Genomic DNA, 451073 nt, shown 5'->3' with positions numbered 1-451073 from the left:
CTCAACGCCTCATCCTCCGTTGAGTAGTAACTGCCGTACTTGGCCACCACGTCGCGTAGGCCGTTTATCTTGGAGTAATCGACGCTGGCCCCCGTCGCTATCACCAAGTAATCGTAGCCCAGCCTCCGTCCGTCCGAGAGCTCCACCCACCTGTCGTTTAGGTTGATGGCCGTCGCGCTGGACTTGATCAGCTTCACGCCCGGCTTTATTAAGCGTTGTAGATCCATCTTTATATTCCTCCTCGAGCCCTTGAACGCCGTGTAGAGGAGCCATGGAAGGTAGTAGTTATACCCCTCCTTATCGATCAAGGTGACGGAGAACTCATCGCTGGGCAGCCTGTTGGCCAGCATAGCGCCGCCGGCCCCGCCGCCCACTATCACTATATTCTTCATACCTCTTCATCTCTTGGTTATCCTTATCAATGCCCTTATCTCGCCGCCGTCCTCCTTCAACTCCAACAACTCATTGCCGGTCTTCCTTATCCACGCCTGCACGTCCTGCTTGAAACCCTCATCGGTGGCCAGCACCTCTATCACGTCGCCGACCCTGGAGTTCCTGTACGCCTTGACCAGCTCGGTTATGGGACCGGGGCACGAGAGGCCCCTTGCATCGACGATCCTGCTTGGCTGGGTCACGCGCGTCACCTCATATGAAGAGCACTTGGCCTCCCTCCGCCATCTCCAGGAACGCGGCTACGCCCACCACGTCGTCCACCAGGGATGAGTCGAAGTCCTCCTTCCTGAGACCCGCTGCTTGGGACATCATGGAGCACACATACACCTTGGCGCCCATCTCCTTGGCTTGCCTCAACATGTCCACCCAACTGGGCGCCTTTATCCTCTTCATCCCATCCACCAGCGAGGGAACCATCTGTTCAAACTCCTTGGGCCACCTGGGCTCTATGGGTTTCTTGAGGAGCCTGAACATGGCCCACCCCGTGAAGAATATGAGGACGTCGTAACCCATCGCCGCCGCCCCCTGGGAGATCACTCCCACGGGTATCATTTTATCCTCCGTCCCGGAAAACACGACCATGCCGATCTTCTTGTTCTCGCCCATACCTATCGCACGTATACTTACACTGTATTACTTCTATTTTGCCAATATAAGCGGGCCTGTGCCATTTATCATTAACAAAATTTATAAATAGCCTTTAAAAAGAACACATTAAATTCCCCAACGGAAATACCCTTAGCCCGAGAAACCAAGACAATGATTAAGAGAGCGGGAAGGGGCGCACCACCATGATAGAGAGGATAAGCCTTGCCTTTTAAGGTGGGGTTATGTTTTTGTTAAGTGTGTAATTGTTTCGGCGGTTGATTCTTGGGAGCGGGGGTGTACCCCCACAATGCCGACCGCCGCGATGAAGCAACGAGTAGCCCTAAAGGAGAGTAAACCCCAAGACCCCGGGAACCCCAGCCCCTCAAGGCGGTGAGGAGGTTGGTGGGAGTCACAGCTTGAAGTTGAACTTACCTATGCCGATCCTCAACTTGCCCGTCGCCTCGTAGACCATGGATGCCAACCGCGCCTCCCTCTCATCTCCGTCCGCCGATCTTCGAATTATCTCTCCCAGCTTGTCGGCATTCACTTGGCTCATCACGGGTTCCCCATAGTTCTTGAAGAAGACGAAGGGGGGCACATCGATGCTCACCAATCCATATACGTGCGAGCCGGGTCCCACCGCCTTGCCCGTCATTATGCTGGAGTTGATGCCGGAGCGAACCCAGTCCCCGATTATGGGGCCCAACTTACTCATGCCGGTATCCCTGCCCATGAACCTAACATGGCCTAGCGTGTTCTTCAGGTTGGACACGGAGGTGCCGGCTCCCAGGTTTATCCACTTGCCCAGGTAGGAGTCGCCCAAGTAGCCGTGATGCGGTTTCCTGCTTCCCTTATCCAATACGCTGTTCTTGACTTCGCCTCCAACCACGTTGCCCCAGTACAAGACCGAGCCCGGCCTCAGTAACGTGAACGATTGAAGCTCGCAATCAGGTCCCACCAGCGCAGGCCCCTTGATGCTGACCGGGTTCACTATATTAGCCCCTATCACGGCTATCGGCCCGCTTGATGTGTCCAAGTGAGCATCGCGTATCTTGGAGTCCACGGAAACCACGTCGCCCCTGCCCAGCAACGGTATCGTCTCCAGCAGCAATTCGTGGTTGAATTTAATCAAGTCCCAGGCGCCCCTGAGAACAGGCAGCGAGCAGTCCTCCACGGCCTCGCCGTCCCCGTGAATCAACTCCTCGCCGCCGCAAACAACCCTGGCGCCGCGCTCCACGTATTCCATGACCTTAGCCACGGTCTCATTGGTTGGGAGAACGCAGGCGGAGATTGATGTAGATGAATTAGGGGAGAGGCGGGGCTCGTACCCCCACCACTTGCTAAGCAGCAGCTCGTTGCGGCTCAAATGAAGCTCGGCCTCGTCCAGCTGCATGGCCAAGTCAAGCCCCACCCCCTTGCCGAGCCTTATCATCCAGTGCTCCACCAACCTGAGACCGCCCGTTATCAGGAAGGGAGTTGGCGTGGTGTATGATATGGGCACAAACCTGTCCCTACAATCATCCAGCAGAGCTATATCCATCTCGTGAGGGCTATCGCACGCGTTATTTAATTTTCCACCCACCATTTAGGCAGTTAATTACAGGTTGGAATTGCGATTGCCCTATCATGGGTTAAGCTTAAAAGCGACTAGGCGACCAGTTGGCTATATGTCGTCCCTGGAGCGGTTGTACGGCGTAATGAAGGACTTGGATGAGGCCGTGGACGCCATCGATAGCAGGAAGAAGGAGGCTGAGAAGGAGATGGAGGAGTTGCTCTCCTCCATTAAGTCCAGGATGAGCGATGATTTGAGCAGGAAAATATCGCAATTGATAAGCGAGTACAGGGAGAGCATAGACTCCCGCGCGGCCGAGGAGGTGAGGAAGTACGTCGAGGAGAACTCCAAGAAAATAGAGAGGCTGAGGAGTCGAAGGGAAGCCATAACCAAGAAGGCAGTCGATCAAGTCATGTCCCTGCTGGGATTCTCATGAGCGTTGTATCCAAGTACCCCTACCTGGGCCCACGGGTTAGGTTCCTGAAATCCAAGCTCCTCGGCATGGCTACCATAAAGAACCTCCTCTTCACGTCATCGCTGGACGAGTTCCTCTCCTACCTTGCAAATACCTCCTACTCCCCCGTGGTGGCCAAGCTAGGTAAGGACGTCTCCACTCAGGAATTCGCGTTGAGGGTGAGGGAGAATGCGGCTAGGGAAGTATACGGAGTCGCCAGGACGGCTCCATTCCTTGTCCGCATGGCGCTCGGCGATTACTTGATGAAGTTCGAGGTGGAGAACATAAAATCAATAGCTAAGGGCATGATGGCGGGAATGGACAGGAGGAGCCTGGAGGCCGGCCTCAACATGTCCATAGAGGAGGCGCTTGGGAGGAGGCACGTGATCGCGGATTTAATGAGCGCATCCAATCTTAACGACTTGGCCGATAGATTGAGGGCCATGAATCACATGGCGTACAAGGCATTCGCTAAGGCGCTGGAGCTCATTCATAACCACCAAGAAATTCAGTTAGCTATACTGGACACATTGCTCGAGTCTTCATACATAGAGGCGCTGACGCGCTATGTGAGGGATGATGAATCCCTCAAGGAGGTGATTACGGACATGGTTGACTTCTACAACTTAAACATACTGTTGAGGGGTACCCTGTGGAAGCTGCAGCCGCAAGTGGTGGAGGACATGAAGGTAAAGTATGGCTACGCGTACAAGATACCGCCGGAGGACCCCGGTAGACTAATAGAGGCGGTGTCTCAACATCCCATAATCGCCAACATACTCGCAGTAGTGAGGCAAGCCGACTTAACGGATATAGTGAGGCTGCTTCACGCCTCGTATTACTCCTACATGTCCCGGAGGGCCAGGGAGGTCTTCGGAAAGTACACGGAATTCTCGCCGGGGGCTGCATTGATAATTTCCCACGCGAGGGATTTGGAGGGAGACATGGTGGCATCCATGTTCAACATGGTGAAGCTCAACATATCGAGGGACATCCGGCAGGAACTCTTCATTCTACTATGATTCACGGCCTCCTTGATTCGGGAATCATTCCGAACTGAAACAATGCCGGGATTCATCCTTTCAGGGAAGGATTTAACGGGCTCGCGGCCCATAATGTTTCATTGGCGGGCCTTCTCCATTATCTTCTGCTTATACTTATCCAGTTCCTCAAGAATTGCGGCCTTCTTTGCCCCCAATGCCTGGGATAACTCTTTCTTGGCCTCCTCAATGGCCTTGCCCGCCTCCTCGCTTATGGATTTCTCCAGACTCATTGGGAACCACCTAATAGTCTGCTTATAATTATTCTCCTCACGAAGTCCTCCCTCTCCTCCTCATCCAGCGCAAGCCTTATGAACGCTATGGAATCGTTTATCCTGGGCAGCAGGACATTGCCTATAGCATTTATCATCCTTTGATATTCCTTTATCCTGGCCAGCAGCATCTCAAACAGTCCCTGCAGGTTTATGTACTCAAGCACTATGTTGAAGCCGTCCATTAGCTTATACATGGCCGTATCGAGCACGGAGTCCGTTCCGAACATGCTATAATTAGGCGACGCCAGACCCCTCAACTCCAGCGTGGTGAACTTTATCCCGCCGAAGTCCTTCGTTACCAGAGACGCTTGGGCGGTCGGCTTCACGAAAGAGGCCAGCAGGGATAATTGGTGGGGGCCCATTTTGGATTCGGCCAAGCCATAAAGCTGGGAGACGGCCATGACGTAATCGTAGGCGCGCTTCCTGGTTTCCTCCAACCTCTGTATTATGGTCCTCACCCGCTGAATTGTGGCGTTCCTGGCGTCCTCCACCGTTCGCTTAACATTCCTATACAGCACTCCCTGCTCCCTCAGCTTGAGAAGCGTCAGCCTGGAGGGAAGCGGCTTGCCTAGCACCGACATTGCTCAACTTCATAACTTGGAAAATATAAATTTAACCCGCGTCTCGCCCATGATCGGGCCATCATGTGACCATTCATTGATGCGATTGCCCAAGCCGCTTGCTCACCTAACCTTCTCCACGAGCCTTATCTTCCCATCATACTTGGGACGAGGACGCTGGGCCTGCCTCATGTTGACTGTAGCCACCATTCCCTTGGATCTATCGAGCAATTTATTCAACATGTCGCTCGCCAATTCCTTGGGAGACAGCCCCCTCAGATCATCTATGTCGAACTCGCGGGCCACGTCCTTTATTATGGATGTACATGCCTGAAGCAAGCCGCATCCCGTGCATGACTTGCACCTGGACTTGAATATCATGAGTCTCCCCGCGCTGGAGCGGTGGATCACCAGCAATTCCCTCAACCTTATGGAGAGACCGTCGACGTCGTACGTGGCCACCACTATTGGATCTCCCGCCAGGGCCCGTCCCCTCAATAATCCCATCTTGGAGAAGTGGCGGGCACGGCGCACGGCTGGGGGGGACTTGTCCCCGGACAGGATTGCATCCAAGTACCTGATCTCCTCCGCTATGTAATTAAACGTGCACTCATTGACTAAGATTAGCTTCACGTCCATGAATATATGCGTTGCCTAAGATGGATAAAAGCCGTCCGTGCATTGCACATTTTGCATACATAAAAATGAAAGTAGATATATATCCAGGCTAGCCGTCGATAAAATAATATAATTATAAATTATTCTAAAATCCATCAAATCGCTCCCACTCTATCTTTACAATATTTATCTAAACTCCATACCAATCTCATCACATTCATTTAAATTAATATTAAACATGAATATTTATACTAGGGTCTTGGATAACGTTAAACACTTGAAAAAGACACCACAACGATATTCCATATATTATATAAAAATTTTAATACATAATTAACCAAAAATCTTTTCATACTTACTAATCACTCACGTCATTTCTAATCAATTCTATTTTGGCTTCCTTGGATAGTTTAGGCAGGTACACCTTATTGATGAGCAGCGTAAGTCCGTCCCCATCGGATCCAAGCACGGTGGCAACCTTAAACGCCCACTCAGGCACGTCGCCCCTCAGCTTGACCGTGACGTAATCTTCTAACATTTCGCCCACTATAGACTTGAGCTCATCAATGCCTATTCCCATCTTCGCTGATATATCCACGAACCTCAAGCCGAACCTGGATGCCAAGCCATTAATGCGGGACAGATCAGCGGGCGATAATAGGTCTATCTTGTTCATCACGGCCAACACCCTCTGCCTATTGACGGCTAGGGAATCGAACACATTAAGGGACACGGATAGCTTGCGCTTAATCTCTGCATCCTCCTCGCTCGCATCCACGACCAGCAGAACCACATCAGCATAGGTCACCTCGCTTATCGTGGCATAGAATGACTTTATAAGGAGCGGCGGCAGATCATCTATGAAGCCGATGGTATCCGTCAAGATGGCTCTCTTACCGTGAAAGCTCACTAGCCTGGAGTATGTGGATAAGGTGGCGAAGGGCCTCCCATCTATTCCCTTGGACTCCCTAGCCAGCAAATTGAAGAGGCTCGTCTTGCCGGCCATCGTGTAACCCGTTATGGCTACTTGAGGCATGCCCACTTCCTTCCTGCGACGAATCCTATCGGCCTGGGCAATCATCAACTCATCCAGTCTCCTCCTTATCACGGCTATTTGCTTCAACACGTGCTTATAGTATGCATCTATGGCGTACTCGCCCAATCCCATGAATCCTATCTGCTCCCCCCTCTTGGCGTGCCTCACGTACTCCCTCAGCAAGGGGAGCTGGTTGTAGAGCTCGGCCAGCCTCACCTGCAGCTTAGACTCCATGTCGCCCGCCCTCTCGTTGAATATCTCCAGTATTAGCTGGACCCTATCCATCACGTTGACCTTCAACTCCCTGCGCAGGTTATTGAACTGGCTGGGCTTGAGCTTGTCATAGGTTATTACATGCGTCACGCCGCGGTCAGCCATCAATTGCTTTACTTGCATTAACTTCCCCGATCCCACGTAGAACCTGGAATCGATGGTCCTGCGTTGGCGGATCACGTCAACTACGTTATAGCCCGCCGCCCTGGCTAGCTCAGCGAATTCGCCTTCCTTACCATCCTTGCCGGGACCTGCCATCAATAAGATGGCGTTCCTACTTGCTGCCTTCCTTTTTCCTGAGCTCAACAACGTCCCCCAGGGTTATCTCCCTGTCGAATCCCCCGGAATCCACGCCACCGCCCTCAGTCTCGCTGATCAGCAATTGTATTCCCAACACCTTCTCCATCTTCTTGGCCAGCGCTATATCCGGAACCAATTTGCCCTCCTCTATGTTTCGAAGCACGCTGTCCTTTATGCCGAGGACCCGGGCCAGGGCCGTCCTATCCATTCCCAGGTTCTCCCGCGCGCCTCTTATCAGATCGGCGTAATCCTCTGCGACGGCATACCTATCTGCCTGCTTCACGCTTATCCCACTCTTCTTGGGCGGCGATTGCCGAGGCGTAGGCTTCGAGGAGACTATCCTAGGCGCTGCGCTGGGATTAACCGGCCCCACAACCCCGGAAATTATCTTGGCGTTCTTTGCGCTCGCGTACTTGGACGCGCATCTCTCGCATAGGTTCAGGTACGCTCCATCTATCTCCATTATGACGGGGTTGCTGGTCTCTCTGCCGCAAATATCACAAGTTACCATCATGTATAGAACCACCGCCAATTTAAAAACATTTCAGAGCAGCCAAGTTAGCATTGATGATGGGGACCCCCCAACGCTGAACTGGGAAGTAATTCCATTGAATATACGGGTAAACAATTTTAATCAATGCAGAAATGATGGATCATGAAACTGAAGAACTACGAGTGGACCCGGCATGGATTGACGGAGCCGCTCATAACGGCCATACTTTACAAGAAAGTTGAGGATGGAAAGAACGTCGCGGCGTATAGGTTCATGTATTATTCAAACAAGATAATAGTTGTGTTCGAGGACAACGGCTATAGGGGCGGGGAGGTGATTAAGGAGGGAGCGCCATCGGAGGAGTCGCTGGCTAAGCTAATAGCGGAGTTCTCTGAGGATAACGATGACTTGGTGATAATGGGAGAAGAAAGAATAGGATTGAAAATATTGGAGCTGCTCTTCAGTTGAAGCAGAGCAGTTCACACTACTCGTTTATTCTTCAATATGTTTTCTATGGATGTCACGAATTTTCCATTCTTATCTATTTCCTGCTTGGCAGGTGGATTCTTCAAGTATGTTGGAACCCTCTCCTCCACCCTGTCCTCATACGTTGGCACTGCCTCGTTCTGGTAGAATATGCCGATGGGTATCTTATCCCCCCACTCCCTAGCCTTGAGGTAGGCCTTGGTTATCTTATCCTCTATCTCGGATTCACTCCTGACAACGGGATCCCAATTCTCCAACTTATATATCCTCTTATCATACCATTCCTTAGTGTTTATATTATTGTAGGTGGGGCACGGCTGGAGCACGTCCACCAACGCCAATCCCTTATGCGTTATGGCGGCCTTTATGGTCTCCTTGGCATGCTTCACGTCGTAGGCATATGTCCTGGCCACGAACGTGTAGCCAGAGGCCAAGGCCAGCAACAACGGGTTTATTGCATCATTTATGTTGGGCTCCGGGAGCGCCTTAGTCTTAACGCCCCGCGGCAGCGTTGGAGCAGCTTGACCCTTGGTCAAGCCATACACTCCATTATCGTGAACTATCACCGTTATATCCACGTTTCTCCTGCCCACACTGACAAAGTGACCGACCCCAATGCCTAATTGATCCCCATCGCCCGCATTGACTATTACCTCCAGCTCGGGGTTGGCCAGCTTTATCCCTGTGGCGAACGCCACGGCCCTGCCGTGCAGAGTGTGGACTCCATTCACGTTAACGAAGTGAGCTATCTTGCCGGAGCAACCTATGCCAGACACTATCACGGTCCTCTTGGGATCCAGCCCCAGCTCCGCCAGCGCCATCTGCTCCGCATTGAGTATTCCGAAGTTGCCGCAGCCGGGGCACCAATCAACCCACTCCTGCGTCTTGTATAGCTTGATATCTATCTTACTGGCCGCCATTCAAGACCACCCTCTTCTCATCCTTCTCCATAATGGTTTTGATCGCGTTCTTGATCTCCGTCCTAGTCATGGGCCTACCGTTCCACTTCAATATATAATTGGTGGGCTGTATCCCCGTGCTGGATGCAACCACTGAGGCTGCCTGCGCCGTGTAATTATTCTCCACATCTATTATCTTGCTCTTACCCTTCAAAAGCTTTGTCACCAGGTTCCTCGGGAATGGATTGAACATCCTCAGCTGTATCAATTGTATCGATATGCCATCCTGCTTCAACTCCTCCATGGCGTCCATAACGGCGCCCTTGGGGGAGCCCCACGTTATGACGGCCACGTCCCCCTCTCCGAACACATTCAACCTGGACTCCTCCGGTATCTCCTTGTCCGCCACCTCAAGCTTCTTCATCCTCTTCTCGTACATCTTGATCCTATTGGCGGAGTTCTCCGATATGTGGCCCTCCTCATTGTGCTCGTCGCCCGTGTAATGCATCACCGCGTTTCCTATGAATGCGCGCGGCGATATGTAGTCATCCGTGAATTGGAACCTCTTGTAGTCGCTGCCTGGAATAACTATCTTACCCCTATCAGCCTTCATTGATGAGTAGTCCAGCTCGGACTCGTCTATTATAGAGTAGGCATTGGCTAGGGATTTATCCACCAGGTGAATCACGGGCGTCTGGTACCGCTCCGCTAAATTGAACGCCCATATTGCATCCTTGAACGCCTCCACGTGGTCTCCCGACGCTATCACTATCTTGGGGAACTCACCGTGGCCTGCATGCATTGAAAACAGCAAGTCAGCCTGCCCGCTCCTCGTTGGAAGGCCTGTGGACGGCGCTCCCCTCATGTAATAGGTAACCACGACTGGAACCTCATTCATGCCGGCCCAGCCCAGTCCCTCCACCATCAGGGAGAAGCCGGGGCCCGAGGTGGATGTGGACGCCCTGGCGCCCGTCAACGCTGCTCCTATGCTCGCATTTACTGCCGCCAATTCATCCTCAGTCTGCAGCACCACTATTCCGACCTTCTTGGATTCCTTGGTATCCGGATCAACCGCATCAACCACTTGATTGGCCTCTATGAAGACGCTTTCATCGCTCGCCGGCGTTATTGGATAATAGCTCTGGAACCTGACTCCGCCCGCTATCTTACCCATTGCCACGGCAGTATTGCCGTCCAGTTGAACCCTGTGACCGCTCACGGGGATTCCCTTCAAGCCGTAGGCGGGCTCCGTCAATCCATACGCCTTATCCGCGGCCAGTAGATTGGCCTTCACGAATAGATCGTTCTTGAAGAGCCCCCTTATTGCCTCGGCCAAGTACTCCTTATCCAAGCCGAGCAGCCTCAACGAGATCGCCGCTGCTATTATGTTCCTGGACCTGGATATTGTGGCGACGGATAGCTTCATCTCCTCCGCCACCGACATCAATATCTTATCGTACTCCACGGGTATCAGCTTCACGCCCTTGCCCTTCAAGTAACCCAGCACGCCCTCCACGGTTGGAGGCACCTTGACGGACTCCAGGAATGCCTCTATCTCCTCGGCAGTCTCGCGCTCTATGCTGTTAATGGTGCTTAGTTTAGTGGATTCCAAGGCCTTATTATAAACCAAATAATCGCGGACCTCCCTGAAGTGCTGGAATATCGTCTCTGCCTCGAACGTGACCAATATATTAACGTCATCGGATATGCTATGCATTGGTTTATCACTTATGGTTAGATTGAAATAGCTATGGCGACCCTCTATGTTGGAATGGTACTCCCTGTTTCCATATATGTAGTAACCAGCCCTCGCCAACGCATTGCCGAAGACCGTGGCAGAAGTATCAACTCCACTGCCTTGCGGTCCACCTATCATCCACGTGATCTTTACCATTCATCTCGCCTATCCCACAGAATAACCGCCGCATTAATAATGTTTACCCGCAGAGTATTTTATTTTACAAAAGCTCAATGACAAGGAAACCAAGGTAGAAGCGCAACCCCTCAAGAGAGCCCATCACCACACCACCAACTTCCACCTCAACGAAGCCCTGCTCCTTAACTGCTCGACGCGCTACTACGCCCTTCCTCTAAATCCACCATCCATTAAACTCCTCCTCATCAATCCCTTACATAAAGTCCAGAATCGCCTGAGAAATTCATCCCCTGAACGAACTATGCGTGCCCAAGGTCAAAACGGCTCTACGTAGCTTTAGATGCTCTCCATTTTAGGCTTAATAGATGTTGTATCCTTGGAGGTCCCAAGAACAACGAATGCAGTGGCCTTAGAAAGCGGCCTCGTCTCGCCTATAGTGACCTCCTCGCCCACCTTGACCGACACGCAACGGGGAAGGTAAGCATGTATCTTCTTCCTGCGCCTCTCATATCGCTTGTACTTGGGAACGTAGTGGAGCCACTCATGCACTACAACTGCATGATTGCCGTAAACGCTGTCCACGACTCCCCTCAACACCTCCCCCCTAATGCTGGTGTGGCCATGCCAGGGGCATTTTGGGTCGTTGCACACGACCCTGGGCGGCAGCAACCAAGGCAACCCAACCGACCTCACCCTCACCTCCTCCCCGTTGGGGAGGGAGATAACATCCCCTATCTTCGGGCGTTCCTGTAATTGCTTCGTAACTATCTCCATCAGCCTCACCTCACTTAGCCGCTATGTGCAGGGAGGACCTAGTGGCCTTGAGGCCTGGCTCTCCGTGCTGCACTATCTTAGCTGTTGGAACGAATTCTCCTATGTACCTACCGATGTGCCACGGCGATATCTGTATGGGTATATAAGTGATGCCATTATATACCTGAAGGGTTAACCCAACCATCTCTGGGAGAACTATCATGTCCTTCACGTGGGTCCTCACTGGTTTCTTGCTGCCCGAGGCCACCGCCTTCCTAATCCTTTCCAAGAGCTTCTTATGCTCCGGCTTGAGCCCCCTCATCAAGCTCCTCCTCTGCCTAGCGGGCAGCAACTTAATGAAGTCCTCCATAGATATCCGTTGGAGCTCCTCCAAGGTGTAGCCCCTATACTTATAGTTCTTCCACTCCTCCTGGGAAATAACGGCTGGGGCTATCCATCCCTTGCGACCAGCCTCCGCCCCCTCCTCTTGAGGCGCCTCGGGAGCTGGAGCTGGAGCCTCGGCCTTCTGCTCAGGCTTCTTTTGCTCAGGTTTCTTCTGCTCCGGCTTCTTCTGCTCAGGTTTCTTTGACATTCACAGGACAATTAAGCGCCCGGTATTTAAGCATTTTACCCCAACGCATAGAGCCTTCGCCATTAAGGGCGGGAGTGCTTGGAACGACGTGCTCATATAGGCGATAAATATGGCGGGAGATATGCCATTGTGCTGGCCGTGGCCAGCAACGTCAGTTCATACGCGAAGCCAAGCACATCTCCATTGACGAAGCCAAGCCTAGCCATGGCAATGGACTTGGACAAGTACGCAACGGCCAACGCTTCCGCCGTCACGATTGCAAACACGAGAGGCGACCTGGACACCGCTAATTCCAGGGCTGAGTATATTGCCAGGGACGCGATGGCCTTGGAATCGTCCTTGGATGCCAGTATGAATGCCCTGCCCAATCCGGACTCGGCGGGCTCGCTTATATTGGCTAACACATACATGGAGAATGCGGCGGAGGATGATGACTCGATCAATTGAATTACCGGGTCTGAGGCGGAGCTAACAGCGGATGTCAGCACTATGAAAAGCAATGCCCCAGCTGCCACCGCGAAGGATCCCCTGTGCTTATCCCTTAATACAGCGACGGGATCCGTTGACCTGCTCATGATGGCCTCAGAGAAGTCCAGGAACCCATCCACGTGATTAAACCCAGTAATCAATGCCAAGATCGCCACGGCCAGCGAGGCTGAGAGGAGGGGTTTGCCGAGCAGCAGGGGAGGCGAGGCGATGGCTCCCTCTATGAACCCCACGAGAGGCGCTAAGTAGAAGCCGGATGCAGCCTCCTCCAAGTCGCCGCGGCCCGTCGGTATCACGGTCAGGAATGCAATGAGGGAGAGCAGCTCATTCAAGTATCTTCTCAATTGCATCCAGCAACACCTCATTGCTCCACGCATCCTTGACGGCCACCCTGAAGTGATTGGGGCCCAGCCCAGCGAATGTGTGGGCCGGCCTTATCAGGACTCCTTGCCGCAGCAATTTATCCGCTAATTCCTGGGATGAAATTGGGCCCCTCGCCAATATGAAGTTCGCCGTGGATTCGTATACGTGCATGCCTAGCCTCCTCAATCCCCTGCTTAACACGCTCAATCCTGCCTCCACATACTTGCGGGAGACGGCCAGGAAGTTGGAGTACTGCGCGCCGTAGTTGGAGAGCAGCTCGGTTATTAGGGAGTCGGCGCATGAATTCACATTCCAAGAGGGGAGGAGCGCCCTCGTCCTCTTGATCACCTCCTCGTTGGCCGAGTAAATGAACCCTGCCCTAAGCCCCGGCATGGATAATGCCTTGGTGAAGGACCTCACCACCACCACGTTCTCGAGATCCGTGCCCAGCATTGACTCCGCCGAGCTGAGCTCCATGTACGCCTCGTCGACCACCAGGAACCCATCCAAGCCCTCCGCCAATCCCCTCAGGGTCGATGCATTTATGGAGGAACCTGTCGGATTATTGGGATTGGATAGGTAGACTAGGACTCCACCGCCGAGGTTGGGCAATTCATCTATTCTGAACGAGGAGCCGTGGTCCTTCATGAAGACGTACTCATGCTTGAGCCCCATTGCCCCGGCTCTCTCCTCGTAATCCCCATACGATGGGGCAATAGTGACTATTTTGTTGGGCCTAATGGCAAGCGGAAGCACTGCCAACGCCTCGGATGCCCCGTTGACGGGCACCACATCCTCCACGCCGTAATGATTCGATATAGCCCTCCTCAATTTCTTATATTCATGGTCTGGATACTCCAAGAAATCGCACGTGCCCAGGAAATTGGGCGGGCCGACGGGATTTGCGTTGACGCTGAAGTCCATGACGTTGTCGAGGCCCAAGTATCGACGCCCGCCGTGGTAAGGCATGCACAATGCCTCGCCTCGGGCCTTTTAAAGTTGGGATTCAAGCACTGAAGCCCAATATTTAATTACGGCTTGGCCCGTGGGTGGTTCCACATGGATAATGCCATCACTGTCTCGTTGATATCGCCTAACGTGGTGAGAACTCACGTGGGTAGGGAGAGGCGGTCATCGTTTGCCGTGGTGAAGGAGGGAGAGAGCGGCGGGGAGGGCCCCATAGTGGCCGTGGCGGAGAACACGGTGTCGGCCAGATTCAGCGATACCGAGGAGAGGGTATCGTATGAAGCGAGCGGGGAGCGCATAGTAATAAGAGGGGAGTTGGGGCCATTCGATAAAGTCTATGGGCTTGGGGAGAAGGCCCTTCCCTTGAATAGGAAGAGGCATAGAGTGATCATGTGGAACACCGACGCGTATGGCTACGCGACGGGGACGGATCCCCTCTACGTGTCGATACCGTTCTTCATAGTGCTGCGCAACGGCAGGGCGGTGGGTCACTTCGTGGACTCGCCCGCCTACATGTCAATAGACCTGGGGCAGACCGACTTCGGCGAATTCACGGTCGTGGTCGACGACGAGTCCGTGGATCACTACATAATATACGGGCCATCCATCAAGGACGTGCTGCGATCGTACTTCGAGTTGACCGGGAGACCCTTCCTGCCGCCTAAGTGGGCGCTGGGGAATCAGCAGAGCAGGTACAGTTACTATCCGGAGACCAATTTGCTGGCCATTGTGGATCGATACAGGAGGGATGGATTGCCGCTCTCCGCCGTTTACCTGGATATACACTACATGGATGGGTATAAGATATTCACGTGGGACAGGAAGAGGTTCCCTGATCCCAAGTCCCTCATCGATAAGCTACATGAGGCGGGGATTAGGGTGGTCACCATCATAGACCCGGGGGTTAAGACAAGCCCCACTTACCCAGTATTCAGGTCCGGCATAGATGGTAATTACTTCTGCTTGAGAAGAAACGGGGATCTCTTCACATCCCGCGTGTGGCCGGGCCTCTGCGCCTTTCCCGACTTCGCTAGGGACGACGTCAGGAATTGGTGGAGCTCGTTGGTGGCGGACTTCGTCAAGGATGGAATAGATGGAGTGTGGCTGGACATGAATGAACCTGCCGGCTTCGATTATAAGGATCACACGGTCTCGGATGATGACTTGATGCACGTAGTGGACGGAAGGCAAGTGCCTCACGCCAGGATACATAATGCATACGCATTGCTGGAGGCGGAGGCAACGTATGAGGGAATGCTCAAGGCCAGGCCGGGCAAGAGACCATTCATACTTAGTAGGGCGGGCTACGCCGGCATCCATAGGTACGCGGCCATATGGACGGGCGACAACACGAGCAGTTGGGAGCACTTGAGGCTTCAAATTCCCATCCTGCTGGGGCTCAGCTTGTCGGGGGTCCCATTTGTTGGCGCTGATGTGGGGGGATTCGCCAAGAACACCAAGCAGGGCCGCTTCTACTTGGATCCGGAGCTCTTGATTAGGTGGTACGAGGTGGCCATATTTACTCCCCTGCTGAGGAACCATACATCAATCGACTCGCCGGACCAAGAGCCGTGGGCTTGGGGGAGCGCCTATGAGGGGATCATAAGGGGTCTCCTCAAGCTGAGGGAAGAGTTAATGCCCTACATCTACTCGCTGGCGTGGGGATCACATGAATTGGGGGAGCCCATAATCCGCCCCCTCGTCTATGAATTCCAAGATGACGATAACGTCCACGAGATAGACGATGAATTCATGCTGGGACCCTACGTTCTATTAACGCCTGCGCTGGAACGCGGGTCAACAGTTAGAAGGGCTTACCTGCCCAAGTGCAAGTGGCTGGATGTCAGGATGGGAAGCGAGGTGGAGGGGGGAGCCGTGACTACAATAGACGTGCCCCTCGGCAATCCCCCCGTGCTGGTTAGGGAGGGGGGAGTTGTGCCCATGATGCGGGAGTCATTAATCGCATTGATATACCCGGGCAACGGCGAGTTTACAATATATGAGGATGACGGCGAGTCCATGGGGGAACCAAGCAAGTTAACCATAAGGCAGGAGCTCAAGGGATCCGTATCTCGCATAGAGGTGGGGAAGCGGGGGCCCGATTCATTTAATACATGGGTGACCCTCTCCATATACACCAAGAACAAGCCCAAGCGGTTCCTCATAGATGGATCACCGGCTCAATACTCGGCGAGGGGCTCTTTCATAGAGGCGACCGTCAAGCCGGGCTCCGCCGTGGAGCTGGAGCTAGGCGATTAACTTTCTAGCTGCGCAGTGATTGAATGTATTCTATCATTGAGTTTATCCTCCCCTGTACCTGCGCGGGGGATGGTAACGGCGATGCTGGATTGAATATAGCCAGCTCTGCCATGAATGCATGACTCCACTCCGTTATGTTCTCTATTATTGGGGAGTTTATCAACCCCAACGCCTCGGAGTTCACCTCATAGAATTGGGACAGCATTGTATATAACACGAAATACTTCGACGTGCAGGCCCCGCTGCACGATGAATTGAACTCCTCCTCCACTCGCCTCAAGTACTCCTCATCATACTCCAAGAGCCGAGCCACGGCGGCGGTCTCGCTGGGTTGCTGGACTAGCTTGATCTTGATGCGGGGAGCGGGCCGTATTCTTCTCAAGTAATTCAACTCAATATCCAAGAGCCTAGTCAAGTACGTGCAGGTTAGATTGGATGGATCGAAGGTTAGATTATCATAATAAACGCGATCGAATAGGAACAGCTTGTAAGCGCTGTTGTTGTAGATGTAGAGGGGGCAAGCCATCAGCATTGCAGCCAGTAGCACCAGCATCGGCGCTCGCCTACCGACGCCAATTTAATGTTTTGCCAGCGGCCGCCGGCATTCGGTTGGGCAGCGCACATCGTTAATGCTTAAAAGGCAAAGCTACAATATATACCATGGAGGACGATTTGCGAAGATTGATAGACTCAACCGCGCCTTACTCCGACGCGCGGTATCATCGCCAGCAGGGCTCCAGCATATCCTTGGTGAACGGAGAGGTGGCGGGCAAGTCGACGTGGGTCAGCGAGGGGTACCTTGTCAGGTCCTTCAAGAACGGGATACTAACGGCATTCTCCTCCAATGAGCCCAGGACCGATAAGTTGGAGGTGCGGGCAAAGAGTTGGGAGGAGGGGTTCAAGCCCGTCGTCCCAGTGGAGAGGCGAGTGGTGGTTCCCCAAGCCAAGCCCGTCGAGGATGTATCGCTGGAGGATAAAATCAAGATATTGAAGGAGCTGGACTCATTGGTGAGGGGGGAGAAGATAAAGTCCAAACTGATCAGATTCAATATATCCCTAACTGAATTCAGGGAGGAGAGGGCGTTATACAACACCGAGGGCACTTACTCCTACATAGAGAGGCCGGGCATTTGGGTGATGTACTCCATGGTGCTGGAGAACGCGGGGGAGACCATGGCCATGTGGTCGGACGAGCTGGGCGCGCTGGGCGGCTTGGAGCTGCTGGACAAGTGGAGAATACATGATGAATTGGTGGGGAGGATTAGATCCCTCGACTACGTGTTGGTACACGGCAAGTCGCCGCCCACGGGCAGGATGGATGTGGTGGTCAGCAGCTTGATATCCGGCATAATAGCTCATGAATCGACGGGGCACCCCTTCGAGGCGGACAGAGTCTTGGGAAGGGAGGCAGCCCAGGCGGGCAAGAGCTACCTCGGGAGCCTGGCCTCCGGCAAATTCGCCTCGAACGCCGTCAATGTGTCCGATGACCCAACCATACCCAACAGCTTGGGCTTTTACTTGGTGGATGACGAGGGCGTGGAGGCAAGGAAGCGCAGGTTGATAGTGGAGGGGAGAGTCAACGAGCTTCTCCACAGCCGCTTCACCGCGTTTAAGATGAACTCCGAACCCAATGGAGCCATGAGAAGCATGGATTACCAGTCGGAGCCGATAATAAGGATGTCCAATACCTTCTTTGAGCCGGGCAGCATGAAGTTCGACGAGTTGGTTAGGGACGTGCGAGGCGGTATATTCTTGAAGAGCTATATGGAGTGGAACATCGACGATATAAGGTGGGGGCAACGCTATGTGGGGCTCGAGGCCTACGAGATAAGGAACGGCGAGGTTGGGGAGCCGCTTAAGTATCCAGTGCTGGAGGCAACCACGGGGGAGATATACTCCTCCATAGATGCCGTAGATAATGAATTGAGGTTCTACGCCGGCATGTGCGGGAAGGGAGAGCCGAGCCAGGCAGTGCCCGTGTGGATGGGGGGACCCAATATGAGGATCAGAAATATAAGGGTGAAGAAGCTTGGAGAGTAGGCTAATCACATCCCTGCTGGACTCAATAGAGGAGAAGGAGAAGGCGGCGGTGCTGGAGTTCAGGGATAGCCTTATGATAAAGATAGTGGACAGCGCCGTGGCCCTGGTTCAGCGGTGGCGCACCGTCGAGGGCAGGATCTACGCGGGGGAGGGCGGAAGGATGGCGATAGTAGGCTTCTCGGGCAATCCCCCCAAGGACTTGCAGAAGGAGGTGAGGAGCAGCATGATTGAGTCTCCCTTCTTCTTCGAAGTACCCAAGAACGAGAGGGAGGTGAGGCGGGACGCAAGCGATGGGGAGATAAAGCGAAGCATAGCCAACCCTGAGGGATTAATAGGGGATCTGCTCAACATGATCGTGGAGAGAACCAGCGGCGTTGTGACTCTTGAGGCGATCAATAGGCAGGTCGCGACCAGCGGTGGTTTTCTAGGGATGGAGGAGTTAACGACATTTACATCGCATTTCCGGGTATTCAAGGGCGAGCACACGGGCCACTGGTCCACGACGGGTTCACGGCTCAACATCAATGACGTGAAGGCTGCCATGCAGCGGGCCGAGGAGTACGCAGCCATCAGCGACGAAGTTGAGATAGACGAGGGAAGGCACAGGGTGATGCTGTCCCCAATGGTGTTCTCCAACCTACTCCAACTGGTGGGAAGAATGGCGTCCGCCATGTCTGTGGAGATGGGGTCATCCATATTCACCAAGGCGAGGCCAGGGGACAAGATGTTCTCGCCGCTGCTGACCATATACGACAAGCCGCTGAGCGATATGAGGCCCATATTCTTCGACGATGAGGGGGTGATCACTTACGATAAGGCTATAGTGGAGAACGGGGAGTTCAAGACCCTCCTATTCAACACCGCATTGGCCAAGCGACGCGGCACGAGCAGCACAGGAAACGCGGGCTGGATGCATCCCTCGCCGTGGAACTTAGAGGTTGCAGGGGGAGAAGCAAGCGAGGAGGACGTGTTGGATGGAGATGGGGTTCTCTTCACGAATAACTGGTACACGAGGCTTCAGAACAGCATGGAGGGCGTGTTCTCCACGGTGGGAAGGGATGCCATCCTATTGATAAGAAATGGCAAGGTGGTTGGGCGATCCAAGGGAAGGTTGAGGTTAGCGGGGCGGTTAGGCGACTTGCTTAGGAACGTGGAGGCGGTTTCCAAGACCCAGTACCCAATACGGTGGTGGGAGGTGGAGACCCCGACCAAGGCTCCCTTCGTGGCAATCTCCAGCTTCCCAGTCACGAAAAGCCAGTAATGGATTGGAATCCACCGTGTTCACTCGATGAAAATCGACGGGCGGCCCGGGAGGGCGGCCTTGGCCTTGCCGCCCAAATCGCTTCCCGGATTCAATGCATCATGTATTACCACGTCCACCCCAAGCCTCCTCTCCATCACCGGCTTGAAGTAATTGAATGCCGATACCTCAACCTCCCTATCCACTACGTCCCTGGGCAGCTGCCCGTTGATCATTCTCCTCGCCAAGTCCGGGATCCTCTGCTTGACGCTGCTGAACCTAGGATCCCCGGTTAATTCCCTTATTATCGCGCCCACGTCTTTCCTCTCCGCCATCTTGGACGATATGGACCTCATCAAGTCATACAACTCATCGCTGGGGCCTACATATACATGAATGGCTCTGGCCTTCCCCTTTATTCTGAGGAGTTCCCTGGCATCATCTATTGTCTTGAACACTACGCCCACCGCCCTCTCAGCAGCGTCGCTGGGCTCCCTAGCCGGCACTATCCACCGCTCCAGGGAGAGCATGGATGAATTTCCCAACCTGTGCCATAACTCCTCCGTCAAGTGCGGCATTAAGGGGCTCAACAACACCAACCACCTCCTCAAGAACTCCCTCAAGACTGCCTTGGACTCCGGCAACCCATCCTTCAGCTCCATATACACTTCCACGGCATTCAGCATGTTGAAGAATGAATCCAACACGTACTCCCTTATCCTCATGCCATCTATGAGGGATGGAGCGGACAACAAGGCCTTATCCACCTTGTTGAGCAGCCACTCGCTGGGCAGGGATGGCTTATGCTCACTCATGGACTCGGCCGGCATTGATATTATCTCGTTAGCCACGCGCCAGAAGGTCATTAACCTGGAGAGCACCACGTCGACCTCCTTATCCTTCCAATCCAACAAGTTCTCAAGGTCAGCCTCATATGCAACGTAGAGCCTAACCATATCGGGCGGATAACTGCCCACGGCCTCCCTGAGGGGAAGCACGTTGCCTAAGGACCTGGACATCTTCTGGCCATTGCGTATCACGAAGTTGTTGAGCGTGATGGATCTCGGCCACATCTCTCTGGGAAATATGGCGGCGTGGTGGGCTATGAAGAAGCTGAGGTGATTCCCGATCAAATCAATCCCGCTGTGCCGTTGATCCACGGGGTACCAGTAGGAGAACTCCTCGCGCGCCCTGCGAGCAACCTCCGGCAGGATGAGGGGTTGACCCTCGCCGAGGAACACGTAGTCATAGAATGAGAGCAGCTTCCTGAGGGAATCCTCATCAGAGCCATTGCTATCTATCACCTTGCTGGCCAACTCGCTGAGGACCTTGGAGGCCTCCCCCTCCTTTACATGCCTAGCCACAGTGTAGAAGGCCATGTATATTGTGGAGTCGCTCAATGATTCTATTATCCACTCATTATCCCAGGGAAGGCGAGTGCCCAAGCCCCTCTTCCTGGCGCAGGGCCTCATGCCCAACCAATTCACGGTGGACTCGAAGTTAACCCTATACGAGCTTGGGATTATCTTCATGGACTCCAGCGCCTCGCGTATCCTGGGCTTCCACTCGGGGTGACCGTAGTTCAGGAACCATTGATCCCTTATCACCGCCACGATAACCCTGTTCCCACCCCTCGTGTAGATCAACCGCGGCTCCGTCTCATACATGACGTCCCACGCGCCCTTCTCCCTTAATAATTGAATTACCCTCTCCTTGGCCTCCGACACCTTAACTCCTGGAAACGGCGTGTTATCCCTCATCACGCCCGAGTAATACTCATCCCTGTATATCGCCTTGGTGGCCTCCTCCAACTTACCTCTCTCCTCTTGACTGTGTATCCCCATCCTGCCCACTATGTCGGCGGCTGGCCATTCCCCATAGCCCTCCACCCTTATTATGCCCACGGGAGAGATGGCTCGCGCGATTCTCCCGAACTCATCATCGATCCTAGCCAGATCCATTAATGCCACATAATCGAAGGGAGCGTGGGCTGGAACGCTGTATACAATCCCCGTCCCAGTGTCGTCGTCGACGAAGCTGGCGGGCAGCACGTAGAGGAGCGCGCCCGTGACTGGGTTTATGGCTTGAACCCCGAGGAGCTCCCTCCCCCTCAACTCCCTAATCACCTTGACTTCCTTGTCCTGGTAGGACAGCTTCCAAGCCGCTTGCTTCGACACTATCCAAGTCTCCCCATTGACGCGTGCCTCCACGTAGGCCGCGGCTGGGTTTACCCAGATGTTCGTGGCGCCGAATATGGTTTCCGGCCTGAACGTGGCCGCCACCAGGTACTTATCCCCCCAGCGGAACTTTACCAGGTTGAACTCAAGCATCTCTATGTTGATCTCATCGCCTCCCCTTATGTCGTGCTCCCCCACGGCCTGCCCCTCAGCCGGCGCGAAGAGCACGGAATGCTTTCCCCGAGCTATGAAACCGAGCTCCCTCAACTTGTAGTACTGCCAAATAATGAAGGAGCTATACTCGGGATCCCCCGTGGTGAACTGGCGGGTGAAGTCCATGGATGGGCCCAGCATCTTCAAGTCCTCCTCGTAATGGCCGGCGAAGAACTTGGCTATGTTCCAGGGATCCTTGAATGATTCTATGACCCTGCTCACCTCCTCCTTATCCTTGATGTAAATGCCGACGTACCACTCGTAGAGGGACTTTATCTCCGAGTCCCCCTTGCTTATGCGATCCGCCACGGATTGAATTGGAGTGCCGGTTATGTGCCACGCAATGGGAAACAACACGTTATAGCCCTGCATCCTCTTAAGCCTAGCCACTATGTCGCTTATCGTGAAGGTCCTTCCATGCCCTATATGAGGCGGGCCCTGAACGTAGGGGTACGGAACCGTTATGAAGAACTTGGGCTTGCCATCATCGATCTTCCCCTCAAAGATCCCCTGGGAGTACCATTCCTTCTGCCATTTCCTGGATATCTCCAGCATTTCCCTTACCGTATCGTTATAGAAAGCTCATCGTTTTTGCGCCCATGCCAAGGTTTTTAACATTTCCGTGAATGGATGAGCGACGGCCCAATCCCGATCCCACCAGCGTTAATGTTAAAAAGCAGCCTCGATTCGAGGAATGGGGATTCCTATTGCCGAGCTCGGTAAGGCACGCATAGTAAGGGGGAGGCGCGAGAGAAAGCGCGAGAAGGTCAAGGATTTCATAAATTGGTTCAATAAGGTAATAATGGACGCTGAGTTATATGAATATAGGTACCCGGTGAAGGGGGCCTACATATGGAGGCCCTACGGCCTGCGGGTGCGGCGAATGGTTGAGGAGGAGATACGGCGCCTCCACGATGAGAGCGGGCATGGGGAGGTCTTGTTCCCCGTCTTCATACCGCTGGAGTACTTCAGCAAGGAAAGCGAGCACATAAGGGGCTTCGAGGAGGAGGTCTTCTGGGTATCAAAGGGAGGTAAGGACCCGGAGAGACTAATCCTGAGACCCACCAGCGAGACCGCCATGATGCCCATGTTCAAGCTGTGGATAAAGGATCACACTGACTTGCCTCTCAAGGTTTACCAGATAGCCAGCGTTTTCAGGGCGGAGACTAAATCCACTCACCCAATGATAAGGCTGAGGGAGATCTCTATGTTCAAGGAGGCCCACACGGCGCACGCCGATAGGGAGGACGCGGAGAGGACCGTGAGGGAAGCCATAGAGATATATAAGAAAATATATGATTACCTCAGCATACCGTACTTGATATCGAGGAGGCCGGAGTGGGATAAATTCGCCGGCGCCGTCTACACAATCGCGTTTGATACATTAATGCCGGATGGAAAGACCATTCAAATAGGCACCGTGCATTACTTGGGAACAAACTTCTCGAAGGTATTCGACGTCACGTATCTGGACAAGGATGGATCAGCCAAGTACGTTCATACCACCAGCTACGGCATTTCGGAGAGAGTGATAGCCAGCATGCTGGCCATACACGGCGATGACTCCGGACTACTGCTACCGCCTAACATAGCTCCAATACAAGTGGTGGTGATCCCAATACCCCAGGAGGGACGCGACGTGAAGGGGGCAGCTGAGAAGGCCGCGGAGGAGTTGAAGGCGGCGGGAATACGGGCCATTGCCGACTTAAGGGATGATAAGACGCCCGGCTGGAAGTTCAATGACTGGGAGATGCGGGGAGTGCCCATAAGGGCGGAGATAGGGCCCAAGGACTTGGACAAAGGCGTCATCACGTTTGCCCGCAGGGACACGGGTGAGAAGTACGAGGTGTCCAGGGAGGAGGCGGTGGACTTCGTCAAGGAGCTTATAGTGGATGTTGGCGATAACATGAGAGGCGAGGCGTGGAGCAACATGAGGAGGTCAATATACGTGGTGGACGATATTAAGGAGGCCCTGAATAAATTGAATTCAGGCGTCGTAGTGGTTCCATGGAGCGGCGATGAGCAGTGTGGATTGAAGATGCAGGAGTCACTGGACGCCAACGTCCTGGGCGTGCCTGTTGACTCCGATCCAAGCGAGCAGATAGGAGGGCATAGAGACTTGGCGTGTCCGGACAAGGAGGCTAATTACTGGGTTAGGGTCTCCAGAAGATATTGAGTTCACTTCATTAAATTTATTAGATCCATGGCCTCCATGGGATTTCCCTTAGTTATCATTAATTGACCCTTGAAGAACGCGCTTATGGGGTCCAGCTCCCCCTTTATCAACTTGATCAAGTTATCCCTACTTATGCTGATGCTCAGGTTGGGGGATGAGTGGACTCCCTTGACCACGGAGGCTGTTCCTCCCTTTATCTGCACGTAGAATGCCTCTAGATTGCTGCCTTGAAATTGAAAAACTTTGTCCACGTTCTTCATCTTCTCGGCTATCTTCTGCTTATTCGCGTCTATTAAGTTGGAGAGCAGTTGTATTGGATCTTCGCTTGACATACTACAACGGATTATAACGCCTTTATAAAAGTTGCTGGCCAAAATGAGGAATTAGGGAACCGCTCCCCTCCCCACTCACATTTCGCCGGAGGACCCCCCGCCCAATACCCCCTTATTGCGGAGGATCCTCACCAATTGCCTATAGGCAACCAAGCGCTGTATGTTGTTGGCGCCCTCGTATATCTGGGTTATCTTGGCGTCCCTGGCCAACTTCTCCAAACCGACCTCCGTCGTTATGCCGACCCCGCCGTGCAGATTTATTGCCTCCGAGATTATCTTCTCGGCAGCCTCAGTGGCGTAGAACTTGGCCAGCGAGGCCGCGAACGTGAACTCCGGCCTATTCTGATCCGCCAAGTAGGCGGCTAGGTAGGTGAGGTACCTAGCGCTCATCAACTCGCTAAGCATGTTGACTAGGGAGAACTCCACGGCCTCGAACGAGGCCAGCGAGGCCTCGAATGCCTTTCTCTGGTGCACGTACGTGAAGGCGGTCTCGAACGCTGCCTGGGCCATGCCGAGACCCTGGGCGGCCACGCCTATCCTGGTCCTATCAAAGGTCTCCATGGCTATCAGGAATCCCATGCCCTCCATCCCGACCCTATTCTCGTCGGGCACCTCCACGTTATCCAGCACTACCTCCCAAGTGTGGCTGCCTCTAAGCCCCATCTTGTGGACCTTCATTCCCAAGCTAAGGCCTGGGGTTCCCTTCTCGACTATGAAGGCAGTCAATCCCATCCACCTCCTCCTCCTGTCAGGGGGAGGGCTCGTCCTGGCGAACACTATCAAGTAGTCCGCTAGGTCCGCGTTGCTTATGAACATCTTTCTACCATTTATGACCCACCTATCTCCCTTCTTCTCAGCCTTAGTCTGGAATCCAGCCACATCACTTCCGCAGCATGGTTCCGTGGCGGCAAATGCCCCGAACTTCTCCCCCTTGGCTAGGGGCGGCAAGTATTTCTTCTTCTGCTCCTCATTACCATATATCAATAATGGTATCGAGAACAGGTCGTTAGTGCCCATCACCACCGTAACGGCGGGCGACACCCTTGCTATCTCCTCGCTTAATATCACGGTCATCATCGTGTCGCCGCCCTGCCCCCCGTACTCCTCCGATAAATGCAGCCCGAAGAAGCCCTGCTGCGCCATCTTCTCCAGCAGGGGCCTTGGCACTTCATCTGTCTCATCTATTTGTTGCGCCAGGGGCCTTATTTCCTTCTCCACGAACTCGCGGACGGCTTTCCTGAACATCTCGTGTTCTGCCTTGAACATTAATTGATAGTCTCCCAGACCATCGAAGGGAAATACCATACTTATCAAATACTTGGGGTTAATTTGAGTTAAAAAATATTACCTATATGTAGTGTAGAGCAGTAACATTTATTAATGTGCTTTTTCTACTAGGTACATGAGCTACTATGACTATCAACTAACAATAGACAAAATATTAAATTACATAATGTCATCATATCCCAATAGGGAGATAGTTTATTGGCCATATAATGGAAGGCGCACCATGTTGACAAATACCCAATTCAATCACAGGGTTCGACAAGTAGCTTCATTGCTATTAGAGCTGGGAGCGAAGCGGGGCGAGGCGGGGCGGCCGGGCACCAGGGTGGCCGTCCTGGACTGGAACTCGCTTAGGTATGGGGAATTGTACTATGCGGTACCATCAATTGGGGCCACGCTTTTTACAGTTAACGTACGTCTAGCCCCACAGGAGATAATATACACAATGAACGTCGCCAAGCCTGAACTGTTGTTCATCAACATCGACGATTTCTCACCCCTCCTAAAACCCATAATGGGCAACGTGAACTCCATAAAATACGTGATATACATGAGCGATGAAAACAAAGTACCTGATGATCACGTCGACGTCAAGATGCTTAATTACTATGACGAAACCGCCAAACAGGGAGAGGCATCGTTCCCGGAGCTCGACGAGAGAACCCCCGCCACCATGCTGTTCACGTCCGGAACCACCGGGCTGCCCAAGGGAGGAATCCACACGCACAGGGGCCTTGTGCTCCACTCGCTGGCAACGATAGGGGCGGTGGTTCAACCGCCAATAGAGCTCAAGAACCTAGATACGGCGATGCCGCTCGTCCCCATGTACCACGTCCACGCCTGGGGAATGCCCTACTCCCTACCCCTGGCAGGGGTGAAAATAGTGTATCCCGGCAAATTCGAGTGGGGCCACATGCTTAGATTGATCGCGGAGGAGAAGGTCACCTTCACGGCCGGAGTCCCAACGATACTATACGCGCTCCTCTCCCACCCCGACTCCCCCAAGTACGACCTGCGCGGCGTCAAGATGATAATAGGAGGCGCGGCCCTGCCCAAGGGACTATTGGACGCAGCCGTCGCCAGGGGAATGACGGTGATCAGCGGGTACGGGCTGACGGAGACCGCGCCCATACTCACAATATCGCACCTAAGGCCGGAGCACGCCTCCCTGGACGGGGAGAGCAGGAAGGAGGTTGAGATACGGACCGGGCTCCCTGTGCCGCTGGTGGATCTGCGGGTGGTGGATCAGTACGATAACGATGTTCCCCCGGATGGCAAGACCATAGGCGAGATAGCGGTTAGATCGCCCTGGATATTCAAGGAGTACATGGGAGATGAAGAGAAGACGAGAAACGCTTGGCGGAATGGGTGGTTCCACACTGGGGATGCCGCGGTGAGGCTCCCCGATGGCTACGTCAAGATAGTGGATAGAATGAAGGACGTGGTAAAGTCAGGGGGAGAGTGGATAAGCAGTCTGAGGCTTGAGGACCTAATATCCACTCACCCAAGCGTTGCCGCCGTGGCAGTGATAGGCGTGCCTCACGACAAGTGGGGCGAGAGACCAGTGGCCTTGGTGACTCCCAAGAAGGGGCAGCAGCTAAGGGAGGAAGACATAATACGCCACCTGGAGAGGTACGTGAGCGAGGGCGCAATACCCAAGTGGTGGCTCCCGGACAAGGTGATAATAGTTGATGAGCTTCCCCTCACCAGCACCGGTAAGGTAGACAAGAAATCGCTGCGGGATAGGTACGGCAACGTATTGAAGCAGAAGTGAGGCTATTCCCCTCTTCATTCTGGAAAGAAAGCCAATTATCTTTTCCCCAACAATGGAAGCGCAAGCTCAGTTATCTTATCCCTCCAGTTTCTGGCCTTCACTATCGCGCTGGCAACGAGAACGCCCTGCGTCCCCAGGGATAGGGCGGCGGACACGTCGCTCCCGCTCTCTATGCCGGCCCCCGTTATCACGTGGACGCCCTTGCTTATTCTCGAAACAAGCTCCACCGTCCTCGATATCACCTCCGGTCTCTCCTTGCTGACCGCCTTGCCTGTCCCTATCAGCTCGGGGGGCTCCACCGCTATAGCCGTGGGAGACAGCGCAGCCGCGGCAGCGCTTGTCTCGGGATCCGGGGCGCACACCAATTGATCAAGCCCCAAATCCCTGGCGCGGCCTATCATCCAGGACAAGTCGTTCAACAACAGCCTATGCTCGCTGTGGTTTAGGATGACCCCGCGGGCCCCCGCTTCCTTTATCATCTCGAGCGGCGTGAAGCCCGTAGCGGCTCCAGGGCGCACTGGGTCGGCGGATTGGGCGAATACCTCTATCTCCACCGCCTCGACCACGGGCTTGAGGAGGGGAAGCGGGGGGGCAACGGCTATAGAGGCCCCGGTCTCCCTGGACACCTCGTCTGCCGCCTTGGCCAGTTGAATAGCTCCCTCCCCCACCACCTCCTGGTACGCCTTCATGTTTATGACCAGGATAGGCAACTTCATGAGGCGGCGAGTGCGTCCAGGAATATAAACGTAGAGGGTCTAAGGGGGAGGCTGTGTATTTACGGCATTAACCCGTGGACCCAGTCCTCGCCATCAATGCCTTGAGCGCGCCTTCCCTGTCCTTCTCATAATCGTCGAGCGGCATGGAGCTGACCTCCTTCAGCACTTGGGATAGCGTTGTGTACTCCATCTCGTCTGGCGGCAACCTATGCGGCATTATTGGACCCATCCTGCGAATGTAATCCGTTATGGCGGCGGCCGTCTGCCTAGAGTAATCGAACGCGGGATCGTCGAATAGGTCGACGGGTCCCTCCAGGTAACCGTCGTGCAGTTGGAAGCCGAGGGCGCCTACCTTTGGAGGACCGTCGAACCTGGTCATCTTAGGCCCCAGCGCGATTTTCTTGTCGGGAATGAATTGCACGAATTTGGACGGCGTCAACGGACCGACGTGGCTCCCCCTCATCCAACCCTCCACCAAGTGGGGGTAGGAGAAGGCCTCCAGGACCTCCCCCACGGCCGGCAATCCGTGCTGTGCCCTTATTATGGCGACCGGGTCGTCCTTGCCGACGTACTTACCCGCTATCAGGTTAAGCCTTTCCACGCTGGCCACTGCTCCCTGCATTAAATCCCGCTTCCTGTAAACCCTCCTCACTATGTACCTGCCTGGGGTTCCGATCAGCCCCAGCAGCCTGTAAATGTCCTCCGGCGCCTTGAGCAGGTAAACCCTGGCATCCACCACGTCTATCACCTCGAACAAGAAGCCCTCCGCCATTGCTGGATCTATCACGAGGCCTGCTGTGTTGAAGGGATCCGCGAACATCTTGTAGAACGGTAGGTTGAAGGCCCCGGGCTCGGTCTTATCCGCAGCTACCACTATCACGGGCTCGCTTCCCCGCTCCTCGAACTCCATCTCGGCGATCTGCGGCCCCATGCCCCTTATGTTGCCGGAGAACGAGTCCTTGAGCAAGTCCTGGCCGGCGCCGTATAGCTTCACCTTCTTGGCTATCGACTCCGTCGCGTCCCTGAAGATATTCCACGCGGCCTCATGTATGGCAGGAGAATTTAATCCCTTATCATGAGTCATCAATAGGCTCATATCATCCCCCACATTAAACACGAAGTAATCTATTATGGATCCCCTTCTAACCTCCCCAGCCAATCTATCCGAGGCATACTCCAGTATCTTGGGATGAACCCAGGCATGGCCGGGAAGACCGCCTATATCCGCCTTTATTATCGAAATGGATATCTTCATGGGGTGTAATAAACCCACGGTTTAATAAATATTAATCTCAAGTATAATCAGTGTAACCAGCGGCCGAGGGGCGGCGAGGGCCCGTAATAAGGTAAAAAATAAAAAGTCCACAACGAGGGAGCGGCGAGGGCCCGTAGCTCAGCAAGGTTCAGAGCGGCAGGCTCCAGACCTGTTGGTCGGGGGTTCAAGTCCCTCCGGGCCCATCAACAATGAATTTCCACATTATAGACTCATATGGATGAACGGCAATTATGGGTTGATTATCCACTCATCGCTGGGCCGCTGAAAAACTATTTAACTCCGTGGCTCGCACAAACCGAGTAATGCCTCTCAACATAACGAGCAGCCTAGATGGATTGATGGACAAGGTTGGCTCCAACATGACCATGGTTCTCTACCAATTCAATCACTACATAGACGTGGAAAAGAACACGTTGCAGAACATAAGCACATACATCAACAATAGCTCCCCCGTTGGGGTTGCGGTTGGCCATCCAGCAGGCTACGCGATTCCCATGCTCATTATAATCTATGCCATATACTCCGTGTTATTGGCGCTATCCGCCATTCAGGTCCTAATAATACTGCACTCCGGCGTCTATCTATTCAGGAGCGATCGAGGCGAGGGGAGGGGAAGGCCAAGGACGAGGCCGTTTGTATCCATCATAATTCCAGTGAAGAACGAGGCAATGGACGTGGTGGAAAAGGCCATAAGGAACGTGACGGGGTTGAGCTACCCAAAGGATAGGTATGAAGTACTGGTGGTCAGCGACGATGGGCCTGAGACGTTCTCCAAAATAAAATCGCTGGTCGATAAGTATGCCGAATTGTACGGGATCAAGATGGCCGCGGTGAACAGGACGAGGCCGGTGGGGTATAAGGGAGGCGCGATAAATTACGGAGTGAAGCTGGCCCGCGGGGAGCTGATAATGGTTCTGGACGCCGACACCGAGGTACCCTCGGACTACTTGGAGCACGCAGTGAGCTACATAGAGGCGGGGTACGACATGGTTGGGGCCGTGTATAGGGGGAGGCCGGCCATACCCTCCGCCACCAGCAAGGCCATAAAGGTCGTATATGATGTGTTCAACGAGATAATAATACTGGGGAGGTTCCTCAGCAGGCGTAATTGGGGGTTCTCCATGGTCATGGGGACAAACTTCGTGGTGAGGAGGGAGGCCTTAATGAGGGTGGGCGGGCTTTGCCACTGCACCGCCGATGACATGGATCTATCCCTCAAGATAAAGATGAGCGGCGGCAAGGTGGCTATAATGCGGGAGGTAACCGCCGTAAGCGAGGTGACCAGCACCTACATGGCGTTGAAGGCGCAGAATATACGCTGGTCATCGAATGACTCAATAATACTGAGGAGGTATGCAGGGCGGATATTGAGGAGCAAAATGTCTATTGTGGACAAGATGGATCTCATGCTGTGGCTCACCAAGTACCCGCTCCTCTCCCTGGGCGGGTTGTCGATCTTCATCTCTATAATACTATCCGTGTTCGGCATAATACTGCCCCCCCTCTACGTCCTAGTGCTGGAGGGGATAAACATGGCGCTGCTGGTGGGCTTCCTGGGGCTCATGATCGCCACAGCCAGGAAGATGGGGTACCCGATCCACACCACCATAATTAGCTTGGCCACCATGAGCGTGATGGGCTTCTCCATATCGTTTGCCATACTGTACCACTACATAGAGGCCATGTTCAAGGACTTGGAGTGGATATACACGCCCAAGGGAAGCAAGGCAATGCTCCAAGTCAATGGGCTGCTGATGGAGAAGATCCTCACAGCCATATTCATAGTTCTATCCATCGCCCTCTTCATCATGGGCTACTACATGGCGTTCATATACTCCAGCGTGGGCGCCATAATAATGATCCTGACGATGAGGAGGGCAAGATGAGGGAATACGACTTAATAGTGGTGGGAAGCGGGCCAGCGGGCTCCTCCGCGGCCCTGGTGGCGGCCAAGCTAGGCCTCAAGGTCTTGATTATGGATAAGGCACGGCACCCGAGGGTCAAGCCCTGCGGCGGTGGCCTGACCCCCAAAACCATGCAATTGCTGGACTGGCTTGGGGTTAGCGTTGATGACTTGATACTGGGCGAGTGCAGCACGGTGTATGTATCCAACTACGCAGGCACATTCGCGTTGAGGTCCAAGGAGCCCTTGATAAGTGTGACGAGGAGAGAGGAGCTAGATAAGCGATTGTTCGACGAGGCTACCGCCAGGGGGGCCGAGTATGAGAACAGGGAGGTGGTTAAGGTGATTAATGGACGGGGCGGGGCGGAGGTGATGACCCGCGACGGCCATGCCTACTCATCCAAAATCGTGATCGGGGCGGACGGAGCGCCGTCCAGGGTAGCGGCATCCCTCGGCTTGATAAACGAAGGCAGCGCCGCGGCGGTGATGAGCATCGCGAGGGGGCCGGCCGACCTTCCCTGCCTACTCGACTTCACCGCCGTGAGGTTCGGGTACGCGTGGATATTCCCTCAATCCGATGGGTACTACGACGTGGGGCTGGGCTCCATAGTGAAGCAGAGATACGGCTCGCGACTGGGGGAGTACGCGGCGGGGTGGGGGCTTGAGGCTGGGAAGATGCTGGGCCACTTGATACCCTACAAGAGCCTCAGGCCGGTGGTGGGGCGCGTGATGCTGGCGGGCGATGCGTTGGGGGTGGCCGACCCCACGACGGGCGAGGGCATATTCCAGTCAATGTACACGGGAATAGCGGCGGCGTACGCGGCCTACCTGGCTGTCAGGAACGGCGGCGTGATATACGAGAGACTGATAGGCAATCTACTGCGAAACAATGAGCTGGCCAGCCGCGTATCCCTCTTCGTTTACGGCCTGGACACCCAGTTCTTCAGCAGGTTCCTTGGAGCCACGGGGTATGCCAGCGGCGACGTGAAGGACCTCCTGGTCAGGCTGATAAGCGGCAGGGCCTGGTACGGCGACGTGACGAAGTTCATGGCGGCCAAGATGCCCAAGTACGCCGTTAAGGGATTGATGAAGCTGGGCTAGACGAGGACTGGCCCTCCTTACCCCTCCGCGGGCGGATGACGTCCTTAGGCGCGGCCTGGAATGGCTCCAAGTACTTCCTGAGCACCCTAGGTATCACCACGCTGCCATCCGGCTGTTGATTGTTCTCCAGTATCGCCGTTATGGCCCTGGTGCTAGCTATCGCCGTGCTGTTAAGGGTGTGCACGTACTCCCTATTCATGCCTTTCCTCAACACCCTTATTCCCAGCTTCGCGGATTGCCAATCCAACACATTGCTGCACGACACCATCTCCCTATACGTTCCCTGGGCCGGCATCCACGCCTCCAAGTCGTACTGCTTGGCCGCCGCCCTACCCATGTCGCCGGGGCACACGAGAACCACCCTGAACGGTATCTCCAACCCCTCCCATATCTCCCTCGCATTGCCGAGGAGGGCCTCATGCCACTTCCAGCTCTCCTCCGGCAGCGAGAAGACGAATTGCTCCACCTTATGGAATTGATGTACCCTGAAAATCCCCTTTAAGTCCCTATTAACGGCCCCCGCTTCGCGCCTGAACGCGGGGGAGAAGCCGGCCATGAGGATCGGCAAGTCGCTCTCCAGCAACTCCCTGTTACGGAGGTAAGCCGCTATTGGGTGCTCCGCCGTGCCTATTAAGTATAAATCCTCATCCTCTATCTTATATATGGAGTCCTTAAACGCCTCAAGGTCTATCACGGAGCTTATCACCTCGTGCTTCAACATGTAGGGGGGCACCACCAATTGGAACCCCTTCCTCGACAAGAAGTCGAGCGCGTACAGTATTAACGCGAAGTCGAGCCACACCACGTCGTCGAATACGTAGTAGAACCTGCTTCCAGCCACCTCCCCAGCCTTCTGAGTGTCCCCCAACCCCAACACGTTCTCCAGGAGATCCGCGTGGCCCACCGGCTTCCAATCTATTACCTCGTGATCCACGCCCCCGTACTTTTCCTTGAATTGATCGACGTATTCCCTCCACACCCTGGGCCTACCATGGTAGTGGATGGGGGTCGACTCCGCGCCCGCCCTGCACGCCTCGTACACGGAGTCGTGGATCAGGTTGGGAAGCCTGCCTAGCAGGAGGGTTCTTTTATTCTCCAGCTCCTTCAGCTTCTCCTCCCCCCTCCCTATCTCCTCCAGCAGTCTCTTGGCTTCCCCTATAAGCTCGGCCCGCTTCTCAGGGGGGGCCTTGCTCACCTCCCTAGTCAAGACATTATGCCTATGCCTCAATTCATCCACCTCCGCCTTAACCCTCTTCCATTCCTGGTCCAGAGAGGCGAATTCATCCACCAACGCTACATCGTATCCCCTGGCTTGAAGCATCCTCCTAATGGAGTCCGGCCTGTGCCTGAGCTCCTCCAGCAACGACCAACTCATAAAACCACGTGGTTCCCGTAGAACGCGTTTTTAACATTTAGGGAGGAGCTAGAGACGGGCTGCCCCATCCTTTCAAGCGACTCAGGGCCTCCAGCGGCGCATCACCTAGCGAGCAGCATATACCCACCCTCCACCTCCTCGTTAAGAGCGTGAACCATGTCAATGAACGCATTTGAAGCTCTTAAATCATCTCACGAACATCGACCCCACAATATAAGTGAGGGGCAAACCATCTATGAAAAACAGTAACTATGTAGTATGTTTCAGAGCCATTCCCGATCCTCACCCGCCGCCATATTTATCCTCTTAGTTCCCATTCTTCGCCGCTTCCTAAATGATTAACTCATTATTGGATTGGTTGCACTATTAATTCCTTATCTTGATCACGAAGTACTCCGGGAACTCCACCACGTTGGAGCCGTGCTCCCTGGCCAGCTCCAGCAATTTATTCCTTATGACCACCAAGCTGCTGTTGAAGAGGGGGGTGGATACCCAACCCCTATCGCTTTGTATGCCGATTATAATCAATTCATTACACGCCTTGAGCGCCTCCCCCACCTCAGCCGTCACAGTGGCTGGATTATTGAATGCCGCGTGCGCGATAAATTCGTCGAAGGCCCGCTGCCTGAAAGGCAACCGGGAGCCGGCGGCTATCACCACCTCACTGCCCACGACCTCGAATTCCCTCAAGTATTTAGTGACCGCTAAGTCGTAATCGCCCGTTATGTACACCGCCGGCGCGATCAGCGGAAGCCACGCCTCCCCCATGACAGCCACCCTGCCCTTTAATTCCCTTATCAAGTCATCGAGCATGGAATGAAGCGGGCAGATCCGCGTTAAATAGCTTTACCTCGGGGGGTCCGCGTCGATCATATTGACCTTCACGTTTTATAAATGCCTATATCTTGGCAACATAATAATTATTGTATTATATTACGGTGAATGTAATATTTAAATAATTAGAGCCGGGATTATTGACATGAATAATAATAAAGTATTCGGGCTACTGCTGCTGGTGGGCTCCCTTGGATTCATCTTCGCGATGAACGTGGCTGAGTTCCTCTTCCCCGGCTACAGCGTCTCCAATAACTACATAAGCGATCTCGGCGCCATGTGCAGGGCCGGCTCATGCAGGATAATCCAACCATCCTCCACGATATTCAACACATCAATAATTCTGCTCGGGATCGCGATAATAGCGGCATCCATCATAATGGCAATGCCCAGGGAGGGGCCCAAGCTGTTCCCATCACTATTCGCCATATCGGGCGTGGGCGCGATCATGGTGGGGTTATTCCCGGAATACACGGGGAGCCTCCACTCAATCTCCGCCCTAATAGTGTTCCTATTCGGGGGACTCGCCGCCATAGCATCATACAAGCTACAGGGCAGCCCCATGAACATAATCTCCATAATACTGGGCTTGCTCACGCTATCCTCGCTTGCCCTCTACGTGACCGGCCATTACCTAGGCCTGGGGCCCGGGGGAATGGAGCGAATGATAGTATACCCCGCGCTGCTGTGGGGAGCGGCGTTTGGGGCATATATGGTGGGGAGAGCCGATTCCTAGCATTGAAGTGCGTGTCCAATAATTGGTAACGCAGTAAGGATAAAATTAAAAACCACCAATTAACGACAACCCAAGCCGGGGTGGCCGAGCGGCCCAAGGCGCGGGACTCGAGACCCTTGGGCAAGTCATCCCGTCCCCGAAAGGGGGCCCGGGTTCAAATCCCGGCCCCGGCGCCAATCATTAATCCCCCTAATTCGAGTCAAAGCAGTAGGGCGCGGAGACAAGGTAGAACCGATAAACACGCTTCGCCGCCAGTAAACTGCCCCGTCCTTGCGGGCGTGGCTTTGAGTGTTTCCGGCGGCCTTCGCGGCGCGCCTTCACTCCCCCTTCAGGGCGTTTACGAGCCCCCGACCCGCGCCTCCCCTTAAGGCACGGGCTATCCTCGTGGGCAACATGCCCAGGGAGGAAACATCCCCCTACCCACTTCACACCCACTCTAATTTATACCTACCGCCCTCACGGACGGGGTCTCAGGCGAGAGCGAGAACGATGAGTGGGGGATTCCGCTTAATTATGGGTGTTCTCATTTTATTATTCTTAGTGAGTCATTAAGTTTGAAATGCGTGGAATCCCTTAAATTCAACCTCAATCCCCATGCCCTTCTTCAACGCCTTCTCGTACACCAGCTTTCCCACGACTAAATCCTCCACGGCGATCCCCATGGACTTGAAGATGGTTACGGCGTCATCGCTTGGCCTCCCCTTAACCCTGCCCAGAACCACTTCGGATAGCCCCACCACCCTGGACCAATCTATGCCAGCCATTATTAAGTCCCCGGCCTCAAGCTTCGCCTGCTCTACATCATCCACCGCTATGACTGCGGCCCTCTCGACTGCGCTGGGCATCAATTCAGCCCTATTCGGCCAATTACTCCCAACCGCATTCACGTGGATCCCACTGGCCAGCCGCTTCCCATCTATGAATGGATCCTTGGAGTTCGTGGCCGTCACCAACACGTCCGCGTCGCATGCCTCTCCGTAATCATCGACTATCTTTGCATCGAAGCCCCTCGAGCCCACGAATCTGGCGAAGTCCTCCGCGTGCTTCCTGGACCTGCTCATTACCTTAACTAACCTCAATTTCATTACCCTAGACAAGGCCTCGAACTGCGTCCTGGCCTGCCCGCCCGTGCCGACGAGGCCCAGGACCTCCGCGTTTGTTCTAGCCATGTGCCTGGCGGCCACCGCCGACGCAGCGCCAGTCCTCACCCTGCCCAGCCAATCCGCCTCTATAACTGCTAGGGGCTCCCCCTCTTCTAAACCAAACAATAAAACAACGAACCTAGTCCCTCGCTTGGTGCTGAGGTACGCCTTGAGCCCGGCCACGCCGTAATTGCCGAGCACGGAGCCCTGGAGCACGTGAAGCACGGCATTGGGCATAATGGTTCGCCTCCTCGGGGTGTTCACCGCCTGCCCGAGACCCATTAGTTTGAAGCCGTCCTCCACCGCCTCTATCGCCTCATCAAAGCCCAATAGGGAGAATACCTCATCCTCCCGAATGAGGAGCATGTCCAAGCGGGGGAGGCGCCCATTAATATCGATATCCCTCAGGCGGATTTCAACGCTGGTTACCCGTCATTAATGGCGGGGATCCTGACTCCATCGCGGGTTCCTCTCACTTCAAGCGCCCCCACAGGGTCGGCATCACGCTTCAGAGTCCACCGTCATCTATAGGCCGAAAAACCGAGATAAGAAGAGCATAGGAGTGTTTAAGAGAAATGGCGAGCTAGATCAATCGCTTAGCTTCACCATACCCAGCTCCTCCAGCGTGGTTATATACCTATTTATCATTTCCTGGCTGACTCCGGGGTACTCGTTAGCCACCATGTTGGTTATGGAGCCCACATCATCGGCATACTCCATGGTTATGGGTATTAGGGATAGGAATAGCGATCTATTCGCGCCCTCATTTAGCACATCCATTATCCAAGTATTTGCCAATACCTGCTGGTCCATTATGGGGCCCCGGAAGAGCTTCTTCACGCGACCGCCCCCCGTGCTGGCAATCGATCGCGGGACCCCGTCTATTCGCCGCCTGGCGTTCTTCAGCTCTATGTAATTACCCACCAATTCGCTGTCGCGTTCCCCGTACTCCCTCACGCTCTTAGCGACGGCGGAGGCTATTCCAGTGAGCATCTCCAAGCTAACCTTATCCAACGTGTCTTGATTCGTGTGGTAAAACCTATCCGGCCATTGATTCAACATCACGGTTGGCACCCTGAACGCCAACAGCACGTCGTGATCGCTGCCAGCCTCGTAGTTGGCCATGTCCATTCTTATCCCCCACACCTTGCTGGAGCCGCCGAACGTGTCGACCGTGAACACGGACCTAAGCGATCGATATATGAAGGCCTCGAGCGGCGTCATAGTGAAGTGAGGCGGATTTACCTGTATCAAGGTGGAGCCCGTCACGCTCTGGTTCTCCCCCACCATGTCTAGATTGACGAAGGATTCCTGAGCCAACTTGCCTCCCCTATCCAGCATGTATGCAAAGGAGCCCCAGTACTCCGGCACGAATAGGTGAAACGCGCGGGCCTGCTTAGCAACCAATATGTTGGCCACCGTGCCGCTTAGATTATCATTATACATCTCATAGGGATGGCAATAATGGCTTATCACGCCCACCTTAGCCTCGTCATCGCCGGCAATTATCACGGGCATCTTCGCATTCGGCCTGAAGTGGCTTTGAACCACCATTGAGACCACGTTGCCGGCCAACTCATCGACCAACTCCCTTGGAATCGACATGACGGGAATGCCCCTCTCTTCCTCCTTTAGGAATAGGCCCATGTAGGGAAACGCATCGCCCGGCGCGTTCTCCCTATAAAGTAGGAGACCCGCCGCGCCGGATCCAACTGCATTTCTATAAACAACGTATGGATTCCCCCTCGCCATCACTATCTTCCCCTCCACATCCATCATGGACCCCTCGCCATCACCAACATGCACGGCAACGCCACGGGCCTCACCGGACGGACTGTGAGCCACCACCAGGAGGGGAGTATCGTCAGTGGTTATCTTGCGGCCGCCCCACTCCAGCTCCCCATACTCTAAGTCCCAACCAATGGGGGCCTTAAACTTATCATACTCCCTGTTATAATAATAATGGATTATCTCGCTTGGAATTCCCAACTCATCCAATCTATCCTTTATCAGCTCGGCGGCATCCTCCAAGCCACTGCTTCCCTGTATCCTATGATACTTGGCCAGCTCCACCAACAACCTGAGCGCCAAGTCCCTCCCGTTCACGCGTAAAGGGGTAACGGCATCAGCATATAAATCAGACCACCCATCAAGCCGCACAAAACCTTCAAATATTTAACGCAAAGAAGCCCCGTAACTGACCTCCTCCCCGCCCTAAAGGGCGAGGGCTCCCCGAGGTCTCAGGGGTTACGCCCCTTTAATGGGCGCTACTCGTCTCCCTCCCTCGGTATTGCTGGGGTGAGTCGGCCCCAGCCCCCCATTCTCTAGAGTTAACCAAGGGAGGGACGAATAAGGGCGTGGATGCCAGCCTAAAAACCTAGCCCCGCCTTAAAAGGCGAAGTTCGCCCTCGCCTTTATCACTAAACAATTTAAAGACTAGGTGATTTCCTCATGAAGTAACCAATGATCATAATTATCAACTCTCAATTCTTTTGTAGATTCTGCTTTTGTATTCAGGGGAGCTACGAACTGGTATGAACATACTCTCAATTCTTTTGTAGATTCTGCGCTTGATCGAATAACGACGTGATATCGTCATCAGTCAACCTCTCAATTCTTTTGTAGATTCTGCCTTGCCCAGTCCGGGAGCCAGCCTCGTCGCCACTATCGACTCTCAATTCTTTTGTAGATTCTGCAAACCACGAACCAAATAAACAACGCCTACACCTACTTAGACTCTCAATTCTTTTGTAGATTCTGCGTATGGGAGCCTATCAACCAACTCGCCGCGATCATTAACCTCTCAATTCTTTTGTAGATTCTGCGTTTGACAAGACTCGTCCAAGCACGGACGTGGTACTACTCTCTCAATTCTTTTGTAGATTCTGCATATCCATGTCATAAACCGTGTTGAAGTGGCCGAGGTAGTCTCTCAATTCTTTTGTAGATTCTGCGTTGGTTTTACAGTCCAACCCCAGCATCGCTATGAAGGACTCTCTCAATTCTTTTGTAGATTCTGCTTCAACAAATAAGTGTGAGACGTTATGGGAAATAATACTCTCAATTCTTTTGTAGATTCTGCCTGGGTATGCCGATCCAGCGACTTGGGGACTTGAGTGGGTCTCTCAATTCTTTTGTAGATTCTGCCCAGGGCTTATTCATCGCGTTCTTCTACCCTCTGTACTACGCTCTCAATTCTTTTGTAGATTCTGCCTGAAAGACAAAAGAATATGGGAAAAATATTGAATACAACTCTCAATTCTTTTGTAGATTCTGCGACAATTATAGTGTCGTCGAAATCACGTTCTGGGTTTCTTACTCTCAATTCTTTTGTAGATTCTGCAGTCGCTCAAGTCAACGCTGAAATCGACGGGCAAGCCCTCTCTCAATTCTTTTGTAGATTCTGCAATACCAAGGTATTAATTTTAAGACAATCAGTTATGCAGCTCTCAATTCTTTTGTAGATTCTGCGGCGCCGAGGAAACGAAGGCGCTGGTTGTCGCTATTGCAAACTCTCAATTCTTTTATAGATTCTGCCGCCAATAAAGCCCGGTCTACCAATGATCATGGTCAGTAGCTCTCAATTCTTTTGTAGATTCTGCTTGCGAAACGCTTTTTGGACTGACTTAAGGGCGGAGTGCCGCTCTCAATTCTTTTGTAGATTCTGCATGTTCATGGCTGGAAAATAGGCAATTACTTGTGCTCTCATAACTCTCAATTCTTTTGTAGATTCTGCGGTGGCGTATATCCCCACCTGCTCGTCTAGTGAGTCACCCACTCTCAATTCTTTTGTAGATTCTGCGCTAGTAGTGGCTCCGTGTCGATGAAAAACATTCATGGGTCTCTCAATTCTTTTGTAGATTCTGCTTGAGTCCTGATGTTCTTGATTACGTGATGACTAAAATGCTCTCAATTCTTTTGTAGATTCTGCGGACGGGGTTAAAGACGGCTTACACGATTCAGCCGCTCTAATCCTCTCTCAATTCTTTTGTAGATTCTGCGCGCCGCAAGGCCTGCAACTGGGGCACCGAGGGGAAAAACTCTCAATTCTTTTGTAGATTCTGCACAATGAAGGGCTTCCGTCGCACGAACGAGATCGTGAGACTCTCAATTCTTTTGTAGATTCTGCGGTGAGAATTTTTCATGCCTGGTGGGGAAATTCACCACTCTCAATTCTTTTGTAGATTCTGCAGAAGAATGGCGAAGGAGATCAGGCTGCTGGGGTACACTCTCAATTCTTTTGTAGATTCTGCCGACTTCCACGCCTTGAAACTCTACGGCGTGGATTTCTCTCAATTCTTTTGTAGATTCTGCAGCGGCGACACCCACAATCCATTTAAGGTCATCATAGAGCCTCTCAATTCTTTTGTAGATTCTGCGTTAAGAACTCAGAAACAGAAAGTGGAGGTGGTGCAATAACTCTCAATTCTTTTGTAGATTCTGCCATTGACGTGCGAGAGAATGGTGGACATCCACTTAAACTCTCAATTCTTTTGTAGATTCTGCGCCAGGTACGTCACCGCCGCGTCGCTCATGTCGAGCGGCGCTCTCAATTCTTTTGTAGATTCTGCGGGGGCGGCGTGGATGAGGCGCCCGACTACGTCCACTTACTCTCTCAATTCTTTTGTAGATTCTGCTCTGCTCTTTTGAATACGTCTACACCAAGTTCTTACACCTCTCAATTCTTTTGTAGATTCTGCTTGAACTGGGGGATAATTTATTTCTTGCCAAGATCTACTACTCTCAATTCTTTTGTAGATTCTGCATGGTAAGGTGTGGTGTTTTGCCTATAAGCCACGAGTTTGGTCTCTCAATTCTTTTGTAGATTCTGCCGCGGGGACCCAACGAGGCTGCTCAACTTGATTAATGAGGCTCTCAATTCTTTTGTAGATTCTGCGGAGTTTAGGTACGCGCCGGTTGATGAGCCTGTGTGGAGCTCTCAATTCTTTTGTAGATTCTGCTTGTCATGCCGAACGCGTTGATGAAGTTGGTCTCGATCTCTCAATTCTTTTGTAGATTCTGCATATTTAATCCAGTGAGGAATGACTAGCCCTGTACTCTCTCTCAATTCTTTTGTAGATTCTGCCTGAAAGGAAAAACGTGTGGGGAAAAAATATCATTAAAGACTCTCAATTCTTTTGTAGATTCTGCTGACGGCTAGGAGGTATAATACTCGACTCGACGCCGCCACTCTCAATTCTTTTGTAGATTCTGCGTTAGGAAGCTCAGTGAACGCAACGGTGAGGTCGTGGTTGACTCTCAATTCTTTTGTAGATTCTGCGGTCTAAAGTGTTTGTTTCCTCCTTCGCCAACTGCCTGATCTCTCAATTCTTTTGTAGATTCTGCAAGATTTTTTGGCAGGGAAATGCCCGTGCGGATTCCCCTCTCAATTCTTTTGTAGATTCTGCTTGAGAAGAGTAGGGAAACGCGTCCTAATCGCCACATCTAACTCTCAATTCTTTTGTAGATTCTGCAGGGAGGCAAGGGAGTTGCTAGCTATAATGCGGGTAAATCCCTCTCAATTCTTTTGTAGATTCTGCTGGAGGCGGCTAGGCTTGTGGAGGATGGGGTTAGGGCTAGCTCTCAATTCTTTTGTAGATTCTGCGGGCCGCGCGATAAGCATACGACCCGGCCACGCCATTCACTCTCAATTCTTTTGTAGATTCTGCTATGTTCCGCGGCAAAGCCGTCCATGAATGGATCCAAAGACTCTCAATTCTTTTGTAGATTCTGCCAACCATCCCACCGCTGGGGAAAATAAAGGCGAAGTGCAACTCTCAATTCTTTTGTAGATTCTGCTGCGGTGGGAGAGAGCGGCTAGCCCTAAGGGCATTACCTCTCAATTCTTTTGTAGATTCTGCAGTTATCAATTCGCGATATGGAGGAGAATAAAGAGGTTAACTCTCAATTCTTTTGTAGATTCTGCTAACGCAACGGCTGGGACATGGAGTACCCAGCCGCTTGTTCTCTCAATTCTTTTGTAGATTCTGCTTATCCTTATAGAGCGTTTCCACCGTCAAGGGCGAGGATACTCTCAATTCTTTTGTAGATTCTGCTTGACCAACAGAATGAGAATTATAGAAACAAATGAACCCTCTCAATTCTTTTGTAGATTCTGCTGGAAATAATGGTGGAGTTTATGAAGGAAAAAGAAGTAATCTCTCAATTCTTTTGTAGATTCTGCTTCCGTTCGAAAATAGAATTATTAGCATGGCAGACTACTCTCAATTCTTTTGTAGATTCTGCTTCTTATTGACGGGCTGCGTCGCCACCAATCCATCCGTCTCTCAATTCTTTTGTAGATTCTGCTCTTGGGAATGAGCGGGAGCGGGAAGACCACGCTGACTCTCAATTCTTTTGTAGATTCTGCCTGCCCCCACTGCATCCATCTATGAATGCAGTGAAGACTTCTCTCAATTCTTTTGTAGATTCTGCCTGATGACGACCCGACTAACCTCGGGTCGTTTAAGCTCCTCTCAATTCTTTTGTAGATTCTGCTGTAAGTTTTTATTTGGGTGGTCTTTTTTAAGTTTTTTGTTTGTTTCTGTTTCTTGTGGTTTTTGTTTTTCTGCCTTGGAAAACCGCTCTGGGGGCGTGGAGCAACGTGCTTTTTTCAAGGAGCGGCTCAAGGCGCCGGGCCCAGCCTCATTAAAAACTGAAAATAAGGGAGAGCCGATTTTCAAGGAAAAAAGCAAGACACTCAGTAAGACAGCCTGAATCTAGTTGTGAGATTGCTGAATGTAAGCGGCTTCGCAGCATTGTCTAGGACTTGGTTCTTACTGAGGGGGATCGGCCTCATGGGCTTGCTTAGGACCCATGGCGGTAAAATTTTTTTACTCAAGTAATCCGCGTTACGGCATGAGGTTGCTGGAATATAAAGGTAAGGATTTATTGTATAAGTATGGCGTTGAGAAGCCGAGAGGCATGGTAATAAGTTCTCCGGATCAGATTGGACAAGGGCTCAAATATCCGGTCTTCGTTAAGGCGCAGGTCCCCTTCGCTGGCAGGGCTAAGATGGGGCTCGTCAAGAAGGCCAATAACGCTGATGAGGCGAGGGCCATAGCTAAGGAGTACTTGGGCAAGGTGATCCAGGACTTCCCCATAAAAAAGGTTTTGTTGGAGGAGGGGTCCCCCATAAAGAAGGAGTACTACATATCTATGACCGTGGATAGGACGAATGAGAGGTACCTAATACTGGCGTCGCCGGAGGGTGGGATAGACATAGAGGAGGTGGCCAAGGAGCACCCGGAGAAGATATTCAGGGGCGGGTTCCATCCATTCGCCGGCCTGCGGGATTACTTGGTTAACGAGTTGATCAAGTTCATGGGGATCCAGGGAGCCCAGGCGAAGGAGTTCGCCAAGGTAGTGTATGCTATGTATCAAGTAATGATGGATTACGATGCCGAGCTCGTGGAGATAAACCCGCTTGCCTTGACTGAGGATGGAAAGTTCATCGCGATAGACGTGAAAATAATGGTCGATGATAATGCCTTGTTCAGGCACGGCGATATAAACGTGGAGGAGGAGGGAGACTTGACCAGGGAAGAGCTTGAGGCGAGGGCGGCCGGCTTCCATTATGTGGAGCTGCCTGGCGACATAGGTATCATAGGCAATGGAGCTGGCTTGACCATGGCAACAATGGATTTGGTGAAGGAGTACGGCGGGGAGCCCGCGGATTTCCTGGACATAGGCGGAGGCGCCAGCAGGGATATAGTGAAGTCGGCCTTGACGCTGCTCCTGAAGGACGCCAGGATAAAGGCGGTGTTGATCAACATATTCGGCGGCATAACCAGGGGAGATGAGGTGGCGTATGGGGTGACGGAGGCCATAAGGGAGGTGGGCGTCTCCAAGCCCATATTCATAAGGCTTAAGGGAACCAACGAGGAGGAGGGTAGGAAGATACTGGCCCCGCTAAACATTAAAATATACGACACGGCCGAGGAGGCGGTGCAGGACTTGATGAAGGCTATAAGGGGTGACGGCAAATGATACTCGTCAACTCCAACACCAAGGTAATAGTGCAGGGAATAACCGGCAGCGAGGGCTCCAGGCACGCGCAGTACATGCTTCAATACGGAACTAAGGTGGTTGGGGGAGTCACGCCGGGCAAGGGAGGACAATCCGTCGCTGGGGTGCCCGTCTTCGACTCCGTGGAGGAGGCGGTGGCCAAGACAGGGGCCAATACCTCCATAGTGTTCGTCCCGGCCAAGTTCGCCGCCGACGCGGTGTTCGAGGCCATAGACGCAGGCGTGGGCTTGGTCGTGGTAATAACCGAGCACATCCCCATACACGATGCGTTGAAATTCGTCAATTACGCCAAGTACAGGGGAACAACCATAGTTGGCCCCAACTGCCCAGGCGTCATAAGCCCCACCATTAGTAAGGTCGGGATACTGCCCAACAGCATATACAATAGGAAGGGACCCATAGGCATAATATCCAGGAGCGGCACCTTGACGTACGAGCTATCCTTCCTGTTATCGCAGGCCGGCTTCGGGCAGAGCACGGTGGTGGGAGTGGGGGGAGACCCCGTGACGGGCATAGACACTGTGGAGACGGCCATGATGTTCGAGAAGGACGACGAGACAAAGCTCATAGTTGCCGTGGGGGAGATCGGGGGCGACGCAGAGGAGAGACTGGCCAAGGCTATACTGGAGGGCAAGATAACTAAGCCCGTGGTGGGCTTCATAGCTGGACGAACGGCTCCCCCCGGAAAGAGGATGGGGCACGCCGGGGCAATAGTATCCATGGGGATGGGCACATACGCCGGCAAGGTCGAGGCTCTCAGGGGAGCCGGGGTGCCCGTCGCCAAGACGCCGCTCGAAGTCGTCAAGCTGGTTAGGGAGCGGTTCTAATCACTAGCGAAACTAACCGCTTTACCATCTCGACCGCCTCGCGGCTGTCTCTCTTCCCTTATGTCTAGAAAACCATCGCTGAGAAGCTTGGCTAGCTTATCCTTCATCCAATTGCTGAGCAGCTCCACGTACGCCTCGGCCGGCGTCCTTGACGTTATAGTTACGTTGAATTTATCCTCAAGGGACCTCAATGCATTAGTGCATTGAGTTATGAAGGGACACCTGACGCAGTTTATGGTGGGCTCCTTCCCCGTCACCACTATGAAGCCCGTCTTGTAATCCACGAACGCGCCCATGTTGTTTATCATCCTGATGGAGAGGCTCCCATCCTCACCACTCACTCTATAAGCCAGGTAAACGCTGGCCGCCAATCCATACTCGCCGTTCCTATCCATTACCCAGCCCGACCCCAGCAGCTCGGATAGGTGGTGAAACAGCGTGGAGCGGGGTACCTTGAGCTTTTGAATCATGTCCACAGGCCTCGTCACGCCGAAGTTTATCAATCTCAATATGTTTATCCTAACCGGGTGGAGCGCCTTGAGAAACGCCGCCTCGCTCATCATCCTAACCCCATCATTCCCCACCCACTTCACCACGGGTATCCTTATCACCTCCGCATTGCTGACGACATCCATGAAATCCCCAATTAATCAGGTAGGGCCAGTACTTAAAGAATAAACCGCCGCCTCCACGCAATGACCTTAGCCGGGCCACAACGCGTTACTCGCTGCATTGAGCCGCGTACCTGGGCCCCTCCCACACGGTGAGGGAGAGCCTGCCATCGCTCCGCCCAATCCCGCCCCTGACCTCCTCCAGCAACTGCCTGCAAATAACCTCGGCAGTGGCGTACCTACCCCTCACCGGCTTAATCTCCACCTTGAACGGAGCCCTTATCTCTATTCGGCCAACGTCTCCCTCCGGCACCAGCAACTTATAATTCCACCGCCTCGCCACGCCTTGAACCACTGAGTTAATCGCCTCGAAATCCATCAAGTAATCCCCGCCGCCCAGCTCCGCCTCGTACTCCACGTCTATCTTATACGTATGCCCATGCAGATAATTATACTCATCGCTGAAGCCTGTATAATGAGCGGCCTCGAAGTACACATCCATAACCCTAACCTTCACCGCGAAACCACCCCAGCGGCCCAACGCGGTCCCTCACCGCGGGCAGCGACCCCATTCCACGCCAATCCCAGCGACCCCCCGCCTCCTAAATCCTGCCTTAACGCTAACGTGAGAACCGCCATTTACCCTTAAAAACCGGCGCCTCTTAAAAACATGCGCCCACGTGAACCGAGATGCGCAATCAATGATGACCTTGGGAGAGCCATGTTGATTGTCAACTATATCATTCATAGAATCTGGCAGAAGTTGCCCACGGTGATGACTCATAAAATAGCTTAAAAACTCGGATTGGCTTTGGGCTCGCATGGATGTCGGCATTTTCCTGGCTGCGCTGGGCATAAGCTTATTGGAGCTGTCGGAGGCGGGGGCCGTGACGGCCATATACCAGGCAACGTATAAGGGCTTGAGGCCCATAGCTTACTCCATAATAGGCGTCGCCCTGGTGTTAATACCTACCTTCACAGTGGGGAAGTACATAGTGCTGCTTCCACTAAGGTACGTGCTGGCGGTGTCCGCCGCAATACTTTTCTATTTCGGTTATAGACTGCTTAGGAGCAGTCGGAGGTACTTCAAAGGGATCCGAAGGCATGGGGAGGAGGAGAAGGAGGGGGTCGGAGTGGTGCTGGCGGTGTCCGCCACGGAGGCACTGGAGGCGGCGCTCGTCATAATAGCGCTCATACCCAAGAGCTACTCATCGGCATTGCTGGGAACCTTGATAGCGGCGGGGGCCGTGGTTCTATTAACCATAGCCTTGAAGGACCAAATAGCCAGGATAAGGCTTCCCCACTTGAAATTCGTCCTATCATCGCTGCTGTTCAGCCTGGGAACCATGTGGGGGGTGGAGATATTCACGGACGTCGACGAGCTGTTCCTGCTTGCTTTCTTCGCGGCGTGGCTTGGCATAAACTACGCGATTGTGAAGATGTGAATCCACTACTTCTCTACCGCATGGCAGGGCCCCGAGCCATTGAGTATCTAGCTCAATAAACCATCTTCTTCAAGCGAGGCGCGAGAATCATTCCTGGAGGACCTAAATTATTATGGATACTTGCCTATCCTTGTTCTGCCGCTCTATCATCCATCCCGGGTATTGGGGCCTCGGCTTTGTCAACTCGTTCAACTCATCCAATTGCTTCGACGTTAGGTTGACGTTAATGGCCCCCAAGTTCTCCTCCAGCTGCTCCATTGTCCTAGCCCCCACTATCACTATCAATTTCTTGGAGAGCAGCCAAGCAATAGCCACTTGGGCAGGCGTTGCTCCCTGCTCCTTCGCTATCTCCCTCAGCTTATCCACCACTCGCTTAGCCAGCCCTGGATCGAATGGAGGAAAGAAAAAGCCCCTGTTACCCATCCTAGTGCCCGGCTGCGGCTTCTCGTAGTCCGTGTACTTGCCGGTGAGTATGCCGCCGTGAAGCGGGCTCCAGACCAGCAACGTCATGCCGCTGTGCTCCATATACGGCAGTACCTCGTGCTCTATATCCCTGTTCAATAGGGAGTAATTCATCTGAGCCGTCTCATACCTGGCGTACCCCCTCTCCTGGCTGATGGTTTGTAGCACGGCCATTTGCCAAGCCGCGAAGTTGGACACGCCGGGGTAATTGACTAACCCCTCATCCACCAACCTCTGCATTGCCTGAGCCGCCTCCTCTATGGGAGTTAAGGAGTCCCATCCATGGAATTGATAAAAGTCGATCCAAGTAGTTCCAAGCCGCTCCAGGCTCTTCTTGACGGCCACGTTAATGTGGTGTCTCGACAGGCCGGTCTCGTTGACTCCGGGCCCCGTTCTTCCCCTGACCTTCGTGGCTATCAACACCTGCTCCCTATACTCACCCAAAGCCCGGCCCAGCAGGACCTCGGACCTCCCCTCGTCATAGACATCCGCCGTATCGAAGAAGTTTATGCCGGCATCTATGGATCGCTTCACCATCTTGTTGGCCAGTTCTTGATCGACGCCGCCCAGCTTCCAGACGTTTTTCTCGCCGAACGTCATTGCCCCAAGGGCCAGGACGGAGCCGAGAACCCCCGTCATCCCTATCCTTAAATATCTCATTCCATCCATGAAACTTAATAAATTAACTATTTAAAAACGTGGCGACGAAAATCGGATATAGGGATACCCACGATAAACTCGAATCCATGCATTGACCGACGACTCGTTCTGAAAAAATATCGATTTCGAAATGTTTTTATTCAGGCACGCATCGGCGGCTTTCCATGGATGGGAAGGAGGCCATCAGGACCTTGCTCATACTCGCGTTGATGCTGGTCCTCATAAATTACGTGGAGACGATGGTGGTGCCGGCCCTGCCCAAGATACAGGATGACTTCTCGACCACCGCCACCACGGTGGGCTGGGTCACTTCCGCCTACTTAATAGTTGGCGCGGTGGCCTCCCCACTCTTCGGAAAATTGGCCGACGTTTACGGGAAGAAGAGGATGTACGTGATGGCCGTCGCGTTCTACATAGTGGCCGTGGGCTTGGCAGGCTTCTCCCCATCCATCGGGTTCCTAATAGGGGCAAGGGCCATCCAGGGACTGGGATACGCGGTGTTCCCCATAGCGATCGCTATAATAACTGATATATTCCCGCGGGAACGAATAGCGTTCGCCCAGGGAATACTCAGCGGTACCCTAGCCATAGGGCCCGCGCTGGGGCTCCTGATAGGCTCCTACATAGTTCAGGACCTCGGGTGGCAATACGCCTTCCACACGGCCTTCATATTATCCTTGATAGTGTTCTTCATATCGCTCAAGTACTTGAAGGAGACCGACATTAAGAGTCGGGAGAGCGTTGATTACGTGGGCGCCGCGTTGCTGGGCGGGGGAGTGGCCTCGGTGCTCGTCTATATGACGCAGGGACCCAACTCCGGCTGGGCCAGCGCTCCGCAGCTCGCGCTTCTCTTGCTCGGATTATCGCTTGTCACCGCATTCGTGTTTGTGGAGAGGAGGAAGGCGGAGCCCCTCATAAAACTAGATCTATTCAGGATAAGGAATGTAATGGTGTCCAACCTGGCCGGGCTCATCTCCGGGATAGGCATGTTCCTCATATTCATAGCGATAACGTATTACGCGCAGCTGCCCGCCCCGTACGGACTTGGACTCTCAATAATACAGACGGGCTTATTGATGAGCCCCGTCGCGTTGACCATGGCATTGGTGGGCCCATTCGTCGGCAGGATAGTGGCCAAGAGCGGGCCGAAGCCCGTCTTGATGGCTGGTTCCTTGATTGGGGCATTGGGATTCTACTTAATGATGGTTAACAGGGGATCCTCGCTGGCATTGGTGGAGGATACCGTCGTGGCATCGCTGGGGCTGATATTCATCATTGTTCCCTTGGTCAACATGGTTGCTGTATCAGTGCCTGAGGACGCGCACGGCATTGGGATCGGCATGAACACGTTGATAAGGACCCTCGGCAGCTCCACCGGGCCAGTCATATCCACTGTGATAATGGATTCGTACGAGACCGTCTACTTCACGCTATTCAATGGCAACATCATCCCCATAGCGGTGCTGCCCTCCTCCACGGCGTTCAACTACATATTCATGACGGGCATGATAATGATGGGACTGACGTTCTTGGTGGCCTTGTGGACCAAGAACTACAAGGTATCTGCCCTAGCCGGAGCCGGAGAGGCTGAGACCGTTACGGCCAGCAGCGCTGCCTAGGCCCGGCATCAGCGCTTTGTACCGTCATCACTCATCAGCAGTGGTCTTAGTCATCAACTTCCTTGTTTCCCCTCCAGGAAGTCCTTTAGGGATTCCTCTATGGAGGGGGTCTCCCCGCCATGCGCCGTGAACCGCCTCCTCACGCCTATTAATAACGGTATTTTGACCGATAGCCCCGTCACCAACGCCTCATCCGAGTTCAATACGCGGAGCTGGCCGACCTCCTCCCTGGACACGTACTCGCTTATCAACTCTACGTACTTCAAGTCGAGAGGGTTTATTATCCTCTTGAATATTTGAGTCATGCATTGACTCAATGCGTCCGGATCCACCCTGGAGGGCCTCTGGGAGACCAGGCACATGCCTATCCCGAACTTGCGCCCCTCCCTAGCTATCCTCAATATGGGTTGCTTGCTCATGGCTGAGCCCTTGCTGGGCACGAAGTTGTGGGCCTCCTCTATCAAGAGGAAGGTGGGCGGTATTGACCTCCTCTTGGCCAGAGAGAACACCTCATCCAGGACGACGGCGGTGAGGGCTTGCTGATCCATCACGTCGAGCGAGCTCAGGTCGAGCACCTTTATCCCGGGGGTGGACAGCATGCCTCGCACGTCCAGCAGCCTTATGGGCTCGCTCCCATAGTAATCCCCGTACCTGGTTATGAAGAAGGGCCTGTTCTCGAACAGCATCCTTAACTTGGTCATTAGCGAAGACGTCGCTATCTCCCCGCCGTACCCCTTCGTCGCAGCGCTCTTCCCCGTCTCCACTATCTCCTTGATGAGGTCATCTATGGGGGTGAGGGGTGGTTCCTCATAGACCGAGTTGTACACCCACCCCTCCTCCAGTATTCGCCTCTGGGCATCGGTTAATCCGTAGTAGTAATTAAGTAACCTGACCAAAATGCCCAGCGGCATCGATCGTGGGTTCATGCCCACCCTAACGTACCGCCTGGGGCGGCCGAACCTCTTCGCGTAATGCCTATCCATGGAGGATACATCTACCTTACCTGGAATGTATATGGACACGAGGGACGACACCCTCTCCCCGGCCTCCGCCTCCTCCTTGGATGCGCGGTCCTGCTCCGCCTGGTACTGCATGGCTGAGTACTCCCCGTGAGGATCTATCACTAATATCGGGAGACCCACCTTCAACGTCAATTCCTCCAGTATCACCCCTGCTAGCCACGACTTGCCGGCGCCCGTGGATGCCAGTATTGCGCAGTGATGGGTGACCAACTTATCCGGATCTAGCCTAGCATGGACCCGGGACCCCTTTATCACCCCCACGTCAAGCGATGAATCGCCGCCCGCGCCCAGCAATGCCTCTATCAATTTATCGTCAGCGTCGTACACGAGGCTGTAGGGCTTTATGGGCCTATCTATGTGCAGCAAGCCATTGCCCCCGAACTTGCCTATTATGGATAGGGAGGCCGTGGTGGACGTCGATATGTACTCCAAGTCGAAGCCGTACTTCCTCAACTCATCCATTCTCTCCTTGCTGTCCAGCTGGGCTATCATGCGCTCATCGGATAGGTAATTCCTCCTATCTATTGAAATGACGCGAGACAGCACGGGGTAAGCATCGTCTATCACGACGAATTTGCCCATCCAGATGCCGTCCTCCGCATCGCTGAATACCCTCATCTTGGCCCCCCTAACTCCATCCACCTCGTAGATAACGCCTAGGTAATTCACCGATGATGTCGAGGGATCTCCCGTATTAACGATAACGGATAAATCCAGCCGCTGATTCAACGGCTTGAGAGGAGACGTAAGGCTTATAGGTATGGTGAATTGATTCAACGAATGAGCTACACGGAGAAGGCTCGGGATTTATTCCTAAACACGGGCACGCGCTTTCCTTCACGGATAATCTGGAGCATGGGCGTCATAAAGTACTCCTGCGCCAAGGTCAACATGGAGTTGAACTTACTGGATAAGGACGTGGCGAGCGCTATAATGGATGCATCTATGGAGGTCATCAACGGCAAGCACGACGGCGAAGTGGTGCTGGACGTGTTCCAGACAGGGTCTGGGACTGGGCTTAACATGAACATAAACGAAGTGATAGCTAAGAGGGCAAGCGAGTTAAGCGGTAGGCGCGTTCATCCTAATGATCACGTGAACATGGGCCAGTCATCCAACGACGTAGTTCCAACAGCAATAAGGATAGCCGCCGTCGCCGAATACATGAATAGATTGGAGCCCGCCTTGAGGCGACTCATATCATCGATCCACGAGGCATCCGAGAAGTACTCGGGAGTGGTTAAGGCCGGCAGAACCCACCTCCGCGACGCGCTGCCAGTCACGCTGGGGCAGGAGTTGTCTGCGTACGAGGACGCATTCCAGCACAGCCTGGCGTCAATACATGGCGCGTTGAACTACGTGAGGGAGCTACCGATAGGGGGGACAGCGGTGGGGACAGGCGTGAACTCGCATCCGGACTTCGCTGGATTGGTCATCAAGGAGATATCCAGCCTCGCGGGGATTGACTTCAAGGCAGCGAATAGGTTCAGGGCAATGCGGTTACTGACGGATCTAGTGGAGCTTAGCAACGCCGTGAAGGTGATCAGCATTCAGCTATACAGGCTGGGGCAGGACGTAAGGCTGATGTTTTCTGGACCCTTCACCGCAATCAACGAGATAGACATACCCACCCAGGCGGAGGTGGCGGGCAGCAGCATAATGCCGGGCAAGACTAACCCGGTGACCGTGGAGGCGTCCCTGCTGGCCGCGGCCCAGTCCATTGGCTTGGCGGAGGCCGTGTCGATTGCATCCATGCTGGGGGAGTTCGAGCTGGCAATGGGAGTCCCATTGATGGGATACGACGTGTTACTGCAAATCGACTTAATGGCTGAGGCGTTGGATAAATTCGCGCGGCTGGTGATAGAGGGAATGCGGCCGAACATTGACGTGATGAGGAGGTATGCCGAGACCAGCCCTGCATTAGTCACATTGATATCGCCGATGGTAGGGTACGACAAGGCATCCGAAATAGGCAAAATGATCGTCAAGGGAAAAACCATCAGGGAGGCGCTCAGGGAGGTTGGGTTGAGCGAGGCCGAGATAGATGAGGTTTTAAACGTCGAGAAGTTGACGAGGCCCGGAATCATTAAGAAGCGAGACCCCAACTAAATTGAAACTGAACTGGATGGCGTGCTGCATAAAATAACTCCAACTCCTCGCTATCGCTCGTGCTCCGCTGCATTGCTTGCCATAGGTGAAAATAATATTTAGTGGTTAAGTAATGCGGCTTGCATGTCTGTAACCGAAGAGGAATTGATAAATTACGTGCTGGGCGTGGCGTCCCAGATGAAGCCGGATGAATTGAAGACGACGGTGCAGGAAGCAACTTCATGCATACTCTGCGCGCTGTACGGCGTGTCATCCAATGTAACCCACGAAACGAAGCCCGTTAACGGGGTGGCGGACCTCATACGCGCCCTCAATGATCCCTACGTCAGGAAGGGGCTTGGACTAGTGATAAACCTGCTGCGAAGTCTCGGCAAATGCCTAGATACGGCGGAGAAGATTAGAAATGCATCTAACGGCGCATGCCCTGTGGATACTCCATGCTTCGTATTGGCGTACCTCGATAAAGACCATGGAAACGACGGTGGAAAAACTTAAAATAAACATATTTTGTAAAAATATCCATGGCCAAGAAAATTCTGGTCCTAGGCGGCGGCGTCGGGGGCGTGGTCGCCGCCAAGAAGCTGGCCGAGAGGTTGAGGGGCAGGGCTGACTTCGAAATAACCATAATAAACGACACCGATTACTACCTGCTTCCGCCGCTCCTGGTCAACATAGCGTTGGGCGATTTAGACCCAGCCCAAGCTCAGTTGCCATTATCCATGCTGGCGAAGAGGGGGGTGAGGTACGTCAAGGCAAACATAACCAAGGTTGACCCGGAGAACAGGACTGTGGAGACGGACAAGGGGAAGTTCACGTATGATTACCTGATAGCTAGCCTGGGCATTGAGAATGACTTCAAGACATACAATCTAGGAGTGGGGTACCACAACTTCTCCCTGGACGGCGCGCTCAAGTTAAGGGAGGCGCTTAGAAGCTTCAGCGGCGGCAACGTCGTGGTCTTCACGCCCGAACCCATATATAGATGCGGCGTCTACCCCTTCGAGATAGTGGGCCAACTCGATACTGTTTTCAGGAAGAGAGGCATCCGCGATAAGGTCAACATAACCTTGATCCACCCATTCGAGAAGCCAATACAGCCCCTTGGGCCGGAGGCCGCCAAGATAACCATGGAGGTGTTCAAACAGAAGGGCATAAACTACGTGGGTAATGCTAGGCCTGTGGAGGTGGATGACAAGAACAAAACGGTCGTCATCACCAGCGATAAGGTGAAGTATGACTTATTGATAGTGGTTCCCCCCGCCAGGCTGCCGAAGCCATTCGAGGGGACGTCGTTGGTGGTCGATACCCCGATGGGCAAGTGGACGGCCGCTAACGTATACACGGGCAGGAGTCCCAAGTTCGATGACGTCTACCTGCCGGGAGAACACTCAATGCCTACAATAGGATTGCCGACCGCCGGCGTCCCAGTTCATTTCACGGCGCTGGCCAGCGCGGGAGCCATAGCGGGCGAAATACTGGGGCAACCAATAGACCCAGCCCAGATAAACGCGATGACGTGCGCAATGGATTATGGAGAGCTGGGTTTGATGTTCAACTGTGATATAAAGCTGGACATGAACAATAACAAGGCGAATTGGATGGGCAGTTGCTACAGCATATTGACCTCCCCGCTGGGTAAGCTTATAAAGGATGTATTCTACAAAACTTGGCTAAAGACCACGATGTAGGTGATGATGATGGCAGAGACAACCCAAACCCAGAACATGGATGAGAAACTGCTAGAGATGATAACCATGCTGTCGGAGAACATGGATGAGGTCAAGGGACTGCTGGATCAAGTGATAGAGCTGAAGCGCAGCGGGGCCCTTGACTCCTTAATGCTTATAATAAACAAGTTCGAGGAGATAATACAGTACCTATTCCAAGAACCAGCGCTATTCAGGTTATTGGCTTTATTACTGGATGGATCCATCCAGACAATGAATAAGCTGGATGCCCAGGACGTGATAAAGCTGAAGGAGACGATGCAATCCCTGGGCGGGTGCATGGGCAAGAACCTAAACATGGAGACCATATCCAACGCAAAGCCGGTGAACGGCGTCTTCGGTTTGATGAGCGCCTTGAACGACCCAGACATAAAGAAGGGGCTGGGAGTAGCGATGCAGCTCCTCAAGATAATGGGCAGCTGCACATCAAAGAAACAGTGACCCCCTATACGGGGGATCCCATTTTTTCCCTATAAACATTGTCGAATCTCGTGCTGAATATAAAGAGCGGGTTCCTGTCCATGTTGCTCTTCAACTCCCTCATCGCTATCGAGTAGAGGATCCTCAATATTATGGAGTCCGCCGACTCCATTCTATCCGGGACGACGTTCACCTTGAACTGCTTCGCTGTCCTCATGGCCCAATCAGAGCAGTACTGATGCTCAGGGCACTCACTCTCGCAAAGCGGCATCCTGGCCGTCGGGGTCCTCAATATGAACTTGCCCTTCCTGGAATCAATGAATGCCCCATAATTGCTCAGCATCTTTATAACGGTGTTATCGTTATCGTACTCTATGGAGTACCCCAAGTAAACCAAGGCTGTGGGTATGTAGTATATCCTGTTCGCCTCCCTGGTCAGGTTGAGTCTCTTTGCCTCCGCCGCGCTTAATTGCCTTATCCATCCCAACTCCTCCAGCGATTTTATGTGCCTGTGCACCGCGCCCTTCAAGAGACGAAGCTTAGCCGACGCCTCGGTGACCGTGGCCGGCCCATTCGCCAATATACCCATCAATTCATACTTCAGGGGGGCCTCTATTAATTCATCGAAAGCCGACTTCGGCAGCAGCGCTATTGTCTGGACAGGTAGGTGATTGCCTCCCACAACTCCCTCCAATACCCTTATTGTCATTCCCGGTCTCTACTATCTCCTGCACATGGCTACTACAAATATAAATCCTACTCCTGTATTCATCTGGGACACAAGTCCAAATGAATGAGACAATCAACGTGAGGAGAACCTTAGTTCGAGTGGGGACTGAGTACCCAATGGTGGGTACCCTGGCCTTCGGCGTAGTGGATAGGGGAACAAACGTGGTGGAGGTCAGGCCCACGTCCATCTGCGCCCTATCATGTATTTTCTGCTCCGTTAACGCGGGCCCCAAATCTCGGGCCAGGGCTGCGGAGTACATAGTGGATCCAGACGCGTTAGTGAATGCAGTGGAGGAGGTGGCCTCATATAAGGGAACACGCGTTGAGGCCCATATAGATGGAATGGGGGATCCCGGCAATTATCCCTACCTAGTGGATCTGGTCCAGGAAATAAGGGAGGTGGTGGACGTGATATCAATGCAGACCAGGCTATACATGCTCAGCGAGTCCAAGATAAAGGAACTGGAGGAGGCTGGATTAACCAGGATAAACCTGAGCATGGACGCTCTGCTCCCACCCCTGGCGCAAGCTGTCTGGAACCAACTTCTACGACGTGAACTCAGTGCTCAGGAAGCTGGGTTTCATACTCAACAACACGAAGCTTCAAGTCATAATCTCCCCCGTGCTTCTGCCAGGCTTGAATGAGGGTGAGATGGAGAAAATGGGGCGATTAGTTATGGCGTTGAAGATGGGAGACAGGATAAAGTATCCCCTCCTAATACAGAAATACTTGAGGCACAAGCGGGGACGGAATCCCATAGATGAGGAGGATTGGGATTCTTTCTGGAACCACTTAAGGAAACTCTCGCTTGAAGTGGGGCTGGACCTAATACCGACAGGGGAGTCCATGTCCATAGCTCCGGCGAAGGAATTGCCGAAACCCTACGACGTGGGCGACGTGGTGGAGGTCAGAATGCTCTCGCCCGGCATATTCAACGGGGAGTGCCTGGCCGTTCCGCTGCGGAGGACGGGGTCCAACATATACGATAGGGTGATAACAATAGTGGGCCGCCCTTGCATTCCAAACAAGAGAACCAGGACTAGAATAATAAGGAACAAGGACAACATATTCATAGGCGTGTAGGCCTATTACCCAAGCAATGCCGCGCGCCGATTCCCGCGGGCCCAGTCATAGAGGCCTAGGGACGATTCACCGCTCCTCCCTGCCCGAGTCCACGAAGTAGTAGAATTCATTGAGCTCTCTCTGCGTCCTATCCAGAACCGAGCCCTTCTTATTGAACCTAGGCCTTCCCGTGCTGGAGTCCCGCCTAAACGTCATGTCCTGCATCTTTAGGAATTGATTCATAGCGGTTCTGAGATCTGACGGCGGCTCCGCGGTTCCGCTGGTGCCTGGCTCCCCATGGAACACCAGGGCCGCGGTGCTGATCCTATCCAGCATCGTTATGTCGTGCTCCACAACGAACGCCAAGGCCTCCTTCTCCGTTATGGTCTTCACCAACACATGCGCGACCCGCATCCTCTGCTCCACGTCCAAGTACGCCATCGGCTCGTCGAACACATAAACATCAGCACCACGAAGCAAAGCAGCAGCAATAGCAACCCTCTGCAACTCACCACCACTCAACTCAGAAAGCAACCTATCCATCAATGGGATCAACGTGAACCCGTTTGCTAGGTCAGGCCAGTGTATATTGGATTGATACTCCGGCCCGGCAACGCTGGCAATGTAATTGCCGACCGTCATGTCGCCCAACTTCATTGCTATGTCACTAACGTACTGCGGCTTATAACTCATCACAACGCTTCCGTAGGGCACTATTATACCCTCATCCGGCTCCAATGCGCCGGCCAGCATCTTCGCGAAAGTGCTCTTCCCAATTCCATTAGGGCCTATAATCCCTATCACCTCTCCTCTAAATGCCTTGCCCGGCATGATCGTCAACTCGAACGATCCCACCCTCTTCCTCAACTGAGTCCACTCCAGCAAAAGCTTGTCCTCCCGGGCATTGCGGGAGGGGGGATTCATATTAAACCTGACAGGCTCCTTCCTGATCAGCATGTTCTCATCCACTAAGTACCCCTTCAGATACTCGTTTATGCCCTCCTTAACGCCCTTAACATGGGATGATATGCCGTATGCCCCTGGCTTTCCATATAGTATCACCACCAAGTCGGACAGGTAATCCATTATGGCCAAATCATGATCTATCACCAAGATGTACTTGCCCTCCTCCGCCAGCTCCCTTATGGCGTTGGCCACCCTGAACCGCTCTATTATGTCCAAGTGAGTCGTCGGCTCGTCGAACACATAAACATCAGCACCACGAAGCAAAGCAGCAGCAATAGCAACCCTCTGCAACTCACCACCACTCAACTCAGAAAGCAACCTATCACCCAAGTGAGATAGATTCAGCTTCTCCATGACCTCACCCACGGCCTTCTCGTCCCCCTTCACCTTGTAGAGAACATCCTTGACCCTACCCTTAACATACATGGGAATGGCCTCTATATACTGAGTCTTGTGAACCACCCTCAAATCCTTCGAGTATAGCCTCTCCATGTATGTCTGCATCTCGGTGCCCTTGAAGTATTGAATCACTGCTGATTCGCTGGAGTTGTTGGAGCACAGGTTCGGCTTTACCTCGCCGCTCAATATCTTGGCTATCGTGGTCTTGCCCAACGCGTTTTGACCTATTATTCCAATCACCTTGCCGGGCTTCAATATGGGAAGCCTGAAGAGCTTGAAGCCGCTGGGACCGTATTGATGAATGCACTCCCCCTCCAGCTCGGCTGGAGTGTTGATTATGGTTATGGCATCGAAGGGGCATTTCTTAATGCATATACCGCATGCAGTGCATAGATCGGTTATCACCGGCTTCTTGATCTCCTCGTCAAAATAAATGGCCCTTTTCCCCGTCCTCACCAACGGACAAAAGCGTATGCACTCTTGGGTACACTTCTTGGGCTGGCACCTATCATTATCCACTACTGCTATCCTGCTCATTTTGAATCGCCGAGGCGGCTCTCCTTAAATATTATTACGCATACTCCACCAACTGCCTCTAAGAAAATGGGCATTAATCCTCGGACTCTCCGCCGCGCTCATCCTCGTATAGATTCTCCAACAATTGTTTTTGATAGTCCTCTATCATTTCCTTCTCCTCCTCCGACAAGTTATCCTTCTCCTCCTCCACCACAGCTATCTTCCTGTGTTTGTCCTCGCCTATCTCCTTTGTCTGAACGTAGGATGACTTGGCCTTCGCGTCCACCTCCTCTTCATAGCCGCACTTGGGGCACCTAAGCACTTGCCTTCCATTTTTACCCTTGGCAGGCACCATCAAGGTACCACATTTAGGACAAAATCTCATTGCATTAGGTTCCTCATTCCCCTTTAAAACCTTTCCTCATACAAGGTCTCAGCCAGGTATAAAACGCAGAAACGCTAGCCTCGGGATTAGGAAATCGATTACAATAACCGTCGCCGCCGAAAACGCGTTGACTAGATTCCCCGTTGTTATTTTCAAGGCTGGCGGTTCGTCCATAAATGGATCACCTATTGATGACTGCACGCGATGCATCGCTGATGGGAAACCAGCGAGAGCTATGATTTGCCTTTAAAATGAGAAGGATTAAAATTCCTCCTCCCACTCGGACTCGAATTCCTCCTCCCACTCCTCCTCTTCATCCCACTCTTCCTCCATTGATAGATGGGGCATGCTGTCCACCATACCCTTCCACTCCAGCGGCATTTTAAAAGCATTGCTACCACATCGCCTAATTAACTTAGCACGCGCGGCAAGCCAGCTTCAAGCCCGCGGAGGAACCGCTAGCTTGGAATTATTTTGCCTATCTTGCTGAGCGCATCGCGCAAGCCAGCGGTATCTATTTTCCTGTCTTTATTGAATGAAATGGGGCTGACCACCACTGAGCCCCGGCGATACAGCCAGTAGGCATCGCTATCGGGATCCAATTCATCAAATTCATGCCCCCATCTCCAGAATATCGGGGACCCGCGGGGATCAACCGTCTTGACCAGCTCCTCCTTAAATAATCGCCTGCTCATTGCATCGGTCACCACGACCTCGCCGTTCCATTTAATGGGGTCAGGAGCATTTATGCTCAACACGTCTATTCCAGAAAACCAGCCCTTGGCCTCTATCATTCCCATTATGGTCGACGCTATGGAAATGGCAAGCTTGAAATACTCCACGGGAATGCCGGAGTTGGTGAACTTCTTATCCTGTGGAACTACCATGGATACGGCGATTCCGGGTAATCCCATTAGCGATGCTTGGATCGCCGCGCCTATGGTTCCACTTATGAAAAGGGATTCCAAGCCGACGTTCTCGCCCAAGTTCACGCCGCTCACCACGGCGTCGGGCTGGAACATCTTAACCCCTATGAACACTGCATCGGCCGGCGTTCCATCTATCGCATAAACGCCGTCTATGGGATACCCCAATTCCCTGTGAATCAAACGGAGCGGCTTGTCGTAGGTGCGCGCAGATCCAATGCTGCTCCTCTGAACCTCTGGGGCGATTACGTGTATTTCGTGCCCATCCTCGTGGAGCTCCATTGCCAACGCACGCAGGCCGGGGGAGTCTATTCCATCATCATTTGTCAAGAGCAATCTCATACCGCGAAGGATTTATCGATGTTCATTCATCTATTTAAGCGTTTTGGATATTAATTGGACGCGTCGTTACCCGCCCATCGCATTATGATCGCGTAAATTGTAGACTGCGTAAATGCTGTGCACGTATACGTCAATCACTGCCACGTGGTTTTACCATTCCTATCCTAAACGATTATTATATATTTAGATCAAGAGGGGTATGAATTCATGAGGTGGTCAATTCCCAAACTCGCGCTGATGCTTGTGATAGCGCTGGGCATCACGGCATCGGCGCTTCACGCCTCCACAACTACCATTAACAGCACCCTGGCGGCCCAGAATCAACCAGTCACGGTTCAATTGCCATACTATGCCGAGCTCACCTACACCGATATAATAAACCAGACCAGCTCCATATCGCTTCAGCCCAGCCAATCCAGCACAGTGCAGGCGCCCCTATCCCCCGGGCCAGGTTACTCACTGAAGTACTTGGAGATATACTTCCCAACCCCCACCCCGGCATTGACCGTGAGCGGGGCTGGCGTCTTGGTGTCCCAGAACCAATATGGCATGATAACGTCGGCGTACACCACGAATTCCAGCTTGGTGATAGTAAACAATGGCCAGTCCACCGTGAATGCCACCATAGTGATAAGCGCGACGTTCGTTAAGGAGGAATACATACCGCTCACTCCCCAAACATCCACCATCAACATAACGGCGCCGGACTACACGTTCCAATACGTCACTGATCAAGTGGTTCAACTAACCATAGACAACAATGCCCCCTTCGAGCTGGTCAATGCATATCTGCCCAATGGAACCTCGCTCTCCCAGCTAGTGGATAATTGGTATCAAAACGTGACTTACTTCAAAATAGAGGAGAAGGCACTTCAATTGGACATGGCCAAGCTGCCGCCGGGCACGTACTCCGTGGGCATAGCGTATGGATCTCAATACCAGATGCCGTCTGCCATGCTTGTGAAGGGAACTCAGTTCTTCAACTCCACGGTTTCCCCGCACAGCAGCTTAGTTGTGTCCTCATCTAGCTTCGGCGTGCCGGCTGGATGGAATTTGCTCGGCTATGTGGCGGTCGTATACACAGTGGAGCCCTTAGTGGTTGGCGAGAACCCGGTGAAGTTCCAAGTAATAGCGAATAGAGTGATGCCGGTTTACACGCTGTATAACCTGATAAGCGTGGCTGGAATAACCTATATACTTCCACCGTTCATAAAGTTCGCACCGATAATCGGCATATATGTCATCTACGACAACGTGTTTAAGGTACAGAACCCAACGTCCTCGCCGTTGACCGTGACGTATATGCCCATACTCTATAAGCAAGTGGGACAGTGGCAAAACGGAAACCTGGTGGCGACCGTGCTTCCAAGCGATATAAGCAATGGACTGTGGACCTCGCTGGTGGTGCAGTTGCCCGAGGTCGCATCCATAGAGAAAATAGTGACTCCCAGCGGCGTCTCCTATGGAGGGTACACCGACTCGGAGCTGCCGTGGGGATCCGTGGATAGATTGGTGTCCATATCCCCCACCCGCCACGAGGCCTACATAGCGGTTAGCACCCTCGGAGTAAGCGAGCCGGGCCAGTATGAGGTGTATGTGAATTGGTCTCCCCTCCAGGTGCAGCTGCTCAACACTAACGGCAACCCCGTGGGCGGCGCCACAGTCACTGCCACGCAGGATGGGGTGAATTACGGACCAATAACCGTGAACTCCAATGGAATCGCCTACATACCCATAAAGTCGCCCGACCCAGTTCAATTCACGGTGTCGTATAGGGGTGCACCCGTTTACATAGGATACGTAAACACATTAACCAACCAACCCATAACTCTACAACTGGGCGTGTATAACGTCACAGTGGTGGTGGAGGGACAGTTCCACCAAGCCCTGAGCAACGTGAACGTCACCCTATACAGGATAGGGTATGGACCGACATACAGCTCCATAACCAACGGCGCGGGGACAAGCAACGTGAATGGAGTGCTCGCTGGCACCTATCAAGTAACCGCCCAGCTTCGCTATGCCAAGTACACCAAGGTGTTGCCCATAACGAATCAAGGCAAGCCGATAATAATAAACACGGATATATTGACCGTGCTGGATGGAATGCCGATAACCACGGGCGAGGCGTTGCTAACCGCGTTGGGATTCGGGGGAGCCGGCATGTTGCTGTATGCCTTCACCAAGGGAAGAAAGAGTAAGGGCGGCGAGGGTGCAGAAATAGAAAATATATAATCGATTATAAAATCGCTTGCCGTTATTTTCTTAAAATAATCCTCAATTCTTTCATGGCATCTATTAATTTCTCTGTTTCCGGGGTCATTATCTTCAATTTATTATGTATATTCATGAGAGATTCATACTTCTTATCTAGAAACCTGACCTCCGTTTCAAGCCTCTTCTCGCTCATCCTATCAAATCTATTCTTGATAGCATCTATGTGCCTATAGGTCTCCCTATCCAATTTAATCAACCTGTCCCTAATCATTGTCCTCAGCCTCGCGAGCTGCTCCTCGGATAAATCGATCAAAGCAAAGGATAGCTCCACATTGCCTTCCCCGCTTACCTTTGATATGACCTTCTCCTTCAACGACAGCAATGCCCTCTCCACGCTCTCCCTGCTCCTCCAGGTAATGATGACTCCATCGGTTATCTGCAAAGCATTGCCCTCTCCCAATTTACCGATCAAATAATAGGCGGCTTCTTCGTAATTAGTATCGATCAACAACATCAACATGACGATCATTACGACTCCCCGCTATTTAAATGATGCCCCCAAAGCGATCCGGGCCTTCAGTACAACTGACCTCCCCCTGCCCTAAAGGAGCTGGGCTTGCCTTGGGGCGATCATTGATTCGCCTTATACGGATTGCCCACAAGCTTCTCCAAGACGACCTCTGCCATTCTTATCAATGAGTTGAACATGACTGGTAAAGGCAGTGATGGAGATGCCACGCCTCGTTTTGATATGTATTCCGAGTGGTAGGGGAAATGCATGAACCCCGCCACCTTTGGCGTGCCCTCCACGGTGGCTACGTGTAGGCCAATGTACATGACGTAATTGCACAGATACGTGCCTGCATGATACGACTCGCGGGCTGGGATGCCGGCGCCCCTTAATGCATCAATTAAGGGCTTCACGGGAAGCGTGGAGAAGTACGCGGCTGGGCCATCCTTGATGATTGGTTCATCATCCATATCATTGCCATCATTATCCCTCCCACGCGCTATGTTGAGGGCTACCTTCTCCACGGCTACGCCCGTGCTTCCCGGTGCCAGTCCCAGTCCCACATAGACGTCGGGCTTGATGCTGTGCAGCAAGTCCATCAGCAATGACTTGGCCTTAGCATACGACACGGGAAGGACGCGACCCACTATCTCTGCTCCATTTATGACCCGACCATCTATGCCATTGGCCATTATGCTTGTCGGATTCTCATCATCTCCCCCAAACGGCTCGAAGCCCGTTACCAATATCTTGACCAATGCCGGACCACTTACTTGGCCTTTTATCGGTGGATATTAAGGATTATCCTTACTCATCCCATTACTCCAGCTGTTGCTCTTGCCATAAAGGAAAGAAATGAATTAAGGAATTTTCTACCATTCATTGAAGGAGAAATCATTGAACTTCTATTTCAAATCCATTCTTACCATTCTTCTTAGTTAATTCTATTGTTAAGACACCATTCCTATACGTGGCCTTAGCCTTGCTTGCATCCACATTGGCAGGAAGCTTGACCTCCTTATAGTACCTCCTATCGCTTCCCTCCGCCGACACTATTAATTTATCACCATCGACCCTTATCTTTATCTTTTCCTTATCTATGCCCGGCATATCCATAACTACCTTTATTTTATCCCCATCATCGAACACGTCAGTTAATGGTTCTATGTCCTCGCTCACGACAGGAGAGCCCCGCTCACTCCAAGGCTTAACGTTGCCGAATTCTCTGACTATGGGCTTGCCGTCAGGCCCCATTGTTATCTCGAATCCATAATAGTACATGTTAGGCCTCTTGGAGCCCCGTTGCTGCCTCTCGGCTTGCCTGAATAATTCATCCATTTCCTTCTCTATCTCAGTTTCAAAGCTATCCATGAATTTCTTCAGCCTATTCCACCATCTATCGAAATCGTCGAACTCGGACATAATTTCTAGACAGCAATGGATCCTTTTAACTCTTACGGGTTATCGGTGCTCCGCCTCATCGAGAACATAGATTCTATCCCCTAAAAGGCTTTGGATCCAGTTGCAAATAAGTTTTTAAATTCCCGTTAAAGCATGGCAGGCATGAAGGCATTGATGCTCCTTATAATCGCATTAACAATAGCCGGAGTCGCGCTGGGGGCCCAGGGATGGACCGCCAGGCAGGTATACATCAAATCGGTCACCATCCATGCGCTGGCGGTGACCAGCAATAACAGCGGGGCGGTCATAAACATAACCGTGACGGCGATAACCCCCGGAACAGGCAATATATACGTCGCAACGTCTCCCCTGCCCATAGGGGAGGGGGGTTCATTCATTGCGTCGAGCCAGATGGCTGCCATAATGGCGGCCTCGATGGCTGATATACCCTTCACCAAGTACGACTTCCTGGTCAATTCATCCTCGAATACATTGGAGATAGGAGGGCCATCGGCTAGCGGTTACATGACCGTCGGCATATTCTCCCTCCTCGACAATAGGACTCTTAATTCCTCGGTCACCATGACTGGAATGATAATGCCTGATGGAACTATAGGTCCCGTCGGCGGCATCCCGGACAAGATAAGGGCGGCGGCAAGCATGGGGTATAAGGTAGTGCTCGTGCCGTATGGCCAGCAAATATATACGTCGCCTACGTCAGCGCCGGTTAACTTAATATCGCTGGGAAAGGAACTGGGAGTAACGGTCATTCCCGTAAGCACGGTCTACCAAGCCGCCCATTACCTGACCGGCATAAGCCTGCCTCCTAACCAAACGTTGACGCTGCCTCCCTACTACATCAGCATGACTAAGTATCTATACGAGACGCTGCTATTCAATAAGAGCATAATACCTACGGGAACCCTGGAGACGGCTGAGTACTACGCAAACCAGGATAATTACTACACCGCCGCTAGCCTGATCTATAGCAGCTTGATAAACTATTATCAATCCAGCTTCTCGTCCCTTACATCCTCCCAGATAAGAAGCGAGGCCAAATCCATAAACTCAACAATCAACAACTACCTGGCCCTGCTAAACAAAACCTCGGTGACCAGCGTCAACATAGACGTCATGGTCGGGATGTACGATAGGATATACCAAGCCCAGCAGCTGCTCAATCAAACCATGTCCGACCTAAACGCAGGCAGCGTTGGAGAGGCGGCGGCCAATCTATCGGCGGCGTACGTGAGGGTGGCAACCCTTAAGTATTGGTACGAATTATTAAAGGGGATCAGCGGGGGGTATCCAATACCTAATCAATTGCTGTACAAGATATCCCAGGACTACCTATCGTATGCGCAGTCCACGGTAACATACCTATACTCCTTGACGCAAGCCGAGGGGATATCGGCATTATTCGCCGGCGAGATAAATCAATTGCTGAATGAGGTGAGCAATGCCCAGACCTACTTCGGCGAGGGCAATTACTTGATGGCATTGAGCAACAGCTTGGACGTCATATCGGAAACCAGCACCATGCTTCACCTCATATTCATGTCGTCCCAGTCCGCATCGTATGAAACGGGCCTGCTCTCAACCGTGAGGCAGCTCGCCCTTTACTCCGCCAGTAAGCTGGAGCAATGCAATGCAACTCCTCTGCTGCCTCTTTCCTATATACAATACGGCGATTATTGGTATGGCCAGTACAACTCCACCGCCACGAATTCCACGGGAGGCGCCTCGAGTTACTTCAGCACCGCTCTGAACCTATACGAGATGTCGTCGGCATACTCCAACGTAGTTCTTCAGCTCATAAAAACAGTGGCTGCTTGCAACGTGACTTACACCATATCTGTACCCGCTATAAACGAGACCTTGAGCACGTCTGCGCCCAGCATACCGCCAACCTCAACTCAATCTACAATATACACCACAATAAATCCACTTACATTCACTGTGGGGATGCTAATGGTGCTCGCCGCGTTGGCCATAATAATCAAGTTCAGCAAATAGGCCATTCATCATAATCATTTTTCACTGCCTTCAAACGCATTAGATATTATACTCTCAAGTAAAATCCAGAGACTCTACTCCTTTATGAGGTAAGTTTATAAGCTATGCCGCAAGCAATGCTTGCAATGGATGTAGGGGTGGGGCTTGGCGATCGAGTGAGGGTCGTGCTCATCGTGATTCCAATCACTGGGTTGCTCATGGTATCGTCTCTATTCGTTGAAGGGCTTTCTCGATTGCTATTATTGTCATTGGGCGTGGCCGTCATCTATCCATTGATCATGATCTCCAAATCCGTGGGGCGGAGGAGGTGGGGGGAAATTGTTGGATCGTTTGGAAACTGCGTGCTATATGATAATGGTATATACATAAACATCGCTAAGGGATTGGATCTCTTCATTGAATGGAGAGATATATCCAGGTGGGAGGCGATGAAGGATGGGGGCTCCCTCATAGTCACTACCGACGGAACCGAAATCGAGACCCCCCTACCGTATGGGGAGCTAGAGAAGAGGCTGCCCAAGAACGCATGAATGTCGTAGATTACCCATTATGCCGCGGGTTAAACGCTTATAAGTCAATGAATTATCCAGGTGATTTGTGATGAAAGCTGGTATTTCGGAGATCGTGAAGAGTGATACCAAGGCTGAATATTCGCCTTACAATATCTTGCGGGAAGGCTTATAAACTCGCATGCAATCTAGCAATGAGCCCTCCATGGGTAGATAATCGCAATGCGCGGGGCCGTCACGGCGACGGGCGGCCTCAGGAAACTCCCCCTACTCGCATGGGTCCCTCGGGGCGACCCGACGGGTAAAGCCGGAAGGGGACGTTGGTCCAAATAGGGGCCTGTGAGGAACCATGCGACGAGGCCCGGGTAGGACCTTAGACCAATGCCACAGAAGGGGGGTTATGATTATCTACTCATGGAGGGCGGCCAAAATCCTTTAAATAATGCCGGAATGATTAATACATGGGCAGGAAAACGCTTGCCGCCGTCCTGCACGAGTACAACAAACCATTATCGCTGGAATACATAGATCTCGAGCCTGGGCCAGGCGAGGCAATAATTAATGTCAAGGCCAGCGGAGTGTGCGGTCGCGACATAGTGATATGGAGGGGAGGATTCAAGCTTAATCCACCCCTAGTCTTGGGGCATGAGGTGTTTGGCGAATTGAACGACAAGCCCGTTGGGGTCTACGGCGCAGTGACTTGCGGGAAGTGCGATTATTGCAGGACGGGCAGGGAGAATCTATGCAATGAATTGACATTCCTGGGCGAGGGAAGGCTTGGGGGATACGCGGAGGCAGTGGCAGTGCCTACGCGCAACATCTTCGAGCTGCCCGATGAGCAATTCGAAAAATACGCGGCTGCAACGTGCCCCCTAGCCACTTCAATACACGCTGCTCGATTGGCGGATCCCCGGGGCCGGAAGGTAATGGTGACCGGGGCTGGCGGAAGCGTTGGGATGCACATGATCCAGTACCTGAAGACCTTAGGAGCCAAGGTGATTGCCGTCACGTCTAGCGGGAAGAAGCCCAAGGTAGAGAAATACGCGGATGAGGTGGTGTTGGAGGGACAGCGGTATCCAGGTAAGGTAGATATAGTATACGACAACGTGGGCGCACCTACCATAAATGAGGGACTCCGCAGCCTGGATAAGGAGGGGACTTTGGTTTTAATAGGCAACGTGGAGGGCCAGGAAATAGTCCTAAAGCGGCCCGCGTTGACCATAATGAGGGAGCAACGCATAGTAGGATCCGCAGCCTACACCTCCGCTGAAGTTAGGGAGGCAGTCAAGCTGATCCACGATGGGGCCATCAACACCGAGTTTATCCCGTATAAGTTGAAGGACGTGAACAAGGCCATCGATGACGTTATTAATAGAAGGGTGCTCGGCAAAGCCGTTCTAATTCCTTAGGCCTCGGCCTTAGCCTCGGCCTTTACCTGCTCCTCTATCTTCTTCTTTGTCTCCTCGAAATTCTCAACTACGTCGCCGGGATTCAATCCATTCCTAAAGTAATCCGAGAACCTGCTTTTCAGCTTCTCCTCGTCGCTTGCCATGCTGGATGCGTAATCCGCTATGTGCTTCCCGCTTATCCTATCCTCGCTTGGAAATGAATCCTCGCTTTGGGGAATCTCCATGCCGGCATCTATCGCGCCCTTAGCGGCGGCGAATACCCTGGCCCCAGCCATCGGCACGTGGAGACCTATGTCCAGCACCGCATTCTCCAATCCCCTCGACAACGCTCGCTTCCCCAATAGAAATCCCGTTAAATAGGCGGCGGGTAGGTTCTTCAATCCACCTTTCCATCCAAACTTCCTTAAATCCTTGCTGGTGGCGGACACCAACGTAACGTCCCCCTCTGGCCTTGCTTGGATTATCTGAGTTATTATATATCTGTTGGTCCTCCTCACGACCAGCCTATTCTTGCCGCTTATAACCATCACTGCCCTCTTCTTGTAATTGGTCTTGCCCTCCCTTCTCCTCCTGAACTTAACCTTATACATACCTCCATTAGCCACTCCGGATCACCTGCCTCCCTCTATTATATGGTTCTGAATCATATATGCACGAAGGCTGGACAGCGACTCGAAGTAGCCTCCCTTAACCATAAGATAAAGCCTACGCCAGGTCTTGGAATCTATGGTGCCTTTATGCTTCAAGTAATTCAGAAATCTTCTCATGTTCCTAACCCTATTAATCCACTGTCTCCTTTCATTCATCCTGGCCGACTTAGGGCCCCTCCGCTTGCCTTGCCCCCTCCTTCTTCCATTCCTCTTCTTTTCATGCAGAAGCCTCCAGCGTCCCCTGCTATTTCCTCTCTTGGGCTCCACCGTTACCACTCCCTCCTTCAATAAGGACCTAGCATCGGATCTAGTGGCAACCTCGGCCAGCCTATCAGCGGCCTCGGGCGATACCTTTATGCGCGACGATGCCTCTCCCAATGCCCTGCTTATCAATTTCTTGGCTTGCGAAACCATTGCGGGCGCATCTTATATTTGCTCATTTTAAATTTTGTGCTCATCTTTCTTCTCCACCACCTCCAACAAGACGCCGCCCAATCCCTTTGGGTTTATGAAGGCCACCCTGGATCCTTCTGCTCCCTTGCTGGAGACGGGTAAGAACTCCAACCCAATGCTGGAAGCCACCTTCCTGAACTCATCCAGATCATCCACCAAGATAGCCAGATGATGAACGCCCTCGCGTCTCTCCAGGAACCTGGCCACGGTACTGTCCTCGCCTAACGGAATCAACACCTCCACCCTGGAGTTAGATAGCCCCAGCATCACTACCTTGACTCCCTGCTCCTCAACCACCTCCTCCCCTATCTTCCTCATTCCCAACGCCGTCAGCTTCCCTATCAATGACTCGGCGTCCCTAGCGGCCACTGCCACGTGGTCCAGCCGCGGACCCCTTAGCCCCATCACCCTAGCCGCGGCCTCCCTGGGCCTTAATGAGCCTTTCCTCACCTCGCGCAGTTCGATGCTCTTCTCTATCAATTCATCGAGCAATGCTTGGGCGTGTAATCGCATCATCAATTCAAGCCTGTTGCTCAATATGTTTACCAATAATCCATTGCTCTCCAAGTAATTGTGATGTTCTTCTATGGCCTTCATTAACTCGGGCACTCCTTGGCCGTACAGGGGAGATACCTTAAGGGACTTGGGGCCCCATGCCCTTGGAGCAACCATCCGCAACATTGCCTCTATATCCAGAAGCACCTTATCCGACTCCGGAGAGTCGCCCTTGCTGGCCACGTAGATGTCCCCGATCTCCATCAATCCCATCTTCAATGCTTGTATCTCGTCCCCGGCCAAGGGAGGCAATAGAACCACCACGGTGTCAACTATCTTCCTAACATCCGTATCTACCTGCCCCGCGCCCACCGTTTCTAGGAATATGTAGTCGGCACCCACGTACTCCAATAAATTCACGGTGGAGATGGCTTCGTACGAAAGGCCGCCCCTGCTTCCATGAGTGGCCAGGCTCCTTATGAATATGTTAGGACGATCGGAGAGGTCCTGCATTCTTATCCTATTGCCCATAAATGACCCGCCGCTGAAGGGGCTCGTGGGATCTATTGTTAGGGCGGCCAACTTTAAATCGCGGGGCAGCATCTTCATCATGGCATATATCAACGTGCTTTTGCCGGCGCCAGGAGGACCCGTTATCCCCACCACCCTGCTCCTCCTGACAGGCTCGTAATCCAATTCCTTACCGTCCTCTATTAGGGATATTAACTTGGATATGGCTTGCTTATCCCACTTCATTGCGGCCTCCATCAAACCCTCCTCACCGCCGCAAGCGACCTTACCTTATCCACTATAATCGATAATGGAGTGCCGGGGCCGAATACCTCGGCCACCCCCATTTGCTTAAGCGATTCCTCATCCTCTGGAGGTATTATGCCTCCCACCATGACGGGGATATCGATGCCTCTCCTCCTCATCTCATCCATCAACTCCTTCACAAGCTCTAAATGGGAGCCTGAGAGAATGCTGATGCCCACCACGTCTGCATCTTCCTGCACTGCAGTTTCAACCACTTGGCGAGGCGTCTGCCTCATGCCTGTGTAAACCACATCCATGCCTGCCTCCGCCAACGCCCTGGCTATTACCTTGGCTCCCCTATCATGGCCATCCAATCCCAGCTTAGCTACTATCACCTTTATCCTACGCATATGCGTGAAAAAATATTATTCAGATTTTTAAATTCTTATTGCGATGCTCCAATAATGGGCCGTGCCTTGGCATTGATGGGAGAGGGGGGAGACAAGATAAAGGCCAGGCTGGAGTTCAGAAATATAGTGGGGAAGGACTTGCCAATTAAGGAATTAATGGCGGTGACGAAGAGGGAGGGGACGGGCATTAAGATAATTGAAAATAAGGGCTACGAGGCGTGGATAGAAGCCAAAGGCAGCGACTTGACCAAGGTATTGCCGCGGCTCATACTGACCAGGAGGGCATTCGATGAAAAAGGAAGGGAGATATACAGGAGGCGGCGATTCTTGTTCAATGACCCCAAGGCTCCCCACCTAGACGTTGAGATCGCTATGTTGATGGTGAATCTGGCCGGGTTGGGCCGCGGCGATCGCGCGCTGGATCCATTCTCCGGCTTCAACACGATAGGCATGGTAGGCAAGGTCCTTGGAATAGATGTGATCTCCATGGATATATCCAACGAGACTCAAGCCGAGATCAGGGGGGATGCCACAATAATGCCGTTTCGAGGAAGGGCATTCGATGCGGTGGTGACGGATCCACCGTTTAATAGAATTCACACAGTTAACTCCAGGCTAGATAATATTTATTATTCATTGATAAGAGAGGCGGAGGAGGCGATTAAGCCCGGCGGGCGGGTCGTACTGATATATCCCTCCTACCTAAGCGAGTACGTGGAGGACGCCATAATGGAAAGCAATATGAACATTCATGCATTTGGGGCTCAATACATGAACGATGCATTCAGCAGATTCATCGTAACGCTGGTCCTAGCATGATGGGGGGCCTCATTACCTCCCACGGAAAGGCTTGGGCTATGCCGGCTTGTACGACTATTGAGATTTATATTGATTGCTCCCGAAAATGCTGAAGGTAAGTTTAAATAATTCCTAGATATGGCTTACGCATGAACATGAGCGAGAATTCTGTTACATTAAGGATTGCCGAGGCAAGGAGCAGGGATGTTGGTCGGGGCATTGTGAGAATGGCCAATAAATATATGAGAGCCCTCGAGCTGGAGCCTGGAGATTATATAGAGATAACCGCTAACAAGCGTACCGTCTATGCCCAAGTATGGCCGGCATACAGCGATGACGATGATAAAGACATTATAAGAATGGATGGATTGCTGAGACAGAACCTGGGCCTCAGCATCGGTGATGCCGTGAAGGTCAAGAAGGCGAACCTAAAGCCGGCCCAGAAGATAATGATGGCACCCGTGGGCGAGGCAATAAGGATAGACTCTGATTACCTGAAGAGGGCATACCTACTGGGTAGGGCGGTATGGAAGGGAGCCGCATTCGAGGTTCCATACTACACGGGCGCGCTTAGATTCATGGTAACACAGGTAACGCCGGGGCCAGCTGCCTACGTGGGAGTGGATACCGAGGTGACGGTCAGGGAGGAACCCGTGAAGGAGGCAGAGATATCCGTCTCGAGAGTGACTTGGGAGGATATTGGGGATTTGGAGGAGGCGAAGCAGAAGATAAGGGAGCTGGTTGAGCTTCCCCTCAGGCACCCGGAGCTCTTCAAGTACCTCGGAATAGACCCACCCAAGGGAATACTCCTAGTCGGCCCACCAGGCACCGGAAAAACCCTCCTAGCCAAAGCAGTGGCCACGGAGTCCAATGCATACTTCGCCTCAATTAATGGACCTGAAATAATGAATAAGTACTACGGGGAGTCCGAGGCGAGGCTGAGGGATATCTTCGATGAGGCTAAGAAGAATTCCCCAGCCATCATATTCATTGATGAGATAGACAGCATAGCGCCTAAGAGGGAGGAGGTGACGGGGGAGGTGGAGCGCCGCGTCGTGGCTCAGCTTCTCACGTTGATGGATGGGTTGCAGGAGAGGGGGCAGGTGGTGGTAATCGGCGCCACGAATAGGCCCGACGCGGTCGACCCAGCGCTTAGGAGGCCCGGGAGATTCGATAGGGAGATAACCATTGGAATGCCGGATAAGAGCGCCCGCAAGGAGATATTGCAGGTCCACACCCGCAACGTGCCGCTCTGCGGCGAGGATGATGTAAAGAACAATGTGTGCGATAAGTCCGATCTGGTCAGCTTGGATGAATTGGCGGAGATGACGCATGGGTACACTGGAGCCGACATAGCCGCGCTGGTGAAGGAGGCAGCAATGGCTAGGTTGAGGAAGGCCATTGACCAGAAGATAATAGACTTGGAGCAGCCGGAGATACCTCAAGGCATATTGGAGAAGATAAGGATAAGCAAGCAAGATTTCTTGGATGGAATGAAATACGTACAACCAACTGTTCTACGCGAGATAATAGTGGAGATGCCGGAGGTGAAGTGGGATGATATAGGGGGATATGATAAGGTGAAGCAGGAATTGAAGGAGACCGTGGAGTGGCCTATAAAGTATAGGTCCTACTTCGACGAGTTGGGAATAGACCCACCCCGCGGCATTCTTCTCTTTGGCCCGCCGGGGACTGGGAAGACTTTGCTGGCGAAGGCGGTGGCGACGGAGTCGGGGAGCAACTTCATATCCGTGAGGGGGCCGGAGGTGCTGAGCAAGTGGTTCGGGGAGAGCGAGAAGGCCATAAGGGAGATATTCAAGAAGGCCAGAATGGCGGCGCCGGCCGTGGTGTTCTTCGACGAGATAGACAGCATAGCCCCGGCCAGGGGATTGAGGGTGGATTCCGGGGCCACTGATAGGATAGTGAATCAAATACTGGCTGAGATGGATGGAATTGTGCCGCTCAAGAACGTGGTGGTCATCGGCGCCACGAATAGGCCGGACATGATGGATCCAGCCCTCCTGAGGCCGGGCAGGTTCGATAGGATAGTCTACATACCCCCGCCCGACAAGGAGGCCAGGCTGGCCATACTGAAGGTGCACACGAGGAAGCTAAAGATGGGAAGCGACGTGGATCTAGCCAAAATAGCGGAGAAGACGGAGTACTACACTGGGGCTGACATAGCCGCGCTGGTGAAGGAGGCGGCGATGCTGGCGTTAAGGGAGGCCATAAACAACAAGGAGCCGCATGCGAGGGAGGTAACCATGAAGCATTTCGAGGAGGCCCTTACCAGGGTGCAGCCATCCCTGACCAGCGAGATAGTGAAGCATTATGAGGATATGGCCAAGACCCTGCGCCGGGCGCTGCGCGGCAGTTAATCCCGCATATTCCATCCATTTAACCGTAGAATTATGCGTAATTTCACTTTTTCATTAACGTAAAGATTAAAAATTGCCAAGGATGCCGCTTCGCTGAGGGGGCCGTAGTCTAGCTTGGAAAAAGGATACCGGCCTGGGGCACAAGCCCCGTGGAGCGTTGGCTCCAAGCGATCCAGAGCGTCGGTGATCCCGGGTTCAAATCCCGGCGGCCCCACTATTAATTGATTCTTTCCTGATCGCTCAAGGCCTACTTCATTTTCTATATACTAAGGTCTCGCCAGCCCCTTCCCTATCCTACGAAGCGGAGATCCCCCCTAAGGCTCTCATGATCCCTTAATGGACTATATTTCACGATGTACAACACGAGGAATGATAAGGGCTTCTTAATAGTTGAAACAATAATGCCAACCCCTTCTTGAGCGGTGCCCTTCCTAAGTATTGAGAGGAACAGCTGGCCCCCGCTCCCAGAGATTGACCGAGGTAGGACGTAGAAATGTTGCGTTCCACATTTTAAACTCTCCCTATCTTGAAAGGCAAGGCCTATTGCCTGTCCTATTAATCAGACCGAACCCTTCTTCTAAGCCCTAGGCATTGTAATCAATCGTTGAGCAAAGCCTTGATGTATTAGCATTGGGATCTTCTCTTCCTAATTTGCGTGTCCAATTTTTGGTAACGATTATGTCGAATACACAATGGGTTTAGGCCACGTATAAACCCTCTTGCGAGCATGGGGTTCTATGATTTTATAGAGCATTAGTTTATTAGAGAGATGCAATAATGTAAGTTAACTTAAGTTCTGGCGGTGTACTTAAGGTGATTGGGGGGATGGGCGTAGTTAGAGGGAATTTAAAACTAGGCCTGGCTGGACCTGATTTTTGCTACATGTTTCCAGTTCAAAACATTTATAAACGTGGGAGGCGATGTCCTTTCCATCTAGAGCAAAAATGAGCGGGAGAACATCTATTCTTCCTCGCAAGAGGGAAAAGCAAACGCTTAGCTTAAATGAAGTATTGTTGATGAGGCAGCCGAGCCCGGCGATGGGTGATTCCTTTGACGTTTAGATCTGACATTCAAGAGAAGATATTGAAGATACTGCCGGAGGAGAGCAATGTAACCAAGGTGGAGTTCGAGGGGCCAAGCGTAGTAATATACGTGGCTAATCCTAAGTACATAATGGAGAACAGCGACTTCATAAAATCGCTGGCAAAGGAATTGAAGAAACACATCATAATAAGGGGGGATCCCCGCATCAGATCCCCTAAGCAGAACGTGGAGAAGATGATAAGGACGGCCGTGGCCGAGGCGGGTAATGAGGTTGATAGCATATACTTTGATGAGCAGGCCGGCGAGGTTTACATATACCTAAAGAGGCCCACCAGGGATAGGAGGCTCGAGAAATCCATATTGGCCGAGACGGGGTGGAAACCATGGATAATAGCCACGGCCTTCGAGATGAGCAAGGGATTGCCCCACGATGAAATAGATGTGGTGAACCAGCTGCAAGTGAGGATGGCAAAGGAACGGCAGGATTTCCTGAAGAACCTGGGATATAGGATACATAGGATGCCCATATATAGCTATGACAATGAATACGTGAGGATAACGTGCTTGGGTGCATGCCAGGAGGTTGGGAGGAGCGCAATATACATGGAGACTAAGGAAAGCAATATAATAATGGATATGGGAGCCAAGCCCACCACATCCACCTTGGACGAGGCTCCAGCGCTGGAGCTCGTGGACATAGATAAGCTGGACGCCGTCATAATATCCCACGCGCATCTGGACCACGTTGGCTTCCTGCCGTACCTGTTCAAATATGGATATAAGGGGCCCGTATACATGACCGAGCCAACCAAGTACTTAATGGAGGTGCTGCTCACAGATTACGTGGAAACAGCGGCAGAGAGAGGCAGCGCGCCGTACTCAATGCAGGATATAGTGACTGCCTTATACCACACGATTTCCATAGACTATGATGAGGTCACCGACGTTGCGCCCGATATAAAGTTGACCCTATACGATGCTGGGCACGAGATAGGCAGCGCTATATCTCACTTGCATATAGGAAATGGATTATATAACGTAATATACACCGGCGATTTCAAGTATGGACCGTCCAGGCTATTGAACCCGGCCCACAACAAGTTCAAGAGAGCTGAGCTGTTAATAATGGAGAGCACCTATGGCGGGAAAAACGACGTGCAGCTGCCGAGGCAGGAGAGCGAGGCTCAATTAATAGATATATTGAATAACACGTTGCAAAGAGGCGGAAAGGCATTGATACCGGTGTTCAGCACTGGGCGGGCCCAGGAGATACTGCTAGTGCTAAATGAGGCGATAAACAGCGGCAGATTGCCGAAGGTGCCCATATATGTCGATGGAATGGTGCTGGAGACATTGAATATCCATATGATGTTCCCGGATTACTTAAATAGAAATATAAGGGACTTGATATATGACGGCGTGAACCCCTTCCTCTCGGAGTACGTGAAGCCGGTGGAGCGCGCCCGCATGCCCGAGAAGAGACAGGAGCAAGTAATGGATATAGTTCAGGGATTACCGTCAATAATACTGGCTCCCCACGGCATGCTGAACGGAGGACCCGCGCTGGATTACTTCGTTCACATGGCTGACGACCCGAAGAACTCGCTGATATTCGTCTCATACCAGGGAGAGGGAACCCTGGGGAGGCGATTGAAAATGGGGGATAGAAAAGTACAAGTCAAGTATTACAACGATGAATTGACGCTGGACGTCAAGATGCAAGTGTTCGATACGCCCGGGTTCTCCGGCCACAGCGATAGGAAGCAATTGATGCGATACGTGGGAACCATGGATCCAAAGCCTCAGAAGGCGATAATACTCCATGGAGAGCCCAGCAAAATGATGAATCTCATGCTGAGCCTGGAGCTGACGTATAGATTGGACTCCATAGTCCTAGGCCAGCTGGAGAGCGTCAGAGTAGTCTGAGTTGAGGAAATGCCATCTAAACGGGATTTTCCCCGCGATGTTAAATTTAAAAGCGGAGAATCATAACAAGAAGCGTGAAGCTTCATCTATTCCAAGCCAAGAGCAAGCTCGGGGATGTGGATCACAACCTATCCAGGCTAGTAAGCTACATAAAGGCCAATTGCGGAAGTGGGGACATAGTTATCACGCCCGAGCTTTATTTGCCTGGATACATGTCTCGCGATCTACACTTCAATATAGCGGAGCCCATCAATGGGAAAACCATTAAGGAGATAGAGAAGGCGACGGCCGAGACCGGGTGCACTGTGGTGACGGGAATCGGCGAGAGAGATAATGCGACCGATGCCCTCTATAATACTGCTGTGGCGATAGGGCCCACGGGATTGATTGCCAAGTACAGGAAAAGGCACTTGCCTAGTTATGGCGTATTCGATGAGGCAAGGTACTTTGGAGCGGGGGAGGACGAACCTCCAGTGTTCGAGGTCGGCGGGGCTAAGATGGGGCTGGCGATTTGCTATGATGCATTCTACCCCGAGATATCGAGAAGCTTAACTCTTAGGGGCGCGAAGGTACATATATACATAAGCGCTGCCCCCGATATGAGCAGGAAGTACTTCGAAACATTCACGATGGCCAGAGCAATGGAAAATGTCGTCTACGTCGTCTACGTCAATACGGTGGGGCAATACGATGGGTTGGGCTTCTTCGGGGGAAGCCACGTGGTGGATCCATTGGGTGAGGTATTGGTAAGGGCTAAGTATTACGAAGAGGATGTAAAAACCATAGAGATAGATCCCTCGTTGGTGACTCGATATAGAGCCATAAGGCCAATACTCAAGGATTACAGACGCAGTGACTTGAATTATCTCGAGGGCGAGCATTAATGAAGGACAATAGAGACATGCTAATCCACGAAATGGATGCGGCAACCAAGGAAGTAGATAGGTATGAACTTTTAATAAATGAATGTAAACGGGACCTCGAGGTAATCAATGATATAATGATAAAGCTAACAGGAGAGATCTATGAATGCAGAAAACAATGACGAGACCTCATTGAGGTTGGAGTTGCTGCGACTAATGTCCAAAAAAGCCTCGCTTCACGAGGAATACGTGGAGTTATTCGAGGAGACGCGACGCTCATTGCTAAGGCTCGTTGCCCTTAAGAGCGAGTACGAGATGGCATGCAAGATAGCGGGCAAGGAACCGAGTCATGACTACGATGAGGTAGTGGAATCATTAGTTCACAAATACTTGATAAGAAAGGAGAAGTAACTGCGAATCCCAACTTCCTAATTGAAATATTAAATACGATTGTCGAGCCCGTTTCCAGTCCTTTCATTAACTAGCAGGGAGTCGAGTTGAACCGCTCAGTAAGGAGGCTTCTAGAATGGAAAGGAGGCGCGAATCATGAGGGGACCGCCGAGGGAAAAGTTTAATAGGCCTTAGGAAAAAGGGAGTACTCGGAGTTAGCTGCCCACCCGATCCCGTGAGGTCCCGGTCGGGCCGAGTTGCCCGGGGAAGGTTCAAATCCCGGCGGCCCCACCATCCTAATTTTATTAAGAACTTCACTTCCCAAATCGAAAGCTAGTGAAGCAATTAGAAAAAGCTCGCTCCTAGGCTTGGAGCCGTTAGTTGGACTGAGTGGATCAGCATTTATAAATCCCGCTGCGAGGGATTGCCCATGGTGCTTTATGCCAAGGATATAATGAAAAGATATACTCGACAGGTGGATGGCAACATTACTGCGCTGGAGGGAGCTAAAATAATGGCGGCGGATCACGTGGGTTTCTTGATAATTCAACAGGAGGGAAAGCCGATTGGAATGGTAACTGAGTGGGACTACGTTAGCAAGATAATTGCAAAGGGATTGGATCCCGGCAAGGTATTGCTTAAGGATATAATGAGCAGCCCCATAACGTACATAGACCCAAATACGCCCACGGATCAAGTGGCCACTTTAATGGCCCAGAAGGGGATAAGGAGACTGCCCGTAATAGATAAGGGAGAGCTGGTCGGGGTAGTGACTTCTCGAGACATACTTAGAATATTTAGGGAATACGTGGATAAAATAACCACGTTGATAGCTAGCTTTTCATCGACGGTGTAAGGAGGGTTGAATAGATAGCCTTGGGCCTGGAGTTAATGCCATAAGCTTTAAAAATGTCAATTAACAAATGAAATATAGACCATGAGGTGCTGCAAAGATAAAAGGGGAGGTTCCATCACAATGAGGTGGATCTAATTGCGCGGCGGCAGCACTCTGCTTGTGACTAGCCTGGGTTCGTTTCTATCGGTAATCAACTCCACATCATTGTTGATAGCTCTTCCATCGATGATGGTGGATCTACACATGAACTTCTTCACAGTGATATGGGTACTCACCGCTTACTCGGTTGCGCTGGCAGTACTCTCTCCCATACTGGGCAAGTATTCCGACATGGCTGGACGAAGGGCGGTGTACAGGATCGGCTACTTGATTTTCCTGGTGGGCTCCATCATGGCTGGACTAAGTCCGAGCGCCTCCATAATATTGGTGGCTAGGATACTTCAGGGGGTGGGTGCTGCTTGTCTCTTCTCCAACAGCTTGGCAATAATAACCGATGCGTTCAGGGGAACCGAGTTGCAAAGGGCGATGGGAGTTAATGCCGCCGTGGTGGGATTTGGAACCGCTATAGGACCCATAGTGGGCGGGGCATTGACCCAAATAACTTGGAGACTCATATTCTTGGCGAACGCCCCAATAGCTGCCTTGGGATACGCATTATCCGGAAGTGGGGTGGCCGAGGAACCGAGGGCCAAGGTCAGCATCGAGATGGATTGGGCTGGATCGGCGGCGTTTTCAGCATTGGTGACCATTTTGATAGTGTATCTCACGTTGTCGCCCATAATTGGATGGACAGGAACGACTCTTGCCATGCCCATAGCCGCGCTCGTGCTTCTGGCGGCATTCATTTACGTGGAGAGGAGGGCCGAGAACCCCATAATAAATCCATCCATTTTTAGGAACAGGAAGTTCTCGTTCACAATAACGTCTACTCTCCTCAACTCAATAACTAGGTATTCGTTGATACTGCTCCTCGCGCTATACCTACAGGGGCCCGCTGGGTATTCACCGCTGGAGGCCGGCGTGTTGATGACGCCATACGCGGTGGCTATGGGGCTCTCCAGCTTCTTTGCACCGAATCTGGTTAGGCGCGTGAACAGCGAGGCGTTGGAGGTGATTGGGCTATTCCTGATAGTTGCATCGGCGTTTGCGTTGGCCATGTCTCCCATTCCTTATGTTTACGCTGCAATAGCCATGTCAATAGGAGGGGCCGGAATGGGGCTTTTCTATACTCCCAACAATACGGCCATAATGTTATCGGTGGAGCCGATGCAGAGGGGAGTAGCGGCTGGGTTCAGGACCTTGATGCTTAACTTGGGATCGGCAGTGGGAACTGCCTTGACGTTTGCCGTGCTTGCCACTGAGGAACCAATGCAATTAATAGGAAATGTGTTCCTGGGATTGTCCACCTCGTTGGGATACAGGGATAAAATTCTTTTCACTAGGGGAATAGATATCGTATACGTGATAATCGGGGCCATGTCCTTGCTCACTGCCCTTCTCATAATAATGGAGAGCAAGAGACATAAATGAGCCGCCCCGCGTTAAAGTGGAGTTCGAAGCCGATCCATCATACATCTCAGTCCATGTGAGTATCCTCATCAATCGGTTTGTTGATCCTTCATCACGCAACATTTATTAGACTTACATGCTTAAAAGCAATGCGTGTGCGGCATAATAGGCATTTGCTCCCTCAACGGATTGGGAGAGCCGCTGGGTAGGGCATTGAAGAGAAGCTTAACTAAGCTGGAATATAGAGGCTATGACTCGGTCGGAGTCGCCGTTATAGGCAAGGGGGAGTTAATCGTTAGAAAGGGAAAAGGAAAGATAGGAGAGGTGGACGCACGGGTTAAGTTCAGCGAAATCGATGGATTGATAGGAATAGGCCACACCCGCTGGGCCACCCATGGCAAGCCCAGCGATGATAATGCACATCCCCACATTGACTGCGGTGGACGCGTGGCAGTCGTGCACAACGGCATAATATCCAACTACAGAGAGCTACGGGCAATGTTGGAGGGAAGAGGACATGTATTTAGGAGCGAGACGGATACGGAGGTAATAGCCCACTTGATAGAGGAGCACTTGAAGGAGGGAGCAAATGCATTCGATGCTTTCAGGAAAACCATTTCTGAGCTAAAAGGCGCATATGCATTGGTGGCGGTGGTGAGGGATGAGCCAGATAAAATGTTCTTCGTGAGGAACATATCGCCGCTGGTCATAGGGATAGGATCCGGGACTAACTTCATAGCCAGCGATATACCGGCTTTCCTGGAATACACCAATACAGTGGTTGTATTGAATGATGGCGAGTACGGCTACGTATCTCCCTCATCCATTTACATAGAGAGGAACGGCAAGCCTGTCAACGTGGAGGAGAGGATACGGCACGTGACTTGGAGCCCCGAAATGGCCAGCAAGGAAGGCTATTCCCACTTCATGCTAAAGGAGATCCACGAGCAACCCATGGCCCTCAGGAATACCTTGGCCGGCATAGAGAGGGATGAAGTTACGAAAATAGGAGCGGAATTGGCGGACGCCAGGCACATATTCATAACCGCCAGCGGCACATCATTACATGCTGGATTGATAGGCGATTACTTATTAACCACGGTTGCCGGCGCCGATGTCCATACATTCACATCATCGGAGTATCGTAAATACATGAAGACGGCGGGGGAGGGGGATGTTGCCATAGTGGTTTCTCAATCGGGCGAGACAATAGACGCATTACTAGCCCTCCGCGCATTGAAAAGCGCTGGAGTCAAGGTGATAGCCATATCCAACGTGATGGACAGCGCAATACCGAGGGAGAGCCATTTAGCCATATACACCAGGACCGGGCCCGAGATAGGGGTGGCGGCCACAAAGACCTTCACAGCTCAATTGATGGTATTAACTATATTGGCCATGAGCGCTGCGGCGGCGAGGGGTTACGTAAATGACGATGAGGCGGCGTATTTCATGAATGAAATGGAGCAAGTGCCGGATGTAGTACAAGCAACCCTCGCCAACAACGAGGCCAAGATAAAGAGGGTGGCGGCCTCGATATCCAGGGCGAGCAGCATGTATTACCTGGGGCGAGGATTGGGATTGCCCATTTCAATGGAAGGCGCGTTGAAAATGAAGGAGGTTGCATACATACATGCAGAGGCCTACCCTGCCGGGGAGAGCAAGCACGGACCAATAGCCCTCGTGGAGAAGTCGTTTCCGGTGCTCTTCACAATATTCAACGATGAATACGGCGAGGCCATGGAGGGGAACATAATGGAAATGAAGGCACGCGATGCATATGCCATTGGAGTTATCCCCAAATCCCTGGAGGAAAGGCTGGACAAGGTGCTGGACATAGCCATCCCGATAGGGGTAGAGGAGCCAGCCATAGCTACTATAGCGTATTCAGTGCCAATGCAATTGCTGGCTTACTACACGGCCGTTGCGAGGGGATTGGATCCCGATAAGCCGAGGAATTTGGCGAAAACAGTCACGGTTGAGTGAACATGAGGCGGAGCATTTGGGCATTGATATTGGCGGGGGGACGGGGCGTTGACATGTATCCCCTGGTCGATGATGGCGAGCCCAAGTATTTATTGAACATATTGGGCAAGCCCCTCATCAAATACCCAGTGGATGCCATGCGGGATTTAGGGATTAGGAGAGTCATGATTGCATCTAATCGCGTTTTGATGAGGGACGATGAAGTGGAAACAACCAGATACGGAGAAAACGAGACCGACGCTATAAGAGAGATAGCTCAGCATAGTTTGAGGGGCACCACAGTGATAATAGCATATGGAGACGTGGTGATGCCTGTCGAGGCATATAAGTTATTGCTGGATTCTCATTTGGGAAGCGGCAGGAGCTTGACCGCCATGGTGGTTCCCATGGAGGACACCGCTGGCTATGTACGGATAAATGTGACGGAAACCCAGGAGATAGGAGGAGCCTCGAGGAGCAGTGACCATCAGCCGGGGTACGTCTTGGCCGGCGCATTGGCGGTCGAGGGGGATTACCTAGTCGATATAATGAGGGGGGAATTCATAGAGCTGCTGGGCAACTCCAAGGGCAATGCCGCCATGTGGAGCGGGTGGTGGATAGATGTTAAGTATCCATGGGATGTGTTGTCCGTTATAAGGAATGTGATGAACTCTTGGACTGAGGGGAGGATAAGCGCAAAGGCGTCAGTATCCAGCAAGGCGTCGATAGAGGGAGTCGTCTTCATAGATGATGGGGCCACCGTGGATCATAATGCAACCATAAGGGGACCAGCATATATAGGCAGGAAGGCATACGTGGGAACCAATGCATTGATACGAAACTATGCGGCCATAGAGGAGGGATGCGTGGTGGGAGCCGGGGCGGAGATAACGGAGTCCTCCATACAGCCGTTCTCCACGGTGGGACGGGGCTCATTTATAGGATCATCTATAATGGGAAGTCAAGGAGTGATGGAGCCCGGAGTGGTCACGTTGACTGCCCACCAAGATGGGGCTAAGATCGGCGATAGAAAATTAGGCGCGTTGATCGGGCGTAGAGCGCGCATAGGGGCTAATTCCGTGATGTCCCCCGGAACTGTGGTGGAGCCCGGAAAAGTAGTGCCGCCTCTCTCCAGGTTATGATGAGGGACGGAAGTGGGGATGCATTTAAGGCCTCTTTCCTATTATTATGAAGCCCGTATGCCCCAGCATCCACATCTGGGGCCTGATCTCCCCCGGCACGGTTTTCCAAGGCCTCAATATGGACTCGAATAACTGAACTCGAATCAAGCCCAGCTCCGCCATCTTTGAGATGGTCTTATCCACTTGACCTATGGTTGGAACGTAAGCCGCCACATTAGCCCCATGCCGCACTGCGCCCACAGCGGTTGGAAGCAATGCCCACGGCTCCGCCACGTCCAGCACAGCCGCGTCGAACTCTCTGTCCAGCCTGGCTTCGGCTAGATCTTGCTCCTTGATTTCCACAAATGGAGCGACTCCCATCTCCTTCAGCGTCCTTTCGGCTATCCTCACTCGACTTGAGTCCCGTTCATACGACACGACTTTTCCCGTAGGCATTACATGCATGGCCAACATGCTGGTCAGGTATGCGCTTCCCATGCCGGCCTCCAATACTACTGCCCCCGGCACTACGTTGCAATAAGTTATTATTATAGCGGCGTCCTTGGGGTATATGGGCTGCGTCGCCCGCCTCTGCTTCATCAATACATCCACTATATCGGGTCTACTCAATTTGAACGCGTAGCCTAAGCTACTGATCACTTCATCCCCGTACTTCGCTCCCACCACTTGATCCCCCCTTATGGTTCCCTTAATTGTATTGAACGTGGCGCTCCGCCTTGCCTTGATCACGTAATTTATTGTCTCGTTGAAGTATAACAATACATAGCTTCCCTCATCTATTGCATCGCTCCTCGACACATGCAATCAATACCAGCGCGATGCCCCCATTTTATAATTTGCCCATAAAATGACGCAGCACAATGCCGGAGAGCCGCAATGCAATCATTGAATAAGCAGGCACTCCTCCATGCACGTCAATGCCTCACATATAACTTCGAGGATATAACGGCCACGAGGGAGTCCACGGGGACCCGGACTTGGGATGTCGTATCCCTATCCCTTAACGTGACCGTATTATCCATGGGCGTTTTATCATCTATGGTGACGGCAAATGGAACGCCTTCCTCATCATACTTGACGTAGCGGGAACCTATGGTATCTCCATCATCGTACACGGCCTCTATCCCATTCATGACCAGCATCGACCAAATCCTCCTGCCTATGGCTGGGTATGGATCCTTCCTTATCAAGGGAAGCACGGCCACCTTTATTGGAGCTATGTCGGGCGGGAGCCTCAGCACGTACTTGCCGTTCCTCTCAACGAATGAGTTCTCCAAAGTAACATAAAGCAGTCTATCCACCCCAAAAGACGGCTCTATAACGTGGGGGATGAATCTCTCCCTGTACGTTTTCCTCTCCTGCTCACTAATGTATATCATCTCCCTGCTTATCTCGAATGCCTCGAACACCGATTTGCCGGTTGACTCGATATCCCGCAATACCTTGTCTGGATTATCATATATGTACTTGATTATCTTGCCCGCATCGCCGCCGTACTTCTCCTTTATCTTAACCGGATTAGGGGAGACACGAATCTCCTTCTCTATCCGCGGGACTTGGAGATCCCTATAAGCACTCAAATCCTGGCCGCTGTACTTGACATGCCTGGACAAGTCATAATCCGTCCTATAGGCGTGACCGCTCACCTCAAGCCATCCAAACCTCTCCGTTAAAACCACTTGGTCGAAGACCGCCTTTGCGTAGTGGGCCCGCTCCTCCGGCAGCTTGGCCAGGAATAATTGCTTATCCAGAGGGACTCCTAGCTCGTTCAGGAAAACGGTGGCCAGTCCCATGTAGAATCCCATCCATTCATTAACTATATACCCCTTCTCGACGGCCTCCCTCACACTCACCTCACGCGGAGCATTAACTCCCTTCGCCACATCATCCTCCGGCAGTATCCTTATCTTGACGTCCTTGATATCATCCAAGTAGGGACACCTTGGATTCAGGGGATCGAAGAACAGCTCTATCTCCATTTGGGAGAACTCCCTTAATCTAACCAATCCCTGCCTCGGCGATATCTCGTTTCTTCCCACCTTACCCACTTGGGCCACTGCCAGAGGCAATCTCCTATTGGATAATTCATATAATTTCGCGAAGTCTATGAACATGCCTTGAGCCGTCTCGGGCCTTATGAATCCCAGGTTACTGCTATATGGCCCTATAGTGGTCTGGAATAACAGGTTGAAGCGTTGAACATTGCCAAGCTCCCCCCGCAATTGGGGCATTTTACGCCGTACTGGGATATCAGCTCATCCAATCGTCGTTCGTCCAATCCCTCAGTCTTTATCTTCACTCCACGTTTTCTCAACTCGTCCTCCACCAAATGATCGGCCCTATACTTACGGCCGCATTTACTGCAAGTCACCAAGAAATCCGTGAAGTTCTCCAAATGACCGCTTGCCTCAAAAACTATCCTGGGCATTATGATGGGGGTCTCCACCTCTATTGTGAAGTCCATGTAGGGTACCACGAACGTCCTGAGCCACTTATTGATTATATTCCTCTTAAGCCCGACGCCCAGCGGGCCATAATCGTAAAAGCCGCCCGCCTCAACCATGCCTTTATAAGCGTCGAAGCTCTGCCAAAAGAATCCCCTCCGATTCAACAAATCATTGAATTTATCCGACATTCAAGCACGGCTGTATAGAGGGTTAATAATTTTTCCGATGAGGCCATTAATTCTATTTTTACTGAAAAACCAAGTGGTCCAAACATTGCATCACGAATTCAAGTACCTCCAAGACAGCACTATGCCCAGCGTAGAGAATATGGCGGCGAACGCTAACAAGAACGCAAAGTCGAACCATACGCTATTCATGCCCGTGGCCCCCAATAGCAATTGCCTGGATATATCATTTGCATAGCTTATTGGATTTATCTCCACCACCGGCTTTAGCCAAGATGGCATGAGCTTCACAGGGTAAAACGCATTGCTCGCGAAGAGCAGTGGCAGGTTCAGTAGATTCATTATTGCCATTTGTGACTCCCAGCTAGTCGATCTCAATGCCAGCATTATGAAGAGCGAGGAGAGGCCGAGCGACATTAGGAATAGAGCTACATAAGTCCCGGCTATATCCAGCGCGGATATATCGGGCCTGAACTGCATGCCTAGCAGTAATGCGATGACTAAGACTATTGTGGCTTGAACCAATGACCTTATGACGGCGGAAAGTACCTTGCCCATTATTATGGATCCCCGAGAAACGGGGGTAGTCAATAGCTTATTCAGAAAGCCGAGCCTCCTGTCCCACACTATCATCATGCCGCTGTTCATGGAGGTGAAAAGCACTATGAAGGACAACATGCCTGCTGCCAAGAAGGAGAAGTAATCCGTAGTTCCGAAGGTGCTCTTTATCAGTTCCGTTCCTATTTGATCTATCACTTGCTTCGGTATGTTAAGGCCCGGTATGTTAAGGCCTGAGGTAAACATGTTGCCCAAATTCATTGCCTTGCCGAAGAGCCCCAGCCAGAGCACGGGCTGCACTAGGGACAGCAGCAATATGAATGGTGCCTTATACCACTTCTTCAACTCCCTATTGGTCAGCGACCACAATCCATGAAGCGGGCCAAGGTTTTGGCGCTCCATCAGGACCTCGCCTTTCTTATGGTTCTCATAGTGGACATCGCCTCCTCCCAATTGGACTGCTCCTCCCGCAAGCTCTTGCCGGTGTACTTCATGTAGACCTCGTCCATAGTCGGCTCCGTTATAGATATCTTGGCAACCCTTACGCCGTTCTTATTCAACGCCTCGAGTATTCGGGGAGCCATTGACCCCCCATCCTTAGCTGTGATCCAGATGGAATTATCCATAACGCGCACATCGCCCATTCCATCCATGCTCATTATTATCTGCTTGGCAAGATCAATGTTGCCTGCTATCTGTAGCATTATTATATCGCCTCCGAGACTTTCCTTCAATTCCTTGGGAGTGCCTATTTTGGCTATCTTACCTTTATCTATTATCGCTATCCTGTCGCAGTAAGCATCAGCTTCCTCCAAGTAATGGGTGGTGACCAATATGGTCATGTTGTACTCCTTCTTTAACTTGGTTATATAGGTCCAGATGGCGGATCTAGTCTGCACGTCCAAGCCCAAGGTAGGTTCATCCAAGAAGAGAATCCTGGGCCTGTTTATTAGGCCCATTGCTATCTCCAACCTCCTCCTCATGCCGCCCGAGTAATTCTCGACCTTCTTATTAGCGGCATTGGTGAGCTCCACCATTTGCAGCAATTCCTTTGCTCGTTCCTTGGCAACATCCTTGGGGATGCCGTAGAGGGAGGCGGCCAACATCAAGTTCTCCCACCCAGTCAAATCCTCATCAGCGGTATATTCTTGCAGCACTACTCCTATCGATGCACGGACCTTCGATGGTTGCTTAATAACATCAAATCCATTGACTAACGCCGTTCCTTCGGTGGGCTTCACCAAGGTGGTTAGCATGCCTATGGTAGTGCTTTTCCCAGCGCCATTGGGTCCCAGAAGCCCGAATATCTCTCCCACAGCTACCTCGAAGTTTATGTGATCCACTGCGAGCAACGAGCCATACTTCTTGGTTAGGTTAATGGCCTTTATAGCTGGCGAGCTCATTGTATCAACCTCTCCAACCTGGATCTAATAGATTCTATGCGGTCCTTGTATTGAATTATTTTATCCTTGCCCATGTCCTCCATGTAGGAGATATAGCTCTCCATCTCGTTTAATATATCATCCATTGTTCTGGGCTTTATCGGCCACGCAAACAGCTCGCTATACTCAGCCGCCTCGCTTCTCCCCTTCTCAGTTAGTTGATACCTCCCATCGTTTAATTTAACCGCCAATCCCTCCTCCACTAGGGTGGATAACAATGGATATATGGAGCCAGGCGATGGCCGCCACCAACCCCACGTCATCCTTTCTATTTCATCCATTATTTCCGCCCCGTTCTTGGGCGATCCTTGAAGCATCTGCAGCACCAAAATCCTCAGGCCACCCCTCTTCCGTATGCTTCCTCTAAATATGGTGGGAAACATATCGATATCGATATCAGTATCCTTTTTAAACCTTTCCACACAGACTAAACTAGGTTAATTTTAATTCATAATCCCCAGAAATAACTTAATTAAGGAACACCACAAAATCTAACTCTCAATTCCCCATAATGCAAAACTTCATGGCCCGCAAGGGTTTGATTACTCGCCTTGCCGCACAATATCGCTCGGCAACCCCTTTTCCCTCAGGTAACTGTATATCTCATAACCGCTGAATACGCCGTCCTCCGTTATCAATAATGGAGAGGGCGCATCATCTGTCGACTCAACCCGAACCAATTTGGCGTTGGGTATTAACTTCCTTATAATTTCCAGCACATCCGCATCGCCATCGTTGTATAGTAGTATCGCCATAATCGTTCCTGCCGAGAAATCGTATTTAACTCAAATGCTTAAGTAACAGCTATTACCATGACCGAAAACTTTTGGCTTGCACGCCCCGCATAAACTCATCGTTGGATGCTCAAGTCAATATGCCGAGTTAAGCTTTAAGTAATACAGAGAGCAAGCTAAATAGGAGATCCCATGGACGCAGGCCGAGCAGATGAGGGGGAGAGAAGCAACAAGTCGAGGCGTAATGTGATCGAAACGATGAGAAAATGGTTTGTGGCGACCAGCCCCTCCACCCTGACCAGCGCCTTCTCATCCGTTACATTGGGAGCCATCCTATCTTTTTACCTACTCGGGAAAATAAATATTCCATTTTATATATTAACTGCAATGGGGATAATGATGGCGCAGGCCGGGGTCAACTTGATCCATGATTACTCGGAATTCAAAACAGGCCTCGATATCGTACATATATCCCAAGGATTGCCACACAGGATACACCCCATAATAAACCTTGGCTTGAACCCCGCCTCAGTGAAAAGGAGCGGATACTTGCTCCTAATCGCCGCGGGACTCATTGGGATTTACTTAGCGGTGGAAACCACTTGGATAATTCTATTAATAGCCATAATAGGCTTCTCGCTAGGCGTCCTATACAGCGAGGGATTGCGATTGCACTATAAGGGGGCAGGCGAGGCGGTGGCGTTGATTTCCATGGGGCCCCTGGTAGCCCTTGGCTCCTTCATGGTTCAAACCAATTCATTCAGCTGGGCGCCCGTCTTGGTGGGATTGGTCAACGGTCTGTTCACCCTAATAATACTGCTCGGCTCCGGCGCGATCGAGATAGAGGCCAGCAGGAAGTTCGGGAAGAAAACAATCGCGTTAATGCTTGGGCTGAGGAGGACGGGGTATTTAGCGGTCGCAGCAGTGGCATTCATCTATATAATAATCGCCATATCAGTTTACCTGGGCTTCCTTCCCTACCTATCTCTGGCATCCTTACTTGTGCTGCCCTTCTCCGCTAGACTGGTCATCCCGCTCATCAAGGGAGGAAGCCAGGACAAATGGAGGGAATTAAAGGCTTTATGGGCCGGGCCATTTAACCATAGAGTGGTAATCCTCACAATAATAGTGGCATCCATAATAATAGCAAGGCTAATTCCCTAATCGCGCTAGCTGTCCTCCCCATTATTGACCCAGTACCCGCATCTGTTAAACAACGAGCCAATGCCGACATGTTTCAGCCAGTCTTGAAAGTTAATTCCTTGAAGAGGGGAAGGGCCAACGCGATGGCCACGGTGGTCACAACGAGCCAGCCGTATAGGTAGCCATACGACGAGACGGCCGTGAAGAGGGGTTGCAGCCATATTCCTATTATCATGTTCATGAAGTTCACGAACGCCAAGGATAATGCACCTCCCTTATTAGCCGTTATGGCGTATGCCACGGAGAACGCCATGTCGTTGAAGAAGCCCGAAAAGGCGCCCAACGCGAATTCCAAAAGCGGGTTTCCCACCCACATGAAGTAGAGGGGGGCAGAGGATGCTATTGACACCAATAATAACAGCAATGCCTTGTTCTTGGCCATTTTGAAGAACTCGTTCGTCATGAATCCGCCCAGTATTGAGGCCACCACCAGTCCCTCTGCTATCAAGCCGGCATGGAATGATCCATAACCGAAGAGATGGGCGACTTGGTATGGAAGCAACTCGCTTACCACGTAATATGAACCCCATACTCCGCTTATCCCGACGGCTATACCCAGTGAGTCCCTTATATGGCCCAACGCATACGTGGGCCTCCGCTCAAAACCCCTCAATTCATATATATCTACCAATCCCATTATAATGGATAGTAATCCCGCCAACGCAGTGGCAGCTCTCCACTGGAACAAATTATCCACGTAGCCCCACAGCAATCCTATTAAGCTTCCGACCCCATAGAACGCATTATATAAGCCCATCATGATGCCCTCCTTGCCCTTATTCAACTCTACCAGCAAATACGCCGCCGATGAAAAGAAGAGCGCTGCGCCTGTCCCGGAGATGGCCCTAAATAAAAGCAGCTCCCATAGGTTAGCCGATAATCCACTTAATGCAGTGAAGGCACCCAACACTATCATGCCCATTATAGATGTCCTCTTCGCGCCGAGCTTGGATGATACGTACGCGGAGGGCACTTGAAGTAATGCAGCGCCCACGAAGAAGGATAGGGGGATCCAGCCCACCAAGTAACCCGGAACGCCGAACTCCGCCTGTACTTCGGCTATGGGTGGGGCCAACACGAACCATTGAATGGCATATATAATCCTTGATACCATTATAGCGGATGTTTTACCATCCACTTAAGAACCGAGAAATAGACCTGTTATAAAGATTGAGGGGCCCAAGGCAGGCATAAAAACTTCCCTGAAGGGCAGGCGAGGGGCTGGATGCGTACCTAAAGTGAAATGAGTATAATTACTTCCAACGCAGATTTAATGTCACTAATGACGCGAGCCGCGGCATAATGGGATTTAAGCCTCACAAAAGAAGGGTCGGCGGGATGGGTTTCACCATGATCTCAATCGACTAGCAATCCCAATACATCCGTCCTAGTTATTATGCCCACAGGATTATTCTTATCATCTATGACTACGAGCCTTCCTATGTTTTTGCTTATCATCAAGTTTATCGCATCGTAAACATCATCATCATCCCGTATAAATGGTACCTCGGATCTCATGTACTCCTCAACCGTGGCGTCTAGATTGCCCTCCACGTATGCCCTAGCAACGTCGGTGCTGGTTATCAAGCCAACCAGCCTGCCACCATCATCAACAACGGGCAATGCCCTTATCTTTCGCTCTGAGAACAACCGAGCAGCCGCCCGAAGCGGCTCTCCCTTCGATATGACCAGCACTTGCTTGCTGGATATCTCCTTGACCTTGACTTTAGGTATGGAAATGAACCGCCTAATGGATATTACGATCTCCCTCATTTGATCGTTCTTCTCCATCACTTGCCCCTCAATGACTATGCGGGCATTGGTTGTGGGGCCTATCTTGACCAGGGAACCCAGCGGCAACTGCCTTAGGTTTCCCATAACCTTAATTATGGCTTTAGTTATGAAGGGATTCAACATGTCAAGCAACTCTATGTTGGTGGCATACATCACCGTTCCCTGCTTCTCAACGGCTATCGGAGCTATGTCGCTTATCCCGGCCATCATGGATGGGGATCGAAGCAGTTCCATTGCTTTCTGGGATGGAGTGAAGCCACCATATGGACCCGTCTTACTATCTATGAAGCCCATAGCTCGGAGCGATATCATTATGTTCCTCACGGTTCCCTCATTCATTCCCAGCCTCGTTGCTATTTCCTTGCTTTTTATGGGTCTCTTGTAATTATTATGAAGCTCGACCAGAGACTCCAATATCTTAATAAATGTCTGGGGCAGCGATTCCATGGGTTTATTTTTAAATTATCAATAATTAATAACATTTACTCGCAATTTCCCCGCGCTCCCCAGGGGGAGTCCAACATGCAAGTAACCCCATCGCCATCATCCACGCATCTCCCCAGCAAGGCATCACGCCCCATCACAGCCGCCTCCGTGGGGTATTTAACGGCGCTCCCCGCCAGCTCCAGGGATAGGCGGACGCTTCGTCCACAGCTCTCTATCTCCACCTCCGCAGCCGGGCGTAGCCTTATCCTAATAACCGCAGGAGCCCTAACGTCCAAACCAGGATCGAAAAACCAAATCACTTTATCCTTTATCTCGACGATAAATACTTTCATTGCTTCTTGCGCTCCCTCAAGAGCTCCAGCAATGCCTCGGTCACTTGCTTGTAATCGCCCACCACTCCATAATCCACGTAGTTGAATATTGGGGCGTTTGGATCGCTGTTCACCGCCACTATTATCTTCGATTCATTCATTCCAAAGACATGCTGTATTGCTCCGCTGACTCCCATTCCTATATACAAGGCAGGCCGTACAGTGCGTCCAGTCTGCCCTATCTGCCTGCTGGTGGGCAGCCAGCCCGCGTCAGTCACCTTCTTAGTTCCTCCTATCGTTCCACCAAGCAGCTTGGCTAGGTCCGTGAGCAGCTTCACTCCCTCCACCCCATTCACTCCCTTCCCAGCCACCACCACTATATCCGATTTCTCGACCGGCGGCAAACCGCTCTCGTCCTCCTCAGTTATGGACTTGGACCCCAAGTAGCGACCCCGGGGTTCCGGTAACTTGCTCAGCTTCTCCTTCACTAACTCGCCCTTTCTTGACTCATCGCGAGGCGGCGTGGGGAACACGTTGGGCCTAACGCTGGCCAGCTGGGGTCTCCTGGTGGGGGTTCTTATGTGGGCCAGTATGTTTCCTCCATAGGTTGGTCTCACTTGATCCAAGTCGCGAGTCTTAGGGTCCACGTCCAACGCCGTGCAGTCCGCCGTGATGCCGCTTCTTAATGTATTGGCGACGTAGGGAGCCAACTCCCTTCCTCTTTTGGTGGCGGCGAATAATATTATCTCTGGCTTATATTTATTGGCCAGCTCCACCACGGACGCGGCGTATAGGTGGGGCAGGTACACGGAGAGCCTATCATCATCCACGTAAATCACCTTATCCGCCCCATAGTAGATGGGCTCCATCAATAGCTTGTCCAAATCCTTGCCCACCATGATTGCTGTAACGTCTACTCCCAACTTAGCCGCCAGTTCCTTTGCCTTGCCTATTAATTGAAGGCTTCCCTCGCTTATCTTTCCATTAAAATGCTCCACGTAAACCCAGATACCTCTATAATCGTCCTTATTAACTTGGTTCCATTCTGGACAAACCATTATCTGATCACCTCCTCCTTGACTAAGTTCTCTAATAACCACTTAGCGCCCTCCTTTGGGTCTCCCTGGAATATCTGTTTCTTGCGCGGCAGCGGCTTGGCATCCTCTATCTTGGCCACTATGGTGGGCGAGCCCTTCAACCCAACGCAATCGGGATTCAGTCCTAGCTCCTTATTGGTTAATACCTTAACCAATCCATTGACCTTTGCCATTATCTTCCTGTTTAAGCTGATGTCGCGGGGAGGATTGCTATTTCTATAGACGCTCATTATTATGGGCATGTTATAGATGAACTCCTCCACCAAACCCTCATCTTCCAAGTATCTGGATACCCTGACCGTTCCATCCTTTATATTGGGTTCCGCATCTATTGCGTAGTAAACAAAGGGTACCTCCAGCCACGATGCGACTTGAGCGGGCATGTGGGCGGTCGTGGAATCAGTGGTTTCCTCGCCCATTATTATCAAGTTGAAGTTAGGGTATAGCTTAGCGATAGACTTAGCGATGGCGTGCGAGGTGGCCAACGTGTCCGCTCCGGCGAATACCCTATCAGTTATCAATATTCCCTCATCAACCCCCATTCCTATAGTTGACTCCAGGAAGTCCTTGCCGTTGGGGGGCGCCATTGATATTGTAACCACCTTGCCGCCGAACCTATCCTTTATCCTCAAGGCCAGTTCCACGGCATTTCTATCGTAGGGGTTTATCATCAATGGAACTCCCTCCCTGACCAAATTATGCGTGTTCGGGTCAAGCCTCACCGCCGTTATGTTGGGAACGGCGGCCTTCACGGGAACCACTATGGTTAATTCATCCATGTTACTATCGCCTCCAGATTCATTTTTAAGCATGACCCATCACCCAAACCTGAATTGAACTCCATAACCGCTCCTCGGGTAATTCCACTCTATCGCATCGTTAGGACAAACAACCCTGCAAGTGCCGCACTCAACGCATCCCTCATGGGAGAATAGGACCGCTCCATTGCCTCCAGGCGTATAGCATCTAGCTGGGCACAGGTATAGGCAGGGCTTGGAATCGCACTTGCGGCATTGATCCGGATCCTTTATTCTTATGTGGGGCCGCTCGTCCACGTCCCAAGCATTGGAGTTGAGCCTTTCCTCTATCGGTATTTTCCGCTCCATGCTCATAGATTGGTCACCACCTTCACCATATCCCTCATCATATCAAGTATGGTTAAGTTACCTTTAGTTTCCTTAAAGGTACTAAATATCTTTCTCGGCGTGCCATCCACATCAAAATACCGCTTCAAAAAGGCATTTATGAACTTGGCATAGTCATTATATAGCCTGGGCTCATCCAATGCCTTATAGGCATTACGGAAAGCCCTCAATTCCTTCATGACGAAGCTCTCCTCAAGCATCTTGCCATACAAGGAAAGGGAGGATTCATCGTATTTGCCGCCCTCCTCGTGTATCTTGATTATGGCATCGGCGGCCACTCTTCCGCTCTCCATAGCGAAATCGACTCCTCTTATTATTATGCCACCATGAAGGAGGAAGCCCGCGGCGTCCCCCACCACTAAATAACCATTACCATATAATGACGGGGGAGATGCGTTTAGACCCATTATTGGAGTTAAGTGGCCGGAGTACTCCAGTAATTGCCCATCCTTTATCAATCTCTTTATAAATGGATGTAGCCGGAACTCCTCCACCATATCGTAAACCGGAACATCCACCTTACTGCCATGGCCTAAATATATGACCAAGCCCAACGTGATTGCATCCTTATTGGTATATATGAATGCTCCCCCCGGCACGTAATGGGTGGAGAAGCCCGCTATAGCCCATGCTACACCTTCATCATCATCAACGTTGAATCTATCATTTATTACCTTTCTCCCCAACTTTATCACCTCCTTAACTCCTACTCCAACCATCTGGGGCTCCAGTTTAGGAGCCAGGCCGCTTCTTTCCAGTACCAATCTATTTATTCCCTCGGCAGATATTACCACATCCCCATAGACCTCATCATTGCCGGAACGAATTCCCACAACCTTTCCCTCCTTTATCACCAGGGAATCCACGGGAGATTCCGATATTATAATGGCGCCAGCGGCCTCGGCCTTCTTGCCTAGCCACTCCGTGAAATCGGATAGAGACGCGGTGAACGATTTGTGCTCCACATTGTTGGTCTCGAACTCAACGGTTGTACCGCTATCCTCGGTGAGGAAGGATATCCTTTCCTTCCGCACCCACCGCTCCACGGGAGCTTCTTTTACATACTCCGGGTATAATTTATCCAATACGTGAGCATATATCCTACCGCCATAGACGTTCTTACTACCAGGCTTGCGGCCGCGCTCCACTACTAAGACCTTGAGGCCCTTAGATGCCAATCGTTGGGCCGCGGTGAGGCCGGCGGGGCCAGCCCCAACTATTATTGCGTCGAATTTTATAGACACGTGTCCTATGCCAACTAGTGCACTTATTAAATATTATCCTTATCCAAGCCGGAGACTTACGACTTGTGAAAAGAAGACTCGGCCTCGCGGGACATTAGCTTGGCCAATTTGGAGTAAGCGTGCCGCGGATCTTTGGCGGTAATAGTGTAAATCTTAATGGACCCGCCTTCATCAAAGCATTTCGTGAGGGTTACCACCATGAACTTCCGTTTACCGAGCTTGGAGTAACCTATGGAATAAGTCTTACAATCCCCATCATCCATCAACATCACGCGATCAAACTCATCGATCGAAATGCTTAGAGGTGTTTCTATCATTTTTAAGATCACCTAGGATATCTTGGCGCAGGCCGTTTATTAACTTTTTTCGCATTAATTTATAAAATGCTTAATACTTGGTTATCTCTCCTCTCCCCTGAGAAGAGGCTATTGATCCTTTCATGCATTTCCTTCGCTGGCTCCACCCCGTTCAATTCGGGGCAGTACGTTATATTTCAAGATTTTCACGCCGACCTCGGCGCCCAGGTCAGGCCTACTGCGGGCAAGCGATACCAATTTATTTCCATTTATTGTCACTTCCACATAGAAACCGGATAGTGAATCTATCACGTTGGTTACCGTTCCCCGCAGCGAATCGAAGTTACCTATCTCTATCCACTCCGGCCTAATGAATAGAATCCCATCCAAGCCCATGATTCTCCCATCAACTACATTATTCCTGTACCCAATGAAGCGAGCCACGTCTATATCCGGCGGCGAATTGAATAGGAATTCCTTATCCCCCACATACCTCATTTGCCCACCCATTATCACGCCCACCTTATCAGCCAATGCATATGCTTCTTCAAAATCGTGGGTCACATGAATCACGGTTAAATTATACTCCCTGTGAATGCTCTTCAATAGCTCCACGAATTCCATCCTGCTGTTGGAGTCAAGCATGGAAAGAGGCTCATCCAATAACAATATACGTGGATTGGGGGCTAATGCCCGCGCCAATGCAACCTTTTGCCTCTCGCCTCCAGATAAGGTATTGGGCTCCCTATCCAGTAAATTCCTTATGCCCAATTTATCCGCTATGTAGGAAACCCTTCTTTCTCGTTCCTCCCTTGGAATCCCGCGAGCCTTTAGGCCGAACTCTATGTTGCTCCTCACGCTCATTATGGAGAATAATGCATAGTCTTGCGGAACGAAGGACAAATTACGCCTCTCGGGAGGCGCGTGGGTTACATCAACGCCATCGATTATTATGGTGCCGCCCCTAGGAAAGAATGCCCCTGCTATTAATCTGAGAAGCGTGGACTTCCCGCTGCCCGTTGGTCCTATTAAAACGAAGTAATCCCCATCTATGGCTAAGTTAATGGGTCCCAATCTAAATGATTGCAATGAATGAGTCAAATCATTTATGCGAATGGACATCGCTTATCCCGATTACCGCTTTATATATAATGAATATCGCGAAAATCACCAGTATCAGCGCGGCTGAGTACATGGCGGCATTGGTCAATCCTATTCCTATATATGACTCATATATATAAATCGAGGCCGGAACTATCGTGGATCTCCCCAAGAAAACGTAGTAGGCGACTATAAATAAGGCACCCGCCTCCGAAACGGACCTGGACCAAGAAAGCATGGCACCATTTGCTATGGATCGCCTTATATACGGTATTATTAAGTGCATCAATACATATGATCTTGTGGCGCCCAACGTACGCGCTGTCAACTCCATGTCGGGATTTATCATCCTAATCGCGGTTTCTATGGTTCTCACGGTGTACGTGGAGCTCAAGTACGTGACAGCCGCCACTGCTCCCCATAGCGTATCAATGAAGCTTACGCCGAGCCTAGATAAAAGAGGGCCCATGCCATAGCTTGATGCGAATGCCAACACTATCATTATCCCCACCACTATGTGAGGAATCATTATGGGCACGTCCAATAAAGCATCCAATACATACTTGCCCCTGAAGTCGTATCTAGCCATGAAGTATCCCAATGGTATTCCGAATGCCACGGATATAATTGATGCCGCCGTGGCCATTATAATAGTTACCTCTATCGCTTGTAGGAACGATGGTTCCCTCAATGCATGGAACACGCTAAGCGATGCCACCTTAACAAGGACAAAAATGGGGAAGAGATAGAATGCCACTAAGGCTAGACCCAAAATAATTAATGTTTTGAATGAGACATCTCTCATATGCAGCTCTTCACTGAGGGAATATGGATGAGAGGGCCGGCACGTCGCTTAGCGGTACCGTGAAGGGCTTTAATTGTGGTGGAACGGAGCCGTAATTGCCATAAACTACCCCAGGCAATATGGGAGTTATTCCGTTGCTTCTCAATATGCTCTGGCCCTCTGGGCTGAAGAGAAGCAGCATGAAGTTTATGGCTGCTTGCGAGTTGGGGGCGGCGTATGGAATGGAAGCCGTGTAGACCACGGGATTGCATTGGAACGTCTTGGTGACCCCATTCTCAGTCCACGTTACATTGACGGAGTGGTAATAGTTAACCATGGATAGATTGCCTAGGTTTATCTGGTCCGGCAGGGTTATTATTCCTATCGTGGGCACGGCGGCGTGGGTGGGCAGGGCATTGCTCATATAGGCACTAAGGATGAAGTCTATTTTTCCGCTCTCCATTAACGTGACCAAATCCACCTCAGTGTTCTCCATGTATATCTTGTTTGGATTGAGAGGCTGCCCACCATAATAATAGAGCGTGTCATATACGAGCGATGAATTATCGAAGTAAGTCAATCCGGCCAGCTTTGTGACGCATATTGCTTGGTAGCCAGAAGGATCCGTGAAGGGATTCGATACCCCCACCACTACGCCGGGCTCCATTAAGAGCTCGAATATCTGTTTCCAATATGGACTGCTGCTGGAATTGTCGGTTTGCAGCCACAGATTATAGGCCTCCTTGCCCACCGTGGTGTTTAGGTTAACCAATATTACCATCTGAGTGCTGCCGAAAGCTATCTCGTAATTGGTCAAATTAACGGGGAAAAGAACCTTCGGTATTGTGGTGGTATCAGCCGATGCCACAAGGCTGTACACCTTAGTGGCATTCTCGTCGCTCATTACCTCACCGCTGCCCTTGAATAATGGCACGCCTGTGGTGACAGATGGATATAGTTGCTTATATATATTCAATAAATCGCCGAACGCGAACTTAAGCGTCCCAGCGGCTCCTATATTGAACGCGCCGGGCGAGGATGTAGTTGTTTGAACGGGCTTGGCTGATCTCGGCGATATTAAATAACCCACCGCTAATCCCACAACCAATCCCACCACCAACAGAACCACGCCGAGGACTATGGATTTGGATGCCATGGGAATCTTTATATGGCGTTATTTTTTAACGATAACGCATATGATGCATCCGACGAATCGCATGTCACCCCGTATCACAATGAAACCTTGGAACAATAGTTATATAACAAGAAGGGCTTGAAGAAACCACGGGGAGGTTTTTATAGAATTATAAAGGAGTGGCAAGTTAAGCATCATCGATGAACTACCCCTATTCCTGCTGAGCCGGAATTCACGAGACTTCCTGTACCTGCCGGGGAGTTTATAGTATGAGAGGTTAAAAGATGGGCTCCGGCTTGTATTCCCCCCATTCCTCTCTAAGCACTCTGCTGATCTCTCCGACGGTGGCCCTAGATCTAATTGCATTTAGTATTGCCGGGAATATGTTTAAGTCATCCTTTTCCGCCGTCCTTCTTAACTCATCCAAGCTCTTGCTCCATTTTCCTACGTCCCTATTCTCCTTGACCCGCTTGACTCTCTCAATGCTTCTTCTCCGTGATTCTGGATCCACTTTATGAAGCTCTATCCTAGTGGTTTCATTCTTTCGAAACATATTAACCCCTATTAAGGGCAGTTCGCCGCTATCTACCTTTCTCTGGTACTCATACGCGGAGGCAGCTATCTCTCGCTGGGGGTAACCCATCTCCACGGCTCTTACGGCTCCCCCCAACTTGTCCACGTGATCTATTATCTTCCACGCGTTCTCCTCAATATCATCCGTCAACCACTCTATGTAGTAGGAACCGCCGAGAGGATCCACGGAATCCACTACGCCGCTCTCATATGCTATTACTTGTTGAACTCTGAGCGACAGCTCGACCGATTTCTCAGTGGGGAGAGCCAGGGCCTCGTCAAACGAATTAACGTGCAGAGATTGACAACCTCCGAGCACCGCCGCTAATGCCTGTATCGTGGTTCGTATTATGTTTACCTCGGGCTGCTGCGCAGTCAAAGCGGCTCCGGATGTCTGTACGTGGAACTTCATGCGCATAGATTCCGGGTTAGATGCGCCGAAGCGATCCCGCATTATCTTGCTCCACATCCTCCTAACTGCCCTAAACTTAGCCACCTCCTCGAATAAATTGGTTGTAGCTGCGAAGAAGAACGAGAGCTTCGATGCGAAGTCATCAACCGGTATCCCGTTTCTCTCCTTCGTCCAACTGACGTATTCTATGGCATCGGAGAGCGTGAATGCTATCTCCTGAACCGAGGTGGCGCCGGCCTCCCTGAAGTGATACCCGCTTATGCTTATCGGGTGCCACTTCGGCAAATTCTTAGCAGTATAAGCTATTATGTCGGTTGCATATCTCATGGAATGAAGCGGCGGATAGATGTATAGGTTGCGAGCTATGAATTCCTTCAATATATCGTTTTGAACCGTGCCCTCCAATCCAACCACGTTAATGCCACGCGACTCCGCCACAACAATATACATAGAGAGAAGCTCCGCTGCGGTCGCGTTTATGGTCATTGACGTGCTTATTCTGCCTTGATCAATGCCATCGAACAACACAGACATGGATTCCACCTCAGGAATCGATACTCCAACCTTACCTACCTCCGGGTACGCTAATTGATCATCTGGATCCAACCCCAATTGAGTGGGGAGGTCGAATGCCACGCTTAATCCAGTCTGGCCTTGGTTGAGTAGGAACTTGTATCTGGCATTGGTGTCCTCCGGACTTCCAAACCCGGAGTATTGCCTGAAGGTCCAGAGCCTATGCCTATACATATTGGGGTAAATGCCTCGAGTATATGGATGCTGCCCCGGAAATCCTAGGTAGTCCAGATAATCCCGGTTCCAATCAAGCGGCGTATATAAATTCCGAATCTTCGTGCCATATAACGTCTCAAATTTCCTCTGCTCAGGCATCTTGTTGAGGAGGGGAATTAGGAATTCCCTTCTCCATTCCTCGTACTTAACCCTGAGCTTTTCTATATCCATTATCGATTACAAACATTAAAGGTTTAATATTTTTCTTCACTCAATAAGGAAATTAGTTTGTTAATTACTATTCCATTCTTCCTAATTACGCGTTTTTTGAGGGGAGGAGGATGAATTTGTCGCTTGAGAAATATTCTCAGTAGCGTGATTTCCTTAATTGTATGGAGCGAAATTTAGTATGGGAGAGCTAGGATTGCCCATCTGGACATTAAAGATGCGCCTTGTTTGATGATGCGGAACATGGATAATATGGCTGCCCACTCCTCCGAATTAACGGATATTGTGTCCAGGGCCGGCCTCGAAATGCTTACATAGGCCACCCCTTCACGCTTTAATACACGCTTGATCTCTTTGGCCGCATCTAGATGCCTCCTAACGCAGCATAGCGTTTTATTCGAGAAAACCACGTCTATTGAATTGTCGTCTATGAAATCCATTTTATCGACTGATGCCAGTATGGGGATCACATTATTGATGGATTGACTTTCAATCTTTCTTTTTAATAGGTTAATGGAGTTTTCATCCGCATCAACGGCATAAACGAGTCCCCTGTGTCCTACTCTTCTTGAAATTTCAACCGTGAAAAAGCCGGGGCCGCTTCCCATGTCTAGCACCGTCATGCCATCCTTTACATATTCCCTTATGAACCTCATGGCAGAACCTTCCATCCACTTCCTGGGAGGAAGCAATAAGGCCCGCGCAGGTACCTTTCTATCTGGTTGCATATATGAATATATGGGCCGTTGCTAATTAACGTTTCGTGGATTCCCATTCCGGCGGAATTGAGAACCAGAATTACTGAAAGTGGCCGGCCACCTTAGGAATTATCCCCACTAAATAAACCACCCCGCTCTCACTAATGGAGGTCTCTAGCTAGCATGGACAAATAGACTCTAATGGATGGGAAGGAGGAGAATGTTGACTCCCCTCCCCGTCGTGAGCGGCGGGGACTCCCCGAGGCCTCAAGGATTAAACTCCGTTAATGGGCGCTACTCCGTTATCAATAACAAAGCGTTTTTAACCAGCGAATGGGAATTAAAGCGTGGCCGGCTCTCTGGTGATGGGCATCGACATAAGTGGGGGCGAGTTTGCATACGTCGTTGCCAGTGATAACGGAGTTGTGGAGAGCGGCGCCACGGATGAGTGGGGGCTCTACAGATTAATACGTAAATACAAGATAAGAAAGCTGGCCATAGATAATATACGGGAGTTGCTGGAGGCCGCGCCTCACCTAATAAAAAAGATGGCTGGCCTTCCATTTGATATCTCTATCATTCAAGTAACAAGGTTAAGCGATGGATCCGAGAAAAGCATGGAGCACCTTGCTAAGGAATACTTAGGCATCAACGTCGTTAAGCTATCGCCCCTCCAAACCGCGGAGGCAACGGCACGCCTATCCATAATGGGAGTCGGCACGCCCATAAAGCTCTACGAAGATGAGACTCGCATAATAATAAAGGCGAAGATATCGACTACCCCCGGCGGACAGAGCAGGAATAGATATGAGAGGAATGTATCCCTCAGGATTAAGAGCTTGGCCGAGATGGTCAAGGAGTCCTTGAATAAGGGCGGGATGGATTACGATTTATTCTATAGGGAGAGCGAGGGAATTAGATCGGCCGTGTTCGTGGTGTACGCTGAGAAGTCCGCCGTGAGGCGGTTGGTTAAACCATATAAGGGATTGGATGTGGAAATAAGGATAGAGTCGGCTCTACTGGATTCCTTCAGGTTCGAGGGAGCCAGCGTTCCAAGCCATGACCGAAAATTGATAGTTGGAGTGGATCCCGGGATAGTGGCCGGAGTGGCCATAATGGACTTGAGAGGCAATATACTGAGGCTGTACAGTGGAAGAAGCCTAAGTAGGAGCGCGCTTCTAAGGATGGTGTATAGATACGGCTCTCCCGTAATAATAGCAACCGACGTCAGCAAGCCATCCGACTACGTGAGGAAGCTAGCTGCAATGGTCAACTCAATGCTCTTCGCCCCCGAGAATGATCTTTCCATCGATGAGAAGACTACCATAGCAATGAATTTATCCAGGCAACAGGGAGTAAAGGTGGCGACCACGCATCAGCGAGATGCATTGGCGGCCGCGTATAAGGCCTTCATGAACGTGAAGCCGAAGCTGGATAAAGTGGAGGAAGAGGTTAGGGAACGCGCGGTGGGTTTATCCGTGGATCACGTGAAGGAATTGGTCATAAAGGGAATGCCCATAAGTCAAGCAATAAATGAGGCGATAAAGAAGGAGCAGGCCAGCAATAATGTAAAAGTCATAGTGATAAAGGACAAGCAAAACGATGAGGAGGAGGATAACTCCACATACATAATCGCCCTCGAGAGGGAAGTGGAGAGGTTGAGGCGGGAGAACAATGAGTTGAAAAACGAACTGGAGAGAACCATAATCAGGAGCCCCAGCGGAGATTCAACTCTGAGGACTAGGATATCGTATTTGGAGCAGGACTTAATGAAGGAAATCAACAAGAACATGGAGTTAAGGAATAAGCTGAAGCAGTTGGAGGAGTACTTGGCTGGAATAGTAAGCGGTGACGTGGGGATAGCTGTGAAGGCTGAGGATGAGGAGGCCCTGATAAATCTCTCTAAGAGGGGATACTACCCCATAACCACTTTTCACTCGCTATCCATGATGAACATACACAAGCTACTAGACCTTGGAGCGAACACGGTAATAATAGATGAGGAAACTACCCCCGGCGGGTTAAGGGCATTCTTCAAGCTGGGAATAAATCCCATACCCTTGAAGGATGTAATTGTATGGGACGCAGGCGATGTAAAGCTTATATCAAAGAATTCAGTCATGAATTCCCTCAATAACCTACGCGATCTGGAAACAGAGGTGGATCCAGCCTACGTGGAGGACATAATAAGAGAGTATAGAAGAAACAGATTATGATCACGCATTCACGGGCAATTAACGGCGAAGCGGGGCCCATCAACATATGAGACTTGAGCCCTTAATGATGCCGCACGCCCATATTATTTCGAATCACGCTTTCAAGCTATTAACAATCGCTTGCCGCTGGGGGCCAATAATTGTTTATCGCTATCTACGAATGGCTTTAAGCAATATTTCAATTTTAATTAATTTATTGCTGAGGCTGGTAGGTTTAATAAAGGGTGGCTTCCTCATTTAGTATTAACTCTGCCATCCTGGTTATCCTGCTCAATTCCTCATCCATTATGGATTGGGCCTCCTGCTTCATATTGCCGGTCAATTCTTTCTCTGGGATTATCTCCACGTTCGCTATCAGTGGCTGATCAATGGGCTTGCCTATCTGGCTGAGGAGATAAACATACACCTCCCTCATGCCGGGGATCTCCTTATATAATCTGCTTGCCACCAATGGCGCAAATACATTATATATCTTGCCTATATGATTCACTGGATTCTTGCCGGCCGCCGCCTCCATGGTCATAGGTCTCATGGGGGTGATCAAGCCATTGGCCCTATTGCCTCTCCCCGTCATTCCATCATCTCCATGCTCTGCAGAGGTGCCGGTCACCGTTATGTAGAATATGCCGTTCTCAGGCTTATCGGCTGTGTTGATGAAGACCGATACATCATAACCAGGAGCTATTTTAGCGGCTAAATCCTCTACCTTCCTCTTAACTTCCTCCTTAACGCTTAAGTAGTGGTCCTTGTCCTTCACCAGCGATGAAATGAAGGCGGCAGCTATGGTTACCTTGATCGACTTGCCTTGCCGCAATGCCATTACTTTTACATCCTCCCCCACCTCTGGGTACTTCAGCTTGAACTCCCTGGAGTTCAGAAGCCGCTCGGACTCCATTGCTAATCGCTCCGTGACCGACAATGGGGCGAAGCCAACTCCTATCGATGTATCGTTCGCTAAGGGAATGGCGGAGTGCGCGCCTAACTCGTAGACCCCCACCAAATCAGCCGAGCCGGGCCCTATGGAGTAATTTATAACCACGTGGTCATCGGGATTTAAGAACCTGAAATTATTTTTAATGAATTTCTTTGAAGCGGAAAGAATTATGGGACCAATGGGTATTTTGAAGACTCCATCATTTGTTTTGACCTCTGTTGTAGCTCTGCCAGCGACGTGTATATATATTGGGTGTATTACATTTCCTCCCCCGAACCTAGGAGATGCTTGACCGCCAACCAAGAGCACTTTATCCAAGTTGTGATGAAGTATTGTGCCGAACTCCTTTAGGTAGTACTTGGATAGCTCCCTGCTGGCGGCCTCAGATATGGCGTCGGATATGTAATCTGGATGACCAAGGCCCTTCCGCTCGACCAACTCCACGGGTTGCTCTTCCACCGGTTTTCTATCTATATTGGATACCACTATGTTCCTCATTTCACCCCACCAATAGATCCCTCGCCGCTATATATAGCACTTGATTTCCCCTTATCAATACTTTACCATACTTAACCATAACTTGATCATTATGATAATCCAGTTCCTCTGCATCGTTGACAACTATATTCATACAATAATCAAATGAATTTAATGACCCTCGAAGCATCTTACCCGTCTTGAGCTTCACAACTACCTGCTTATTTAACATCTTATTCAAGAACCGCAGGGGCTGTTGCTCCTCGTTTGCTTTCTGCATTAAGTTCGATTCTATATAGTATTTTTAAATATTGGCCCCCTATCCACGAAATCCCATTCACCCACATTCCTGAAATTCCGGCATCTAAATATTGATTTTGACCTCCACCGACCCTAAAGAGGGGCTTTGGCTTATATTTTATCAGCTTATAACCAAGTCAAGTACATCTAACCAACCCCCCGTCTATTAATATCATTGATCCATTTATGTAGGATGCCTTATCGCTGGCCAAGAAAGCCGCTAAGTATCCTACCTCCTCGGGAGTGCCGTATCTGCCGGCCGGTATTTCCTTGGCCATCTCCCTCAACACATCCTCCACGGATTTCCCCTGCCGAGCTGCAGAGTCAGAGGCTAATTGGCGAGTTCTCTCCGTGAATATGTGGCCCTGCATTATTCCATTGGAGGTGATCCCATGCGGTGCCAGCTCTATCGCCAAGGACTTGACAAGCCCCATTATGGATAGTCTGATCACGTTGGAGAGGACTAAGTTCTGAATGGGCTGTTTCAACGTGAGCGATGTAATATAGATTAGCCTGCCCCATCCTTTTTTGATCATGCTGTTCACGACTCGCCTGGTCAGCCAGACAGCGGAGTGAAGCAGCAATCTAGCCCCGTATTCCCAATCATCATCGTTTAACTCCAAAAATGTGCCTGGCTTGGGCGGCGCCGTATTATATACCATTACGTCGACTCCCCCCAGCTCCTCATTGACGCGCTTAACTAGATCCTCTATATCATCCCTCTTACTTATATCGCCCACGTGATACAATATCTTACCTGCTGCCACCCGTTGAATATCCCTCTTAGCAGTCTCAAGCTCATCTTGATTTCTCGCGAAGAGAACCACATTGGCCCCCTCCATTGCCATTACCCTGGCCACGCCCAACCCAATGCCATGGCTAGATGCTGTCACCAATACGTTCCTATTTTTTAGCCCGAGATCCATGATTGTCCGCTTCCTCGCATAATTTATCCTTTATGGTCAACAGCCAATCATAATCCATACCAAATAGGCAACATAGCTTAATTCCTCACCGTGATCTCAGAATTAATGTACCCTTTATATTTAGGAACCGCAAATTAAGGCGTTTGGGAGAGGCCATGCCTTGATTGGCCAGCCCTTAATAAATACTTGATGACTATATAGATCATGTATAATAGAAATATAATGGATAGCTGTATGGCGATGGAGAACTCCATGGAGTTTATGTAGTCCTTGAAAAGCTCGTATATTGCAATATATAATAATAGAATTAAAGTGGATTCTAAATAATATCGATCCTTTTCAATAATTAAATACACGGATGTTATTCCAATCATGAATGCTGCCAACAAAGATGACTCGCCTCCGCCTTTAATTAGCAAGATCAAAAGCAAGGCAATAATTACTACGGCTACAATTCTCCTCCTATCTATTATAATGAGACCATAATTCACTTCACAATATGGGAAAGGATAATTTAAATAAGTTAAGTCGAATTTACCGCTTAATGAAGATGGCCGTGTATGTTAATGCATTGAGTGATGCATCAGCCCTTGTCATGGATGCCGTTAAATTAAACGAAATAGAGGCATTCGCATTAAGGAGACGCGAGGAGGAGATGGGTCTTCCCCAGTTAATTGGAGCCCCAGATATGGCCCTCGTCGTGGGGGGTGATGGAACCTTATTGCAGTTCATACACGATTACCCTGACTTGGATGTACCTATAATACATGTAGGTGCGGGAAGGGTTAACTTCCTAAGCGATGTGTATCTTAAAGACATTAAAAATGAATTGATCAACATAATCAGCGGCAACTATTTCATAGAAGAACGAAGAGCCTTGAGCGCAGATGTAGGTGGCGGAAGAAGCTGCTTCGCCTTGAACGAGGTGGTAATGAGAAACGTAAACATGGGAAGGCTGGTCACCGTGACCGTGATGGAAGACGGAGATGAGCTACTGAGAGGTAGAATGGATGGTATAATAGTGGCGACCCCCACTGGCTCCACTGCTTATTCCTTCGCTGCAGGCGGCCCCGTGCTAGATCAGAGGGTTAATGCCAAGTTAATAATTCCATTGGTGCCTTTCTCTGTAGGATCATACAAGATAGTCCATCCCTTCGACCAACCCATAATGGTGGCCAGCACGGAAAAGGCATTTATACTGTGCGATGGAGAGAATTTCGGCGAGGTAGCAGAGGCGGTGATAAAGCCGTGGCAAAGAACGATAAAAATGGTGAGGACTCGACGGTTCAACCTATACGAAAGGATGCAGCAGAGACTTTCGATGTTCTGATAATAGACGCCAGCGGTTTCCTCCACGTTAGGAACCCATTGGTGCTCAAGGAATTGGCCAATGAATTGGTCACCACAGACTTGGTTGTTGAGGAATTACGGGATTCATCCATCGCGATGCTGGAGGAATTGCAATTGAATATATTGAGCGTTAATGAGGATGAGCTGGAGCGAGCGGCTCGTATGGCAAGGAATCAACGGCTCAGCAAGGCCGATCTATCGTTGTTGGTGGCCATAGAGCTACGCAAGAGGGGGCGGACGGGGTTATTAAGCGATGACGTGGAGCTCATAAAGACGGCGAAGAGGCTCTTCAACATTCAGGAGGTCGTCGTATTTCTCAAGCCTACTCGGCAACGGAAGCGGTGAATAGGAAGTATTTATCCTCCTCCCGAAGCTCCCGTAGTATCCGCTCAGATATTAGCTTGACGGGATCAATGCCAACCCTGTTCCTTATGTCGTCATAGCTGGTGAATTTCTTTCTATTTCTTTCCTCCAACAACCGCCAGAGGGTCTTCTTCCCAATGCCCTTTAACAACTCCAACGAGTGGAGCTTCAACGTCAAGGGGCCGGCCGTGTTGAAGAAATCCACGAATTTGGACTCCTTCCCCGTAACTATCTTCTCTATTATTTCCTGTAAATTAGCCTTTGCCTCATGGGTCAATTCATCATACTTTAACCTCTTTACTATTTTATTCACCTTATCCCTCGTGCCCGATCCCACGTATATTCGCTCCCCCACCTCAGCCATCATCTGAGGCTTCAGAGTTACCTCCATCAATGTAAAGTACTCATCTCCAATTACTTGGAGGTAAACCTCATTACGGGGAAACCCTCGCCTAGCTATGGATGGCTCCTTAGCCAGCACTTGCTCCGGGGGGACTATATCCAATACATAAGCATATTCTTCTTTCTTATCCATGGACTAGTCAACCCTGAACCTTGGAGTACTTGGATAGGATGTTCAAGATTTCCTCTAGTTCCTCGTTCTTGAACTCCCCCTTCTCGCTGCTTATTATGGACTTTATCTCGTCTATGCTCTGTGGCATTATATTAACTAATTGTATTGCAGTTACCTTAGTTAAACCGAATCTCTCCTCGAGCTCCTTTACCAACTTCTTGGCATTGTCGCTGGATGTCTTGGAGAACTTGCTTAGATACTCCATAGATGTCTCCAATTTAGGAGAGGGACCGTAAGTGGCCAATATATTCCTCAGCACCTCCAATGCCTCCGCGTTAGTTATATCCTCGTAATCGCTGATTCTCTTTGACATTATGATTATAGCGAAGTAATTCACTATTTTAAAGGTATCGCACCATTGATTCATATTAAATAATTCGGGCTCGGGCTTGATTATGATCTCCTTACAGCAGTTTCCATGAAATTCCTCAACACACCCACCACGGACTCCACATCATCTAAGGTCACGTCGCCCATCACGCCTATACGTATCGATTTATCCCTTATCTTCCACATCCCTCCCGATATGGTATATCCATGCTCGCGTAACTTAGATATAACAGCTTGGGGATCCACAGGCGAATAGAACGCGCCCACGGTATTGCTTCTAAGATTAGGCCGTGGAACGCCGGCGAATCCTATTTCCTCCAATTCGCTGTACAAGTAATTCATGCGTTCCAGGTGAGCATTTACGTAATTACCCAATCCCTGGCTTAAAATAATGTCGAGTGAGACGTCCAAGGCAAACATGACGGAAATGGGAGGAGTGTAGGGAGTCTCCAATTTGCTGGAGCTCTTCATGAACTTACTCAAATCCAATGCCGGCGGCCTAGGCGCACTTGAGGTGGGAGCATCATTGAAGAACACAATGGCTGCCCCGGGAGGGGCCATGAAGGCTTTATGGCTGGCCGTGGCCACCACATCGAACTTGGCCGCATCTATAGGCTCCGCCGGCATGCCCGACACGCTGTCAACCAGAACCAACATGCCGTTATCGTGGGCTAGCTTGGCTGCCTCATCTAAGGCCTTGTTGGCAACCCCAGTGCTGGTCTCATTATGGACGGCCAACAATGCCTTGGGTTTTCTCTCATCTATTACCCTCCTCACATCCTCAAGCTTCGGGACATCGCCTAAAACACCCTCGAGCCTAAATACCTTGGCTCCCCTGCTCTCCGCCGATTCCGCTAACCTCTCCGAGAACTCACCCGTTATCAACGCCAGCACTTCATCATTGGGGTCCAGGAAATTATATACTGCGGCATCCACAGCCGTGGTGCCGGTGCCCGGAATTATAGCTACGTTCCTCGCATTGCCTACCTCCAATAATCTATCCGTGACTGACTTGAAGAGCTTCCTGAACTCCTCCGTTCTGTGAAACATGGGTTGAGAGGAGACCGCTCTCAGCACTGCGTCAGGCAGTTGGACCGGGCCGGGAGTCAAGTATTTCATTTCGTGACCACCCGTTTCACCGTCTCCAATAGATTACCGAGCAATTCATCGACTATGCGATCCTGCGCTTCCCTTGTCTCCGCGCCTATATGGGGGGTCATCAATACCTTGGGGTGGGTGGTTATCTTTTGTTCCCACTCATCGCGTGGAGGTTCGTGCTCTAAAACGTCCAACCCCACTCCCCATAACCTATCCAAATGATCCAGCAATGCCTTTGAATCTATCACCTCGCCCCTGCTGGTGTTGACTATGATGGAGTTATCCTTTATTAGTCTCAACGTATTTCCATTTATCATATGATAGGTATCCTTCGTGAGGGATACGTGTATTGTTATGACGTCGCTACTGGCCAATAAATCGCGTATATCCATGAACTGGGCCCCCATTGCGCTGGCCTCCTCTTCCACGTCAATCACATCGGTCACGTTGATTTTCATGCCCATTGCCTTTCCCACCTCTGCAACTGCCTTACCTATCCTGCCGAATCCCACTATTCCCATGGTTTTTCCCCTCAATTCCATGCCCTCATATGCGCCCTTACTCCATTTTCCGTTCCTAATATCGGCATTATATAGATTTATGCGGCGGGCCACGCCTATCATTAAGCCTATCGTTAACTCCGCGGCGGAATACGTGGCGGACCTCGGAGAATTCACTATTGCTATTCCACGGTTCATGGCATGATTAACATCTATGTTATCCAGACCAACACCTGCCCTGGCAATTATCTTCAATTTCTTTCCGGCATCTATTACCTCGGCGGTAACCTTAGTTCTGCTCCTAACTATCATTATATCGTATTTCCCTATTATGCCAAGCAATTCATCCTTGCTTATGCCAGGCTTATACTCCACTTCGAATCCGTATTCCTTTAAGGATTTTATTACCCGATCGTTCACATTATCGGTTATCAAGACGTTCATTTTGATTCCGGAAAGGTCCCCCATTCCAATTGGGTCATGCATTCCCGACCATAATTGCATTTATAAATTTTCCCGCTAAATAAACTTGTAAAAACAATGCAATGAGGCCGAGCGACGACGAACAACATGGAGATAAAGCCATAAACTGACCGCTCCACGGGAAATCAATGACTATCTGTCCATGAACCGCAGCGACATCAATTCCAGGCCAATTATTGCCCGATAACGCTGGATCCCATTGACATGCATGCATAACCTTCAAAATGAGAATGCTATGTTCAATGATAGAAAATATTTAAATCTCTATAATTTACTAAAATATATGTTAAAGAAAATATTAGTCGCAATAGATGGATCCCCTCAATCCAGCAAGGCCCTGGATATAGCTATAGATATGGCAAAACGATTCGAATCCAAGCTATATATTGTTCATGTAATTGAAGAACAGAAATATATGCTGGCCATTAACTATCCCCCAGCCTACCCCGAGATGGTGGATTCATTATTGAAAAATGCCAAGGAATTGCTGGATGAAGCGGCAAAAAAAGCAATGGAGCAGGGCGTAAACGCCGAACAATTGCTGGAGAGAGGGGATGCTGCCAGTAAGATAATAGATGCGGCCGATAATCTGTGTGTCGATATGATAGTGATGGGATCCAGGGGCCTGAGAGGCGTCACCAAATTCCTCCTAGGCTCCGTATCAGAGAGGGTGGTTAAGTACTCCAAGAGACCGGTGATGGTCATTAAGTGATGGCCCAGCATCGCTTTACCATTATTCTGGAATTATATCAAATGATGGGGATTGCTGTAGGCAATACAATGAAGAAAGAATTAATATGGTAATCAACCATGTTTCCCAAAAATCCGAGAGACATTTTTAATTCCTCGTCAACGAGTCGTGCTCAGCATTTTGGGCTGGAGACACATTTTATATTCTCCTATTTATTTAATGGATAGATGGTTACCATAACGTTCCTGGGCTCCGGGGCTGCCATACCAAACAGGTGGAGAGCGCTGCCCAGCATATTGGTATCGCACGAGGGCTATGAGGTATTAATGGATGCGGGGGAGGGAACGCAATCTAGATTGCAGGAGATGGGCATCAGCCCGCTGCGATTGACCCACATACTTCTCTCGCATCTGCACGCAGATCACTTCAATGGCTTGTTGGGATTAATAGCTACAATGCAATTACTGAATAGAACCACCCCCCTAACAATAGTGGGGCCCGCGCCCATTAGGGACTGGCTTCCGGAGCTATCCTTCTTGAGGGTGATCGAGCTAAGGGAATCGAACACCGAGCAAGTAGTCTTGAGCAGTAAAATAGAGATTAGATACATAACGGCATACCATAACGTGCAGGACAACTCCTACTCATTGCTTATTAAGAGGCCCGCGGGCAAATTCAATCCATCCAAGGCCAACGAATTAGGCGTGCCCGTCAAGCTTTGGCGCAAGCTGCATATGGGAGAGAGCGTGAGGGTTGGGAATAGATTGATAACCCCCCAAGATGTTCTCGACAGCGTAGGAAATCCCTTCCTAAAGATAGTATACACGGGCGACACAGCCCCGGGGGAAAACATAGTTAAGATAGCGCAATCAGCCGACGTATTAATACATGACTCCACGTACTTAGATGGCGATGTTGATGGAGAGGAGGCGCACAAGCTTGGCCACTCCACGTGCCTGGATGCCGTCCGAGATGCCGTTGAGGCAGGCGCTAAATCATTGATATTGACCCATATAAGCTATCGCTATGGCCCCGATTATTGGAGTGCCTTCATGAAGTGCGCGATAAAGGCCTTTCCGAAATCAATGGTGGCCATGAATGGCTTGAAGCTCACCCTCTAGATCCTCTCAATTACTGCTCTAAATAACTGGAAGCAGTGCTCGCCCATCTTGATTATGATTGAGTCAAGGGCGTGTTCATCTAAGAGGATAGAGGATGCGGTCCCCTAAGGCATTGATTATCACGGCTATCTCGCTAGGCGACAGCTCGTATACTCTTTTATTTATTTTATCTATATCTATGTACTGGACCGCCTCCTTACCATAAAAATGGCTTACCACCTTCCTTAAGACCTTATTCGGCTGGGTAAATACCTTCCCCGTGAATTTCTCCAATAAACCCAAATCAATACACTCCTTTTTCCTATTCATTTTAATTATGGCGGAGTACACCTTAGGCCTTGGAATAAATGCAGTGGGCGGCACTACATCTATTAACTCAACATCGGCCGCGCATTGAACCATGACGCTCAATCGACCGTAGTTCTCAGTGCCGGGCAAGGCCATTAATCTCTCCGCGACCTCCTTTTGAAGAGTTAAAACGGCGTTCTTGAACGAGGTCTTGGTTAATAGAGCTATTATTATGCTGGAGGTCTCGGCGTAGGGTATGTTTGAGACCACAGAATCCACCGCTCTCAGGGGAGGCATTCTTCCATCACAAGAAATGAAGTCCACATTGACCCAGCCAGCTGCCATATCCGAATACACCCGCCTAACCTTGGGATCCAAGTCACATGTTATCAACCAATTCACGTTATTTCTAATCGATGAAGTCAAATCGCCAAGGCCCATCCCTATCTCCAATACGGTTTCGGCCCCATTAACTGTCTTGGCTATCTTGCTTATATAATGTTCGTCCACCATGAAGTTCTGCCCAAGCCTCTTACTGGGCCTTATTCCATACTTGAGCATCAATTGCCTAACCCTCCCGGCACGTCCATGCATTGGTTCATGGAATTCATTCGTCCTTATAAAGATTTTACGAGGCAAGATTAATGGCAAGCGATGAGGCGATGACCACCGCGAGGACCTCTAAGGAACCTGGTTAATTGTCTATGATTTATCTAGGCAGTGGGGGAGGCCAATTCCACGCTCTTGCTGCCGAGAACGGCCCAGTACAGAGCTGCCGCCAGCAACGCAGGAATCGAAAGTATTTGCCACAAAATTACTGGGTTGTATAGATATATCTGCATCGTCTCGCTGGCCAACACGGAGCCCGCGCTCCTGCCTATGCTGGTCGCCAAGTTAAAGAGACCCATGTACTGGCCCCTCCTATCGGCCTCCGCCATGTTCATGGCAAGCGCTTGAGCCAATGGGGAGACTATCATCTCTCCCATGGTTATCGCCACTACATCAGCCATGGCTAGATAGAAGTTACCGATAAATGCAACCAAGCTGTACGATGCATAGTATATTATGGATCCATAGGTGAGCCACTTAATGGCGTTTCTCTTGGATATAAACCTCCCCACCCTCTCCTGCAACAGGACCACCAGTAAACCATTCAAGCCAAACACCATCCCCACCTCCGAGGTGGGAATCCCCCTGACCTCGTTGTAATACATTGCCAAGGCGAATCCCATCATGCCCATCACCATAAATAGAAACAAAGATGGAACCAAGAATTTGGAGAAGTCTCTACTTATATTTGTCAACTTTATCCTGCTCCTCACCTTCAAATCCTTGATCGTGGATACCAAAGGGAGGGCGGCGAAAGAGATGGTGGCGGTTAATAGGAAAAGCGATCTATAACCTATGTACTGGATCGCCACCCCTCCTATGAATGGGCCCAAGGCCCATCCAGCGTTCGCCCCCACCCTAACTTTGCTATAGGCATTAACTAAGTTCTCCATACCCTTCCTGACATCCCCCACCAAGGTGGAGCTGGCCACGGCGTACATGGAACTGAAAATAGATTGAGCCAATAATAGCGACATCAATAGTATGGGATCCCTTGCCAAGTAGGCCCCCGCCAAAGTAACCACTCCTCCAATAATTCCTATGCTCATGGTCCTCACGCGGCCCAAGTAATCCGTCAATACTCCTCCCACCATCTGGGCCGCGGCGCCTGTTATAGCCTGGGCAGCATAATAAATGCCTATCATCCATAGTGGCGTATTGAAGCGGTAAAGTATCAGGCCTATGTATGGCCATATTATGGAGAAGCCGAGGGACCTGATCCCGCTCAGCAGCATCACCTTATCTACATAATCCATTACAGCGGCAATATGCTTTCGGTTTAAAAACAATGATGCTGCAACCACGAATATAGTGTAAGGATAAGCAGTGGCCTACCGCTTTGATCCATCATCGCCGGCCATGAAATACACTATCCGTCTTTTTCCCCTCACATCCATCTCCGAGCGAAGAAGTCCCTTACTGACCAAGCTATTCAATGCCTTATAGACTCCTTGAAGCGTTACCTCGCCAGTAACCCTCTGCCACACTTGATAGGCAGTGGCCTTTCCCATAGACTTAACCACTTGCAACAGCTCCCGCTGTAAGCTGGTCGTGTCCCCCTTCCTGGAGTAATGCTTGAAGCCGGAGGAGCCGCTTATTATGGCCACGTAATCATTCCCCATTTGTTCCGCCACTACGTAGGCGGCGGCCGATATTGGCCTAGCATACACGTTTATCCTGGTCAGCCTGATCACCGCATCCAAAGAGTCTTGCGGATCCACGTCCATGAACTCCACTCCCCTGGTCTTCAAGAAGTCTATTATGGGATTGCCCAAACCATCGCTGGAACTGCCCAACAGCCGTGCGCCTATTATGTGGGGAGGAGAACTCAGGACCCCTGCCTCAAGTAATTCGTTTATCCCATGCCAAATGGAATAGACCAAAATGCCGCTCTCCACGGGAACCACTATGCCATTAATGCTGCGCAGCTGCTCATATAACTCGATGGAAATCGTCTTATAACCCTCTATCATCAAGGGATCCCCATACTTAACCGACGGCTCCATCACGCAATCTATGCATAGGTTGCACCCCAACTTCGCATAAAACTCCACATCACGCGCATCATCGGTCTTTCCTATGGAGACCAAGACCCTTCCGCCTATCCTGGAAACGTATAGTGAAACTGACTTAGAGAAGTCCCCATCCATCCTCAGCGATATCTCCCTAGGCATGCGGTGGCTTATCCAGACGGCTGTACCCCTATCCATGTAGGATCCGCTGGGGTTTCTTCCCTCCAATTTAAGCAGGAACTTACCCATGTGCCTGACCGGCGTGTAGCCCTCGCCCAACGATACCTCCTCCCGTGCCTTGGGAAGCATGGAGCTATACCTCCATATTCCACTCTTATTGCCGCTGATCCTATAGTTGATAGAGCCCTTGGAAACCAACAAGGGCAACCCGCACTTCGGACACTTAAGTATACCGTAGTCATCAACGGAGAACCCGCACTTCGGACACTTCAGCACGGGAGGAAAACCGTTCCATATTTAAAACCTTCCCCAACAACTACGCTTCATCACTCCATGGTCGCTGAAACGAGGGCCACCGCGTGGATTCTTAATGGATGGAGGTTTTACCCTTAGTCTTGTTTTTCTTTCTACGCATTAATAGCCATGATTAGGTATAGAAATGACAAGGCTTGGGAAAAACTCCTCCTTTTTTTCCGAGGCAAATAGTCAACTCTCCTCTTTATACATCGATCGATCCGATACATGAACATCGTATCGGGAAGCCCTTAACTTCTTCACAATGAACTCAAATGCAGCCATGGGCTTGGTGTGCTCACCGCACGTGTATACATCAACGGTCGCATAACCATGCTCCGGCCACGTGTGTATGGAAATATGGCTCTCCGCCACTATTGCCACCGCGGAGACGCCGCCGCTTGATCCGAATTTATGGTAAAACGCCGATATGACGGTGGCATTGGCAACGTCAGCCGCGTCCCTAACCAGTTGAAGTAGGAAAACCTCATTGCTGAGCAACTCCTCGTCGCATCCATAAAGATTACCGTAAATGTGTACGCCATACACTGCAACGCCGCCCTTTTCTCCCGTCGACCCTTGTATGTATGTTGTGGCTGTCATTTCTCCCCAATTATCAGGGATTTTTGAGAAACGAGGTAACGGAGCATTTAAAAGCTTTATCCTAAAATATAGCCCCCTCCTACCTTGAAGGGTAATTTTAGGGATTAATTCGAGCTCATCGCGACTGGGGAATTTTCGATTAATCGCGGGGAAATTTAATATACTGATGCAGAATCACCCCTAGATGAGCCTTAGATCATTCATGGACTATTTGGATAGGAGGGGATTGATTAAGAACGTGGAAGAGCTTAGCCCCGAATACGAGGCGCCATATGTGATAAGCCAGGAGACCGGGAGGGGCCCGGCCATAAGGTTCAAACTTCGCAATTTTCCCGGCTTCATGGGCGTCGGCAATATCCTCGATACTCGGGACAAACTGCATATAGCGATGGGAACCTCAAACGACGTAGAGCTTTACCGAAAATTGATCGATGCCGAGAACAATCCAAGCAAGCCGACCATAACGAACAATGCAGCGTTCAAGCCGTTGAAGGAGGTGAATTTAAGACGCCTTCCCATACCCAAGTTCTTCGAGAGGGAGCCCACCAATTGCTTGACCAGCGGCGTCGTCCTCGGAATGGGAGATTACGTGAATGCATCAATACATAGATTGTCCGTGATAGACGCGGATAAATTCGTTATAAGGCTTGTCCCAAGACACTTATACTCAATTTACTTGGATAATAAATCCAAGGGCAAGGATACCCCCGTGGCGATCGCGTGGGGAGTGCATCCAGCGTTTCTCCTGGCCTCCGCGTCCTCGCCCCCATTTGGGGTCAGCGAGCTGGATGTAGCTGCCAAGCTGCTGGACTACAAGGTAGTTCAACTGGATAACGGCGTGATCGCCCCAAGCGAGGCGGAGGTATTGATGGAGGGATATATTTCAAAGGATGGAGAGGCGGAGGAGGGGCCGTGCGTTGACATAATGGGAACATATGATGTGGTTAGGAGACAACCCGTTGTCAAGATAACTAAGATATATATCAGGGAGGAACCGATATACTCCCACATATTGGTGGCCGGTAGCCCGGAGAACAGCGTCCTGATGGGATTCGAGAAGGAGGCAAAGATATGGAACGCCGTTAGGGCAGTCGCCGACGTGAAGTCAGTTAGATTAACGCCGGGGGGAGGGGGTTGGCTTCATGCCGTCATATCGATAAAGAAGAAGGTTGAGGGGGAGGGAAAGAACGCGGCGCTGGCAGCCTTCGCCGCACACCCCAGCTTGAAGCACGTGGTGGTGGTGGACGAGGACATAGACATAGATAACCCCACTCAAGTGGAGTGGGCCATAGCCACCAGGTTCAGGGGAGACGAGGACTTGATAATAATAAGTAGGGCAAGGGGGTCCTCGCTGGATCCGGCCGCAATTGATCAAGCCATTGGGCTCACCACTAAGGTAGGCATTGACGCGACGAAGCCCCAATCAGTGGATCCAGCCAGGTTCGAGAGGGCCAGGATACCTCATTGAACTACATACAAGAACCAAGGCCTAGTACTGCGATTAATGCCTGGCTTCCATTAATGTACACAGCCGGTTCCAAGGCCTAGTAATAATAGCGAGGGGCGGATACCCTATTCGACCCGCATGACAATGAAATGGGTGTACCTGGCCATCATGGTGGTGGCCATAATAGGAGCAAGTTCCGCATACGCAATACACCTAATCCAATCCAATCAAACCCAAGGCCCGTCCTTGATTAGTCCAAGCAACGGCACTACGATATATAGATCGTGGATCGCCAATCCCGGGGGCCCCATGGCGACGGCCCGCGGTCCTCCCGGTCCTCCATTTACGGCTTCAAGCGATTTGGCGATTCTCAATGCCACTGAGGGATCGATGGCTCCAAGCAACGGCACTATTATAACCGTATCCGGAGAGGGATCCATAGATCTTCAACCCGAGGGGATAACCATCTACATAACCATCAGCAACCAACAGCCCCTGCCCACTCCATCTCAAGCCTACGATTACATGGAGTCCAACGTGAATGAATTCATATCGACATTGAACTCCCTTGGGGTGAATTACACTACGACGGAGGTCTCCCTGAACCCCGTGTATGAATACTACAACGGAGCGCAGCAGTTGGAGGGTTACTCCGCGTCCTATGGCATGAAGATAACATTGATGAACCCCATAAGCCAAACCCTGGTCGGCGAGCTCTTGAGCAATGCTTCCTCGGATGGCGCCTCCAGCATATCGATAAGCACATATATCAGTCCCTACTCATATCAACAGGGAGAGATCGAGGCGATGAAAGCCGCCGTCCAAATCGCGATGAGCAAGATATACGGAATAGCATCGGCCCTAGGCCTTTCATCGATCAAGATAATTTCTGTGCAAGAAAGCGCGGTTCCCACATACTACCCCGCTCCATACCCCATCTATGCCACTGCACTTAATACAGGTCCATCATTGCCAATAAACCCAGGAAGCGCATCTATAACGGCCACGGTAACCATAACTGCCATTGCCAATTAAATAAAAAATTGCAAATCACTGGGGCCTACTCTAGCCCCTAATCCCAATAAAAATTCTTATTCTTAACCCAAGGCTCTCCTGCCGCATTGCGATGTTGAGACAAGACAAAGAATTCATGCTTGCTCGCTTCCATCGCGGCGAGCCGCATCACAACCAGGAGTAAAAATCCGGCATTGGTCTTGCTGAGTGTTGGGAGGTGCCCTTCTCCATCAGGGTGGTTAGATCCTTGTTTACTTTTAAGTACTCCAAGCCATTCGATTTAAGCATGAAGTGGGCGGATGGTGATATGTCGGGCGATACCAACACGCCACGAGGCTTCTCTCCCCTCCTTTGAAGTAAATGATCGACGTACCGCAGCAATTGATTAACGGCGTCAGGGCCGGCCTGCGACCTCTTCACCTCGACCACAACTAATCTGCCGTTGGCGTCCCTTCCAAGTATATCTATCCTCCCCACCGCCGTATCGTACTCCCGCTCCAACACCATGAAGCCCTTCTCTATGTAGTCAGGGTGATCCACCAGCCAAGCCACCAGGTCGGATTCCGTGCCCATTACTTTATTATCCGAGTGCTCCACGTCGAAGGCACCGATGAAATCCACCCTATCCAGGTCAGCTATCACTCTCTCTGCCGGGGATGCCCTGATGCTCAACAATACCACCAAGCCATCCCGAGCCTCTATGTACGTCCTAGAGCCGGGCGGGTTCCAGATCAGCGGCTTCTCCCGCCTAGATCCATGCACCATGAAGGTCCCGTCGGGCTTTATAATTATCAGGTATGGATTGGCATTAAGATTGGCCTTTGCACGGCCATTATATGAGACGCGTGCCACGGCGTAAATCACCAATACATGAGTGGCCAGGTGAGACCTAACAAATTTTATTGCATCCTCATTACTCGGCATTATCAGATGATCCACTAAATGAAATTGCATTGGGGTTTTAATCCCTATCGAGCGTTGGTTCGCATATTCCACCACCCCTCATCCAGAGCTGGTTCTGCCCTATTTGATGCAAGGCAGGATTAATCCCCATGATAGAAATTGATTGTCCAATCAATTCAATTACAGGAAAACATCCCGACTTCTAAATGCTTTTCAACATCTCGCCCGTCTTGAAGCGGCTAAGCTGCTTGATCCGGTTCCATGTGGACCACGACTCCCCTGACGGAGGGGAAGCGCCTCTTCACGCTTGACTCGACGGTGCTGGCGGCATCATGGGCCTCGCCTATGGTATACTTAGAGGGGACTTTGATTATCATGTCTACCACGTATCCATTGCCTACGTTCTTTAACCTGACGTCGCTGACGGATATCCCCATTCCATTTACGTAATCGATTATCCTCTGGGAGAGGGATGGATCCACCCTATCCAGGAGAGTGTTCATTGACTCCTTGATGTAATTCCCGGCCAGGTAAAGCAGATAGGACGATATAGCCAACGCCGCTATTGGCTCTATGAAGGGCACGTACATCGATGCCACCACTGTGGTTATCACCAATGCCGAGTCAACGATATCCGCCGCGGCGTGCTTGGCCTCAAGAAGCAATACGGGTTCCTTGAGGCGACCATAGCTCATGAATAGGTAGATCGCGCGGGACGCAACTAATGCCATTACCGCGGCCACGACGTAGATAGCGACTTGAGGCGGTCTCTCAAAGCTCTTATTTATTATGTCGGAGGACGCCTCATAAATCAACGCCATGGTTGCTCCTATTATGATCAATGCAACGGTATACATGGCTAAATATTTATACTTGTAATGGCCAAATGGATGATCCACATCGGCTGGCCTAAATGCCATGTCGAACCCCACGTACAGAGATAACAGGATTACGGCATCTATCGATGTATGGAGACCATCTGCCTCCAGCACTATTATGCCTAGGCCCAATCCCGTTGCCATTTCGATTATTGATACGGATAAAGCCAGGTACGCCGCATTCATGATTATCTTGGATGGATCGCCAACGCGGCTGGCCCTATCCTTATTACTTCCCATTGCTCTCTTAATCGGATATCCGATATCGGATATTTAAACTTTAGCATTACCAACACAAAAGATGCCGCTTGCATCGCTTTGCATATACGTATACTATACGTATACTTCAGATGAAAGATATAAATGCAGCTACCATGAAATCCACCTCCTCGGCATTCCAAAAATCTTGCTTAGCCCCTCCAATCCCACGCGTTCAGGGAGCTTCGCTAGATGACGTCGCTCGCCCATTTTTGGAACCGCCTCCCTGAAGCCGTATTGCCCCTCAACGATTCTGGGCAGGTATGATTTAAAGCCGCACCTATTGCATCGCAATTCCCCCTTGCCCGCCGATTTCATAGTTGCGCCGCACTTGGGGCATCTTGGGTTCCTTATGTTCACCGCCTCATTAATCGAGAAAAGGGTCTCGACGTATATGGGATTACCGGTCAAGCCCGGCCTCCTGCCTCCGGTCAATATCGCGTACTGACCCACGAGCCCGGCCATTCCGGTATGCCTATATATAACGGCCTCGTCGTTGCCCACGCGCATGAATACGTGACCCTCCTCGCTTCTTTTGAGCGACGTCACGCGTCCACTGGCGATGCTTGGCTGATACATCCGTTTCCCGGCAACTGCAAAGTTAACCCCCGTTCCTTGATTAGTTTCGTAGAGCAACCACCGCGGCTTGGCTCCTAGCAGGAACAGCAAGGTATTTCCAACGTACATTACGTGATATGCGGAATCCCCCCTTATGCCGAAGAGGACGGGATCATCCGTGCTGGGCTCTATTAATGGTCTTTTGCCATCCATGTTGGCGAACGTGAATGGCTCCGTCAACTCGCTCAGTCTAGCTAGGATATCGGCGTCTATCGCAGGTCTCTCCTCGCCATTCCTATAGGATAATAGCTCGAACGTGGAATCCCCTAATTCCGCCATTATGGCGGCCAAGCCACCTATTACGCCGCGGCCGCCCCACCTAATCGCGCCGATTTTAGCGATTAATCGCTCAGCCAACTCCCTGGGGACCACATCGCTTAGGGCTGAGTAGTAGAACCATCGCTCGCTCGACGTCATGGAAACAACAATGCCCGGGCTCGTCTTTGCGCCTCTCGCGCTGAACTCATCAACAACATTAACCCCAAGCTCAAGCAACTCTCTTGGGTCCTCGACCTTAACCTTTAATGCGACTGCGGCATTTCCCCTCGTCTTGAATGGAATATATGGATTTAACCTAACGAGGCGGGGCAAGCCCAGTATCCTGTCCTCGCTTCGTGTCTTCAAGAACTCCTTGATGAAATTATACATCACGAAAGTGGTGCATCCCTTTTCATAATCATCCGTATCATCAAATGCTATCCACGCGCTCGCCTCAGGGTCAGGGAAGTCGCCCAACTCCATACCGCTATCTCGGCATACCGCTCTTTAAAGGCTGAGTCTCCTACTCTAGGCATTATGGGACTCCAAGCGATTGAGATATTTAAACCAACGTACTGACCTCCTCCCCGCCCTTTAGGGTGGGGGTTCCCCGAGGTCTGGAGGGTTACGCCCCTTTAACGGGCGCTACTCCGCCATGAAGTACTAGGAATGAAAGCGGTTTCTTAACCGTCGACACAACGATGCCCACAGCCTTTCTCATTATGTTCAATGCACCGTTTAAGTCGCTGTGCAACTTATGCCCCCTAGGACAACTTACTACCCCTCTAGGATGTCTCCTTACCTCAACGTCATGATATGCACACAGCCTAGAGGTGTTATACTCAACAACCTCAAACACCTTCATGCCATACTCTTGAGCCTTCAACTCAATCGCTTCCATTAGTTCACGGTAAGACCACAAGTTCACAGTGAACTTATTACCCTTCCCCTGCGCAATGTTGAAGGGATAGCCTAGATAAACGATGGATACACCTAGTTCATATAATTTCCTTACCATGTGGGATGCTAAGTTTCTGTATAAGTGTAACAGTCTGCTATACAGTTTCTTGAACGCTCCCCTTTTCTCTCTTGCTAACTCTTCATACGCTTCATATTCACCCACGTTCTTCGCTCTGCCAGCCATCGACTGCACCCCGGCGATCCTCCTTTGGAAGTAGAAATAATCCTCCTTAGCCCTAACACCCCTATATAACAACCAAGTCCCGTCGTCGACTACTACGCTGGCCAAGACGTTAATACCTAAGTCTATGGAGGCTATCTTGTTTCCCTTCGGTGCTTCGGCCTGGATTGACTTCCTCTCACCGCGAACAACGTATTCACTCTTCTTCCCAGTCTTCGTCTCCTCAACCCCCACATCAACTGGCACGTGGGCGTACCACTTGTTGGTAGTCTCATCATGGATGATTTCTAACCTTCCTTGTTTCCCACGCCGCCTCAACCCACCTACAAACTCAACCTCCAAGTGGAAGTCCTTGAGGATGATAACGTGCTTGTTCTCATCGACTTCATAGCGATCTTGCCTAACAACTAGGATTAGCTTCCTCCTCTTAGTTTCTTTTTCCTTCCAATAACGCGGTGGCGAAACTTTAACCATGTGAGGTAGTTTTCCTTGTTTCTTCAGCCTCAGTAGGGAGAAGAACGAACTCCACGCCTCGTTGTTCTTCTGCATGACAGCTTGAGCGTTAACTCCAAGTACACCCTTGTACTTCTCATAGTACTTGCCCCACGTGCCTTTTAGGTCTACTTTTTCCCCGTGGAAGAATTGTTGCCTCCTCTCGTAGTTTAACTCGTTGAAGAGCTTGGCACACTCGTTGGCTAACCTCTTTAGCTTCCTTTCTTGGAATCCGTTTGGTAGGAGACGTACAATATTTGTTCTCTTATTTGAATATTTGACTTCGTGGACGCCCTTCCCCGGTATTGCTGGGGTGATCGGCCCCCGCTCCTCATCCTCAGGGAATTGACCAGGGGAGGGCGTCATGAAGAAAGATGTGTTGAAGGAACTTAAAAAAACTTTCTTCCCGCCTCAAAGAGGCGAGGTTTGTCCTCTTTTTTATCAGCCATTGTCCTCCAAGAGCCAGCATAGCCTAATTCCTCGGCGTTAGACATGGGATTTGGCCCCAATAAGGAAAGGAGAATTGCTAGTGCCCGCTCGAGCAAATCTTTAAAAATGCACCTAAGTCGATGTCTGAGGGGCCGTAGTCTAGCTTGGTCAGGGGGTTCAATCCCTTTCCGGGATGGCCTGACAAACGCACGGCTTGGGCCCTGTGATAGGCAGGAAATGGGCAGCTAACTCCTCCGTTGAAGTATCTTGGCGCGGCGCGCTGCGTGAGCTCTGAGTTGCATCATGTTCTCCCGGTTCTCCTCGTGACTCGTTTATGGATCGTGCATGCCTCACTTGCAGTAATTCTTTATTAATCTATATATATCCGTGATCCTGGGCCTATCCTTGAACGCCACCACGAAGTGAGGCAGCTTGCGCCAAGCCGCTGTCGCCAACTTCTCGTCGACCAAGACTATTATCGGTATCTTTAATCTTAATAATTTATCGTATTTCCTCTCCAAGTACTGGGGAGACCAATAGCCAACGAGCTCTATGTAGGCATCGCCAACCTTGAAGTCCGGTATGAATATCCTGCCATCCACCACCAACGGCTCCGGCTCCCTCTTTACTTCCTTGCATATGGATAACAATCGCCTATAGAAATCCGCCTCCATGTAGCTATCGAATACGGGCTCGTCGCTTGAGACGGGTCTCGGAAAACGAGTTTCCTCGCTGGAGTCCTCATAATAATACACGCGGTCGCCCAGTTTTATCCTGGCCCTCAAGCTCCATTTAGCACCGACCAGTAAGGGAAGGAGCTTTGCCAACCTGGTACCGTATCTATCTGTTTGCTTGATCGCGGAAACGGGTCCGTCTATGGCTAGTTTAATCCCGTTACGGGAGCTCTCGGCGACGTACATCAACCCCATCAACTTGGCTTGCCTCAGCAAGACCTTAGACTGCGCGCCGCTCATTTCCGTCTCCACCTCCACATCCAGCGCCTTAAACAGGAGAGCCTGGGCAAGCGAGAGGTTGTATTCCCTAATCAATTCCTCCGCCTCCGGTTCCTTGAAGTCAACTATTACCCGCTCATCATCATATATCTTGAGAAGGTCGGCGTCGACGCGCTCCGGGCTGGAGCCAAATTTCTCAGCCACCTTACTGAGAACTAGTCCCCTATTCCCCCGAGTCACCGGGTATAGCTTGGCGGCCTCCCTGAACACGTCCAGCCTCATCCTAATCAACGCTGCCTCATCTACGTCCTCCAGTCTCGTCCTAGATTTGAGGAGGTGGATTAGCCCTCCAACCAGTCTAGGATCGCTGCCCTCATATTCAATGGACCTAATCACATCACCCAGCCTCATCCCCACCCCTCGCTTGAATGCGTATATGACGTCGTACACTACCTCTGCCTCGGCCTCATCTATGTACCTGGGCTTTACCTGCCCCCTTCCCGTGAACTTGATCCTGATCAAGTTAAGCGGAAGCATGTCTCCTCGACGCCTCCCTGGTGCCCGTTGTTACTACCTCGTATATCTTGGCCTTGCCTGGCTTAAGTCTCAATGCCCTTCCTATGCGCTGCACGTATTGCCGCTCGCTGGATGTTCCCCCGAGTATTATTACGATATTGACATCGGGCACGTCTACCCCCTCCTCCAATACCTTGCCTGTAACTATGGCCTTCACGTCTCCCCTCCTGAACATGGCCATGACGGCCTCCCTCTCCTCCTTGGGCGTTTCATAAGTTACCTCAGGCAGTAGAAATCGCTTGCTAACCTCGTGCGAGAGATCGCTGAGCTCCGTGAATATTATCGCCTTATCGTTGGGATGCCTCCTCAATATTTCCTCGACGGCATCCAACTTGCTGGGAGCAGTCATAGCCAGCCGCCTAGCCTCCCGCCAGGCCCTTAATGCCTCCCTCGCTGCTCGGCTTCTCCCGCTCATCTTAACCAGCACCCTGAAATCGCTCGGCTTCCTGAAGCTTATGCCGCTTCTCCTAATGAATTCCCTGTACTTCTTCATCAATTCCTTATACTTGGCCCGCTCATTTTCATCCAGCTCTACCTTCACCGTCTCCACATCGAAGTCAGCTATATAGCGTCCCCGCGCCTCCTCCACGCTTATCCTATACACCACAGGCCCAATTAGGTTAGGCAGGTCTTGGTGAAGATCATCGCTGCGCTCCGGCGTGGCGGTTAGCCCTAACCTGTACGGCGCGGGGGATAGCTCGGCTATTTGCCTGTACCCCTCGCTCGGCAAGTGATGAGCCTCATCGAATACTATGAATGGATACTTGTTCCCCAGCCTCTCTATTGATATATAGGCCGAGTCATACGTGGTAACCGTGATGCATCCCTCGCTCTTCTCATCCCCATAATACTTCCCAACCCTCGTATCCAAGTAATAGCTCACCCTATCCGCCCACTGCTCCACTAACTCTATGGTGGGCACGACCACCAACGTCCTAACCCTTAGGGCAGTGATTGCGCCCACCCCCACGTGGGTCTTCCCCATGCCGGTCGGCATGACCACCACGCCCCGCTTTCCCACCAACCAACGCTGCAAGGCAGTCCTTTGATACTCCCTTAACCTCAAATCCCGCTTGGGCCTTATCATGCATGGCTCCACCTCCATCACGTGATCCTCAAATTGAACCCCCATGCTCTTCAACCTCCTCGTCAAGTCCGGGTAATTGATTGCCAATATCCTATATGCCTTGGCCCGATCATCATACTTAGCATACGGCAAATCCACCTTGCCGCCCCTAATCACTACCGTGCCTCCATCCCACTCCAGAGATAACACTAGGGTAGGGCTGCATTGGGTGATTTATCCCTATTCCCCAAATCCCTATAGTTCCGTTAATACGTGTTGCCTCCATCTTCGTTTATCCAGAGACATCGGGAACATATACTGGAGTGAGTGTAAATCTCACCTTGCAGGTTAATAGCACTGAATCGAGCTTCTACTTTCAACCAATTTGAAGAGATTTAATGATAGTCTCTTCATTGCATATTTAATCCCCTCGCATAGTCTTTCAATGCACACCTTAAAAACCAAGTTTAACCGCCTTTTCATGATGACGATGCGGTAGGGCAATATTTATATATGCGTTACCAATAATTGGACACGCAATTATATCATAAGCCAAATAACCACCTCGTCAAGCAAGATATGTGGAACATGGTTTTGTTTTTAAAGGAAAAGAAAAGATCTTAATCGCGGCGGGCTTGGCGAGGGCTATTATACGGATCCAATCCCGGCTCGGTCGAGCAACTGCCGCTCAGGGGATCGTTTAAACAATGATCTGTGGTTTGCTTGTAGTTAGTTACTGACCTCCTCCCCGCCCTTTAGGGGGTTTCCCGGGGTCTTGGGGGTTACGCCCCTTTACTGGGCGATACTCGGCTCCCCTCCCCTACTGGTATTGCTGGGGTAGTCGGCCCCAGCCCCCCATCCTCAGAGAGTCGACCAGCAAGAAACAAAAAACCCAAACAAAACATGACCTAAAAACACACCCCAGCCCCTAGAAGGAGCGAGGCCCGCCCCATCTTTTATCAGGTGGTGGTTGTCGATCAGTGTTCTTGGTCTTGGCATGGTTGGGCTAACTTTAAATAATCTTTAATGATTTTTAATAATTATATGGATGCCATAGTGTTGGCTGGCGGCTATGCGACTAGGCTGAGGCCGCTCACGTATACGAGACCCAAACCGCTCCTTCCCATACTTAATAAGGAGGTAATTGATTGGATATTGGAGGCAGTGGTCAAATCAAACCCGTCTCGAATATTCGTATCCATAAGATATATGGGAGATAAAATAGAAAGACATTTGAATAATAAATGGAATAATACGTCGATAGTTGTGGAGGATAGGCCTTTAGGCGATGCGGGTCCCATTTCATTGATAAATAAACTACACGGAATAAATGGTGACTTCATAATAGTGAATGGAGACATATTCACGTCTATCGATATAAACGATATGTTGAGGTACCATAAAACAAAGGGAGGACTAGCCACGATAGCGTTGACCCCCGTGTCTGATCCGCATCATTATGGCATAGCCGAGATGGATGATAATGGAAAAATAATTAATTTCATAGAGAAGCCGGCCACGGCCCAGCGCTCCAATCTTGCCAATGCCGGTATATACATATTCGCGGAGGATGCATTGCAGTACTTCCCCCAGCCAGGGAGGCAGGGCAAACTGGCTGTGGATGTGTTGCCCAGAATATTGGAGAAACATGATGTGTATGGCTATGTCCTGAGGGATTTCTGGTTCGACATAGGCACTATAGAGACCTATATGGAGGCCAATTTCAAGGCCCTTGAATTGCTGAACCCGAAGGGGCTTAGCTTCATCGATGAGAACGTGGAGATAGGGGAGGGAAGCGAAATAGGTCCTTACGCTATAGTGTTGAAGAACACCAAGGTAGGCCGGGACGCCAGCATATCCAACTCGATCATAATGGACGGCGTTAGGATAGATGTGGGCGCTCACATAGATGGAGCGGTGGTGGGGCAGGACGTCTCCATAGGAAAGTGGGTCAGGATAGAGAGGGGAGTCACCATAGGGGACGGCACTTACATAAAGGATCACGTGTTCATCAATAAGAACGTCAAGATAGGTCCCTTCAGGGAGGTCAGTCAAAGCATATATAATGAGGGAGATATACTACTATAGAGGAGACCAACGTTCCCGGGGCATTGTGGTTTAGCAAAGCTTATAACTTTGTGTTTGGTCGGCTTTAACCATGTACCTTGTGCAAATTCCGCTTGTAGAACCGATAATAAAGTTCCTACTCGGCGTCCCTATAATAGGCCCAATAGTGGAATTCTTGATGTGGGAGCCCGTCTTTGCAGTTTGGTTCTTGCCAGGCCTGGTTGGGTTATTCGTCGTATTGATATATACGATTTGGTGGGAGAGAAAAGCGGCTGGCAGGGTACAATGGAGGTATGGTCCTCTCCAAATATCGAGAAGGACGGGAGGCATAATACAGCCGGTCAGCGACTTAATAAGATACATGCTGCAGGAGATAATTTTGCCGGACGACGCCAATATGCCGTATTTCCTCCACGTCCCAGTGCTAGCATTCTTCGTCGCTTTGACCCCCCTCCTATTCCTGCCCGCGGGGCCTCACTTGATAGCCATCTACACTCCCTACAACATCTTAATAGTTGTGGTGTTGCTTTCCATCTTCAATTTAGCAATGGTTACCATGGGATGGGCATCCAACGATAAGTGGGCATTCATAGGCACGGTTAGGGAGGCTTTGGTTTATGTGGCATACGAGGTATCCTTCATGGCATCCATAATTTCCATGTTAATACTGTACGCCACCGCCGATCCCTTCAAGGCCGTTAGCAGTCAATCATTCTTGCCCGGCGCCATAATGAATCCCCTGGCATTTCTGTTGGCGATAATAACGACGGCAATGGCGACCGACAGGTACCCATTCGAAATAGTGACCAACGAGAGCGACGTGGTGGCGGGCCCATTCACTGAATACGGTGGCTTGATGTTCGGCCTCACTATGACCGTCACCTATGAGAAGGGGTACATAATGTCGCTGCTGATCTCCCTCCTATTCCTAGGCGGTTGGAGCGGGCCATATATATGGATATTAGGCGACCTATCCCCAGCCTTCTGGCTCGGCTTCAGGGTGTTTCTTCTCATGATGTTCTTTTCATTCCTAAGGGCAGTGTACCCCAATTACAGACTGGACCAAGTGCTTAAGATCGGGTGGAAGACCTTGCTGGTGCTCTCCGTAGTAAGCCTTATAATCAGCATTGCGTGGCGGGTGGTGTAATATGATAAAGGTAAGCGCTCCAAAGGCAGATGGGTTGAGGATAACCGCCTATCACTTGGATGCCTTGTTGACCGGTCTCAAGGAGTTGATAAAGCCCTCCAGGTTAACCATTCATTACCCGCTGGAGAAACGGTGGGTTAACGAGAGGTTCAGGGGGTTCATAGTTAATGATATGGAGAAGTGCATTTCGTGCTTTCAGTGCGCATGGGCTTGCCCAGTCAATGCCATATGGATGTACAGGGCTCCCAATGGCAAGTTCTACCCAGGAATACGGTATGAGCAATGCATATTGTGCCACTTCTGCGTGGATGCTTGCCCCGTCGGCTCCCTTCAGGGAACCACCATTCATGACGTGGCATTCCCGGATCTGGGCTCCACCGTCTTCGAGCCGGAGGACATGGCTAATGTACCCAATGTAGTTGACGAGTCCAAGTACATAGTTAAATATGAGGTTGAGAACGGCAACTTAATAATGAGGCGAATACCGAGGGGAAGCAAATGATTAAATGTCCTTCCTGCGGCAAGACCTATTCCTCAGTATCATCTCTGGTGAAGCACATAAGGCTCAAGGGCAAATACGATGCCGTCCACGAAATGATCTGGAATGAATTCAAGGCATTCGAGACATCGCTCGATGATGATTCCTTCACGGAGACCGATGCATTCAGGGAATTCCTGATGCGCAAGGGCCTCTATAAAATGAGGAAATGGGAATTCGCGAGCTCCACGTAGAATTTGAAGCCCATTGGAAAAACGCATCAGCGCTATTAACCCCAATCATCAAATCAAACAGCCTGGCATCATCACTCAACATTTTTAATTCCCTCAGGCTACCGATTTAAAGTTATGCTATTGATATACGATGAATCATCCAGGGATTTGGCGGGAACAATGGGAATCGAGCTGATATACAAGGTATTCCCAGACGGTGAGCAGTACATTAGATTACCCGTCGATGTATCGGGACAACGCGTGATTTACGCGACTAGGGCATATCCAGGCCAGGATAAATCAATATTGAGGTCAATGCTGGTGATAAGCGCCTTGAGGGATTTAGGGGCGTCTAGGGTTGGCTTATTCATGCCATACATGCCATACGTGCGCCAGGACAGGAGATTCCTGGATGGAGAGGCCATCAGCATAGATTATATAATAAAGGCATTTCGGCATGCCGGCCTAGACGATTTATACGTGGTGGACATACACAAGCCGGAGGTGCTGGAGCGAAATGGCGTTGGGATTAATCTGGAGCCATTCCAGCTGTACTCCACGGCATTGACTGGGTTGAAGAATCCCCTAGTGCTGAGCCCGGACGTCGGCAGTTTGTGGAGGGCAAGGAAGTTGGCTCAATTGCTGGAAGCGGACTTCGATTACCTGGAGAAGAGCAGGGATAGGTACACGGGGGAGGTGTCCATGAAGCCGAAGGATATAAGCGCATCGAATAGGGATGTAGTGATAATAGATGATATAATAGCCACGGGGGGAACCATAATCAATGGAATAAAGGCATTGCGGGGGGAGGCGAGATCGATACGCGTGGTTGCGGCTCACTGCCTGCTGTTGAACGAAGCGGATGAGAAGATTCATGGTGCCGGGGCTGCTGAGATAATATGCAGCAACTCCATAATCACCCCCCACTCCAAGATAGATGTTGGAGCATTGATGCGTCAAGTCATGAATTAATATTGTCCGGCTCCACGGGCACCGCGGATTATTAATTCGATTTCAACCAAAGAAGAAAAGAGAATTGAGGTATACTATCAATGCGAAGGCAGCTATCAATGCTGCTGGTATTATGGCCTTATATATCACGGCTGCCCTAATGCCCCTCCTGATCAGGGATAGTCCAATGCCGCTGGCTATATGAAGTATGAAGAAAAGAGCTAGGGGATCTATCAAGATTAAATGCAGCTCCAATCCCAATCCACGCGTCATCAAGCCGAACGTGGCCTTGGATATTATGTTTGATGTAACGGGGCCTGCTGCGAATCCCGTGAATCCCTCAAGGGCCGCCAATGCCAACAGCATCCACGCAGTCTCCCTCTGGAATTTGGGCGAGTATATGCTTTTCTCCAACTCCGAGCCCATGAAAACGGCCATTAGCGGGATCACGACAAAGCTGGCGAGCGGGTTAACCTCTATTGCAGATGATGCCAGCGCGACGGCATAAATGCCCATCCGTCTATTCACGCGTGTTCACCATCACTTCTTGGCTATGTCTGGATAACCCCTTGACTCCCAGTACCCCAAGTAATCCGTGTTGGTCAAACTTATTCTGACAAGCCATTTAACGTATTTATAGCCCCACCAGCCCGGCACTGCCATCCGCACAGGATATCCATGCTGTTGAAGCAGCAGCTCTTGATCCGCCTCATACACTACTAGGGTGGTCGGCTCCATCGCTTTATAGAGGGGTAGGTCGCTTGTATAACCATCGGCTCCATATAATATCACCTTCGTGGCATTGCTAAGGGGCTTCGCCAGCTTCAGTATGCTTTGAAGAGGTACCCCCCTCCACTCGACGTTTGCCTTCAGGAAGAAAGAATCGGAAACACATTGAATAGTATCCCGCAATGAAGTTGATTCCATCTGCATTATATCCTTCAAGCTGAGACTTAGGGGATTGTTGACCAACCCATCCACCATTAATCTATAATTATCCACGTTCACGTTGGGGGTATTCCCTATCTGGACCACATACCATTGATCCAACGGCGTCAACGCGCTTCGTGCCCCCTCATTAGATGCCAGTAGCTCACTCAACTTGCTTCCCCCAACGGAGCCGATAAGCGCTATTGCCCCTATGCCCAGCATAATCTTGAGAAATCGCCTCCTCTCGCTTAGGTTGACCATATGACTCCTCGGTATCTTAAATTAAAAGATTTTTTCAAAATTAATTGCTAATCGATGACCCCGCTTCATAATGGAAGGGATTTTACTGGGTGAGAAATATTTATATATGCGTTACCAATAATTGGACACGCAATAGACAAGACCTTATAATCACCATTATTAACAAGAATTCAACTAACTTAGAGTAATAGGGCCTCTTTTACCTTATTGCTTAACATGTATATTGTTTATTAATGACCCACTTCACCTAGATTCCATGAAGCTATGAACAATTATAGGTAATTTGCCAAAGTATTTAAAAATAATCGGGGTATATTCGGAATGTGGTGATTGAGCAATTCGAGGAGGGGAGTGAAGAGGGAATAGATGATAGGGACAAGCGGATAATTGAGATAATGATGCAGGACTCCAAAACCCCATTCACTAAGATAGGTAAGGAGTTGGGGATAAGTGAGGCGGCAGTGCGTAGGAGGATAAGGAAGCTGGAGATGATGGGAGTTATAAGGAAGTTCACTGTGGTGGTCGATCCATCCAAAATAGGGTATAAACACGTAGCAATAATAGGTATAGATAGCGAGCCGGACAAGTTGATTCAAATAGCCCATGATCTAGCCAGTAAGGACTTTAGCAAGAAGGTCTATATAACCACAGGAGATCACATGATAATGATGGAGGCTTGGGCCCGGGATAGTATGGAGATGACCAAAATATTGCAGGAAATAGGATCAATAAATGGGGTTAGGAAGGTTTGCCCAGCCATAATATTGGATTACGTGAAGCAGTGAACAATCACCTCCCCCCTTCCGTGACGTAGGCGACGTAATCGTGTAGTTCATCTAGCTCTAGCTCCCTGTGGGCGTAGTTCTTCCTCCTCCACACTAAACGGTACCGGCATAACATCGGTGCCATGATGGTAAATTAATTAAAAAGTACAGCAGGTCCCACCATTTAGGATCTATCGGGGATCCGAGCAGGATTAACTGCTTAAGGGAACCAAGAGGGCCGAGGTAAAGATTCAAGTATCTCATGGATTACAAGGGCTGAGATTTGAGGTTTTCATCAGTGAAGGACTCAACGGGTCCAAACCTCTCTAGGAATAATGCGAGCCATATAGGAATGCTTCGCAGTTAAATGTGGTGAAGGTTTATGTATACAGAACCCTTGTATTACGAATATTCTGTATGCACAACTATGTCAGATGTAATAAGCGTAAGAATATATGGAATTAAAGAAGAATGCTGAGGATCTCGGAATTAATGTTAGGGAGGTAGTGGAAAAAGCTTTAGATGAAGCGATAAAGGAAAAGGAGAAGGAAGAGATTAAGGAGACTGTTAATGAGAATTAAGGAATTAATGAAAGATGTAAGCGAAGACGACTGGGTGAGGGATATTAGGGAGAGTAGAAATAAAAGATAAGGAATTTGTATTCGTGTGTAGTAGATGGAATTGTTTAGAGCCGCGATGGGTGGGCATCTATTGATCGCTATATACATTACTGATTGAACATACAAAAGGCTTTTATCGATTAAGGGCTCTATCAGTCGTGGATCACATAGTCTTAGGTATTATTTTGGGAATTGTTCAGGGGGTAAGCGAGTGGATACCTGTCAGTAGTAAAACGCAAGTCTTATTGGTATCGACATACCTATTGGGATTGCAATTCTCTGAGGCATATGCTTTTGGTTTGTTTATGGAGATAGGAACGATATTTGCAGCGATGGCTTATTTCAGATCAGAAATATATATGGCAATACTGGCCTTATTTGGAAGGGGAGGGGAGCAGGGGTTGATGTTGTTGAAATACATAATAGTCTCCACAATAGTCACGGGATTGCTGGGCGTTCCCCTCTACATATTCATAGTAAACTCGATTAAAGGTCCTGTGGTAGGAGTCCCCATGTTAATGCTCGGGTTAGCGTTAATAATTGATGGATTAGTAATACGCCTTTCCAGGAAGTCTAGGTCCTCCGGCAAATCGTTGAAGGACCTCACAATAAGGGATTTCATAATGGTGGGGCTTGCTCAGGGATTGGCCGCCTTGCCTGGCGTGAGTAGATCAGGCATGACTACATCCGCGCTTCTATTTCTCGGGGTGAAACCCGATGAGGCTTTTAGGTTATCATTCATAGAACTAATTCCCGCGGCGCTGGGGGCCATTGGAGCCACCTTAATTCTATCTAGGCACATGGTTGAAGGCGATTTGCATTTCGTAGGCGTGAATGCATTGGGGTTTTCCATAATGGCTGCTACCATAGTCAGCTTGTTTCTAATAGATGCATTGCTTAGGTTTGCGAGAAGCAATAGAGTAATAATCGTGCTATTCACGTTGGGCGCCCTAGCTGTGATCAGTGGGTTGGCCAGCATCATAATCGGAGCAACATGATGTTCTTATGCATAATGGAGATTCCTTTGGAGAACTACTTACTCAGCTGAACCATTGGGAGGAGTCGCGATTTATAATCCTCGAGTTTCCTACCTATTTCGATTGCCCTCTCTATAAACTCATCTCTATTATGGGGGCCATAGATAATTCTTCCGTTGACTATAGTTGCCACGACGTCCCTACCAGTGGCGGAGTACACTAGATTCGAGACCAAGTTATCCGGCCCCATGGGAAGCAAACCTATCGAGTCGGCGCTCAATAATACCAAGTCAGCCTTATTTCCGGGCGCTATGTCTCCCCCCCTCACCCCAATCAATTCATAACCGTTCTTTGTGGCCATGGATATGGCATGGCTGGCCTTCATGGCGGTGCTCCAATAATTGTTACGCTGAAGCAGTACCGCCATCTTCATCTCCCTGAATACGTCCAGCGAATTGTTGGACGCCGGTCCATCAGTTCCAATTCCAACATTCACCCCCATCTTCATTAATTCTACTATGGGGAAGAAGCCCCCAGTGGCCAGCTTCATGTTGGACGTGGGGCAATGAACGACGTTAGCGCCCTCCCTGGTTATTATCTCCAACTCCCAACTGGACACCCACCCAAGGTGCACGAATATGCTATTCCTCCTAACCAATCCCACATCCATCAATACCTCTATGGGTTGCTTTCCGTACTTCCTCCTAATCTCCATCACCTCATCCCTGGTCTCATCAACGTGCATGTTAAGGGGCAGGCCAGTCTCATCCATTAATGCGGCGGCCCTCTCCAAAGTGTCCTTGCCAACGGAGTAAATTCCGTGAATGTTTATCACGGGCTTTATCAATTCATTTCTCGACGATAACATGTTCCTCAAATCATTCTCGACCAGCTTGGGATCGTTTAGCCCGTCTATGAACACGGGGCCCAAGAGACCCCTTATTCCATATTTCTTGGCAACCTCCATCGTCACTGATGGGTGGAAATACATATCTATGAATGCCGTGGTTCCGCTCATTATCGATTCAATGATAGATAACTCGCTGGATAGTCCTATAACCTCCTCGCTCAGCCTTCTCTCCACGGACCACATGCTATTTAGCCAATCCATCAATTCCTCATCATCTCTATAGCCGCGCAGCAGCGACATGCCCAAATGGGTGTGGGCATTCACCATGCCAGGCATTGCTATCATGCGGCTACAATTCATCACTTCCCCATCTGCCTTCAATTCGCGCCCCACTTCCGTTATCTCCTCTCCTTCAATCCTTATATCCACGTCCTCCATCACCGATATATCAGCGCCGTTTCGCCTCAATGCGAAGCGACAGTCGCGTAACAACATTAAAACTAGTCGAGGTGAGGGGTTCAAAAACCTCACTATTATTAGGTGGGATTAGAGGAGTGGAAAACCTCGCCTTTCATGGCATATATTAATAGTTTCATTGTGCAATGGAAAAATAAGAATATTGACATGCCTCAATATTAATTGAAGCCGTGCGTAGAACAATTAAGGCTAGTGGAAATAAAGCATATTGTTAACGGCGATAGGAAGGTCACCTAAATAGAGTCTCCTCAAGTAAAACGAAGTAGCTTCAACGAAACAAAACTTGGGCATCTTTGCAGGCGTCGTAGCGATGTATGATTCACGGTTCTTTCTAATAAGGGCTAGGAATAAGTGGAATTACCTCCAGGAGGGATAGAGGAAAGGGTTGGGACTAAGTAGAGGGGGTCGAAAATAATCCAGTAGAGGCACTCGCCCCCCTCATGATAAGAGATGGGGCAGGCCCTCGCTCCTTCTAGGGGCTGGGGTGTGTTTTCAGGTCATGTTTTGTTTGGGTTTTTTGTTTCTTGCTGGTCGACTCTCTGAGGATGGGGGGCTGGGGCCGACTACCCCAGCAATACCAGTAGGGGAGGGGAGCCGAGTATCGCCCAGTAAAGGGGCGTAACCCCCAAGACCCCGGGGGAACCCCCTCAAGGCGGGGAAGGAGGTCAGTCCGTAAAACGCGTCTTTTACTGCATCAAAGATCATAATATTTAAACACATAATTCTTCACTAGATCCATTAATATCATCCATGAAAAGGTAAAGGCGAGCGTTATCAATACATCCATGAGAGGAATAGGCGTGACGAGAATTCCCGCAACGGAGATCGAAGAGATTACTATTATATCTATCACTATTGAGAGCGCCAGCCATTTGCTCGGCATTGAGTGCCAGAACCTCTTTCTCTCCCTAACCATTAATACCGTGAAAAGACCGGAAAAAACCAAGGTATCGAATACTAAAGTATGGATTCCAGAAGGCCTTAATCCCAGCTTCAACCCTAACCATAGCACTATGAATCCCTCTAAAACAAGCAATGCAGAGAGAATGCCGGAGCTCATTGTTAAGGCCTTTACATTCCACCTCTCCGGCTTCATGGAATACCTAACATTATCTGTTGCTATTGACATGGTCACGAAATCATTAGCAAATAGAAGTAAAATTACATCAAATGGCGTAGTTACGAAGAATCTCACGACGAGGAACGAGGTGGTAAGGAAAATCACCACTTGCATGGTCTTCATTATCTTGTTCAGGGTATACGTCAACATGCGTTGATATATTCTCCTTCCACTCTTTACTGCCTCCACTATATCGGATATTCCCTCATGGGTAAGCACTATGCTAGCCGATGCCTTGGCTACATCGGTGGCATTGCTAACTGCTATCCCTACCTCCGCTTGTTTCAAGGCTGGAGCATCATTGACTCCATCCCCGGTCATTCCGGTCACGTGTCCTCCATCTTGGAGTCCCTTCACGATTAGGAACTTATCCTCCGGAAATACCTCGGCGAATATGGAACAATCATCAATTGAGTCCTTGCCCTCCTTAATGTCTTGAACGGTACAGACATGGCCCTCCATGCCGACCTCCGCTCCCACCTCTTTGGCAATGGCATAGTTATCGCCCGTGACCATTTTTGCATGAACGCCAAAGCTATTGAGCTCGGTGATGAGCTCCTTGGAGTCAGGTCTGGGCTTATCATAGAGCGGAATTATGCCCAAAAGCTCAAGCTCCTTCCCTCCCACCGCCACTGCTATTACCCTGAACCCACGCGATGCATATGATTCTACATCTTGTTCTATTTCCTCGTACTTCCTCTTGCAGAGCTTTGCTACTACTTGGGGTGCTCCTTTTATGATTGTCAGTTTCTTCCCATTCATGTCAATCACGGCCTCCGTTCTCTTCGTGGAAGGATCGAAGGGCTTGAACTCGGTTCTGTTGGCATAATTCACACTTATATGCTGCTCCTTAGCATAGGAGATTATTGCTAGATCTATTGGGTCTTGGCTGGCCTCGTCTGAGGCAAGGCAGGCATACATTATGAGTTCCTCATCACTTCCTTTATAGGCCCTAGGTTTAACAACGCGTAGCCTATTTTCAGTTATAGTGCCGGTCTTATCCATGCATATCACATCCATTGATGCTGCATCCTCTATTGCGTTGAGTCTGGTGACCAGAACTCCTTTCTTAGACATTTCCAGCGCCCCTATTGCCATAGCTATTGTGAACGTGGCTGGCAACGCCACTGGAACTGAGGCTATTAACACCACCAATGAAAAGGGAAGTACTTGGTTGATGCTCACATGCTCAAGAAGCGAGAAAGCAATGATGCCAAGAACCAGCACTATGTCCAGGATAATTAGGTTTCTCACTATTCCGAATATAAGCGACTCTATGTGGGACTTCGATCCTGCATTCTTCACCAACTCCGTGGTCTTGCCGAAGTATGTGTGGGATCCTGTCAACATGACGATACACGTGGCTTCTCCCCTTCTCACCACGGAGCCTGAGAAGAGAACATCTCCCTCTCCCTTCTCTACCGCCATGGATTCCCCGGTGAGGGCCGATTGATCCACTTCGACGGTTCCCTCAAGTATCTTAGCATCTGCGGGAACTAAGTCACCCAACCTCACCCTTATTATGTCGCCTGGCACCAACTCCCTGGCTTGTATCTTAGTCCACTTCCCATCCCTAAGCACGCGGGCTTGAACTGAAAGGCGTTTTCTGAGCAACTCTACTGCATTCTGAGCCCGCGTCTCTTGCACGTAGCCCACTATAGCATTGAATACAAGGAGGAAAAGTATTATTAAGGCATCCGAGTATTTCCTTAAAGCGATGGTAACCGCTATGGTTACCTCTAACATCCAAGGAACCGGACCCCAGAACTTACCTAGGAACTTCAGAAATGGGTTCTCTCTTTTTTCCACCACCTCATTATATCCGAATTTTTCCAGCCTTCTCTTGGCTTCCTCACTTGATAATCCATCCTTAGTTGTCCCCAGCCTCTTCATTAGCTCATCAATGCCGAGATTTTTTAGATCATCTTCCATTAGCCGTCAGCGAGGCCAAGATCAAAAACTTAGCGGTAGCTATTTATTGATTAGTCACGTGGTATTTTGATTTATGATAACGTCAATTGTATCTCGCTAAAGTTTTTATTCGCTGTATAATCTGCTATGCATGTTGGAGAAGCTTTTCAAGCCATCCAGCATAGCAGTTGTGGGGGCTTCTAGGAATAGGGATAAGGTAGGTAATATAGTATTGAGGAATATTCTCTCTACCTTCCGAGGAAAGGTATTCGCCATAAATGATAAGGCAGACTCTGTGGAGGGAATAAGGACAAACAAATCGCTCAAGGATGTGGGATCCGTGGATTTAGTGGTGGTGGCAATTCCAAGGACGGCGGTTCCTCAAGTAATGGAAGAGGCTGTTCAGGTGGGAGCGGGTGCTGCTGTTGTGATAACTTCAGGTTTCAGGGAGACCGATGAGGAGGGGGCCAAGCTAGAGGAGGAGCTGGTGTCAATTGCAAGAAAGGGAGGCGTGAGGGTTTTGGGGCCCAATACTTTGGGCCTGATTACTCCTGACATGAATGCGACGTTTGCCTTTGCAGACGTTCTGAAGGGTAATGTGGCCGTAGTGGCCCAGAGTGGGGGTATTGGGGTCTATATGTTGAATTGGGCCCAGAGAACACGGATAGGGCTGAGCTACTTCGTCAGTCTCGGTAACCAGGCAGACATCGATGAAACGGATATTTTTCAATTCTTGGCAGAGGACCTCGACACGAGAGTCATTTTCTCCTACCTGGAGGGAGTGGCTAATGGAAGCAAGTTCCTTGATGTGGTTCCTAGCATAGCTAATAGGAAGCCCTTAGTTTTCTTGAAGGGAGGAATGGGAAGGGAAGGAGCTGAGGCGGCGAAGACTCACACCGGAAGCCTGACGGGGTCAGGGGATCTCTTCAGGGCAGCGGTTAGGACGGTTGGTGGAATACAAGTAGATGGATTGGAGGACATGCTTAACTTGGCCAAGATTCTCACGGCAGACGAGCCCATAAGGCCGGATATATTGGTTATCACCAACTCGGGAGGGCATGGCGTATTAACAGCGGATGCAATAGAATCCGCGGGGTTGAAAATGGCCGCTCTGACCCCAAGGGCAATAGATAAGTTGAAGGAAGTTCTTCCGCCTCAGAGTCCTCCTAAGAATCCACTAGACCTTTCCGGGGACGCGGATAGCGGAAGATATAGAAGGGCATTGCAAATGGTTCAAGACCTTGACTGCACCAAGCTGGTCATAGTGCAGTCCCTGCCCATGGTTAGCTGCAGCGAGGTGGCCAGAGTAGTGCTTGGATTTAAGGGTAGGGAGGTAGTGACGGTGGTGATGGGACTTGATGAGGATGCAGCATCCAGGACACTGGAACTAGCTAAAATGCCCGTGTTCAGGTTCCCAGAAGACGCGGTGAGGGCAATTAGTTACGTTTTGAAAAGAAAGCCTCCCCAGAGAAAGATCAGAGTGCCCCAGCCTATAGAGGAGGCCAGATCCTTAGTGGAGGGAAGAAAATACGTGCCGGATTATGTTGCGATGAAGCTTATGGAACTTTATGGCATAAGAACGCCTAGATGGGCAGTGGTGGAGAGCTCCTCCCAGCTTGAAGCCGCGGCAGATAAGGTGGGTTTTCCCCTAGTGATTAAGGCATCCACGGATTACCCAATTCATAAGACAGAGATGGGAGGAGTAGTCATGAATGTAGAGCGGGACTCCTTGGGGCATGCCTATAATCAAGTATCTTCCAAGTTCAAACGCGTCCTGTTGCAGCGGCAGCTGCATGGAGTGGAAGTGTTCGTGGGTGGACTTAGGGATCCAACCTTTGGGCATGCGGTGGTTGTGGGAATAGGTGGAGTACACGTGGAGGTAATGAAGAGCCTCAGCTATGCCTTATCCCCAGTCTCGGAAGACGAAGCGCTAGAGATAATGTCCGAAAGCAAGGTCACTCAACTATTGACGGCCAGGAATAGGAACTATGATCTGGGCTCCGTTGTCAGGGCGATCTCGACTATTTCTAGGATGATAGTGGACCTCAATGTGAAGGAAATGGATGTTAATCCATTGATGGTAAATGAGACCGGCGCCTATGCTGTCGATGTTAGGATTGAATTATGAGTAATTCATTGATGTTTTAAGGCCAAGGATAAAAACCGCCCTATCTTTCCTAAATTTCATGATATTTTTAGTCAGACACGGCGAATCCACGTTCAATGTGATGGGGATTCTACATAGTTCTACAATAGATGAAGGCCCCCTCAGCGATAAGGGCAGGGAGGAGGCCGCTGCCGCGGCCAGGTTCTTGAAGCGGCTCGGATTCAATGGGCGGGTCTATTCATCGCCTTTGAGGAGGGCTAGGGAGACGGCGTCTTTCTTCACGGATGATTTCGTCATAGATGATAGGTTGAGGGAGGTAGGCATGGGTGCGTGGGAGAAGAAGAGAATAACCGACATACCTGAGTTCCATCTATATTCGCAGGATCCCGTTAGGAATCCACCGCCGGGCGGCGAGTCTATAGTCTCCGTGCTGGATAGGGTGACCAGTATATTGAACGAGGTAGAGGATGGCTCCGTGTTGGTGTCCCATTGGCTGCCCATAGCGGTGGCCATTGCGGCGGCATTGGGCATGCCCTTGAATAATATATATAGGATGAGGATAGGCAATGCATCGATCTCCGCCCTATCCAAGAAGGACGGAGGGTGGGTTGTGGAATTCATTAATATAAGGCCAAGGGACATGGAGCTGATCGTTGGAGGTAGCATTCAATAACTTATTGGAAAATTTTATATCAGTGCCCCCTCAATGGGTAGTATGTTCAGGGACAAGCTTCCATTGTCCAATGCGTCTCTAACGTTCAGGGATGTCGTGCTAGTGCCTGGGCGGGCCGTTGATGAACCGGCAAAGGTGGATCTATCCACGTTTGTTGCAAGGGGGATTCCCATCAGAGTGCCCTTAGTTTCATCCCCAATGGACACAGTCACCGAACGGGATTTGGCGGTGGCAATGGCGCGGGAAGGCGGGGTCGGGGTGATTCATAGAAACATGACGGCGGAGTCCGAGGTCGCCATGGTTAGGTCGGTTAAGGAGTCGCCTAGGTATTCATTGCAGTACATCAAAGTAGCTCCCGAGGCTCCGGTAGGCGAGGCTTTGGCCATGATGACGGCAGCCAATCTGGATTCAATCCCCATAGTGGCTGACGATGGGTCCATCTTTGGCATTATAAATAGATCCAGCGCTATATCGGCGTCGGGCAGGGTCATCGACGTCGCCTCCAAACCCGTCGTGGCCCCGCCATCATTGGGCGAGGAGGCAATCATTAAATTAATGAGGGAGAAGGGGCTGGATGTCATTCCCATGGTAGACTCAGAGGGCCATTACATCGGCTCCGTCACGTATTACGATTTAACCAGGGGCCATCCATCGCTGGGAAAGGATGGGAACCTATTAGTGGGCGCCGCCGTATCTCCCTTCGACCTGGAGAGGGCCAAGAAGCTATCCAAGCATGCGGATTTCCTAGTAATAGACGTGGCCCACGCCGATAATGAGAACGTGATCTCAGCGGTTGCAAGGATGGTTAAGGAAGTGGATGTGGGCGTAGTATTCGGAAATGTTGGCACCTATAAGGGAGCCGTGGATGCCATAACTAGGATAGATTACTTAGCGGGGCTCAGGGTTGGCATAGCCAGCGGCTCCATATGCAGCACCGGCGTCGTGACTGGCGCCGCGGCGCCCACGCTCTGGGCCACGGCCCAAGTAGCGGATGCAGTGCTGGACAGCGGCGCAAGCATTCCAATAATAGCTGATGGGGGAATACGGGAGCCTGGAGACGCGGTTAAGGCATTTGCTGCTGGAGCTTGGTCCGTCATGATGGGTAGGGCATTTGCTCAAGCGCTTGAGTCTCCGAGCCCCGTGATCAGGGTCGGGAGCCATAAGTACAAGTATTATAGGGGGATGGGAAGCGAGGGAGCACGGGAGGCTAGGTTCAGCTTGGATAGGTATGGGCTCAAGGCCAAGAACGTGGCGGAGGGGGTGGAGGGCTTGGTTCCCTACAGGGGAACGGTCAGGGATATAGTGAACTACTTCGTGGGCGGCATGCAGGCCGCAATGGGGTACATAGGGGCCATGAACATACGCGAGGCGTGGGAGAAGGGCGCATTCTCCTTAGTAACGAGCCTCGGCTGGTCGGAGGTAGCTCCCCACGATTTGTTCACCGACGTCGAGGGGGATTAGTGTTGGATAAGGCCATAGTGGTAAACTTCGGCAGTCAATACGCTCACTTAATATCCAGGCGGCTCAGGGAGTTGGGTCTCTACGCGGAGCTGGTGGATCCCATGGCGGTGAGTAATGTCTTGAATGGCGATGTTAAGTTAATAGTGTTGTCGGGCGGTCCATCCAGCGTCTATGAGGAGAATGCTCCATCCATAGATGTATCCATCCTAAATGGGGACCGCCCCATATTGGGAATATGCTATGGACACCAGTTGGTGGCATCCATGTTGGGAGGCTCTGTGGAGAAGGGGGAGGGCGAGTTTGGCCCAACCAAGGTCTACGTGGATGTCCGGGAGCCCATCTTTAAGGGATGGAATGAGACTGAGGTGGCTTGGATGTCCCATGGAGATTACGTGGCGAAGCCCCCTCCTGGGTTCAGGGTCATAGCTAAGTCGGAGCGCGGTTACATAGCTGGAATGAAGAGTGATGATGGCAGGATATATACATTTCAATTTCATCTGGAGGTTACCCATACGAAGAAGGGAACCACATTGCTGAGAAACGTGGTGGACGAGTTGGTGGGCAAACACGATATCTGGAGGCCGGAGGACTTAATAGACTCCACGGTGGAGGATATAAGGAGGAAGGCAGTCGACGGTCGAGTCCTGGTTGCTGTGAGCGGGGGAATAGATAGCACGGTAACGGCAGCCCTGATTCATAAGGCAGTAGGTGACAGGGCAATGCTAGTCCTAATAGATCACGGGCTATTCAGGGAGGGAGAGGTTAAAAAAGTGGTCAAGTTATATGAGGAGGTCGGGCTCCACGTCAAGGTGATAGATGCGTCTCAATCATTCCTGGGCAAGTTAAGGGGCGTGTCGGACTGCGAGGAGCGGCGTAAGATAATAGGCGAGACATTTGCAGAGGTATTCACCAACTTGATGAGGGAGAATCCCGACGTGAAATGGGTAGCGCAGGGCACGCTGTATCCCGACGTAATAGAGAGCGGCGCCGTTAAGGGAAGTAATGTGATAAAAAGCCACCACAACGTCGGCGGGCTTCCCAAGTGGTTCAATGTAGGATTGATAGAGCCCTTGAGGAACCTATACAAGGATGAAGTCAGGAGATTAGCCGCCTCGCTGGGCCTGCCCAATGAAATGGTGTGGAGGCAACCATTCCCGGGTCCAGGCCTTGCCGTTAGAATAATGGGCGTCTTCAATGATGAAAAACTGGCGATAGTGAGGAGGGCGACGGCGATATTGGAGGAGGAATTAAGCAAGGCCGAAGTACGGGGCTATTGGCAGGCGCTAGCTGCCGTGGGAGACGATGAGTGGGTGGGAGTGAAGGGCGATAGACGGGCCGTGGGCCATATTGTGATAATAAAGGTAGTGTCAAGCGATGATGGCATGACGGCGGATTGGATGCCGCTCGACGCGGATTTGCTATCTAGAATAAGCCGCAGAATAACGGGCGAGATGCCCAACGTATCAGCGGTGACATACTTCGTCTCCTCAAAGCCGCCCGCTACAATAGAGCCCTGCTAATGGCTCTCGAATACTCTCTTGAAGAGCGTGTCCAATTTTTAGTAACGCATTAATCATCCTCCCAAGCAGCTCAAAAATAGATCATAACTCCCCTCCCCGAATTTATTCGGCATATTGGTCAACAATTTGCTTGAGGCTTAATAAGATGAAAGCCGTGCTTCTCCTTACGGCATTAAGTACGTGTCCAATAATTGGTAACGCATATATAAATATTATTTATTAAACATCCCGCTCTTAGTTTGCACTTGAGATTGCTTGCTGCATCCAGTACATTGCTTCGGTTATGAATGTAGGACCCATGTGGGCTAGGAAGTCTCCCTTGGTTATGCGTATCTTGCTTGTCGCTATGTTTATGCCTCTCGCCTTTAGTCTCTCTATCACGGCGGCTTCATCTACCTTGGCCCCTCTTTTGGGCTCGTATATTATTAAGTCGGGCCTCCGCTCCAATATCTGGTAGGCCTTGGGCTCGAAGTAGGCCTCATCTACGTCGTCGAACACGTTTATGCCTCCAAGTATGTTTATGGCATCGCTTATGTGCGTGGGAAAGCCTGGCGTTATGGGTCCTCCTAGGTCTAACTCCACGTATACCCTAGTCGCCTGCTTTATCGTTCCAATTAGCGGATTAATCTTGCTCAGCATGTTTAAATAAAGGGACCTGGCTTCTTTCTTTTTGTCTATTATTTCCCCAATAATTATTACGTTATCCAAGATCTTGCCCACGCTCGTAGCAACCGGGACGGGATAAACATTGAATCCGCTCTTCAATAGTTTATTGGAGAGTTCCCGCTGCACGCCGGTGCTGGTGAATATTATGTCCGGGTCGTGTCTCCTTAATTCATCCTCATCTACGTGCGTGTAACTGCCTATTTTCGGGACTAGTTTGGCCTCTGGCGGCCTGTAGCTGAATGCATCGGTTGCCTTGACTAACCGTCCTGCCCCCATCATGAAAATGGCCTCCGTGGCCGCTGGATCCAAGCTAACTATTGAGTTGAGGGGGCGAGGCACCTCCACGTAATTACCTAATGCCTCTGAGAATACCTTGACCGTCATAGCATTATCGAGAGACCGGAGGTCCCGTCTCCTTTATAAGCATCTAAGGCGGGCAAGCGCTAGTTGCGATATATTTTTAAAAGGCTTGGTGTATTGATGAATTAATATGTGGATGATGGCGGTGATATTTAGATGACGGGCAAGAAGTCGCCGCTTGGGTTATATGCGGCCAGGAAGCTCAAGATGAAGAGGCAGCGGAAGCGTTGGAGCGATATTTACTATAAAAGAAAGGCTTTGGGAATAGCCAAGCGATATGATCCGTTGGAGGGAGCGCCCATGGCTAAAGGAATAGTGTTGGAGAAGGTGGGCGTGGAGGCCAGGAAGCCTAACGCCGCCGTTAGGAAATGCGTTAGGGTTCAATTAACCAAGAATGGGAAGGTAATAACGGCATTCGTGCCGTGGGATGGAGGCCTTAATGCGATTAACGAGCATGACGAGGTAATAATAGAGAGGATAGGGGGGCCGGAGGGCAGGGCTTACGGAGATTTGCCTGGAGTTAGGTTTAAGGTAACGAAGGTAAATGGAATTAGCCTTAAGGCCATATTACTTGGAAAGAAGCAAAAACCTGTTCGCTAAATTTTATTCTCTCCGACCTAGGCTTATCGTTCGTTTTATCGCTGCGTACTCACCATCAACATAAAGCAAGGATATCTTAGGTTTCACCCTTTTCAGCTGCGGAAAATCCCGCTTGTAAGGGATGAATTCCTTGAATGGTCGTCAGAGGAATGGGGATTTTCAAGGCAGGTGAACGCATTATACATGCCCTATTGTGGAGAGGGATCGGTAGGTCAATGATTTGTGCAGCGTTTCCTGGATGAGGCATTGCCTTGATTTCATGGTTGGAGCAATATGATAAGTGTATTATGGTTATGAAGCTCCGTAGTAAATAATATAAACTAGGGAATATGCGCTTTGAGCAATGGAGGAAGATGATAATATACGGGATGAAGAGCCCAACGAGGATGAAATGATAGACCAAGAAGCGGGAGAAGAAGATGAAACTGGGCTCTCCAAGCTCCTCAAGAAGCTGCCGGATTGGAGCGCAGGATTAATAATATACAATAAGAATGCATACCCCATAGCAAGGTCCAAATACGCCGAGGGGGAGTACTATTTCTCCACCAGTTGGCGAAGCGTTGCCAAGAACGTGAACGGCGATAATATAGTGATGACTAAGGAAGGCGACGTCAAGAAATACAAGATAAAGCGTAAGGGAGACTCAAAGTACATACAAGTAACATTGATATAGACGGAGGAATAAATTAATTTGGTAATTATAGAATATATTTGGCGGTGGTGATGTCCCTTCGTAAGGCCCTTACGATAGCTGGATTGGATAGCGGCGCGGGCGCCGGGGCCACGGCCGACTTGAAAACATTTCACTCATTTGGCGTTTATGGCATGGTTGCGCTCACCTCAGTTACATCCCAGAACACGGTGGAGGTCAGGTCAATAAGCGATGTGCCGCCCAACGTGGTGGAGGATGAAATAAACGTCGTGGCGGAGGACATAGGAGTGGACGCGGCCAAGACCGGAATGCTAAGCAACTCCGCTATAATAGCCACTGTCTCCAGGACTGTGAGGAAATGGGGCTTTCCCCTCGTGGTGGATCCCGTTATGGTAGCCAAAAGTGGGGCCAGGTTATTGAGGGAGGACGCGGTGAATTCTTTAAGGAACCTATTATTGCCGATCGCGTTGGTCGTCACTCCCAATATACCTGAGGCCGAGGTATTGACGGGCGAAACCATAAAGGACCTAGGCGATATGGGACGCGCAGCCAGGTGGATCTCGAGGGAATTCGGTACTTCAATAGTTATAGTGAAGGGCGGTCACTTAACTGGCCCTGAATCCGTCGATGTAATTTATGATTCCCGGCATGAGTCGCTCCATGAACTGCGTGCGCCGCGGATCGATACCTCCAATACCCATGGGACTGGCTGCAGCTTCTCTGCCGCAATCGCCGCGGGCATAGCTAAGGGAATGGATGCGATGGACGCCATACGCGCGGCCAAGGAGTTCATAACCAACGCGATACTGTACTCCGTGGGAGTGGGGCATGGTCATGGCCCCGTCAACTCCCTGGTCTCGCTGCAATTAAGCGCGGCTAAGTACGATGCGTTGATGGACTCCATCAAGGCCACTAATAGGCTGATCGCCGCTGGCTTGCGAAGCGGGGTCTCCATATCCCTACTGCCGCTCGATTACTTCAGGAGAGGTGATGAGGCTATTTACGTGGAATTCGATGAGGGGAGGCTCGGCGATCCCGTTTTCGGCTTGCCCAATGACTTCTCATCGCTTGCCGTGGAGGCGATTGGTAAGGGATTAAAGGGAATAGTAGCCATTAAGGGTGTGACGGCTCAAGCGCTCAATCGCTGCGGAGCAATCAAAACCGTGGGCACCAAGTACTGGATAGCCATGGGAGATAATGCAATCGACGCCGCCAATGTAATTATTAATTGCCTAGATCAGCATCAATAATTGAGGCGTTTATCCATTGATTAATTTTACGGGGGGTAGGGGGTGGATAGCCCCCTCACAGAAGCGTTTTTAATAATGAGACTCCAATATATTCTAGGTCCTGGCTGGAAGAGCTGGGTCAGTACCCTCGCTGGGGGAACTCAAGCCTGTGGACACTGAGCCTCCGTAACTCCGATAAGGGGGGATCGAGCCCAGTGGAGGAAGCATGTAATCCCCACCGCGGAGGCGGGGATGCCCCACCCGTAAGGGCGGGGTAGTTCACTGCAATGTATGAGACTCGATTTTTCCGAGGCTGCATGAGTACCAAGGATGTAGATAATTGTTTCCTCGTGGTCAATCTTGATGGAATTAAAGGCTGGTTCAGTGGATTCTGTGGGTAGGCTCTAAGCTGAATACCTGCCCCGAGTTCTTCGTGAATTATATTACTTGCCTAACGTATTTTGAGAACGTGGATTCCGCTATATCAACTGAGAGCGCTATTATTAATTGGCTCTCGTGGATAACGCCCGCTATGTCGCGCTCGCAATGCCCCTCCTTTATTATGCTGAATATGTTATCCAACATCGCCTCCCTATTCGTTATTATCCTCAGCGCATTATCCTTCGAATTGGATAAGTACGCATTGACGGCCTTCAGAGAGTAAGACCACACCTCCTTTATTCTGCCGGCAAGCGATGATAGGCATGCCTGGGCGAAATTGGATTTCTTGATGAAATTGGCGGTTCTATCCAATGCATCGGCTATGTGCTCCATGTTCTTGACAACTAGAGTATCGTCTATGGCCTCCTTCGGATCCTTGAACGATAACTTCTTGATGGCCCTCAATGCAAGGAAGTATAGCTTGTCCACTTGATCGTCCATTTCCAGCAATTCCGTGATATTTTTATCGCCGTTATTCTCCAAGTAGGCAACCAGCCTTTCGAACATGGAGTTAAGCATTGATGACATGCTGGATAATATCTCGTTTAGGTTGACGTTGACCTCCGACGTCGCTATCTTTATTATGGTCTCGGACTCCTCCTCCAATATAAGGGATCCAGGTAGTTTGGGCTCTATTCTTTGGTAGGCTCGCCTTATGGTTTCTCGCCGGCCCTTCAATGCCATGCTGTCCAGCCCCTCTATGTAGCTGGCTATTATTATTCTGCTCGTTTCATCTATGTCATCGCTCACGGAGAGCTCTATGGGCTTCTCCTCAAGTCCTCCCGTGGTCACCGGCTTTATCACCAACATATCGCCCGCAGCCCGCACCTCCACCAAGTCCCCCAGACCTATATCGATGGAATCCAGCCAATTCTTCGGCAGCGTAATGCCTATGCTCTTCTCTCCAATCCTGATAACCTTTCTATACATAGACATCTAAATCAATTTAGATTATTTATTTAGCTTAAAAAGGTTTTTGAAAAATCAAAGACATTATTATCGCCTCTCCTTTATTGCCATTAACCCTCATTCGTCGCAGGTCGGGGTGAGATCATCCATACTAGCTTTAAATGGGCGTGATAAAAGAGAGCAGTATCGCAGCCCTTTATGACGGGGAAGGAGGTTGGCTAAGTTGAATCGCATGTAATATCCTTGGATCATCTCTTGATTATTTAAAAATGATTTTCAGGGCAATTTTGTTAATGCTTAGGAAATAGATTTTTAACTCCACGGTGGTGTTCCAAAACATGAGTACTAAAATAACCAAGGGAAGCAAAACCTACGAAAACTTGAAGGCAGCGTTTCAGGGTGAGTCAATGGCCAATAGGAGATATCTATACTATGCTAGGATGGCGAAGCAGCAAGGGCTCAACGACGTAGCGGAGGTGTTCGAGAAGACCGCAAATGCAGAGACTGGCCACGCGTTTGGCCACTTAATGTATCTAGGCGCGGATCCCGTTGCTGATATAGAGATAAAGAACATAGAGGATGCATTTAAGGCCTCGATATACGGCGAGACCTATGAATGGACTCAGATGTATCCAGGATTCGCTAAGGTAGCTAGGGATGAAGGCTACCAAGAAGTGGCGGAGTGGTTTGAGGCGGTTGCAAAGGTGGAGAGATATCATGCAAATAGATTCAATGAAGCTTTGGAGAAGTACTATAAGACCAAGGGAGTGAAGTCGGAAGTAGAGGACGAAACCCTGGGCAAATTATAGGCGGGAAGCGAGCAATCATGTCCAGCGATTTATTGAGCTTGATAAGTGAGATTAGGCCTGCTAGCGATTATGGGAAAATACGGAATGATGTGTATAAATTGATTTCGAAGTACAAGGCGCCTCGTTACCTCAAGTTAACGGATAGGCTCAGCATGTTATTCGAGGATGCGGTCACGGTTTGGTTCCAAATAGAGGAGACGATACATATGGAGGCCACGGACGATGATGAGATGATGAGGGAAATAATAAGGACTTATCAACCCATGATACCCAAGCCAGACGAAATATCATTTACCTTATTCGTACATGTGTATAATGATGAGGAGATGAGATCATTGCTTCCTAAGTACAATGGGATAGAGCGAGGGGTTAAGATGGTATTAGATGGAAGATCTGTGGAGGCATCCCCCATATATCCAGAGGATTACGGCCCTGGCTCTCAGGTAAGAAGCATGCATTACCTTAAGTATAGGTCGAGCGGGTTAAGCGAGTTGGTGGCTAAGGCAATGCGCGTTGAGGTGTCAGTGGATCATCCTCAGGCCAAGGTCAAGGTAAACGTGCCGAGCGATACGCTGGATTCCATTAAGAAGTCCGTTGGAGCAGGCTCGGTGAAATGGATCGTTTAGAGCAAGTGCGTTTCATTTACATTCTGGGTCATAAGGATTTATACACATTTATCTTTATTTTTCCTCCGCTTGATGATATATTGAAATCCACCAATCCGGCTTTTTTCATGGAATTTAACAAATATATTGTGACTTGCGTTTCCTCCTCATCCTTTCCCTCCAATAATTTATCCAGTGAAGTTCCGTTTCCTATCGAGTCCAGTATCTGCTGGGCAACTCGTTGATCGATGTTGGGCATTGATCCCTTTCCCACATATTTCTCAATGGAGTACCTAGACTTTGCATATATATCCATCAAGGAATCGGCCATTATGGAGACATCGCGTTCGACCTCCATTAATTTCTCAATGACTTCATCTATCAATGTGGGATCCCTGCACGACGACTTGACATCCCTCAGAATTCCCATCAATACATTTAACCTATCTATTATGGACATCATTTAATGCATTATACATTGCTTATAAACTTGCCTAATCATTGTGGGACGGGGAAAATGGGTTGGCCCCAATTGATGGCTTAATAGGCCGCACGGCCATACTTTCAAGGCAGTAGGAGGTCGGTGAATTGCGTGTTATAGATAGTGCGTAAATAAATTATTTCATTTTTGCGATACACGTTGATTTCACGATAATATTCCATTCCGTCGCAATAGATTGATTATGTTAATTATCCTCTTCTCAACCAGAGGATGATCATCCAGTAACAAGTTTTTCATTTTGCCCTTGATAGATTGCTCCTTGAGTGCGTTCGGGTACCCCACCTTTATTAATGATGCCAATAATCCCTTTACAATGTAGAGATTCTCCCCGCTCCGTCCATCTACGCTCACGGCCTCTCTATCTGCTCTCAGCTCTATTAATTTATTTATTTGCTTTATGGTAAGTACGGACGCCAGTAGATATGCCACGTAGAATAGAGATATGTACATTGGCTGCCACCTCAGGGATATCAATATATAAAATATCGAGCCCACGCCTGCCGAGTTGGCTGCAAGCAACATGCCGATCAATGCGAGGGAATCGTTATTCCTTATATGGCTCAATTCATGGTTTATGACAGCGCTTATCTCGGCTCTATTCATGCATGCAAACATCTTATTGGACACAACTATCGCCTTTCTCGGAAATCCAATTGACAGTGCATTGCAATAATTGGAGATCGCCAGGTATATTTTTATTCCGGGCAAAGCCGGTATGTTGTACTCCTCTATATTTACCATGAAATCGCTCAACATCGTTTTCAATTCATCGTTTATACGCTTCAATATATCAGTCAAAGAGATATTGCTCGACGATGTCTGATCAATAGATGTCAAGAGCGATATGGCGCTATCTATTTTATCACGGGGCGTGTTTGGATCTATTTGTATATCTATTCTGTATATTTTCCTGCCTGTTACGTCGTATTTTTTCAACCCCTCGAAGAATCCCATCATTAAAACCAACATGGATGCCATGGATGATGCTATTGATGATATCCATGAGATGATTATGTTACGGCTGATCGCCATCATCAAGATGAATATCAATAATGATATGGCCATAGGCATCACTGCCAGTAAACCAAGCCTCTCCTCTCGTCCAGGCCGTGGATCTATCTTCCGTAACCCCCCCTCAGTCTCCCCATATAGCATGACTAGGTGTTTTTTGTCGCCCTTGGCGATTAACTCCTCGAAGGCATTGACGGCCTCCTTTATGGAATAATGATCATTGACTATTTTATTGTTTAGCCTGCCATAAAATGGATTAATGGAAATTAGCCTCCCTATCTCCATTGCCAAATCCCTAAAGAATAGATCTATCTTCTCGTTATATAACGAATTATCTATTATATAATTAAGTAATTTATGAAATTTGGTTTCCAGCCTCTTGGATAGGATAGTTCTGTACCTCTCCACGAATCCCTTATATGTATCATCGCCATCCAACTGAAAAACTCTCAATAAATCATTCAATAGCTTGAGCCTATTTTTCATATTCATATCGCGGGAGATTTCAAGGTTTAAATGGATAGTGTTCAACCATCCAATGCTTGTTGCAATTCATTTTTCTCACTTGAGACCCCGCCCGTAAGGACGGGGCAGTTTACTGAACTTCAATTAATGTTTATGGATTATCCCCTCAAATTAGTGGCCTTAAGCCTCCATTGCTAAATACACTCAATTTTTAAATTAGTTCAATCCCTCACGGATCGATATATTCATGTGCTGCGAACAGTTTTAAAATGATGTGTTTGAGCTCAATCAGGCATGCAAGAGAGACGAGCGGATGATCAGCGCATCAAGGAACTGCGATTCATTAGGTCCGGTGATGAGGTGGTTCCCGGCGATGATGCGACCAAGCTGTATCTAAGGGAGAAGGGATTATCGGCGGACCCCGTGGAGCTTGCCTATATATTGTCGAGTGACGCTAGCGTCGCCGTTTATATAGATGATAGGAAAATGACGTTGGAGCAAGTATTGCCAGATAATGATTTTTGGCGTTTCATAGTTTTCCTTGATCTGAAGAAGAGGGGATATAGAGCACATGTATTGCGGGGTTCATCTGTGGACTTGGTGGCGTGGGAGAAAAAGAAGGATTCCATAAGGGATAGGCCCAGATATATAATAAAGATAGTCAATGAGGGAAAAGGAGAGACCGTGAGGAGCATAATAGACCTCATAAAGTATTCAGAGAGCAATGGAATGCAGCTGATATTGGCATTGGTGAGCGCTGATGGAATATTGACTTACTATAAAGCGTTTACTTTTAAACCCATTAAATCCGACTTATAGTTATGGTAACTCTGAGGGAACTGGAGGAGTTAGTGCAGAGAAGCAGGAGATACGACTTGAAGATACGGGTCAGGTTCAAGGGAACTAAATACAGTGTCTTGATAGACAAGGAAATAAGGGCATTGGATGAGGCGGGTAAGGCCATGTCTTGGAGTAAGGCATTTCCATTGGCCCCCCACCAAGCTTTGACTAATTATCCATTGGACTCCGTGCAAGTGGAGTGTGGGGATGAAGTAATATGGAGCGGAAAATCAATGAGCGAGTTACTTAAGGTAATCGATGACCTTAAATGCAATTAACTTTTTACCTAATCCAAGGATGAACCTCGTCGAATGGCAGTTATTCCTCCTAGAGCCTAATTGCCTCAATTACGAAGGCTAGGCATTAAAGATTAAAATACCAATGCAAATGGCGTGAGGAGAGCATCATGAAGGTAGCCATTGTGGGCGTTGGCAGGATGGGGCAATATCATTTATCTGCAGTGAATAAATTACGCAAGGACGAGGAAATAGAGGAGGTGGGAGTATTTGACGTGGTCGAAGACAAGGCTAAGGAAGCCTCGGCCATGTATGGAGCGACGCACTTAAAGTCGCTGGATGAGATTGCATCATTCAAGCCAGATCTTACCATAATAGCAACTCCATCCTTAACTCACTATGAATTATCGCATAAATTGTTGGACGTCTCCAATTTACTGGTAGAGAAGCCAGTAATAGTTGACGTGAGAGATGGAATTGAATTATTAAACAAATCAAAGAAGAGCGGCCATATATTGATTCCAGCTCACATAGAACGATTCAACCCATTAATAGAATATATGACCACCATTAAGGACATACATCACATAGATGTAAAACGTCTATCCAACTTAAATAGGGACTACTCAGTTTATGTAAATGTAATATTCGACTTAGTTCTTCATGACTTGGACGCCGTGATTTGGAGCATGAAACCCACATATGTTTCGCTGAAATCGCTTAACATTGAACGGAACGGCGTAATAGTCTCATCAATAGTATCGCTCGACCTAGACAATTACGCCACCGCCGTAATCCATGCATCGTGGATATCGCCCATCAAATTAAGGCAATATTCCATCATTAAAAATCAGGGGAGTGCTTGTATGATGGATTTAATTAACGGGAGGACCGATTGTGAGGGCTATGCTGCAAGGACGGTGGATCAATTATTGGAGGAGGACAGGAACGCCATAAGGGCAGTGAAGGGCAAGGAGAGGCCCAAGACTACCCTGGAGGAGGCAATAAGGCTGCAAAGGGTGATGGATTCAATAATGAGGGGCTCAGGCTCCGTATCAATTTAACCCAACCCAGCTCTTCACTTATTGGCGGCGTTCTTTGCCATTTTCTTGGCGTTCTCATCCCTCATCAAGTACCTTATAATTACGTCGGGCTCCGCGCCGTTTTCTAATAATGCCCTGATATCTATGTACTCTTGCAGTGACTCCTCATCCACATCCACCTCATTAGCCACGACTTTAATTCCCCTCTTTTCGACATCGCTAATTAAGTCCTCGAATTTACCGTACCTGCTCCTTACCTCGCCATCTACATAATTCACCAATGCGCCCATATATTTCAAATAAATCCTAGGCTCGCCGCTCAGTTGATATGCGGCTCCATAGGCCATTACGGCATACTGAAACATCTCCATAGAGATCAGCTCATCTCCGGCTTCTTCGTATTTCTCCGTGGTGCCCTCCATCATTGCCTCCAAGAACGATTTCATGGATCTACATCTATTCCTAGTCTCTTCATCCCTAATCGCTGCATCGCAGCGAGAATATTGAACCAACGCCTCATCAAGGTCTCCATGCAGGAAATAGTACTTAGCCATTGCATCTATAGCATTGAATCTGGTTAGGTCGGCGTGCTCCGCCTCGCCCAGCGCGTCATAAATTGCAGATGCATTCAGATAATGCTTGGCTCCCTCCATTACTTGCCTCTTCTCTTCCTCGTGGTTATTTTCCAGGTGATATAATTGGGATCTCTGAACTGCATCTCCGGCAATGGCAATGTTTAACAGTGCCCTTAGATAACTTGAATTGGGTGAATTGCCCTCTATTTGAAGCGCCCTTTCCACGAATGAGATGGACTCCACATACTTTCCGGCGTCAAGCAGTGCCATAGCGATGCATTGGGCGGTGCCTGCATCAGTTATCGACTCGGCCTTTATCAAGGATAGCGCCTTTATGGGTGGCGGATTTACCTCGCATAGCTTCCTCACGCGTTCGCCTGCTTCCTTCAATGCATCCCTCAACGCATTTTCCGGCAGCATTTCTATTAAAGCCGTTACTTCATGCATCGAACTCGGTAGGTCCGCTATCGCGTTGAGTAGAGAATCCATGAGGCATTTCACGTCAATGCCGCAGTCCAGCATTCGCATTATTTGCGATGCGTGGCTTAAATCGCTTTTGTGAATAGCCTGCCTCGATAGGTAGGTCGTTGACGCTTCTACGGGGTTGACGATATGTTTAAAATCCGGAAGGGGATAATCCTGCAATAATTATGGGATACGTTGAGGTGATTAAGTAATGGAGGTGAACGTTTCTGATAAGCAGATAGTATTGCCTGGAGACCAGGTAGGATTAAAGGGTGGCAAAAACACAATAAGCGGAGCAATATATAGCGAGGGCGATAAGATATACGCGGCCGCTGTATCCGTCATAAACATAAAGGAACTGGATTCAGGCGAGCAGGAAATCCAAGTAATACCGCTTAATGGAACTTATAGGCCGAGGGTGGGCGATATGGTGATAGGCTATGTGGTGGATATAACGGTAACTGGATGGGAGATCGATATAAAATCCCCCTACGCGGCATTTCTATCAATTCATGAAGCCACCTTAAGGCAATTGGACGTTACTAATGTGGATTTGAAGACAATCTTGAAGATAGGCGACGTCATCTTAGCCAAAATAATCGATGTTAATCTATCCAGGGATTACCCGGTAACGTTGACGCTGAGGGAAGCCAGGTTGGGCAGGATAGAGGACGGGGTGGTGGTCGAGGTGGATCCCACGAAGGTTCCCAGAGTGATAGGGAAGAAGGGCTCCATGGCTAATATGTTCAGGGAGGAACTTGGGTGTGATGTTACGGTGGGGCAAAACGGCAGGGTATGGATTAAGTGCAAAAATGAGGAGGATGAGTCATTTGTAGTGCATGCGGTAAAGAAGATAGAGCAGGAAAGCCACACCAGCGGATTAACGGATAAGATGAAAGCCTACGTGGCTGAGTACAAGGCCTCGCGCGGCGGTAAATCGACGGATCAAAGAGATACTGGCCCTGCCTGATAGAGTACAAAGCGAAAATCAACGGGATTAAGGTGGTTTACATTAATCCTAAATGCGTCTAAAACTTGTCACAGGTGTGGGTATGTTGTCCAAGTGGACGGGGAGAGCATAGGTGCCCTAAGTGGGGCGTGGTGTATAACCGTGACTTGAACGCTGCTATTAACATGGCCCGTGCCTTAAGGGGAGGCGCAGGTCGGGGGCTCGTAAGCACCCTGAAGGGGAAGTGAAGGCGCGCCGCGAAGGCCGCCGGAAACCCCCAAAGCCCCACCCCTAAGGGGGGCAGTTTATGTTCAAGCTAGGCCTTGCTTTCTAGGCGATAGGTTAGATTCACTTGGGCTGGCTCTAGTTATTAAGTCGTGTTCACGCATTAATCGATAATGGCTTTGGTTCAACCGGTAATTTATTTAAAGTGGTATCGGGGTCATTCCAAGAATGGTATTGATAGACAATTATGGCAGGCCATTGCTGAAACTTAGGATAGTGGTTAACAGCGTCTGTAACTTTTCATGCATCTTCTGTCATTTTGAGGGCCAATCCAGGTTAATTCCAGAGTTGACGCCGGAGGATATAGGATTCGTCATCGATGCCGCCATGAGGGTGGGAATAAATGATTATAAGATAACGGGGGGAGAGCCTCTTCTAAGAAGGGATATAGTCAAGATAATAGAGGAAATAGCGGAGAGGCGACCGAGCGATATATCGTTGACTACCAATGGTTACATGTTGAGGGATTTAGCTAGGCATCTAAGCCATGCTGGGCTAAATAGGCTTAACGTCTCCTTGCATAGCCTTAAGCCAGATAGGTATAAGTACATAACTGGAGTCGATGGTTTTGAGAATGTATTGAATGGTTTGATGGAGGCCAAGAATTACTTTAGGAGGATCAAATTGAACGTCGTTCTCTTAAGCGGCGTTAACACTGATGAGGTTGACGACATGATAGATTTCGCTTCAAAACATGGTTTTGATCTGCAATTCATAGAATTGATGCCTGTAGGCGATGGATCGTCCATCTTCTCGAAGCATTATTATAATATAAACAATATAATACCGTTGTTGGAGAAGCGTGGTAAATTCATTGGAAATAGGATGGATCTCCATAATAGGCCTTTGTTCTCCATCGATGGAATAAGAGTGGAATTGATAAAGAATTACGAAAATCCATTATTTTGCGCGGGATGCACGACAATGAGGTTAACATCCAATGGCCAGCTTAAGACGTGTTTATATAAGAGGCCCGTATTGGATCTATGGAACATCATAAAAGGAAGGAACTTGGAATCATTGATAAATGCCTTCAAGGAAGCCAATTCACTGCGAGAACCGAATTTCAAGGGCATTGGGTCTCGCATAACAGTTAAGATATAGCTATCCTCACTTTGGCTTTAGCTTACCGTGTTTTTAATACTTTGCTAAATAGAGCGCTCGCTCATGCCCATAAGCCTTAATTCATGAACCAATCCCTCATATAGGCTTCTCGCGGTTTCCCTCTTCTTCGCCAATTCAATGCATGTGCTGCGCATATCCATTGAGCATGAACCAGGTATTTTGCTCATAGCTGCAATTTCGTCCATTATTCTCTCCTCATAATTGCCAATTGAATGATAATTGATGGCTATATGAAGCGCTGCCAGTAATTCATGCAATACATCTATCACGTATTTAATGCAGCAATCCTCGTCAGTAACTTCATCATTCACCTCATATAATAAGTTCAATATGTTTCCCATGGTGGACTCCACATCCTTTGGGTTCATGTGTTTTATCTTGTCGAAATTTCCAATCAGCAATGCCAGGCTTTTATTCATATATTAATGCAGATATCGTTTTGTTTTAAATTTAATGGAGAAGGAAAGAGTTAGAAAGAGGAATATTGATTTCTTATAAGTGATACATGGTATTTATAGGTGGAATGACCGGGAAATGGGTTATTTTAATGATTTGTCTTGGCTGCATTGTTAGGAGTTGACCCAAGGCGGATAGTAGCCGGCAAAGGGATGGCCGGGGAATCCTAAGTATCCGAGGCCCAACTTAGCCGCGGCCAACCACTCACTCTCCTCCTGATGCATGGCAGAGGTAAAGGTAGAATTCCAAAGGGGCAATGCGGAGGCGCCTTGTTGCTGCAAAGCCAATAGTCCTGAATATAATTCGCCATCTACGTCTGCGAATAGTGAAAGGGGATCTATGACGAAATTATTCGGTTTAGTAGCAAGTAAGTGCTGATACATATACCATTGTTGAGGCGTATTGTACCAATCAGTTCCATTTATATAATATGTAACTGCTTTCCATCTGGTCCAAACTTGTTGACCAGCGTAGGATATCCAATAATTCATGAATTGAATAGCTTGGTTCTCTTGAGGACTTACTGGTATGGCTATCGCATCCATTACTAATGGGAAGTAATTTTGGGTTCCCGAAAAGGGAATTGCTACCACCGTCACGTTATTCCATTCAATATATGGCTCTATTGCTGGGTATACCGTAATGTTCTGAAAATCAAATAAATAATTAGTGGCTGAATCCACATCTACCTCGAATGCCGCAGAACCTTGGGATACCAACGCTATTCCTTGGGTCCAAGTCAAGGATTGCCAACCAGGATAATTGTACGATGTGAAGTTAAGGAATATTCTATTAGTTTCATTAAATATTCTTTGGAAAGTGGAATTAGAAAGAGGAATTGTGCCATATATCAATTCATTCATCAATTGCGGACCGCCTAACGATAAGAAAATTGCAAACCACAATTGTTCTTGGTCATAGCCGCCATCGGCACCGGGAACCATCCATGGAGTTATGCCATGATGTACTAGTTCCATAGTATCGTATTCCAGAGTAGTAAGATTGTAGGGAATAGGAAGATCATATTTCCTTAATAAATTCAGGTTCATGTATAGAACAAATCCACTATGCACGCTGACTGGTACATTTAATATTGTTCCATTGTATGCCGCCGCCTCAAAGGCAGGCATTACCACATGGTTTAAAATCCCTTCTTTCATCAATATGGGAGTTAAATTAAGAAATGTATGAATGCCATTGGGAGCAGATTCCACGTAGCTCAACATATTGGCTCCAACTAGGCTCTGGAATATAGCAGGCGGCTTGCCTACTTCTATTAGCGTGAGTATGGCATACTTGGCATTAGTACCACCAGCCCCCGGAGTTATCATGGGCGTTACGTTTAGGTGGTATTGGTTTTCGAAGGCAGGTATCAAATGATTAAGAGCAACTTTTCCCGTAGTTGCCCACCATGTGTAGAATATTAGTGAGGATGTTGTTGGGACGGGCGTGGTGGTTGTCTTGGTGGGTGGTTTGTAGGTGAGGGCCGCTGCCGCCGCGACTATTACGACGATGATCACGACGGCTATCACGGCCCACGCGGTCCTAGATAATCCCTTCATAATAATAAAAAATAAATTGCCAATTTAAGCATTATGGTGCACCGGTAATAATAAAAACCAATAATATATTATTTATTTAACAATCATATTTTATGTATTTAAACTAGTTAGATGATGAGTATCTTTTTGAGAATTATAATTATGTTCCGTTAAATTATAAAATCAATAGATACTTACGTCAGATAAAAGGATGGAAGCCATTAATAGCCTTTATTTTGATTGTTTTCAATTTTTATAATTATTGTTTAGCCGCCACCTATGGGAGGTAGCAGAACAACTTCATCTCCATCGCTCAACTCTGTTTGAAGTCCCTTCTTGAATTCTATTGCTCTGCCATTAACTAATATATTATATCCATCCCTGACCTTATCTCCATCCAGCAAGGTCTTCGAAATGCTGGGGTTTATCTTTTCATCAATGGTTTTTAACAAATCGCTTATGGTAGCGTCATCAGGTACCTCAATCTCTGTCCTCAAGGTCTTTGCTATATCATAAAATGTGGCCAAGAATTTAACTATTACCTTCATGGGTGATATCATGCCCTTGTGATTAATAAGTCTTTGTTTTAAGTTCCTTTGTCTTGATCATAAAGTGCTCCATAGGCATGCTTTTAAGGTCGTCGCGGGCGCCCTCATCATGCCAATATTAAGATATAAAGATAAACTCCCAAGGATAGGGAAAAACGTGCTCATCCCGAGTAGCGCCTATGTAATAGGGGATGTGGAGATCGGAGATAATGTTAGCCTATGGCCATTTGTGGTGATCAGGGGAGATGAGGATCGCATAGTTATTGGAGATAACTCAAACATACAGGACCTAACAGTGATTCATACAGACAAGGGAATCGTGACCCAGATAGGAAGTGGAGTAACTATTGGGCATCGAGCCATAGTGCATGGCGCTAAGGTAGGCAATAATGTCTTGATAGGCATGGGAGCCATATTGCTCAACAATTCGGTAATAGGCGATTACTCCATAATAGGCGCTGGCGCTGTCGTTACGGAGGGCATGGTAATACCACCGTATAGCATAGCTGTTGGGGTTCCCGCCAAAGTGATCAAGACTGTAGATGAAGAATCCAAGCTACGCATAATCAATAATTACAAGGCATACTTGGAGTTAGCCCGCGAATATGTGGGAATCCTTTAAGTGATTTTCCCTTTCTATCTATATATTATTTAGGATGAGTTTTTGTCTTTGCTGAATAATCAAATCACCTCATACACATATTATTACACGTATTGTGAAATATGGTTCCCCAATCTATGCATGCTCAGGATCTGCCTTAATTCGGTCATCGCTTTATTAATTCGGTCAGTTTTATTCCAATGGTGGGGGTTTTTTCAGTTCTATTCACAATTCCGGGCTCCACCAACTCCACATATCCTTGCTTACTTAATACATCCAAGACGCGTATCAGAGTCTCCCGTCGTATGCCGGTCGAATGATATAGATCATCCACCAGTCTCATTCTACCAACACTCCAGTATTTGTTTATATACTGTATTATTGCAAGTGCTGCTCGCTGGCTCTCCTCATCATTAAAGCCAGGAATAATGAGTTCTTCCTTTGGTTTTGTTTCTTGTCTTTGTTCTTCCTTTGGTTTTGTTTCTTGTCTTTGTTCTTCCTTTGGTTTTGTTTCTTGTCTTTGTTCTTCCTTTGGTTTTGTTTCTTGTCTTTGTTCTTCCTTTGGTTTTGTTTCTTGTCTTTGTTCTTCCTTTGGTTTTGTTTCTTGTCTTTGTTCTTCCTTTGGTTTTGTTTCTTGTCTTTGTTCTTCCTTTGGTTTTGTTTCTTGTCTTTGTTCTTCCTTTGGTTTTGTTTCTTGTCTTTGTTCTTCCTTTGGTTTTGTTTCTTGTCTTTGTTCTTCCTTTGGTTTTGTTTCTTGTCTTTGTTCTTCCTTTGGTTTTGTTTCTTGTCTTTGTTCTTCCTTTGGTTTTGTTTCTTGTCTTTGTTCTTCCTTTGGTTTTGTTTCTTGTCTTTGTTCTTCATATAAGGCCTCTATTATATTGATCCCCTTAGGTGAGCGACGTCTTTGTCGAGTGTTTCGCTTCAGTTCTATTTCTTGGGGCAGCGAGATCCTTATCTCTTCTTTACCCAGTTTTATTCTTCCTATTTCAACTGGGTTCATGGCTACTATGTCTTTATCTTCTTGTATTATGGAGTTAATTGCCATGAAGAGAGCAATCCTTCCTATTCCCCTGGCTTCGGCCTCCTCCAATAACCTGTTTAGAAATACCTTCTGCTCTTTGGCAAGCAACGAACTTATCCAGCTCTTTATTTCATCTATATTCATTGTATACCTTGGGCAATTATATCGTCAAAAACATTTATAAGCTTACCTAAATCCCTCCTCGAATAAGCATCTCATGTTTTGTTTATCTATTGTTGCCGTCCCCCTTCTTTGGACAAAACGCTTAAATAATGGCTAACCATCTTAAGGTGAGCTATGATGTTTATGGATCGATTGCTTGGTGAATTAAAGTGGATCATGCTGTTTACTGCCCTGGTTCTCAATGAGCGTCCGTGGTGGTTGATTGATGGATAAATCCTTCACGAGTGACTCCACTTACTTGCGATTCATAGTATCTAGGCCCCGCAGGTTGAAGATATTGAAATCTATCTACGCCTCCGCCAAATCCCTGGTGGAACTAGAAAAGGAGTTAAATTTACCCCTATCCATTTTACTATACGATATAGAGACAATGAGACTACAAGGTTTGGTAGCAAAAATAGGTTCCCAAGTCATATTAACGGATAGGGGACGTAACGTCGTCAATGCCCTTAAGGATATGAACATAGATGAGGATAAGCCCCTGGGTTCCCTTCACAAGTTCATTAATTACATCTCCCTAAGACCAATAGGGGTTTATCTTCATCAAGTGGAGGCCAAGATTCTCTTGCTATATTCGATCTTGATATTATCGATAAGCACCGCAATAATGTATATGAGCGGCGTTAAATTGCTCTTCCTACTGCCAACCACCGATGCGATGCTTCCCCAATACATCACTATAGTATCCATTATTTCCTTTGTTTTAGCAAATGTGATAATCCTTAAGATAATGATGCCCATGCATCATGTATTGTATTGGGTAACCTACTCATTGGCATCGCTGATACCGCTCTTATCGGCATCAACGGTATACTCGCTTGCATATGCCTTGGGTTTCATGTATGACCCTGTGATCGCTGCCGTAATATACACGATTGGCTACCTATCGACGGTCACCTCGATATCCCTATTATCTACCCTCGTGTCGCTGGAGACCAGTCTATCCCTTGAGGTTGTCTTCACGATATACATATTCATCATGTTTGTCCCAAACGTTATAGCTTACTTCCTAGTCATGTCTCCCCTCTAGGCTTGGGACCTGAATGGAATTCGTATATCCTCCATCAGATGATTCTGCGCAGACCCTAGATGTCTCCCTATCAATTTTAAGGAGCATTTGCGAGAAGAAAGGTGAGATCAGCTTGGTGGAGGTGGGCAGCGGCAGCGGCTACGTGATAGGTCAATTGGTCGAGGAAATGGTGAAAATTAATTGTAGATATAAGGCATTAATTGGAATAGATATAAATCCTCATGCAGCCCGTCTAACAAGTTTAGCGTCGGACTCCATAGACTCGATACGGTCGGATCTATTATCTTCCCTCAGACCCATGAAGGTTGACCTTGTAATATTCAATCTACCATATTTGTTGGGGCCCCGTAGGTCAGGCGACGTGGATTGGATGGATGCATCCATTTACATAAATTATCTCAGAAATGATTTAATAGATGTCTTTTTAAGGCAAGTAAAGGATCTGAACGTTGAGTTCACGGTTATAACGTACTCCTCCGAGTCCATGAGTCTCGTAGAGACTGCCGCGAAGGCTGGGGGGTTCACGATAATGCGCAGGGCGGTGAAGCATGTGTTTTTCGAGGACATAATAACCAGCGTATTACGTTAGAAGGATAGTAAATGCCATTGAGTTCAGCAAGTCGAAGCTCGCTCCAGTTTTTGTCCTTCCAATACGCATCATTTCAGCTTAACTAGGCCTTTCTATTGTTAAGTTAATCACAGCCTCTCCTATATCGGATATGTACTCTCCTATCCTGGAGAGACTGTTTATTATGGTCCTTATGCTAGCGGATAGCGATGGATCTATCTCTATCTTGGTTATATCGTTCATTATGTTTGGAATTGATGATTTGGACTCGGACTTGGCTAAGTCTATTATCCGATTCACCTCCTCCAAGGTTATGGAGTCAATGAATGCTTTGGAAATGGAGTCTAGCAATTTATGATCCAACACGGTCATTTCGCCCAATTTATTCCTAACATCCTTCGGTATTCCTATTAGGTATGCCGAGCCCATGTTAAGCAATTCATAGGATATTTCAACTACGTGATCAGCGGCTCTCTCTAGGGATTTATTGATTGTCGCGTATTCCAATAGGTTTCTGGGATCCTTCAGGCCCGATAGGCTCATGGAATGCTTGCTGACCACCATTCTTTTCAAGAGCCTATTGAGAAGCCAGTAGAACTTATCCACTTCATTGTCTCGCTCTATTATGTCGTTGAGTATGGATTTATCGGCTGTGTCCAAGGCAGTCCTCACGTCCTCGAGCATTCCAGCCAATGCCCTAACTATCTTGAGCACTATGTCGTTTATCTTGACGTCAGGAATATCTATTAAGTTCTGCATGACTAGGCTATTTCTGCCCTCCTCCGTCACCTCGACGCCCGTCAGCTTTCGCCTGACCAAGTCCTTTATTTCCTTCTTCAGCGTTGTGGTGGATACGTCGAAGTTAAGCTTGAACACGTCGTAGCCTGCTAGGTAATATGACAAGAGTATCCTCTCCAAGTGATCCTTATTGGATAGATCATCTTGGACGTTGAGCGTTGCCTCGAATGCCGTCATCTTATCGATTTTTTTAGGAACAACCAGCAAGGATAGATCGGGTTGAGGCATCACTAGCACCTCGTCGCCTGGTTTGAGGTCGGTTGCCCTCGTCCACTCCTTTGGAAGGGATACTATTAAGGTAGCCCCTCCTGTTAATTGCACCCTTCGGGTTTCTGGCTCATACTTCACAATAGATCACTGTTCCTATATCTATTACCCTATAAATACTTTATTCTGTCATCTATTATTGGAAGTAACATAAGAAATATTGAGACCTAAATGTATATGCTTGAATGATATCCGAGACCGGACTATATTTAATATTGCTTAGTTTACGTATACTACTCAACTGTTAACTCAGTCTCTGTTGCGTTCTCCCCAATTTTAGGAATAGTTATTTGTAGTACCCCGTCCTTAAGATATGCCTTAGCTTCGTCTATTTTAAGCTTAAATGGGAACTCTATCTTTCTCTGTAGCCTGTAATTGGCCATTCTCTCTAAATGGACGAACTTAGACTGAGGAAGAGGCATTGGGTCCGTCCTCACCTCCACGTAATTGGATCCAACCACTATCTTTAATCGTTCCTTGGGTATGCCAGGCACATCAAATAGTATAATAACTCTATCGGGTTCCTCCACCACATCCGCGGCGGGTTCTCTGGATATATTAGCCGACCCAGATGCCAATGCCATCCTCTCCATTAACTCCCGTATTGCATTCTCAGCCTTAGAGGCATCATATACAATTGTGGCTTCCTTCTCCGGGGGAATCTGCATTTGCTCTTGCATGTGCTCATAAGAACAAAGAGTCATTATTTAACTAACGGATAAAATGAAATGATTCAATCTTGAGATGAAGTTCTCATATAATGCCGTTCCCCAACCATCCTAAGTATTAGGGTCATCTTTTCAATTCAGATCTACATGGGTTCTTGGCAATAGGGCGGCATCCATCAAGGGGGCATAACTCACTAGGCCTGGGAATTCTCTGTTGGCCAGAAAGGGGGAAGAGATCGAATTATGTTTAGTTATGCATGAGGTTGACATCGGGGTGACTAAGGTAGATGTTATAAATAAATTCGACGATTTTTATTTATGCATACCGAAGGTTATCATCGATTATTTATCAATATGCAATTTATATTTATAAGCAAATAAATAATGCTGCATATAATATATTATTGGTTTTTATTATTACCGGTGCACCATAATGCTTAAATTGGCAATTTATTTTTTATTATTATGAAGGGATTATCTAGGACCGCGTGGGCCGTGATAGCCGTCGTGATCATCGTCGTAATAGTCGCGGCGGCAGCGGCCCTCACCTACAAACCACCCACCAAGACAACCACCACGCCCGTCCCAACAACATCCTCACTAATATTCTACACATGGTGGGCAACGGAGGGTAAAGTAGCCCTTAATCATTTGATACCTGCCTTCGAAAACCAATACCACCTAAACGTAACGCCCACAATAGTGCCGGGGGCTGGTGGTACTAATGCCAAGTATGCCATACTCACGCTAATAGAGGCGGGCAAGCCGCCTGCATTATTCCAAGTGCATTATGGTCCAGAGATGATAAGCTACGTGGAAATAGCTCCTCAGGGAATCCATAACTTCGTTAATATGACCCCAGTAGCCCAGCAAATAGGCCTATTCAGCGATGCCGTGCCTGAAGTACTTCAAGCCGGTGCATTTAACGGGACATTGCTGTCCATCCCGGTTAATGTACATAGGGGCGCCTTGCTCTATATAAATTTGAAGCTGCTTAAGGAATATAATTTGCCGATACCGACTAATTTATCGACATTGGAATACGATACGGTTCAATTGGCCGCTCATGGTGTTTCTCCATGGATGGTACCCGGCTCCGATGGGGGATGGGATCAATTGAATCTTTGGGAGGATATATTCCTATCACTGGCTGGGCCGCATGTATACAATGAAATGATATATGGAGTAATTCCATTAAATAATGCAACGATACAGAACTGGATAGCGGAAACAAACAAGTTATTCCTGAATTTCACCTCGTATGACTATCCTGGTTGGCAATCATTAACTTGGACTCAAGGATTAACAGATCTGGCTCAAGGCGATGTTGCATTCCAAGCTAACGGCAATTGGTTAACCAATTATGCCTATGATTTCTTGAACATAACTATTTATCCGGCGGTTGCTCCATACATTAACTGGAATAACGTAACCATAGTGGAGGAGCCATTTCCAGGCACGCAGAATTACTATGCATTGGTAATAGACTCCGTTGCTGTGCCAGTGGGACCACAGGAACAGAGTGCGTTGACCTTCATTAAGTGGTGGGCATCCATGGCTGGGCAAGAAATATGGACTAAGTGGAAGGCAGTCACGTTCTATAACAATGTAACGACGGATTACTTCAACACGCCTGCCCAATGGTATGATTATAAACAGTTATTGAGTACTCCTGAGCAGAACTTTGTTTACCAATTATCCGATGGTGGATTATTCGATGATGTATTCGCCCAGCTAGATAGTGGCCTCTATACGCTACAGCAAGTTGGACCAAGTGGGATAGCTGCATGGAATATAACGCTAGCTACCCAGATGCATCAGGAGGAGAGTGAGTGGTTGGCCGCGGCTAAGTTGGGCCTCGGATACTTAGGATTCCCCGGCCATCCCTTTGCCGGCTACTATCCGCCTTGGGTCAACTCCTAACAATGCAGCCAAGACAAATCATTAAAATAACCCATTTATGGTGATACAATGAGGATACAAGGATTATTAATGGCAATTCCAACCATATTCTTCTCATTTTTATTGCTTTATTTAGTTCTTTGGAATTTCTATTATTCATTCACCAACTGGTCGCTCCTAAATCCCCACCCATCATTCGTGGGGTTCCAGACATATGCGTCCCTACTATCTACCGAGTATTTCTCAATCTCTTTTTTGCACTCAATATTATTATCGGTGGGTACCGTGGTATTCGGTAACCTGCTCGGTCTTCTATTCGCCTCGTTACTATATTTTCTAGGCAATGAGAGAATGCGAAGCGTTTACCTATCACTGCTGATATATCCATTATCAATATCCATGGCGGCCAACTCGTTAATATGGCTTTGGCTATTCAACATTCACATAGGCATAAATTGGCTTCTGCATCTTCTTCATATACCAGCTCTTCTCTGGCTCTCATCCCCTTCAACTGAGTTTCCAAGCTTGATGGTGGTGGTGATATGGGCATACGCAGGCCTATCGTTGATTTTCTACCTAGCTGCCTTCATGGGCGTGGACAAGACATTGATAGAGGCAGCCAGAATAGATAGGGCGAACCCATTCAGGATATTATTCAGAGTATTGCTTCCCAACTCCATGAATGGATTCATAGTGTCCTCTGCCTTGTTATTTCTCTTCTCGTTCAGGATATTCAGTCCGCCCTACTTATTGAGCGGTGGACCCACCAATATATTCCTTCAAACGAGCGTTGTGTACATGTATTATCTATTCACCACGGAATACTTCGCCCAGGCCTCCGCGGTGGCCACGATAATAACCGCAATAGCGACTGCGGTGGTGATACCCTACGCATTATATGGAATAAAGAGGTGGATGAGGCATGAATAGCAAGATTGGCAGGATAAATCCAACAGTGAAGGCAGCTATTCATCAATTGGTGATAATAATATTCGTGGTAATATGGTTGATTCCGATATATGCAATGGTGATAAACGGATTGAAGAGCAATGTGGCGGTGTACACCACGCCGGTCCTGGTTCCCTCCTCTTCCCCCACAATAGAGCCATTTCAAGCCGTTTGGTCATCACTGAGCAGGCCGTTACTGAATAGCCTGATATTAGTGCTTCCCGTGGCCTTCATAGCTACCTTTCTAGGATCCATGGCGGCTTACTTCTTCTACATGCTTTCCAACAGCTTTAGCAAGGTATCCTCGTTCGTGAGCAACTTCTTATTCTCATTGATATCGCTCGCCACATTTATTCCATACCAAGCCACTTTGATCCCCTTGACCAAATTGATTGCGGATATGGGCCTTCTCAATACATATTGGGGATTGGCATTTGCCTTCTTTATATTCTACATGCCAACCGGGGCATTGTTGATGTCGATCTTCATAACTGCCATACCTCCCAGGATAATAGAGGCCGCTAGGCTCGATAGGGGCAGTGATTGGAGGATATTCTCCAGGCTAGTTTTTCCATTGTCGCTGCCCGGCTTCATATCCACGTTAATATTTAACATAATAGAGACGTGGAATAACTTCTTCATACCGTTGATGCTGACCACCACGCCTGATATGAGATTGATACCGGTTACAGTTCAATCATTTACGGGTGGATACGCCACCCTTTATAATGAGACGTTTGCCGCCGCTTTCATAGCATCGATGGTTCCATTGGGTATTTTTATCTTCCTTGGCAGATATTTTATAAGGGGCCTGATAGCTCTTGGAACTGGAGGCAAGGGGGTTTGATATGGTTAACGTGGTGGCTAAGGGCATTACCAAGATATATAAATCCAGAAAGAAGGAGGTAGTCGCCTTAGACAATGTAAGTATTGATATACGTAGCGGCGAGTCCTTCGGTATATTGGGTCCCAGCGGGGCAGGCAAGACCACGTTCATGCGCATAATAGCTGGGTTGGATATACCCACCCGGGGAGAATTGTATTTCAATGATGAATTAGTGGCTGTCTCGGGCAAGTTAGTCGTGCCGCCGGAGGACAGAAATATAGGAATGGTGTTCCAGACGTGGGCTCTTTATCCCAATATGACGGCCTATGATAATATAGCTTTTCCTTTAAGGTCATTACGGATGAACAAGGATGAAGAGCGCAAGAGAATAAATGAAGTATCCGATATACTTGGGATAGCCCATGTCCTTAATCATTATCCGCGGGAATTATCTGGGGGCCAGCAGCAAAGGGTGGCCTTGGCACGCGCATTGGTTAAGAATCCGTCGATTTTGTTATTGGACGAACCGTTCAGCAATTTGGATGCTAGGATAAGGGATAGCGCTCGCGCCCTTGTTAGGAGGATTCAAAACGAATTAAAAATAACCACCATTACGGTATCCCATGATCCTGCCGACATCTTTTCAATTGCTGAGCGCGCCGGCGTGATAGTGCACGGCAAGTTAGTCCAAGTAGACAAGCCGTCCGCGATATACTCTAATCCAGTCACCGTGGAGGTGGCTAGGCTGATAGGAGATTTGGTGGAGCTAAGCGGTAGGGTGGAGGAGAGGAACAATAAGGTGTATGCCGTGGTTGATGATTTTACATTTCCGATAAGTAAGGTGACTGCTGGTGATGTGAGGCTGGGCATAAGGCTTGAGGATTTGAAAATATCGGACGAGGCTTCCTTGGGCGATGAATGGGTTCTCGTGGGGAAGGCCAGGGTTAAGGTGTCCAGCTATTCAAGTGGTTTGTTTAGGGTTACCGTGGTGCCTCCCAGCAATGATAATACGGAGATAGTGGCCATGATGGATAGGCCGTTCGATGTTGGAAAGGAAGTGAATCTATTCGTGAGGTCCGGCAAGGTTCTCGTGTTCTCGTAATTCTCCTTCCTAGTGTTAACTGAAAGTTTTATTATTATCTCTCTGCTTATGATTTTACAGCATCGATTTTATTACTGGGATAATATGCCATAATGTTGGTCTTAAGATGTGCTTATTTTATCCGCTTGGGAAAATAAACTTTATAGGTGGGGAGGATAGATGCAGTTAGAGATAACTAAGTCATCCAAAATGCCCAAGGTGATAAAGCGCAACGGTAGCGAGGAGCCGTTTTCGCCTAGGAAGCTCCTCAAGGTGCTTACTGCAATTAATGCGCCCAATCCTGGGCTGGTTTTAGAGGAGCTTCAAAAATCCATGGGGCCGACCATAAGGAGCGAGGAGATAAGCGATATAGTTCAATTCATTATGTTAAATAAGGCCCCGGAGGATATGAGGTGGCACACCGCCGCCAGGGATTACCTACTGTGGAGCGTATATAAGATGGTTATGGGCAAGGTGGATAAGTCGCGGTTCGTCGATTCGTATAGGCGTGGATTCAGGCAGTGGTTTGAGACAGGTATGAAGCAAGGATTGTGGAATATGGAAATGGCATCATTCTATGAACCTCACATAGAGGAGTTAAGCAAATTATTGGATCCTGAGAGGGATAGGTTGCTGACCTATAATGGAGTGAGGACATTGATGAGCCGTTATTTGCTAAAGAGATTGGACGGCACATTCTTTGAGACACCCCAGTATATGTGGATGAGGGTAGCCATGGGGGTCGCCTATGCGGAGAGCCTATATGGTGGGGATCCCATTTCCTGGGCGTCCAAGTTCTATGATTTAACCAGCAAGCTGAAGTTCCTGCCCAATTCCCCAACGATGTTTAATGCATTCACTCGCTCAGGCGAGCTGTCCGCTTGCTTCGTGGTTCCCGTGGATGATTGCATATCCGGGTACTCCCATGAGGGGTGCTTTGGAATATACGATGCATTGACGCTCACAGCGGAGCTTCACAAGATGGGCGCGGGCACTGGTTATAACTTCTCCAAGCTGAGGCCGGAGGGAGATGTGGTGAAATCGACTGTGGGGGTGGCCAGCGGCCCCGTCAGCTTCATGAGGTTATTTGACGTCAGCACGGACGTAATAAAGCAAGGGGGAAAGAGGAGAGGAGCAATGATGGGGATACTGGAAGTATGGCATGCGGATATAAGGAAATTCATCAGGGCTAAATCCGGCCAGTTAAAGGATATTCAATTACAGAACTTCAACATATCCGTTATGACCACGGATTACTTCATGAAGCGAGCGTTGGCCGGGGAGGACTGGCTTCTCTTTAGTCCCCGCGAGTGCACTTGCCTGGCAAGCACTTGGGGGGATGAATTCCGTAGGTGCTATGAGGACTGTGAGCGTCGTGCCGCCAAGGGAGAGGTGAAGATATGGGGCAAGGTAAACGCCAAAGAATTGTTCGAGGAGTGGGTGACCAGTGCATGGGATTCCGGCGATCCAGGCATGTTGAATAAGGACTCGATAAACGTAATGCATCCGGCTAAGAATGCTGGCGTGATAGCATCAACTAATCCGTGCGGCGAGGTCCCGTTGTTGCCCGGCGAGTCATGCAATTTAGGCAGCATGAATATAACTAAATACGTTAGTGAGGGAGGAATAAAGTGGGATGATTTATTTGATGATATAGCCATAGCGGTTAGATTCCTTGATGATGTGATAGATGTCAATAAGCACCCGCACAAGATGTTCGATGAGGCTAACCACGCAACTCGCAAGATAGGCCTTGGTATTAACGGCCTTGCCGATATGATGATAAGATTGGACATTCCATACGATAGCCCCGAGGCCTTACACATAGCAGATACATTGGCCATGTTCATGTTCAGCGCAGCCGTCAAGGCGAGCCACTCCATATCCTTGGAGAAGGGCCCGTATCCCAAGTTCAACGGCAGCGATTGGGATAAGGGAATCCTTCCCATAGATAGATGGTTTGAGAGGGCCAAGCAAGTATCGTTCAAGTACCTCCCGGAGTACCTCGACGTATTGAATGGCAATCCCGACTCCAGCGTTGCTGAGCTAGTCAATTCGGCCGGCGAGGTACTGAGGAAGAGGAATGCGTCCCTTGACGAACTTCGTATGATTGTGAGGAAGGGCATGAGGAATGCCACGGTCATGAGTATAGCTCCCGAGGGCAGTAGGAGCTTAATAGCGGGAGTAAATTCCAGCATAGAGCCAATATTCGCCATAGCCTACGTCAGGAACTTGGCGATAGGCAAGTTGGTGGAATATAATGGAACCGCATTGGAGAGACTGGGGAGGATATCGAGCGATGTAAGGCAGCGCATATTGGAGAGCGGCATGCTGCCAAGCGATCATGAATTGCATTATCTCTTGAAGACCGCCAATGAGATACACTGGAAGTGGCACGTGATGATGCAAGCTACGTGGCAGCGGTGGATAGATAATGGAGTTAGCAAGACGATAAACATGCCCAGCAATGCCGCTGTCAGCGATGTAGAGGGTGCTTACTTAATGGCGTGGGAATTAGGGGCAAAGGGCATAACGGTTTACAGGGATAAGAGCAAATCCGTCCAAGTCATATACACGGGGGTAGCCAAGAAGCAAGCCCCCTCGAAGATAACTATAAAGGCAATAAATGTGGAGGATAAGATAGAGGATAGATTGAGTGAGTTAGGGGAGACCAGCGATCCATATTGCAAGACGGATTCATGTGGTTAAAGGAATCAAGAAAACGAGAATAACTCCAATTCCTTCATTTCGTTAAGCAATTGGTTTAGTATGTCCTTGTAATTCATCTTGCCCATCTCAACGCTGTCCATTTCCTCCTCCAATTGCTTTGTCCTGTCCTCGCTGACCAGTTTTCCCAATTCCTTATTAGCGCATTTGATGCGCGTCTCATCCAATTCCTTCTTATCCTCCTCTCGTCTCGGCGGTAGTTTTTCCCTGACATAATCGTCGCCGGTGAGGCAAATATACGCTAATATGCCCAGCCTCTTGGGGACTAGATACTTGGTGCTCCCTATTGCAGTCACGTATCCCCGCTTGAGTAGCGTATCTATTATCTTGGCGTACGTCGAAGGCCTTCCTATGTGTTTCCGCTTCATCTCCGCTATTATGTCTCCCTCCCTATATGGATACACTGTTCTAACGGTCTTCGTCTCAACGCTCACCACATCCACGTCCGTCTCAGGCAACGTTTCTCGTTTCCTAATGGATTGAAGAATTAATTGAAATCCAGGATCAGCTATATTCACCACCCTCTCCGTCTCCCTGCTGGCAAGTTCTCCCTCCTCATTGTGGAGGGATACCTTATACTTGGCCTTCTCCACCACTGCTGGCCTCATTTGGCTGGCCATGAATCTTCTAAATATGAGCCTATAGAGCTGTATATGCCTGTTGGTTAATTGAACGTTTATGACTCCAGTCGACATAAGCGTCCGCAGTTCCTCATCGTCTATGGGCCTGGTGGGCCTTATACATTCATGTGCCCCCTCCTCGGACGTGACCCACGTTCTTCCCACGTACTCCTCCTCGCCGAACTTATTGCTGATGTACTCCTTAGCTATGGAAAGACCCACTGCCGACACCCTAGTGCTATCGGTTCTGTGATAGGTTATCAAGCCCGATTCGAAGAGATCCTGCGCCAGCCTCATTGTGGTATTAACGTCGAGCCTCAATATATTCGCGGCATCGGTCAACATGGCATCCGTGGTGTAAGGCGGTGGTGGATTTATGGTCTCCTTTACCTCCTCCAGCTTCTTGTAGCTGACCTTCAACCCGTCATGTGACTTCCTATAATTCCTCAACTTCTTGGATTCCTGCCTTGCCGCATCGGGGTCGCTGTTGAGGGGGACAATGAATGTCTCTTGCTCGTTGTTGGCCAAGGCCACGGTTAGCCTCATGGCCTTGGAATACTTATTGTCTATGTGCCTCCTAATTATCCATCCCAGCACGGGCGTCTGTACACGGCCCGCCGATAGATTCTTCCTATCCAGTTTCGTCTGTAAATACTTGCTGAGGCCGAACCCTATCCACCTATCCTCTATTCTTCTAACTAGCTGTGACTTAACCATATTGGAATTGACAGTTCTGGGGTTGGTTATTGCATCTATTATGGCCTTCTTGGTGACCTCATGAAATTCTATTCTGCGTATATTGGATACGTATGGGCGGAGCATGTTATAGACATCCCATGCTATCTTCTCTCCCTCGGAATCTGGATCGGTTCCTATCAGCACCTCATCCGCCTCAACCGCTAAATCCCTCAATGCATCTATAACAGGCAGTGTGGTGATTAATTGAGTTCCATCATAGGGACAGGAATCCCTCTCGTCGGTGTAGGTCCTGCCGCAGGCCGGGCATCGCTTTATTGTGCTGTAAATGGGTATGAAATCGCCGTCTCTTATCAACACCCCGTAGTAATCCTTTGCATTACGAGCCTCCTCCTCATTTGCCGCGCTAGGCGCCAGCTCCACCATATGCCCCTTTGTAGCAACTATGCTGAGCAACATATTGCCCAGATTAGCTTCGTACACGTTCAAATTGTTGGTTATTCTCCTGCTGGGCCGTCCAAAGAAGTTCGCTATCGTCCTAGCCTTGGTTGGTGATTCCACTACGAGCAGCACGGATTTGAATGAAGTTCCCCGCCCTACTTGGGGCGCCTCGCTGTTGAGCAGTTTTGCTATTTCAGCGCGCTCCTCATCAATTACCTTTATCGTTGCATCAACATCATATGTCTCCAAGTCCTTGAATTCCACCTCATCCAATCTATATCGCAAGTCCCGCTGCAGCGCGGAGAACACGGCGTTATTATCGATAATCACAATTGATAATCCATGAGTCACGCCTCCTATGTACATCCTAGACGTTCTGCCGCTGGCTTGGATATATGTTGTTGAGTCGGGCAGAACCACGTGGAAGTCCCCGTTCCTCATCTGTATGCTGATCTCGGATCGTCCTATGTTATTGATCACCTCCTGGTTCCTGAGCAACTCATCTGCCAACTTCAACGACTCCATCGCCGTTTCAGCCACGTACTTTTGAAAACCGCTTAGCTCCGCGGAATTTGCTTGGGCCTTTTCCAATATTTCCCTCAATTGGGATTGGTTTAAATATGACATTTTCCTCAACTTTCCAATTGCCTTATCTATGCGCTGCTTCAATTCATCCGGCGCTATGGGCCTTATAGCAGAGAAGAATAGCAGGAATCGAATCGGCATGAACTCCTCCAAGTGCAGCTTGAACATTATCTTGGGCACTCCAGCGAACACCACATAACGTATGCGGGCCGGCATATCTATGCCGCGAACCAGCGATGACCTCGAGGTTGCCAGTCCAATCAATACATCGACCTCCCCGTCCTGGAACGCCAGCAATAACTTCTTCTTAGGCTTAAGGTATATGCCGGCCTTGATGCCCTCCCCCTCCAGCCGCTGCGCGATTAGCTTGGCCTGCTCCTTATCCACATCGGTTGGAATGAATATTATACCCCCGCCGCCGAGTTTCTTGACGATCTTAACGACTTCATCCATTACATCGTCCTTTGGATGCATGAATAGGTCAACCACGTTCCTAAGCCCCTCGGCCCTGCCCCCCACCTCGAATCCCAGGAACTCCCTAAAGAGAAGCGCCCTCAACGTGCCTCGGGGCCTCGTGAGGACGCCGCTGACAACCAATGTACCAATGCTTCTCTCGCCTATGATTTCCCTAATTCTCCTAGTCATGTCTCTCACCCTATCGTTTAGTTCCGCTGAATCAGCCTCAGCTCCATTTCGAAAGGCTTGTAGTGCATCTTTGGATACCTTGATAGCCTCCAGCCCCAGCTCTATCGCCTCCTTGGGTATGCCCAACAAAACGAGCAGCCTATCTATGTTTTTGCTGGATGCCTTGAGGACGCTATCCACGTCATCGACGAATATCAGTCCATACTTTGTTTTCTCGAGTTCATCCATGTGCTTTGAGAGGAAGGAATTAGTGACTATCAATATATCATACTCTCCGCTCTTTATCTTACTCATCGCTTCATCCCTTTCTTTTTTGGTCAGGAGCGAGTTGTACGTTATTATCCTGAAATTGCCCTTCGAATACGTTAATGCCCTTTGATATAATTGATAGGCCAACGTGGATGTTGGCGTCACTATCATTGACTTGCTCCCCCTCTTGGCTGCATACATGGATGCTATTATTCCGAACGTTGTCTTGCCGCTGCCCGTGGGCGCTATTACAGCAAAGCTCTTTCCCCTAACTAATCGTCGTGCCCATACTCGTTGGGCCCCCCACATCTCGAATCCAGTGGATTCCTTGAATAATTCGTTCAATTCATTATATTTTGTATACATATATAATATGGGCTTCATTCGCTTAAGTGTTCCCAGCTTCTCTAATTCCCTCAGCGTTCCCAGGAGATCACCGTTCTCCAATTCGTTGGGAAGGCATGATCTACACGGAAGACCAGCCCCCAGTCTCCTCGAATCTATCAAGCCTCCGCAATTAGGGCATGCCCATCTATATAACGCCGGTGGGAACTCGCCATCTATCACTGCCTAATCGATAGGCGGGGACGGCCGGGTTCATATAAATGTTTTGATGGCTATGATGCCCCGGCGACTTGTTTCATCCCAATCAATCCATATATGGATGATAAATTGAATATGTGTTGCACAGATCAAATAAGGGTATGGTTATCATGTTTTTATTTAATATTCATAACGGTTATTTTATCTTTTATATTTAAAAATGGTATATGCGTTTTTGGCTGATGGCTATAAATACCCAAGCAAGGAGGCTGCAGTTAATAATATACGTCGCGGCACTCATCACTATAATGGCCACGCTCTTTGGAATGGATATAGCCATAGTTCAACTATGGTTAACCGGCCGTTCCGATCTTAGCATAATCTTCGTTGCGTTGGCTTCGTCTTTTACAATTTTTACCGACATAATAACATTGATTGGAATATTCCAAGCAATTCCATTGCGTCAATTGCACGAGATGAGCTTAGCCTCCCGCGCGTTTTGGTCCATAATAATGATATTTGCGATTGTATTGTCAATTTACGTGCCCTATATATCGATAAGGCATTACCTGGTTATATCGGTGCCCATAGGCGCGGAATCATTTACCATGAATGGCTTATTTGGACTGGGCATTTTGTTCTATAATTCAGGTCTAGCATTGGCGGCCTACATAGTATACCTAACGATAAGGAGAAGGATGTTGCCCGACATGTATCAACGCATAATCGATGTAATGGGTCCCAATAAAAGATTTGCAGAGAATGGGGGGGACAGAGATGAGGACGGCATAGAGGAAATATGATGCAGGTGAGGAATGGTAGAGCTCATTATTGTGAGGAAGCCATGAATAGCGGTATGAGCATTTCGTCCCTGGATAACCCCGCGTGATGCCCCTTGAACTTCGCTAACTTATCGTCTGATGGCTTAAGCAGGTATATCAATACCTTGGAATCCCTAGGCACAGCCATTAAATCCCCCAGCCTCTTCCGCACCTTATCGCTCACGCCTCCCAGCAGCGCCTCCATTCTGCTCATATCCAAAAGATCAACCGTGGGGAGGAATTCATCAAAGTAGCTCCTCACGGCCTCCGCGTAGCCTTTATCCGCCACCTTCAATTGAAGCGCCCGCGGTTCCCCGAACGGCGGCACCATAAGCATTCCCAGCAATTGACCATGCCTGCGCAGGTCCACCACATCCTCTTGCCGCACGTCTATTTGGCCGTGATCCGCCGTGACCAGCAGAGTCGTTTCGGGCGATACCTTATCGGAGAACCTGCGCAGTAAGTGCATTGTTTCCACCAATGCGTATTCGTAGTGTTGAGATGATGGTCCATATGTATGTTGTATTGTATCCAAGTGCGTCAGGTACAGGTAAACCAATTGATGTTCCTTGGATGCTGCCAATGCCGTGGTGAATGCATCGAATAGGGTGTGATACTCCAACACATCAGCTCCTTTATATAGTATATGGGAAATCCCGGTGCTGCCCAGCCCTTTAGGCACGACGGCCGCGCTCCTTATCCCCTCCCTTCCCAATTCGTCGAATATGGTATTGTCGTGATATATCTCTCCCAAGTCATAGCCTAAATTCAATAAATCGTCGCGGGAACCCGTTGGCGCCACGCTCATGTTAAGGGTGTTAACCATGGTGCCCAACTCATTCATGAATAATATGGTGCCCAAGATACCATGCATGCCTGGGGTGATTCCTGTGGATAGGCTCGTCAATGCAGTGGATGTAACTGATGGAAACACGCTGGTTATTTGCGTGGATCTATCCATGAACCACCTCACGTCCTCTACCTTGCTCATCCTCTCCAGCCCAGTCCACCCCAGTGCATCGACTAAGATGATTATGGCTTTCCTGCCGCTCAGCTCCACGTTCTTGAGCGGCGCGTTCCTTTCCTTGGCGCCGAACATTTTAAGGATGGAATTTGATAGATTGACCAGGCTCTCGCCATCATATCTAGGAGACGTCAGATCCATGTAATATATTAGGCTGCTATGGGATTAAAAAGCGCTCGCGTCGAAACGAGCGAAATTACCTCTCCTCGCTGTTCCCGGCTTTTTAACCGCCGTGGACATTCAGCGGCGCGTTCTCAATTAGCTATGTTTTTATATCCCCCTCTCATCTAAGGCTGCGTGTCGTTTATAGATAACTACAAGTATAGAACCGGGAGGAATTTCGCATTTCCGGAATATGTTCCTCAATACCCAGCGTCCTTCCCATTCAAAATAAAATCCATGAGGGCCACCATAGACCTAGATCCAGCCAATAAGGTCATTAGTGGAACCGTGGAGTACGATATAACCGCCCTCAAGCCCATAAAGCGAATATCCTTAAACGCCAATGAGATGAAGATAGAGAGGGTTAATCATTCCTTCGATTACGATGGTTCTGTGCTTACCATAGATCTAGGTCAACTATCTCCAAGCGAATCGATCTCCGTCAAGATAGAGTACTCGGCGAAGCCTAGGAGGGGACTTTACTTCGTGGACCCGAATCCAAGCAAGGGGGATCCCGTGCTAACCATATGGACGCAGGGAGAGAGCGAGGATAACAGGTACTGGATCCCGTTGCCAGACAATCCCAACATAAAGTTCCCCACACAATTAACGATAAGGGTACCCGGCAATTTAGTGGCCATCAGCAATGGAGTGCTGACGGGGAAGAGGGAGGAGAACGGCAAGTCGGAGTGGAGCTGGTCATTCGATAAACCGCACTCTCCCTACTTAATAGCGCTGGCGGCGGGAGAGTTCGAGATCATTGAGGAGGAGTGCAATGGAGTGAAGCTGGAGTACTACGTTCCGAAGGGCAGGGGGACCGATTCTAGGCTCAGCTTCGCCCATACTTGCGACATGATAAAGTTCTACGAGGAGTTCACCGGGGTCAAGTACCCATATCCCATTTACAAGCAGGTAGTCGTGGAGGAGTTCATCTATGGCGGCATGGAGAACACCACCGTGACAATCCTCACGGACCAGACACTTCACGACAAGCACGCCCACTGCCCGTACTCGGAATACCCGTGCAAGCACGAGGATTTCAGCTCCGACTCTTTGGTGGCGCATGAATTAGCTCATCAATGGTTTGGGGACTTGGTGACCACTAAGGACTGGGCCAACATATGGCTGAACGAAGCATTCGCCACGTACATGGATGCATTATACTCGCTGCACAGCAAGGGAAGGGATGACTTCCTATACGTCCTCCTGAACAACTTCAGGACGTACTTGGGGGAGTACGAGAGGCGGTATGCGAGACCGATAGTGACTAGGCTATACGGGATACCCGAGGAGATGTTTGATAGGCATACTTATGAGAAGGGCTCCGTCGTGCTTCATGCCTTGCATGAGTTGGTGGGGGACTCCGCGTTCAGGAAGGGAATAAAGAGGTACTTGGAGGCCCATGGCTTCGGCAATGCTGATACGGAGGATCTACGCAAGGCATTGGAGACGGAGTACGGCGAGGATTTGAGTTGGTTCTTTGATCAATTCGTCTACTCCGGCGGCCATCCCGTGATAAAGGCCAAGTGGGAGTGGGATGCAGAGCGAAGCTACGTTAGATTAAATATACAGCAAGTCCAGGACTCCGACTCGTATCCCGCGTATAGGTTGCCGCTCGACGTGAAGGTGGTTGGGAAGGACGGTTCCAAAACAATGCATTTCCTGGTAACGTCCAGGGAACAATCGTTCGCGGTGCCCATGAACTCCAAGCCCTTATATGTATGCATAGACCCGGGATTCAAGCTGCCCAGGGTAATACAGTCAGATAAATCTCTTGAGGAGGCCAGGGCGGAGCTGGGCGATGGGGATGTCATGTGCCGCATCGAGGCCGTGGAAGCATTGACCAAGAACCCATCTTCACCATCCATGGAAGCCCTCGCCAAGGCATTGCTGGGCGACGAGTTCTGGGGAGTTAGGGCGGAGGCCGCCCGAGCTTTGGGCCGCATCGGCACTGATGAAGCGAAGAAGGCATTGCTGGAGGCTTTGGAGAAGGAGGAGGCTCCCCGTGTCAGGAGAGCGATAGTCGAGGCCCTCGGCGAGTTCAAGCGCGATGAGGGGGTGCTGAGTAAGTTGCTGGGAATATTGGTGAACTCCAGGGAGAGCTACTACGTGAGATATTTGGCCGCCATAAGCGTGGGCAAACTGGGGATTGAGAATGCTCGACAAGCATTGATGGATGCATTGGGGTATGGTGGCCATAACTTCGTCATAACTCAAGGCGCATTGCTGGGGCTTGGGGAGCTGGGGTTGGCGGATTCTGTGGAAATTATATCCAGCTATGCTAGGGGAGATAAGCCGACCCCGGTCAGGGTTGCCGCAATTCAATCGCTGGCTAAGTTTCCGGGCAATAGGAGGGTGATCGATGAATTGATCGCGTTAAGCAAGGATGATAACTTCAGGGTGAGAAGTGCAGTGGTTGCGGCGGCGGGGGAGTTAAGAGATGATAGATTGCTTCCAGTGCTGGATAGGCTGGCTTCCCAGGACCCGGATGGAAGGGTGAGGCGCGCGGCCAGGGAGACCGCCGCCAGGGTCAGGCAGTTCATGGAGAAGGGAGAGGAGTACAGGAAATTGAGGGATGAGGTTGAGGAGCTTAGGCGCAGGGAGGTGGAGCTGGAAGAGAGGGTGGAGCGTGTGGAACGCAAATAGGATAGAAATAGATTTTTACCTAGAACTAATTTTGCCCATCGTCGCTTTCCTCCTTTCCCTTGCTTCTCAACATAACGTATTTTATGCAGTTATCGTCTATCTTGGACCCCATCAACAGCATATCCTTATCGGAGTCAAGCACATACTCGCGTCCCACGGGCTTCGCAGTGCAGTGAATGCCAACATCCACTTCATCCACCGTGAATTCATCCGTTCCAATTATCTTGGCTATTGCTAGATCGCCCAGGTCGGGTACTAGCTTCGCGGGAACGGGGGTATTTACGTCCAAGCTATCGACCCCAATGGCCGTCTCCATGGGTGGAAATCCGAACAATTGCTTATATTTATTCACGTACTCCGCCCTGGAACTCCATCCACTCAGCATTGACTGGCGGGCGGCGTCTATGAATTCCTTCGTTCCTACATCCACTGGCTCGGCTATTCCCCCACCTGCCTCCACTAATGCCCGTCGTGCACAGTGAAGCGTGGTTCCCTCCACCGTGATGGGCCTGCTTTCCTCGATCGCGTACATGGCGGTGCCCTTGGTCGACACCTTAGGCGATCCATCATATCCAGCGCCCAAGCAAATCAATCCGACGGTGGATATGAGGGGGTACCCGCTGGCCCGTATCCCCAACCCGCTCAGCATTTGGGATAACACGCTGGGCTCCACCCTGCCCAGCTCGGCATATGATGACTCCAAGAATATCACCCCATCATCGTCGAAGTCCATCAATGGAGTCTCCAAGCCAAAGCCAGTCTCGAAGCCGTCGAATAGAGGCTTGTACCTTGATTTTATCCTGGACAAGGACGTGGATACATAGCTTCCTATCAAGGAGAGCATTTTATCCATCAATCGCTTGACCTCCTCCCCATCGGGGCCCTCATTATTGTTGTTGGTAGACAATTCAAGTCCAATTAATTGTATTGGGGCCTTTTAAAATACGTTTCGCCCAAGCCGCTAAACGCTTTTATATTCCTTAGGCAAGGGGCTGTGGAGTGATGATTGACATGCCGAATGATCGGTGATTCCTCCCAGGGTAGCTGATTTGTCTTCATCCTATTATCAACGTCAAAGCCATTGCGTAGAATATGGCTAGGACCCCCGATAGGTAAATACCGTCAAAGGTTCCCATCCCCCCTATGTCTATTATGGCGGGCGCCATATCGATCACCTCCCCCAGATGCATTAGGTCGGCTCCTATCAAGCTGCCCAGCACGCCCACCATGTATGAAGCGGCGGGGGCTACGTTCAGGTATGAGGGGGAGACTGCGTATACTAGAAGCGTGGTGACGGTGGCAGATATCAATGGGGGCAGGAATGCGGGGGTCACTATGCCCATGCCTGGAATGACCTTTGCCGACCTATTCACGGCCAGGGCTGTGACCAGGAGGGAGACCAAGACGGCCGCCATCAATCTATGGGAGAGGATCCACATTATGTAGCTCAAGGCAATTGACATCATCGTTGGAATGATGGCGCCGCCGACATTTATGGAGACGATGCTCCTCTGTATCTGCTGCATGAAGCCGGGCAGCTTGAATCGGAGACCCATGAATTCCACGGTAAAGTAGCTGGGCACCACTGCCCTCCTCCTCGTCTCGTACACGGCAACGTGCACTACGCTGGTCAGTAGGCTGAGTCCGGTTATCGTTAAGGCGACCAAGGCGCCATAGTATGCCGGGAAGCCCAGTAGCTTGAATGCGAGGGCTAGGTTTATTATCGACATGGGTATCACGAATATGGCCAGCATGGAGTACAGTATCAATCTATACCCCCCAAGCGGCGAGAATATCATTATCTTAAACATGGATGCCCAGCTAAGTACTGAATAAATGCTTTGCTCCCCGGTTAATATTTATTCTACCCCACAGAGGGCTTGATTCCATGATTGCAATAGTGACGGGCAGCGGGAGGGGGATAGGCAGGTCCATAGCGGTGAGGCTGGCCAAGGAGGGCTTCGCCGTGGCGATCAACGTGAAGAGGCACTTGGATGAGGGGGAGGAAACGTTGAGGGAGGTGGAGAGGTACTCAAGGGGGATACTTGTTCAAGCAGACGTGGCCACTCGAGAGGGGGCTGCTGCTTTGGTGGGCGAGGCATTGAGGGCTTTCGGCTCCGTGGACGTGCTGGTCAACAATGCAGGTCTGGGAATAGCACGGCCGCTCGCGGAGGTGGACGAGGCTCTATGGGACAAGTTAATCGATACCAACCTGAAATCCGTCTACTTGGTCACGAAGGAGGTTCTTCCCCATATGATCGGAAAGCGGCGAGGCAGCATTATCAACATAACGTCAATAGCCGGCATGACGGGCTTGGCCAACCTGGTTCCCTACAGCGCGGCTAAGGCCGGCGTCATAGGCTTCACCAAGGCATTGGCGGCGGAGGTCGGCTCCATGGGCATAACCGTCAATGCAATAGCCGCGGGATTGGTGAAGACGAAGATGGGCGATTCCTTGGTGAAGTACGTGGGCAAAACCGAGGATGAGTGGGCCGCGGACCATACCCTGACCGGCAGCGCGGTGGATCCCGATGAGGTGGCGGAGTTGGTTGCCGTGCTGGCGACGGGCAGGATTAGGAACATGACGGGGCAGGTGCTGGTTATCGACAGCGGTTCATCCCTGGTTGAGTCCCGCCGCTTCTCCAGCAGCGGTTAACCTACTCCCTGGGCTCCACCCTTATGTCCACGTTATACTTCCTCTTAAGTCCCTCCAGCTTGGGCAGCACTCTCGATATTGTTATGCCCATGTAGCCCTCCGGCACCCTGATCACGACGGTGTTGGGCCCCCCATACTCTATGGATAGCTCGCTTGGAGGGACGTACTTCCTAAGGGTCCTCGCTATCCTGCTTATAACCCTGTAATCCCCATGCTGGGCCTTAGGCCTCTCCCTCCCCCTTATGGGCACCACGAACGTCTCCTCCCCGAACACGTACACCTCGTACTCCGCGTCGCCGTTTATGAAGTCCCTCACAGTGACGACGGGACGCGCCAAGTCCTGCTCCCTCATTCCCTCCGGTATCTTGACCGACATCTCCAGCGAGTAAACCTTGCTCACGTCTCCCTTATCCATGAATATTATGGTGTCCATTATGGACGGCAACATCCCCAGCTCCACCCTACCTATGAATCTCTGTATGGCATCTATGGGCGTTGTTGCATGCACGACGCCCACCATCCCTATGCCCGCCAGCCTCAAGTCTACGTACACCTGGAAATCAGCGGTGTCTCTCATCTCGTCAAATATCGTGTAATCGGGCCTGGAGAGGAGCAGTATATCGTGTATTTCCTCGGATGAAGCCATGGTTTTGGATAACTGCGTGACTTGGGGCGGCAGTGTCATGTCCCTCGGCGATTCTATTGTCTTGACTATCCTATTCTTAGATAAATAGAACTCGGCCAGCGCTTGGGCGAACGTGGTCTTGCCGGCGCCCGGCGAGCCCGCTATTAATATGCCCTCCGCCCCCTCCTCCAGCCTGGCCAGCACCTTGGGATGCAGGGAGTAATCCTCTATCCTGCGCTTGACGAGCGGCTTGACGGCGGTTATCTCTATGCCGTCGGAGACGGGCGGGAACACGGCCACCACCCTTATATCCTTGTGCTGGATTATGAGCGAGTGATCCCTCCTCACCTCTATCATGGTATCGTTGCTCCTGTGAGCCATGGATATGAGCTCCCTCACCATCTTCTCCAACTGCTCCCTCCTCATGGGTTCCGACCCCAGTGGAACCATCTCCCACGCCCCAGGCTTTCCCCTCTTGCCCAGGGGCGCCACGTCCTCCTTCAAGTGAACCGACATCAACCCACCCTCCAACTGGAACATCCTCTCCAACTCAGCTGGCTTGTCCTTGCCCAGGTATAGGTACTTCACCCTCATTATCTCGCAGATGTTCTTGGTAGTTTGATCGCTGGTGACCAGCGTCGCGCCCAATTCCCTCGCCACCTCCCTGGCTATAACGTCGACGTCGTCCGTCCGCCCAACCTCCCTGGGCACGGTGTCTATGTACTCTATCCTCACGGAGTCCGTGAGCCCCATCTTATTCAAGGCATCGCTTATGTACTCCAACTCCTCTATCCCCAGCTTGCCTATGGAAGACCCCTTCCTCTCCTCCTCCTCGAATAACCTAACCATCAATGAATGAATCAATATCTTCCCCCTAATCTCCCCCCTGATAACCGCCTCCCTCAGGCTGCCGTCGACTATCACGCTCACGTCAGGCACGTAAACCTCATCGGATGCCAACATCGAGTTCGAGAACCTCATAAACGAGCAGCTTAAATACCTTTACATCCAAGGCAGTCCCCCTCCAATAATTAATGCCTCCATCTAATTCAGAAGGCAATGCCAAGCCATCAATGCGTGGAGCCCCGGCCGGGATTTGAATTCCCGGGCGGATCCCCGCCACCCGGGACCTCCTGCTTACGAGGCAGGCGCTCCAACCAGGCTGAGCTACCGGGGCTCTTCGCTGCCTCAATCATAATGGCTTTTAAGGATTGCGGGGAGGAAGGGTGGAAGGGGTGGAGAGGAAAGGAAAACCCATGGAGTCGGCCGGCGTGGGGAAGCGAGCTACGTTTTTATGAACCGCGCCGCCAGCGCCTTTATGGATAGCCAGTGGAAATGCATAGCATGCGGTAAGCCCGTCGTGGAGGGCCAGCTGTTCACGTTTGTGAAGGGCGGTCCAATTCACTGGGGCTGCATGGTCAGTAAGATAAAGGAGAAGATGGGGGGCAGCGTGCCGGCGGACGTAATGGCACTGCTGGAGGTGAATAGGCACATACACGAGGGAATACTAGTCGCGAAGGACGCAGAGGCAATAAGCGGGGAGGAGGCGAGGAGCGTAGTTATGGCTCGGAGGAAGGCATTGGAGGGAGAGGCGGCTAAGATGAACAATGATTTATTCAGGATAATAGAGACCAAATACCAGGTTAAGGTGTTCTAGAACTTGAATGGGAACCCACCGCCCAACCATTTTTAAAGGCCGTGAAATCGAAAATCCATGCCAAAATACGCATCATTGCCGGCCGCTTCCCGCATCCTTGGGACTTGCGGCACAGATAAAGCAAAGGCATGTCCGTGATAATCATGGCCTGGACCCTTCGCTACTCATTACCCAAGATCCTGCTGGCCGCGGTGGCCGTGCTATCCGTGGCATTGATCTTCACTGCATCGAGTGCCCTACACCAGCGAATCGTCGATATGCCCATCTATGTACCGGTCAACCACACGGTGTATATCAATAAAACCACCTATCTAAACAGAACGGTGTACGTGCAAGTCCCCATCTATGTAAACCACACGATCTACCTAAACAAGACAATCTACGTCACAAAGCCCATCTACATCAACAAGACCGTGTACCTCAACAACACGGTTTACGTGCCCACGCCCGTAACGAACGGAACGCTAGGACTAATACCGGGGCAGTGCGGAATGGAGAGCCTCGTCCTCCCCAACGGCACCATGTGGACCGTCGGGGACGTATTCATGCCCCCACGACAATACGGTTGGCTGCTCGCCATGCTGGAAGCGCCGCGAAACGAATCAACGCCTTATGAACATGGAGTCGGAGTGGCCGGCTTCCTCAATGTTAGGACGTACCCTATTAACTTAATGGCATCCATCCCAGTCTATACCGGCTTCCCCTACGTTAGGCCAGCGAACTGGAGCGACTACATGATTTTCGGCGACGTGATTGGGGCAGGCGACATAATGGGTCTAAACTACAGCAGCATTGGCATCCCACTTAACTCCAGCAAGTTAATCCTCATAATCCTCTCCTCGCAAGACCCACTATACTCACATCTCCTAATACTCCCATGCAACTGGACAGTAATAGGGGTACAAAACCCACGAGCAGCCCTAAACACGACGATCACGGCGCCAGGCTTCAAGCTAGCCGATGAAGAAGACTATTATTGGTATTATGGTCATTGGGGAGTGGGACACTTATCGTGGGGATATTGGGTTTGGAATATTGGTCTTTCTGTGAATTAATATAAAGCATCTATTATATTTTTGATGGTGGTTGGCATCCTACTGTTATTGGGATTTGTTGGGTGATGTTGCCGGTCTCGCCGCTGGCTGGAATGTCCCCGGTGCTGAAGCTTGACTGAATGTAAGGCACCCACTTGGGCGGGCACGTCACGTCGCCGAGGGTCACCGCCCATGGGATTTCCAATGTCGTCCAGCCGCCGTACTGCGTGATGGTGAGGTAGGCATAAATATATAAAGTATTACCGCTCGCGGTGCCATTCGTCCCCCACGCCACGTATTCGGCTGACTGGGGAGCCTCATCCCATCTCAAGGTGAAGACATAGGAGCCTGTCTGCGAGACTGTGCTTGGCCCGGCTATCTCGGCGTAATCCTTGACGTACCGCGCGGTAGCGGCGAGAACCGCGGTCTCGTTCTCGTTCAGCCCGGATGGGCAGGAGTAGGAGCCGCTGATCTCGGGCTTGGCTAGAGGCGTGTTGGCGTAGCTCCCAGCCCCGCTCAGTGAGAGGAGCCAGCCCAGGAAGCCGTAGCCTGGATTGGGGGTGGTGGAGGCGCTCCAGTCCTCAATCCCGCCCTCCGCCACGAATACCGGGACGGATGGAGTGCCGGAAACCGAACCGCCGCTCGTGTCGTTAATCCCCACGTCGAGGGTGAGGAGGCACCCGATTCTCTTCCCTTGAGTCGCCACGGTGAAGGTGATGGAGGCGTTGGCCGGCGCGGTGGCCGTCGCTGGGCTTATCGTGGCCACCTCCCCGGGCGGGTCGCTCGTGATGGAGGCGGTGAACGAGACCGGGCCCGAGTCACTCACGGTGAAGGTGGCCGTGGAGCTCCCGGTCTTCCCGCCGCTCGCGCCGCCGCTCCAGGAGAGGGACCAGCCCGCCCCGCTTGGGTCGGTGACCGCCACGCTTATCTCGCCGCTCGCGCCCCCTCCCGAGCCGCCGCCACCCCCACTGCTGCTCGTGCATGACACGGCGAAGCTCAGCGAGTCGTAGTCTTGCGTCACCGTGGTGGAGCTTGGGGCAATGCTGCAGTTCTCTCCCGAGGGGTTAGAGGTGATTCCAGCAGTCACGGTGACGGGCAGGTTGCTGCCCAAATTGAGGGTTTGCTCCAAGGCCGTCGTGGCGTTTCCTGATATGGATTGCGCGGGGGAGGAGACCGCCCAGCCGGCTCCGGGCGGGTCGGAGACGGTGAAGTAAAGAATGTCATTGCTACCGCTTCCGCTGCCATTGCTTTGGGGCTTTCCCACGAACACGTAGATCGTGCTTCCGTTCCTTACAAGTATGGGGTTTTGAATGGGAGACCCCACCACCCCCTCGGAATTGCTCCAATAAACTTGGTACCCTCGGGGGACTGAGAGCGTCACTTCATCCGCTTCCCCCCTCAGCGGGATCAACTCCGGGTAGGGCGTGTCCACGTATTGCCCAGTCCACGTCCTAGAGGCGATAGAGCTGGAGGCGGTTATGGGCTCGCCGACGGCCCCCTCCCCGAACCACGCCGTGATGTTTGCTTGGTAAGGCCATCCCGATGCGGATGGCTTGCCAATGGGTTTGCCGTTAACGTCCAGCCACCCCAGAAGCACCAGCAAGTAATCTCCCCGCGATAGGTACGTGGTGGGCAGGGATGGGGATTGGAACGTGATCGGGGTGACGTATGATCCGCCCACGTACTGGGACCTCCCCCAGCTTCCCGCCTCGCCGTAGATTGTGCCGTTCCAATCCACCACGTAGGTCAGGTTGGGGAGCGCCCAGCTCGCTATGTCCTGCACGGGCACCGCGGACTCAAGGTAGAGAGGCCCTACTTGCACCTCAACTCCCACGTCGCCTCCCGCCAACTCCCCCGAGTTCCACCCGCTCCTCAACGGAATTATGCGATTAATCCATGCATCAACGACGATGGGCTTCAAGACAGTGAAGAACGAGAGGGAGTAACCGGATGAGGGACTGGTTGCATTATAGTAGATATTGTAATGAGGAGCGCCTGTGCAATTCACTTGGAAGAGAATCGCCCCGCCCGCCTCCAACTTTCCTGATGGCGGGGTGGAGCTGCAATTCCCTCCATCATAGCGAGCCGTTAATGAAACTGCCACCCCAGTCCCCGCCTCTATCGGCACGACCGCCGAGCTTGAGCTCGAGTAGCCTCCATCGCTGTACCCGGTCCATGCCAGGCTCCACGCGGCGTCGACGGCGTCGTCTATAATGGCAGTTCCCGTGGCGTTGTAATCTATTATGAACGTGCCCGATTGACCTGCACCTATCACTTGGCTAGTCGGGACGGAGTAGTATGGCCTCTCCGTGCTCAGAGATGCGGTTATGCTGGATGCGCTTGTGGGCAGCGTTATGGCGACAGTCCTGGAGGAGTTGCCTGACATAATGCCCGCGGCGGATCCCATCCACGTCAACGACCATTGAGCACCGTAGGGGTCCTCTATTAACACCTCAGCCTCATTGGGCCCAACAGCCGAGGGTCCCGCCAGCTCGGTCTGCGACCTGTTCCTCACGGTGTAGTTTATGTAAGTCCATATCACCACGCAGGCCTTGGGGTAAGACGTCGCGCAGAGCTGGGCTTGCGCGATTGTTCCGGCGGCGCTGGCGTAGAGTTCCTCGTATTGATCGGGCCCCAGTCCCGGCCCATTGTACTCGCCTCTTTCCAAGTACCCTCTTTCTCCCTCGGTGACTGGAACCACCTTGCCGTCTATGAATGATTTGTTCACGAAGAATGCTTGCCGGCCTATGTTCTCCACTACAATTACAGTCTTGCCGCCCGTCTCGTATGCTATTATGGCTCCCCATATGTCGCTTCTTACCAATTGGATGCTCGCATAACCGTTCAATTCATAACCGACGTAGATGCCCAACGCGATCGCCATTAATCCAAACGCTATCGCGATCACCGCAGCGTAGGATTCACTGATTGATCCCCGTCTATTTCCAATCATGCTGGCCCCTATGGGTTCCTATAAAAAGGCTTAGCTGTCGCTTGGTTCCCATCAAGTATTGGGATCGATTTAAAAGGGAGTATATACTAAGGTATTTCATGTTGATATATGCCGAGATACATCCATTTTCCCGCAGGGATGATCTTGAGTCCCTATTGGAGGAACTGGGCGCCTTCCATGGCTTTGACGTGCCCGATGCCCCCATGGGCCGCCCCGCGCCCATACCCATCTCTATCGCTTGCATGGCTAGGGGCATGTATCCATCCAAGCCCATAATAGTAAATCAACGATTAATTGACGTCAACGAGCTTCACGTGAGGAGCTTAATAAAGGGCGCTAAGATGCTTGGATTGGACATGGCCTTCACGCAGGGAGATCAACCCAGAATAGGGAGGGCAGTGGGTTACCTCCAGACGGAGGACGCTGTTAGGCTAGCCAAGGATGAGGGGGTCAGGGCAGGCATGATGCTCAGCATGTTTTATCCTCGCCAAGACGTGGAGAAGCGAATGAGGTCGGCCGCAGATTTCTTCCTCGTCCTGAACCTAGCCGACCCACGGCAATTGACGGGGCTCGACCCCGCGCCTTTAATTCCCTACCTGTTGGTCGAGACTGAGCGGAACAAGGAGTGGATGAGGAAGCTGGGCCAGCCCTCTATTCGAGAAGAGGAATTACCGGGCATGGTGGAGAGGCTGGAGGAGGTGGGCGTGAGGGCGATCCTGCTCTCCATTCCTCGGGATGCTAAGGCATTTTCCAGGTTAGCCAAGGCGCTCAAGCTTTAATATTCTACCCAGCCTCTTCAATGCATGGACGAGGAGGAGTTAGTGGAGTTAGCTAAATCCAAGCTGCGCAACTCCTACGCGCCCTACTCCGGCTTCAGGGTGGCGGCCCTAGCGATAGCCCCAGGTGGAAAGATATATCATGGAAATAACGTGGAGAATGCATCCTATGGCCTATCCATGTGCGCGGAGCGCGTGGCCATATTCAAGGCCGTGAGCGAGGGGGAGAGAATCATAGACACGGTGGTGGTGGTCAGCGATGGAGGCATGCCGTACCCATGCGGCGCCTGTCTTCAAGTGATGGCTGAATTCGGCGTGAGGAGGGTGATAGTGGCGGGGCCGGGGAGTCGCGAGATATATGAGTTGAGGGACTTGCTTCCTCGCCCGTTCAGCCCAGCCAACCTACCCCATCAACCCGAGCTGTAGTACAGCGGCGTCTGGGTGGCTAGGTTGTGGAGCGTCGTGAGGAGCGGCGGCAAGTAGCCCACCGTATATTCGTTAAGCACGGCCAAGCTTCTCTGCACGTTTATCGCAACCAGCACCACGGGCGTGGGCGGTATCTCCACCAAGTTATCGCCAGCCCAAGTCAATGCCTTACTCTCCAATTGGCTGGAGTTGGTGGTCATGGTTGCCAGCTCATTCTTGCACTGCGTTATGTTTATTGTAGATGCATTCACCCCGTACTTACTCAACTGCTGTGCTAGCTGTGAGTAGGTCACGTTGCCGATAGCCGGTCCCTTGGTTGCAGTGGTGTTCTCGAACCATAGCATGTAGTTCAATGCCGCAGATTTATTCACATGGTAGAGGCAGAGGTCCAATGCCATGAAGTTGTTATCGACTGAATTTATTGCGGTGGAGTTTCCAGTAGGGGCGTATAGGGCGGAGTTGGGGAGAACTATGAGCTGAAGAGATCCATTATTTATCATGTTAACTACGGTGGAGTTTATGTTTGCAGCGGTGTAGTTGGCCCCATCATATGGGTTTAGGAAGTATAGCACGACGGAGCCGGAGCTATTTTGACCGAAGATAAGTCCTACGGATCTGGCCCCGCTTAACAGCTCCGGTATGTGTTGGTTTAAGACATAATAAGTGGAATTAAAGACCGGATGGGAAGCCGTCGGCCTATACGCCGCGAAGAGCACAAGGAATACCACGACGGCGGCCACCGCCAGCACCACTATATTCTTATATGAGGCCATGCGAGACCCGCCCTTGCGTCTTTAAAAGCGTTATTCCAATAATATCGCTGCGGCTCAACGTGAGGCAAGCAGTTCGAAACGCAAGGATTAAATTTCAGCGCTCAACGTTCAACTATGCAGTTGCCCGAGCCCATGGATATAAAGGAGGATATATCGAAGAGGATTAGGCTGTGCGGTGATGACGATGTATGCATCAAGATGGCTGTGTGGTTCGGGAATCGATTGCCCGCATATTTATGGTCGCATTTGAAGGATCAATTGACAGGCAAGGGAGTATCGTGGCAAGGCATGCTCAGCGTTTTCAGCAATCACGTGCAGAACGCGGCTAGATGGGCCATGGGCCAGGCAGCTTGGGAGGACTTCATTGATGGAATATTGAAGGAGATAGATACTAGATATAGGACTCGATCAATAATGGATTATATAAAATGAACGGAGATAATCTAGTATCTCCATGTCTCAAGGAGAGAAGTCCAACCTAGAGAAGCTTCAATAAAATAGTGACTATTATGGTAGCCAATATACCGCCCATGAAGCCGAAGAAGTAAGTGCGCATGTCTGCTCTCAATTCCCCCACCTCATTCCATAGATCATTCATCCTATCATTCATCACGTCTATTCTTTTGTTTGTGTCTTCTATCTTTCCATTTAATTCGTTTCTTAGGTCGTCTATTCTTTTGTTTGTGTCTTCTATCTTTCCATTTAATTCGTTTCTTAGGTCGTCTATTCTCTTATAGAGGTCTGCCTTAAGGTCATTCAGGTCTCGTTTCGTGGCGGCTTCCCCCAAGAGAGCTTGAAGCAGTACTAGCCTGAGACTTGGATCCCCCGCTATCCTGACCACGCCTTCTCCCCAGAATCGCCTAGCCTTCTCCTCGTCTCTCAACTCATCCAGCAGCGCATCGATTGTGGACACGTCCTAACGAAAACGACTGGCAGTAATAAGGCTTGCGGAGACGAGAGGAGGAAGGGACCGGAATGGATAGAATTTGGTCTCCTCAGCGCAATGTGATAAAAAAGAGGATAATCCTCGCCTCTTTGAGGCGGGGAGAAGGTTTTTTTTAAGTGAGGAGTTTGTGGGGGTTTTTCACCCCCTCGGTTAACTCTTTGAAGATGGGGAGTGGGGGCCGACGCACTCCCACAATACCGAGGAGGGGGTCGAGTAGCGCCCGTTAAAGGGGCGTAACCCCCAAGACCCCAGGGAACCCTCACCCCTCAAGGCGGGGAGGAGGTCAGGAGATTCGTGTCCTCCTTATTTTTCGAGGATCTCCCTGGTCCTGCTCGCGCCTATCCTGAATTGATCGGGAAGAGCCGGCCTTTCAGATGCTTTCAAAAGCTCTATTGCTTGCCCATATGAACGTATGCCCCCCGATGCCTTTATGCCTATTCTGGGATTGTATTGCTTGGAGAGCTCGGCCATGAGTCTTACGTTTTCCACCTGCGCGCCTGTATTGTTTCCCAGAAGGGCCGCGTATTGTCCATCCTCGAAGCCCGTGCTGGTCTTTATGAAATCCGCGCCGGACCTCATTATCATTCGATATAATATCAATTTTTCGTTGTGAGTGGTATGGGCATCCTCCGCTATCATCTTTATTATCTTGCCCAGTGAGTGAGCCGTCTCGACGAGCTCCGCCATATCGCGCTCCGCATCCTCCAGTAGGCCTGACTTGATCAATCCAATGGGAGCTACTGCGTCCAATTCGTCTGCGAATGCTGAGTATTGCTTTATCATGTCGACCCGCGCCTCCGTGGTGGAACTGCCGAAGGGGAAGTCCACCACCACGGCTATTCTTAGATTAAGTCTGTCCTCCCTTATGCGGTTCCGGGCGAACTTGGCGTAAATTGGATTTATGCAGATTGCGTAGGCGCCGAATTGGGCGGCCTCCCTTATCAGCTTCTCTATATCGGTTAGAGAGGCATATGGTTTGAGGTTCGTGTGGTCTATCAATCCGGCTATGTTAATATGCATTTTATCCCTCGTCTCCTCATTACTTTAATAAATTACGATTAGTTCCCGCCATCATAGTCCTCTCATCATTGATTGGTCCTCCGTATGTGTTGCAGTGAAATGGTTATGGGAACCAATGATGATGCATCCATTATTTCCAGCCTGGCCGCTCCATTTTTTCTATTGACATCTATCACCCTGGCCTTGAATCCCTTAAATGGGCCCGATATTATCTCCACAACATCGCCCACGTTCACCTCAACCTCCTTCTCGAAGGACTTGGTCAGCTCGCTTAGGCTTATCTTGCCCTTCACAACGCCGCGGACATGCTTTATTCCTTGGGACAGCGAGGTAGCCAGATACGGCAGCTCCGTCTCTATCAGTACTATTCCAGGCATGTCGGGCATCACGACAACCGACGGCACTTTGAAGTTCGGCGATTGAGAGGGCCCCTTCATAGCTTCTATTCTGGATTTTATTATCATGGCCACATTATATTCTTGCCCCGTCACAGTGCGTATGGCCACGAAATGACACTCTTCGGTCTCACTCATGTCTTGCTCCCCTTCCGGCTCTGTTTACCCATGTTTCGAGTGGATATTATCAACACGATGGATAAAGCCGCTATTATGGCGACTATAGTTGAGAAGACTATGACGTTTTCGGGGTATGATATTGAAAAGTGAGGCGTCACCAATACATAAAATATGAAATTGAATATCAATGAATAAGCACCTAATATCACCACCAGCAATCCCCCTATCTTCACGATCGACATGTAGTCCTCCCTATCAGGCTTCTTAGCTACCTTGAAGACCCACAACATCAAGTTTATGTATTCCCTTATCTTCTTGCCGATGCCCTTATTTGCCTTGGCAGTAGCCGACATTCATTGAAGCCTATGCTGCCCGGATTTAAAGCTTACTGGACAAGGAATCATGGATGACTCCAACGATGCAAAATGACTTAATCAAATATAACCAGTGCCCCCTCAACCAGGTTAGTGTTTTGGCGAGTTTTCAGCGGATGAGATGAATGCTACATGGGAATCAAGGCTTGCATTTAAGAGGAAAATATAATGAATAATTAAAAGTTTTTAAGCGGGATGAGGTATCCGGTATCTCATGAGCGTTGATTATGGGGATGATTCGGAGAATTACAGTGAGGATGAGGATATAGAGGCCATTAGGCAGAGGAAGATGGCTGAGATGCAGAAGAAAGCCGCTGAGGAGGAGAGGCAGCGGGAGGCAGAGGCCCAAAAGAGGGCCTTGTTGAGGACAATATTGACGCCGGAGGCCAGGAATAGGCTGGACAACTTAAGGTTGGTGAAGCCCGATCTAGTTCAAGCCTTGGAGTCCCAAATAATAGCTTTGGCCCAGACCAATAGGGTTAGGATACCCATAACGGACGAGGATTTGAAGAGGATGCTGGAGGCCATATACCAACAAACTAAAAAAGAGTACAAAATAAGGTTTAAGTGAGCAACATGGCCAGCCACAAGCCGCTTGGAAGAAAGCTTAGGCTATCTGCGGCCGCCAGGAGGAACAGGAACCCGCCTAGCTGGGTGGTGGTGAAGACCAACAGGAGAGTAACGCTCTCCTACACTAAAAGGAACTGGAGAAGAAATAAATTAGGAATCTAGAGGGGTGAGTCACATGAGCGAGCAGCAAGAGAAGAAAACCGTGAATGAAATAACCATGAACGTGAACCTACGCAGGACAAGGGAGGTATCCAGGACCAAGAGGACTCCATACGCCATAAGGATGTTGAAATCCCTAGCATCCAGGCATCTTCACGTCGATGCAGATAAGGTGGGCATTTCACAGTCCTTAAATGAGGCTGTGTGGAGCCGCGGCATACAGAAGCCTCCCCGCAAAATAAAGGTCAAGCTGATCAAGTACGAGGACGGGAGCGCCTTGATTGATTTGGCGGCCGAGCAATGATATTTAATGGACCAGATTATGGGTAAGTTCGAGGTAGTTCCCCTCGCCGTTTATGGAACCAATGCGGTTGGAGTGTATGTGTTCGCCAATAATGAATACGCCCTAATCCCGCAGGACGCCCCCCAACGATTGATTCAGGGAGTTAGGGATGCCTTATCCGTGGAGGTCATCCAAGTAACGATAGCTAAATCCCCCTTGATAGGCATATTCGTTGCTGGCAACGATAATGGAATATTATTGCCCAGCATAGTCACAGATGATGAATTGCAGCGGATAAGGCTGGGAACCAGGAAGGACTTAAACGTGGAGGTAGTGCCCAGCAAGTATACCGCCCTATCTAACTTGGTATTGACCAATAACAAGGTCTCGTTGGTCTCAAGCATAATGGAAGCGGAGCTCCTGCGCAGCATATCGAATGTATTGGGCACTGAAGTGGTCTCTGGGGACCTGTGTGGTTCCTACATAGTGGGCTCGATTGTCATAATCAACGATAATGGGGCATTGATGACTCCTGATGCCAGCGATGAGGATGTGAAGAAGGTCAAGGATCTATTTAAGATAAAGGTCAACGTAGGCACCATAAATAGGGGTATAGGGTTCGTGAGGAGCGGCGCCGTGGCGAATAATAGAGGAGCCATAGTGGGAGGCAGCACGACGGGATTCGAGATAATGAGGCTAATAGAGACCCTCGGTTAGTCCTCCAAGTGTAATGACTTGGTATTATCCTTTCCTCGATGCGGCAAGGTTTTTAACCATCTTGGCCCATATACGTGTGTGGAGGAGCCGGAAGTAGAGATGGAGGAAGAGGAGGAACGCTTTAGGGAGTCAGAGGAAGAGGAGGAGATACAGGTAACGTTGGTGGGAGAGACCCCGTCTAATTCTCCTCCATCCATGTTGTTGTCGGTCATCTATGATGGGAAGAGCGGCAAGGCCCTTGCGAAGCTGTATGATTTTGTCAACGATAAGATCTATTTCTGGTATGATAATACGGGGCATCGATCGTATTTATTGACGGACATTCCTCCCAGGGAGATAATAGCGAAGCACAAGGAGATAATAGGACACAAGGGCTTTAGCCACATGGAGGTGGTCAAGAAATTCGATCCTCTGGAGCTGAAGGAGAAGACGTTCACCAAGATATACGCAAAGGATCCGTTGAGCATAGGCGGGAGGGGCAATTCCATAAGGGAGCGATTACAGCGGACCTGGGAGGCCAAGATAAAGTACCATCTATCATATATGTTCGACAGGGGCCTGGTTCCCGGCATGTTCTATAGAGTAGAGAATGGAAGGCTGGTTCAAGTGGAGACAGCCATACCGGATGAAATATTGAAGCAGGGACAATTGATCTATAAGGATGACAAGGAATTCTTGGCCGCGTTCAATGAATGGCTTCCGCTCTTTCAGACACCCGTGCCTGACTTGAAGAGGGTTGCGATAGACATCGAGGTGTTCACTCCTGAGGAGAACAAGATACCCAATCCAAAGGAGGCGCCCTACGAGATAATAGCTATAGGTCTGGCAGGCAGTGATGGATTGAGGAGGGTTCTCGTGTTGAGGAGGAAGGATATGGGGCTCAACGATGGCGATTTGAACCAATTCATGTCGAACGACGTGGAGGTCATGTTCTTCGACTCGGAGAGGGAGCTCCTCAAGGAGTTCTTCAAGGAAATGTTGATGTATCCCATTGTAATTACATTCAACGGAGATAACTTCGACTTCACGTACATATACAATAGAGCCTTGAAGCTGGGGTTCCAGAAGGAGGAGATACCCATTGTGCTCACCATGAATGGCGAGGCGAAGTATATCTTGGGAATACACATAGATCTCTATAAATTCTTCAACTCAAGGGCAATAGAGACTTACGCATTCAATGGAAAATACAAGGGAGGCGAGAAATCGCTTGACATAATAGCTAGCTCCCTGTTGGGCATATCCAAGGTGGCCAGAGAGAAGCCCATCAGCGAGATGAATTATGTGGAGCTCGTCAACTATAACTTCAGGGATGCATTATTGACGCTTCACTTGACCACATACAATAATAATTTGGTCATGAAATTGATAGTATTGATGGCGAGGATTTCCAAGACCCCCATAGATGATCTTGTCAGGTCCCAAGTATCGGCTTGGATCCGCAACATGCTCTACTTCGAGCATAGAAGGAGGGGTTGGTTGATACCGAACAAGGAGGATATACAGAGGGCAAAGGGAACCACGTCTACCAAGGCCATAATAAAGGGCAAGAAATACCTGGGAGCCATAGTTATAGACCCTGTTCCCGGCGTGTTCCCCAATGTCCAGGTACTGGACTTCGCGAGCCTATACCCATCCATAATAAAGCGCTGGAACCTATCATACGAGACTGTGAGGTGCCCCGAGAAGGAGCAGGAGGTCAATAAGCCATATCCCGACATGGATCATTGGGTATGCATGGATAGGAGAGGAATGACTGCCCTGCTCGTGGGCTTGCTGCGCGACATGAGGGTCCAAGTATATAAGCGGCTCGCTAAGACGGAGCAAAACCCAGTTTTGAGGGATTACTATAACGTGATACAAGCGGCTCTGAAGGTATTCATAAACGCCTCCTACGGCGTGTTCGGAGCTGAGATATTTCCGTTATACTGCCCGCCGCTGGCGGAGCTAGTGACTGCGTTGGGCAGGCTATCCATAACCTCTACCTTGGTTAGAGCCATGGAGTTGGGTCTCTCGCCCATTTACGGCGACACGGATAGTCTCTTCATATTCAACCCCGATAAGGCAAAGATGGAGGAATTGATAAATTGGGTCAGGGATAATTTGGGAATAGATATAGAGCTGGACAAGACCTATAGGATAATAGCCATGAGTAGTAGAAAGAAGAATTACGCGGGGATTCTAAGCGATGGTTCCCTTGACATAAAGGGATTGCTGGGAAAGAAACGCAATACGCCGGATTTCGCAAAGATGGCCTTCAACGATGTTCTAAAGCTCTTCGCCAAAATAGAGTCGATAAATGATGTACAGGCAGTGACGGGCATGATACAAGAGAAGGTTAAGGAGTACTACGCCAAACTGAAGAACAAGGAGTTGCCGTTGAATATGTTGATGATAAAGGTAGCGCTATCCAAGGGAATAGAGGATTACACGGCCAATAAGCCGCAGCACGTGAAGGCAGCTCTTCAATTAGCTCCCTATGGATATAAGATAGGGCCGGGGGATATAATATTCTATGTAAAGACAAAGACAAAGGAGGGAGTTAAGCCCGTCCAGTTGGCCAGAATAGATGAAATAGACGTGGATAAGTACGTGGAGTACCTGGAGTCGTCATTGGAGCAGGTCCTAGATGCACTGGACATACCGTTCGAATCGATAATCGGATCCAAGCTGTTTTAAGCATTGATCAGGTAAGGAACGACGCTTGCCCTTCGAGAATTGCATATTTTTAAGGGAGCTTTACTCTATATCCTCCTCATCGTCCTCTTCCCCCTCCTGCTCTTCCCCCTCTCCCTCTTCGTTTAGGGCATTTATCACAGCGTCGGTTATTTGCGTCGTGACTTCGTCGTTTATGAATGGCGAAATAACTATTAGACGCTCAGCCTTGAAGGTCTCCTCCTCCCATTTATTGCTATAGGTTATTTCATAGACCGGGAGAGAGGCCTCGGCCTCGTTGCCGACCCTCTTTATGTCGAAGCGGGATAGTTTATCCATTAATTCCTTGGATAGGGGCAGTGGCAACTTGATGGGGTATTGGTCCTTCAATACTATGAAGTCACTGGCATTGGGGTCCCACTCCTCTATCAATTTCTTTGCCAAGTCCTTCACCACGGATGCGGTATCGCCCTTGGCGGTCTCCTTCTTGGATACATTATTATTCTCCACGTATATTATTATGCTCTCGCTCAACGTAGTCACTGCAAGGCTCAATGCGTTGCCGCTTAAAAATACTACTCCAGAGACTAAGCTTGCGCTTAACGGCGTACCTGTGCCGTTTCTATCAGCTCATTGAGTCCTTGCTGGAAATGCTTCTTTTCCCATATTGCCCATCGCGTAGGATCTTATGGGCCGAGCTCCTTGGGTTCCAGCTTAGGAGTTGGTGCGGGGGACCGAATTGTTGATTGGTCCATTAACTGGAATACGTCTCCATCAGCGAGGGAGCGGAGGATCGAAACGGCAGGCACTTACATCATGAGATAATTAACGGGCTCGCATTGATAAAGGAGTGGGCAAAACTAGCCTCTCTGGGGCTGGGGTAAGTTTTCAAGTCATGTTTTGTCGGGGTTTTCACCCCCCCCCCCCCTCTCGGTCGACTCTTTGAGGATGGGGGGCTGGGGCCGACTACCCCAGCAATACCAGTAGGGGAAACGGAGTATCGCCCGTAAAGGGGCGTAACCCCCAAGACCCCAGGGAACCCCTCAAGGGCGGGGAAGAGGTCGGGTGAACTACACCCATATTTAATTTGCCTTCATCCTCTCCGCTCTCTTCAACTCGTGGGCTGCTATGATGCCTCTTTGAATTGCAGTTAGATTTGTTAATGCGGCGAATACGATCATTCCATAGAACAATGCCTCGTTGCCCACAATGGCCGTCGTCAAGAGCAGGGCCATCATGTATAGCATTCGTTCAGGTCTCTCCAAGAGCCCCCTCCCACTCATCTTTAATCCAAGCGACTCCCCCCTAGCCCTTATATAGCTAGTCATCACTGCGCCGAGATATGATATGAATCCAATCAATATGAGTTTCATGGATGGCTCGAGCATCACTGCATCCATTACCAAGATGAAATCCACATATCTATCCAGGGTGGAGTCCAGGAATGCTCCGAATGTCGAGGTCAATTTATGCTTTCTAGCGGCCAGTCCATCTAGCCCATCCATTAAGCCAGACAGTGCCACCAGCGCCAGCGTGAGGAGGGGCTTGTCATATATGGAGGGTATCATTGAAATTATGGCGAATGCCAATCCAGCCATAGTTATTGCATTTGGATTTCTGGGTAGCAGCGATGCCAACGGTTCTATTCTCTTCTCTATTTCATCCTTTATTTTTCCAATCATGATAAGCACCGCAGCTCACATCCAAGCTTCTCCAGGAGGGAATCCAGGAACTGTAATGCGTTATTGAACGTCGCTACGCCCAGCTGGGTGTTCTTGTAGTACTTGCCGTCGCTGCGTTCATCGGACTTGATCAAACCATCCCTCTCCATCTTGTATAGGACCATGTAAACATTGACCGTTGATGTGGATATTCCCAATGACTTAATCGATTTGACTATTTCGTACCCAGTCTTCTCCCCATCCATCAGCGTTTTTACAATATATATCCATAGGTTCTCCTTGGTTAGCTTATCCACGAATCTCTTAAATGCCCTCGGCTCCATGTAGGGCATTGCTCGCTGGAAATCTATTAAGCATTTCTGCTGGGATTGTTCATTCGTGACAGCATTGCTAGACTTCAAGCGAGGAGGATCCGTCCGTCGAGCATTGCATTGATTATAGCAACGCATTCCCAAGTCATGTAGGGCAGCGGGCCCAACGATACCTTCCTCACGCCTCGTTTCCTCATTATATATTCATCTGAGTTAGACATCCCGTTCTGATTGCCCAGTATGAATGCCATGTTTTCCCGTGGACGGATTGATTTGATGGGTACCCCATCCTCGTGGAGATATAGCGGGGAGTAGCCCCTGGATTGCAGGCTCGTTATCAGCGAATCGAGGCTTCCCTGCATTCCATTTACTCCTCCCTCCCTTCCCCTTAATCCATCCAGCAATAGCGATAGCATGTCCTCCTCATTTATGGGAACCCTCGCCATCTTAGAGGCATTAATGTGAATTATAGGGGGATCGTTTAGTGGCATCACCATGAAGAACTCCACGTCCCGCCTGATTCCCTGGGCATTGCGGTGGGTGATCGCCGAGATGGCTGAGTTCAGCATCACGTCTAATCTACCTGTCTTGAACGGAGGTTCCTCTCCATCTATGTATGCCGTGTCCGACTTCACTATGAAGATCCTCATCTGATGAGATACAAGTTACAGGGAGGTATAAATAGGGCTCGTGAATGAGGGTCCTCAATCCAATTAACGAATCGATTGTTGAGGCTCGATATATTTATAAACATTGGATGCAAGATCGCCTATGCCAAAGAAGAGGAAGAATCGTGGACGACATAAGGGTGATAAAGGAAAGGAATCCGTTGTCTACTGCGATAACTGCGGCAGGCGCGTTCCGCGTTCCAAGGCAGTGAGGGTCACTGTGCCGTACTCCCCAGTTCCAGGGGATTTGGCTAAGGATTTGGAGAAGCAGGGCGCATTGATAACGCGATATTACGTAACCAAGACCTACTGCGTTAACTGTGCGATATACATGGGGATACTGAAGGTTAGGTCAGAGACGGAAAGAAAGGTGGAGCGCAAGCCATCGCCTAAAGTCCCAACAGTGCCTAGGACCACGTCCCAGCCTCAAGGCTCCCAGCAATCCAATGCATCGCAATCTGGAGTTCAGAAGCAGTAAGCCCTAAAGAGCGGCTAGGGCTGCCCTCAAGTTTCTTATCAAGTCATCTAGGGTATTGTAGGCGGTAAGTATAGATGATGGTTCATCAATGGATGTGATCACCTCATATATCAATACCCCATCTTGGCATTTCATTGATGTGGAAATTCCGCTCGGCAAGTCCCTCTCGTCCACCATTAAGGACTTAGCCACTACATCGCACTCGTTTCCCACCTCTATGTAAAGTGACGCGCTCATCATCTGCAACTTAATGGTCCTTCCCCTGCCCATTCTTGCATCCATCGCCTATGGAATTAGGCACGCATTTAACTTTTGGGGTCTTCTTGCCTGGTCTCTCCGTCATGTTGGGATCCATCGATTTGTAATTAATTTGCAAAAATCATTTTAATTCGTGGTAATATAAATGCGTTGATGGTTCAAGTCGGTGTTTTTAAAAGGGAAGCTGGAAGAGTAACCGCGATGTTTAGTGACGCCAAGGATTGGAGGAGGATGCTCATATGGTTGCTCGGCGGTTCGAGGGGTGGCTGGATGAGGTTTCAGATAATGCTGGCGTTGAAGGAGAAGCCCATGAATCCAAATCAATTGGCCAAGCACCTTGGCGTCAATTATAGAACCATTATATATCACCTCGAGATATTGGAGAAGCATGGCTTGGTGACCAGAACGAATAAGGCATACGGGGTTCCCTACTTCCTAAGCGATTATGCCGAGAAAAACTGGGAAATAGTTATTAATGCAGTTAAGGCATCGAGGGGAGAGAAATGATAGGGATCTATTGGTTGGTGGATATAGCGTTGGTTATCGGGGATGTGGTGCTGGCCGGATTGATAGCCCGCAATTACTACTCGATAGGCTTCACCAAGATAGGAAAACTGCTCTTGTACTTGTCCATAATCTTCCTGGTGCAGGGAATTGCCATGCTCATAGCTTACTCCAAATGGGCCATGATGGGCTACGATGAAACCATTGCCTTGCCGTCCCTTGTGATCACGGCGAGCAGCTTGATAGGAATGGCATTCCTATATTATATATCAAAGATGTAACCCAGGCTTATAAACTGTACCTAAAGCCTCGCCCTTCAAGCGGATGGTTTCGATGTGCTCCATGGCTAGAGGAGGCCAGGAAGTTATACAATTCTGAGATGGGCATCCACTTCTGCCATTCTATGAATGTAAGGCTATCCAGGAACAACTTGAGGGCCCTAGCACTACTATTGAGGAGACAAGACAATGATCATAAGGAATTGTATAGCCAGGTTTGGGAGAGGCCATTAAGTGCAGTGATGGATCTGGGTCTCAATTGCTCGCGGAGCTCCGTTGCTTCTCAGGGAAGGAAGCATTATGTGTTGTTTGGGAGATGGAAGATTAAGAAATATAATAAGATGATTCATACTTAAGTTTATAAATAATAAAAATGATAATTAATTGATAATTAAATAAACAATAATCTTGGGAATATTTATAAATAAGTTTCATAGTCTTATTAGTATGAAGAAAGCTATAATTCATTATGTGCCGATCCAGATTCGGAAATATGTTTACTATGACCTGGCAATTACTTGGCGCGGTATTATTGGAATAAAAGGCATAAAGCAATGAACGATTTCGAAATATTGTCAATTTTAAGCGCTGGAGTTATGTTGGTTTCTCTATTTCTGGTTCGGCATTTAAAAACATGGCTCAAATCTTGGAGAATTGTTAAAAGAGGAGAATATGTGAATGTTAAAGGCAATCCTAAGGGCATTAAGGGCATGATCATACTATTAAGTTACTTATTATTATTTGTGGACCTAGTGCTTAGTGTCGGCGTATTGTTCATATCGTTATTAGTTATGAGTGGCAATGTGGAGCTTGCATCTTTTCTCCTCAATATTGGATCAAATGCAGCCTACACGGGAAGTGCACCTTCTGGATATACTTACATATCGCCTTATTCTAATTACACGTTTGCCCGAATCTATGGCGGGAGCATGGAAGCGATAACTGCGGCAATAGTTTTGATGCTCATTGCAACATTAATGCAGCTAGCAGTAATGAGGACTCAGCCTATAATTAAGGGAAATTCACACCATAAAAACTAACAAGCCTCGCCCTTCTATGGGCGATAAGGAGGCCAGATCTCGATTGTTTGAATTACCGTGTTCTCTGGACTGCCTGCCGCTGCTGTTGCTGCATTTGTGCCCGTACCCTCCGGCATCCCCTTCCAGTGCACATGGGTGCTATGAAGCCCACCTTCTGGCCAGGCGGTGCATTCCTGGGCACCGGGGTCCCGCCGTGCTGGTGGGATCCACCGCCGTGCGGGTGCGCGTATGCGCTCATTGCCTTGCCTCTCACCAGTGGGTACTTCCATGACTTGCTCTTGGCCAGGTGGTACTTTGCCCCTGCCTTTACCATGGGCTTCTCGGTTCTTCCACCACCGGCCACTATGCCCACGGTGGCCCTGGACCTGGAGTCCACGTCCACTATTATGCCGCTGGGTAATTGAATGCTAGTGAAGTTACCCTTATGCACTAATACCACCGCGTACGATCCATTGGATCTGGCATACTTACCCCCATCTCCCGGCCGCTTCTCTATGTTGGATATCATGGTGCCCTCTGGTATTGACTGCACCGGCATTACGTTGCCCGTCTCGATCTTGGCTCCGGCTCCGAACTCTATTATCTTGCCGACATACAATCCCTCCACGGCCGGCAAATACATCTCCCTACCATCTTGGAGCACTATGTGGGCCGCCGGCGGGAAGACGCCGCTTATGTGAATTAACTCCTTAACCACCCCGCGTTTGGCCTCCCTGAGCTGCGTCTCCTCGTACCTAATATACCTCAGGGGAGCTTCGCGTCTCCATACGGGATTCCTGAACTGAGATCCTCCTCGTCCTCTTCTTTGCACCAATATTCGCTTGCCCACTTGTCCTCATAAGCCAATGCTTTGCATGGTTTAAAAAATTTGCCCTAATGGACGTTCACCGCCCTCGTTCGCCGCTCTTGTTTTTCCGCTTTAACACTATCCTGCAAATATATGTTAGTGTTAATATGCGATATTATTTATAAGCAATTAAGTGGTGGGCTTTTTTCCATGGCTTCCTCTCAGGTCCAGAGGCAGGTAGTGGCGGTCGCCGCTATGGACGCGAGAAACATAAAAATATATGTACTGCAAGTCATGAAGGACTTAGTTGTAAACTCACGGGGCCGCTTGGTAACCTTGAGACCCAGCAAGTTAGCTCAAGACATAAGCATAAGGAGTAGAAAATCGCCCAGGGCGGAGAGCGTCGTGATAAGGAACTTCCTGGAGGAGTTAGTGGAGAAGGGCTTGATAAAGGTCGTGAAGCGCAGCGCGAGAGGGAAGGTTTACGGCGTGTATAGGGAATCTGATCTATGGAAGATGTTGATTGGATACCAGCCACGAAGCATTTTGAGCATAGTGGAGTCAGTGGAGAGCGAGGAGGAAGCGGCTGGGCAGGCATAGCTTGGCATGGCATTTTAAAACAATCAAAAACTAATTGTGACAATTTGAAGATAATGGAATTGTGGAAACATTTAAATTTCAGCCTCCATAAAGACATCAATGCTAGCCACCTCTAAACGGATGAATCTATCCCTCGATTCACGTGCGGAGACATCTTGGATCCATTGCCCGGCTCATCATCGCTCTTTCCGGATCTGCATGCGGAGGGATTTCCGCCATTGCATGACAATAAATCGCGGGACGTGCTTCTAAGTGAGCGGTGGCAATCATGTCATTAGACACAGGGTTGGAGTTTCTATCGGATCACGTTTTGAGAGTAGTCAAGGGCGAAGTTGCGTGGAGGCTATATAGGGCTGGCTATACCCAACTCAACATATCCAGGCTGTTAGGGGTCACCCAGCCCATGGTTAATAAGATAATATCCAGCCACGACGAGCTGCGCAATAGGGCGGCCGCGGAAGGCTTGGATTTAGCGGATATAGACTCCATGGCGGGCATAGCGGTGTCCTTGGTTATTGACGGCAAGGTTCAAGAAGCTCTGGAGTACCTCACAAATAAATCATTATTAAATCTATCCCGCTTGGATTATTGTAGCTCACATAGGCAGGTGAACCCCAGGATACCGCCCAATTGCAGGGCCTGCGAGTTGATACTGAGCCCCAGGGACGTCGTGATAAGGAATCTGGTCTCAGCCGTCAGCGAGGTAGAGGGTGATGAGGCATTCGCAAGGCTAGTGCCTAGGGTTTTAATGAATATAGCGGAGTCTATTCCGAATCCCAGGAATGAGATGGACATAGCCGCCGTGCCGGGCAGGATAGGCTTGGAGCGGGGCAGGCCCAGGGCGTGGGGTGTTCCAGCGTATGGGGTGAGCACTCATCTGGGTAGGGTGATGCTGGAGGTGGGTAGGCGCAGGCCTAGGATTAGGGCCGTTGCATCGATAAGATACGACAAAGAGATAGAGAAGTCTTTGGAGGTGGCAGGCTTTAAGTACTCAGTTATAGCTCACTCATCGGCCCCGAGCGAGGATGAGGTGATAAAGTTAGTTGCGGAGGAGGCGTCATCCAAGGATGTCGATGCCGTGGTGGATATGGGGGGTTTCGGCATGGAGCCCATAACATACGTGTTTGGAGGGGATTCGCTGGACGTGATCTATAAGCTGAAGAGGATCTTGGATAACCTCGGTAAAACCTCCAATTCTTGATCCTAGCGGTTATTGCCTACTTAATTATGCCTATTTGGCTTCCAGCCGCAAGAATGATATTAGCTCTACAAATTCGCCATTATTTGATGCAAATATGCTCTTCGCCAGCTCCACGCTTTCATCCAAGTATTTGTTCAGTATTGCAATGGCCTCCCCCGTTCCCTTGCCCACCAGCTCCACTATGTTGAGGCCTGTGCCCGCGGCCTCTGGGTTCTGCTCGTCAAGGCCTAGGTTATCTATTATATCGTCTCTGATTTGGTATGCTATTCCCATTAGGTTTCCGAGTTTCCTGAGCTTGGTTATGGTGTCCTTGTCGGCATTGGCCATGTATCCCCCTATCGCCAACGCAGCCTCTATTAGGGATGACGTTTTGTAGGAAACCATCTTGAGGTAGTCGTTTATTGTAGCTTTCTTGGAGTATCTATATTCCATTTCATATGATTGGCCAATGGATAGCTTTATTGACGCATTCACCAACTCGAACACCACTTTTTTGTCGGACATTATTGCATACTCTATGGACTTCGCTATCACCAGATCGCTTGCTAGCATAGTGTTCTCAAGACCAAACATATGGAAGGGAGTGCTCGTTCCCCGCCTCATAATATGGCCATCCATTATATCGTCTTGCAACAACGATGCTATGTGTACCAGCTCCACGGCTATGGCTGGCTTTATGGCGTTGGAGACATTTCCCCCCAATGAGTGAGTCGTCAGCAGCGTTAACATGGGCCTTATCATCTTGCCCCTATTCATTAAGTAATGCCGCACAGTGTTCTTCAATGCCTCCGGCATATCTATTTCCGAGAATATCCTCTCCAATTCATCTGATACTGCATTCAATCCATTTAACACGCCCTCTGGCAATGATATCATTACTATTGGTTACCCTACTTTCGTCAATGGTAAATAAGCTTTTCCACGTAACCCAACGAGCGCAGCATTACATGAGTGGATATCAGTATCGAGCAGATTGCTGGGCTTTACGCCTTGCTCTCTCAAAAGCTGAATAATGTTTATTTAGATATCCAGTTGGGCTGTATGGTTAATGAAGCACAAGTGGCTGCTTTACTTGACGGCGCCGTTGATGGCCATGATAATGGGCTCGGCATTGACAGTGGGCCTCGTGTCGGTGCACGTTACCTACGTTCCATCGGGTCCTCCGTTCAAGCAAAGCAATACAGTTCAATCCGGAGTATATAACATCTTGATAATAGTGATATTGATGGTAGTTATGACGGCCATAATATACGCATTGATAAGGTACGGCAAGATCAAGCTATTCACCGCAATGAAGGCAGCGCTTATAACCATCATGGTCTTCTCCATGGTTGCATTCTTCACAGGCGTGTTCGGCTACCTATATGATATACCATTGCTTAACAATGCGTATGCCCTATATGCGTTCATAACGGTCTTATCGGCATTGATCGTGTATTGCGCCTTGGCCAGGGAGGGTTTGTGCAGCACGGTCAGCATAACGCTGTACAGCGCGATGGCAGGAACCATACTGTCCATCACGTTTCCACCGCTCACCTTGCTGATACTGCCAATAGCCCTGATAATATATGATATAGTTATGGTGTACAAGGGATTGCTCGGCAAGTTAGTATCGGCCAGTGGGGAAGAGGAGAGGCGGGAGAAGAGGAACGTGTTGAAGGGATTAATGGTGGACATCGGAGATCTGGGCTTGGGAGTGGGCGACTTGGTGATTTACTCCATGATAGCCAGCCTGGACGTCTTGGTTTCGTCCAGCCTGGGTCCCTTGGTGACGGTCACCGCCGTGCTGGGATCCATGGCATGCGTCTCGTCGGGCTTAATCATAACGATAGAGGTGCTACTGCCCAAGAAGGGATACGCGCCGGCCCTCCCGATACCGGTGGCGTTGGGCTTAATCCCGTTTATAATTGTTATACTCCTTGGATGATGGCAATGAATTGAAGTACTCCAAGCGCTCCTTGTTGAGGGGGTGGCTCCGTATTATGGGGATCCAAGGGTTGTCCCCGAAACTTTCGATTTTCATCATCCCTCATATCGCGCGAGCTAATATTTATTCATAATGGTTAAAATAGATGTGCGTATTATAAACAGGAATGGCAGGCAAAAGACATGGAGATGGGAACAAGCTATGTGTGCCCTTCATGCGGAAAGGCCAACTTAGTGTTGGCGGAGAACCCCATTTTCCTCACACTATACTGCCCGCGCTGCGGTGCTCACTCCTCCATCAGTAAGAGAAGCGTGATAAGGGGATACGTGGATTACGAGAACGGCGTATTCAGGTGGAGGGAGGTAATGGGCTACATATATGCCTCCATAGCCACCATAGGTCAAAAAGGCTAGGGAAAAACTAAGCTAACGCTCCTCAACCTACTCGCATCAAGTAAAGGCACGCTGGATATCAAGTTAAAGCCTTTCCTCACCTCAATTGGGGATAACAGCACGTAGAGCCTCTCCACAGGATAATCCAGCAAATCCAAGTTGGGCGACATGGATGATAGGGACAACCCATCCACGGCGAGCGACAAAGACTCCCCACTACTTAGGTGAACCGCCACCCTATCCACGTACCTTTTTATGCTGGACAACACGGTCAAAGGCACCCCCGAGGGTATTATCACCTCCACGCCGTTCGAGTTAATGAACCTAAGCAGGCCCGTGCTGGCCAGTAAGTTTCCGATTAACTCAGCATCGACGTAAACCGCCTTCACACAGTTCCTCATGTCATCTAACAAGTACTCATTCATTATTGATAGGAAATTCGTTGCAATACCATCGAAGTCTGGGCTGCACCTAACGCCCAGCTTCAATCGCTTGATATCCATAAATCAATCCCCGCCCATTTTCGGAAGGCACTCAATGAAATGTAGGCAATCATACATGGGTCGGGCCTGAGGGATCCATTAATGCAGCGGAGCGGGTTCCTCCATCTCCCCTCACTGCGCGAGGATGATCTTGGCCAGCTCGTCTAGGTTCACCTCAAACGCCCCCGCGGGGTTTTCGAGGCCCAGCTTAATCAATATGTCTGGGTTCACCTCGAATGCCTTGCCCACGGGGATCCCATCAACCATAACCCTAACAGTTCTCCCATTTATTCCATTTCTATCCTGCATAGATGAATAGTTGGGCTTGACATTCAATTGGTAAAGCAAGGAATTTAGGATGACCAGCACATCGGTCAGGGTCACCTCGTCACCTGTCACAGCGAATCCCAAGTGATTCTCCTCAACCACTGAGTCTCCTGCCACGAAGGCTACCCTCCCCACCTCGAATACCTTGGGTTTCCTGGCAGTCAGCGTCTTGTTCCTAACGAGGGTGGAGATCAGTTGGGGCCATATGCCCGTCCTAACCATGGAGTAAAGCTCGCTTATTGGGTTGAGGATTTTTACCGGAGTTCCATCCAGTGATGCCAGGAATGGATCCGTCAATGCGTAATTCAATACCTCCTGCGCGCCTAGGCCAACCATTGCCTCCCTAACCAGGGAGCTCAGCCTGGTCAAGGGATGCAGTTTTCCCCCGGATGGGCTTGGGGGATAGACGCCCTCCATGTTGTGATATCCATGCAGTATTGCCACATCCTCGACCAAATCCACTGGGTGAATCACGCTCAGCCGGTAGGGAGCAACGCTGACCTCCACCTCTCCCCCATCTAATGAATTGACTCCGTGCCTGGCCCTGAGCAATGCGCTAGCCACGCTGGCTTGGTCAAGCTCCGTTCCAAGCAAGTCATTGACGAAGTTCAAGCTTAGCCTCCACTTCCTAATCGATAGATCTGCGGGCGTTAATGCATTGGTCCCTATTATCTCCACCCTGCGGTTCCTAGTCCTCTCCCGCAAGCCGTAGATGAATATGGTGAAGACCTCCCGAAGCGATTTGGGGTCAATGGCTGTGACATCCATGAGGACATCCCTGGTTCCTGTGTCTACCTTAGTGATCTCGCTGCCGAGCACTGGGGCGACAGCCAGCACATTGCCGTCGGAATCCATTATCACGGGAACCTTGCCGTTCATCAATGCATACTCGCCGTACATCTTACCCTTTTCAGTCTCAAGGAGCTGAGCCCCTCGTATTGCCTCCTTGGAGTCAAGGGGGACGTAGTTGACCTTGTCCAGATCCACTTGCTTGTACTCTATGGGTAACTCCACCTTGGCTAAGTCATATATGCCTATTGATGCTCTTCTCCTGTTCCTGCCGTAGACAGTTGATAACTTCTCCTGCAATTGTATCAACTGCTTAAGGGCCTCATCATTCAAGAAGAGCCCGTGCACAATGGCGAAAACAGCGTACCTCCTATTGGGCACCTCATGTATGGCCGCGCCATCGCTCCACTTAAACTCCAGCTCGGTCAGCCCAGTTTCTATTCCCAACACGCCCTTGAGAGTCCTGGATAATCCCTCGGCCGAGAAGTGATCTGGCCTATCGTGTGTCACCTCAAGCTCCACCTCCTCGTCCCTTGCCTCCTCTATTTCTGCCTTAACGAATTTGATGAGCTCCCGCAAGTCATCAATGGAGAGCTTACGGCCCATTAACTCCTCCAAGTCGCGCAGATTTACGGATACGCTCACGCGATTGGCGTCCACCCGCCTCATTTTAACATTTAGTGGCGCAGGTCAAATGCCAGGATTTGGTGGCCGCGGCTTTGGGGACTGGATAGTTAAAGGATCGTTGGCATGCCCAGCAGGAAAGCCGCCAATGACGTGAATATGGGGATCGTCAAGTTATCCTCCACTCCATACGCCTCGGATAAAACTGCAACTATGCCCAGCACTATCAAGTCCAAAATATTGAAATTGAAGATGGATAACACGGCCGCGTACACCAGCAATCCGCCGATCGCCCCTTCCACCGTGGAACTAGTGTAGGGCAGCTTATGCTTTCCGAACGCGGTTCCAATCAATGCGCTGAATGTATCGTAGAATATCAATGCAAGTATGCCGTAGACGGCCAACTGACCGAAGGCGGTGTAGGACGCATAGACCCCCACGGATCCCATCAACACTCCCAAGTAACCCCCCCTCTTCTCATAATCCCTCTCTATGCTGTTCAGGGTCTCGTTGAACACGCTCTCTAACTTGTTAAACGTGAAAAGAACCTCGCCCTCCCCGCTTCGCTGTATTGTGCTCAATACCCTCACCAATTGCTCCCTGATGGATTTCCGCGCATCATCCAATGCCTGGCTTATAACCATGGATATTATGGGTCTCTTCAATTGAGTTGCATAAAGCATGGCTGCCAATATGAGCAGCACAAGATAGTAATACGTGATTAATTGGAGCTGTAACTCTATTACAAATGGAATTATAAGGAAAACGGAGAGAATCAAATGAAAGAGCTTCCTATAAAGCAATGATTTGATCCTGGCCGCCCTACTCACGGTACTCCACTTTTACTCTCCAATATTTAAGCTCTATTTAAGCCCATTAATGAGCCTCTAAATAACTTCCCTCAAATACTTCTCAATACTTAGATATTTCTATCAGCATCACGTTTATAGCATGCTGTACCAAGCCCATGCGCTATTCTCGATACATTATATGCAAAGAGCATGGCAAGGAATTATCTATTAATTCTTTTTTATTTCTATTTTGGCAGTCTTTCTTGTAACCATGAAAAATAGCTCCGACATCATAGCCTTAATGGATCTTAATGAGAGAGAAACAATTTAAGTTGCTATTAACTTCATAATAAATGGTAAATGATATAGAGGAGTTAATAAGGAAGGGATATGAAGAACCGGATGAGAGGATTGAGGAATATTTTAAGAGACTTTATGAGGAATATGGTAATGATCCACGGCTTATATACGAATATGCCAATGTCTTGGATTACTTAGGGAAAGAGAAAGAAGCAATACCATTGTATAGGCTTGCATTGGAAAAGGGATTAAACGGAGAGCATAAGGACATGTGCCTTATACAGCTAGCGAGTTCATTGAGGGTAATAGGTGAGCTGCAAGAGAGCTATGAAATACTTGATGAAGTGTACAAAAGGACAAAGGATCCAGCTTCTTTACTCTTCTTCATCTTAACTCTCAATGATCTAGATATGATGAAGAAGGCAGTATGTCTTTTAGCGTCTTACATACTGGAAGAGGATAAGGGTCTTATACCTAACTATAAAAGGGCCTTGAGACAATACTATGGAGAATTATGCGGAGGAAGTGAGAGCACTAAATAATCATCAATAACTCAGATTAGTAAGAATAGAATTTTTCAAAACGTTATTTCTCTTTCATATTATTTTCAGTTACATCGCATTCAACAAGATACTTATGCCATTATAGGCATGTTATGGTTATGAAGGCACTTAGAATGAGGAAATAATTGAAATAAGCAGATATAGTGGATATTCAGTAACCATTTTTATCCTTTATGCTCTTTCCATCTAGGGCGAACTACTCTGTCCTCGTGGGCCGGGCTTCTCAGTTCATCCCTTAACCCTCCAATGAGTTAAATCTAAAAGCGTCGGATAAATGTGGAAATTAGGGGAATGAATCATTAATAGAATGAAGAGAGATCCGCTGGCGATTTAGTGAAGAAGGGGTTTTGGGCTTCATGGAATATTGCGCATTGCTTTTTTAGCGTTAGTCGAGGAGAGGGTTACGTATGCTATCATTTCCAGTACTTCCATTTTATTGAATGCTTCCTGTATTGATGCGGCGGCGGCCACGGCCCCGTGTTTTTCTAACATCACCAAGTCGGCTCCCCTAGCCATTGCTTCCGCAACTTTATCGGCCAACTCCTGCGTGCCTGGCTCTATGTAGGGCACCACGGCCACGCCGTGGGCGTATGACTTGAGCTCGCTGAACGATTCATCCAGTGGGATTCCAGCGTTCATTATTGTCAAGACATTGGGCGGGTGGGCGTGGAACACCGCGCCGTAACTGGTCGACTTATATATCATCACGTGCATTCTCCACTCACTAGATGGTCGTTTATTGCCCAGGATTGCATTGCCATCCAGGTCTATCTCCACTAGGTCCTCCTCCGTTAATTCCGTCTTCGGAGCGTTGGTTGGAGTAATCAACACGCGGTTGCCCATTCTAATGCTGGCATTTCCCCCCATCAAGGTATTCAGCCCAACCTCGTGGCTGAGTTTGAAGTACTTGATGAGGGCCCTGCGGTGCTCCAATACATCCACGCGCTCGTCTAATTAAGGAGGCTTAAAACTATTCCCCGATGTTCTCTCGGTATTCGCGGGAGCGACGTGTCTATTATTCTGTTGCTTAACTGGTTATGTTTCTTAAGCAATCTTTATAAACGGATCATCATCTATGATCCCATGGCTCAAGTCGATAACGAGGAGCATACCTGGGCATTGATAGCTTGGGTGATACCGTTGGTGGGAGGAATACTGGGCCTCGTAATGAAGCCCAACTCCAATTACGTGAAGCATTGGTCTTACCTCAGCATCTCCTTCGGATTATTTATAATAGTGGTGGAGGTGGTGCTCGGCATCATATCAATTCCATTCATATTCATACCGATCCTGCACCTAATAATATCGGTGGTGCTCGGCACCTTAATAGGGCTCGGTTTCCTCGTCGTTTGGATAATCGGGATACTCAGGGAGCGCAGCGCACTCTATTGGAAACCGGCCATAATATACGATATAGCGAGGATGATGGGAGCCCAGTAAGTCGTTTGATTGAATCCCAGGGCTCGGCATTTACCTAATCAATAATTACCCTCAGCCACGGCTAATCCGTTCCCAAACTGCTAGTAGTGAGGAGTAAGCCACCTCGCCCGCGTTAATGGGCCATACTCTCAATTCATCAACCGCCTCCCCAGTCTTGGTCACGTACATTGCCTTCCCGCCCTTGGAGAGGATCATGTATGATGGAAGGCAGAGCGATCCATGCGGCGCCACAATGACTTGCGCGCCCAGCTCCATGCATCGCTTGGCCACGGTTGGTCTTCTTTCCTTCACGTGGAGGGCTGGGTTTTCCTCCTTGTATATTATTTTCCCATCCTTGATTAAAACTATGTAATCCGCCCTCGAGAATATCTCGGTCTCATACTTGCCATTAACTGTGGTGCAGATCATTGCGTGATTGGCGCCCGTTTAATTAAATGCGTTTCTCGGGAAAGCTTTAAAGCGAATGCCGCTTCATTATTCCATGAAGCTGACAGGCCAGCGTCCGATGGATATAGGGTCGGACGAGATGTGGAAATTAATAATTGAGAGATTGGATGACGTGGTTAAGTGCGTTCCAGACGTTAAGGAGGTGAAGAAGGTGGGCCAGGATTACGAGATGAAATTGTTCGTTCACATGGGTCCAGTGAGGGGGGATTTCAATACCTCGATCTCGATAATTCAAGTGGATAATGAGACCCGCTCCATCAAGTTGAGGCTGAAGAGTAAGGGGCCTGGAACCACGTTGGACGCCAACATAGTGGCCAAGATAGGAGATGGCAATGTATCTTACGACGCGGATCTAAGCATGAGCGGAATAATGGCTGCGGTAGGCCAAAGGATAATAGAGGGTTACATAGAGAGCAAGCTAAATCAATTCCTAGATAATCTGGTGAAGCTGGCCAAGACGGGTTCCTGCACACAGTGAGCGAGGAGGGGGGGTATTTATCGTTGGCAGCTTAATTAATGCGCTCAACTTTTTAAAGCATTGAGGCTGGGCCACGTCGTGCAGCAGCAGTTGGCGAACATGGTAACGGAGTACGTTTATAGGAGGATAACCATAGAGTATGATAATCCAGAGTTAGGCAAGCTGGCCGTGGCCATAGTAAACACCTTGTTAAGCAAGGATGAGGCGATGCCCGACGAGAAGATAGCATCCACTCTTGGCGTGAATGCAATAGAGGTGCGTAGAGTGCTTCATTTATTGAATGGAGTTGGCTTGGTAGTGAAGGGTAAGGAAACCATGGAATACGGCGGGATGCAGGAGATACGGTGGAGCATAAACTATGAAAGCATGAATAAATTCATTAAGTGGGTGATAAAGGAGACGAGAGGTAAGCTGGAGCAGGTGGTTAAGTCGCTGCACGATTCATCGTTCTATGTTTGTCCCATGTGTTTCAGGAGGTACCCGGACAGCGAGGCCTCGCAGCATGGCTTTACCTGCCTGGTGGACGGCTCGGCGCTGGAGATGGTAAACGCGGACGCGGAGATACCCGCGTTGCTAAACGTGATAGAGAGACTGCGGCGGCTGGAGGAGATGTCCAATGCCTAGCATAATTCTCAATAAGCCCATATTTGATGTGGACTTCTTCATCACTGGATTCCATGGAATAGGGCTGGTGGGTTACCTAGCTGTCCGCCACTTGGTGACCACTATGCCGTGCGAGAGGATAGGATTCATGGGAGTAGCCATGCCCTACACGTCGTATATGAAGGGAATCCTATCGTCGCCGGGCGATATCTATAATTGTCCAGGTAATGGAATCACGGTTGCATTATTCAATTATGGAATACCGGATAGGCAGTTATTCTCGGCGTCCAGGGAATTGGCCAAGTGGGTCATTGCCTCGGGCTTCAAGAACGTAGTGTTGTTCGGCGGCCTTGATGTCTCTCTAAGGGATCCGCGCGACGAGTTGGGGGTGAAGGTGATCTCCACTAGGAGGGACGTGGCGGAGAATTTATTGAACGATAATTACTTGGTGCTGGGGCCCCTTGCCATAATGATGAACGAATTCGCGTCCAAGTCATACCCCGCCATGGCTATACTGCCATACGCTAATCCATCCCTTGCAGATCCCAGGGCCGCCGCAACTGGTCTATCTTACTTCTCCAGCAAGTTCAACGTAAAGCTAGATCTGGCCAAGCTATACGAGGACGCCCAGGCATTGGAGGAAGAGATCCAGAAGCAGATGAAGCAGATGGAGGGCCGCAAGGATACCTCGCTCTACATATGATGCTACTCAACGCATGAAATGCTTCTTATCAATTCATCGGCGTAGGAGTAGATCACCTTATAGCTGGGAATCACGAAAAGCCTCTTTCTTCCACTAGTGGTCACTCGCTCTGCCTTCTTCCTAGCCTCCTCGCTCGTAACGACCACAACATCGCTTCCCGCCACCTCCACGCTCGCCATAGCGTAGCCTGTTATTTGTGGCACTGGGTATACGTCGCTTAATTCAAGGGGCACAGCCCCCAGCGCCCCGTCATAGATGTAGACCTTGACGCCGCACCTAGCTATTCTCTCCAGGAGGGGCGCCAGGGGGGATCGTATTATGGGCTTCTCGTCGTATCCCACTATGATGATCGCTTTCTCGCTCATCTCCATCCTCCCCGCCTTCTCCTTGAATAGGATCACCTCGGGGCGGCCGGCGTCCACCGCGTCGAAGACGGCCAGTTCATGCGTATTGGCCTTAGTCTCGCTGCCCAGCTTGGCAATTAATTTCTTGAATCCCCAGCTCCTTATTAACCTGTAAGCCTTGTAGAGCTTTATGTTCTGCCTTGCCTTGCCCTCCACGTAATCCCAGAGAGAGCCTTCGCGTATTCGCTGCCTAACCTCCTGTAGTTCCTCCGCTATGGTGTATAGGTTATGGAGGGCCAGCAATCGTTCCTGCTCGTCCTTGGGCAGCTCCTTGATCTCCCTAATCGACTTCTCGCAATCCCCGCAGGCGTGGAGGACGTAATCATCATCCAATTCATTGAGCCTCACCGTCCTGTCCCTCATGATTAACCGCTCATCCCTGGCGAACAACACGTACGACGCCGAATCGAAGAGATCTACCCCGAGCAGAACAGCCAGCGGTATTATCAATGGATGGCCCGCGCCGAAGAGGTGTATGGGCTTCCCGGCGGGCACGTTCAGCTTGGCCGTTATTATCATCTTTGCTATTCCATCCAGCTCATACTCCTCCAGTAGGGTAGTCGGACTGCCTATCGCGTATAAATCGAAATCGAGCCTACCCATTACCCGGGAGGAGCGAGCCAGCAAGTCCAAGTAAGTGCCGCCTTGGAGGGGACCCACCCTGAGCATTCTGTGATTTGGGTCCTCGTCCTCCAGCTGCAGCAATGCCCGCCGCGCCCTCCTAATAGTCTCCTCCACCTCAATGTATACTACGTCCCTGGGAGTCCCAATGCTGGTGGGCAGGTCCAGTATAACCCCTATATCCGTCCCCAGCCTTACCTGGTACGTTATTATCTCGTCCGGGTCAACGTCTATATAGCCGTACTGCATCAATTGATACGCGCCTGAATCAGTCATTATCGGCCCATCCCAGTTGAATAAGCCGTGAATCCCAGTCTCCGCCGCCACGTCTCCATAATTATTTCGTATCAAGTATGCATTGGTTATGAAATGGTTAAACCCGGCCCGCTTCAAGCGGTCCAGCGGTATTATCTGCTTTGATGGGTTTATCACCGGGAACATCGTGGGCGTTCGTATGACGCCGTGGAGCGTGTGGAGCAGCCCTATCCTCGCCGCATCGTCCTTATCGGTTATCTCGAACATCCTCGCCCACGATGCCTCCCATTCATTGTCGTCGCTTTAGGTAGTTATCAAATAATTCCTTCACGCGCTTGGCGGTCAGTCCAGATCCCTCCACCCCATTCTGTGTCACTCTAACGCTCTCGCCCACTTGTATTAAGTTTGCCTCCTCCACGTATTTTATCATTCCTGGGAAGTACTTCTCCAACTCCTTGGCGAAGTCCGCTAAGTCAAGGTATTGCTCGGTCATTATGACCTCCCGCCAATTACCGGTTGAGAGCAGCACCTTGCTGACCCTCTCCCCCCTATCGTTTATTGCATCGGTCAGCACTATGTTTAGGTTATTATCCATGCCAGCCAGAATGCCCTTGTAGTGGCCTGTGGCCGTGGTCACCATTACCTTCCTGCCAAGCATGGAGGCAACCTCCACCAGGAATCGCCTATTGCTCTCGGCCAGAGACATGAAAGTGCGGTGAGGGAATGCTTTTAAGTGCTTTGGTGCATTGAAAATCATGTACTCCTTCGAAGCGGATCTAGATGTGGTTAAGGTTGAAATGGAGGGCGGGGTGGCCAGGCTATTCCTGGGCAGCAATGCCGTGGTGGAGGTACCTTCAAAATTCGCAGCAGGGGTGGGAAAGAAGATTCACCTCAAGATATCGGAGGAACGCGATGAGCCCAGCAATTGGAGCGTGTACATGTGGGGAGTGGTATACGCCTCTGGGAAGAATTCGTACAGAATATCGGCGGGCGGGTTCATAGTGGGCTTGGACAACGTGGATAAGCCACCGCAGGTGGGCACGAAATTATATATAGGAATTAAATATTGAATTTATGATTTAAAAAATGTCGCTTTCCTAATCAAAGCTGGGTGGGTTGCTGCCAGCTCCCTCGCCGCCCTCCCCGGACTTGCCTCCAGTCTCTATCTTGCTTGCGGCAATTATCTCGTCTATCCTCATTATCATCGTCATGGCCTCCACGGCCGCCTTCATTGCCTGTATCTTGACGGACAGGGGCTCAACCACGTTGGTCTCCGTCATGTCAGTTACCTTGCCGGAGAACGCGTTGACTCCATACTTCCACCCATCATCCTTGCTCTCGTGGACATGCCTAAGCTCCGTCAGTATATCGATCGCATCGAGCCCGGCGTTCTCGGCCAGGGTCTTCGGCACCGTCTCTATGGCTGAAGCGAAGCTCTCGACCGCGTACTGCTCCCTCCCGCTTACCTTGGAGGCGTACTGCCTGACTACCTTGGCCACCTCCATTTCCGCCGCGCCGCCGCCTGGAACTATGTATGGGTCCTCTATGACGTCGGAGACCACGCTTAACGCATCTACTAGGTTCCTCTCCGCCTCGTCGACCAGTCTCTCAAATCCTCCCCTTATCAATATGCTGACTGCCTTGGGGTTCTTGCACTTCTCCACGAAAACCATCTTCTCATCGCCCACCCTCTCCTCCTTCACCAACCCGGCGAATCCCAAGTCGTTGGGGGTCAAGTCCTCTATGTTGGTGACGAGCTTGCCTCCGGTCGCCTTGACCAGCTTCTCTATATCGCTTCTCTTAACTCTCCTGACCGCCATTATCCCCGCCTTGGCGAGGTAGTACTGGGCAATATCATCTATTCCCTTAGTAGTGAACACCACGTTTGCGCCTATGGACTTCAGCTTGTCAACGTAGGACTTCAATATATTCTCCTCCTCATCGAGGAAAGTCTTTATTTGGTCCGGACTGTTTATCCTTATCTCTGCATCTATCTCCGGCTTCTCCACCTCCAGCGGCGCGTCCAGTAGGGCTATCTTGGCGTTCTCTACCTTCTTCGGCATGGATGCGTGGACGACTTCCTTATCAATAACAATGCCATCTATGAGCTGGGTATCGAAGAGGCTGCCGCCGTGCTTCTTGACTATTTGGACGTTGTCCAAGTCGGCCACCCACTCATTGCCTCTCTGCTCCGCTACTTGCATCATGGCCTTGGCCGCCAGCTCCGCGAAGTAGTCCTTCACGGTCTCGCTTATCTTGCCATGCATGGATGTGGCCGCCACCTTCTTGAGGACCTCCACGTCGTCGCGTTTAACCGGTATGGCTATCTTCCGCAGGTGATCTATACCTATGTCCAAGGCCTTCTTATAACCCGTTATTATTACTGTTGGGTGTATGTTCTTATCTATTAACTTCTCGGCCTCGTCCAGCAATCCTCCCGTCAATATGACGGATGTGGTGGTTCCATCCCCGACCTCGTCGTCTTGGGTCTTGGCTATCTCAACCAATAGCTTGCCCACGGGGTGCTGAACGTCCATCTCGTTCAGGATGGTGGCTCCATCGTTTGTTATAGTTATATCTCCAAGGCTGTCTATCAGCATCTTGTCCATGCCCTTCGGGCCCAGCGTGGATTTCATTACCTCCGTGATGGCCTTAGCCACCATTATGTTAACCCTAAGCGCTTCCTTGCCGAATGCCCTTTGCGTTCCCTCCTTCAGTACCAATACAGGCACTCCTCCTATTTGCGTTAAGTAGGCTTGCGAGCTCATATCGGGCATCGCCTTCAGACCGCTTCTATATAAACTTTTTCTATATGTTGAAATGAATGACCGTTGGATGAATGGAGTGGGGTGGGTAATTCCCACAGCGGTGAAGCGATGAGGGTGAAGGCGGTGAACCGCAAACCCATGAACCGCCCAGAGGGAACCCTCGCCCCTCAGGGCGGGGAGGAGGTCAGTGAGTTACTAGAATCCCCGACTACCTACGAGGCGAGAACTTAAGTGACCCTCCTCCCGGATCGCGCAGAGGGGCAATGGACTTCATAGTGCTTGCCTTCAATCACGGAAACGGTCCCTACACCAGGGCGTATCAATTGGCTAGGCTGGTGAGGAGATACGCGGGGACGAGCGCACCAATAGTGGTGCCGTGGATATACGAGGAGCAGGCAAGCATATTGAATCAATTCGGGGATGATTACCTGCTTAGCAGGGAATTGGGTAACGCGTTAAAGCCGGCCCTATATTGGGGAGGACCGTTTCTGGACTACGCGAGGAAGCTACCTCACGTGGGAGATGCGGTGGGGCGGAGATTCATGGACCTCTCCATTGGAAAAATAAAGGTAAGGGATGCGAGGGACAGGCAATTCGAGGTGAGGATAGAGGATCCATTATACATAAACGCATACCCAGCCATAATGCTTCCCGCCTACGTATTATCCCTCCACGAGCACGTAATGCTGAGGAGATACGCGGACGAGTTCGGGGTCGACGTAGGCGATGAAGTGATCGATTGGTTCAGTAAGGCGGAGAAGGGGATACTCACATTCGTCTCGGCGCCGGCCGGCGCGTGCTTCAACGGGTTCAAGCCCGTGGACGAGATAATAATACCGCCCGCCGTCCATAAATATAGAAGGGAAATATATAGGTTCAGGGGAGTGAGGGTAATCGGATCAGGCGTTGAGGCCGCCAACGCCGCGCTCAAGTCCTACAAGTACGGGAGTGGTAGGAAAGTGATAGTGACTAGGGGAGGGCTGGCCACAGTCTGGGAGGCATGGCTGCAAGGGATACCCGTGCTCATACCGCCCCCCAGGCCGGGGGAGGACCCCGAGATCATCTACAACATCCGCGTGTTCGAGGGATGGAAAATGGCGCACCTATTGATGGATTGGAGAAGGGACTTGAATATCGCGGTTAGATATGCGATGGAGCGCACCGATAAACTGATTCCGCGCCCCCTGGGGATCTCGGCGGCCGCAGCAGCCATCGCGCGGCACTTGAAAGGCAAGCGCGTGGACCTGATGGGAAAATATGATTGGTTATGCAGGGAAGAGCCGCCGGGGCTCCATTAAATGATCTCCACATTCATGCCCCTCGCGTCGACGCGGGTCCCCGGTTCCGGCGTGGCCAGTATTATCCGCCCATCCGGTGGCAGGCGCCTAGCGAGCAGGATCAGCGAGGCCATGTCTATGCATTCCATGGACGTGATCACCACTGTCCGCCTAGCAGCAACAGCGCCAAGGAATCTGGAGATGACGGGCGCCGCAGAGTAAGCTCTCTCCACCTCATACAAATCCCACTTGACCCTGATGCACCCCTCCTCCCCGGCTAGGCAAAGGGAGCTTACCTCCATGGAGTTCAACAACATCAATGCCTTATCTATCCTCCTCCTCTCCGTTCCTTCAGCCATGCACTTACTCCACTCCAACACCGCGTTGATCCCGCCGAGTCTTCGGCCGGTTGACCTCCTCGGCGACCTAATCATCAACTCGTTAAGCCGTGCGCTGGTGGGCCAATGTATCCACGTGGCCGGCTCGGAGTAATCGTATGGCCTAAGCGATTCCAGGAAGTCCCCCCGCTCGCCCCCGCTCCTAGCCCCGGGCGGCTCTATGGTTAGGCGAACTCCCAATACGTGCGTCCTGGATACTCGAACCAAGCCAAGCACATCCCGAGCGCTCACATTGACCGTAACGGCGTCGATTATATCCCCAATCCATTTTGCGCGTGCCTTGACCACGGCGCTCCCATTGCCGTGATTTATGGAGATGATTCCCACGTGAGGATCCAATTGGAAAGACATGCTGGCCTCCCTGCATGGATGGCTCGCCGCTAGCTCCAGTTCCTCTCCCGCCTTTATCCGCAGTGCAGTGGGATTAACCGTGGGAGGCGTTGAGGCGCACTTGGAAAGCCGTGCGTGCTCCTCGGAAAAGTAAAGGGACAAGCCTATCGCTGCCCCCGCTATCACGAACGCCGCCGAGTAATTTGATGTGAATAACGCCAAGTACATCAATGACGTGAGGGCCAACACCAGGTAAGCCAAGTGCATCTCCATTACATTCTCCCCAGGAACGGGGTCTCGGTCTCGTCTATTATTTTCTTGATTATATCGCGGGGATTACCGCGAATCGCGAACACCCTGTGGGGCAGCACGAAGGTGGCCAGGAACTTGACGTCGTCGATCGTGACCACGTCCCTATCGTGAATCGCAGCCCATGCCCTAGACAGCTTGGCCAGCGTCTGGGTCGCGCGGGGGCTGGCTCCCAGCCTGATGGCGGGGTTCCTCCTGGTGGCCTCGCTTAGCCTAAGCATGTACTCCTTGACGTCGCTCGCTACTCGAACCTCGGCGGCCCTGGATTGCAGTGCCTCTATATCGTCCTTGGAGAGCACTTGATCCACCGCGTCCGCGGTCATTGCGTGATCATCTATTAACTGCGCCTCCACCTCTCGACTAGGGTACGTCATTTCGATCTTTATGGTAAACCTATCAAGCTCCGCCTCCGGAAGGGGGTACGTTCCCTCGGTGTCAATGGGGTCCTGCGTGGCTATTACCATGAATGGCTTCGGCAGAGCATGTGTTTCAGCCCCTATGGTGACCTGCCCCTCCTGCATCGCCTCCAACAGCGCGGATTGAGTGCGAGGCGGCGCTCTGTTTATCTCGTCGGCAAGTACTATGTTCGCGAACACGGGCCCCAGCCTCGTCTCCATTTCATTGGTCTTAGGGTTATATATTAAGGTCCCCGTCACGTCACTAGGAAACATATCGGGCGTGAACTGAATCCTGCTGAACTTGAGGGACAATGCCTTGGCAAATGCCTTGGCGAGCGTCGTCTTGGCGAGACCGGGCGGCCCCTCTATCAAGGCGTGCCCCCCAGATACTAAAGTGGCCAGCAATAGCTTCACCTCCACCTCCCGCCCCAGCACTGCCTTGGATACCTCCTCCACGGCCAGTTCGGTTAATCGCTTGCCGAGAGGCACTTGGGAAAGAAAATCTCCAAACTTAAAAATCAGTCGCGCTTTCCTCATAGGGCGTGCCAATATATTTTATGTTAAGATATCAAGCCTCTCCCTCTCAGGGCAGGGAAATCGGTTCGACTCTCCTCGTGTCCATCCATTAATCCTTTGCTGGAAAAATTTAAACGCTTAATTAGTTACACGGACTGGATATAATGTCGGTGGTCGCGCTTAACCTTAGGAAGAGGTTTGGCTCCATAGTCGCCATAGATGGAGTTAACTTCTCGGCCGAGAAGGGCGAGACCATAGCTTTGGTGGGTCCCAACGGCGCCGGCAAGACGACTTTGTTGAAATTAATGGCTGGCATACTAAGGCCCGACGAGGGGCGGGTGTTGGTTAATGGATTCGATGCCGTCGAGGCAAGGGCTAGGAGGAGCGTGGGCTTCATGACTCCCATGGATAGGGGAGTATATTGGAGGTTGACCGCGATGGATAACTTGATCTTCTTCGGCACATTGTATGGCCTCTCCATAAACGATGCGAAGCGGCGGGCCAGGGAGGTGCTGGAATTAATGGACTTGGAGGATAGAGCTGATAATAGGGTGGCCACCTTCAGCACAGGCATGATGCGCCGCCTAGAGCTTGCGCGGGCGTTAATCCATGATCCCGACGTCTTGCTGCTGGATGAGCCCACGAGCGGCATAGACGTGGATGGAAGGCGGAAGATACTGGACTACATAAGGAAGCTAAGGGATAGGTTGGTAATAATAGCTAGTCACGATCCCCAGGAGATATCGCTGGCTACCAGGGTTTTATACTTCAACAAGAAGATAGTTGAGGAGTCTGGCCCGCTCAAGATAGTCAGGATGCTTGTCAAGGGCAGTGTTAGGTTGAATGGGAACGGCATAAAGGTAACCAAGATAAATGGCGATGAGTTTATTTTGGAGATGGATGTCGATAAGTTCTCCGACTTAATGCGTGAGGCCCCCAATTACGTGGAGGGGGATATACTGGATGTGGAGGTGGAGGTGGCAAGCGAGGGGAGGGTGATGAGTAGGAGGTGGAGGCAATGGGAGTGATGGATAGGCTCTATTCATTCATTGTAATACGCGGATTCAAGGTGTGGATAAGCTATAGGACCCAAGTCGCGCTGAACCTGGCCAGCTGGTCCTTGCCCGTATTCATATACTACTTCATAGGCATAGCGCTGGGGTCCGGCGCGGCTAGCTTGAGGGGGAGCTACGTGGCGTTCGTCACCGTTGGCCTGGCATTTCAGGGCTATTTCTCGTCATCCATAACCACCCTGGCGGGCAGGATAAGGAATGAGGAGTTGATAGGAACTTTGGAATACGACATAGCGGCTCCCCTGAACCCCATATCGTTCATGATGTACTCCTCCACGTGGGGCCTTGCCATAAACTCCATAAATGCCTTGATGACATTGTTGATAGGGTTAGGGCTCGGCGTTAGGTACCACGTAAATTGGGTATCCTGGTTGTTGGTGATGCTTCTCTATTTGGTCTCCATTATTGGACTAAATCTAATAGCGGGGGCCACGGTTCTCATAGTCAAGCAAGGAAACCCCGTTGCGTTGTTCGCCTCCGTGGCCAGCAACTTGCTGGGAGGCACAGTGTTCCCAGTCACAGTACTGCCCAAGGCCTTGACGGACATTAGCTATGCAATTCCACTCACCTGGGCCTTGGATGGGTTTAGATCATCCATGCTTGACGCTGCGTCGCCCGCCTCGTTAATTAAGGACTTAGTTTCCCTGGCGCTGTTATCAGCCATATACCTCGCCGTTGGGGTATATCTTACTTACTTTGCCTTCGGCAAAATAATGCGCGAGGGCTCGGTCCAGCAATATTGAGTCCCGCCTCGGGCTATTCGACTTTCGAGGCTAAATTTTTAAGCGAATCGATGTTGGGGATCTCATGAGCGATAGGTGGGTCGTAACCAATATAAGGGATTTCATGGAAAAAGCCACCAGGTGTGGGATGGTCTTTAAGGCGGTTGGCAACCCCAAGGGCTCCATAATAATATTCTACGACATGTATTGCCCCGGCTGTGCCTTGATGGAGACCGACTTGGGCGATTATTTCAAGGAGCTCAGAAACAAGGGGATAGACATAATATATGTTGACTTTCCGGTCCATAAGGTGGACATGCTCCATGCAAAGGCTCGGGTGATATATAAGAGGAATCCCGATGATTTTCTAAAACTGATTGATTCTGTTTATGGCGACATGATAAACAAGGGCAATTTGGTCAAGGACTTCGATGTGAACGATGCAGAGGCTAAGCTGGAGTTGGAGAACGTGAAGAACTGCAAGCTGGCGGCGCAATCCATCGGAGTGAAGGGAACCCCCACCGTCGTCATAGCTAAGTACGGCAGAGAAACCGCCACGGCGGTGTTCGGCTATCTGGGTCCCCAGGAAATAATGGACCTAGTAACGCGGGAACTGTTTTAATGGAACTGCGACAACCCACGCCTTGTGGGGAAGAGCATCGTGGCCTTCGTCGATAATGTTTAAAAATTGCCCCGTGAAATGCAGGGAGATGCCGGGGTGGCCGAGCGGCCCAAGGCGTGGGACTGGAGTCCCCATGGCTTGACATCCCATCCCCGAAAGGGGGCCCGGGTTCAAATCCCGGCCCCGGCGCCAATCCTCGCACCTCCTATGCAAGAATTATGGAGGGGATCAGTAATGATCAATCCCCCAGTTAAGCCCGTTCGCATGCGGCTATACATTGATGGGGGGAGCGGTTTGAATTGCTAGAAAAGTATTAATAATGCCTGGTTAATGCGAGGCGTTATGAGGAAGAATTTATTAATAGCTGGGTTAGTAATCTTGGTCATAGGCGTGGCATTGGTGGGAATTGCCTTCTATTATATACCGAGGACGCTGGGTCCACTGCTTAATTCTGTCAATAAGACGATGCTGGGCCCTCCTGCATCGCTCGGCGTCGGCGGGTCCATAAACATAAGTGAAACGATAACCAAGGCGCCAGCCCTGGTCATATTGTTATATAACGATTCGATTGGGAAACCCCTATCCGTGATAGGCACTCCCTCTCAGTCGGAGTCTGTGTCGGGCATGTATATATTGTCATTTGTTTCTGATACTAACTCCACGCTGACGATGGGATTGGTCAATAATTACTCATCCCCTGTGGTGGTCAGGTACGGTTACTCCGAGATCCCCGCCAGTTCCTTAGCAGGCGCAACTCCATTCATATTAATGCTATTCATAGGAGGCGGCGTATTCATAGTTGGATTGATAGTGGCGGTGATAGGAGCCCTAATGAAGCCACGCCAGAGACAATCCCCAAGCGATCAAGCAAATTAAACGATGAAGGAATAAGCCAATAGGGATGGTTCTTTACGTGCTGGTTAATGGAGTATGCCCTCTGATTCAGCGATGCCCTCCAGCTCGTGTCTCAGCGATTTCTTCTCCTCGTCGGTTAAATCCCGCAATGGTTCCTTCACGCCGCCCAGCTCGTATCCCCTGAGAACCGTGGCTGCCCAGTAATACGCGGCGGGAGTGGGGTAGTTCTTGATGGCATCGCGCAGCCTTGTTATGGATCTTTGCATCTCCACGGCTCTGTCCAGGTTGCCCTCCTCGTACTCCCTCATCAATCTAACCTCCAGCTCCGGAATCACGTTTGCCATGGCCGAAACCGCCCCCTTAGCTCCCATGACTAGGGAGGGAAGTATGGCATGATCAGCTCCATTGAAGACCTCCAACCCCAAGTCAACGAAGTTGGCCACCTGCCCTATGTCGCCTGTGCTATCCTTGATTCCAGCCACGACGTCCCTCAATTGAGATGCATGTGTTGGGGCTACGTTGAATCCGCTGTTCTGGGGGATATTGTATATGTATACGGGTAACCCGGAAGACTCGCGTATCTTCTCGTAGAATCTATGTAGGGCTGATGCGTCGGGCTTGTAGTAGAGCGGGGGCACCGATGCCACAGCATTCATGCCCAGTTTGGCGGCGTCTCGGGACGTCGAGACCACATCATCGATGACGGCCGCGCCCACATGGGCTATTAATCGCTTCTTGCCCGCCGCCTCCTTCACTGCACTCATTACGGCTCTCTTCTCATCTGTGGTTAGGGCTACTCCAAGCCCCGTGGTCCCCATTAAGAAGAACCCATCAACTCCAGCCCGCACCAGCGATTCCACGTGGTTCCTCAACCCATCTATGTTTAATTTGCCGTTTAGAAATGGAGTGGCCAGCGCCACTATTACTTCCTTCATACGCCGTTTCACGATGCGCGTTATTTATTTCTTTCGCGTCCTGCTTCAAATACATAATTTCCTAGATCATCTGCAGTATATTTTTAAGCGACGAAGCGTCTTGGCTTTTAATGCATGTTGATGTAGCTGGCAACATTGTGAATTCCATAGCCATGGAGTGCCTAGATGGTTCGATAGAGCGGCACAGGTTCAGTAATGGGGTTAGGTACATATTGAGAAGCGCGTATGACGGGTCGGAGATACATGTGGTGGGCAAGGATAATACTGTTTTCATAGAGATATGGGATACCAGCAAGTATGCGCTGCCATTGGTCATTTTGAGATATAAGGCCGTGTCGTTCAATGTATCCCGCGCCACCCGTATGGCGTGTTATGCGCATAATATATTGATAGGAAGAACTGATAATAGCATTGATACGGTTAAGGCAATAGTTTGATCGAGAGTCATCATGCGTTGCCTTTATCGTTTAGCGCGGCCTCCAGCTTATCTATATCCTCTCCGCATATCACGTACTTGTAGACGTTTCTCTTGCTTTTTCGAGCCGTGGTTCCCACCTTTACCATGAAGTCCCAGAGCATTAATCGAAGCAGCGGTAGATCCCGCCTCTGCAGTTGGTATTCATTCATTATCTTAGCCGTGGTTATGGTTATGCAGTCTCCCTTCGATGAATTCAGCACGTTTCTTAGGTAGCCGGTAATGGCGTTCCTAACCCTGTTTCTATCGTTTATATAGTTCCTTATCTTCTTCTCTATCCTCTGCATCGCTTATTTAACCGATTGATATTTAAGTGTGTTATGATAATACCAAAAGTTTTAATAACTTACATTTAATTAAAGGTAACATGGCTTCACCAATAGGTCTGATAATAGATGCCGTGATAGTCATCATAATCCTCATAATAGTGATCCCGATACTGGTATCGGCCATAAGGATAGTGCCCGAGTACCAGCGGCTGGTCAAGTTCAGATTGGGAAAGTTAGTAGGAGTATATGGACCTGGAGTCGTCTTCGTCGTCCCAATAATAGATAGAGTGATGACGATAGATTTGAGGATAATAACCATTGACATGGCATCCCAGAAAGGATTGACCAGGGATAATGTGGAGGTAACCGTGGATACCGCGGTTTATCTCAGGATAATAGATCCATTGAAGACCGTGGTCTCGGTCTCGGATTACAGGAGCGCAACTGCAACCATAGCGGCAGCCACCCTAAGGGACGTGATAGGAATGGTGGATATGGACACCCTCCTCACTCAGCGTGAGGAAATAGCGAAGAAGATAGCAACCATGGTAGATGAACATGCCTCGCCCTGGGGCATAAAGGTCAATGCAGTAGCCATAAAGGACATAAGGTTGCCCGATACATTGATTAGGGCCATGGCTGCCCAAGCTGAGGCTGAGAGGATAAGGAGAAGCAAAATAATACTGGCCCAGGCAGATTACGAGGCGGGGCAATTATACCTAAAGGCTGCCCAGCAATACTCCCAGAACACCATATCGCTGCTTTTGAGGCAGTTGGACACTCTGGTGGAGATAGCTAAGGAGCACAACATGATAATAGTGGTTCCCAACACAATGGAGGCCACGTCCCTCTCCGCATTAGCAATGTCGCTGAGCAAGAAGGAGTCCAATGCAGGCGGAACCAGTGGGCAGTGATGCTGGGCAGGTACATTTGGTTAATCCTAGCGCTGCTGCCGCTGCTCTCGGCATCGTTTCTCCACGCTACCACAGTGTACGTCTACAACCTGAACGGCGAGATAACCAGCACTACGTACGAGGAGTTGGCCAGCATATACTCTGGCCTGCCCAATGGTTCCGTGGTAGTGATAGAAATGCAGACTCCAGGTGGGGAGCTTGATGCGGCGCTGAATATAGTTCAATTATTTGAGACCAGCAACATAACCACAATAGGCTACGTCTACCCCAGCGGATCATACGCCTGGTCCGGGGGCACGCTTGTGCTGTTGGCCACGGACGTGGCCGCCATGGCTCCCGGAACCGTGATAGGATCATGCCAACCAGTCGAGATAAACCCATTAACGGGCCAGGAGACATTCATAACTCAGCCGAAGATAATCAACGCCGTCGCCAAGTACTTCGAGGAGACCGCCCAGTATAGGGGACGCAATGCAACGTTTGCGATGGATTGCGTATACAATGATACCAACCTGGACCCAGAGGAGGCGCTTAGGTACGGCGTCATAAACGCGGTGGCCTCAAACCTAACTGAGTTGTTATCCCAGATAAATGGAACGCAAGTTAACGGCAGGCCCCTCATAATTCGATCGCTCAATGTCGTGCCTCTCTCCCCCTCGATTTCATTTCAATTATATGAGGCTCTATCCAACCCCGTCACCCAGGAAGTGTTGGAGTTCCTCGCGATTCTACTAATACTGGTTGGAGTGATAACAATGCATCTATACTTGGCGGGAATAGGTGCCGTCGTGTTTCTCATTCCAATAGTAATCGGTCTCTCCATAAACTACGCCGCGCTCGCGCTGTTGATAATAGGCATTGGCCTAATAGCGCTGGAGTGGCACGGTGGAGGGAAGGCGCACGGCATATTAATGGGGGTGGGCGCCGCCGTAATAGTGGTGGGCATAGTATTATTGGCGCCCAACCTAAGCGCGCCATCGTACGAGCTACGCTACGAACCCTCCGGGCTGTCAGTCGTGCTGTTCGTGGAAATAGCCATAATAGTGGCGTTAGTGGCTTACATAATATACATCATTACCAGGGCCGTCACGCATAAACCCATTTCGCGCCGCCTGATACTGCCCACCGGCAAGGTGGGGATCGCCGTGGACTCCATCAAGGCAGGAGGAATGGGCACGGTCAAGGTGGAGGGCGAGTATTGGAGGGCCAAGTCCCTGGATGATGTGGCGGAGGGGGATCCCATCGTTGTGGTGGACTTCGATGGCTACGTGGTCACGGTCAGGAAGAGCTCCGCCGGTCAGCCTCAATCTCCTCTTTGATAACAATATATATGCTGGCCAGCGTTATGGCCATTCCTATATACGATACGGGGGGAGGTCTCTGGCTCAATAGGAAGTACGCTATGATAGTTGATCCAATGGGTTCTATGAGCGTTGACGTGGCGACGGTAACGGATCTATAGTACTTTATTGAGTAGTTTATTAGAGTGTGGCCTCCCAGCATGGGTCCCACCACCAATAGAAGGATGTAGGGCCATGCCTTGATCCCCACGCTAAATACATCTACGTGGAGCAATAAGGCGATCAGAAGCACTATTATGGCCCCGATGCCATATGCCGTGACTCCATATGATGCCGTGTCCATGAATTCTCTGGCGGACTTTCCTGAGACGAAGTATAGTGCACCGCTTATCGATCCAGCCATGGCCAAGGCATCGCCCAAGACCGAGCCCCAGCCTCCCCCGTAATCGCCGTATGCTATCACGGCGACCCCGATCAATGCCATTGCTGTGCCTACCACGGTGTTTCTAGTCACCTCCCTGCGACCTGCTAATCGGGTGAACGGCAGCACGAATATGACGTAGGTCGACACTATCGTGGTGCTGGCGGCAACTGTTGTATAGAACAGGGAAGTTATCCAGGTGACGAAGTGCACGGCCAGCCCTATTCCCGATATTAAGAGCCACTTCACCGCTCTGGATTCAATGGACTTGAGCTTATTCCAGGCAAGCGGCATGAGAGCGAGCGACGCTATGGCCAGTCTCCAGAAGGAGATGGTTATGGAATTCGCGCCGGAGAGCAGTATCAATATGGATGCCCAGGAGATGGCTATCGCCGCAGTAATAAGCGATGCTAATGCCAACGCGCGCATGGTCGGCCCCTCGGCCAAACCTTAAATAGTTACAGCGCATCCACGGCCAGTGTCAATGGATGAAAGAACGCTACATCCGCCCCGCGGCATGAATGACTGGCTGCCGCCGCAATATGATGGATTGGTGAGCCTAATGGCTAAGTTCTCCGCGGCGGCGGAGAGCTTCGGGTATAGGAGAATAGAGACTCCGGCGGTCGAGAATTTCGAGGTGTTGAAGGCTAAGGCTGGTTCCGACGTAGTTAATGAGATTTATTACTTCAAAGATAAGGCGGGCAGGGAACTCGGGCTGCGGTTCGACATGACAGTCCCCACGGCCAGGGTGGTCTCCTACCGCCAGGACCTGCCGAAGCCCATTAGGTTCTATTATACTACGAAGGTATGGAGATACGATGAGCCCCAGCAAGGCCGCTATAGGGAGTTCCATCAATACGGAGTTGAGTTAATAGGTTCATCTACTACGGCATCGGACGCCGAGGTACTCGCCTTATCCCTCATCTCGCTGCAGCAGGCCGGCGCCGTGGATGCCACGGCGAAAGTGAGCGATAGGAGGGTAATAGATCGCTTGCTAGATAGGAACGGCGTGCCGTCCCGATCCCGTCCAGGGGTTCTGCGGGCGTTGGATAAGAGAGGGAAGATAAGCGATGAGGAGATAATGAAGCTAATAATGGATGAAGGTCTCTCCAGAGAGGCTGCCCACAACCTGGTTGCGGCGGCCAGCATAGATGTGCCTCTCCCTGAGGCTGGCAATGCTATCAGGGAGGCGGGGGCAGGCGATGATTTGGTTAATTACCACGAATCCCTCTTCCACGCGTTGGATAGCTACGGCGTTGGGAAGCAAATAAGGCTTAACCTGGGAATAGTGAGGGGACTGGATTACTACACGGGCTTCGTATTCGAACTGTTCCTGAAGGATTATGGATTATCAGTGGGGGGTGGGGGGCGGTATGATGACTTGATAAAGATATACAGCGGTCAAGACGTGCCGGCGACGGGCTTCGCCATAGGCGTGGAGCGGGTTTTCCTGGCCATGAATTCACAAGCCAGCGGTAATCCGGTGGATTATTATGTGTATGCCATGGATCCATCGTTGATGGACATAGGCATTAAGCTGGCCAACTCTCTGAGGTCCCGCGGCTTCAAGGTAATACTTGACTTGGGCGATAAGAGCTTGAGGTCTGCTTTGGACTACGCGTCCCGGCTGGGCTCCCTCAAATTCGTACTGATAGGCAAACGAGAGGTTCAGCAAGGATTAGTCAGGGTGAGGGACATGTCGCTGTGGCAGGAGGAGGACGTTCCACTATCCAAGTTCATGCATTGAGGAAAGTCGCCCCTACAGCGACGGGCCAATCCCTTCCGAAGCGGCGTATTGAGATTATTTGCAAGTGCCGGATTAATTAATAAGAGCTGCTGGAGAGTTTGAGGGAGTCGTTGCTCATCTCAATGCATTGAATAGGAGAGAGGGGAATTCTCATTTTTTTAAGTGGGAGGATCTATCTTAGGAGGTGCAATGCCGCGTGGCTTACGACGCGCGTGGAGCAGAGCTTGAGAGCATTTAATGCGGGAGTTTGGGGCTGCCGGCGCTTGATGGGAGGTGGGGTGAAGTTTCATCGTTTCGTTTAATCCAATTACCTATGAGGAGAAATTATGGTTATGTAAGAATGAACCAAATTATTATTGCCATCTAAGCTTCCAAGTTCTCGTTAACTGACGCTCCTGGGTAGGGAATCATTGGGATCTGCTTCCTCTAAGTTCGTCGTAGTTGACATTCCATTTTCGTTTGAATTCAATCATTGCTTTGATTCTGTCCAGCGATTTAGCAATAGCCCTCCAATCGCTTTCCCACTGGATCTTTACTCTGGGATTCAATTGACCAATGAGCAGAGTCGACATGTGATCGGCCTCCCGCTCGAGGCGGCGCATTACCCATGGAAGCCTAAGTCCCTCCTCGCTGGAGATGTATATGTACTTGGTGGCACCCAGCCTAACCAATTGTATATGGTGGGAGTACAAGTGCATGGCATTTGATAGATCTGCCCTATAGTTGAGGAGAATGGTTTCGCTGCTAGGATCGTATCTTCCCGGCACGTTTGAATCCGGGTCCTCCTTTATATCATTCATGGTGACCACCACATTGGGGGTCTCAATGCTGGTTTTTTCCTTCAATGAGTCCAACAACTCGGATAGAACGGATTCCATATCCTTCAACAAATTCATTGCCCTAGAATAGGGATCGGTTGGTTCCTCCTGCATTGATAAATCCACGGCACTGGAATTAAAAAAGCATTAATAATTCAATTTGATAATAAAGTCAAAAACCGCCCCTCCTTGGTACGACCCACAATTGCCGGACCGGGTAGTGATTTTTAAAAGTAGGTCTGAGTTTTCCGCACGACAATGATTCTGGCGGGTACTTGTGGGTATAGCTATAAGGACTGGGTCGATTCCGTTTACCCCGATATAAGGCGTGCATTGTCGACATATATAAAGGTATTCAAGGCTGTGGAAATAGATTCCACTTTCTACAGCATTCCATCCAAGCAAATAGTTGAGTCATGGATCAATAGGTTCCCACGTGGCTTCCACGTAACCATGAAAATCCCAAAATCAATTACGCATGAGAAGCGGTTGAGACGGGACTCCTTAGATGACCTAAAGATCTTCCTCCAAGCCGTGGCTCCTCTTATCGACGGCGGGCTCTTGAAGGTGCTCCTAATTCAATTGCCTCCAAGCCTTAAGCTGGATCTGAGCATGCTTGAAAACTTCATCGCCGCGGCCAAATCCTTGGAGGGCAGGATTAAGTGGGCGGTGGAGTTCAGGCACGCCTCTTGGATAGATGATCGCACCTTCAAGTTGCTCGAGAAGTACGGCGCGTCCTTCGTGGTGGTTGATGAGCCGGGCCTCCCATTCATTGCCAGGAAAACCTCGGATACGTCTTACGTAAGATTCCACGGCAGAGGGAGGGAGGTTTGGTATGACTACCTCTACTCGCCGGCTGAATTAGGCGAGAGAGTTCCTCAATTGCTGGAACTGGGGAGGGAGGGGGATCTATACATAATGTTCAACAATCATCCAAATGGCCAAGCCGTTCTGAATGCATTGCAGATGTCGCAGTTACTGGGGCTGGAAATAAGCTCCTCCGGCCTCAGCTTGATGCAGCGATTGCAGCGTAGATTGGCAAAGTAATTAGGGGGATGCTGTCCTCATCCAATCGCTGGCCGCCGCGTAGAATATCAATTCCTTGCTCATTGAAGTGAATATATATGTGTCGTTTTAATATTTTGATATAAGTAGAAGTAATAGTTTTAAAGGGAAAGGCAATCAAGCTGCAAATATGTCCGTGCATTATAGGGAGGGGCTTCGGGCAGTGACGGGCTTCACGCAGTACATAGATGATGTCCCGACCCCTCGAGGCACGCTTCATATGGCCATAGTGAGGAGTCCATATCCTCATGCAAGGATAAAATCTATCGATCTCGGGGACGTGACTAGCCGTGGAGGCATTGCATACGGTCCAATGGAGCTTTTCAAGGTTATAAAGAATCCATTTCCAGTAGCAGTGAAGGCTCCGTTAAGGTACTATCCATTCGCCGTGGATAAGGCCAGATTCGTCGGCGAGCCCGTGGCCGTGGTGCTGGCCAGCGACCCGTATAAGGCCGTGGATCTAGCTGAGATGGTTAATGTCGATTACGAGCCGCTGAAGCCGGTGGTGACAATAGAGGACGCCGTTAAGGGCGGGGATAATTTGATTCATGAATCGGCTGGCTCCAATGTAGTAATGCATAGGGTGACCAGGTTCGGCGACGTGGATGCTGAGTTCAGGAACGCCCCCGTCGTGGTCAAGACGGAGGTTTACTACCACAGGCACCTTGCACTTCCCCTGGAGACCTACGGGGTAATTGCAGTGAAGAGGGGGGATGAACTCGATATAATCGCCAACTCGCAGGGACCCATGTTGCAGGTCTACTTCATATCCAGGGCGCTCTCCCTGCCCACATCCAAGATACACCTATCGTCCCCCCGGGACATTGGCGGTAGCTTTGGATCCAAGTACCAGATTTATCCCTACATGACGCTGGCCGCCGCAGCCTCAATTCTAAGCGGCAGGCCGGTTAAATGGGTGGAGAGCAGGACAGAGAGCTTCATAGCGAGCAGCGCGGGGTCCGCTCGCAAGGGGGAGGTGGAGCTAGCCGCCGATAGGGATGGCCGTATTAGGGCCATCAAGATGAGGCTCTACGATGATGAAGGCGCCTATCCACGCCCGCCTGAGCCGGGCGCATTGTTTAGGAACCACGGTAACTTGAATGGGCCATACGACGTGAGGACAATAGAGGTAGAGTACTATGCCGTTCTCACCAATAAATCGCCCACCGGGCTTAATAGGGCATATGGTTCTCCCCAGTTCTACTTCGCATTGGAGAGAGGGATGGAGGAGTTGGCACGGGAACTGCACATGGATCCGCTGGAGATCAGGCATAGGAACCTAATAACTCAGTTCCCCGTGGTAATTGAGGGACAGCGGTTCTACGAGACCCCCACTGGGGGTCTATACCCTATGCAGAACTACGCCGCGGCGCTGGAACTGCTGGCCAGGGAGTACAAGAAGTGGATGGCTGAGAAGGAGCGCGATAAGTACATAGGAGTGGGCTTGGCAACCTTCATAGAGCCATCAGTGACTAACCTGGGTTACGTGGACCTAGCAGTGGATCCCAAGGAAAGGGAGTATCCCCACTCCGGCGCGGGGGATTACGTTACGTTGACGCTCGACTCCAGCGGCGTCGTGCATGTATTCGTCAATGGCTCCAATGAGGGGCTCGGCCACGAAACGTCGCTGGCGGAGGCCATCGCCGGAGAGCTGGGCGTGGATCAATCGATGATAAGCGTGGAGTCCCGCATAGACACGTCGCATCCATGGAGTATATCCAGCGGCAGCTACTCCAGCAGGTTTGCCCCAGTTGTCTTAAGCGCGGCCATATTGGCTGCAAGGCAATTAAGGGATAAGCTGGCCAAGCTAGCTATGGCGATGCTGGGCATCGCCGACGTTAAGTACGATAGGGGAGCCTTCTATGATCCGGCCAATCCAAGCCGCAAGATGGATATTAGAAGAATAGCTGCGGCGGCCCAGTGGGATCCAGGATCTCTTCCCAAGGGCGTTGACGCCAATCTAAGCGTCACGGTTTACTACCAGCCCCCCACGGTGAAGGCAGCGTCAGGAGATAAGATAAATTCCTCCGCTATGTACGCGTTCCAAGCTCATTTGGCGGTGGTCAGGGTGGATCCCATATCCAAGGACGTTAAGATACTCAAGTACGTGGTGATACACGATAGCGGCAAGATGTATAAGAAGGAATTCGTAGATGGGCAGATCCGCGGCGGCGTCTTTCAAGGAATAGCTGCAGCCTTGTATGAGGAATTGGCGTATGGAGGCGACGGCCAGCCAATGGTGCTTACTTGGAGCGATTATGAATCCCCCTCCCTCGGTGATGCCATGTGGATGGCCAACATGGAGGTGCTCCACATGGAAACGCCCCTGGAGATCTTCCCGTCCAAGGCAGCGGGTGTGGGGGAGGGACCCATGATGGGTAGCCCCGTTGCCATAGCCAACGCGGTTTCCAATGCCTTGGGGAGGCCCATAAATAAATTACCGCTGCGTCTAGATGATTTATTGAATGCGTGGGGTGACTCGTGATGTACATAGGCGGCTATCCAAGGCAGCTCAGGTATTACAGGGCATCTAGCTTGAGCCATGCATTGGAGTTATTGTCGGAGGTGGGGGAGGAAGGCAAGGTAATAGCAGGGGGGCAAAGCTTGATGCCTATGATGCGGCTGCGCATGTCGTTCCTTAACAATCTCATAGATATCTATGGAATAAATGAATTGAGATATGTGAAGATTGATGGGAATACGTTGAAGATAGGAGCGTTGACTACGCATCAGGAAATAGCCATGGATCCCACAATAGCCAGGAACATGCCCATGCTGACGAGGGCGGCGTGGACGATTGCGGATCTACAAGTGAGGAATAGGGGAACCATAGGTGGATCACTTGCCCACGCGGATCCGGCCGCCAATTACTTGCCGGCCCTAATGGTTGCCGATGCGGAGCTGTCCATAATAGATAAGGCCGGTCAACGCCGGGTTAGGCTATCCAATTTCATGCTGGATTCCTACACGACAGACATAAAGCCCTCGGAGCTGGTCGCCGAGGTGGATATACCCCTCGATAGGTACAATGCGTTTGGTTACTCAATTCTAAAGAGGGGAGGCAATGCATTTCCCATAGTTATAGCGGCGGTTGCCGCTAAGGTGGGAAACGGCGTCGTGCATGAGGCAAGGCTTGGGGTGGGCGGTATAACCGCCAAGCCCCTCTTGATTGAGTTAAACGATATTGAGGGCAAGTCCATAGGGGATGCACTGAATTCCGCACAGAGATCTATTGATGCGTCAATTGATGAATCGATCAAGGGGACTAGATTATTGAGCGACATACATGCATCCGATAGGTATAGACTAGGTGCGGCGAAGTCGTTTTCGCTGGAGGCGGTTAAGTCGGCCTTGGGTGGTCGGTCATGAGCGAGAAGGTATTGGTCAAGATTAGGGTCAACGATGTTGAGGTGGTGGACGAGGTGGAGCCCAGGCTAACGCTGCTGGATTTCTTGAGGGATCATGGCTATACGGAGGTGCATAGAGGGTGTGATGAGGGCAAGTGCGGCGCATGTACTGTGTTGCTCAATGGGAAATCAGTGAAGTCCTGCCTGGTATTGGCAGTTCAAGCAGATGGGGGCTCCGTAACCACCGTCCGTGGGTTATCGAGGAACGGCGAGCTACACCCAATACAACGCGCGTTTCTTGAGGAGTACGCCATGCAGTGCGGCTACTGCACGCATGGCTTCATTATGGTGACTTACGACTTCCTAACCAATGTAAGTAAGGAGGCCGACCAAGAGCTCCTCAGCGAGAGCATAAAGAATATATGCCGCTGCACGGGCTATTCATCAATAATAAGCGCTGTGAAGAGGGCGAGCGAGTATCTCAGAGGTGGAGATTCTAAGTAAGGCGTTGGATAGGGTGGGTAAGGGAGAGATAGCGGCCCTCTGCATTGTGATAGATAAGGTAGGCTCGGCTCCGCGTGATCCTGGATCGCTCATGATAGTGATGTCTAATGGCGAGAAAATGGGGTCAATAGGCGGGTACGAAACGGAGGAGCCCATAGTTAATGCCGTTATGGATTCGCTGAGAAGGGGCGAGTATGCGCCAGGAGGATAACCATTAATTTCGGAGCCAAGGCATCTGAGGGGGAAGTGGACACCGGCCACATATGTGGAGGCAAGTTCACGGTCCTCATAAAGTTCCTACTGCCCAGGGAGAGGATGATAATAGTGGGCAGTGGCAACGTTGCGCGCGCCTGGGCAGCTTGGCGTCGGCTGCAGGCATGAAACCCATAGCCGTGGATGATAATAAGGATTCCCTGGGCGAGATGGGTAGGATGGGCATCCAAACCATTGATGGGGAAACCATGGAGGATGCATTGAGGGTGGCGTTTGCCGGGGTGGGGGCCGCGGATTCCATAGTTATAGCACATGGAGATATAGAGTATGACTACATTGCCCTACGCGAGGCGGTGAAAACGCGGGCTCATTATATAGGCGTGCTGGCAGGTAAGAGGAAGGCCTCCGAGTTCTTGAAGCGGCTTCGAGAGGACGGCGTTGCCGGCAACGAGTTAGTGGGCAGGGTATTCATGCCGGCTGGCTTAGATATAGGATCCGATAATCCGCTCGAGATCGCGGTCAGCATAATCGCGGAGATAATAAGGAAGAAGAAGGGAATAAAGGATTGGAGTCATCACTTGGACTTGGTAAATAAATTGATCAAAGGTGATCCAGCCTGATAGGAGGCATAGTGTTGGCCGCCGGCCTATCTACTAGGTTCCCCGGCAAGCTATTCAAGGAGGTCGGGGGCAGGCCTGTCTTGCTTAGGGTAATCGATGCATTCCAGGCGGCCGCCATAGATAAAACAGTGGTTGTGGCCAATCCCATCAACGCCTCGCTTCTTCACATGGATGTGGAAATAATCATCAACGATAAGCCGGAGTGGGGTATGATACATAGCATCAAGGTAGGTCTATCCAGGTTAATCGACGCCGATGCAGTGGTTGTATCGCCTGGCGATCATCCATTCATAACGAGCAGCGATATAGATTTGCTGGTGGCGAATCATGGGGAGGGCAAGGACTTGGTGGTTTTAACCCATGGCGGTAGGATAGGTCACCCCATACTTATTGGTCGCGACCTCTTCCCCGAAGTTATGCTGCTTAACAACGAGACTGAGGGATTGAAGAGCTTATTGAAGACGCATCAGTTAATTAAGGTGGAGAGCCCAAACCCAGGCATATTGGTAGATATAGATACCGCCGCCGATCTGGAGCTGGCCAATTCAATGCTCAAAGCAAATACGCAATGGCATTGAGGCCCCCCACATAATGCTAAATTCACAGCGCAACAAAGATGAATCAGTAAATGCAGGTCTTTCACAGCGCAACAAAGATGAATCAGTAAATGCAGGTCTACGCCTTGAATGTCGAAACGCACGTGGAAATCAATGATTAATTGCCGTAATTGCGGGGGAGGCCTGTCCTCATTACATGGAGTTGGAATTGCTTGCATCACGGATCCGGCATTACTTCTCCCTCTTCCTCTTGATGAATTCCTCCAGCCTGCCCTTGGTTTCGGGCTTAATGACGTGCCGCGACAATTCCTTCACCAACTCCTCCTCCCTAGGCATGGCATCTGATACCAGGCTGCCCATCATCAATTGCTTGAAGAGCTTGAACGAATCGCCAGGTACGGAGCTCAGCCTCTCCACTGCATTAAGGGAGGCCTTGTATCCAGAGTCGATGGAGTCCACCACCTCATTTACTAATCCTAGGCGGGCGGCGTCTCGGGCATCTATGTTGAATGATGGATCCAGCAATGCCCTGCCCCACAGACCCAGCATGCGCGAGAAGGCGGGCGTGACGGGAACTATGCCATACTTTACCCCAGGCAGTGAGAATTTGGCTGAGTCCACAGCTATCACTCTATCCATGAAGTAGAGCAGCTCCACGGCGAATCCATACGCGGAACCGTTGACGAATGCCACAATGGGTTTCTCGCACGCAGTTATTGCCTCCACCAATTCCTTCAATGAATTGAAATACTTGCTCGCCTGCTCCAGAGTTGAGAAACCATATATCTCCTCAAGATCGAGTCCAGCCGAGAAGTAAGTTCTGCCCGTCAACACGATTCCACGGGCCTCCGCGCACTCCCTTTTTATCGAGGCTATCACCTCGCTTATCATTACTGAATTAAACGAGTTCCGTTTCTCGGGTCTGTTGAGATATACAATGCTAATTCCATTTATCGAGTCTAGCTCCACAGATTGCACGATCTATTAACTGCGCGCCTTAAATTAATGCGTTTCCGTCCATCGCTCCCATCATATTGCCCCCCTGCCCCGGGGTTAATTCGACAGCAAATTATTAAAAAGGGAATAACCAGTGATGTCGATTAAGTTAAATGAATGATGTGAGCGATATCATAAAGCACTTAAGGGATGTATTCGATGTGGACGACGTTGATGGATCAATACTAGCGGAGATAGCCGGCGAAGTAAGGGAATTGGAGAGCCACGGCATAAACGTCACCGGCGACGTGATAGATAAGATAATAGAGCTCCACTCCAGCGAGATAATGGGCAAGGTGCTCAGCAACGTCAAGGCATCAATGCCGGGCAGATCAAAGCTAAGGCGAGCGTTGCCGTATCTATTTAAGGAGGCCATGGAGCGGAGCGGTTTCAACGTGGAGCTAGGCGGCATTCATAGAGGAGAGCTCATCGATGCCGCGGTTCAAGTGGGGATGGCTTGGATACCGGTATCGCTTCAATACGCGGAGAAGCGGGAGGGCAGGCGGTTCAAGGCCGTTCAGTTAAGCTATGACCCGAGACGGCCCAGCGGCTCTGATTTCATGATAGACATGTCGAGCAGGCCACCCTACTACCAGATGCTGCTGAGCTCCAAGGTGCTCGGCAAGCTCAGGGAGGGGGCTAGGTTGCATGGGGTCAAGTTCAGCGTGAGAGGTGAGGTGCTCTACAACATTTGGCGTTTCTATAGAGAAAGAAGGTATCTGGTGGTTCCTGGTCCCCGCATAGGCATGCAGCTCTACGACCTCGAAATAGTTGGGTTCAATAGATACCTAATAAAGATGGCTAATTACGTGCCAAAGTTACCCGCGAAGCAGTATGCCCACTACAGTAGGATTGTTATAATAACCAGCAAGGGCCGGTCTAGCCAAGATGGCAAGCTATTGTTAGTCCCCATTCATCGCCTCGTTGATTTACTTGATGGAGATGGTATTCTCTAGATCTGCCGGCCTCTTCATCGTTCCGGCTCAGCTATCTAGTCAGTAAAAGGCAGTACGGCAATGCCAATTGCCGGTTTTTATCTCATAATACCGATATATGCGCTACCATGTGAAGCGTAGTGCCTATTAGAAATGTTCCTCCAGCGGCGGCTAGGCTTAGCGATGAGTTCCTAATCATGTTTATTGTAATGCTGGTGTTGCTGGCGAGGGCCGTTATGAACCCAGACATGGATTGTGCCAATACCATCAGCATAATCGATGCTATTAGCGCCATGTAGCGGCCCGCTATTAGTCCAATTGTAGGAAATGGAATTATGACGAGCACCGCGCCCAAGAGATAGGAAAGGCCAGTGTACACGGCCGATTTTGTGGCATTTACCGCCTCCTTTTCTTGCGTTGCCATTAATTTATACATGGTTTCCTTATCGCTGGAAAGCTGACTCGCCATGCTTACCGCCTCCTCACGCGGGACTCCATTTCTCATAAGCATCTCCACGGCCTTGTCCTTCAATGCGCCTATGGATAAAAGCGAAAGCCCTAGCTTGGCGTTCTCGCTCCTATGCTTGGCCGTGTCCTCCTCAGCCTTCGTGCCTAGGTAGGCGCCTATGGACATGGACAGCGTGCCGGCTATGCCGACTATGGCGCCCGCCACGGCTATTAATAATGGATCCCCTATGACGGGCACTAGCCCAGCTATGGCAGAGAGAACTTCGACCAATCCATCGCTCATTCCATATATGGTATCCCTCAAGTTGCCGAGTCTCTGGCTGAACCCCGTGGCTGCCTCTATGAAGTAATCCTCGTGTATTATTTCATCCTCCAGTATGGGATCCATGGTTTGATCATTGCTCTTCACCCTTGCGTTTACGTACATGTTGACTGCATTTTCCTCATCCTTCTCCCGCAGCTTTAGCACTATTCCAAGACCAAATAATCGCCGTAATGCCTTATATAGCAATACCTTGCGCATGGATACCCTGCGCCTTAATTGAATCCCGGCTTCATCGGCCTTCCTCCTCCAATACTCGGCGTGCCTCGCCTCGGTCTCCGCTATCTCCTTGAGGATCTCCTTGGTCTTTGGGTCCCTCTCCATCGCGGCCAATGACTCGTATATCTCGTGATCCGTCAATTCATCAATGTAGAAATCCTCAATCATTTTCTTAGGATCTTCGTTCATTGATTTCAATAGTTGCCCGGGATATAAATTTTTCTCGTGATTTACTGGGTCGCCTTGCAATCCTTAAGTTTCTCCTTCTCCTCCTCCAGCTTCTCCCTCAGCTCTATTAATGCGCCCTCCCTGACCACGAGGGCCCTTTGGTAATTCATCAATTCGCGTTCCTTCTCCATCAATCGCTTCTCCCAATCGATTAGCTTCCTCTCCTCCTCCACCAGCCTGGTGAATAGGGGTTCCAGTTTCTGCTCCAGTTCTCTCTTCTTCACGCTCAATTCTTCATCTAGCTTCTTTAGCATTTCCTCCTTGCTCTTTATCTCCTCGTTCTGCTTCTTGAGCTTCTCCTCGACCTCCTTCAATTCATTGGACTTTCTCTCCAAATCCTTCATTGCTTCATTGACGTATTCCTCCTTCCTCCTAAGCTCCTCTTCTCTCTTCGCCAGCTCCTCCACGCGTTGCCTATATTCCTCCTCCCTCTTATTCAAGTCCTTCAGCCTCATGTTCTCTGTTTCTATCCTGGCGGCCTCGAGCTCCAGCTTCCTCTCCAAGGACTTCAAGTTCAGCTCCTCCTCCCTCAACTGCTTCTCGCGCTCGTTTAGCTCCGCCAGCTTGCTTCCATATTCCTGAAGCCGTTGAGTTAGCTCTTGTATGGACACGCCCATTACATTGCTTAGGCCGCTTAAATCGGAGTATAGCTTCATGACTTGCTCGTACTGTTGGCGCTGCTTCTCTAACTCTTGGCGCTGCTTGTCAATATCTGCCCTCTCGTTCTTTATGGCTTCCTCCTGCGCGCTCAGCTGGGCCTCCTTGGCTGATATCTCTATTAACTTGCCGTCTAGCTCGGAGTGCTTATCCATTAATTGCTTATGGATTGATTGAAGCTCTGTGAGCAGCGCGTCGACCCTCGATAAATCGTTTAATATCTTGGTGGACTTATCCACTCCATCGGTTAACTTCATGTCTATGCTGCTCAAGGTTGGGCTTACGCTGTTCAATGTATCCTTAACCTTATCCAACTGCGCCTGGACCTCCGAGACGTATTTTCCAATGGAATTTATCAACTCATCCGATTTATTTAAGGTCTGCATAAGGGAGTTAGATAAGGTGTCGGAGGTAGCGGCGAATTGCTTGTATAATTGATTCAACTCACCCAGCCTGCTCGTTTCCTCGCTTATCGCATCCCTGACAAGCTTCATGGAGTCCTGTATTGACTTGTTGATCCTATCGAGATCTATTGCCAATCCCTGTATTATCTTTCTTATGTTGCCCAGCTCCACGCTCATGGTTTGATTCTGCTGGCTGAGCGATTTGTCTATCATCTCCAGCCTTTGCAATATGTTACTAATGGCTTGCTCCGCCTTTTTTCCTCCTCCCCCCAACAACGACATAATTTGATATATCTGACAGGGTATATATTATTTTTGTTGTTTCTGGTGCTCCATTATGTAGGACTTCAATAGCTCCAATCCATCCTCTACCTTGCGGATCCTGCTAAGCAGCTCCAACTGAGTCTCCTGCACCAGCATCAATGTATCCTTTATGGTCTTCTCGTAGGCGGCAATGCCGTTCCGCATCTCGTCCAGGGAGCTGAACATCATTACCTTTATCTCGTTGAATTCATTGGCGGTGGTCGATAATTGAGCCACTAGCTCGCTTAATTGATTGCTGGCCCTGGATATCTGATCCCTATAAGCCAATAGGCCGGTCTCCAAATAGGCAAGCTCGCGGAGCAGGTCCGTCACGGACACCTTAGATCCTGCCTGTATTGTGTTTTCCAGCGATTTTATGGATTCCTTAGTCTCCTCGAGCAGCTTATTAACGCTTGCCAACTCATTGCTCAGCGACGCAACGCTTCTCTGCACTTGCCTGAGCTGCCCCTCTATCGACTCTATATCTATTTCATTGCTCACACCATTATGAGGCAATTCCCCTTTATAAACATGTTGAATGAGCTCGTGTCTTTCATCTGATGTGCATCACCTCCGCCTCCGCCTAATCATCACCGAGAGGACTATTATAGCCACCGCAATAACCGCTGCAATTGATGCAATGCTATACATGCCTATGGTTGGCCTACTTATGAGGCAATGGGCATTTATGGGAATCATCACGTATACGTAGCCTGCATAATTGCTCTCGTTGGCTACCGCGTAGCCATCACAATAAAGGCCTATCCGCGAATCGGGCACTGGAAGCCCCAATGCATCTTTCACGTTGATCTTTCTTTCTGCCATCAAGGCGATCAATACGTACTTGCCGGGCCCCTCGACCTTGACCGCCTCGACAGGCGCTGTGAAATTGCCTATCTTAATGGAGGTTATTATGGGCGAAGAGGAATTAATCCACTCGGGGAATTCCTCTATCATTGTTCCATTGAGATCCGTAACGGTCAGCGTTATCAACCATTGCCTCACGTATTTATTCAGAATGGTTAGTGGACCATTTATTACGATTGTGATCAAGGAGGTGTTTGTGGAGGCATTTGATGCGTTGGTAGAGGATAGCACAAGCCTGGTCTCATTGCCTTGATATATTATTGGCTCTGGGTTGTTCACCACATAGCTTCCATTGTTGATCCACGACTCGTTTTTCAGCCAAACCGCACCATCTATATCCGTTATATTGGTGAGTTTGTATTGTAGGTTGAAGTTTATCGTTATGTTCAGTGGCTCCGTTACCGTGATTTCCCTCGACTCATTATATAAGAGGCGGGTTCCATTATTGAATTCCATCATAGACGGCGATATGCGGATCAATGTTGCGTTCTTCATCCATGAACTGGTCGAGTTAATTATGCCCAGGGGCGATTCCCTCATCATGCCAACCAAGTACTCAACGTAGTAGACAATAGTTATGTTCAGCGGCCCATTGATAACTATGTTGGATTCATTGGACAGCACTAGTCTCGTGTCGTTGCTGAATTGAATTAATGGGGCAAACGATATATTGTATCCCGCCACCTTCCATCCGGAGAAGCTGGACATCAATGAGGACCCTGCATAAATCCTCGCCGTTACGTCGTATTCCTTGATCCACTTGACATGCAGGAAAACCACGCTGGAGTTCACGTTCAAATAGAAGTCGCTCTCATTAATGTACCTGCCGTCCACGGTGGATCCATTATAGGCCAGCCTGGTTGAATTTCCCAGGTAAACTATGCTTGGTATTTTTATGGGCACCGTGGAGTTAGGCATGTAATACCCGCTCAAGTTAGAGATCAACCTTGCCTCATCGCTCACCTCCAATCTATAATATACCGTGACCAACTCGGTGAGACAGAGAGGGCCGTAGGTTAATGCTTGCTTTCCGTAGCTGTACACCCATGAGTACGCGCATAGGTCATACGTTCCGCTCTTGTTGAAAAGCAGCGATGCGTTGCCCTTGACCCCGCCCAGCGCGTATATGGAGGAGCCATTTAAAGTAATGGTTATATTCCCATGCCTTGATAATGCATAGCTTATTGAAATGCTGGTGTTACCGGGCGCGAGGGATGATACATTGAACGACGTGATGATGGGGGTCAGCCACGTTATGTTTATGTAATTCATGCCGGGAAGCAACATAGCGGTTGTGTTTCCCAGGAATTGAATAACTCCGTTGATATGCCTATACATGCTGTACGACTCGACTCCCATTTCGCTCAAGGACTTAGTTATGGAGGATCCATTGCTGAGGGGCAGCTCGGCCTTGAATGGTCCGCTCATGTTTATGAAATACTCGCCTGGAGTCGGAGGGGATCGTATCTCCAAGATCACTATTGGTATCAACGATATATTTAGCGACTTGTTGGTGGTCGCATCTATTGTTCCCGCTACTGGTTCAAGGTAATTGCCGGAGGCTCGGTAACTATATTGATTGCATATCAAGCTTATGACTGCGCTGCCGTTGATAGGCAGAACATAGATATCCCGATTTGGCGGTTGGCTTTGCATGGTTAGGGTTATGTTGGCTGGAATAGAGGAGGAATTTATAATGGAATGAATCGAGAGACTACAATACCTCACCCTTTGAAGGGATACCGTATAGTTGGCATTTCCATTGACGTATATTGACTCTGATACATTATAATAGCCGGGCGCACTTATAGTTAGCTCGTAGGAGCCCTCCATCAAGTGAAGGATGGCCTTGTCGGACTTAATCGATGTTCCCAGCAGTTCAATAATGGGCGTGGAGGATACATTAACTACCGTTATTGATACGTTATATATGGGCGGCGGCGACGCGATTCCTACGACACTGTTAATTCCATCATTGCCCACATACGCTATCCTATCCGTGGGAAGAGGCGTTAGGCCGTATATTATCATCGGAAACAAAGGCTCTGTACTGCTCACATAGGCGGTCACCCCACTGCCTCCTGACCAGTAATACGCTATCCCCCCATTCCCATTGGTTAATCCCCCTCCTATGGAGAACTCATAATTGCTGTATAGAATTGACATGATTGTGGAGAATTGCGCATTAGCTATGCTTACCTGAGCGAAGCTATCGTTGGCCCACAACCCCACCTCCCCAAACGTGTAATTGCCTGATTCAATTAATCCTCCTATCATGAATTCGCCATCCCCATAGGCTATGGCATTTACCGAGACCAAGCTCCTCGGCAACTCGCCGGAATAATCCGTGAAGGTGGCGTTAAAGACCCCCAGAGCAGCGCCGCTCATCGATGTTCCTCCCATCATGAACTCATTATCCCCATAGGCAACGGCGGCTAGGCTTTCATATGTTGACGGCATCGCTATGGTCTGGAATTTCCCATCCTGGAAAACCGCCGCTAATGCCTTGCCATTGCTTGTTCCCACTATCATGAATTCTCCGTTTCCATACGCAACTCCATATATTGCTCCGCTCTTAATTCCCAGCGAATTCGTCAGGTTAACTATGGAGTACGTGGATGGATTTACCATACCCACGAATGGCCCCCCGCTCCCGCTTGTTCCCACTATCATGAATTCTCCGTTTCCATACGCAACTCCATATAGTTCATCCGGTAACGTGATTGACTTGATCAATGATGGTCCGCCATTATTAATTGAAAAAAAGTCTATAACTCCACTTGAATGATATATCCCAACGGCCACTATGTATCCATTGCCTGTGGAGATTCCCATCAACTGCTGCCCATTTATTTCTAAGCCAAATGATATTGCCCCCATGACGGTAATTATAGCTAGCAAACTCAGCAGAATGAATTGTATTGACCTAGATGCTAGGGCTTTGTTGGTTTCATCTAGCATATTTTTGCCGCATATCATATAATTTAGTATTTAATGCAAGGTTTAAATATTATCATTGAGACAATAATTGCATTGAAGTTATATTAATTAACGGTAGTTGATGGATCCCGCATTCCGAGACGCGATAATACTAGGCAAGATATTCCATAACGATAGGTTGGGGTGAATTTAATCAGTAATAATTATCAAATATAGCGTTGTCTCCAGCTGATCCCCTTCCTTGCCATAGGAGGTGAGACTTATCCCTCTTTTATCTATGGATAAGTTAACAAGGATCCTATCTAATTAACTTTATAAAACCCGCGTCGCCGCTGTTTTTCGTGCCTAAACCAACAGGTCCAAGTAATGTGGAGCTGCGATTGCTGATCCGGTTCCTTAGGAAGGCATCGGCTCAGACCGGAGCAGGCATATGGAGGTACGTGGCGGAGCTGCTGGAGAAGCCCAGGCGAAGTAGGGTGTTCGTTAATCTAAGCAAGATAGATAGGTATTCTTCGGAGAACGATGTGGTGGTGGTTCCAGGTAAGGTATTGGGTAGCGGCGAGCTGCGTAAGAAGGTTACGGTGGCGGCATTCCGATTCTCAGATGATGCGGTGGAGAAAATAAGGGGAGCCGGCGGTGATGCGATAAATATAGCGGAGCTCGTGAAGAGGAATCCAAAGGGAAGTGGTGCCAGAATAATAACTTGAGGTGTTGGAGTTGTCGATTCAAGTTCTTTCTAAAGGGGATGTCCCGGACGTGGATGAATTAGTGATAGATGCTGCAAATCATGTAGTGGGCAGGCTGGCCAGCACTGTGGCTACCTTGGCGTTGAAGGGGAAGCGCGTGGTTATAGTGAACGCGGAGAAGGCTGTGGTCACGGGCGATTTCAATTCTATTCTGGAGCAATTCAAGGTTAAGCTGACCATAGTCAGAACCCATTACAACCCGGAGAGAACTGGACCGAAGACCCCAAGGCGCCCGGACAGGGTTTTGAGGCGGGCTATAAGGGGAATGTTGCCATATGATAAGCAGAAAGGCAAGGCAGCCCTGGGCAGGATAAAGATATACCTGGGCACTCCGGCTTCTTACTACAATAAGCCCAAGTACGTGGTGAAGGGGGCGTACTTCCACATGATACCCGGCTCGCCTTACACGACGTTGGAGGATATTTGGAGAAGCATAGATCCTAAGACATGGGCGGTCTGGCGCGAGTCATATGATAAATTTAAAAAAGCCATAGAGAAGAAGGGTGAACAGAAATGAGCGAGGAAAAGCAAGAGGAGCAAATCCAGGAGGCACCGAAGGAACAGCCAGCTGAGCTATCGCAGGTTCAGGTTCCCAAGAAGCTGCATTGGGGAGTAGCTCACATATATGCTAGCTATAATAATACCATTATTATAATAACGGATCTGACGGGCGCAGAGACAGTGGTTAGGGTGAGCGGCGGTCAAGTCGTGAAGACGGACAGGGATAAGCCCAGTCCATACGCTGCAATGCAAGCGGCGTACAAGGCTGCGCAGACAGCGATACAGCGCGGCGTTACCGCCGTCCATATACAAGTAAGGGCACCAGGCGGCTATGGACCCAAGACTCCGGGTCCTGGAGCCGTCGCTGCGATCAGGGCGCTGGCGCGGGCTGGATTGATGATAGGAAGAATAGAGGATACAACGCCGATACCGCACGATACAATAAGGCCGCCGGGCGGCAGACGCGGCAGAAGGGTATAATCCATTTCTTGATTTTAACCATCACTCAATCCTAACCTCTTCACTCGAATTGGGCAGCCTCTTTCTAGTTTATAATCTGCAAGAATAGTGATAAAGGATAGGGCAAGCCTCGCTCCTTCTAGGGGCGGGGATAGTTTTTAACCACCCATCCACTCCCCCCGTGGCGCCCTCACCTGGTCAATCTTCAGAGGATGAGGAGCGGGGGCCGATCACCCCCGCAATGCCGGGGAAGGGCGTCCACGAAGCCAGCTATAGGAATAGGAGGACTAACGTAGTCCACCTCCTACCAAACGGCCCCCAGGAAAGGAAAATGAGAAGGTTGGCAGAAACCTCCGCTAGGCTATCCAACGAGGTGAACCACGAGAGAAGGCAACAATTCTCCCACCAAAAAGTGGATCTAAAAGACACGTGGGACAAGTATTACGAGAAGTACAAGGGTGTGCTGGGCGTTAACGCTCAAGCAGTCCCTCAAAAGAATAATTAGGCGTGGTCATCATTCTTCTCCTTACTGAAGTTGAAGAAAGAAGGAAAGCTACCGCCCCACGTGAAGCGCGTTTCACCGCCTAGATACTGGAAGGACGGGGAAGGGAGGAGGAAGTTAATCCTAGTCGTTAGGCAGGATAGGTACCGAATCGATGAAGAGAGCCACAAGATCATCCTCAAGGACTTCCACTTGGAAGTCGAATTTGTAGGTGGGTTGAGGTGGTACGGTAAGCAAGGTAGGCTGGAGATCATATACGGTGAGGAAACGAATCGCTGGTACGCCCACGTGCCAGTTGATGTGGGGGTTGAGGAGGCAAGGACGGGAAAGAGGAGCAAATACATCGTTCACGGTGAGAGAAGGTCAATACAAATGGCGCAACCTAAAGGAAACAAAGTGGCGTCAATCGACCTAGGCATAAACGTTTTGGCCAGCGTAGTAGTCGATGATGGTACGTGGCTTCTGTATAGGGGAGTTAGGGCCAAGGAGGACTACTTCTACCTTCAAGGGAAGATCGCCGGGGTGCAGTCGTTGGCAGACGAAGCTAGAACCTCGGGGAGTGTGAGGCGTGCGGGGAGTTACGGAGGGAGGAGAGGAGGCTTTTTAGGAAATTGACGAGGCGTCTCCTACACCTGTATAGGAACTTGGCTTCTCACGTGGTGAAGGAGTTGTATGGGCTGGGCGTATCAACCATCTACCTCGGTTACCCCCTCAACATTGCGCAGGGGAAGGGTGACAAGTTCACCGTCAACCTCTGGTCCTACCGCAAGTTAATGGATGTTATTGAGTTGAAGGCTCGGGAGTACGGTATTAAAGTGTATGAAGTTGTTGAGTATAATACTTCGAAGTACTGCGCGTATCACGGTGTAGAGGTTAGGAGGTGCCCTGGGGGGTCGTTAATTGTCCTAGGGGGCATAGGCTTCACAGTGACTTGAACGGCGCTTTAAACATGCTGGGGAGGGCTATCGGTATTGTAGTATCAAGTGTTAAGAAGCCGTTGTCATTCCTAGTGCTTCATGACGGAGTAGCGCCCGTTAAAGAGGCATAACCCCCAAGACCCCGGGAAACCCCTAAAGGGCGGGGAAGAGGTCAGTTAATAAATCATTAATTCGCTCTAATAAGGTCTAGGTGCTTGTTGGCTATCTTTTTACTAATATCAATTGATTTTATTAATTGGGTAAGCTTAAAAACCATGCGATTCTTCTCTTGGCATGCATCCGCTTTTGGATGAGACCCATGAATTAGTTCGGAAAAGCGCTGCGGAATTCGCAGAGCGAGAGATAGATCCCTTTGTGAAGAACATGGAGAACTATGAATATCCAAGGGATTTATTAAGGGATATGGGTAAATTGGGCTTATTAGCTCCCATGGGCCCAATCGATTACGGCGGGCCAGGTCTCGACTTCAGGTCTGAGATATTGACTGTGGAGGAGGTGGCTAAGCATAGTCCAGGAGTGGCTACCATACTTGAAATTCAAGGCTCTTTAATTGTGGATACTCTGGCGACTTATGGGAACAATGCAATAAAGGAGAAGTACTTGTCTAAGGCCATCAGCGGGGAAACCATTATATCGTATGCGTTGAGCGAGCCTTGTTGCGGCAGCGATGCCGCTGCGCTGGAGAGCGTTGCTAGGAGGGAGAGGGGGGAGTGGGTGTTGAATGGCCATAAGATGTGGATAACGTCCGGCATGAATGCTGATGCCTACTTGGTATTTGCGAGGACTGGTCCTAAGGAGGAGAGGCATAAATCCATTACCGCATTCATGGTGGATAGGAACAAGTGCGTGGAGACGAGCCCGATACATGTGATCGGATTGAGGGGAACCGGCACGGCCGAGGTGAAGTTCGTTGACTGTGAGTTAGGGGATGATGCCGTGGTGGGCGAGGTAAACAAGGGCTTCTACGTTGCAATAAACAGCCTGAACCTGGGGAGGACTTGCGTCGGATCGATAGGGCTTGGAATAGCCGAGAGGGCCATGAGGGAGGCCATCAGTTATATAAAGCAGAGAAGCGCGTTCGGTAGGTCCCTCGCCGATTTTCAAGTGCTTCAACACTATGTTGCCAATATGTACGCTCAAACGGAGTCCGTTAGGTCGCTTGTATATTCGGCGGCCTATATGAGGGATAAATCATTGCCTGACTTCTTGCTGTACGCCCACTCCGCCAAACTGCTGGGGTCCAGGCTGGGCGTCGAGTCGACCAGAGTTGCTATTCAAATGATGGGGGGAATGGGGCTTTCGACGGACAATGTATTGGAGATGTTGTATAGGGATGCTAAGGTAACGGAGATATACGAGGGCGCTAACGAGATAATATTGAATACGATCTATAGATTCATGGAGAAGTGATGTGAAGGTAGTTTCGAAAGTTTCGGAATAAAATGTGTTAATTGAATGTTTTTTAAACGATTTATTTTTATATACGTTATAAGGAGACAAGCCATGGATGGAAAAATACTTGTGGCATCTATGGTATCTGTTTGGGCCATGATAGCGTTGGCGCTGGCCGTGGATTTGCCGCTGTGGATAGTGGCGTTATCCGTTATCGCTTTGACGGCAATAATAATCGATGGTATAAAGCCCATATATAGGCCATCCAATGGTAGGGAACGGACTAAGATAAATTCCAAGGCAGAGAAAACAGCCACTGCCGTATAATGGTTGGACTAAGAATAAATTCCTTTAGTTGACGGCTCAATTTGGTGGTAGGTTAAGAATATATTTGGGTGAAACGCTTGGCTTTTCGATGGTTGTAAAGCGACGGCCGGCGGTGGCAGGCGCGTTTTATGAGGATGATGGTGAGCTGCTTAGGAACAGGATTGAATGGTCCATAAACCATGAATTGGGTCCAGCGCGCAATCCCCGCTCGATAGGGGATCCCGTGGCTGTGGTGGTTCCCCACGCTGGCTTGATATACTCAGGTCCAATAGCCGCCCACTCGTATGTGGCGATAAAAAAACGGCTATCTCCATCCACGTTCATAATTATGGGTCCCAATCATTATGGAGTGGGTGCGCCCGTGGCTGTGATGAATGAGGGGGTTTGGGAGACTCCTTTGGGAGACATAGAGATCGATAGTTCTATTGCCAATGAATTGATGAAGTCATTCGAAGGCCTTGAGGTTGATTCCTTTGCATTCGAGAGGGAACACTCCGTGGAGGTGCAGGTCCCATTCATTCAGCACCTATTTCCGGGATCCAAGATAGTGCCGATAGTGGTTTGGGAGCAGACGCTGGACGTAGCGCGCCGTATGGCACAGGCATTGGTTAGTGTAATAGGGAATAGAAAAGATGTAGTATTCGTTGCATCCAGCGATCTAAACCATTATGAACCACATGACGTGACCTCCGAGAAGGACATGAAGGCCATAGAGCGCATAATTAAGTTGGACTCGGAGGGATTAATGGATATCATGGATAGGCTTAATATATCCATTTGCGGCTTCGGCGCGATATTGACAGCCATGGAGTACTCCAAGCTTAGGGGCATTAAGCACGTGGATCTATTGATGCATGCCACCTCGGGGGACACGGGCCCCAATAAGATGGAGACTGTGGGCTACGCCAGCATAGCATTCCATGTAGGTGATGATTATCAGCATTGAGGATAGGAAGGTAGAACACATAAAGATAGCAGCGCGTGAAGATGCCGAGGAGGGATCTACTTTATTCGACGAGGTGCAGTTAATCCACAATGCAATGCCGGGCTTCGATTATGATGAGGTAGACTCGAGTATACAATTGTTCGGAAAAACCCTCTCAACGCCTCTGCTCGTGGGCGCGATAACTGGAGGAACGGAGCTCTCCGGTAAGATAAATACCATGTTCGCGGAGGCGGTCGAGAGATTCGGCTTGGGGATGTACGTGGGTTCTCAACGAATAGCAATAGAGAAGCCGGAGACTAGGTGGACGTTCAGCGTGATAAAGGAGAAGGCGCCGACGGCATTAAAGATAGCCAATATAGGCGCCCCACAGATATCTAGGTTAGACGAGGGCAAGGTACTGGAATGGGTAAATAACGCGGTTGATATGATAGATGCATCCGCGGTGGCCATACACTTGAATCCAGCCCAGGAGGTATTCCAGCCGGAGGGGGAGCCGTGGTTCAGGGGGGTCGTGGAGAAGGTGAGATACATATCCAGGTCCATAAACAAGCCCGTGGTGGTTAAGGAGGTTGGGAATGGGATATCCAGGGAGGTGGCTATCGCGTTGGCAGGGTCAGGAATAGCCGCTATAGACGTGGGGGGAGTGGGCGGCACATCATTCATAAAAATAGAGGCTGAGAGGTGGCATAGGAATGACGTGGGCGAGCTATCCAAGGTGTTCCAGGGCTGGGGGATACCGACCGCCATATCCATCTGCGAGGTGAAATCAGCGTTCCGGGGAATAATATTGGCGTCGGGGGGCATAAGATCGGGCTTAGACGGTGCCAAGGCATTATCACTTGGTGCATCAGCGTTTTCCATGTCCCGCCCCTTCCTGGTGAGCGCACTGCAGGGCAGGGATCAATTGCTTCAATTAATGGAGAGAACCATTAAGGAGTTCAAGATATCCATGTTCTTAACAGGATCCAGGCAGGTAAGCGATTTAGCCAATGCGCCCTTGGTGCTGGGCCCCACTATAATTAATTGGTTGAGCCAGAGGGGAATACGGTGCCGCTAGCCCCCTCTGGTGGAGTACTTGATTATTACATCGCGGTCCGGCTCGCCCTCAACTCCATTGCTTGATCCAAACTTAGCTACATCCATTATAATGCGATGCCTATCCTCCTCGCTAATTCTATTGATCCGTATGATGATCGGGTCAAGCGTGTTGCCATCGAATCCCACTAAAACGGCCTCACTATCTGGATACCCCAATTGAAATAGCCTTACTTGATAATAGGCGTACCTAGTCTTAGTGGGATTAAATGACTTGACCTCATATATCGAGTAGCCGTCATAGAAGTCGGGCTGAACATACATTCCAATAGATTCATCTATCACCACCAACCTGGTCTTGGGCCTCAATAAGCCGAACGCAGGTGTTCGTTGGAAGGCCTCCAGTATCTTGCTGCCCCTCTCAATCATTCTCCCCTCGTCCTCGTTGCTCAGCTTTATTCCCATGCGGGCGGCCTCCTCCTTAATCGCCAGCGACATGTAATTAGCGGCGGCCTCCAAGTAATTATCGACGCCCTTCCTGTAGTAATAATTCATCTTAACCATGGCTTTATCGAGTGCTGATCCGAATAGCACATCTATGGCGGTGCCCCGCAATTCATCGGCGAACAAGCTCTTCACGACCATCCATGCCGGGAATAGCTTCATGGAGCATCACTACATGAATGCGTCCAGCGTGGAGGACCCACCCGTCCTATCCATAGACTTGCGCAGTCTTTCTATGGCGCCCTTAACCCTGTCTTCGCTGAAGTCGTGCCTCCTGACGAGCAGATCCATTATTGTTCGTTCATCTGGTTTATTGAATCTTAACTCGCCCACCTCAATTACGTCGGGCTTCATGAAGTACTCCCGTATCGCAATAGGATCCATTGGGAACTTCTCAAGACCTACCGACTTCGCGACCCTATCAATGGAGCCATATTCCTTAATGAGCTTTAAAGCCCTTTGAGGTCCTACTCCCGGCACCCCGTCTGGATTGTAGTCTGTTCCAATGAGCACTGCTAAGTCTATAAGTTGAATTCTATCCCTTAACCCCAATTCCCTTAATACCTTATCCAGCTCTATTAGTTCTGGCTTCACATCGACGTATTCCCTCTTGTTGGGCAGCTTCCTCTTGCCCGTCACTGTGAGGTTTCTGACCAGCCTAGGCGCTCCGAATAGGAGGGAATCGTAATCTTGGCTGCCGGCCGCCCATGCTTTTCCCCTCTCCGCCATAAATGCTGCCTCGGCCTCCCCCTCCCCAGGTGCTTGTACCCATGGAAGACCCATGGCGGTCAACAACTCCTTGGAATCGTTCACCATTTCATCTGTGATAAATATGGCTCTCTGCGAATGCTTCCTGGCCTCCTCGGTATTGCCGGCCTTGGCGGCCGCCTCAGCTGCATGAGCCTCCTCCTCCTTTCTCTGCCTCCTCCTCTCTATCTCGGTCTGCTTTAATTGGGGCGGCTTGCCGTCGAACACGTATACCGGCTTGATGCCGTTCTCCAATAGATTAATTGTCCTGTATAGAAGTCCATTCAGGTGGCTCGTCACTCTACCCCTCGAGTCCATCAATGGAGTACCATCGGGCTGCCTTATGGATGCGAGGAATTGATATAGGGCATTATATGCATCAATGGATATGATCCTTCCATTCAGCTTGGCTAGATCAATCTCTTGCCTGGATTCATTTATCAATTTGCCCAACTCGGTTACTCCCATGGCCTTAACGTCATTCCGCTGTATTTATCCTTAACTGAGCCTTCATATGATCGATTGCACGGTATTTGGGAAACCTTAAAAAGGGAATGTGCTGTCCTCACAATGGAGCCGGGGTGGCCGAGCGGCCCAAGGCGCGGGACTTGAGGCCCCTTTGGGCGAGTCATCCCGTCCCCGCATGGGGGCCCGGGTTCAAATCCCGGCCCCGGCGCCAAGTTGTATAAATCTGGTATTGGAGACTATATTTATATATTGATGGATGGGCGGTATACGTTAATGGATTTGAAGATAAGGTTCAGCGGCGGCGTATCCATAGAGCACAATGGATTATCTATATTGGTAGATCCATATAGGAGGTTCGATGCTTCCAAGTACGATTACGTATTGATTACCCACGGTCATACGGATCACTTTACGTCTGCCGTGTCAAAGGCCCGCAATCTCGTGTTGACCAGGCAAACATTCGATATACTGACCTCAATATATGGATTGAACCTCAAGGGCCCCAGCATTGTGGATGTGGGGGATTTGTTGGTGCTGGATGAGCTCAGCATAAGGGTTCTGAATGCGGGTCATGTTATTGGGAGTGCGATGTATGTATTGGAGTTCAACGATATCTCAATTGGGATCACGGGGGATTTCAACTCAGAAGATAGCTTGGTTCAGAGGGGCGCGGATGCCATGCACGATGTGGATATATTGATAATGGAGGGAACATACGGTAATGAGGCCTATAGATTCAGGCCTAGGAATCAGCTCTACGAGTTGATACTGGATAAGGTTGAATCCGAGTTGTCGCAGGGCAATGATGTGGTGTTCAGCGGTCATCCCTTGGGCAAGGGCCAGGAGCTGGCGGCATTGTTGCGGAGATACGATCCGTTTCTAGATTATGGTGTATATAAATTGAACAAATTGTTATTGGATGAACCCATGGGCTCCGCGATGATTCCAGGCGCGGACGAGGCGGGACCCATAGTGGCAATAGCAGGCGTACAGGGCGATTTAGATCTTAGATACAGGAATTCATTCAAGTTGAGCCGCCCCATAAAGATAATAGGGGTAACTGGCTGGGCCCGCAGCGATGAATCCATTCAGTTGAGCAATCATAGTGATTACTCATCGCTGGTCAAATTCGCATTGGAATCCAAGGCAAAGACAATATATACAGTGTACGGTCATGCGGCCTCGCTGGCCCAATCGCTTAGGCGCAAGTATGGCCTCAATGCGCACCTAATTCCTACAAATGAAGGGGACATAATAAGTTATTAACACGGATACTGGAGATTCCTTGTGGCTGGCAGTAAGATTTAATAGGAGCGGCTATCCTTCATCTGAAATGGCATCAATAAATTGCTGTCTGTCGTCATGTGGCTCCAAGTGCAGCGATGATGAGCCGTACTTGGCGGAGAGATGCGTGCAAGAATGCTTCGATTCATGCGTGGCCAGCCAGGGAAAATAGGCGCAGGGATGCGTCTCATAGAGATGGTTTCATCCATACTCGCCGGAGTCTCTCACGTAAGGAAGAAAGGTGTAGCTTATGGATTCGCTAGCCTCTATAAATCTTACAAAATAGAAACCAAGTCTCGCCTTTAGGACGGGAGAGGTCAGTGGTCCGAGCTATTTCATTTTCGACCAGGAAACCCGTTAATCTCTCTCCATTTAGCCATTCATGATAGGGCCCAGCCTTTGAAGGGCTTCCTTTGTAATGGATGACCATGTATCCCCATCTTTAAAATGGAGCTCAGTTCATTTCGCCGTGTGAGGCATAACTTTATAGCGTCATGTCAAATATGCGCAAAACATTTAAATTGACGAATTATTTCTCGATCTATAATGAATCAAGGGCTTTCAAGGTTTCCATTGCATATAGGCGTGATACCTGATGGCAATAGAAGATGGGCGCGCAAGAATAACACCGATTTCTTCTCAGCATATAGGATAGGCGCCGATAAGGTAGAGGATTTCTTGGATTGGGCCATAGAAATGGGAATAAAGGCCGTGACGGTTTACGTGCTGTCTCTGGAAAACTTGATGAATAGAAGTGAGACTGAGAAGAAGATAGTATATGAATTATTGATTAACAAGTTGATAAAGACCAGGAGCGATCCACGGATACATAACAATAGAGTGAGGATAACGGCAATCGGCAGGTGGAGAAACCTCCCCCAGCGCGTGGTTGATGAAATTTTAAACGCCATGAATTCAACGAGCAATTACGGCGATCACTTCCTTAATTTAGCCATAGCGTACGGCGGTCTTCAGTCCGTTGTCGACATGGTCAATGGCATGCTAGGAGCCAAGGGTGAGATAAGCGATTCGGAACTGTTCAAGTATCTCCCCACATCTTTTCTGCCCCATCCCATGATTGACTTGGTGATAAGGACCGGCGGGGAGTATAGGTTGAGCAACTTCTTTCCGTTGGAGACGGCATACGCGGAGATGTACTTCACCAATAAGTACTGGCCCGACTTTGGTAGAGATGACTTGATCGATGCGCTCAACTTCTACGCCGGTAGGGAAAGGAGATTCGGCCGTTAATATTTGAGGGCATTACGTATTCTCGCTAAGCTTTAAATTCCCAAGCGGAATGCGTTTGGACAGTGATGATTAGGTTTCCGGTTTGATTGGTGATATCTTCACCCCTGACTGAGCAAAATGAACGATAAGCCTTGCCCTTTAGGGCGGGAGAAGGTCAACGAGCCCTTATTTATTGGAAAGGTTTATAAATGGTTGCTGAATATCGCATGTGATTAGGATGGATGCACTGGAATAAAATCTATTAATGAATTGAAAATATTGATATCAATGCTCAAGAAGTACAGGGGCTATGCAACCACGTTGGTGACGCTCTACATAAATGGGGATAGGCCAATACCAGATATAGTTAACATGCTCAGGGAGGAGTGGGCGGTTTCCGGCAATATAAAGGACAAGACCACCAGGAACCACGTCCAGGACGCGATAGATAGAATAATAGGCATGCTGAAGGGAACTCCCAAGGCACCTCCCAACGGGTTGGTAGTATTCGCCGGTTTCCATATGATCTCCCCGGGCAATTATACATGGGTCTCCTACGTCGTGATTCCTCCATTCAAGATAAGCACGTTCAAGTACATATGTGATATGACGTTCCACACGGAATTGCTTGAGGAGGGCGCCAACACCACCTCCACGTACGGCATAATAATAGTGGAGCGAGGGGAGGCCGTCATAGCATTGCTCAGGGGGAATTACTGGGAGATAGTTAAGAAGGTCCAGTTCTTCGTTCCAAACAAGCATAGCGCGGGCGGTCAGTCAGCCCTCAGATATAAGCGGCAGACGGAGCACTTAGCGGAGGTCTTCTATAAAATGCTTGCGGATTCAGCGAACGAGATCTTCTTGAAAATAGAGGACTTGAAGGGAATAATAGTTTCCGGTCCAGGCCCCACCAAGGAGGACTTCCTAAAGGAGGATGCATTGGATTACAGGCTTAAGGATAAGGTAATTGCGATAGTAGATGCTTGCTGCCCGGATGAATATGGCGTCATAGAGACCATAAGGAAGGCCAGCAGCCACATAAAGGATAACGAATACGTCCATGCAAAGGAATTATTGGATACATTGATGGAGTACGCCGTCAGGAAGAGCAATTACGTGGTGTTCGGCAGGGATGCCGCAATGAAGGCATTAAAGTACGGGGCAGCCAGGGTTATATTGGTGAGCGAGAACGTGGGGGAGGAGGAGATACTGAACCTAGTGATGGAGGGAGACAGGAAGGGGATAAAGGTGGAGGTGATACCTAAGGCCGTGGAGGAATCGAAAATGCTTGACCAAACGTTTGGAGGATACGCGGCGATTCTTCAATACCCCATAACTACCCTGGAGGCAAACCAGAACGATTCATAGGATTTTCAATACTTGCGCTCCTCGGGTTTCCACTTGGTTATCGTAACCGGTATGTAAGAGAAGCTGGGGCCCTCCTTAGTCCGGAATGCCAATGTATGCTTCAGCCAATTCACGTCGTCGCGTTTTGGATAATCTATTCTGGCATGCGCACCGCGGGATTCAGTCCTATTGAGGGCTCCCAAGGTTATGACCTCCGCCTGCTCCAATAGGAAATCTATCTCCATTATATCTTTTAGGTTCTGGTTATAGACTCGACCTCTATCCTCTATCCTCGCATTGCCGAAGCGCTCCCTCAATTTCTTCAACGATGCATACGCCTCCTCCAACCCGCTTTTCTCCCTGAATACATAGACATACGTATCCATTATCTTATTCATTTCCCGCTTTATATCGTATGGATTCTCCGCATTAGTTTCCTTGTGGAGCAGTTCATCAAATATCCTCTTCTCCTCCTTCTCGGCCGCGTCCTTCACGTATCCATCAAATTCCGCTTCCCCGGCCTTGGACATGGCATACTTGGCGGCCGCCTCTCCGGTGAAGTGACCCCATACCAAGCACTCGCTCAAGGAGTTGCTTCCAAGCCTATTGGCGCCATGAACGCTGACATTGGCCGCCTCCCCGGCAGCCCATAGATTCGATATCTTCCTCTCAGCGTCCATGTATACCTGTCCCCTTAAGTCGACGTGTATGCCTCCCATCATGTAATGCATCGCAGGCCTCACCGGTATAGGCTCATCCACGGGATCTACTCCTATTGTCTTTATCGATATCTCCCTTATCATTGGGAGTCTCTTATTGAGTCTCTCCTCGCCTAAATGCCTTAGATCCAGCAAAACATAGCCAAGCCCGCTCTCCTCATCGATGAATCCTCTTCCCTGGTTTATCTCGGTTATTATGGACCTGCTGACTATATCGCGGGGAGCCAGCTCCATCCTGCTCGGCGCGTACCTCTTCATGAACCGCTCCCCATCCTTATTGACCAGGTAACCCCCCTCTCCCCTGGCTCCCTCCGTTATCAATATGCCGTTGGGAACCAATGCGGTCGGGTGGAACTGGGGAAACTCGAAGTCCTTCAGAGGTATTCCCGCCCTATACGCCAGGCTATATCCATCTCCGGTTGATGAGTGGGCCATTGTCGTGAAGCCGTATACCCTTCCATTCCCCCCCGTCGCTATTATTCCAGCCTTGGCCAGTATCACCTTGAATTCCCCGGTTTTAAGGTCTATGGCAGTTATTCCCTTGAACTCTCCATTCTCCAGTATGAGGGAAGTGGCGAAGTGCTCGTGCAGCATGTCTATGTTTCCAAACCTGAGCGTATTATCATATATTGTGCTCAGCAAGAAGAAGCCAGTCTTATCTTGGGCAAATGTGGTCCTCGGTATTGTCATTCCGCCAAATGGTCTCTGCAGTATCTTTCCCTGGGGATCGCGGGACCAAGGCACTCCCAGATGGTCGAGGAACTTTATTTCCTGTGGGGCCGTCTGAACGAGCAGCTCTATGGCGTCTTGATCGGCCAGGAAATCGCTGCCCTTTGCAGTATCATACCCATGCAAGTCCAAGCTATCGCCGTTTTCCTTAGGGTACAGAACAGCGCTGGCGCCGCCTTCAGCAGACACGGAGTGGCTTCTCATGGCGTGGACCTTGCTCACGACCGCTATCCTTATTTTCCCATTGGATGTGCGCGCCGCCTCAAACGCGGCCCGCAGCCCAGCGAGGCCGGAACCAAGAATCAACACGTCATATTTTAGTACCTCAACCATAGCATCCAATCATTTTACCTTATTTATAAAAATTCCGCCTTGCCTATTATCATTGATTCAATATGGTAATCTAGCCATGGAGCTTGCTCCGAGTTACCCTTGGATTTATGTCGTTCATTTCAAGTATCTTTAGAAACATTTATTATTTGGCGATCCCTATGGCTTTCCCGTGAATTTACGCGTAGATGCGGAAACCATCAGGCGGCAATTATATGTGTTCGGGCCGGCTTGGTTGGTAATGATGGCGGATATAGATGTTGCCAGCATAGTCACTGGACTGCAGTCGGGAGCCACTTGGGGGTACAGGATGATATTCATTATGATAATTTTGACTATTCCCCTCTTCGTTATTCAAGACGCTGCCGGTCGCTTGGGCACCGTTGGGGGCAAGGGTTTGGGCGAGGCAATAAGGATTAGGTATAGCGGCAAGACGGCGGCCATCTTATCCATCCCAATGGCCGTCTCGGACTTCTTGGAGTACGTCGCGGAGTACGCCGGGATATCCATTGGAATAATGCTCTTGGGGCTTCCTTTAATTCCGCTTCTGCTGTTGATATATGTGTTCCATGCCGTGGTGGTTCTATCCAGGAACTACAGGAAGGCCGAGATTATAATGTTACCGATAAGCTTCGTGTTGGCAGCCAGCATAGCTGCATCAGCAGTGCTGTTCAAGCCAAATCCGTCGCTCGTGCTATCCGGTCTCTCTCCATTACAGCCTTACGGAAATCCATCATTTGATTACTTGCTGGCCGCCAATATAGGCGCCGTCATAATGCCGTGGATGCTGTACTTTCACTCGGGCGCGGATTCCAGAAAGAAATTGAAAACCAGCGATCTAAGGGCGGAGAGGCTGGAGACGCTAATAGGAGCGATTGCATCGGAGGTATTGATGGCTATGATAGTGATAGATGGAATTCACTTGAGGAACGTCAATGATTTCCTTAACATTGACGAATTATCGCATGCGTTGGCCCCCTTCGGTTCGGCAGCCCCGTTCCTATTAGCCATGGGCTTCCTAGCGGCTGGTTTCCTGGCGCTGGTGGTGATATCTATGGCATCTGCGTGGGGCGTATTGGAGGCCGTGGGGCGAACATCGAGGAGGGCATTTCTTTCAGTTTACTTGATGGAGAGCCTTCCGGCTCTAGTGTTGGTAATTTTATATAGTAATTACGTGGAATTGATGCTGGACCTAATGGTTTTATACACTATAATCATTATACCATCGCTCTATGTTCTTGGCCGCTTAGTGACGGATCCAAATATAATGAAGGGCCTCACCTATAAGCCCTGGGAATCAGCGATGTACTGGGCAATGACAGCCGTGATAATAATCGGGGGAATCGCTGGCTTGATATCGATGATATGACTCCCCCTCACACAATTACAATTATGGCAGAGAATGCGGACTCACCCGCTGCACTTCAAGGGAAGTTGAAGCCGAAGTTTTCTTCCGCCGGGGAAGTAAGTTTCGCGAGGCAGGAAATACCTCATTGAGAGAGGATGTTCCCGCCCAACAGGCATAATAATAATTATGCCCGCCAGAGACCTCGTCCGTGAGGGGGGATGGTTCACTTCCTGAGACCCTCTGACCGCAATGCATTAATTACCTTGGAAGTGGAATGGGTTCGAGGGAATTGCACCCCCCTCATCCAAGCACAGCTTCCAATCCCCTTATCAATGTGGTGGAGACATCAGGCGATGCTGGTGGGAAGTGTTTGTGTGATAAATAGAATTGACTCCCACTCCCTTTAGGGATGGAGTTGAAGGCCCGGTCCATGGTTCATTGCTGAACGAGTGGAGCGGGGTGGGTGCCCTACGCGTCAACCAGCCGTGTGCAGTGAAGATGAGGGCAGTGAACCGCAAACGATGAACCGATTCAAGGAAGCCCTTAAGAGCCCGGGGAGATTAATATACCGGCTTTATCGCGTGCTAGGTTTAAGTGGTGGGGAAAGTAGATAGTAGTTAAACGAGGGGGGATGTGGTGATAGGGGGGATTCGGTGTACTTAAGCGATGGGCAATATGAAGTTCAAAGGAGCGTGGATAGGAAGAGAACGTCATCTTACTACACTAGCAGGGATGGCCTTGCAGTTATCAGAAGCTTCCTCCGAATGCTGGATGAGCAGTATAGGAGGGATGTGACAATAATGGATCCCTTCATGGGTTCGGGAGTCATGCTCTCATCCATAAATGACTTGATTAAGCCCAGGAAGGTGATAGGAATCGAGATAAACAGACAACCATGTGAGTTGGCTCATGAGGTTTTATCCTCCTTGTACTCCGACGTGGAAGTTGTGTGCGGCGATGCGTTTAAGGTCGCATGGAAATATGAAGCGGACATAATCATTTCAAATCCACCCTTCGTTAGGTGGCACTTGATCCGTGATAGGAATGAGATCCTAAAAGTAATGAATTCAAGAGGTTATGGGGACCTCATTATGAGGGGGGATCCCGGTTTGCACGTGCTTTCCTTATTCTTGATAGATTTCATACTTAGGGACGGGGGTTATGCAGCTATAGTAATGCCGGCATCAACGTTCTATACTAAGCAAGGAGAGGGCGTGAAGAAGCTGTTGAAGCGGCGGTACGACGTGATAGGATTGGTTGAAAACAAGAGGGAGCCTGCCTTCAGCGTAGGCAGTGGTTTTAAGGAATTGATAATTTTCGTCAGGAAAAGGAATGGGCATTCCCCATTAATTGGAAGCTTGAATACGGCGATTTATAAATATAATGGAGATATGAATGAGGTGAACTCGGTGAATCTATACGAGCTACCGAAGTTGGCCGACAGGAATTGGCTCAGTTTGTTTGACCATGATAAGGCAAATCTATTGATTTCCATCATAGAGAATGCCATGAAGAATGGATTGTTACGTTATATGAGGAAGGGCGAGATTATTAGGGGCATTGAAATGTATGGGCCGGATTTCTTCTTTATTCCAAATAAATATTGGCGCATTAAGGGAGAGGATGATTTGTCAATGATTATTAAAAATAGAAATAATGGAGCCGAGCTAGCGATACCCAAGAAATATCTAGTGAGGTGCTTAAGGAAGCCAGAGCATTACAAGGATGGAATATATGTACCGGATCCCAAGTACTACGTGCTTGCAATAAATGAGGAGCCCGACGGCGATTTGGGGAGGTACTTAGAGTGGGGCGAAGAGTTGGGCATTCCGGCCCTGAAGTTCGGGGATAGATGGTATCAATATATCTGGAAGCAATTGAAAACCAAGAGACCTTATGGGTATATCTTCATCCATGATAAAATAGATTCAAGGAGAAACAGAGTAATTGCCAACTACTCGGAAAAACCCCTGTGTGCCTCAAAGAACTTCTACATAATAAAGATAAATAATCCCCTGGTCGCTGCATGGTATAATTCAGCCCTATTTAGGGAGATTATTGCTATGTTTGGCAGGCAAATATCGGATAGCTGGACTAGGTTTTTGGAGGATGATTACTTGGCAATTCCAGTGCCATCCAAGGCCATCAACGTCGATTTATACAACATAGGCGAGGTCAATCGAGTCGTAAGCGGATACCTAGGACTGAAAGATTAAGTGATCTTATCTAGAAAATTTAAGAATTTAATGAATTAATATTGGCCCACTGCTAACCCGTCTCCCCTTGGATCGGCATATGCTATGCGTTCACGTCCCAAGATTTGGATGGCATGGGCAACGCCGGTGGCGCCTGGGTACTTTATTTTGCGGATGGGAGCATCAACCCCCTCCTCCGCGAACACCTCATTTCCATCCCATAAAAATCTAGGTGCGTCTATCGCGTTAACTATATCCATTCCGTTATCGATTAGATTCATTAATAGGAGGACATGCTGTTGCGGCCTGAAGTGACCCCCGCTTATTCCTATGGCTGCCATAGGTTCCCCGCCTTTTTCGATTATCATTGATGATAGCGTGTGCAGGGGTCGCTTGCGTGGAGCGACTCCATTAGGTCCATCCAGCTTGAAATCGCTTGCCCTATTGTTAAGGGTTATTTGGTATGTTGGTTCCGTTATCCTGGATCCAAAGGGGTGATACAAGCTTTGTATAGCGGATACTATGTTTCCCGCCTCATCTATAACTACGAAATTAGTAGTATCTCCCTCCAATATCTTATTATTTGCATTGGGGCCAGCAGCGTTGAATTTTAGCAAACTATCTATCGGCACGTCGACGAATCGTGGATCTCCTATATGCTCGTCCCGTAACGAGTACGCCTTTCTATAAATGTCGAGAAGCACATCTATTCGATCCTTAGCGTTGGCTGGGAGGCCTCTGGACTCCACATCCCTGAGTATTATTAAAGTGGTCAATCCCTGGCTATTGGGCGGGGACTCAAATACCGTGCAACCTCTATACTCCGCCTTAAGAGGCTCCCTCCACTCAGGCGTGTAATCCTTGAAATCCGATAACGAGAATGCGCCCCCCATGGAATTGACGTACTCAGTTATTGCCTCTCCCACCTCCTTGTAGAAAAACGAGGGGCCGGCCTCGGCTATCCCGCCTATTGTCTTTCCCAGCCTCCTCATATCGATCCTTTCCCACCTATTTGCCAGGTAGGTCCTCGCGGTCTCGTCGTCATGGTAGGTCTCCCTCAATGAATTCAAGGCACCCTCCAGCCTCGGCATTACCGGTAATCCAGCCTCCGCCAGTCTCACGGCCGGCCTTAGGAGGTCTCCCCACTCCATCGAGCCATGCCTTTGCCAAAGCGCGTGGACTCCGCCTACCATGCCTGGCACCACTATGGAAAGAGGCCCGTATCTTGGCATGACTCCGCCGTACTTGCTCATTATCAATTCCCTGGTCAAACCACTGGGCGCCCAGCCAGTGCCGTTTATGAACTCTACCTTTCCATCACCATGATTATATATCATTGCCATGAAATCACCTCCAAGTCCATTCAACGCGGGTTGGCTGACTGCTAGCGCAAATGATATTGCTACAGCAGCATCAAATGCATTGCCTCCCCTCTCCAGCACCGATAATCCGATTAAGGAAGGGAAGGGATGCTCGCTGGCAATGGCTCCTCTGCGAGACACAAATGCAGGCTTCATGCTGATCAGCAACTATTCTAATTAATAAACTTAGGGGTACTCACCAATTTTTTAGGAATAATTTATTATTGAAAAAGACCTGCGAGAGGCGCGGTTGGTTATTAATTGAGGCATAGTTTCAAGAGGACTTGAACTGTGCTTTTAACATTGTAATTAAAGTGATTGTAGGAATAGTTATTGGAATTGAAGTATAGTTATTATTCCCCATGTTACATAGCTAAGTAACGTTAGTTGAGGGGCTTAACAAAGGCTTCGGGGGATCCTCAGGTGGGAGGGGATTGAAAAATAGTTGTGAAGACTCGGTCATTAGTTTCTATTTTTGAATGTAAAAACGTGGGTGAGTTGTCGATATCGCAACGTTTTTAAGCGGTTTTAAACCCGTATGTTGATAGGAATGTTCGTGCTGGCGGCATTTCAATTGTTTGGAGGAAGCGGCTCCAATTCGACGGATTACTTATTATTCAATTTATTGCTTTTCATAGTATATTTCGGCGTTTTTCCATTTCTATATGAGTATCTTCAATTAATGAGATTTCAAATGCAAGTCAATGGTTTCCTACAGCAGTTGAATGCAACCATAACCAATGGAATCTCCCAATTCATGGGAGCAGTGAATCAAATTGGATCCAAGAATGGTTCGTCAATTGATGGCGAGAAGGTCAAGAATGAGTTGAGGAACTTGATGGATTTGGTGGTGATAGATCCCACCAACATAGAGACGGAGGGGTTGGTGCGCAAGTTGAAGTACTTGATAAACATGTACAGCGATAGGTTGGAGGGTGACGTTAGAATGATAATGCCTGGGCTCGATAAACCCATGGTTCAGAACATGGCCAATGCGGTGGAGGTATTGAGAAATCTGAATTACATCTATAAAGTAGTGGATCACTACTATAAACTGAGCTCCAAGTACAAGAGCTACTACCTACTATATCAATTGACGTTTATGTTGCCTTTCCTCAAGGAGGCCGTGAATGCATTAAGCAATTCCATAACTTCATTCGTGAAGGGACAGCCGATAGGCGATGCAGCGGGTCCATTGACTATCTATAGATTCATGAATTCGTGTCAAGGAAAATCCTCCATGGATAACGTGGTTCCGGACACCTATATTGGCCAGTGCCTCTATAACGAGAGGAAGATATATCTAATGAAGGCTCAAGGACCGGGGGGCACGGTTGGTCACTTGGATGATGCCGTGAACTACCTGTTAGAGACCCTCAATGTGAAGCCGAGGCTGGTGATAACAATAGATGCTGCCCTTAAGCTGGAGGGCGAGAAGACCGGTACCATAACGGATGGATTGGGCGTAGCAATGGGGGGAATAGGGGCGGAGAAGTTCAACATAGAGACCACCGTATCTAAGCACAATATTCCGCTATACGCGATATTGATCAAGATGAGCGAGATGGAGGCGCTGAACACTATGACGAAGCAGATAGATGATGCGGTTAACTCGGCAGTGGATAGGCTAAAGAAGATAATAGAGGTATACACGTCAAAGGGGGACGAGGTATTGGTAATAGGGGTAGGCAACACTATAGGCGTGGCTCAGTAGTGGGACCGGCAGCAAAGTTTTAAACTTCAAATAATCGGCTACGAACCATGTCATTTGATGCCTTTGTAACGGGCTACTCAGTGGCGGTTTCAGTGGCTATATTCGCCGCGCTGGCGTTATTGCTGTATTATTTATTATTTAATAAATCATTAATGGCCCGGATAAGCGCCCCGGCTCAGCAGGCACAATTGACGGAATTCGTGATTCTCAAGTGCCCCCAGTGCGGCTTCGAGAAGAAGAGACAATTCGAGCTCGGCGATTACGTGGGGAAAGTAGATCAAGAGAGGTGCCCACACGATAATTCCCAGCTGGTGGTGTCATCTATAGCCAAGGAAACATCCAGTCAGTGATGGATATGGCATTGCCCAATATAGACGTCACCCCCATCGGTGGCCTTCGGTCAATAGAGGAGGGCAGACACGTGGTGGTGAGGGGATGGGTGTACAGGAAAAGGGTCTTGAAGAACAAGGTCTTCCTAGTTATAAGGGATTCCAGCGGCATAGTTCAGATAGTGTTCTCAGGAGGATTGGCGGAAGAGGCTTCGCGGCTCAACATAGAGTCGGCCGTTTACGTCGGCGGCACAGTGAAGAGGGAGGAACGAGCGCCCGGGGGAGTCGAGATCCAAGCCGATAGCATATTATGGAAATTCGTGGGGGAGCAATTCCCCATTAATGAGGACGCCGCCGAGGCGGACTCGGAGTTGCTGCTGGACCTGAGGCACCTCTGGGTAAGGAGTAGAAAAATGCAGGCGGTGCTTAAGATAAGGAGCACCATATTCTCGGCTGTTCATGAGTATTTCAGAAGCAATGGCTTTTATGAAGTGCAGGCCCCCACGTTCATATCCGCCGCGGTTGAGGGCGGCTCCACGTTGTTTAGCCTGGATTACTTCGGGACCCCAGCGTACTTGACGCAGAGCGCTCAGTTCTACCTTGAGGCCCTAATATACTCGCTGGAGAAGGTATACACAATAGCCCCCAGCTTCAGGGCGGAGAGGTCCAGGACGAGGAGGCACTTGACTGAGTTCTGGCACGCTGAAATGGAGATGGCGTGGGCAGGACTGCGCGATGTAATGAAGGTTGGGGAAGGCGTGATAAGCAGGGCAGTGGAGAGGGTGCTTCAGGATAACCTGGAGGAGCTCAGCATAATAGGTCGCAAGACGGAGTACTTGGAGAGGATAAAACCTCCGTTCCCCATGGTTTCCTATGATGAGGCAATAGAAATACTTAGGAACAAGGGTGTGCAGCTCAAGTGGGGAGATGATATAGGGGCAGACGAGGAGAGGGTTCTCACCCTTCAATTCGATAAGCCAATTCATTTACATCACTTCCCTGAGGCGGTTAAGGCGTTTTACCACAAGAACGATCCCCAGCGGCCGGAGACGACGTTAAGCGTCGACGTGTTGGCCCCAGAGGGCTACGGCGAGGTTATAGGGGGAGGCGAGCGCATAGAGAACTATGACGAGTTGGTGAGCAAGATACGCAAGTTCGGATTAGAGCCCAGCAATTATGGTTGGTACTTGGATTTGCGCCGCTTCGGCTCCGTTCAACATGCTGGATTCGGCCTGGGAATGGATAGATTAGTTATGTGGATATGCGGCCTCGACCACGTCAGGGATGCCTTGCCGTTTCCCAGGGACATGCGCCGCATAAGGCCATAGCATGAGGATAGTGATTACTGGGACGCCGGGCACTGGGAAGACCACTATTTCGAGGGAGTTATCTAGTAGGCTTGGATTGAAATATATTAATTTAAACGATGTTGCTTTGAGGGAAGGAGATGCCGTGTGGGATGAATCGCTCAATACGTTTTCTATAACTGATCCAGATAAGTCAAGCAGGGCCTTAAATAACGTCTTGTCCTTCAGCGATGGATGCGTGTGTGAAACGCTGGCAATAGACCTACTGGATCCCGGCTTAGTGGATAGGATGGTGGTGCTGCGCCGCGATCCTCGCAAGTTGTGGGCTGAGTTGATGGGGAGGGGCTGGCCTCCACGTAAGGCAGCCGAGAACGTGTTGGCAGAGGTATTGAATGTATTGTCCCACTCCGCTTGGAGCGCGTTTGATGGAAGGACCGTTGAGATAAATACCACGGGCAAGACCGTTGATGAATGCGTGAGCATGGTAATCGATGCATTGAATGGTCGTTTAATAGGCAATGCAATTGATTGGCTGGCGGTCCTCGATGGAGATGAGTTGATGGACTTCATTCAGTTATTGGAGAGATTCGCCAATTCCTAATGACTCCACGCAAGCCGCTCCCGCCGTGATGGGGAGGCTCTAGGCATTCACTAATTATTGTTTCGAGCTACTTATTGTGTTGGCTTGCTATCCGCTCAATTCTTATGTAGTTTTTGCCGATGTTACTATTGGGAGAATTATGTTTCTGACCAGAAGCACTATGTCTTTTATTATGCTGGTTCCAGAAAAACCAGCCCCCTGGAATAACGCAGTTACGCAGAGCCTCACCGCATCGTTGTTATCGGACAGCATGCAGAGTGAGCTGGACACGTTTAGGACGCTTTGAACCTTGGTTATCAATCCATCTATGTATCTAACCATTTCCCCGAAGTCCTTCGTCTCAATCCTCCTCCTGGCGGCGCCGCTCCTTATGCTGTCGACCAACGCAAGCACGTTTATGTTCATCTCGCTGAGCTTATCAGAGATATATATCAATGCATCCCTGACGTCGGGGAGCGGGTAATTTGTTCCGCTCATGAACTCCAATAAATAGGAGTATTTATCCTCTATCTCCTTTATTACGTTGACCAGCTCCACCTCGTTCGGGCTTCTTCGCATTCAACTTCTCGGTCTATTGACCACACGATTATTAAAACGTTTCTATGACGAGATGCCCAGGCCGTTTATTGCTTTGCCGGCAAAAAGCAATCGGTTCTTTTTAATTTCATAGAAGCGGAAAAGGTACTTATCGCCTTAATTAATGACATTGACCAATACTATAAATTACGTCTCTAACTACATATAATTCAATCCAGTTAAGAAGCGCGTCAGGCGATTTGGGGATAATGGGTTAATTCGAAATGGCCTGCCCCGCTTAACTTATTGCTTGTGTCTTCGGCCCGTACTTCAGTATCGTCCTGTTCATCCATACGGTCAGCATTGTGAGAGGGACGAAGGTGAACTTAACTATTAACTGCCCCACTATTAGGCCGAGCAGGACGGGGGTCGGCAAAACCCCCAGGAAGGCGGCGGGTATGAACACCAGGCTATCGATGGTCATGGCTATGGGATCGCTCACGCCCACACGCCTAACCACGCCAAGCTTAAGCCTCGTAACTAGAAACACGTCCACGTTCTCGCTGACCAGGAAGGCTATTACGCTTGCCGCCGCTATCCTCCCGCTAGAGGTTAGGAACTCGTTCCCGCCCGTGCCGGGGGTGATGGCTATCAGGTTGAGGAGCACGAAGTAAGCCACCTGCATTGCGGCGGCCGTGAGGACCAGCCACCTACCGACCCTCGCACCGAACTTAACGCTGGCTATGTCCAGCATCGCCACGCTGGCGCTGTAGCTGATCACTCCCCCAGGCACCATGAATGGGGAAATATTGAGTAACCTAACCGCCGCTACCTGGCTCATGGTTAGCAGGAAGAGGTAGGCCGCGCCCGTGGCTAGAAGCAGGTAATCATCTCCCCTCCTCCCGCTCATCCATACCACCCAGCCCGTGAGCAGGTAGAGGAGCAGGGCCTCCCCTATCAAGTATATTAATTGAAACATGATTTTCGATTAGATGACTGGATTAATAAGGATTCCTGCATCAATTGATCAGCGCGGCTTCTCCTCTAGGCAGGAACTGTGTCCTCAATGGTTTGATCAGTAGCTGCCGCTGGGCCCGCATTAGAATGCACGAGATGGAAACCCATGGGCGGCTCGATCTAGCAATTGTGCGCTTTCAGTAAATCTCTCGCCGTCAGTTGGCTTGAGGCACCGCTTATTAAATCGGGGGAGCCCTTGGGAAGGGATGGCTCGCGCGTAATGGCTGGAGTCGTTTTTGGTGAGTAGAGGGATGGAGATTGGCTCGGTGAGGGCGAAAAAGAAATAAATAGGTCCAACGAGAATTCAAGTTCGATGGGAAGAAGAAAAGTGCGTAGGAAGTTGGCCACGAAACCGGCGAAGAAGTTGCCCAGGATATTTCAATGTCCTCACTGCGGCATGACAAGCGTTAACGTGATATTGGATAAGAAGGAGAAGCAGGTTCGTGTGATTTGCAGTAACTGTGGCTTGGAGGCATCATTTAACGTGGTTGAGGGGTATCTGCCCGTGGATTACTTCAATAAGTTCGCGGATAAGTATTACGCAGGGGAGATAAAGCCCAAGAAGGAGGGCATAATTCCCGTTGCTCCCCAGGCCACTGCAAATAGCCAGAAAAACGATGAGAGCGATAAACTGGAAGGTGTTGAGTACGAGGACTTTCCAATAGAGGATGAGACGAATGATTCAGGCATAGAGGGCGAGCCGATAGATGAGGCTTCGGAGAACAAGGACGAGGACATGGATAGATGAGGATATGGGCCGGATGGATTGGCAGAAATGGACGACAAGCCTCGCCTTTTAGGGCAGGGGGGAGGTCAGGTGGATAAAATTGCTCCTCAATTTGGATCTTGATTAATTAGATCGATGGAAGAAGGGTGATGTTTTGCTCGGCATGAATAGATACCTTCATAGGAACATCTTTTGAACGGTTCTATCGACATTTATTAATAATAGCTTGGGTTCGCTTCCCTCCCGTAACCACTCTAGCTCGCGCAATTCATTGCCTGCGATCTCCGCCTCCACTCCGAATCCCTTGGCTATATCGGTTATGCCTGCCTCTATGTTCAGGTAATCGGCGTTCTCCAACTCCGGGTAATAGCTCTTGGCGTAGCTCTTCAATATATTATATCCCCCATTGCTTAGAACAATTATCTTGATGGGCAGTCCGTATTTTTTGGCTGTCCAGAGCCCCTGCACGGAGTACATGAAGGATCCATCTCCGATCACGGCCACGGTTTTCTTGTTAATTATCGATATGCCCATTGATGCTGCCAATCCCCAGCCCAACTGACCGCTCTTTGCCGTGAAATACTTGTTATGACCATAACCCATCACGTTCCTAAGCGCGGGAGAGTAGGATATCGACTCATCCACAATCGTGAAGCCCTCGAATGTCTTCTTCACCTTGTAAAGGACGTAATCGATACCCATTGTAGGCCTGGCCCGCGCCACCCTATTCATGTATAGCAAATCCTCTTCCCTCTTAAAGTCACACTTATGTTTGACCTTCTTGGTAGCCTCGGCGAGGAATGCCTTGGGGTTCATTACAAATGCCTCCCCTAGCCTCGGATCCACGTCAAAGCCAACGGAGATGACATCCTTGCCGGGAAGCAATGGGGATGGGAGATACGGATATAACGTGATTCCGCCCCCAATTATTAGTATGAAGTCGTGGGGCAGCAACTTCATGTTTATCAAGGTGGAGGCTGGAAGCAAGTCGCCGGCAAACCTTGAATTATTTGAGTTGAAGGGAGACCTATGGCTAAGCGGCTCCCCGTAGACGGGACATCCAAGTGCGTCTGCCATGGCCTCCGCCTCCCTGAACGCATCGAACACATCCACCTCGTATCCCATTATCAATGCTGGATTAGCCGCGGAATTCAACCTATCAACTATATAATCAACGGCCTCCTCATCAATCAAGTTGGGTGATTGATGCCTAGCCCGCTTTGCCTCGTACACCGCCTCCTCGTCCAATGTATCCATGGGGAACGAAATGAAGACGGGACCCATGGGTGGGGACATAGCTACGGCCCTAGCTCTCCTGAGCGCTATGGGTATATCATCGCCGTGCCTCACCTCGTACTTCATCTTAACCAACCCATCCACTAACCCCGTTAAATCGCCGTACAGCAGCGGTTCGTAAACGGCGTGCCTGCTGTCCTGCTGCCCGGCCGTTACCACTATGGGGGATCTATTCTTGGACGCCGTGTGTATGAATGCTATTGAATTTCCCAAGCCCGGGACCGAGTGCAGGTTGACCAGCGATGGCTTTAAGGCGTATTGGGAGTAGCCGTCCGCCATGCCCACGGCTATTGAATCGTGCAGGGTCAGGTAGTATTCATCTATTCCGCGCAACATGGGTAACTCCGTGGTGCCTGGATTACCGAACGCCGGCAGTAGGTCTAGCTCCCTAATGGACTCCCGCAATGCCTCGTATCCCTTCATCTAAACCACCCTATACTGCGGCTCCAGCCCTTGCTTATACCTCAATACATTGGCTATGGTTTCCATGAGGAACCTCTCCTGGCTCTCAACGGTTGCGCCGGCTATGTGGGGGGAGAACACCACGTTATCCAACGAGAATAGCTCCGATTTGAAGTCGGGGGGCTCCTTCTCATAGACATCTATCCCAACCCTTATTCCCTTCTCCTTCACTGCCTTAATGAGGGCCTTCTCATCAATGACCTCCGCCCTGGATGTATTTATCAGGATCGCTCCATCCTTCATGAGGCTTAATTGTCTCTCCGATATCATACGCCTAGTTTTATCCGTCAGGGGAACATGTATGGATATTATATCCGATAGTCTCATCAAGTCATCCAATTCAACGTACTTAATGCCGTAGAACTCCTCCTTATCTTGCGGGAGCTTCCTCACGTCGTTATAGAGGATTCCGACCTCGAATGGTATCAGCCTCTCCACCAGCTTCGTTCCAATGGCTCCCATACCTATTATCCCGAAAACCTTCCCCCTGAGTTCTCGCGCCCCCGTGAGGACGGGCCATTGTCCAGCCCTTATTTGTGAGTTTAATTGCACGAAGTTTCTCAGTAGCACCAGCGCGAACATTATAACGTGTTCCGCCACGGCCTCCTTATTGGCCACCGGTATGTTGCTCAGCATTATTCCACGCCGCTTCACTTCGTCCAGATCCACATTATCATAACCGGTGCTAGCCACTTGTATAAACTTCAGGTTGGGCATTCTATTGAGCAGCCCAGCATCAACCTTAGTGAACGTGGTGACTATCAACACATCGGCGTCGCTTTTCTCGAAGCTGGCGTCGATGGTGATCTCCAGCTCGGGAAGTATCTGTGCGGCGGCCTTCTTGATTTGATTCACCGGTATGAATCCGGGAAGTATTGCCAGTGCCTTCATGGGTTTCAAACCAATTCAAACTTAAAAGTATTCCTAATAAGTAAAGTTTTTAATTAATAATTAATTAAAACAAACATGGTTGACCAAAAAATCACGTTTCCCTCTAGGGAGTGGGTGAGTAGGTATTGCAGCGAATTATCGGCCTCGGAGGAATACAATAAGGCGGGGAAGGGGTGGAAGGACCCCATCCTATTCAAGGTGGAAGAGGAGGCCGGACTGAGCCTGGAGCTATCCGCCTTCGTATTGAATTTGATGGATGGGAAATGCCTATCCGTGGAGTTCCCGGTGGACGCCGCCAAGGCATCCGCCCCATTCACCATACAAGCCACATATGATAATTGGAAGAAGGTAATAGAGGGAAAGATAAATCCAACGCAGGCCATGTTGATGGGCCAGCTAAAGGTTAAGGGAAACATGGCCCTCCTGCTACGATACTCGACCGCAGCCATAGCGATGGTCAAGGCAGCACAGCGAGTGCCTACTCAATTCTTGAGGTGATGGGTGAAGTGCCCATATTCACCCTTCCACGCAAGGTAATTTACCAAAGGGACATCTACAAAGACGTGGGAGGAATTCTAGGCAGGTACTTAAGCGGCAAGGTACTGGTGGTGGTCGATCCCAACGTATTATCGATCCACGGAGATAAGATCAAGGAAATGTTGAAGGGCGTGGAGTACACGGTGTGGAGCGAAGTATCGCCGGAGCCGTCGGTTAATGATGTGCTCAATGCATATGATAAGGTGAGGGGCGATTACTCATCCATACTAGCTATAGGCGGCGGCAGCACCATAGACTTCGCGAAGTCGCTAGCCTACCTCCTCTCCGTTCCAGGCGGGGACCTGCGCTCATTAAATCCGTTCGAGCCGATCAATCCGAGGATGACGTTGATAGCTATGCCCACCACGTCCGGGACGGGCAGCGATGCATCCTTTGGAGTGGTTTTAACGGATGATGGACGGAAGTTGGCGATGGGCAATTACGACTTGGTTCCCATGATAATCGTGCTCGATCCCTCGTTCACCCCAACCCAGAGTTCAATAATACGAGCCACAGGCCTGGATGCGTTGGTCCACGCCTTCGAGTCGCTTACAGCCAACACAGCTACGCCGCTGACGGATGCCTTGGCCGAGAAGGCAATCAAGATGATAATCGGGAATCTGGGGTCTGCGATGACCAATGATGAGGTGGCGAAGGACTCCATGCACTTGGCGGCGACGATGGCCGGCATGGCGTTTTCCAACAGCGGCACTGCAATGGCCCACGCATTGGGGCATGCCTTCGGCGCCACTTTCCATGTGACTCACGGCACCTCCGTCGCTCTCTTTCTTCCCCACGCGATAAGGTTCAACAGCGCAGATGCCTTGGCTAGGTCCAAGTATGAGGAGGTGAGCCGCGCATTGGGCTTCGGAGATGACGTGGACCACCTAATCAAGGGACTGCTCGAGTTCTATAGGAAAGTTGGTCAGCCAATCAAGGTAAGCGAGTTGGGGATTAAGAGGGATGATTACTATTCTCGACTGGACGAGATGGTGAGGAAAGCTATGGAAGACAGCGAGCTATCGTTTAACCCGGTAATACCGGGAGAGGATGATTTGAGTTCCATTTTTGAGGGGGCCTATTGATGGAGGGCAATTGGAACAACATAGTTCACATTGACTTAGGATCAGGCGATGTTTGGTCAGAGGATATGGAGGAAAGCGTGTGGAGAAAATACATAGGCGGAGTCGGGCTTGGTTCGTACCTGTTCGGTAAGTACTCTAGATCGGCTGACGCGTTTTCACCGGATAATCCAGTGATAATAACCACAGGCCCCCTCGTGGGCACATCATTTCCAGAATCGGGCCGCCACGAAATAGTGAGCAGAAGCCCCCAGACAACCCTTCTGGGAGAGTCAAACTCGGGCGGGAGATTCGGCTTTGAATTGAAGAGAAGCGGCATAGATGGGCTGGTGATAACGGGTCGAGCGCAGGGCCCGGTGGCCATAGTGATAGATGATGGATCGGTTAGGCTCATTGACGCCTCGCGACTGTGGGGGCTCACCACATATGATGCAATAAAGGCTTTATCGCCGGGCGGGTACAGCGTGGCCGCCATAGGCCCGGCCGGAGAGCATGGGGTTCTTTTCGCTGCAGTCATGAATGATAACGGCAGGGCAGCCGGCAGGACAGGAATGGGGGCGGTCTTCGGCTCCAAGATGTTGAAGGCAATAGCTGTGAGGGGGAGGAAGCAAGTGCCTCTGCACGATAGAGCTGGTTTTCTCAACCATAGCTCTTACGTCGCCAAGTATTTATACGAGGCTGCTTTCAGCACCAGTCTAAGGGAGTTCGGCAGCTCGGTATGGATGGATGCCGGCTCCGCCTTAGGCGATGTCCCGGCCCACTACTTCACCTCGCTTGCATTCAATTATGATGCGCTGAGCTCTATCAAGCTAAGGGAGATGTTCAACCCAGTCAGCAGGCCATGCGCTAGCTGCGTGATTGGGTGCGGCAGGGAGGAGAGACTTAACGGTAAGAGAATAGATGGGCCTGAGTATGAAACGGTGGCCGTCTTCGGGCCCCTCCTGGGCAACTCCGATTTAACTAGTATTCTAGAATGGAATTATCTAGTGAATTCCCTAGGCTTGGACTCCATATCGACCGGCGTCATAATATCCGCCGTGAAGTACTTCGTCGATAATGGACTGCTTGGAAAGGAGCACGAGATCGGCTCTGTGTCCCAAGCCATACAGGACATAGCGTATAGGAAGGGGATCGGCAATGAATTAGCGGATGGCTTAGAGAGATTCGCTGCGAGGCATGGTATAGATAAAAACATGGTGGCCACGGTAAAGGGATTGGAGATTCCAGCCCACGATCCGCGGGCATTCAAGCTGCAAGCCTTGACTTACGCTACATCGACCAGGGGAGCATGCCACTTGCAGGGTGAGATGTACGCGGTGGACATAGGAGCAGCTCAGGAAAGCATTGGAATAAAGCAGGGCGATAGGTGGAACGTCGACACTGATGAGAGGGTTTTGAGCTTAATAAAGGCCCAGGATTACAGGCAAGTGCAAAACTCAGTCATAATATGCACGTACGGTTACCCGCCGGCGGAGGACGTGCTTAAGGCAGTTAACCTGGCCACCGGCTTCCAAATGGATTTGGAGGAGATGATGAGGGACGGCGCTGCCATAATGGACTTGAAGAGGGAAATAAACGAGCGACTGGGATGGACTCCCGACATGGATTGGCTGCCCGCTCTAGTGAGGCGCGAGATAGGCGAGGAAAACCCCGGGATAAGCGATGAGGAGATGAAGAGCCTCCTCAACAGGTACTACAAGCTGCGCGGGTGGCAGTTCTCCCGCGCGTAGTTACCGAGCCCAGAGAAGGATGGATCGGCCTCGGCCAGCTCTGCCTCCCTCACGGCATCGTGGCACCTCCCGACCTTTATCAAGGCAAGGCACTTATTGGCATGGTAGCTGGCATTGCCAGGCTCCTCCCTCATCGCCTCATCGAACTCCCTAATTGCCTCCTCGTACTTGTTAATCGCCATAAAGGCCAGCCCCAGGCAGTTATGGTACAGAGGGTTCCTTGGCTCCTCCCTTATTGCCTCCATGTACTCCCTGATGGATTTATCATAGAAGCCATGTATGTATGCCTCGAATCCCTTTATATAATGCATTGACATGTAGATATAGATGAAATGCTTGTTAAAAAACGTTCCGTGTACTCGGCTTCACTACTCCAGCCTCGCTCCCTTAGTTTCCTTTGACGTGAGGGCGGATGCCATTATGAAGAGCTCGCCCACTATTATGAAAATGCCCCAGTAGGCGTAGAACGATGGCGATGTCAAGGATGATATTAACAAAAGGAATACCGTGCTCCAATTGCCCAATATGAAGCCACCGTTAAATGAGAAGCCAACTCCAGTGCTTCTAATGCTGGTCGGGAACTTCTCGGATAGGTATGCCGGTATTACGCCATAGATTCCGGTCGTTATGAATGCCATCAAGCTGGCCAATGCCATGGTTCCATAGTAGCCATAAGCATGCGTTAATATAAGGTATGATAAAGGTATTGACAGCACTACTGCGATGGCGGAGAATATAATCATTGTGCTCCTCCTCCCGATGCCATCACTTAATGCGCCTGATGCCAAGTAACCGATTAGGGAGATCAATATCGCCACTATCACCACGTAGAGGAAAAACGGGAACTTGAGGAAGCCGTGGTACGACAACAGCGTTGGGAAGAAGCCCAGGGTCAAGCCGTATACCCATGCTATCCCGGTCATAGCCAACGCGCCAGCTATCATGTTTAACAGATACGCCTTATTCCGAAGTATGGTAGTCAATGGCGCCTTATTGACCTGCCCCCGTTTCTTGAGGTCCTCCCACATAATTGATTCAGGCATGGCCAGTCTAACCGCCAGGCCGGCGATCGCAGGTATTAGTCCTATCCAGAACATCCACCTCCAGCCAACCTCCGCGAACTCGCTGGCTGGTATTACGTAATGAAGGGACAGGTAGACCAGGGCCGCCAGCGTGTAGCCTATTGGATAACCGCTCTGCAGCAATGCACCCCATAATCCCCTCCTCCTGGGGTTCACGGATTCCACCAGGATCGCCGCGCCGTTCCCGTACTCCCCGCCAGCGAAGGTACCGGTTATTGCCCTGAAAATAAATAATAGAATTGGAGCCAAGATACCTACCTGAGCATAGGTGGGCAGGAAGCCCGTGGCGAAAACTATTAACCCAAGGCCCGTCAACGTTATCATCATTGTGTTCTTCCGCCCTATTAAATCACCCAGCCTTCCAAATAATGCTCCTCCAACGGGTCTGAATATGAAGGTGGTAGTGTATATGCTCCACGTGCCCACTATTGCCAGTCCATATTTCGCTGGGAAAAATACATCCGCCATAATGGGCACCAAGAGAAACATCATGCTTAGATCGAATGCATCCATTATCCATCCCACTAGGGATCCGCCGTATACCCTACGTGATATGCGGGCATCCGTGGTGACGCTCATGGACCCGCTTCGTTCAGCGGCAATTATTTAAGCTTTTACAGAGTACTTAAGATACCGTTCTTCCTTAATGATGAGGCCTTAACGGGTCTATTTTAGGTCCATGCCATGGTGAAAGGGCCGGAACACGGAAATCCTTAAAAACCATTGATGTATGCCATGGTGAAAGGGCCCGTAGCTCAGCATGGTGGAGCGATCGGCTGATAACCGATGCCGAAGGGCGGTAAAGGCCCCGGTCAAGCATTGGCTTGGGGGAGGTTCAAATCCCGGCGGGCCCACCAATGCTAGGCGTCTATTGAAGAGCAGAAATTAATAATTTAACTATTTATATATATACACAAATATTGTTACTACTCTACATAAGCAAGCTTTATTAGCTATAAATGGCCTTTGTATGTATGCAATGGATAATTTACGCATCCGGCGCGGTGTGGAACGGGGTTCATTTCAACCTCAACTCCGTCATACCCTGGTACGTAATAGTTATATACGGACTAATCTACGTAGGCGTTCTGGCCTGGATATGGAGAAGCGGCAAGTTCTCCGCGTTTAAAACAATAGATTTCGTATATATAGCCTTGATCTCGGCCCTTATAATAGTGTATAACTTCTTCATCTCTCCCATAATACCCAAGGTAGGGGCCGTCACCACTTGGTTCTATTACCCAATGATAGGAGAGATATTCCTGCTGTTGACGGTGGCCGCCTTGGTGGGCAAGCCGGGCACCATGGCTATAACGATGTTTATATATACCTTGCTGTCGGATATATTCCATTACGGCTTCGGAGGAGAGCCCTTCTACTTCATTTACGAAATACTGGCTTACGGCGCAATACTTGACATGTGGTTAGCATATCGCGGCGAGTTATTCATGTCGCCCTACACCAAGTCAAGGCTCGGCTCCATGTCGGCTGGAGCCACCTTGGAGGAGAGAGTCAAGGCCCAGGCCAGCAATGCCACCACCGTGGGTTATGCATTAATGGTACTGGACGCATTAATAGGCGCTATTCCTATGGCGGTGGCGTATAGCTTGTTCTATAGGGGATTCTTCGCTACATTTGTGAGCGGCTTTGTATATAAGGCTAGCCTGGTTTACACGACGACGCTGGCCAGCATAGGCGGCGGCATCGTGATGGGATTGATCTCGCTTCCCTTCGTAGCCTACATAAAGCGAGTGGTGAAGGGAGCCATATAGTCAAGCCCCGCCTCCATCCATGGAAAAATAAGAGGGTGTTTCATGAAGGCCGTCGAGATAGAGAACCTATCCATTGCCTACTTCGGGAAACACGAGCTTGCATTGAGAAGCGTGTCCCTCTCAATAGATGAGGGCGAGTTCGTCTTGCTCGCTGGCAAGACAGGGTCAGGCAAATCCACGCTGCTGAACGCAATAAACGGCGTGATTCCCCATATAATCAGTGCAGAGATGGAGGGAACGGTCAAGGTATTCGGGCAGCCCACGTCGTCAACTCCCGTACATAGGCTATCCACGATGGTGGGCACAGTATATCAAACCCCGGAGAACCAGATATTCTCCCTAATAGTGGACGACGATGTGGCGTTCGGGTTGGAGAACATGGCCGTGCCGCGGGAGGATATGATGCAGCGGGTGGAGAGCTCCCTTAAGTTGGTGAACCTATGGGGCAAGAGGTCTCACCCTACATTTTTATTGAGTGGCGGGGAGAAGCAGAGACTTGCCTTTGCCAATGCCCTGGCCTTAAGGCCCAAGCTGTTGGTGTTGGATGAGCCGACATCGCAGCTGGACTCCGTGGGAACTGAGGAGGTTTTCGGCTTGATAAAATCGCTCAATGAGGAGCATAAGCTGACCGTGATAATGTCGGAGCACAAGCTGGAGCGTGTGATCAACTTGGTCGACAGGATAGTGGTAATGGATGGAGGTTCCGTGGTAATGGACGATGAGCCTCATAGGGTTCTAAAGGCAGGGATAGCCAAGTATGGCTTGGAGGAGCCCCAAGTGACAGTCCTCCACAAGATGCTTAACCCCAGCTCGGAATTCGTTCCAATAACCGTGGAGGAATTCGTGGAGGTGGACGGCAAGCTCGTCGGTAACCTGGATTCCGACGCGCCGCCGAGTCGAAATAATGGGGAGCCCAGGGTCATAATCAAGGATTTGTTCTTCAAGTACGAGAGGAATGGGGATTGGATCTTGAAGGGCATCAATCTAAGCATTATGGCGGGCGAGTTCATCAGCATAGTGGGATCCAATGGGAGTGGGAAGAGCACGTTGATGAACTTAGTGAGCGGCATATACAAGCCGCAAAAAGGTCAAGTGTTGGTGGCAGGCGTCGACGTGTCCAGGGTTCCCAGAAGCAAGATAGCATCGCTTGTGGGATATGTGTTTCAAGACCCGGATTACATGTTATTCAACTCAACCGTTGAGAACGAGATACGGTTCACCATGAATGCGGCGAACGTCAAGGATGAATCGCTGTTCAGGGACGTGGTTGATCTATTTGGATTGGGGAGTCTATTGAAGGAATCGCCGCATAGATTATCCGTGGGTCAACGAAGGTTGGTTAGCCTAGCTGCGGTGCTTGTGGTCAGGCCCTTGGTTCTCATGCTTGACGAGCCGACTCGGGGGTTGGATTACGAGATGGGGGAGACGGTTATGAACTACGTAAAGGAGTTGCAGTCAAAGTTGGGCTTGACGGTATTGATGGTAACTCACAATATGAAGCAGGTGGGGGAGTACAGCGATAGGGTGGTAGTCATGAATAGGGGAGTGATAGATATGGTGGATTCCGCCGAGAACGTCTTCTCCGCATCACTGGGCCGCAGGGAGTGGGGGGTCTCGCCGCCTCAAATATTCATGGTCAGCAAGCTGCTTGGGTCGAAGCCGATCGCATCAATGAGGCCGGTGATGGGGGGTGGGCATCCATGATGGGGCTCCTCTATAATCCAATAATCAATTGGCTGATAGCATTGGTGTTGCTATTCTATGGTCCCGTCTTGATAATAGTGCTCATATACAAGGTGTTGGGGTTCACGGGCTACATGTCCTTGTTCAGGTACGTGGGCGGCAACTCCTTCATCTATAGATTGGATCCGAGGACCAAGATATTGCTGGCCATAATATTAACCATTGTTGCAGCAATGACGATTTGGTGGGTGTCAGCCATATTCCTGGCCGGCGTGTTGTTTCTGTACGCGTTCTTAAAGGATCCTGCCGCTAAGATGAGGGTGGCGGGCCCCCTCATATTGTCTACCTTCATTGGAACGGCTTGGAGCGAGAGCTTGTTCGCCCCGTTCAACTATCTATATTCGATATTCGGTCACCACGTCACGTTCATATACTTGCTTCCCTCCGTGCTTAGCTCCCTGGGCGTCACGCAAGGCAATTCATCGGCATCGGTCTTGCTGGTGGGCAAGGCGGCTTCCCCGGTTGGGTTGACTTGGGAGGGCCTCATCTATGGATTACAGATATCGTTCCGCGCCACGGCATCCATAGCCTCCGGCCTCCTCCTGATATTCTCTGCATCTCCCTCCGACATACTTCGCTCCCTCGAGAAGTCGAAGCTGCCCATAGAGCTGGGCTTCACGCTATTGTTGGCGGCCTCCTCCATTCCTAAGGTATTGGAGAGCTCCATGATAGTGATAAATGCGCTGAAGGCCAGGGGAGTCGACGTAGTTCCCCGCGGTTCCAGGAATCCCATAGTTCTCTTGAGGCGCCTGGGTTCATCGTTTAAGGTAGTGGTGCTTTCCCTCACAGCAATAATAATATTGACCTTGAAGAATGCCAGGGAGATAGCCATAGCCGCTGATTTGAGGGGTTTCCGGGCGAATAGGCAGAGGACCTATTACCACGAGCTTCGTCTCACTAGGATGGATGTGTTGACCATAGTCATTTTGCTGTTGATCTTCGCTCTCGGCATATACCTGTCCGGCCTTCCCGGAATGGGCGCGGTGCCGTATAATCCATAAATATTTTATATATAGTATGGAATTAGATATATTTATTATTTAAGATTGTGGAAAAACTTTATTTACCCAGTTTTTCGTTTACTGCCTATGTCAATTACGGCAAATCAATTAATAAAGAAACGACCAATAGGAGTGCCATCCGGCGAGAGCATAAGAAACGCGGCATCAATCATGGCCAAGGAAAACGTGGGACTACTCGTGGTCCTGGACGGAGGCAAAATAGCAGGCGTCGTGAGCGAGAGGGACGTGATGAGGGCGGTGGCGTCGGGCGCCGATCTAAACGCGCCAGTGATTTCAATAGCGTCGAGGCAAGTCATCACCATAAACGAGGACGATGATATATACAAGGCAGCGGAGTTAATGCATGGCAACAACATAAGGCATTTGGTTGTGGTTGGAAAGGATGGCTCTCTGAAGGGCGTCATATCAATACGGGACGTGGTTGGAGAAACCATTAGATTAAGAACAATAGCGGAAAGCCGAGCGCCGAGACAAGAGGAGCTGGCTCCTCACACGGATTAATGTTTTCGGGGCCGAAGAATAATTTGAGGCTATCTCCAAATCATAATAATTTCTACCTCGCTTGTCGATTCCTGAACAGTCCCTCATACCTATTAGCCTTGGCGTTCGGCACTAAGTGATGCTCCTTGCACCTAGCCTGGTAGGTCTCCCTAGAGCCTATCAACACCAGCGGGGAGTCGTAGGGCGCTGGTTCCCCGTTTATTAACCGCTGAGTGTAATACGCCTCCCTGCCGCATATGTCGCACACGGCCGTTAATTGAGTCACCTTATCCGCAATCGCTATTAATTGACCCATTCCACCGAACGGTTCTCCCCTGAAGTCCATATTCAAGCCGGCCGCTATCACATCCACGCCCGCGCCATTCAATGCCCTTATGGCTTCCATTATGGACATCTCCTCCTCTAGCGTGAAGAACTGAACTTCATCTATCCCCACCACTTCATACCCGTTCCTGGCGGTTTCCTCCATCATCTCCCTCACTCCCTCATTATTTGCAGGTATGAAACTCACGTTCCTATACCTAAGCCCGCCGAGGCTCCTCCACTCATCCTCACTGCCATACCTGCCCCTCGAGTTGCTGGGCGCGAATAAATGGGTCCTCCGCTTCCCTATTTCATATCTCCGCAGTCTTCTTATCAATTCCTCCGTCTTCCCCGAGAACATGGGTCCTATTATTACCTCGAAAGACCCAACCACGCGATTGCAGCCGCGCCTCCCCTTAATAATAATAGAGGAAACGGAGTGTTTTTAACTAATGATTTCCCGGGGTTTCATGCATTCCAAGGTTAAGGACCCCAGTTTGGCCGATCGGGGGCGCATGCAAATAGAATGGGCGGAGCGCAACATGCCTGTTCTCATGCTAATAAGGGAGAGATTCCAAAGGGAGAAACCGCTGGCTGGTCTCAGATTATCCGCCAGCCTTCACGTCACAAAGGAGACCGCAGTGCTGGCCAGGACATTGGCGGCCGGCGGAGCCGATGTATTCCTCGCCCCGTCCAATCCATTATCGACGCAGGACGACGTGGCGGCCGCGCTGGCCGCGGACGGCATAAAGGTATATGCTTGGAAGGGAATGAATGAGAGGGAGTACTACAACGCAATCGGCGCGGCGATCGCTCACTCCCCCCAGGTTACGCTGGACGATGGGGGCGACCTCACCATAACCCTTCACAAGCTGGCAATGGGCATAAGCGATGAGTCCATACAGTACGCCAGGGAGACCGCGGGTGATTTGGACTTCAAGGCATTAGTCAAGGGAATATATGGTGGAACCGAGGAAACAACGACGGGCGTGATCAGGTTCAGGTCAATGGAGCGCGAGGGTTCCCTACTCTATCCAATAATAGCGGTAAACGATTCATACACAAAGCACCTATTCGATAATAGGTACGGCACTGGCCAGAGCACGTGGGACGGGGTTCTCCGCGCTACTAATGCATTGATTGCAGGCAAGGTAGTGGTGGTCTCGGGCTATGGATGGGTGGGCCGTGGAATAGCAGGCAAGGCAAAGGGCCTAGGCGCTCGAAAGGTGATAGTGACAGAGGTGGATCCAGTGAGGGCATTGGAAGCCGTATTCGATGGCTTCGAGGTGATGCCCATCTCCAAGGCAGCTGAGGAGGGGGATATATTCATCACCGCCACGGGCGATATGCGAGTGATAGACTATAATACCATGCTTCGCATGAAGGATGGCGCAATGCTAGCCAACGCGGGTCACTTCAACGTTGAGATAGACGTGGATGCGGTTGAGAAGAACGCTGTTGGAAAGCGAGAGGTCAGGCCCTTCATGGTTGAGTACAAGCTCCCAAATGGAAGGGTGATCTATATATTGGGGGAGGGTCGTTTAATTAATCTAGTGGCGGCGGAGGGCCATCCATCGGAGGTCATGGATTTATCATTCGCCAATCAAGCATTGGCAGCCGAGTACATAGTTAAGAATAGGGGCAAGCTAACCCCTTCAGTCACCAAGCTTCCCGAGGACCTCGACATTGAGATAGCCAGATTGAAGCTGAAAGCGATGGGGATAGGAATAGATGAACTAACGGAGGAGCAGCGGAGGTACATCTCGGCGTGGGCGTTGGGAACCTAAGAATTCCCTCTCTGTTGACAGGCCGAGTTCGTAACCTGCCCCATAGTATTCAGAAAAGCATTTAAAATCTATTCGAATATAGAATAGGTATGGATCTCGACGACATCGCATTGTCCAGCATGATGCCGTTGGTTAGATTAATGCTGAAGAACGAGAAGAGAAGGTCGGATCTGGAGCGATTGCTCTCGTCCTCCCTATCATTCATGTCGCCGGAGAGATTCGTGGCGCGTGCATTATTCATAACGGTCATCGTCACCTTGATCACTGTGGCATTATCGCTCTTCTTGATAATTCCAAACTACGGCTTCTTCTCTGCCTCCCTTAGATACGGCATGGCATTCAGTAAGGCCTTTCTTCCCTTCACAATAAAGGTTCTGATGGGATTCGCCATATTAGTGGTGCCTCCCGTAATATTCATTTCCCTCTATAATATGCCCAAGATATCATCGTCCGATTTAGCATTTAAGGTGGATACGGAGCTCCCATTCTTCTCCGCCTACCTATCCATGATGGTCAGCTCCGGGCTCTCCGTCTTCAGGGCGGTGGAGAGGGTGGCCTCCTTGTCCATACTGGAAACCACGGCCCGCTTCTCCAGGATAGCGTACATGAGATTCAAGGCGTTCGGCGAGGACCCCATAACCGCGCTAAATGATGTCGCGCTTTACTCCCCCAGTAAGGGCTTCATGGAGTTCATGATAGGCTACGTGACTAACGTGAGGACGGGCGGTGACGTGCTTCACTTCGTGAACACGAAGCTCCACGACATAGTGGGCGCCACGGTGGAGCGCACCAGGAGGGGCGCGGAGATGTTGGGAACATTAATGGAGTCATATATAGGATCCGCCGTCATATTATTGATAGGACTGGACGTGATGTACCTGGCCCAGACAGTCACCCCGAATGGCAATGCATTGGCAGCCGTTAACCAAGCAATAAGCTCTAACTTCATGTTTGGCCTCCTCATAACCCCAATGATAACGATTGCATTCATGTACCTGGGCGAGGTGTCCGGCTTCAAGACTCCGTTCACGGACTATAGGCCATACAAGGTAGGAGGGATAGCGGCAGCGATAGCCGCCGCTGTCATTGCTTTCGTTTTCGTATCATGGTTCCACGGCAACCTAGCAAATAGGATATCTGCGTTCGGGTATCCCTTCGACTTCACCGAGGTTGTCGGCATAATTTTGATACTGGCGTTCGCCCCGGTGGCTTTTTATGGGTCCAGGGTGGTCTCCCACCGCTGGGAGCTGGAGAAGGAGTTGTCGTTCTTCCTGAGGGACTTCACGGAGTTAAGCAAGTCGGGCTTCGTTCCGGAGAAGATATTCGAGACGCTCAGCGAGACCCGTCACTACGGCGAACTGGATGATTACTTGTCGGAAATAACCAAGCAGGTACGCTACGGGGAGCCGCTGCGCAACGTGATTAATTCCGTCATGAATAGGATGCACTCCTACTTGGCTAAGGTATTCAATTGGCTGCTGCTGGAGTCAATAGAGTTCGGCGGCGCTAGGCCGGAGGTGTTGGAGAGCTTGGCCTCGTTCTCGTCGGACATAGTTACCATTCAAGAGGACGCCAGGGCCAGGATGAAGCCCCTCCGCTTCGTCCCGTACATAGGAGCCGGCATACTGATACTCACGCTGGCGATAATGCTATCCTCGATAGTGAGCCTGGCGGCCGTGTTGAATCACTTCCCCCCCAGCACCATAGACTTGTTATCGACGTCATTCTCGATATCGGTGATACTTAACTCGTTTCTGATGGGCTTCGTGGCTGGCAAGTTGGGAGAGGGGGAGTTAGCCATGGGATTCAAGCACGCAGTGGCCCTCACGGCCCTGACCTTGGTCGTGTACATGGCGTCTCCGCTGATAGGTCACCTGCTATTCGGGGGCTTAACGATAAGCAGCTCCGGCGGACTTCCCTGAACTCACTGCAACAGCTTTCCCAAGACTTCATTGGAATAATTTATCATTGATGCTACGGCCTTGGATTCCAGTGGCCCTATCTTCAGCACCTCTATTTCCAAAGCCTGGCGGGCTATCTGCACGTATTCGTCCAGCGGCACCACGAAAGGCTCCATGCCGAGCTCTCCCTTGGCCACCTCCGTCCATGGAATGCCGGTGGATGCATCAACGGGGTACCTCTCGTCGAACATGTTAAGTATGGGATTCAGAACGTTTATGTTGGCGTTCACTGCCTTTATGGAGTTCACTGCCAGCTTCGCCGCCTTTATAGAACTGTGATCGGGCGTCATCACTGGAATGACATCTGTCAAGTAAGGTGCGGTCACCTCTATGATATCCCCGGTCATCCCCATGGCCGGGCTATCTATTATCGTCAATATGGGCGACAAGGATCTAATGGCATTGAGAAGCATGGACAATGGATACAGCGATCTATACCTGGTTAAATTAGAGAAGCCGGATGCGGCGAACACTATATTGAATTGATCGCCGTTGACTTGCCATTGCCTCAAGTACAGCACGGAGAGGGGATCTGTCGTTCTCCCATCCAGGAGATCTATTAGGGTGTACTGCACATTGGGATTGGATTGGCCGAACAATAGCATCGTGGATGAACCGCTATCTACGCTTGCGTCTATTAATATCACTGGGTATTGCGCCTTACTCCTCAGCTTGTATGCCATTAGGACGGATAAGTTGAGGGCTATGGTGGATTTCCCAGTTCCCCCTTTAGTGCCGCTGGTCACCAGGATAGTCCTCATCAATCACTCACCGGGCTTCTTGTTGGGTCTACTCTTCAACTCGCTGGGAGACGGCCTTCGCTCCACGCGCGGCGTCTCCTCCCGGTCCTTCGCTATCATCATTTCCAGCAAGCTCACGCCGTATCCAATGGCGAACAGAATAGCTCCAATTACCTCCGATCCCAGCGCAGCCACTATGAACCCAATAGGCATCAACGTGAGGCCAGCCAGCTCCAGCGCTACATTCCTCTTCATAGTTGGCGCACATGGGGCTGAAATTTAACTCTAACGGGGGCTTAAGGATGAGGCTTTACCGTTCCTCGTTTCAGCGGGTACGTTCATTGCGACCTTGGCAGGAATTCAGGTTCGTAATCATAGAAGCGGGAATCCTCCAGGGCTGGGTGGCTCACTTGGAGAACTCGGAGGCATATACGTATATTCCGTCGAGAACGCCGGGAGTGCCTTCTCTGCCGTGTGGGCTTATCCTGTCCTTGCCCCGTAGCGTGGTGGCCATCTCCACGTTGGCGGCAAAGTGGCTTACCAATTCCTTATCTATTCCCTCCACTATTATATCATCCTTGGTGACTTGCACCTTGACTCCATCCGGCACCGGTACAATTATCTTGGATTTCCGGCCGAGGAAATTCTCAATTACCAATTGCTTCCCTTGAACCTTTATATTCATGGGGAAGTGGGAGAACACCACCTTCAGCTTGTACCTCCATCCACGCGTTGCACCAAGGATCATGTTGTTTATGTGTCCAGCCACCGTTCCTACCATTGCCTTGCTCTTCCTATCGGCGAAGTAGGAATACACGTTGACCTCACCATCCAGTTTCTCTATAATTATGGGAAGCGACGAGAAGTCGCGCTCAAGGGAGCCGAGAGGGCCTTTAACGGATACCTTATTCCCACTAACCTGAACCGTGACTCCCTCCGGCACCTTAACTGCTGCGGACGCGATCGGAGCATAAGTCATGAATAATGCAATACCGGGACCGTTTAAAAATTTAGTGCAATGAAGCGTGCTAAGCATGACATGGCCCCAATAATCAATGACAGCGAGCTGCCCATTATTGTGGAGTGCATGGATGTTCCCTTTCCATTGTCTGCCCATCCTCGAGCGATAAAAGAAAACTAAGTCCGCCCTTTAGGGGATAGGTCAGAACCGGACGAAATGCCTAAAATTAAGAATTATTATTAGTTATATAGACTTAGACGCGGGCCGGCTTAGATGCCATGAGTTAGATTATCCATGCGGCCTCCATCTATTACTATTACTTGCCCCGTCATGTATCTGGAATCGTCGGAGCCCAGGTAGACGGCAAGCTTGGCCACATCATCTGGCCTACCCACAAGTCCCAGCATAGTCTTGGATTTGAATATATCCTCCAGCCTGCTCACCTCATCGGGAGTCTTGCCTCCTATTGTTAGATCGGTCTCTATCCAACCGGGAGCTATTGCATTGACCCTTATGCCTATGGGACCAAGCTCAAATGCCAATCGCTTGGTTAAGATTATCGCTGCTGCCTTAGTTATTGCGTAGAACGTGGTTCCCTGAGCAGCTGTTCCTATGCCTGCATTGGATGCAATGTTTATTATTGATCCCCTCCTCTTTTCTTTCATGTGGGGAAGCACTTCCAACGTGGTGTACATCATTCCCATGAAATTTATTCTCCACATCTTATTGAATTCCTCCTCATTGAATTCCTCGAACCTCCTCAGATACCATATGCCTGCATTATTTACCAATATATCTATCTTGCCCAGCGTCTCCTCCACCTGGGCAACCATTTTTCTGACTTCATCCCGTCTCGATACATCGGCCTTGAATATCTCTATGTTTCCCATGCTCTTCAATTCCATTGCCTTATCAGGCGAGGAATAATAATTGGCCGCTACCTTGGCTCCATACTTACTAAATTCAAGGGCTATGGCTCTCCCCAATCCCCTTGATGCACCCGTGACCAGCACCACCTTATTTCTCAAGTCCTCGAACGCCATGAACATCGAAGCCCAGCCGGATTTTTTTAAATTGACTCAAATCGAGGTCCTCGGCGATTCATTGCATTCATGAACGTAACCCTGCCTTTCAATGCTCTAATGAAACGCCGAATGGGAGCATACTGCCCTAAGTTCCCTTGGGTCTATTTCGAATAAAACCCAGGAATCAACCTAATCGGCGTAGTGAAATTGGATAAGGGCTTCCTTAGATAATTAAGTGAGATCTATAAGGAGAGAATTAGATGTGCGTGGAGTAAGGTTTATAAAACATCATTGTCATCCCGGCTATTTATGTCAGATGATGAGTTGAACAAGATACTTGAGCGTAAATATAAGGAATTGACAAAACCAAGGGAGGTAAGGCACCTAACCAAGGCCGATTTCGATGATTTCATAAAGGATCACGAGGTAGCCGTGGTGGACTTCTGGGCTCCCTGGTGTGCTCCCTGCTTCATGTTGGAGCCAATAATGAAGCAAGCCGCGGCGGAGCTACTCGACGTTGGCTTCGGCAAGGTTAATTCAGAGGAGGAGCCCGAGATAGCGTCAAGGTATTATGTCATGAGCTTACCAACGATTATAATATTCAAGAATGGAGAGCCGGCCGATACAATAATAGGGGTAGTCCCAAAGAAGGCGTTAATTAATAGAATAATGTCTGTTATGGGGAATCATTGATGCAGCCCATATTGCTGGGAGTGGATGGATTGGGCTACGGGGGATTCATGGAGTGCGAGACCGCTACCCTGCTCTCGCTCGTCAATTCGATGGAGAGGGGAGTCGTGGAGAACCACGCGCCTCAGTCGGAGCAATCGGCTTGGTCGTCCGTGTTGATGATGGATGGCCCGGACCCCGCCTCCTCGGCCTTGATAAAGGCGACCAAGGCAGTGCCAATTAATCTACCCATCACTAATCCAACCTTTGGGTTAGTGAGCATAGCGATGGATGAATCCACTCCCCCGAGCGAGGAGGTGGGTAAGGTGATTGATGCCGTGATCAGTGCGTCCAGGAATAGACCCGTGATAGCGTCTATAACCGCATTGGAGAGGTTTCTCCATGTCAAGCCTCAATTGAAGTGCGAGATTTACTCCGTAATAGATGAGGGGATTCGCAAGCTGGTCTCCAGCGAGGATATAGGCCACTTGATAATTTTCTCGCCCTTCGGCGAGCCTCAGTCCCAACGCGAGGGGGATCACTACGATTACGGCGTGTACTTATCCACAATGCCGAGGCCCCGCCATCATGACACTGTGAAAATCCACGAGATAGGTCAATTATTCCTGGACATGGTTGAGGCGAGCCAGTATCGATAGGATAGGCATAACAGGAAACGGATTCCGCGCGGAGGTGCTTTCCCTCGGTGCCTACGTTGCCGACCTAACCTATGAGGGGAAGCCATTGCTGCTGCGTAATGATGGGAAGCAATCGGCGACTAGGGCCGGCATGGCATTGCTGGCTCCCTTCGCCAATAGGGTTAGAAATGGGGAGTATTCGTTTAATGGAGCTAAATACAAGCTCCCTGTGAATTCAGAGGGGCATGCAATACATGGCTTCGTGAAGAATAAGGAATGGAAAGTGTTGGAGAAGGGCGATGAATTCGTAAAGATGGAACTGAACTCCAAGGGCGAGCCCGGCTATCCATTCGAGCTATCGTTCTCCGTATCTTATGAGGCATCCAAGCGGGGCTTTAACGTGGAGATGGCAGCGGTCAATGCGGGCGGAACCAATGCGCCAATAACCATGGGTGCCCATCCATACTTCGTGCACCCAACGCCGAGGAGTCAGTGGTTCATTAATGCAGGCAATGTCTTCCGGCTGGAGATGGTGGGCAATATACCCACTGGTAGAATGGTTCCTCAGCGATTATCCACGTATATTGGAGAGTACGATGATTGCTATAGGGTTAATGAAGACCAAGTGCGATTAATATTTCCCCATGATTGGGAAATCGCGATTAAACTGAACGGGTTTCACTTCATTCAATTATTCACGCCTAGCTGGGCTAATGCGGTGGCCGTGGAACCCATGACGGGGGCCCCCGATGCCTTTAACAACGGAATAGGATTAACGGTGCTGGAGCCGGGCAAGTCGTTGCGGGCAAGCTTCACGATAACGCCGAGGCCCAAGGGAATGGAGCTTTAAACCGAACAGCACGGTTGACTACGTTGATCTAGCGAGGGAGAGATGCGTCTGACCTCCTCCCCGCCTTGAGGGGGTTTCCCGGGGTCTTGGGGGTTACGCCCCTTTACGGGCGATACTCCGTTTCCCCTACTGGTATTGCTGGGGTAGTCGGCCCCAGCCCCCCATCCTCAAAGAATTAACCGAGGGGGGTGAAAAACCCAAACAAAACATGACCTGAAAACACACCCCAGCCCCTAGAAGGAGCGAGGCCCGCCCCATCTTTTATCATTTATCCTCCAATGCATCCAAGTACTCCGGGTTGCAATCCGTGAATCCAAGGTCCAAGCATACCTTGAATGCCTCCTCTAGGGATTTGAAAATTGTCATGTAGTGCCTTATACACTCATCACAGCTCTCCATTTTCATGGAATTTCCCCTCGCTAGCCCTTTTATAAGCGATACTTAAAACGTAGCCTTTCACAGCGAAAAGGAAAGTAAGATTGCCTCCCCCTCATGGCCGATCTGCGGAGCAAGTGGAACGTGTATAGCACGAATCCAGGCCGTACTTCCAGGAACGATGAGATCAAATCCCCGGTTCCTGGATTGTTGAATCCCTCCGGGGAGCAGGCGACTTAACCTGCCTTTCCCAAGGTTCGCCGAGGATCGTTTATGGTTACCAATGGAGAAGAACTAAGGGCTTATATACCTTATAATAGCGCTCCCGCTTCATGGAAAGCGTGACTTTGGTTCGTTACAGCGAGATAGCGATCAAGGCAACTGCCAGCAGGAAGAAAATGGAGCAACTCCTGATCCATAACGTGGCTGACGCGTTGAGGAGACGCGGCATTGACTTCGCCGACATAGTCAAGACCCAGGGAAGGATTTTAATACGAACAAATCGCCCCAGCGACGCGGCGGTCGCGGCTTCTCACGTGTTCGGCGTGGTCTCCGCATCGCCCGGCGTGGAGATAGGAGTCTCTGGGCTGGACGACATAGTAGAGAAGGCCGTTGATATGTGGGGTAACGCCGTGAAGGGCAGGAAATTCGCGGTCAGGGTGAGGAGGATCGGCAAGCATGGCTTCACATCCATGGATGTGGCCAGGACTGTGGGGTCGGCCCTGCTGGGCGGGTCGGGCGGCGTTGACTTGGAGAATCCTGACTTGGAGTTATTCATTGAGGTCAGATACGATAAGGCATACCTATACCACGAGGTCATGCAAGGCCCCGGGGGACTGCCCCTCGGTTCCCAGGAGGGCAAGGTGCTCGGCTTGGTGTCGGGCGGCATAGATAGCCCAGCTGCTGCCTGGATGATGATGAAGAGAGGCGTTTACGTGGACATGATGTTCTGCAGCTTGATAGGAGTAGACGTTGGTAGATTCATGAAGGTCGTGAAGGCCCTTTACGATAACTGGATCTATGGTTATGACCCCCTAATCTACGTTGTCGATTGTAGGGGCTTGGCATCAGCGATTCAACGCAACGTCAACCCACACGTATGGAACACCGTGTTCAAGTACGTGCTGTATAGGATGGGCATGCGGATAGCCAAGGACGGCGGTTACTTGGGAATGGCCACCGGCGAGTCAATGGGCCAAGTCAGCAGTCAGACCCTCCATAACCTCTACGCCTCCTCCCTAGGCATAGACATGCCAATATACAGGCCCCTGGTCGGCTTCGATAAGAGCGAGATAACAATGCTGGCCCGCAGGGCTGGGACCTATGAGGAATCAATTAAATCAATCGAGGCTTGCGTCATACTATCAAGGAAGCCCAGGACAAAGGCTCCTCCTCAATTGATAGCGAGCGAGGCAAGCAAGGTGGATGCCGCCGCTCAGGAGGCATTGGGCAGGATAGTGAAGATGCATGCGAGTGAGATAGATATTGGGAAGTTGAGGGAGGGCCTTGCCATGTTTGGGTAATTACTGCTTCTCCCCGATTATCTCTCCATAGCTGCTGACGGAGAAGGAGTTGTTGCACTTCGGGCACGTTATGGATATTCCCATGTTGTACCATGACTCCCCCATCTCCACCTCGAAGACATGGCCGCAGTGGGGACACTTGGCCCTTATCTTTAGAACTCTCTCGGGTTCTCCTCCGGAGTACTCATAATCCTCCGGCATCTCCCAGTTGCTTCCTGAAGACATGGCTCGCGCGGGATTCGTGTATTTATTAACTTTTCTATAGGGGACTTTATTAGGAGGAGGGTCTTATGAGGGCGGTGAGGATCAGACTACCCAATGCACGGCTTGAGCGGAATATCAAGGCGGCCGTGGAGATGTCGATCAACGCCCCGGTCTCCAACTTCGATGATGCCCTTACCTTGGCTTTAATGGGCCTCGGCCCCTCCTACGAGGAGTCGCTGCGCATGTTCGTGGACTCCCCGGACCCCCTGTCCGCCTACCTCGTGGCGAAGCACTTGCTTAGGAATGAGAGGGCACAGGAGGCTATTGATAGGATGAGGGCGATCAAATTGATGGTGAAGAAGAAGTGCTTGTCCGGCGAATTAGATGAATTGCTGTGCCTTAGGTTGAGGGCGTTCGAGCATGGTTATGCGTTCAGGAGATTGTCGGGGCTCTACGGGGGAGCGGATCCATTGATGCTGGCCAACGCGTTTGTGTCGTATAATCATGAGAGGCACGCGTTGCGGTTACTGGAAGGCGTCTCGCCCACCACCCCGAGCGAGGCATTGCTTGAATTGACCGTGTTTAGAAGGGCTATTGGCTTAACTGCAATGAGGGGCTCCCTAATAATGGGCGTGGAGCATCTGAACTACTTGGATTGGCTAGTTATGGATGGGGTTGGGGGTGGGTTGGTGATACAGTTCAACAGCATTCACCGAGCGTACACGATATCCACGATCCAGGTGCAGGCCATGGAAAGTCGACTGCTCCTGCACGGTTGTGAGTGGGAGGTCAACGATGGCGCGACGGTCGAGGCGACGGCTAAGTGCGACGATTCTCTCCTCTACTTCGTCGGGAATCCCACCGATGCTGTGATTGAGATAGAGCTGCCCGGCGAGGGAGTGGTGAAGACCAGCACGGCGGAGTTCAGAGCGAGCGGCAAGTTGCTCGTGCTTCCCATGGACTACGCATCGGCTGTGCTCCGACTATGAAGAGGAGCCCCGTCCTTAAGGTTTGGAATAGCCCGCTTACTCCCCTATCTTTAGAACGGTCTTTATGTCATCGTGAGTCCATGTATATGCATCGCCGTAATTATCCAGAGTGGATACTTTGGTTATCAGCTTTCCAAGCCAGTTTCCATGCTCCGATTTGCTCTTGACCATGTGTTGAAGCCCCATCTCGAAGTGCTTAACCGAGGCATTGACTGACCCAACTATCGCCTTGTTGTTGAGCACTGCATCCGTTAGGAGGGAGCCCAAGTCATGGGACTCCCCGCCCTGCGGATATACGCCTAGCAGCACCATCACGCCGCCCGCGGCCAAGTACTTTACGGAGTCGATGGCCACCCCCACTGCCCCAGTGGCCTCCACCACTAAGTCGAACTCCCCCTCCACCTTATCCGTGAGCACGTCAAGGTACTTGCTCCCCACCTCCTGGGCCAGCCGCGCCTTCAAGCTATCCGCCGGCCTAGTGGCGGCGGTCACGGTCTTCAACCCCATGAGCCTCAACACCATTGTTGCCAACAATCCTATCGGGCCCGCCCCCATTATCAACGCGCTGGATGGGCGCCAGTCGAACCTGGACTGGCCCACCCTCATGGCCACGTCTATTCCCTTCTCTACGACTGAGAGGGGCTCAGCGAGCACCGCTACATCCACGACCTCCTTGGGCACCTTCACCAAGTACCTGGCATCGGTGACTGAGAACTCGGCAGCGTGCCCGTGCAGGCCCCATATTCCGTGCTCCACGTAGTGACCCATGGGGCAGTAATCCACAGGTAAGTCGCAGTTCACTGGGCGGCGCACGGTGGGCACCACGACCTCGCCCTCCGCCACGGAGTCCACCTTATCACCCAACGCCTCCACCCTGGCCAGGGCCTCGTGGCCCAATATGAGGAACTGGGATCCCTCGGGGGCCTTGCCGTACTTCCCCTCTATTATTTCCTTATCAGTCCCACATATCCCCACCTGTAGCGGCCTTAGGAGGACCATGCCGGGCTTAGGCGATGGCTTATCGACGTCGCGCAATCGTATTGAATTGGGCATGCCTGGAACAACGGTCACGGCTTTCATGGGAGGAGGGGTACAGTGAGAACTTAATAAAACGTTTTGGCTGAGCGAACTAGATGGAATTCAAGCAATCCATAGTTATAAGGAGCGACTTAAAGATGAGCTGCGGCAAGATAGCTGCCCAAGCGGCTCACGCGTCTGTTACTGCATTGTTGGAGGCCATGGAGAGACGAAGGGAGTGGGTTGAGGCTTGGCTCAACCAGGGCCAGAAGAAGGTGGTGCTGGAGGTCTCCTCTCTGGCGGAGCTGGGGGGGTTGGCCAACAAGGCAGCGTCGCTGGGCTTGCCTCACTCAGTCATATCGGATGCAGGCTTCACGGAGCTTGAGCCGGGGACGGTGACTGCATTGGGGGTCGGCCCGGCTCCCCGCGACTTGGTGGATAGGGTCACCGGCAGCCTGCGGTTGCTGAGGTAGTCAATATTATTGCTCGTCGGTTTGTTGATAGCTTTAAAAAGGGCGAACGCCTCCAACACCCATGTCCGACGACTTCGAGGAGGAAAACGCTGAGGAGCAGGTAGAGGAGCAATCGCAGGAGGAGACGGAGGAGGAGGTTGAGGAGCGGGGTTCATTGAGCGGGAAGGGCGGGGTTTACTCGCTTCTCTTCCCGAAGGGCAAGGATGTCAGATACGCTTTCTCCGCCTTATCCACCATATTGAAGAGCGCATCCCTCCGGGTTGGGCCTGAGGGGGTTAAGATGAAGGCCATAGACGACGCCAAGATATCGTTGATACTGCTGGAGATACCGGCGTCCAGCCTGGATGAGGTAAATATAGGCGAGGATGCCGAGGTCGGCATATCCTTCGACGTGTTGAAGAAGATAATGAAGCGCATAGGCTCCAGGGATAAGGTTGAGTTAATAATAGATAAACAGCAGGCAAAGCTGAGCGTCGTCATATACACCAAGAAGGGGCGGGAGGGGGGTATGTACCGCAAGTTCAGCGTTCCCCTTATGGACGTCTCGGAGGAGGAGGTGCCGGAGCCCAACCTGGCCTATCCCATTAGGATAACCGCCGATCTAGCCTTGATGCAGGACGTAATAGCGGCCGCGGCGGATATAGGGGAGGCAGTGACATTCACGGCGGCACCGGATCAATTCGTGATAAGGGCTGAGGGGGACGGCGGCAAATCCATTGAATCCATATATCAAAGCACAGACGAATTGTTCCACGAGTACTCAGCCGGAGAGGAGGGAACAGCCACATACTCCGCGGATCACATACTGGGATTCATGTCCCAAATGAGGCAAATATGCGATGCGGTCACCATCGAATACGCAACAAACAAGCCGCTGAAGCTCACGTTTAATTTCTCCACGGGCTCCGTCGTGCTTTACCTTGCGCCCAGGACATTGTGAGGCAGTGCTTGATTACTTCCACGTTCCCCTCACGACCCACACGGGCTCCTCCGGGTTGAAGTACTCAGGCCCAGCGGCCCGTAACTCCTCCAGCAGCTTCTCGTTTATTGACACGCCGATTCCTGGCTTGGAGGGCACCTCGTAGTGGCCATTAACCACCGGCGTCTCGTTATTAACCAAATCCCTCTTCCATTGGGGCCAGAAGTCGTAGAAGGACTCCTGTATCAGGAAGTTCGGTATTGCCGCATCCATTTGAATCGTGACTGCGTTCTGTATCGGCCCGAACGCGTTGTGGAACGCCACCTCCACTCCATAGGCCTCGGCGAGCGCCACGACCTTCCTGGCAATTGTGACGCCGCCTATATTAGTTATGTCAGGCTGAATGAAGTCCAAAAGCCCGCCCTCCAGGTAAGTCAAGGCATCCTTCAACCCAATCAGCCTCTCTCCCAGCGCTACCTTAATGCCGGCCCGGCTCCTGTACTTAGCCAACCCATCAAGGTCCTCCGGATGAACTGGTTCCTCCATGAATAGGGGATTGAACTCGCTCAACGCATCCGCTATCGCTATAGCCGAGTTTGGATTGAACCTACCGTGATGCTCTATCATTATGTCAACCCCATCACCCACCACGTCCCTCACAGCCTTCACACGCGCCCTAGCTTCCTCCAACCCCTTCTCGTCTATCCAGTCGAAGTACTTGCCGAAGGGGTCGAACTTAAGCCCCGTGTACCCCATGGCAGCAACCTTCCTCGCCTTCTCGGCGAAATCCGCGGGCGACACTGCGTCGCTGTACCACCCATTGGCGTACACCCTCACCTTATCCCTACTCCGCCCCCCGAGCAATTCATAAAGAGGCGCCCCCAGCTCCTTTCCTATCAAGTCCCATGAGGCTATGTCTATTGCGCTGGCGGCCGTGGTTGATTCAAATGACCTAGCCATGTAAAAATCATGCTTGTACCACTCCCTCAAGTTAGCCTCGACATTATGGGGATCCCGCCCCACGTATACCCTGGCCGCCTCCTTAATCGCCTCGACCACAGGTCCCACCCTAAGCGTGGGCACCGCCTCCCCCCACCCAACCGCGCCTCTCGACGTGGTGACCTTGACTATTATTGACACGCCGGCCCAAGTGGCCGCTGTTGGGTTTTTCTCCCCCACAACTATTGCATCCACGCTCGATATTGTTTCAGTCATGGCATTGCAACAACTCGGACAAATTAAACGTTGCTGTTTACCGCTCCCGGGGCGGTGATGGTGGGTTGAGATTAGTTTTGTTGTGGGAATGCATGAATTGCGTGTCCAAAAATTGGTCACGCAGTAATGGGACTCCCCGAGAGGCGGAGCTCGCTTATTCCAGGAATTTTGAATTCAGGTGTTGGATTTAATAGGGGCCTTGATTTTATTTTTTAATGGTAAGAATAGCTCTTGCGACGGACGACGAGAAAACCATAAGTAAGGGTCACTTCGCCCACGCTCGGGAGTACATTATTTATGATTTGAATGAGGAGACGGGCGAGCTGGTGAGGGTGGAGTCTAGGAGCAATCCATTGGGTACTGTGCCCGACATGGATGAGGGGATCCACGCCAAGGCGAGCGCGGTTCAGCCCGGCATTCCAATGCATGGACTGCCGAAGTACGAGTGGCTGCGCAATAACGTGTTGAGCGATGTGAACGCCGTGATAGCCAGCGGCGCGTGCCAGACCAGCTATAATTACTTTACGTCGGAGGGGGTTCAGATCCTATTCGTGGAGCCGAATACCAGCATAGATTATCTATTGACTCAGATAACCCTGGCCGCAGATGAGGAGGAAGAGGAGGATGAGGACGAAGATCGTGGAGCTGCGTGGGGCACTGATAAGGATTAACGGTTTTGATTTAACATAATACTTATTAACAAAAACTATAATACCGTTAACAAACTCTCTCTCCCACCGCATCGTCCCCTGCATCAACTGTAGCTATGGCAGGCCTCCCCTTATCACCGCACGTGGCCAGTATCATTCCCTGGCTTTCTATGCCGAATATCTTCCTGGGCTCCAGGTTTGTTATAACTATAACGCGCTTGCCTTTTATTTCGTCGGGCGAGTAATGCTCGGCCAGGCCAGTCACTATTTGCCTTCTCTCCGTCCCTATATCTACCACGAGCCTTAGGAGCTTCTTGCTTTCCGGCACCCTCTCGCACTCTATTACCTTACCCACCCTCAAGTCCATCTTCATGAACTCATCGTGGCTTATCATGATGAAACGGGAAGCGGTTGGTTTTTAATCTTTAATTGCTGGCATAGCCCGATTTAATCTCAATAAAACTGGGCAAATTTTAAAGAATGATTTTGGGGAAAAGCGTTTATGAAGGGAAGGGGGCTCACTGGGACTGGGATATTTTGTCCAGCAACTGTATTCTCTTGGCTGGGTGGGGGTGATCGCTGAGTATGTCCTCCCACGGCTTCGGCTTATAGCTGCGCCAGTACTCTATCAACTCCTCCACGTCGGCATCGCTCGCCTCCCTCACTATCTTATCGTCGGTGGGAGCAAAGAAGAGCATCTTAACCATGTTGTTGGTGGGCGACTTCTTTATCTTGGCTATCGTCCTGGGATCCATGTATAGGGTTATCTTGGCGAGCGCCCGCTGCAGGTTCTTGGCCGCGTTAGGCACGGTCAGGGCGGAGTTCACGTCGGCATACGCCTCCCTCAGCCTATTCATGTAGAGCAGCACGAATTGGAACAGGAAGCTGACTCCCAGGAGCGCAACTCCTATCGCCATCAAGCTCAAACCATTGTTCCCGCGCTCCCCCCATGCGCCTCCCCATATGCCGCTCCACATTAGGGAGTAGCCGAGCCAGTAAATGAGCGCCGGTATCAACCCTATCGCCATTAAGAGCTCCACGTCCCTATGCCTCAAGTGTCCAAGCTCGTGGCCCAGCACTGCCGCCAGCTCGTCCTTGTTCAGCAATCTAAGGGCGGGGCGGGTTATTGCGACCCTCCTCCCAGCTATTGGGCTTCCGTACGCGAAGGCATTGGGGAACGGCGCCTCCGCTATGTAAACCTTGGGCGGCTTGGAGAACCCATTATCCCGCGCCACCTCGCTCACGAGGTCCACCAACCAACCATAGCTGGGGTCGTCCTGCGTCACCTCGTGGGCTCTATACGCTGCGTTTATCATGTAGGGACCAAAGAGCCACTGGAATATGTTTATTGCAAGCACTAGAACTAGCATTCCGCTTATTAGGTAAAGCCCCACGGCTAGGCTGCCGCCGCTCAACAGTTCCGCTATGCCCACGAGCAGTGCAACCGATAACAGGACTATGGTTACGCCGCTCAAGCCCATTACCAGCCTGAGCTTGATTAACTCCCAATTCATGGGCGACGCGCTGGGCAGCTTTTAAAAACCTTACTCATAAAAGTTGATTAAACCAACGGTCCTCAAGCCAGCTCTATCGTTTCTATTAATCAGTCCGTCGCCAGCTCCTCACGGGTCTCAGCCGCGTTTTTCTTCATCACTTCCAGACAGGATTCTCTCCAGCTTATTAATGTAGTGAACCTTCTCCTTCTCCTCGTAATTATCGCCCAGCCTTATCATGCCCAGCCTTATGTGATCTATGGCTCTTAGCTCCTCCACCCTAGACGGCATCACGAGGACGGCCCTGCTGCTCCCGTAGTATATCTTCTTGATCATGGCCAGCGACACCAGGTACCCCTCCCCGTCCTCCAGCGCGGCGAGGAGCCCCTCCTCCCAATTCATGGGCAGTATCGCCACCTCCACCCCCGGCAGCGCCTTTACGACCAACTCCTTGACTGCGGGCGACGTCATTATGGCCCTCTTCCCCACCTGCTCTCCATAGGCTATCGGCATACCCAAGTACCTCGCCACCAGCGCCCTAAGCCCGGCGTCGAGGGGGACCCCCCTCCCTATCGGCACGTTGATTATGGGCTTCTCGAGCAGGTTAATGGTGGCGGTCCTGGCCGGCATCAGGTACTTGCCGTACCCCATCTCCCTGTGAAGCCGCCGCTCCTCCCTTGTCTTCACTGAGAGAGGCGGGGCCGGCAACTGGATCACGTTAAGCCCGCTTCCCTTCACGGCGCTTAGGAGATCCGCGGCCTCCCCCTCCTTCTGTATTAGAACTACCGCGTCGGGCCCCAGCCTCTCCAGCATTTGGAGCTTGTACTGTATGGCGGTGGGCTCCGTTATCCACCCATCCGTGTTTATCACCTCCAAGTCGGTCCCCTCCGACTCCAAGTAATCCGCCAGCTTCGCCACGCCATCTATCGCCTCCCTCCAAGTGTGCTCAAGGCTGGTCGTCCTAAGGAACACCATCTTGAGCGGCGGCAGCATGCTTAGGTGGGTTATCGGTTCGCTGGTCTTGGTGCACGCGATGGTGGTGGGGGGCCCCAAGTCGTTCTGGCCCGGGTCCGCATCTATCACTCCAACCGTTCTCCCCGCGGCTATTGCCTTGTTGGCAACCATTATTGTGAACGTGGTCTTCCCCACATCCATCATTCCCAACACGACGACCCTCCTATTGGATCGAGCCACCGCCCCAGCCGCCTCCCCCCACGCCTCTATGCCCTCCTCCCCTTGCGCAGGCTCTATCCTGCCCTCGGGCCCCAGCACCACCTCCAGTTGCGATTCATCCATGGACTTCACCACCACCTTCTTGGTCCTCAATATGGTCAGCTTGGACCCAGCCCCATAAGTTGTTCCCAGCACGTACACGGTGCCCCTCAGCACCTTCACGCTGGCCGGCCCCTCTATCCTTACCGTGGAGCCAGGCCCCAAATTAACGGCATCCACGTCCTTTCTACGATGTGCATTTTTTAAAGATGCCGCCATGCCGACTCGGGCTTCATGCGCCGGCGGAGAGGAGTCCAAGCAGGACTAGGGAGATCACTATTGCGACCACGTACTGGGTCCATATGTACCTGACGAACCTTGAGGGCACGTTTTTCTTGAGAGCCCTCAGCACCAACGTGAATCCAAGCATCAACCCCTCCGCCACGGGGAAGAACATGGCTATCATGACTGCTATGGCCGACGCCACGCCTCCGTACCCGATGGCCGGGATGGCGGCTATCACTCCTAGGTTAACCATGGCGTACGCGGCGTACCACAGCCCCGCTATGGGTATGTAGGATATCCACACGGTTCCCAGCAGCGATGCGAAGCGGGCCAGGGACGCGGCCAGGTACGACATGCCGGATATGCTTGCCTCGAATGACTTTATGCTTGCCTCCACCTCCGCCGCGTAGGATGGCGGCGACGACACGGCGTACCCCATTAAGAAGGCGCCCAGAAGCGATATGAGCACCGCGGCGTACACCACCAGCCTGGATTTGATGTACCACCTTATCAGCTCCCTCATCACGTCGTTTGCCTCCATGTGGTTCCCCCCATGCCCCGCTTTAAAAATGAATCGGAGCCGATTACGGATCGCCGCATTTTTAAAGGGGCTAACAGTCGACCCAGCGTGCAGGATAGGTGGAGGCATTGGGCTATGAAGAGGAGGGGACTTAGGTACCTAATCCTTTACCTGCTAGCCTCCAAGGGATCCATGACCGGGGCCCAGATCTCGGATGAGGTGGAGCGGGCCAGCATGGGCATGTGGCGGCCCAGCCCCGGCTCCCTTTACCCCATGCTCGACGAGCTGGAGAAGGAGGGCTTGATACGAATAGATAAGGTGGAGGGGACAAAGAAGTACTACGTCATCACGGAGGCCGGCAGGAACTTGGTGGGCCCCTCATCAGATGACAGGCTGGCCAGGTCCGTGGATGAGTTTACCTCCATGGCGAGGTACATACTGGACAACTGGGATAAGTTGAGGAAGGAGGATAGGGACCGCATAAGGTCAGCGTTGATTGAGATGGAGAAGGTAATAGGGGGCAATTGAGGCGTGGGATTGGCCGAAAAAATTAAATCCGCACATGGATTCATGGACTGCAATTGAGGCATCATGAGGTGTAGAATAGATAAGATAGAGGCGGAGGCCCACGTTCATGCAACGGAGGATCAGGGAAGGGTGGTGCGGGCATTGATGAACGCGTTGGGGCCCGGCTTTGATTATGAGGCCACCTCGGCCCAGGGACATTACGGCAATCCAATAACAATAGTGAGGGCCGTGGTCGATAGATCCAACGGTTGCCCGGACCGCGTGGCGTCTAGGTTGATCTCCATGCTGGGGGAATTGGACAGGCAATTGCTCGTGTTGACGGCGGACGATAGGATGGAGGGCGGCAGGCTCTACTTGAGGCTGAACAAGCAGGCAGCGTACCTGGGATCCATGAGGCTCGACGACGGCGGCGACGTGGTGAGGTTGATCATATACTTCAATCCAGGCATTGCGTGGGGCAGGGATGCCAAGTCCCTCATAGGGGAGTTGGTGGGGCAATGAGCGTCCTAACCGCCAGGGGGATTTACAAGACGTATGATGGGAGGAGGTGGGCCCTCAACGGGGTTGATTTGGAGATTGGGAAGGCCAGGATAGCCACGCTGCTGGGCCCCAATGGGGCTGGGAAGACCACGTTCGTCAGGATAGCGTCAACGGAGCTCCTTCCCACCAAGGGGGAGGTGGAGATACTGGGGGTGGACGCGGTTAGGTACCCGAGCAGGGTGAGGCCGTTGATATCTATAATACCCCAGGAGGCTCGCCCCATTAATTTCATAACCGCGTGGGAGGCCATCTACTCATACCTACTGCTGAAGGGCTTCAGCCGCGGCGACGCCAAGAGAATGGCTGAGTGGGCCATGGAGAGGCTCTCCCTGGAACCCTATAGAAGAACCCAATTGTTCAACTTGTCCGGCGGGTTGAAGAGGAGGGTCCTCGTGGCCATGGCGCTGGCAAGCAATGCGTCCCTAATATTCTTGGATGAGCCCACGGTGGGTCTCGACATAATAAGCAGGAGAAGCGTGTGGGACGCCCTGGCAGAGCTGAGGAGAAGCGGCGCGGCGATACTGCTCACCACGCACTACGTGGAGGAGGCAGAGCTCTTGAGCGATGAGGTCTTCATAATAGACTCGGGCACCATAATCCGGCGCGGCTCCCCTAAGGACCTTCTCTCCCTTGCGCCGGGGGATGCTGTGGTGGAGGCCTACGGCGACTCCCTGGAGCTGGACGAGCCCCACGTGAGGCTGGGGAATAGGTACATAATATACGTTGACTCGGCCGTGGCCGGCTCGCTCTCCACAGAGTTGATTGGCAGGGGCATGACGGTCACGGCCAGGAGAAAGACTCTGGAGGACGCCGTCATATACTTGCTGGGCGGGTGGAGGGAGGAGGGGGAGGCGGAGGTGGGGAGCGATGAGTAGGATCACGACGCAGCTGCGCGGCTCGCTCGTCATAGCGTGGATAAACGGTTGGCTGGCCATGACCAGGATGCCCGTATGGCTCGTCTCATCCCTCACCGCGCCGGCGTCGATAGCGTTGATGATAATATTCTTTGGAGGGTATCGCTACCTCGGCATAGGCCTGGTGGGGGGCATATCGATGTTGATAGGAGTGAACGGCGTTGGGTTGGTCGGGGATGGCGCGTTTTACAGGCTGGAGCTGAAGTTCCAGAACATGTTGATAGCGACGCCCCTCACCCCGGTCAGCTACACCCTGGGCCTCGCCCTGTCCTCCCTAGTCTACTCCAGCCCCGGCATAGCCGTGATGCTGGGCGTCCTGGCATACATGGGCTTCATCACCCCCCTCGACGCGGCTCCCATAGCGGCCGCGCTCTTCGCGGAGTGGCTGTCCTCGTCAATGCTTGGATTCACGATATCCACGTACCTGAAGGACACGAGGTACGCGTGGTCCATAGGGAACATAATGGGGTTCGCGCTCGGCACGCTGTTCCCCGTCTTCTATAGAGCCACGGTTCTCCCCATCCCCTACTTGGCCGCGTTCTCTCCAGTCAGCGCGGCGTCCGTCATAATACAGTACGCCAGCGGGGTCTCGCATTACGCCGCGTCCCTGGTGCTAGCCGCCGCGTTCTCCCTATCCCTGCAGGCCGCGCTCTTCACGTTAATGGCCATGTATAAGTCCAAGTGGAGGAGCGATTAACCACCCGAGGGAGCCGCTAGCCTCCGCCTTACCTCCAACACCCCCACTATCAATAATATGAATCCTATCAGGGAGAGAACGGGGCCGGCGTAGGGGATCAGCACGAGTATGTAGAGGATGGCCCCCACCCTCACCAGGTCCGATCCATGCTCCTCCCCCAGCCTGTAGTAGCCTATGGCTATCATGACGAGCCCCACCAGCGACACCGCTCCTCCCACGAGCGCCAGTATTAGGGCCGGGATCAACGCGGAGAGAATCGTGGCCGGCTGCGGCTGGATGGCTAGGGTCGGTGTCGTGGGCTGGACTTGATTATTTATCGCCAATTCCTTCACTGCATTGATTAAGAGATAGAGGCCAGGGAGGGCTACCAGGGAGCCCACGGGGCCCAGCACGGCGCCCACCTTCCCAATCGAGTACCTGGAGCTGAACCTGCTCAGCCCGGCGAAGCCAATGTATTGAGTGACGGCGGTCGCAATGCTCACGGCTATTCCTATGATCGCCATCACCAGCACTTCATTTAATAATTGAATCACCTCGCCCACGCCGGGAGCCCCGGCGCCCATTATGGCTAGCCTAATTATGGAGCTATACACGGTTAAGAAAGCCGCCACGGCCTCGCCTGCCCCAAAGGCCAGGTTTATCAGGAGGCCCGCGGCCAGCCAAGTCACCGCTTGCTTCGAATCCATTACTGGCCGGCTGCTGTGCATCTAATAAAGTTTGGGCCTTCCCGGCCATCACTGCTTCTTGCTCTGCAGCTTGAGTATTGCCTCCGCCAAGTCCCCCCCGCTCTCCCTCAATGCCTTAACCGCCTCATCCCTCGTGGCCCCCGTCTGGTCCATTATCAACCTAACGTCGTCCTCGCTCACCGCCGGCTCCGGGGCGGTCGGCGGCCTGCCCATTATTATGGAGGACTGGGCCGGGGCTGCTTGTTGCTGGGGGGAGGAGGTGGCCTTGACGTCCCTCTCGCTGGCCTGTACTTGATATATCACCATTCCCTGCATCTTTATGGCGGCCACGTTGGGATTAGGCACCTCCAGCACGGAGCCGTTGCGGAGGTAGATGACTACCTTAGCCGCGCTGAGCTCCTCCACGTTGAGATTCCCCACGCCCATCCGCTTCAGCATCTTGCGGAGCTCGTTTGGGTTTATCATTGCTTAACCCCGCCCAATGCATGCTTTAAAGCTGTCTCCACCCTCGCAGCGTCGCCCCTCAACCCCTCCACCCTCCCCTGCGCGTACGTGGCCCCCCCACCGCCCCTGCCGCCCAACTCCCCCAGCAGCGCCTTGGCCGCGTCGCCCGCCCTCACCTTGCCGTTGGTGTACACGTAGACCTCGTCCCCGATCACCTCCACCAATACATCGCCCACAGATGACGTGTAGGCCCTAGCCAGCTCCTGGGCGTACTCCCTCCCCTCGAGCGCAACCACGGCTGCCCTAACCCCGTTCAGGTTTATCTCGCGCCTCCTCGCCTCCTCCAGGTCCGCCTGAACCGCTTTACTGGCCAGCCTACGCAGGACCGCCTCCCTCCCCCTCAACTCCGCCACCAGCTTATCCACTGCCTGCAGCAGCGAGTCCCTGCCTACGCCGAGCCTCCTCGCCGCCTCATCCATTGCCCCCTCCAGTTCCTGCACGTACTTAACGGCGTGCCGCCCAGTGGTGAACGTGAACCTCACCACCCCCTCCTGTATCTTCTCCACCTTAACTATCTTTATCGGCCCGATCAACCCAGTCCTGGTCAGGTGAGTGCCGCCGCATGCCTGTACGTCGAACGGCGGGTCCTCCCCTATCTGGAGTATCCTGAGCACCTTGCCCGGAACAACGCCTCCCTGGTATATTATGAAGCCGAACCTCCTCTCCGCCTCCGTCCTGGGCAGCACCAGGGGCCTCACGGGCAGGTCCCTCATCACAGCTCCATTCGCCTCCTCCTCTATCCTCCTCAGCTCCTCCTGCGTGGGGAGCCTGTAATGAGTCACGTCTATCCTGCTGGTAGGCACGTCCTTCTGAGCCCCAGCCTGCCACACGTGCCTTCCCAAGACTCGCCTTATGCTCTGTATTAGGACGTGGGTGCCCGTGTGCATCCTCATCAAGTCCAGCCTCCTCTCCCAATCTATCTCCAGCTCCACCTCCTCACCCTCCCGCGGGGCCGCCCCACTCACCTCGTGAACTATGACGGGGCCCGCCCTCTGCACGTCAACCACCGCCGCCTCACCGCCGCCGTGCCTAATGACTCCCCTATCCGCGGGCTGCCCCCCGCCCTCCGGGTAGAAGATGGTGGAGTCCAGCACCACCCACCTGCCCTCGATCACCTTGATGACCCTGGCCCTCGACTTCGACTTGTAGACGTCCTCGTAGAACTCCTCCCTGGTGGGGGGTAGGCCAACCACTTCCTCGGGCGGGACGGGGCTCCTCTTTCCCTCCTCCTTGGCGGGGCGTTGATGCATCTTAGTTATGCGCTCGTAGAAGTCATCAGGCACCGTCACCTGAACCCCGCGGCTGGCCGCCGCCTCCGCCGCCACCTCGGGCGGGATGCCGTGGGAGTCGTATAGGTCCACCAAGTCCTCCACGGCTATCTTGCCGCTCCTAATGTACTTCTCCACCAGCTGCGGCGCTGCCTTGAGGGTGGCCTTGTACTTCTTGTCCTCCATGTCCACCAGCTCAAGTATTAGGGGCGCTCCCTCCCTCAGCTCGGGGTAATCCGTAGCCGCCAGCAGCTTTAGGTGGGCGTCGAACACCTCGGCCAGCGGCTCCTCGATGCCTAGGAACCGGGCGTACCGCATCATCCTCCTTATCAGGAGCCTGGCCAGGTAACCCACGCCTGAGTTGGAGGGTATCACGCCGTCATTTATCATCCAGGACACCGTCCTGCTGTGGTCGGCCAGCACGTACAGCGCCTCCTGGGGCTTCACCGTCTTCACCAGCTCCCCCGCGTCTATCCCTATCTTCCTGGCCACGGCCTCGTACGCCTTATCCAGCGCCAACACCTCCGGGTCCAGCTGCCCCATCAGGGTAGCTATGGACTGCATCAACGCGTCGTCGGGCCTCTCCACGCCGAACCTGGACCGCGCCCAGGACAGGAAGGGGGAGAAGACAGCCTCGTACACGGTGGGCTTCCCGGTGAGGACCCAGTAAATCCTCTCCAGGCCGTATCCAGTGTCCACTATCTTCATGGGCATATCCCTGTACTCCCCATCCGCTATCCTGTAATGCATGAAGACCAGGGTGGCCACCTCCAACCCCCTCACCAGGACCTCGAATGACTCCCCCGCGTTTCCCCCGCCCTCCCATATGTTCTCCTTATACGTGACCTCATCCTCCCTGATCCCCAACTCCTTGGTGAGGAACTCGTGGGCGTACTCCACGGTCTCGTCCACCCAGTACACCTTCTTGTCGGGGAAGTTGAAGGCGTGGTGGGCCATCATCTCGAACCCCGTCAAGTGCCTCCCGCTCCTTCCCACCTTATCCACGTCCGTCAACCTAATGCTGGGCTGGGATATGGTTAGGGGGTTGGCGGGCGGCGGCACGATTCCCTCAGTTACCCATGGCTGGAAGTCGTATATGGACGCCCCCACCAGGTAGACGTCGTCGCGCCACCTGGCGACGACTGGGTACCTATTCACCCTAGCGTGGCCCCTCCTCTCGAAGAAGGAGAGGAACTTCTCCCTCACGTCCGCCACGGAGGAGGGCCTGTACGTCCCGGGCGGGTTCCCTATGAAGCCGTACGGAGTGCAGGGCTGGTCCCCGCAATTCTCCTGCCCCTGGTTGAGCGTCCAGTAGTGATGGCCGCAGTAGGGGCACTTGCCCCTCTTGAACGACTCGCTCCTGAACAGCCTAGTCCTCAGCAATTCCTCGTCAAAAACCATGCCCCTAATCCGTCCCCCCTCAATTTAAGATTTCCCCCCACGCTGTGCCTCCCTGCACTTAATCGAGCCGGCGAGGATCCCCTCCCTCCGTTAACCTCCATTGAGCGAATCAGAGATGAATTGATGAATACAAGGCCTACGCCGCTGAATTGAGCGAGTTCCATGAAGCTCAGAGGCGTTAGCGGATCGACTTGCGCTTCCACCGCCCGTGGGGAGGGATGAATCTCCTCCTCGGACAGGGGCGCGTCGTCACGGTCTCATAACGGTAGGAAGTTGCCCCCGCCCATTCACCGATGCATTGAGCGGCTATGAAATACTGTGTTGAAAAGCAATATAGGGGTGGCGACTCAACAATGCTCGTGGTTTTCGGGTCAATGCGCTTAGATGCAGAAAACCCGGCATCATAATCCCTTGTATTAACTCTCGTGGCTATGCGCATCGCCTTCCCTCACTGCTTAAGCGGGGATAGAGGGGGTTGTAAGACTAATTGAAGGTGGAGCCCGTCCTGCATTCACTAGGGAGGGTGATTCAAGGCCTTGCCCCCGTGGGGGTGGTTGTTTGCGTTATCGGCGAGCCCTTAATCGCCGTGCCCCCATTTACGGACTAGGAGAGGGAGAAGGGGTACTCCTCCCCATTCGCCGTTATCAAGGCCCCCCTCAAGTAGTTGGGCGTCGGGGACCCGCTGCAATTGCCTCGGTACTCCCTGGAGGCGGTAATGGCCTCCACAGTGGCGTTGCTCCCTATGTTGATGGTAATGGGGATCCCATCGGCATTGCTGGGCACTGGGATGGGCTCGTCGAAGGTGCAAGTGAGTGATCCAAGGCTCACCCCGGCAATCCTAGCCGTCGTGGAGTAATCGTTAATGACTATGAAGGAGAGGTTCATCCATCCACTCCCCACCGCCGCGCCGAGGGGCTCCACCTTTATCGCGGATAGCTTGGAGGCGGCGGCCGATGTCTCGAATACCCAAATCGATAAACCGATGGCCAGCGCAACCGCCGCCCCGGTCAATATAATGGTGGTTATCGCGTTGTCCAGCCCTCGCATTTTTTGGGGACGTTCAATCTCTTTTTAAGCAACGCGGTTCCGGCGTCAATGCTTAAAAACGCCGCTTCCCGGCTCCATCCATGTCCAAAAGCAGCATCGTGATCTGCCCCTCATGCGGCTACCTGGGGTCCCCCAGCGATGGCTTGGCCGGCGAGGTAAAGGCGTTGGACTCCATGACGTGCCCCAAGTGCAAGGCCGACATCACGGTTCGAAACGCGGCGTCTCACTTGGTGGAGAAGCACCTGAAGCAGCAGGGAAGGAACTACACCTGCGATATATGCAACGCCAAGCTGCCCAGCATGGGCGCGGCCGAGAGGCACGTGATGCAGCACCTCATCCTCCAAGCCACGTCGGCCGGGCTGAACAGATTCATTTGCCTCGTGTGCGGCCGCGAGTTCCTAACAATTAAGGCTGCGCTGGCGCACATGAAGGCCCACCAGTGACTCCCCCTCATAAACTCCTTCAGTCCCAAGTTCCTCATCACGAGTCAGGGGCCTGTGCTCTCCTCACGCTGGCGGAGGGAATGGGGACGGGAGGGGTTGGGGGCAAGCTTTAAGCCGATTGCGCGGGGGCCAGCCCGTGCTCTCCGTCTACTTGGGGGGAGGGGATCACTGGTCCCAGGTCGCCGCGGAGCTGGAGTCCCTTGGCGTGGTGGAGCTGCTGGAGGGCGGGCCCACGCTCCTCTTCGGCAGGAGGGTGTTGGGGAAGGGTCAGAACGGCGTGGTGGTTAGGTGCAGGCACGAGGTGGCGGGGGGAGAGTGGGCGTGCAAGTTGAGGAGGAGGGACGCCTCCAGGCCCAACCTGCTGTGGGAGGGGCACGTGCTTCGCCTCGCGAATGGAGTGGGGGTCGGTCCTCGACTCCTCACGTTCTCCAGGAACGTGATAGTGATGGAGGAGGTGCTGGGCTCCCCCCTGGGCGTGGGGGCGGTGGACGCTGAATTGGTTAGGCGGTTGCTGGGGCAGGCGAGGGCGCTGGACAGGATCGGGGTGAGCCACAACGAGTTGGCGAGGGGCGGGCGGCACGTCTTGGTGAGGGGCGGGGAGCCGGTGATAATAGACTTCGAGTCAGCCACGGTGGGCGGGAGGAGGAGCAACGTGCTTCAACTGCTGAACGCGTTGGTGCGGGACCCGGCCGGGTTGAGGGCCGCGGCGAGGAGGTATAAGGAGGAGAGGAGCGAGGATGCGTTTAGGGAGTTGGTGGAGTTGGTGGTGAGGGAGGTGGAGTCGCGGTCCGCCAAGGCATAGCTACGCCTTGTTGAGGGCCTCGTATATCCTCCATATCCTGTCGTTGACGTGGTGCACGGTTTGTATCACCTTGCCCTTAGTCATGCCGCTCATCTCTCCGCTGGAGTAGAGGGCAATGCCGACGGCTATGACGAGCCCCCTTGGGTCCCTCACGAGCACTATGCTTCCCTTGTCGAAGCTCCCCCTTATCGACTTTATGCCGGGCCTCATTACGTCGGCCCCGCCCGCCACGTGGCTCACGGCTCCCTGATCCACGTCCACGGTGCCGTACCTCTCCTGGGCCTGGGGGTTCTTGTTCAGGAAGGGGATGGTTGGGAACCTGTACTCCCTCTTCTCCCCGCCCGACTCAACCTCCATCACGGCTAGGACGGGCATCTTGCCCGCCACGTAGAGGGACAGGTCCTCCAAGCCGTAGTACTCCAGCGCGTCGACGCCCCTCAAGTAATCCCTCAGCTCCGGCACTGCCTCGGCCAGCTCCTTCATGTCCCTCTTGCTCAAGAGGTGTCTCTTCACGGGCTTTAAGCAGCTGGGCGGTATAAAAAATTAACATCGAGCGAAGAAGGAGAAAAGAAAGGCGTGGTTTGAGTTGGTTTGAATGGGAGGGGATCGCCGTCACCAGCAGCGGCCGTGCCTCGGTCCCCAGCCGTAGCCCCACTGCGCCCACGGCCATGGCCCGGTCGACAGCCAGCTCCTCCCCGCGTCGGTCATCTCCAGGTACTCCTCGCCTCCCTCGATCACGCGCTTTGCGAGGCCCATGGAGAGCAGGCCCGTGACCGCCCAGTCGAACGCGGTTCCGTAGAGCGGGGTTGATTGCCTCAGCTCGCTGGTTTTCCTCCTCCCGCCCTCCAGTTCCTTTAGGAGGGCGTATGCCATCCACATTCCTCCCCTCATATTAATCGATAACGCTTCTGTTATCGAATTTATAAACCTAACCCCATCCGCCTCAATGAATGGGAATGGCGACGACATAGGCCCTGCCTGGCTTCAACGTTAAAACCGGGCGACGCGGGGGCTCCCCCATGACCGTAACCATTGTGGATCACCCGCTGGCTCAATCAATACTCACCATGCTGCGGGACAGGAGGACTGGTCAGATAGAGTTCAGGAAGGGACTGGTGAGGCTGGGGAGGCTGATGGGGTACGAGGTGGCGAGGTCATTCCCCGTCTCCGAGGTGGAGGTCGAGACGCCGCTCGGAGCGAGGGCGCGGGGCGTGAGGCTGGAGGTGGGGGACGTCGTGATAATCCAGATACTGAGGGCGGCGATGCCGATGGTGGAGGGCCTCCTCAAGGTATTCCCCATGGCCAGGATGGGGGTGATAAGCGCGAGGAGGAGGGAGGAGTCGCACGAGAGGGGCTCCATGGACTTCCAGATAGAGATGAACTACGTCAGGATACCCAGGATCGGAAGGGAAACCACAGTGATGATAGTCGACCCCATGCTGGCAACGGGCTCCACCATGCTGGCCGCAATGAGGGCAATAGAGGAGAGGGGGGAGCCGGGGAGAATGATACTCATAAACGCCATAGGCACGAGGCAAGCAGTGGAGAGGGTACTAGCCAAGAAACCCGTTGACATATACCTAGCCGCAATAGACCCCGAAATAAACGAGGACGGATACATAGTGCCCGGGCTAGGAGACGCAGGAGACAGAGCATACGGAGAAGCATAAAACCATAAACCATAAGAAATGTATAATAATTTCTATTTTATTTTGTTTCTTTAATTTGATTGACGTCTTACGAGCTAGCGGTCACTGTAAATGGATAGGACTGACCAGTTACAGTGGTTACAGTGCCAGAATACTGAACGCCAACGACCGCAGACTGAGAACCTGTACACGTAGCAGAGTCTCCAGAACTGGATATCCCAGGACCAGATATTGCTGTAGCAGTACTGCTACCGCTACCACTGGAGGTACCAAATACGCCATTGGCAACAGATAATTGTATAGATATTGCCGCGCCTTGGGTTCCTGAGGGTATTTGGATAGGAGTGCTAAATGTGCACACTAGGCTACCTAGCGTGAAGCCATTTATTCCTATTCCGGTGCTACTTGGATTGCTCACCAAAAAAGTTAGGGTAGCTGTACCAGTCCCTATACCGGAGAGTCCAGTGGCGGTTACTTGTAGTGTTGCTGATTTGGCTGAGGAGCCGGCGAGGCCGAAGACCCACACGGCCACCGCCACGGCCAGCGCTATGGCTACGGCTATCAGTATTATCGTTGCCACGACGTTGCTTATACCCTTCCTCCTTTGTAGGCTCGTCGCCATACTATTACTGAATATCCCTTGTATTTAAATATTACCCCTATATTTCTACTTGCAATACATTTTATGATTATAATTATTAGATATAATTAAAAGCGGCAAAGCCGCCAGGCGAGCCCGCCTCAAGGCGCGCCATTCCCATCGCCTCTTAATCCCCGGCCCTCCCCCGTCCTTTACTTCTCCCCTAAATGGGCTAGGGCGAATCTTTTTAAGCACTGGGTTCGGCGTCGTTGCATGAGTTGGTCCGCCAGTTATGAGGACTTGATTGAGTTGGTCAGGAGGAGGTTCGGCGCCTCCGTGGGGGAGGACCAAATAGTGAGGGCTAGGGCTACCTTCCGCATCAGCTGGAAGAGCAGCATAGACGTGGCCAGGGCGATAAGGGGGTTAACGGTGGAGCAGGCCAAGCAGTACCTTAACGACGTCGCCGCGGGCCGCGTCCCCGTGCCAGTCAAGGGCCACGACAAGAAGAGGGCGCACCACCCGGTCCCCTGGAGGGGGTGGCCGGCCGCCAGGTGGCCCAGGAAGGCCGCGCTCGCCTACCTGGAGCTGCTGGAGAGCCTCGAGGGCAACTGCACCTATAAGGGACTAAACACGTCCAACGCAGTGATAATACACGCATCCTCCAGCAAGGGAGCCAAGATACCGGGATACATGCCGAGGGCATTCGGCAGATCCAGTCCCTGGAACAACTACGAGGTGAACGTGGAGATAGCCGCCGCGGAGCTACCGGAGGAACTGGTGCCCAAGAAACTAAGCCACAAGAGAATACTGAAGAACAGGTAATCCACTCCCACCATCCTCGCCCCAACCCGCGTCGCTGCATTTCTGATAATAGTAGTGAGCAGGAAAGCCCCGCCGGGGGTGGGGTTGCCGGCCCTTCATGGGGTAATTATTGCATCTTCCCGTTGCGCTGCTAGATTTTAATAAATAAGGATAATCTTCTCGTCATAATGCTATTTTACGAGATTTGCTTCATAAAACGATGGGTCCCCCCACAATGTTCCCTCAATCGCCTCTCTGTATAGTGATGGGGCCCGGCCTCAGCTTGTCGGGGTCGCCAAGCAGGAAGCCTATGGGGTTCACCCTGTCCCCCAGGTCCACGTTGTTTATGGCTATTATCAATTGCTTGCTCTTAGGAATGTATATTACCTCTCCCCTCCTGGCGAATGTCCTGAAGGTCTCCGGCCCCACGCCCAGGTCCAGCGGTATTATTGCCTCCGGCCCCGCCCTTATCATGGATGAGTTAAGGGGAGCGGCGGCGATCAGCTTGCTGACGGTGACGGGGGAGGAGGAGGTCTCCACCTTTACCTCAACCATCGTTCCATCCTTGAACTTGAGAATCAGCTTCATCGTTGGACGGCGGGTCGGGGACGCACGACTTATAAACGCTTCCCCCGCTTAACAGCGATGCAGGTCAGGGACGAGTTGAGGAAGGCCCTGGACCCCCTGCTACACGGCAAGGTGGTGGATAACGGGGAGGACAGGGCGTGGCTGTACTACGCCGAGGCCAGGGAGTTGGAGGAGGCGGCTGGGAAGGTGGGGGACACAATAAGGCGGCTCGGCCTGGAGGCTAGGCGGTTGGACCAGGAGGACGCCGCCATATTCGTCCTGAAGGGGGAGGTAATCGCAATAATCAAGGCATGGACCTAGGACCAAACATAAATGTCGGCCCCCCACATCTCAGACCAGAACGGTGCCCCGGTCCCGGGCATGGATTGGGGATCCATCGATGAGTGGACAGTGCGCCGGGCGCTTTGCCTTCCTTACATTAACGCCCTTCGCCGCTCCATGAACATGAGGACGGCCGTCTCATCCACGTTTGTTTTCCCGTTCTCGATGTTTTCATCGCCTTTCTTTGAGCCATGTATTATTTCTTGGATGCTCATTTGACTTACCTAAGTAAAATGAGGGCGAGAACCCCTTAAAAACCCTTCCCCCACGCGCACCTCACCTGCGGAGCAATAATTTGGACGCAATGAAGTCCGCCGCGCCCGCGTCCAGGGCAGCGAAGCCGACCCCCTTATACACCGTCAACTCCTTGGCGGGGCACTTCCTCCCCATCAACGCCTCCCCAAGCTCCACCAGCTCCACCCCGCTCAAGTCCTCCCCCGCCTCGTTGACCGCGTTCCTAGTATCCACTAAGACGCACCCCGCCTCCTCGATCAACCCGCGCCCAAGCTCCGCGACGGGCCTCGGCGCGCCTATGCTCGCCACGTGCCTCCTCCCCCTCGGCACCGAGTTGAAGAGAGGCGACGCGCTGGACGTGGCGAGCACGATCAAGTCAGCCCCCACCACGTCCCCCAGCCCCACGGCCTCCCCGCCGAACTCGCCCGCCAACCTCGCCGCCTTACCGGGGTCCCTCCCGGCCACCAGGACGCGCCTCGGCTTGAAGACTGCGGTGAGCAGCATCAAGTGATACCTGGCCTCCACCCCCGTCCCCACCACCCCAATTGTGGAAGTGGGGGCGCCGGCCACCATCGCGCTGATAGCGGTGGCCCCCGCCGTCCTCACGCCGGTTATGGCCTCCCCATCCATGACCGCCAACAGCCTCCCCCTGGCGTCGAAGTAAGCCACTGCCCCCGTGACCGTCGGCAGCCCCTCCCCCGCGTTCCCGGGGTGAACCCCCACCACCTTGACGGCCACGCCCCCACCCACGTAGCCCGGCATCACTCCCCACCAATCCCCGCCAACGGTGAACGACGTCCTCGGCGGCACGACGCCCCGACCCGACGCGTGGGCAACGAGCGCCCTCCCCAGCCCGTCCAGGAACTCCGTCAATCCACCCATCACGGTCCTAATCACTTGCTGGGCATCTATGATCACGACCATTTGGGTTTGGGCGCCAACGGAGTAAAAAGCTTTATTATGGGGTCGCCCACATGATAATCGGTGGAAAAGGAAGCTATAGAGAGGGCGCTGAGGGAGGACCCATCCATACTGATAAGGGTGCTGCAGGAAAGCGAGGAGCTGAGGGCATTCCTTAAATCCTACATTGGCGACGACATAGCTAGAAAGGACGATATAAAGACGATGACCGATATACTCACCAAGATGGTGGACCAAAACGCCCAATTAATGAAGCAGTTGGATAAGCGTTTTGAGGAGGTCATCGGCCAAATGGATAAGAGGTTTGATGATATGGATAAGCGTTTTGATGATATGAATAGGCATTTCGAGGAGATGATTAGGCAGATGGATAAGCGTTTTGAGGATATGAATAAGAGGTTTGATGATATGAATAAGCGTTTTGAGGAGGTCATCAACCAGATGAATAAGCGTTTTGATGATATGAATAGGCATTTCGAGGAGATGATTAGGCAGATGGATAAGCGTTTTGAGGATATGAATAAGAGGTTTGATGATATGAATAAGCGTTTTGAGGAGGTCATCGGCCAAATGGATAAGAGGTTTGATGATATGGATAAGCGTTTTGATGATATGAATAGGCATTTCGAGGAGATGATAAATCAATTGGATAAGCGTTTTGATCAGATGGATAAGAGGTTCATTCAGGTGGATAGGAGACTTTCCTTCCTGGAGAAGGTGGTGATAGGCCTTTATGTTCCGATAGTTATAGAGATAATTCTTCAATTGCTGCACCTATGATTGGCGGGCCCGGTGGGATTTGAACCCACGGCCTACGGCTCTCCGCCGCTCGGCTTCGCAGGGTCGGCCCATTAATGGTCCGCCGCTCTGATTCCATGCTGAGCTACGGGCCCTCGTCGATGCCGGGGCTCATGCTTTAAAAGGATTGCCCCTCAGCTGAGGGCAATGCCTTACCTGATCGCGTCGGATTACCACAACACCCTGGCGGCTAGAGTCGATGGGGGGTACAGGGTGAGTAGGGAGGTGGAGGACGCCGTGATTGAGTACGCGAAGGCGGGCGGGCTGTTCGCCGTGGTGACGAGCGGTACCCACAGGCACGTGTCGCTCGATAGGCTGAGGGGGTTCATAATCATAGCCATTGAGAATGGGTTGGTGGTGGAGATGCCCGGCTCAGGCAAGGCGTTGCTGGAGCCCCCCGGCTGGCGGCGGGTTCGGGAGGAGGTCTCGGCGTTCCTATCCTCGCGCGGCGTTCCCCATTACTTGGGGGAGAGCAGCGTGTTCGTCGATGATGCTCGAGGCGTGTTGGAGCCCATGGAGGGGGAGCTCCGCGGGTTGGGGGTTAGGGTGGAGTGGAACAGGAGGAGCGCGGCCTTGATGCCGCTGGGCTTCGATAAGGGAGCCGCCATAAGGTTCCTCCGCGGGCTCCTCTCGCCGGAGGCGGTCGTGGCGGTGGGAGACGCGGAGAACGACATACCCATGCTGAGGGAGGCCGATGTTCCGGTGGCCGTGGGGAACGCCGAGCCCGCTGTGAAGGCTGTGGCCAAGCGCGTGGTGAGGGAGGATGGCTTGGGCGTGATCGATGTCCTCAACATGGTGAGGGAATGGGGAAAGGCTTTTTAATCCAGTAATTCTAGTACTACTATGAGTTCCAGTACAACTAACGAATCCAATCAATCCCAGGAGGGGGAGAAGAAGCAGGTAACGATAAAGGGAGTGGACAAGGAGTTATACGAAAGGGCTGTTCAGCTCTCCAGGGAGATGGGGATGACGGCCGGGGAGCTCGTCAACAAGGCTCTCAGAGCCGTGATATCGCTTACGGACGCCGCGACTAAGACAGTGGCGGGAGCGGCCCAGGCCGTTGGGGAGACGGGCAAGGCGTTCACGGAAGGCGCGAGGGGGGTGAAGGTGATCACGGGAGTGGATGAGTTGACCGTCACCAAGGCGGACCTCCAAGCCGTGGACTCCCCCATATCGTTCCGCGGAATAAGGAGGCTGGAGTTCGCCGACGACGTGGACTGGGACACGTTTAACTCTAAGGTAAGCTCGATAACCATGTGCGGCGTCGTGGTGCTGCCCAGGGGGGTTCCCAAGCTGAAGGCGTTGGAGAAGTGCAGCATGGTTAATAAAGTGGAGGGCAAGCAGTAATCCATGGAGGGCTTAAGCGATTTGGAGAAGAGGATACTGGCCCACATTTACAAGTACGGCCCAGACACTCCCTGGCTGATGGCGCGCAGGCTGCTGGGCAGGGCAGGCTGGGACCCCCTGGTCCCGCCAGAGGAAGTGGAGGCGGCTTGCGCCAGGCTGGAGGCAGCCGGGCTCCTCGCCAGGTTCAGGGGGAACTTGAAGGGCAGGGTGACTAGCTCCGTGAAGCCGTGGCTCAAGGTGAAGCAGAAGAACCCGGAGCACAAGGGCCGCGGGGTCTACTACGAGTTGACCAGGGAGGGCAGGAGAGTGGCGGGCGAGATATACAAGAAAGAGATACGGGGTCGTTGACGCGCGTTTTTTAGGCCCCACCCGCCTCCCCTCGCATGCAGTGCTTCGATTCGGGGGAGTACTTGAGCAGGATGAGGAGGCTGGAGTCGCTCCTCTCCTCCAGGGGAATAGGCTTGGCCATAATAACCCCGGGGAGCAATATGGCTTACCTCACGGGGTTCCGCGAGCCCCCCATGGAGAGGCCCATAATGCTGGCCGTGGGCGCGGGGAGCCCCCTAATGGTGGTGCCGAAGCTCTACGAGGACCAGGTGAGGGGGGTTCCGGCCGACGTGGTGGCGTACAGGGATGGGGAGGACCCGTTCCAGCTCCTCAAATCAATGCGGCCCGCCAAATCCATAGCCATTGATGACTACGCCTTCGCCAAGGACTTCGCGGGCATTGCTAAGGCGTACGGAGTACAGCCATCACTGCTGGGCTCCCTGATGTTCCAGCTGAGGCGAGTCAAGTCGCCGCGCGAGGTGGAGCTTATGGGTAGGGCGGTTCAGTTGAGCGAGGCCGCGCTCTCATCCTTCGTGGGGAGGGTTGGGGTCGGCATGACGGGGCACGAGGCGGCTCGCCTCCTCAAGTCGGAGCTGGAGTCGAGGGGATTGGAGCTGGCGTTCGAGCCCATAGTCACCTCCGGCCCCGACTCGGCCATGCCTCACCTGACCCACACGGATAGGAGGATAGAGAGGGGGGGCTCCCTGGTGGTGGACTTCGGTGGGCGGCTCTGTGGGTATAACGCCGACATAACTAGGACGTTCTTCGTGGGCGATGTAAACGGCGAGGAGGAGAGGGTGTATGGCGTGGTCCTCGATGCTCAGACGAAGGCGGAGGAGGCGGTCAGGCCGGGCGTCGAGGCTGGGAGCATCGATGGGATCGCCAGGCGCGCCATATCGGACGCCGGGTATGGCGATTTCTTCATACACAGGACCGGCCACGGCCTCGGCATAGACGTCCACGAGGAGCCATACATAGTTCAGGGCAATGTCGAGAGGTTGGAGGAGGGCAACGTGTTCACTGTGGAGCCGGGCATTTACTTGCCGGGCCGGTTTGGGGTTAGGATAGAGGACGACGTAGCCATAGTGGGCGGCCAAGCCCGTAGGCTAAATGAATTCCCCAGGGAATTAACGATTATAGGGGATCGGCGATGAATGGCGTTGCGGGGCAATACATTACGTTAAACTTGACGGTCTCTAGGCCTGGGTAGTTCCGCCGCATTTTTCCTCTTACCGCTCCTGCCCAGCAGCACCGTTACGAGGATGAAGTCGATTATTATGGCCGCGTGCATTATGGTGCAGTACACGCATATTGCCCTCACCACGGCCAGCTCTATGTATATCAGGTAGGGAACTATGGCTATGCCTATGAATCTCCACCCCATTATGGCCTTGAGGATGGAGCTCGCCCTGCTGGACACGGAGTACCAAGTCACCAGGGCGGCATTAATTATGAACCAAGCCGCCGCCAACGCGTCCAGGGGAACACCCCCCACCTCAGAGTAGGGGCTGGAGAGCACCGCGGCGCAATTTATAGTTATTCCGGACGAGGGCACCAATGAGGCCGGCGCGGTGCATATGGGGAGGGGCCTGCGGAGGAGGTACCACGTGTATAATACCATGAAGGACGAGGCCATGCCCACGATGGACATGGCGATAAGCGCGGCGAACCTGGCCTTGCTTATATTCATTTAGGGACGGACCCATGTAATTAAAATATAAGGATATCGCGAATTGCATGTTTTGCACAGGCCGAGCCCATCCCAAAGTTTATATATCGGCCTGAGTATCGCTTAATTGGGACATGTCTCAAACCTCGTTGTTCATGCCGCTAGACGCCAGGCTGGCCGACGTGCTTGGGCTCTTAGACACATTGGAGAACGACTTCGGCGGCGCAGCCGATATATATAAGGTAGCGCAGCAGATGGATTCGGACCTGGACGACTTGATTCCGGCCCTTAACGCCGCGTCCTCCCTAGGCCTGGTTGAGGTGATCAACGGGGACGTCAAGATAACCAGCGACGGCAGGCGATTCCTATCCGCCAAGATAAGCGATAGGAAGAGAATGCTCAGGGAGCGCATAATAAGCATCGAGCCATTCAAGACGGCGGTCGAGCTGGGCCGGCTCTCCCCGTTCAAGATAGATGAATTGATAAGCGAGTTGGGCAGGAGGGGTTACCACGACGCGAAGGACCCCAACGCCCGCGACCTCCTATCCATACTGCTGGCCGAGTGGGGCGTCTACGCTGGTATCTTGAGGAGGAAAGGCGATGAATACGTCGCGTTATGACTCGACTGCCCCGCGGGCCGCGGACTCAATTGAAAAAGTTTATAAGAATCCGCCCAGTCCAGCAAGCGTGAGTTTTGATAGTGCAATAAACGGATTGAACACCATGCTTGGCCAGATAATAGAGGAGAATAAGGAGTACATCAGCGGCCTTCTGCTGCTCTCCAGGGATGGCTCTCTCCTGGCCTATAGGACCAACGGTCCCGTGCTAAACGGGAGCGACGCGGATCTAGTGCTGCCCGCCAGCAAGTTAATGGAGTGCATCCACAAATTCACGGAGTCCACTCAGCTGAACTCCTTCAAGTCCATGATAATGGAGACGCCTGAGTTAACCATTGTCGTAAGCTCCATAGGCGGGGGCTCGGTGATGGCGTTGATGCCGCCCTCGGTTCCCACGGGCTTCGCGTACATGATCATAGATAAGTACGTGGATCAATTGAATAGGGCCGTGGAGGAGATAGAGAGAAGCGAGCGCGACATAACAGTGGAGGAGATAGGGCGGGGCGAGGCTTCGGAGAACCTGTCGCCGGATGATTTCGACTACATAATACTCTACCTGCGGGAGAGGCTTAAGGCCGTCACCAAGGGTTAGGAGATGAAGATACTGAAGATAGTGATAGCGGGCGGTTACGGCAGCGGCAAGACGACCTTCGTCAAGACGCTCAGCGAGGTAGTGCCGCTGGAGACGGAGGTCAACACGAGCGATCCCAGGGGCGATAAGCGCACCACGACGGTGGCGTTCGACTACGGCAGGATAGCCGTTCGCAGCGACTTGGTGGTCCACCTATTCGGCCTCCCTGGGCAGGAGAGGTTCAGCTTCCTGTGGAGGGGCCTCTCCAGGGGAATGCATGGCTACATACTTATGGTCGACTCATCCTCCCTGGACACCGTGAAGGAAAGCGTATTCGTCTACAGCTTCCTGAAGGAATTCTTCCCATACACGCCGCACGTGGTCGCCGCCAACAAGCAGGACCTGCCCACCCGCGTTCCCCCCAACGAGGTTAGGAAGCTGCTGGACGTGCCCAGCAGGATAAAGGTGCTGCCGCTGATAGCTAAGGATAGGGAGATGGTGATCAACACGTTGGTGTCGCTGCTCGAGGAGATAAAGCTCACCGGGGAGTACTAGACTTGCTGGATAGGAACGCCATCAACTCGTCCACATCATAGAAGTACTCGTGCACGTACTCGAACGGGTTCTCCGCCGCGTTCCCGTCATCGTTGCTCCAGTACACGTAGACGGGCTTGCCCAAGTGAACCGCCAAGTTCACCTCCGACAGCACCCCCCTGCTCAGGACTCCCCCGTACCTGGGCCTGTACGCCACCACCATGTCCGACTGTTGTATATATCTATAATCCCTCTTCATTATTTGGTCCTGGATCAGGTCCCTCTTCGTTATGGGATTCTTAGCTGTCACCTCCTCCACCTCCTCCTTATTCAACTCAATGGGGTATTGATCTAGGTCCACCTCCGTCGGCCACCTCAACTCCTTCCTTATAACGACGTTCCCTATTATGGCCTCATCTATTGTGGTGGGCTCGAATACGGCTGCCACTCCCCGAAGCCTCTTTGCGAACTGCATTATCTCCTCCACTGCCTTTCCATTACTCCTCACGTGCGTGATGGGGTGGGACAGGTACGCCTTCGGCAAGTCGGTGAACAATAGTTTATAGAAGGTGTCCACCGGGTGCTTTATAGCAACCACGTAGTGAGGCACGCCGAGCGCGGTGGCAATGGCGTCGCCCATCATGGTCTCCACGGTCCTCCATATGAAGACGTCCCTCAACCTCATGTAAACTCCATGCCTCTCCCTGGCCTCCCTCTGCACTATCCTGCTCCACACGGAGTACGCGTCGTCTATGAGCGTGATCAAGGCGTTTAGCTTCAATTCCTTTAGCATGTTCACATCGACCAAGCTCCAGTAGGAGTTATGCCTGAAGTAGGTCAAGTGCATCCCAATCAATGCATGCTGCGCCCCGCTTCCCCCCAACTCATCGAGCAGCCTGCCGAACTCCGCGTACCACCTCTCCCTCTGCTTCTCCATGTAGCTGTCCAGGAAGTACGGCATGCCCCGGGACAGGGTTGAGTCGAAGTCAACGGCGTACACCTTACCCCCGGTCCTCTCCTCGGCCTCCTCGCGCAGCTTGTTGAGCAAGCCAACCTTATTGAGGCCGCTGTGCCCCGCTATTAGCGCCCTCATTCAAGTCGCTGTCGCCCATCTCTTAATATCGATTTCGCCCGGAACCGTCGTGGCCATCAGCATGCGGGAGAAAGTTTTTAAGCCATAGGGATTAGGATCAGCGATTGGTGGATAGATGTGGGTTTGAAAATTCATAGGCCTAGACGAGGATCGATGGCGTACTATCCCAGGAAGCGTAGCGAGACCCTCGTTCCCAAGATATATAACTGGCCCCAGGTCAACCTGGGCAAGGCAGCCCTACTATCCTTCGCCGCGTACAAGGCTGGAATGGCTCACGTGGTCATGATCGACGATAGGCAGACCAGTCCATTCTATGGAAAGGAGATAGTCAGGCCAGTCACGGTGCTCGACGCGCCCCCCATGCGCGTGGTGGGGGTTAGGGGCTATTCAGTGGATCCCTTCAAGGTGCTCACCGTAAGCGTGGGAGAGGCGTGGGCCAGCGACGTCCCTAAGTACTTGAGGAGGGCCTTGACGCTGCCCGAGAAGATAAACACTGAGGCAGCCCTCTCCAAGCTCCAATCAAAGCTGGATGAGTTGACCCAGGTCAGGGTGATAGCCATAACGCAGCCCCACCTATCCGGCATAGGCAAGAAGACCCCGGAGATAATGGAGATACCGGTGGGCGGGACCCCCAACGTCGATGAGCTATTCAAGTACGCCGTCTCGCTGCTGGGCAAGGAAGTGTCGCCTCGCGATGTGTTGAGGGAGGGCCAGTTGGTCGACGTGATAGGCGTCACCAAGGGCAAGGGCACGCAGGGAGTCGTCAAGAGGTTCGGAGTAATAACGCTGCCCAAGTGGAACAAGATGAGGAAGGGGTACAGGAGGACGGGCACCGCGTCGCCCCAGAACCCGGCCGTGATGTTCACCATACCCAAGCAGGGACAGACGGGCCTTCATAGGAGGACGGAGTACAACAAGAGGGTGTTAGCGATAGGAGACAACGGAGCCGATGTGACTCCCCCAAGCGGTTTCCCGCATTACGGCGTGGTGAGGGGCAGCTATATATTGGTGGAGGGAAGCGTGCCGGGCGCATTCAAGCGATTGATAGGGCTGAGGTACCCCATGAGGCCGCCGCCCAAGTATGACCACGTAAATGTAAATAAGCCCCAGATAGAGTGGATAAGCACCAAGGCGGTGTCGAGGTGACCGGCATGAATGTAATAGGCATAGATTTAACTCCATACCTCAAGGAATACCCAGAGGTTCCGGCAAAGGCCGTGGTGCTTGGAACGGATGGCTCGGCCAAGGGAGAGCTTGAACTGCCGCCGCAGTTCCATACCCCGGTCAGGCTGGACGTGATAAGGCGGGCCTACCTCAGCGCATTCACTGCGTCTCTCCAGCCCAAGGGCGCTGATCCCATGGCTGGGAAGAGGACCACGGCAAAGGCATTCGGCGTCGGCCTCGGGATAGCGAGGGTACCCCGCGCCACGGGAAGCCTATGGCCGAGGGCTAGGCTTGCCACCAACGTCGTGAAGGGTCGTTCAGCCCACGCCCCGGTCGTGGAGAAGGTGATCCGCGAGAGGATAAACAAGAAGGAGAGGGACTTGGCGATCAGGTCCGCCATAACCGCCACGGCAGTGAAGGCCCTAGTGGAGCGCCGCGGCCACGATGTGAGCAGCATAAAGTCGCTGCCCCTCGTCGTTTCCAGCGACGTGGAGTCGATAGATAAGGCCAGGACCGCCAGGGAGGCCTTGGAGGCCGTAGGCGCGTGGAGGGACGTTGAGAGGGCCGGCAACGGGATAAGGGATAGGGCCGGCATAGGGAAGCTGAGGGGCCGCAGGTATAAGGAGCCCAAGAGCGTCTTGATAGTGGTATCCAACCCCCACGCTGCCCTGGCGAGGGCGGCGAGGAACTTCCCGGGCGTCGAAGTGGTTCACGTGAACAACCTAAGCGTCCTCCACCTAGCCCCGGGCGGCGTGCCCGGCAGGTTAACGCTGTGGAGCGACGCGGCTTTGAGGGCTATGAAGGATGCGGGGCTATTCATGAGGTGATGCGGGTGTCAGAGCTGATAACCAGGTTCATAATAACGGAGAAGACCATCAGGCTGGCCGAGAAGGAGAATAAGGTGACGATAGCGGTTCCCCTAAGCGCCAGCAAGAGGGAGATAAAGAAGCAGGTGGAGAAGGCGTACGGCGTCAAGGTAGTCAAGGTCAACACCGCGATAACCATGAAGGGCGAGAAAAAGGCCGTGGTGAAGCTATCGCCGGAGAGCAACGCGTTCGAGCTGTTGACTAGGCTCGGCCTCGTGTGATGGATCCTCAATCCAACTCCATGCTCCTGCTCACCCTTCCCAGATACTCGGCGCTCCCGCGTATCTTCCTGTGGGATCCCTTGCATTCTATGAGCCCAAACCGGGCCGAGTACCCCCTCTCCCACTCATAGTTATCTAGGAGGCTCCAGTACATGTAGCCAATGGTGCCCCCCCTCACCGCCTCCCGCAGGTGCTCTCGTATGAATCTTATCCTGAACCCATCATCATCCGTGGCCACTCCGTTCTCCGTTATCATTATGGGCCTCCCAACCCTGCGCGCAACTCTATGGCCTCCCCAAGCCCCCTGGGATCCACCACGAAGCCCATGTGATTATCCCTCCCCTCCTCGAACTCTATTAAGGCCCTCCTCGAGAACCTAACGCGGGGCCTCGAGTAGTAATTGAGCCCCAGGTAATCCAGGGAGCCAATCGCCTCCCCCCCAAGCCAGTCGGGCAGCCTGCCTCGCTTCAAGGCGTTGAGCGGCGTCAAGTTGTAGAGCTTGTTGACGAGGGTCGACGCTATGTAGTCTAGCGGGGATAGCCTATTCATGGGGTGCACCGGCATAACGTTGATAACTATGCCCACCATGTTGGTCTCCCTCTTCAGCTTATCATAGGCCTTGCCGTGGGCCTTCAATAGGTTGGATAACACGGTCCACATCTTGGCGGGGTCAGGCTTGAAGGGAGGAAACTTGCCGAGGAGGTACGCAAGGATTGGGTAGAGGTTCACCTCGTTTATAGTTAACCAATACCTAACGTCTAGGTTCTTCGATACGTAGTCAACGTACTCCAGGAAGTACTTCAGGTTCTCCCCCCTCTCCCACGCCCCCGCGTCGTGGAACCAAATAGGGTTGGTGAAGTGATGCAGCGTCACCACGGGGGTTATCCCCCGCTGCCGCATTTCCTTCATCATGTCTCGATACACGTCCATGGCAGCATCATCGAACCACCCCAGCCTCGGCTCTACCCTGGACCACTCCAGGGACAGCCTCAATGCCTTCAGTCCCAGCCTGGCCATGATGTCCAAGTCGGTCCTATACATCTCCCAGAACCTGCATGCCTCGCCGCTGGCGGGCAGTAACCCCGCCTTCTCGTACCTCCACCAATCCGCGTTCTCGTTATTGCCCTCCACTTGGTAAGCCGATATGGCCGCCCCAATCAAGTAGTCGCCGGGTATCCTCACGTGGGGGACGGCGGGGAGCATTATTAAAACCTTTGATTCCCCCGCAATCACTTGAGGGGAACGAACAACACGGGCGTCACGGGCTCCATTCTTGTCTCCCCGCCCAGCTTGAATATCCTGTACAGGACCTGCTCATCCCCCTCCCTTAACGGTATCACCATGACGCCCCCCTCCCTCAATTGATTCAGGAGCGCCGGCGGCACCGAGTCTGCGGCGGCGGTGACCAGCACCGCATCGAATGGAGAATGCCGCGGCAATCCCTCCCTTCCATTGCCTCTATACACCTTCACCGACCGGCTATACCCATTGTTCACCACGTTTATGGCGGCGTAGAGGGATAGGTAGGGATCCACCTCCACGCTGAAGACCACCCCGCCTCCCCCCATGGCCTCTGCGCAGACACATGCGTGGTACCCCGTCCCGCTTCCCACCTCCAGCACCTTCTTGGCCTGGGCGGGCTTTATCAGTTCGCACATGAGGGAGACCATGTGCGGCGCACTGATGGTTTGCCCCCTCATCACGGCCAGGGGCGAGTCGTTGTAGGCGTACTGCCTTATATACCTCGGCAGGAATTTATGCCGCGGCACGGCAAGGAGGGCCCTCTCCACGTCCGGATCGTGTAGGTAGCCCTCGGCCTTTAGTTCCTCAACCATGCCGCGCCTGGCGGCAGCGTAGGACTCCTCATCGTAATCCATTCTCCCTCTCCACTGGGCTCAACGCGCAATTTAATAAACAATCGCGTCGCTCAGCGGGCTCTGAGGAGCCTCTCCGCCATTATTGATTTTATTAATTGAATCTCCTCGGAGAATTGCTTAGGCGCCTCGTCCAAGTACTTCATCACCATGTCGTGCGCCACCAAGCCTATCACCTCCTCCCTGCTCAACCCCCTGCTGGCCAGGTAGAACATCTGCTCTTCATCTATTGAGGCATCCATGGCGGAGTGCCTCGCCTCGCTCACGTCCCCCGTGTCCACGGCTATCACGGGAACGGAGACCGCCACGGCGTCGCGGGACCCCATGAACATCTTCCCCTCCACCACGGTTGAGCTCCACTTCCCGGTCTCCGTTATCCTGCCCATCCCCCTATGTATGACCATGGATCCATCAAGCGCAATACCGGACACTGTTGAGTAACTCCTCGTCGACTCCCCTATGTGGAGCAGCGTGGAGTAGTAATCTATCCTGGACTTGGCAGTTCCCGTCTCCAGCACCTTCGAGGACACGCTGGAGTAATTGCCGCGCAGCAAGTAATCCTCCTCCCGTCTATTCATTGATCCATCGAGCACCACGGTGTATCCGTTGATCACCGCGTTATCCAGCGCAGTTATCCTGCTCAACCCATACGCGGGATTGCCTCCCTGTAGGGAGGCATTGAGTAGATTCACTTGAGCCCCCCTCCCCACCAGCGCCTCCACCACGTTGGAGGAGCACGTTCCCCCCAGCTCGATTATGGATAGGTCGACGGACGCCCCGTCCCGCACGTTTATCAAGACGTGGCTTGACTCGAAGCTACCTCCAGAGGACTCCACGAGAACCCCAAGCTTCCCCGCGCCGGGGGGCACGTCTATGAATACCACCGACGGCACGTTGAGCAAGTGCTTCAGCAACATCTTGGATTCCCTTAGATCTATCGTGTTTATGGGCAGCGCGTCGTCCTCGCCCAGCTCCACGGCGCCCACCTCATTCTTGGCCAGCCTTCCGTCCCTAATAATTACCTGAGCATCGAGTTCGTATCGAAGGGGCTCGCCTGGACTGCACGTCTCGAACGCTGACCAGTCCGTGTAGTACTTTATAGAGGGCGAGTCCTTCACTTGCTGGTAAGGCACTGAGTCCAGCAGTTTGGCAGCGCCTCGCTTCAACTCGCCCAGGGTAGTCATGATCCTCCCCCTCACGCCAGTTTGCCGTACTTGCTGAACTCCATGGATATGACTTTGTTCAGAGTCATTGCGTACTCGAACGGCAATCCCTCCGTTACGTCCTGTATGAATCCAAGCACTACCAAGCTCTTCGCTTCGTCCTCAGTGAACCCGCGGCTCCTCAAGTAGTAAAGCTTGTCCTCGCTTATTCTTCCAGTGGTAGCCTCGTGAGTCACCGTGGCCTCCTCCTCGAACACTTGATCGTGGGGTATTGTGTACGCCTTAGACGATGAGTCCAGCACCAGGGAATCACACACCACGTGGCTCTTCGCTCCCTTGGCTCCCTTCCTCACGAACACCAATCCCCTATACACGACGGAGCCCCCGTTCGCCGATATCGACTTGTTCACTATCTTGCTGGACGTGTTGGGCGCGTCGTGGTACACCTTGGCTCCATTCTCCTTCCAGTGGTTCCCGTTGGCCATGGTTATGCCGACTATGCTGGTGGACGCCCCCTCGCCCTTGAGCACTGTGGATGGATAGACATAGCTCGCCCTGCTTCCAATGCTGGCCTCCACCCACTCTATGAAGCTGTGCGCCTCACCTATCGCCCTCTTATTGTTGAAGTTTATCACGTTCTTGCTCCAGTTCTGGACGGTGGTGAACTTTATGTGAGCGCCCTCGTGAGCGTACAGCTCCACCATTCCATCATGGAAGCTCGTCTTGCTGAACCTAGGTGCGGAGCACCCCTCTATGAAGTGTATGTAGCTGTTCTTATCGGCCACCAGCAGCGTGTGCTCGAACTGTCCCTCCAATGCATTGCTTATAAGGAAGAACGCCTCCAGCGGGGCCTCTATCTTGACTCCGGGCGGCACGTAGACGAACACTCCACCGCTCCACAGTGCCCCGTGAAGCGCTGCGAATTTATGCTCGGGCGGGAATATTTTCATGAAGTACTGCCTAACCATGTCGGGGTACTTCTGAACGGCCTCCTCCATTGACATCAATATGACTCCCTTTTCATTCAATTGCTTCTTGACATTCAAGTAAATTATCTCTGAGTCCAGCTGGGCTCCCAAGCCGCTCAAGGCCTTGGCCTCGAGCTCCGGCAGCCCTATGGATTCGTAGTAGCTCTTTATATCGCTGGGAAGCTGGTCCCAATCGTTGGCTTGATGCGTGGATGGCTTTGCGTAGTTTATCAATTCCTCCAGGTCTATCTCGTTGACTGCGGCGACCCAGTTGGGCATCGGCAACTTATTGAACAGCTCCAAATTCCTCACCCTTAGCTGCCTCATCCACTCCGGCTCCCCCTTAAGCTTCGATATCTCCTCCACCACATCCTTGGTTAGCTTCCCCCTAACCGTGGCGGCCCACTCCACGGGCTTGGTGTGGGTCAATGCGTCCTCCATTGTCTTCTCTCCGAGTATGTCGGTTATGGTTATCTTCTCCACGTCCATCACCTCCTCAGGAACGCCTCGTAGCCCATCTTCTCTATCTCCTCCACCAACTCAAGCCCGCCCTGAGTGGCTATCTTTCCTCCCTTCAACACGAGGACTCGCTTGGGGGAGACGTAGTGGAGTATCCTTGCTTGATGCGTGGTGAGAAGAACTGCGGTTCCCCTCTCCGCCAGCTTGGACACGGCCTTGCCCACCGCCGCCACGCCATCTACGTCGAGGCCGGAGTCCGGCTCGTCGAGAAGCGCCACCTTGGGTTTAGCCATCAATAATTGAAGCACCTCGCTCCTCTTGGCCTCCCCACCGCTGAATCCGTGATTTGCTCCCCTGGATAGGTGGGATTGCGTCAATCCAACGTCGCCCACGGACTTAACGAGCTCCGCGACCACTTGAGGAGGCGGGGAGTCCGTTATTTTTCTATTCATTCTCTTGTTAACCATGGCCGTTATCAAGGTGGTCAGCCTGACCTCGGGCACCGGCACTGGGTTTTGGAATGCCATCATTATCCCCAAAATGCTGCGCTCCTCCGGCGGCGCCTTGGTTATGTCTATTCCATTCAACAATATGGATCCCCTCGTGATGGAGTATCTTGGATGGCCCATCAACGCCATGAATAGGGTTGTCTTGCCGCTTCCATTCGGCCCCATCAATGCGACGACCTCTCCGCCGCCCACGGATAGGTCTATCCCGCTCAGTATCTCCTTTCCGTCCACAGACACGTGCAGATCTCTAGTTTCCAACTTAGTGCTCAAAGCAAATGCACCGACTGGTCTGCGTGACACTGATTATAAATCTTACGTTAGTGTATACGCAATTTAACCAGCACGAGGACGGCCCGGCAAATGACGGTGGCCGGATAATTTAAATCCAGGCATGGGTGGGAAGCGGCGAGCTACATGGGCCTTGCATCCATTGTTTTAGCGCTGGTGGCAGCGCTGGGCACGCTGGCCTCCGCAGCCTCCCTGGCCCGCGAGGTGGCGTATTGGTCCAGGGCGAGGATTAACGGCGATGGGAAGGAGCCCGACGTGACGGTGATAATACCGATGCGGGGCGTGGATCCAGGGCTTGACGATAATCTGGCCAGGATAGCCAGGCAGAGGTATGGCGGTAAGGTAAAGTACGTGGTGGCTGTGGACTCGCCCGACGACCCGGCGCTGCAGGTGGCTAGAAGAGTTCTCCCCGACCTTAAGGTGGTGATAAGCGATCCAGGCAATGCCTCCGGCAAGGGCTCCGCCCTATCCAACGCGTTGAGGGTGGTGGACACGGACGTCGTGGTTCTATGCGATAGCGACGTGAAACCCCATGAGGAGTGGCTGCGAAGGCTCGCCTCGCGCGTATCCCCCACGACGGCCGTCACGACCTATAGATGGTACATAGGCAGGAGCGCCCCGGCCCTCTTGATGGCCAACTTCAGTTCCCTGGGGTTGACCGGGATGCAGACGGAGGCCAGCAGATTCACTTGGGGCGGATCCACGGCGCTGCACATGGACTTCATCAGGAGAAGCGGCGTGATTGACCTGCTCCCCCTCTACCTAAGCGATGATTACTTGATCACGAGGAAAATCCATGAATTGCGCATGAAGATAGAGTTCGAGCCTAGCGCGATTGTATTATCACTGGCGGAGGACGATGTTAGGGCCGTCTTCAATTGGGCAGTGAGGCAGATGTGGTACGTCAAGGTGTACGGGAAGCGCGCCTTTCAAGCATCGCTGGCCTCGTACACCGTGATGGCCCTGGCCAGCCTAACCTTCCTCGCCCTCCCCCTGGCTGGGTGGCCCGTCTTGATCTCCCTACTGATATTCCCAATGGGGGTAGCCAAGGAGTATGTTAGGGCAGTCAACATAGCCAGGAGAAATCCAGGCCACGCCCACCTGATTAATCCCCTCCTACACGCCGCGTTCTCCATCCCCAACCTCTACTTCTCAGCAATAGTGATGTATGCGACGCTGGCCACGAGGGAGATAAGTTGGAGGGGCAGGCGGTACTTTGAGGGGGAGGCCCTTAAGATGCTGGAGAAGGCATCCATTGACCAGTACAGGAACGGCTAGCGAGGAGGAGAGGGGATTCCCCCTCACTTCCTGGATTCCTCCCTCAATGCCCTGCGAAGCACCTTCCCAACCGCCGTCTTGGGAAGCTCGTCCCTGAACTCGACTTGACGCGGCATCTTGTAGTGAGCCACCTTATCCTTTAGGTACTCCCTTATATCGTCCTCGCTCACCTTTCCCTTGCACTCATCCTTGAGCACCACGAATGCCTTAGGTATCTCCCCAGCCGCTGGATCCGGTACTCCCACCACGGCGGCTTCCTTGACGCATGGGTTCTGGTAGAGCACCTCCTCTATCTCCCTGGGGAACACGCTGTATCCCTTATACTTTATCATGTCCTTCTTCCTATCCACTATGAAGAAGAATCCCTCCTCATCCATGTAAGCCAAATCCCCCGTCCTCAACCACCTATGCCCGCAGCACTGGAAGAACACCAGCTCGTTGTCGGCCGGCATGTTGTGGTACCCCTTCATGACTTGCGGGCCAGAGATTACTAATTCCCCCGTCTCCCCCGGAGGGAGCAGTTGAGGCTTGTCCGGATCCGCTATGGCGGCTATGGTGTTGGGTATGGGCACTCCTATGCTTCCCACCTTGTGCTTGCCCAGTATTGGGTTGACGTGCGTCACCACGGCGGTCTCCGTCATGCCGTACCCCTCCCTCAACCTGGCCCCGGTCAGCTTCTCGAACCTCTCCGCCACCTCCCTCGGGAGGGGGGCCGCGCCTGAGATGCAGGCTATCAGGGATGACATGTCGTACTTGGAGGCATGCGGGCTGTTGAGGAGGGCTATGTAGAGGGTCGGCACGCCGTGGAAGAGCGTTGCCTTGTACTTCTCTATGGCCTCCATGGTCTCCTTGGGATTGAACCTCGGCATGGCTATTATGGTTCCCCCCTCGTATACCGCATCTAGGAATACGGTTATCATTCCATATATGTGGAACCACGGGATGACCCCCACCCACACGCCCCTCTCTACGTTGAATTTCCTCTCCACGTTTTGGATTATGGCGGATAACTGCTGCAGGTTAGCGGCTATGTTGGCGTGCGTTATCTCGGCTCCCTTGGGTATTCCTGTCGTGCCTCCAGTGTACATTATCACCGCCAAGTCCTCTTCGGGATTGATAGCCGGCCGCTCCGCCAGCGGCTCCGCCTTAACTAAGTCCCGGAACTTGTGCGCCTCAATCTTGGGTCTCCTATTGGCCAGGGAGTACGCGATGGCCAAGTGCTTTGGCAAGTAATCCGCTATGCTGGTCACTATTATCTCGGCATCAGCGTTTTTTATCTTGTCGTGGAATTGATCCAGCGCGACTATCACCTTGGCTCCCGAGTCGCGTATTTGATGCTCCACCTCCCTCTGCGTGTATAGTGGATTCATGGGCGTCACCACGGCTCCCAGCTTCAACGCGCCGAAGTAAGCTATGGCGAATTGAGGAGAGTTGGGGAGGAATAGTGCGATGATGTCCCCCCTCTTCACGCCGAGCGATCGCAGGCCGCCGGCGAACCTATCGCTTAATTCCCCTAACTCTCCGTAAGTCATCCTCCTTCCCATGAATATCAAGGCATTATGGCCGGCATCCTCCCTAGCATGCTTGTCCAGCATCTCGTATAGCGGAAACGCTCTTATGTCTAACTCGGCTGGTACACCTTCGTCGTAGCTCCGCACCCATGGTTTACCTTTGTAAAAATTAAATGCGTCCTCCATGTGAGGGCCTACCATGTGACGTTAATAACGTTTTTCCCACGTAGAGAATAGCGTAGAGAACCAAGCGGGCGGGCCCGTGAACAGCATGATATTTCATCGTGAGTTCTCTAGCGCGTTGTAGTATATCTAATCAAGTGAGGCACGTCATGGTTAGTGTCCGCCTAATCGCGTGGCCCAATGCTGGGGCGGACTACTTGGTGGATTGCATTAGCGATCGCAGGATGCATTTTTAGCCGCGATTATATTCTCTTTAAAATATATTCTTTGAATGGGCAGTTATGGTTGGCAGGAGCACCTTAGTAGCGGTGCTGGCCGGGATGGGTGGGTTCTCCGACGGTTTTGCCCTGCTTCTGGGAGGCGCCGCGCTGCTTTCGCTGAGCCAGTATTTCAAGTTGACCGCCGGAGCCGAGGGATTGATAGTCTCGTCGCCATTCATAGGATCAGTCGTGGGTTCCCTCATCTTCGGCAGGTTAACCGACATGCTGGGCAGAAGGGCAGTGTTCGTGAATGTGCTGGCGTTTTTCGTTCTCGGTTCCCTAATTAGCGCCCTTTCCTATTCAGTAGCTCAATTAATTATTGGCAGGCTGCTTGTGGGGATTGGGATTGGGGGAGATATACCCTCCGGCGCCAGCCTAATCGCCGAGGCATCCAGCGGAGGCGATAGGGGCAGGTTAATCTCTATCCAAAGCATTCTATGGGGAGCAGGAGGAGCCGTAGCCGTATTGATAGCGTTGCCATTGCTCGCATTGCTGGGTAATGCATCTTGGCGTGCATTACTGGGGCTGGGCGCCGCGCCTCCATTGGCGGCATTGGCGATGAGGAGGAAAATAGGTGAGAGCTGGATTTGGCGGATCAAGAGGGCCGGCGGATACAAGGTTGGGAATCGCAGTAAGTACTCCTCAATTCTTGCATTCACCGCTGCCTCGCTTTTTGCTTGGACATTCATGCTAGCCATATTCGCCAACTACACTCCATCCATCTTGGTGAGCACTATGAGGCTCAGCAAGTCCGCTGCATTGCTTATCGGCGGGCTTCAGTGGATGGGCTTCGTGGTTGGTGGTCTGCTCGTATTCAAGTACTGCGACTCCTTGGGGAGAAGGCAGTTGCTAGTTCCAGCCACCATGGGCACTGCCGCCCTACTTTATGCTGCTACATTCCTCGCCGTGAATGATCCGGCGACATCGTCCCTGGCGCTCATCGCGTTGTGGATCCTAGGCGGCGTCGGCTATATAATCAATAGCATATATTCCGCGGAATTATTCCCAACTCTGCTTAGGGGAACATCGAACGGCATCAGCTTCTCGATGGGCAGGCTCGGCGGTTACATTAGCACGCTGATCCTTCCGTCGATGATGGTTTCAATTGGATTAAGCGGCATCATGTTGGCCTTAGCCATAATGATGACTCCACTGGCCTTGGCCTGCCTATTCATGGCGCCCAGCAGCGAGGGAAGAAGCCTGGAGGACTTGGAGAACATATGATGCGTCCTGAATTAGTGCCATCCAACTCCTAGGATGGTTTTGAACCTCCCCAGACCGGCATTACGTGTAAATAGATCATCTGGGGAACACTACCTAAAAGATATATCGCCCCCCAATGCGGTTATCTCGCCTAGTGATTGGCGCCGCCGCCGGGACTTGAACCCGGGACCTATGGGTTAACAGCCCATCGCTCCACCAAGCTGAGCTACGGCGGCCTCGCCGCCAATCATTTAATGGGTTTTAATTTTTTGCGTTGGGCCGTGTAGGCAAATACAGGTAATTCTATTTAGACATTCGAGGTAGTCGCCCATCCTAAACGCGCCGCCGGGACTTGCGGTGAAACAGCGCTTATCGCGGCAAGATTAAACGCGCTCGCAGGGGAACTGCTTTCCGGGTCTAGGGCTCGCCTAGTCCAGGGGCTGCGGTCTCCGTGGGGATCTTTGGATTAACATCCTCAAGCAGTGGCGTCTCATTTGGAACTAGGTAACTTATATAAATCGATTGAAGCCGTTAATTCATGGTGCGATACCTAGTCCTGGGCAACGGCAGGCTCAGCGCGTTCTTCGACGATAAATACTACCTCAGGGAGCTTTATTACCCATTGATGGGCAAGGAGAACCACTCCCTCCAACAGTACTTCAGGTTGGGGGTTTGGAGGGATGGGTTTTCATGGGTGCACGACTTCAATCCATCAATGGCTTACTTGGAAGATGCGTTGGTGAGCGATGTGAGGATCAACGTGAGGGGGATCGATCTCCACATAAACGATGTCGTGGATTTCGTGGTGCCAGTGCTGATCAGGCGGATATCGATAGGGGGGAAGGGCAAGGTAAGGCTGTTCTTCACTCACGACTTCACCATAAAGGAGAACGACGTGGGCGATACTGCGTTGTTCGACCCATCCCTATCCTCACTAATACATTACAAGGACGACAGGTGGTTCGCGGCGTCCACCAGCAAGGGAGTGGATCAATACGCCGTGGGGTACAGGGGCGCGGGCTTCGAGGGGACTTGGAGGGACTGCGAGGACGGGGAGCTCAGCGGCAACAGCGTGGCGCAGGGATCCGTGGATTCGGCGATGGCTGTCGACGCGGAGGCTGGGGAGGTCGTGCATTACTGGTTGATAGCAGGTCAATCCTACGGCGACCTGGAGAAGCTGAGCAAATTCGTGCGGGAGAGGGGGCCCGACAAGCTGCTTAAGCGCAACGTGGATTACTGGCGCACCTTCTCCAACAAGGACCCGCGACTCCTCTCATCGGTGCCCAGCGACTTGTTGAGCCACTTCAAGCGGGGCATCTTGGCCATGATGACTCACGTGAATTGGAACGGCGGCATAATAGCAAGCGGGGACACGCACGTGCTTAGGTACTTCACGCGGGACACGTACGCGTATGTCTGGCACAGGGATGCGGCCTTGACGGCCCTCGCCCTCGACGCGGCGGGTTACGGCGACGTGACCCGCAGGTACTATGAATTCGCCCTATCCACCATAAGGAACGGCTACATGTTTCATAGGTATAAGGCGGATGGGAGGTGGGGATCCACTTGGCACTCCTGGGTCTCCAAGTGCGGTTCCCTCCCCATCCAGGAGGATGAAACGGCGTTGGTGGTCTACGCGCTTTGGCGCCACTACGAGAAGTACAGGGACATGGACTTTGTGAAGGACTTCTACAAGCCATTAGTGAAGGATGCTGGGGACTTCATGGTGAGGTATGCCAGGGACGGCCTCCCGCTTCCCTCCCACGATTTATGGGAGGAGAGGTGCGGCATCCACTCGTGGACCGTGGCCTCCGTTGTGTCCGGCCTACGGGCCGCCGCCAAGTTCGCCGACTTGTTCGGCGAGGACGATAAGAGGAGCGAGTACGAGGCCGCCGCCAACGCCATGCTAGGCCGCTTCAGGGAAATCATGAAGGACCGCGGCCTCTACACGAGGGGGCTGCTGTACAGGGATGGTGGGCTCGCGATAGATGACGAGCTGGACTCCAGCGCGCTGGGCCTGGCCGTGCTTGGCGCGGTGGATACCAGCGATCCCCTCATGGTGAATACTGTCAAAGCAATAGAGGGGAAGCTGTGGGTGAACGGAGTGGGCGGGCTGGCCAGGTACTCCGGCGACCAGTATCAACGAGCAGTCAATGGGCCCGGCAATCCATGGTTAATAACTACGCTATGGTTGGCGCAGTGGCATGCATTGGTCGGCAACGCCAAGAGGGCTAGGGAGCTTGTGGATTGGGCCATATCCAAGGCAACGCCCACGGGCCTGCTGCCGGAGCAGGTGGACGGGGAGGGAAGGCCGATAAGCGTGGCCCCCCTCACTTGGAGCCATGCGGAGCTGGTCAGGACGATACTAATGATAGGTGGTGCCCCGGCTGGGATTTGAACCCAGGACCCCCCGGTCTTCAGCCGGGTGCTCACCCAGTCTAAGCTACCGGGGCCTCAATGTCGCCGGCGCTCGAGCATTTTTATTTTTTACCTCCCACCTCTCAATCTCCAATACTGCCCCCTCCATTGCCCAGCGTGCGCCAACACGAGGCTCAAGTACATCGAAATCCCGGCCTCATCACCGTGGTGGCCTCCAATTCACGCGAATCGCGTTTTCCCTAGGGAAAAGTTTTTATGCTCTGCAGTTGAACCATTAAGCGTCGGCTCGTTGGGATTCAGGCAGAGCGGGGGTGACCCCCCTATACGGTGATGCTTGAAGGACGAGCCGCGGGGTCGTTCATCTTCTCTCCAATTAAACTCACCCCGCAGTGAAGGGGGATTGCCGTCTTTCCAATACTAACGCTGGAGAGGCTTGATTAATTGCCTCGCATTGAGGGCCGTCATGGCATTCAATGCCTCCCTCGGAAGATCCAGCGACAGGAACTCGCGTAGATTCTCGCCCAGCCCCTTCACTCCAGGGCTGCCCACGTCGCTTCCGTATATCGACTTGCCGCTCAACTCCCCTATCCTCGGCAGGTACGAGAGGAGCCGGGCCGGCGGTATCCCGGACAGCTCCAGGTAAATATTGCTCCTTATCCTGGCTAATTGAAACGCGGACTGCATCCAAATCGGCCTCCCCGCGTGCGCGAGCAGTATGGTTAGCCTGGGGAAGTCCACGGACACATCGTCGGCCAGCATGGGGTCGCCGTACTTATTCCTGGCAGGCGAGAACGCGCTTGTCCCCGTGTGTATGGTGACCGGCAACCCATTGTCCTCCGCGAACTCGTACGCCGCCTCCAGGGATTTCAACCCGCCCTCCTCAGGCCTGTAGGCGTTCGGCTTCACCCATTGATGAACTGGGTGCACCTTCAACCCGCTTATCCCAGCCTCGTACTGCCTCTCCAACTCCCTACGAGCCTCATCCGCGTCCCTCACCCTTTGAAAATCCACCCCGCCGAACACGGCGAATCTATCGCCGTACTCAGCCACAACCTTTATCACTTTGATCGGTAAGTCGCCCACGTTGCCATATATAGATGCTGGGTAAGCCATTATCACCACGTAATCTATGTCGAGCTCATCCATTAACCTCACCACGTCGCTTGGAGACCCATAATCGACGGCGGTGAATCCATCACGCAGCTCCCGCCTCAATGACTCCAAGTCAACCCCTATTAGCCTGGGAAATATCAGGTGGGTGTGGGCATCGATGAATCCCATGGATAGTGGGGCGGTGGGTTATTTATAAGAGTTCATTGAATGTCATCTACGTGTCCAATTTTTGGTAACGCACAGTGCAACTGGGTGTCCAAACATTTATTTGAATCAAGGACGGTGCATTATGGTTTTGAATGGGCCCGCCGGGATTTGAACCCGGGACCTCTCGCGCGTAAGGCGAACGTCCTAGCCGCTAGACCACGGGCCCGAGCTTGCCTGCCCACTCTCCCATGCCTTTTAATTTTTGCCCTGGTAAGTCGAACGGTGGCCCACCGTGAGTGGATTATCAATTATTGAGGAGGCCCACATGACCCGCGGCGCTCCTGTCATGGCAAGTAAGTGAAGGTGAAGCGCCTCCTCACGCTATGCTGGGTATTCCGGCCAGCAATTCCTCCTCTATTTGGGTAGAAGCGGATATTCCGCATGTTTGTCCTTTCCTTTTTCTCCGGCATGTTGCTGGCCGGTTTGGTTTTCTTACTTCATGTTGGTAAAAGTTATGGCTAGGGCTGCGTGGGCTAAGGCCCCCAGCTTTAGTACGCTTTCATCGACGCAGAATCTAGAGCTGTGGTTGGGATAGACGCATCCCATCTGTTCGTTTCTAGTTCCCAGGAATATGTAAGTTCCTTTAGCCTTCTGCAGGAATCGTGAAAAGTCCTCAGCTCCTAGAACAGGCTCGGTTTCCTCAACTTTGGAGATATTACTTAGAACCTTCATAGCTTCCTCGGTGACTTCGGGATCGTTGATTGTGATGGGGTAAACATCTTTCATAAACTCAACCTTACATTCAGCACCGTAGATATCGCAGATCGATTTCACTATTTTCTCCATGTAACTTAATGCTCTCTTTCTGACCTCTTCGCTTAGACTCCTTATTGTTCCCTCCATTACTGCATTGTCGGGAATTATGTTGTCCTTCGTCCCTGAGTGAATTGAGGTGATTGAGATCACGAAGGGTTGAACGGGATCGATCTGTCTAGAGGAAATACCGTAAATGGCGTTGGCTATCAGCAGAGAAACATGTATGGGGTCTATCGTCTCATGAGGTGCCGAACCGTGTCCTCCTTTCCCGTGAACTGTTATCTTGAATGAGTCCGGGGTGGCCATCAGGGGTCCCTTTCTCGTCGCAAATACTCCTGCAGGGTATTTCGCGAAGATGTGCAGCCCGAACACGTAGTCAACGCCATCCATTGCCCCGGCGTCGATCATTGGCTTAGCCCCGCCTAACCCCCCATCCTCCTCAGCAGGTTGGAAGAGAAACCTCACCTCCCCCGAGAGCATGTCCACATTCTTTACTAGAAGCATGGCAGCGCCGAGAAGCATGGCCACGTGAGTATCGTGACCGCAAGCGTGCATTACCCCTTTTTCCTTTGACTTATAAGGTAAATCGGTCATTTCCTCAACGGGTAGGGCATCCATGTCGGCCCTCAAAGCCACGGTCTTGCCCGGCCTCGGCGTCTTGAGCGTCCCCACGACTGCGGTGGGTAACCCCACCCCGGTCTTAACTTCTATCCCTAAATTCCTTAATGTATCGGCCACTAGTTTTGCAGTATTATATTCCTTATATGATAGTTCGGGGTTCTCGTGTATCTGCCTTCTTATTTTTATTATTTCATCCTCTATTTCGATTACGTCCCTTCTCAATTTTTCCAAGTCCATTAATACCTTTATGTTTCTCCCGTATTTTAACTTAATTAGCGAGTAAGGCAATAGATAATATAAAATAATGAAATGCTTGCCGGTTAGTTTAGGAATTAACAATTCAATGTATGGAGACGCAAGCCTGGCAATCTCAACGCTTGGTAAAACGTACTGCGAAGCCACAACTCCAGTCTAGAGCGTGCCTGGGGCGAGTCGATATTGTACCTTCAGCCAAAACTCATGCGCCGCCCACGTGGGGAAAGCTCGCGATCTATTAACGATCCTTGGCCCCCGCTCAGGGGAAGCTGATGCGGAGGTGCTTCTTGCGATTGACCACGGGCTGAGTTACGCCGCAGGTAAACGCTTTAATAGCGTGTTTCCCTATGGTAGTCGCCGATGTTGCATAGGTTCATTGTTTACATCACTAAGGATCTCTCTGGGTCTCACTTGTATAGGGGCTCCGTCAAGTATTGCAATAAGTTGGCCGTGGACTTACGGGTGAGGCTTGTGTTCAAGGGCCCCATCACCAAGACCGGGTTGGAGGATTGGGTATCCCGCATTAAGTTAGCCATGGGCGAGACATGGGCTGGGTCGGATCGCCCCGTCAGTGATGTGTTTGAGATACCGAGCGGGATGTGCGTGGCCGGCGACGTCGAGTACAGCATAAGGAACGGCTTGGAGGATGAATTGGACTTCGCCAGGCGCAAGTTGATAAGCGATGGGAAGCTATTCATAGCGGGCTACGAGTTCGACTTAATAGATGAATCGATGTCGGGGACTTCAATTGATTAGCCTTGACTTTCGAGTGCCCGGCCTACGCGCACGTGTGGGGAATGGCCTTCATTCCCTGCGTAATATTAATAAACCTTGGCCTAAGCCATTGGTAATGTTATGGCTAAGGTAGCCGTTAAGCTGGTGTCTTGGGACGAGATAGCGGACTGGGCTCGCGATTTATCCTCAAAAATACTTGAGAGCGGCTGGAGGCCCGACGTCGTCATGGCGATAGCGCGCGGGGGTTACGTGCCGGCTCGATTGGTATGTGATAACCTCGGCGTCATGGACCTCGTCAGCGTCCAAGTCGTCCACTGGCCCAGCACTGCGCAGGCAATTGAGAGGGCATTCATAAAGCACGAGGCCAGGGTGGATAGCTTGGCTGGAAAGCGAGTGTTGGTGATAGATGATATAGTGGACACGGGGGATAGCATTTCGTTGGCCAAGGAGTACGCTGAGAAGGCGGGGGCAGGCGAGGTGAGGTCGGCCGCCCTTCAGTGGATATCGACGGTCGCCAAGTTCAAACCGGATTACTACTCCATCAACGTGACGGACTGGAAGTGGTTCGTATACCCATGGAACGTCACGGAGGACGTCACGAACTTCATGAAGAGGATAATAATGGAGGAGGGCGCTTCCAAGAACAGGTGGGGCTTCACGGAGTTGGTGAGCAAAATGCGTGAGTGGTACGGCGACGAGATAATGAAGGTTCCCCTATCCTACATAAGCAAGGCGCTCATTAATTTGGAGCAGATGGGCTTGATAGAGAGATCCAGCAATGGCGCCGAGTACGTAGTGAAGGGTAAATGAACTTGAATGAAGGGCCAGGCCCTGGGCGTCATGATTTTGCGAGCGGTTCATGCGAGATCTGCGGCGAGAACGAGGCAGTGATCACTTGCAGTCGATGCGGTAGGCGGGTCTGCGGCTTGGACTTTGATTGGGGGCGGGGCGTTTGCCTGGCTTGCAGGGATACTTCCTGTTACATTTGCGGCGATTACTCGATTGCCTTGTGCGCTTTGTGCGGCAGGCCGGTGTGCAGGAGACACAGCTCGCGGGTCGGGTTGAAGCGGGTCTGCGAGGATTGCCTGTCCAAGTCTCGGCTCGGGGCTTTGGGACCATGATGGCCGTCCCTCGCTCGGCGAATGATGCGTCGGCGTAGTTAAGCTTTTAAATTCAGAATCCAAGCGGAGTTCGATATGAGCATAGTTAAGCAACCGCAAGCGGACGCATTGAAGAAACCGCACCTGAATCTGGCGGTAGTGGGTCATATAGACAATGGAAAGTCAACTCTAACCGGCAGATTGTTGTTGGAGACAGGCTACGTGGATGAGAAGGGCTTTAAGGAGATAGAGGAGGAGGCCAAGAAGCTGGGCAAGGAGGATTTCAAGTATGCATGGATACTAGACAGGCTGAAGGAGGAGAGGGAGAGGGGTATCACAATAGACGCTATGCACGTTGGCTTCGAGACATCCAAGTACTTCTTCACCATAATAGACCTGCCGGGCCACAGGGACTTCGTGAAGAACATGATAGTGGGAGCCAGCCAAGCCGACGCCGCTCTGTTGGTGGTATCGGCCAGGCCGGGCGAGTTCGAGGCAGCAATAGGGCCCCAGGGCCAGGCGAGGGAGCACCTCTTCCTGTTGAAGACTCTGGGAGTCAATCAATTGATAGTTGCCGTCAATAAGATGGATGTGGTGAACTTCGATCAGAAGAGGTTCGAGCAGATAAAGAACGATTTGGGCAAGCTGATGAGATTGTTGGGATACGATCCAACCAAGGTTCCATTCATACCCGTCAGTGCTGTGACGGGCGATAACATAAAGTCCAAGAGCACCAACATGTCTTGGTATAATGGACCCACCCTGTTGGAATTGCTGGACGCGCTCCAGCCCCCGCCCAGGTTGACGGATAAGCCGCTCAGAATGCCGGTCCAGGACGTGTTCTCCGTCACCGGCGCCGGCACCGTCATAGTGGGCAGGGTGGAGAGCGGGGTTCTCAAGAACGGAGATAGGATAGTGGTCATGCCGTCGGCCAAGGTCGGCGATGTTAGGAGCATAGAGACCCATCACATGAAGCTGGACGATGCCAAGCCGGGCGACAACGTTGGAATAAACGTGAGGGGCATTGATAAGAATGACGTTAAGAGGGGCGACGTGATAGGGCAGTTGAATGCGCCGCCCACGGTCGCCGACGAGATAGTTGCCCGCGTCGTGATACTGGAGCACCCAACCGCCATAGGCGTGGGCTACACGCCGGTCATGCATGTCCACACCGCCACAGTGCCCACCCAATTCATTGAGTTGATCTCGAAGCTGGATCCCAGGACCGGTCAAACGGTGGAGCAGAAGCCGCAGTTCCTCAAGAAGGGAGACGTTGCCATAGTGAGGATGAAGCCGCTGAAGCCGGTGGTCGTCGAGAAGTACAGCGATATGCCGGCGCTAGGCCGATTCGCGTTGAGGGATATGGGCAGGACAGTGGCTGCGGGCCAGATAATAGAGATAAAGCCAGCCAAGGTAGAAATAAAGACTTAATCAATTGAGTGAAGCTATAATGCCTAAAACTGCTCGAATAAGGATATGGGGAACGGATCCCGAGGCCGTTGATGGACTGGCCAGGGATATAGTCGACCTAGTTCAGAAGCTGGGGGTCAGGGTTAAGGGGCCTGCCCCACTGCCGGTGAAGAGGATGCTGGTAACAGTGAGGAGGGCGCCCAGCGGCCAGGGTTACCACACCTTCGATCATTGGGAGATGAGGATACACAAGCGATTGATAGACATAGATGCTGATGAGAGGGCCATGAGGCAGTTAATGAGAATAAAGGTTCCCGAGGACGTCAAGATAGAGATAGAGCTTCTCTAACCTAAATAAATAAATCTATCGAGAAATCATTTTAAAACCCAAGTCACACCTCATTCAATGCATTTGACACGAGAGGAGGAGGAGGTATTATCCCGTGGGGATGCTAGGTCCAGGGCATTGGAGACCGTGGTTAAGGTGGGGGAGTCCCTCGGCGCCTCCAGGTTGCTCGACGTGGAGACCGCCCACGTGAGCGGGGTCAGCTATCAAACGATTGGGGATGCTGGGGTGGAGTTCCTCAGCGATTTGGCGGCGAGCGGGGCTAGGTTTAAGGTATTCGCCACGGTTAATCCGATGGGCATGGAGCTCGACGGGGGCGAGACGCCTGTGGATGACTTATTCAAGTCAAGGCAGCTGGAGGTGGTGAAATCATTGATTAAGATGGGCGCCAGCGCGTGGTTCACCTGCGCTCCCTATGATATAATCAGGACGCCGCCGGGCACGGTGCATGCGTGGGGGGAGTCCAATGCGATATCCTACATAAATTCAGTGAGGGACGCGATGAGCGAGAAGCTGCCCGGCCCCTTCACTATACTGGCCGCCATAACGGGCAAGGTGCCTGAATTCGGCCTTTACTTGCATGAAAACAGGATGCCGCGGGTCATGGTTAAGGTCAATGGAAGAATAACTCAAGCCGCTGCCGGGATTATAGGCAAAATGGTGGGGGAGTTCTCGGGAAGCAGGGTTCCCTACGTGGTGGTTGGGCCAATGACGGAGAGGGCCATGAAGGCAATGTTGGCCTCCTTCGCCACATACTCTCCCAATCCATTCATGGTAATAGAGGGAGTCAATCCCAATTGGCGGCTTTATAGGAGCGAAATGGACGTGGAGGAGTCGCTTGTCATTGATGAGAAGGACCTACGGCTGCCGGAGACACGCGACTTCGATGCGGTATTCATCGGTTGCCCCCACGCCGACCTGGACGAGGTGCTCCACGTGGCCAAGTTGCTGGAGGATCGCGGGTATCCACGGCTGGCAAAGCCTCTCTTCATAAGCACGTCTAGGTTCGTGAAGTCACAGCTGAGCCCAGCGATCCTCTCCAGGCTGGATGAGTTGAACGTTCACGTCATAACGGATACTTGCCCCATAGTGTCTCCATTCCTTAGAAATAGGGGTCTCCTCAACATAGCGACTCCCTCCTCCAAGTCCGTCTACTACATGCCCAGGCTGGTGAGCCTCAACGCCATGCCGTGCGAAATAGATGAGTGCATAGGTGACTTGCTGTGACGCTGAGGGGGAGGACGATATATGGGAAGGGCGTGATCGCTGGCAAGGCCGTCGTAATGAGGACGCCCATATCGTTCCTCGGCGACGTGGATGGCAGGAGGGGCACCGTGAAGGCCGGCTATGAGGAGAAAAGCATTGGGGGTCGGGTCCTCATCCTGCCCTTCTCCCGGGGATCCACCGTTGGTCCCTACATAATGTATCAATTGGTCAAGTATGGCAACGCCCCCCTGGCAATACTCTCAGTTAAGGCCGATACTCTCGTGTTGATAGGCGCGGTGATGGCCGGCATACCGTTGGTAACGGATCTGCCGGACTCCGTGCTTGGAGTCAGTGACGGCGAGGAGGTGGTCGTGGACTTGGATGGAGGCGAGGTGAGGTTGGGTGGACAGGATCGATAGGATAGCGTCCCTGATAAGGGAGATGGGGCTGGACACGGTAAGGAGGTTCGAGGAACGTGATCCACAATATGTGGCTATAAGCAGGCTCTGCAGCTCCGTTGGGGATAAGTGCACGGCGCTGGCTCTCACCACGCTGAATTCCCTGGTAAGCTATATGTTAACGGGGAGGGGGGAGCGGCATTGGAATTACTTCAGCGATTACTTCTCAAAGAGGGGGGTGGGGGATATCTGTGACGACTTTATCAAGTACGTCTCGGCCAGTCCATTCCTTGGCAGGCTCAGGCAAGCCAAGATACGGAGGATACGGGAGGTATGCGGCTCAGGGGTAGTGGGTGAATTGGCCAAATGCGGCCTGGGCCTTGATGAATTAGCCAAGAGGTTAGGCGAGGTGTTGAGGGTTGATTGGAGGGCCAAGACGATTGTATTCTCAACAAAGATGGCGTACTACGTGTTTAGGGCGTGCGGGGACGACCCGCCGCGGTTGCCCAACGTGCCTATACCCGTGGATTACAGGGTGTCGACGATAACTCACTGCAGCGGTCTCTCCAGCGAGTCTCCCAGGAAATTAATGGGTAAGCAGCGGTTGGTGCAGGACATATGGGACCAGGTATCGAGGCTCAGCGGAGTTCCAGCGATAAACCTGGACAGCTTGATCTGGGTGATGGGGGGCGCGTTGATATATAATGGCTTCGACGTGGGGAAGGCAATGGATGAGGTGAAGCCCATGGTTCCAGGCAAGGAAGAGACGGCGAGGTTGCTATTGATGGAGCTCTCCCGCGACTGCGGAGGGGGGATTAATGGCTAGGTACTTGATTATGGAGACGCTGGACGATGTGGAGACGGTTTACGGGGAGCTGGAGGCCGCTGCCCAGGGAATAGCTGGACTGGCTTGGCTGGGGTGCAGGATGGAGTTGAAGGGGGTTTACGGGAATAGATTCGTGGTTAGGACTCGCACTAAGTGCATTAAGTGGGTCAGGGCCGCCGCGGCGTCGCTGGGCAGGCCTGTGGTCACGGTTAGAGTGACGGGGTCCGCCAGGAAGGCGGAGGCTTTGGCTAAATCGCTTAAACCGCTCTACGCGCCGGGCAAGTTACTTGACTAGGCTCACCCTTATCCCGTGCATCCTCCATATCGCCTCCTCCACAGCCCTCGCCTCTCCGGGGAAGTTCTCCAGCCGCAGCTTTGTTGGGTTATCCCTAACCCATGGGCAGTCCCTCGATATGATTACCTCCCCAGTCTTTGGGTTGTAGAGGAGGGGGTACATTTTGCAGGCCAGCGGCTTCTCCTCATGTATTGTGCACCTCTTCCTCTCCTCATCATAGAAGGGGCAGTAACCCCTTATTAACCACCTATACATCTTGCGTCCGTTTACCTTCAATTCCTTGAACTCAAGCGAGGCCCCCACCCGGGGCGCCAGGCTCCTCAGTCTCTCGGCTTCATCTGGAAAGACGACGGGGCACTGCTCCTCCCCCTCGAAATAGCAGCACCTCTCGCAGAATAGGCACTCGAACCCCATCGCGGGCCCAGGCAGTGCCTATTATTAACGTTAACTGGTTACTACTGAGGCGGTTCGTTGCCGTTGGCTTCAATTTATTATTGCAGTGGCTATGCTGGCGTTGCCCACGGCGTAATTACCCCTGTCCCAGTAGGCCGTGGACAACTCATCCACGTAGCCCGGCATGTTGAATGGCAATCCCTTCAGCATGAAGTAGGAATCGGCGTAGGCCCTGTCAAACATGTTTCTAAGCGATGATGCCGACACGTACTCCAAATACTTCCTCCGCCTCCTCAAGTAATCCTCGCCGACGAACTCGTGCGCTTCCAGGATTGCCGATCTAAGCTGGCCCAGCACGGAATCCAGCTTATCGGGCTCCACCGCCTCCACCACGGCCTGCATGTACGCAATGCCGGGGAAGAGCTCCCAATCCACATCGAATGAATACGCCAATCCCTTGTTCCTCAAGTTCCTGAATAATATGGATGATGCGCCATCCGATAACTGGAACTCCATCAACGCCAGCCTCAAGTAGGTGCTTCTAGGGTCCTCGTTGTCCATGGCCAGCGAGAAGGAGATGTACGCTCCATCCCCCCTGCCCCGCTCAATTACGTCCCGCGGAGATCCCATGCTTGGCTTCTTCCTGTCCGGCCGCCCAGGCTCTATCTTGGAGAAGCATGCCCGCGCCGCGTTTACGGCCTCGTCCCCCACGTTGCCTACCATTGCCACCTTGATGTTTCCTCCCACGTAGTTCCTGGCCTTGTGCTCCACAAGGTCTCGCAGGGTTACCGAGCCAATCGTTTCATGATACCCAGTCACTGGATCCCCGAGATCGCTTCTGCCAAAGAGGGCTTGGGTTCCCAGATCCCATATCCTGGAGCTAGGATTCTCGTCCCTCAACTGTATCTCGGAGAGAACGACATCCCTCTCGCTGAGGAATTCATCCTCGCTGTACTTGTCGTTAAGCATCATCTTGCAGATCACATCTATCAAGCTGGGGGCGCTCTCGGAGAGGACCTCGAATACGTAAATTGTGTAATCCCTGCCGGTGAATGCATTAGCCATTCCCCCAAGCCCCTCTATTGTCATGTCCAGCTCCTCCCCGCTGATCCACTTATTGGACTTAAACATCATGTGCTCCAGCAAGTGGCTTATTCCCCTCATATGTGGTTCCTCATATATGGAACCAACCCCGACCCCGACAGCTATCGCGGTCACCCTAGACTCAGCTCTATCTATTGAGATCTCCACTCCATTATCCAACAACATGGCCTGCCTTGGCGTGTGGGGGCATTAAATGTTCTACTGCAGCTACTCGCCGTAGTATAGGGGCACTATCTTGGCAGGCGCTCCATCCACGTATATTACCATGAACCTGCTTCCCACCATGGCCTCCAGCTTATCCCTGTTCTCCAGTATAGCTTTTATCTTGTCGTTGACCATGGCCTTATCCGTGATGGCTCGCTGAATCACGTCCCTAACATCATCCAGGGCATCGGCGTCCACCAAGCTTATCAATCTGCTCCTCTCCTTGCCCAGGGAGCTAATCGAGACTTGGTATTGATTCACCTCCTCCCTGATGAGGGAGAGCTTTTCCACGTACTCCAGCACGGAATTGATGGCTTGGGGAGCCGTTATAGATTGAATGAAATCATCGAAGCTGTCATAGATGGCCACGTCCGTTACCCGCCCCTTGGTCTCCGATACGTAAATTGACTTAGTCTTCCTCCTGCTTCTGCGCGACCGCTTGGCTTGCCGTCTCCCCTCCCCTTCCTTGACAGTCTCCGCCGCTCTTCTCCGCGGTTTTATTGGGTTCTCGATGCCGGCCCTCTCCATGAGGAAAGAGAAGCCGTAGCCCGCCGGTATCCCTATCAATAGGCCTAGGTAGGGAATCGCGGCTGGGTATATGAATGATGCAAACACCAATATTATCGCTATCGCAGCCGCGACCAATCCTATGAATGCCGCCGGCAGCCTGGCCGCTCCAATTATGAAGAGCGCTGCGAATATGGAGGTGAACACCATGATGGTGGTATACTCCATCATTTAATCCCCCTCCCCGCCCTGAAGGGTGAGGCTTGTCATTCTCTTCATCATATCAAGTCGCCCGGTATTATGTATATATTGCTTGGAGAGCCATCCTCCTCCACCAGCACTATTATCCCGGTGTAATCGCTGCTAGTCTTTATTCTCTTCAGCATGGAGTTAACGTCGTTTAGGACGTCCTCAACATCATCTTGAAACGAGCTGTCCAATGATGTTAAGGACCCATCCTCGACATTGACAGCTTCAACGCCGTTCACTTCAACCTCCAGTGCCTTCCTCAATCTATCCCTCTTGGACTCCAAATAATTTGTCAATTCCCTAAACGATGCGAATATGTGGACATCTATCACGTGGTCTCTACCTCGGCGACTCCCTCTACCTCGGCGAGCACCTTATCTGGCTTCGTGTAGTATTTCTCTATTGTTTTAGCCACCTCGTTGAAGTCCATCATCTTCCTCTCCACCATCCAATTAATCACCCTAGTCCTCCTCCTAAGCTCCTCCTCCAATTCCTCCTCGTCTTGGCCGGTCGCGTCTGCTATCTCGCGCAGCAGGAAGCTCTGGCCCACCAGCACGTGGACGTCGTTCTTGGGATCCCACCTGAACACCGGCCTTACGTCATCGGCGGTCTGGACCTCGCCTATCTCAGTAACCCTCCTGGTCAGCCTATCACCCACCCTCACCCTCCTCACCATAACGAAGATATTCATTGCCGGTATATATGCCTTCGGCACGTTCATGGGCGGCGACGTCAACCTGTTTATGGCTGCGGTGAAGTCCTCGGCGTGCATTGTGGAGACGCCGCCGTGGCCCGTGTTCACGGCTTGGAAAAGCACGTAGGTCTCCTCGCCTCTCACCTCGCCCACCACCAAGTAGTCCGGCCTCATTCTCAGCGTGGCCTTCACCAAGTCGAACAGCGTCACCTCATTGGTCTTCTCAGGTCCAAAGGATAATCTTGGGGTCAAGCGTATCCAGTTCTTGTGGGGCAGCCTTATCTCCGGCACCTCCTCCACGGTTATTATCTTTAAGTTGGGCCTCAGGAACGTCGCCATGGCATTCAGGAACGTGGTCTTCCCAGCGCCGGTCACCCCCAGGACCAGGAACGATTTGTGATTATCCAGCATTAGCCAGAAGTAAGCCGCTATCTCTGGCGATATGTTGCGGCTTTGAATCAACTGGGTGAAGGTTATGGGCGTGGCCTTGAACTTCCTTATGGTGAACGTGCTGCCACCGGGGGAGACCTCCTGCTTGTACGTTATGGCTATCCTGGAGCCATCCGGCAGCTGCGCATCCACTATCGGCGCCGCCACCGAGACGTGCTTGCCAGCCATGTGTATCAGCTTCGAGACGAAGTCATCCAGCGCCTGGGCGTCCACGGGCACTATGTTTGTGGGAATGGTCTCGTAATCCTTATGGAACACGAATATTGGAGCCCCCACTCCATCCGCTGATATATCCTCTATGTTTTCGTCCTTCATTATGGCATCGATAGGTCCATAGCCCAGCAGGTCCTTCTCCATGTGGTAAGCCATCCTGTCCAAATTTATCTTAGTGCCCCTAATCAATCCCCTATACCTATCCAATATCCTCTTTATCTCCCTGCTGAGCCTCTCCCTGGGCTTATCGAGCGCCTTTATGTCTGCGGGAGGCGGTAGCTCCATCATGACCAACTTGTATATCTTATTATAGATCTCCAATTCCTTCCTGGTGAGGGACTGCTCCACCAGGTAGTACATCAATGCCCCCGTATCCTCGTTCTCCGCTATCACTGCACTGGCATACGGCGGAGAAAGGTCATACCTCCTTATCTCCCTATAATTAGGCTTCATTTCCTCAAGCCTGAAACCAGAACCAGCTGGCACGCATCTGTAATATTCAATAGTTTAATAAAGTTACTCTCAGCCAACCATCTAACTTACCCATTAATTCAGCATAAGCTGTTAACTCTCAACCCACTTGCTGCGCTACGCCACCAGCAATTGGATTGCGATGAATAGTGGAATCAGTATGACGCCCACCCCAATGCTATGAACGGCCTTGCCGGTCAAGATGGATGTAATGATGCCATCCACCGTCAACATCCCCCTCGAGCTGCCCAGAGATGGGAAGATGGGAAACGGGCCAGCGGTGGGGACCACGCTTACCATTAGAACCCTAACCGTTACGCAGAGCAACATGTAGGGAATGGGTATCATCAATCCATAAATTATGAGGGATCTGCGATTCTCATCCATCCACGACAACATATCATACACCACTCTGTTCACCTTGGATAAGAATAGCGGGGCACCCATGGAGCTCGCCACGTCGAAGAGCCTGCCGAGCTCTGCTCCAATCATCGTGTCCCCCGGCGGTCGTGGAGGGTTTGGGCTCCACATTAATTCATTGAATGAATTCATTATTTTGGACCTAACCATGCCTGGAAACAAATATTCCCGCCTCAATTGAGGCGCGTAGGCAATAGTGAAGGCCGTCGAGGCGATTATGAGGGGGTACGCGTATCCCCGTAGTAGGATGAAGGCGGCGACCCCAGCTATCGCCCCGGCCGCCAGCGGGATCGAGTAATCATACTTTACCTCCTCCACTTGGAAGTAGTGTATTAAGGGCAGCATTCCAGCCATCGCTAGCGGAAGCAGTAGTGCGGGGCCCCCCAAGAGCATCGTCAGTATCATGGCTATTGACAGGCCCACCGCGGTCATCAACGTGGACGTCAATGCATCCCCCGCCTCCTTCCTCCGCCTATCTAGGTAATTCCGCAACGCGTTATAGAGGAACTCAAAGGAATTATCAGCCCCCGTGCCCGCCCTCTCGTAGTTAACCGCCGCCCTATATAGCTCCGTCCTAAAACCGTGCCCGCCGCCCTCCATAGGCATGAGTTCCTCCATCTTCGTCCACTCCCCATCATCGATGACCTTGATGGCTCCGCTAACGCCCACCAGTGGAGCCATTAGAACGAATATGGAGTAATCGATCAATTCCTTAAACCTCAACCCCCTCCCCTCGACGCGCTCGGAATCGAGTAGTAATTCATGACCGCCCTGATCACGGAATCGGCATCATATCCGGCCAAGCTCCTTATTATCTCTGCCTTAGCCGCCACGGCATCCACATTAATGTCGTGTCCATGCACTATTGACTTGACTATTCTCATTCTCTTATTGGTGGCGATTCCTCCCCCCTCATCCATCACATCCACGATTCCCGTCTCCACCATGGCCACCTCACCCAAGTGATCCACTACTCCAGGCGCGATTATAGAGAGTCTCCTGGCCGCGTCCGCTGCGCTCCCCGCATGGAAGGTAGTGACGCCGCCGTGGCCGCTGGTAACAGCGTTTATCCACGCCACCGCCTCCTCGCCCGTTATCACCTCGTTTACCACTATGTGGTCAACCCCCATCCTAAGGGCCTGGGCTATCAAGTCATCCTTAGTTATGGATTTGACGCCGAGGCCAAATGCCTTTCTCTCCATTAATTTATACACCAAGTGATTGGGCAGGTTCATCTCGTCCACATCCATTATCAGAGCAGTGAACAAGGATGGATTCCCCATGAACGCCACCGCATTGGCTAAACTGGTCTTGCCGGAGCCTATGGGGCCTACTATTAGAATGGGCACCTTGTCCTCGAATAACTGCCACAGAACTGCGGCGCTGCGGGCGTTTAGCATTCCCCCCGTCACCAGGAGGGGCAGGGTCCATGGAGTGCGGGGCATTATTCTGATATGGATGGCGGGCCCGCCCACCGGGGGTATTGTGGTCGATATCCTGACTCCATACTCATCATCTGTGGTCGATGCCATGGGTTGATACGCGGTTATGGGGGTCCTGCACCTATGGCCGACGCGCCTCAAAAGGTAATACGTATCCTCCTGGTTTATCTCTACATCCACGGAGACAAGGCCGTAGTCGGAGTGCCTTGCCTTTACGGATTCCCCCACGTATATATCGGTCAACTTGGGATGGAGGAGCAGCGGCGTGAGGGAGCCGTAATGCTTGCTCCACCTCTCGTAGGCCTTCATAATGGACGGCGTGGGCCTCGCCCCGAGCTTCTTGATGGCCTTCTCGAGCTTGACGCCTCTCATGGAGATGGCATGCAGCTTGGCGACGTCCAAGTCAGGCACATCCTCATCTTGCAATTGAATTGCGTAGGACGAGCCGATCGCCCTCACCTCAATCACGGTCTTCAAGCCGCAGCAATCAATGGCCGTGGACTCCACTACAATGCCTATGCTCCGTCCCTCGTTTCTCCAGAGCATTCAATTAATGAATAGATGCAAGTTAAAAACCTAGCCCTGATTGGGCGCCAATAGTGATTGCCGGTCGAGGTCACATAAAATTTATAAAAACACGAGTTACGCTAGCTTTAATGACTAACATAAAGCCGCCGAAGCAACGCAAGTACGGCAGGGCAGTGATTAGGTGCATGCGGTGCGGCACCAGGGAGGCAGTGATTAGGAAGTACGACTTAATGCTGTGCAGGAGGTGCTTCAGGGAAGTAGCTCCTCAGCTCGGCTTCAAGAAGTATTATTGATGGAATGGCAAAGCATTTATTCACATCCCAACCCCGGCCTCGTGGTTAGTGAATGGTCAAGATAAGCAATGATAAGCTCAAGAAACTTATCATAGGCAACGCAAGGATCACCGACCCAGATGTATTGGTGGGGCCCAAGGTGGGGGAGGACGCCGCCATAATAAAACTGAACGGGAATTACCTAGCAGTTCACTCAGACCCCATAACTGGCTCCCTGAACGACATAGGTTGGCTTGCAATAAACGTGCCGGCCAACGATATAGCCACGCGGGGCGTGAGGCCTAGGTGGTTCGTTCTAACTCTATTGCTGCCCAGGTTTTTCTCCGATGATGATTTGATGAAGGTGATGAATCAAGTAAACGACGCATTGGCCGCCCTGGGCGGCTCCTTGATTGGGGGGCACACAGAGTACGTTAGGGAAACGCGCTTCCCAATAGCCTCCACCACAGTAATGGGGGTCGGAGCGGCATACGTGTCCACGAGCGGATTGAGGGCGGGGGACGCAGTGGTTGCCACCAAGTATGCAGCGATTGAGGCAACAGCGATAGCAGCGCGGGACTTGGAGAACGATCTGAGGAAGAGAGGGGTCAGCGGGGAGGTGATAACCAGGGCCTCGGCCTTGATAAGGAACGTGAGCGTGGTCAAGGAGGCATTGATAGCTGCCAGGTACGCCTCGTCAATGCATGACCCAACCGAGGGCGGCGTGATCCAGGGGCTGCTGGAGATGGCGTCAGCGTCCGGGACCTGCATAAACGTGGACTCCAGCATCCCAGTTCTGCCAGAGACGAGCGAGGTGCTGGGCGCGGTGGGGATCGATCCATACAGATCCCTGAGCTCAGGCATGCTGCTCATAGGCGTTAAGCCAGGCTTGCTGGAGGGCCTGCTGGCGGATCTCAGCGATAACGGCGTGCCCGCCAAGCCCATTGGAAAAGCAGTGAAGTGCGGGAAGCCCTGCGTTGAGTTGAATGGACTAGCCATATGCGAGGATGAATTCGTGGAGGACGAGTTGATGAAGCTACTGGATGAAACGTCTAGGCAGTAAAATGGAGAGCGCCACTCCCTAGAAGGCCTTAGCGCGTCGGCGGAGGCTCCCCTCTACTCGTCGTCAAATCCGTGATAGAGATCTATTGATGGGTGGATGCCGGGCCCCGTCAACACGCGTTCCCTCCGCGTGAGCTTCACCTCTCCAATTAACTGAAAGAGACTGACCTCAATGGACGCGCCCCCAGCCTCGAGCACCAAGAAACTGGGAGGAGACCTGGCACCACCCCCGCTCCACGCCCCCGTGAGGGAGCCTGGATTCAGTAAATTGACGGCCCCCCTCATTATGGCTGGCTCGTGCGTATGACCGCTTACCAGTACATCAACGCCCAGCTTTACGGCGGCCTTGGTGAGCTCATCCACGTCTCCCCTCCTCCTTATTTGATGTCCATGCATTAAGCCCACCTTCATCCCCTCTATTTTGATCACCTCCTTATCCGGCAGCTCCAGCGAGTCCATGTTGCCCCTCACGGCGTAACTCTTCTCCCCAAACCCCCTCAACTCCTCCAACACATCCCCGCTTATCAAATCCCCCGTTATCAAGACGTAGTCGAAGGGCTTCATGGAATTCAACGCCTCCACGATTTGCCTCGGTATCGAGCCGGCCCTATCCGGCACGTGGGTATCCCCCACGATCAATGCCCTGCGAAAACCCATGCCCATAAGCCACCGAGGGGGTTTTTACGGCTATGGGCGGTAAAGAACGGAGTGTGCAAGAATGGTCGCCCCGCCGGGAATCGAACCCGGGACTCCCTGGTGGCTGCCGTGGGGCTTTCCAGCGTTGTACCCCACGTGGCTGTCTACAGCCAGGTGCTCTGCCGCTGAGCTACGGGGCGACCGTAAGCCTTTCTCCATAGCGATTTTTATGCTTTACTCTGCCTTCAATTGCCTCATCACTGGAACTCGAACGGCGATACCTCATCCCTTCCGCCCAGCTCCAGTAATCTCCCCCTCTGCTCCTCCAACGCGTCGAAGAATGCCTTGGGCATCCCCGGTATTGAGGAGTAAATGCCGCGTATCCTCTCTATCTTCTCCAAGTGCTTCTTGACCCTTATGGAGAACTGGGCCGCGTAATCCTCCTCTCCATACTCCTTCCCCAGCACAGACTTGAATAACTGCCTTAAATCCCCGTATCTGGGCAGCAGTCCTATGGGGGTCCTAACGGCCCCCGCCTCCCCATGTATTCTCCTCTCCATCCATGCCAACCACACCCTCTTATCCTCCTTGCTGTTCAAGAAAGCCCCGTTCCGCCTCAAGAAGTAATTCACGCCGAATATCTTGGGCGGGGTCCCGCCCTCCCCGAACCTCAGGTAGTGGCTGACGTAGTCGCTCAGCGAGACGGATAGAAAGTCCAGTATTGCCATTGGGTTAAACTCCCTCTCGCCCGCCCTCCCTATCACGGCGGCGGTTCTCTCGGATTCAAGCGATGCAGCTATGGTCACGACGCCGTGCCTCCAATCAAATGCCTCCACCACCGGCACGAATGTGTCGGGATCCCTGCTCCCGAATATCACGCCACCTACCTTGACTCCACTGGGATCATCGTATGCGGGGTCCAAGTTCTTGAACGACTTGAGGGGAACCGTGAACCTAGCATTTGGGTGAGATGGAGGGATGGGGTTTCCCTTATCGTCAGTCTTCCCCCTCCACCACTCCCCCGCGTAGTTAACCCCCCTCTCGGGCTCCGGCTCATCCTTGCCGCTCCAATAGACCCCGCCGTCCTCCGTGACCAGCACGTTGGAGAATATGGCCTCCCCCGGCCTGCTCAGCACGTCGAATATCACCGGGTCATCCTTGGAGTTTATGCCCTCTATTATGCCGAACACGCCTGCCTCAGGGTTGACCGCCCTGACCTCCCCGTTCACCCACCTAAGGTACGCCAAATCATCGCCGAGCAGCCTGCCCATCATTGCGGTGGACGTTTTCCCCGACATTGATGGAAACGCCCCAGTCAGGTAGGTGACCCTCCCCCCAGGCCCCTCCACTCCCATCAAGAACATGTGCTCCGATAACCACCCCTCCCGCATGGCCCTGCGCACCGTCAACCTGAGGGCCAGCTTCTTCAATCCAATGCTGTTCCCCCCATACTGCGTGTTCACGCTGTACACGGTCTCATCCATGGGATCAATGTATATCCTCCTCTTAGATATGTTCCTGCTCCTGCCCATTTCATCCAGCTCGCCTTGGGAGTGAATGAATTTCAGGAATTTAACCCCAGCCCCAAGCCTCACTGCCTCGTCATATGCCTGCCTGTACAGTATGTTCTCGCTATGCATGACGTACGCCGAATCGGTTATCTGAACCGCCAATAAACTGAAGGGGGAGCCCTTTGGCCCCAGCGAGTAGAATCCCACATACATTGTCCTCCCCCTCATGGAGTCGCGCAGCAATTCCGTGATCTCCTTCAACCCCTCCTCCCTATCCTTAGTCCTTATGAAGGGCAGCTTCTCCCCATTGGGCAGCAGTATCGCCGTATCCTCCCTGGCCCTCGCTTGATCTAGGGGACTATCGAAATGAATCGTGTGCCCCTCAATCCTTAACCTCCTCTCCTCGCCGCTCCTCAACGCGTCCTCCCTAACTCTGCGCGCGTCTTCGTCGCCTGTGGACACGAAGACGTTGCTGGGGTTGCATAGCCTCACGGCTGCATCGATGAATCGCCACAGTTCCTCGTTTCTTATGGCCAACAGCCTCCTCCGGGCTTCCTCGTTTATTTCCCTGAGCGCTTCGTCGTTTTCTTGCATAAAGTGCACCCTAATAACTCATTTATATCAGTTACACTTATGTTATACTATAAAACCCAGTTGAAACACGGCCTCCAATGAATGATTAAAAACGCCTCCTATGGTCCCCAGCAGCATGCAGCGAAGGATTAAGGGAAGCCGTTGGCTCTCCAAGTGATTGACCACCTCGATGAGCAGCTCAAGCCGGGAACCAGCCCTTCAACGCGCTTCCAGCGATGAAATGATTAATGCAGCGGTTATCAAGGTATATATCGCGTATTCATACGGGTTGGGAACTTGCCCTAGAAACACGTATCCCCACACAGCTGCCAAGACCGGCTCCAACGTGGCCAATATGGCGGCTAACGTGGCCCTCAGCCTGGACACGCCCAGCGAGAATAGCCTGTAAGGGACGACGGTGCAGAATATCCCCAGGTAAACGCCGGCTGCCAGCGGCGTCATAAATTGACTGGGCATAACCGCCAAGCCGCGCGAGATGGAGAAAAGGAACAGTGGAACAGTAACTATTGTGGCGTATGGTAGCGCGCCGTATGACACGTCCCTGCTCATACCTGCCCTCGAGAATAGCCTGGCTATGGAAATGTAAGCGCCATACGATGCCCCCGATGCAAGCCCTAGAGCCACCCCCAGTATACTGGCTCCCCCGGAGGCCGCGTCGATCATGGCTATCGCCACCGCGGCGGAGATCATGCCGAGCCCCGCCAACCCAAGCCTCCCCGGCGATTCACCGAACGCCAGAGAGAAAACCGCGGTCCACAGGGGCGCGGTGTATAGAAGAAATGCGGCTAGGCCCACTCCGGCAACCGCCGCTGCGGTGGAGTAGATCCCAAACAAGAATCCCAGGCTCACCCCAGCCGCGACGGCGGCCTTATTGAATGCCCTGTACACCGGCATCACCGCTGCCGCCGCAGCCACCGACCTAATCAGCGATGCAAGGAGGGGAGCCCCGCTGTAGACGCTTGCCACGCCTATCGTGGACCACAGGGACGCGGCGGCCAGAATCATAATGGCCGGGCCAGCTCCATCCTTCCTTGCTGGCCATGCATTCATGGCTTGAACCCCAGGGCCCAGGTTAATAATAATTATCGCCAGAGCCCCCTCCCCTCGTTTATTGGCTAAGGCGAAAAATTTTATAAATATGGAAAGCCCCGGCGATTCATGACCCATATTTGTGGATATGCGGGTCTATGAGGATCTGGCGGACCTCATAAGGGGGTCCTGGCCAACGCCGCTTTATAGGTTGAAATCCTTCGGAGAGAAAAATGTTTGGGGGAAGCTGGAGTTCATGAATCCAATAACTCATAGCATAAAGGATAGGACCGCCCTATCTCTCTTCCAGGAAGCCATGAAAGCAACTAAGGCGGGTGATCCCATAATCGAGGCATCGTCCGGCAACATGGCTGTCGCGCTGGCTGCATTATCGGCCGCCTATGGGAGGAGGATGATAGCGTACGTGTCCACCAGGACCGCGGCGGCCCATAAAGCCATGCTCAAGCTGCTGGGCTCCGAGGTTAGGGAACGGGATGGCGGGACGCCCGACATGATAGATGAGGTGAGGGAGGAGGCTCGCCGCCTGCACGCGCATCACCCGAATCAGTTCGAGAATCCGAGGAACTACTTGATTCACTATGAGGAGACAGCGAGGGAATTGGATGAGCAGTTGCTGTCCGCTGGATTGAGGGTTGGCTACATAGTGGCTGGGCTGGGCACGGCCGGCCACATAACGGGCCTGTCCCTATACTTCAAGGAGAAATACGGAAGCTCGATGAAGGTGATAGGCGTGGAGCCTCTGGACGGCATCCCCGGCATAAAGGAGTTCGATGGCAATCCATTCAGGGAGGTAGCTAAAATAGACGAGGTGGTGAAGGTATCGCTTCGCGAGGCCTTGGCCGCCGTCAAGCTAGTCGCTGCTAATGATGGCTTGCTGCTGGGCCCCAGCAGCGGCGCGGTGGTGGCTGCCATACGTAGGCTGGAATTGGATGGAGCGGTGGGGATATTCCCGGACGACGCGTGGAAGTACGCGGACCTATTGGCCAGGAGCTGGTGATTCCCCAATTAAGCCCCTCGCGAGCGTGGGGGATTCCATTTATAAATTGAACTCCACGACGTCGCTGGATGCCTTCTCTGCCAGCACGTCGTTATCTAGCTCTATTGAGTACTTAATCTTGGCGGTGTACACCATATTGCCCCCCTCCTCCGCAGGCGTCAACGGTATCTCCCCCTCCATCTTCGCGGCGCCGCGTTGCTCTCCATTCCTCAACAGCTTCCACTCCATCTTGATGCTTATCCTCCCATCCTGGCTCGTTATGTTCCAGCCCCGCTCCCCCGTCTCCAACTCGTAATCCCTGGCGAAGGACTTGACTAGGTCCATGAACGTGCCCCCCTCGCCCAGCGATTGGGAGAGCCCAGCCTCCTTGGGCCACCTCTCCAGCCTCTTCGCCCTAGCTTCATCGGGCGTTGATTTGCTTATGCGAATCGGTATCTCCACGTACGTGTCATAAACAACCGTATACTCCATGGGTCTTCCTCTATCGCCAATCGATTTAAATATTTCGGGACCGGCTTCACTTCCAAGCTTTGGCAAGCTCCGCCGAGGATATTACCGGGAAGAACGATGACATGTTGGCGAGGGACCTCTCATGCGCCTCCCTGCTCCTGGAGGACACGGCATCGCTGACTATCACGGGTATAAAGCCCAAGGCAAACGCGTGCCTCGCGCTAGTCTCAACGCCTATCTCCGTGGCTATTCCAGTGAACACCACGGTGGACCTGGAGGAGTTCCTGAGGAGCAGCTCGAAGTTGGTGCCAACGAATATGCTCCACGTGTTCTTGTTCAGAACTATGTCCCTGTCCCCCGGCTTCACCGCCAGCTCCATGTCCTCCGGCCTGAATTGAAAGCCTCCCCTATACAACAGCTTAGATGAGGGCGATTCAAATCCCTGCGGGTAGGGGGTTATCTTTGTGAATATTATGGGAACCCCCGCCCCCCGGGCCGCATTTATTGCAGTGTTCAGTGAATTCATGAACTCGTCCTTGTTGAATATGGAGTTGACCAAGGCCTTGTGGACGTCCCATACTACCAGAACTGATTGGGATGGTTTGACTATGTCCGAGAGCTGCCAGTTGGCCATAGTTCACTGGTTAATTATAAGTTATTTAAGTTTTATTGCACATCAAATAATCGGGATCGACCGGCATTCGATCCTTTAATTACATAATGTATAAATAATGGTTATCAGATAATAATAACGTAAGTATTATTAATAAGTAGTATTATTTATATATATGATGGTATTCAGAATATTAAGGGCAAACCTCTCCGCCGGGGAATTCAAGGAGGAGGTGATAAGAGACGACTTGCTTAAGCTATTCCTCGGCGGCAGGGGACTCGGCTCCTACCTAGCCCTGAGAGAGGTGCCTCGCGGCGTGGACCCGCTCGATCCAAGCAATAAGCTCTACTTCTTCTCGGGCCCCCTGAGCGGCGTGGCGACCGTGTCCTCAAGCAGGTTGACCGTGGTGGGCAAGTCCCCCCTCACGCTGTCCATCACGCATTCAAACATGGGCGGGAATTCATCGTATTGGCTGCGGAGGTCTGGGTACGACGGCTTGATCGTAGAGGGGAAGGCAGAGGAACCGGTATACATATACATAAAGGACGGCGAACCCAGCATAAGGCCGGCCAAGCATTTATGGGGGAAGACCACGGGCTCGTCGACTAGGCAATTGTTGTTGGAGAATGGATTTCCGCCGGATGAGACTAAGGCTGGCATAATGGTGATAGGGCCGGCCGGCGAGAACCTGGTCAGATTCGCGGGGATCAGGGGCAGCGATTACGAGAGATTCGCTGGGAGAGGGGGTTTGGGGAGCGTCATGGGCAGCAAAATGCTGAAGGGAGTAATGGCCTGGGGAACCAGGAGATTAATGGATGAAGTGGTGGATAAGGGCCGGTTCATGAAGATCAACAACGAATTGGTGAGGCGAGTCACGTCGCACCCAACATACCAGGCACTTCACTCATATGGAACCAATGTTTTGATGAATATAATACAATCCATGGGAGGACTCCCCGCCTACAACTTCACTGGAAGGGCCGGCGACGTAACACCCGTCAGCGGCGAGATGATAAAGGACAAGTACGTCGTGGAGACGCATGGATGCTATAATTGCCCCATAGCTTGCACCCAGATGGCTGCGGTGAAGGCAGGTCCATTCAAGGTGCCTGGCGATAAGATAAAGTACGAGTACGAGAACACGTGGGCGCTGGGCCCCAACGTGGGGGACTTGGAGCCCGATGCCGTGCTGAAGCTCCAGAAGGCGGCGAACGAGTTGGGGATGGACACGATAAGCCTTGGAAATACGTTGGCGACCGCCGTGGAGCTGGCGAGGAAGGGCAAGTTGAAGTTGGACGTGGATTGGGGAGACTCCGCCACGCTCATAGACTTGGCTTACAGGATAGCTCATAGGGATGGGATCGGCGATGAATTGGCGGAGGGCGATTATAGGCTGGCCATTAAGTACAAGGATCCAGAGTCCTTCATAGGATCCAGGGGACAAGGCGTTCCTGCATACGACCCGAGGGGGTTGAAGGGCTTCGCGCTCGCCTACTACACGGCCAATAGAGGAGGCGATCACTTGGAGGCGTACACGCCCACGTGGGAGGTGTTCGGGGTTCCGGAGAAGGTGGATCCACTCGATGACTCGCCGAGCGGCGTGAAGAAGCAGGCCAGCATAGTGAAGTGGAACCAAGACCTGTTCGCGGTAGTGGATTCATCCGTGTTCTGCAAATTCGAGAATCTGATGCCAAACATAAACACGGAGAACGATTTGGCGTCCCTATACAACGCCGCGTTTGGGTGGAACTTGAACGGGAGCGATGTTCTGGAGATAGGCGAGCGGATATTCAACGTGGAGAGGCTTTTCCACGTGAGGGAGGGGCGGTGGGTCAGGGATGAGCTGCCAAGCCGCATGAGGCAACCCATACCGGAGGGACCAGCAAAGGGCCACAGCGCATCCAAAATGTTCGACGAGGGGATACGCATGTACTACGAATTGCGGGGATGGATCGATGGAAAACCCACCCGGGACACCCTCAAGAGGCTTGGGCTGGCCGAGTTTGATTACATTCTTTAAATGCAAGGAATAAAAAATAGATTATTTTCATTTCATGCCCAGCGAATTACCTACACTCGGTGCCGGGCTCGGTGCGTCAAGTGGTTCTGAATTACTGGCCTATGTACTTGGTGATTAACGGGAGCAATTACTACCTGTATTACTTGTTGGGGAGGCAGTGTTGGAGTTGATGGGGGTTTGTGTGGTTTTCGTGGTTTGGGTTATTGTAGGGTGGGTGTTAGGTATAGGTTGGGCTTCACTCCCTGCCTTACTGTTTCCGTTAGCTTTGCCTCCTCTATCGCCTTTATCACCTCCTCGTCGCTCGCCCCCTTGCCTATGTTGATCCTGTGCTGGGTGGGCTCCACGTGCTTCGCGTTCACCTTCCTCCTCTTCACCCCCGTCAACCGCCTCGGCCCCGTGATTAATAGGAAATCATCGTCTATTACATCCACCACCACGCACATCCTGCCGGCCTCCCTTCCCCGAGTCTTAACGCATATCCTCCCCACATCAAACACTCTAGCCATGAATCAAACCCCGGCCCCACCATTTAAAAACTTTATGATGACCCCACCACGCCCACCAATCAAGGAAGAACCCGGCCCTCATGGGATAAAGAACCCGGCTTTAAAATGTGATTAAGGCGATGGTCTCGGCGGGCAAACTCACCGCTTCATTCATTATGGGGATTCGCTTGATCCGCGTGATGAGTTTTATTTTAAAGAGAGACGGTTGTGAATGTTTCGGAATACTCTCGTATATTCAGGAATAATTAATCCTGAGCATCCAGGTATAATAGTCGCCGGTTATGCAGGATTACTGCTTAATATGCTGGCGCACACGCTATTTTAATGAGCTCAATGACGTCGTATACAGATTTCACTAACGTGGAGAAGGCGGTGGCGGAGGCCCTATGGAACGTGGTCAAGGAGTCCAGGGGATCATGTGTATCCTTCATACCCAAGACCTTGCTGGAGCGGTCCAACAATAACAGCTTAAAGAACAACATGCTGCCCGTGGTCTTCACGTTGGTAAAGCACATACTGGATGTATTGACGAGTCGAGGATTGCTTGAGAAGGATGATTCAAGAAGCGTGATCAGGTACAAGCTATGCAAGACCAGCGAGTTATGGGCCCTATGCAAGGAAAGCGACAACCCGGATAAAGTTGAGAAGCTGATAAGGGATTTGGTTGAGTGATCACCTTTCGCGCCGCCCCTCATTGCGCCCATCCTTGCCCTTCGGCCATGCACTCGGATATACTCCCCTCTCCATTATGACCCTGGTGGGCTTCGCCACTATCCCTCTCTCCATCTTAAGCACTTCGTTGGTGCTGGCCACGGCCTTGGCGAGGGCCACCAATTCTCCCTTCAACGTAACTATAGCAGCCATGCGGTCCCTCTCAACGCCATCCTCTATCTTCGCCACTCCAGGGGCCGCCAGGGCCGCTCCATGCGCCACCGAGTCGACCGCCGAGTCCCGTATGAATATCCTGGGCAAGTGCTTAACCATGTATTCAACGGGCTTCACGTATCTGCGCAGCAGCGATTCATCGCCGTACTGCTTCCAGAGATAGAGGGCATCGGCCAAATCGTGGAGGGTAACGGCCTCGTCCTCCCCGAAGCACCCAACCCTCACCCTGCGCAGCTCGCGCATGTTGGCGCCGACCCCGAGCACCTCCCCCACGTCGTAGCATAGCTTTCTTATGTAGGTGCCAGCCTCCACCCTGGCGTCGAGCAGCACGTACCTGCCATCCCTCTCCAGCATCTTCAGCGAGTAAACTCTCCTCGTCCTTAGCTGTCTCTTCACTGCGCTCTTTACTGGAGGCCTTTGGTAAATCTCGCCCGTGAATTCAGCAAGCACTTCGCGGATCCTCTCGTCCGAGGCATCGCCGTGAAGGGTCATGACGGCTATGTACTCCTTGTCCTCGTGGGAAATGCCCTGCAATACCTTGGTTGAGTCGCCCAGGGCTACCGGAAGCACTCCGGACACCCTTGGATCCAGGGTACCGGCATGCCCGGCCCTCTCCAGCCCCATCATCTTCTTTATCCACGACACCACCTCGTGGCTGGATGGTCCCCTGGGCTTATCGATAACCACGAATCCATGCCTAACGTGGTCCTCCGCGGCCCTCTTCTCCGGGTACGTCCCATACCGCTCATCGGTTCCCTCCTCTATCTTAACGTGTATAGCTCTCTCGCTCTTGCAGTCATCGCTCACCCATAACCCATAGAACCGCCCAATTTAAGCTAAGCGTTGCTGTACTTTCCCTCCCGGTTAAGTTTTTAACGAGCGGTGGCGTTGGGTTAAGCATGGGCATCATCAACGTTAATAAGAAGGCCGGCGCAATGCTGGATGAATTGATGAAGGATCTCTCCAGGAATGATTTGGCGCTGTTGGAGAGGCTCCCGCATGTAAGGGAGACCGAGAGGTATAGGGACGTCATAATTAATACGCTGAGGGAGTTCCACATATCCCTGGTCCTGGTGAGGCTGGTCTTCGATGATGGAAAGATAAAGGGCTATTCCTTCTTAATAAGGGGAGATGGCGAGGTGGGGTCGCTGCCCAGCAGCGGCGTGGTGGAGGGCTTCATAGTGGAGCACGGCGGCGGTCGGTCCACCAAGTTCCTCTATGAGCCGGAGGAGTTCAATGGAGGAGCGGATCTGGAGGGGAGGGTGAAGATGTTCGCCGACATGTATAGGAAGGCCGAGGAGAGGTTGACGGAGCTGCGGTTCAAGAAGGTCTACAGGGAGAGGGAGGCGTTTTACCTGCCTGAATAACCATGGATCCATTCAAGCAAAAGAAGATAGCATTCATGGAGAGGCTGGAGAGGGAGGCCGGGCTAGGCCGCGTTGACTTCGACATAATGGACGTGCTGCGCGGCATAAATTCGCTGCCAGATTACTTCACCACCAGCAGCTGCAGCGGTAGGATAATGATAGCCAGTGCGGAGAGGCTGGGCTTCTCCAAGTCCGTTAGATCGATGGGCTCCTTCGAGTTGGTATCCAAGTGGCATAGGCCAGTCACCATGGGGGAGGTGAGGGAGGCCATGGAGCGGTTAAGCGATGCGTGGCTAATGGTGAGGAGCGCCATACTGCACGTGGTGGCCAGGAGGCTGGATGAGGCAGAGGAGTTATTGAGGCTGGCCAGGTCCTCCGGCTTCAAGCACAGCGGGATATCCTCAATTAAGGAGTGGGGGTACTTGGTGGAATTGTTGGGGGAGGATAGAATGGATGTCCCACTCAAGGTGCGCGGTAAGTTGATTTACGATGATCTGGACCCGTTGGTGGATGCCGCCAACGAGACCCTCATGTTCGCCAAGCTCAGGCTGGCGGACCTAGTTAGATCCATCGAGAATGCATTAATGAGCGGTGGGTACCCCGAGTCGCGGTTAATCAAGGTCCCGTACAGGCAGTTTAAGAACGAAATGGGAGCCAGGCCAGCCGGTCTCCCCTGATATCCGAGGCCTAAGCGCGCCTAGGGGGATAATTAATAAAGCGGTCACGCTTTTGGCCAGTTCATGAATAGGATAACGGCTTCCTTGATGCTTTTGGCCGGTCTCTTGATGATAATCGACGGCGTGTTTCTAATCGATGTATCGATGTCCCCCTCCTCATTACTGCCTCCCCAAGTCTCAACCCTTGTTCCAGCCTCCATCTACATGTACTCAGGAGCGGCGGAGGCCGTGGTGGGCGTCTTGTGTGAGGCCATCTTCTTCCTGGCCGTGCTGACCAAGGTGAATAGGAGGACCATAGGCATAATAGCCCTCCTGCTCTCCCTAGCATCGCTGGTGGGAAGCGGGGGTTTCTTCCTTGGCTTCGCGTTTGCATTGGTCTTCTCCATATCCCTAATAAGGGAGAGGAGGTCCTAGCTCCGGCGCTGTTGGAACAAAGTTTATTAAATCGGTGTGGGCCGGGGTATCATGGGTTCGCACGGTTCGTTAACTAAGGCTGGAAAGGTAAGGAGCCAAACCCCTAAGGTCCCCGCTAGGCCGCACAAGAATTTAACGCCGAGGCGCAGGAATTCCCGGAATTATACAAGGAGAATACTGAACGCCGAGAAGAGACAGTGATGTTGCCCGCAATCCGCGCTTCCCTAATTTCCTCAAATCACTAACACCTCAGCTCCGAGCGCTTTACCCGACCTCAAGCCGCTGATTAGGGTTAAATAGTCTCCCCGGAATTCTATAGTGGATGTCGTTTAAGTCCGTCATTGAGGTGATGGAGTACCCCCAAAGCGTCAGGCTGGTCGCCTCTAGGGACGTACCTGAGATAAGGGTGGGGGGGTACGGGGTTGGCCCGCTTAAGGCGGGCGATCCGATCCAGGCTCCCCCCTCCATGGCCCTACTGCTCATTAGCAAGGGCATGGCGCAGTTGATTCAGCAGGACTTCATCTCGCTTGATGATCTTCGCAAGATTCATTGGAGGGAGAACAAGTCCTTGAATGAGCTGCAGGAGCTCGATAGGGGGTTCTACGTTAGGGCTAGGCTGAGCATGTCGCAGTTGGGGGAGCAGGAGGCGAGGCAGTACGAGCAGATACTGAGGGAGTTGGCACAGGCCAGGCTTAGGAAGCTCCTCAACGCGGTGGCCGTGTCGCCCTCCCTGGTGGACACGAGGGAGTTTCTAGACAAGTTGCCGGTGGAGGAGGAGGCGCTTGTGAGGGAGGTGAGTAAGGCGGCTGGGAACTGGCTCGACGCGGTGGGTGGGAGACCGTGATGGAGGAGAAGGAGGCCGTTAATTTCGATGAGTTGATAGAGAAGTTCAAGTCGCTGCTGGAGTCGGATGAGAAGTACCTGAACGAGTTGAGCACCATGATAATAAACAGGGAGAGGTCGCTGGTGATAGACTTCAATGACTTGGTGTTGAACGGCAAGGAATTGGCTGACTTGCTGATGGACTCGCCCAACCTAGCCATAGATGCGGCATCCAATGCAGTGAAGCGAATGGTGACGGAGCGGGATCCAGAGTACGCCCGCCAAGTGGGGAAGTTCCACGCCAGGTTCAAGATGCCTCAGACCGACAAGTTGAGCTTGAGGAAGCTGCGCAGCGATCAGATAGGGAGGTTCATAGCCATAGAGGGCATAATACTGAGACAAACTCCCCCCAAGCACTTCCTAGTCAAGGCAATATACAGGTGCACGCAGTGCGGCTACGAGGTGGAGGTGCCCCAGACCCTCAGTTCCTTCGTCCAGCCCCCCAGGAAGTGCCCCAGGTGCGGCGCTGTTAACTCGCTGGAGCTGACCTCTGAGCGGAGCGAGTTCATTGATTGGCAGAAGGTGATAATACAGGAAAGGCTGGAGGAATTGCCGTCCGGCCAATTGCCGCGCAACATGGAGGCCATCCTAATGGATGACTTGGTGGACAGGGTGAAGCCGGGGGATAGGGTGACTGTAACGGGCATACTGGAGCTGGACATGGCTGAGCTCAGGAAGCTGAGGCCCCCCATACTTTCCAGTTACATAAACGTGAACTACATAGAGAGCATGCAGAAGGACTTCGCAGAGGTCGAGATAACCAGCGAGGACGAGGACAGGATAAGGGAGTTGGCCGCCATGCCCGACGTGAGGGATCGCATAATCCGCTCCATAGCCCCCTCAATCTACGGCATGACGGACGTCAAGGAAGCCATAGCCTGCCTACTCTTCGGCGGAGTCCCTAAGGAGTACCCAGACGGGATTAGGGTGAGGGGGGACATTCATCTCCTCCTGATAGGGGACCCCGGCGCTGGGAAGAGCCAATTGCTGAAGTTCGTGAGCAAGATAGCGCCGAGGGCGGTGTACACCAACGGCAAGGGATCCACGGCCGCCGGCTTGACGGCCGCCGTCGTTAGGGACAAGACGACGAGCGAGTTCTACCTGGAGGCCGGCGCGTTGGTTCTCGGGGACATGGGGGTAGCCATAGTGGACGAGATAGATAAGATGGATGCGAAGGACCGCGTGGCCATGCATGAGGCAATGGAGCAGCAGACCGTGTCCATAGCCAAGGCCGGCATAGTGGCCACGCTCAACGCCCGCTCCTCGGTGCTGGCCGCCGCCAACCCCACCTTCGGCCGTTACCTGCCAAATAGAACTGTAGCTGAGAACGTGGATCTCCCAGTGACTCTGCTGTCTAGGTTCGACTTGATCTTCATAGTGAGGGACGAGCCCAACGCGGAGAAGGACAGGAACATAGCGACTCACATAGTGAAGCTGCACGCCAATGATGTTCTGGACGCCTACAGCAGGGACATAATAAAGCCTGACCTGCTTAGGAAGTACATAGCGTACGCCAGGAAGCACGTGAAGCCGATACTAACAAAGGAGGCGCAGGACATGGTGACTCAGTTCTATATACAGATGAGGGGTAAGTCCCAGGAACCGAGCTCGCCAGTCGCAATAACCGCCAGGCAATTGGAGGCCCTCATCAGGCTCGCCGAGGCCGAGGCCAAGATGAGGCTCAGCAGCGCCGTGGACAAGGAGGACGCGGATAGAGCGATATCTCTCTTCCTCAAGTTCCTCCAGAGCGTCGGGATAGACGTGGAGACCGGCAAGGTCGATATAGACGTGATAATGACTGGGAAGCCCCGGAGCTCCCAGGAGAGGATAGCGGTGGTGCTGGAAACCATAGGTAGGCTGGAGGAGTTGAATAATGGCAAGCCCGTCAAGCTAGATGATGTGCTCAGGGAGGTGGAGGAGAGGGGAATGGATAGATCCACCGCGGACAAGTTGATAAACCTCCTCATGAAGCAGGGCGAGCTGTACGCGCCCAAGCCGGGGTACGTGAAGAAGGTGCATTAAACCCTAACAAGTCCCCGACGGATTTGATATTGTTGTCGCGGTGGTCCGCTGCGCAGACCAAGTGCGCCGCTTAAATGGAGGATCCCGCCAGGTCCCGCCCTCCCGAGCCCTCGGCGGGGGCTCAAGCTGGTTGGAGCAGAGAGAGGGGGTTAGTCATGTGGATTTAAAACTTAAAAGAATAGCGCGACGCGCGGATTATGTCGTCAAGCGAGGGCAGCGGCGTTGAGGCATTGATTCATCCCTCCTCGGTGGCGGTGGTGGGGGCGACGCCTAGGAGGGATAGCATAGGCAACGTAATAACGCTTAACCTCACCTCTAAGTTCCGGGGGACGGTTTACCTGGTGAATCCAAGGTACTCCGAGATAAATGGGGTTAGGGCCTATCCATCTATTAAGGATATAGGGCAACCCATAGATCTAGCCGTGATAGCCGTGCCCGCGCCGTTGGTGCCGTCGGTCATGAGGGAGGCGGCGGAGGCGGGCGTGAGGGCGGCGATAATAATAAGCGGCGGATTCAGCGAGGTGGGGGAGTCGGGAGCCAAGCTGGAGGAGGAGGTGAGACTGGCCAAGGGTCGGGTCAGGGTATTGGGGCCCAACTGCATAGGCGTTTACAATGCATCGACGGGGCTGGACACGTTCTTCCTGCCCGAGGACAGAATGGGGAGGCCGAGGCCCGGCCCCATAGCCCTAATAAGCCAGTCCGGGGCGGTGGCTGGGGCGATACTGGATTGGGCGGCCAGGCGGGGATTGGGTATTGGGGTTGCCGTTAATTACGGCAATAAACTCGACGTGACCGAGGTGGATTTAATGAAGCACCTGGCCTCCGATCCCTCCATAAAGGTGATAACGATGTACATGGAGGGGTTCAAGTACCCCGGGGAGGGTAGGAGGTTCATGGAGGCCGCCAAGGAGGTCTCCGCGAGAAAGCCAGTGGTGGTGTACAAAGCAGGTAGGTCGCGGTCATCACGGAGAGCCGTGGCCAGCCACACTGCAGCGCTGGCCGGCAATTACGAGGTGTACAGCGCGGCGTTCAGGCAGGCGGGGCTGATAGAGGCATCCAGCGTCAGGGAGGTCTTCGACATGGCGAAGGCATTGGCGACCCAACCGCTGCCGCGGGGGAGGCGCGTGCTGGTGCTGACGGACAGTGGGGGGATGGGGGTTCAAGCGACAGATGCGTTGGAGTCCCTTGGATTATCGGTGCCGGAGCTCCCGGAGGCGCAGAGGGAGAGGCTGCGGAAGATGCTTCCCCCGCTGGCGGCGGTGGGTAACCCCATCGACTTGACGGGTAGCGCGACGGATGAGATGTATAGGTCCGTCATCGATGAGGTGATTCCAACGGATTCCGTGGACATGGCGATGATAATAGCGCTGATGCAGTTGCCTAGCCTCACGGTTAACCTGGCCAATTACATAATAGACGCGAGGCGGTATGGGAAGCCCATGGTGGTGGTGTCGTTCGGCGGGAACGAGTTCATGGCTAAGTTCAACGATGCGTTGGACGAGGGGGGAGTGCCTGTTTACGCAACCCCGGATAGAGCGGCCAAGGCCCTGTGGGCGCTGGCGGAGCACGCCGGGAGGGTGGGTGAGCGCCGTGAGTGACGTCTCAGCAATAATAGGCAGGGCCTGCGGGGAGGGCAGGTCGAAGCTGTTGGAGCACGAGGCCCTGGACCTACTGGAGGCGGGCGGAATACCAAATCCACCGCATGCGTTGGCGACGACGGAGGAGGAGGCCGTCAGGGCAGCGGAGAGGGTGGGTTACCCGGTGGTTCTCAAGGTTGTCTCCCCCGACATAGTTCACAAAAGCGATGTGGGCGGCGTAATTCTAGGCCTGAAGAGCCCCGAGGCCGTCGAGAAGGGGTTCCGGGAACTCATGGGCAGCGTCAAGGCCAGGGCGCCGTATGCGAGGGTGGTGGGGGCATTGGTTCAATGGATGGTCCCCCAAGGCCTTGAAACCATAATAGGCGCCACGAGGGATGAAATGTTCGGCGGAGTCGTGGCGTTCGGCTTGGGCGGCGTGTTCACGGAGGTCCTCCGAGACGTCTCCCTAAGGGTGGCGCCGCTCGAGGAGGGGGATGCGAGGGCCATGATAGGGGAGACCCGGGCCTCAACGCTGCTCAACGGCTTCCGCGGAATGAGTAAGAGGGACGTGAATGCATTGGTTTCGATTCTGATCAAGTTCTCCAAGCTGATAGCGAGCGAGGAGGAGATAGCGGAGGCGGACCTCAACCCAGTGATAGTGCTTGAGGAGGGGAGGGGGGCCTACGCCGCCGATGCCAGGTTCATATTGAAGTGTCGATGATGCTAAGGCTAGCCGTGCTGGACCTGGATGGAACCCTAACCAACACTGCCGTGCTTCACTTAAGGGCATGGAGGAGCGCGCTGGCAGACCTGGGCCTTCCCGAGGAGGGCGTCAGCGTTGAGAGACTGCTGGGGAGGCGGGCCATAGATATAGCCACCGCCCTGGTTGGATCGGGGCCGCTGGCTTGGAGGCTGGTGAGGCTGAAGACAATGTATTACATGGAGGAGCTAAGCATGGGGTTAAGGCCCTTCCCATGCGCGGAGGCGCTGTTGGCCGAGTCGCGCGGCATGGGGATGCGGGTGGCCGTGGTCACCTCCTCCAGTAGGTCATCCGCCGCTGCGGTGCTGAGGGCCACTGGATTAATGGAGTTCGTGGACCTGCTGGTCGCCGGCGACGACGTGGATAGGGGAAAGCCCGATCCAGCCCCCATCCTCTTGGCGATGAGGGCCTTGGGGGCGGAGCCATGGGAGGCATATGGACTGGGGGACACCGTGTACGACGTGGCGGCATACAGGGCGGCGGGGCTCAGCTTGATAATGTCCCTAAACCCAATAGAGGGAGCCATCCACGTAAAGGACCTGTGCGAGGCCCTACAAGTCGTGAGGAGGCACTCAGCCTCAGCATAGTTAGTTAGCGATGATGGGCGATCCGTCCAAGGCCTCCCTGGCCAGGAGGTACCCGGCGTGGCTGAATATGTGGGGGTAATTGCCGCGCGGCTCGCAGGAATCCACGTCCAAGTGCTCGCCGAGCAGGCCAACCGTTGATGAGCACCTCTCTATCCTCCCAAGTATCGCCTCCGCCTCAGCCCGCCTCCCCAGCATCGAGTAAACCATGGCCAGCCACTCGCTTGTTAGGAGGAATGGGTGTCGAGCCGAGCCCAGGAAGTCCTTGGAGTACCTAAGCACCAGTCCATTCCTGATCAACTCCCTCTCTATGGCGTTAAGCGTGGCGGCGAACCTCTCGTCGCGTGGATCCACGAAGCCATATAGGGGAAGCACCAGCAGGGCCGAGTCGACCTCGCTTGATCCGAAGTACTTAGTGAACATCCTTGGTTGATTGGCGAGCACGTACTGCCTCACCTCGCCCGCCCTGCCCCTCCACTCATCCCCCTCCTCCCTGAACCCAACGCCGGAGGCCAGCTTGGCGGCCCTATCCAGCGCCACCCACATCATTACCTTGGAGTGCGTGTAGTGCCGAGCCTCCCCTCTCTCCTCCCACATGCCAGCATCGGGCAGCGCGTATGACTTTGAGCACCACTCAGCCGTGGCCTCCACCACCCACCAGTAATTCCGTATATACACGTCATCCCCGGTCAGCGAGTAGTAGGTGTGGAGGGCATCCATGAACCACCCCTCCACGTCCAGTTGAAGCTGCGTGGACGCGGCGTTGCCGACCCTAACCGGCCTGCTCCCCCCGTACCCCGCCAGCCAAGGCAGTTCCTCCTCGTCGCCGGGCGGGGAGCCGTCCACCCCGTAGAAGGGGTGATCGAAGGGCTTGGCCGTGGGCTCCACCACGCTGAGCAGGAAATTCATGGCGCCCCTCCCATCCACCAAGTACCCCTCCTGCATCAACGCCTTGGCGGCCAGGGAGGAGTCCCTCACCCATATGAACCTGTAATCCCAATTACGCGACTCCCCCACTATCTCTGGGAGGGAAGTGGTGGGAGAGGCCGCTATTCCCCCCGTGGATCTGTGGATCATGGAGAGCAGCAAAACTATGGAGGAGGAGCGAAGGCCGGCGCCGCCCTTCACCTCCTTGACCCTCCAGAACTCCAGCACCTTATCGAGCGCCTCGCCCAGCATGGAGTAGACTATGCTCTTCCCCCCGCCCAGAATGCTGTTCCCCACGCTCCTCGCGTAATGCCCGATAAACTTAGCCGGCCCCCTGCACCTCCACGCATTCCCACCGAGGGGGGAGCAGTTACCCTCCAGCACTATGAACTCCATCAATTCCTTGTTCAAGGGATTCACGAACTGCGCGCCATTCTTGGAGTCCAACCTATATGGCTTGACCAAGCCGTACCTCATCGCTGGATCGAAAACGGTCTCGTAGGCCAAGCCGCTGGGCGCCTCCACGATCCTCATTATGGCGGGCATGCCGATGGGCATGAAGTCAAGAACCCTGACCTCCCCCTCCCCAGCCCTCACCCTGGTCTCCAACACGTTGGTGCCGGCCACGTACCTCGTCGACACCACTTCGCCATCAAAGGCAATGCCCCAATGCCCTCCCCTCTCCTCATCCAATAACCTGGCGAAGACTGAGGGGGAGTCAAGGCGAGGAGCGGGGAACCAAACCACGTCCAGATCCGCTATCAATGCGCTGGTCATCATGTTGCTGATCAACGCCGTCCTAGACAATTTTATGGACACTCGCCCCTGATATTAACGTTCCTTTTAAGCGTGATGGGCTCGAGGCATCTCCGGCAACCACGGCGCCCACGCCATCGATGCCCGCGTTCCGGGCCAGCGGAGATGGATTGCTGGTATTGCTTGTTACATCTCAGCGAAGGTCAGTCACCATCACTGGTCAGTCCCTGGGTAGTCATCACTCGGGGAACTCTCGCCCCCGGTTTATAAACGGTGCCCAAAGCCCATCCCTTTGGGAGTGATGAGGATTTGACGGGCCCGGTGGGATTTGAACCCACGGCCTACGGGTGTCTTCCCCATAGGTTAAAAGCCTCGGCCTCCATGCCAGGACCGCCGCTCTACCATGCTGAGCTACGGGCCCTCGATGGGTTCTCCTTACATTGATTTTTAAGGTTTACTGGCTGGGCCCCACCATTAAAGCCGGGGCCCGCAAACGTTTTTAACGCCTTTTCATCAATTCCCAAATGTACCTGGGAACAGCCATCGTCCACGACGCGCCGTACGCGGCCGCCCTGCTTGCCTGGGTATCGTTCGTCACCTTTTACTTGGCCAAGAAGGCGTACTGGGCAGCCGTGAGGAGGGGATACCCAGAGCGATCGGGCACCTACTTCGGACGCAAGGTCATTCACATCCTGGGCGGGGGAGTAGTTGCCTTCCTCCTACCGTTCCTATTCGAGGAACCCGTGCTGCCCCTCGTAATGGCCGTGTTGCTGACGATCGCAGTATACGTGCCGCACGTCACGGGAAAGCTCTACTATTGGTTCCAGGACCCGGAGAACATGTACGAGGTACACTTCACGCTCGCATGGGGAGCCGTCGCCTTCCTGCTCTGGTTCCTCGATCACTCGTATTGGCTGGCCGCCGTCCCACTGCTCTACATGTCGTGGGGCGATGGCGTGACCGGGATAGTCAGGAACCTCAGGTACAGGAGGAGAGTGAAGGGGTGGGAGGGCTCCCTCGCAATGTTGGCCGTGAGCATTCCCATAGGGGCGGCGCTGGGCTACGTGGGAATAACATCAGCCATACTGGCAACACTATCCGAGAAGCAGCCATTCATCGACGACAACATAACCATCCCCCTCACAGCCGTGGCAGTGCTGGTGCTGGGCCACTTCATTGCGCCGAGCTTAATGATGAATCTATACTAATGCCGCATTAAAGGAACGGCGGCCCCCCATTCTAGAGGAAGTTTAAAACATGCAATCAATGCATGAAGCATCGAATTAACTCCATCGCATAGCAATGCATTCAAGCATGGCAATTCTAGGGAAAAGCAATAAACGAAGGCACTCCAACGAATCGAAGATTGGACAAATCCATCATAAACCATCATTTTCATTTTTCATGAGGCGAATTCGCGTGAAGATGCAGAAAGAGGGAAAGAAACGGAAGGAAGGAAGAAAGAAAGGAAGGGGGATGGACAATATTCATGGAGTTATTAATGGATTTGATGGTTGTGTGGGCACAGAAAAGTTTATATTGTGTCTCCGGTTAAATTTAACCGGAGAAAATATGGTTGACGTTTGCCCCCGCTGCGGTGAAGTTGGGTATAGAGAAGTGAAGACAATCCACGGAAGGGATTATGTTTACTACGAGCATTGGGGCGAGAAGCGGAGGTGGTGCTACGTGGGCCCGGTTGGGGGGTACCGGCACGCCCAGGGAGTGGCGGCCTCGGTGTACGGCGTTGATTTATCGCTGACCAACGTGGATGATTTGAATCCATTGAAGATAGCCATAAACGCGCTCCTGATGTTGGAGGCTAGGCTGGATAGGGATGAGGGCAGGGGTGGGCGTTCGTTGTTGGATGGATTTGATGAGCTTGAGATGATGGTGAGGGAGTTGAGGAAGACCCGCGTTGGGCATCGCTAAATGGATTAGTGCGGCATAGCGTTAATTCCATTTGAAGTTCGGGAACGGATAATTCGTTAACCGCCATGTTGGGGAGTGGATAGGAAAAAAGAGGGGAGGCGTGGGTCGTGAATTGAGTTAGATCCATCCTCTCGACAGCATTGCGTCCCTAACCCTCTCCACGGCCGTTATGACGGCCGCATCCCTCATGGTTGCCTTTGCTCCCAGCTCCGAGTGCTTATTGATCACTCTCTTGAAGTTGCCGACCAGTATTGCCTCAAGCCTTCTCCTGGTCTCCTCCTCGTCCCATATGAACCACTGCAGGTTCTCCACCCATTCCAGGTAGCTCATTATTACCCCGCCCGCGTTTGCCAGTATGTCGGGCACTATGATCACGCCCCTACCCGTCAGCGTCTCCTCCGCTCTGGGAGTGGTCGGCCCGTTTGCCCCCTCCACTATCAGCTTCGCCTTCACGTTCGCCGCGTTGCTCTCCGTTATTGTATCCTAGATCGCGCTGGGCATTAGTACGTCAGCATCCACCGTAAGCGCGTCCTGGGGAGCTAGCCTCCGCGCTCCCTCGTACGATACTACCTTGCCTGTCTCATTCTTTGCCTTGATTGCCTTAGCCACGCTTAACCCGTTGGGGTCATATATTGTTCCCGAGGTGTCGGCCACCGCCACCACCTTCGCCCCGAATTTATCGGCCCAGTACGCGGCCCACTGCCCTGTGTTTCCGAAGCCGTGTATTGAGACTCGAACGCCGGTTAAGTCCCCCTTGAACAGTTCCCGCCATGTCTCCCTCGCCATAACGGCGACGCCGAAGCCCGTGGCGTACTCCCTCACTGGGTTTCCCCAGAGCTGGACCGGCTTCGCCGTGAACGTGGCGGGCGCGTTCCTCCCAACCATCTTGCTGTACTCATCAACCATCCAAGCCATTATCTGGGGATTGGTCCCTACGTCCGGCGCGGGGACGTCGATCTCCGGCCCTATCACGTTGGCCAAGGCCCTCGCGTATCCCCTGGATAATTCCTCCAGCGCCTGCCTATTCAGCGACTTGGGGTCTACCCTGACCGCTCCCTTAGCCCCTCCATACGGGATCCCCGCCAGGCTGTTCTTGAGCGTCATCAAGGTGGCCAGCGCCATGTCGTCCTCAAGAGTCACCTCGGGGTGGAACCTTATCCCGCCCTTAAACGGCCCCAGCGCGTTATTATGCTGAACCCTGTAGCCCTCGAAGAACGAGATTGACCCGTTCACCTTGACGGGTATGGATACTACGGTTATTCTCTGGGGCTTCGATAGGTAATCGAATAATTGCTTCTCCAGCCTCCCCATTTCTATCGCCTTCCTGAGTATGAGGATCGTGTCCTGCAGGAACTCGGATTGGAGAGTGGTTGCCATATTATTTCGCATTTAATTAAGTAATATGTACTAATAAATTTTACTCTATATGAATAAAAATACCACTTTTCAATAATTACTTTTTAGTAATAAGGCGCTCAAATCTATTTCCATGAATTGAGCAATCGCCGCTCAACGGCCCGCTAGGCTTGGTCGGTGGTAATCGCGGGAAGCTAGTGGGTCCAGGTCGATTCCGCGGGTCCCCATCTCTGTAGGGTGGTTCTCCGTATTGCTCCCATTCGCGTCATCATTTGCATAGGAAATGGTAACCGCTTGATTCACTGCCGATCCCGGACGAGAAACGGCGGCTTTCCCATTCATGCGGGTCATGCATATATACCGGGCTCGGCGTGAACCCGAGTGGAGTGCCCCTTCCCCGTGCTCCCGGGAAGCGATGCAGAGAGGCGGTTATTATCCATGTTATTGACGGAGTTGGACTACCATGACTTAATGTACGTGCTACAGCCCGTTCACGTCGTGGTTCCGGAGTACGAGGTGGCAAGCGTGGTGGAGGGCTCCAATGAGGTCGAGGCAGGCCCGCTTCCCCCATCTCCCTTCTACGAGGGCAGGACGAGCAACTACGTGGTGGCGGACATGCCGCGCGACCCGCTCGAGTTGAAGGGGACTTACCGAAGCGCGGTCGAGGCGGGCGCCGAGCTGTTGGTGTTGAGGGGACCCGGCTTCGGCTTCATACCGCAGGGGCCCGGTTTATCCCTTCAAAGCAATGACTACCCCCCAATACCCGCCGTCGTGGTGGATGGGGAGGTGAAGGCCGGGTCGCCCATCGAGGTCCACCTGCGGGGCAGGGTGAGGGAGGGGCTAGCCTATAACCTGGTGGTGGATAGGCAGGGCGACAGCGATGAAACGGTGGTGTTCCTCACCCACGTGGATTCGTGGCCGCGGACCGCCGATGCTTGCCCGGCGGTGAACGTAATGACAAGGCTGGTGAGATTCGTGGCGTCCAGGAACCCGCGGAAGAGCTTCAGATTCGTCTTCGCCACGGCCCGGCACTTCGGCGATCCCGCGCTCCCGGGAATGCATTGGGGGGTAGGGCATAGGCATTACTTCTCCAGGTTCGATGACGCCGTCTTGGCGATCGACTTCGAGGCGGCGACCACGCTCAGCATGGTGGCGTCGGAGGAGGCGCACGGGTTGCTGGGCATCGGGCCCGGTTTCTCTCCCTTCGCGGCATCGGTGCATCCTGACATGATGGGCATACCCACTATACATTTGGAGGGGGGGTTGGACATGATGGGTGCGCTGGAGTCCATAGTGGAGTCCGTGGACTCCATGGATCGCGTGGCGGATAGGTTGGCCGAGAGGTACGCCGCCGCCATCTCCCCCTCGCTCTCCAGGTTTGGGGCCGGCAACCTAATCAATAAGATAGATGGAAGCAACCTGGCGAGCGTTAGGCGATTGATGACCAGGTACCTAGTGGTGAACGAGAGGAAGATCGTTCGCCCCCTCTCCATATTGGATTTCCTATCCACGGCGAGGGGAGCGGAGGTGATTGAGGTGGGGTCCGGGTTTAGATTGATGGGGAGGCAAAGCCCCGGCTCGCTGGGCAGGGCATTGATAAATGACCTAACGCAGGAGCTGCGCTACATCTTGATGCGGGGGGAGTGATGGTTTGGCCGGGCGTGCGTTTCACGTGGACTCAAAAAAAGTTTATATGCATGGATCATTTCAATTAATGCATGGGCATGCCGAGGCCAAGCGACGGGGGCGCGCTGTTGATGATGATCCTCCTCATAATTCTATTCATGGTCGCCGCGTTCGTCGTGGAGTACGTGTCCAACCCGCGGTTCTCCAACGCCGTCGAGACGACGATTACCGACGCCTACTACGCATGGCTGAGGATAGACCTGGGCGTTGCGAAGCCGGCGCGGCTGGAGCCGCCCGCTCAACAGCCACTAATGTTCTCAACGGCCTACGTCGTAGGGCCAAGCTCCTTCGCCGCCTCCCTGGCCGCCTCCGCTCCCCGGAGCTCCATAAGGAGCGTGGGGCTGGGCCAAGCTCCCCGCCTCCCCAACGGCTCCGTCTTAATCATTGACTGGGACTACGTCAATCAATCCCTTCAAGTGGGCCCGCGGCGCTTGGCGGATATGCTGGAGGAGCCCATGGAGAGGGGAGACTTCATCATGCTGTACACCGCCGACCCCAGATTGGTTTCCCTCCTGGAGGACGTGATAGCAGTGGCATGGGGGGATGCGCACCGGAGCGATGTGATCGGGTATCCCGTGATGTACATAAATGGCTCGGCTTACGTGGTGGGCTTCGGCGGTGGGAATTTCTTGGTAATAAGCCCAGTCCAGATCCGCGATTACTACACCGACACCATTAATGGATTGCTCGGCGAGTGGGCGGGGCAAGCCAGGGTTAACCCCGGCATCTTAACTCTAAACTTAATCAATGATCCCTCATATACGGATGAGGACCCATGCTCTATAACCCAAGGATATCTCAGCAGCAATAATTGGTTATTCTCCACCGGAGAGCAAGTTTCAGTTTCACCGACTAAGGACGTATATATATTGGACTACTGCGTGTTGGGCGCTGTTTATCATCCTGGCGAGGGCGATACGATAGCCGTGAATTATATTGGATTCAATAATATCGAGATTAATAATAGTAATCCTTATGGCAATGTAGGTGAGTTTCGGCGTTATGACGTGGGGATCAACATGACCACGGCCTTAAGCATTGATAGTAAAAACGGTTATAATTCATATATGACTTGGTCAGGCGCGCCAAGCGCGGCGGAGCCAGGCAACACGGCCTGCTCGTGGTTCAGCTACTCCGACTTGGAACTAGTGATATCGCTCGCCCAGGGAGCATTGGAATATCTATTCGAGGCAGCGACGGCTGCCGATCCATCCCAGCCAATAGCATCGCTAACATCATCCCAAACAATCACGGGGCCTGGATCAGGCGCCACCTCCAACTTGGTTTGGTCCATAGGCGTGGAAAATCCCAACCTATTCTGCTCGCCGGAGTCGACGAGGACCGGCGGCATTTACCCGGTGGGATTCGGCTTGACTGATTTCCAGGGCGCTTGGCAGATAAATCCGAGCATTACGAATACCGCGGCGTCCCCCGTATTCTTCGGCGGCGGGACAATATGCTACCCCATTACTGATGGCTACGTCGAGGAGGCGTTCGGCGGCAGTGCCTACTTCGTGCTTCAATACGATCCAGGCGGGTCGCCTCAGATAGGCTTGATTAGCGCTCAATACCCGACCCCCATATACGCCGTAGACTTCCCATCCCCCGATTGTCCGAGCTGAGCCGGCGTTGTGGCCTCACCACTCCAGCCCCATCAAACCTACGAATCCCTTATCGTAGTAATGCTTTACCTCCTTCATCTCGGTGACCAGGTCCGCCCTCTCCACCAGCTCCTCAGGCGCTCCCCTCCCCGTCACCACTACATTGGTTTCGCTGGGCACCTCCGTTATGGCGCTCAGCAGCTCATCGACGCCGAGGAGGCCGTTCTTTATGGAGTTATTCGCCTCGTCCAGCACCAATAGGAATGGCCTCACCTCAACGCTTCTCTGCACCGCCCTCCGAAGCACGGCGCGTGGGTTCCTCAGCACCAGGGGATCCATGAAGTACTCCTCAACTAAGTCGCCCAGCCTGGCCGCCAATGCCTCCCGCTCGCCCACGGTGTTGGATCTGTAGTAGGGGGTCTTCATTAGGTGGGCGACTATGGATTTAAGCCCGTGCCCGCTCGCCCTGAGCACTAAGCCCAGCGCGGCCGTCGTCTTGCCTTTTCCATTGCCCGTATACACCAGCAGCAAGCCCATGCCACAGCTTCGCCAGGGCCATGAAAAGCTTTTCGTCACTCCTGTAATGCATTGAACACGGCCCTCAGCTTGGCGTACTCGTCCTCCAACCCGTACCTCAGTGACCTAGCCATTAGCTTGGCTATCCTATCCCTCAGCTTCTTGGCGTACTCGTTTCCCCTCAATTGCACGGTGCCTCGCCTCACCTTGGCCAGGAACTCCTCCGCTTCCCTGACCGCCTCCTCCGCCTCCATGGATATGACCAACGCCTCGCCCCTGGTCTCCTCCTTCTTGTTAACGTTTATGTTGAGGAATATGGGAGCGTGGAGCACCTTGGGATCCGGCCTCGCGGGCTCGTATTTTCCTATGAGGAAGCCCGCTATTATGTACCTGACTAGCTCGGAGACACCGTTCAATCCCTCCTTCTCCGCAATCTCTGCCAGCATCTCCTTGACCTGCCTATGAACCCTCACGGATACTATTGATCCATCCCTGTCCGGCGCCGCGAATAGTATGTCGTAGCTCGGCGCGTTGCTTTCCTGCTTGGCTGCTACAGCGCTCATCGGGTCAAGCAGGGCCCATGTTTAAATTACAATATTAGATAAATTAACTCCGTGATATCCAAGTGATATCGTCGCCCCACGGCTTGAGGGAATCTTTATATTTGCTCCTCGGGGCCTCTTTTCGTTGATTTAGGATGGCCTCAGAGGAAGCCAGTCAGCTGGAGGAGTGGCAGCCTAGGACTCAGCTCGGGAGGATGGTAAAGGAGGGAAAAATACGCAGCATAGATGATATATTCAGCATGAATATGCCAATAAAGGAGCCGGAGATAGTCGACGCGCTGCTTCCTGGATTGAAGTACGAGGTGCTCGACATAAAGGTGGTCCAGAGGCAGACGGATGCGGGAGAGGTCAGCCAGTTCCAGGCAGTGGTCGCCGTGGGCAACGAGGACGGCTACGTGGGCATAGGGATAGGCAAGGCCAGGCAGGTGAGCCAGGCCATAGACAAGGCGGTTAGGAACGCAAAGATAAGGATAACCCCGGTGAGGAGGGGCTGCGGCTCGTGGCATTGCTCCTGCGATGAACCCCACAGCGTGCCGTTCCAGGTTAACGGTAAGTCGGGCAGCGTAGAGGTAAGCCTAATCCCCTGCGCCGAAGGGCGTTGGATTGGTTGCGGGCGACACTGCCAAGAAGATACTATCCCTGGCGGGCATCAGGGATATATGGTTGGACGCTAGGGGTAGGACCAGGACCACAATTAATTTCGCCAAGGCTGTGTGGAACGCCTTGAGGGATACCTACGGGTTCAGGATATAGGTGGTGATGAATGGAGCAGAAACAAACAAGCTCTACGGGAATGATTGCCGTGATCAGATTAAAGGGGGAGGTGGACGTCCCCAGCGATGTGGAGCACGCGCTTCAATTGTTGGGGCTCAGGAGCCGCCACTCATGCGTGGTTCTACGGGACTCCCCGTCGCTTAGGGGGACCTTGTCGGTAGTTAAGGATTGGATTGCTTGGGGGGAGATAGACGGCGAGACCCTGCTTCTCCTCCTGAGGGGCAGGGGGAGGCTGAGCGGGGGGAGGCCGTTGACTGATGATGCGGTCAAGGCGAGCGGTTGGAACAGCTTGGAGGAGTTCGTCAATGATTTAATGCAGGGGAAGGCGTCCCTCAAGTGCGGGGGAAGGGGTAGGTGCTTGAAGGGCTTAAAGCCGTTCTTCAGGTTGCACCCGCCCAAGGGTGGATTGAAGGGAATTAAGGCAAGTTACGGCAACGGCGGGGACTTGGGATACAGGGGAAGCGGCATAAACGAGCTGCTGCGGAGGATGATTTGATCTCTCTTTCAATTATTTTTCCATTGAAAAATTTAAAAAGGCACGTCGGGATTGGTGGTGAAATGACCAGGAGATTCACCAAGAAGACCAGGAAGCTCAGGGGTTGGAGGACCCACTCGTGGGGTAGGGTGGGGCAGCACAGGAGGAACAACAGCGGGGGAAGCGAGAGGGTTGGCCTGCTGAAGCACAAGAAGAGCCTTCTAATGGAGCTGGCGGAGAAAAACAATGGATGGCCATTGATAGGCAAGCACGGCTTCGTCCAGCCACCCCCCCTCAGGTCCAGGCTCAAGTCGATAAACGTGGGGAGACTGGGCGAGGTGGTTAGGGAATTGGCCGCGCAGGGAAAGGCCGTCCAGGAGTCGGGCAAGTACGTGGTGGACCTAGCCGCCCTGGGCTACGATAAGCTCCTCGGCGGGGGATCAATCAATGAACCCATAATGGTTAGGGCGGCCGCGGCCTCCGCGTCGGCGATTGAGAAGATACGGAAGGCTGGCGGCGAGGTAGTGATACAGCGCGGCCTGCTTCATTGATGCCCCCAATTCCCTTCCTCATCCTGATCACGTCGCAGTAAATTTAATAATGGGCAGGTCCATGGTTTAAGCGATGAGCGGTAGGTTCATTGACAGGGTGGAGCCGTTGCTGCGGCTTGTGCCCACTGTACCTAAGCCCAAGGTAGCTCTATCCATGTCCAGCCGGCTCCTCTGGACCTTCCTAGCATTGACCGCATACATGGTGCTCTCCATAACCCCGCTTTACGGCGTCAATGTCGCCCAAGCCGCGCCTCTATTCAATCCATTGATAGCCGTCATATTCGCCTCCCAGTCGGGCACCATGGCTGAGCTGGGCATTGGGCCCATAATAATAGCCGGGATAATAATGGAGCTGCTTGCCTTCTCCGACATAATGAATATAGACATGGAGGATCCCAACGATCAGATGAGGTTCAACGCCTTCACCAAGCTGGTGGCCGTGATAATAGCCTTCGGCGAGGGCGCCATAATGATAGCGGCGGGCCAGTTGGGAGTCATAACTCCCAGCCTAGCCTTCATTGTGTGGCTACAGCTGGTCTTCGGTGCCGTGATAGTGATCCTGCTGGACGACATGGTGTCGAAGGGCTGGGGCATTGGGAGCGGCATAAGCCTCTTCATATTGATCAGCATAATAAGGACGGTGTTCTGGGACACCTTCTCCCCCATAATACCGCCGGGCCAAGTCCTCCCCCTCGGCGTCGTTCCAGCCATAGCGGTCGGCTCCTACGTGGCTGCTGTGGATCACACGCTTGCCGCGCTCTCATCAATAATATACAGAATAGGCTACCCCAGCTTGGTGGGGCTGGTGGCTACCCTGGTCCTGGGCGGGCTCGTCCTATACGTTGAGTTAATGGAGGTCTCCATCCCAATGGTGCTGACCCAGTACGGGGGCTATAAGATATCATATCCATTCAAGGTCATGTACGTGTCCGTCCTCCCCATAATATTCACGGCGTACACCGTGGCCTTGATATACAATGGCCTCTACTTCCTGGCAACCACGTACAACGCGCACGCGTCCAACGCGTTGCTGAACGCCATAGCGTGCGTCCACCAGATAAGCCTGAACGGCCAGTTAACCACGGCGCCCTGCACCTCGTCCCTGCTCTACTTCCTGCAATCAACCCCGCTGCAATTGACGCCTCAATTCGTGGTGGTCCACATAGTCCTCTACGCGCTCCTATCGGTTGTTTATGCGTACCTATGGGTTAACCTGGCCGGCATGGGGCCGGAGGACCAGGCGAAGACGATAGCGGAGAGCGGGTGGCACATACCGGGCTTCAGGTCCAGCACTAGGGTAATAGCGAGGTACCTCGAGAGGTACATAAACGCGCTAACGCTGACCAGCGGATTGATAGCGGGCGTCGTGGCGGCGCTGGGCGACGTAATGGGCGTGTTTGGGACCGGGATTGGATTGATACTGTTGGTTGAGATAGTGATTCAGTACTACTCGCTGGCAATGCAGGAGCAGCTATTCGAGATGTACCCCATGCTGAAGAGATTCGCCGGGAAGCTTTGACGACACGACGAACGCCATGCCGTTTATGTACACCTCCCTTATTAATCCCCTCTTCACCAATTCCTCATATCTATCCCTCCAATCCGGTCCAGCCGACTTCAATTCCTCCTCGAACGACGGCTTGGGGACGGGCTCCTCCGGGAGCCTCACGCTGGGCAACGCGCTGCCCTCAGGACTGGGCTCCTGGGCCTGCAATGGCTTGAGCCTCAGGTAATACTCATCCTCGGCCACGTCGTAGAAGACATCCACGTCCCCGCTGCTCGCAATCTCCATGAAGTCCCCCTCATCCAGCCTCCTGTTCAAGGCCCTGGAGAGCTCAAGCCCGCTCGTCCACCTATCCCTGGATATAATTGATAGGACCAATCCATTCATCGATGCCTAACTCGTCGGCTCGCTTTTTAACTGGATTGATTAAAATAGGACCAATGGGGAACCATCAATCGCCCCCCCTCTCCAGGTTTCTCTCGATGGTCCATCTAATTATGTTCATCACTTCCTGCCGCCTCGCGTTTGTCCTATAGTTCCTTATAGTTATGGAGGTTATGTACCCATCCCCGCCCTTCTCCACCTGGTAATCAAATGCATCCCCCTCGCTCAGTTTCCTCTCCTGTATCAACTCATCATCGCCCTTCTTATACTCCTCTAACTTCCTCAGTAAGAATTTGGTGGGCTTGGATTCCGGGTCCAAGGGCCTCAATGGCCTCACGGTGATCACCCCCTCCCCGCTCTCCACCTCCCCTATCTTCTCCCCGCTCCTCGACCTGAGATCCACGCCGGCCGCCGATTGCCTCGGCTTCTCCTGCTGGGCGGGCTGGGGCTGCTGCAATTGATTGGCGGGAGTTATCGACTTGGACTTTATCTGGCTGTCTATGGCTTGCTCCGCCTCCCTAAGCATGGAGAGCTCCCCCTCCAATTCCTCTATTCGCTTCTTGAGCCGCTCCCTCAAGTCGAGCAATCGCTTCACTTCGTCCTGCATCCACTGTTCCGCCCAGCATCGCTATTTATCCTTTCCCCTCCATGGATCCCGGCCAGCCCAACGGAATAGATATTAACGCGGCTCCCTCCCCGCCGCAGTGGGCAAGCCAATAGTTCTCTCAATAGGTAACCTGAACCTAGATATATATATGAAGATCGGCAACCTGCCCGGGATAGATGAGGCCGTGGACGCGTTCGAGGCCTACGTGGGAGGCGGAGGGTCAGCCGCCAATTTCTCGGTGCAAATAGCGAAGCTGGGCCTCAGCTCTCGATTCATGGGCTCCGTGGGGTCCGACACCGTGGGCGGGATATTGGTGGATGAATTGAAGACCTTCGGGGTGGACACCCGCTTCATAAAGAGGATAGGCTATGAGAAGACAGGCACAGTGGCCGTGCTGGTCGGATTGGATGGAAGCAAGAGAATGATAGCCTACAGGGGAGCCAATATGGGACTAATACCTAGCGATATAGACGGCGCGGCCCTGGATGGAGTTAATCACGTACACATGGCCACCGGCAGGACGGAGATAATAGAGGCCGGGCTGAGGAGGAGCAGATTCATCGGCGCGACGGCGTCCATAGACGGCGGAACCAGCCTGGCCAGGAAGGGCATAGACGTCGTGTCCAGCCTGCTCAAGGGCATAGACGTAATGTTCATGAACTCCGTCGAGGCAAGCATACTAAGCGGCGTGGAGGACCCCATTAAGGCGGGCTTCGCAATATACGGCAAGGTCGAGCCCCGGGAGCTGGTTATAACGCTGGGGCCAAAGGGCGCTCTATGCATAAGCGGAGATGAATCGAAGGTGGTGGAGGCATTCAGGGTGACCCCGATCGATACGACGGGGGCGGGCGACGTCTTCGCGGCGTCCTACGTATCCGCAAGACTAATGGGGCTAGGCATAGTGGAGAGATTGATATTTGCCAATGCCGCCGCCTCCATATCCGTAACCAGGAGGGGAGCGCGATCGGGCCCCAAGCTGGATGAAGTCTTGGAGTTCCTATCATCGATAGGATACACGGAGATAGCCGATAAATTGGGCGGGAGCATAACGGAATAGAACAACTAGCCCTTCATCACTTCCTTCACCCTTATGAAGTACGCCGTGACGGAAATAGCTCCAGCGCCCTTCGCCGCCTCCGCCACGCGGGCGGCGTCAGCCTCATCGACTGCCGGATAGACCAAGAGGATGAAGCCGAACTTACTTACCCCCCCCCCCCCCCGCTGTCTGTCCCTGCACCTCAGTCGTTGCGTAGGCAGTGAGCAAGCTCTTGCCGGTGCTGGATCCTATGGCAGTCAAGACTCTCCCCAACTCCCCGGGCCTGTTTAAGAGGATCATATCTAGGAGAACCACTCCCCCCGCTGTGCTATCAATGCCTGCCTTAAGCAGGTCCACGTAGAACCTGCTCGCCTTTTCCACCGCCCTCTCCAAGTCGAGCGCGACCCACGACATGCTGTAATTGAAGTTTCTAGCTTAATAAGAATATCGGTGCCTGCATCACACCCTGAACTCTCGCTGTCCGGCCTCGGCCTCCCTCCTACAGCTGGGGGGGCACGGCATGTCCCTCGACAACGCGCTCGCCAGCGCGGCTAGGGACACGCTTCTCAGCCAGACCCTGCCGGGCCCCCTTATGTTTACGAAGAACAATCCCTCGCCGCCCAGCAGCATCGTCTTAAGCCCTCCCGCCCTCTTTATTCCGTACTGCATCCCCGCGTCGAAGGCCAAGAGATGCCCCGCCTCCACGTCTACCTCCTCCCCATCCCCTAATTGGAGCGGCAAAACGTTGCCCGTCCCATGCAGGAAAACATTGCCTGGCCCCGTGAACTTGGCCAGGAACAGCCCCTCGCCGCCGAATATGCCCGCCGTCAATTTCGCCAGCGATGCATCGTAGCGAACGCCGCCCTCCGCGAATAGGAAGCTGCCGTGCTCGGCCAGCAATTGATCCCCATTGCCCAGGCTTATTTGAACTACCTTGCCGGGAGTGCTCCCCGCAAAGGCGGTCTCGCCTGGGCCGGTTAGTTGGAGAACGAAGAACGTTGCCCCCGTCACGGCCCTCTTCAACCCAGCCATGAAGCCCCCCACATCCCTTGCTTGGAGATTAACGGTGGGCGACTTATAGAGGAGATGCCCTCCCTCCCCGTAGATGCTCTCGCCCTCGTCCATGATGACCTTGACCAGCTGCAGATCATCTCCCAGTATGGAATATTGCATGTATTGACTTACATTTCAATTAAATAAACTTTGTGCTCCCATGATCATAGGTCCCTCCCCCTCCTTTGTAAAAGGTCGACAAGTCTCGCCCCTCGGGGCGGGGAGGTCAGAGAGCGATCAGCACGGGGGCAAATCGCATAAATAGCGCAGGGCTTTTGGCTCAATACATGAAGTTGACCGAAAGGCTTTGGTCATCCATAGGCGATGTATATTCAGCAATACTGAATCACCCATTCATTAAGGGCCTATCCGATGGGTCCTTGGAGGAGAATAGGTTCCGGTTCTACATAGTGCAGGACCATCTATATCTACGGGAGTTCAGCAGGGCAGTGGCGCTGGCCAGCGCGAAGGCCAGAAACGAGGAGGAGCAAGTCTTATTCGCCACCCACATAGCTGATGCGTTGAACGTGGAGAGGAGCCTCCATGGCAAGTACCTGTCCCGCTGGGGCGTGAACGTAGATGATTACGGCATGTCGCCCACCAATGCGGCGTACACCTCCTATTTGCTGGACGTGGCATACTCAAGGCCATACCACGAAGTCATCGCGGCGCTGCTTCCCTGTTACTGGATATACATGGAGGTGGGCAGGGAGTTGATCAGGCGTGGATCCCCAAACGAGCTGTACAACATGTGGATCAACACGTATGGGGGAGAAGCCTATGAGCGGGGCGTGAATGCCGTGCTTGGCATAATGGATTCCATGGAGTTGACCAGCCAAGAGACTGCGGCGGCGATGTCCAGGTTCAGGCTGGCCTCCATCTATGAGTACATGTTCTGGGACTCCGCGTACAGGATGGAGCGCTTCCCCTTCAAGCCGTGACTCCCAGAAACATGAGGCGGTCGAGTTCAATGCCCTTATTGTGTTTTTTAGTTAACGGCTTAAGCTTTATTAAGCCAAGCTATGCGGGAAATCCATGGATAGGGTATCCATAGTCACCTTCGTCGTTGTGCTGGGCACCATGATGGCGGCCATAGACTCCACTATAGTTATACTGGCGCTTCCCACAATGGTTCAATCGCTTCACTCCGACTTATTCACAATGATATGGGTAATACTGATATACTTGCTCGTGACCGCCGTGCTGACCACCCAGCTGGGCAGGTTGGGGGATAACTACGGAAGATCCAGGATATACAACATAGGCTTCCTGATATTCACGGTGGGCTCGGCAATGTGCGGCGCCGCCCCAAACGACGTCTTCCTGGTAGCCTCGAGGGGAGTGCAGGCGCTGGGCGCGGCGATGCTGCAGGCCAACAGCGGCGCGATAATAGCGGATCACTACCCGCCCAACAAGAGGGGAAGGGCTTATGGGTACACGTCGGTGGGGTGGAACGTGGGAGCTATACTGGGCATAGTGCTTGGAGGCATAATAACCACATTCATAGGGTGGAGGTTCATCTTCTACATAAACGTGCCCATAGGGATAGCCGCGATAGCCTTGGGGATAAGGGAGGTGAAGGATTACAACGTGGTCAAGAGGAGGTTCGACGTGCCCGGCACTGTGCTCCTCGCCGCCTCCCTGGCATTGATCGCGTATGGAGCGGCCAACGTGGCCGGGGTGGGGTTAACAGTCCCCGACTTGGCTATACTGACGGTCGGCCTCGCATTGCTCGTGCCATTCGTTTACTGGGAGAGGAGGGTTAGCTACCCGCTCATAGATTTCAGGGCATTCCGCAATAGGATATTGGCGGCCAGCATGTTGGCGGCATTCCTCCAAAGCGCGGGCTACCTATCCACCGCGTTCATATTGATAATGTACCTACAGGGAATTAGGGGCCTATCCCCATTCTCCGCCTCTCTCCTCCTAGTTCCTGGCTACGTGCTTGCCAGCCTCCTCGGCCCATGGGCCGGCCGCCTAAGCGATAGGATGGGGGCTAGGTTGCCCGCCACCCTGGGGATAGGGCTCATGCTGGCCGCGGCGGGGGCTTACTCCCTACTGGGCCTGGCCACGCCGTACTCTTACATAATAGCAGCGTCGATAGTTGGGGGGATAGGGTCGGCGTTCTTCTTCCCAGCCAACAACAGCGCGGTGATGGCCAACGCCAGCAGCGAGTTCTACGGCGGGGCATCGGGCATACTGAGGACCCTGGCCAACATAGGCATATTGATCAGCTACGTCCTATCCATCACAATAGCCTCCCTGACTGTGCCGAGGTACGTGGCGTTCCAAGTCTTCCTCGGCACGTCCGACCTGGTCGGCGGCGTGACCACGGCCTTCTTGTCGGGCCTTCACTCGGCCTTCCTGGCAAGCATGGCCATACTGGCCATTGCCATGGTGCTCTCCGCCATGAGGGGCAGGGAGACAAGGGCCCACGTGGTGAGGCAGGAGGGGAGGGGCCCATTCATTGACCCCAGTGTTGCCCGCGATGGTGGGAATCCTTATAAATGAGTCACTCGATGGATTTGAGGGTTCGTTGAATACCTGGCTTGGAAGGGATGTGATCTCGGCCCTTGACTGGGGCCGGGAGGAATTAATGGGTCTCTTTCAGGAGGCCCAGGAAATGGAGAAGCACTCCAAATCCTCTCTTTCTGTAATGAATGGGAAAATAATGGCGATCGCCTTCTTCGAGCCCAGCACTAGGACGAGGCTCAGCTTCGAGACAGCCATGTTGAGGCTAGGGGGGAGGGTTATAGATATGGGCTCCGTCGAGGCGTCATCGCTTGCCAAGGGCGAGAACTTGGCGGACACGATCAGGATGCTGGATTCCTACGCCGATTTAATAGTGATGAGGCATGAATTGGAGGGAGCTGCGAGGTTCGCGGCGGAGATAGCTGATGCGCCTGTGATAAATGCGGGGGACGGTGCGCAGAACCACCCCACCCAGGCAATGCTGGACGCGTATACTATGTGGAGGGAGTTCGGCCGCATTGATGGATTGAGCATAGGCTTTATGGGGGATCTCAGGTATGCCAGGGTCATCAACTCCCTGGTTCAAGTGCTTTCCCTATTCGACGTAAAGCTTCACTTGATATCCCCGCCGAGCCTGCGGCCTCGCGCTGAGCTGCTTGACTTCATGAGGGGGAGAGGAATGAGGTTTGAGATGCACGATCAATTGGAGGAGGCGGTGGAGGGGCTTGACGTGTTGTACGTGGTGAGGATACAGAAGGAGAGGTTTCCCGATCCGATGGAGTATGAGAGGGTGAGGGGGAGCTTCAGGTTAACCATGGAGTCGCTACGCGGCGCGAGGGATTCATTGATAATACTACACCCGCTTCCCAGGGTGGATGAGGTTGACTTCGCGGTGGATCAAACGAGGCATGCTAGGTACTTCAAGCAAGCCGCCCTAGGGGTCCCGCTCAGGATGGCGCTCATAAAGCTGGTTCTGGGTGGTGCCGAGTGAGCAGGGAATTGATAATAAGCAAAATAAGGGAGGGAATAGTGATAGATCACGTGCTGGCCGGCCGAGCCATGATCATCCTTAAGATATTGAACATAAGCGGCCTGGAGGGCAGGGTGGCGCTCGTCATGAACGTGGAGAGCAGCAAGATGGGCAGGAAGGACATAATAAAGATAGAGGGACGGGACCTCACCCATGATGAGCTCAACCTAATAGCCCTAATATCGCCGACCGCCACGGTGAATAGAATCAGGAATTACGAGGTTGCCGAGAAATTCAGGGTGCAGCTGCCGACCAAGGTCCGCGGCATAGTTAAGTGCAAGAATCCCAAGTGCATCACCAATAAGCCCAGGGAGCCCATAACCTCATCCTTCACAGTGATCAAGGGCGATCAAGCCGTCCTGAAGTGCGATTACTGCGGCGCCTATAATTCCCTGGAGGACGTGGAGAGACAGCTGGTGAGCAGGGGTGAATAGGAGGGAATTGATAAGATTGCTGGGAAGGCATGGAGTGGTGCAGTTCGGCGAGTTCAAGCTCAGCAGCGGCGGGTTCAGCGATTACTACATAGACATGAGGAGGGCCATATCAGTTCCAGCCATATACAGGGAGATAATAGAGCTAATGACTGGGGAGGCCGTGGGCGTAGAGCTCATCGCCGGCATAGAGAGCGGGGGAGTGCCGTGGGCATCCATGCTGGCGTACAGGATGGGCATGGGAATGATCTACGTCAGGAAGCAGGTCAAGGAGCACGGAACCGCGAGGCTCGTGGAGGGCATTTACGAGCCCGGGCAGCGGGTCTTGGTGGTAGACGACGTGGTCACCACAGGATCATCCATAAGGAAGGGGGTCGAGTCGCTCAAGTCTGTGGGGCTGGACGTGGTTAAGGCCCTCGCCATAGTGGATAGAAGCGGGGGAGCCGCGGATGCGGGAGCTGAGCTGAGGTCGGTCTTCTCAGTGGGTGAATTACTGGATGAACTTAAGGACGCTCATCAATAAACTGCCCCCCGAGGCCACGTATGAGACCTCCCACCTCCTCCTCAGGCTCCCAATTCTACCCCGCCTCCTCAAGGCGCTGGGCCCCCGCCGCCCCGTCCCCGCTCGCCTTAATCATAAAACCATAGATGGACCAATAGGAATCGGGGCCGGGATAGACAAGGACGGTCTCCTGATGGACTTGGCGGCGGCGATGCCGGTTGGTTTTCACGTAGTGGGCTCCATAACCCCCTCGCCCAGGGAGGGAAACCCCCGTCCCCGCTTCCTGAAGTACCCGGAGCTGGGGGCCATGATCAACGCTATGGGGCTTCCATCAAGGGGAGCCGGGGCAGCGCTGCGCATAGTTAAGTCGAAGTGCCCCTCGTGGCCCAACTCCAAGCTATTGATCGTAAGCGCGGCCGGGTTCACCGTGGAGGAGGTGGTCAGGACCGCCAGGGCGGCGTCAGCGATAAAGTGCGTGGACTACGTTGAGCTGAACGTGAGCAGCCCCACCTATAGGGGGCTCTGGCTGGAGGGCGATGGGTTAAGGCGGTTGCTGGGCGAGGCGGAGAGGCTGGACAAGCCCGCGTTAATCAAGGTCCCACTGCTCAGGAACATCGACGCGGAGCGCCGATTGATCTCGGAGCTGGCCGCCTCCGGCCTTGGCTTGACCATAGCCAACACGCTGCCCATTACGGCACCGCTGCCGAGGGGGTATGGTGGCCTCAGCGGTGCGCCGATAAATGAATTGGTGGTCTCCCTGATACGCATTGCGCGCAGGGTTGGGCATCGAGGATTAATAATAGGGACTGGTGGCTTCCTCGACGGGGCATCGGTTATGGCCGGTCTGAGGGCGGGCGCGGATCTGGTTGGGATAGTGACGGCGTTCGCCATGGAGGGGCCGGCCGCGGTCTATAGGATAACGGCGGAGCTTCGCCGATACGTGGGGAAGCCTAACGTCTCCTCCCCGCCCTAGGAATCCGCTTGCCTCGGTCACTGCTGGTCCTGATAGAGGAATGCCGCCTCGTTTATCAATTCCTCCAAATCCAAGTGGGCGTAGTTCGAGACGACGCTGGCCGCAGTCCGCCTAACCTTATCGGCCATCCATCCACAGTCCAGCTTCGGCTGCTCAGTTCCCAGGGAGACGGTGGCCCCGCTCATCCTTATGGCTCCGCTGCTCCTCAACTCCTCCACCGCGTCTATGAAGTCGGGACTTATGGGTGAACCCCCCTCTAGGCTCCAGGAAAACGCCTCGAACCCGCCCAGGTAATCCACGATGAAGCAGAGCACCCCTAGCTTATCAAGGCTGACGGCCTTAAGAAATGACAAAAGGGTCATCACTATGCACTGCCTGATGCTCATTAATTGTAATCGCGGCTCCCATTTTAAAAAGGTATTCACGGGCCATAACGGCTAAACCTAAGGCATGCTCGCCGAATCGCAGTGTGAGGCGATGGTTTCCGCTCCTCGACCGGCTTGCCTCCCTCAACTCCTGAATTACTGGATGCGCGCCCCCATCTCCCCGGGCTTCATCGCCGCTCTCCGGACAACAATTAAATACGGCGGGCCGATCGGCGTTTATATGAATCCACTGGATTACAGGCAGTGGCCCACGACGTCTAAGTCCATCTATGGTTCCATCAAGTTAGGCCCTATTCCCCGCCCATCCTCAATATTGATAACGGGAATGGGGGGATCAGGCATAGTCGGCGATGTGTTGAGGGATTACTTGGGGGGCAGGATTCCCATTCACGTGGTGAAGGATCTAACCGTGCCTGATTGGGTGGACGCCAGCACATTGACGATAGCGATCAGCTACTCCGGGAACACGTCGGAGACCATATGCAGCTCGCTGTGCGCCAGGGAGAGGGGGTCTGCCGTGATAGGGGTGACGACTGGGGGAATCATGGCGAGCGAGTTCCGGAGGCTGGGCATTCAGGTGGTTCAGGTGCCCACGGCGACTGCCCCCAGGTTCGGCTTTCCGCAGCTGCTGTACGCCGCGCTGTCCATAATAGATGACGCTGTTGGAGTGAATGGAAAGGAGGTGGAGGAGAGCATAGCCGCCCAGGAGGAGGCGTTGAGAGACGTGAGCTTGGCCGAATACGTAGGGGAGCAGCTGCTCGGCGCCGTGCCGTACATATTCATCGATTCCAGAGTCCAAGGCGTTGCCGTCAGGTTCAAGAACGACCTAAACGAGAACGCGAAAACTCCCGCCATAGTGGCTCCAATACCGGAGGCGGATCACAACGACATAGTCACCCTCATGATGAGGCACTCGGTAAAGCATGTACTGATAAAGGCTGGCCCCAACCCCGTCATGGAGGCAGTGGAGTCCGTCTTCGCCGACTTCTCCGCTGACCCAGTAAAGTTGGAGCTTAAGGGCGATGGATTGCTTGCCAAGGAGCTTTACGGGATAACGCTTCTCGGAATGGCCACTCTCCACATGGCGGAGAAGCTGGGGGTGGATCCGGTCAGGACCGACCCCATAGACCTCCTCAAGAAGAGGTTGGGCAGGCTGTGTTGATGGCTGAGGCAGCTGCGGCCTTCATGGTGCTATCGCTGGGGGTAGCCGCGTTCCAGGACATACGCGGCAGGGTAATAAATGATTTGACGTGGTTCATAGCCGCTCCCGGCGTTGCCTTGGCTATATGGACCGCCGCGAAATCGCCACCCATAGTTATTTATCTATACGTGCTGGATGCGGCCATAGGGATAGCCTTGGCAGCCATCATATGGGTCACGAAGAGCATGGGAGAGGCCGACGCCATAGGGATAGCCCTGATATCCACGTCCACGGTGCCGGCCCTCCCCCCAACGCCGCTGTACGCCGCCCTCAACTCTCCAGTGATAGCCTCGCTTATCAACAGCATGCTTCTCACAACTCCATTCATAATATGGAACATCGCTATGAATACAGTGAGGGCTGGGAAGTGCCTTGAGATGAGCGGTGCTTCCGCTCTCAGGCGGCTGGCCTATTTATTATTCCTCACCTGTGAGCGCTCATCAGTTGTGAGGAGAAAGCCGTGGGCCTACTCCCCGGGCAGGCTCAGTCTCAGGATAAGCGATGAGGCGGCCCAGGCATCGGAGGGCAGGGAGTACGTGCTGGTCAGCTACAACATGCCGTACATAGCCTACATGTTCCTCGGCTACGTGATTTACTTATTGATCGGCGACCTAGTGCTTAAATTAATAGTCATTGCATAGCCCTTCGTTCAATCGAGCATAATGAGTGTCGGGCTTAGGTTTTTATCCCGGCCGGAGCCTTAGGCAAGTGCTGCTTGCCCTGCTCTTTGCCTTAAGCTCCCTGATGGTTACCCAAGCAAACGGATCCACGATCTTCGTGGTGGGGGGCAGGGCTTGGGTTGGGGAGCCGCTGGGGAATGGCTCCTATGTATTGATGAGCGTGAATTCGAGCGGGGCAACGATAGGCTTGCTGACCAACGGCTCGCTCAGAATAATCTACTTCATCCCCTCCCCCTCCGCGCAGCAGGGCTTGACGGCGCCCCTATCTCCCCCCCTCAATGAGTCGAGCAGCGTCTACGCGTTCACAAACGCCTCGTCCGATTTCTACCTAAGGCTATTCACGGTGAATAAGGTGAGCAACGGCGAATTAACAGGCCCGAGCCGCAACGTGACTTACCTGGGTTACCCGCCCTACTCTGTTGATTTTGGAAGCGGCATCAATTGCTCCACCACCTACATATCAATCTCGTTCCCCTCCCCTCCCCAAGTGATTCCGCTGCCCGTCTACGTTAACGCCGGTCCATCCATAACAAAGGTAACCGGTCGCATTACATTGGTGAGCACAGTTCCCAGCGTGCCGATAGAGGTTCTTGGGCCGGATTACGTGGTGGTGCCGCTTGCCCCCGTAAGATCGGCCTTATACTCGGTTCAGGTCTGTTCGCCGGTCAATGCATCGCTTGGCCCCATTAATGACTTGATCCAAGGCCTCAGGTTCAGCGGCAGGTACTCTTACTCTATCTCGGTGCCGTATGCCAACCCAATCACCGGCGTTCCAGCATACCGCACGGGTTGGTGCAGCGATTACGCCATATACGCGGCCCATGCGTTGGAGGAGGAGGGGTTGAGCGCGGAGGTGGCCGTGGGCTACATCATCCAGAACGGGCGGGCGAGTGGGTTGGATTACCATGCTTGGCTGGAGGCGTTTGTTGATGGCGATGGATGGATAGACGCAGAGGTCACGCCGCCCTCCTTGACCGCCGCCGGCGGGGCTGGAGGCGTGGGCGGCGTGTTAATAGGGCTCGTCGTTTCCATCCCGTCCCTGCTGGCCTTGATTGTTGCATTCATGGATCGCGTTGGGTGGCATCGGTGAGCGGTCTTCATGAGTTGCTCGGCATCATTATAGCAATCCTTTTATTCTCCTAGCCGATAGTTTCGGGTTCCTGTGATTAAAGTTTATAAACTGGGTTAAGCATATGGTTGCCGTAGATGTCATTGAATCAACCCAAATCAACGGAGAGGGATATTCCTTCCAAGTCGCTGAGCAGGATAAGGTTTGGGATACTGTCGCCCGACACAATTAGGCGCATGTCGGTTATGGAGATAACGACCTCCGAGACCTACGATGAGGCAGGCAATCCAGTCAAGGGCGGAATAATGGATAAGAGGCTGGGCGTCGCAGAGCCGGAGGCCGTCTGCGATACTTGCGGCAATGATTACAGCAGGTGCCCGGGGCATTTCGGCAGAATAGAGCTGGCCAGGCCCGTCATACATCCTGAATTCGCCAAGCCGATTCACGATCTATTAAGGGCGACGTGCAGAGAGTGCGGCCGCGCATTGTTGACGGACGAGGAGATAAGCAGGTACAGGACTAGGCTGGCCCGGCTTAAGAAGCATTGGCACTTAACTAGGGATAGGGTGATAGCGAAGATAGTGAAGAAAGCCATTAGCAGGGACACTTGCCCCCACTGCGGTGCCAAGCAGTTGAGGATAAGGCTGGAGAGGCCCACGGATTTCTACGAGGAGACGGAGAACCACGTGGAGGTGAAGATGGATCCCGTCAAGATAAGGGAGAGGCTGGAGAAGATACCGGACTCCGACCTGGAGGTGCTTGGGGTGGATCCATCATCGGCCAGGCCGGAGTGGGCTATACTCACCGTAATACCTGTGCCCCCGCCCCAGGTTCGTCCATCAATTCAATTGCCAAACGGCCAAATGAGCGTCGACGACTTGACGCATAAGTTGGTGGAGATAGTGAGGACCAACGAGAAGCTGAGGAACGCTATAGAGTCCGGCTCCCCATCAATGATGGTAGACGACGTCTGGAACCTGCTTCAATACCACGTCTCCACCTACTTCAACAATGAATTGCCCGGCCTTCCCCAAGCCAAGCATAGAGGCGGGAGGCCTTTGAAGACACTAGCCCAGAGATTGAAGGGAAAGGAGGGGCGCTTCAGGGGAAGCTTATCCGGCAAGAGAGTCGACTTCTCCGCTAGGACCGTGATAAGCCCTGATCCCAACATAAGCATAAACGAGGTGGGGGTGCCGATAGATATAGCCAAGGAGTTGACGGTGCCGGAGTACGTCACTGAGTGGAACATAGATAAGGTGAGGCAATTAGTGGTGAATGGGCCCGAGATATGGCCCGGCGCGATAGAGATAGTTGGGTCTGACGGCAGGAAGCGGAATCTGAAGTACGTGAGGGATAGGACGGAGGTGGCCAAGTCCATAACCCCCGGCTCCATAGTTTACAGGCATTTGATAGATGGGGATATAGTTCTCTTCAACAGGCAGCCGAGCCTTCACAGGATGTCGATAATGGGCCACATAGCCAAGGTGCTGCCCGGCAGGACGTTTAGGCTTCACTTGGCGGTTTGCCCACCCTACAACGCCGACTTCGATGGGGATGAGATGAACCTCCACGTTCCCCAGACCGAGGAGGCCAGGGCGGAGGCTAGGTTATTGATGTTGGTGCAGAACCACATAATAACGCCCAGATACGGCGGGCCTATAATAGGGGCAAGACAGGACTATATAACCAGCGGTTACCTGCTTAGCAGGAAGGATACGTTGATAAACAAGGAGCAGTTGATGTACCTGCTGGCCGCGGCCAACTATGATGGAGAGGTAATGGAGCCCGCCATACTCTACCCAGAGAAGCTTTGGACCGGGAAGCAGGTAATATCAATGCTGCTGCCGAAGGACTTGAATTGGACGCAGCCCACCGCCATGAGGTCTACCTGCAAGGACGCAAATGACTGCCTCACCGATGAATTCATAGTGGTGGTTAACGGCTACATGGCGACCGGCGTTCTTGATAAGAAATCCATCGGAGCGGAGCAGGTCAATTCGCTCTGGCACACCATAGTGAAGAGGTATGGAGGCGACGTGGCCAGGCAATGGCTGGACTCCACGCTTAGGATGATAATGAGATTCGTCGACTTGAGGGGATTCACCATAGGCATGGACTCCCTAGAGCTGGGGGAGGAGGCGTTCCGGGAGATAAGGGAGATAGAGAATAAGTATGAGGAGGACGTTAAGGATCTCTTGTCTAAGTTCTATGCCAAGACCCTGGAGGCGGATCCAGGCTACACAGTTGAGGAAACGCTGGAGAATAGAATAACGATACTGTTATCAAAGATAAGGGAGGAGGCGGCCGCCATAATAGATAAATACGTTGATAAGGACTCGGACGCCTACATAATGGCGAAGACCGGGGCCAGGGGAAGCCTGGTAAACCTGACCCAAATGATGGCGCTGCTGGGGCAGCAGACCGTGAGGGGGGAGAGGTTCAAGAGGGGCTTCCTCAACAGAACGCTTCCTCACTTCGAGCAGGGCGACCTGGGACCAGAGGCGAGGGGCTACGTCAGGTCCAATCTGAGGCTTGGATTAACCCCAATAGAGTACTTCTTCCACGCGGCGAGCGGCAGGGATGGATTGGTGGATACCGCGGTCAGGACGTCGCAGAGCGGCTACGCCCAGCGTAGGTTGATAAATGCGATGCAGGACATGTACGTGTCATATGATGGAACCGTCAGGACATCCTCGGACTTAATAATTCAATTCAAGTATGGAGATGATGCGGTGGATCCATCCAAGAGCGATCACGGTTCCATCAATATAGACGACGTGATACGCAGGGCTCAATCCATCAAGCCAATCAAGGAGGAGGCCGAAAATAAGGAGGGCAAGCAGGAATAACCGTGAATCGCCTCTCTTTTTGACTAATCAATCTTCCTTGTTTTCTTCCTTCCCTGAAAGGGATATTGTTTAAATAGGCAAGGCAAGGGAATTGCTGAGTCTTAATGCCGGATAAGGGATCGCGGCGGGTTGAGGTGAGGAAGGCCCAGTCACTGGGTAAGTCGTCTCTGGGAATTACTATTCCTAAGGCGTGGGCCAGCTCAATAGGGGTTGAGCCTGGGTCGCCGGTTTACTTGGAGTTGAGGGATGATGGGATATTGATAAGATCGATGGGTAGGGAAGCCGTTAGGACCAGCAGCATACACGTGATGTCGTCGTCCACGGTGGATGAGGTGTTGAGGATGGTGATAAGCTCGTATTTGAGGGGCGATGAGTCCATGATTATCAAATTCGATGCTGTGAATCCATCGGTGAAGGAGCATTTGTTCCGGTCCATTAAGGTTAAGCTGGCAGGAGTGGAATTGATAGAGGAATCACCGGCCGAGGCGCACGTTAAGGTGTTATCCCTCCAAACGCAGCTGCCGCTGGGCAAGTTGATGAGCAGGATGTGGCTAACGGTGAGGGGGATGCTTCGTGACTCGCTCGACTTGATAGGGAACAGCGATGGTGAGTTGGCTGAGGACGTGACTGCCCGCGATGATGAGGTGGACAAGACTTACTTATTGATCCATAGATTGATAAACATGGCGATAGCCGGGACAATCCAGCTTAAGTCCGTATCCCTTGAAAATAGAATGGAACTCACACCCTATTTGCTGGTCGCCAAGTCGGTTGAGAGGAGCGGGGATCACGCGTGGAGAATAGCGCAGTGGGCGCCCAACCTAGTCTTGGCTGGACCAGCCATTGGCGCCATAAAGGAGCTGGGATTTAAGGTGCTGGAGCTAAGCAATGCCGCCCTCAACGCCTTCATAGGTAAGGACACGGAAATAGCGATGAAGATATTAAACCAAAGAAACGTGCTGCTTAACGAGAGGATGGAGGCCATGACATCCATGCACGACGTGCCCGCCGACTCCCGCGGATTCGCGTTATTAGTCATAGAGTCGCTTGGAAGAATAGCCGCGTATGCGTTTGATATTGCCGAGACCACCCTGGACGGCTATTCATGACAAAATCGACAAGCCTCGCCTTTTGAGGTGGGGTTAGGTTTTAAGCTACTGCCCGCTACCTCTGTAGTATGCCCGTCACTGAGCCGATTAGGGTTAGTAGGGAGGTTAAGGAGGAGTTGAGGGGGTTGAAGGTTCATCCTAGGGAGACTTATGATGATGTGATTAGGAGGTTGATTGAGGTATATAGGAAATGCCAACAATGAAGAGAACTAACGTGGTTAAGCTCATCGCGGACAGGAACACCCACGAGAAGCTAAAGGAACTGGCTATAGCAACAGCCAAGTGTTGGAACGAGGTGAACTGGTTAAGAATGTGACAGTACAAGGAAGGGGAGAGAGTAGACTTTGCTAAGACAGAAAAGGAGGTCTACGAGAAGTACAAACAAGCGCTGAAGGTCAATGCCCAGCAGGTGGCTAGGAAGAACGCTGAGGACTGGAGAAGCTTCTTCTCACTAATCGAGGAGAAGTGTCCCCGCATGGGGAAGGTTGTAAATGCGGACTTGAATGGGTCGATGAACATCCTACATATCCCCGAGTCCCTGGGATCTGGGGGTGGGGGGCTCCCCTCGGTGAGGGATAGGGGTAATGGGTTGAAGACCCAGCCCGTGGTTCACCGCTGGACGAGCGGAGCGGGGTGGGTGCTTTACGCACCCGCCAGCTGTGAAGCGGTGAGGGTGAAGGCGGTGCACCACGAACCAATGAACCGCCCAGAGGGAAACCCACTAGGGCGGGGAGGAGGTCAGGAATAACATCCAGCCCTGCCTAGTAGGGAGTGGAGATCAGCAACAAGCTTTAAACGTTTGATCAGCACTCGGCAAACTCGTCACCAATTACCGACTTTTTTAGGTCATCACTGCCCTCCTTTAGTTGGCCACGATTTTTAAGGCTTTGCGTCGGGCCCGCGTCATTTCGCTTTGCTGTTGAGTAGGTCCTTAACCTTAACTCCCACGCCGCTCAGGGATCCATTGATTACCAATCCAGCTCTCTCCAGCCTGGAGACATCGCTTGGGCCCGCGGTTCCATTTATGAACTTAGTCCAGGAACTCCTCAACTCCTCATCATCCACTATTAATTCCGCGTATAGGTTGGGGAGCTCCCGCTCCACGCGCCTTAGAATCAGCTCCCCGTCTCGGCTCAGCGTGTAGTAAACGTGGTGCTTCCTCACCTCGTGCTTCCTCTTGAATTTAGCATAGGTATTCTTAAGCACCGGCTTGTCTATTCTCTCAACCAATCCCCTCCTCTCAAGCTCATCCAGTATTGATATGACGTCAGGGAGCGGGATCTTGGTGTCCTTCATTATGGATTTCCCATAATCAACGTTGGCCCTCTTTAGGTGAATCATGACGGCCATTAACCGCCTATCCAATAGAACTGCCCTGAGCCGCTCATCCACGTTCATCCCTCACAGCTTGAAACGTATAGCAGCCCTATCCACCGATTCGAATATTGTTGGGTGGGCATGGGCTAGCAGCGATAGGTCCTTCACGCGCGCATTGGTGGCGACGGCCAAGGCCACCTCGTTTATTATCAGCGACGCGTCCTCGCCCACTATTTCGCCGCCTATGATCCTTTGAGTGTCCCTCTCTATTATTAACTTAAGCCACCCCTCCCTAGCCCTCAATATCTGGGCGTACGCGTCGTCCTCAAGCGGGTACTTCACCGTGACGTAGGGCACTCCCCTGGCCTTGGCTACGTCCTCAGTCAACCCAACGACCGCCGCCTCCGGCTCGCTGAATATTGTGACTGGAATGGAGTTGAAGTTAACCTCGTATATGGGCGTGCCGTGCAGCATGTTCCATGCAGCTATGGTTGATTCCTTAACTGCGGCGTGGAACAGCATGTATTGGCCCGTGACGTCGCCAGCCGCATATACATTGGGTAACTTGGTCATCATGGTGGACTCAACGCTTACCCGCCCCTTCTCAACTATTCCCAACCCATCCAATCCCTCCACGTATGGCTTCCTGCCCACCGCCATGATGACCTCCCCTCCCTTAATGGTTCTCCTCCCGCTCGGGGAATCGTACTCAACCAGCTTCTCGCCGCCGTCCTCCCGTATTGCCGCTACTTTAGAATTAGTCAATACGGTCACCCCGCTCCTCTCGAGGCTCCGCTCTATCTCGGTCACGACGTCATTGCTCCACCCATTCAGTATCCTGGGCAGCATCTCCACGATGGTTACCTTAACCCCGAGGCGACTCAGCATGAACGCGACCTCCACCCCTATATAGCCTCCCCCGATCACCACGACGCTGCCCGGCAGCTTCCTGTGGCCGGTCTTGTATCCGAAGAGCTCCATGCTTCCAATGGATAAATCGCTGCCCGGTATTGGTAGCTTGATGGGAATCGAACCTGTGGCCACCAATAATCGCCCAGCCTCTACTTCCTTGCTCCAGCCCGCTCCGCTTATTTTTACCTTATTATTGTCCAGTATAGTTGCAATGCCCTTGACGAGCTCAAGCGGGGCATGCTCTTTAACCTCCCTTACGTGTTGGTGGTATCGAAGTTCCTGCACCCAGTCCTTGTTGTCCAGCAAGTTCTCCCACGTCAATCTAACTCCATTTATATCATTGTTCCCAACAGCGGTCAACATGTTCCTCAGGTTATTGAGGAGGTGTATGCCCATCCTAACGGCCTTGGAGGGAATGCACCCCTCATATAGGCAGGAGCCGCCTAGATTGCCCTTATCGTCTATCATCAATGCCCTCAACCCGCCCTTGCTTAGCTCGAATGAACCATGATAACCTCCCCCTCCAGCGCCTATTATCACTACATCATATCTATCCTTTTTGGGCGGTTTCTCGAACTCCGGATCGGTTGGTGGATAGACGGGATAATTGCCTAACTCCATGGCCACTCTCCCTCCGGGTTGCCGATTAATTGCTTTTCTTCGTTCGGAGTCGAATGGGCCCAACCCCCTCCCAAGCAGCGGCTAGGCGCGGCGCCGGCGGAGCGCCCAGCATCAAGCCAGTGGACCCCTGAACACGCCCACCGCGACTTAGGGCTGCTCCCTCCCGGGCCTGACCCACTTCGCCGCGTGCCCGGATCCCGACCCGCCCTACGGCGAATGGGTCCGGGGATGGACGTTCCAGGGGGCTAGCCTTCATCGCCGGCAACCCCTCGATGCCGCGCCATCACCACCGCCAGGGAAGGGTTTCGGTCCCCGCTTAACCTACGGCCCCGGAAGGGGGAGGGGTAGGCGATCCCCTCGGACCCGGCCCATCTAATGCGGCTGCATTCCCTTTTAAATTATTTTGGAGGCGGGCTATAATCAATTATGATAGAGAAAAATCAATAAGCATGCCCGAAGCATTATTAAGCCTCACTTGCTTTTCAGCGCGATGATGAGCAACGGATATGCCATGAGGGGTGAGGAGGGACCATATGCTGATTAATGGGGTTCTATTGGAGGGACTCGAGGAGGTGTTGGACTTGCTGAGGCGCAGCGATGGAAGGATCATAATAGAGGCGCCCACCGGGCTGCGCGGTGTCGCGGTTGAGGTGTCCAGGATGCTGGGGAGCGGGAGAGCCATGGTGAGCGGCAGGAATACTTGGGGGTCATGCGATATAACGCCCACGCCCGGCACGTCCATAATTCACATAGGCCACGCTCTTCCCCCCAACATAGAGGGCATCTTGAGAATGAATGGTGCATCCATAGACAGGGGAGGGGGGTTGACCATAATTAAGTTCAAGGATTCCACTATATATCTGGTTCCCGCGTATTACGAGCCCGATCCGGAGGTGGAGGAGGCATTGATTAGCAAGTTAAGGCAAGCCGGCGCTCCGAAGCTAATCGCATACGCATTGCCGTATAAGCTATACGCTGATCACTTGGCGGCGGTCCTGGGCGCGCAGCTCTTCGGCCCGTTCACGGGCTGCTTCTTTCCATTGAAGGTGGACGGTGCTGGCGTCGTTGCTGGGGGCCTGTTCTACTCCATGACCGTGAAGCTAGTGAATCCGAACGCCAGGGTGCTGGCCATAGATCCCCATAGGATAACCGTAGAGGACATAGATCGAGAGTACAGGAGGTTTCTGGCCATGAAGGTTAGTGCATTGATTAAGGCCCGCGAGGCCAAGCGGGTAGCCGTTATCCTGACAGGAAAGCCTGGGCAATCCATGGAGATGCGCGTGAACGACGTGCTTGCCTACCTGAGAAGTAATGGGATAGATTCATTCTTGGTGTATGGGGATGAGGTGGGCCCAGATCTAATAAATGAATTGAGCGTCGATGCCGTGATAAACACCGCGTGCCCAAGGTTGGGGTTCGATGATTTGGACAGAGTCAATAAACCTGTGATAAATATGGGGGAGATAAAGTACTTGAGGAATGGCTTGGATGATTACCTAAGCGCTAAGGTCCTTGCCTGGCCCGGCGACGCGGGTAAATAGCATCATGGGCTTCACGTTTGGAGGCAGCGGTAGGCTTATCAATTCGCTTCTGAACGCGAGGAGCATTCGGCCTTTAGTTATCCATTCATTAACAGCATCGACGTGTTCCTTCACCTCATCTATCAAGGCGAACCTCATGGGAGGTCCATGGCATTCCACCCATATTTCCAGAATTGCAGCATCCTCGAACACATGATATATGGGAACCACGGTGAAGTCATTGCAGTTGGGGATCTCCGCGTCAACGTATATGGCAAGGCCATTTCCAGCATCAATGAGCTGCGTCTCCTCCACCAGCCTCAATAATTCCTCCTCTATCTCTTCCCCCTCGCTCACTGGCCTACTGTGAGGCGGAGGTTTTTTAACGCTGCCCATCCATTCTCAGCGTGTTCATCAGCGACAATCACGGACACGTGAACCCAGTCGGCGGCTTGGGGCCCAGGGAGGTGGCGAGGCGGTTTGCGTCGAGGGGCGGCTCGTTCATGGTGGTGGTCAGCTTGCTGACAGTTGACTTCGGGCTCAACGTGGGTGATCTAAGCGACGTGGAGAAGCTGTTCAAGTTAACGATAGAGTCATCCCGAATGGTAAGCGAGGCCGGCGTTAAGTCGGTGGCAGTGATAGGGGTTCACCCAGCTGAGTGCAATGCACTGCTGGAGCGGGGGTGGGGGAGGAATGAAGTTAGGGATCACATGTTCAAGGCTATAGACTTAGCGGCTCGCTTGATAAGGCAGGGCGAGGCCGTGGGCATAGGGGAGGTAGGGCGCCCACACTGGGACGTGGGGACTGAGGTGGTGGATCTATGCAATGATGTTATATTGCACGCCTTCGAGGCCGCGCGCGACTTGGATGCAGTGGTTCAACTTCATTTGGAACGGAGGGGGGCGGAGACCGTTGAGTCTATTGCAGAATTGGCTAGGAGGGCCAATATAAAGAGCCATAAGGTGATACTGCATCACGCTGCGCCGGACATGGTTGGGCCAGCGGCATCTCGTGGGTTAACGCCGTCAGTGCCGGTTGGTAGAAAGGGCGAGTTCGAGGCATCGGTGCCGTTGGGCCCCATCTTCGTTGTTGAGAGCGATTTCGCCGATGATGTGAAGCGAACGGGCAGCGTGATACCTCCTTGGACCATGGCCAAGAAACTCAGGGAGTACGTGAGCACTGGATTGATTGAGGAGAAATTCCTGGATACCATCTGCAAGGAAAATATTGAGAGGATCTATGGATTATCCTTAACGTGATTAAGAATGCTGCCGACATCCAATCATAATGCGGGCTGCGCGTGGAGGTGAAGGACGGAAGGCACTAGTTTATCCACTTCTTTATGTTCCTAATGTACACCTCCAAATCCCTTTCATCTATTTCATCGCTGGATATGCACTCATCGTCCACGCAATACTTAACGAACGGCTCCGGCTGCATTAATTCCCCCGTCATGCTGTTCACGTTCATGGAAGTTATCAATTCATCCATTGGTACCTTGCTGATCACTATACCCCCCCTCCTGGTCACCCTATACGCCCTGAGCTCCTTTATTATTCTCCCGCTCCTCCTCTCTCCAGTGAAGCTGCGTAGAACCATCACGAGAAAACCATCGTGAAGCGCGTCCATCACGGTCTCGGCGAAGAATTCAGCCTCATACCTATCACTGAACTGCACCCTACCGTTGACGCGCCTCAGCCTCCACTTGCTTGCCTCTCCCCTGGCCGTTAGAAGAGTCAAATATGCCTTATTATACACGTGCCTCCCCACTTCATCCATGATGGTCCTCACCGGCTCATCCATGGGTTATATGCGTTTCCCGATTAATAAACATAGTGATTCTAGACCATAAACGAGGCTAGTCAAATCTTTCGGCGCTCCCAGCCTCCAATCCACGGTCTCGAGGCGACATATTTTTAAACGGAAAAGAGGCCGAGTTGCTATGGCTGATGATGCTCAACGGTCCATCCAGGACAAGTTGCGGGAGCTAGGCAAGAAGAGGCCGGAGCTGAGTCCCGCGGAGGCCCGGCTGATTAGGTTGAGGCTATTAATGGAGCGGCGAGAACCCAAGTGGATGAGGATGAATTCATGGCTTAACAGGAAGCTTCAAGGCGCTTGGAGACGGCCGAAGTCTCTTGACAACAAGATAAAGAAGCAGCGCAAGGGGTACCCACCATTGGTTAAGTCGGGCTATGGAAAGCCCAAGCTAGTTAGGGGTCTTCACCCGACGGGCTACGAGGAGGTTATTGTTCACAACGTGAAGGAGCTGGATTCCATAGACCCGCGCAGGCAAGCGATTAGGATAGCCAGAACAATAGGCCTACGCAAGAGAATAGAGATAATACGAAAGGCGACCGAGAAGGGCATAAGGGTGCTCAACGCCACGAAGGAGGCTGTGAGCAGGATACAGGAGCAGTAATTAGGCAAAAATAAGTTCCTCGCCTTCCCCCTGCGTTTATATTTCCAAATGGTATAGATTTATCGTGTCCTTCACTTATGAAGAACATGTTGGAGGCGTCGACGGGCTCAGCCATTAGGCCGAAACGCAGTTATACTGGCATGATAGAGTAGAATGGATCCTATGCTTTTTATGATGCCTTAATTCAGTTTCACGTACTTGCTCAGGGTCGGTATTGTGAACTCCAAGCCGAGGCTCTTCAGGGTCTCCTTGGTGGGCACGCCATTCTCGTCCCAACCCCGCTGCCTGTAGTACTCCGTTAACAGTGAATCATACGCATCCAGCCTCAGCCTAGCGCCCTTCAGCGGTCCCTTGGTTAGGGGTTGCTCGAACCACTTCCTGGGCGGGTAGTCATACTCCCTGCTCCACCCCCCATACTCGCGTATCCAGAATGCCCTAATCAATGCATATATTCTATCCGCCATATTGGCCAGGTTTAGATCCATGCCGGTGGCTGCCTTGAATAGGCGGGAGTACCAGTCAAACTCCAACCCCACCTCGACCCAGGGGAACCTGCAACCCACCATTGATTCAAACCATCCTCCCCTTATCCGTTGAAGCTCTATGACCTTAGCCGCCTTCTCGGGAGCATAGCTATCCCTTCCCGTCTGGACCTCCCACGAGATCACCCATGAATCCTTATGGCTTGCCCCTATTGGTGATGTGCCGAAGGCCAGCGCCATGCCGGGGGCCGCGTGGCAATCATACGCGCTGACCTCGAGCCCCTTGACCGACATGGAGAACTTCCACGAATCATGACCGATTCTCTGGGCCGCCATTCTGGAGCCATCCGCCAATAAATCGCCTATCTCGCTTGATCTCTGCGCTATCTCCACCACTATCCGCGCGGCTGCCTTGACGTCGCCCCACTCCAGTCTCTCGCCTCTCAAGAGTCCCTTCTCGCTGGCCTCCATTGCCCAGCTCAAGGTGCCGCCCAGGCTTATGGTGTCCATTCCCATCATGTCTGCCAGCCTGTTGAGGTAAGCGGCCTTGTCGAGGGAGTCCATGCCCAGGTTACTGCCCAGCATCGCTATGTTCTCGTAGTCCAGCTCCGATAATTGGGCCTCCAAATCCTTAACCACGTGGCCGCAAGGCATGACGCAGTTGGGGCATGATCTGGTCATCACTTTATTCTTCTCCACCATGAAGCCCCCTATCTTATCGAAGTAATCGAACTGCCCCTCCGAGTAATTATATGTGGGCAGGACGCTTGCCTCCTGGGCCCACTCAACCGTGGCCGTGGTTCCCTGCCTCATCCAGAACGGGTATCCCTGCTTGGATTTAGTGGCCACTATGGCATCCACCCCTATCTTAGACAAGGCTGGATCCGCTGGCTGCGGCAAGGACTTAGTTCCCTTCACTACAACGGCCTTTATCATTTTGCTCCCCATTACGGCACCCATGCCAGGCCTGCCCCCGCTCCTGCCCTTCTGGGCTATCACCGTGGCGAACTTGACCAGCCGCTCGCCTGCCGGTCCTATCAATAGGTAACCCGCGTTGTTGCCGTGTACCTGCCTAAGCCGGTCCTCTGCCTCGAAAGTGTCCAGGCCCCATATATCGCTTGCATCCATGAATTCTACCTTATCGTTCTCGATGTATAGATACGTGGGTTTCTCGGCCTTGCCCTCTATAACTATAGCATCTAGGTTGGCCCTCCTCATTTGGACGGAGACCCAGGAACCTATGTTGCCATCGCCGTAGCCTCCGGTGAGGGGGCTCTTGGCTGCCACCACCAACTTGCCCGTATTCGGGCCTGGGTAAGCTGTGACTGGCCCCACGGCCAGCACCAATTTATTGGCAGGCGAGAGGGGATCGGTGCCCGGCTCCAATTCATCCCACAGTATTTTCACCGCGAGCCCTCGCCCGCCCACGTATGATGCAAGCACGTTTGGATCGATTCCTTGAACCACGGATTTGCGGCGATTTAGGTCAATCCTCATTATGTTGCCGCTCCATCCCTTCATGGTTGAGGCAGTCAATCCTCCACTATTAAAAGCATTTTGCCTCTACAATTGGCGTGAACTGCTGCGGGCTGGGGGCGTTATTTAATGGTAGTTGTATATCGTAGGGGTATTGCGTTCACTAGCCTCGGGGCACGGCGTGGCGACGCAATGTATAAAAGCAAGCGTTGGAGAAAATTACGTGTTGCGGTTCTTCTTGGGAATGGCGCTGGGGTTCTCTCTGGCGGTCCCGCCTGGCCCGATGAATGCGTTAATAGCCGCTGAGTCGCTTAGATCGCCCAGGCACGGGACGCTGGTGGGGGCCGGCGCCATGACTGCAGATGCAATTCTTATGATAATATCATTATTATTATATCAATTGATAAAGCCATTCATAGATTATATATACCTGGCCGGGGGAGCCATAATGATGTATCTGGCTTACGGCGTCGTGCACAGCGCCCCGGCTCAAGTCAGCGGCAAGCCGTCGGTCAGCTACGTCAAGGGAGTTATGATGGGCATCACTAACCCTTTTCAGGTGGGGTGGTGGGTGACCGCCGGCCTCAGCTTCATAAGCGTGTTCGGCATAGAGAGCGTGGCGGGGTTATTTACGGCCATAATTATCTGGATAACGGTGTTCCCAGTGCTGGTGAATCTAGGCAAAAAATACGGGGGCTCGACTGCCTTCACCATAATAAAGATTATCTCCGCAGCTGCCATAATTGGATTCGGGATTTACTTCTTGGTAATTGGCATGGATAGCGTGATTAAACAAGCCTTATGGCGTTGAGGTCTCTCCCCCTAGCGTCCTTCATTGCATGCCCTCCATTCCCAGTAATTGCTTTATGAACGAGGATTTATCGAATTTCTGCAAGTCATCGTACCCCTGCCCAGTTCCCATGAACAGTATGGGTCTCTTCAATTCCATTAATAGCGTGAGCACGGATCCGCCCTTGGGGTAGGCATCCACCTTGGTCATTATTAGGGCGTTTATTGGCACGTACTTCACGTACGTCCTAGCTATCTCGAGCGCTTCGTTGCCCATCATCGCGTCCGCCACGAACACGCTCAGATCAGGGGTCGCTACTTTATGTATCTTCCTTATTTCCTCCATTAGGTTCTTATCCGTGTGCATCCGCCCGGCGGTGTCTATCATCACCACGTCAATCCTCTTGCTCTGGGCGTGTTGTACTGCATCGTAAACAACGGCTGCTGGATCTGCGCCGTACTGGTGCTTAATCACCTTAACCCCCAGCTTCTCCGAGTGGCCCTCGAGTTGTTCTATGGCTCCCGCCCTAAACGTGTCGGCAGCAGCCCATACCACGCTGAACCTCCTATCCATCAAGTACTTGGTCACCTTAGCTATGGTCGTGGTCTTGCCATATCCATTGGGTCCTAGGTACATCATGATGTAGGGTCTCTTTCCCTTGGTCTGCATGTCTTGTATTAAATCCATGTCTGGGATATCCCGGAGGAGGTCGAGCATTGCCTCGTATATAGCTGAATTAACTACGGCGGTCTTATCCCCAAAACGGGGTGCCCGCACCTTGATTAACCCGCTCCTTATAGCGTTAATCACTTGCTCTGCCGATTCAAACGCAACATCGTACTCCAGCAGCTCATTCATCAAATCATTCAATACCTCCTCAATCTCCTTCTCTCCAAGCTCCTTCTCGCTTATCGAGCTAACTATAGCATCCGCCGTCTTCTTGAATGCGCTGCGTATCTTATCGAACATGGTCATGACTTGGCTTGAGGCTGTCTTCCTTGTGCCTGCAGCTGCTGGTATATGGCGGTAAGCACGTTCCTAACCTCATTGCTTCGCCTTATGGTTTCCGCCAATTGCTCCTCCAGCTTGGCCTTGATGGCTTGCGTCTCCTTCAACCTATCGTCTAGTATGGCCATGGCTCTCTGCGCGTCCATTTCCGCCACATAGCCGGCTCCTATGGACATCAATATCGGAGCGTTGCTCTGGGGAACAGCCCTCACGAATGCGCCGGCTCCTATCGATGCTAAGGCATCGTTGATGGATTCCTTGCTCATCATCTCCAACACGGACTTGGCGTTGCCGTAATCCCTAAGCGTTGCATCTATGACGGCTATGTTCTGGCTCAGCGTGTTCATTATGGCGTTTAACTCCTCATACTCCCTGCTCAGCTCCTCTAATTGCTCCCTAGTTATTACCAGCCTTTGCTCCGACATGCCCGCGTCACCTAAGCTCCTCGTTGCCTAGAACCACTAGTTTATCCAGTGAAAGCAATTGAATTAATTCCTTGCTGGACAAGGAGGCCGGGTCCTCTTCCCTCACGTCCTCTATCCTTATCAAGCGCCTCTTGACCCTGTGGAGCCCCCCTATTTGCGTGTACGTCTTCTCTACGGCGTCCTTCTCGCTTATGGCTGTGACCTCCTTCTCGAACTTTTTCCACCCATCCGTATCCCTGAACTTTCCCTTAACCTTGTAAACCTTAACCGACATCGATGAACCCAGGAAAACCCATTAAATAAGCTTTTCCAGCCGATCCATCTAGGAGCAAACAATGAAATTGCAATGCATTCATTCGGGTTAATGCTTTTAAAAAGCATTGTTTGTGTCGGAAAATGGAGAAGCTATTCGGCACTAATGGAATAAGGATTGAATTCCTAGAGGGCAAGTATGATTTGACCCGTCTCACCAGGATCGGGGAGGCCATTGCATCATTCTTCGCCGGGGGCGAGGTATTGATGGGAAGGGATGTGAGGAGCACGAGCCAGGCATTGTCCAGGATCATTGGAGGCGTGTTGTCGATGCACGGCGTGGAGGTGCACGATATGGGCTTGGTGCCGACGCCCATCCTTCAATACTTGGTCAAGGCCGAGGGATACGCCGGTGGAGTTATGATTACTGCAAGCCATAACCCGCCGCAGTATAATGGGATAAAGGTGATGGGCAGCAACGGCGTCGAGGTGTCCCGAGACGAGGAGCGGAGGATAGAGTCCCTTTATGGGGAGGCCAGGCCGGCCAAGTCGTTCGACCATGTTAAGCCAATCATTAGCGTCGAGCTTGATTACCTCCTCAAGCGATACGAGGAGCACCTCTACGATCTCCTCCCCATGAATGCAATAAAGGGCAGATTCACCGTGGCTGCGGACTTCGCCAACAGCGTGGCGAGCCTAGTTCTTCCAAAGATACTGGATGGACTGGGGATCAGGTTGAAATCCATAAACGGCCACTTAAGCGGTTTATTTCCGGGACGAACCCCGGAGCCAAGGCAAGACACCCTAGCGGAGACCGCGCGGGCCGTGAAGGAATTGGGCGTGGACTTCGCCGTGGCATTTGATGGTGACGGGGATAGATCCATGTTCATGACGGGCGAGGGAGAGGTGGTTCCAGGGGATAGGAGCGGCGTGATACTCGCCAACGCGTTGCTGGAGGAGAGCGGGGGAGGGTACGTCGTCACCCCCGTGTCATCTTCGTCGGTCGTCAAGGCTGAGGTGGAGCGCCGCGGTGGGAAGCTGGTCTGGACGAGGGTGGGCTCAGTCGACGTCAGCCATACCTTGATGGAAATAGGCGGGCTATGCGGCTTCGAGGATAACGGCGGCTTCATTTGGCCGAGGCATCACCCGGTCCGCGACGGCATATCCACCACCATTCTTATGATGCATGTCTTGAGCAAGGGCGGGAAGAGCTTATCACAGTACTACTCAGAGCTGCCGCGAATGTATATTCACAGGGACAGGTTGGAGATGCCCAGGGACAAGGCCTTAGCGGCGGTGGACGCGATAAGGAGGGAGGTGGGCGATGCCGTCACCATGGATGGGGTCAGGGTGGATTACGGGGATTCCTGGTTCTTGGTCAGGCCCAGCGGCACGGAGGATGTTTTGAGAATCACCATAGAGGCCTCAAGCAAGGAGCGATTGGAGGAGCTCCGCAAGTGGCTTTACCAAAGAATCGGGGTCCAGTGACCTTAGTGCAGGGAATTCATATGACAAGTTGGCCGTCCCGTTCAAATCCATATCGATGATATCCCGAATGGAATGGCCCTCCCAAGCGGAGCTACGGCTTGTTGCCATAATGCCCGCCGAGGATGCCGACTCCATCGGTTCACCTAAGGCCATTATTTACGGTTGCTCGGCGCGCTCCGCGACTTCGTCAAGAGCATTCTCCCCGCTCCCTCCAGTGGATGGGTTCTTCCAATTCCGAAGGTAAAACTGTTATTGGCTTTTAAGCATAGACACGTTGTAATTATGGGGAGTGGGATGTGGTGGGCAGGAGAATGTTTTTTTATCGCTGTTATGTAGCTAAGGCATGCCTCCCCGAGGGTTAATGCTTGGGACGGCCATGGAAGCATGTCCTTAGGGTGGATGGTGATCATTAGTTTTCAAAATCAAGCTGTGGCCGTTATCGCTTGCTGCTTCTCAAGATCGAACGATATCTCGTACATGTCGCCCATGTATCTGAATTTGCCGTTGAATTTCCTGCCCATCCTTATCAGCCTCAGATTATCGACGGCCGTGTACGCCACTGCCCTTCTAAATCCCCTTCTGGCCAAGTAATCCAGCGTGTGCCTCAATAAGGCCGAACCTATCCCCCTTCCTTGATGGTCATCCCTCACCGTGACCGCTATTTCCGCCGTCTCCCCATCATCTAAGGGGTATGATTCCGTTACGCCGATCAACTCTCCGCCGTCCACCGCGCCCAGCATAATTGGGTTCCTCTTGAGCAGTCTATCCACGTAGGAATCGATGTCCTTCACTGGGCACATGAATCTACTCTCTATCGACTCCCGCGATAGTCCCTCGTACAGCTTCCTTATATCGCCTATCCTCTCTGGGCCCAGCTCTACTATCTGCATTGTGCCTTTTACGTGAAGTGTCTTTTTAAATTCTTCTCTTGTATTAGTTAAAGAGAGGAATAACATGACGGCGTTGAGGCTATGCCGAGGAATTGCGCTAGGCATCCACTAAGGGTTTTAAACGAGGCTTGCATCGAGCTTAGCGTGAAGAGGGTTATCTTCCATAACCTGCTGACGCCGGAGGAAGCGCTGAACAAGCTGCTCGGCTACGTGCGGGTCCTTGATGCTGAGACCGTGGATATAGAGGAGACTTACATGAGGGTGCTCGCCGCCGACGTTTACTCCAACATGGATGTTCCTCCCTTCGATAGGGCTACCATGGATGGGTATGCCGTGAGGGCGGAGGATACCTTCAATGTTGATGAGCTGCACCCGGCGAGGCTTAAGCTGGTCGGCGGGATAAACGCGGGCGATGTTCCCAACATGGAGGTAACCAGGGGGACAACAGCGGAGATAGCCACGGGCGCTCCCATGCCTAAGGGAGCCAACGCCGTGATTCCGGTGGAGTACACTAAGGCGGAGGGGAGAGAGGTGGTGATCTACAGATCCGCGACTCCCACCGAGAACGTGATGTCGGCCGGATCCGATATAATGATGGGCGAGCTCGTCCTGAGGGCTTGCACCCAGGTGAGGGAGAGGGAGGCCGGGGTCTTGGCGTCGATAGGGATGAGGAGGGTGCCCGTGATAAGGAGGCCCCGGGTGGCAATAGTGTCCACAGGCGATGAGTTGGTCGATGTGGGGGGCTCATTGGGTCCAGGCAAGATATACGACGTAAATGCCCATAGCATATCCCACGCCGTTAGGGAATCGGGCGGGGTCCCCGTGCTGCTTGGAATTGCTGGGGACGACGAGGGCCAGATACGGGAAATGATAATGAAGGGGCTTGATGCCGATCTAGTTCTGGTGTCCGGCGGTACATCGGCGGGCGTGGCCGACATAACGTACAGGGTGCTCGATTCCATGGGCCCACCCGGCATCGTGATACATGGACTTAAGGTGAAGCCAGGCAAGCCTACCGTGGCCGCTGTCACCTCCGGCGGCAAGTTGGTGATAGGTCTCCCCGGCTATCCCAACAGCTCCTTAATGATATTCAATTTATTGGTGAAGCCGCTCTTATCAGCCATGCAGTGCTACCCGCTGGACACGGTAAAGATCAAGGCCAGGCTTGCCAATAAGGCCGAGGGCGCCCGCGGCCGGCGTGCATTAACCCCCGTGAGCCTAGTCGACGTGGGCAACCAAGTGCTGGCCTACCCGCTCCCAGCGGAGTCGGGCGCTATATCAACGCTCGCGTTCGCTGATGGATTCATGGAGGTTCCGGAAAACGTGGAATTCATGGATAAGGGAGACGAGGTGACGGTCACATTATTCACCCATGAATACAAGCCGGCCAACCTATACTTCGTGGGCAGCCATGACTTGGGAATAGACATAATGGCGCGCCTCCTTCCCAAGTGGGTCACGGTCAAGGTAATAAACGTCGGCTCGCTGAATGGGTTGATGGCTGCATCGAATGAGGAGACCGACGTGGCTGGCCTGCACTTAATAGATGAGGAAAGCGGAGAGTATAATCTGCCCTTCGTGGAGAAATACGGCAAGGGCAAGGTCGTGCTGATAAGAGGGTACTCCAGGGAACAGGGAATAATAATCCCCAAGGGCAATCCGAAGGGGATAAGGGGGATCAGGGATCTATTGAGAAGCGATGTATCTATCGTTAACAGAAATAAGGGAGCAGGTACAAGATTCCTGCTGGACTCCTTGTTGAAGAGAATAGCGGCTGAGGATGGCGTGTCATTTAACGATTTAATGGGAAGAATCAACGGTTACTATTACGAAGTGCGCACCCACACGGCTGTGGCGGCCGCCGTGAGCCAGGGCAAGGCAGATGCTGGGGTGGGGATAAGGGCCGCCGCCCACATGTATGGCCTGGACTTCATACCTCTCTCCCTAGAGAAATACGATTTCGCGGTGCCGCGCTCCAGATTGGCAAAGGATAGCGTGAAGGCATTCATAGAGATGCTTAAATCGCCGAGCTTCCAGAATGAATTATCTAGGCTGCCCGGCTACAAGGTATCGGAGGACATAGGAAATCAAGTCCCACTTCCATCCTGAGAAATCGCTTCCATCCCACAATCGATTGCTCCCCACGTCTGTTGACTTATTAGATCTATTTCCAGTCTCTTCCCGGCCCTAGGCTGCTCCGTTAAGCGCCCGCTTTATCAGCCTTCATCTACGCGTGCCCCCTCATCATCCTTTTCAACTGGGAATGAATGGCCCCCCGCTATCTCCATGGCTATTTTCACCTCCTTCACGGCTTCGGGGGCCAGCGCTATTACGATGCCGCCGCCGCCGGCGCCGCTTAGCTTTGCGCCGAGGGCCCCCGCCCTCCGCGCGGCGTAGATCAATGAATTTATCCTTCCGGTGGACACCCCCAGCGATTCCAGCAAGCCTTGGTTTATGTTCATCAATTCGGCAACAGTTGCCAAATCGTTGGACTCCAGGGCATTGCGCGCCAGCAGAACCGCCTCCCCTATCGCATCCATTATTGAGCCTATCAAGGCTGGATATCTTGCCCTCAATTCCTTTACGTTATTAACCAAGTCCTTCGTCGTGGACTCCCTATCCACGTATCCCACCACCAATGGAAGCGGCCCCATGCTTAGCCTGCTCCTGTCCTGTAGAGTTATTATGTGGATGCCGCCTAGAGCGGATACCGTGGAATCCATGGGGCTCGCGGCGCCTTGCACGGTCTTCTCCACTTCATGTGCCAGGGAGGCCACCTCATCATTGGTTAAGTGATAGCCAAACGCCGATGCATACGCCTTTATCGACGCGACCGCCACAGCCGCCGATGTGCCCAACCCGGCCCCCACAGGCATGTCGGACGATATGTCCAGCTCGACCCCCCTGGGCTCCCTGAGGTACTTCTTGGCAACCTCTATTGCGGTCCTCACGTACGAGATGGCATTCATGGCCATCCCGTACTCCGTCTCTATTGCTATTTCTCCATTACCAGCCACGTTTATTATCAATCCCATTGCCTTGAGGTCCCGCGCAATTATCTTTACGTGGCCATCAGACCTAGGCAATGCCGCCACGCGGAGCCTTTTATTTATGGCCATGGCTATTGCCGGCTTCCCATAAACGACTGCGTGCTCCCCGAACAGCTTCACCACGCCGGGGGCAGATACAACTACTTGCCGCATTCGCTCCTCGCCTGCCTGGCAATCCTCACCAACTCCGCTAAATCATTCTCCGGTCCCTGCAATTCCTTAATCAGCGCGTCCACCAACCTATCCAGGTAATCATCCGAATTAGCCGCCGACCCCAAGGCGTCCCTGAACTCCGCGGGGAGCAGCGGGTATACCTTCTTGAGCTCGCCACCGTATCTATCGAGTATTACATCAATTATCCTACGTATTATATCCCTAACCCTGTGCTCCGCTATGTAGTAGTTGCCCAGCAATCGCTCCGCCTCGTCTAAATCGATGGATGCCTTGCACTTACTCTCCCGCAGCGCATTGACCACTGCTATTACGTCCTCCACCGTGGACTTACCGACCGCCCTGGAAAAACTGGGCGACGATGCCTTCATCAATAATCTATCCATCGCATCCACGACGCTATCCACAATGCATTGCCTTGTGCCCGAGAAATAAAAATCTTCCCAAAACATTGATTGTAATAATTGAAGGTGACTTTAGTGATGGATGCTCCTCATAATCATAAAAGCCAAGTCTCGTCCTTGGGGCCAGGAGAAGAGGGTTAATGCTATGTAGTGCCTTGTTATGTGGTTAACATCTAAGGGTCACGGCCTATTGATTTCGTCTGTTGGATGCGAATGTTTTAAATTGATAGCTATTTTTTACATGTGTATAACTGAGATTTGCTTCATTAATTTACCTAATTTATTGCCCAAATAGGAAAAATGCCAGCAATGCTTAAAAATCAATAATATATATTTCTAGAATGCCTGGATCTGAAGAGAATCCGGGTGATAGAAAAATAAGCGAGGCTGAGGCTGAGAAATCAGACAAAATGCTGCGCCGTGCCCTGGGCAGATGGGATATAGCGTTCCTGGTCATAGGCGCCATGATAGGAAGCGGTTGGCTCTTCGGCTCCGAGGGCGCCGCGACGGCCGCGGGACCTGGGGCAATACTTTCGTGGATAATAGCTGGCTTCCTAATGATATTCGTCGCCCTCACGTTCGCCGAGATAGGCGGCATGCTTCCAAAATCCGGAGGAATAGTTAGGTATCCCCAGTACGCGTACGGCGGCTTCGCCTCCTTCATACTGGCTTGGTCGTATCTGCTGAGCGCGGTGACCGTGGCTCCCAGCGAGGCCATAGCTGCGGTCACCTATATGTCGACCTACATTCCGCAACTCTACACCTCCAGCGGCATAACCCTGGCCGGAATAGGGGTTGCCGCCTTATTGACTATATTCTTCTTCCTCTTGAATTGGTACGGCGTTCAAGTTATGGGAAAGACCAACACCGGAGTTGGTTGGTGGAAATTAATTATACCGACGCTGACATTCATATTATTGATCGGCCTTGCCATGCACGCCACTAACTTCACTGCGATGCCCGGAGGCTTCATACCATATGGTGCTGCAGCGATCTTCCTGGCAATACCTACCACGGGCATAGCGTACTCGTATTTGGGGTTCAGGCAAGGCGTTGATTTCAGCGGGGAGGCCAGGAAACCAACCGATGTGGTTTGGGGCACAATACTAGGATTCATAATAGTAATGGCAATTTACGTGCTGCTCCAAGTATCCTTCATAGGGGCAGTGGATTGGAGCAAGCTTCACATACTTAATTCCCAAGGCCAAGTGGTGGGGCCCATATCTCCCGGGGATTGGGCTGATTTGGGAAAGACCGAGCTGGCCAGCGGGCCCTTCTATGAGATAATGACCCTCAGCGGCGTGGCCGTGCTGGCCGGGTTCGGGATAATATTGCTGATAGACGCAATAGTATCCCCGTCCGGCACGGGATGGATATATATAGGCACTACCTCGAGAACCATATATGGAATGGCAGCCGACGGCCACTTGCCCAGTGCATTCCTTAAGCTAAACAGGTACAAGGTACCGTTGCTCCCCATGATAGCATCCCTAGTCATAGGCTTGATCTTCCTATTGCCGTTCCCGACCTGGTTCGCCATATCCAGCTTCATAACCTCAACCACGGTCTTCACGTATGTGGTGAGCGGGCCTGCCTTAATGAGCTTCAGGAAGACCATACCGGACGCGCCGCGTCCCCTACGGCTCCCCGCAGCCTCCCTAATAGCGGCGATAGCATCCATAGCGGCTTACTTGATAGTGTATTGGAGCACCTTCTACACTCTCTGGTTCGTATTTGCCTTGGTGATGGGTGGCCTGCCTCTCTTCTATATGTATACCATGGTTAATAGATACAACGTGAATAGGACCAGCGCCGCCGCTGCCGGCATAATTTACTGGGCAATATTGATAATCTCCACGTACTTCCTAATCTACAAGCCAATCATAGCGCCCACGGGCTGGCCCTCCCCCACTCCATCAACTATACCATTGACCGCGGGCGCGGCCCTGGATTTCACGATTTACATATTGATAACCTTGGCAATGACTATAGGATTCACGCTGTGGCTCTCCTCCACCACCGCCAATAAGGATGCAGCGAAGCATGTCAGGGCTGGATGGTGGGTCGTGGCGGTAATATTCACCTCAGTGATACTGTCATTCCTTGGATCCGCCAATTACGGGTTAGTGTTCACCACGGCCGTGATACCATTCCCATGGGATGTGGTGGTGGCCGCGTTGATTGCATTGGCTCTCTACTTCTATGGAACGTACAGCGGCATATTGACCGATGACTTAATGGTAGCATTGAAGGAGATGGGAATAAGCGCCGCGCCTCAATAGAGGAGTTAAGCCCGCATATAAATTAAAATCTATTTTCCTTGGAAACACACTCCAACTCTGATCATACGATTGGGGATTTTCATAGGGGAGCTCAACGTGTGGGACAATACCATCAGTGAAAATCAATCATCATACCTCAGCTCATCCCATCATCATCAACGAAGCAAATTCCCGCGCCTTGCCCGTGGTTACAAGGCTCCCCGCATACATTACGTTCCCCAGGGAGGCGGCCACTACTTAAGCCTTATTGCGTGCTCCCGAGGGTTGGGCTTTTAAAATTTAAAAAATAGATGACGAGAAAAATCCGTTGCCCGTCCTTTAGCCTAAGGAGTGGACTTCGAATGAAGGCTGGGCTAGGGAGGGGTCAGATTATGGATTCTAGGTATGGAATGGATAAGAGTATGGCGGATATCATGGCCACGGTCCAAAGCCCGTACTCCCGCTCGTGGATTACCTTGAACCCATCGAGGGGAGGGATCGGGATCATGTTCATTAGTCCAAACCATGCGTTCACGGCGTACGGGATGTAAGTTATGGGGGAATGCCAGACGTATTCATATAGTGAAAAGAACGTGAGCGCGAACGCTATATTGCTTAGGGGGCCAGCGGCCGATATAAGAGCGGAAGCACGTCGGCTTGGCTGGTCGCTCCTGGTCCTATACCCTATCTGAACGGCGCCGGCCATTCCCATCGGTATCCTGACCACAGCGGTTAGGGCCAGCATGACTAGCCCCAACGTCCACATCCTATAGCAAGCTATATAGCCCAGGCTTCGCGCCACGTACCTATGCATCAACTCATGACCCATGAAGCCAGAAGCAACTGCTATGAAAACGGAGATTGCCGAGACGTAAATCGGGTATAATTCGTAGAACACCACCATAAATGCTCCATATGTGACGGCGAGCGATATTGCCATTTGCCGCACCTCGCCGGGACACGTGCTATTTATCCTCCTCACTGCGCTCGCCTAGACCGGCTCAGTAAAAAGATTCCCCGCAGGCTTTATTTTGCGGAGACGGGGAAGCCCGCCATGGAGAGATACGCGAGGCAGGTACCATTGCTGGGCCTTGACGGGCAAGCCAGGCTTGGCAGAAGCTCGATCGCGGTGATAGGGCTTGGGGGTCTTGGGTCCATTGCATCCATGTACTTGGCAGGCGCTGGAGTTGGGCGGTTAGTGCTAGTTGATTTCGACTCGGTCTCCGTCTCGGACCTACATAGGCAATTACTATATACATCAAGCGACTTGGGGAAGCCCAAGGCAGATGCAGCGGCCAAGAGGCTCAGGGAGATTAATCCGGAGATCAAGATCGAAGCGGTGAATAGAGCGATAATGGATCAAGACGACGCAGAGGAGGTAGTTAGGGAGGCCGACATATTGGTTCTGGCAGTCGATAATTGGAGAACTAGGCAGCTCATAAACGCCTCGGCGGTTCACCATGGAAAGCCGATAAGCCATGGCGCAATCAATGGGTGGGTGGGGATGGCCACCACAGTGATTCCAGGAATCACTCCATGCATTAGGGAGCTAAGCGGGCTGGGGGTAAGCGATGAAGGCATTGCGTGCCTGACGGGCGACTGCAGCTCGGTGATAGGGCCGGTTGCCGGGGTGGTAGCGTCAATTCAATCAAGCGAGGCCATAAGGATAGCGGCTGGTCTCAGGCCGGCGCTGCTGAATAAGTTATTGGTGGTGGATCTAAATAACGGCATTGTGGATTACGTGGAGCTGCAGCGAGACCCCAAGTGCCCCGTCTGCGGCGTTGAGAGGGCTTGAGATCCCCTCTATGAATTCAGCTGCGATCCACTTCTCTATACAATGATCTTGAAGATTATGAATGCCAGGGACAGCGATAACAGGAGGGAGGCGAAGTACCCCATTAGCACCAAGTATACGTAATTGACGTTTATGAAGCGGAACCTGTGGGCGAATGCTAAGCCCAGGAGGGAACCAGTGACGCTGAGAGTGAGCGTCATCGGTATTGAGAACACGGTTGCCACCTCCATTGCAATGAATACGGACAATTGCGCCGCCGTTCCAGTCATGGGTCCAAACCCATACATCCTACCATAGGCTCCCAAGGTCCTCCTGCCTCCCACTATGGCGCCTAGCACCGATACTGCCGATATAAGCAGTAAATTGCCCAGGCTCGGCCCGGATAGAGCCCACACTAGGCCTAGGTTATTTGCTCCGAACGAGTATGCAACCATGAATGATAGAATTATCACCAGCAACTTAAACCAAGCTATATATCTTATTGGATTAGCCGCGCTGTAGTATCGTATGACTAGGTACACCAAATAGGAGAAGACTGCCAGTATTACTGGAGTGATGAACCAATAACCTACCACTGTGTAGAAGTTGCCGAGCAGCCCCCCATTGACCAGCCGTATTCCGTTTATTGACATGTAAAGGGAATTCGTTATGGACATGGGTATTCGAGACCCCTCCCCGATCGTGAACACCACCAAGCTGACGGCGAAGAGCACTGCTGGCCCGGGCTGAGGGACGTGGTATACATTCATGCTTCTCCCCTGGATTACCAGGCCTAATATGTAGCCGGCCGCCGCCATAAGTATGGCGGCCTGAGGCTTGGCGAGGCGGCTCCCCACGACGGGCCCCACTATCAGGGATAGGTTATTGGCGGAGACCAGGAAGGTGGAGATGGCTACTAATGAATATGTAATTACGTAGTAATATATCAGCATCATGATCCCATGCTCCTGAGGATGGTTATTACCATGAAGGAGACGTCCTTTATGGCATCCATTATATCGTCCGCCTCGAAAATCATGTTGAGCAAGCTGAGGAACTCTGCATAACCCATTTCCTTGACGTTGCCGTATAGCTCATCTATCGCGTTATCCTTAACGTCATCTACCATCTCCTCCAGTTTCTCTATGGCAAGCGTGTGGTCTCGCAGGCCCGATCTGGGCTCGCCCTTAATTATGGAGTCAAGCATGCCCATTAAATCCTCCAATCCACGCTTGGTCAACAGTATCTCCTCCCTCAGGTTCTTCTGAACCATTGATGAAACCGCCGGCGTGTTGCATAGCGTCAATGCACGCTTCATCTCCCTGGCCAAGACATACGTCTTATCCAGTATATCATCTATCTTACCCACCAGTATCTCCACGTCCCCTATCAATGGAGTTGATATGGCCCCCGACGATATTTCCTGCGTCAACTCCCTGCTTATGGCGTCTCCCTGGTTCTCCAGTATTGATACCTCCGATATAATGGACGATATGTCGCTGCCGGACGGATTTGAGGACAGAGACTCCAATAGCATGATGGCTTTATGGGCGAGTTCCACGTGCCGCCTCAAGCCATTAAATAGCTCCGCCTCGCCTTTCACGAATGGATTAAGCAGCCTAGCCAATGTATTGCGCATAAAGCTGTTCATATCTAATACCATTTATAAGACTATCCCCCATAATTACGCGGCCTCAGCATAAATGTCTCTCACCTTGGGGTCCTCTGCACCTAGGGGCGGGAATTGCCTTGGATTTCAGTGAAGCCGATGCTTATAGGAAGAGGTAACTAGTCCAATAAGTCAATGCACGCCTCCCCGGTCCAGGTCAGAGCGGTGGGGGCTTTAGTGCTACGCAATAATGTGCAGAATGGGTATAACTCGATCACTTATACATTCAATGCCATGCCTTTACCTATCGGTTTTCCTCATCATCGTCCTCAATTGTCTGTACAGGCATGATTTTGCTTGTTTTGCATTCATGCGTCAGCAACTCGGTCTTTATAATTAAGGAAATTGCCCCTAAGATATTATTTAGTTGATTGCCTTGTAGATATACAGGATTGAAAAATCCCCTACTGACCTCCTCCCCGCCCTTGAGGGGTGGGGGGTTTCCCGGGCTCTTGGGGGTTACGCCCCTTTAGGGCTACTTGGCCCCCTCCCCTACTGGTATTGCTGGGGTAGTCGGCCCCAGCCCCCCATCCTCAAAGAATTAACCAGTAGGGGACAAAAACCTAACAAACACTAACTTAAAAGCTTCACCCCGTCCTAAAGAGCTAGGCTTGTCCTCTTTTTTATCATATCATAATAAGTCTCCCAAGGATAATCTTTAATTTCCTCAACTCCTCCTTAATATCCCCCGCTAACTCTAATCGGCTCAGTAGCGGACGCACTACAAACGTAGCAAACAGTAGTTAAAAACCTGGCCGTCCCTAGAAGATGGCGAAGACTTATAATCCGTATTATGATGAGTTTTTGGCGGACCCGGTGGGATTTGAACCCACGACCTACGGCTTAGAAGGCCGCCGCTCTGATTCCATGCTGAGCTACGGGTCCTTGATTTTGCTTTATGCATGCATTTTTAATTTTTGTCTGGCTCATGCCCTACCTTGAGCATAATGCGTTGTCATCTATAGTTAGTAAGAACTGCGTCTAAAGCTTGAGTAGTTATCTCTTCGGGGGAGGGGGGAGGGGGGTAACTCGCCGGAGACCGACAAGGTTAAAACCGACGGTTGATTATTGATTCATGGGTTTTTGGAGGCACGTGGCCAGAAATAAGCCCTTCTTGATTGGGATTTTCCTAGGCATAGTGACAGTATTGCTTGCAATATATGTGGAGTTTCACCCATATGATGTGACTGTGTTGGGGAGCGGAACCATATCCCCCTTTGGGATTAATTCATCGATCTCGTTCACGGTCCCTCCAAGCAGCATAGTCGTGGTGCAGCTGGGGAATGAATCCGGCAATGTCACTGTGTCCTACTATAGAATAGTGCCTGACACTAGCTACGTGATTCCAGGCTCGGTAATAATTAACTCGACCGCCCAATATCACTTCTTCACCATGGTGACCAACATGACCCTCAGCAATGCATCTGTTCCGTTGAATTACAAGGTGTACGAACTAAATAGATCATATATTTTCTGGGCATTGTTATGGGCTTCATTGATCCTATTCATTGCCACTATAGTGCTAGTTATACTAGGTTTCTCTCAAATAACAAGCGACATATATAGAGAAAAACTTAAAAATAAGAAACAATAGTTCATGACATGCGCAGGGAAATCGGAATTCTCGCGCTGGCCATCGCATTGGCGATGGCTCTAGCGTTGGTAGTAAACGCGCAGCAAATGCCGCAGACTGTGAACATATATGAGGTATCATCTAGCCAAGTGGCTCAGTACTTCTCCTCTGGTAAGATAGATCTGTTCCTGAATCCATGGGCGCTCCCGCCCAGCACCTTGTCCCAACTATCGACTAATCCCAACATAACTTTCGTGTCTCCCGCTCCAATATCCATATATGACTACTTGTTCAACCCATACCCCAGCAACACCACGTTCAATCCATTTGCATACACGTATGTTAGGTTCCTCATGAATTACCTCGTGGATAGGAGCGGCGTGATATCCCAGGTCTTCGGCGGCAATGCTCAACCCATGATAGCTTGGCCATCTGTGTTCGCCCCCAATAACTATCAATTGATCCTTCCATCTATACTCAAGTACAACATTCACTACGATCCATCCTTCGTCAACGCATCAATATACTCCTACTTCGTGCAATTGAATAAGACGGATCCAGTCTGGCACGGCAGGATACTTTACATGAACCATATGTGGTACTACCTGCCTCCAGGCTCCACCACGCCTCAGCCAGTCACGATAAAGTTCTTCATAAGGAACGACGATGAGTTCAGGTATAAGATGGGCCAGATGTTCATGGCTGCGCTTCAAAGCCTAGGCTTCACCGTTAGTCCGGAGTACGGCAGCTTAAGAGATGCCCTATCCATAGTGTACGGCACCAATCCGGCCAACATGTCTTGGAGCATCTACACCGAGGCTTGGTCGGTGACGCCCGAGCCCTGGGACACCGGGGCCGGCGATGCTTGGTTCGCTACTTGGTACGGCAACGTTCCTGGATGGGGTACTCCCGGCTGGTATAACTACGCTAACTCTACCATAAACAACTTGACCTATATGGTTGCGACGGGCAACTTCTCCTCGCTTGCCCAGTTCGAGAAGTACTCCGAGATATCTGACTTGATGGGCTTCCAGCAAGCCATTAGGGTATGGGTGGTCTATAGGGCCGTCTCGTATCCCGTCCTCAACACGGTTAAGGATTACCTGCCCAGCTTAATGGGTCTTGAGAGCTTCAACCCGGTTGGCGTCAAGTTTGCCTACAACTCGGCCCATCCCAGCGTCCTCAACGTGGGCATGCTGCACGTGGCCCAATTCCCCTGGGACCCGATAGGCTGGTACTACTCGATTGATTCATATAGCGCGGATGTCTTCGGCGGCTTCCTATTCGATCCATTCATGTTCTACAGCCCCACCAGTGGGGAGCCAACGCCGTTCAGGGGAGCGTGGAGGACCGTGATGAATGTAAACAGTGCATCCGCCACATATCCAGTTCCCCCCAACGCTGTGATTTGGAACGCCACGCTGGAGAAGTGGGTCCCCGTGGGTCCTGGGCACACTGCCAAGGACATAGTTTACCTATACTTCAATGGTACGTGGCTTGGCACCAACTGGCAGGACGGCCAGCCCATAACTATGGCGGACGTCATATTCAACTACTATCTATGGTTTGACTTATCCCAGCTAGGCAAGGACTTGGGCCCATCCGCCAGCGCGTTATCTGACTTGCAGGGAATAATCTCTCCCACCACTTCTGAGATAGTTGGCCTGCAGTTCTTCAATAATGGAACTGTGGTGGTATACGGCAATTACTGGTTCCCAGACCCCAATATTGTGGCTGCCTACTATGCGCCGGGTCTCTACTCAATGGTAGTTCCATGGGAGGTGTATGCCGCCATGTTGCAGGACTTCGTTGAGGGCAAGGGAGCTTTCACCAGCAGTGAGGCATCGTCGCTTAATACGCATCAAATAGATATTAGCCAGGCAGGGGATTCAGCCGTGCTGGCCGGCATACTGAGGAACTGGACCGCGTCGGGCTACGTGTGGGATAACGGGAGCGTGTTCAACATAAACGGTGTCTCGTTCTTGACCACCAGCCAAGCGGTTCAAGACTACCAGGACGCGCTTAACTTCTACAACACCTACGGCAATATGTTCATAAGCAATGGTCCCTATATACTGAAGCAGTTGATAACGGTGACTCCGCAGTCGGCCACGTTGGTGGCATGGAGTGGCTATCCATTCAATTACTCCTACTGGTTCAATAGGATATATGCGTCCAAGGGCATAACCCAGTTCCCGCCGCAGGGCAATTTCGCTCCATCAGTGGTCAGCTTCTCCCCAACCAGCATAGTGTCCAACGAGACAGCCTCCTTCACCATAAAGGTACAGGGAGTCGGCAATCCAGTGGCCACCGTGTACATAATCAACCCATCAACTAACGAGATATTATATAATGCTACAGTGACCGGTGCGAACGGCGTGGTAAACGTGACGGTGCCCGCCTCTGTGACTGCCATGCTGCAGCCTGGAACATATGAGGCGCTGGCAGTTGTCCATACTACAACCGTTCCAATACCGGCTCAGTACGAGGCTACTGTGCTGGTATCGCCGCCTCCGCCTCCACCCACTACTACTACTCCACCCACTACTACATCTACTCCCCCCGTCACTACATCTACTCCGCCTCCGCCTGCCACTAGCTCAAGCTCCTTGCTGATAGCGGTGGTAGTGATAATAGTGATAGTGGTCGTTGCGGTCGGCGTTTGGCTAGCGCTGGGCAGGAGGAAGCAGTGAATGCATTAAAAATTGAGAGATAAAAACCTTTTTCTTGTTTCCATTTTATACATTTTTCTATGTATTTTATCGTCTATTATATTCGGGCAAAATTAATAAATAGGCCATTATGATTAATTTATATGGGATTATTAAGGTCCCTGGGCTTCAGGGCGATAAATCTAGTGTTGATATTGATAGTGGTACTGTTCATAATATCCTATGCATTATCGGGGCCTGCATCCTCGGTTCTAGAGAATCAAGTGAAGGTTGAGGCCAGGGCAGTGGCCCAGGCGGTGCTTAAGCACAATCCAAATGCAGCGTCCCAGGCGCAGCAGGTGTACAATACCATAGTGGCCCAGCTGGAGAAGGCCTATGGACTAAACCAGCCTCCCATAATTCGTACCTTCTACATAATGTGGGACATGTTGAGCTTTAATTGGGGCTACTCCTTCTTCCCCCAGAATTACGGCGTGAGCAACGGCAAGGTGGTAAACATCATAGCATCGGCGTTGCCTGGAACCATAATACTGGACACGCTTGGCATACTGCTCAGCGCAGTTATAGGCATATACGTTGGTACTCGCTCTGCGCTTCGATACGGCTCTTTGAGCGATAGGGGAGTCATGTATTACGCGGCCGTCTCTAATGGATTGCCCCAGTGGTGGATCGGCATTGTCTTCATAATAGTCTTCGCCGTGATGCTGAGGGAGGTTCATTCTCCGATATACTTCCCCTTCGGCGGTATATTGGATCCAAAGTACTTCGGCACTTGGCTGGTTAATCCAGCGGCTGTGTTCGCCAATGCCTCCGCAGTGTTAAATCTGCTTTGGCACTTGACTCTGCCCTTATTGACAGTGCTCATAGTGAATATAGGTGGCTGGGCCTATTTCGCCAGGACGGTAGTGCTGAACGTGGCTCAAGAGGACTTCGTGACAGTGGCCCGCGCAAAGGGCCTATCCGAGAACCAAGTGGTCAGCAAGTACATAATAAGGCCAGCGGCCCCGGCAATATTGACGTCGATCTTGATAACCATACCATTCGTCTTGTTCGGCGGATTCCTGGTTACCGAGGTGGTGTTTCAATGGTGGGGCCTCGGCTATGTTTACAACATTGCAATAACGGCGGCCGGCACGCCTGATACTCCAGTGGTCGTCGCGTTAACATATGCCTCAACATTGTTGTATATAGTGATAGTGTTCATACTGGAGATACTTTATATAATGTTGGATCCGAGGGTGAGGGAGCAATGACTCAGAAGGAGGAGAAGAGGGGCTCTGGTTTCAGGATTCTCGGCATGTCGCCGAGCGAGATAAGCAGGGAGTTCTTCAGCAGCAACACTGGGAAAGTGGCCTCGGCCCTATTCATAGTGCTGGTGGTAGTCTCAATATACTCCTACTTTGCGCTGCCCCCCAATTTTGGGGCTATTTGGAACAATCCATCGTATTGGAAGTTTAACCCGGACAATGCGCCGCCTGCGTGGATTAATTACTTCACGTCACAAAAGCTGGCGCCCCAGACCACAGTGAATCCGCTTGAGTCGGTCACAACCTATCACGGGGTCACCTATATATCATCGACTTTCAGCATAGAGAATCCCTACTCCGTTCCATGGCAGGATATCTACTTGGTATTAAATGGGATTCCCAAGAATTCGTCGGCTGCAGTTCAATTAACTATTTACAGGCCTGATGGATCATCCATATCAATAGGTCCACTGCAATTCTCCGGCTCATACATAGACCTCGCATCCAGTCCCCAGGTTGAGAACCAGATACTGAGTTTCTTCTCCAGCAAGGGAGAGACCATAACTCTTGCCCCTACTCAATCGCCAATTCCATTGCTGTTTCAGACAGTAAATAATGGAAAGATACATCCCCTCGACGGCAATTACACCGTGAAAATATTGGTAACGGTGTTCGGCTCCGTGGCCGGCTCATCCAAGGACCCCAACTTCATCACGGTAATCATGAGGGGCAACGTGTATGGATTGATGGGCACCGACTTCGAGGGCCACGACTTATGGGAGGGATTGCTGGCCGGCTTCCCAATAGACTTGGAGATAGGGATAGTGTCCGCCGTGATAACGATGGTGATAGCCATTGTGGTTGGAATAATGTCCGGTTACTTCAGGGGCTGGATAGATGAGGTGCTGACCAGGATCACGGATATAGTGATAACGATGCCGGCGTTCCCATTGCTAATAGTGTTCTCGGTTCTCTTCGCATGGAGTCTATGGGATGCAATTCTGTTCCTCTCCATACTATCGTGGGGCGGCGCGGCCAGGATAATAAGATCCATGATAATGCAGATACGTGAGGCCCAGTACATAGAGGGCGCAAAGATAGTAGGGCGCGGGGGTCCTGGATATTAAGGAACCACATACTTCCCCAGATAATGCCGTACTCCCTCTACCTGCTGGTGACCAGCGCGCCCGGCGCGATATTGACGATATCTGCGCTGAACTTCCTCAACCTAGCTGGAAGCGCATACCCAACTTGGGGTAACCTCCTCTACTGGGCCGACAGCACCGGTGCATTGTATGCTGGCATGTGGTGGTGGGTAATACCGCCCGGCCTCCTCATAGCGTTTGTGGCGGTAGTGTTTATATTGGTTGCAATAGCCAGCGAGCCCGTGGTCAATCCTAGGTTGAGGTATGGGTGATGGGAATGGCGCTCCTGGAAGTAGATAACCTGCGCCTGTATTACTCCACAAGCAAGGGAGTAGTTAAGGCGGTCGACGGCGTCTCGTTCGATTTGGAGGAGGGCGAGACGCTGGCGTTGGTGGGCGAGAGCGGCTGTGGTAAATCCACTATAGCCAAGGCATTGATCAGGCTATGGGAACGCAATGTATCTTCAGTTGATGGAGAGATAAGGTTTGAGGGCAGGGATGTACTTCATATAAGCGATGAGGAGTTCAGGACACAGTATAGGTGGAAGAAGATAGCCTGGGTGCCGCAAGCATCCATGAACTCCCTAAACCCCGTGTTAACCATAGGCGAGCAAATGATAGAGCCATTGGTGATTCATCACGGCGTCGATAAGGACAAGGCATTGATGCAGGCTATGGATATGCTGGAGGCGGTTGGATTGCCTAGGGATACGGTTCGCAGGTATCCGCATCAATTAAGCGGTGGAATGAAGCAGAGGGTGGCGATAGCTATGGCCCTGATATTGATGCCAAAGTTGGTCATATTGGACGAACCGACCAGCGCATTGGACGTGATAACCCAGGCTAACATAATGAATCTATTGAAGAGGCTAAGGAGGGAATTCAAGCTAACCTACATCTTTATAACCCATGATTTGGCATTGGCAAGCGAGTTGGCCGATTCGGTTGCCGTGATGTATGCTGGCAAGTTAGTGGAGTGGGGAAGCTCCGATGATATGTATGTATCCCCCAAGCATCCATACACCGTTGGATTGATGGGGAGCGTGCCTACCCTTAGGGGTGAGAAGAAGTTGACCTTCATGCCGGGCGAGGTGCCCAGCCTCATCAACCCGCCTACTGGTTGCCACTTCTATCCAAGGTGTCCCTACTTTGCCTCTAGGGGAGAGTTAAAGGGACTCTGTGATAGGGATGAGCCGCCCTACATAGATGTGGAGCATAAAGGCGTTAGGAGGCACTTGGTTTCGTGCTGGCTATATAAGTAACAATATATCAATTTAAAATAGTTACCCCTATCGTAATGGGGGGAGGATATCTTTTTAAATATTGATAGTAAGGGTTTAGCGATGTATGCCTCGTCCATTGCTGACTCGCCGTGGTTGAACCCCAATCACTTGGTGATAGGCCACAGACTGAAGATGTGGTACTCGGTCCAGGCCGGCTTATTCTCAAAGACGAGGTACGTGAGGGCCGTGGACGATGTGAGCATCAGCATAGGGAAGGGGGAAACTGTTGCAATGATAGGCGAGTCCGGCAGCGGCAAGAGCAGCCTAGGTCGAACTCTTCTTCGCTTATATAAATTGAACGGGGGATCCTTGATATTTGACGGCAAGGATATAACCAAGGCCAAGGAATCCGAATTGGCATGGTTCAGGAGGAGGGCTCAAATGATCTTCCAGGATCCCTTCTCAGCCATAAATCCATTCCACAACATAAAGTTTATACTGGAGGAGCCCCTCATAATTCACGGCGTGGGCGGTAGCGCTGCGGAGAGGGAGGAGATGGTTATCCGCACCCTCAATGAGATAAAGCTGAACCCGCCGGAGGACTATCTATATAAGTATCCACACATGCTCAGCGGGGGACAGCGGCAGAGGGTTGCCATTGGTAGGGCCATAATATTGAGGCCCGACTTCATAGTGGCCGACGAGCCTGTTTCCATGCTCGACGCCTCGGTTAGGGTGGAGATACTCACCTTGCTAAAGGAGGTTCAGCAGAAAATGAACATTGCATTCCTATACATCACGCATGATATATCCACTGCCAAGTACTTCAGCGATAGAATAGCAATACTATACGCGGGAAAGCTCGCCGAGGTGGGTCCTTATCGGGATGTGGTGAAGGATCCAGCACACCCATACACTCAAGCATTGATAGAGGCTATACCTGACCCAGATCCATCCAATAGATTCCACGATAAGAAGGTTGTGGGAGGAGAGCCTCCCAGCCTGGTGAATCCACCACGTGGGTGTAGGTTCCATCCAAGATGCCCGTTCGCAATGGATATATGCAGGAGGGAGGAGCCTCCCATGGTGGAGGTTAAGAACGGCATATACGCCGCTTGCTGGCTTCATATAAAGAAGTGATCGCTTGCTGGGGTCACCGGCCAGCAGATATTTAACCCAAGCCATTCCGTATATCCATGTATGAGATTGAATAAGAACGATATCGGCATGGGAGATCCCGACGACGTAGCGCTTAACCCAGGCAAGGTAAGGGGGAGGGAGTTGCTCTCGTATGCTATGGATTATTTCGAAAGGTCAAGGCAATTAACAGGGACTAGGGCAGCGGAGGCCCTCTGGGCGGCAGCCACCTTGGCTGTGGAGGCAATTGGTGCTTACAGGGAGAACCAGAAGATAGTCTCCATGAAGGAACAATGGATGTATGTCATCTATTTATCAATCTCGATGAGTAGGCCGGAGTTGCTTAATTGGTGGAGGACTGCGCTAGCCATGTACTTGGGATACAAGGAGGACGTGGTCCCTGACGAAGATATACCGCTTGCCAGGAAGGAGGTGGGCGGTTTAATTGACTTTGCTGCCTCCATCATTAAATAGGCTTGGAATTGGGCATAGAGGGTCATCCCCATACATGTCGCCGCCCAGGTAATACGCGCGCGCCCTGTCCCCTCCCTTGCACTCCTTCTTGAATCTACAATTGCCGCACTTGGGCCCCCTCAAGTACTTCTCTGTATTTATGAATAGGTCCAATCCATTGACCAATATATCCCTTAACTTGTTCCGCCTCACATTGCCGAGTTTCACGAAATCTATGAACTGGCAAGGATAGACATCCCCGTTTGGATATATCGATATTATTTTTCGTCCACATCCACCCGTTGATTCAACGAATCTTAAGTACTCGCTCGGATTCTCGCTCTTCATGGCTATATATATGCCATCGTATGGGGCCAATGTGGTCTCTATTTCCAGCTTGCCCGCGTACTTCTCTGCATACTTGATAATGGTATTTATGAATCTCTCGTATTGGGATGGAGTGTACCACCACTCCCCGCCGAGCCTGCCCGCCCTACCGCTGGCGGATAGGTGGTAAAACGTTATTCGCCGCACTCCCAGCGAGGCTGCGAAATCCACGTAATCAGCCACGTTATCTATATTCAATGCGGTCACGGTAAACCTAAGCCCTACATCCAATCCCTCGCTCAGCGAGTTCCGTATTCCCGCCAGCGCAAGCGAGAATGCGCCATTGACGCCTCTGAACTCATCATGATACTTCTCCTCTATGGAGTCAAGCGATATCCCCACATATGAGAAGCCTATCGCCCTGAGCCTCCTTGCAACTTCTTTGGTTATCAATGTACCATTAGTGGACAGAACAAGCTTTATTCCAAGCGATGAAGCATATTCGGCCAGATCCATGAAATCCCTCCTCATCAATGGCTCTCCCCCGCTCATCAATATCAATGGGACCCCCACTTCATGGAATTGATCTATTAATTCCATTGCCTCCCTCGTGCTTAATTCATTGGGATCCTCACCACCAGCGTCTATATAGCAATGCAAACACTTCAAGTTACACCTCCTTGTCATGTTCCAGGACACTATGGGCCTCATGACCTCAGAGAAATTGCTGGGCTTATCTACTCCATACCTGCCCTTTATCTTGAACGACACAGTGCCGCGGCCGGTCACCATTGTGCTTACCGGTATCATCCTAAAAGGCAGCGCTCAATCCAACTAATTAATATTTTTGTGGGAACGCATTTTAATGGGCCGCCGTCCTAGGGTTGATGGGCTCCATAAGGGTATCGCTGAATGATGCCGGCAACATAAACCTGGAGAAGGCCAGGGAGTTGGCGGCAGCGGTGAAGCCGCTTGTATCGAGGCAAGATACCTATATGGATCAGCGTTTCTATCCCGGTGCGGATATCGACGTGGATCTTCAGATAATGTATTTCATGGCCATGGTATCCATAGATCACCGGCTCACCGTGCCTGGATTTCAATACGAGACAGAAATCAATGGGGTCCAATATAGGGGAGCAGACCTACTGTGGCTACGGGGTCGCCTGCTGCTGGAGAAGGATCCCTCCGCTTTCTTCCCCTCTAGGCTAGCTTCCGCCTCGCCTCAATGGGTTAGGGAGTGGCTTGGGGATGCGTGGGATTATGGAGTGAGGGCTTTCCTGCTCCGGGATGTGGGCTCCAAAATCCAGTTCCTTTACGATGGATCCCCAAGTAGCTTATTGAAGAAAAGCGGGGGTCACTTAATAAACGGCGGCCGCGGCTTCGTGGAGTTGTTAAAATCATTCACTGCATTCACTGATCCAGTTGAAAAGAAGGCAATGCTATTGGCCAAATTCCTTCACGGTCGTGGGCTGATCAAGTTCGTGGATGTCCATAATGAGGAAGTGGCGGTCGATAATCACCTGTCGCGATTAGCGATCAGACTAGGCCTTATAGAGCCATCTCGCGAATACATGAAAATGATAGAGCACGCAGTGCCGTTCACGCCTCAACAAGATGTATTCCTTAGGATGTTGATAAGATATGGGTGGAAGCTGGTTTCCATGCTGAGCGACGTGGAGCCCTTCGCATTAGATGATTTCTTATGGAGCTTCGGCAGAACCACATGCATCGCTGATAATCCGAAGTGTAATGATTGTCCGTTGAGAAATTCATGCAGCTTGAAGGAGCTTCATCCGCGGGAGCACGTATTCAATGCAACGTATTGGTACTGATCGAATTGGGATTCGATCGAGCATGCTTTAATTCAAGGTCTACCCCCGCCTTCTGCTAAGGAGCTCCTAGAACATAAACGTTAAAATCAACAGTTGCTTTACCCATTAATGAAGATAAGGGCTGTTACTTTGTTTCACGATAATGTAAGCGACTTGGATGAAATGTTGAATAGGCTGGATCTAGCCATAAACGAGGCATCTAAGGAAACTGGACTTGAAGTGCTGACTCGCCGAGTTACGTTTCCATACATGGGGCCGCGGCTCAACGTTGAGGAAATAGGCAGAATCGCCGAGAGGCGAGGCTACGTGTATTCCGCCTTGGCGGCTAGGGATTCCGTCAATGCGGCATCGCTGGCTAAGTTGCTTATTACGACTAAGTCCTACGGCAGCGTGCTTGTGGATGATGTAGGTAAGGCGGAAACCGTGGTTGAGGTGCTGAGGATAATCTCGCAGGATGGCTCTGATGCAGCTAAGAGATTTGCCGCCCTGATTGGAGGTGAATTGGAGACCCCATACTATCCGGCCTCCGTTAATTTAAGGGGAGGGACCGGCATCGCGTTAGCGGTGCTTTACCCGAAGGACTTAATTGGAGTAACTAATATTGAGGATTTGAGAGCTAAGTTATCCTCGCTGAGGTCAGCGGAGGAGTTCGGGAGAAGGGTGGCTGATCTAGCAGGCATTGAGTATAGAGGCATTGATGCATCCCTATCCCCGTGGGGGTGGGAGTCCGTGGTCGACGTGTTGGAGCAGCTTGGACGCAAGCTTAGCTCCCCTGGCTTCATGATGTCCATATGGCGCGTAAATAAGGAGCTAATGGAGCTTCCAATCAAGAAGTTGGGCTTCAATGAAGTTATGCTTCCCCTGGCCGAGGATGAGAGATTAAAGGAGCGAGCTAGGTCGGGGGAGTTATCGTTCAAGGATTTAACCATGTATTCCTCCGTGTGCGTGGCAGGCGTCGACATGGTTCCCATACCTGTCTCCGACGTGTTCAAGGTACGCGGGGTAATAGAGGATCTCTACTCCATATCTAGATCCAAGGGACGACCAATAGGTTTGCGGCTGATTCCGGTCAAGGGATCGAGGGAGGTTGAAGTAGAGGGGTTCGGTTCAACTCCAGTTCTGAGCATCTATTAACGTTATCCTAGGTCTCTCCCTCTAGGTTAATTTTGTGGAAGAGTTATGGGGTCCCGATTCCCCATTGGAGTGAATGCATGGCGATTTCTCGGTAATGAAAACTCAGCGGCTTTTGCTTCCTTCTCCATGAGTGGCTATCTCACTTGCCCAGTTCTATTGTTCCTATGCCGATTCCAGTATCTTTTGCTTCTTCCGATATTACATTCATCAATGTGGAATCCTGCGTTGCAATTATTACTTGATTCGTTATTCCCTCTCTCAATATGTTCACCAACAGCGCGGCTAGGGCTTTTTTCACGTTCTCATCAACGTATGGGAGAGGTTCATCCATTAAGATAAAGCCGAACTTGTGGTCTATTAACTTATACATCGCCAACACGAACGATATGGCTATTGTGAGTCTCTGTCCATCGCTTAGCCTGGACATGGGTACCTTCCTTCCCCTCCTAATGGCATAAAGGGCATACGCGTAATCCCCCCTCTCGCGCTGCTCGAGCTCTATGGCCACTCCCCCTAAATCCCCATATGGATATATTCTCTTGAACATGGAATTGAACTCCCCTGCCAACCCCTCTATTATTCGTTGCCTTGCCTCTCTTTGGACCTTCAACAATCCATCCCTTATTCTCGTGAACCTCGATAAAATCCCCTCTAGCTCCTCTATCTCCTTCAGCGTATTCTCTACATCGATGCCCATGGACTCCACTTTGGACAATTTAGTCTCGAGCTGCATGTACTCCGATCCCAGCACTTCCAATCTATTCCTGATGGATTCAAGACGATTGTTGACCTCGCCCAGTTCCGATTCTAATCTAACGGCTTCCTCAACGTTAACATTGTGTTCTCTCAATAATTGCTCCAACCCGGATAATTCGCTTCTTATCTTCTCCATCCTCTTGACGCGTTCCGCCTCCTCATAAGCCTCCTCCAGCCTCTCCATTCTCTCCCTTACCACTGGGAGGAAATTGGATAGATCCGCGTACTTGCGCTCCAAGTCCCTAACGGCTCTTTCTAGTCTCTCCATTTTATTTATCTCCTCCTCTAGCCTATCCCGCGCCTCGCGCGCCCTTTTCTCCAACTCCACGTATTGTAGGTAGATGGGATGGAGAAGCTCCATCTCGTCTACAAGCCGCTCCAGTCTATCGATTCTATTACGTAGCTCTCTAACTTCTCCTTCATCTATGTCTATCCTAATGCGATCCAATGCCCCGGCCTCCAGCTTTGACCCACATATGGGGCACCTCTCATCCCCGCTGGCCCTGATGTGGCTTATCACTACGGAGAGCGCGGATTTATAGCTAGCCTCCCTCTCCGCCTCCTCGTACCTGGCCCTGAGTCGCTCAAGCTCTGCCTTGGCAGCCGGCAATCCCCCGGCCTCCCTCTCCGCCGCCCTATACCTCTCCACACTTGGCTCCAATGCCTTAATTCTCTCATCCATGAGCGAAACGCTCATTCTCAGCTTTTCCAACTCCTCCCTGCTCTTCTCTGATTGATCCTTGTACTGACGCAGATCATCCCCAATCTCACTGGTTCTCTCCTCCAACCTCTTCATTGAATCATACATGGCAGTGAGCAATTCATCCATTGAGGAAGCCTTAGCCAATGCCTGGGCCTCCGCCTCCATTAAGTTCTCCTCCAGCCGGGACATCAACATGGCCCTCAACACCTCGGCCTCCCCAGCCACGTCCAGCTCGCTCCTCTTTGATGTGGGTCCCCTCGATTGTAGCTCCTTGAGTTTCTCGCTCAGCATTATGTATTGCCTATATTGAGCTTCCACGTCCTTTATCTTGCCCATTATGGCGCTCCGCCGCTTTAACATGTCCCCGTAAGCCGCGCTGAGCTTCTCCAGCTCCGCTTTGTTCCTCTCCATCTCCTCCCTCAGCTCCGCCGCGCGGCGTTTCGCCGCCTCTAGCGATCCATATCTTTGCTTTAATTCCCTAGCATCCACTGCTCCAGCAATGGCTCTTTTTCTATCATCTATTGCCTTGCCCACTGCATCTATCGGCAATAGCCTTAAAATCGAATCTAGATAATCTATGTCAAACAACCTATCTATTATTACCGTCCTGCGTTGAGTGGATCCATACGCTAATTGCTCCAATGTTCTGTGGGTTATCAGGATGAATCTTTCGAAATCATCGTCGCTCAATCCAATCAGCTTGGATAATTCGTTCTCATCCCCTTTGTTGCCATCTATTATTATTTCCTGCCGTGCAGAGTCCTTCTGCCGTACAAGGGATCGCTCTATGTTCAATCTATTCTTTCCATCCAAGAAGGATATCCCCACCTTGGCGTAATCGCTGTCCTCGTTTATTAGATCGGAGAGCCTAGCTATTTTCTCCTTTATCTCCAACTGTTCTCCATACAATGCATACTCTATCGACTGTATCAAGCTGGACTTACCGACTCCTATGGGTCCATGAATCAATGTGAGGCCAGGCCCAAGCTCGAATATCTTCTCTCCCTTGAATACCTTGAAATTAATTAGCTCTATCTTGCCTATGGTATACTTCATTCTCACACCTCTATTCCATATTTTGATAGCAAATCATTGAGTTTATCCTTAACCCCCCGAGGACCCCTTGCCTTGTATGCATCATACAAAGCAATCACTAGATCCGCATCGTTTCCCAGCTCCCTCCTTAGCAAATCAATGATGATTTCATCTAGCTTTGTACTCATTGCTTGCATGCAATTCCATGTTTGGGTTTTTAACTCTTTGGGAAGCAACTGCCCTGTCCCACCGTATGAGCATCATAATTTAACGGCCTGTGCATCGGTTCCTTGGAAATTCAATTCCTAGTTCAGAAGAGCATTTCCACTTTATTGTCATTCGGCCTTCTTAATCACCTTTGCTGAGCTTTGGATAAGGGTATAGTTCTTCCTGTAGTACAGCTCCTCAACGTCACTATTTATCAGTTTAACCTCATCGCCTACTACCTTCTTCGCCTCCACGTTTATCAAGGTCACGTACTTACCTTCTACCGTATCTAACTCAGCATCAATTACCCTGACCTTCTCCCCCTTAACATCCTTAATACCCTCTGGCGGTTTTATGAGCTTCACGTCTTCACTCGTGGCCTCGCCCACATATGCGTTACTTGCCTCCTCTTCATGCCAGGCCGTGCTCCACCTACGTGGCCATATTGTCACGCCGAGGCTTGGCCTTAGCCTAATTCTAATGGGCCCCACGTTAATTACGTTGAATATTCCCGTTAACGCTGCGTCCTCACTGTGCCCCCTCGTGAAGTACTCGTAGTATTTATCAAACTTTTCGGCCATTCATCTCACCTCAAGCATATCCCTAATCTCGCTGAGTAACTGCTTCATCTCCCTAATTCTCTCCCTGATTTTCTCGATTACCTCCTCATCGCTCATCTCGGTGTACTTAAGGGTCATTCGCTCACCTTCTTTAACTCGTCCCTAATATCTTTGAGTATTGAATCAACCTCATCAAGTTCCTCAAGTAGGCTCCTCATCATTGCCTTGTGTATGTTTAGTTGCGTCCTTAATTCACTTGCTTGTTCATCAACGTTTTCCATCACTGGGACGAAGGCTACTATCACCATGATTGCTCCCCAGAATATGGCTATAGCGCCCAGTATAGTGGCGGCAACCAGGAATGGCCAAGTGCCTATCTTGAAGGCCATGTAGAATAGAGCCACGGGCACGCCTGCGCCTATGACTAGGCCTGAAATGGCCATGGCTGTTATTGACCCGTATGGTAGCCTGATCGTTGAGACAGCTCCAGCAATAGATTCCTGTCTATGATTAGCCTGAAGTCTCTTACCTTGTAGACCTTCCTCAAGTGGGGCCTTGGCTTCTCCTCCACTATGTAGGAACCCTCTATTAGACCAGCCTCCTCCAGGATTTTCAAATGCATGTGGGCCAGGGCATAGGGTATGTGAAGCCTCTGGGCTATGTCCTGTATAAATGTCGACTCCAGGGTGAGCATTAACAGCATCCTTACCCTCAGGGGATTCGCCAGAGCCCTTCCAACCTTTACCAAATCCTCCTGGGACTCCACTTTTAAAATCAACCATTCACCTCACCTCTAGCTATCGCGTACCTGGTTATTAAGACTGATGCAGAGGAGTAGGCCAGTATCCCCAGTAGTCCCATGGCCAGCGTGGATAGGTTTAGGTTAAGGGCTCCCTCTACGGTGAATGCCATGTATGTTGTTGGTAGAATTAGGGCAACGTACCTTAGGGTCGTTGGAAGTATGGTTATCGGGTAATAGACCGGGGCCAAGAGGAGGAGGGGCCATGGGACTATTTGGGAGACTTGGTTAACCACCCTATAGTTCCTAACCCCAACTCCTAGGGCATAGCCTAGCAGGGCTGAGGCAAGTGATATTAATATAGCCGCGGCCACGGCTAGTGTTATCTGGATCACCCCGTACCTAATCCCCATCATGATCACCGCCAGGGCTAGGAGGGCCACTATAGAGGGTGTACTTAATGCCACGACTTGTATAATGTAGCCTAGTGCGATATCAAAGTGGTCCGCTCCGTTGGCGAATAGCATGCTGTAAATGGTTTCCCTCTTGAACATTGAAATATCTTGGGAGGCACCTATGAATGGTATGCCGAAGCTTGTGTTAACCACGGTGCCCACTATGAAGTACTCCACGTATATTGGATTGCCGACCATTTTAAGTAGCAGTAGCCAGAGTATAGGGAACATTAAGGTGAAGCCCAAGGCGGCGTATATCCAGGCCCTGCTGCTCAGTATAATGTATTTGGCCACGGCGTATACGTTACCTGGCCTCATTGCTGAACACCTCGATGAAAACATCCTCCAGGGTCGGTTCCTTAACCTCAAACCGAGCTCTCCTCCTAACAAGGTCACTTATAACGCCTAACGCCTCATCCCAGGCGACTCTAATTGGTCTATCGCCATCGTCGCTCCTAACCTCAACCCACGGTAGCTTCCTTCTAAGCTCACCTGGGGTGCCCTCCATCAATATCCTCCTGTTCATTAAATAAACCTCGTCGCTGAGTTCCTCAGCCTCATTAATGTAGTGCGTCGTTAATATTACCGATGACCCGCCGTCCCTCATGGACCTAATCACGCTCCATATTACCCTCCTATTCTGGGCATCAATACCCACAGTGGGTTCATCCAATATCAGTAGCCTTGGCCTGCAGGCTATGGCTGAGGCCACTAGGACTAGTCTCTTTAAACCGCCCGAGAGTTCGTCGATCAACGTGTTTGCGTAGTCCTTAAGTCCAACTGTGTCAATGGCATCATCGATGCATTCCCTAACTCTATCCCTTGGCATGCCTCTAAGCCTAGCGATCATCTCGACATGCTCCCTAACCTTAAGTAAACTGAATGGTCGGGCCTCTTGGGGTACAACGCCCATCACCCCGAGTCTCTTAGCCCTCTTGGGGCTCATGCCAATGATGGAGACCTTACCGTTATCGGGCCTCAGCTCGCCGTAGGTCTGCCTAAGCAGAGTGGTCTTCCCAGCTCCATTGGGGCCCAGTATCGATACGATTTCACCCTCATCAACATACATATTGATGCGTTCATTAACCATCTTCCCACCGAAGGACTTCCATAAGTCCTCAACCTTTACTATCATATTAACCATATTCTATATCAGTTTAATTTTATACTGAATTATTTATAAGCATTACGCTTAATCTTATTAAGCGGGAACCTCTCTAGCAACCGAGAGACCCCCATTTGTCTCAAAGCACCAAGGAGAATTCAGGGAACCTATTCGATGGAAAGGGGTAGGACCAACAAGTTGGAGAAGACAGTAAACTACCCAGCAACCTTAACACTCCACTTAGGAGTAGCGGCTGGTCGTCGCTGATCAATAATCATAAGGGCGATCCGCGACATTAGGCAGACATGAGATTTAAGGTGACGTTAGGCTTAAGTCTTATAGTATAGTGTCTAATCATTTAAGCAAGGCTCCTCAACGCCTTGATGGGCGGTAGTTTCGCCGAGGTCTAGAGGATCACCTCCCTTTACGGGAGCTATCCCTTTATCAGGCCAATGCCGATCTCAGGAAGGAAGAGATATCACTCTATCATTTAGCAATTCATTTACGAATTGTGGAGTCTGGCCCCACGTGAAGAGCAGCGCCGGCTTTAATGGCGTTAATCCATAATTCGCCAGGAACGAATCGTTTCTTAACAAGAGCTCCACCGCCAATTGGGCTAGGGTGGAGTTATTTGAGTTGGCTGGAATCGATATGAAGAGGTAGATTGGTTCTCCGGTGAATGTCTTGCCCGCTGCAGCGGTATAGTGAAACTTGGAGTAAAAGGAAGAAAGCTGGGGGTCTCCCAGGCTTAACTGGGGTGGCAATTCTATGTACTTCAAGTGATGGCTTATTGCTGCCGATTTATAGATGAAAAGGAATTGTAACTGCCCCGCCTCAAGCGGTGCTATTAGCTCAGCCGCATTGGTTGCACTCCTATTGCCCGAGTTGGTGAGCAATCTATTCAAGAAGAACATGGATTTATTCCCTGCATACAGGTATCCAGCTATTTCAAGCGATAGGAACGCGCGGTACCCAGCGGGATCCGTGAGAGGATTTGATATTCCAACAAGCACGCGGCCCGAGGTGAGGTTCATGAAGGCCAGATATATCAAGTGGGTGTTGTTCTCGGCGAAGCCTTGATTTAGCATGTCTATTATAGCCAGAGCCATAGGATTGTTGAGGGATGCATTGGAGTAGGCCAGAACCAATTCATCGGATGCAAAGGCTATTGCCCAGTCCGGCGCGTAATTGTCCATATACGCTGGGTAATAAGCCTCTTGTGCCACCGATATGAAGATAGTTGACGGAACTGACTCCATGGCTATCTCCCTTGCCAGCTCAAATGATCCTTCCGAGTATACTTTGTACTGTACATGGAGGGCATGTTGCAGGATAGCGCCTAGGGCGTTTCCCTCCCCGGAGTATGCGTCCGCTATATCTATGAATAATTCATTTCGTGGAAATTGATATGTGGAGCCTCCTTTAATGTCGTGCATGATCACTATGACGAGGACCGCGATTAACGTTGCTATTATGATAGCCGTTAAAGTCTTCCTCATGAGAGGAGGCATTCCCGATGCGCTATATTAAGCATAACGGGAAGCGGCTGGGCGGCATTGATTAAAAGGGAAAACGGCATCTATTGCGGTGTGATGAGGATAGCCGCATTGATCGGCATTATCTTGATGTCGCTGCCCGTATTAGTGGTCATTGTGTATGGCGCTCCCCTTCTAGTTCGTGGAGTTGGATTAAATGGATTGGCGGAATCAATAGAGCTGACTCTGGTATCATCGTTGCTTGCTGCGGCAATGGATGCCGCACTCTTGACGCCCGCGGCTTACTTCTTCTCACGCCACTCAGCCAGCG

General features: G+C 51.7%; 459 protein-coding genes, 14 tRNA genes, 6 pseudogenes and 1 CRISPR repeat array (2 of these 480 cut by a window edge). Of the genes and pseudogenes, 250 read left to right on the top strand and 229 right to left on the bottom strand.

The features are described from left to right. The 4 genes from ACZ5ZS_RS07290 to ACZ5ZS_RS07275 form a co-directional block, all read right to left on the bottom strand. Positions 1-392 carry the beginning of an NAD(P)/FAD-dependent oxidoreductase gene (locus ACZ5ZS_RS07290; RefSeq protein WP_188596914.1) on the bottom strand. It extends 790 nt beyond the left edge of the window, so 392 of the gene's 1182 nt are visible here — the first part of the coding sequence; its start codon is at positions 390-392; its stop codon lies beyond the left edge, outside the window. 6 nt (positions 393-398) lie between these two features. After that, positions 399-635 (bottom strand): sulfurtransferase TusA family protein, encoded by a 237-nt coding sequence (locus ACZ5ZS_RS07285; RefSeq protein WP_188596913.1) that lies wholly within the window; start codon positions 633-635, stop codon positions 399-401. 10 nt (positions 636-645) lie between these two features. Next, positions 646-1059, bottom strand: a complete 414-nt coding sequence (locus ACZ5ZS_RS07280; protein WP_188596912.1) for a DsrE/DsrF/DrsH-like family protein — start codon at positions 1057-1059, stop codon at positions 646-648. 391 nt (positions 1060-1450) lie between these two features. Further along, positions 1451-2581: a hypothetical protein gene (locus tag ACZ5ZS_RS07275; RefSeq protein WP_188596911.1), complete on the bottom strand. Its 1131-nt coding sequence runs from the start codon at positions 2579-2581 to the stop codon at positions 1451-1453. Between the two features lie 127 nt (positions 2582-2708). On the opposite strand from ACZ5ZS_RS07275, the gene ACZ5ZS_RS07270 reads away from it, so the two are divergent. Both ACZ5ZS_RS07270 and ACZ5ZS_RS07265 read left to right on the top strand, forming a co-directional pair. Then, the gene (locus tag ACZ5ZS_RS07270; RefSeq protein WP_075059824.1) at positions 2709-3029 is read left to right on the top strand and encodes a hypothetical protein; all 321 of its coding nucleotides are present in this window, start codon (positions 2709-2711) and stop codon (positions 3027-3029) included. Then, positions 3026-4069, top strand: coding sequence for a V-type ATPase subunit (locus ACZ5ZS_RS07265; protein ID WP_188596910.1), 1044 nt, complete (start codon positions 3026-3028; stop codon positions 4067-4069). Before ACZ5ZS_RS07270 ends, ACZ5ZS_RS07265 begins: the two co-directional genes overlap by 4 nt. Before the next feature lie 98 nt (positions 4070-4167). On the opposite strand, the gene ACZ5ZS_RS07260 is transcribed toward ACZ5ZS_RS07265, so the two are convergent. From ACZ5ZS_RS07260 to ACZ5ZS_RS07240, 5 genes are all read right to left on the bottom strand, one after another. After that, complete coding sequence (locus tag ACZ5ZS_RS07260) at positions 4168-4320, bottom strand: hypothetical protein (RefSeq protein WP_188596909.1); 153 nt, start codon at positions 4318-4320, stop codon at positions 4168-4170. Beyond that, entirely contained in the window at positions 4317-4943 is a 627-nt protein-coding gene (locus tag ACZ5ZS_RS07255; protein WP_188596908.1) for a V-type ATP synthase subunit D, read from the bottom strand. The genes ACZ5ZS_RS07260 and ACZ5ZS_RS07255 overlap by 4 nt, the downstream gene beginning before the upstream one ends. Positions 4944-5045: 102 nt before the next feature. Beyond that, positions 5046-5561: a hypothetical protein gene (locus ACZ5ZS_RS07250; RefSeq protein ID WP_188596907.1), complete on the bottom strand. Its 516-nt coding sequence runs from the start codon at positions 5559-5561 to the stop codon at positions 5046-5048. A gap of 337 nt (positions 5562-5898) precedes the next feature. Next, complete coding sequence (hflX, locus tag ACZ5ZS_RS07245; RefSeq protein WP_188596906.1) at positions 5899-7155, bottom strand: GTPase HflX; 1257 nt, start codon at positions 7153-7155, stop codon at positions 5899-5901. Continuing rightward, positions 7124-7663, bottom strand: a complete 540-nt coding sequence (locus ACZ5ZS_RS07240) for a multiprotein bridging factor aMBF1 (protein WP_188596905.1) — start codon at positions 7661-7663, stop codon at positions 7124-7126. The genes hflX and ACZ5ZS_RS07240 overlap by 32 nt, the downstream gene beginning before the upstream one ends. Positions 7664-7804: 141 nt before the next feature. Here ACZ5ZS_RS07240 and ACZ5ZS_RS07235 point away from each other — a divergent pair, with 141 nt between their 5' ends. Continuing rightward, positions 7805-8110, top strand: a complete 306-nt coding sequence (locus ACZ5ZS_RS07235; protein ID WP_188596904.1) for a hypothetical protein — start codon at positions 7805-7807, stop codon at positions 8108-8110. Between the two features lie 11 nt (positions 8111-8121). On the opposite strand, the gene ACZ5ZS_RS07230 is transcribed toward ACZ5ZS_RS07235, so the two are convergent. The 6 genes from ACZ5ZS_RS07230 to ACZ5ZS_RS07205 form a co-directional block, all read right to left on the bottom strand. Continuing rightward, on the bottom strand, positions 8122-9048 hold the full coding sequence (locus ACZ5ZS_RS07230) for a 2-oxoacid:ferredoxin oxidoreductase subunit beta (protein WP_188596903.1): 927 nt from the start codon (positions 9046-9048) through the stop codon (positions 8122-8124). Continuing rightward, entirely contained in the window at positions 9035-10921 is a 1887-nt protein-coding gene (locus tag ACZ5ZS_RS07225) for a 2-oxoacid:ferredoxin oxidoreductase subunit alpha (RefSeq protein ID WP_229657740.1), read from the bottom strand. Before ACZ5ZS_RS07225 ends, ACZ5ZS_RS07230 begins: the two co-directional genes overlap by 14 nt. A 318-nt stretch (positions 10922-11239) precedes the next feature. Then, positions 11240-11677, bottom strand: a complete 438-nt coding sequence (locus tag ACZ5ZS_RS07220) for a 30S ribosomal protein S17 (RefSeq protein ID WP_306464052.1) — start codon at positions 11675-11677, stop codon at positions 11240-11242. 10 nt (positions 11678-11687) lie between these two features. Further along, the gene (locus tag ACZ5ZS_RS07215) at positions 11688-12248 is read right to left on the bottom strand and encodes a 30S ribosomal protein S19 (protein ID WP_188596902.1); all 561 of its coding nucleotides are present in this window, start codon (positions 12246-12248) and stop codon (positions 11688-11690) included. A gap of 92 nt (positions 12249-12340) precedes the next feature. Next, positions 12341-13084, bottom strand: a complete 744-nt coding sequence (locus ACZ5ZS_RS07210; RefSeq protein ID WP_188596901.1) for an adenosylcobinamide-GDP ribazoletransferase — start codon at positions 13082-13084, stop codon at positions 12341-12343. After that, on the bottom strand, positions 13059-14066 hold the full coding sequence (locus ACZ5ZS_RS07205; RefSeq protein WP_188596900.1) for a pyridoxal phosphate-dependent aminotransferase: 1008 nt from the start codon (positions 14064-14066) through the stop codon (positions 13059-13061). Before ACZ5ZS_RS07205 ends, ACZ5ZS_RS07210 begins: the two co-directional genes overlap by 26 nt. A 90-nt stretch (positions 14067-14156) precedes the next feature. Here ACZ5ZS_RS07205 and ACZ5ZS_RS07200 point away from each other — a divergent pair, with 90 nt between their 5' ends. Beyond that, positions 14157-16322, top strand: coding sequence for a glycoside hydrolase family 31 protein (locus tag ACZ5ZS_RS07200; RefSeq protein WP_188596899.1), 2166 nt, complete (start codon positions 14157-14159; stop codon positions 16320-16322). 4 nt (positions 16323-16326) lie between these two features. On the opposite strand, the gene ACZ5ZS_RS07195 is transcribed toward ACZ5ZS_RS07200, so the two are convergent. After that, positions 16327-16875 (bottom strand): hypothetical protein, encoded by a 549-nt coding sequence (locus tag ACZ5ZS_RS07195; protein WP_188596898.1) that lies wholly within the window; start codon positions 16873-16875, stop codon positions 16327-16329. A gap of 107 nt (positions 16876-16982) precedes the next feature. Between ACZ5ZS_RS07195 and ACZ5ZS_RS07190 the strand changes: the two genes are divergently transcribed. After that, a complete protein-coding gene (locus tag ACZ5ZS_RS07190) occupies positions 16983-18362 on the top strand; it encodes a TldD/PmbA family protein (protein WP_188596897.1) in 1380 nt (459 codons plus the stop codon). After that, positions 18352-19623, top strand: a complete 1272-nt coding sequence (locus ACZ5ZS_RS07185) for a TldD/PmbA family protein (RefSeq protein ID WP_188596896.1) — start codon at positions 18352-18354, stop codon at positions 19621-19623. The genes ACZ5ZS_RS07190 and ACZ5ZS_RS07185 overlap by 11 nt, the downstream gene beginning before the upstream one ends. A 20-nt stretch (positions 19624-19643) precedes the next feature. On the opposite strand, the gene leuS is transcribed toward ACZ5ZS_RS07185, so the two are convergent. Continuing rightward, positions 19644-22547 carry a leucine--tRNA ligase gene (gene leuS / locus ACZ5ZS_RS07180; protein WP_188596895.1) on the bottom strand — a complete coding sequence of 968 codons (2904 nt, stop codon included), beginning with the start codon at positions 22545-22547 and terminating at the stop codon, positions 19644-19646. 139 nt (positions 22548-22686) lie between these two features. Here leuS and proS point away from each other — a divergent pair, with 139 nt between their 5' ends. Next, a complete protein-coding gene (proS, locus tag ACZ5ZS_RS07175) occupies positions 22687-24168 on the top strand; it encodes a proline--tRNA ligase (protein WP_188596894.1) in 1482 nt (493 codons plus the stop codon). Between the two features lie 2 nt (positions 24169-24170). Here proS and ACZ5ZS_RS07170 read toward each other — a convergent pair whose 3' ends face one another. Continuing rightward, complete coding sequence (locus ACZ5ZS_RS07170) at positions 24171-24500, bottom strand: SCP2 sterol-binding domain-containing protein (RefSeq protein WP_188596893.1); 330 nt, start codon at positions 24498-24500, stop codon at positions 24171-24173. Between the two features lie 75 nt (positions 24501-24575). Beyond that, complete coding sequence (locus ACZ5ZS_RS07165; RefSeq protein ID WP_188596892.1) at positions 24576-25805, bottom strand: acyl-CoA dehydrogenase family protein; 1230 nt, start codon at positions 25803-25805, stop codon at positions 24576-24578. Between the two features lie 97 nt (positions 25806-25902). Between ACZ5ZS_RS07165 and ACZ5ZS_RS07160 the strand changes: the two genes are divergently transcribed. After that, positions 25903-27561, top strand: coding sequence for a long-chain-fatty-acid--CoA ligase (locus ACZ5ZS_RS07160; RefSeq protein WP_188596891.1), 1659 nt, complete (start codon positions 25903-25905; stop codon positions 27559-27561). A 35-nt stretch (positions 27562-27596) separates the two neighbouring features. On the opposite strand, the gene tpiA is transcribed toward ACZ5ZS_RS07160, so the two are convergent. After that, on the bottom strand, positions 27597-28277 hold the full coding sequence (gene tpiA, locus ACZ5ZS_RS07155; protein ID WP_188596890.1) for a triose-phosphate isomerase: 681 nt from the start codon (positions 28275-28277) through the stop codon (positions 27597-27599). 67 nt (positions 28278-28344) lie between these two features. Next, positions 28345-29532, bottom strand: a complete 1188-nt coding sequence (gene fbp / locus ACZ5ZS_RS07150) for a fructose-1,6-bisphosphate aldolase/phosphatase (RefSeq protein ID WP_188596889.1) — start codon at positions 29530-29532, stop codon at positions 28345-28347. Between the two features lie 127 nt (positions 29533-29659). Here fbp and ACZ5ZS_RS07145 point away from each other — a divergent pair. The 3 genes from ACZ5ZS_RS07145 (at position 29660) to ACZ5ZS_RS07135 (ending at position 32557) form a co-directional block, all read left to right on the top strand. Further along, positions 29660-29735: transfer RNA gene (locus ACZ5ZS_RS07145), tRNA-Trp, on the top strand. Between the two features lie 120 nt (positions 29736-29855). Next, positions 29856-31439, top strand: a complete 1584-nt coding sequence (locus tag ACZ5ZS_RS07140; RefSeq protein WP_188596888.1) for a glycosyltransferase family 2 protein — start codon at positions 29856-29858, stop codon at positions 31437-31439. After that, positions 31436-32557, top strand: coding sequence for a geranylgeranyl reductase family protein (locus tag ACZ5ZS_RS07135; protein ID WP_188596887.1), 1122 nt, complete (start codon positions 31436-31438; stop codon positions 32555-32557). The genes ACZ5ZS_RS07140 and ACZ5ZS_RS07135 overlap by 4 nt, the downstream gene beginning before the upstream one ends. Here the strand turns inward: ACZ5ZS_RS07135 and serS are convergent. Further along, a complete protein-coding gene (serS, locus tag ACZ5ZS_RS07130) occupies positions 32532-33932 on the bottom strand; it encodes a serine--tRNA ligase (protein ID WP_188596886.1) in 1401 nt (466 codons plus the stop codon). The two genes, ACZ5ZS_RS07135 and serS, sit on opposite strands and share 26 nt — an antisense overlap. Before the next feature lie 366 nt (positions 33933-34298). Further along, positions 34299-34745, bottom strand: a complete 447-nt coding sequence (locus ACZ5ZS_RS07125) for a hypothetical protein (protein WP_188596885.1) — start codon at positions 34743-34745, stop codon at positions 34299-34301. A 166-nt stretch (positions 34746-34911) separates the two neighbouring features. Between ACZ5ZS_RS07125 and ACZ5ZS_RS07120 the strand changes: the two genes are divergently transcribed. Beyond that, on the top strand, positions 34912-35502 hold the full coding sequence (locus ACZ5ZS_RS07120; protein ID WP_188596884.1) for a DUF998 domain-containing protein: 591 nt from the start codon (positions 34912-34914) through the stop codon (positions 35500-35502). A 74-nt stretch (positions 35503-35576) separates the two neighbouring features. Next, positions 35577-35678, top strand: a tRNA-Ser gene (locus tag ACZ5ZS_RS07115). 372 nt (positions 35679-36050) lie between these two features. On the opposite strand, the gene ACZ5ZS_RS07110 is transcribed toward ACZ5ZS_RS07115, so the two are convergent. Beyond that, entirely contained in the window at positions 36051-37010 is a 960-nt protein-coding gene (locus tag ACZ5ZS_RS07110) for an ornithine cyclodeaminase family protein (protein ID WP_188596883.1), read from the bottom strand. A 222-nt stretch (positions 37011-37232) separates the two neighbouring features. Continuing rightward, positions 37233-38750, bottom strand: coding sequence for a M28 family peptidase (locus tag ACZ5ZS_RS07105; RefSeq protein ID WP_188596882.1), 1518 nt, complete (start codon positions 38748-38750; stop codon positions 37233-37235). 374 nt (positions 38751-39124) lie between these two features. Beyond that, positions 39125-43142: a CRISPR direct-repeat array (repeat unit 25 nt; unit sequence CTCTCAATTCTTTTGTAGATTCTGC). Between the two features lie 360 nt (positions 43143-43502). Between ACZ5ZS_RS07105 and sucC the strand changes: the two genes are divergently transcribed. Both sucC and sucD read left to right on the top strand, forming a co-directional pair. Further along, positions 43503-44633: an ADP-forming succinate--CoA ligase subunit beta gene (sucC, locus tag ACZ5ZS_RS07100; protein WP_188596881.1), complete on the top strand. Its 1131-nt coding sequence runs from the start codon at positions 43503-43505 to the stop codon at positions 44631-44633. Continuing rightward, entirely contained in the window at positions 44630-45499 is an 870-nt protein-coding gene (gene sucD / locus ACZ5ZS_RS07095; protein WP_188596880.1) for a succinate--CoA ligase subunit alpha, read from the top strand. The genes sucC and sucD overlap by 4 nt, the downstream gene beginning before the upstream one ends. Here sucD and ACZ5ZS_RS07090 read toward each other — a convergent pair. From ACZ5ZS_RS07090 to ACZ5ZS_RS07080, 3 genes are all read right to left on the bottom strand, one after another. Then, the gene (locus tag ACZ5ZS_RS07090; RefSeq protein ID WP_188596879.1) at positions 45496-46134 is read right to left on the bottom strand and encodes an ArsR/SmtB family transcription factor; all 639 of its coding nucleotides are present in this window, start codon (positions 46132-46134) and stop codon (positions 45496-45498) included. The genes sucD and ACZ5ZS_RS07090 overlap by 4 nt on opposite strands. Before the next feature lie 85 nt (positions 46135-46219). Next, on the bottom strand, positions 46220-46627 hold the full coding sequence (locus ACZ5ZS_RS07085) for a 6-pyruvoyl trahydropterin synthase family protein (RefSeq protein ID WP_188596878.1): 408 nt from the start codon (positions 46625-46627) through the stop codon (positions 46220-46222). Continuing rightward, positions 46624-46749, bottom strand: coding sequence for a hypothetical protein (locus ACZ5ZS_RS07080; RefSeq protein WP_268237986.1), 126 nt, complete (start codon positions 46747-46749; stop codon positions 46624-46626). The genes ACZ5ZS_RS07085 and ACZ5ZS_RS07080 overlap by 4 nt, the downstream gene beginning before the upstream one ends. A gap of 182 nt (positions 46750-46931) precedes the next feature. Between ACZ5ZS_RS07080 and ACZ5ZS_RS07075 the strand changes: the two genes are divergently transcribed. Further along, entirely contained in the window at positions 46932-47555 is a 624-nt protein-coding gene (locus ACZ5ZS_RS07075) for a hypothetical protein (protein ID WP_188596877.1), read from the top strand. Between the two features lie 102 nt (positions 47556-47657). Here the strand turns inward: ACZ5ZS_RS07075 and ACZ5ZS_RS07070 are convergent, their stop codons facing one another. Continuing rightward, entirely contained in the window at positions 47658-48686 is a 1029-nt protein-coding gene (locus ACZ5ZS_RS07070; RefSeq protein ID WP_229657739.1) for an aldo/keto reductase, read from the bottom strand. A 155-nt stretch (positions 48687-48841) separates the two neighbouring features. On the opposite strand from ACZ5ZS_RS07070, the gene ACZ5ZS_RS07065 reads away from it, so the two are divergent. Then, positions 48842-50296 (top strand): MFS transporter, encoded by a 1455-nt coding sequence (locus ACZ5ZS_RS07065; protein ID WP_464858178.1) that lies wholly within the window; start codon positions 48842-48844, stop codon positions 50294-50296. Between the two features lie 53 nt (positions 50297-50349). Here ACZ5ZS_RS07065 and ACZ5ZS_RS07060 read toward each other — a convergent pair whose 3' ends face one another. Next, positions 50350-51987 (bottom strand): ATP-binding protein, encoded by a 1638-nt coding sequence (locus tag ACZ5ZS_RS07060; RefSeq protein ID WP_229657738.1) that lies wholly within the window; start codon positions 51985-51987, stop codon positions 50350-50352. Positions 51988-52098: 111 nt separating this feature from the next. Between ACZ5ZS_RS07060 and ACZ5ZS_RS07055 the strand changes: the two genes are divergently transcribed. The 4 genes from ACZ5ZS_RS07055 (at position 52099) to ACZ5ZS_RS07040 (ending at position 55595) form a co-directional block, all read left to right on the top strand. Then, positions 52099-53427: a class II fumarate hydratase gene (locus tag ACZ5ZS_RS07055; protein ID WP_188596875.1), complete on the top strand. Its 1329-nt coding sequence runs from the start codon at positions 52099-52101 to the stop codon at positions 53425-53427. A gap of 123 nt (positions 53428-53550) precedes the next feature. Next, the gene (locus ACZ5ZS_RS07050) at positions 53551-53922 is read left to right on the top strand and encodes a DUF1641 domain-containing protein (protein WP_188596874.1); all 372 of its coding nucleotides are present in this window, start codon (positions 53551-53553) and stop codon (positions 53920-53922) included. Positions 53923-53948: 26 nt separating this feature from the next. Further along, on the top strand, positions 53949-55115 hold the full coding sequence (locus ACZ5ZS_RS07045; protein WP_188596873.1) for an NAD(P)/FAD-dependent oxidoreductase: 1167 nt from the start codon (positions 53949-53951) through the stop codon (positions 55113-55115). 9 nt (positions 55116-55124) lie between these two features. Beyond that, on the top strand, positions 55125-55595 hold the full coding sequence (locus tag ACZ5ZS_RS07040) for a helical membrane plugin domain-containing protein (RefSeq protein WP_188596872.1): 471 nt from the start codon (positions 55125-55127) through the stop codon (positions 55593-55595). A gap of 4 nt (positions 55596-55599) precedes the next feature. Here the strand turns inward: ACZ5ZS_RS07040 and ACZ5ZS_RS07035 are convergent, their stop codons facing one another. After that, complete coding sequence (locus ACZ5ZS_RS07035) at positions 55600-56283, bottom strand: MarR family transcriptional regulator (protein WP_188596871.1); 684 nt, start codon at positions 56281-56283, stop codon at positions 55600-55602. Between the two features lie 98 nt (positions 56284-56381). Here ACZ5ZS_RS07035 and ACZ5ZS_RS07030 point away from each other — a divergent pair, with 98 nt between their 5' ends. Beyond that, entirely contained in the window at positions 56382-56948 is a 567-nt protein-coding gene (locus ACZ5ZS_RS07030; protein WP_464858174.1) for a radical SAM protein, read from the top strand. Beyond that, positions 56866-57387, top strand: a complete 522-nt coding sequence (locus tag ACZ5ZS_RS07025; RefSeq protein WP_464858619.1) for a hypothetical protein — start codon at positions 56866-56868, stop codon at positions 57385-57387. Before ACZ5ZS_RS07030 ends, ACZ5ZS_RS07025 begins: the two co-directional genes overlap by 83 nt. A gap of 66 nt (positions 57388-57453) precedes the next feature. On the opposite strand, the gene ACZ5ZS_RS07020 is transcribed toward ACZ5ZS_RS07025, so the two are convergent. The 3 genes from ACZ5ZS_RS07020 to surE all read right to left on the bottom strand — a co-directional run bounded on the left by ACZ5ZS_RS07020 (position 57454) and on the right by surE (position 60900). Next, positions 57454-59268, bottom strand: a complete 1815-nt coding sequence (locus ACZ5ZS_RS07020; RefSeq protein WP_188596869.1) for a ribosome biogenesis/translation initiation ATPase RLI — start codon at positions 59266-59268, stop codon at positions 57454-57456. A 73-nt stretch (positions 59269-59341) separates the two neighbouring features. Further along, positions 59342-59632 (bottom strand): DNA-directed RNA polymerase, encoded by a 291-nt coding sequence (locus ACZ5ZS_RS07015; RefSeq protein WP_188596868.1) that lies wholly within the window; start codon positions 59630-59632, stop codon positions 59342-59344. Between the two features lie 458 nt (positions 59633-60090). Continuing rightward, on the bottom strand, positions 60091-60900 hold the full coding sequence (gene surE / locus ACZ5ZS_RS07010) for a 5'/3'-nucleotidase SurE (protein WP_188596867.1): 810 nt from the start codon (positions 60898-60900) through the stop codon (positions 60091-60093). A gap of 207 nt (positions 60901-61107) precedes the next feature. Between surE and ACZ5ZS_RS07005 the strand changes: the two genes are divergently transcribed. After that, positions 61108-63135 (top strand): hypothetical protein, encoded by a 2028-nt coding sequence (locus ACZ5ZS_RS07005; protein ID WP_188596866.1) that lies wholly within the window; start codon positions 61108-61110, stop codon positions 63133-63135. A 22-nt stretch (positions 63136-63157) separates the two neighbouring features. Here the strand turns inward: ACZ5ZS_RS07005 and ACZ5ZS_RS07000 are convergent, their stop codons facing one another. From ACZ5ZS_RS07000 to hsp20, 3 genes are all read right to left on the bottom strand, one after another. Continuing rightward, positions 63158-63646 carry a hypothetical protein gene (locus ACZ5ZS_RS07000; RefSeq protein ID WP_162508298.1) on the bottom strand — a complete coding sequence of 163 codons (489 nt, stop codon included), beginning with the start codon at positions 63644-63646 and terminating at the stop codon, positions 63158-63160. A 101-nt stretch (positions 63647-63747) separates the two neighbouring features. After that, a complete protein-coding gene (locus ACZ5ZS_RS06995; protein ID WP_188596865.1) occupies positions 63748-64386 on the bottom strand; it encodes a pyroglutamyl-peptidase I in 639 nt (212 codons plus the stop codon). Positions 64387-64522: 136 nt separating this feature from the next. After that, positions 64523-65050: an archaeal heat shock protein Hsp20 gene (gene hsp20, locus ACZ5ZS_RS06990; protein WP_188596864.1), complete on the bottom strand. Its 528-nt coding sequence runs from the start codon at positions 65048-65050 to the stop codon at positions 64523-64525. Positions 65051-65191: 141 nt separating this feature from the next. On the opposite strand from hsp20, the gene ACZ5ZS_RS06985 reads away from it, so the two are divergent. The 3 genes from ACZ5ZS_RS06985 to ACZ5ZS_RS06975 all read left to right on the top strand — a co-directional run bounded on the left by ACZ5ZS_RS06985 (position 65192) and on the right by ACZ5ZS_RS06975 (position 68963). Beyond that, positions 65192-67045, top strand: a complete 1854-nt coding sequence (locus ACZ5ZS_RS06985; RefSeq protein WP_188596863.1) for a S16 family serine protease — start codon at positions 65192-65194, stop codon at positions 67043-67045. Between the two features lie 125 nt (positions 67046-67170). Continuing rightward, positions 67171-67575 (top strand): hypothetical protein, encoded by a 405-nt coding sequence (locus ACZ5ZS_RS06980; RefSeq protein WP_188596862.1) that lies wholly within the window; start codon positions 67171-67173, stop codon positions 67573-67575. Positions 67576-68015: 440 nt separating this feature from the next. After that, positions 68016-68963 carry an alcohol dehydrogenase catalytic domain-containing protein gene (locus ACZ5ZS_RS06975; protein WP_188596861.1) on the top strand — a complete coding sequence of 316 codons (948 nt, stop codon included), beginning with the start codon at positions 68016-68018 and terminating at the stop codon, positions 68961-68963. Here the strand turns inward: ACZ5ZS_RS06975 and ACZ5ZS_RS06970 are convergent. The 4 genes from ACZ5ZS_RS06970 to ACZ5ZS_RS06955 are packed head-to-tail and all read right to left on the bottom strand — an operon-like array spanning position 68960 to position 71727. After that, on the bottom strand, positions 68960-69568 hold the full coding sequence (locus ACZ5ZS_RS06970) for a 50S ribosomal protein L18 (RefSeq protein ID WP_188596860.1): 609 nt from the start codon (positions 69566-69568) through the stop codon (positions 68960-68962). The two genes, ACZ5ZS_RS06975 and ACZ5ZS_RS06970, sit on opposite strands and share 4 nt — an antisense overlap. 6 nt (positions 69569-69574) lie before the next feature. Further along, positions 69575-70027, bottom strand: coding sequence for a 50S ribosomal protein L19e (locus tag ACZ5ZS_RS06965; RefSeq protein WP_188596859.1), 453 nt, complete (start codon positions 70025-70027; stop codon positions 69575-69577). 27 nt (positions 70028-70054) lie between these two features. After that, positions 70055-71329: a VOC family protein gene (locus ACZ5ZS_RS06960; protein ID WP_188596858.1), complete on the bottom strand. Its 1275-nt coding sequence runs from the start codon at positions 71327-71329 to the stop codon at positions 70055-70057. Beyond that, positions 71329-71727 (bottom strand): cobalamin B12-binding domain-containing protein, encoded by a 399-nt coding sequence (locus ACZ5ZS_RS06955; protein ID WP_188596857.1) that lies wholly within the window; start codon positions 71725-71727, stop codon positions 71329-71331. Before ACZ5ZS_RS06955 ends, ACZ5ZS_RS06960 begins: the two co-directional genes overlap by 1 nt. Positions 71728-71781: 54 nt before the next feature. Between ACZ5ZS_RS06955 and ACZ5ZS_RS06950 the strand changes: the two genes are divergently transcribed. The 11 genes from ACZ5ZS_RS06950 to ACZ5ZS_RS06900 all read left to right on the top strand — a co-directional run bounded on the left by ACZ5ZS_RS06950 (position 71782) and on the right by ACZ5ZS_RS06900 (position 84598). Continuing rightward, positions 71782-72546, top strand: a complete 765-nt coding sequence (locus ACZ5ZS_RS06950; protein ID WP_188596856.1) for a TRM11 family SAM-dependent methyltransferase — start codon at positions 71782-71784, stop codon at positions 72544-72546. A 128-nt stretch (positions 72547-72674) separates the two neighbouring features. Further along, positions 72675-74903 (top strand): CDC48 family AAA ATPase, encoded by a 2229-nt coding sequence (locus tag ACZ5ZS_RS06945; protein WP_464858171.1) that lies wholly within the window; start codon positions 72675-72677, stop codon positions 74901-74903. 98 nt (positions 74904-75001) lie between these two features. Then, positions 75002-75117, top strand: a tRNA-Pro gene (locus ACZ5ZS_RS06940). 827 nt (positions 75118-75944) lie between these two features. After that, the gene (locus tag ACZ5ZS_RS06935; RefSeq protein ID WP_306464051.1) at positions 75945-77873 is read left to right on the top strand and encodes a beta-CASP ribonuclease aCPSF1; all 1929 of its coding nucleotides are present in this window, start codon (positions 75945-75947) and stop codon (positions 77871-77873) included. Between the two features lie 74 nt (positions 77874-77947). Further along, positions 77948-78757, top strand: a complete 810-nt coding sequence (locus tag ACZ5ZS_RS06930; RefSeq protein WP_188596854.1) for a carbon-nitrogen hydrolase family protein — start codon at positions 77948-77950, stop codon at positions 78755-78757. Then, the gene (locus tag ACZ5ZS_RS06925; RefSeq protein WP_188596853.1) at positions 78757-78918 is read left to right on the top strand and encodes a hypothetical protein; all 162 of its coding nucleotides are present in this window, start codon (positions 78757-78759) and stop codon (positions 78916-78918) included. The genes ACZ5ZS_RS06930 and ACZ5ZS_RS06925 overlap by 1 nt, the downstream gene beginning before the upstream one ends. After that, a complete protein-coding gene (locus ACZ5ZS_RS06920; protein WP_075059127.1) occupies positions 78899-79147 on the top strand; it encodes a hypothetical protein in 249 nt (82 codons plus the stop codon). Before ACZ5ZS_RS06925 ends, ACZ5ZS_RS06920 begins: the two co-directional genes overlap by 20 nt. A gap of 409 nt (positions 79148-79556) precedes the next feature. Beyond that, a complete protein-coding gene (locus ACZ5ZS_RS06915) occupies positions 79557-79982 on the top strand; it encodes a CBS domain-containing protein (RefSeq protein ID WP_188596852.1) in 426 nt (141 codons plus the stop codon). A 135-nt stretch (positions 79983-80117) separates the two neighbouring features. After that, positions 80118-81512, top strand: coding sequence for an MFS transporter (locus ACZ5ZS_RS06910; RefSeq protein WP_188596851.1), 1395 nt, complete (start codon positions 80118-80120; stop codon positions 81510-81512). 132 nt (positions 81513-81644) lie between these two features. Beyond that, positions 81645-83477, top strand: coding sequence for a glutamine--fructose-6-phosphate transaminase (isomerizing) (gene glmS / locus ACZ5ZS_RS06905; protein WP_188596850.1), 1833 nt, complete (start codon positions 81645-81647; stop codon positions 83475-83477). 2 nt (positions 83478-83479) lie between these two features. Then, a complete protein-coding gene (locus ACZ5ZS_RS06900) occupies positions 83480-84598 on the top strand; it encodes an NTP transferase domain-containing protein (protein ID WP_188596849.1) in 1119 nt (372 codons plus the stop codon). A 24-nt stretch (positions 84599-84622) separates the two neighbouring features. On the opposite strand, the gene ACZ5ZS_RS06895 is transcribed toward ACZ5ZS_RS06900, so the two are convergent. From ACZ5ZS_RS06895 to ACZ5ZS_RS06865, 7 genes are all read right to left on the bottom strand, one after another. Then, positions 84623-85396 (bottom strand): tRNA (adenine-N1)-methyltransferase, encoded by a 774-nt coding sequence (locus ACZ5ZS_RS06895; RefSeq protein WP_188596848.1) that lies wholly within the window; start codon positions 85394-85396, stop codon positions 84623-84625. Between the two features lie 116 nt (positions 85397-85512). After that, a complete protein-coding gene (gene glyS, locus ACZ5ZS_RS06890; protein ID WP_464858166.1) occupies positions 85513-86829 on the bottom strand; it encodes a glycine--tRNA ligase in 1317 nt (438 codons plus the stop codon). Beyond that, entirely contained in the window at positions 86763-87233 is a 471-nt protein-coding gene (locus tag ACZ5ZS_RS06885) for a hypothetical protein (protein WP_464858164.1), read from the bottom strand. Before ACZ5ZS_RS06885 ends, glyS begins: the two co-directional genes overlap by 67 nt. Positions 87234-87323: 90 nt before the next feature. After that, positions 87324-88190 carry an ABC transporter permease gene (locus ACZ5ZS_RS06880; RefSeq protein ID WP_188596846.1) on the bottom strand — a complete coding sequence of 289 codons (867 nt, stop codon included), beginning with the start codon at positions 88188-88190 and terminating at the stop codon, positions 87324-87326. Beyond that, complete coding sequence (locus tag ACZ5ZS_RS06875; RefSeq protein ID WP_188596845.1) at positions 88190-89191, bottom strand: ATP-binding cassette domain-containing protein; 1002 nt, start codon at positions 89189-89191, stop codon at positions 88190-88192. The genes ACZ5ZS_RS06880 and ACZ5ZS_RS06875 overlap by 1 nt, the downstream gene beginning before the upstream one ends. Continuing rightward, positions 89188-89613, bottom strand: a complete 426-nt coding sequence (locus ACZ5ZS_RS06870; protein ID WP_188596844.1) for a PadR family transcriptional regulator — start codon at positions 89611-89613, stop codon at positions 89188-89190. Before ACZ5ZS_RS06870 ends, ACZ5ZS_RS06875 begins: the two co-directional genes overlap by 4 nt. A gap of 159 nt (positions 89614-89772) precedes the next feature. Next, on the bottom strand, positions 89773-89985 hold the full coding sequence (locus ACZ5ZS_RS06865; RefSeq protein WP_075059118.1) for a hypothetical protein: 213 nt from the start codon (positions 89983-89985) through the stop codon (positions 89773-89775). 171 nt (positions 89986-90156) lie between these two features. Here ACZ5ZS_RS06865 and ACZ5ZS_RS06860 point away from each other — a divergent pair, with 171 nt between their 5' ends. Further along, positions 90157-91128, top strand: coding sequence for a prenyltransferase (locus ACZ5ZS_RS06860; RefSeq protein ID WP_188596843.1), 972 nt, complete (start codon positions 90157-90159; stop codon positions 91126-91128). A gap of 73 nt (positions 91129-91201) precedes the next feature. On the opposite strand, the gene ACZ5ZS_RS06855 is transcribed toward ACZ5ZS_RS06860, so the two are convergent. From ACZ5ZS_RS06855 to ACZ5ZS_RS06795, 13 genes are all read right to left on the bottom strand, one after another. Continuing rightward, entirely contained in the window at positions 91202-92305 is a 1104-nt protein-coding gene (locus ACZ5ZS_RS06855; RefSeq protein WP_188596842.1) for an MFS transporter, read from the bottom strand. Positions 92306-92523: 218 nt separating this feature from the next. Continuing rightward, entirely contained in the window at positions 92524-93408 is an 885-nt protein-coding gene (locus tag ACZ5ZS_RS06850; RefSeq protein WP_188596841.1) for a CBS domain-containing protein, read from the bottom strand. A gap of 35 nt (positions 93409-93443) precedes the next feature. Further along, complete coding sequence (locus ACZ5ZS_RS06845; RefSeq protein ID WP_188596840.1) at positions 93444-93740, bottom strand: hypothetical protein; 297 nt, start codon at positions 93738-93740, stop codon at positions 93444-93446. After that, positions 93737-94777: an electron transfer flavoprotein subunit alpha/FixB family protein gene (locus tag ACZ5ZS_RS06840; protein ID WP_188596839.1), complete on the bottom strand. Its 1041-nt coding sequence runs from the start codon at positions 94775-94777 to the stop codon at positions 93737-93739. The genes ACZ5ZS_RS06845 and ACZ5ZS_RS06840 overlap by 4 nt, the downstream gene beginning before the upstream one ends. Beyond that, positions 94777-95595, bottom strand: coding sequence for an electron transfer flavoprotein subunit beta/FixA family protein (locus tag ACZ5ZS_RS06835; RefSeq protein ID WP_188596838.1), 819 nt, complete (start codon positions 95593-95595; stop codon positions 94777-94779). The genes ACZ5ZS_RS06840 and ACZ5ZS_RS06835 overlap by 1 nt, the downstream gene beginning before the upstream one ends. A 39-nt stretch (positions 95596-95634) precedes the next feature. Next, positions 95635-95928: a ferredoxin family protein gene (locus ACZ5ZS_RS06830; protein WP_188596837.1), complete on the bottom strand. Its 294-nt coding sequence runs from the start codon at positions 95926-95928 to the stop codon at positions 95635-95637. Next, a complete protein-coding gene (locus ACZ5ZS_RS06825; protein ID WP_188596836.1) occupies positions 95925-97205 on the bottom strand; it encodes an FAD-dependent oxidoreductase in 1281 nt (426 codons plus the stop codon). Before ACZ5ZS_RS06825 ends, ACZ5ZS_RS06830 begins: the two co-directional genes overlap by 4 nt. Positions 97206-97261: 56 nt before the next feature. Further along, a complete protein-coding gene (locus ACZ5ZS_RS06820) occupies positions 97262-97534 on the bottom strand; it encodes a hypothetical protein (protein WP_464858159.1) in 273 nt (90 codons plus the stop codon). Positions 97535-97642: 108 nt separating this feature from the next. Beyond that, positions 97643-98623 carry an ABC transporter ATP-binding protein gene (locus ACZ5ZS_RS06815; protein WP_188596835.1) on the bottom strand — a complete coding sequence of 327 codons (981 nt, stop codon included), beginning with the start codon at positions 98621-98623 and terminating at the stop codon, positions 97643-97645. Next, positions 98604-99359: an ABC transporter permease gene (locus ACZ5ZS_RS06810; RefSeq protein WP_229657736.1), complete on the bottom strand. Its 756-nt coding sequence runs from the start codon at positions 99357-99359 to the stop codon at positions 98604-98606. Before ACZ5ZS_RS06810 ends, ACZ5ZS_RS06815 begins: the two co-directional genes overlap by 20 nt. 58 nt (positions 99360-99417) lie before the next feature. Next, positions 99418-100542, bottom strand: coding sequence for a substrate-binding domain-containing protein (locus ACZ5ZS_RS06805; protein WP_188596833.1), 1125 nt, complete (start codon positions 100540-100542; stop codon positions 99418-99420). Between the two features lie 256 nt (positions 100543-100798). Beyond that, positions 100799-102466, bottom strand: coding sequence for an acyl-CoA mutase large subunit family protein (locus tag ACZ5ZS_RS06800; protein WP_188596832.1), 1668 nt, complete (start codon positions 102464-102466; stop codon positions 100799-100801). Between the two features lie 173 nt (positions 102467-102639). After that, on the bottom strand, positions 102640-103119 hold the full coding sequence (locus tag ACZ5ZS_RS06795; RefSeq protein ID WP_229657735.1) for a class I SAM-dependent methyltransferase: 480 nt from the start codon (positions 103117-103119) through the stop codon (positions 102640-102642). Between the two features lie 389 nt (positions 103120-103508). On the opposite strand from ACZ5ZS_RS06795, the gene ACZ5ZS_RS06790 reads away from it, so the two are divergent. Further along, positions 103509-105377, top strand: a complete 1869-nt coding sequence (locus ACZ5ZS_RS06790) for a DUF460 domain-containing protein (protein WP_188596830.1) — start codon at positions 103509-103511, stop codon at positions 105375-105377. Between the two features lie 214 nt (positions 105378-105591). Here the strand turns inward: ACZ5ZS_RS06790 and ACZ5ZS_RS06785 are convergent, their stop codons facing one another. The 4 genes from ACZ5ZS_RS06785 to ACZ5ZS_RS06770 form a co-directional block, all read right to left on the bottom strand. Beyond that, positions 105592-106809 carry a methionine adenosyltransferase gene (locus ACZ5ZS_RS06785; RefSeq protein ID WP_188596829.1) on the bottom strand — a complete coding sequence of 406 codons (1218 nt, stop codon included), beginning with the start codon at positions 106807-106809 and terminating at the stop codon, positions 105592-105594. A gap of 1 nt (position 106810) precedes the next feature. Next, a complete protein-coding gene (locus ACZ5ZS_RS06780) occupies positions 106811-107068 on the bottom strand; it encodes an LSM domain-containing protein (protein ID WP_188596828.1) in 258 nt (85 codons plus the stop codon). A gap of 157 nt (positions 107069-107225) precedes the next feature. Continuing rightward, the gene (locus tag ACZ5ZS_RS06775; RefSeq protein ID WP_188596827.1) at positions 107226-108014 is read right to left on the bottom strand and encodes an SDR family oxidoreductase; all 789 of its coding nucleotides are present in this window, start codon (positions 108012-108014) and stop codon (positions 107226-107228) included. 134 nt (positions 108015-108148) lie between these two features. After that, complete coding sequence (locus tag ACZ5ZS_RS06770) at positions 108149-108505, bottom strand: hypothetical protein (RefSeq protein ID WP_075059103.1); 357 nt, start codon at positions 108503-108505, stop codon at positions 108149-108151. A 53-nt stretch (positions 108506-108558) separates the two neighbouring features. On the opposite strand from ACZ5ZS_RS06770, the gene ACZ5ZS_RS06765 reads away from it, so the two are divergent. Both ACZ5ZS_RS06765 and ACZ5ZS_RS06760 read left to right on the top strand, forming a co-directional pair. After that, positions 108559-109344 carry an NAD(+)/NADH kinase gene (locus ACZ5ZS_RS06765; protein ID WP_188596826.1) on the top strand — a complete coding sequence of 262 codons (786 nt, stop codon included), beginning with the start codon at positions 108559-108561 and terminating at the stop codon, positions 109342-109344. After that, positions 109263-109709 (top strand): PIN domain-containing protein, encoded by a 447-nt coding sequence (locus ACZ5ZS_RS06760; protein ID WP_188596825.1) that lies wholly within the window; start codon positions 109263-109265, stop codon positions 109707-109709. Before ACZ5ZS_RS06765 ends, ACZ5ZS_RS06760 begins: the two co-directional genes overlap by 82 nt. Here ACZ5ZS_RS06760 and ACZ5ZS_RS06755 read toward each other — a convergent pair. The 4 genes from ACZ5ZS_RS06755 to ACZ5ZS_RS06740 form a co-directional block, all read right to left on the bottom strand. After that, positions 109687-110262, bottom strand: a complete 576-nt coding sequence (locus ACZ5ZS_RS06755) for a DUF655 domain-containing protein (protein WP_188596824.1) — start codon at positions 110260-110262, stop codon at positions 109687-109689. The genes ACZ5ZS_RS06760 and ACZ5ZS_RS06755 overlap by 23 nt on opposite strands. A 7-nt stretch (positions 110263-110269) precedes the next feature. Then, positions 110270-110614: an RNA polymerase Rpb4 family protein gene (locus tag ACZ5ZS_RS06750; RefSeq protein ID WP_188596823.1), complete on the bottom strand. Its 345-nt coding sequence runs from the start codon at positions 110612-110614 to the stop codon at positions 110270-110272. An 80-nt stretch (positions 110615-110694) separates the two neighbouring features. After that, positions 110695-111750, bottom strand: coding sequence for a pyridoxal-phosphate-dependent aminotransferase family protein (locus ACZ5ZS_RS06745; protein WP_188596822.1), 1056 nt, complete (start codon positions 111748-111750; stop codon positions 110695-110697). Further along, positions 111747-112715, bottom strand: a complete 969-nt coding sequence (locus ACZ5ZS_RS06740) for a D-2-hydroxyacid dehydrogenase (protein WP_229657734.1) — start codon at positions 112713-112715, stop codon at positions 111747-111749. The genes ACZ5ZS_RS06745 and ACZ5ZS_RS06740 overlap by 4 nt, the downstream gene beginning before the upstream one ends. Positions 112716-112995: 280 nt before the next feature. On the opposite strand from ACZ5ZS_RS06740, the gene ACZ5ZS_RS06735 reads away from it, so the two are divergent. Then, positions 112996-113424, top strand: coding sequence for a universal stress protein (locus tag ACZ5ZS_RS06735; protein WP_188596821.1), 429 nt, complete (start codon positions 112996-112998; stop codon positions 113422-113424). A 206-nt stretch (positions 113425-113630) separates the two neighbouring features. After that, entirely contained in the window at positions 113631-114524 is an 894-nt protein-coding gene (locus tag ACZ5ZS_RS06730) for a ribonuclease Z (protein WP_188596820.1), read from the top strand. 75 nt (positions 114525-114599) lie between these two features. On the opposite strand, the gene rsmA is transcribed toward ACZ5ZS_RS06730, so the two are convergent. The 4 genes from rsmA to speD form a co-directional block, all read right to left on the bottom strand. Then, positions 114600-115406: a 16S rRNA (adenine(1518)-N(6)/adenine(1519)-N(6))-dimethyltransferase RsmA gene (gene rsmA, locus ACZ5ZS_RS06725; protein ID WP_188596819.1), complete on the bottom strand. Its 807-nt coding sequence runs from the start codon at positions 115404-115406 to the stop codon at positions 114600-114602. A 119-nt stretch (positions 115407-115525) separates the two neighbouring features. Next, positions 115526-116677 carry an MFS transporter gene (locus ACZ5ZS_RS06720; protein WP_188596818.1) on the bottom strand — a complete coding sequence of 384 codons (1152 nt, stop codon included), beginning with the start codon at positions 116675-116677 and terminating at the stop codon, positions 115526-115528. 75 nt (positions 116678-116752) lie between these two features. Then, on the bottom strand, positions 116753-117889 hold the full coding sequence (locus ACZ5ZS_RS06715; RefSeq protein ID WP_188596817.1) for a pyridoxal-phosphate dependent enzyme: 1137 nt from the start codon (positions 117887-117889) through the stop codon (positions 116753-116755). 210 nt (positions 117890-118099) lie between these two features. Beyond that, positions 118100-118510, bottom strand: a complete 411-nt coding sequence (gene speD / locus ACZ5ZS_RS06710; protein WP_075059094.1) for an adenosylmethionine decarboxylase — start codon at positions 118508-118510, stop codon at positions 118100-118102. 184 nt (positions 118511-118694) lie between these two features. Here speD and ACZ5ZS_RS06705 point away from each other — a divergent pair, with 184 nt between their 5' ends. Then, positions 118695-119978: a UbiD family decarboxylase gene (locus tag ACZ5ZS_RS06705; protein WP_188596816.1), complete on the top strand. Its 1284-nt coding sequence runs from the start codon at positions 118695-118697 to the stop codon at positions 119976-119978. A gap of 117 nt (positions 119979-120095) precedes the next feature. After that, positions 120096-120992, top strand: a complete 897-nt coding sequence (locus tag ACZ5ZS_RS06700; protein ID WP_188596815.1) for an SIMPL domain-containing protein — start codon at positions 120096-120098, stop codon at positions 120990-120992. 147 nt (positions 120993-121139) lie between these two features. On the opposite strand, the gene nucS is transcribed toward ACZ5ZS_RS06700, so the two are convergent. From nucS to ACZ5ZS_RS06670, 6 genes are all read right to left on the bottom strand, one after another. Continuing rightward, positions 121140-121910 carry an endonuclease NucS gene (gene nucS, locus ACZ5ZS_RS06695; RefSeq protein WP_188596814.1) on the bottom strand — a complete coding sequence of 257 codons (771 nt, stop codon included), beginning with the start codon at positions 121908-121910 and terminating at the stop codon, positions 121140-121142. 203 nt (positions 121911-122113) lie between these two features. Beyond that, on the bottom strand, positions 122114-122992 hold the full coding sequence (locus ACZ5ZS_RS06690; protein WP_188596813.1) for a cation diffusion facilitator family transporter: 879 nt from the start codon (positions 122990-122992) through the stop codon (positions 122114-122116). Between the two features lie 129 nt (positions 122993-123121). Further along, positions 123122-124369 (bottom strand): TiaS agmantine-binding domain-containing protein, encoded by a 1248-nt coding sequence (locus ACZ5ZS_RS06685; RefSeq protein ID WP_188596812.1) that lies wholly within the window; start codon positions 124367-124369, stop codon positions 123122-123124. Between the two features lie 142 nt (positions 124370-124511). Beyond that, complete coding sequence (locus ACZ5ZS_RS06680) at positions 124512-125885, bottom strand: RNA-guided endonuclease InsQ/TnpB family protein (RefSeq protein WP_188596811.1); 1374 nt, start codon at positions 125883-125885, stop codon at positions 124512-124514. Positions 125886-126298: 413 nt separating this feature from the next. Beyond that, positions 126299-127438 carry a DUF790 family protein gene (locus ACZ5ZS_RS06675; RefSeq protein ID WP_188596810.1) on the bottom strand — a complete coding sequence of 380 codons (1140 nt, stop codon included), beginning with the start codon at positions 127436-127438 and terminating at the stop codon, positions 126299-126301. Then, complete coding sequence (locus ACZ5ZS_RS06670) at positions 127425-128753, bottom strand: DEAD/DEAH box helicase family protein (protein ID WP_229657733.1); 1329 nt, start codon at positions 128751-128753, stop codon at positions 127425-127427. The genes ACZ5ZS_RS06675 and ACZ5ZS_RS06670 overlap by 14 nt, the downstream gene beginning before the upstream one ends. A gap of 834 nt (positions 128754-129587) precedes the next feature. Between ACZ5ZS_RS06670 and ACZ5ZS_RS06665 the strand changes: the two genes are divergently transcribed. The 5 genes from ACZ5ZS_RS06665 to prs all read left to right on the top strand — a co-directional run bounded on the left by ACZ5ZS_RS06665 (position 129588) and on the right by prs (position 133440). Then, a complete protein-coding gene (locus tag ACZ5ZS_RS06665; RefSeq protein ID WP_229657732.1) occupies positions 129588-130631 on the top strand; it encodes a sugar phosphate nucleotidyltransferase in 1044 nt (347 codons plus the stop codon). 70 nt (positions 130632-130701) lie between these two features. Further along, complete coding sequence (gene nuoH, locus ACZ5ZS_RS06660) at positions 130702-131757, top strand: NADH-quinone oxidoreductase subunit NuoH (RefSeq protein ID WP_188596808.1); 1056 nt, start codon at positions 130702-130704, stop codon at positions 131755-131757. Position 131758: 1 nt separating this feature from the next. After that, positions 131759-132259, top strand: coding sequence for a NuoI/complex I 23 kDa subunit family protein (locus ACZ5ZS_RS06655; RefSeq protein ID WP_188596807.1), 501 nt, complete (start codon positions 131759-131761; stop codon positions 132257-132259). Beyond that, positions 132256-132489 carry a hypothetical protein gene (locus ACZ5ZS_RS06650; protein WP_075060446.1) on the top strand — a complete coding sequence of 78 codons (234 nt, stop codon included), beginning with the start codon at positions 132256-132258 and terminating at the stop codon, positions 132487-132489. Before ACZ5ZS_RS06655 ends, ACZ5ZS_RS06650 begins: the two co-directional genes overlap by 4 nt. A gap of 114 nt (positions 132490-132603) precedes the next feature. Next, the gene (gene prs / locus ACZ5ZS_RS06645) at positions 132604-133440 is read left to right on the top strand and encodes a ribose-phosphate diphosphokinase (protein ID WP_464858148.1); all 837 of its coding nucleotides are present in this window, start codon (positions 132604-132606) and stop codon (positions 133438-133440) included. 42 nt (positions 133441-133482) lie between these two features. On the opposite strand, the gene ACZ5ZS_RS06640 is transcribed toward prs, so the two are convergent. After that, entirely contained in the window at positions 133483-133947 is a 465-nt protein-coding gene (locus ACZ5ZS_RS06640; RefSeq protein ID WP_229657731.1) for a hypothetical protein, read from the bottom strand. A gap of 12 nt (positions 133948-133959) precedes the next feature. Further along, positions 133960-134610, bottom strand: coding sequence for a molybdopterin-dependent oxidoreductase (locus ACZ5ZS_RS06635; RefSeq protein WP_188596805.1), 651 nt, complete (start codon positions 134608-134610; stop codon positions 133960-133962). A 323-nt stretch (positions 134611-134933) separates the two neighbouring features. Between ACZ5ZS_RS06635 and ACZ5ZS_RS06630 the strand changes: the two genes are divergently transcribed. The 3 genes and pseudogenes from ACZ5ZS_RS06630 to ACZ5ZS_RS06620 all read left to right on the top strand — a co-directional run bounded on the left by ACZ5ZS_RS06630 (position 134934) and on the right by ACZ5ZS_RS06620 (position 136992). Next, positions 134934-135395, top strand: coding sequence for an Lrp/AsnC family transcriptional regulator (locus tag ACZ5ZS_RS06630; RefSeq protein ID WP_229657730.1), 462 nt, complete (start codon positions 134934-134936; stop codon positions 135393-135395). Between the two features lie 406 nt (positions 135396-135801). Beyond that, a pseudogene (locus ACZ5ZS_RS06625) lies at positions 135802-136025 on the top strand (type II toxin-antitoxin system CcdA family antitoxin). Positions 136026-136152: 127 nt separating this feature from the next. Continuing rightward, positions 136153-136992, top strand: a complete 840-nt coding sequence (locus tag ACZ5ZS_RS06620) for an undecaprenyl-diphosphate phosphatase (protein WP_188596804.1) — start codon at positions 136153-136155, stop codon at positions 136990-136992. A gap of 34 nt (positions 136993-137026) precedes the next feature. Here ACZ5ZS_RS06620 and ACZ5ZS_RS06615 read toward each other — a convergent pair whose 3' ends face one another. Beyond that, on the bottom strand, positions 137027-138316 hold the full coding sequence (locus ACZ5ZS_RS06615; protein ID WP_188596803.1) for an amidohydrolase: 1290 nt from the start codon (positions 138314-138316) through the stop codon (positions 137027-137029). 676 nt (positions 138317-138992) lie between these two features. Then, positions 138993-141350, bottom strand: coding sequence for a plasma-membrane proton-efflux P-type ATPase (locus tag ACZ5ZS_RS06610; RefSeq protein WP_188596802.1), 2358 nt, complete (start codon positions 141348-141350; stop codon positions 138993-138995). A 130-nt stretch (positions 141351-141480) separates the two neighbouring features. Between ACZ5ZS_RS06610 and ACZ5ZS_RS06605 the strand changes: the two genes are divergently transcribed. Genes ACZ5ZS_RS06605 through guaA form a run of 4 tightly spaced genes read left to right on the top strand, consistent with a single transcriptional unit; the run spans position 141481 to position 147090 of the window. After that, positions 141481-143457, top strand: coding sequence for an acetate--CoA ligase family protein (locus ACZ5ZS_RS06605; RefSeq protein WP_188596801.1), 1977 nt, complete (start codon positions 141481-141483; stop codon positions 143455-143457). A 58-nt stretch (positions 143458-143515) separates the two neighbouring features. After that, positions 143516-144109: a histidine phosphatase family protein gene (locus tag ACZ5ZS_RS06600; protein WP_188596800.1), complete on the top strand. Its 594-nt coding sequence runs from the start codon at positions 143516-143518 to the stop codon at positions 144107-144109. 42 nt (positions 144110-144151) lie between these two features. Then, a complete protein-coding gene (guaB, locus tag ACZ5ZS_RS06595) occupies positions 144152-145570 on the top strand; it encodes an IMP dehydrogenase (protein WP_188596799.1) in 1419 nt (472 codons plus the stop codon). A 2-nt stretch (positions 145571-145572) separates the two neighbouring features. Next, positions 145573-147090, top strand: a complete 1518-nt coding sequence (gene guaA / locus ACZ5ZS_RS06590; RefSeq protein ID WP_188596798.1) for a glutamine-hydrolyzing GMP synthase — start codon at positions 145573-145575, stop codon at positions 147088-147090. Positions 147091-147324: 234 nt separating this feature from the next. On the opposite strand, the gene ACZ5ZS_RS06585 is transcribed toward guaA, so the two are convergent. Continuing rightward, entirely contained in the window at positions 147325-148140 is an 816-nt protein-coding gene (locus ACZ5ZS_RS06585; RefSeq protein WP_188596797.1) for an ABC transporter substrate-binding protein, read from the bottom strand. A 132-nt stretch (positions 148141-148272) separates the two neighbouring features. Between ACZ5ZS_RS06585 and ACZ5ZS_RS06580 the strand changes: the two genes are divergently transcribed. The 3 genes from ACZ5ZS_RS06580 to thiD all read left to right on the top strand — a co-directional run bounded on the left by ACZ5ZS_RS06580 (position 148273) and on the right by thiD (position 150618). After that, complete coding sequence (locus ACZ5ZS_RS06580) at positions 148273-148716, top strand: 30S ribosomal protein S12 (protein WP_188596796.1); 444 nt, start codon at positions 148273-148275, stop codon at positions 148714-148716. Positions 148717-149059: 343 nt separating this feature from the next. Then, positions 149060-149389, top strand: a complete 330-nt coding sequence (locus tag ACZ5ZS_RS06575) for a hypothetical protein (RefSeq protein WP_188596795.1) — start codon at positions 149060-149062, stop codon at positions 149387-149389. A gap of 50 nt (positions 149390-149439) precedes the next feature. After that, positions 149440-150618 (top strand): bifunctional hydroxymethylpyrimidine kinase/phosphomethylpyrimidine kinase, encoded by a 1179-nt coding sequence (thiD, locus tag ACZ5ZS_RS06570; RefSeq protein ID WP_188596794.1) that lies wholly within the window; start codon positions 149440-149442, stop codon positions 150616-150618. Between the two features lie 417 nt (positions 150619-151035). On the opposite strand, the gene ACZ5ZS_RS06565 is transcribed toward thiD, so the two are convergent. Continuing rightward, positions 151036-151974 (bottom strand): phosphate signaling complex PhoU family protein, encoded by a 939-nt coding sequence (locus ACZ5ZS_RS06565; protein ID WP_188596793.1) that lies wholly within the window; start codon positions 151972-151974, stop codon positions 151036-151038. Positions 151975-152285: 311 nt separating this feature from the next. On the opposite strand from ACZ5ZS_RS06565, the gene ACZ5ZS_RS06560 reads away from it, so the two are divergent. Then, complete coding sequence (locus tag ACZ5ZS_RS06560) at positions 152286-152756, top strand: rubrerythrin family protein (RefSeq protein WP_075060389.1); 471 nt, start codon at positions 152286-152288, stop codon at positions 152754-152756. A 17-nt stretch (positions 152757-152773) separates the two neighbouring features. Continuing rightward, positions 152774-153382: a DUF3501 family protein gene (locus ACZ5ZS_RS06555; RefSeq protein ID WP_075060388.1), complete on the top strand. Its 609-nt coding sequence runs from the start codon at positions 152774-152776 to the stop codon at positions 153380-153382. A 28-nt stretch (positions 153383-153410) separates the two neighbouring features. Here the strand turns inward: ACZ5ZS_RS06555 and ACZ5ZS_RS06550 are convergent, their stop codons facing one another. Next, positions 153411-153821 (bottom strand): hypothetical protein, encoded by a 411-nt coding sequence (locus ACZ5ZS_RS06550; RefSeq protein WP_188596792.1) that lies wholly within the window; start codon positions 153819-153821, stop codon positions 153411-153413. 186 nt (positions 153822-154007) lie between these two features. Beyond that, positions 154008-155360: a M48 family metalloprotease gene (locus ACZ5ZS_RS06545; RefSeq protein ID WP_188596791.1), complete on the bottom strand. Its 1353-nt coding sequence runs from the start codon at positions 155358-155360 to the stop codon at positions 154008-154010. 273 nt (positions 155361-155633) lie between these two features. Here ACZ5ZS_RS06545 and ACZ5ZS_RS06540 point away from each other — a divergent pair, with 273 nt between their 5' ends. The 3 genes from ACZ5ZS_RS06540 to ACZ5ZS_RS06530 all read left to right on the top strand — a co-directional run bounded on the left by ACZ5ZS_RS06540 (position 155634) and on the right by ACZ5ZS_RS06530 (position 157479). Beyond that, entirely contained in the window at positions 155634-156158 is a 525-nt protein-coding gene (locus tag ACZ5ZS_RS06540) for a PDDEXK family nuclease (protein ID WP_188596790.1), read from the top strand. A gap of 2 nt (positions 156159-156160) precedes the next feature. Beyond that, positions 156161-156457: a hypothetical protein gene (locus ACZ5ZS_RS06535; protein ID WP_188596789.1), complete on the top strand. Its 297-nt coding sequence runs from the start codon at positions 156161-156163 to the stop codon at positions 156455-156457. Between the two features lie 128 nt (positions 156458-156585). Further along, the gene (locus ACZ5ZS_RS06530; protein ID WP_188596788.1) at positions 156586-157479 is read left to right on the top strand and encodes a Gfo/Idh/MocA family protein; all 894 of its coding nucleotides are present in this window, start codon (positions 156586-156588) and stop codon (positions 157477-157479) included. Positions 157480-157493: 14 nt separating this feature from the next. Here the strand turns inward: ACZ5ZS_RS06530 and ACZ5ZS_RS06525 are convergent, their stop codons facing one another. Then, positions 157494-158555, bottom strand: a complete 1062-nt coding sequence (locus tag ACZ5ZS_RS06525; RefSeq protein WP_188596787.1) for a hypothetical protein — start codon at positions 158553-158555, stop codon at positions 157494-157496. Between the two features lie 154 nt (positions 158556-158709). On the opposite strand from ACZ5ZS_RS06525, the gene rrp4 reads away from it, so the two are divergent. Both rrp4 and moaA read left to right on the top strand, forming a co-directional pair. Further along, positions 158710-159468, top strand: a complete 759-nt coding sequence (rrp4, locus tag ACZ5ZS_RS06520; RefSeq protein ID WP_188596786.1) for an exosome complex RNA-binding protein Rrp4 — start codon at positions 158710-158712, stop codon at positions 159466-159468. 432 nt (positions 159469-159900) lie between these two features. Continuing rightward, complete coding sequence (gene moaA, locus ACZ5ZS_RS06515) at positions 159901-160836, top strand: GTP 3',8-cyclase MoaA (RefSeq protein WP_188596785.1); 936 nt, start codon at positions 159901-159903, stop codon at positions 160834-160836. Positions 160837-160880: 44 nt separating this feature from the next. On the opposite strand, the gene ACZ5ZS_RS06510 is transcribed toward moaA, so the two are convergent. The 3 genes from ACZ5ZS_RS06510 to ACZ5ZS_RS06500 form a co-directional block, all read right to left on the bottom strand. Further along, positions 160881-161276: a hypothetical protein gene (locus ACZ5ZS_RS06510; RefSeq protein ID WP_075060377.1), complete on the bottom strand. Its 396-nt coding sequence runs from the start codon at positions 161274-161276 to the stop codon at positions 160881-160883. Between the two features lie 150 nt (positions 161277-161426). Next, positions 161427-162875, bottom strand: a complete 1449-nt coding sequence (glcS, locus tag ACZ5ZS_RS06505) for a glucose ABC transporter substrate-binding protein GlcS (RefSeq protein WP_188596784.1) — start codon at positions 162873-162875, stop codon at positions 161427-161429. Between the two features lie 245 nt (positions 162876-163120). After that, positions 163121-163402, bottom strand: coding sequence for a ubiquitin-like small modifier protein 1 (locus ACZ5ZS_RS06500; protein ID WP_188596783.1), 282 nt, complete (start codon positions 163400-163402; stop codon positions 163121-163123). Positions 163403-163511: 109 nt separating this feature from the next. Here ACZ5ZS_RS06500 and ACZ5ZS_RS06495 point away from each other — a divergent pair, with 109 nt between their 5' ends. Then, the gene (locus ACZ5ZS_RS06495; RefSeq protein WP_188596782.1) at positions 163512-164024 is read left to right on the top strand and encodes a gamma carbonic anhydrase family protein; all 513 of its coding nucleotides are present in this window, start codon (positions 163512-163514) and stop codon (positions 164022-164024) included. A gap of 145 nt (positions 164025-164169) precedes the next feature. Here ACZ5ZS_RS06495 and ACZ5ZS_RS06490 read toward each other — a convergent pair whose 3' ends face one another. Continuing rightward, the gene (locus tag ACZ5ZS_RS06490) at positions 164170-165168 is read right to left on the bottom strand and encodes a hypothetical protein (RefSeq protein ID WP_464858138.1); all 999 of its coding nucleotides are present in this window, start codon (positions 165166-165168) and stop codon (positions 164170-164172) included. Positions 165169-165412: 244 nt separating this feature from the next. Here ACZ5ZS_RS06490 and ACZ5ZS_RS06485 point away from each other — a divergent pair, with 244 nt between their 5' ends. Further along, positions 165413-166237, top strand: a complete 825-nt coding sequence (locus ACZ5ZS_RS06485; protein ID WP_188596780.1) for a hypothetical protein — start codon at positions 165413-165415, stop codon at positions 166235-166237. Positions 166238-166250: 13 nt separating this feature from the next. Further along, positions 166251-166826 (top strand): class I SAM-dependent methyltransferase, encoded by a 576-nt coding sequence (locus ACZ5ZS_RS06480; protein WP_188596779.1) that lies wholly within the window; start codon positions 166251-166253, stop codon positions 166824-166826. Positions 166827-166904: 78 nt separating this feature from the next. Here the strand turns inward: ACZ5ZS_RS06480 and ACZ5ZS_RS06475 are convergent, their stop codons facing one another. Both ACZ5ZS_RS06475 and ACZ5ZS_RS06470 read right to left on the bottom strand, forming a co-directional pair. Next, entirely contained in the window at positions 166905-167951 is a 1047-nt protein-coding gene (locus ACZ5ZS_RS06475; RefSeq protein ID WP_188596778.1) for a phosphate uptake regulator PhoU, read from the bottom strand. A 152-nt stretch (positions 167952-168103) separates the two neighbouring features. Continuing rightward, positions 168104-168550, bottom strand: coding sequence for an Hsp20/alpha crystallin family protein (locus ACZ5ZS_RS06470; protein WP_188596777.1), 447 nt, complete (start codon positions 168548-168550; stop codon positions 168104-168106). A 453-nt stretch (positions 168551-169003) separates the two neighbouring features. On the opposite strand from ACZ5ZS_RS06470, the gene glcS (ACZ5ZS_RS06465) reads away from it, so the two are divergent. The 5 genes from glcS (ACZ5ZS_RS06465) (at position 169004) to ACZ5ZS_RS06445 (ending at position 176004) form a co-directional block, all read left to right on the top strand. After that, complete coding sequence (gene glcS, locus ACZ5ZS_RS06465) at positions 169004-170461, top strand: glucose ABC transporter substrate-binding protein GlcS (protein WP_229657729.1); 1458 nt, start codon at positions 169004-169006, stop codon at positions 170459-170461. Between the two features lie 48 nt (positions 170462-170509). Beyond that, complete coding sequence (gene glcT, locus ACZ5ZS_RS06460) at positions 170510-171370, top strand: glucose ABC transporter permease GlcT (RefSeq protein WP_188596776.1); 861 nt, start codon at positions 170510-170512, stop codon at positions 171368-171370. Continuing rightward, positions 171363-172235, top strand: coding sequence for a glucose ABC transporter permease GlcU (gene glcU / locus ACZ5ZS_RS06455; RefSeq protein WP_188596775.1), 873 nt, complete (start codon positions 171363-171365; stop codon positions 172233-172235). Before glcT ends, glcU begins: the two co-directional genes overlap by 8 nt. A gap of 1 nt (position 172236) precedes the next feature. Further along, positions 172237-173316 carry a glucose ABC transporter ATP-binding protein GlcV gene (gene glcV / locus ACZ5ZS_RS06450; RefSeq protein ID WP_188596941.1) on the top strand — a complete coding sequence of 360 codons (1080 nt, stop codon included), beginning with the start codon at positions 172237-172239 and terminating at the stop codon, positions 173314-173316. A 159-nt stretch (positions 173317-173475) separates the two neighbouring features. Then, positions 173476-176004, top strand: coding sequence for an adenosylcobalamin-dependent ribonucleoside-diphosphate reductase (locus ACZ5ZS_RS06445; protein WP_188596774.1), 2529 nt, complete (start codon positions 173476-173478; stop codon positions 176002-176004). A 5-nt stretch (positions 176005-176009) separates the two neighbouring features. Here ACZ5ZS_RS06445 and rgy read toward each other — a convergent pair whose 3' ends face one another. After that, positions 176010-179825, bottom strand: coding sequence for a reverse gyrase (gene rgy, locus ACZ5ZS_RS06440; protein WP_229657727.1), 3816 nt, complete (start codon positions 179823-179825; stop codon positions 176010-176012). Between the two features lie 218 nt (positions 179826-180043). On the opposite strand from rgy, the gene ACZ5ZS_RS06435 reads away from it, so the two are divergent. After that, positions 180044-180604: a hypothetical protein gene (locus ACZ5ZS_RS06435; RefSeq protein ID WP_188596773.1), complete on the top strand. Its 561-nt coding sequence runs from the start codon at positions 180044-180046 to the stop codon at positions 180602-180604. A 25-nt stretch (positions 180605-180629) separates the two neighbouring features. Here the strand turns inward: ACZ5ZS_RS06435 and ACZ5ZS_RS06430 are convergent, their stop codons facing one another. Beyond that, the gene (locus ACZ5ZS_RS06430; RefSeq protein ID WP_188596772.1) at positions 180630-181787 is read right to left on the bottom strand and encodes an alkaline phosphatase family protein; all 1158 of its coding nucleotides are present in this window, start codon (positions 181785-181787) and stop codon (positions 180630-180632) included. A 156-nt stretch (positions 181788-181943) separates the two neighbouring features. Here ACZ5ZS_RS06430 and ACZ5ZS_RS06425 point away from each other — a divergent pair, with 156 nt between their 5' ends. Continuing rightward, positions 181944-184454, top strand: coding sequence for a M1 family metallopeptidase (locus ACZ5ZS_RS06425; protein ID WP_229657726.1), 2511 nt, complete (start codon positions 181944-181946; stop codon positions 184452-184454). A gap of 25 nt (positions 184455-184479) precedes the next feature. On the opposite strand, the gene ACZ5ZS_RS06420 is transcribed toward ACZ5ZS_RS06425, so the two are convergent. Both ACZ5ZS_RS06420 and ACZ5ZS_RS06415 read right to left on the bottom strand, forming a co-directional pair. Further along, positions 184480-185361: a hypothetical protein gene (locus ACZ5ZS_RS06420; RefSeq protein ID WP_188596771.1), complete on the bottom strand. Its 882-nt coding sequence runs from the start codon at positions 185359-185361 to the stop codon at positions 184480-184482. Between the two features lie 148 nt (positions 185362-185509). Continuing rightward, positions 185510-186265 (bottom strand): DUF1614 domain-containing protein, encoded by a 756-nt coding sequence (locus ACZ5ZS_RS06415; RefSeq protein ID WP_188596770.1) that lies wholly within the window; start codon positions 186263-186265, stop codon positions 185510-185512. Positions 186266-186342: 77 nt separating this feature from the next. On the opposite strand from ACZ5ZS_RS06415, the gene ACZ5ZS_RS06410 reads away from it, so the two are divergent. Beyond that, positions 186343-187110, top strand: coding sequence for an SDR family NAD(P)-dependent oxidoreductase (locus ACZ5ZS_RS06410; protein WP_188596769.1), 768 nt, complete (start codon positions 186343-186345; stop codon positions 187108-187110). A 1-nt stretch (position 187111) separates the two neighbouring features. Here ACZ5ZS_RS06410 and ACZ5ZS_RS06405 read toward each other — a convergent pair whose 3' ends face one another. Both ACZ5ZS_RS06405 and ACZ5ZS_RS06400 read right to left on the bottom strand, forming a co-directional pair. Further along, on the bottom strand, positions 187112-188698 hold the full coding sequence (locus tag ACZ5ZS_RS06405) for an ATPase, T2SS/T4P/T4SS family (protein ID WP_188596768.1): 1587 nt from the start codon (positions 188696-188698) through the stop codon (positions 187112-187114). A 115-nt stretch (positions 188699-188813) separates the two neighbouring features. Beyond that, positions 188814-188912, bottom strand: a tRNA-Thr gene (locus ACZ5ZS_RS06400). A gap of 141 nt (positions 188913-189053) precedes the next feature. Between ACZ5ZS_RS06400 and ACZ5ZS_RS06395 the strand changes: the two genes are divergently transcribed. Both ACZ5ZS_RS06395 and ACZ5ZS_RS06390 read left to right on the top strand, forming a co-directional pair. Continuing rightward, positions 189054-189392 (top strand): DUF2175 family protein, encoded by a 339-nt coding sequence (locus tag ACZ5ZS_RS06395; protein ID WP_188596767.1) that lies wholly within the window; start codon positions 189054-189056, stop codon positions 189390-189392. Positions 189393-189535: 143 nt separating this feature from the next. Further along, positions 189536-190447: a hypothetical protein gene (locus ACZ5ZS_RS06390; protein ID WP_464858131.1), complete on the top strand. Its 912-nt coding sequence runs from the start codon at positions 189536-189538 to the stop codon at positions 190445-190447. 13 nt (positions 190448-190460) lie between these two features. On the opposite strand, the gene ACZ5ZS_RS06385 is transcribed toward ACZ5ZS_RS06390, so the two are convergent. Then, entirely contained in the window at positions 190461-193379 is a 2919-nt protein-coding gene (locus tag ACZ5ZS_RS06385; RefSeq protein ID WP_188596765.1) for a hypothetical protein, read from the bottom strand. Positions 193380-193477: 98 nt separating this feature from the next. On the opposite strand from ACZ5ZS_RS06385, the gene ACZ5ZS_RS06380 reads away from it, so the two are divergent. Together ACZ5ZS_RS06380 and ACZ5ZS_RS06375 are read left to right on the top strand one after the other, a co-directional pair. Then, entirely contained in the window at positions 193478-194158 is a 681-nt protein-coding gene (locus ACZ5ZS_RS06380; RefSeq protein ID WP_188596764.1) for a hypothetical protein, read from the top strand. 24 nt (positions 194159-194182) lie between these two features. Continuing rightward, positions 194183-194581, top strand: a complete 399-nt coding sequence (locus ACZ5ZS_RS06375; RefSeq protein WP_188596763.1) for a cytidine deaminase — start codon at positions 194183-194185, stop codon at positions 194579-194581. Here the strand turns inward: ACZ5ZS_RS06375 and ACZ5ZS_RS06370 are convergent. Continuing rightward, positions 194566-195354 (bottom strand): hypothetical protein, encoded by a 789-nt coding sequence (locus ACZ5ZS_RS06370; RefSeq protein WP_188596762.1) that lies wholly within the window; start codon positions 195352-195354, stop codon positions 194566-194568. The two genes, ACZ5ZS_RS06375 and ACZ5ZS_RS06370, sit on opposite strands and share 16 nt — an antisense overlap. Positions 195355-195468: 114 nt before the next feature. Between ACZ5ZS_RS06370 and ACZ5ZS_RS06365 the strand changes: the two genes are divergently transcribed. Continuing rightward, a complete protein-coding gene (locus tag ACZ5ZS_RS06365) occupies positions 195469-195786 on the top strand; it encodes a hypothetical protein (protein ID WP_188596761.1) in 318 nt (105 codons plus the stop codon). A 46-nt stretch (positions 195787-195832) separates the two neighbouring features. Here the strand turns inward: ACZ5ZS_RS06365 and ACZ5ZS_RS06360 are convergent, their stop codons facing one another. The 4 genes from ACZ5ZS_RS06360 to ACZ5ZS_RS06345 all read right to left on the bottom strand — a co-directional run bounded on the left by ACZ5ZS_RS06360 (position 195833) and on the right by ACZ5ZS_RS06345 (position 198188). After that, the gene (locus ACZ5ZS_RS06360; protein WP_188596760.1) at positions 195833-196267 is read right to left on the bottom strand and encodes a coiled-coil domain-containing protein; all 435 of its coding nucleotides are present in this window, start codon (positions 196265-196267) and stop codon (positions 195833-195835) included. A 336-nt stretch (positions 196268-196603) separates the two neighbouring features. Then, positions 196604-197320, bottom strand: coding sequence for a deoxyribose-phosphate aldolase (gene deoC / locus ACZ5ZS_RS06355; protein ID WP_188596759.1), 717 nt, complete (start codon positions 197318-197320; stop codon positions 196604-196606). Between the two features lie 65 nt (positions 197321-197385). Continuing rightward, a complete protein-coding gene (locus ACZ5ZS_RS06350) occupies positions 197386-197853 on the bottom strand; it encodes a transcription elongation factor Spt5 (RefSeq protein WP_075060538.1) in 468 nt (155 codons plus the stop codon). Further along, the gene (locus tag ACZ5ZS_RS06345) at positions 197850-198188 is read right to left on the bottom strand and encodes a SecE/sec61-gamma family protein translocase subunit (protein ID WP_188596758.1); all 339 of its coding nucleotides are present in this window, start codon (positions 198186-198188) and stop codon (positions 197850-197852) included. Before ACZ5ZS_RS06345 ends, ACZ5ZS_RS06350 begins: the two co-directional genes overlap by 4 nt. Before the next feature lie 235 nt (positions 198189-198423). Between ACZ5ZS_RS06345 and ACZ5ZS_RS06340 the strand changes: the two genes are divergently transcribed. The 5 genes from ACZ5ZS_RS06340 (at position 198424) to ACZ5ZS_RS06320 (ending at position 202617) form a co-directional block, all read left to right on the top strand. Beyond that, positions 198424-198780, top strand: a complete 357-nt coding sequence (locus tag ACZ5ZS_RS06340; RefSeq protein ID WP_075060540.1) for a DNA-binding protein — start codon at positions 198424-198426, stop codon at positions 198778-198780. 5 nt (positions 198781-198785) lie between these two features. Then, positions 198786-198941 carry a 50S ribosomal protein L39e gene (locus tag ACZ5ZS_RS06335; protein WP_075060543.1) on the top strand — a complete coding sequence of 52 codons (156 nt, stop codon included), beginning with the start codon at positions 198786-198788 and terminating at the stop codon, positions 198939-198941. A gap of 13 nt (positions 198942-198954) precedes the next feature. Beyond that, positions 198955-199242 carry a 50S ribosomal protein L31e gene (locus tag ACZ5ZS_RS06330; RefSeq protein WP_075060541.1) on the top strand — a complete coding sequence of 96 codons (288 nt, stop codon included), beginning with the start codon at positions 198955-198957 and terminating at the stop codon, positions 199240-199242. A gap of 6 nt (positions 199243-199248) precedes the next feature. Further along, positions 199249-199938, top strand: coding sequence for a translation initiation factor IF-6 (locus ACZ5ZS_RS06325; RefSeq protein WP_229657725.1), 690 nt, complete (start codon positions 199249-199251; stop codon positions 199936-199938). A 78-nt stretch (positions 199939-200016) separates the two neighbouring features. Beyond that, entirely contained in the window at positions 200017-202617 is a 2601-nt protein-coding gene (locus tag ACZ5ZS_RS06320) for a DNA-directed DNA polymerase I (RefSeq protein WP_306464050.1), read from the top strand. Between the two features lie 60 nt (positions 202618-202677). Here ACZ5ZS_RS06320 and ACZ5ZS_RS06315 read toward each other — a convergent pair whose 3' ends face one another. From ACZ5ZS_RS06315 to ACZ5ZS_RS06300, 4 genes are all read right to left on the bottom strand, one after another. Further along, a complete protein-coding gene (locus ACZ5ZS_RS06315; RefSeq protein WP_188596757.1) occupies positions 202678-203136 on the bottom strand; it encodes a DUF2286 domain-containing protein in 459 nt (152 codons plus the stop codon). A gap of 539 nt (positions 203137-203675) precedes the next feature. Then, complete coding sequence (locus ACZ5ZS_RS06310; RefSeq protein WP_188596756.1) at positions 203676-204275, bottom strand: CDP-alcohol phosphatidyltransferase family protein; 600 nt, start codon at positions 204273-204275, stop codon at positions 203676-203678. After that, on the bottom strand, positions 204272-204598 hold the full coding sequence (locus ACZ5ZS_RS06305) for a PadR family transcriptional regulator (protein ID WP_188596755.1): 327 nt from the start codon (positions 204596-204598) through the stop codon (positions 204272-204274). The genes ACZ5ZS_RS06310 and ACZ5ZS_RS06305 overlap by 4 nt, the downstream gene beginning before the upstream one ends. A 74-nt stretch (positions 204599-204672) precedes the next feature. Continuing rightward, entirely contained in the window at positions 204673-205236 is a 564-nt protein-coding gene (locus ACZ5ZS_RS06300; protein WP_188596754.1) for a hypothetical protein, read from the bottom strand. Between the two features lie 121 nt (positions 205237-205357). On the opposite strand from ACZ5ZS_RS06300, the pseudogene ACZ5ZS_RS06295 reads away from it, so the two are divergent. After that, positions 205358-205624 (top strand): annotated as a pseudogene (locus ACZ5ZS_RS06295) (30S ribosomal protein S26e); the annotation flags it as partial. A 111-nt stretch (positions 205625-205735) separates the two neighbouring features. Here ACZ5ZS_RS06295 and ACZ5ZS_RS06290 read toward each other — a convergent pair. Then, positions 205736-206014: a KEOPS complex subunit Pcc1 gene (locus tag ACZ5ZS_RS06290; RefSeq protein ID WP_188596752.1), complete on the bottom strand. Its 279-nt coding sequence runs from the start codon at positions 206012-206014 to the stop codon at positions 205736-205738. A 177-nt stretch (positions 206015-206191) separates the two neighbouring features. Here ACZ5ZS_RS06290 and ACZ5ZS_RS06285 point away from each other — a divergent pair, with 177 nt between their 5' ends. From ACZ5ZS_RS06285 to ACZ5ZS_RS06275, 3 genes are all read left to right on the top strand, one after another. Beyond that, the gene (locus ACZ5ZS_RS06285; RefSeq protein ID WP_188596751.1) at positions 206192-206497 is read left to right on the top strand and encodes an ArsR/SmtB family transcription factor; all 306 of its coding nucleotides are present in this window, start codon (positions 206192-206194) and stop codon (positions 206495-206497) included. Next, the gene (locus tag ACZ5ZS_RS06280; RefSeq protein WP_075060235.1) at positions 206494-206775 is read left to right on the top strand and encodes a hypothetical protein; all 282 of its coding nucleotides are present in this window, start codon (positions 206494-206496) and stop codon (positions 206773-206775) included. Before ACZ5ZS_RS06285 ends, ACZ5ZS_RS06280 begins: the two co-directional genes overlap by 4 nt. A gap of 551 nt (positions 206776-207326) precedes the next feature. Further along, positions 207327-207812, top strand: coding sequence for a hypothetical protein (locus ACZ5ZS_RS06275; protein ID WP_075060237.1), 486 nt, complete (start codon positions 207327-207329; stop codon positions 207810-207812). 52 nt (positions 207813-207864) lie between these two features. Here the strand turns inward: ACZ5ZS_RS06275 and ACZ5ZS_RS06270 are convergent, their stop codons facing one another. Further along, positions 207865-208641 carry a 50S ribosomal protein L2 gene (locus ACZ5ZS_RS06270; protein WP_188596750.1) on the bottom strand — a complete coding sequence of 259 codons (777 nt, stop codon included), beginning with the start codon at positions 208639-208641 and terminating at the stop codon, positions 207865-207867. 168 nt (positions 208642-208809) lie between these two features. Between ACZ5ZS_RS06270 and ACZ5ZS_RS06265 the strand changes: the two genes are divergently transcribed. Further along, positions 208810-209199 carry a hypothetical protein gene (locus ACZ5ZS_RS06265; RefSeq protein ID WP_188596749.1) on the top strand — a complete coding sequence of 130 codons (390 nt, stop codon included), beginning with the start codon at positions 208810-208812 and terminating at the stop codon, positions 209197-209199. 268 nt (positions 209200-209467) lie between these two features. Further along, on the top strand, positions 209468-210400 hold the full coding sequence (locus tag ACZ5ZS_RS06260) for a thiamine-phosphate synthase family protein (protein ID WP_188596748.1): 933 nt from the start codon (positions 209468-209470) through the stop codon (positions 210398-210400). A gap of 30 nt (positions 210401-210430) precedes the next feature. On the opposite strand, the gene ACZ5ZS_RS06255 is transcribed toward ACZ5ZS_RS06260, so the two are convergent. Continuing rightward, a complete protein-coding gene (locus ACZ5ZS_RS06255; protein WP_188596747.1) occupies positions 210431-211276 on the bottom strand; it encodes a polyprenyl synthetase family protein in 846 nt (281 codons plus the stop codon). 172 nt (positions 211277-211448) lie between these two features. On the opposite strand from ACZ5ZS_RS06255, the gene ACZ5ZS_RS06250 reads away from it, so the two are divergent. Both ACZ5ZS_RS06250 and ACZ5ZS_RS06245 read left to right on the top strand, forming a co-directional pair. Further along, a complete protein-coding gene (locus ACZ5ZS_RS06250; protein ID WP_188596746.1) occupies positions 211449-212327 on the top strand; it encodes a hypothetical protein in 879 nt (292 codons plus the stop codon). A 182-nt stretch (positions 212328-212509) separates the two neighbouring features. After that, a complete protein-coding gene (locus ACZ5ZS_RS06245) occupies positions 212510-212740 on the top strand; it encodes a hypothetical protein (protein WP_188596745.1) in 231 nt (76 codons plus the stop codon). On the opposite strand, the gene ACZ5ZS_RS06240 is transcribed toward ACZ5ZS_RS06245, so the two are convergent. The 3 genes from ACZ5ZS_RS06240 to ACZ5ZS_RS06230 all read right to left on the bottom strand — a co-directional run bounded on the left by ACZ5ZS_RS06240 (position 212737) and on the right by ACZ5ZS_RS06230 (position 215771). Next, positions 212737-213222, bottom strand: coding sequence for a hypothetical protein (locus ACZ5ZS_RS06240; RefSeq protein ID WP_188596744.1), 486 nt, complete (start codon positions 213220-213222; stop codon positions 212737-212739). The two genes, ACZ5ZS_RS06245 and ACZ5ZS_RS06240, sit on opposite strands and share 4 nt — an antisense overlap. A gap of 111 nt (positions 213223-213333) precedes the next feature. Beyond that, the gene (gene pheT / locus ACZ5ZS_RS06235) at positions 213334-214962 is read right to left on the bottom strand and encodes a phenylalanine--tRNA ligase subunit beta (protein ID WP_188596743.1); all 1629 of its coding nucleotides are present in this window, start codon (positions 214960-214962) and stop codon (positions 213334-213336) included. A gap of 89 nt (positions 214963-215051) precedes the next feature. Then, on the bottom strand, positions 215052-215771 hold the full coding sequence (locus ACZ5ZS_RS06230; protein WP_188596742.1) for a diacylglycerol/polyprenol kinase family protein: 720 nt from the start codon (positions 215769-215771) through the stop codon (positions 215052-215054). Positions 215772-216085: 314 nt separating this feature from the next. Between ACZ5ZS_RS06230 and ACZ5ZS_RS06225 the strand changes: the two genes are divergently transcribed. Then, positions 216086-216574 carry a tetratricopeptide repeat protein gene (locus ACZ5ZS_RS06225; RefSeq protein ID WP_075060247.1) on the top strand — a complete coding sequence of 163 codons (489 nt, stop codon included), beginning with the start codon at positions 216086-216088 and terminating at the stop codon, positions 216572-216574. Between the two features lie 375 nt (positions 216575-216949). On the opposite strand, the gene ACZ5ZS_RS06220 is transcribed toward ACZ5ZS_RS06225, so the two are convergent. Then, positions 216950-217537, bottom strand: coding sequence for a class II aldolase/adducin family protein (locus ACZ5ZS_RS06220; protein ID WP_188596741.1), 588 nt, complete (start codon positions 217535-217537; stop codon positions 216950-216952). 141 nt (positions 217538-217678) lie between these two features. On the opposite strand from ACZ5ZS_RS06220, the gene ACZ5ZS_RS06215 reads away from it, so the two are divergent. Beyond that, positions 217679-218035 (top strand): hypothetical protein, encoded by a 357-nt coding sequence (locus tag ACZ5ZS_RS06215; RefSeq protein WP_075060248.1) that lies wholly within the window; start codon positions 217679-217681, stop codon positions 218033-218035. Between the two features lie 51 nt (positions 218036-218086). Here the strand turns inward: ACZ5ZS_RS06215 and ACZ5ZS_RS06210 are convergent, their stop codons facing one another. Beyond that, positions 218087-218443 (bottom strand): hypothetical protein, encoded by a 357-nt coding sequence (locus tag ACZ5ZS_RS06210; protein WP_188596740.1) that lies wholly within the window; start codon positions 218441-218443, stop codon positions 218087-218089. Positions 218444-218516: 73 nt separating this feature from the next. Between ACZ5ZS_RS06210 and ACZ5ZS_RS06205 the strand changes: the two genes are divergently transcribed. The 3 genes from ACZ5ZS_RS06205 (at position 218517) to ACZ5ZS_RS06195 (ending at position 220266) form a co-directional block, all read left to right on the top strand. Then, a complete protein-coding gene (locus ACZ5ZS_RS06205; protein WP_075060249.1) occupies positions 218517-218960 on the top strand; it encodes an SRPBCC domain-containing protein in 444 nt (147 codons plus the stop codon). Between the two features lie 78 nt (positions 218961-219038). Further along, on the top strand, positions 219039-219584 hold the full coding sequence (locus tag ACZ5ZS_RS06200; RefSeq protein ID WP_188596739.1) for a transcription initiation factor IIE subunit alpha family protein: 546 nt from the start codon (positions 219039-219041) through the stop codon (positions 219582-219584). Continuing rightward, complete coding sequence (locus tag ACZ5ZS_RS06195) at positions 219577-220266, top strand: proteasome assembly chaperone family protein (RefSeq protein ID WP_188596738.1); 690 nt, start codon at positions 219577-219579, stop codon at positions 220264-220266. The genes ACZ5ZS_RS06200 and ACZ5ZS_RS06195 overlap by 8 nt, the downstream gene beginning before the upstream one ends. Positions 220267-220268: 2 nt before the next feature. Here the strand turns inward: ACZ5ZS_RS06195 and tgtA are convergent, their stop codons facing one another. Both tgtA and ACZ5ZS_RS06185 read right to left on the bottom strand, forming a co-directional pair. Beyond that, positions 220269-221813 carry a tRNA guanosine(15) transglycosylase TgtA gene (gene tgtA / locus ACZ5ZS_RS06190; RefSeq protein WP_188596737.1) on the bottom strand — a complete coding sequence of 515 codons (1545 nt, stop codon included), beginning with the start codon at positions 221811-221813 and terminating at the stop codon, positions 220269-220271. A 22-nt stretch (positions 221814-221835) separates the two neighbouring features. Then, positions 221836-222252 carry an Lsm family RNA-binding protein gene (locus ACZ5ZS_RS06185; protein WP_188596736.1) on the bottom strand — a complete coding sequence of 139 codons (417 nt, stop codon included), beginning with the start codon at positions 222250-222252 and terminating at the stop codon, positions 221836-221838. A 49-nt stretch (positions 222253-222301) separates the two neighbouring features. On the opposite strand from ACZ5ZS_RS06185, the gene ACZ5ZS_RS06180 reads away from it, so the two are divergent. Further along, positions 222302-222616, top strand: coding sequence for a hypothetical protein (locus ACZ5ZS_RS06180; protein WP_188596735.1), 315 nt, complete (start codon positions 222302-222304; stop codon positions 222614-222616). A 27-nt stretch (positions 222617-222643) separates the two neighbouring features. Here ACZ5ZS_RS06180 and thsB read toward each other — a convergent pair whose 3' ends face one another. Next, positions 222644-224314 carry a thermosome subunit beta gene (thsB, locus tag ACZ5ZS_RS06175; protein ID WP_188596734.1) on the bottom strand — a complete coding sequence of 557 codons (1671 nt, stop codon included), beginning with the start codon at positions 224312-224314 and terminating at the stop codon, positions 222644-222646. Between the two features lie 263 nt (positions 224315-224577). Here thsB and ACZ5ZS_RS06170 point away from each other — a divergent pair, with 263 nt between their 5' ends. Continuing rightward, entirely contained in the window at positions 224578-225612 is a 1035-nt protein-coding gene (locus tag ACZ5ZS_RS06170; protein WP_188596733.1) for a hypothetical protein, read from the top strand. Here the strand turns inward: ACZ5ZS_RS06170 and ACZ5ZS_RS06165 are convergent. Beyond that, on the bottom strand, positions 225609-226592 hold the full coding sequence (locus ACZ5ZS_RS06165) for a DUF58 domain-containing protein (RefSeq protein ID WP_188596732.1): 984 nt from the start codon (positions 226590-226592) through the stop codon (positions 225609-225611). The two genes, ACZ5ZS_RS06170 and ACZ5ZS_RS06165, sit on opposite strands and share 4 nt — an antisense overlap. Next, a complete protein-coding gene (locus ACZ5ZS_RS06160; protein WP_229657724.1) occupies positions 226592-227515 on the bottom strand; it encodes an AAA family ATPase in 924 nt (307 codons plus the stop codon). Before ACZ5ZS_RS06160 ends, ACZ5ZS_RS06165 begins: the two co-directional genes overlap by 1 nt. Positions 227516-227706: 191 nt before the next feature. On the opposite strand from ACZ5ZS_RS06160, the gene ACZ5ZS_RS06155 reads away from it, so the two are divergent. The 5 genes from ACZ5ZS_RS06155 (at position 227707) to ACZ5ZS_RS06135 (ending at position 230835) form a co-directional block, all read left to right on the top strand. Continuing rightward, positions 227707-228570, top strand: a complete 864-nt coding sequence (locus ACZ5ZS_RS06155) for an ABC transporter ATP-binding protein (RefSeq protein ID WP_188596730.1) — start codon at positions 227707-227709, stop codon at positions 228568-228570. Then, positions 228561-229358 (top strand): ABC transporter permease, encoded by a 798-nt coding sequence (locus ACZ5ZS_RS06150; protein WP_188596936.1) that lies wholly within the window; start codon positions 228561-228563, stop codon positions 229356-229358. The genes ACZ5ZS_RS06155 and ACZ5ZS_RS06150 overlap by 10 nt, the downstream gene beginning before the upstream one ends. Positions 229359-229422: 64 nt before the next feature. Next, positions 229423-229959: a DsbA family protein gene (locus ACZ5ZS_RS06145; protein WP_188596729.1), complete on the top strand. Its 537-nt coding sequence runs from the start codon at positions 229423-229425 to the stop codon at positions 229957-229959. Positions 229960-230049: 90 nt separating this feature from the next. Next, positions 230050-230151 (top strand) — tRNA-Ser (locus tag ACZ5ZS_RS06140). 150 nt (positions 230152-230301) lie between these two features. Then, on the top strand, positions 230302-230835 hold the full coding sequence (locus ACZ5ZS_RS06135; RefSeq protein WP_188596728.1) for a hypothetical protein: 534 nt from the start codon (positions 230302-230304) through the stop codon (positions 230833-230835). 44 nt (positions 230836-230879) lie between these two features. Here the strand turns inward: ACZ5ZS_RS06135 and ACZ5ZS_RS06130 are convergent, their stop codons facing one another. Next, on the bottom strand, positions 230880-231749 hold the full coding sequence (locus ACZ5ZS_RS06130) for a dihydrodipicolinate synthase family protein (RefSeq protein ID WP_188596727.1): 870 nt from the start codon (positions 231747-231749) through the stop codon (positions 230880-230882). A 110-nt stretch (positions 231750-231859) separates the two neighbouring features. Here ACZ5ZS_RS06130 and ACZ5ZS_RS06125 point away from each other — a divergent pair, with 110 nt between their 5' ends. Beyond that, positions 231860-232186: a hypothetical protein gene (locus ACZ5ZS_RS06125; protein ID WP_188596726.1), complete on the top strand. Its 327-nt coding sequence runs from the start codon at positions 231860-231862 to the stop codon at positions 232184-232186. 10 nt (positions 232187-232196) lie between these two features. Here the strand turns inward: ACZ5ZS_RS06125 and ACZ5ZS_RS06120 are convergent, their stop codons facing one another. Next, on the bottom strand, positions 232197-232511 hold the full coding sequence (locus tag ACZ5ZS_RS06120; protein ID WP_075059739.1) for a hypothetical protein: 315 nt from the start codon (positions 232509-232511) through the stop codon (positions 232197-232199). Between the two features lie 80 nt (positions 232512-232591). Between ACZ5ZS_RS06120 and ACZ5ZS_RS06115 the strand changes: the two genes are divergently transcribed. Beyond that, positions 232592-233407: an SPFH domain-containing protein gene (locus ACZ5ZS_RS06115; protein ID WP_188596725.1), complete on the top strand. Its 816-nt coding sequence runs from the start codon at positions 232592-232594 to the stop codon at positions 233405-233407. Next, on the top strand, positions 233407-234726 hold the full coding sequence (locus ACZ5ZS_RS06110; RefSeq protein WP_188596724.1) for an NfeD family protein: 1320 nt from the start codon (positions 233407-233409) through the stop codon (positions 234724-234726). Before ACZ5ZS_RS06115 ends, ACZ5ZS_RS06110 begins: the two co-directional genes overlap by 1 nt. On the opposite strand, the gene ACZ5ZS_RS06105 is transcribed toward ACZ5ZS_RS06110, so the two are convergent. Next, entirely contained in the window at positions 234686-235558 is an 873-nt protein-coding gene (locus ACZ5ZS_RS06105; RefSeq protein ID WP_188596723.1) for a DMT family transporter, read from the bottom strand. The genes ACZ5ZS_RS06110 and ACZ5ZS_RS06105 overlap by 41 nt on opposite strands. A 55-nt stretch (positions 235559-235613) precedes the next feature. Between ACZ5ZS_RS06105 and hisS the strand changes: the two genes are divergently transcribed. Next, a complete protein-coding gene (gene hisS / locus ACZ5ZS_RS06100; RefSeq protein WP_188596935.1) occupies positions 235614-236876 on the top strand; it encodes a histidine--tRNA ligase in 1263 nt (420 codons plus the stop codon). A gap of 407 nt (positions 236877-237283) precedes the next feature. On the opposite strand, the gene ACZ5ZS_RS06095 is transcribed toward hisS, so the two are convergent. Then, on the bottom strand, positions 237284-237808 hold the full coding sequence (locus tag ACZ5ZS_RS06095; RefSeq protein ID WP_188596722.1) for a hypothetical protein: 525 nt from the start codon (positions 237806-237808) through the stop codon (positions 237284-237286). Between the two features lie 144 nt (positions 237809-237952). On the opposite strand from ACZ5ZS_RS06095, the gene ACZ5ZS_RS06090 reads away from it, so the two are divergent. From ACZ5ZS_RS06090 to ACZ5ZS_RS06055, 8 genes are all read left to right on the top strand, one after another. After that, on the top strand, positions 237953-238741 hold the full coding sequence (locus ACZ5ZS_RS06090) for a DUF72 domain-containing protein (RefSeq protein ID WP_188596721.1): 789 nt from the start codon (positions 237953-237955) through the stop codon (positions 238739-238741). 148 nt (positions 238742-238889) lie between these two features. After that, a complete protein-coding gene (locus tag ACZ5ZS_RS06085) occupies positions 238890-241244 on the top strand; it encodes a xanthine dehydrogenase family protein molybdopterin-binding subunit (protein WP_188596720.1) in 2355 nt (784 codons plus the stop codon). After that, positions 241244-242128, top strand: a complete 885-nt coding sequence (locus ACZ5ZS_RS06080) for an FAD binding domain-containing protein (RefSeq protein WP_188596719.1) — start codon at positions 241244-241246, stop codon at positions 242126-242128. The genes ACZ5ZS_RS06085 and ACZ5ZS_RS06080 overlap by 1 nt, the downstream gene beginning before the upstream one ends. Continuing rightward, the gene (locus ACZ5ZS_RS06075) at positions 242125-242610 is read left to right on the top strand and encodes a (2Fe-2S)-binding protein (RefSeq protein ID WP_162508613.1); all 486 of its coding nucleotides are present in this window, start codon (positions 242125-242127) and stop codon (positions 242608-242610) included. Before ACZ5ZS_RS06080 ends, ACZ5ZS_RS06075 begins: the two co-directional genes overlap by 4 nt. After that, a complete protein-coding gene (locus ACZ5ZS_RS06070) occupies positions 242594-242821 on the top strand; it encodes an XdhC family protein (RefSeq protein ID WP_464858112.1) in 228 nt (75 codons plus the stop codon). The genes ACZ5ZS_RS06075 and ACZ5ZS_RS06070 overlap by 17 nt, the downstream gene beginning before the upstream one ends. A 35-nt stretch (positions 242822-242856) precedes the next feature. Beyond that, positions 242857-242991, top strand: coding sequence for a hypothetical protein (locus tag ACZ5ZS_RS06065; RefSeq protein ID WP_464858110.1), 135 nt, complete (start codon positions 242857-242859; stop codon positions 242989-242991). After that, positions 242988-243443, top strand: a complete 456-nt coding sequence (locus tag ACZ5ZS_RS06060; RefSeq protein WP_464858108.1) for an XdhC family protein — start codon at positions 242988-242990, stop codon at positions 243441-243443. The genes ACZ5ZS_RS06065 and ACZ5ZS_RS06060 overlap by 4 nt, the downstream gene beginning before the upstream one ends. Positions 243444-243454: 11 nt before the next feature. Further along, positions 243455-244021 (top strand): nucleotidyltransferase family protein, encoded by a 567-nt coding sequence (locus ACZ5ZS_RS06055; protein ID WP_188596717.1) that lies wholly within the window; start codon positions 243455-243457, stop codon positions 244019-244021. A 210-nt stretch (positions 244022-244231) separates the two neighbouring features. Here ACZ5ZS_RS06055 and ACZ5ZS_RS06050 read toward each other — a convergent pair whose 3' ends face one another. Continuing rightward, complete coding sequence (locus ACZ5ZS_RS06050) at positions 244232-244978, bottom strand: enoyl-CoA hydratase/isomerase family protein (RefSeq protein ID WP_188596716.1); 747 nt, start codon at positions 244976-244978, stop codon at positions 244232-244234. A 131-nt stretch (positions 244979-245109) separates the two neighbouring features. On the opposite strand from ACZ5ZS_RS06050, the gene ACZ5ZS_RS06045 reads away from it, so the two are divergent. Then, complete coding sequence (locus ACZ5ZS_RS06045; RefSeq protein ID WP_188596715.1) at positions 245110-245952, top strand: hypothetical protein; 843 nt, start codon at positions 245110-245112, stop codon at positions 245950-245952. An 82-nt stretch (positions 245953-246034) separates the two neighbouring features. Here the strand turns inward: ACZ5ZS_RS06045 and ACZ5ZS_RS06040 are convergent, their stop codons facing one another. The 4 genes from ACZ5ZS_RS06040 to ACZ5ZS_RS06025 all read right to left on the bottom strand — a co-directional run bounded on the left by ACZ5ZS_RS06040 (position 246035) and on the right by ACZ5ZS_RS06025 (position 252378). After that, positions 246035-247129 (bottom strand): VIT1/CCC1 transporter family protein, encoded by a 1095-nt coding sequence (locus ACZ5ZS_RS06040; RefSeq protein ID WP_188596714.1) that lies wholly within the window; start codon positions 247127-247129, stop codon positions 246035-246037. 41 nt (positions 247130-247170) lie between these two features. Then, positions 247171-248511, bottom strand: a complete 1341-nt coding sequence (locus ACZ5ZS_RS06035) for a hypothetical protein (RefSeq protein WP_188596713.1) — start codon at positions 248509-248511, stop codon at positions 247171-247173. 27 nt (positions 248512-248538) lie between these two features. Further along, positions 248539-249033 carry a hypothetical protein gene (locus ACZ5ZS_RS06030; RefSeq protein WP_188596712.1) on the bottom strand — a complete coding sequence of 165 codons (495 nt, stop codon included), beginning with the start codon at positions 249031-249033 and terminating at the stop codon, positions 248539-248541. A gap of 66 nt (positions 249034-249099) precedes the next feature. Continuing rightward, positions 249100-252378 (bottom strand): PEGA domain-containing protein, encoded by a 3279-nt coding sequence (locus ACZ5ZS_RS06025; protein WP_188596711.1) that lies wholly within the window; start codon positions 252376-252378, stop codon positions 249100-249102. Between the two features lie 302 nt (positions 252379-252680). On the opposite strand from ACZ5ZS_RS06025, the gene ACZ5ZS_RS06020 reads away from it, so the two are divergent. The 11 genes and pseudogenes from ACZ5ZS_RS06020 to fni all read left to right on the top strand — a co-directional run bounded on the left by ACZ5ZS_RS06020 (position 252681) and on the right by fni (position 259207). Beyond that, positions 252681-253046, top strand: a complete 366-nt coding sequence (locus ACZ5ZS_RS06020; RefSeq protein WP_075059761.1) for a 50S ribosomal protein L18e — start codon at positions 252681-252683, stop codon at positions 253044-253046. A 49-nt stretch (positions 253047-253095) separates the two neighbouring features. After that, positions 253096-253602, top strand: coding sequence for a 50S ribosomal protein L13 (locus tag ACZ5ZS_RS06015; protein WP_229657723.1), 507 nt, complete (start codon positions 253096-253098; stop codon positions 253600-253602). Further along, positions 253599-254066, top strand: coding sequence for a 30S ribosomal protein S11 (locus ACZ5ZS_RS06010; protein ID WP_075059762.1), 468 nt, complete (start codon positions 253599-253601; stop codon positions 254064-254066). The genes ACZ5ZS_RS06015 and ACZ5ZS_RS06010 overlap by 4 nt, the downstream gene beginning before the upstream one ends. Before the next feature lie 160 nt (positions 254067-254226). Further along, positions 254227-254550: a hypothetical protein gene (locus tag ACZ5ZS_RS06005; protein WP_229657722.1), complete on the top strand. Its 324-nt coding sequence runs from the start codon at positions 254227-254229 to the stop codon at positions 254548-254550. A 60-nt stretch (positions 254551-254610) separates the two neighbouring features. Then, on the top strand, positions 254611-255162 hold the full coding sequence (locus tag ACZ5ZS_RS06000) for a transposase (RefSeq protein ID WP_268237978.1): 552 nt from the start codon (positions 254611-254613) through the stop codon (positions 255160-255162). Continuing rightward, positions 255159-255206, top strand: a pseudogene (locus ACZ5ZS_RS05995) (hypothetical protein); the annotation flags it as partial. The gene ACZ5ZS_RS06000 and the pseudogene ACZ5ZS_RS05995, both read left to right, overlap by 4 nt. A gap of 9 nt (positions 255207-255215) precedes the next feature. Further along, entirely contained in the window at positions 255216-255482 is a 267-nt protein-coding gene (locus ACZ5ZS_RS05990; protein WP_229657746.1) for a transposase, read from the top strand. 276 nt (positions 255483-255758) lie between these two features. Next, the gene (locus tag ACZ5ZS_RS05985; RefSeq protein ID WP_188596709.1) at positions 255759-256895 is read left to right on the top strand and encodes an acyl-CoA dehydrogenase family protein; all 1137 of its coding nucleotides are present in this window, start codon (positions 255759-255761) and stop codon (positions 256893-256895) included. 93 nt (positions 256896-256988) lie between these two features. Beyond that, a complete protein-coding gene (locus tag ACZ5ZS_RS05980; RefSeq protein WP_075060461.1) occupies positions 256989-257204 on the top strand; it encodes a hypothetical protein in 216 nt (71 codons plus the stop codon). Positions 257205-257292: 88 nt separating this feature from the next. Beyond that, the gene (gene amrB, locus ACZ5ZS_RS05975) at positions 257293-258150 is read left to right on the top strand and encodes an AmmeMemoRadiSam system protein B (protein WP_188596708.1); all 858 of its coding nucleotides are present in this window, start codon (positions 257293-257295) and stop codon (positions 258148-258150) included. Beyond that, positions 258140-259207, top strand: coding sequence for a type 2 isopentenyl-diphosphate Delta-isomerase (gene fni / locus ACZ5ZS_RS05970; RefSeq protein WP_188596934.1), 1068 nt, complete (start codon positions 258140-258142; stop codon positions 259205-259207). Before amrB ends, fni begins: the two co-directional genes overlap by 11 nt. On the opposite strand, the gene ACZ5ZS_RS05965 is transcribed toward fni, so the two are convergent. Together ACZ5ZS_RS05965 and fen are read right to left on the bottom strand one after the other, a co-directional pair. After that, complete coding sequence (locus tag ACZ5ZS_RS05965; protein WP_188596707.1) at positions 259204-259851, bottom strand: hypothetical protein; 648 nt, start codon at positions 259849-259851, stop codon at positions 259204-259206. The genes fni and ACZ5ZS_RS05965 overlap by 4 nt on opposite strands. Positions 259852-259860: 9 nt before the next feature. Continuing rightward, complete coding sequence (gene fen / locus ACZ5ZS_RS05960; RefSeq protein ID WP_188596706.1) at positions 259861-260904, bottom strand: flap endonuclease-1; 1044 nt, start codon at positions 260902-260904, stop codon at positions 259861-259863. Positions 260905-261011: 107 nt separating this feature from the next. Here fen and ACZ5ZS_RS05955 point away from each other — a divergent pair. The 5 genes from ACZ5ZS_RS05955 to prf1 all read left to right on the top strand — a co-directional run bounded on the left by ACZ5ZS_RS05955 (position 261012) and on the right by prf1 (position 264786). After that, positions 261012-261115 (top strand) — tRNA-Ser (locus ACZ5ZS_RS05955). A 62-nt stretch (positions 261116-261177) separates the two neighbouring features. After that, positions 261178-262170, top strand: a complete 993-nt coding sequence (locus tag ACZ5ZS_RS05950; protein WP_188596705.1) for an MBL fold metallo-hydrolase — start codon at positions 261178-261180, stop codon at positions 262168-262170. A gap of 67 nt (positions 262171-262237) precedes the next feature. Continuing rightward, the gene (locus tag ACZ5ZS_RS05945; protein WP_268237977.1) at positions 262238-262360 is read left to right on the top strand and encodes a hypothetical protein; all 123 of its coding nucleotides are present in this window, start codon (positions 262238-262240) and stop codon (positions 262358-262360) included. A 374-nt stretch (positions 262361-262734) separates the two neighbouring features. After that, positions 262735-263439 carry a polyprenyl diphosphate synthase gene (uppS, locus tag ACZ5ZS_RS05940; protein WP_188596704.1) on the top strand — a complete coding sequence of 235 codons (705 nt, stop codon included), beginning with the start codon at positions 262735-262737 and terminating at the stop codon, positions 263437-263439. Positions 263440-263706: 267 nt separating this feature from the next. After that, positions 263707-264786: a peptide chain release factor aRF-1 gene (gene prf1 / locus ACZ5ZS_RS05935; RefSeq protein WP_229657721.1), complete on the top strand. Its 1080-nt coding sequence runs from the start codon at positions 263707-263709 to the stop codon at positions 264784-264786. Between the two features lie 5 nt (positions 264787-264791). On the opposite strand, the gene ACZ5ZS_RS05930 is transcribed toward prf1, so the two are convergent. Continuing rightward, positions 264792-266546 carry a succinate dehydrogenase/fumarate reductase flavoprotein subunit gene (locus ACZ5ZS_RS05930; RefSeq protein WP_188596703.1) on the bottom strand — a complete coding sequence of 585 codons (1755 nt, stop codon included), beginning with the start codon at positions 266544-266546 and terminating at the stop codon, positions 264792-264794. A gap of 169 nt (positions 266547-266715) precedes the next feature. On the opposite strand from ACZ5ZS_RS05930, the gene ACZ5ZS_RS05925 reads away from it, so the two are divergent. Both ACZ5ZS_RS05925 and ACZ5ZS_RS05920 read left to right on the top strand, forming a co-directional pair. Continuing rightward, entirely contained in the window at positions 266716-267912 is a 1197-nt protein-coding gene (locus ACZ5ZS_RS05925) for an NRAMP family divalent metal transporter (protein ID WP_229657720.1), read from the top strand. A 632-nt stretch (positions 267913-268544) separates the two neighbouring features. Further along, positions 268545-270107 (top strand): N-6 DNA methylase, encoded by a 1563-nt coding sequence (locus ACZ5ZS_RS05920; protein WP_188596702.1) that lies wholly within the window; start codon positions 268545-268547, stop codon positions 270105-270107. Between the two features lie 35 nt (positions 270108-270142). Here the strand turns inward: ACZ5ZS_RS05920 and ACZ5ZS_RS05915 are convergent, their stop codons facing one another. Then, complete coding sequence (locus ACZ5ZS_RS05915) at positions 270143-271603, bottom strand: gamma-glutamyltransferase family protein (protein WP_188596701.1); 1461 nt, start codon at positions 271601-271603, stop codon at positions 270143-270145. Between the two features lie 382 nt (positions 271604-271985). Here ACZ5ZS_RS05915 and ACZ5ZS_RS05910 point away from each other — a divergent pair, with 382 nt between their 5' ends. The 4 genes from ACZ5ZS_RS05910 to ACZ5ZS_RS05895 are packed head-to-tail and all read left to right on the top strand — an operon-like array spanning position 271986 to position 275398. Next, on the top strand, positions 271986-273161 hold the full coding sequence (locus tag ACZ5ZS_RS05910) for a DUF1512 domain-containing protein (protein WP_229657719.1): 1176 nt from the start codon (positions 271986-271988) through the stop codon (positions 273159-273161). A gap of 47 nt (positions 273162-273208) precedes the next feature. Next, positions 273209-273511 carry a hypothetical protein gene (locus ACZ5ZS_RS05905; protein ID WP_188596700.1) on the top strand — a complete coding sequence of 101 codons (303 nt, stop codon included), beginning with the start codon at positions 273209-273211 and terminating at the stop codon, positions 273509-273511. A gap of 5 nt (positions 273512-273516) precedes the next feature. Beyond that, the gene (asnS, locus tag ACZ5ZS_RS05900; RefSeq protein WP_188596699.1) at positions 273517-274818 is read left to right on the top strand and encodes an asparagine--tRNA ligase; all 1302 of its coding nucleotides are present in this window, start codon (positions 273517-273519) and stop codon (positions 274816-274818) included. A 1-nt stretch (position 274819) separates the two neighbouring features. Continuing rightward, a complete protein-coding gene (locus ACZ5ZS_RS05895; RefSeq protein ID WP_188596698.1) occupies positions 274820-275398 on the top strand; it encodes an AAA family ATPase in 579 nt (192 codons plus the stop codon). A gap of 102 nt (positions 275399-275500) precedes the next feature. Here the strand turns inward: ACZ5ZS_RS05895 and ACZ5ZS_RS05890 are convergent, their stop codons facing one another. Then, on the bottom strand, positions 275501-275956 hold the full coding sequence (locus ACZ5ZS_RS05890) for a hypothetical protein (protein WP_188596697.1): 456 nt from the start codon (positions 275954-275956) through the stop codon (positions 275501-275503). A gap of 256 nt (positions 275957-276212) precedes the next feature. Next, a complete protein-coding gene (locus ACZ5ZS_RS05885) occupies positions 276213-276893 on the bottom strand; it encodes a VUT family protein (RefSeq protein ID WP_188596696.1) in 681 nt (226 codons plus the stop codon). Positions 276894-277244: 351 nt separating this feature from the next. Between ACZ5ZS_RS05885 and ACZ5ZS_RS05880 the strand changes: the two genes are divergently transcribed. After that, positions 277245-277679: a hypothetical protein gene (locus ACZ5ZS_RS05880; protein WP_188596695.1), complete on the top strand. Its 435-nt coding sequence runs from the start codon at positions 277245-277247 to the stop codon at positions 277677-277679. Positions 277680-277835: 156 nt separating this feature from the next. Here the strand turns inward: ACZ5ZS_RS05880 and ACZ5ZS_RS05875 are convergent, their stop codons facing one another. Further along, complete coding sequence (locus ACZ5ZS_RS05875; protein ID WP_188596694.1) at positions 277836-279377, bottom strand: thiamine pyrophosphate-binding protein; 1542 nt, start codon at positions 279375-279377, stop codon at positions 277836-277838. Beyond that, positions 279378-280307, bottom strand: a complete 930-nt coding sequence (locus tag ACZ5ZS_RS05870) for a 2-hydroxyacid dehydrogenase (protein ID WP_188596693.1) — start codon at positions 280305-280307, stop codon at positions 279378-279380. A gap of 75 nt (positions 280308-280382) precedes the next feature. Between ACZ5ZS_RS05870 and ACZ5ZS_RS05865 the strand changes: the two genes are divergently transcribed. From ACZ5ZS_RS05865 to ACZ5ZS_RS05855, 3 genes are read left to right on the top strand one after another with little or no spacing between them, the layout of a single operon-like run. Then, on the top strand, positions 280383-280805 hold the full coding sequence (locus ACZ5ZS_RS05865) for an SCP2 sterol-binding domain-containing protein (protein WP_188596692.1): 423 nt from the start codon (positions 280383-280385) through the stop codon (positions 280803-280805). Between the two features lie 8 nt (positions 280806-280813). Continuing rightward, positions 280814-281929 carry an iron-containing alcohol dehydrogenase family protein gene (locus tag ACZ5ZS_RS05860; RefSeq protein ID WP_188596691.1) on the top strand — a complete coding sequence of 372 codons (1116 nt, stop codon included), beginning with the start codon at positions 280814-280816 and terminating at the stop codon, positions 281927-281929. Further along, positions 281929-283656, top strand: coding sequence for an aldehyde ferredoxin oxidoreductase family protein (locus ACZ5ZS_RS05855; RefSeq protein ID WP_188596690.1), 1728 nt, complete (start codon positions 281929-281931; stop codon positions 283654-283656). Before ACZ5ZS_RS05860 ends, ACZ5ZS_RS05855 begins: the two co-directional genes overlap by 1 nt. Here ACZ5ZS_RS05855 and ACZ5ZS_RS05850 read toward each other — a convergent pair. After that, the gene (locus tag ACZ5ZS_RS05850; RefSeq protein ID WP_075059427.1) at positions 283620-283973 is read right to left on the bottom strand and encodes a tetratricopeptide repeat protein; all 354 of its coding nucleotides are present in this window, start codon (positions 283971-283973) and stop codon (positions 283620-283622) included. The genes ACZ5ZS_RS05855 and ACZ5ZS_RS05850 overlap by 37 nt on opposite strands. A gap of 51 nt (positions 283974-284024) precedes the next feature. Further along, positions 284025-285317 (bottom strand): MFS transporter, encoded by a 1293-nt coding sequence (locus ACZ5ZS_RS05845; RefSeq protein WP_188596689.1) that lies wholly within the window; start codon positions 285315-285317, stop codon positions 284025-284027. Positions 285318-285482: 165 nt separating this feature from the next. Here ACZ5ZS_RS05845 and ACZ5ZS_RS05840 point away from each other — a divergent pair. The 5 genes from ACZ5ZS_RS05840 to ACZ5ZS_RS05820 all read left to right on the top strand — a co-directional run bounded on the left by ACZ5ZS_RS05840 (position 285483) and on the right by ACZ5ZS_RS05820 (position 289776). Continuing rightward, positions 285483-285595, top strand: a tRNA-Ile gene (locus ACZ5ZS_RS05840). 117 nt (positions 285596-285712) lie between these two features. After that, positions 285713-286510, top strand: a complete 798-nt coding sequence (locus ACZ5ZS_RS05835; RefSeq protein WP_162508464.1) for a hypothetical protein — start codon at positions 285713-285715, stop codon at positions 286508-286510. A gap of 42 nt (positions 286511-286552) precedes the next feature. Beyond that, on the top strand, positions 286553-288214 hold the full coding sequence (locus tag ACZ5ZS_RS05830) for an ABC transporter ATP-binding protein (protein WP_188596688.1): 1662 nt from the start codon (positions 286553-286555) through the stop codon (positions 288212-288214). Next, positions 288211-289254, top strand: coding sequence for an energy-coupling factor transporter transmembrane component T family protein (locus ACZ5ZS_RS05825; RefSeq protein ID WP_188596687.1), 1044 nt, complete (start codon positions 288211-288213; stop codon positions 289252-289254). Before ACZ5ZS_RS05830 ends, ACZ5ZS_RS05825 begins: the two co-directional genes overlap by 4 nt. A gap of 87 nt (positions 289255-289341) precedes the next feature. Beyond that, positions 289342-289776: a CBS domain-containing protein gene (locus ACZ5ZS_RS05820; RefSeq protein ID WP_188596686.1), complete on the top strand. Its 435-nt coding sequence runs from the start codon at positions 289342-289344 to the stop codon at positions 289774-289776. A gap of 52 nt (positions 289777-289828) precedes the next feature. Here ACZ5ZS_RS05820 and ACZ5ZS_RS05815 read toward each other — a convergent pair whose 3' ends face one another. Further along, positions 289829-290473, bottom strand: coding sequence for a thymidine kinase (locus ACZ5ZS_RS05815; protein ID WP_229657718.1), 645 nt, complete (start codon positions 290471-290473; stop codon positions 289829-289831). 76 nt (positions 290474-290549) lie between these two features. Here ACZ5ZS_RS05815 and ahcY point away from each other — a divergent pair, with 76 nt between their 5' ends. Both ahcY and ACZ5ZS_RS05805 read left to right on the top strand, forming a co-directional pair. Then, positions 290550-291866: an adenosylhomocysteinase gene (ahcY, locus tag ACZ5ZS_RS05810; RefSeq protein WP_188596685.1), complete on the top strand. Its 1317-nt coding sequence runs from the start codon at positions 290550-290552 to the stop codon at positions 291864-291866. Positions 291867-291955: 89 nt separating this feature from the next. Continuing rightward, positions 291956-293788, top strand: coding sequence for a type II secretion system F family protein (locus ACZ5ZS_RS05805; RefSeq protein WP_464858093.1), 1833 nt, complete (start codon positions 291956-291958; stop codon positions 293786-293788). A 2-nt stretch (positions 293789-293790) separates the two neighbouring features. Here the strand turns inward: ACZ5ZS_RS05805 and ACZ5ZS_RS05800 are convergent, their stop codons facing one another. The 4 genes from ACZ5ZS_RS05800 to ACZ5ZS_RS05785 form a co-directional block, all read right to left on the bottom strand. Then, a complete protein-coding gene (locus ACZ5ZS_RS05800) occupies positions 293791-294588 on the bottom strand; it encodes a nucleotide-binding protein (RefSeq protein WP_188596683.1) in 798 nt (265 codons plus the stop codon). A gap of 3 nt (positions 294589-294591) precedes the next feature. After that, entirely contained in the window at positions 294592-294822 is a 231-nt protein-coding gene (locus ACZ5ZS_RS05795) for a hypothetical protein (RefSeq protein WP_075059435.1), read from the bottom strand. Between the two features lie 151 nt (positions 294823-294973). After that, positions 294974-295546: a 50S ribosomal protein L6 gene (locus ACZ5ZS_RS05790; RefSeq protein ID WP_188596682.1), complete on the bottom strand. Its 573-nt coding sequence runs from the start codon at positions 295544-295546 to the stop codon at positions 294974-294976. Between the two features lie 251 nt (positions 295547-295797). Next, positions 295798-296571, bottom strand: a complete 774-nt coding sequence (locus ACZ5ZS_RS05785) for a glucose 1-dehydrogenase (RefSeq protein WP_188596681.1) — start codon at positions 296569-296571, stop codon at positions 295798-295800. A 291-nt stretch (positions 296572-296862) separates the two neighbouring features. On the opposite strand from ACZ5ZS_RS05785, the gene trxA reads away from it, so the two are divergent. Genes trxA through ACZ5ZS_RS05770 form a run of 3 tightly spaced genes read left to right on the top strand, consistent with a single transcriptional unit; the run spans position 296863 to position 298710 of the window. Beyond that, positions 296863-297246 carry a thioredoxin gene (gene trxA, locus ACZ5ZS_RS05780; RefSeq protein WP_188596680.1) on the top strand — a complete coding sequence of 128 codons (384 nt, stop codon included), beginning with the start codon at positions 296863-296865 and terminating at the stop codon, positions 297244-297246. Further along, positions 297246-297881 (top strand): hypothetical protein, encoded by a 636-nt coding sequence (locus ACZ5ZS_RS05775; RefSeq protein WP_188596679.1) that lies wholly within the window; start codon positions 297246-297248, stop codon positions 297879-297881. Before trxA ends, ACZ5ZS_RS05775 begins: the two co-directional genes overlap by 1 nt. A 34-nt stretch (positions 297882-297915) precedes the next feature. Beyond that, positions 297916-298710: an aldose epimerase family protein gene (locus tag ACZ5ZS_RS05770; protein ID WP_188596678.1), complete on the top strand. Its 795-nt coding sequence runs from the start codon at positions 297916-297918 to the stop codon at positions 298708-298710. A 264-nt stretch (positions 298711-298974) separates the two neighbouring features. Here the strand turns inward: ACZ5ZS_RS05770 and ACZ5ZS_RS05765 are convergent, their stop codons facing one another. Continuing rightward, positions 298975-299115 carry a hypothetical protein gene (locus ACZ5ZS_RS05765; protein WP_188596677.1) on the bottom strand — a complete coding sequence of 47 codons (141 nt, stop codon included), beginning with the start codon at positions 299113-299115 and terminating at the stop codon, positions 298975-298977. Positions 299116-299417: 302 nt separating this feature from the next. Between ACZ5ZS_RS05765 and ACZ5ZS_RS05760 the strand changes: the two genes are divergently transcribed. After that, complete coding sequence (locus ACZ5ZS_RS05760; protein WP_188596676.1) at positions 299418-300608, top strand: tRNA sulfurtransferase; 1191 nt, start codon at positions 299418-299420, stop codon at positions 300606-300608. Here ACZ5ZS_RS05760 and ACZ5ZS_RS05755 read toward each other — a convergent pair whose 3' ends face one another. Beyond that, on the bottom strand, positions 300609-300833 hold the full coding sequence (locus ACZ5ZS_RS05755) for a CpXC domain-containing protein (protein ID WP_188596675.1): 225 nt from the start codon (positions 300831-300833) through the stop codon (positions 300609-300611). Positions 300834-300907: 74 nt separating this feature from the next. Between ACZ5ZS_RS05755 and ACZ5ZS_RS05750 the strand changes: the two genes are divergently transcribed. Further along, positions 300908-301801: a hypothetical protein gene (locus ACZ5ZS_RS05750; RefSeq protein WP_188596674.1), complete on the top strand. Its 894-nt coding sequence runs from the start codon at positions 300908-300910 to the stop codon at positions 301799-301801. Positions 301802-301837: 36 nt separating this feature from the next. Here ACZ5ZS_RS05750 and ACZ5ZS_RS05745 read toward each other — a convergent pair whose 3' ends face one another. Continuing rightward, positions 301838-302881: a glucose 1-dehydrogenase gene (locus tag ACZ5ZS_RS05745; RefSeq protein WP_188596673.1), complete on the bottom strand. Its 1044-nt coding sequence runs from the start codon at positions 302879-302881 to the stop codon at positions 301838-301840. Positions 302882-302934: 53 nt separating this feature from the next. Here ACZ5ZS_RS05745 and pth2 point away from each other — a divergent pair, with 53 nt between their 5' ends. Both pth2 and ACZ5ZS_RS05735 read left to right on the top strand, forming a co-directional pair. Beyond that, entirely contained in the window at positions 302935-303291 is a 357-nt protein-coding gene (gene pth2 / locus ACZ5ZS_RS05740; RefSeq protein WP_188596672.1) for a peptidyl-tRNA hydrolase Pth2, read from the top strand. Positions 303292-303352: 61 nt separating this feature from the next. Next, the gene (locus tag ACZ5ZS_RS05735; protein ID WP_188596671.1) at positions 303353-304231 is read left to right on the top strand and encodes a DNA polymerase sliding clamp; all 879 of its coding nucleotides are present in this window, start codon (positions 303353-303355) and stop codon (positions 304229-304231) included. Positions 304232-304243: 12 nt separating this feature from the next. Here ACZ5ZS_RS05735 and ACZ5ZS_RS05730 read toward each other — a convergent pair whose 3' ends face one another. Next, entirely contained in the window at positions 304244-305425 is a 1182-nt protein-coding gene (locus tag ACZ5ZS_RS05730; RefSeq protein WP_188596670.1) for a mandelate racemase/muconate lactonizing enzyme family protein, read from the bottom strand. A 215-nt stretch (positions 305426-305640) separates the two neighbouring features. On the opposite strand from ACZ5ZS_RS05730, the gene ACZ5ZS_RS05725 reads away from it, so the two are divergent. Beyond that, a complete protein-coding gene (locus ACZ5ZS_RS05725) occupies positions 305641-306096 on the top strand; it encodes a NifB/NifX family molybdenum-iron cluster-binding protein (protein WP_188596669.1) in 456 nt (151 codons plus the stop codon). Positions 306097-306142: 46 nt separating this feature from the next. Here ACZ5ZS_RS05725 and metG read toward each other — a convergent pair whose 3' ends face one another. The 4 genes from metG to ACZ5ZS_RS05705 all read right to left on the bottom strand — a co-directional run bounded on the left by metG (position 306143) and on the right by ACZ5ZS_RS05705 (position 309606). Beyond that, positions 306143-306469: a methionine--tRNA ligase subunit beta gene (gene metG / locus ACZ5ZS_RS05720; RefSeq protein ID WP_188596668.1), complete on the bottom strand. Its 327-nt coding sequence runs from the start codon at positions 306467-306469 to the stop codon at positions 306143-306145. A gap of 124 nt (positions 306470-306593) precedes the next feature. Next, on the bottom strand, positions 306594-307589 hold the full coding sequence (htpX, locus tag ACZ5ZS_RS05715; RefSeq protein WP_188596667.1) for a zinc metalloprotease HtpX: 996 nt from the start codon (positions 307587-307589) through the stop codon (positions 306594-306596). Positions 307590-307706: 117 nt separating this feature from the next. Further along, a complete protein-coding gene (locus ACZ5ZS_RS05710) occupies positions 307707-309020 on the bottom strand; it encodes a Clp1/GlmU family protein (protein WP_188596666.1) in 1314 nt (437 codons plus the stop codon). Between the two features lie 52 nt (positions 309021-309072). Further along, positions 309073-309606 carry a hypothetical protein gene (locus tag ACZ5ZS_RS05705; RefSeq protein WP_188596665.1) on the bottom strand — a complete coding sequence of 178 codons (534 nt, stop codon included), beginning with the start codon at positions 309604-309606 and terminating at the stop codon, positions 309073-309075. 114 nt (positions 309607-309720) lie between these two features. Between ACZ5ZS_RS05705 and ACZ5ZS_RS05700 the strand changes: the two genes are divergently transcribed. From ACZ5ZS_RS05700 to ACZ5ZS_RS05685, 4 genes are all read left to right on the top strand, one after another. After that, the gene (locus tag ACZ5ZS_RS05700) at positions 309721-310113 is read left to right on the top strand and encodes a PadR family transcriptional regulator (RefSeq protein ID WP_188596929.1); all 393 of its coding nucleotides are present in this window, start codon (positions 309721-309723) and stop codon (positions 310111-310113) included. 63 nt (positions 310114-310176) lie between these two features. After that, on the top strand, positions 310177-310614 hold the full coding sequence (locus ACZ5ZS_RS05695) for an RNA-binding domain-containing protein (RefSeq protein ID WP_188596664.1): 438 nt from the start codon (positions 310177-310179) through the stop codon (positions 310612-310614). Continuing rightward, complete coding sequence (locus tag ACZ5ZS_RS05690) at positions 310611-311528, top strand: ABC transporter ATP-binding protein (protein WP_188596663.1); 918 nt, start codon at positions 310611-310613, stop codon at positions 311526-311528. The genes ACZ5ZS_RS05695 and ACZ5ZS_RS05690 overlap by 4 nt, the downstream gene beginning before the upstream one ends. Continuing rightward, on the top strand, positions 311521-312264 hold the full coding sequence (locus ACZ5ZS_RS05685; protein WP_188596662.1) for an ABC transporter permease: 744 nt from the start codon (positions 311521-311523) through the stop codon (positions 312262-312264). Before ACZ5ZS_RS05690 ends, ACZ5ZS_RS05685 begins: the two co-directional genes overlap by 8 nt. Here ACZ5ZS_RS05685 and ACZ5ZS_RS05680 read toward each other — a convergent pair. The 4 genes from ACZ5ZS_RS05680 to ACZ5ZS_RS05665 all read right to left on the bottom strand — a co-directional run bounded on the left by ACZ5ZS_RS05680 (position 312261) and on the right by ACZ5ZS_RS05665 (position 317170). Next, complete coding sequence (locus tag ACZ5ZS_RS05680; RefSeq protein WP_188596661.1) at positions 312261-312950, bottom strand: DUF973 family protein; 690 nt, start codon at positions 312948-312950, stop codon at positions 312261-312263. The genes ACZ5ZS_RS05685 and ACZ5ZS_RS05680 overlap by 4 nt on opposite strands. Before the next feature lie 48 nt (positions 312951-312998). Beyond that, a complete protein-coding gene (locus ACZ5ZS_RS05675; RefSeq protein WP_188596660.1) occupies positions 312999-313415 on the bottom strand; it encodes a nascent polypeptide-associated complex protein in 417 nt (138 codons plus the stop codon). Further along, on the bottom strand, positions 313412-316123 hold the full coding sequence (gene alaS / locus ACZ5ZS_RS05670; RefSeq protein ID WP_188596659.1) for an alanine--tRNA ligase: 2712 nt from the start codon (positions 316121-316123) through the stop codon (positions 313412-313414). The genes ACZ5ZS_RS05675 and alaS overlap by 4 nt, the downstream gene beginning before the upstream one ends. 603 nt (positions 316124-316726) lie before the next feature. Next, a complete protein-coding gene (locus tag ACZ5ZS_RS05665; protein WP_188596658.1) occupies positions 316727-317170 on the bottom strand; it encodes a hypothetical protein in 444 nt (147 codons plus the stop codon). 80 nt (positions 317171-317250) lie between these two features. On the opposite strand from ACZ5ZS_RS05665, the gene ACZ5ZS_RS05660 reads away from it, so the two are divergent. Next, positions 317251-317613 carry a hypothetical protein gene (locus tag ACZ5ZS_RS05660; RefSeq protein ID WP_188596657.1) on the top strand — a complete coding sequence of 121 codons (363 nt, stop codon included), beginning with the start codon at positions 317251-317253 and terminating at the stop codon, positions 317611-317613. A 136-nt stretch (positions 317614-317749) separates the two neighbouring features. Then, positions 317750-318415 carry a serine/threonine protein kinase gene (locus ACZ5ZS_RS05655; protein ID WP_229657716.1) on the top strand — a complete coding sequence of 222 codons (666 nt, stop codon included), beginning with the start codon at positions 317750-317752 and terminating at the stop codon, positions 318413-318415. Here the strand turns inward: ACZ5ZS_RS05655 and ACZ5ZS_RS05650 are convergent, their stop codons facing one another. Together ACZ5ZS_RS05650 and ACZ5ZS_RS05645 are read right to left on the bottom strand one after the other, a co-directional pair. Next, positions 318416-318928, bottom strand: coding sequence for a PUA domain-containing protein (locus tag ACZ5ZS_RS05650; protein ID WP_188596655.1), 513 nt, complete (start codon positions 318926-318928; stop codon positions 318416-318418). It lies immediately after the preceding gene. Positions 318929-319027: 99 nt separating this feature from the next. Continuing rightward, a complete protein-coding gene (locus tag ACZ5ZS_RS05645; RefSeq protein WP_188596654.1) occupies positions 319028-319306 on the bottom strand; it encodes a hypothetical protein in 279 nt (92 codons plus the stop codon). 128 nt (positions 319307-319434) lie between these two features. Between ACZ5ZS_RS05645 and upp the strand changes: the two genes are divergently transcribed. Beyond that, complete coding sequence (gene upp / locus ACZ5ZS_RS05640; RefSeq protein ID WP_188596653.1) at positions 319435-320085, top strand: uracil phosphoribosyltransferase; 651 nt, start codon at positions 319435-319437, stop codon at positions 320083-320085. Positions 320086-320152: 67 nt separating this feature from the next. Here upp and ACZ5ZS_RS05635 read toward each other — a convergent pair whose 3' ends face one another. Next, the gene (locus tag ACZ5ZS_RS05635; RefSeq protein WP_075059857.1) at positions 320153-320686 is read right to left on the bottom strand and encodes an archaellin/type IV pilin N-terminal domain-containing protein; all 534 of its coding nucleotides are present in this window, start codon (positions 320684-320686) and stop codon (positions 320153-320155) included. A gap of 231 nt (positions 320687-320917) precedes the next feature. Here ACZ5ZS_RS05635 and ACZ5ZS_RS05630 point away from each other — a divergent pair, with 231 nt between their 5' ends. Beyond that, entirely contained in the window at positions 320918-321466 is a 549-nt protein-coding gene (locus ACZ5ZS_RS05630) for a 50S ribosomal protein L22 (RefSeq protein ID WP_188596652.1), read from the top strand. Between the two features lie 222 nt (positions 321467-321688). On the opposite strand, the gene ACZ5ZS_RS05625 is transcribed toward ACZ5ZS_RS05630, so the two are convergent. After that, entirely contained in the window at positions 321689-322033 is a 345-nt protein-coding gene (locus ACZ5ZS_RS05625) for a hypothetical protein (protein ID WP_188596651.1), read from the bottom strand. Between the two features lie 57 nt (positions 322034-322090). Here ACZ5ZS_RS05625 and ACZ5ZS_RS05620 point away from each other — a divergent pair, with 57 nt between their 5' ends. Beyond that, the gene (locus ACZ5ZS_RS05620) at positions 322091-322333 is read left to right on the top strand and encodes a hypothetical protein (RefSeq protein WP_188596650.1); all 243 of its coding nucleotides are present in this window, start codon (positions 322091-322093) and stop codon (positions 322331-322333) included. A 113-nt stretch (positions 322334-322446) separates the two neighbouring features. Here ACZ5ZS_RS05620 and ACZ5ZS_RS05615 read toward each other — a convergent pair whose 3' ends face one another. Both ACZ5ZS_RS05615 and ACZ5ZS_RS05610 read right to left on the bottom strand, forming a co-directional pair. Beyond that, a complete protein-coding gene (locus ACZ5ZS_RS05615; RefSeq protein ID WP_268237973.1) occupies positions 322447-322569 on the bottom strand; it encodes a hypothetical protein in 123 nt (40 codons plus the stop codon). 61 nt (positions 322570-322630) lie between these two features. Continuing rightward, on the bottom strand, positions 322631-323512 hold the full coding sequence (locus ACZ5ZS_RS05610; protein ID WP_188596649.1) for an ornithine cyclodeaminase family protein: 882 nt from the start codon (positions 323510-323512) through the stop codon (positions 322631-322633). A gap of 60 nt (positions 323513-323572) precedes the next feature. On the opposite strand from ACZ5ZS_RS05610, the gene ACZ5ZS_RS05605 reads away from it, so the two are divergent. Then, positions 323573-324289 (top strand): hypothetical protein, encoded by a 717-nt coding sequence (locus tag ACZ5ZS_RS05605; protein WP_075059853.1) that lies wholly within the window; start codon positions 323573-323575, stop codon positions 324287-324289. 1 nt (position 324290) lies between these two features. Here ACZ5ZS_RS05605 and ACZ5ZS_RS05600 read toward each other — a convergent pair. Continuing rightward, positions 324291-324402 (bottom strand) — tRNA-Arg (locus tag ACZ5ZS_RS05600). Between the two features lie 52 nt (positions 324403-324454). On the opposite strand from ACZ5ZS_RS05600, the gene ACZ5ZS_RS05595 reads away from it, so the two are divergent. From ACZ5ZS_RS05595 to ACZ5ZS_RS05580, 4 genes are read left to right on the top strand one after another with little or no spacing between them, the layout of a single operon-like run. Further along, positions 324455-325129 (top strand): HAD family hydrolase, encoded by a 675-nt coding sequence (locus ACZ5ZS_RS05595; protein WP_188596647.1) that lies wholly within the window; start codon positions 324455-324457, stop codon positions 325127-325129. 21 nt (positions 325130-325150) lie between these two features. Then, entirely contained in the window at positions 325151-325654 is a 504-nt protein-coding gene (locus tag ACZ5ZS_RS05590) for a hypothetical protein (RefSeq protein ID WP_188596646.1), read from the top strand. Between the two features lie 3 nt (positions 325655-325657). Next, positions 325658-326002 (top strand): hypothetical protein, encoded by a 345-nt coding sequence (locus ACZ5ZS_RS05585; RefSeq protein ID WP_188596645.1) that lies wholly within the window; start codon positions 325658-325660, stop codon positions 326000-326002. 35 nt (positions 326003-326037) lie between these two features. Next, positions 326038-327135 (top strand): M24 family metallopeptidase, encoded by a 1098-nt coding sequence (locus ACZ5ZS_RS05580; protein WP_188596644.1) that lies wholly within the window; start codon positions 326038-326040, stop codon positions 327133-327135. A gap of 26 nt (positions 327136-327161) precedes the next feature. Here the strand turns inward: ACZ5ZS_RS05580 and ACZ5ZS_RS05575 are convergent, their stop codons facing one another. Beyond that, entirely contained in the window at positions 327162-327671 is a 510-nt protein-coding gene (locus ACZ5ZS_RS05575; protein WP_188596643.1) for a vitamin K epoxide reductase family protein, read from the bottom strand. A 113-nt stretch (positions 327672-327784) separates the two neighbouring features. On the opposite strand from ACZ5ZS_RS05575, the gene ACZ5ZS_RS05570 reads away from it, so the two are divergent. The 3 genes from ACZ5ZS_RS05570 to ACZ5ZS_RS05560 all read left to right on the top strand — a co-directional run bounded on the left by ACZ5ZS_RS05570 (position 327785) and on the right by ACZ5ZS_RS05560 (position 329393). Next, a complete protein-coding gene (locus ACZ5ZS_RS05570; RefSeq protein WP_188596642.1) occupies positions 327785-328270 on the top strand; it encodes an AAA-associated domain-containing protein in 486 nt (161 codons plus the stop codon). A gap of 67 nt (positions 328271-328337) precedes the next feature. Continuing rightward, positions 328338-328859: a roadblock/LC7 domain-containing protein gene (locus ACZ5ZS_RS05565; protein WP_188596641.1), complete on the top strand. Its 522-nt coding sequence runs from the start codon at positions 328338-328340 to the stop codon at positions 328857-328859. 3 nt (positions 328860-328862) lie between these two features. After that, positions 328863-329393 carry a GTP-binding protein gene (locus ACZ5ZS_RS05560; protein WP_188596640.1) on the top strand — a complete coding sequence of 177 codons (531 nt, stop codon included), beginning with the start codon at positions 328863-328865 and terminating at the stop codon, positions 329391-329393. On the opposite strand, the gene ACZ5ZS_RS05555 is transcribed toward ACZ5ZS_RS05560, so the two are convergent. Then, the gene (locus ACZ5ZS_RS05555) at positions 329377-330465 is read right to left on the bottom strand and encodes a hypothetical protein (protein ID WP_188596639.1); all 1089 of its coding nucleotides are present in this window, start codon (positions 330463-330465) and stop codon (positions 329377-329379) included. The genes ACZ5ZS_RS05560 and ACZ5ZS_RS05555 overlap by 17 nt on opposite strands. Positions 330466-330582: 117 nt before the next feature. Between ACZ5ZS_RS05555 and ACZ5ZS_RS05550 the strand changes: the two genes are divergently transcribed. The 3 genes from ACZ5ZS_RS05550 to ACZ5ZS_RS05540 are packed head-to-tail and all read left to right on the top strand — an operon-like array spanning position 330583 to position 332716. Beyond that, complete coding sequence (locus ACZ5ZS_RS05550; RefSeq protein ID WP_188596638.1) at positions 330583-331611, top strand: 50S ribosomal protein L3; 1029 nt, start codon at positions 330583-330585, stop codon at positions 331609-331611. A gap of 5 nt (positions 331612-331616) precedes the next feature. After that, positions 331617-332456 (top strand): 50S ribosomal protein L4, encoded by an 840-nt coding sequence (gene rpl4p, locus ACZ5ZS_RS05545; RefSeq protein ID WP_188596637.1) that lies wholly within the window; start codon positions 331617-331619, stop codon positions 332454-332456. Further along, complete coding sequence (locus tag ACZ5ZS_RS05540; protein WP_425445011.1) at positions 332456-332716, top strand: 50S ribosomal protein L23; 261 nt, start codon at positions 332456-332458, stop codon at positions 332714-332716. Before rpl4p ends, ACZ5ZS_RS05540 begins: the two co-directional genes overlap by 1 nt. A gap of 7 nt (positions 332717-332723) precedes the next feature. Here the strand turns inward: ACZ5ZS_RS05540 and ACZ5ZS_RS05535 are convergent, their stop codons facing one another. From ACZ5ZS_RS05535 to sufC, 6 genes are read right to left on the bottom strand one after another with little or no spacing between them, the layout of a single operon-like run. Then, positions 332724-332972 carry a family 1 glycosylhydrolase gene (locus tag ACZ5ZS_RS05535; protein WP_464858076.1) on the bottom strand — a complete coding sequence of 83 codons (249 nt, stop codon included), beginning with the start codon at positions 332970-332972 and terminating at the stop codon, positions 332724-332726. Continuing rightward, complete coding sequence (locus ACZ5ZS_RS05530) at positions 332972-333898, bottom strand: family 1 glycosylhydrolase (RefSeq protein ID WP_464858074.1); 927 nt, start codon at positions 333896-333898, stop codon at positions 332972-332974. Before ACZ5ZS_RS05530 ends, ACZ5ZS_RS05535 begins: the two co-directional genes overlap by 1 nt. Positions 333899-333945: 47 nt before the next feature. After that, positions 333946-334593 (bottom strand): protein-L-isoaspartate O-methyltransferase, encoded by a 648-nt coding sequence (gene pcm / locus ACZ5ZS_RS05525; protein WP_188596635.1) that lies wholly within the window; start codon positions 334591-334593, stop codon positions 333946-333948. Positions 334594-334643: 50 nt separating this feature from the next. Beyond that, complete coding sequence (locus ACZ5ZS_RS05520) at positions 334644-335774, bottom strand: SufB/SufD family protein (protein ID WP_188596634.1); 1131 nt, start codon at positions 335772-335774, stop codon at positions 334644-334646. An 11-nt stretch (positions 335775-335785) separates the two neighbouring features. Continuing rightward, positions 335786-337210 (bottom strand): Fe-S cluster assembly protein SufB, encoded by a 1425-nt coding sequence (gene sufB, locus ACZ5ZS_RS05515; protein ID WP_464858606.1) that lies wholly within the window; start codon positions 337208-337210, stop codon positions 335786-335788. Then, on the bottom strand, positions 337210-337926 hold the full coding sequence (gene sufC / locus ACZ5ZS_RS05510) for a Fe-S cluster assembly ATPase SufC (RefSeq protein ID WP_229657715.1): 717 nt from the start codon (positions 337924-337926) through the stop codon (positions 337210-337212). The genes sufB and sufC overlap by 1 nt, the downstream gene beginning before the upstream one ends. A 177-nt stretch (positions 337927-338103) precedes the next feature. Between sufC and ACZ5ZS_RS05505 the strand changes: the two genes are divergently transcribed. Continuing rightward, on the top strand, positions 338104-339255 hold the full coding sequence (locus ACZ5ZS_RS05505) for a glycosyltransferase family 2 protein (protein ID WP_188596632.1): 1152 nt from the start codon (positions 338104-338106) through the stop codon (positions 339253-339255). Between the two features lie 23 nt (positions 339256-339278). On the opposite strand, the gene ACZ5ZS_RS05500 is transcribed toward ACZ5ZS_RS05505, so the two are convergent. Beyond that, positions 339279-340952 carry an AMP-binding protein gene (locus ACZ5ZS_RS05500; RefSeq protein WP_188596631.1) on the bottom strand — a complete coding sequence of 558 codons (1674 nt, stop codon included), beginning with the start codon at positions 340950-340952 and terminating at the stop codon, positions 339279-339281. 278 nt (positions 340953-341230) lie between these two features. On the opposite strand from ACZ5ZS_RS05500, the gene ACZ5ZS_RS05495 reads away from it, so the two are divergent. Continuing rightward, positions 341231-342433: an MFS transporter gene (locus ACZ5ZS_RS05495; protein WP_188596630.1), complete on the top strand. Its 1203-nt coding sequence runs from the start codon at positions 341231-341233 to the stop codon at positions 342431-342433. Positions 342434-342571: 138 nt separating this feature from the next. Here the strand turns inward: ACZ5ZS_RS05495 and ACZ5ZS_RS05490 are convergent. Then, positions 342572-342648, bottom strand: a tRNA-Asn gene (locus ACZ5ZS_RS05490). A 302-nt stretch (positions 342649-342950) separates the two neighbouring features. Here ACZ5ZS_RS05490 and ACZ5ZS_RS05485 point away from each other — a divergent pair. Next, positions 342951-344810 carry a glycoside hydrolase family 15 protein gene (locus ACZ5ZS_RS05485; RefSeq protein WP_464858071.1) on the top strand — a complete coding sequence of 620 codons (1860 nt, stop codon included), beginning with the start codon at positions 342951-342953 and terminating at the stop codon, positions 344808-344810. On the opposite strand, the gene ACZ5ZS_RS05480 is transcribed toward ACZ5ZS_RS05485, so the two are convergent. The 4 genes from ACZ5ZS_RS05480 to cpsA all read right to left on the bottom strand — a co-directional run bounded on the left by ACZ5ZS_RS05480 (position 344789) and on the right by cpsA (position 347725). Further along, positions 344789-344865: transfer RNA gene (locus ACZ5ZS_RS05480), tRNA-Phe, on the bottom strand. The genes ACZ5ZS_RS05485 and ACZ5ZS_RS05480 overlap by 22 nt on opposite strands. A gap of 343 nt (positions 344866-345208) precedes the next feature. Continuing rightward, positions 345209-346072: an amidohydrolase family protein gene (locus ACZ5ZS_RS05475; RefSeq protein WP_188596628.1), complete on the bottom strand. Its 864-nt coding sequence runs from the start codon at positions 346070-346072 to the stop codon at positions 345209-345211. A gap of 132 nt (positions 346073-346204) precedes the next feature. Further along, positions 346205-346277: transfer RNA gene (locus tag ACZ5ZS_RS05470), tRNA-Val, on the bottom strand. A 266-nt stretch (positions 346278-346543) separates the two neighbouring features. Next, a complete protein-coding gene (gene cpsA, locus ACZ5ZS_RS05465; protein WP_188596926.1) occupies positions 346544-347725 on the bottom strand; it encodes a carboxypeptidase CpsA in 1182 nt (393 codons plus the stop codon). A 378-nt stretch (positions 347726-348103) separates the two neighbouring features. Here cpsA and ACZ5ZS_RS05460 point away from each other — a divergent pair, with 378 nt between their 5' ends. The 9 genes from ACZ5ZS_RS05460 (at position 348104) to ACZ5ZS_RS05420 (ending at position 354059) form a co-directional block, all read left to right on the top strand. Continuing rightward, positions 348104-348499 (top strand): hypothetical protein, encoded by a 396-nt coding sequence (locus tag ACZ5ZS_RS05460; RefSeq protein ID WP_188596627.1) that lies wholly within the window; start codon positions 348104-348106, stop codon positions 348497-348499. 99 nt (positions 348500-348598) lie between these two features. Further along, on the top strand, positions 348599-349288 hold the full coding sequence (locus ACZ5ZS_RS05455) for a phosphoribosyltransferase (protein ID WP_188596626.1): 690 nt from the start codon (positions 348599-348601) through the stop codon (positions 349286-349288). Further along, positions 349285-349599, top strand: a complete 315-nt coding sequence (locus ACZ5ZS_RS05450) for a zinc finger HIT domain-containing protein (protein WP_229657713.1) — start codon at positions 349285-349287, stop codon at positions 349597-349599. The genes ACZ5ZS_RS05455 and ACZ5ZS_RS05450 overlap by 4 nt, the downstream gene beginning before the upstream one ends. A gap of 75 nt (positions 349600-349674) precedes the next feature. Then, positions 349675-351009 carry a translation elongation factor EF-1 subunit alpha gene (gene tuf, locus ACZ5ZS_RS05445; RefSeq protein ID WP_188596625.1) on the top strand — a complete coding sequence of 445 codons (1335 nt, stop codon included), beginning with the start codon at positions 349675-349677 and terminating at the stop codon, positions 351007-351009. Between the two features lie 19 nt (positions 351010-351028). Then, entirely contained in the window at positions 351029-351337 is a 309-nt protein-coding gene (gene rpsJ, locus ACZ5ZS_RS05440; protein WP_188596624.1) for a 30S ribosomal protein S10, read from the top strand. A gap of 57 nt (positions 351338-351394) precedes the next feature. Beyond that, entirely contained in the window at positions 351395-352561 is a 1167-nt protein-coding gene (locus tag ACZ5ZS_RS05435) for an aconitase X catalytic domain-containing protein (RefSeq protein WP_188596623.1), read from the top strand. After that, positions 352558-352959 (top strand): aconitase X swivel domain-containing protein, encoded by a 402-nt coding sequence (locus ACZ5ZS_RS05430; protein WP_188596622.1) that lies wholly within the window; start codon positions 352558-352560, stop codon positions 352957-352959. Before ACZ5ZS_RS05435 ends, ACZ5ZS_RS05430 begins: the two co-directional genes overlap by 4 nt. Further along, on the top strand, positions 352943-353764 hold the full coding sequence (locus ACZ5ZS_RS05425; protein WP_188596621.1) for an N-glycosylase/DNA lyase: 822 nt from the start codon (positions 352943-352945) through the stop codon (positions 353762-353764). The genes ACZ5ZS_RS05430 and ACZ5ZS_RS05425 overlap by 17 nt, the downstream gene beginning before the upstream one ends. Then, positions 353757-354059 carry a hypothetical protein gene (locus tag ACZ5ZS_RS05420; RefSeq protein WP_188596620.1) on the top strand — a complete coding sequence of 101 codons (303 nt, stop codon included), beginning with the start codon at positions 353757-353759 and terminating at the stop codon, positions 354057-354059. The genes ACZ5ZS_RS05425 and ACZ5ZS_RS05420 overlap by 8 nt, the downstream gene beginning before the upstream one ends. Here the strand turns inward: ACZ5ZS_RS05420 and ACZ5ZS_RS05415 are convergent. From ACZ5ZS_RS05415 to ACZ5ZS_RS05385, 7 genes are all read right to left on the bottom strand, one after another. After that, positions 354048-354473, bottom strand: a complete 426-nt coding sequence (locus ACZ5ZS_RS05415) for a YkgJ family cysteine cluster protein (RefSeq protein ID WP_188596619.1) — start codon at positions 354471-354473, stop codon at positions 354048-354050. The two genes, ACZ5ZS_RS05420 and ACZ5ZS_RS05415, sit on opposite strands and share 12 nt — an antisense overlap. 69 nt (positions 354474-354542) lie before the next feature. Beyond that, the gene (locus ACZ5ZS_RS05410) at positions 354543-355721 is read right to left on the bottom strand and encodes a M16 family metallopeptidase (protein ID WP_188596618.1); all 1179 of its coding nucleotides are present in this window, start codon (positions 355719-355721) and stop codon (positions 354543-354545) included. 42 nt (positions 355722-355763) lie between these two features. Continuing rightward, complete coding sequence (locus ACZ5ZS_RS05405; RefSeq protein ID WP_188596617.1) at positions 355764-356498, bottom strand: hypothetical protein; 735 nt, start codon at positions 356496-356498, stop codon at positions 355764-355766. Between the two features lie 47 nt (positions 356499-356545). Continuing rightward, positions 356546-356848, bottom strand: a complete 303-nt coding sequence (locus tag ACZ5ZS_RS05400; protein ID WP_075060099.1) for a hypothetical protein — start codon at positions 356846-356848, stop codon at positions 356546-356548. After that, a complete protein-coding gene (locus ACZ5ZS_RS05395) occupies positions 356845-358359 on the bottom strand; it encodes a type II/IV secretion system ATPase subunit (protein ID WP_229657712.1) in 1515 nt (504 codons plus the stop codon). The genes ACZ5ZS_RS05400 and ACZ5ZS_RS05395 overlap by 4 nt, the downstream gene beginning before the upstream one ends. A gap of 102 nt (positions 358360-358461) precedes the next feature. Continuing rightward, positions 358462-359487 carry a hypothetical protein gene (locus ACZ5ZS_RS05390; protein WP_188596616.1) on the bottom strand — a complete coding sequence of 342 codons (1026 nt, stop codon included), beginning with the start codon at positions 359485-359487 and terminating at the stop codon, positions 358462-358464. Further along, a complete protein-coding gene (locus tag ACZ5ZS_RS05385) occupies positions 359484-360752 on the bottom strand; it encodes an ATPase, T2SS/T4P/T4SS family (RefSeq protein WP_188596615.1) in 1269 nt (422 codons plus the stop codon). The genes ACZ5ZS_RS05390 and ACZ5ZS_RS05385 overlap by 4 nt, the downstream gene beginning before the upstream one ends. Positions 360753-360862: 110 nt before the next feature. On the opposite strand from ACZ5ZS_RS05385, the gene ACZ5ZS_RS05380 reads away from it, so the two are divergent. Both ACZ5ZS_RS05380 and ACZ5ZS_RS05375 read left to right on the top strand, forming a co-directional pair. Then, positions 360863-361027 (top strand): 30S ribosomal protein S14, encoded by a 165-nt coding sequence (locus ACZ5ZS_RS05380; protein WP_075060106.1) that lies wholly within the window; start codon positions 360863-360865, stop codon positions 361025-361027. A 52-nt stretch (positions 361028-361079) separates the two neighbouring features. Then, positions 361080-362069 carry an AIR synthase family protein gene (locus ACZ5ZS_RS05375; protein ID WP_188596614.1) on the top strand — a complete coding sequence of 330 codons (990 nt, stop codon included), beginning with the start codon at positions 361080-361082 and terminating at the stop codon, positions 362067-362069. 53 nt (positions 362070-362122) lie between these two features. Here ACZ5ZS_RS05375 and ACZ5ZS_RS05370 read toward each other — a convergent pair whose 3' ends face one another. The 4 genes from ACZ5ZS_RS05370 to ACZ5ZS_RS05355 form a co-directional block, all read right to left on the bottom strand. Continuing rightward, a complete protein-coding gene (locus tag ACZ5ZS_RS05370; protein WP_188596613.1) occupies positions 362123-362725 on the bottom strand; it encodes a YfcE family phosphodiesterase in 603 nt (200 codons plus the stop codon). Between the two features lie 62 nt (positions 362726-362787). Further along, positions 362788-362904 (bottom strand) — tRNA-Tyr (locus tag ACZ5ZS_RS05365). A 57-nt stretch (positions 362905-362961) separates the two neighbouring features. Beyond that, positions 362962-364809: a phosphoenolpyruvate carboxykinase (GTP) gene (locus ACZ5ZS_RS05360; protein ID WP_188596612.1), complete on the bottom strand. Its 1848-nt coding sequence runs from the start codon at positions 364807-364809 to the stop codon at positions 362962-362964. 198 nt (positions 364810-365007) lie between these two features. After that, positions 365008-365859, bottom strand: a complete 852-nt coding sequence (locus ACZ5ZS_RS05355; protein ID WP_229657711.1) for an EamA family transporter — start codon at positions 365857-365859, stop codon at positions 365008-365010. Between the two features lie 127 nt (positions 365860-365986). Here ACZ5ZS_RS05355 and ACZ5ZS_RS05350 point away from each other — a divergent pair, with 127 nt between their 5' ends. Continuing rightward, a complete protein-coding gene (locus tag ACZ5ZS_RS05350) occupies positions 365987-366856 on the top strand; it encodes a PLP-dependent cysteine synthase family protein (RefSeq protein ID WP_188596611.1) in 870 nt (289 codons plus the stop codon). Between the two features lie 39 nt (positions 366857-366895). Here ACZ5ZS_RS05350 and ACZ5ZS_RS05345 read toward each other — a convergent pair whose 3' ends face one another. Together ACZ5ZS_RS05345 and ACZ5ZS_RS05340 are read right to left on the bottom strand one after the other, a co-directional pair. Beyond that, entirely contained in the window at positions 366896-367327 is a 432-nt protein-coding gene (locus ACZ5ZS_RS05345) for a hypothetical protein (protein ID WP_188596610.1), read from the bottom strand. Positions 367328-367373: 46 nt separating this feature from the next. Then, positions 367374-367940: a cysteine hydrolase family protein gene (locus ACZ5ZS_RS05340; protein ID WP_188596609.1), complete on the bottom strand. Its 567-nt coding sequence runs from the start codon at positions 367938-367940 to the stop codon at positions 367374-367376. 154 nt (positions 367941-368094) lie between these two features. On the opposite strand from ACZ5ZS_RS05340, the gene ACZ5ZS_RS05335 reads away from it, so the two are divergent. After that, positions 368095-369939 (top strand): aldehyde ferredoxin oxidoreductase family protein, encoded by a 1845-nt coding sequence (locus tag ACZ5ZS_RS05335; protein ID WP_188596608.1) that lies wholly within the window; start codon positions 368095-368097, stop codon positions 369937-369939. A 200-nt stretch (positions 369940-370139) separates the two neighbouring features. Here ACZ5ZS_RS05335 and ACZ5ZS_RS05330 read toward each other — a convergent pair whose 3' ends face one another. Continuing rightward, positions 370140-370445: a 50S ribosomal protein L14e gene (locus tag ACZ5ZS_RS05330; protein WP_188595916.1), complete on the bottom strand. Its 306-nt coding sequence runs from the start codon at positions 370443-370445 to the stop codon at positions 370140-370142. Positions 370446-370769: 324 nt separating this feature from the next. Between ACZ5ZS_RS05330 and ACZ5ZS_RS05325 the strand changes: the two genes are divergently transcribed. Next, positions 370770-371117, top strand: a complete 348-nt coding sequence (locus ACZ5ZS_RS05325; protein WP_188596607.1) for a hypothetical protein — start codon at positions 370770-370772, stop codon at positions 371115-371117. Here the strand turns inward: ACZ5ZS_RS05325 and ACZ5ZS_RS05320 are convergent, their stop codons facing one another. Beyond that, complete coding sequence (locus ACZ5ZS_RS05320) at positions 371118-372137, bottom strand: RNA-guided pseudouridylation complex pseudouridine synthase subunit Cbf5 (protein WP_188596606.1); 1020 nt, start codon at positions 372135-372137, stop codon at positions 371118-371120. It abuts the gene before it with no gap. 92 nt (positions 372138-372229) lie between these two features. On the opposite strand from ACZ5ZS_RS05320, the gene ACZ5ZS_RS05315 reads away from it, so the two are divergent. The 9 genes from ACZ5ZS_RS05315 to ACZ5ZS_RS05275 all read left to right on the top strand — a co-directional run bounded on the left by ACZ5ZS_RS05315 (position 372230) and on the right by ACZ5ZS_RS05275 (position 379616). Then, positions 372230-372697, top strand: coding sequence for a hypothetical protein (locus ACZ5ZS_RS05315; protein WP_188596605.1), 468 nt, complete (start codon positions 372230-372232; stop codon positions 372695-372697). A 2-nt stretch (positions 372698-372699) separates the two neighbouring features. Then, positions 372700-373374 carry a tRNA(Phe) 7-((3-amino-3-carboxypropyl)-4-demethylwyosine(37)-N(4))-methyltransferase gene (locus ACZ5ZS_RS05310; RefSeq protein ID WP_188596604.1) on the top strand — a complete coding sequence of 225 codons (675 nt, stop codon included), beginning with the start codon at positions 372700-372702 and terminating at the stop codon, positions 373372-373374. Positions 373375-373437: 63 nt separating this feature from the next. After that, complete coding sequence (locus ACZ5ZS_RS05305; protein WP_188596603.1) at positions 373438-373788, top strand: hypothetical protein; 351 nt, start codon at positions 373438-373440, stop codon at positions 373786-373788. A 51-nt stretch (positions 373789-373839) separates the two neighbouring features. Further along, a complete protein-coding gene (locus tag ACZ5ZS_RS05300) occupies positions 373840-373989 on the top strand; it encodes a 30S ribosomal protein S30e (protein WP_075060526.1) in 150 nt (49 codons plus the stop codon). 121 nt (positions 373990-374110) lie between these two features. Continuing rightward, positions 374111-374632: a DNA replication complex GINS family protein gene (locus tag ACZ5ZS_RS05295; RefSeq protein WP_188596602.1), complete on the top strand. Its 522-nt coding sequence runs from the start codon at positions 374111-374113 to the stop codon at positions 374630-374632. Continuing rightward, the gene (mcm, locus tag ACZ5ZS_RS05290; protein ID WP_188596923.1) at positions 374632-376692 is read left to right on the top strand and encodes a minichromosome maintenance protein MCM; all 2061 of its coding nucleotides are present in this window, start codon (positions 374632-374634) and stop codon (positions 376690-376692) included. The genes ACZ5ZS_RS05295 and mcm overlap by 1 nt, the downstream gene beginning before the upstream one ends. Before the next feature lie 197 nt (positions 376693-376889). Then, complete coding sequence (locus ACZ5ZS_RS05285; protein ID WP_188596601.1) at positions 376890-378290, top strand: acetate--CoA ligase family protein; 1401 nt, start codon at positions 376890-376892, stop codon at positions 378288-378290. Continuing rightward, positions 378283-378990, top strand: coding sequence for an acetate--CoA ligase family protein (locus ACZ5ZS_RS05280; RefSeq protein WP_229657710.1), 708 nt, complete (start codon positions 378283-378285; stop codon positions 378988-378990). The genes ACZ5ZS_RS05285 and ACZ5ZS_RS05280 overlap by 8 nt, the downstream gene beginning before the upstream one ends. Further along, positions 378987-379616, top strand: a complete 630-nt coding sequence (locus tag ACZ5ZS_RS05275; protein ID WP_188596599.1) for an HAD family hydrolase — start codon at positions 378987-378989, stop codon at positions 379614-379616. Before ACZ5ZS_RS05280 ends, ACZ5ZS_RS05275 begins: the two co-directional genes overlap by 4 nt. Here the strand turns inward: ACZ5ZS_RS05275 and ACZ5ZS_RS05270 are convergent, their stop codons facing one another. Beyond that, entirely contained in the window at positions 379617-381359 is a 1743-nt protein-coding gene (locus ACZ5ZS_RS05270; protein ID WP_188596598.1) for a glycoside hydrolase family 15 protein, read from the bottom strand. Between the two features lie 250 nt (positions 381360-381609). Further along, positions 381610-381717 (bottom strand) — tRNA-Lys (locus ACZ5ZS_RS05265). A gap of 103 nt (positions 381718-381820) precedes the next feature. Between ACZ5ZS_RS05265 and ACZ5ZS_RS05260 the strand changes: the two genes are divergently transcribed. Both ACZ5ZS_RS05260 and ACZ5ZS_RS05255 read left to right on the top strand, forming a co-directional pair. After that, positions 381821-382504 (top strand): diacylglycerol/polyprenol kinase family protein, encoded by a 684-nt coding sequence (locus ACZ5ZS_RS05260; RefSeq protein WP_188596597.1) that lies wholly within the window; start codon positions 381821-381823, stop codon positions 382502-382504. A 364-nt stretch (positions 382505-382868) separates the two neighbouring features. Then, a complete protein-coding gene (locus ACZ5ZS_RS05255) occupies positions 382869-383225 on the top strand; it encodes a hypothetical protein (RefSeq protein WP_188596596.1) in 357 nt (118 codons plus the stop codon). Positions 383226-383342: 117 nt separating this feature from the next. Here the strand turns inward: ACZ5ZS_RS05255 and ACZ5ZS_RS05250 are convergent. Next, positions 383343-384614, bottom strand: a pseudogene (locus ACZ5ZS_RS05250) (Glu/Leu/Phe/Val family dehydrogenase). 348 nt (positions 384615-384962) lie between these two features. On the opposite strand from ACZ5ZS_RS05250, the gene ACZ5ZS_RS05245 reads away from it, so the two are divergent. Beyond that, on the top strand, positions 384963-386228 hold the full coding sequence (locus ACZ5ZS_RS05245; protein WP_188596595.1) for a hypothetical protein: 1266 nt from the start codon (positions 384963-384965) through the stop codon (positions 386226-386228). A 71-nt stretch (positions 386229-386299) separates the two neighbouring features. Further along, entirely contained in the window at positions 386300-387889 is a 1590-nt protein-coding gene (locus ACZ5ZS_RS05240) for a hypothetical protein (RefSeq protein ID WP_188596594.1), read from the top strand. A gap of 15 nt (positions 387890-387904) precedes the next feature. Here the strand turns inward: ACZ5ZS_RS05240 and ACZ5ZS_RS05235 are convergent, their stop codons facing one another. Both ACZ5ZS_RS05235 and ACZ5ZS_RS05230 read right to left on the bottom strand, forming a co-directional pair. Next, complete coding sequence (locus tag ACZ5ZS_RS05235) at positions 387905-388405, bottom strand: cob(I)yrinic acid a,c-diamide adenosyltransferase (RefSeq protein ID WP_188596593.1); 501 nt, start codon at positions 388403-388405, stop codon at positions 387905-387907. Positions 388406-388440: 35 nt separating this feature from the next. After that, positions 388441-388947, bottom strand: coding sequence for a hypothetical protein (locus ACZ5ZS_RS05230; protein ID WP_075060307.1), 507 nt, complete (start codon positions 388945-388947; stop codon positions 388441-388443). Positions 388948-389081: 134 nt separating this feature from the next. On the opposite strand from ACZ5ZS_RS05230, the pseudogene ACZ5ZS_RS05225 reads away from it, so the two are divergent. The 4 genes and pseudogenes from ACZ5ZS_RS05225 (at position 389082) to secY (ending at position 392266) form a co-directional block, all read left to right on the top strand. Continuing rightward, positions 389082-389700 (top strand): annotated as a pseudogene (locus ACZ5ZS_RS05225) (30S ribosomal protein S5). Positions 389701-389710: 10 nt separating this feature from the next. Further along, entirely contained in the window at positions 389711-390217 is a 507-nt protein-coding gene (locus ACZ5ZS_RS05220) for a 50S ribosomal protein L30 (RefSeq protein WP_229657709.1), read from the top strand. Between the two features lie 62 nt (positions 390218-390279). Beyond that, positions 390280-390747: an uL15 family ribosomal protein gene (locus ACZ5ZS_RS05215; protein WP_188596591.1), complete on the top strand. Its 468-nt coding sequence runs from the start codon at positions 390280-390282 to the stop codon at positions 390745-390747. A 73-nt stretch (positions 390748-390820) separates the two neighbouring features. Then, positions 390821-392266 carry a preprotein translocase subunit SecY gene (gene secY / locus ACZ5ZS_RS05210; protein WP_188596590.1) on the top strand — a complete coding sequence of 482 codons (1446 nt, stop codon included), beginning with the start codon at positions 390821-390823 and terminating at the stop codon, positions 392264-392266. On the opposite strand, the gene ACZ5ZS_RS05205 is transcribed toward secY, so the two are convergent. Together ACZ5ZS_RS05205 and ACZ5ZS_RS05200 are read right to left on the bottom strand one after the other, a co-directional pair. Further along, complete coding sequence (locus ACZ5ZS_RS05205) at positions 392219-392638, bottom strand: hypothetical protein (RefSeq protein WP_188596589.1); 420 nt, start codon at positions 392636-392638, stop codon at positions 392219-392221. The two genes, secY and ACZ5ZS_RS05205, sit on opposite strands and share 48 nt — an antisense overlap. A gap of 64 nt (positions 392639-392702) precedes the next feature. Continuing rightward, entirely contained in the window at positions 392703-393242 is a 540-nt protein-coding gene (locus tag ACZ5ZS_RS05200) for a hypothetical protein (RefSeq protein ID WP_188596588.1), read from the bottom strand. 97 nt (positions 393243-393339) lie between these two features. Between ACZ5ZS_RS05200 and ACZ5ZS_RS05195 the strand changes: the two genes are divergently transcribed. Further along, a complete protein-coding gene (locus ACZ5ZS_RS05195) occupies positions 393340-394299 on the top strand; it encodes a carbohydrate kinase family protein (RefSeq protein WP_188596587.1) in 960 nt (319 codons plus the stop codon). A 141-nt stretch (positions 394300-394440) separates the two neighbouring features. Here the strand turns inward: ACZ5ZS_RS05195 and ACZ5ZS_RS05190 are convergent, their stop codons facing one another. Together ACZ5ZS_RS05190 and ACZ5ZS_RS05185 are read right to left on the bottom strand one after the other, a co-directional pair. Further along, positions 394441-394692 (bottom strand): hypothetical protein, encoded by a 252-nt coding sequence (locus ACZ5ZS_RS05190; protein ID WP_464858057.1) that lies wholly within the window; start codon positions 394690-394692, stop codon positions 394441-394443. 45 nt (positions 394693-394737) lie between these two features. Further along, positions 394738-395451 carry a TIGR00266 family protein gene (locus ACZ5ZS_RS05185; protein WP_188596585.1) on the bottom strand — a complete coding sequence of 238 codons (714 nt, stop codon included), beginning with the start codon at positions 395449-395451 and terminating at the stop codon, positions 394738-394740. Between the two features lie 167 nt (positions 395452-395618). Here ACZ5ZS_RS05185 and tenA point away from each other — a divergent pair, with 167 nt between their 5' ends. From tenA to ACZ5ZS_RS05155, 6 genes are all read left to right on the top strand, one after another. Beyond that, positions 395619-396272, top strand: coding sequence for a thiaminase II (tenA, locus tag ACZ5ZS_RS05180; protein WP_188596584.1), 654 nt, complete (start codon positions 395619-395621; stop codon positions 396270-396272). Positions 396273-396366: 94 nt separating this feature from the next. After that, positions 396367-397842, top strand: coding sequence for an MFS transporter (locus tag ACZ5ZS_RS05175; protein WP_188596583.1), 1476 nt, complete (start codon positions 396367-396369; stop codon positions 397840-397842). Then, a complete protein-coding gene (gene pyrB, locus ACZ5ZS_RS05170; protein ID WP_188596582.1) occupies positions 397820-398794 on the top strand; it encodes an aspartate carbamoyltransferase in 975 nt (324 codons plus the stop codon). Before ACZ5ZS_RS05175 ends, pyrB begins: the two co-directional genes overlap by 23 nt. Next, on the top strand, positions 398791-399267 hold the full coding sequence (pyrI, locus tag ACZ5ZS_RS05165; protein ID WP_188596581.1) for an aspartate carbamoyltransferase regulatory subunit: 477 nt from the start codon (positions 398791-398793) through the stop codon (positions 399265-399267). The genes pyrB and pyrI overlap by 4 nt, the downstream gene beginning before the upstream one ends. Continuing rightward, a complete protein-coding gene (gene pyrE / locus ACZ5ZS_RS05160; RefSeq protein WP_188596580.1) occupies positions 399260-399787 on the top strand; it encodes an orotate phosphoribosyltransferase in 528 nt (175 codons plus the stop codon). Before pyrI ends, pyrE begins: the two co-directional genes overlap by 8 nt. Then, positions 399762-400739, top strand: coding sequence for a dihydroorotate dehydrogenase (locus ACZ5ZS_RS05155; protein WP_188596579.1), 978 nt, complete (start codon positions 399762-399764; stop codon positions 400737-400739). Before pyrE ends, ACZ5ZS_RS05155 begins: the two co-directional genes overlap by 26 nt. A gap of 17 nt (positions 400740-400756) precedes the next feature. Here ACZ5ZS_RS05155 and ACZ5ZS_RS05150 read toward each other — a convergent pair whose 3' ends face one another. Then, on the bottom strand, positions 400757-401125 hold the full coding sequence (locus ACZ5ZS_RS05150) for a hypothetical protein (protein ID WP_188596578.1): 369 nt from the start codon (positions 401123-401125) through the stop codon (positions 400757-400759). 220 nt (positions 401126-401345) lie between these two features. Between ACZ5ZS_RS05150 and ACZ5ZS_RS05145 the strand changes: the two genes are divergently transcribed. The 7 genes and pseudogenes from ACZ5ZS_RS05145 to ACZ5ZS_RS05115 all read left to right on the top strand — a co-directional run bounded on the left by ACZ5ZS_RS05145 (position 401346) and on the right by ACZ5ZS_RS05115 (position 408781). Next, positions 401346-402287: an SIS domain-containing protein gene (locus ACZ5ZS_RS05145; RefSeq protein WP_464858053.1), complete on the top strand. Its 942-nt coding sequence runs from the start codon at positions 401346-401348 to the stop codon at positions 402285-402287. Next, entirely contained in the window at positions 402287-402967 is a 681-nt protein-coding gene (locus ACZ5ZS_RS05140; RefSeq protein WP_188596576.1) for a hypothetical protein, read from the top strand. The genes ACZ5ZS_RS05145 and ACZ5ZS_RS05140 overlap by 1 nt, the downstream gene beginning before the upstream one ends. 67 nt (positions 402968-403034) lie before the next feature. After that, positions 403035-404096, top strand: coding sequence for a transglutaminase-like domain-containing protein (locus tag ACZ5ZS_RS05135; RefSeq protein ID WP_188596575.1), 1062 nt, complete (start codon positions 403035-403037; stop codon positions 404094-404096). Between the two features lie 116 nt (positions 404097-404212). Further along, on the top strand, positions 404213-406924 hold the full coding sequence (rpoA1, locus tag ACZ5ZS_RS05130) for a DNA-directed RNA polymerase subunit A' (RefSeq protein WP_188596574.1): 2712 nt from the start codon (positions 404213-404215) through the stop codon (positions 406922-406924). Positions 406925-407028: 104 nt separating this feature from the next. After that, positions 407029-408033, top strand: coding sequence for a phosphate signaling complex PhoU family protein (locus ACZ5ZS_RS05125; RefSeq protein WP_188596573.1), 1005 nt, complete (start codon positions 407029-407031; stop codon positions 408031-408033). A gap of 68 nt (positions 408034-408101) precedes the next feature. Beyond that, entirely contained in the window at positions 408102-408236 is a 135-nt protein-coding gene (locus ACZ5ZS_RS05120) for a DUF7557 family protein (RefSeq protein WP_268237972.1), read from the top strand. After that, a pseudogene (locus ACZ5ZS_RS05115) lies at positions 408233-408781 on the top strand (hypothetical protein). The gene ACZ5ZS_RS05120 and the pseudogene ACZ5ZS_RS05115 overlap by 4 nt, the downstream one beginning before the upstream one ends. Positions 408782-408936: 155 nt before the next feature. On the opposite strand, the gene ACZ5ZS_RS05110 reads toward ACZ5ZS_RS05115, so the two are convergent. After that, the gene (locus ACZ5ZS_RS05110) at positions 408937-409425 is read right to left on the bottom strand and encodes a DUF2250 domain-containing protein (protein ID WP_188596572.1); all 489 of its coding nucleotides are present in this window, start codon (positions 409423-409425) and stop codon (positions 408937-408939) included. 9 nt (positions 409426-409434) lie between these two features. Continuing rightward, complete coding sequence (locus ACZ5ZS_RS05105) at positions 409435-410883, bottom strand: dihydrolipoyl dehydrogenase (RefSeq protein ID WP_188596571.1); 1449 nt, start codon at positions 410881-410883, stop codon at positions 409435-409437. 533 nt (positions 410884-411416) lie between these two features. Here ACZ5ZS_RS05105 and ACZ5ZS_RS05100 point away from each other — a divergent pair. Beyond that, positions 411417-412424, top strand: a complete 1008-nt coding sequence (locus tag ACZ5ZS_RS05100; protein ID WP_188596570.1) for a diphthamide synthesis protein — start codon at positions 411417-411419, stop codon at positions 412422-412424. Here ACZ5ZS_RS05100 and ACZ5ZS_RS05095 read toward each other — a convergent pair. Next, the gene (locus tag ACZ5ZS_RS05095) at positions 412380-412760 is read right to left on the bottom strand and encodes a hypothetical protein (RefSeq protein ID WP_188596569.1); all 381 of its coding nucleotides are present in this window, start codon (positions 412758-412760) and stop codon (positions 412380-412382) included. The two genes, ACZ5ZS_RS05100 and ACZ5ZS_RS05095, sit on opposite strands and share 45 nt — an antisense overlap. A gap of 50 nt (positions 412761-412810) precedes the next feature. On the opposite strand from ACZ5ZS_RS05095, the gene ACZ5ZS_RS05090 reads away from it, so the two are divergent. Then, positions 412811-413662: a TatD family hydrolase gene (locus tag ACZ5ZS_RS05090; RefSeq protein ID WP_188596568.1), complete on the top strand. Its 852-nt coding sequence runs from the start codon at positions 412811-412813 to the stop codon at positions 413660-413662. 64 nt (positions 413663-413726) lie between these two features. On the opposite strand, the gene ACZ5ZS_RS05085 is transcribed toward ACZ5ZS_RS05090, so the two are convergent. Beyond that, the gene (locus ACZ5ZS_RS05085; protein ID WP_188596567.1) at positions 413727-414206 is read right to left on the bottom strand and encodes a hypothetical protein; all 480 of its coding nucleotides are present in this window, start codon (positions 414204-414206) and stop codon (positions 413727-413729) included. 247 nt (positions 414207-414453) lie between these two features. Between ACZ5ZS_RS05085 and ACZ5ZS_RS05080 the strand changes: the two genes are divergently transcribed. Continuing rightward, positions 414454-414822 carry a 50S ribosomal protein L32e gene (locus tag ACZ5ZS_RS05080; RefSeq protein WP_464858604.1) on the top strand — a complete coding sequence of 123 codons (369 nt, stop codon included), beginning with the start codon at positions 414454-414456 and terminating at the stop codon, positions 414820-414822. 179 nt (positions 414823-415001) lie between these two features. Here the strand turns inward: ACZ5ZS_RS05080 and ACZ5ZS_RS05075 are convergent, their stop codons facing one another. Next, positions 415002-416825, bottom strand: a complete 1824-nt coding sequence (locus ACZ5ZS_RS05075) for an aldehyde ferredoxin oxidoreductase family protein (protein ID WP_188596565.1) — start codon at positions 416823-416825, stop codon at positions 415002-415004. Between the two features lie 178 nt (positions 416826-417003). Between ACZ5ZS_RS05075 and ACZ5ZS_RS05070 the strand changes: the two genes are divergently transcribed. Further along, the gene (locus ACZ5ZS_RS05070) at positions 417004-417591 is read left to right on the top strand and encodes a LysE family translocator (protein WP_229657707.1); all 588 of its coding nucleotides are present in this window, start codon (positions 417004-417006) and stop codon (positions 417589-417591) included. A gap of 21 nt (positions 417592-417612) precedes the next feature. Here ACZ5ZS_RS05070 and ftsY read toward each other — a convergent pair whose 3' ends face one another. Genes ftsY through rpl18a form a run of 3 tightly spaced genes read right to left on the bottom strand, consistent with a single transcriptional unit; the run spans position 417613 to position 419277 of the window. Beyond that, positions 417613-418539: a signal recognition particle-docking protein FtsY gene (gene ftsY, locus ACZ5ZS_RS05065; protein WP_188596564.1), complete on the bottom strand. Its 927-nt coding sequence runs from the start codon at positions 418537-418539 to the stop codon at positions 417613-417615. A 2-nt stretch (positions 418540-418541) separates the two neighbouring features. After that, complete coding sequence (gene pfdA / locus ACZ5ZS_RS05060) at positions 418542-419003, bottom strand: prefoldin subunit alpha (RefSeq protein ID WP_075060114.1); 462 nt, start codon at positions 419001-419003, stop codon at positions 418542-418544. Positions 419004-419010: 7 nt separating this feature from the next. Beyond that, positions 419011-419277, bottom strand: a complete 267-nt coding sequence (gene rpl18a / locus ACZ5ZS_RS05055; RefSeq protein WP_188596563.1) for a 50S ribosomal protein L18Ae — start codon at positions 419275-419277, stop codon at positions 419011-419013. A gap of 122 nt (positions 419278-419399) precedes the next feature. On the opposite strand from rpl18a, the gene glmM reads away from it, so the two are divergent. Beyond that, a complete protein-coding gene (gene glmM, locus ACZ5ZS_RS05050; protein ID WP_188596562.1) occupies positions 419400-420743 on the top strand; it encodes a phosphoglucosamine mutase in 1344 nt (447 codons plus the stop codon). A 422-nt stretch (positions 420744-421165) separates the two neighbouring features. On the opposite strand, the gene ACZ5ZS_RS05045 is transcribed toward glmM, so the two are convergent. Further along, a complete protein-coding gene (locus ACZ5ZS_RS05045; protein ID WP_188596561.1) occupies positions 421166-421633 on the bottom strand; it encodes a GNAT family N-acetyltransferase in 468 nt (155 codons plus the stop codon). A gap of 144 nt (positions 421634-421777) precedes the next feature. Between ACZ5ZS_RS05045 and ACZ5ZS_RS05040 the strand changes: the two genes are divergently transcribed. Then, the gene (locus tag ACZ5ZS_RS05040; RefSeq protein ID WP_229657706.1) at positions 421778-423742 is read left to right on the top strand and encodes a molybdopterin biosynthesis protein; all 1965 of its coding nucleotides are present in this window, start codon (positions 421778-421780) and stop codon (positions 423740-423742) included. A gap of 107 nt (positions 423743-423849) precedes the next feature. Here ACZ5ZS_RS05040 and mvk read toward each other — a convergent pair whose 3' ends face one another. Both mvk and ACZ5ZS_RS05030 read right to left on the bottom strand, forming a co-directional pair. Beyond that, a complete protein-coding gene (gene mvk / locus ACZ5ZS_RS05035; protein ID WP_188596560.1) occupies positions 423850-424836 on the bottom strand; it encodes a mevalonate kinase in 987 nt (328 codons plus the stop codon). Beyond that, a complete protein-coding gene (locus tag ACZ5ZS_RS05030) occupies positions 424824-425261 on the bottom strand; it encodes a hypothetical protein (protein ID WP_188596559.1) in 438 nt (145 codons plus the stop codon). The genes mvk and ACZ5ZS_RS05030 overlap by 13 nt, the downstream gene beginning before the upstream one ends. A 338-nt stretch (positions 425262-425599) precedes the next feature. On the opposite strand from ACZ5ZS_RS05030, the gene ACZ5ZS_RS05025 reads away from it, so the two are divergent. Then, positions 425600-427540: an APC family permease gene (locus ACZ5ZS_RS05025; RefSeq protein WP_188596558.1), complete on the top strand. Its 1941-nt coding sequence runs from the start codon at positions 425600-425602 to the stop codon at positions 427538-427540. A gap of 364 nt (positions 427541-427904) precedes the next feature. Here ACZ5ZS_RS05025 and ACZ5ZS_RS05020 read toward each other — a convergent pair whose 3' ends face one another. After that, the gene (locus tag ACZ5ZS_RS05020; RefSeq protein ID WP_188596557.1) at positions 427905-428501 is read right to left on the bottom strand and encodes a zinc metalloprotease; all 597 of its coding nucleotides are present in this window, start codon (positions 428499-428501) and stop codon (positions 427905-427907) included. Between the two features lie 72 nt (positions 428502-428573). Between ACZ5ZS_RS05020 and ACZ5ZS_RS05015 the strand changes: the two genes are divergently transcribed. Beyond that, a complete protein-coding gene (locus ACZ5ZS_RS05015) occupies positions 428574-429314 on the top strand; it encodes a HesA/MoeB/ThiF family protein (protein WP_188596556.1) in 741 nt (246 codons plus the stop codon). Positions 429315-429349: 35 nt separating this feature from the next. Here the strand turns inward: ACZ5ZS_RS05015 and ACZ5ZS_RS05010 are convergent, their stop codons facing one another. From ACZ5ZS_RS05010 to ACZ5ZS_RS05000, 3 genes are all read right to left on the bottom strand, one after another. Beyond that, positions 429350-430249: an inorganic phosphate transporter gene (locus ACZ5ZS_RS05010; protein ID WP_188596555.1), complete on the bottom strand. Its 900-nt coding sequence runs from the start codon at positions 430247-430249 to the stop codon at positions 429350-429352. Then, positions 430246-430932, bottom strand: a complete 687-nt coding sequence (locus tag ACZ5ZS_RS05005; RefSeq protein WP_188596554.1) for a DUF47 family protein — start codon at positions 430930-430932, stop codon at positions 430246-430248. The genes ACZ5ZS_RS05010 and ACZ5ZS_RS05005 overlap by 4 nt, the downstream gene beginning before the upstream one ends. Before the next feature lie 835 nt (positions 430933-431767). Then, positions 431768-431847 (bottom strand) — tRNA-Arg (locus ACZ5ZS_RS05000). Positions 431848-432037: 190 nt separating this feature from the next. Here ACZ5ZS_RS05000 and ACZ5ZS_RS04995 point away from each other — a divergent pair. The 8 genes from ACZ5ZS_RS04995 (at position 432038) to ACZ5ZS_RS04960 (ending at position 440432) form a co-directional block, all read left to right on the top strand. Further along, positions 432038-432556: a hypothetical protein gene (locus tag ACZ5ZS_RS04995; RefSeq protein ID WP_188596553.1), complete on the top strand. Its 519-nt coding sequence runs from the start codon at positions 432038-432040 to the stop codon at positions 432554-432556. Positions 432557-432564: 8 nt separating this feature from the next. Further along, on the top strand, positions 432565-435228 hold the full coding sequence (locus ACZ5ZS_RS04990) for an ABC transporter substrate-binding protein (protein ID WP_188596552.1): 2664 nt from the start codon (positions 432565-432567) through the stop codon (positions 435226-435228). Between the two features lie 122 nt (positions 435229-435350). Then, entirely contained in the window at positions 435351-436460 is a 1110-nt protein-coding gene (locus ACZ5ZS_RS04985) for an ABC transporter permease (RefSeq protein WP_188596551.1), read from the top strand. After that, positions 436457-437581: an ABC transporter permease gene (locus ACZ5ZS_RS04980; protein WP_464858043.1), complete on the top strand. Its 1125-nt coding sequence runs from the start codon at positions 436457-436459 to the stop codon at positions 437579-437581. The genes ACZ5ZS_RS04985 and ACZ5ZS_RS04980 overlap by 4 nt, the downstream gene beginning before the upstream one ends. A 23-nt stretch (positions 437582-437604) precedes the next feature. Then, positions 437605-437871, top strand: a complete 267-nt coding sequence (locus ACZ5ZS_RS04975; protein ID WP_464858041.1) for a hypothetical protein — start codon at positions 437605-437607, stop codon at positions 437869-437871. Positions 437872-437876: 5 nt separating this feature from the next. Then, positions 437877-438860 (top strand): ABC transporter ATP-binding protein, encoded by a 984-nt coding sequence (locus tag ACZ5ZS_RS04970; protein ID WP_188596549.1) that lies wholly within the window; start codon positions 437877-437879, stop codon positions 438858-438860. A gap of 81 nt (positions 438861-438941) precedes the next feature. Beyond that, on the top strand, positions 438942-439961 hold the full coding sequence (locus ACZ5ZS_RS04965) for an ABC transporter ATP-binding protein (protein WP_188596548.1): 1020 nt from the start codon (positions 438942-438944) through the stop codon (positions 439959-439961). A 60-nt stretch (positions 439962-440021) separates the two neighbouring features. Further along, the gene (locus tag ACZ5ZS_RS04960; protein ID WP_188596547.1) at positions 440022-440432 is read left to right on the top strand and encodes a hypothetical protein; all 411 of its coding nucleotides are present in this window, start codon (positions 440022-440024) and stop codon (positions 440430-440432) included. Here ACZ5ZS_RS04960 and ACZ5ZS_RS04955 read toward each other — a convergent pair. Then, a complete protein-coding gene (locus tag ACZ5ZS_RS04955) occupies positions 440400-441548 on the bottom strand; it encodes a radical SAM/SPASM domain-containing protein (protein WP_188596546.1) in 1149 nt (382 codons plus the stop codon). The genes ACZ5ZS_RS04960 and ACZ5ZS_RS04955 overlap by 33 nt on opposite strands. Before the next feature lie 77 nt (positions 441549-441625). Here ACZ5ZS_RS04955 and ACZ5ZS_RS04950 point away from each other — a divergent pair, with 77 nt between their 5' ends. Beyond that, complete coding sequence (locus ACZ5ZS_RS04950; protein WP_188596545.1) at positions 441626-442573, top strand: hypothetical protein; 948 nt, start codon at positions 441626-441628, stop codon at positions 442571-442573. Positions 442574-442681: 108 nt separating this feature from the next. Then, positions 442682-443707 (top strand): DUF711 family protein, encoded by a 1026-nt coding sequence (locus tag ACZ5ZS_RS04945; RefSeq protein WP_188596544.1) that lies wholly within the window; start codon positions 442682-442684, stop codon positions 443705-443707. A gap of 139 nt (positions 443708-443846) precedes the next feature. Here the strand turns inward: ACZ5ZS_RS04945 and ACZ5ZS_RS04940 are convergent, their stop codons facing one another. From ACZ5ZS_RS04940 to ACZ5ZS_RS04905, 8 genes are all read right to left on the bottom strand, one after another. Beyond that, a complete protein-coding gene (locus ACZ5ZS_RS04940; protein WP_188596543.1) occupies positions 443847-446222 on the bottom strand; it encodes an AAA family ATPase in 2376 nt (791 codons plus the stop codon). A gap of 2 nt (positions 446223-446224) precedes the next feature. After that, positions 446225-446389: a hypothetical protein gene (locus ACZ5ZS_RS04935; RefSeq protein ID WP_188596542.1), complete on the bottom strand. Its 165-nt coding sequence runs from the start codon at positions 446387-446389 to the stop codon at positions 446225-446227. 147 nt (positions 446390-446536) lie between these two features. Further along, the gene (locus ACZ5ZS_RS04930) at positions 446537-446989 is read right to left on the bottom strand and encodes a hypothetical protein (protein WP_188596541.1); all 453 of its coding nucleotides are present in this window, start codon (positions 446987-446989) and stop codon (positions 446537-446539) included. A 113-nt stretch (positions 446990-447102) separates the two neighbouring features. After that, positions 447103-447411 (bottom strand): hypothetical protein, encoded by a 309-nt coding sequence (locus ACZ5ZS_RS04925; RefSeq protein ID WP_188596540.1) that lies wholly within the window; start codon positions 447409-447411, stop codon positions 447103-447105. 5 nt (positions 447412-447416) lie between these two features. After that, positions 447417-447734, bottom strand: coding sequence for an ArsR/SmtB family transcription factor (locus tag ACZ5ZS_RS04920; RefSeq protein WP_188596539.1), 318 nt, complete (start codon positions 447732-447734; stop codon positions 447417-447419). A gap of 8 nt (positions 447735-447742) precedes the next feature. Further along, entirely contained in the window at positions 447743-448480 is a 738-nt protein-coding gene (locus ACZ5ZS_RS04915; RefSeq protein ID WP_188596538.1) for an ABC transporter permease, read from the bottom strand. Further along, the gene (locus ACZ5ZS_RS04910; protein ID WP_229657705.1) at positions 448467-449297 is read right to left on the bottom strand and encodes an ABC transporter ATP-binding protein; all 831 of its coding nucleotides are present in this window, start codon (positions 449295-449297) and stop codon (positions 448467-448469) included. The genes ACZ5ZS_RS04915 and ACZ5ZS_RS04910 overlap by 14 nt, the downstream gene beginning before the upstream one ends. A gap of 431 nt (positions 449298-449728) precedes the next feature. Then, positions 449729-450766, bottom strand: a complete 1038-nt coding sequence (locus ACZ5ZS_RS04905; RefSeq protein WP_188596536.1) for an extracellular solute-binding protein — start codon at positions 450764-450766, stop codon at positions 449729-449731. Between the two features lie 93 nt (positions 450767-450859). On the opposite strand from ACZ5ZS_RS04905, the gene ACZ5ZS_RS04900 reads away from it, so the two are divergent. Then, positions 450860-451073: the 5' end (the start) of an ABC transporter permease gene (locus tag ACZ5ZS_RS04900; RefSeq protein WP_229657745.1), read on the top strand. It continues 551 nt past the right edge of the window; only the first 214 of its 765 coding nucleotides appear in the window; its start codon is at positions 450860-450862; its stop codon lies beyond the right edge, outside the window.

The sequence above is a fragment of the Thermocladium modestius genome, from assembly GCF_055398215.1.
Note: the sequence above shows the minus strand (reverse complement) of the source record. Positions and strands in the feature narration are given on the sequence as shown.

Coding starts and splice junctions, on each gene's coding strand:
- ACZ5ZS_RS06675 (WP_188596810.1), bottom strand. CDS start 127,438: ATGCTTCCGCTTAACTTGATCAGGATCAAGTTCACGGGAAGGGGGCAG.
- ACZ5ZS_RS07015 (WP_188596868.1), bottom strand. CDS start 59,632: ATGAGATTTTGTCCTAAATGTGGTACCTTGATGGTGCCTGCCAAGGGT.
- glyS (WP_464858166.1), bottom strand. CDS start 86,829: ATGCCCCAATTGCGGGGGGAGCTTGGCAATGTTCAACGCTTCAACCTG.
- ACZ5ZS_RS07065 (WP_464858178.1), top strand. CDS start 48,842: ATGGATGGGAAGGAGGCCATCAGGACCTTGCTCATACTCGCGTTGATG.
- ACZ5ZS_RS04950 (WP_188596545.1), top strand. CDS start 441,626: ATGGGCTCCATAAGGGTATCGCTGAATGATGCCGGCAACATAAACCTG.
- ACZ5ZS_RS05080 (WP_464858604.1), top strand. CDS start 414,454: ATGGAGCGGCGAGAACCCAAGTGGATGAGGATGAATTCATGGCTTAAC.
- fbp (WP_188596889.1), bottom strand. CDS start 29,532: ATGAAGATATCCATTTCGATAATAAAGGCGGATATAGGCGGTCTTCCC.
- ACZ5ZS_RS06850 (WP_188596841.1), bottom strand. CDS start 93,408: ATGGAATCGCTGCCCCAGACATTTATTAAGATATTGGAGTCTCTGGTC.
- ACZ5ZS_RS06290 (WP_188596752.1), bottom strand. CDS start 206,014: ATGGATGCAAGAATGGGCAGGGGAAGGACCATTAAGTTGCAGATGATG.
- alaS (WP_188596659.1), bottom strand. CDS start 316,123: ATGGTTTTTGACGAGGAATTGCTGAGGACTAGGCTGTTCAGGAGCGAG.
- ACZ5ZS_RS06650 (WP_075060446.1), top strand. CDS start 132,256: ATGATTAAATGTCCTTCCTGCGGCAAGACCTATTCCTCAGTATCATCT.
- ACZ5ZS_RS05385 (WP_188596615.1), bottom strand. CDS start 360,752: ATGCTCTGGAGAAACGAGGGACGGAGCATAGGCATTGTAGTGGAGTCC.
- ACZ5ZS_RS06880 (WP_188596846.1), bottom strand. CDS start 88,190: ATGGAGCGCCAAAACCTTGGCCCGCTTCATGGATTGTGGTCGCTGACC.
- hsp20 (WP_188596864.1), bottom strand. CDS start 65,050: ATGTCCGAGTTCGACGATTTCGATAGATGGTGGAATAGGCTGAAGAAA.
- ACZ5ZS_RS05010 (WP_188596555.1), bottom strand. CDS start 430,249: ATGATGCTGATATATTACTACGTAATTACATATTCATTAGTAGCCATC.
- ACZ5ZS_RS05915 (WP_188596701.1), bottom strand. CDS start 271,603: ATGAAGCCTGCATTTGTGTCTCGCAGAGGAGCCATTGCCAGCGAGCAT.
- ACZ5ZS_RS06655 (WP_188596807.1), top strand. CDS start 131,759: ATGATAAAGGTAAGCGCTCCAAAGGCAGATGGGTTGAGGATAACCGCC.
- ACZ5ZS_RS05555 (WP_188596639.1), bottom strand. CDS start 330,465: ATGAGGGCGCTAATAGCGGGGCACAGCGGCCTCAATAAGGTTGGCTTG.
- ACZ5ZS_RS06740 (WP_229657734.1), bottom strand. CDS start 112,715: ATGCATGACCCAATTGGAATGGGGGACCTTTCCGGAATCAAAATGAAC.
- ACZ5ZS_RS05760 (WP_188596676.1), top strand. CDS start 299,418: ATGGAAAGCGTGACTTTGGTTCGTTACAGCGAGATAGCGATCAAGGCA.
- ACZ5ZS_RS06775 (WP_188596827.1), bottom strand. CDS start 108,014: ATGGATCTCGGGCTAAAAAATAGGAACGTATTGGTGACAGCATCTAGC.
- ACZ5ZS_RS05745 (WP_188596673.1), bottom strand. CDS start 302,881: ATGAAAGCCGTGACCGTTGTTCCAGGCATGCCCAATTCAATACGATTG.
- ACZ5ZS_RS05350 (WP_188596611.1), top strand. CDS start 365,987: ATGCGGGTCTATGAGGATCTGGCGGACCTCATAAGGGGGTCCTGGCCA.
- ACZ5ZS_RS06580 (WP_188596796.1), top strand. CDS start 148,273: ATGACGGGCAAGAAGTCGCCGCTTGGGTTATATGCGGCCAGGAAGCTC.
- ACZ5ZS_RS06885 (WP_464858164.1), bottom strand. CDS start 87,233: ATGTCGGATAAATTCAATGATTTGTTGAATCGGAGGGGATTCTTTTGG.
- ACZ5ZS_RS05635 (WP_075059857.1), bottom strand. CDS start 320,686: ATGGCGACGAGCCTACAAAGGAGGAAGGGTATAAGCAACGTCGTGGCA.
- ACZ5ZS_RS07140 (WP_188596888.1), top strand. CDS start 29,856: ATGCCTCTCAACATAACGAGCAGCCTAGATGGATTGATGGACAAGGTT.
- htpX (WP_188596667.1), bottom strand. CDS start 307,589: ATGAATTGGGAGTTAATCAAGCTCAGGCTGGTAATGGGCTTGAGCGGC.
- ACZ5ZS_RS06165 (WP_188596732.1), bottom strand. CDS start 226,592: ATGGAGATGCACTTGGCTTACCTGGTGTTGGCCCTCACGTCATTGATG.
- ACZ5ZS_RS05260 (WP_188596597.1), top strand. CDS start 381,821: ATGTACCTGGGAACAGCCATCGTCCACGACGCGCCGTACGCGGCCGCC.
- ACZ5ZS_RS06155 (WP_188596730.1), top strand. CDS start 227,707: ATGTCGGTGGTCGCGCTTAACCTTAGGAAGAGGTTTGGCTCCATAGTC.
- ACZ5ZS_RS06565 (WP_188596793.1), bottom strand. CDS start 151,974: ATGTCTATGTATAGAAAGGTTATCAGGATTGGAGAGAAGAGCATAGGC.
- ACZ5ZS_RS05360 (WP_188596612.1), bottom strand. CDS start 364,809: ATGCAAGAAAACGACGAAGCGCTCAGGGAAATAAACGAGGAAGCCCGG.
- ACZ5ZS_RS04935 (WP_188596542.1), bottom strand. CDS start 446,389: ATGAGTACAAAGCTAGATGAAATCATCATTGATTTGCTAAGGAGGGAG.
- ACZ5ZS_RS05535 (WP_464858076.1), bottom strand. CDS start 332,972: ATGATAACGGAGAACGGAGTGGCCACGGATGATGATGGGTTCAGGATA.
- ACZ5ZS_RS06305 (WP_188596755.1), bottom strand. CDS start 204,598: ATGGAGCCGAGGGCATTTAAGAGATTCGTGGATAAGCTAACCAAGGAG.
- trxA (WP_188596680.1), top strand. CDS start 296,863: ATGTCAGATGATGAGTTGAACAAGATACTTGAGCGTAAATATAAGGAA.
- glmM (WP_188596562.1), top strand. CDS start 419,400: ATGGAGAAGCTATTCGGCACTAATGGAATAAGGATTGAATTCCTAGAG.
- uppS (WP_188596704.1), top strand. CDS start 262,735: ATGAATCAAGGGCTTTCAAGGTTTCCATTGCATATAGGCGTGATACCT.
- ACZ5ZS_RS07190 (WP_188596897.1), top strand. CDS start 16,983: ATGGAGGACGATTTGCGAAGATTGATAGACTCAACCGCGCCTTACTCC.
- ACZ5ZS_RS04925 (WP_188596540.1), bottom strand. CDS start 447,411: ATGGCCATTTCAGGCCTAGTCATAGGCGCAGGCGTGCCCGTGGCTCTA.
- ACZ5ZS_RS05420 (WP_188596620.1), top strand. CDS start 353,757: ATGGCTAGGTACTTGATTATGGAGACGCTGGACGATGTGGAGACGGTT.
- ACZ5ZS_RS05200 (WP_188596588.1), bottom strand. CDS start 393,242: ATGCAGGACGAAGTGAAGCGATTGCTCGACTTGAGGGAGCGGCTCAAG.
- ACZ5ZS_RS06800 (WP_188596832.1), bottom strand. CDS start 102,466: ATGGATATAGAAAAGCTCAGGGTTAAGTACGAGGAATGGAGAAGGGAA.
- ACZ5ZS_RS06545 (WP_188596791.1), bottom strand. CDS start 155,360: ATGAAAAATAGGCTCAAGCTATTGAATGATTTATTGAGAGTTTTTCAG.
- ACZ5ZS_RS06335 (WP_075060543.1), top strand. CDS start 198,786: ATGGCCAGCCACAAGCCGCTTGGAAGAAAGCTTAGGCTATCTGCGGCC.
- ACZ5ZS_RS06110 (WP_188596724.1), top strand. CDS start 233,407: ATGCTGGGCAGGTACATTTGGTTAATCCTAGCGCTGCTGCCGCTGCTC.
- ACZ5ZS_RS06745 (WP_188596822.1), bottom strand. CDS start 111,750: ATGAAATACTTGACTCCCGGCCCGGTCCAACTGCCTGACGCAGTGCTG.
- ACZ5ZS_RS05015 (WP_188596556.1), top strand. CDS start 428,574: ATGGAGAGATACGCGAGGCAGGTACCATTGCTGGGCCTTGACGGGCAA.
- ACZ5ZS_RS07040 (WP_188596872.1), top strand. CDS start 55,125: ATGGCAGAGACAACCCAAACCCAGAACATGGATGAGAAACTGCTAGAG.
- ACZ5ZS_RS05330 (WP_188595916.1), bottom strand. CDS start 370,445: ATGGCTAGAGTGTTTGATGTGGGGAGGATATGCGTTAAGACTCGGGGA.
- asnS (WP_188596699.1), top strand. CDS start 273,517: ATGGCATTGCCCAATATAGACGTCACCCCCATCGGTGGCCTTCGGTCA.
- ACZ5ZS_RS07230 (WP_188596903.1), bottom strand. CDS start 9,048: ATGGCGGCCAGTAAGATAGATATCAAGCTATACAAGACGCAGGAGTGG.
- pfdA (WP_075060114.1), bottom strand. CDS start 419,003: ATGTCGGAGCAAAGGCTGGTAATAACTAGGGAGCAATTAGAGGAGCTG.
- ACZ5ZS_RS05305 (WP_188596603.1), top strand. CDS start 373,438: ATGAATAGGATAACGGCTTCCTTGATGCTTTTGGCCGGTCTCTTGATG.
- hisS (WP_188596935.1), top strand. CDS start 235,614: ATGGATGAAAGAACGCTACATCCGCCCCGCGGCATGAATGACTGGCTG.
- ACZ5ZS_RS06615 (WP_188596803.1), bottom strand. CDS start 138,316: ATGTTGTTACGCGACTGTCGCTTCGCATTGAGGCGAAACGGCGCTGAT.
- ACZ5ZS_RS06060 (WP_464858108.1), top strand. CDS start 242,988: ATGAAACCCATAGCCGTGGATGATAATAAGGATTCCCTGGGCGAGATG.
- ACZ5ZS_RS06700 (WP_188596815.1), top strand. CDS start 120,096: ATGACAATGAAATGGGTGTACCTGGCCATCATGGTGGTGGCCATAATA.
- ACZ5ZS_RS06145 (WP_188596729.1), top strand. CDS start 229,423: ATGAGCGATAGGTGGGTCGTAACCAATATAAGGGATTTCATGGAAAAA.
- ACZ5ZS_RS07080 (WP_268237986.1), bottom strand. CDS start 46,749: ATGGCGGTTCTCACGTTAGCGTTAAGGCAGGATTTAGGAGGCGGGGGG.
- ACZ5ZS_RS05570 (WP_188596642.1), top strand. CDS start 327,785: ATGTCTCAAACCTCGTTGTTCATGCCGCTAGACGCCAGGCTGGCCGAC.
- ACZ5ZS_RS06720 (WP_188596818.1), bottom strand. CDS start 116,677: ATGGATTATGTAGATAAGGTGATGCTGCTGAGCGGGATCAGGTCCCTC.
- ACZ5ZS_RS04965 (WP_188596548.1), top strand. CDS start 438,942: ATGTATGCCTCGTCCATTGCTGACTCGCCGTGGTTGAACCCCAATCAC.
- ACZ5ZS_RS05520 (WP_188596634.1), bottom strand. CDS start 335,774: ATGACTACCCTGGGCGAGTTGAAGCGAGGCGCTGCCAAACTGCTGGAC.
- ACZ5ZS_RS07215 (WP_188596902.1), bottom strand. CDS start 12,248: ATGTCAAAGAAACCTGAGCAGAAGAAGCCGGAGCAGAAGAAACCTGAG.
- ACZ5ZS_RS07050 (WP_188596874.1), top strand. CDS start 53,551: ATGTCTGTAACCGAAGAGGAATTGATAAATTACGTGCTGGGCGTGGCG.
- ACZ5ZS_RS07090 (WP_188596879.1), bottom strand. CDS start 46,134: ATGGATGTCGTCAGCAATGCGGAGGTGATAAGGATACCCGTGGTGAAG.
- ACZ5ZS_RS05450 (WP_229657713.1), top strand. CDS start 349,285: ATGAACTTGAATGAAGGGCCAGGCCCTGGGCGTCATGATTTTGCGAGC.
- ACZ5ZS_RS06275 (WP_075060237.1), top strand. CDS start 207,327: ATGAACGATTTCGAAATATTGTCAATTTTAAGCGCTGGAGTTATGTTG.
- ahcY (WP_188596685.1), top strand. CDS start 290,550: ATGCATTCCAAGGTTAAGGACCCCAGTTTGGCCGATCGGGGGCGCATG.
- ACZ5ZS_RS07200 (WP_188596899.1), top strand. CDS start 14,157: ATGGATAATGCCATCACTGTCTCGTTGATATCGCCTAACGTGGTGAGA.
- glcU (WP_188596775.1), top strand. CDS start 171,363: ATGAATAGCAAGATTGGCAGGATAAATCCAACAGTGAAGGCAGCTATT.
- ACZ5ZS_RS05980 (WP_075060461.1), top strand. CDS start 256,989: ATGGATGGAAAAATACTTGTGGCATCTATGGTATCTGTTTGGGCCATG.
- ACZ5ZS_RS07070 (WP_229657739.1), bottom strand. CDS start 48,686: ATGGATGGAATGAGATATTTAAGGATAGGGATGACGGGGGTTCTCGGC.
- ACZ5ZS_RS05620 (WP_188596650.1), top strand. CDS start 322,091: ATGCAGGTCAGGGACGAGTTGAGGAAGGCCCTGGACCCCCTGCTACAC.
- ACZ5ZS_RS06330 (WP_075060541.1), top strand. CDS start 198,955: ATGAGCGAGCAGCAAGAGAAGAAAACCGTGAATGAAATAACCATGAAC.
- ACZ5ZS_RS06600 (WP_188596800.1), top strand. CDS start 143,516: ATGATATTTTTAGTCAGACACGGCGAATCCACGTTCAATGTGATGGGG.
- ACZ5ZS_RS05590 (WP_188596646.1), top strand. CDS start 325,151: ATGAGTTCCAGTACAACTAACGAATCCAATCAATCCCAGGAGGGGGAG.
- ACZ5ZS_RS05830 (WP_188596688.1), top strand. CDS start 286,553: ATGAAGGCCGTCGAGATAGAGAACCTATCCATTGCCTACTTCGGGAAA.
- ACZ5ZS_RS07045 (WP_188596873.1), top strand. CDS start 53,949: ATGGCCAAGAAAATTCTGGTCCTAGGCGGCGGCGTCGGGGGCGTGGTC.
- ACZ5ZS_RS05340 (WP_188596609.1), bottom strand. CDS start 367,940: ATGGCCAACTGGCAGCTCTCGGACATAGTCAAACCATCCCAATCAGTT.
- ACZ5ZS_RS05285 (WP_188596601.1), top strand. CDS start 376,890: ATGTCGTCAAGCGAGGGCAGCGGCGTTGAGGCATTGATTCATCCCTCC.
- ACZ5ZS_RS06035 (WP_188596713.1), bottom strand. CDS start 248,511: ATGTCGTTGTTGGGGGGAGGAGGAAAAAAGGCGGAGCAAGCCATTAGT.
- ACZ5ZS_RS07135 (WP_188596887.1), top strand. CDS start 31,436: ATGAGGGAATACGACTTAATAGTGGTGGGAAGCGGGCCAGCGGGCTCC.
- nuoH (WP_188596808.1), top strand. CDS start 130,702: ATGTACCTTGTGCAAATTCCGCTTGTAGAACCGATAATAAAGTTCCTA.
- ACZ5ZS_RS05865 (WP_188596692.1), top strand. CDS start 280,383: ATGGTTGACCAAAAAATCACGTTTCCCTCTAGGGAGTGGGTGAGTAGG.
- ACZ5ZS_RS05175 (WP_188596583.1), top strand. CDS start 396,367: ATGGATAGGGTATCCATAGTCACCTTCGTCGTTGTGCTGGGCACCATG.
- ACZ5ZS_RS07005 (WP_188596866.1), top strand. CDS start 61,108: ATGAGGTGGTCAATTCCCAAACTCGCGCTGATGCTTGTGATAGCGCTG.
- ACZ5ZS_RS07270 (WP_075059824.1), top strand. CDS start 2,709: ATGTCGTCCCTGGAGCGGTTGTACGGCGTAATGAAGGACTTGGATGAG.
- ACZ5ZS_RS05845 (WP_188596689.1), bottom strand. CDS start 285,317: ATGAGCGTCACCACGGATGCCCGCATATCACGTAGGGTATACGGCGGA.
- ACZ5ZS_RS06795 (WP_229657735.1), bottom strand. CDS start 103,119: ATGAGGTTCATAAGGGAATATGTAAAGGATGGCATGACGGTGCTAGAC.
- ACZ5ZS_RS06260 (WP_188596748.1), top strand. CDS start 209,468: ATGTCATTAGACACAGGGTTGGAGTTTCTATCGGATCACGTTTTGAGA.
- ACZ5ZS_RS05100 (WP_188596570.1), top strand. CDS start 411,417: ATGCTGATTAATGGGGTTCTATTGGAGGGACTCGAGGAGGTGTTGGAC.
- ACZ5ZS_RS05315 (WP_188596605.1), top strand. CDS start 372,230: ATGGGCATCATCAACGTTAATAAGAAGGCCGGCGCAATGCTGGATGAA.
- ACZ5ZS_RS06010 (WP_075059762.1), top strand. CDS start 253,599: ATGAGCGAGGAAAAGCAAGAGGAGCAAATCCAGGAGGCACCGAAGGAA.
- ACZ5ZS_RS05890 (WP_188596697.1), bottom strand. CDS start 275,956: ATGCGAAGAAGCCCGAACGAGGTGGAGCTGGTCAACGTAATAAAGGAG.
- ACZ5ZS_RS04975 (WP_464858041.1), top strand. CDS start 437,605: ATGCCGTACTCCCTCTACCTGCTGGTGACCAGCGCGCCCGGCGCGATA.
- ACZ5ZS_RS06180 (WP_188596735.1), top strand. CDS start 222,302: ATGTACTCCTTCGAAGCGGATCTAGATGTGGTTAAGGTTGAAATGGAG.
- ACZ5ZS_RS06225 (WP_075060247.1), top strand. CDS start 216,086: ATGGTAAATGATATAGAGGAGTTAATAAGGAAGGGATATGAAGAACCG.
- ACZ5ZS_RS07020 (WP_188596869.1), bottom strand. CDS start 59,268: ATGAGCAGGATAGCAGTAGTGGATAATGATAGGTGCCAGCCCAAGAAG.
- ACZ5ZS_RS05885 (WP_188596696.1), bottom strand. CDS start 276,893: ATGTTTCAATTAATATACTTGATAGGGGAGGCCCTGCTCCTCTACCTG.
- ACZ5ZS_RS06125 (WP_188596726.1), top strand. CDS start 231,860: ATGCATGTTGATGTAGCTGGCAACATTGTGAATTCCATAGCCATGGAG.
- ACZ5ZS_RS06435 (WP_188596773.1), top strand. CDS start 180,044: ATGGCTATAAATACCCAAGCAAGGAGGCTGCAGTTAATAATATACGTC.
- ACZ5ZS_RS05765 (WP_188596677.1), bottom strand. CDS start 299,115: ATGAAAATGGAGAGCTGTGATGAGTGTATAAGGCACTACATGACAATT.
- ACZ5ZS_RS07225 (WP_229657740.1), bottom strand. CDS start 10,921: ATGGTAAAGATCACGTGGATGATAGGTGGACCGCAAGGCAGTGGAGTT.
- ACZ5ZS_RS05985 (WP_188596709.1), top strand. CDS start 255,759: ATGCATCCGCTTTTGGATGAGACCCATGAATTAGTTCGGAAAAGCGCT.
- ACZ5ZS_RS05705 (WP_188596665.1), bottom strand. CDS start 309,606: ATGGAGGCAAACGACGTGATGAGGGAGCTGATAAGGTGGTACATCAAA.
- ACZ5ZS_RS05660 (WP_188596657.1), top strand. CDS start 317,251: ATGTCCAAAAGCAGCATCGTGATCTGCCCCTCATGCGGCTACCTGGGG.
- thiD (WP_188596794.1), top strand. CDS start 149,440: ATGTCCCTTCGTAAGGCCCTTACGATAGCTGGATTGGATAGCGGCGCG.
- ACZ5ZS_RS06105 (WP_188596723.1), bottom strand. CDS start 235,558: ATGCGCGCGTTGGCATTAGCATCGCTTATTACTGCGGCGATAGCCATC.
- ACZ5ZS_RS05125 (WP_188596573.1), top strand. CDS start 407,029: ATGCCGGATAAGGGATCGCGGCGGGTTGAGGTGAGGAAGGCCCAGTCA.
- ACZ5ZS_RS05800 (WP_188596683.1), bottom strand. CDS start 294,588: ATGAGGACTATCCTGGTGACCAGCGGCACTAAAGGGGGAACTGGGAAA.
- ACZ5ZS_RS06090 (WP_188596721.1), top strand. CDS start 237,953: ATGATTCTGGCGGGTACTTGTGGGTATAGCTATAAGGACTGGGTCGAT.
- amrB (WP_188596708.1), top strand. CDS start 257,293: ATGGTTGTAAAGCGACGGCCGGCGGTGGCAGGCGCGTTTTATGAGGAT.
- moaA (WP_188596785.1), top strand. CDS start 159,901: ATGGTATTGATAGACAATTATGGCAGGCCATTGCTGAAACTTAGGATA.
- ACZ5ZS_RS06605 (WP_188596801.1), top strand. CDS start 141,481: ATGTTGGAGAAGCTTTTCAAGCCATCCAGCATAGCAGTTGTGGGGGCT.
- ACZ5ZS_RS06040 (WP_188596714.1), bottom strand. CDS start 247,129: ATGAACGAAGATCCTAAGAAAATGATTGAGGATTTCTACATTGATGAA.
- ACZ5ZS_RS05345 (WP_188596610.1), bottom strand. CDS start 367,327: ATGGAGTATACGGTTGTTTATGACACGTACGTGGAGATACCGATTCGC.
- ACZ5ZS_RS06875 (WP_188596845.1), bottom strand. CDS start 89,191: ATGAGCTCGCCAGCTATAAAGGCCATTAACCTAACCAAGAAGTATGGC.
- ACZ5ZS_RS07160 (WP_188596891.1), top strand. CDS start 25,903: ATGAGCTACTATGACTATCAACTAACAATAGACAAAATATTAAATTAC.
- ACZ5ZS_RS05500 (WP_188596631.1), bottom strand. CDS start 340,952: ATGGAGGACGCATTTAATTTTTACAAAGGTAAACCATGGGTGCGGAGC.
- surE (WP_188596867.1), bottom strand. CDS start 60,900: ATGAGATTGCTCTTGACAAATGATGATGGAATAGACTCCCCCGGCCTG.
- ACZ5ZS_RS05825 (WP_188596687.1), top strand. CDS start 288,211: ATGATGGGGCTCCTCTATAATCCAATAATCAATTGGCTGATAGCATTG.
- ACZ5ZS_RS07205 (WP_188596900.1), bottom strand. CDS start 14,066: ATGCCTTACCACGGCGGGCGTCGATACTTGGGCCTCGACAACGTCATG.
- sucD (WP_188596880.1), top strand. CDS start 44,630: ATGATACTCGTCAACTCCAACACCAAGGTAATAGTGCAGGGAATAACC.
- ACZ5ZS_RS06950 (WP_188596856.1), top strand. CDS start 71,782: ATGGGCCGTGCCTTGGCATTGATGGGAGAGGGGGGAGACAAGATAAAG.
- ACZ5ZS_RS05025 (WP_188596558.1), top strand. CDS start 425,600: ATGCCTGGATCTGAAGAGAATCCGGGTGATAGAAAAATAAGCGAGGCT.
- ACZ5ZS_RS04985 (WP_188596551.1), top strand. CDS start 435,351: ATGGGATTATTAAGGTCCCTGGGCTTCAGGGCGATAAATCTAGTGTTG.
- ACZ5ZS_RS07280 (WP_188596912.1), bottom strand. CDS start 1,059: ATGGGCGAGAACAAGAAGATCGGCATGGTCGTGTTTTCCGGGACGGAG.
- ACZ5ZS_RS06325 (WP_229657725.1), top strand. CDS start 199,249: ATGGACCAGATTATGGGTAAGTTCGAGGTAGTTCCCCTCGCCGTTTAT.
- pyrB (WP_188596582.1), top strand. CDS start 397,820: ATGGTGGGAATCCTTATAAATGAGTCACTCGATGGATTTGAGGGTTCG.
- ACZ5ZS_RS06815 (WP_188596835.1), bottom strand. CDS start 98,623: ATGTCCATTCGCATAAATGATTTGACTCATTCATTGCAATCATTTAGA.
- ACZ5ZS_RS07000 (WP_162508298.1), bottom strand. CDS start 63,646: ATGATCGTCATGTTGATGTTGTTGATCGATACTAATTACGAAGAAGCC.
- ACZ5ZS_RS07235 (WP_188596904.1), top strand. CDS start 7,805: ATGAAACTGAAGAACTACGAGTGGACCCGGCATGGATTGACGGAGCCG.
- ACZ5ZS_RS05255 (WP_188596596.1), top strand. CDS start 382,869: ATGGTTGACGTTTGCCCCCGCTGCGGTGAAGTTGGGTATAGAGAAGTG.
- ACZ5ZS_RS06395 (WP_188596767.1), top strand. CDS start 189,054: ATGGATAGCCAGTGGAAATGCATAGCATGCGGTAAGCCCGTCGTGGAG.
- thsB (WP_188596734.1), bottom strand. CDS start 224,314: ATGAGCTCGCAAGCCTACTTAACGCAAATAGGAGGAGTGCCTGTATTG.
- rsmA (WP_188596819.1), bottom strand. CDS start 115,406: ATGCATGGACGTGCCGGGAGGGTTAGGCAATTGATGCTCAAGTATGGA.
- ACZ5ZS_RS06480 (WP_188596779.1), top strand. CDS start 166,251: ATGGAATTCGTATATCCTCCATCAGATGATTCTGCGCAGACCCTAGAT.
- ACZ5ZS_RS06985 (WP_188596863.1), top strand. CDS start 65,192: ATGAAGGCATTGATGCTCCTTATAATCGCATTAACAATAGCCGGAGTC.
- ACZ5ZS_RS05965 (WP_188596707.1), bottom strand. CDS start 259,851: ATGAAGCTATTCCCGGCATGGATGGTCGTGAAGAGCTTGTTCGCCGAT.
- mcm (WP_188596923.1), top strand. CDS start 374,632: ATGGAGGAGAAGGAGGCCGTTAATTTCGATGAGTTGATAGAGAAGTTC.
- ACZ5ZS_RS06915 (WP_188596852.1), top strand. CDS start 79,557: ATGGTGCTTTATGCCAAGGATATAATGAAAAGATATACTCGACAGGTG.
- ACZ5ZS_RS06170 (WP_188596733.1), top strand. CDS start 224,578: ATGGACTTCATAGTGCTTGCCTTCAATCACGGAAACGGTCCCTACACC.
- ftsY (WP_188596564.1), bottom strand. CDS start 418,539: ATGTTCGATAAGATACGCAGCGCATTCAAGAAGACGGCGGATGCTATA.
- ACZ5ZS_RS05045 (WP_188596561.1), bottom strand. CDS start 421,633: ATGCAGATAGTAGAGCTGGGCCCAGAGAGGATAGGCGATATAAGGAAG.
- ACZ5ZS_RS05675 (WP_188596660.1), bottom strand. CDS start 313,415: ATGATAAACCCAAACGAGCTCCGCAAGATGCTGAAGCGGATGGGCGTG.
- ACZ5ZS_RS04930 (WP_188596541.1), bottom strand. CDS start 446,989: ATGGCCGAAAAGTTTGATAAATACTACGAGTACTTCACGAGGGGGCAC.
- ACZ5ZS_RS05790 (WP_188596682.1), bottom strand. CDS start 295,546: ATGACTTATGCTCCGATCGCGTCCGCAGCAGTTAAGGTGCCGGAGGGA.
- ACZ5ZS_RS05595 (WP_188596647.1), top strand. CDS start 324,455: ATGCCTTACCTGATCGCGTCGGATTACCACAACACCCTGGCGGCTAGA.
- ACZ5ZS_RS06705 (WP_188596816.1), top strand. CDS start 118,695: ATGAGCCTTAGATCATTCATGGACTATTTGGATAGGAGGGGATTGATT.
- ACZ5ZS_RS07265 (WP_188596910.1), top strand. CDS start 3,026: ATGAGCGTTGTATCCAAGTACCCCTACCTGGGCCCACGGGTTAGGTTC.
- tenA (WP_188596584.1), top strand. CDS start 395,619: ATGAAGTTGACCGAAAGGCTTTGGTCATCCATAGGCGATGTATATTCA.
- ACZ5ZS_RS05755 (WP_188596675.1), bottom strand. CDS start 300,833: ATGTCTTCAGGAAGCAACTGGGAGATGCCGGAGGATTATGAGTACTCC.
- ACZ5ZS_RS06865 (WP_075059118.1), bottom strand. CDS start 89,985: ATGGCGATACTACTATACAACGATGGCGATGCGGATGTGCTGGAAATT.
- ACZ5ZS_RS05665 (WP_188596658.1), bottom strand. CDS start 317,170: ATGCGAGGGCTGGACAACGCGATAACCACCATTATATTGACCGGGGCG.
- ACZ5ZS_RS06375 (WP_188596763.1), top strand. CDS start 194,183: ATGGACGAGGAGGAGTTAGTGGAGTTAGCTAAATCCAAGCTGCGCAAC.
- ACZ5ZS_RS04945 (WP_188596544.1), top strand. CDS start 442,682: ATGAAGATAAGGGCTGTTACTTTGTTTCACGATAATGTAAGCGACTTG.
- ACZ5ZS_RS05325 (WP_188596607.1), top strand. CDS start 370,770: ATGAGCTCAATGACGTCGTATACAGATTTCACTAACGTGGAGAAGGCG.
- ACZ5ZS_RS06245 (WP_188596745.1), top strand. CDS start 212,510: ATGGAGATGGGAACAAGCTATGTGTGCCCTTCATGCGGAAAGGCCAAC.
- ACZ5ZS_RS06255 (WP_188596747.1), bottom strand. CDS start 211,276: ATGATATCATTGCCAGAGGGCGTGTTAAATGGATTGAATGCAGTATCA.
- fen (WP_188596706.1), bottom strand. CDS start 260,904: ATGGGAGTAACCGAGTTGGGCAAATTGATAAATGAATCCAGGCAAGAG.
- ACZ5ZS_RS06955 (WP_188596857.1), bottom strand. CDS start 71,727: ATGCGTAGGATAAAGGTGATAGTAGCTAAGCTGGGATTGGATGGCCAT.
- ACZ5ZS_RS06340 (WP_075060540.1), top strand. CDS start 198,424: ATGAGCGTTGATTATGGGGATGATTCGGAGAATTACAGTGAGGATGAG.
- ACZ5ZS_RS06560 (WP_075060389.1), top strand. CDS start 152,286: ATGAGTACTAAAATAACCAAGGGAAGCAAAACCTACGAAAACTTGAAG.
- ACZ5ZS_RS05150 (WP_188596578.1), bottom strand. CDS start 401,125: ATGAGCATCAGGCAGTGCATAGTGATGACCCTTTTGTCATTTCTTAAG.
- ACZ5ZS_RS06685 (WP_188596812.1), bottom strand. CDS start 124,369: ATGGAGTTGGGCGACTTCCCTGACCCTGAGGCGAGCGCGTGGATAGCA.
- ACZ5ZS_RS05850 (WP_075059427.1), bottom strand. CDS start 283,973: ATGTCAATGCATTATATAAAGGGATTCGAGGCATACATACATGGCTTC.
- ACZ5ZS_RS04960 (WP_188596547.1), top strand. CDS start 440,022: ATGAGATTGAATAAGAACGATATCGGCATGGGAGATCCCGACGACGTA.
- ACZ5ZS_RS06535 (WP_188596789.1), top strand. CDS start 156,161: ATGGTAACTCTGAGGGAACTGGAGGAGTTAGTGCAGAGAAGCAGGAGA.
- ACZ5ZS_RS05335 (WP_188596608.1), top strand. CDS start 368,095: ATGATGGTATTCAGAATATTAAGGGCAAACCTCTCCGCCGGGGAATTC.
- ACZ5ZS_RS06195 (WP_188596738.1), top strand. CDS start 219,577: ATGCCTAGCATAATTCTCAATAAGCCCATATTTGATGTGGACTTCTTC.
- ACZ5ZS_RS06430 (WP_188596772.1), bottom strand. CDS start 181,787: ATGGATCTGACGTCTCCTAGATATGATGGCGAGAGCCTGGTCAATCTA.
- ACZ5ZS_RS05695 (WP_188596664.1), top strand. CDS start 310,177: ATGAGGTGTAGAATAGATAAGATAGAGGCGGAGGCCCACGTTCATGCA.
- glcT (WP_188596776.1), top strand. CDS start 170,510: ATGAGGATACAAGGATTATTAATGGCAATTCCAACCATATTCTTCTCA.
- ACZ5ZS_RS06500 (WP_188596783.1), bottom strand. CDS start 163,402: ATGAAGGTAATAGTTAAATTCTTGGCCACATTTTATGATATAGCAAAG.
- sufB (WP_464858606.1), bottom strand. CDS start 337,210: ATGGACGTGGAGAAGATAACCATAACCGACATACTCGGAGAGAAGACA.
- ACZ5ZS_RS05820 (WP_188596686.1), top strand. CDS start 289,342: ATGTCAATTACGGCAAATCAATTAATAAAGAAACGACCAATAGGAGTG.
- ACZ5ZS_RS05215 (WP_188596591.1), top strand. CDS start 390,280: ATGACCAGGAGATTCACCAAGAAGACCAGGAAGCTCAGGGGTTGGAGG.
- ACZ5ZS_RS07035 (WP_188596871.1), bottom strand. CDS start 56,283: ATGACAATAAGGGTATTGGAGGGAGTTGTGGGAGGCAATCACCTACCT.
- ACZ5ZS_RS06345 (WP_188596758.1), bottom strand. CDS start 198,188: ATGTCGGCTACTGCCAAGGCAAATAAGGGCATCGGCAAGAAGATAAGG.
- ACZ5ZS_RS07120 (WP_188596884.1), top strand. CDS start 34,912: ATGAATAATAATAAAGTATTCGGGCTACTGCTGCTGGTGGGCTCCCTT.
- ACZ5ZS_RS06920 (WP_075059127.1), top strand. CDS start 78,899: ATGAATGCAGAAAACAATGACGAGACCTCATTGAGGTTGGAGTTGCTG.
- ACZ5ZS_RS05880 (WP_188596695.1), top strand. CDS start 277,245: ATGGGAAGAAGAAAAGTGCGTAGGAAGTTGGCCACGAAACCGGCGAAG.
- ACZ5ZS_RS06185 (WP_188596736.1), bottom strand. CDS start 222,252: ATGTCTCTGGCCGAGAGCAATAGGCGATTCCTGGTGGAGGTTGCCTCC.
- ACZ5ZS_RS06965 (WP_188596859.1), bottom strand. CDS start 70,027: ATGGTTTCGCAAGCCAAGAAATTGATAAGCAGGGCATTGGGAGAGGCA.
- ACZ5ZS_RS06690 (WP_188596813.1), bottom strand. CDS start 122,992: ATGGGAAGTAATAAGGATAGGGCCAGCCGCGTTGGCGATCCATCCAAG.
- ACZ5ZS_RS07110 (WP_188596883.1), bottom strand. CDS start 37,010: ATGCTCCTCATTCGGGAGGATGAGGTATTCTCCCTATTGGGCTTTGAT.
- ACZ5ZS_RS05370 (WP_188596613.1), bottom strand. CDS start 362,725: ATGGGTTTTCGCAGGGCATTGATCGTGGGGGATACCCACGTGCCGGAT.
- ACZ5ZS_RS04990 (WP_188596552.1), top strand. CDS start 432,565: ATGCGCAGGGAAATCGGAATTCTCGCGCTGGCCATCGCATTGGCGATG.
- ACZ5ZS_RS05630 (WP_188596652.1), top strand. CDS start 320,918: ATGAGTTGGTCCGCCAGTTATGAGGACTTGATTGAGTTGGTCAGGAGG.
- ACZ5ZS_RS05680 (WP_188596661.1), bottom strand. CDS start 312,950: ATGGATTCGAAGCAAGCGGTGACTTGGCTGGCCGCGGGCCTCCTGATA.
- rpsJ (WP_188596624.1), top strand. CDS start 351,029: ATGCCTAAAACTGCTCGAATAAGGATATGGGGAACGGATCCCGAGGCC.
- tuf (WP_188596625.1), top strand. CDS start 349,675: ATGAGCATAGTTAAGCAACCGCAAGCGGACGCATTGAAGAAACCGCAC.
- ACZ5ZS_RS06785 (WP_188596829.1), bottom strand. CDS start 106,809: ATGAGGAACATAGTGGTATCCAATATAGATAGAAAACCGGTGGAAGAG.
- ACZ5ZS_RS05805 (WP_464858093.1), top strand. CDS start 291,956: ATGGATCTCGACGACATCGCATTGTCCAGCATGATGCCGTTGGTTAGA.
- rpl4p (WP_188596637.1), top strand. CDS start 331,617: ATGAATGTAATAGGCATAGATTTAACTCCATACCTCAAGGAATACCCA.
- ACZ5ZS_RS05415 (WP_188596619.1), bottom strand. CDS start 354,473: ATGGGGTTCGAGTGCCTATTCTGCGAGAGGTGCTGCTATTTCGAGGGG.
- ACZ5ZS_RS06135 (WP_188596728.1), top strand. CDS start 230,302: ATGAGGAAGAATTTATTAATAGCTGGGTTAGTAATCTTGGTCATAGGC.
- ACZ5ZS_RS06585 (WP_188596797.1), bottom strand. CDS start 148,140: ATGACGGTCAAGGTATTCTCAGAGGCATTAGGTAATTACGTGGAGGTG.
- glcS (WP_229657729.1), top strand. CDS start 169,004: ATGAAGGGATTATCTAGGACCGCGTGGGCCGTGATAGCCGTCGTGATC.
- ACZ5ZS_RS06610 (WP_188596802.1), bottom strand. CDS start 141,350: ATGGAAGATGATCTAAAAAATCTCGGCATTGATGAGCTAATGAAGAGG.
- ACZ5ZS_RS05240 (WP_188596594.1), top strand. CDS start 386,300: ATGGGCATGCCGAGGCCAAGCGACGGGGGCGCGCTGTTGATGATGATC.
- ACZ5ZS_RS05700 (WP_188596929.1), top strand. CDS start 309,721: ATGAAGAGGAGGGGACTTAGGTACCTAATCCTTTACCTGCTAGCCTCC.
- ACZ5ZS_RS06680 (WP_188596811.1), bottom strand. CDS start 125,885: ATGACGCCCTCCCCTGGTCAATTCCCTGAGGATGAGGAGCGGGGGCCG.
- ACZ5ZS_RS05375 (WP_188596614.1), top strand. CDS start 361,080: ATGGTCAAGATAAGCAATGATAAGCTCAAGAAACTTATCATAGGCAAC.
- ACZ5ZS_RS05785 (WP_188596681.1), bottom strand. CDS start 296,571: ATGGCGTTCGAGGACTTGAGAAATAAGGTGGTGCTGGTCACGGGTGCA.
- ACZ5ZS_RS05275 (WP_188596599.1), top strand. CDS start 378,987: ATGATGCTAAGGCTAGCCGTGCTGGACCTGGATGGAACCCTAACCAAC.
- ACZ5ZS_RS05295 (WP_188596602.1), top strand. CDS start 374,111: ATGTCGTTTAAGTCCGTCATTGAGGTGATGGAGTACCCCCAAAGCGTC.
- rrp4 (WP_188596786.1), top strand. CDS start 158,710: ATGGAGGTGAACGTTTCTGATAAGCAGATAGTATTGCCTGGAGACCAG.
- speD (WP_075059094.1), bottom strand. CDS start 118,510: ATGACAGCCACAACATACATACAAGGGTCGACGGGAGAAAAGGGCGGC.
- ACZ5ZS_RS05835 (WP_162508464.1), top strand. CDS start 285,713: ATGCAATGGATAATTTACGCATCCGGCGCGGTGTGGAACGGGGTTCAT.
- ACZ5ZS_RS06045 (WP_188596715.1), top strand. CDS start 245,110: ATGAATGATGTGAGCGATATCATAAAGCACTTAAGGGATGTATTCGAT.
- tpiA (WP_188596890.1), bottom strand. CDS start 28,277: ATGAAGTTGCCTATCCTGGTCATAAACATGAAGGCGTACCAGGAGGTG.
- ACZ5ZS_RS07075 (WP_188596877.1), top strand. CDS start 46,932: ATGGATGTCGGCATTTTCCTGGCTGCGCTGGGCATAAGCTTATTGGAG.
- ACZ5ZS_RS06555 (WP_075060388.1), top strand. CDS start 152,774: ATGTCCAGCGATTTATTGAGCTTGATAAGTGAGATTAGGCCTGCTAGC.
- leuS (WP_188596895.1), bottom strand. CDS start 22,547: ATGCTGGAGATATCCAGGAAATGGCAGAAGGAATGGTACTCCCAGGGG.
- ACZ5ZS_RS06830 (WP_188596837.1), bottom strand. CDS start 95,928: ATGAGCATGGAGCGGAAAATACCGATAGAGGAAAGGCTCAACTCCAAT.
- ACZ5ZS_RS06380 (WP_188596764.1), top strand. CDS start 193,478: ATGTTGATATATGCCGAGATACATCCATTTTCCCGCAGGGATGATCTT.
- ACZ5ZS_RS05795 (WP_075059435.1), bottom strand. CDS start 294,822: ATGAAGAGGAATGTAGCGCTGGAGCTGGCTGGCCTCACGTTGATGCCT.
- ACZ5ZS_RS06550 (WP_188596792.1), bottom strand. CDS start 153,821: ATGTCCATAATAGATAGGTTAAATGTATTGATGGGAATTCTGAGGGAT.
- ACZ5ZS_RS05775 (WP_188596679.1), top strand. CDS start 297,246: ATGCAGCCCATATTGCTGGGAGTGGATGGATTGGGCTACGGGGGATTC.
- ACZ5ZS_RS05085 (WP_188596567.1), bottom strand. CDS start 414,206: ATGGATGAGCCGGTGAGGACCATCATGGATGAAGTGGGGAGGCACGTG.
- ACZ5ZS_RS06975 (WP_188596861.1), top strand. CDS start 68,016: ATGGGCAGGAAAACGCTTGCCGCCGTCCTGCACGAGTACAACAAACCA.
- ACZ5ZS_RS06575 (WP_188596795.1), top strand. CDS start 149,060: ATGGAGGAAGATGATAATATACGGGATGAAGAGCCCAACGAGGATGAA.
- ACZ5ZS_RS05685 (WP_188596662.1), top strand. CDS start 311,521: ATGAGTAGGATCACGACGCAGCTGCGCGGCTCGCTCGTCATAGCGTGG.
- ACZ5ZS_RS05610 (WP_188596649.1), bottom strand. CDS start 323,512: ATGGTCGTGATCATAGATGCCCAGCAAGTGATTAGGACCGTGATGGGT.
- ACZ5ZS_RS06085 (WP_188596720.1), top strand. CDS start 238,890: ATGTCCGTGCATTATAGGGAGGGGCTTCGGGCAGTGACGGGCTTCACG.
- ACZ5ZS_RS05300 (WP_075060526.1), top strand. CDS start 373,840: ATGGGTTCGCACGGTTCGTTAACTAAGGCTGGAAAGGTAAGGAGCCAA.
- ACZ5ZS_RS05930 (WP_188596703.1), bottom strand. CDS start 266,546: ATGGTTGAGGTACTAAAATATGACGTGTTGATTCTTGGTTCCGGCCTC.
- ACZ5ZS_RS06665 (WP_229657732.1), top strand. CDS start 129,588: ATGGATGCCATAGTGTTGGCTGGCGGCTATGCGACTAGGCTGAGGCCG.
- ACZ5ZS_RS04940 (WP_188596543.1), bottom strand. CDS start 446,222: ATGAAGTATACCATAGGCAAGATAGAGCTAATTAATTTCAAGGTATTC.
- ACZ5ZS_RS05645 (WP_188596654.1), bottom strand. CDS start 319,306: ATGAGGGGAGGAATGTGGATGGCATACGCCCTCCTAAAGGAACTGGAG.
- ACZ5ZS_RS05460 (WP_188596627.1), top strand. CDS start 348,104: ATGTTGCATAGGTTCATTGTTTACATCACTAAGGATCTCTCTGGGTCT.
- rpl18a (WP_188596563.1), bottom strand. CDS start 419,277: ATGTCGGTTAAGGTTTACAAGGTTAAGGGAAAGTTCAGGGATACGGAT.
- ACZ5ZS_RS07170 (WP_188596893.1), bottom strand. CDS start 24,500: ATGTCAAGCGAAGATCCAATACAACTGCTCTCCAACTTAATAGACGCG.
- ACZ5ZS_RS04905 (WP_188596536.1), bottom strand. CDS start 450,766: ATGAGGAAGACTTTAACGGCTATCATAATAGCAACGTTAATCGCGGTC.
- ACZ5ZS_RS06490 (WP_464858138.1), bottom strand. CDS start 165,168: ATGAATATAGATGAAATAAAGAGCTGGATAAGTTCGTTGCTTGCCAAA.
- ACZ5ZS_RS06215 (WP_075060248.1), top strand. CDS start 217,679: ATGGCTCAAGTCGATAACGAGGAGCATACCTGGGCATTGATAGCTTGG.
- ACZ5ZS_RS07165 (WP_188596892.1), bottom strand. CDS start 25,805: ATGGTATTTCCCTTCGATGGTCTGGGAGACTATCAATTAATGTTCAAG.
- ACZ5ZS_RS06845 (WP_188596840.1), bottom strand. CDS start 93,740: ATGAAAGTATTTATCGTCGAGATAAAGGATAAAGTGATTTGGTTTTTC.
- secY (WP_188596590.1), top strand. CDS start 390,821: ATGAGCGGTAGGTTCATTGACAGGGTGGAGCCGTTGCTGCGGCTTGTG.
- ACZ5ZS_RS05585 (WP_188596645.1), top strand. CDS start 325,658: ATGGAGGGCTTAAGCGATTTGGAGAAGAGGATACTGGCCCACATTTAC.
- ACZ5ZS_RS06735 (WP_188596821.1), top strand. CDS start 112,996: ATGTTAAAGAAAATATTAGTCGCAATAGATGGATCCCCTCAATCCAGC.
- ACZ5ZS_RS06765 (WP_188596826.1), top strand. CDS start 108,559: ATGAAGATGGCCGTGTATGTTAATGCATTGAGTGATGCATCAGCCCTT.
- ACZ5ZS_RS06755 (WP_188596824.1), bottom strand. CDS start 110,262: ATGGATAAGAAAGAAGAATATGCTTATGTATTGGATATAGTCCCCCCG.
- ACZ5ZS_RS06240 (WP_188596744.1), bottom strand. CDS start 213,222: ATGGATATCAAGCGATTGAAGCTGGGCGTTAGGTGCAGCCCAGACTTC.
- ACZ5ZS_RS05230 (WP_075060307.1), bottom strand. CDS start 388,947: ATGAGCGCTGTAGCAGCCAAGCAGGAAAGCAACGCGCCGAGCTACGAC.
- ACZ5ZS_RS05495 (WP_188596630.1), top strand. CDS start 341,231: ATGGTTGGCAGGAGCACCTTAGTAGCGGTGCTGGCCGGGATGGGTGGG.
- ACZ5ZS_RS07275 (WP_188596911.1), bottom strand. CDS start 2,581: ATGGATATAGCTCTGCTGGATGATTGTAGGGACAGGTTTGTGCCCATA.
- ACZ5ZS_RS05140 (WP_188596576.1), top strand. CDS start 402,287: ATGGCTGAGGCAGCTGCGGCCTTCATGGTGCTATCGCTGGGGGTAGCC.
- ACZ5ZS_RS07055 (WP_188596875.1), top strand. CDS start 52,099: ATGAGCTACACGGAGAAGGCTCGGGATTTATTCCTAAACACGGGCACG.
- ACZ5ZS_RS05435 (WP_188596623.1), top strand. CDS start 351,395: ATGCATTTGACACGAGAGGAGGAGGAGGTATTATCCCGTGGGGATGCT.
- ACZ5ZS_RS07240 (WP_188596905.1), bottom strand. CDS start 7,663: ATGATGGTAACTTGTGATATTTGCGGCAGAGAGACCAGCAACCCCGTC.
- ACZ5ZS_RS04915 (WP_188596538.1), bottom strand. CDS start 448,480: ATGAGGCCAGGTAACGTATACGCCGTGGCCAAATACATTATACTGAGC.
- ACZ5ZS_RS06470 (WP_188596777.1), bottom strand. CDS start 168,550: ATGCAAGAGCAAATGCAGATTCCCCCGGAGAAGGAAGCCACAATTGTA.
- ACZ5ZS_RS05625 (WP_188596651.1), bottom strand. CDS start 322,033: ATGAAGCTGATTCTCAAGTTCAAGGATGGAACGATGGTTGAGGTAAAG.
- ACZ5ZS_RS05725 (WP_188596669.1), top strand. CDS start 305,641: ATGGTAAGAATAGCTCTTGCGACGGACGACGAGAAAACCATAAGTAAG.
- ACZ5ZS_RS06205 (WP_075060249.1), top strand. CDS start 218,517: ATGAAGCTGACAGGCCAGCGTCCGATGGATATAGGGTCGGACGAGATG.
- ACZ5ZS_RS06405 (WP_188596768.1), bottom strand. CDS start 188,698: ATGTTGGCATCCGATGAGGTTTACGTGCCTGACGTGAGCGTGATAGTC.
- pcm (WP_188596635.1), bottom strand. CDS start 334,593: ATGGATTACGATGAGGAGTCCTACGCTGCCGCCAGGCGCGGCATGGTT.
- ACZ5ZS_RS06635 (WP_188596805.1), bottom strand. CDS start 134,610: ATGGTCAACCTAAGCGAGAGGAGGCGATTTCTCAAGATTATGCTGGGC.
- ACZ5ZS_RS05235 (WP_188596593.1), bottom strand. CDS start 388,405: ATGGGCTTGCTGCTGGTGTATACGGGCAATGGAAAAGGCAAGACGACG.
- ACZ5ZS_RS06300 (WP_188596754.1), bottom strand. CDS start 205,236: ATGAGGATCTTCATAGTGAAGTCGGACACGGCATACATAGATGGAGAG.
- ACZ5ZS_RS05735 (WP_188596671.1), top strand. CDS start 303,353: ATGTCCGACGACTTCGAGGAGGAAAACGCTGAGGAGCAGGTAGAGGAG.
- ACZ5ZS_RS06495 (WP_188596782.1), top strand. CDS start 163,512: ATGCCAATATTAAGATATAAAGATAAACTCCCAAGGATAGGGAAAAAC.
- ACZ5ZS_RS05410 (WP_188596618.1), bottom strand. CDS start 355,721: ATGTTGTTGGATAATGGAGTGGAGATCTCAATAGATAGAGCTGAGTCT.
- ACZ5ZS_RS04970 (WP_188596549.1), top strand. CDS start 437,877: ATGGCGCTCCTGGAAGTAGATAACCTGCGCCTGTATTACTCCACAAGC.
- ACZ5ZS_RS06900 (WP_188596849.1), top strand. CDS start 83,480: ATGAGGCGGAGCATTTGGGCATTGATATTGGCGGGGGGACGGGGCGTT.
- ACZ5ZS_RS06285 (WP_188596751.1), top strand. CDS start 206,192: ATGTTTAGTGACGCCAAGGATTGGAGGAGGATGCTCATATGGTTGCTC.
- ACZ5ZS_RS06960 (WP_188596858.1), bottom strand. CDS start 71,329: ATGGAGGCCGCAATGAAGTGGGATAAGCAAGCCATATCCAAGTTAATA.
- ACZ5ZS_RS05575 (WP_188596643.1), bottom strand. CDS start 327,671: ATGAATATAAGCAAGGCCAGGTTCGCCGCGCTTATCGCCATGTCCATC.
- ACZ5ZS_RS07260 (WP_188596909.1), bottom strand. CDS start 4,320: ATGAGTCTGGAGAAATCCATAAGCGAGGAGGCGGGCAAGGCCATTGAG.
- ACZ5ZS_RS06835 (WP_188596838.1), bottom strand. CDS start 95,595: ATGGATGAATTAACCATAGTGGTTCCCGTGAAGGCCGCCGTTCCCAAC.
- ACZ5ZS_RS05910 (WP_229657719.1), top strand. CDS start 271,986: ATGTTGATAGGAATGTTCGTGCTGGCGGCATTTCAATTGTTTGGAGGA.
- ACZ5ZS_RS06385 (WP_188596765.1), bottom strand. CDS start 193,379: ATGATTGGAAATAGACGGGGATCAATCAGTGAATCCTACGCTGCGGTG.
- ACZ5ZS_RS06805 (WP_188596833.1), bottom strand. CDS start 100,542: ATGGCATCCAAATCCATAGTCCTCGGCGTGGTTCTGTTGGTGGTGGGA.
- ACZ5ZS_RS05380 (WP_075060106.1), top strand. CDS start 360,863: ATGACTAACATAAAGCCGCCGAAGCAACGCAAGTACGGCAGGGCAGTG.
- ACZ5ZS_RS05945 (WP_268237977.1), top strand. CDS start 262,238: ATGGCATCAATAAATTGCTGTCTGTCGTCATGTGGCTCCAAGTGCAGC.
- ACZ5ZS_RS06150 (WP_188596936.1), top strand. CDS start 228,561: ATGGGAGTGATGGATAGGCTCTATTCATTCATTGTAATACGCGGATTC.
- ACZ5ZS_RS06365 (WP_188596761.1), top strand. CDS start 195,469: ATGCAGTTGCCCGAGCCCATGGATATAAAGGAGGATATATCGAAGAGG.
- tgtA (WP_188596737.1), bottom strand. CDS start 221,813: ATGTTCGAGATAACCGATAAGGACGATGCGGCGAGGATAGGGCTGCTC.
- ACZ5ZS_RS06750 (WP_188596823.1), bottom strand. CDS start 110,614: ATGTCAAAGAGAATCAGCGATTACGAGGATATAACTAACGCGGAGGCA.
- ACZ5ZS_RS06730 (WP_188596820.1), top strand. CDS start 113,631: ATGGTTACCATAACGTTCCTGGGCTCCGGGGCTGCCATACCAAACAGG.
- ACZ5ZS_RS06080 (WP_188596719.1), top strand. CDS start 241,244: ATGTACATAGGCGGCTATCCAAGGCAGCTCAGGTATTACAGGGCATCT.
- ACZ5ZS_RS05475 (WP_188596628.1), bottom strand. CDS start 346,072: ATGGGATTCATCGATGCCCACACCCACCTGATATTTCCCAGGCTAATA.
- guaB (WP_188596799.1), top strand. CDS start 144,152: ATGTTCAGGGACAAGCTTCCATTGTCCAATGCGTCTCTAACGTTCAGG.
- ACZ5ZS_RS05190 (WP_464858057.1), bottom strand. CDS start 394,692: ATGTCGTGGGTCGCGCTCGACTTGGAGAGGGCGGTGGAAAAGGCGAGC.
- ACZ5ZS_RS06945 (WP_464858171.1), top strand. CDS start 72,675: ATGAACATGAGCGAGAATTCTGTTACATTAAGGATTGCCGAGGCAAGG.
- pth2 (WP_188596672.1), top strand. CDS start 302,935: ATGGAATTCAAGCAATCCATAGTTATAAGGAGCGACTTAAAGATGAGC.
- ACZ5ZS_RS05355 (WP_229657711.1), bottom strand. CDS start 365,859: ATGAATGCATGGCCAGCAAGGAAGGATGGAGCTGGCCCGGCCATTATG.
- ACZ5ZS_RS05950 (WP_188596705.1), top strand. CDS start 261,178: ATGGATTTGAAGATAAGGTTCAGCGGCGGCGTATCCATAGAGCACAAT.
- ACZ5ZS_RS04910 (WP_229657705.1), bottom strand. CDS start 449,297: ATGATAGTAAAGGTTGAGGACTTATGGAAGTCCTTCGGTGGGAAGATG.
- ACZ5ZS_RS06120 (WP_075059739.1), bottom strand. CDS start 232,511: ATGCAGAGGATAGAGAAGAAGATAAGGAACTATATAAACGATAGAAAC.
- ACZ5ZS_RS06870 (WP_188596844.1), bottom strand. CDS start 89,613: ATGTTTCCCACCATATTTAGAGGAAGCATACGGAAGAGGGGTGGCCTG.
- ACZ5ZS_RS06415 (WP_188596770.1), bottom strand. CDS start 186,265: ATGTTTAAGATAATGATATTCTCGCCGCTTGGGGGGTATAGATTGATA.
- ACZ5ZS_RS07195 (WP_188596898.1), bottom strand. CDS start 16,875: ATGCTGGTGCTACTGGCTGCAATGCTGATGGCTTGCCCCCTCTACATC.
- ACZ5ZS_RS06280 (WP_075060235.1), top strand. CDS start 206,494: ATGATAGGGATCTATTGGTTGGTGGATATAGCGTTGGTTATCGGGGAT.
- rpoA1 (WP_188596574.1), top strand. CDS start 404,213: ATGTCATTGAATCAACCCAAATCAACGGAGAGGGATATTCCTTCCAAG.
- ACZ5ZS_RS05855 (WP_188596690.1), top strand. CDS start 281,929: ATGGAGGGCAATTGGAACAACATAGTTCACATTGACTTAGGATCAGGC.
- ACZ5ZS_RS06265 (WP_188596749.1), top strand. CDS start 208,810: ATGGCTTCCTCTCAGGTCCAGAGGCAGGTAGTGGCGGTCGCCGCTATG.
- prf1 (WP_229657721.1), top strand. CDS start 263,707: ATGCTCAAGAAGTACAGGGGCTATGCAACCACGTTGGTGACGCTCTAC.
- ACZ5ZS_RS06250 (WP_188596746.1), top strand. CDS start 211,449: ATGAAGCACAAGTGGCTGCTTTACTTGACGGCGCCGTTGATGGCCATG.
- deoC (WP_188596759.1), bottom strand. CDS start 197,320: ATGCATATTAACATAGCCGGATTGATAGACCACACGAACCTCAAACCA.
- metG (WP_188596668.1), bottom strand. CDS start 306,469: ATGATAAGCCACGATGAGTTCATGAAGATGGACTTGAGGGTGGGTAAG.
- glcV (WP_188596941.1), top strand. CDS start 172,237: ATGGTTAACGTGGTGGCTAAGGGCATTACCAAGATATATAAATCCAGA.
- ACZ5ZS_RS05205 (WP_188596589.1), bottom strand. CDS start 392,638: ATGAATGGATTGGTCCTATCAATTATATCCAGGGATAGGTGGACGAGC.
- ACZ5ZS_RS05220 (WP_229657709.1), top strand. CDS start 389,711: ATGGAGCAGAAACAAACAAGCTCTACGGGAATGATTGCCGTGATCAGA.
- ACZ5ZS_RS05005 (WP_188596554.1), bottom strand. CDS start 430,932: ATGCGCAATACATTGGCTAGGCTGCTTAATCCATTCGTGAAAGGCGAG.
- ACZ5ZS_RS05455 (WP_188596626.1), top strand. CDS start 348,599: ATGGCTAAGGTAGCCGTTAAGCTGGTGTCTTGGGACGAGATAGCGGAC.
- ACZ5ZS_RS06210 (WP_188596740.1), bottom strand. CDS start 218,443: ATGATCTGCACCACAGTTAATGGCAAGTATGAGACCGAGATATTCTCG.
- proS (WP_188596894.1), top strand. CDS start 22,687: ATGGGGATTCCTATTGCCGAGCTCGGTAAGGCACGCATAGTAAGGGGG.
- ACZ5ZS_RS06130 (WP_188596727.1), bottom strand. CDS start 231,749: ATGAAGGAAGTAATAGTGGCGCTGGCCACTCCATTTCTAAACGGCAAA.
- ACZ5ZS_RS07125 (WP_188596885.1), bottom strand. CDS start 34,745: ATGCTCGATGACTTGATAAGGGAATTAAAGGGCAGGGTGGCTGTCATG.
- ACZ5ZS_RS06510 (WP_075060377.1), bottom strand. CDS start 161,276: ATGAATAAAAGCCTGGCATTGCTGATTGGAAATTTCGACAAGATAAAA.
- ACZ5ZS_RS06780 (WP_188596828.1), bottom strand. CDS start 107,068: ATGCAGAAAGCAAACGAGGAGCAACAGCCCCTGCGGTTCTTGAATAAG.
- ACZ5ZS_RS06310 (WP_188596756.1), bottom strand. CDS start 204,275: ATGATTGGAAAAATAAAGGATGAAATAGAGAAGAGAATAGAACCGTTG.
- ACZ5ZS_RS07250 (WP_188596907.1), bottom strand. CDS start 5,561: ATGGACGTGAAGCTAATCTTAGTCAATGAGTGCACGTTTAATTACATA.
- ACZ5ZS_RS05075 (WP_188596565.1), bottom strand. CDS start 416,825: ATGAAGGGATGGAGCGGCAACATAATGAGGATTGACCTAAATCGCCGC.
- ACZ5ZS_RS06530 (WP_188596788.1), top strand. CDS start 156,586: ATGAAGGTAGCCATTGTGGGCGTTGGCAGGATGGGGCAATATCATTTA.
- ACZ5ZS_RS06025 (WP_188596711.1), bottom strand. CDS start 252,378: ATGATATGCGGCAAAAATATGCTAGATGAAACCAACAAAGCCCTAGCA.
- ACZ5ZS_RS05310 (WP_188596604.1), top strand. CDS start 372,700: ATGGATCCATTCAAGCAAAAGAAGATAGCATTCATGGAGAGGCTGGAG.
- ACZ5ZS_RS06410 (WP_188596769.1), top strand. CDS start 186,343: ATGATTGCAATAGTGACGGGCAGCGGGAGGGGGATAGGCAGGTCCATA.
- ACZ5ZS_RS05905 (WP_188596700.1), top strand. CDS start 273,209: ATGTCATTTGATGCCTTTGTAACGGGCTACTCAGTGGCGGTTTCAGTG.
- ACZ5ZS_RS06390 (WP_464858131.1), top strand. CDS start 189,536: ATGGCCTGGACCCTTCGCTACTCATTACCCAAGATCCTGCTGGCCGCG.
- ACZ5ZS_RS05580 (WP_188596644.1), top strand. CDS start 326,038: ATGCAGTGCTTCGATTCGGGGGAGTACTTGAGCAGGATGAGGAGGCTG.
- ACZ5ZS_RS06370 (WP_188596762.1), bottom strand. CDS start 195,354: ATGGCCTCATATAAGAATATAGTGGTGCTGGCGGTGGCCGCCGTCGTG.
- ACZ5ZS_RS05485 (WP_464858071.1), top strand. CDS start 342,951: ATGGTGCGATACCTAGTCCTGGGCAACGGCAGGCTCAGCGCGTTCTTC.
- ACZ5ZS_RS06095 (WP_188596722.1), bottom strand. CDS start 237,808: ATGCAGGAGGAACCAACCGATCCCTATTCTAGGGCAATGAATTTGTTG.
- ACZ5ZS_RS05540 (WP_425445011.1), top strand. CDS start 332,456: ATGCGGGTGTCAGAGCTGATAACCAGGTTCATAATAACGGAGAAGACC.
- ACZ5ZS_RS07210 (WP_188596901.1), bottom strand. CDS start 13,084: ATGCAATTGAGAAGATACTTGAATGAGCTGCTCTCCCTCATTGCATTC.
- ACZ5ZS_RS05405 (WP_188596617.1), bottom strand. CDS start 356,498: ATGATGGAGTATACCACCATCATGGTGTTCACCTCCATATTCGCAGCG.
- upp (WP_188596653.1), top strand. CDS start 319,435: ATGACCGTAACCATTGTGGATCACCCGCTGGCTCAATCAATACTCACC.
- ACZ5ZS_RS05870 (WP_188596693.1), bottom strand. CDS start 280,307: ATGAAGGCACTGGCAATACTTCCCGGATTCATACCGGTGAATCAAATC.
- cpsA (WP_188596926.1), bottom strand. CDS start 347,725: ATGGACTTGGAAAAATTGAGAAGGGACGTAATCGAAATAGAGGATGAA.
- ACZ5ZS_RS06925 (WP_188596853.1), top strand. CDS start 78,757: ATGAAGGACAATAGAGACATGCTAATCCACGAAATGGATGCGGCAACC.
- ACZ5ZS_RS05120 (WP_268237972.1), top strand. CDS start 408,102: ATGCCCGTCACTGAGCCGATTAGGGTTAGTAGGGAGGTTAAGGAGGAG.
- prs (WP_464858148.1), top strand. CDS start 132,604: ATGCTATTGATATACGATGAATCATCCAGGGATTTGGCGGGAACAATG.
- ACZ5ZS_RS05560 (WP_188596640.1), top strand. CDS start 328,863: ATGAAGATACTGAAGATAGTGATAGCGGGCGGTTACGGCAGCGGCAAG.
- ACZ5ZS_RS07255 (WP_188596908.1), bottom strand. CDS start 4,943: ATGTCGGTGCTAGGCAAGCCGCTTCCCTCCAGGCTGACGCTTCTCAAG.
- ACZ5ZS_RS06840 (WP_188596839.1), bottom strand. CDS start 94,777: ATGGTTTGTCCAGAATGGAACCAAGTTAATAAGGACGATTATAGAGGT.
- ACZ5ZS_RS05690 (WP_188596663.1), top strand. CDS start 310,611: ATGAGCGTCCTAACCGCCAGGGGGATTTACAAGACGTATGATGGGAGG.
- ACZ5ZS_RS06525 (WP_188596787.1), bottom strand. CDS start 158,555: ATGCTGGACTGCGGCATTGACGTGAAATGCCTCATGGATTCTCTACTC.
- ACZ5ZS_RS07220 (WP_306464052.1), bottom strand. CDS start 11,677: ATGGAGATAGTTACGAAGCAATTACAGGAACGCCCGAAGATAGGGGAT.
- serS (WP_188596886.1), bottom strand. CDS start 33,932: ATGAGTTGGTCGTTGCTGGAGGAGCTCAGGCACAGGCCGGACTCCATT.
- ACZ5ZS_RS06115 (WP_188596725.1), top strand. CDS start 232,592: ATGGCTTCACCAATAGGTCTGATAATAGATGCCGTGATAGTCATCATA.
- ACZ5ZS_RS06075 (WP_162508613.1), top strand. CDS start 242,125: ATGAGCGAGAAGGTATTGGTCAAGATTAGGGTCAACGATGTTGAGGTG.
- ACZ5ZS_RS04995 (WP_188596553.1), top strand. CDS start 432,038: ATGGGTTTTTGGAGGCACGTGGCCAGAAATAAGCCCTTCTTGATTGGG.
- ACZ5ZS_RS05185 (WP_188596585.1), bottom strand. CDS start 395,451: ATGCAATATTCCATACTGGGAGATGATCTGCAGCTGGTCAAGGTCATC.
- ACZ5ZS_RS06485 (WP_188596780.1), top strand. CDS start 165,413: ATGGATAAATCCTTCACGAGTGACTCCACTTACTTGCGATTCATAGTA.
- ACZ5ZS_RS06980 (WP_188596862.1), top strand. CDS start 67,171: ATGGATGTAGGGGTGGGGCTTGGCGATCGAGTGAGGGTCGTGCTCATC.
- ACZ5ZS_RS05615 (WP_268237973.1), bottom strand. CDS start 322,569: ATGAGCATCCAAGAAATAATACATGGCTCAAAGAAAGGCGATGAAAAC.
- ACZ5ZS_RS05105 (WP_188596571.1), bottom strand. CDS start 410,883: ATGGAGTTAGGCAATTATCCCGTCTATCCACCAACCGATCCGGAGTTC.
- ACZ5ZS_RS05505 (WP_188596632.1), top strand. CDS start 338,104: ATGGGCCTTGCATCCATTGTTTTAGCGCTGGTGGCAGCGCTGGGCACG.
- ACZ5ZS_RS05730 (WP_188596670.1), bottom strand. CDS start 305,425: ATGACTGAAACAATATCGAGCGTGGATGCAATAGTTGTGGGGGAGAAA.
- mvk (WP_188596560.1), bottom strand. CDS start 424,836: ATGCGGCAAGTAGTTGTATCTGCCCCCGGCGTGGTGAAGCTGTTCGGG.
- ACZ5ZS_RS04955 (WP_188596546.1), bottom strand. CDS start 441,548: ATGATACCGGTAAGCACAATGGTGACCGGCCGCGGCACTGTGTCGTTC.
- ACZ5ZS_RS04980 (WP_464858043.1), top strand. CDS start 436,457: ATGACTCAGAAGGAGGAGAAGAGGGGCTCTGGTTTCAGGATTCTCGGC.
- ACZ5ZS_RS06540 (WP_188596790.1), top strand. CDS start 155,634: ATGCAAGAGAGACGAGCGGATGATCAGCGCATCAAGGAACTGCGATTC.
- glcS (WP_188596784.1), bottom strand. CDS start 162,875: ATGAAGGGATTATCTAGGACCGCGTGGGCCGTGATAGCCGTCGTGATC.
- ACZ5ZS_RS05155 (WP_188596579.1), top strand. CDS start 399,762: ATGAACTTAAGGACGCTCATCAATAAACTGCCCCCCGAGGCCACGTAT.
- ACZ5ZS_RS06350 (WP_075060538.1), bottom strand. CDS start 197,853: ATGAGTGAGACCGAAGAGTGTCATTTCGTGGCCATACGCACTGTGACG.
- ACZ5ZS_RS05895 (WP_188596698.1), top strand. CDS start 274,820: ATGAGGATAGTGATTACTGGGACGCCGGGCACTGGGAAGACCACTATT.
- sucC (WP_188596881.1), top strand. CDS start 43,503: ATGAGGTTGCTGGAATATAAAGGTAAGGATTTATTGTATAAGTATGGC.
- ACZ5ZS_RS06860 (WP_188596843.1), top strand. CDS start 90,157: ATGGACGCAGGCCGAGCAGATGAGGGGGAGAGAAGCAACAAGTCGAGG.
- ACZ5ZS_RS05875 (WP_188596694.1), bottom strand. CDS start 279,377: ATGAAGGGATACGAGGCATTGCGGGAGTCCATTAGGGAGCTAGACCTA.
- ACZ5ZS_RS05145 (WP_464858053.1), top strand. CDS start 401,346: ATGAATCCACTGGATTACAGGCAGTGGCCCACGACGTCTAAGTCCATC.
- ACZ5ZS_RS06445 (WP_188596774.1), top strand. CDS start 173,476: ATGCAGTTAGAGATAACTAAGTCATCCAAAATGCCCAAGGTGATAAAG.